The 401,430-nt window shown below is 72.0% G+C and carries 380 protein-coding genes, 6 tRNA genes and 1 riboswitch (1 of these 387 only partly in view); of the genes, 248 read left to right on the top strand and 138 right to left on the bottom strand.

The genetic code is table 11. The features are described 5' to 3' along the window. Nucleotides 1-140: 140 nt before the first annotated feature. Together LIV55_RS06080 and LIV55_RS06075 are read right to left on the bottom strand one after the other, a co-directional pair. Complete coding sequence (locus LIV55_RS06080; protein ID WP_229299532.1) at nt 141-1,292, bottom strand: 2-oxoacid:ferredoxin oxidoreductase subunit beta; 1,152 nt, start codon at nt 1,290-1,292, stop codon at nt 141-143. A gap of 2 nt (nt 1,293-1,294) precedes the next feature. Next, the gene (locus tag LIV55_RS06075; RefSeq protein WP_229299530.1) at nt 1,295-3,163 is read right to left on the bottom strand and encodes a 2-oxoacid:acceptor oxidoreductase subunit alpha; all 1,869 of its coding nucleotides are present in this window, start codon (nt 3,161-3,163) and stop codon (nt 1,295-1,297) included. 209 nt (nt 3,164-3,372) lie between these two features. Here LIV55_RS06075 and LIV55_RS06070 point away from each other — a divergent pair, with 209 nt between their 5' ends. Further along, nucleotides 3,373-4,191, top strand: a complete 819-nt coding sequence (locus LIV55_RS06070) for a crotonase/enoyl-CoA hydratase family protein (RefSeq protein ID WP_229299528.1) — start codon at nt 3,373-3,375, stop codon at nt 4,189-4,191. 65 nt (nt 4,192-4,256) lie between these two features. On the opposite strand, the gene LIV55_RS06065 is transcribed toward LIV55_RS06070, so the two are convergent. From LIV55_RS06065 to LIV55_RS06055, 3 genes are all read right to left on the bottom strand, one after another. Further along, nucleotides 4,257-5,984, bottom strand: a complete 1,728-nt coding sequence (locus LIV55_RS06065; protein ID WP_229299526.1) for an HNH endonuclease signature motif containing protein — start codon at nt 5,982-5,984, stop codon at nt 4,257-4,259. A 757-nt stretch (nt 5,985-6,741) separates the two neighbouring features. Further along, on the bottom strand, nt 6,742-7,215 hold the full coding sequence (locus tag LIV55_RS06060; RefSeq protein ID WP_123092287.1) for a hypothetical protein: 474 nt from the start codon (nt 7,213-7,215) through the stop codon (nt 6,742-6,744). A gap of 26 nt (nt 7,216-7,241) precedes the next feature. Continuing rightward, the gene (locus LIV55_RS06055) at nt 7,242-7,811 is read right to left on the bottom strand and encodes a DUF4870 domain-containing protein (protein ID WP_229299524.1); all 570 of its coding nucleotides are present in this window, start codon (nt 7,809-7,811) and stop codon (nt 7,242-7,244) included. Nucleotides 7,812-7,992: 181 nt separating this feature from the next. Here LIV55_RS06055 and LIV55_RS06050 point away from each other — a divergent pair, with 181 nt between their 5' ends. From LIV55_RS06050 to LIV55_RS06005, 10 genes are read left to right on the top strand one after another with little or no spacing between them, the layout of a single operon-like run. Further along, the gene (locus LIV55_RS06050) at nt 7,993-8,349 is read left to right on the top strand and encodes an NADH-quinone oxidoreductase subunit A (RefSeq protein ID WP_123092385.1); all 357 of its coding nucleotides are present in this window, start codon (nt 7,993-7,995) and stop codon (nt 8,347-8,349) included. Next, nucleotides 8,349-8,969 carry an NADH-quinone oxidoreductase subunit B gene (locus LIV55_RS06045; protein WP_123092286.1) on the top strand — a complete coding sequence of 207 codons (621 nt, stop codon included), beginning with the start codon at nt 8,349-8,351 and terminating at the stop codon, nt 8,967-8,969. The genes LIV55_RS06050 and LIV55_RS06045 overlap by 1 nt, the downstream gene beginning before the upstream one ends. Further along, nucleotides 8,962-9,492, top strand: coding sequence for an NADH-quinone oxidoreductase subunit C (locus LIV55_RS06040; RefSeq protein WP_229299523.1), 531 nt, complete (start codon nt 8,962-8,964; stop codon nt 9,490-9,492). Before LIV55_RS06045 ends, LIV55_RS06040 begins: the two co-directional genes overlap by 8 nt. Then, complete coding sequence (gene nuoH, locus LIV55_RS06035; RefSeq protein ID WP_123092284.1) at nt 9,485-10,450, top strand: NADH-quinone oxidoreductase subunit NuoH; 966 nt, start codon at nt 9,485-9,487, stop codon at nt 10,448-10,450. Before LIV55_RS06040 ends, nuoH begins: the two co-directional genes overlap by 8 nt. Continuing rightward, complete coding sequence (locus tag LIV55_RS06030) at nt 10,447-10,986, top strand: 4Fe-4S binding protein (protein WP_123092283.1); 540 nt, start codon at nt 10,447-10,449, stop codon at nt 10,984-10,986. The genes nuoH and LIV55_RS06030 overlap by 4 nt, the downstream gene beginning before the upstream one ends. Further along, the gene (locus LIV55_RS06025) at nt 10,979-11,494 is read left to right on the top strand and encodes an NADH-quinone oxidoreductase subunit J (protein ID WP_229299522.1); all 516 of its coding nucleotides are present in this window, start codon (nt 10,979-10,981) and stop codon (nt 11,492-11,494) included. Before LIV55_RS06030 ends, LIV55_RS06025 begins: the two co-directional genes overlap by 8 nt. Next, nucleotides 11,491-11,799 carry an NADH-quinone oxidoreductase subunit NuoK gene (gene nuoK / locus LIV55_RS06020; protein WP_201467658.1) on the top strand — a complete coding sequence of 103 codons (309 nt, stop codon included), beginning with the start codon at nt 11,491-11,493 and terminating at the stop codon, nt 11,797-11,799. Before LIV55_RS06025 ends, nuoK begins: the two co-directional genes overlap by 4 nt. Further along, a complete protein-coding gene (locus LIV55_RS06015) occupies nt 11,796-13,553 on the top strand; it encodes an NADH-quinone oxidoreductase subunit 5 family protein (protein ID WP_229299521.1) in 1,758 nt (585 codons plus the stop codon). Before nuoK ends, LIV55_RS06015 begins: the two co-directional genes overlap by 4 nt. After that, nucleotides 13,550-15,064 (top strand): complex I subunit 4 family protein, encoded by a 1,515-nt coding sequence (locus LIV55_RS06010; protein ID WP_229299519.1) that lies wholly within the window; start codon nt 13,550-13,552, stop codon nt 15,062-15,064. The genes LIV55_RS06015 and LIV55_RS06010 overlap by 4 nt, the downstream gene beginning before the upstream one ends. Continuing rightward, the gene (locus LIV55_RS06005; RefSeq protein WP_229299517.1) at nt 15,061-16,563 is read left to right on the top strand and encodes a proton-conducting transporter transmembrane domain-containing protein; all 1,503 of its coding nucleotides are present in this window, start codon (nt 15,061-15,063) and stop codon (nt 16,561-16,563) included. Before LIV55_RS06010 ends, LIV55_RS06005 begins: the two co-directional genes overlap by 4 nt. Nucleotides 16,564-16,631: 68 nt before the next feature. On the opposite strand, the gene LIV55_RS06000 is transcribed toward LIV55_RS06005, so the two are convergent. After that, nucleotides 16,632-18,155: a M28 family metallopeptidase gene (locus LIV55_RS06000; protein ID WP_229299516.1), complete on the bottom strand. Its 1,524-nt coding sequence runs from the start codon at nt 18,153-18,155 to the stop codon at nt 16,632-16,634. A 166-nt stretch (nt 18,156-18,321) separates the two neighbouring features. On the opposite strand from LIV55_RS06000, the gene htpX reads away from it, so the two are divergent. The 3 genes from htpX to pepN are packed head-to-tail and all read left to right on the top strand — an operon-like array spanning nt 18,322 to nt 22,310. Then, the gene (gene htpX, locus LIV55_RS05995) at nt 18,322-19,188 is read left to right on the top strand and encodes a zinc metalloprotease HtpX (RefSeq protein WP_068276942.1); all 867 of its coding nucleotides are present in this window, start codon (nt 18,322-18,324) and stop codon (nt 19,186-19,188) included. After that, a complete protein-coding gene (locus LIV55_RS05990; RefSeq protein ID WP_229299514.1) occupies nt 19,188-19,817 on the top strand; it encodes a class I SAM-dependent DNA methyltransferase in 630 nt (209 codons plus the stop codon). Before htpX ends, LIV55_RS05990 begins: the two co-directional genes overlap by 1 nt. A 27-nt stretch (nt 19,818-19,844) precedes the next feature. Continuing rightward, nucleotides 19,845-22,310: an aminopeptidase N gene (gene pepN / locus LIV55_RS05985; RefSeq protein WP_123092276.1), complete on the top strand. Its 2,466-nt coding sequence runs from the start codon at nt 19,845-19,847 to the stop codon at nt 22,308-22,310. A 6-nt stretch (nt 22,311-22,316) separates the two neighbouring features. Here the strand turns inward: pepN and LIV55_RS05980 are convergent, their stop codons facing one another. Beyond that, nucleotides 22,317-23,306, bottom strand: a complete 990-nt coding sequence (locus LIV55_RS05980) for an NADPH:quinone oxidoreductase family protein (protein WP_229299512.1) — start codon at nt 23,304-23,306, stop codon at nt 22,317-22,319. A 99-nt stretch (nt 23,307-23,405) separates the two neighbouring features. On the opposite strand from LIV55_RS05980, the gene LIV55_RS05975 reads away from it, so the two are divergent. Genes LIV55_RS05975 through LIV55_RS05965 form a run of 3 tightly spaced genes read left to right on the top strand, consistent with a single transcriptional unit; the run spans nt 23,406 to nt 24,990 of the window. Continuing rightward, a complete protein-coding gene (locus tag LIV55_RS05975) occupies nt 23,406-23,945 on the top strand; it encodes a methylated-DNA--[protein]-cysteine S-methyltransferase (protein ID WP_225985126.1) in 540 nt (179 codons plus the stop codon). Nucleotides 23,946-23,947: 2 nt separating this feature from the next. Continuing rightward, the gene (locus LIV55_RS05970; RefSeq protein ID WP_123092274.1) at nt 23,948-24,412 is read left to right on the top strand and encodes an RNA polymerase sigma factor; all 465 of its coding nucleotides are present in this window, start codon (nt 23,948-23,950) and stop codon (nt 24,410-24,412) included. After that, nucleotides 24,409-24,990 carry a methylated-DNA--[protein]-cysteine S-methyltransferase gene (locus LIV55_RS05965; protein ID WP_229299511.1) on the top strand — a complete coding sequence of 194 codons (582 nt, stop codon included), beginning with the start codon at nt 24,409-24,411 and terminating at the stop codon, nt 24,988-24,990. Before LIV55_RS05970 ends, LIV55_RS05965 begins: the two co-directional genes overlap by 4 nt. Before the next feature lie 3 nt (nt 24,991-24,993). Here LIV55_RS05965 and LIV55_RS05960 read toward each other — a convergent pair whose 3' ends face one another. After that, complete coding sequence (locus LIV55_RS05960) at nt 24,994-25,809, bottom strand: enoyl-CoA hydratase-related protein (protein WP_123092272.1); 816 nt, start codon at nt 25,807-25,809, stop codon at nt 24,994-24,996. Next, nucleotides 25,806-27,194: an MFS transporter gene (locus tag LIV55_RS05955; RefSeq protein ID WP_229299510.1), complete on the bottom strand. Its 1,389-nt coding sequence runs from the start codon at nt 27,192-27,194 to the stop codon at nt 25,806-25,808. Before LIV55_RS05955 ends, LIV55_RS05960 begins: the two co-directional genes overlap by 4 nt. A 72-nt stretch (nt 27,195-27,266) precedes the next feature. Here LIV55_RS05955 and LIV55_RS05950 point away from each other — a divergent pair, with 72 nt between their 5' ends. From LIV55_RS05950 to LIV55_RS05935, 4 genes are read left to right on the top strand one after another with little or no spacing between them, the layout of a single operon-like run. After that, complete coding sequence (locus LIV55_RS05950) at nt 27,267-27,941, top strand: HAD family hydrolase (protein ID WP_229299508.1); 675 nt, start codon at nt 27,267-27,269, stop codon at nt 27,939-27,941. Nucleotides 27,942-27,985: 44 nt separating this feature from the next. After that, nucleotides 27,986-29,209 carry an acyl-CoA dehydrogenase family protein gene (locus LIV55_RS05945; protein ID WP_068276973.1) on the top strand — a complete coding sequence of 408 codons (1,224 nt, stop codon included), beginning with the start codon at nt 27,986-27,988 and terminating at the stop codon, nt 29,207-29,209. 22 nt (nt 29,210-29,231) lie between these two features. Continuing rightward, nucleotides 29,232-30,263, top strand: coding sequence for a phosphotransferase family protein (locus LIV55_RS05940; protein WP_229299506.1), 1,032 nt, complete (start codon nt 29,232-29,234; stop codon nt 30,261-30,263). A gap of 10 nt (nt 30,264-30,273) precedes the next feature. Then, nucleotides 30,274-30,951 (top strand): TetR/AcrR family transcriptional regulator, encoded by a 678-nt coding sequence (locus LIV55_RS05935; RefSeq protein WP_068277624.1) that lies wholly within the window; start codon nt 30,274-30,276, stop codon nt 30,949-30,951. Between the two features lie 331 nt (nt 30,952-31,282). Here LIV55_RS05935 and LIV55_RS05930 read toward each other — a convergent pair whose 3' ends face one another. Further along, nucleotides 31,283-32,065 (bottom strand): SDR family oxidoreductase, encoded by a 783-nt coding sequence (locus LIV55_RS05930; protein WP_229299504.1) that lies wholly within the window; start codon nt 32,063-32,065, stop codon nt 31,283-31,285. A 161-nt stretch (nt 32,066-32,226) separates the two neighbouring features. On the opposite strand from LIV55_RS05930, the gene LIV55_RS05925 reads away from it, so the two are divergent. The 3 genes from LIV55_RS05925 to LIV55_RS05915 are packed head-to-tail and all read left to right on the top strand — an operon-like array spanning nt 32,227 to nt 34,715. Beyond that, on the top strand, nt 32,227-33,228 hold the full coding sequence (locus LIV55_RS05925; RefSeq protein WP_123092269.1) for an NADP-dependent oxidoreductase: 1,002 nt from the start codon (nt 32,227-32,229) through the stop codon (nt 33,226-33,228). A gap of 33 nt (nt 33,229-33,261) precedes the next feature. Next, the gene (locus LIV55_RS05920; protein WP_123092268.1) at nt 33,262-34,212 is read left to right on the top strand and encodes an NADPH:quinone oxidoreductase family protein; all 951 of its coding nucleotides are present in this window, start codon (nt 33,262-33,264) and stop codon (nt 34,210-34,212) included. After that, nucleotides 34,209-34,715 carry a thioesterase family protein gene (locus LIV55_RS05915; protein ID WP_123092267.1) on the top strand — a complete coding sequence of 169 codons (507 nt, stop codon included), beginning with the start codon at nt 34,209-34,211 and terminating at the stop codon, nt 34,713-34,715. Before LIV55_RS05920 ends, LIV55_RS05915 begins: the two co-directional genes overlap by 4 nt. Here the strand turns inward: LIV55_RS05915 and LIV55_RS05910 are convergent. Next, on the bottom strand, nt 34,705-35,175 hold the full coding sequence (locus tag LIV55_RS05910; RefSeq protein ID WP_068276990.1) for a MaoC family dehydratase: 471 nt from the start codon (nt 35,173-35,175) through the stop codon (nt 34,705-34,707). The two genes, LIV55_RS05915 and LIV55_RS05910, sit on opposite strands and share 11 nt — an antisense overlap. A 114-nt stretch (nt 35,176-35,289) precedes the next feature. On the opposite strand from LIV55_RS05910, the gene fabG reads away from it, so the two are divergent. From fabG to LIV55_RS05855, 11 genes are all read left to right on the top strand, one after another. Then, the gene (gene fabG / locus LIV55_RS05905) at nt 35,290-36,051 is read left to right on the top strand and encodes a 3-oxoacyl-ACP reductase FabG (RefSeq protein WP_123092266.1); all 762 of its coding nucleotides are present in this window, start codon (nt 35,290-35,292) and stop codon (nt 36,049-36,051) included. A gap of 14 nt (nt 36,052-36,065) precedes the next feature. Next, the gene (locus LIV55_RS05900; protein WP_123092265.1) at nt 36,066-36,884 is read left to right on the top strand and encodes an SDR family NAD(P)-dependent oxidoreductase; all 819 of its coding nucleotides are present in this window, start codon (nt 36,066-36,068) and stop codon (nt 36,882-36,884) included. Further along, nucleotides 36,881-38,413, top strand: coding sequence for a class I adenylate-forming enzyme family protein (locus LIV55_RS05895; protein WP_229299502.1), 1,533 nt, complete (start codon nt 36,881-36,883; stop codon nt 38,411-38,413). The genes LIV55_RS05900 and LIV55_RS05895 overlap by 4 nt, the downstream gene beginning before the upstream one ends. Before the next feature lie 19 nt (nt 38,414-38,432). Beyond that, entirely contained in the window at nt 38,433-39,650 is a 1,218-nt protein-coding gene (locus tag LIV55_RS05890; protein ID WP_123092263.1) for an acyl-CoA dehydrogenase family protein, read from the top strand. Further along, nucleotides 39,643-40,812, top strand: a complete 1,170-nt coding sequence (locus tag LIV55_RS05885; RefSeq protein ID WP_123092262.1) for an acyl-CoA dehydrogenase family protein — start codon at nt 39,643-39,645, stop codon at nt 40,810-40,812. The genes LIV55_RS05890 and LIV55_RS05885 overlap by 8 nt, the downstream gene beginning before the upstream one ends. After that, nucleotides 40,809-41,891: an acyl-CoA dehydrogenase family protein gene (locus LIV55_RS05880; protein ID WP_123092261.1), complete on the top strand. Its 1,083-nt coding sequence runs from the start codon at nt 40,809-40,811 to the stop codon at nt 41,889-41,891. The genes LIV55_RS05885 and LIV55_RS05880 overlap by 4 nt, the downstream gene beginning before the upstream one ends. A gap of 45 nt (nt 41,892-41,936) precedes the next feature. Continuing rightward, complete coding sequence (locus LIV55_RS05875; RefSeq protein ID WP_229299500.1) at nt 41,937-43,133, top strand: acetyl-CoA C-acyltransferase; 1,197 nt, start codon at nt 41,937-41,939, stop codon at nt 43,131-43,133. Nucleotides 43,134-43,162: 29 nt separating this feature from the next. Beyond that, nucleotides 43,163-46,354: a carboxyl transferase domain-containing protein gene (locus LIV55_RS05870; protein WP_123092259.1), complete on the top strand. Its 3,192-nt coding sequence runs from the start codon at nt 43,163-43,165 to the stop codon at nt 46,352-46,354. Between the two features lie 14 nt (nt 46,355-46,368). After that, on the top strand, nt 46,369-48,039 hold the full coding sequence (locus tag LIV55_RS05865; RefSeq protein WP_123092258.1) for an AMP-binding protein: 1,671 nt from the start codon (nt 46,369-46,371) through the stop codon (nt 48,037-48,039). Nucleotides 48,040-48,166: 127 nt separating this feature from the next. After that, complete coding sequence (locus LIV55_RS05860; RefSeq protein WP_229299498.1) at nt 48,167-49,513, top strand: MFS transporter; 1,347 nt, start codon at nt 48,167-48,169, stop codon at nt 49,511-49,513. Between the two features lie 118 nt (nt 49,514-49,631). Beyond that, a complete protein-coding gene (locus LIV55_RS05855) occupies nt 49,632-50,459 on the top strand; it encodes a hypothetical protein (RefSeq protein ID WP_229299496.1) in 828 nt (275 codons plus the stop codon). On the opposite strand, the gene LIV55_RS05850 is transcribed toward LIV55_RS05855, so the two are convergent. Next, nucleotides 50,456-51,127 carry a DUF1989 domain-containing protein gene (locus LIV55_RS05850; protein ID WP_123092255.1) on the bottom strand — a complete coding sequence of 224 codons (672 nt, stop codon included), beginning with the start codon at nt 51,125-51,127 and terminating at the stop codon, nt 50,456-50,458. The two genes, LIV55_RS05855 and LIV55_RS05850, sit on opposite strands and share 4 nt — an antisense overlap. After that, nucleotides 51,127-51,852, bottom strand: a complete 726-nt coding sequence (gntA, locus tag LIV55_RS05845; RefSeq protein WP_229299495.1) for a guanitoxin biosynthesis heme-dependent pre-guanitoxin N-hydroxylase GntA — start codon at nt 51,850-51,852, stop codon at nt 51,127-51,129. The genes LIV55_RS05850 and gntA overlap by 1 nt, the downstream gene beginning before the upstream one ends. A gap of 99 nt (nt 51,853-51,951) precedes the next feature. Between gntA and LIV55_RS05840 the strand changes: the two genes are divergently transcribed. Then, the gene (locus LIV55_RS05840) at nt 51,952-52,617 is read left to right on the top strand and encodes a hypothetical protein (protein WP_191562929.1); all 666 of its coding nucleotides are present in this window, start codon (nt 51,952-51,954) and stop codon (nt 52,615-52,617) included. Here LIV55_RS05840 and LIV55_RS05835 read toward each other — a convergent pair. After that, the gene (locus tag LIV55_RS05835) at nt 52,608-53,102 is read right to left on the bottom strand and encodes a YajQ family cyclic di-GMP-binding protein (protein WP_068277021.1); all 495 of its coding nucleotides are present in this window, start codon (nt 53,100-53,102) and stop codon (nt 52,608-52,610) included. The two genes, LIV55_RS05840 and LIV55_RS05835, sit on opposite strands and share 10 nt — an antisense overlap. An 89-nt stretch (nt 53,103-53,191) precedes the next feature. Here LIV55_RS05835 and LIV55_RS05830 point away from each other — a divergent pair. From LIV55_RS05830 to LIV55_RS05785, 10 genes are all read left to right on the top strand, one after another. Next, nucleotides 53,192-53,272 (top strand) — tRNA-Tyr (locus LIV55_RS05830). Nucleotides 53,273-53,353: 81 nt separating this feature from the next. Continuing rightward, nucleotides 53,354-53,785 (top strand): hypothetical protein, encoded by a 432-nt coding sequence (locus tag LIV55_RS05825; protein WP_229299493.1) that lies wholly within the window; start codon nt 53,354-53,356, stop codon nt 53,783-53,785. After that, entirely contained in the window at nt 53,782-54,390 is a 609-nt protein-coding gene (locus LIV55_RS05820; RefSeq protein WP_308012875.1) for a DNA-3-methyladenine glycosylase I, read from the top strand. Before LIV55_RS05825 ends, LIV55_RS05820 begins: the two co-directional genes overlap by 4 nt. Continuing rightward, entirely contained in the window at nt 54,383-54,799 is a 417-nt protein-coding gene (locus LIV55_RS05815; protein WP_229299492.1) for an acyl-CoA thioesterase, read from the top strand. Before LIV55_RS05820 ends, LIV55_RS05815 begins: the two co-directional genes overlap by 8 nt. A gap of 95 nt (nt 54,800-54,894) precedes the next feature. After that, nucleotides 54,895-54,967, top strand: a tRNA-Thr gene (locus LIV55_RS05810). Between the two features lie 43 nt (nt 54,968-55,010). Beyond that, nucleotides 55,011-55,084: transfer RNA gene (locus LIV55_RS05805), tRNA-Met, on the top strand. Nucleotides 55,085-55,227: 143 nt separating this feature from the next. Continuing rightward, on the top strand, nt 55,228-55,398 hold the full coding sequence (gene rpmG / locus LIV55_RS05800; RefSeq protein WP_068277029.1) for a 50S ribosomal protein L33: 171 nt from the start codon (nt 55,228-55,230) through the stop codon (nt 55,396-55,398). A gap of 88 nt (nt 55,399-55,486) precedes the next feature. Then, nucleotides 55,487-55,939, top strand: coding sequence for an FAS1-like dehydratase domain-containing protein (locus tag LIV55_RS05795; RefSeq protein ID WP_123092249.1), 453 nt, complete (start codon nt 55,487-55,489; stop codon nt 55,937-55,939). Beyond that, on the top strand, nt 55,936-56,361 hold the full coding sequence (locus LIV55_RS05790) for a MaoC family dehydratase (protein WP_068277035.1): 426 nt from the start codon (nt 55,936-55,938) through the stop codon (nt 56,359-56,361). Before LIV55_RS05795 ends, LIV55_RS05790 begins: the two co-directional genes overlap by 4 nt. Then, complete coding sequence (locus LIV55_RS05785; RefSeq protein WP_229299490.1) at nt 56,361-57,434, top strand: UDP-N-acetylmuramate dehydrogenase; 1,074 nt, start codon at nt 56,361-56,363, stop codon at nt 57,432-57,434. Before LIV55_RS05790 ends, LIV55_RS05785 begins: the two co-directional genes overlap by 1 nt. A 72-nt stretch (nt 57,435-57,506) precedes the next feature. Here LIV55_RS05785 and LIV55_RS05780 read toward each other — a convergent pair whose 3' ends face one another. The 5 genes from LIV55_RS05780 to LIV55_RS05760 form a co-directional block, all read right to left on the bottom strand. Next, nucleotides 57,507-59,006, bottom strand: coding sequence for a S8 family peptidase (locus LIV55_RS05780; RefSeq protein WP_229299489.1), 1,500 nt, complete (start codon nt 59,004-59,006; stop codon nt 57,507-57,509). 120 nt (nt 59,007-59,126) lie between these two features. Next, complete coding sequence (locus tag LIV55_RS05775) at nt 59,127-60,329, bottom strand: amino acid deaminase/aldolase (protein ID WP_229299487.1); 1,203 nt, start codon at nt 60,327-60,329, stop codon at nt 59,127-59,129. Further along, nucleotides 60,326-61,624: a D-arabinono-1,4-lactone oxidase gene (locus LIV55_RS05770; RefSeq protein WP_229299485.1), complete on the bottom strand. Its 1,299-nt coding sequence runs from the start codon at nt 61,622-61,624 to the stop codon at nt 60,326-60,328. Before LIV55_RS05770 ends, LIV55_RS05775 begins: the two co-directional genes overlap by 4 nt. Further along, complete coding sequence (locus LIV55_RS05765) at nt 61,621-62,682, bottom strand: adenosine deaminase (RefSeq protein WP_229299483.1); 1,062 nt, start codon at nt 62,680-62,682, stop codon at nt 61,621-61,623. The genes LIV55_RS05770 and LIV55_RS05765 overlap by 4 nt, the downstream gene beginning before the upstream one ends. A gap of 5 nt (nt 62,683-62,687) precedes the next feature. Then, nucleotides 62,688-64,028, bottom strand: coding sequence for an aspartate aminotransferase type Ic (locus tag LIV55_RS05760; protein WP_229299482.1), 1,341 nt, complete (start codon nt 64,026-64,028; stop codon nt 62,688-62,690). A 207-nt stretch (nt 64,029-64,235) separates the two neighbouring features. Between LIV55_RS05760 and LIV55_RS05755 the strand changes: the two genes are divergently transcribed. The 7 genes from LIV55_RS05755 to rplL all read left to right on the top strand — a co-directional run bounded on the left by LIV55_RS05755 (nt 64,236) and on the right by rplL (nt 68,506). Beyond that, nucleotides 64,236-64,308, top strand: a tRNA-Trp gene (locus LIV55_RS05755). Nucleotides 64,309-64,365: 57 nt separating this feature from the next. Beyond that, nucleotides 64,366-64,626 (top strand): preprotein translocase subunit SecE, encoded by a 261-nt coding sequence (gene secE, locus LIV55_RS05750; protein ID WP_068277056.1) that lies wholly within the window; start codon nt 64,366-64,368, stop codon nt 64,624-64,626. Between the two features lie 76 nt (nt 64,627-64,702). Next, nucleotides 64,703-65,605, top strand: coding sequence for a transcription termination/antitermination protein NusG (gene nusG, locus LIV55_RS05745; protein WP_229299480.1), 903 nt, complete (start codon nt 64,703-64,705; stop codon nt 65,603-65,605). Nucleotides 65,606-65,697: 92 nt separating this feature from the next. Continuing rightward, nucleotides 65,698-66,135, top strand: a complete 438-nt coding sequence (rplK, locus tag LIV55_RS05740) for a 50S ribosomal protein L11 (RefSeq protein WP_068277061.1) — start codon at nt 65,698-65,700, stop codon at nt 66,133-66,135. Between the two features lie 199 nt (nt 66,136-66,334). Continuing rightward, nucleotides 66,335-67,075, top strand: a complete 741-nt coding sequence (rplA, locus tag LIV55_RS05735) for a 50S ribosomal protein L1 (RefSeq protein WP_068277064.1) — start codon at nt 66,335-66,337, stop codon at nt 67,073-67,075. Between the two features lie 336 nt (nt 67,076-67,411). Further along, nucleotides 67,412-68,035 carry a 50S ribosomal protein L10 gene (gene rplJ, locus LIV55_RS05730; protein ID WP_068277066.1) on the top strand — a complete coding sequence of 208 codons (624 nt, stop codon included), beginning with the start codon at nt 67,412-67,414 and terminating at the stop codon, nt 68,033-68,035. Between the two features lie 84 nt (nt 68,036-68,119). Continuing rightward, on the top strand, nt 68,120-68,506 hold the full coding sequence (gene rplL, locus LIV55_RS05725; protein ID WP_068277068.1) for a 50S ribosomal protein L7/L12: 387 nt from the start codon (nt 68,120-68,122) through the stop codon (nt 68,504-68,506). Between the two features lie 125 nt (nt 68,507-68,631). Here rplL and LIV55_RS05720 read toward each other — a convergent pair whose 3' ends face one another. After that, on the bottom strand, nt 68,632-69,864 hold the full coding sequence (locus LIV55_RS05720; RefSeq protein ID WP_068277070.1) for a phospholipase D-like domain-containing protein: 1,233 nt from the start codon (nt 69,862-69,864) through the stop codon (nt 68,632-68,634). A gap of 329 nt (nt 69,865-70,193) precedes the next feature. Between LIV55_RS05720 and rpoB the strand changes: the two genes are divergently transcribed. The 34 genes from rpoB to map all read left to right on the top strand — a co-directional run bounded on the left by rpoB (nt 70,194) and on the right by map (nt 97,970). Then, nucleotides 70,194-73,676, top strand: coding sequence for a DNA-directed RNA polymerase subunit beta (gene rpoB / locus LIV55_RS05715; RefSeq protein ID WP_123092240.1), 3,483 nt, complete (start codon nt 70,194-70,196; stop codon nt 73,674-73,676). 127 nt (nt 73,677-73,803) lie between these two features. Beyond that, entirely contained in the window at nt 73,804-77,703 is a 3,900-nt protein-coding gene (locus LIV55_RS05710) for a DNA-directed RNA polymerase subunit beta' (RefSeq protein WP_123092239.1), read from the top strand. A gap of 197 nt (nt 77,704-77,900) precedes the next feature. Further along, complete coding sequence (locus LIV55_RS05705; protein WP_068277078.1) at nt 77,901-78,176, top strand: HU family DNA-binding protein; 276 nt, start codon at nt 77,901-77,903, stop codon at nt 78,174-78,176. Nucleotides 78,177-78,302: 126 nt separating this feature from the next. Beyond that, nucleotides 78,303-78,596 (top strand): hypothetical protein, encoded by a 294-nt coding sequence (locus tag LIV55_RS05700; protein ID WP_068277080.1) that lies wholly within the window; start codon nt 78,303-78,305, stop codon nt 78,594-78,596. Continuing rightward, entirely contained in the window at nt 78,593-79,141 is a 549-nt protein-coding gene (locus LIV55_RS05695; protein WP_229299478.1) for a GNAT family N-acetyltransferase, read from the top strand. The genes LIV55_RS05700 and LIV55_RS05695 overlap by 4 nt, the downstream gene beginning before the upstream one ends. 323 nt (nt 79,142-79,464) lie before the next feature. Continuing rightward, nucleotides 79,465-79,839 carry a 30S ribosomal protein S12 gene (gene rpsL, locus LIV55_RS05690; protein ID WP_068277083.1) on the top strand — a complete coding sequence of 125 codons (375 nt, stop codon included), beginning with the start codon at nt 79,465-79,467 and terminating at the stop codon, nt 79,837-79,839. After that, the gene (gene rpsG, locus LIV55_RS05685) at nt 79,839-80,309 is read left to right on the top strand and encodes a 30S ribosomal protein S7 (protein WP_123092238.1); all 471 of its coding nucleotides are present in this window, start codon (nt 79,839-79,841) and stop codon (nt 80,307-80,309) included. Before rpsL ends, rpsG begins: the two co-directional genes overlap by 1 nt. A gap of 101 nt (nt 80,310-80,410) precedes the next feature. Beyond that, complete coding sequence (gene fusA / locus LIV55_RS05680) at nt 80,411-82,525, top strand: elongation factor G (RefSeq protein ID WP_229299477.1); 2,115 nt, start codon at nt 80,411-80,413, stop codon at nt 82,523-82,525. Nucleotides 82,526-82,635: 110 nt separating this feature from the next. Then, entirely contained in the window at nt 82,636-83,829 is a 1,194-nt protein-coding gene (gene tuf / locus LIV55_RS05675) for an elongation factor Tu (protein WP_123092236.1), read from the top strand. A 128-nt stretch (nt 83,830-83,957) separates the two neighbouring features. Then, nucleotides 83,958-85,061: a YihY/virulence factor BrkB family protein gene (locus LIV55_RS05670; protein WP_229299475.1), complete on the top strand. Its 1,104-nt coding sequence runs from the start codon at nt 83,958-83,960 to the stop codon at nt 85,059-85,061. Between the two features lie 370 nt (nt 85,062-85,431). Then, nucleotides 85,432-85,740 carry a 30S ribosomal protein S10 gene (gene rpsJ, locus LIV55_RS05665; RefSeq protein ID WP_012867945.1) on the top strand — a complete coding sequence of 103 codons (309 nt, stop codon included), beginning with the start codon at nt 85,432-85,434 and terminating at the stop codon, nt 85,738-85,740. Between the two features lie 16 nt (nt 85,741-85,756). Further along, nucleotides 85,757-86,413, top strand: a complete 657-nt coding sequence (gene rplC / locus LIV55_RS05660) for a 50S ribosomal protein L3 (RefSeq protein WP_191562938.1) — start codon at nt 85,757-85,759, stop codon at nt 86,411-86,413. Nucleotide 86,414: 1 nt separating this feature from the next. Then, nucleotides 86,415-87,065 carry a 50S ribosomal protein L4, sunset domain variant gene (gene rplD, locus LIV55_RS05655; protein WP_068277100.1) on the top strand — a complete coding sequence of 217 codons (651 nt, stop codon included), beginning with the start codon at nt 86,415-86,417 and terminating at the stop codon, nt 87,063-87,065. Beyond that, nucleotides 87,062-87,361 carry a 50S ribosomal protein L23 gene (rplW, locus tag LIV55_RS05650; RefSeq protein WP_068277101.1) on the top strand — a complete coding sequence of 100 codons (300 nt, stop codon included), beginning with the start codon at nt 87,062-87,064 and terminating at the stop codon, nt 87,359-87,361. The genes rplD and rplW overlap by 4 nt, the downstream gene beginning before the upstream one ends. A gap of 18 nt (nt 87,362-87,379) precedes the next feature. After that, nucleotides 87,380-88,216: a 50S ribosomal protein L2 gene (gene rplB, locus LIV55_RS05645; protein ID WP_068277103.1), complete on the top strand. Its 837-nt coding sequence runs from the start codon at nt 87,380-87,382 to the stop codon at nt 88,214-88,216. A 15-nt stretch (nt 88,217-88,231) separates the two neighbouring features. Further along, nucleotides 88,232-88,513 (top strand): 30S ribosomal protein S19, encoded by a 282-nt coding sequence (gene rpsS / locus LIV55_RS05640; protein WP_068277107.1) that lies wholly within the window; start codon nt 88,232-88,234, stop codon nt 88,511-88,513. After that, entirely contained in the window at nt 88,513-88,920 is a 408-nt protein-coding gene (gene rplV, locus LIV55_RS05635) for a 50S ribosomal protein L22 (protein WP_123092234.1), read from the top strand. The genes rpsS and rplV overlap by 1 nt, the downstream gene beginning before the upstream one ends. Beyond that, a complete protein-coding gene (rpsC, locus tag LIV55_RS05630) occupies nt 88,920-89,738 on the top strand; it encodes a 30S ribosomal protein S3 (protein WP_068277115.1) in 819 nt (272 codons plus the stop codon). The genes rplV and rpsC overlap by 1 nt, the downstream gene beginning before the upstream one ends. Next, on the top strand, nt 89,738-90,157 hold the full coding sequence (rplP, locus tag LIV55_RS05625) for a 50S ribosomal protein L16 (RefSeq protein ID WP_068277117.1): 420 nt from the start codon (nt 89,738-89,740) through the stop codon (nt 90,155-90,157). The genes rpsC and rplP overlap by 1 nt, the downstream gene beginning before the upstream one ends. Beyond that, nucleotides 90,157-90,414 (top strand): 50S ribosomal protein L29, encoded by a 258-nt coding sequence (gene rpmC / locus LIV55_RS05620; protein WP_068277123.1) that lies wholly within the window; start codon nt 90,157-90,159, stop codon nt 90,412-90,414. Before rplP ends, rpmC begins: the two co-directional genes overlap by 1 nt. A gap of 23 nt (nt 90,415-90,437) precedes the next feature. After that, nucleotides 90,438-90,698 carry a 30S ribosomal protein S17 gene (rpsQ, locus tag LIV55_RS05615; protein WP_123092380.1) on the top strand — a complete coding sequence of 87 codons (261 nt, stop codon included), beginning with the start codon at nt 90,438-90,440 and terminating at the stop codon, nt 90,696-90,698. After that, entirely contained in the window at nt 90,695-91,063 is a 369-nt protein-coding gene (gene rplN, locus LIV55_RS05610) for a 50S ribosomal protein L14 (RefSeq protein WP_068277134.1), read from the top strand. The genes rpsQ and rplN overlap by 4 nt, the downstream gene beginning before the upstream one ends. Nucleotides 91,064-91,066: 3 nt before the next feature. Further along, entirely contained in the window at nt 91,067-91,405 is a 339-nt protein-coding gene (gene rplX / locus LIV55_RS05605; RefSeq protein ID WP_068277138.1) for a 50S ribosomal protein L24, read from the top strand. Nucleotide 91,406: 1 nt separating this feature from the next. Then, on the top strand, nt 91,407-91,985 hold the full coding sequence (rplE, locus tag LIV55_RS05600) for a 50S ribosomal protein L5 (RefSeq protein WP_123092233.1): 579 nt from the start codon (nt 91,407-91,409) through the stop codon (nt 91,983-91,985). A gap of 1 nt (nt 91,986) precedes the next feature. After that, entirely contained in the window at nt 91,987-92,172 is a 186-nt protein-coding gene (locus LIV55_RS05595) for a type Z 30S ribosomal protein S14 (protein ID WP_068277143.1), read from the top strand. Between the two features lie 145 nt (nt 92,173-92,317). After that, nucleotides 92,318-92,716, top strand: coding sequence for a 30S ribosomal protein S8 (gene rpsH, locus LIV55_RS05590; RefSeq protein ID WP_068277152.1), 399 nt, complete (start codon nt 92,318-92,320; stop codon nt 92,714-92,716). Between the two features lie 11 nt (nt 92,717-92,727). Next, nucleotides 92,728-93,264 (top strand): 50S ribosomal protein L6, encoded by a 537-nt coding sequence (gene rplF / locus LIV55_RS05585; protein ID WP_068277153.1) that lies wholly within the window; start codon nt 92,728-92,730, stop codon nt 93,262-93,264. A gap of 3 nt (nt 93,265-93,267) precedes the next feature. Next, nucleotides 93,268-93,642, top strand: a complete 375-nt coding sequence (rplR, locus tag LIV55_RS05580) for a 50S ribosomal protein L18 (protein ID WP_068277158.1) — start codon at nt 93,268-93,270, stop codon at nt 93,640-93,642. A gap of 37 nt (nt 93,643-93,679) precedes the next feature. Continuing rightward, nucleotides 93,680-94,345, top strand: coding sequence for a 30S ribosomal protein S5 (gene rpsE / locus LIV55_RS05575; protein WP_068277159.1), 666 nt, complete (start codon nt 93,680-93,682; stop codon nt 94,343-94,345). Then, nucleotides 94,345-94,527: a 50S ribosomal protein L30 gene (gene rpmD / locus LIV55_RS05570; protein ID WP_123092232.1), complete on the top strand. Its 183-nt coding sequence runs from the start codon at nt 94,345-94,347 to the stop codon at nt 94,525-94,527. The genes rpsE and rpmD overlap by 1 nt, the downstream gene beginning before the upstream one ends. Nucleotides 94,528-94,529: 2 nt before the next feature. Continuing rightward, nucleotides 94,530-95,012 (top strand): 50S ribosomal protein L15, encoded by a 483-nt coding sequence (gene rplO, locus LIV55_RS05565; RefSeq protein ID WP_229299473.1) that lies wholly within the window; start codon nt 94,530-94,532, stop codon nt 95,010-95,012. A gap of 204 nt (nt 95,013-95,216) precedes the next feature. Further along, nucleotides 95,217-96,542, top strand: a complete 1,326-nt coding sequence (gene secY, locus LIV55_RS05560) for a preprotein translocase subunit SecY (RefSeq protein ID WP_123092231.1) — start codon at nt 95,217-95,219, stop codon at nt 96,540-96,542. Between the two features lies 1 nt (nt 96,543). Further along, a complete protein-coding gene (locus tag LIV55_RS05555; protein ID WP_068277172.1) occupies nt 96,544-97,107 on the top strand; it encodes an adenylate kinase in 564 nt (187 codons plus the stop codon). A gap of 14 nt (nt 97,108-97,121) precedes the next feature. Continuing rightward, nucleotides 97,122-97,970, top strand: coding sequence for a type I methionyl aminopeptidase (gene map / locus LIV55_RS05550; RefSeq protein ID WP_229299471.1), 849 nt, complete (start codon nt 97,122-97,124; stop codon nt 97,968-97,970). Between the two features lie 3 nt (nt 97,971-97,973). Here map and LIV55_RS05545 read toward each other — a convergent pair whose 3' ends face one another. Genes LIV55_RS05545 through LIV55_RS05535 form a run of 3 tightly spaced genes read right to left on the bottom strand, consistent with a single transcriptional unit; the run spans nt 97,974 to nt 99,619 of the window. Next, the gene (locus tag LIV55_RS05545) at nt 97,974-98,402 is read right to left on the bottom strand and encodes a YybH family protein (RefSeq protein WP_229299469.1); all 429 of its coding nucleotides are present in this window, start codon (nt 98,400-98,402) and stop codon (nt 97,974-97,976) included. Beyond that, the gene (locus tag LIV55_RS05540; RefSeq protein ID WP_191564086.1) at nt 98,399-98,965 is read right to left on the bottom strand and encodes a dihydrofolate reductase family protein; all 567 of its coding nucleotides are present in this window, start codon (nt 98,963-98,965) and stop codon (nt 98,399-98,401) included. The genes LIV55_RS05545 and LIV55_RS05540 overlap by 4 nt, the downstream gene beginning before the upstream one ends. A 12-nt stretch (nt 98,966-98,977) precedes the next feature. Further along, nucleotides 98,978-99,619 (bottom strand): dihydrofolate reductase family protein, encoded by a 642-nt coding sequence (locus LIV55_RS05535; RefSeq protein ID WP_229299467.1) that lies wholly within the window; start codon nt 99,617-99,619, stop codon nt 98,978-98,980. A 107-nt stretch (nt 99,620-99,726) separates the two neighbouring features. Here LIV55_RS05535 and LIV55_RS05530 point away from each other — a divergent pair, with 107 nt between their 5' ends. The 4 genes from LIV55_RS05530 (at nt 99,727) to meaB (ending at nt 105,456) form a co-directional block, all read left to right on the top strand. Continuing rightward, the gene (locus LIV55_RS05530; RefSeq protein ID WP_229299466.1) at nt 99,727-100,233 is read left to right on the top strand and encodes a winged helix-turn-helix transcriptional regulator; all 507 of its coding nucleotides are present in this window, start codon (nt 99,727-99,729) and stop codon (nt 100,231-100,233) included. Between the two features lie 165 nt (nt 100,234-100,398). Next, a complete protein-coding gene (locus LIV55_RS05525) occupies nt 100,399-102,279 on the top strand; it encodes a methylmalonyl-CoA mutase subunit beta (protein WP_229299464.1) in 1,881 nt (626 codons plus the stop codon). Then, nucleotides 102,276-104,471: a methylmalonyl-CoA mutase gene (gene scpA, locus LIV55_RS05520; RefSeq protein WP_229299462.1), complete on the top strand. Its 2,196-nt coding sequence runs from the start codon at nt 102,276-102,278 to the stop codon at nt 104,469-104,471. Before LIV55_RS05525 ends, scpA begins: the two co-directional genes overlap by 4 nt. After that, complete coding sequence (gene meaB / locus LIV55_RS05515; RefSeq protein WP_229299461.1) at nt 104,464-105,456, top strand: methylmalonyl Co-A mutase-associated GTPase MeaB; 993 nt, start codon at nt 104,464-104,466, stop codon at nt 105,454-105,456. The genes scpA and meaB overlap by 8 nt, the downstream gene beginning before the upstream one ends. Here the strand turns inward: meaB and LIV55_RS05510 are convergent. Then, nucleotides 105,429-107,090, bottom strand: a complete 1,662-nt coding sequence (locus LIV55_RS05510) for a BCCT family transporter (protein ID WP_229299460.1) — start codon at nt 107,088-107,090, stop codon at nt 105,429-105,431. The genes meaB and LIV55_RS05510 overlap by 28 nt on opposite strands. 285 nt (nt 107,091-107,375) lie before the next feature. Here LIV55_RS05510 and infA point away from each other — a divergent pair, with 285 nt between their 5' ends. From infA to LIV55_RS05470, 8 genes are all read left to right on the top strand, one after another. Then, entirely contained in the window at nt 107,376-107,597 is a 222-nt protein-coding gene (infA, locus tag LIV55_RS05505) for a translation initiation factor IF-1 (protein ID WP_007928045.1), read from the top strand. An 82-nt stretch (nt 107,598-107,679) separates the two neighbouring features. Then, complete coding sequence (gene rpmJ / locus LIV55_RS05500; protein WP_006592630.1) at nt 107,680-107,793, top strand: 50S ribosomal protein L36; 114 nt, start codon at nt 107,680-107,682, stop codon at nt 107,791-107,793. Nucleotides 107,794-108,047: 254 nt separating this feature from the next. Then, complete coding sequence (gene rpsM, locus LIV55_RS05495) at nt 108,048-108,425, top strand: 30S ribosomal protein S13 (RefSeq protein ID WP_068277189.1); 378 nt, start codon at nt 108,048-108,050, stop codon at nt 108,423-108,425. Continuing rightward, nucleotides 108,425-108,823, top strand: coding sequence for a 30S ribosomal protein S11 (rpsK, locus tag LIV55_RS05490; protein WP_068277192.1), 399 nt, complete (start codon nt 108,425-108,427; stop codon nt 108,821-108,823). The genes rpsM and rpsK overlap by 1 nt, the downstream gene beginning before the upstream one ends. A gap of 26 nt (nt 108,824-108,849) precedes the next feature. Then, complete coding sequence (rpsD, locus tag LIV55_RS05485) at nt 108,850-109,458, top strand: 30S ribosomal protein S4 (protein ID WP_123092224.1); 609 nt, start codon at nt 108,850-108,852, stop codon at nt 109,456-109,458. A 168-nt stretch (nt 109,459-109,626) separates the two neighbouring features. Beyond that, on the top strand, nt 109,627-110,652 hold the full coding sequence (locus LIV55_RS05480) for a DNA-directed RNA polymerase subunit alpha (protein ID WP_123092223.1): 1,026 nt from the start codon (nt 109,627-109,629) through the stop codon (nt 110,650-110,652). Between the two features lie 54 nt (nt 110,653-110,706). Beyond that, entirely contained in the window at nt 110,707-111,258 is a 552-nt protein-coding gene (gene rplQ / locus LIV55_RS05475) for a 50S ribosomal protein L17 (protein WP_229299458.1), read from the top strand. A gap of 191 nt (nt 111,259-111,449) precedes the next feature. Then, on the top strand, nt 111,450-114,560 hold the full coding sequence (locus LIV55_RS05470; protein ID WP_229299456.1) for a pullulanase X25 domain-containing protein: 3,111 nt from the start codon (nt 111,450-111,452) through the stop codon (nt 114,558-114,560). A 73-nt stretch (nt 114,561-114,633) separates the two neighbouring features. Here the strand turns inward: LIV55_RS05470 and arr are convergent, their stop codons facing one another. Together arr and LIV55_RS05460 are read right to left on the bottom strand one after the other, a co-directional pair. After that, the gene (gene arr / locus LIV55_RS05465) at nt 114,634-115,053 is read right to left on the bottom strand and encodes an NAD(+)--rifampin ADP-ribosyltransferase (RefSeq protein ID WP_229299454.1); all 420 of its coding nucleotides are present in this window, start codon (nt 115,051-115,053) and stop codon (nt 114,634-114,636) included. Continuing rightward, nucleotides 115,050-115,622, bottom strand: a complete 573-nt coding sequence (locus tag LIV55_RS05460; RefSeq protein WP_229299452.1) for a winged helix-turn-helix domain-containing protein — start codon at nt 115,620-115,622, stop codon at nt 115,050-115,052. The genes arr and LIV55_RS05460 overlap by 4 nt, the downstream gene beginning before the upstream one ends. Before the next feature lie 176 nt (nt 115,623-115,798). On the opposite strand from LIV55_RS05460, the gene rplM reads away from it, so the two are divergent. Genes rplM through truA form a run of 3 tightly spaced genes read left to right on the top strand, consistent with a single transcriptional unit; the run spans nt 115,799 to nt 117,699 of the window. After that, complete coding sequence (gene rplM / locus LIV55_RS05455) at nt 115,799-116,242, top strand: 50S ribosomal protein L13 (RefSeq protein ID WP_068277211.1); 444 nt, start codon at nt 115,799-115,801, stop codon at nt 116,240-116,242. A 33-nt stretch (nt 116,243-116,275) separates the two neighbouring features. Beyond that, nucleotides 116,276-116,782, top strand: a complete 507-nt coding sequence (gene rpsI / locus LIV55_RS05450) for a 30S ribosomal protein S9 (RefSeq protein ID WP_068277213.1) — start codon at nt 116,276-116,278, stop codon at nt 116,780-116,782. Nucleotides 116,783-116,805: 23 nt separating this feature from the next. After that, a complete protein-coding gene (gene truA, locus LIV55_RS05445) occupies nt 116,806-117,699 on the top strand; it encodes a tRNA pseudouridine(38-40) synthase TruA (protein WP_267492354.1) in 894 nt (297 codons plus the stop codon). Between the two features lie 38 nt (nt 117,700-117,737). Here truA and LIV55_RS05440 read toward each other — a convergent pair whose 3' ends face one another. Next, nucleotides 117,738-118,889, bottom strand: a complete 1,152-nt coding sequence (locus LIV55_RS05440) for a glutamate--cysteine ligase (RefSeq protein WP_229299451.1) — start codon at nt 118,887-118,889, stop codon at nt 117,738-117,740. A gap of 150 nt (nt 118,890-119,039) precedes the next feature. Between LIV55_RS05440 and glmM the strand changes: the two genes are divergently transcribed. Then, the gene (gene glmM, locus LIV55_RS05435) at nt 119,040-120,389 is read left to right on the top strand and encodes a phosphoglucosamine mutase (protein ID WP_123092216.1); all 1,350 of its coding nucleotides are present in this window, start codon (nt 119,040-119,042) and stop codon (nt 120,387-120,389) included. A gap of 33 nt (nt 120,390-120,422) precedes the next feature. Here the strand turns inward: glmM and LIV55_RS05430 are convergent, their stop codons facing one another. After that, nucleotides 120,423-120,950, bottom strand: coding sequence for a beta-class carbonic anhydrase (locus LIV55_RS05430; protein ID WP_068277218.1), 528 nt, complete (start codon nt 120,948-120,950; stop codon nt 120,423-120,425). A gap of 46 nt (nt 120,951-120,996) precedes the next feature. Here LIV55_RS05430 and LIV55_RS05425 point away from each other — a divergent pair, with 46 nt between their 5' ends. From LIV55_RS05425 to LIV55_RS05410, 4 genes are all read left to right on the top strand, one after another. Further along, on the top strand, nt 120,997-122,445 hold the full coding sequence (locus tag LIV55_RS05425) for a GH1 family beta-glucosidase (protein ID WP_229299449.1): 1,449 nt from the start codon (nt 120,997-120,999) through the stop codon (nt 122,443-122,445). A gap of 253 nt (nt 122,446-122,698) precedes the next feature. Next, complete coding sequence (locus LIV55_RS05420; RefSeq protein ID WP_123092214.1) at nt 122,699-124,066, top strand: ABC transporter substrate-binding protein; 1,368 nt, start codon at nt 122,699-122,701, stop codon at nt 124,064-124,066. A gap of 83 nt (nt 124,067-124,149) precedes the next feature. Then, on the top strand, nt 124,150-125,190 hold the full coding sequence (locus LIV55_RS05415; RefSeq protein ID WP_308012874.1) for a carbohydrate ABC transporter permease: 1,041 nt from the start codon (nt 124,150-124,152) through the stop codon (nt 125,188-125,190). After that, nucleotides 125,190-126,167, top strand: a complete 978-nt coding sequence (locus tag LIV55_RS05410; protein WP_229299448.1) for a carbohydrate ABC transporter permease — start codon at nt 125,190-125,192, stop codon at nt 126,165-126,167. The genes LIV55_RS05415 and LIV55_RS05410 overlap by 1 nt, the downstream gene beginning before the upstream one ends. Nucleotides 126,168-126,369: 202 nt before the next feature. On the opposite strand, the gene LIV55_RS05405 is transcribed toward LIV55_RS05410, so the two are convergent. Both LIV55_RS05405 and glpX read right to left on the bottom strand, forming a co-directional pair. Continuing rightward, the gene (locus LIV55_RS05405) at nt 126,370-127,269 is read right to left on the bottom strand and encodes a carbohydrate kinase family protein (RefSeq protein WP_229299446.1); all 900 of its coding nucleotides are present in this window, start codon (nt 127,267-127,269) and stop codon (nt 126,370-126,372) included. Between the two features lie 5 nt (nt 127,270-127,274). Continuing rightward, entirely contained in the window at nt 127,275-128,276 is a 1,002-nt protein-coding gene (gene glpX, locus LIV55_RS05400) for a class II fructose-bisphosphatase (RefSeq protein WP_229299444.1), read from the bottom strand. 138 nt (nt 128,277-128,414) lie between these two features. On the opposite strand from glpX, the gene LIV55_RS05395 reads away from it, so the two are divergent. Further along, nucleotides 128,415-128,975, top strand: coding sequence for a DUF4245 family protein (locus tag LIV55_RS05395; RefSeq protein ID WP_068277231.1), 561 nt, complete (start codon nt 128,415-128,417; stop codon nt 128,973-128,975). A gap of 43 nt (nt 128,976-129,018) precedes the next feature. Here LIV55_RS05395 and LIV55_RS05390 read toward each other — a convergent pair whose 3' ends face one another. Both LIV55_RS05390 and xseA read right to left on the bottom strand, forming a co-directional pair. Next, on the bottom strand, nt 129,019-129,267 hold the full coding sequence (locus LIV55_RS05390) for an exodeoxyribonuclease VII small subunit (protein ID WP_229299441.1): 249 nt from the start codon (nt 129,265-129,267) through the stop codon (nt 129,019-129,021). Nucleotides 129,268-129,277: 10 nt separating this feature from the next. After that, nucleotides 129,278-130,513: an exodeoxyribonuclease VII large subunit gene (xseA, locus tag LIV55_RS05385; protein ID WP_191681724.1), complete on the bottom strand. Its 1,236-nt coding sequence runs from the start codon at nt 130,511-130,513 to the stop codon at nt 129,278-129,280. An 88-nt stretch (nt 130,514-130,601) separates the two neighbouring features. On the opposite strand from xseA, the gene LIV55_RS05380 reads away from it, so the two are divergent. The 4 genes from LIV55_RS05380 (at nt 130,602) to LIV55_RS05365 (ending at nt 134,399) form a co-directional block, all read left to right on the top strand. Beyond that, nucleotides 130,602-131,108 carry a GNAT family N-acetyltransferase gene (locus LIV55_RS05380; protein ID WP_229299439.1) on the top strand — a complete coding sequence of 169 codons (507 nt, stop codon included), beginning with the start codon at nt 130,602-130,604 and terminating at the stop codon, nt 131,106-131,108. Nucleotides 131,109-131,174: 66 nt separating this feature from the next. Further along, a complete protein-coding gene (locus LIV55_RS05375; RefSeq protein ID WP_229299438.1) occupies nt 131,175-132,188 on the top strand; it encodes a 4-hydroxy-3-methylbut-2-enyl diphosphate reductase in 1,014 nt (337 codons plus the stop codon). Nucleotides 132,189-132,345: 157 nt separating this feature from the next. Further along, a complete protein-coding gene (locus LIV55_RS05370) occupies nt 132,346-133,824 on the top strand; it encodes an MFS transporter (RefSeq protein ID WP_229299437.1) in 1,479 nt (492 codons plus the stop codon). A gap of 11 nt (nt 133,825-133,835) precedes the next feature. After that, the gene (locus tag LIV55_RS05365; RefSeq protein ID WP_229299435.1) at nt 133,836-134,399 is read left to right on the top strand and encodes a universal stress protein; all 564 of its coding nucleotides are present in this window, start codon (nt 133,836-133,838) and stop codon (nt 134,397-134,399) included. Nucleotides 134,400-134,425: 26 nt separating this feature from the next. Here the strand turns inward: LIV55_RS05365 and LIV55_RS05360 are convergent, their stop codons facing one another. Further along, a complete protein-coding gene (locus tag LIV55_RS05360) occupies nt 134,426-134,998 on the bottom strand; it encodes a hypothetical protein (RefSeq protein ID WP_229299433.1) in 573 nt (190 codons plus the stop codon). 120 nt (nt 134,999-135,118) lie between these two features. Next, nucleotides 135,119-135,874 carry an IclR family transcriptional regulator gene (locus tag LIV55_RS05355; protein ID WP_229299431.1) on the bottom strand — a complete coding sequence of 252 codons (756 nt, stop codon included), beginning with the start codon at nt 135,872-135,874 and terminating at the stop codon, nt 135,119-135,121. A gap of 90 nt (nt 135,875-135,964) precedes the next feature. Between LIV55_RS05355 and hutH the strand changes: the two genes are divergently transcribed. The 5 genes from hutH to dacB all read left to right on the top strand — a co-directional run bounded on the left by hutH (nt 135,965) and on the right by dacB (nt 142,958). Continuing rightward, nucleotides 135,965-137,554: a histidine ammonia-lyase gene (gene hutH / locus LIV55_RS05350; protein WP_229299430.1), complete on the top strand. Its 1,590-nt coding sequence runs from the start codon at nt 135,965-135,967 to the stop codon at nt 137,552-137,554. Nucleotides 137,555-137,633: 79 nt separating this feature from the next. Then, nucleotides 137,634-139,322: a urocanate hydratase gene (gene hutU / locus LIV55_RS05345; protein ID WP_229299428.1), complete on the top strand. Its 1,689-nt coding sequence runs from the start codon at nt 137,634-137,636 to the stop codon at nt 139,320-139,322. Further along, nucleotides 139,319-140,236, top strand: a complete 918-nt coding sequence (gene hutG / locus LIV55_RS05340) for a formimidoylglutamase (RefSeq protein WP_123092203.1) — start codon at nt 139,319-139,321, stop codon at nt 140,234-140,236. Before hutU ends, hutG begins: the two co-directional genes overlap by 4 nt. Further along, entirely contained in the window at nt 140,233-141,402 is a 1,170-nt protein-coding gene (gene hutI / locus LIV55_RS05335) for an imidazolonepropionase (RefSeq protein WP_229299426.1), read from the top strand. The genes hutG and hutI overlap by 4 nt, the downstream gene beginning before the upstream one ends. A 167-nt stretch (nt 141,403-141,569) precedes the next feature. Further along, entirely contained in the window at nt 141,570-142,958 is a 1,389-nt protein-coding gene (gene dacB, locus LIV55_RS05330; protein ID WP_229299423.1) for a D-alanyl-D-alanine carboxypeptidase/D-alanyl-D-alanine endopeptidase, read from the top strand. 88 nt (nt 142,959-143,046) lie between these two features. Here dacB and LIV55_RS05325 read toward each other — a convergent pair whose 3' ends face one another. Beyond that, a complete protein-coding gene (locus tag LIV55_RS05325; RefSeq protein WP_229299422.1) occupies nt 143,047-144,342 on the bottom strand; it encodes a DNA recombination protein RmuC in 1,296 nt (431 codons plus the stop codon). A 77-nt stretch (nt 144,343-144,419) separates the two neighbouring features. Between LIV55_RS05325 and LIV55_RS05320 the strand changes: the two genes are divergently transcribed. From LIV55_RS05320 to LIV55_RS05305, 4 genes are all read left to right on the top strand, one after another. After that, complete coding sequence (locus LIV55_RS05320; RefSeq protein WP_229299421.1) at nt 144,420-144,965, top strand: NUDIX domain-containing protein; 546 nt, start codon at nt 144,420-144,422, stop codon at nt 144,963-144,965. A 96-nt stretch (nt 144,966-145,061) separates the two neighbouring features. After that, a complete protein-coding gene (ychF, locus tag LIV55_RS05315; protein ID WP_229299419.1) occupies nt 145,062-146,147 on the top strand; it encodes a redox-regulated ATPase YchF in 1,086 nt (361 codons plus the stop codon). A gap of 315 nt (nt 146,148-146,462) precedes the next feature. Beyond that, nucleotides 146,463-148,529 carry an ATP-dependent nuclease gene (locus LIV55_RS05310; protein ID WP_229299418.1) on the top strand — a complete coding sequence of 689 codons (2,067 nt, stop codon included), beginning with the start codon at nt 146,463-146,465 and terminating at the stop codon, nt 148,527-148,529. After that, the gene (locus LIV55_RS05305) at nt 148,526-150,112 is read left to right on the top strand and encodes a UvrD-helicase domain-containing protein (protein WP_229299416.1); all 1,587 of its coding nucleotides are present in this window, start codon (nt 148,526-148,528) and stop codon (nt 150,110-150,112) included. Before LIV55_RS05310 ends, LIV55_RS05305 begins: the two co-directional genes overlap by 4 nt. Nucleotides 150,113-150,215: 103 nt before the next feature. On the opposite strand, the gene LIV55_RS05300 is transcribed toward LIV55_RS05305, so the two are convergent. The 12 genes from LIV55_RS05300 to LIV55_RS05245 form a co-directional block, all read right to left on the bottom strand. Then, nucleotides 150,216-151,022, bottom strand: coding sequence for a hypothetical protein (locus LIV55_RS05300; RefSeq protein WP_229299414.1), 807 nt, complete (start codon nt 151,020-151,022; stop codon nt 150,216-150,218). Next, nucleotides 151,019-152,200, bottom strand: coding sequence for a helix-turn-helix domain-containing protein (locus LIV55_RS05295; protein ID WP_267492353.1), 1,182 nt, complete (start codon nt 152,198-152,200; stop codon nt 151,019-151,021). Before LIV55_RS05295 ends, LIV55_RS05300 begins: the two co-directional genes overlap by 4 nt. Nucleotides 152,201-152,202: 2 nt before the next feature. Then, on the bottom strand, nt 152,203-152,889 hold the full coding sequence (locus tag LIV55_RS05290) for a hypothetical protein (RefSeq protein WP_229299411.1): 687 nt from the start codon (nt 152,887-152,889) through the stop codon (nt 152,203-152,205). Nucleotides 152,890-153,122: 233 nt separating this feature from the next. Beyond that, complete coding sequence (locus LIV55_RS05285) at nt 153,123-154,244, bottom strand: tyrosine-type recombinase/integrase (protein ID WP_229299409.1); 1,122 nt, start codon at nt 154,242-154,244, stop codon at nt 153,123-153,125. Between the two features lie 59 nt (nt 154,245-154,303). Further along, nucleotides 154,304-154,534 carry a helix-turn-helix domain-containing protein gene (locus LIV55_RS05280; protein ID WP_229299407.1) on the bottom strand — a complete coding sequence of 77 codons (231 nt, stop codon included), beginning with the start codon at nt 154,532-154,534 and terminating at the stop codon, nt 154,304-154,306. Between the two features lie 472 nt (nt 154,535-155,006). Continuing rightward, entirely contained in the window at nt 155,007-156,581 is a 1,575-nt protein-coding gene (locus LIV55_RS05275) for an ATP-dependent DNA helicase (protein WP_229299405.1), read from the bottom strand. Between the two features lie 90 nt (nt 156,582-156,671). Then, nucleotides 156,672-157,700, bottom strand: a complete 1,029-nt coding sequence (gene mobF / locus LIV55_RS05270) for a MobF family relaxase (RefSeq protein ID WP_229299404.1) — start codon at nt 157,698-157,700, stop codon at nt 156,672-156,674. Nucleotides 157,701-157,901: 201 nt separating this feature from the next. After that, entirely contained in the window at nt 157,902-159,383 is a 1,482-nt protein-coding gene (locus LIV55_RS05265) for a type I restriction-modification system subunit M (RefSeq protein ID WP_229299402.1), read from the bottom strand. Nucleotides 159,384-159,391: 8 nt separating this feature from the next. Beyond that, complete coding sequence (locus LIV55_RS05260; RefSeq protein ID WP_229299401.1) at nt 159,392-159,700, bottom strand: hypothetical protein; 309 nt, start codon at nt 159,698-159,700, stop codon at nt 159,392-159,394. Then, the gene (locus tag LIV55_RS05255; RefSeq protein ID WP_229299400.1) at nt 159,681-161,948 is read right to left on the bottom strand and encodes a GmrSD restriction endonuclease domain-containing protein; all 2,268 of its coding nucleotides are present in this window, start codon (nt 161,946-161,948) and stop codon (nt 159,681-159,683) included. The genes LIV55_RS05260 and LIV55_RS05255 overlap by 20 nt, the downstream gene beginning before the upstream one ends. Then, nucleotides 161,945-163,246 (bottom strand): restriction endonuclease subunit S, encoded by a 1,302-nt coding sequence (locus tag LIV55_RS05250; RefSeq protein ID WP_229299399.1) that lies wholly within the window; start codon nt 163,244-163,246, stop codon nt 161,945-161,947. The genes LIV55_RS05255 and LIV55_RS05250 overlap by 4 nt, the downstream gene beginning before the upstream one ends. Continuing rightward, complete coding sequence (locus tag LIV55_RS05245) at nt 163,243-165,999, bottom strand: type I restriction endonuclease subunit R (RefSeq protein WP_229299398.1); 2,757 nt, start codon at nt 165,997-165,999, stop codon at nt 163,243-163,245. Before LIV55_RS05245 ends, LIV55_RS05250 begins: the two co-directional genes overlap by 4 nt. Before the next feature lie 35 nt (nt 166,000-166,034). On the opposite strand from LIV55_RS05245, the gene LIV55_RS05240 reads away from it, so the two are divergent. From LIV55_RS05240 to LIV55_RS05225, 4 genes are all read left to right on the top strand, one after another. After that, nucleotides 166,035-166,367: a DUF3024 domain-containing protein gene (locus LIV55_RS05240; protein ID WP_229299397.1), complete on the top strand. Its 333-nt coding sequence runs from the start codon at nt 166,035-166,037 to the stop codon at nt 166,365-166,367. Between the two features lie 126 nt (nt 166,368-166,493). Further along, nucleotides 166,494-167,627, top strand: coding sequence for a helix-turn-helix domain-containing protein (locus LIV55_RS05235; RefSeq protein WP_229299396.1), 1,134 nt, complete (start codon nt 166,494-166,496; stop codon nt 167,625-167,627). Next, nucleotides 167,627-168,184, top strand: a complete 558-nt coding sequence (locus LIV55_RS05230) for a PIN domain-containing protein (RefSeq protein ID WP_229299395.1) — start codon at nt 167,627-167,629, stop codon at nt 168,182-168,184. Before LIV55_RS05235 ends, LIV55_RS05230 begins: the two co-directional genes overlap by 1 nt. A 355-nt stretch (nt 168,185-168,539) precedes the next feature. Beyond that, complete coding sequence (locus LIV55_RS05225) at nt 168,540-168,989, top strand: DUF6357 family protein (protein ID WP_229299394.1); 450 nt, start codon at nt 168,540-168,542, stop codon at nt 168,987-168,989. Between the two features lie 28 nt (nt 168,990-169,017). Here LIV55_RS05225 and LIV55_RS05220 read toward each other — a convergent pair whose 3' ends face one another. Next, entirely contained in the window at nt 169,018-170,658 is a 1,641-nt protein-coding gene (locus tag LIV55_RS05220; protein ID WP_229299393.1) for an HNH endonuclease signature motif containing protein, read from the bottom strand. Between the two features lie 132 nt (nt 170,659-170,790). Between LIV55_RS05220 and LIV55_RS05215 the strand changes: the two genes are divergently transcribed. The 4 genes from LIV55_RS05215 to LIV55_RS05200 all read left to right on the top strand — a co-directional run bounded on the left by LIV55_RS05215 (nt 170,791) and on the right by LIV55_RS05200 (nt 172,822). After that, nucleotides 170,791-171,312, top strand: coding sequence for a glycine cleavage system transcriptional repressor (locus tag LIV55_RS05215; RefSeq protein WP_229299392.1), 522 nt, complete (start codon nt 170,791-170,793; stop codon nt 171,310-171,312). 1 nt (nt 171,313) lies between these two features. Continuing rightward, nucleotides 171,314-171,895, top strand: a complete 582-nt coding sequence (locus tag LIV55_RS05210) for a GNAT family N-acetyltransferase (protein WP_229299391.1) — start codon at nt 171,314-171,316, stop codon at nt 171,893-171,895. Nucleotides 171,896-171,897: 2 nt separating this feature from the next. After that, nucleotides 171,898-171,962: riboswitch (guanidine-III (ykkC-III) riboswitch) on the top strand. A 14-nt stretch (nt 171,963-171,976) separates the two neighbouring features. Further along, complete coding sequence (locus tag LIV55_RS05205) at nt 171,977-172,303, top strand: DMT family transporter (RefSeq protein WP_123092194.1); 327 nt, start codon at nt 171,977-171,979, stop codon at nt 172,301-172,303. A gap of 54 nt (nt 172,304-172,357) precedes the next feature. Beyond that, a complete protein-coding gene (locus LIV55_RS05200) occupies nt 172,358-172,822 on the top strand; it encodes an SRPBCC family protein (protein WP_229299390.1) in 465 nt (154 codons plus the stop codon). On the opposite strand, the gene glsA is transcribed toward LIV55_RS05200, so the two are convergent. Beyond that, nucleotides 172,813-173,793, bottom strand: a complete 981-nt coding sequence (gene glsA / locus LIV55_RS05195; protein ID WP_191563365.1) for a glutaminase A — start codon at nt 173,791-173,793, stop codon at nt 172,813-172,815. The two genes, LIV55_RS05200 and glsA, sit on opposite strands and share 10 nt — an antisense overlap. A 57-nt stretch (nt 173,794-173,850) precedes the next feature. On the opposite strand from glsA, the gene LIV55_RS05190 reads away from it, so the two are divergent. From LIV55_RS05190 to LIV55_RS05155, 8 genes are all read left to right on the top strand, one after another. Continuing rightward, on the top strand, nt 173,851-174,297 hold the full coding sequence (locus LIV55_RS05190; RefSeq protein ID WP_123092373.1) for a deoxycytidylate deaminase: 447 nt from the start codon (nt 173,851-173,853) through the stop codon (nt 174,295-174,297). 26 nt (nt 174,298-174,323) lie between these two features. Further along, a complete protein-coding gene (locus LIV55_RS05185; protein ID WP_123092191.1) occupies nt 174,324-175,268 on the top strand; it encodes a universal stress protein in 945 nt (314 codons plus the stop codon). A 66-nt stretch (nt 175,269-175,334) separates the two neighbouring features. After that, complete coding sequence (malQ, locus tag LIV55_RS05180) at nt 175,335-177,455, top strand: 4-alpha-glucanotransferase (protein ID WP_123092372.1); 2,121 nt, start codon at nt 175,335-175,337, stop codon at nt 177,453-177,455. A gap of 200 nt (nt 177,456-177,655) precedes the next feature. Next, on the top strand, nt 177,656-179,329 hold the full coding sequence (locus LIV55_RS05175) for a peptide ABC transporter substrate-binding protein (RefSeq protein ID WP_224766799.1): 1,674 nt from the start codon (nt 177,656-177,658) through the stop codon (nt 179,327-179,329). A gap of 168 nt (nt 179,330-179,497) precedes the next feature. Next, nucleotides 179,498-180,349 carry an ABC transporter permease gene (locus LIV55_RS05170; RefSeq protein WP_308012873.1) on the top strand — a complete coding sequence of 284 codons (852 nt, stop codon included), beginning with the start codon at nt 179,498-179,500 and terminating at the stop codon, nt 180,347-180,349. Further along, nucleotides 180,342-181,274, top strand: coding sequence for an ABC transporter permease (locus tag LIV55_RS05165; protein WP_123092189.1), 933 nt, complete (start codon nt 180,342-180,344; stop codon nt 181,272-181,274). The genes LIV55_RS05170 and LIV55_RS05165 overlap by 8 nt, the downstream gene beginning before the upstream one ends. A gap of 2 nt (nt 181,275-181,276) precedes the next feature. Then, complete coding sequence (locus LIV55_RS05160; protein ID WP_229299389.1) at nt 181,277-182,308, top strand: ABC transporter ATP-binding protein; 1,032 nt, start codon at nt 181,277-181,279, stop codon at nt 182,306-182,308. After that, nucleotides 182,301-183,500 (top strand): ABC transporter ATP-binding protein, encoded by a 1,200-nt coding sequence (locus LIV55_RS05155; protein WP_123092187.1) that lies wholly within the window; start codon nt 182,301-182,303, stop codon nt 183,498-183,500. Before LIV55_RS05160 ends, LIV55_RS05155 begins: the two co-directional genes overlap by 8 nt. 83 nt (nt 183,501-183,583) lie before the next feature. Here the strand turns inward: LIV55_RS05155 and LIV55_RS05150 are convergent, their stop codons facing one another. The 5 genes from LIV55_RS05150 to LIV55_RS05130 all read right to left on the bottom strand — a co-directional run bounded on the left by LIV55_RS05150 (nt 183,584) and on the right by LIV55_RS05130 (nt 189,523). Continuing rightward, nucleotides 183,584-184,747 carry an ABC transporter ATP-binding protein gene (locus LIV55_RS05150; RefSeq protein ID WP_191563369.1) on the bottom strand — a complete coding sequence of 388 codons (1,164 nt, stop codon included), beginning with the start codon at nt 184,745-184,747 and terminating at the stop codon, nt 183,584-183,586. Beyond that, nucleotides 184,744-185,799, bottom strand: a complete 1,056-nt coding sequence (locus tag LIV55_RS05145; protein WP_123092185.1) for an ABC transporter ATP-binding protein — start codon at nt 185,797-185,799, stop codon at nt 184,744-184,746. The genes LIV55_RS05150 and LIV55_RS05145 overlap by 4 nt, the downstream gene beginning before the upstream one ends. Before the next feature lie 4 nt (nt 185,800-185,803). Continuing rightward, nucleotides 185,804-186,787, bottom strand: coding sequence for an ABC transporter permease (locus tag LIV55_RS05140; protein WP_224766801.1), 984 nt, complete (start codon nt 186,785-186,787; stop codon nt 185,804-185,806). After that, nucleotides 186,784-187,791 carry an ABC transporter permease gene (locus LIV55_RS05135; RefSeq protein WP_123092184.1) on the bottom strand — a complete coding sequence of 336 codons (1,008 nt, stop codon included), beginning with the start codon at nt 187,789-187,791 and terminating at the stop codon, nt 186,784-186,786. Before LIV55_RS05135 ends, LIV55_RS05140 begins: the two co-directional genes overlap by 4 nt. 109 nt (nt 187,792-187,900) lie before the next feature. Continuing rightward, entirely contained in the window at nt 187,901-189,523 is a 1,623-nt protein-coding gene (locus tag LIV55_RS05130) for an ABC transporter substrate-binding protein (RefSeq protein ID WP_372456495.1), read from the bottom strand. 335 nt (nt 189,524-189,858) lie between these two features. Between LIV55_RS05130 and typA the strand changes: the two genes are divergently transcribed. The 6 genes from typA to LIV55_RS05100 are packed head-to-tail and all read left to right on the top strand — an operon-like array spanning nt 189,859 to nt 197,252. Further along, nucleotides 189,859-191,754: a translational GTPase TypA gene (gene typA / locus LIV55_RS05125; RefSeq protein WP_123092182.1), complete on the top strand. Its 1,896-nt coding sequence runs from the start codon at nt 189,859-189,861 to the stop codon at nt 191,752-191,754. Nucleotides 191,755-191,785: 31 nt separating this feature from the next. Then, complete coding sequence (locus LIV55_RS05120; RefSeq protein ID WP_229299387.1) at nt 191,786-193,531, top strand: ABC transporter substrate-binding protein; 1,746 nt, start codon at nt 191,786-191,788, stop codon at nt 193,529-193,531. Continuing rightward, complete coding sequence (gene mshB, locus LIV55_RS05115; RefSeq protein ID WP_229299386.1) at nt 193,528-194,397, top strand: N-acetyl-1-D-myo-inositol-2-amino-2-deoxy-alpha-D-glucopyranoside deacetylase; 870 nt, start codon at nt 193,528-193,530, stop codon at nt 194,395-194,397. Before LIV55_RS05120 ends, mshB begins: the two co-directional genes overlap by 4 nt. Continuing rightward, the gene (locus tag LIV55_RS05110; protein ID WP_191563374.1) at nt 194,394-194,879 is read left to right on the top strand and encodes a flavin reductase family protein; all 486 of its coding nucleotides are present in this window, start codon (nt 194,394-194,396) and stop codon (nt 194,877-194,879) included. The genes mshB and LIV55_RS05110 overlap by 4 nt, the downstream gene beginning before the upstream one ends. Nucleotides 194,880-194,883: 4 nt before the next feature. Then, nucleotides 194,884-196,647, top strand: a complete 1,764-nt coding sequence (locus LIV55_RS05105) for a VanW family protein (RefSeq protein WP_229299385.1) — start codon at nt 194,884-194,886, stop codon at nt 196,645-196,647. Beyond that, the gene (locus LIV55_RS05100) at nt 196,644-197,252 is read left to right on the top strand and encodes a 4'-phosphopantetheinyl transferase family protein (protein WP_229299384.1); all 609 of its coding nucleotides are present in this window, start codon (nt 196,644-196,646) and stop codon (nt 197,250-197,252) included. The genes LIV55_RS05105 and LIV55_RS05100 overlap by 4 nt, the downstream gene beginning before the upstream one ends. Nucleotide 197,253: 1 nt before the next feature. Here LIV55_RS05100 and LIV55_RS05095 read toward each other — a convergent pair whose 3' ends face one another. After that, a complete protein-coding gene (locus LIV55_RS05095) occupies nt 197,254-198,267 on the bottom strand; it encodes a GNAT family N-acetyltransferase (protein ID WP_425551762.1) in 1,014 nt (337 codons plus the stop codon). A gap of 12 nt (nt 198,268-198,279) precedes the next feature. Here LIV55_RS05095 and fdxA point away from each other — a divergent pair, with 12 nt between their 5' ends. The 3 genes from fdxA to LIV55_RS05080 all read left to right on the top strand — a co-directional run bounded on the left by fdxA (nt 198,280) and on the right by LIV55_RS05080 (nt 201,202). Then, nucleotides 198,280-198,606 carry a ferredoxin gene (gene fdxA / locus LIV55_RS05090; RefSeq protein WP_068277350.1) on the top strand — a complete coding sequence of 109 codons (327 nt, stop codon included), beginning with the start codon at nt 198,280-198,282 and terminating at the stop codon, nt 198,604-198,606. Further along, nucleotides 198,603-199,775, top strand: a complete 1,173-nt coding sequence (gene dapC / locus LIV55_RS05085; protein ID WP_229299382.1) for a succinyldiaminopimelate transaminase — start codon at nt 198,603-198,605, stop codon at nt 199,773-199,775. Before fdxA ends, dapC begins: the two co-directional genes overlap by 4 nt. A gap of 143 nt (nt 199,776-199,918) precedes the next feature. After that, nucleotides 199,919-201,202 (top strand): citrate synthase, encoded by a 1,284-nt coding sequence (locus LIV55_RS05080; protein ID WP_123092174.1) that lies wholly within the window; start codon nt 199,919-199,921, stop codon nt 201,200-201,202. Between the two features lie 99 nt (nt 201,203-201,301). On the opposite strand, the gene LIV55_RS05075 is transcribed toward LIV55_RS05080, so the two are convergent. The 3 genes from LIV55_RS05075 to LIV55_RS05065 all read right to left on the bottom strand — a co-directional run bounded on the left by LIV55_RS05075 (nt 201,302) and on the right by LIV55_RS05065 (nt 204,252). Continuing rightward, the gene (locus LIV55_RS05075) at nt 201,302-202,195 is read right to left on the bottom strand and encodes a hypothetical protein (RefSeq protein ID WP_229299381.1); all 894 of its coding nucleotides are present in this window, start codon (nt 202,193-202,195) and stop codon (nt 201,302-201,304) included. Between the two features lie 2 nt (nt 202,196-202,197). Continuing rightward, the gene (dapD, locus tag LIV55_RS05070; RefSeq protein WP_229299380.1) at nt 202,198-203,124 is read right to left on the bottom strand and encodes a 2,3,4,5-tetrahydropyridine-2,6-dicarboxylate N-succinyltransferase; all 927 of its coding nucleotides are present in this window, start codon (nt 203,122-203,124) and stop codon (nt 202,198-202,200) included. A gap of 219 nt (nt 203,125-203,343) precedes the next feature. Continuing rightward, nucleotides 203,344-204,252: a DUF559 domain-containing protein gene (locus LIV55_RS05065; protein WP_229299379.1), complete on the bottom strand. Its 909-nt coding sequence runs from the start codon at nt 204,250-204,252 to the stop codon at nt 203,344-203,346. 182 nt (nt 204,253-204,434) lie between these two features. Here LIV55_RS05065 and dapE point away from each other — a divergent pair, with 182 nt between their 5' ends. From dapE to LIV55_RS05030, 7 genes are all read left to right on the top strand, one after another. After that, nucleotides 204,435-205,508: a succinyl-diaminopimelate desuccinylase gene (gene dapE / locus LIV55_RS05060; protein ID WP_229299378.1), complete on the top strand. Its 1,074-nt coding sequence runs from the start codon at nt 204,435-204,437 to the stop codon at nt 205,506-205,508. Between the two features lie 64 nt (nt 205,509-205,572). Further along, nucleotides 205,573-206,301, top strand: a complete 729-nt coding sequence (locus LIV55_RS05055; protein ID WP_123092369.1) for an LOG family protein — start codon at nt 205,573-205,575, stop codon at nt 206,299-206,301. Next, nucleotides 206,301-206,666, top strand: coding sequence for a DivIVA domain-containing protein (locus LIV55_RS05050; RefSeq protein WP_229299377.1), 366 nt, complete (start codon nt 206,301-206,303; stop codon nt 206,664-206,666). The genes LIV55_RS05055 and LIV55_RS05050 overlap by 1 nt, the downstream gene beginning before the upstream one ends. After that, nucleotides 206,663-207,142: an SRPBCC family protein gene (locus LIV55_RS05045; protein ID WP_229299376.1), complete on the top strand. Its 480-nt coding sequence runs from the start codon at nt 206,663-206,665 to the stop codon at nt 207,140-207,142. The genes LIV55_RS05050 and LIV55_RS05045 overlap by 4 nt, the downstream gene beginning before the upstream one ends. Further along, entirely contained in the window at nt 207,142-208,398 is a 1,257-nt protein-coding gene (locus LIV55_RS05040) for a putative hexosyltransferase (protein ID WP_229299375.1), read from the top strand. Before LIV55_RS05045 ends, LIV55_RS05040 begins: the two co-directional genes overlap by 1 nt. Before the next feature lie 144 nt (nt 208,399-208,542). Further along, complete coding sequence (locus LIV55_RS05035; protein ID WP_123092167.1) at nt 208,543-208,716, top strand: DUF3117 domain-containing protein; 174 nt, start codon at nt 208,543-208,545, stop codon at nt 208,714-208,716. A gap of 184 nt (nt 208,717-208,900) precedes the next feature. After that, nucleotides 208,901-209,257 (top strand): hypothetical protein, encoded by a 357-nt coding sequence (locus LIV55_RS05030; protein ID WP_123092166.1) that lies wholly within the window; start codon nt 208,901-208,903, stop codon nt 209,255-209,257. Nucleotides 209,258-209,261: 4 nt separating this feature from the next. Here the strand turns inward: LIV55_RS05030 and LIV55_RS05025 are convergent, their stop codons facing one another. Further along, nucleotides 209,262-209,894 carry an O-methyltransferase gene (locus tag LIV55_RS05025; RefSeq protein WP_229299374.1) on the bottom strand — a complete coding sequence of 211 codons (633 nt, stop codon included), beginning with the start codon at nt 209,892-209,894 and terminating at the stop codon, nt 209,262-209,264. Nucleotides 209,895-210,013: 119 nt separating this feature from the next. On the opposite strand from LIV55_RS05025, the gene sigE reads away from it, so the two are divergent. The 3 genes from sigE to LIV55_RS05010 are packed head-to-tail and all read left to right on the top strand — an operon-like array spanning nt 210,014 to nt 212,693. After that, nucleotides 210,014-210,685, top strand: coding sequence for an RNA polymerase sigma factor SigE (gene sigE, locus LIV55_RS05020; RefSeq protein ID WP_229299373.1), 672 nt, complete (start codon nt 210,014-210,016; stop codon nt 210,683-210,685). Between the two features lie 34 nt (nt 210,686-210,719). After that, the gene (locus tag LIV55_RS05015) at nt 210,720-212,279 is read left to right on the top strand and encodes a S1C family serine protease (RefSeq protein WP_229299372.1); all 1,560 of its coding nucleotides are present in this window, start codon (nt 210,720-210,722) and stop codon (nt 212,277-212,279) included. Between the two features lie 3 nt (nt 212,280-212,282). After that, nucleotides 212,283-212,693 (top strand): twin-arginine translocase TatA/TatE family subunit, encoded by a 411-nt coding sequence (locus LIV55_RS05010; RefSeq protein ID WP_123092163.1) that lies wholly within the window; start codon nt 212,283-212,285, stop codon nt 212,691-212,693. A 115-nt stretch (nt 212,694-212,808) separates the two neighbouring features. Here LIV55_RS05010 and LIV55_RS05005 read toward each other — a convergent pair whose 3' ends face one another. From LIV55_RS05005 to LIV55_RS04990, 4 genes are all read right to left on the bottom strand, one after another. Next, nucleotides 212,809-213,954 carry an Mrp/NBP35 family ATP-binding protein gene (locus LIV55_RS05005; RefSeq protein WP_229299371.1) on the bottom strand — a complete coding sequence of 382 codons (1,146 nt, stop codon included), beginning with the start codon at nt 213,952-213,954 and terminating at the stop codon, nt 212,809-212,811. 72 nt (nt 213,955-214,026) lie between these two features. Next, the gene (locus tag LIV55_RS05000; protein WP_123092161.1) at nt 214,027-214,602 is read right to left on the bottom strand and encodes a DUF1003 domain-containing protein; all 576 of its coding nucleotides are present in this window, start codon (nt 214,600-214,602) and stop codon (nt 214,027-214,029) included. Continuing rightward, nucleotides 214,595-215,863 carry a magnesium transporter MgtE N-terminal domain-containing protein gene (locus LIV55_RS04995; RefSeq protein ID WP_123092367.1) on the bottom strand — a complete coding sequence of 423 codons (1,269 nt, stop codon included), beginning with the start codon at nt 215,861-215,863 and terminating at the stop codon, nt 214,595-214,597. Before LIV55_RS04995 ends, LIV55_RS05000 begins: the two co-directional genes overlap by 8 nt. 51 nt (nt 215,864-215,914) lie before the next feature. Beyond that, complete coding sequence (locus LIV55_RS04990; RefSeq protein WP_123092160.1) at nt 215,915-216,427, bottom strand: hypothetical protein; 513 nt, start codon at nt 216,425-216,427, stop codon at nt 215,915-215,917. 115 nt (nt 216,428-216,542) lie between these two features. Here LIV55_RS04990 and LIV55_RS04985 point away from each other — a divergent pair, with 115 nt between their 5' ends. The 4 genes from LIV55_RS04985 to LIV55_RS04970 all read left to right on the top strand — a co-directional run bounded on the left by LIV55_RS04985 (nt 216,543) and on the right by LIV55_RS04970 (nt 220,564). Then, nucleotides 216,543-217,622: an HpcH/HpaI aldolase/citrate lyase family protein gene (locus tag LIV55_RS04985; RefSeq protein ID WP_123092159.1), complete on the top strand. Its 1,080-nt coding sequence runs from the start codon at nt 216,543-216,545 to the stop codon at nt 217,620-217,622. A gap of 3 nt (nt 217,623-217,625) precedes the next feature. Beyond that, entirely contained in the window at nt 217,626-218,495 is an 870-nt protein-coding gene (locus tag LIV55_RS04980; protein WP_229299370.1) for an HpcH/HpaI aldolase/citrate lyase family protein, read from the top strand. 173 nt (nt 218,496-218,668) lie between these two features. Next, nucleotides 218,669-219,466, top strand: coding sequence for a L,D-transpeptidase family protein (locus LIV55_RS04975; RefSeq protein WP_229299369.1), 798 nt, complete (start codon nt 218,669-218,671; stop codon nt 219,464-219,466). A gap of 198 nt (nt 219,467-219,664) precedes the next feature. Further along, on the top strand, nt 219,665-220,564 hold the full coding sequence (locus tag LIV55_RS04970) for a L,D-transpeptidase family protein (RefSeq protein ID WP_229299368.1): 900 nt from the start codon (nt 219,665-219,667) through the stop codon (nt 220,562-220,564). A 6-nt stretch (nt 220,565-220,570) separates the two neighbouring features. On the opposite strand, the gene LIV55_RS04965 is transcribed toward LIV55_RS04970, so the two are convergent. Next, on the bottom strand, nt 220,571-221,422 hold the full coding sequence (locus tag LIV55_RS04965; protein WP_229299367.1) for a serine protein kinase RIO: 852 nt from the start codon (nt 221,420-221,422) through the stop codon (nt 220,571-220,573). 180 nt (nt 221,423-221,602) lie between these two features. Here LIV55_RS04965 and LIV55_RS04960 point away from each other — a divergent pair, with 180 nt between their 5' ends. From LIV55_RS04960 to LIV55_RS04945, 4 genes are all read left to right on the top strand, one after another. Beyond that, nucleotides 221,603-222,805, top strand: a complete 1,203-nt coding sequence (locus LIV55_RS04960) for an acyl-CoA dehydrogenase family protein (protein ID WP_068277408.1) — start codon at nt 221,603-221,605, stop codon at nt 222,803-222,805. A gap of 59 nt (nt 222,806-222,864) precedes the next feature. Then, nucleotides 222,865-223,737 (top strand): trypsin-like serine protease, encoded by an 873-nt coding sequence (locus tag LIV55_RS04955; protein ID WP_229299366.1) that lies wholly within the window; start codon nt 222,865-222,867, stop codon nt 223,735-223,737. 85 nt (nt 223,738-223,822) lie between these two features. Then, nucleotides 223,823-224,410, top strand: a complete 588-nt coding sequence (locus LIV55_RS04950) for a general stress protein (protein WP_068277412.1) — start codon at nt 223,823-223,825, stop codon at nt 224,408-224,410. 69 nt (nt 224,411-224,479) lie between these two features. Further along, nucleotides 224,480-225,472 (top strand): hypothetical protein, encoded by a 993-nt coding sequence (locus LIV55_RS04945; RefSeq protein ID WP_229299365.1) that lies wholly within the window; start codon nt 224,480-224,482, stop codon nt 225,470-225,472. 109 nt (nt 225,473-225,581) lie between these two features. On the opposite strand, the gene pdxT is transcribed toward LIV55_RS04945, so the two are convergent. Both pdxT and pdxS read right to left on the bottom strand, forming a co-directional pair. Further along, nucleotides 225,582-226,208, bottom strand: a complete 627-nt coding sequence (gene pdxT / locus LIV55_RS04940) for a pyridoxal 5'-phosphate synthase glutaminase subunit PdxT (RefSeq protein WP_229299364.1) — start codon at nt 226,206-226,208, stop codon at nt 225,582-225,584. Beyond that, a complete protein-coding gene (gene pdxS, locus LIV55_RS04935) occupies nt 226,205-227,152 on the bottom strand; it encodes a pyridoxal 5'-phosphate synthase lyase subunit PdxS (RefSeq protein ID WP_267492350.1) in 948 nt (315 codons plus the stop codon). Before pdxS ends, pdxT begins: the two co-directional genes overlap by 4 nt. 86 nt (nt 227,153-227,238) lie before the next feature. On the opposite strand from pdxS, the gene pdxR reads away from it, so the two are divergent. Both pdxR and LIV55_RS04925 read left to right on the top strand, forming a co-directional pair. Further along, entirely contained in the window at nt 227,239-228,708 is a 1,470-nt protein-coding gene (gene pdxR, locus LIV55_RS04930; RefSeq protein ID WP_229299363.1) for a MocR-like pyridoxine biosynthesis transcription factor PdxR, read from the top strand. A gap of 37 nt (nt 228,709-228,745) precedes the next feature. Next, nucleotides 228,746-229,477, top strand: a complete 732-nt coding sequence (locus LIV55_RS04925; protein ID WP_229299362.1) for a PIG-L deacetylase family protein — start codon at nt 228,746-228,748, stop codon at nt 229,475-229,477. Here the strand turns inward: LIV55_RS04925 and LIV55_RS04920 are convergent. From LIV55_RS04920 to LIV55_RS04910, 3 genes are all read right to left on the bottom strand, one after another. Next, on the bottom strand, nt 229,474-230,115 hold the full coding sequence (locus LIV55_RS04920; RefSeq protein WP_229299361.1) for a cation diffusion facilitator family transporter: 642 nt from the start codon (nt 230,113-230,115) through the stop codon (nt 229,474-229,476). The two genes, LIV55_RS04925 and LIV55_RS04920, sit on opposite strands and share 4 nt — an antisense overlap. Then, nucleotides 230,088-231,578, bottom strand: coding sequence for an aminopeptidase P family protein (locus LIV55_RS04915; RefSeq protein WP_229299360.1), 1,491 nt, complete (start codon nt 231,576-231,578; stop codon nt 230,088-230,090). The genes LIV55_RS04920 and LIV55_RS04915 overlap by 28 nt, the downstream gene beginning before the upstream one ends. 91 nt (nt 231,579-231,669) lie before the next feature. Continuing rightward, nucleotides 231,670-232,755: a hypothetical protein gene (locus LIV55_RS04910; RefSeq protein WP_229299359.1), complete on the bottom strand. Its 1,086-nt coding sequence runs from the start codon at nt 232,753-232,755 to the stop codon at nt 231,670-231,672. Nucleotides 232,756-233,035: 280 nt separating this feature from the next. Here LIV55_RS04910 and LIV55_RS04905 point away from each other — a divergent pair, with 280 nt between their 5' ends. After that, nucleotides 233,036-233,953 (top strand): GxxExxY protein, encoded by a 918-nt coding sequence (locus tag LIV55_RS04905; protein ID WP_191563703.1) that lies wholly within the window; start codon nt 233,036-233,038, stop codon nt 233,951-233,953. Between the two features lie 158 nt (nt 233,954-234,111). Here LIV55_RS04905 and LIV55_RS04900 read toward each other — a convergent pair whose 3' ends face one another. Beyond that, a complete protein-coding gene (locus LIV55_RS04900) occupies nt 234,112-235,167 on the bottom strand; it encodes a MaoC family dehydratase (RefSeq protein WP_229299358.1) in 1,056 nt (351 codons plus the stop codon). A 147-nt stretch (nt 235,168-235,314) separates the two neighbouring features. Here LIV55_RS04900 and LIV55_RS04895 point away from each other — a divergent pair, with 147 nt between their 5' ends. Beyond that, nucleotides 235,315-236,106, top strand: coding sequence for an enoyl-CoA hydratase/isomerase family protein (locus LIV55_RS04895; RefSeq protein WP_229299357.1), 792 nt, complete (start codon nt 235,315-235,317; stop codon nt 236,104-236,106). Nucleotides 236,107-236,109: 3 nt separating this feature from the next. Here the strand turns inward: LIV55_RS04895 and LIV55_RS04890 are convergent, their stop codons facing one another. Both LIV55_RS04890 and LIV55_RS04885 read right to left on the bottom strand, forming a co-directional pair. Next, complete coding sequence (locus LIV55_RS04890; RefSeq protein WP_229299356.1) at nt 236,110-237,231, bottom strand: hypothetical protein; 1,122 nt, start codon at nt 237,229-237,231, stop codon at nt 236,110-236,112. Continuing rightward, nucleotides 237,221-237,730 (bottom strand): SigE family RNA polymerase sigma factor, encoded by a 510-nt coding sequence (locus tag LIV55_RS04885; RefSeq protein ID WP_123092146.1) that lies wholly within the window; start codon nt 237,728-237,730, stop codon nt 237,221-237,223. The genes LIV55_RS04890 and LIV55_RS04885 overlap by 11 nt, the downstream gene beginning before the upstream one ends. A gap of 140 nt (nt 237,731-237,870) precedes the next feature. Here LIV55_RS04885 and purU point away from each other — a divergent pair, with 140 nt between their 5' ends. The 3 genes from purU (at nt 237,871) to LIV55_RS04870 (ending at nt 240,479) form a co-directional block, all read left to right on the top strand. Further along, the gene (gene purU, locus LIV55_RS04880) at nt 237,871-238,752 is read left to right on the top strand and encodes a formyltetrahydrofolate deformylase (RefSeq protein WP_224766846.1); all 882 of its coding nucleotides are present in this window, start codon (nt 237,871-237,873) and stop codon (nt 238,750-238,752) included. Between the two features lie 34 nt (nt 238,753-238,786). Beyond that, the gene (locus LIV55_RS04875) at nt 238,787-239,635 is read left to right on the top strand and encodes a PHP domain-containing protein (protein WP_068277442.1); all 849 of its coding nucleotides are present in this window, start codon (nt 238,787-238,789) and stop codon (nt 239,633-239,635) included. A 70-nt stretch (nt 239,636-239,705) separates the two neighbouring features. Beyond that, nucleotides 239,706-240,479 (top strand): ParA family protein, encoded by a 774-nt coding sequence (locus tag LIV55_RS04870; RefSeq protein ID WP_068277444.1) that lies wholly within the window; start codon nt 239,706-239,708, stop codon nt 240,477-240,479. A gap of 15 nt (nt 240,480-240,494) precedes the next feature. On the opposite strand, the gene LIV55_RS04865 is transcribed toward LIV55_RS04870, so the two are convergent. After that, a complete protein-coding gene (locus LIV55_RS04865) occupies nt 240,495-241,886 on the bottom strand; it encodes a hypothetical protein (protein WP_229299355.1) in 1,392 nt (463 codons plus the stop codon). Nucleotides 241,887-241,970: 84 nt separating this feature from the next. On the opposite strand from LIV55_RS04865, the gene LIV55_RS04860 reads away from it, so the two are divergent. From LIV55_RS04860 to LIV55_RS04845, 4 genes are read left to right on the top strand one after another with little or no spacing between them, the layout of a single operon-like run. After that, complete coding sequence (locus tag LIV55_RS04860) at nt 241,971-243,071, top strand: NAD(P)-dependent alcohol dehydrogenase (RefSeq protein ID WP_372456494.1); 1,101 nt, start codon at nt 241,971-241,973, stop codon at nt 243,069-243,071. Between the two features lie 2 nt (nt 243,072-243,073). Next, the gene (locus LIV55_RS04855; protein ID WP_229299354.1) at nt 243,074-245,104 is read left to right on the top strand and encodes a glycosyltransferase family A protein; all 2,031 of its coding nucleotides are present in this window, start codon (nt 243,074-243,076) and stop codon (nt 245,102-245,104) included. A 58-nt stretch (nt 245,105-245,162) separates the two neighbouring features. Then, nucleotides 245,163-246,908: a glycosyltransferase family A protein gene (locus LIV55_RS04850; protein ID WP_229299353.1), complete on the top strand. Its 1,746-nt coding sequence runs from the start codon at nt 245,163-245,165 to the stop codon at nt 246,906-246,908. Nucleotides 246,909-246,964: 56 nt separating this feature from the next. Then, a complete protein-coding gene (locus LIV55_RS04845; RefSeq protein WP_229299352.1) occupies nt 246,965-247,564 on the top strand; it encodes a hypothetical protein in 600 nt (199 codons plus the stop codon). 117 nt (nt 247,565-247,681) lie between these two features. On the opposite strand, the gene LIV55_RS04840 is transcribed toward LIV55_RS04845, so the two are convergent. Together LIV55_RS04840 and LIV55_RS04835 are read right to left on the bottom strand one after the other, a co-directional pair. After that, a complete protein-coding gene (locus LIV55_RS04840; protein ID WP_229299351.1) occupies nt 247,682-249,364 on the bottom strand; it encodes a glycosyltransferase family 4 protein in 1,683 nt (560 codons plus the stop codon). Nucleotides 249,365-249,376: 12 nt separating this feature from the next. Then, complete coding sequence (locus tag LIV55_RS04835) at nt 249,377-251,005, bottom strand: DEAD/DEAH box helicase (protein WP_229299350.1); 1,629 nt, start codon at nt 251,003-251,005, stop codon at nt 249,377-249,379. A 207-nt stretch (nt 251,006-251,212) separates the two neighbouring features. On the opposite strand from LIV55_RS04835, the gene LIV55_RS04830 reads away from it, so the two are divergent. Continuing rightward, a complete protein-coding gene (locus LIV55_RS04830; protein ID WP_201467515.1) occupies nt 251,213-251,923 on the top strand; it encodes a ferritin-like fold-containing protein in 711 nt (236 codons plus the stop codon). A gap of 54 nt (nt 251,924-251,977) precedes the next feature. Here LIV55_RS04830 and LIV55_RS04825 read toward each other — a convergent pair whose 3' ends face one another. From LIV55_RS04825 to LIV55_RS04815, 3 genes are all read right to left on the bottom strand, one after another. Next, nucleotides 251,978-252,244, bottom strand: coding sequence for a GlsB/YeaQ/YmgE family stress response membrane protein (locus LIV55_RS04825; protein ID WP_123092137.1), 267 nt, complete (start codon nt 252,242-252,244; stop codon nt 251,978-251,980). Nucleotides 252,245-252,425: 181 nt separating this feature from the next. Continuing rightward, on the bottom strand, nt 252,426-252,647 hold the full coding sequence (locus LIV55_RS04820; protein ID WP_123092362.1) for a DUF3107 domain-containing protein: 222 nt from the start codon (nt 252,645-252,647) through the stop codon (nt 252,426-252,428). A gap of 43 nt (nt 252,648-252,690) precedes the next feature. Beyond that, complete coding sequence (locus tag LIV55_RS04815) at nt 252,691-253,371, bottom strand: TetR/AcrR family transcriptional regulator (protein ID WP_229299349.1); 681 nt, start codon at nt 253,369-253,371, stop codon at nt 252,691-252,693. Between the two features lie 99 nt (nt 253,372-253,470). Between LIV55_RS04815 and LIV55_RS04810 the strand changes: the two genes are divergently transcribed. Further along, entirely contained in the window at nt 253,471-256,707 is a 3,237-nt protein-coding gene (locus LIV55_RS04810; protein WP_229299348.1) for a UrvD/REP family ATP-dependent DNA helicase, read from the top strand. Further along, nucleotides 256,704-260,006, top strand: coding sequence for an ATP-dependent helicase (locus tag LIV55_RS04805; RefSeq protein WP_123092134.1), 3,303 nt, complete (start codon nt 256,704-256,706; stop codon nt 260,004-260,006). The genes LIV55_RS04810 and LIV55_RS04805 overlap by 4 nt, the downstream gene beginning before the upstream one ends. A 24-nt stretch (nt 260,007-260,030) precedes the next feature. On the opposite strand, the gene LIV55_RS04800 is transcribed toward LIV55_RS04805, so the two are convergent. Next, nucleotides 260,031-261,209, bottom strand: a complete 1,179-nt coding sequence (locus LIV55_RS04800) for a phosphotransferase (protein WP_229299347.1) — start codon at nt 261,207-261,209, stop codon at nt 260,031-260,033. Between the two features lie 67 nt (nt 261,210-261,276). Here LIV55_RS04800 and nudC point away from each other — a divergent pair, with 67 nt between their 5' ends. The 5 genes from nudC (at nt 261,277) to LIV55_RS16840 (ending at nt 265,155) form a co-directional block, all read left to right on the top strand. Next, nucleotides 261,277-262,185 carry an NAD(+) diphosphatase gene (nudC, locus tag LIV55_RS04795; RefSeq protein WP_229299346.1) on the top strand — a complete coding sequence of 303 codons (909 nt, stop codon included), beginning with the start codon at nt 261,277-261,279 and terminating at the stop codon, nt 262,183-262,185. Between the two features lie 12 nt (nt 262,186-262,197). Further along, on the top strand, nt 262,198-264,315 hold the full coding sequence (locus LIV55_RS04790; RefSeq protein ID WP_192826162.1) for an ATP-dependent DNA helicase UvrD2: 2,118 nt from the start codon (nt 262,198-262,200) through the stop codon (nt 264,313-264,315). A 119-nt stretch (nt 264,316-264,434) separates the two neighbouring features. Continuing rightward, the gene (locus LIV55_RS04785) at nt 264,435-264,605 is read left to right on the top strand and encodes a hypothetical protein (protein ID WP_191563719.1); all 171 of its coding nucleotides are present in this window, start codon (nt 264,435-264,437) and stop codon (nt 264,603-264,605) included. Between the two features lie 102 nt (nt 264,606-264,707). Beyond that, nucleotides 264,708-265,004 carry a WhiB family transcriptional regulator gene (locus LIV55_RS04780; protein ID WP_229299345.1) on the top strand — a complete coding sequence of 99 codons (297 nt, stop codon included), beginning with the start codon at nt 264,708-264,710 and terminating at the stop codon, nt 265,002-265,004. Nucleotides 265,005-265,029: 25 nt separating this feature from the next. Beyond that, nucleotides 265,030-265,155, top strand: a complete 126-nt coding sequence (locus tag LIV55_RS16840; protein WP_263596791.1) for a hypothetical protein — start codon at nt 265,030-265,032, stop codon at nt 265,153-265,155. 84 nt (nt 265,156-265,239) lie between these two features. Here the strand turns inward: LIV55_RS16840 and LIV55_RS04775 are convergent, their stop codons facing one another. Further along, on the bottom strand, nt 265,240-266,559 hold the full coding sequence (locus LIV55_RS04775) for an ABC1 kinase family protein (RefSeq protein WP_229299344.1): 1,320 nt from the start codon (nt 266,557-266,559) through the stop codon (nt 265,240-265,242). After that, the gene (locus LIV55_RS04770; RefSeq protein ID WP_229299343.1) at nt 266,559-267,425 is read right to left on the bottom strand and encodes a hypothetical protein; all 867 of its coding nucleotides are present in this window, start codon (nt 267,423-267,425) and stop codon (nt 266,559-266,561) included. The genes LIV55_RS04775 and LIV55_RS04770 overlap by 1 nt, the downstream gene beginning before the upstream one ends. 116 nt (nt 267,426-267,541) lie before the next feature. Here LIV55_RS04770 and LIV55_RS04765 point away from each other — a divergent pair, with 116 nt between their 5' ends. Beyond that, nucleotides 267,542-268,111, top strand: a complete 570-nt coding sequence (locus LIV55_RS04765) for a M48 metallopeptidase family protein (RefSeq protein WP_123092130.1) — start codon at nt 267,542-267,544, stop codon at nt 268,109-268,111. Here LIV55_RS04765 and LIV55_RS04760 read toward each other — a convergent pair. Next, on the bottom strand, nt 268,095-268,646 hold the full coding sequence (locus LIV55_RS04760; RefSeq protein WP_229299342.1) for an NUDIX hydrolase: 552 nt from the start codon (nt 268,644-268,646) through the stop codon (nt 268,095-268,097). The two genes, LIV55_RS04765 and LIV55_RS04760, sit on opposite strands and share 17 nt — an antisense overlap. Further along, nucleotides 268,639-270,090 (bottom strand): zinc-dependent metalloprotease, encoded by a 1,452-nt coding sequence (locus LIV55_RS04755; protein ID WP_229299341.1) that lies wholly within the window; start codon nt 270,088-270,090, stop codon nt 268,639-268,641. The genes LIV55_RS04760 and LIV55_RS04755 overlap by 8 nt, the downstream gene beginning before the upstream one ends. A gap of 87 nt (nt 270,091-270,177) precedes the next feature. On the opposite strand from LIV55_RS04755, the gene LIV55_RS04750 reads away from it, so the two are divergent. Further along, nucleotides 270,178-271,257, top strand: a complete 1,080-nt coding sequence (locus LIV55_RS04750) for a YlbL family protein (RefSeq protein ID WP_229299340.1) — start codon at nt 270,178-270,180, stop codon at nt 271,255-271,257. A gap of 58 nt (nt 271,258-271,315) precedes the next feature. On the opposite strand, the gene LIV55_RS04745 is transcribed toward LIV55_RS04750, so the two are convergent. Next, nucleotides 271,316-271,885 (bottom strand): PPA1309 family protein, encoded by a 570-nt coding sequence (locus LIV55_RS04745; protein ID WP_123092127.1) that lies wholly within the window; start codon nt 271,883-271,885, stop codon nt 271,316-271,318. 82 nt (nt 271,886-271,967) lie between these two features. Between LIV55_RS04745 and LIV55_RS04740 the strand changes: the two genes are divergently transcribed. Beyond that, complete coding sequence (locus LIV55_RS04740; RefSeq protein ID WP_229299339.1) at nt 271,968-274,943, top strand: UPF0182 family membrane protein; 2,976 nt, start codon at nt 271,968-271,970, stop codon at nt 274,941-274,943. Nucleotides 274,944-275,219: 276 nt separating this feature from the next. Further along, nucleotides 275,220-275,296, top strand: a tRNA-Met gene (locus LIV55_RS04735). A 69-nt stretch (nt 275,297-275,365) separates the two neighbouring features. Here the strand turns inward: LIV55_RS04735 and LIV55_RS04730 are convergent. The 3 genes from LIV55_RS04730 to LIV55_RS04720 all read right to left on the bottom strand — a co-directional run bounded on the left by LIV55_RS04730 (nt 275,366) and on the right by LIV55_RS04720 (nt 277,352). Next, nucleotides 275,366-276,532, bottom strand: coding sequence for an alpha/beta hydrolase (locus tag LIV55_RS04730; protein WP_229299338.1), 1,167 nt, complete (start codon nt 276,530-276,532; stop codon nt 275,366-275,368). Beyond that, nucleotides 276,529-277,038 (bottom strand): VOC family protein, encoded by a 510-nt coding sequence (locus LIV55_RS04725; RefSeq protein WP_191563836.1) that lies wholly within the window; start codon nt 277,036-277,038, stop codon nt 276,529-276,531. Before LIV55_RS04725 ends, LIV55_RS04730 begins: the two co-directional genes overlap by 4 nt. A 113-nt stretch (nt 277,039-277,151) precedes the next feature. Further along, complete coding sequence (locus LIV55_RS04720) at nt 277,152-277,352, bottom strand: hypothetical protein (RefSeq protein ID WP_229299337.1); 201 nt, start codon at nt 277,350-277,352, stop codon at nt 277,152-277,154. Between the two features lie 90 nt (nt 277,353-277,442). Here LIV55_RS04720 and ggt point away from each other — a divergent pair, with 90 nt between their 5' ends. From ggt to LIV55_RS04700, 4 genes are all read left to right on the top strand, one after another. Next, nucleotides 277,443-279,305: a gamma-glutamyltransferase gene (gene ggt, locus LIV55_RS04715; protein WP_191563838.1), complete on the top strand. Its 1,863-nt coding sequence runs from the start codon at nt 277,443-277,445 to the stop codon at nt 279,303-279,305. Nucleotides 279,306-279,371: 66 nt separating this feature from the next. Beyond that, on the top strand, nt 279,372-280,793 hold the full coding sequence (locus tag LIV55_RS04710) for an NAD(P)/FAD-dependent oxidoreductase (RefSeq protein WP_229299336.1): 1,422 nt from the start codon (nt 279,372-279,374) through the stop codon (nt 280,791-280,793). Between the two features lie 54 nt (nt 280,794-280,847). Next, nucleotides 280,848-282,146, top strand: coding sequence for a M16 family metallopeptidase (locus LIV55_RS04705; RefSeq protein WP_229299335.1), 1,299 nt, complete (start codon nt 280,848-280,850; stop codon nt 282,144-282,146). Further along, on the top strand, nt 282,143-283,540 hold the full coding sequence (locus LIV55_RS04700; protein ID WP_229299334.1) for a M16 family metallopeptidase: 1,398 nt from the start codon (nt 282,143-282,145) through the stop codon (nt 283,538-283,540). The genes LIV55_RS04705 and LIV55_RS04700 overlap by 4 nt, the downstream gene beginning before the upstream one ends. 70 nt (nt 283,541-283,610) lie before the next feature. Here the strand turns inward: LIV55_RS04700 and LIV55_RS04695 are convergent, their stop codons facing one another. From LIV55_RS04695 to LIV55_RS04680, 4 genes are read right to left on the bottom strand one after another with little or no spacing between them, the layout of a single operon-like run. Continuing rightward, nucleotides 283,611-284,408, bottom strand: a complete 798-nt coding sequence (locus LIV55_RS04695; RefSeq protein WP_229299333.1) for an inositol monophosphatase family protein — start codon at nt 284,406-284,408, stop codon at nt 283,611-283,613. A 43-nt stretch (nt 284,409-284,451) separates the two neighbouring features. Continuing rightward, on the bottom strand, nt 284,452-285,525 hold the full coding sequence (gene rsgA / locus LIV55_RS04690) for a ribosome small subunit-dependent GTPase A (protein ID WP_229299332.1): 1,074 nt from the start codon (nt 285,523-285,525) through the stop codon (nt 284,452-284,454). Continuing rightward, nucleotides 285,525-286,820, bottom strand: a complete 1,296-nt coding sequence (aroA, locus tag LIV55_RS04685) for a 3-phosphoshikimate 1-carboxyvinyltransferase (RefSeq protein ID WP_229299331.1) — start codon at nt 286,818-286,820, stop codon at nt 285,525-285,527. Before aroA ends, rsgA begins: the two co-directional genes overlap by 1 nt. 5 nt (nt 286,821-286,825) lie before the next feature. Next, nucleotides 286,826-287,329, bottom strand: coding sequence for a DoxX family membrane protein (locus LIV55_RS04680; RefSeq protein ID WP_068277524.1), 504 nt, complete (start codon nt 287,327-287,329; stop codon nt 286,826-286,828). 90 nt (nt 287,330-287,419) lie between these two features. Between LIV55_RS04680 and LIV55_RS04675 the strand changes: the two genes are divergently transcribed. Next, complete coding sequence (locus tag LIV55_RS04675; protein ID WP_229299330.1) at nt 287,420-288,262, top strand: SOS response-associated peptidase; 843 nt, start codon at nt 287,420-287,422, stop codon at nt 288,260-288,262. Beyond that, nucleotides 288,259-288,897, top strand: a complete 639-nt coding sequence (locus LIV55_RS04670; RefSeq protein WP_229299329.1) for an alpha/beta hydrolase family protein — start codon at nt 288,259-288,261, stop codon at nt 288,895-288,897. Before LIV55_RS04675 ends, LIV55_RS04670 begins: the two co-directional genes overlap by 4 nt. Here the strand turns inward: LIV55_RS04670 and LIV55_RS17115 are convergent. Beyond that, the gene (locus LIV55_RS17115) at nt 288,878-290,167 is read right to left on the bottom strand and encodes a PucR family transcriptional regulator (protein WP_229299328.1); all 1,290 of its coding nucleotides are present in this window, start codon (nt 290,165-290,167) and stop codon (nt 288,878-288,880) included. The genes LIV55_RS04670 and LIV55_RS17115 overlap by 20 nt on opposite strands. A 100-nt stretch (nt 290,168-290,267) precedes the next feature. Here LIV55_RS17115 and LIV55_RS04660 point away from each other — a divergent pair, with 100 nt between their 5' ends. Continuing rightward, complete coding sequence (locus tag LIV55_RS04660; protein ID WP_123092115.1) at nt 290,268-291,395, top strand: ferredoxin reductase; 1,128 nt, start codon at nt 290,268-290,270, stop codon at nt 291,393-291,395. Further along, nucleotides 291,392-292,633 carry a fatty acid desaturase family protein gene (locus LIV55_RS04655; protein WP_123092114.1) on the top strand — a complete coding sequence of 414 codons (1,242 nt, stop codon included), beginning with the start codon at nt 291,392-291,394 and terminating at the stop codon, nt 292,631-292,633. The genes LIV55_RS04660 and LIV55_RS04655 overlap by 4 nt, the downstream gene beginning before the upstream one ends. 216 nt (nt 292,634-292,849) lie before the next feature. On the opposite strand, the gene LIV55_RS04650 is transcribed toward LIV55_RS04655, so the two are convergent. Beyond that, nucleotides 292,850-293,719 (bottom strand): putative endonuclease domain-containing protein, encoded by an 870-nt coding sequence (locus LIV55_RS04650; RefSeq protein ID WP_229299327.1) that lies wholly within the window; start codon nt 293,717-293,719, stop codon nt 292,850-292,852. Between the two features lie 299 nt (nt 293,720-294,018). Here LIV55_RS04650 and LIV55_RS04645 point away from each other — a divergent pair, with 299 nt between their 5' ends. The 3 genes from LIV55_RS04645 to galE are packed head-to-tail and all read left to right on the top strand — an operon-like array spanning nt 294,019 to nt 296,016. Next, nucleotides 294,019-294,696 (top strand): sigma-70 family RNA polymerase sigma factor, encoded by a 678-nt coding sequence (locus LIV55_RS04645; protein ID WP_123092357.1) that lies wholly within the window; start codon nt 294,019-294,021, stop codon nt 294,694-294,696. Then, nucleotides 294,693-294,992 carry a mycothiol system anti-sigma-R factor gene (gene rsrA / locus LIV55_RS04640; protein ID WP_123092112.1) on the top strand — a complete coding sequence of 100 codons (300 nt, stop codon included), beginning with the start codon at nt 294,693-294,695 and terminating at the stop codon, nt 294,990-294,992. Before LIV55_RS04645 ends, rsrA begins: the two co-directional genes overlap by 4 nt. A gap of 4 nt (nt 294,993-294,996) precedes the next feature. Next, complete coding sequence (galE, locus tag LIV55_RS04635) at nt 294,997-296,016, top strand: UDP-glucose 4-epimerase GalE (protein WP_229299326.1); 1,020 nt, start codon at nt 294,997-294,999, stop codon at nt 296,014-296,016. A gap of 281 nt (nt 296,017-296,297) precedes the next feature. Here the strand turns inward: galE and LIV55_RS17310 are convergent, their stop codons facing one another. Next, nucleotides 296,298-296,372 carry a 50S ribosomal protein bL37 gene (locus LIV55_RS17310; RefSeq protein ID WP_370670760.1) on the bottom strand — a complete coding sequence of 25 codons (75 nt, stop codon included), beginning with the start codon at nt 296,370-296,372 and terminating at the stop codon, nt 296,298-296,300. A gap of 188 nt (nt 296,373-296,560) precedes the next feature. Between LIV55_RS17310 and LIV55_RS04630 the strand changes: the two genes are divergently transcribed. The 3 genes from LIV55_RS04630 to LIV55_RS04620 are packed head-to-tail and all read left to right on the top strand — an operon-like array spanning nt 296,561 to nt 299,431. Next, nucleotides 296,561-296,698: a hypothetical protein gene (locus LIV55_RS04630; protein ID WP_191565054.1), complete on the top strand. Its 138-nt coding sequence runs from the start codon at nt 296,561-296,563 to the stop codon at nt 296,696-296,698. Nucleotides 296,699-296,717: 19 nt separating this feature from the next. Continuing rightward, on the top strand, nt 296,718-298,103 hold the full coding sequence (locus tag LIV55_RS04625) for an HD-GYP domain-containing protein (protein ID WP_229299325.1): 1,386 nt from the start codon (nt 296,718-296,720) through the stop codon (nt 298,101-298,103). Next, entirely contained in the window at nt 298,100-299,431 is a 1,332-nt protein-coding gene (locus tag LIV55_RS04620; RefSeq protein WP_148041581.1) for an HD-GYP domain-containing protein, read from the top strand. The genes LIV55_RS04625 and LIV55_RS04620 overlap by 4 nt, the downstream gene beginning before the upstream one ends. A gap of 81 nt (nt 299,432-299,512) precedes the next feature. Here LIV55_RS04620 and sodN read toward each other — a convergent pair whose 3' ends face one another. From sodN to LIV55_RS04600, 4 genes are all read right to left on the bottom strand, one after another. Beyond that, a complete protein-coding gene (gene sodN, locus LIV55_RS04615; protein ID WP_068277561.1) occupies nt 299,513-299,914 on the bottom strand; it encodes a superoxide dismutase, Ni in 402 nt (133 codons plus the stop codon). Nucleotides 299,915-299,954: 40 nt separating this feature from the next. Continuing rightward, nucleotides 299,955-300,326, bottom strand: a complete 372-nt coding sequence (locus LIV55_RS04610; protein ID WP_229299324.1) for a S24/S26 family peptidase — start codon at nt 300,324-300,326, stop codon at nt 299,955-299,957. 2 nt (nt 300,327-300,328) lie between these two features. After that, the gene (locus LIV55_RS04605) at nt 300,329-302,374 is read right to left on the bottom strand and encodes a hypothetical protein (protein WP_229299323.1); all 2,046 of its coding nucleotides are present in this window, start codon (nt 302,372-302,374) and stop codon (nt 300,329-300,331) included. Nucleotides 302,375-302,513: 139 nt separating this feature from the next. Next, complete coding sequence (locus LIV55_RS04600; RefSeq protein ID WP_229299322.1) at nt 302,514-304,415, bottom strand: hypothetical protein; 1,902 nt, start codon at nt 304,413-304,415, stop codon at nt 302,514-302,516. 188 nt (nt 304,416-304,603) lie between these two features. Here LIV55_RS04600 and LIV55_RS04595 point away from each other — a divergent pair, with 188 nt between their 5' ends. After that, nucleotides 304,604-305,764, top strand: coding sequence for an NAD(P)-dependent malic enzyme (locus tag LIV55_RS04595; RefSeq protein WP_229299321.1), 1,161 nt, complete (start codon nt 304,604-304,606; stop codon nt 305,762-305,764). Nucleotides 305,765-305,939: 175 nt separating this feature from the next. Here LIV55_RS04595 and LIV55_RS04590 read toward each other — a convergent pair whose 3' ends face one another. From LIV55_RS04590 to LIV55_RS04550, 9 genes are all read right to left on the bottom strand, one after another. Beyond that, nucleotides 305,940-306,959 carry a glycosyltransferase family 4 protein gene (locus LIV55_RS04590; RefSeq protein WP_229299320.1) on the bottom strand — a complete coding sequence of 340 codons (1,020 nt, stop codon included), beginning with the start codon at nt 306,957-306,959 and terminating at the stop codon, nt 305,940-305,942. Then, complete coding sequence (locus LIV55_RS04585) at nt 306,959-307,729, bottom strand: polysaccharide deacetylase family protein (protein ID WP_229299319.1); 771 nt, start codon at nt 307,727-307,729, stop codon at nt 306,959-306,961. Before LIV55_RS04585 ends, LIV55_RS04590 begins: the two co-directional genes overlap by 1 nt. After that, entirely contained in the window at nt 307,726-309,690 is a 1,965-nt protein-coding gene (locus LIV55_RS04580; RefSeq protein ID WP_229299318.1) for an O-antigen ligase family protein, read from the bottom strand. The genes LIV55_RS04585 and LIV55_RS04580 overlap by 4 nt, the downstream gene beginning before the upstream one ends. Continuing rightward, entirely contained in the window at nt 309,687-311,099 is a 1,413-nt protein-coding gene (locus LIV55_RS04575) for an oligosaccharide flippase family protein (RefSeq protein ID WP_229299317.1), read from the bottom strand. The genes LIV55_RS04580 and LIV55_RS04575 overlap by 4 nt, the downstream gene beginning before the upstream one ends. A 23-nt stretch (nt 311,100-311,122) precedes the next feature. Further along, nucleotides 311,123-313,204 carry a glycosyltransferase gene (locus tag LIV55_RS04570; protein WP_229299316.1) on the bottom strand — a complete coding sequence of 694 codons (2,082 nt, stop codon included), beginning with the start codon at nt 313,202-313,204 and terminating at the stop codon, nt 311,123-311,125. 7 nt (nt 313,205-313,211) lie between these two features. Next, entirely contained in the window at nt 313,212-314,660 is a 1,449-nt protein-coding gene (locus LIV55_RS04565; protein WP_229299315.1) for a sugar transferase, read from the bottom strand. Continuing rightward, entirely contained in the window at nt 314,657-315,898 is a 1,242-nt protein-coding gene (locus LIV55_RS04560) for a GNAT family N-acetyltransferase (protein WP_229299314.1), read from the bottom strand. Before LIV55_RS04560 ends, LIV55_RS04565 begins: the two co-directional genes overlap by 4 nt. A 126-nt stretch (nt 315,899-316,024) precedes the next feature. Then, the gene (locus tag LIV55_RS04555; RefSeq protein ID WP_229299313.1) at nt 316,025-317,362 is read right to left on the bottom strand and encodes a glycoside hydrolase 5 family protein; all 1,338 of its coding nucleotides are present in this window, start codon (nt 317,360-317,362) and stop codon (nt 316,025-316,027) included. Between the two features lie 188 nt (nt 317,363-317,550). Next, nucleotides 317,551-318,990 carry an HNH endonuclease signature motif containing protein gene (locus tag LIV55_RS04550; protein WP_229299312.1) on the bottom strand — a complete coding sequence of 480 codons (1,440 nt, stop codon included), beginning with the start codon at nt 318,988-318,990 and terminating at the stop codon, nt 317,551-317,553. A gap of 371 nt (nt 318,991-319,361) precedes the next feature. Here LIV55_RS04550 and LIV55_RS04545 point away from each other — a divergent pair, with 371 nt between their 5' ends. Then, nucleotides 319,362-320,636: a choice-of-anchor P family protein gene (locus LIV55_RS04545; RefSeq protein WP_229299311.1), complete on the top strand. Its 1,275-nt coding sequence runs from the start codon at nt 319,362-319,364 to the stop codon at nt 320,634-320,636. Nucleotides 320,637-320,704: 68 nt separating this feature from the next. Here the strand turns inward: LIV55_RS04545 and LIV55_RS04540 are convergent, their stop codons facing one another. The 14 genes from LIV55_RS04540 to LIV55_RS04475 form a co-directional block, all read right to left on the bottom strand. Further along, nucleotides 320,705-322,108, bottom strand: coding sequence for a sulfate adenylyltransferase subunit 1 (locus LIV55_RS04540; protein WP_229299310.1), 1,404 nt, complete (start codon nt 322,106-322,108; stop codon nt 320,705-320,707). Beyond that, complete coding sequence (cysD, locus tag LIV55_RS04535; protein WP_229299309.1) at nt 322,108-323,022, bottom strand: sulfate adenylyltransferase subunit CysD; 915 nt, start codon at nt 323,020-323,022, stop codon at nt 322,108-322,110. The genes LIV55_RS04540 and cysD overlap by 1 nt, the downstream gene beginning before the upstream one ends. A 93-nt stretch (nt 323,023-323,115) precedes the next feature. After that, nucleotides 323,116-324,408 carry a hypothetical protein gene (locus tag LIV55_RS04530; protein WP_229299308.1) on the bottom strand — a complete coding sequence of 431 codons (1,293 nt, stop codon included), beginning with the start codon at nt 324,406-324,408 and terminating at the stop codon, nt 323,116-323,118. Then, nucleotides 324,405-325,862, bottom strand: a complete 1,458-nt coding sequence (locus tag LIV55_RS04525; RefSeq protein WP_229299307.1) for a hypothetical protein — start codon at nt 325,860-325,862, stop codon at nt 324,405-324,407. Before LIV55_RS04525 ends, LIV55_RS04530 begins: the two co-directional genes overlap by 4 nt. A 22-nt stretch (nt 325,863-325,884) precedes the next feature. Further along, complete coding sequence (locus LIV55_RS17110) at nt 325,885-326,424, bottom strand: acyltransferase (protein WP_308012871.1); 540 nt, start codon at nt 326,422-326,424, stop codon at nt 325,885-325,887. Then, nucleotides 326,424-327,557, bottom strand: coding sequence for a glycosyltransferase (locus tag LIV55_RS04515; protein WP_229299306.1), 1,134 nt, complete (start codon nt 327,555-327,557; stop codon nt 326,424-326,426). Before LIV55_RS04515 ends, LIV55_RS17110 begins: the two co-directional genes overlap by 1 nt. Next, nucleotides 327,554-328,795: a lipopolysaccharide biosynthesis protein gene (locus tag LIV55_RS04510; RefSeq protein ID WP_229299305.1), complete on the bottom strand. Its 1,242-nt coding sequence runs from the start codon at nt 328,793-328,795 to the stop codon at nt 327,554-327,556. Before LIV55_RS04510 ends, LIV55_RS04515 begins: the two co-directional genes overlap by 4 nt. After that, on the bottom strand, nt 328,759-330,849 hold the full coding sequence (locus LIV55_RS04505) for a bi-domain-containing oxidoreductase (RefSeq protein WP_229299304.1): 2,091 nt from the start codon (nt 330,847-330,849) through the stop codon (nt 328,759-328,761). Before LIV55_RS04505 ends, LIV55_RS04510 begins: the two co-directional genes overlap by 37 nt. Next, entirely contained in the window at nt 330,846-332,522 is a 1,677-nt protein-coding gene (locus LIV55_RS04500) for an alginate lyase family protein (RefSeq protein WP_229299303.1), read from the bottom strand. Before LIV55_RS04500 ends, LIV55_RS04505 begins: the two co-directional genes overlap by 4 nt. Further along, nucleotides 332,519-333,469 (bottom strand): NAD-dependent epimerase/dehydratase family protein, encoded by a 951-nt coding sequence (locus LIV55_RS04495; RefSeq protein ID WP_229299302.1) that lies wholly within the window; start codon nt 333,467-333,469, stop codon nt 332,519-332,521. Before LIV55_RS04495 ends, LIV55_RS04500 begins: the two co-directional genes overlap by 4 nt. Then, entirely contained in the window at nt 333,466-334,668 is a 1,203-nt protein-coding gene (locus tag LIV55_RS04490; protein WP_229299301.1) for a glycosyltransferase family 4 protein, read from the bottom strand. The genes LIV55_RS04495 and LIV55_RS04490 overlap by 4 nt, the downstream gene beginning before the upstream one ends. After that, the gene (locus tag LIV55_RS04485; protein WP_229299300.1) at nt 334,665-335,480 is read right to left on the bottom strand and encodes an MraY family glycosyltransferase; all 816 of its coding nucleotides are present in this window, start codon (nt 335,478-335,480) and stop codon (nt 334,665-334,667) included. The genes LIV55_RS04490 and LIV55_RS04485 overlap by 4 nt, the downstream gene beginning before the upstream one ends. Before the next feature lie 245 nt (nt 335,481-335,725). Beyond that, complete coding sequence (locus LIV55_RS04480) at nt 335,726-337,537, bottom strand: polysaccharide biosynthesis protein (RefSeq protein ID WP_229299299.1); 1,812 nt, start codon at nt 337,535-337,537, stop codon at nt 335,726-335,728. A gap of 8 nt (nt 337,538-337,545) precedes the next feature. Next, entirely contained in the window at nt 337,546-338,928 is a 1,383-nt protein-coding gene (locus tag LIV55_RS04475; RefSeq protein ID WP_229299298.1) for a tyrosine-protein kinase domain-containing protein, read from the bottom strand. A gap of 167 nt (nt 338,929-339,095) precedes the next feature. Between LIV55_RS04475 and LIV55_RS04470 the strand changes: the two genes are divergently transcribed. After that, nucleotides 339,096-339,683, top strand: a complete 588-nt coding sequence (locus LIV55_RS04470) for an arsenate reductase/protein-tyrosine-phosphatase family protein (RefSeq protein ID WP_191681382.1) — start codon at nt 339,096-339,098, stop codon at nt 339,681-339,683. 108 nt (nt 339,684-339,791) lie between these two features. Here the strand turns inward: LIV55_RS04470 and rfbA are convergent, their stop codons facing one another. The 3 genes from rfbA to LIV55_RS04455 form a co-directional block, all read right to left on the bottom strand. Continuing rightward, entirely contained in the window at nt 339,792-340,652 is an 861-nt protein-coding gene (gene rfbA, locus LIV55_RS04465) for a glucose-1-phosphate thymidylyltransferase RfbA (RefSeq protein ID WP_191681381.1), read from the bottom strand. A 65-nt stretch (nt 340,653-340,717) separates the two neighbouring features. Beyond that, nucleotides 340,718-341,179, bottom strand: a complete 462-nt coding sequence (locus LIV55_RS04460; RefSeq protein ID WP_229299297.1) for a PGPGW domain-containing protein — start codon at nt 341,177-341,179, stop codon at nt 340,718-340,720. 66 nt (nt 341,180-341,245) lie between these two features. After that, the gene (locus LIV55_RS04455; RefSeq protein WP_229299296.1) at nt 341,246-341,431 is read right to left on the bottom strand and encodes a helix-hairpin-helix domain-containing protein; all 186 of its coding nucleotides are present in this window, start codon (nt 341,429-341,431) and stop codon (nt 341,246-341,248) included. A gap of 88 nt (nt 341,432-341,519) precedes the next feature. On the opposite strand from LIV55_RS04455, the gene rfbB reads away from it, so the two are divergent. The 4 genes from rfbB (at nt 341,520) to LIV55_RS04435 (ending at nt 346,092) form a co-directional block, all read left to right on the top strand. After that, the gene (gene rfbB, locus LIV55_RS04450; RefSeq protein ID WP_229299295.1) at nt 341,520-342,518 is read left to right on the top strand and encodes a dTDP-glucose 4,6-dehydratase; all 999 of its coding nucleotides are present in this window, start codon (nt 341,520-341,522) and stop codon (nt 342,516-342,518) included. Nucleotides 342,519-342,520: 2 nt separating this feature from the next. Continuing rightward, nucleotides 342,521-343,906: a sugar nucleotide-binding protein gene (locus LIV55_RS04445; RefSeq protein ID WP_229299294.1), complete on the top strand. Its 1,386-nt coding sequence runs from the start codon at nt 342,521-342,523 to the stop codon at nt 343,904-343,906. A gap of 220 nt (nt 343,907-344,126) precedes the next feature. Then, nucleotides 344,127-344,963 (top strand): lysozyme, encoded by an 837-nt coding sequence (locus tag LIV55_RS04440; protein ID WP_229299293.1) that lies wholly within the window; start codon nt 344,127-344,129, stop codon nt 344,961-344,963. A gap of 235 nt (nt 344,964-345,198) precedes the next feature. Next, entirely contained in the window at nt 345,199-346,092 is an 894-nt protein-coding gene (locus LIV55_RS04435; protein ID WP_229299292.1) for a putative endonuclease domain-containing protein, read from the top strand. A 228-nt stretch (nt 346,093-346,320) separates the two neighbouring features. Here the strand turns inward: LIV55_RS04435 and LIV55_RS04430 are convergent, their stop codons facing one another. From LIV55_RS04430 to LIV55_RS04410, 5 genes are all read right to left on the bottom strand, one after another. Further along, on the bottom strand, nt 346,321-346,968 hold the full coding sequence (locus LIV55_RS04430; protein ID WP_229299291.1) for a GDSL-type esterase/lipase family protein: 648 nt from the start codon (nt 346,966-346,968) through the stop codon (nt 346,321-346,323). A 12-nt stretch (nt 346,969-346,980) separates the two neighbouring features. Further along, on the bottom strand, nt 346,981-347,166 hold the full coding sequence (locus tag LIV55_RS04425; RefSeq protein ID WP_068277920.1) for a DUF6104 family protein: 186 nt from the start codon (nt 347,164-347,166) through the stop codon (nt 346,981-346,983). Nucleotides 347,167-347,176: 10 nt separating this feature from the next. Then, nucleotides 347,177-351,025, bottom strand: coding sequence for a multifunctional oxoglutarate decarboxylase/oxoglutarate dehydrogenase thiamine pyrophosphate-binding subunit/dihydrolipoyllysine-residue succinyltransferase subunit (locus LIV55_RS04420; RefSeq protein ID WP_229299290.1), 3,849 nt, complete (start codon nt 351,023-351,025; stop codon nt 347,177-347,179). 122 nt (nt 351,026-351,147) lie between these two features. Continuing rightward, nucleotides 351,148-351,948, bottom strand: a complete 801-nt coding sequence (locus tag LIV55_RS04415) for an ABC transporter permease (protein WP_229299289.1) — start codon at nt 351,946-351,948, stop codon at nt 351,148-351,150. Further along, nucleotides 351,945-352,907, bottom strand: a complete 963-nt coding sequence (locus tag LIV55_RS04410) for an ABC transporter ATP-binding protein (RefSeq protein WP_229299288.1) — start codon at nt 352,905-352,907, stop codon at nt 351,945-351,947. The genes LIV55_RS04415 and LIV55_RS04410 overlap by 4 nt, the downstream gene beginning before the upstream one ends. 399 nt (nt 352,908-353,306) lie before the next feature. Here LIV55_RS04410 and LIV55_RS04405 point away from each other — a divergent pair, with 399 nt between their 5' ends. The 5 genes from LIV55_RS04405 (at nt 353,307) to LIV55_RS04385 (ending at nt 358,187) form a co-directional block, all read left to right on the top strand. Next, nucleotides 353,307-353,603 (top strand): GIY-YIG nuclease family protein, encoded by a 297-nt coding sequence (locus tag LIV55_RS04405; RefSeq protein ID WP_229299287.1) that lies wholly within the window; start codon nt 353,307-353,309, stop codon nt 353,601-353,603. 350 nt (nt 353,604-353,953) lie between these two features. Further along, nucleotides 353,954-355,288 carry a hemolysin family protein gene (locus LIV55_RS04400; RefSeq protein WP_123092065.1) on the top strand — a complete coding sequence of 445 codons (1,335 nt, stop codon included), beginning with the start codon at nt 353,954-353,956 and terminating at the stop codon, nt 355,286-355,288. Then, nucleotides 355,285-356,313 carry a hemolysin family protein gene (locus LIV55_RS04395; RefSeq protein ID WP_123092064.1) on the top strand — a complete coding sequence of 343 codons (1,029 nt, stop codon included), beginning with the start codon at nt 355,285-355,287 and terminating at the stop codon, nt 356,311-356,313. Before LIV55_RS04400 ends, LIV55_RS04395 begins: the two co-directional genes overlap by 4 nt. A gap of 126 nt (nt 356,314-356,439) precedes the next feature. After that, entirely contained in the window at nt 356,440-358,026 is a 1,587-nt protein-coding gene (locus LIV55_RS04390) for a sodium-dependent transporter (RefSeq protein WP_229299286.1), read from the top strand. After that, nucleotides 358,023-358,187 (top strand): methionine/alanine import family NSS transporter small subunit, encoded by a 165-nt coding sequence (locus tag LIV55_RS04385; RefSeq protein ID WP_123092062.1) that lies wholly within the window; start codon nt 358,023-358,025, stop codon nt 358,185-358,187. Before LIV55_RS04390 ends, LIV55_RS04385 begins: the two co-directional genes overlap by 4 nt. Before the next feature lie 426 nt (nt 358,188-358,613). On the opposite strand, the gene LIV55_RS04380 is transcribed toward LIV55_RS04385, so the two are convergent. Continuing rightward, nucleotides 358,614-358,686: transfer RNA gene (locus LIV55_RS04380), tRNA-Arg, on the bottom strand. 133 nt (nt 358,687-358,819) lie between these two features. Between LIV55_RS04380 and argS the strand changes: the two genes are divergently transcribed. From argS to LIV55_RS04330, 10 genes are all read left to right on the top strand, one after another. After that, nucleotides 358,820-360,463, top strand: a complete 1,644-nt coding sequence (gene argS / locus LIV55_RS04375) for an arginine--tRNA ligase (protein WP_229299285.1) — start codon at nt 358,820-358,822, stop codon at nt 360,461-360,463. A gap of 16 nt (nt 360,464-360,479) precedes the next feature. Further along, on the top strand, nt 360,480-361,931 hold the full coding sequence (gene lysA / locus LIV55_RS04370) for a diaminopimelate decarboxylase (protein ID WP_068278010.1): 1,452 nt from the start codon (nt 360,480-360,482) through the stop codon (nt 361,929-361,931). A gap of 20 nt (nt 361,932-361,951) precedes the next feature. Further along, on the top strand, nt 361,952-363,289 hold the full coding sequence (locus LIV55_RS04365) for a homoserine dehydrogenase (protein WP_229299284.1): 1,338 nt from the start codon (nt 361,952-361,954) through the stop codon (nt 363,287-363,289). A 4-nt stretch (nt 363,290-363,293) separates the two neighbouring features. Further along, nucleotides 363,294-364,394, top strand: coding sequence for a threonine synthase (gene thrC, locus LIV55_RS04360; RefSeq protein WP_229299283.1), 1,101 nt, complete (start codon nt 363,294-363,296; stop codon nt 364,392-364,394). A gap of 11 nt (nt 364,395-364,405) precedes the next feature. Beyond that, nucleotides 364,406-365,422 carry a homoserine kinase gene (thrB, locus tag LIV55_RS04355; protein WP_229299282.1) on the top strand — a complete coding sequence of 339 codons (1,017 nt, stop codon included), beginning with the start codon at nt 364,406-364,408 and terminating at the stop codon, nt 365,420-365,422. A 251-nt stretch (nt 365,423-365,673) separates the two neighbouring features. Then, on the top strand, nt 365,674-367,539 hold the full coding sequence (rho, locus tag LIV55_RS04350) for a transcription termination factor Rho (protein ID WP_229299585.1): 1,866 nt from the start codon (nt 365,674-365,676) through the stop codon (nt 367,537-367,539). Nucleotides 367,540-367,713: 174 nt separating this feature from the next. Then, the gene (locus LIV55_RS04345; RefSeq protein ID WP_123092057.1) at nt 367,714-368,088 is read left to right on the top strand and encodes a response regulator transcription factor; all 375 of its coding nucleotides are present in this window, start codon (nt 367,714-367,716) and stop codon (nt 368,086-368,088) included. A gap of 1 nt (nt 368,089) precedes the next feature. Next, the gene (locus LIV55_RS04340) at nt 368,090-369,205 is read left to right on the top strand and encodes a HEAT repeat domain-containing protein (protein WP_123092056.1); all 1,116 of its coding nucleotides are present in this window, start codon (nt 368,090-368,092) and stop codon (nt 369,203-369,205) included. Further along, nucleotides 369,205-370,656 carry a glycosyltransferase family 2 protein gene (locus LIV55_RS04335; RefSeq protein WP_123092055.1) on the top strand — a complete coding sequence of 484 codons (1,452 nt, stop codon included), beginning with the start codon at nt 369,205-369,207 and terminating at the stop codon, nt 370,654-370,656. The genes LIV55_RS04340 and LIV55_RS04335 overlap by 1 nt, the downstream gene beginning before the upstream one ends. Next, complete coding sequence (locus LIV55_RS04330; protein ID WP_229299281.1) at nt 370,656-372,683, top strand: sensor histidine kinase; 2,028 nt, start codon at nt 370,656-370,658, stop codon at nt 372,681-372,683. The genes LIV55_RS04335 and LIV55_RS04330 overlap by 1 nt, the downstream gene beginning before the upstream one ends. Here the strand turns inward: LIV55_RS04330 and LIV55_RS04325 are convergent. Further along, complete coding sequence (locus tag LIV55_RS04325) at nt 372,613-373,176, bottom strand: GNAT family N-acetyltransferase (protein ID WP_229299280.1); 564 nt, start codon at nt 373,174-373,176, stop codon at nt 372,613-372,615. The genes LIV55_RS04330 and LIV55_RS04325 overlap by 71 nt on opposite strands. 207 nt (nt 373,177-373,383) lie before the next feature. Between LIV55_RS04325 and rpmE the strand changes: the two genes are divergently transcribed. The 19 genes from rpmE to LIV55_RS04230 all read left to right on the top strand — a co-directional run bounded on the left by rpmE (nt 373,384) and on the right by LIV55_RS04230 (nt 389,148). Next, nucleotides 373,384-373,599, top strand: a complete 216-nt coding sequence (gene rpmE / locus LIV55_RS04320; RefSeq protein ID WP_068277874.1) for a 50S ribosomal protein L31 — start codon at nt 373,384-373,386, stop codon at nt 373,597-373,599. Between the two features lie 87 nt (nt 373,600-373,686). Further along, nucleotides 373,687-374,772: a peptide chain release factor 1 gene (gene prfA, locus LIV55_RS04315; RefSeq protein WP_229299279.1), complete on the top strand. Its 1,086-nt coding sequence runs from the start codon at nt 373,687-373,689 to the stop codon at nt 374,770-374,772. Beyond that, complete coding sequence (prmC, locus tag LIV55_RS04310; protein WP_229299278.1) at nt 374,769-375,665, top strand: peptide chain release factor N(5)-glutamine methyltransferase; 897 nt, start codon at nt 374,769-374,771, stop codon at nt 375,663-375,665. Before prfA ends, prmC begins: the two co-directional genes overlap by 4 nt. A gap of 271 nt (nt 375,666-375,936) precedes the next feature. After that, nucleotides 375,937-376,683: an L-threonylcarbamoyladenylate synthase gene (locus LIV55_RS04305; RefSeq protein ID WP_123092050.1), complete on the top strand. Its 747-nt coding sequence runs from the start codon at nt 375,937-375,939 to the stop codon at nt 376,681-376,683. Further along, nucleotides 376,680-377,957 (top strand): serine hydroxymethyltransferase, encoded by a 1,278-nt coding sequence (gene glyA, locus LIV55_RS04300; protein ID WP_068277860.1) that lies wholly within the window; start codon nt 376,680-376,682, stop codon nt 377,955-377,957. Before LIV55_RS04305 ends, glyA begins: the two co-directional genes overlap by 4 nt. Before the next feature lie 57 nt (nt 377,958-378,014). After that, complete coding sequence (locus LIV55_RS04295; protein ID WP_229299277.1) at nt 378,015-379,154, top strand: MraY family glycosyltransferase; 1,140 nt, start codon at nt 378,015-378,017, stop codon at nt 379,152-379,154. A gap of 456 nt (nt 379,155-379,610) precedes the next feature. Further along, a complete protein-coding gene (locus LIV55_RS04290; RefSeq protein ID WP_229299276.1) occupies nt 379,611-380,030 on the top strand; it encodes a hypothetical protein in 420 nt (139 codons plus the stop codon). Beyond that, a complete protein-coding gene (locus LIV55_RS04285; RefSeq protein ID WP_229299275.1) occupies nt 380,027-380,392 on the top strand; it encodes an AtpZ/AtpI family protein in 366 nt (121 codons plus the stop codon). The genes LIV55_RS04290 and LIV55_RS04285 overlap by 4 nt, the downstream gene beginning before the upstream one ends. Next, nucleotides 380,389-381,210 carry a F0F1 ATP synthase subunit A gene (gene atpB, locus LIV55_RS04280; protein ID WP_191681590.1) on the top strand — a complete coding sequence of 274 codons (822 nt, stop codon included), beginning with the start codon at nt 380,389-380,391 and terminating at the stop codon, nt 381,208-381,210. The genes LIV55_RS04285 and atpB overlap by 4 nt, the downstream gene beginning before the upstream one ends. Nucleotides 381,211-381,328: 118 nt before the next feature. After that, on the top strand, nt 381,329-381,541 hold the full coding sequence (locus tag LIV55_RS04275; RefSeq protein WP_191681595.1) for an ATP synthase F0 subunit C: 213 nt from the start codon (nt 381,329-381,331) through the stop codon (nt 381,539-381,541). Nucleotides 381,542-381,599: 58 nt separating this feature from the next. Then, nucleotides 381,600-382,232, top strand: a complete 633-nt coding sequence (locus LIV55_RS04270; RefSeq protein WP_372456492.1) for a F0F1 ATP synthase subunit B — start codon at nt 381,600-381,602, stop codon at nt 382,230-382,232. Continuing rightward, a complete protein-coding gene (locus LIV55_RS04265; protein WP_229299273.1) occupies nt 382,232-383,047 on the top strand; it encodes a F0F1 ATP synthase subunit delta in 816 nt (271 codons plus the stop codon). Before LIV55_RS04270 ends, LIV55_RS04265 begins: the two co-directional genes overlap by 1 nt. 93 nt (nt 383,048-383,140) lie before the next feature. Then, complete coding sequence (atpA, locus tag LIV55_RS04260) at nt 383,141-384,775, top strand: F0F1 ATP synthase subunit alpha (protein WP_123092043.1); 1,635 nt, start codon at nt 383,141-383,143, stop codon at nt 384,773-384,775. Nucleotides 384,776-384,883: 108 nt separating this feature from the next. Continuing rightward, complete coding sequence (locus LIV55_RS04255) at nt 384,884-385,786, top strand: F0F1 ATP synthase subunit gamma (protein WP_229299272.1); 903 nt, start codon at nt 384,884-384,886, stop codon at nt 385,784-385,786. A gap of 12 nt (nt 385,787-385,798) precedes the next feature. Further along, nucleotides 385,799-387,265: a F0F1 ATP synthase subunit beta gene (atpD, locus tag LIV55_RS04250; RefSeq protein ID WP_229299271.1), complete on the top strand. Its 1,467-nt coding sequence runs from the start codon at nt 385,799-385,801 to the stop codon at nt 387,263-387,265. An 87-nt stretch (nt 387,266-387,352) separates the two neighbouring features. Continuing rightward, nucleotides 387,353-387,856: an NINE protein gene (locus tag LIV55_RS04245; protein ID WP_229299270.1), complete on the top strand. Its 504-nt coding sequence runs from the start codon at nt 387,353-387,355 to the stop codon at nt 387,854-387,856. Further along, nucleotides 387,853-388,365 carry a DUF2752 domain-containing protein gene (locus LIV55_RS04240; protein WP_083969092.1) on the top strand — a complete coding sequence of 171 codons (513 nt, stop codon included), beginning with the start codon at nt 387,853-387,855 and terminating at the stop codon, nt 388,363-388,365. Before LIV55_RS04245 ends, LIV55_RS04240 begins: the two co-directional genes overlap by 4 nt. Nucleotides 388,366-388,440: 75 nt before the next feature. After that, complete coding sequence (locus LIV55_RS04235) at nt 388,441-388,704, top strand: F0F1 ATP synthase subunit epsilon (protein ID WP_068277824.1); 264 nt, start codon at nt 388,441-388,443, stop codon at nt 388,702-388,704. A 12-nt stretch (nt 388,705-388,716) separates the two neighbouring features. Further along, nucleotides 388,717-389,148: a DUF2550 family protein gene (locus LIV55_RS04230; RefSeq protein ID WP_068277819.1), complete on the top strand. Its 432-nt coding sequence runs from the start codon at nt 388,717-388,719 to the stop codon at nt 389,146-389,148. Here the strand turns inward: LIV55_RS04230 and LIV55_RS04225 are convergent. Continuing rightward, nucleotides 389,135-389,767: a cob(I)yrinic acid a,c-diamide adenosyltransferase gene (locus tag LIV55_RS04225; RefSeq protein WP_123092038.1), complete on the bottom strand. Its 633-nt coding sequence runs from the start codon at nt 389,765-389,767 to the stop codon at nt 389,135-389,137. The two genes, LIV55_RS04230 and LIV55_RS04225, sit on opposite strands and share 14 nt — an antisense overlap. 178 nt (nt 389,768-389,945) lie before the next feature. Between LIV55_RS04225 and LIV55_RS04220 the strand changes: the two genes are divergently transcribed. Together LIV55_RS04220 and LIV55_RS04215 are read left to right on the top strand one after the other, a co-directional pair. Beyond that, nucleotides 389,946-390,308: an STAS domain-containing protein gene (locus LIV55_RS04220; protein ID WP_191563856.1), complete on the top strand. Its 363-nt coding sequence runs from the start codon at nt 389,946-389,948 to the stop codon at nt 390,306-390,308. 86 nt (nt 390,309-390,394) lie between these two features. Then, a complete protein-coding gene (locus tag LIV55_RS04215; RefSeq protein ID WP_504878615.1) occupies nt 390,395-392,482 on the top strand; it encodes an ethylmalonyl-CoA mutase in 2,088 nt (695 codons plus the stop codon). Nucleotides 392,483-392,540: 58 nt separating this feature from the next. Here LIV55_RS04215 and LIV55_RS04210 read toward each other — a convergent pair whose 3' ends face one another. Both LIV55_RS04210 and LIV55_RS04205 read right to left on the bottom strand, forming a co-directional pair. Then, on the bottom strand, nt 392,541-393,560 hold the full coding sequence (locus LIV55_RS04210) for an aldo/keto reductase (RefSeq protein WP_229299269.1): 1,020 nt from the start codon (nt 393,558-393,560) through the stop codon (nt 392,541-392,543). 155 nt (nt 393,561-393,715) lie between these two features. Beyond that, nucleotides 393,716-394,249 (bottom strand): type 1 glutamine amidotransferase domain-containing protein, encoded by a 534-nt coding sequence (locus tag LIV55_RS04205; protein ID WP_191565162.1) that lies wholly within the window; start codon nt 394,247-394,249, stop codon nt 393,716-393,718. Between the two features lie 76 nt (nt 394,250-394,325). Here LIV55_RS04205 and LIV55_RS04200 point away from each other — a divergent pair, with 76 nt between their 5' ends. Continuing rightward, nucleotides 394,326-394,691, top strand: coding sequence for a hypothetical protein (locus tag LIV55_RS04200; protein WP_229299268.1), 366 nt, complete (start codon nt 394,326-394,328; stop codon nt 394,689-394,691). Between the two features lie 37 nt (nt 394,692-394,728). On the opposite strand, the gene nucS is transcribed toward LIV55_RS04200, so the two are convergent. Next, nucleotides 394,729-395,424 carry an endonuclease NucS gene (gene nucS, locus LIV55_RS04195; protein WP_068277795.1) on the bottom strand — a complete coding sequence of 232 codons (696 nt, stop codon included), beginning with the start codon at nt 395,422-395,424 and terminating at the stop codon, nt 394,729-394,731. A 98-nt stretch (nt 395,425-395,522) separates the two neighbouring features. On the opposite strand from nucS, the gene LIV55_RS04190 reads away from it, so the two are divergent. Both LIV55_RS04190 and LIV55_RS04185 read left to right on the top strand, forming a co-directional pair. Next, complete coding sequence (locus LIV55_RS04190; protein WP_229299267.1) at nt 395,523-396,758, top strand: 3-hydroxyacyl-CoA dehydrogenase family protein; 1,236 nt, start codon at nt 395,523-395,525, stop codon at nt 396,756-396,758. A gap of 209 nt (nt 396,759-396,967) precedes the next feature. Then, a complete protein-coding gene (locus LIV55_RS04185; protein WP_123092032.1) occupies nt 396,968-397,246 on the top strand; it encodes an Rv1322 family protein in 279 nt (92 codons plus the stop codon). A gap of 142 nt (nt 397,247-397,388) precedes the next feature. Here LIV55_RS04185 and LIV55_RS04180 read toward each other — a convergent pair whose 3' ends face one another. After that, nucleotides 397,389-398,363 carry an SDR family NAD(P)-dependent oxidoreductase gene (locus LIV55_RS04180; protein ID WP_229299266.1) on the bottom strand — a complete coding sequence of 325 codons (975 nt, stop codon included), beginning with the start codon at nt 398,361-398,363 and terminating at the stop codon, nt 397,389-397,391. A gap of 110 nt (nt 398,364-398,473) precedes the next feature. Continuing rightward, entirely contained in the window at nt 398,474-399,814 is a 1,341-nt protein-coding gene (gene ccrA / locus LIV55_RS04175; protein WP_083969113.1) for a crotonyl-CoA carboxylase/reductase, read from the bottom strand. A 233-nt stretch (nt 399,815-400,047) separates the two neighbouring features. Here ccrA and LIV55_RS04170 point away from each other — a divergent pair, with 233 nt between their 5' ends. Next, nucleotides 400,048-400,836 (top strand): SDR family NAD(P)-dependent oxidoreductase, encoded by a 789-nt coding sequence (locus LIV55_RS04170; RefSeq protein WP_229299265.1) that lies wholly within the window; start codon nt 400,048-400,050, stop codon nt 400,834-400,836. Nucleotides 400,837-400,991: 155 nt separating this feature from the next. Here LIV55_RS04170 and mce read toward each other — a convergent pair whose 3' ends face one another. Next, nucleotides 400,992-401,430, bottom strand: partial view of a methylmalonyl-CoA epimerase gene (gene mce, locus LIV55_RS04165; protein ID WP_229299264.1) — the 3' portion only. It continues 17 nt past the right edge of the window; only the last 439 of its 456 coding nucleotides appear in the window; its start codon lies off the right edge, out of view — the gene reads right to left on this strand; its stop codon occupies nt 400,992-400,994.

The following is a 401,430-nucleotide window of genomic DNA, read 5'->3' as shown; positions in this document are numbered from 1 at the left end:
GGGGTGCTCTCGCAACTTGGGGAGGGCGGGCGCACCGGGGGGGTGGGCGGGGTGCGCCGGCGGCAACGGGCGGGCGACCCCCGCCGGTCGGGCCGGCGGGGGTCGCCCTGGGGGTGTCGGGTGGTCCCGAAGGGGGAGCCTCAGCTCTCCTCCGGGTCACCGTCCTCGGCCTCGGTGACGGAGGGGTCGACGAGGACCGACCACGTGTCGTGGCCGTGGAGCAGCTCGGTGAGCGCGGCGTCGTCCGCCGGGCCGCCGGCGACCTCGACGGCCGAGGAGACCTGGGCACGGACCTGGTCGTCGTACGTCGGGCGCTCGACGTCGCGGAAGATGCCCATCGGCACGTGGGTCATCGCCGTCGAGTCGAGGCGGCTGATGGCGAAGGCCTGGCTCGGGTCCGGCGCGGCGGGGTCGTGGACGACGACGCGGTCGGCCCACCCCTTCGCGCTGATCTCGCCCTCCGGGACGAACTCGACGCCGCCGGACTCGCCGCGCACGAGGACCTGACGGGCCTCGGCGTCGCCGGCCGTCACGGGCTCGCCGTCGACGAGGTGGACCAGACGCGCCTGCTGCTGGTCGCGGTCCTTGATGAGCTCGAAGGCGCCGTCGTTGAAGATCGGGCAGTTCTGGTAGATCTCGACGAGCGAGGTGCCACGGTGCTGCGCGGCGGCCTTGAGCACCGAGGTGAGGTGCTTGCGGTCGCTGTCCATCGTGCGCGCGACGAAGGTCGCCTCGGCGCCGAGCGCGAGCGAGACGGGGTTGAAGGGCGCGTCGAGGCTGCCCATCGGGCTCGACTTCGTCACCGTGCCCGGGTCCGACGTAGGGGAGTACTGACCCTTGGTCAGCCCGTAGATCTTGTTGTTGAAGAGCAGGATCGTCATGTTGACGTTGCGGCGCAGCGCGTGGATGAGGTGGTTGCCGCCGATGGACAGCGCGTCGCCGTCACCGGTGACGACCCACACCGACAGGTCCTCGCGGCTCGTCGCCAGACCCGTCGCGATCGCCGGCGCGCGGCCGTGGATCGAGTGCATGCCGTACGTGTCGAGGTAGTACGGGAAGCGCGAGGAGCAGCCGATGCCCGAGACGAAGACGATGTTCTCGCGGCGCAGGCCGAGCTCGGGCAGGAAGCCCTGGACGGCCGCGAGGATCGCGTAGTCGCCGCAGCCGGGGCACCAGCGCACCTCCTGGTCGGAGGTGAAGTCGCGCTTGGTCTGGCGCGCGTCGTCCTCGCCGAGGGCGGGGACGCCGTCGGTGCCGCGGGCCGTCGTGGGGATGCCGAGATCGATCGACATGGTCAGACCTCCTTCGCCGCGGAGGTGATGACCTCTGCGAGCTCGGTCGTGGTGAAGGGCAGCCCGCGCACCGAGGTGTGGGAGCGGACGTCGACGAGGTACTCCGCGCGCAGCAGCATCGCGAGCTGGCCGAGGTTCATCTCCGGCACGACGACGCGGTCGTAGGCGCGCAGCACGTCCCCGGTGTTGGCGGGGAAGGGGTTGAGGTGACGCAGGTGGGCGTGCGCGACGGGGGTGCCCGCGTCACGGACCTGGCGCACCGCGGCCGCGCAGGGGCCGTAGGTCGAGCCCCAGCCGAGGACGAGGACCTTCGCCTCGCCGCTGGGGTCGTCGACCTCCAGCGCGGGGCTCGTCGCGGCGACGCCGGCGACCTTGGCCGCACGGGTGCGGACCATGAAGTCGTGGTTGTCCGGGTCGTAGCTGATGTTGCCCGTGCCGTCGGCCTTCTCGATGCCGCCGATGCGGTGCTCGAGACCGGGCGTGCCGGGCACGGCCCACGGGCGGGCGAGGGTCTCGGGGTCGCGCAGGTAGGGCAGGAAGACCTCCTCGCCCGACTCGTCGGTGGCGTTGGGGCCGGTCGCGAGCTCGACGGTGAGGTCGGGCAGGTCGGCGACGTCGGGGATCCGCCACGGCTCGGAGCCGTTGGCGAGGTAGCCGTCGGACAGGAGCATGACGGGCGTGCGGTAGGTCGTCGCGATGCGCACGGCCTCGACGGCGGCGTCGAAGCAGTCCGCCGGGGTCTGCGGGGCGATGACGGGCACGGGCGACTCGCCGTTGCGCCCGTAGAGCGCCTGGAGGAGGTCGGACTGCTCGGTCTTCGTCGGCAGGCCGGTGCTCGGGCCGCCGCGCTGGACGTCGATGACGACGAGCGGCAGCTCCAGGCTCACGGCCAGGCCGATGGTCTCGGCCTTGAGCGCGACGCCCGGGCCGGAGGTCGTCGTCACGCCGATCGCCCCGCCGAAGGAGGCGCCGAGCGCGATGCCGATTCCGGCGATCTCGTCCTCGGCCTGGATCGTCGTCACGCCGTGGCGCTTGTAGCCCGACAGCGCGTGGAGGATGTCGCTCGCCGGGGTGATCGGGTAGGACCCGAGGACGAGCGGGCGGCCGGCGCGGTGGGAGGCCGCGACGAGACCCAGCGCGAGCGCGGCGTTGCCGGTGATGTTGCGGTAGGTGCCGTGGGCGGCGGTCGCCGGGGCGACCTCGTAGGAGACGGCGAAGTCCTCGGTCGTCTCGCCGTAGTTCCAGCCTGCCTTCAGGGCGGCGAGGTTCGCCGCGAGGATGTCGGGCTTCGCGCCGAACTTGCGGGCGAGGAAGTCCTCGGTGCCCTTCGTGGGCCGCGAGTACATCCACGACAGCAGGCCGAGGGCGAACATATTCTTCGCCCGCTCCTTCTCCTTGCGGGTGAGGGAGTCGTGCTCGGCGAGGGCCTCGACGGTGATGCTCGTCAGCGGCACGGCGTGCACGTGCCAGGACTCGAGCGTGTCGTCCTCGAGCGGCGAGGTCTCGTAGCCGACCTTCTTGAGGTTGCGCTTGGAGAACTCGTCGGTGTCGACGATGATCGTCGCCCCGCGGGGCACGTCGCGCAGGTTGGCCTTGAGCGCCGCCGGGTTCATCGCGACGAGCACGTCGGGAGCGTCACCGGGGGTGAGCACCGCGTGGTCGGCGAAGTGGAGCTGGAAGGAGCTCACGCCGGGGAGCGTGCCCTGAGGCGCGCGGATCTCGGCGGGGAAGTTCGGCAGGGTCGAGAGGTCGTTGCCGAGCAGGGCGGTGTCCGCGGTGAAGCGGTCTCCCGTCAGCTGCATCCCGTCGCCGGAGTCGCCGGCGAAGCGGATGATGACCTGGCTCTTGGTCTCGACGGTCTTGGTGCTCATGGTTGGCGCTGCTGCCCCTGACGTGTCCGGGTCGAGCCCCCGACGGAGATGACCGAGAGCCATCTTCGATGGTAAGTCTGACCTCACCTCTGCACCGAATCGTCTGCCTTATGAGATGCATAACGCAGCGTTATGCATCCTTCGGGGTGGGAGAGGGCGAAGGGGGAGGTGCGGGCATCATGGGCGCACCCGAGTGAAGGAGCCCGACGATGAGCGAGACGACCGCCCCGCTGCGGGTCGAGGACGACGGCCACGTGCGGCTGTGGACCCTCGACCGGCCCGATCAGCGCAACCCCGTGACCGGCGCCGACATGATCGAGGCGATCGAGGCCGCGGTCGACGCGGCGAACGACGACGCCCAGGACGGCTCGCTGCGGGTCGTCGTCCTCACCGGCGCCGGCTCGGCCTTCAGCAGCGGTGGCGACGTCAAGGCGATGCGGCGCGGCGATCCCCCCTTCGGCGGCCCGGTGAGCGGGAGCCGCGAGGGCTACCGGCGCGGGGTGCAGCGCATCCCGACGGCGATGGCGCGGCTCGACGTGCCCGTGGTCGCGGCCGTCAACGGCCCGGCCGTCGGCGCCGGCTGCGACCTCGCGCTCATGTGCGACCTGCGGGTGGCCTCGACCTCGGCCTTCTTCGCCGAGTCCTTCGTCCAGCTCGGGATCGTCCCCGGCGACGGGGGTGCGTGGCTGCTCAGCCGTCTGCTCGGCCCGACGCGGGCGTCGGAGATGGTGCTCACCGGCGACCGGGTCGACGCGCAGCAGGCGCTCGACTGGGGGCTCGTCAACGCCGTCGCCGAGCCCGACGAGCTGCTCGACGTCGCCCGCGCGCTCGCCGGGCGGGTTGCGAAGAACCCTCCGTCCGCCGTGCGGATGGCGAAGTCCCTGCTGCGTGACGCGCCCGAGGTCTCGCTGCGTGCGTCGCTCGAGACGGCGGCGGCGATGCAGGCGGTCGCCCACACGACAGCTGACCACCGCGAGGCGGTCGACTCCCTGCTCGAGCGACGTCCTGGGACCTACACGGGCCGCTGACCGCGCGCGTCGGCGGCGTTGCACCACGCGTCGACCGCACCGCGTCACGGGTCGACGGCACCGCATCAGAAGGGTGGGGCGGTCGCGACGGCGCCGTGGTCGACGGTGTCTTGGCGGGTGCTACCCATGACGGCGGTGTCTGGGATGGCTGCGTCCTGGACGGCGGCGCCCTGGACAGCGGTGGCGTCGGGGGTCGGGGTCTGTGTCGGGACGCTGCCGGGCGATTGCGACGGTGTGGACGGATCGGGTGTCGACGGATGAGGTGCGCCCGTGGTCTCGTGAGAGGCGGTCTCGCAAGGGGCTGTCTCGCAAGGGGCTGTCTCCGTGGGTGCATGGGCGGTCGGCCAGGTGAGCCGCTGGGTACCACCGGGCGAGACCCACTCCGCGCTCCCGTCGGCGTGCAAGACGTAGCTCCACGCCGGTGCGTGCTTGACGCGGTGGTGGTGCCGGCACAGGGCCGACAGGTTGGCGCCGCAGGTCGGCCCGCCGGGCCAGGCCGTCGCGTGGTCGAGGTCGCACGCGACCGCCGGTCGGTCGCAGCCCCACATGCGGCACCGGGTGTCGCGCAGCTCGACGAGTCGCCTCACCGACGGCGGGGGCACATATCCCGTCGTCGAGGTCTCGAGCACGGTGCCGGTCTCCGGGTCGAGCAGGGCTCGGGTGACCCGGCTGTCGAGGCGCTCGACGACCTGCTGGACGACGGAGCCCGGCACCCAGCCGATGCGGGGGATCTCGACGCCACCGACCCAGGGCTTCCCGGTCGCGCCGACGTCGATCAGCCGGCCCTCCGCGGCGCTGACGGCCCGCGCGCCACTCGCGGTCCCGGTCTCGCCAGCAGTCCTGTCGTCACCCGCGGTCCTCGTCTCACCCGCGGTCCTCATCTCGCCAGCAGTCCTCGTCTCGCCCGCAGTCTTGACGTCGCCCGCGACCTCCGCCTCGCCCGGGTCGCTCGGCCCGCGCACGAGCGCCAGCCCGAGCGTGATGTGGGTGCTCACCTCGACCCCGCGCAGGGCGAGGTCGGCCAGGGCCAGCGCACGTGCGGGCCCCACGCGCAGGTCGGGGTCCTTGCGCTGACGCTCGCGAGCGATCTCGCAGACCCCGGCCATGAGGACGTGAGCGGTCTCGCTCGGGAGGCACGCGACGAGCTCGGTGGTGCCGAGCGGGCCGGGATAGGTGCGCACGTCGGTCCGCTCACGCCGGTTGACCTCGGCCCGGGACTCGCGCCAGCCGGGGTCGGTGCGGTCCAGCACGCGCCGGCAGGCCTGGGCGAGGTCGTGCCGGTCGAGGGCCTCGATCCGGGGCACGTCGGTGCCGCGCATCGGCGCGAGCACATGGGCCACGACGGCCGCCGCCGCGTCGCGGGAGGCGTCCTGCGTCTCGTCGGCGACGAGGCGCAGGGTGCGTTCGGTGACCGCACCGTCCATGAGCGGGCGGATGAGGGGGTCGAGGTCGTCGCCGAGGCGCACGGCCAGCCGGCTGCGCGTCCGGGCGTCGTGATCGCTGCAGCCGAGCGCGAGGGCGATCGTGTCGCACGCCAGCTCGGCCACCTCGCCCGCCGGGGCACGCGTCTCCAGCGTCGAGCCGTCCGGTCCGGTCTCGAACCCGCGCCGGGCGAGCTCGGCGAGGATCGCCAGCTGCGCGGCGTCGGCCGAGCGCCGGACGCGCTCGACCGCGACGGCAGCGGCGGTCAGCATGGCGACGTCCTGAGACGGCGCCAGGGTGGCGGCGGTCATCGTCGTCACCTGCATCCCGGCGACGACCTTGTCGCAGAGGCCCTCGATCTCGTCGAACATGTGTTCGATCATGGTCGAGGGGTCTGACAACGTCCTCCAGGACGACGAGGAGACAGAGACAGGAGCCAGGGAGAGGGGGGCGTGCAGAGAGGAGGCAGGGAGAGAGGGGGCAGAAGGGGGATGGGGAGGGGTGGGAGGTCTGGACCCAGGGGCGCACAGCAGGGTGCGGCCCCGCGGCCGGGGTGCTCGAGGAGGGCGGGTCGTCCGCCGGTTCTGCCCGTCGCGCTCCTGCCGGTGCTCGTGCCGCTCGTCGGGTAGGCGCCGGGGCGGTCCCCGTGGATGGGAACGAGTGCCGTCCGCCCGCTCGCCGCGCGGTCGCGGGGTGAGACCCGCCAGGGACCTGTCGTCCCCGGGCCGGGACGCGTCCGGACGGGGAGTCGTCCGAGGGTTCGACCGGCCGGACCGGCGGGGAGGCGCGTTCGTCCCCCCGGGCGGGGACGAGCAAGGGCGAGGGTGTGGCAAAGGGGTCCGATCGGCCGGACCGGCGGGGAGGCGCGTTCGTCCCCCTGGGCGGGGACGAGCAGGAGCGAGGGTGTGCCGAAGGGGTCCGATCGGCCAAGTCGGCGGGAAGGTGCGTCCGTCTCCCTGGGCAGGAGCGACCACTGACGGGGACTCGAGCGAGGGCCCGATCGGGCCGGGTCTGCGGGATGTGGGCTCGTTCTCCTCGGCGGGGGCGAGGCCGCTGGCCGTCGGCCGGGGCGGTCGGCGTCCGCCCGACCATCGGCGTCCGACCGACCCTCAGCGTCCGACCGACCGCCTACGCCGGCTGACCCTCGACCAGCTCGGCCTGGCCGCGAGCGGGCGCGAAGCCCAGCCTGTCGCCGTACCCGAGCCCGGGCAGCAGGGGCGCGAGCAGCTCGACGACGGTCGCGGGCTGGTGGTGCATCGGCTTGGTCTCGGGGTGCGGGTGGTAGACCAGCGCGGCGACCTCACGCCCCTCGTGGGTCACCGTGCACTCGACGAAGGAGAAGGTCTCGGCCCCGTGCACGTCGGTCCACTCGACCCCTTCGACGGTCCACCGCGGCGCGAGGAGGTGCAGCGCGAAGGGGGAGATGTCGAGGTTGATCGTCGCGGTGTGGAAGCCGGACAGGTCGACCCCGCGGGCTGCGAGATGGGGAGCCTGCAGCTCGATCGTCCCCGCGGCGAAGGGGGAGGCCGCCCCGGTCCCCGAGGCGACCCCGTGGCCGCGGACGACGACCCCTTCGACCCGCTCGACGCTGCTCGTGCTCATCGCCCCAGTGTGGAGGGAGCGGGCACTCAGCGCACGAAGGCGGGGGTGAGCGGCGGGCTCCACAGCTCGCCGTTGCGTGCCTTCGAGGCGCCGATGACGTGGATGACGACCGCGACGACGCAGATGAGCGGGTAGGTGATGAACCCGATGAGGATCACCATGAGCAGCGTCGAGAGGATGAGCCCGATCGCGGTGACGATCTGGACGTTGAGGCTGTTCACGGCGTGCGCCCGCACGAAGTCGCCGCGGTCCTTGTACATGAGGTAGACGACGAGGCTCGCGACGAAGCCGAGCGTGCCGGCCGACAGCGGGATCGCGATCGCCGGGGCGAGGTGGGCGAGCATCCCGTAGTTGCGCTGGTCCTGGGGAGAGAGCACCTGCTGCTGCTGCCACGGCTGGGGCACGCCCTGCTGGGGCACGCCCTGCTGCGGCACGCCCTGGTAGCCCTGGTGCGGAGCGCCCTGGTAGCCCTGCTGGCCGGTGCCCTGGTAGCCCTGCGGGTCACCGCCACCCGGGGGCGGGGGCGCCTGGCCGTGCGGGTCCCGGGGGTCCTGCGGCTGCGCGTCGTGCTGGTCGTGGTCGTGGGGCTGCGTCATCGTGAGCTCCTTCGTCGTGCCTGCGTCGAGGCTCCAACCTCCCATCCTCACCGCTCCTCGCACCATGGCGGGCCCACCCCGACGTGCGGTGGGGCTGTCCCCACCCCGTCGCCCTCCTGTCCCCGCCGCGCCCCCACGTGTCGGCCCAGGAGGCGGCGGACCGGTGACTAGGGTGTGGCAGGTGGAGGGCTATGTCGTCGTCGCCGGGACGCTGCTCGCGGGCATCGCGCTCGTGGTCGCGGCGTGGACAGCGCGCCGTCTCCTCGCCCCCTCGGCCCCCACGCCGGCGAAGACCACCACCTACGAGTCCGGCGTCGACCCCCTCGGCGACGGGTGGACCCAGGGGCAGGTGCGCTATCTCGCCTACGCCTACCTCTACGTGATCTTCGCCGTCGACGCCGTCTACCTCTTCCCGTGGGCGCTCGTCCTGCGCACCGACCTCGGGGTCGCGAGCCTGATCGAGGTCGCCATCTTCATCGGGGTCGTCCTCGTCGGCCTGCTCCACGCCGCCCGTCGCGGTCTGCTGAGGTGGGCGTGATGACGACCGACCTGCCCATGCCCCGCCCCCGCGAGCACGAGCCGCGCGTCGGTGTCGTCGGGGGCCACGCGCCCCGCCCGATGAAGGTCGTCCTCTCGTGGGGACGCCGGTACAGCCTGTGGGTCTTCAACTTCGGGCTCGCGTGCTGCGCGATCGAGTTCATCGCCGCGTCGATGTCCCGGCACGACTTCATGCGGCTCGGTGTCATCCCCTTCGCCCCCGGCCCCCGCCAGGCCGACCTCATGGTCGTCTCCGGCACGGTGACCGACAAGATGGCGCCGGCCGTGCGCCGGCTTTACGACCAGATGCCCGAGCCGAAGTACGTCATCTCCTTCGGCGCGTGCAGCAACTCCGGCGGGCCGTACTGGGACAGCTACTCGGTGACGAAGGGGGTCGACCAGATCGTGCCCGTCGACGTCTACGTGCCGGGCTGCCCGCCGCGCCCCGAGGCGCTGCTCCACGGCATCATGCGGCTCCAGGAGCGGATCGCCGCCGAGGAGCTGAGCACCCAGGGGCTGCGCCGCAAGTACGCCGGCCACCGTCTCGCCGACGCCGCCGAGGTGCAGCGCGGGCTCGTCTCGCCGCCAGCGGCCCGACCCGGCGGGGCGAGCGATGACTGAGGTGCGTCTCACCGCCGCCCTCGAGGAGTGGGTGCGCGCCGTCGGCGACGCCCGCGACCAGGGCTACGTCTTCTTCGACTGGTTGAGCGCCGTCGACCAGCACGACGACGCCGAGGAGCCCGGCCTCGACGTCCTGTGCCACCTGCTCGACCCGACACCGTCGCCCGAGCGTGACCAGCGCACCCTCCTGCTGCGCACCCGCGTCGCGGACGGCGCGGCGCTGCCGAGCATCACCGGCGTCTTCGCCGGCGCGGCCTGGCACGAGCGCGAGACCCACGAGATGTTCGGCGTCGAGGTCGAGGGCTTCGACGACGGGTCCGGGCTCGGGATGCGGCCGCTGCTCCTGCCCAGCGGCTTCGAGGGGCACCCCCTGCGCAAGTCCTTCGTCCTCGCCTCCCGCGCGACGAAGCCCTGGCCCGGCGGCAAGGAGCCCGGCGAGGGCCACTCGACGCGCTCGCCGTCGCGGCGCCGCGTCCAGGCGCCCGGGGTGCCCGGGCCCGAGTGGGGGAGCGAGGATGAGTGAGCTCGAGGTGCTCGCGCGCAGCCTCGGCGCGCTGCTGGCCGTCCTCGTCCTGCCGCTCGTCGTCGGCTACGGCGAGCACAAGGTCATGGCGCACATGCAGGGTCGGCTCGGCCCGATGTACGCCGGCGGCTTCCACGGCTGGGCCCAGCTCGTCGCCGACGGGGTGAAGTTCGTCCAGAAGGAGGACATCACCCCCGCCGCCGCCGACCGCCGCGTCTTCCGGCTCGCCCCCGCCGTCGCCCTCGTCCCCTACGTCCTCGCGATCGCCCTGCTCCCCATGCACCCCGCGGGCGCGCTCGCCGAGGTGCCCGGCTCGGTCCTCGCCGTCCTCGCCGTCACCGGTGTCGGCGCGCTCGGGACGCTCATGGCCGGCTGGGCCTCGGCGAACAAGTACGCCCTCATCGGCGCGATGCGCTCGGCCGCCCAGCTCATCTCCTACGAGCTGCCGATCGTCCTCGCCGTCGCCTCCGTCGCCATGGCGGCGGGCAGCCTCTCGCTGAGCGGGGTCGTCCTCGCGTGGCACCCGGCGTGGCTGCTGTGGCAGGTCGTCGGCGCGGTCGTCTTCCTCGTCGCCGCGGTCGCCGAGCTCCAGCGACCCCCCTTCGACGCCCCGATCGCCGACTCCGAGGTCGTCATGGGGCCGTGGACCGAGTACTCCGGGCTGCGCTTCGCCTTCTTCATGCTCGCCGAGTACGCCGGCATCGTCGTCATGTCCGTGCTCTTCGCCGTGCTCTACCTCGGCGGCTGGCGCGGCGTCGGCGTCGACGCGGTGCCCGCGCTCGGCGTCCTGTGGGTCCTCGCGAAGGCCGGCGTCGTCGCCTTCGTGCTCATCTGGGTCCGCGTCAGCTGGCCGCGCCTGCGCGAGGACCAGCTGCAGCACCTCGCCTGGGCGCGCCTCGTCCCGCTCGCCCTGCTCCAGCTCGCCGTGACGGCCGTCGGGGTGGTGGTCACCGCATGAGCCCGAAGGGAGACCGCAGCATCGTGCCCGGCCTCGTCACCGGCATGGTGACGACGGCCAAGCAGATGCTCGCGCCCGTGCGCACGGCCGAGTACCCCGACGTCGCGCCGGACCTGCCGGCCCGCTCGCGCGGGGTCATCGCGCTCGTCGAGCAGAACTGCACCTCGTGCATGCTCTGCGCCCGAGAGTGCCCCGACTGGTGCATCTACATCGACTCGCACAAGGAGACCGTCGAGGCCCCGGCCGGCGGCGGTCGCGCCCGTCAGCGCAACGTCCTCGACCGCTTCGCCATCGACTTCTCGCTGTGCATGTACTGCGGCATCTGCGTCGAGGTCTGCCCCTTCGACGCGCTGCTGTGGAGCCCGGCCTTCGAGTACGCCGAGGGCGACATCCGCGACCTGCTCCACGAGAAGGAGCGGCTCGGCCAGTGGGTCGAGACCGCCCCCGCGCCGCCGCCGCTCGACCCCGGCGCCGAGCCCGCGTCCGAGGTGAGCGCCGCGAGCAAGCCCGCGCGGGGAGGTCGCGCACGTGGCTGAGAGCGCCCTCGTCGTCCTCGGTCTTGTCACCGTGCTCGCCGCCGTCCGCGCCGTCACCTCGGCCCGGCTGCTGCGCGCCGTCCTCTGGCTCGTCGTCGCCCTCCTCGGCGGCGCGGGCATCTACCTCGCGCTCGGTGCCGAGCTCGTCGCGCTCGTGCAGGTCCTCGTCTACGTCGGGGCCGTCGTCGTCCTCTTCGTCCTCGCGCTCATGGTGACGCGCTCACCCCTTCGCCCCCTCGCCGAGCACAGCGGCCCGCCCGCGCGGCGCGTCGTCGCCGCCCTCGCCGGGCTCGGCACCACCGGTCTGCTCCTCCTCGTCCTCCTGCCGCTCGCCCGGTCGTGGGAGGAGGGCGAGCCGCGGGCCGCCTCGAGCGAAGGGATCGCCGCCCAGGTCTTCGGGACGTGGGTGTGGCCCTTCGAGCTGCTCTCGCTGCTGCTGCTCGTCGCCCTCGTCGCCGCGCTCGCGATCACCCGGGAGCGCGGCACCTCGACGCGTGGTCGGCGATGAGCGCTCAGGTCGCCGTCGTCGTCGCGTCCGTCCTCGCCGGGGTCGGGGTCTACGGGGTGCTCGCCCGGCGCAACGCGATGCTCGTCCTCGTCGCCCTCGAGCTCGTGCTCCTCGCCGCCGGGGTCCTCCTCGTCACCGCCGGCGCCCACGGGCCGGACACGACCGCGAGCGGAAACGTCCTCACCCTCTTCGTCATCACCATCGCGGCGGCCGAGGTCGTCCTCGCGCTCGCCGTCCTCGTCGCCGCCTACCGCGCCCGCGGCCACGTCGACCTCGACCGTCCCGCCGACGAGGACGCCCGGTGAGGGCCGCGCTCTCGGGACGCGAGATCCCCCTGCCCGGCGCCGAGATCGGCAGCGTCTCCTTCGACCCCGCGCTCTCGCTCACGGCGACGACGCTGACCATCGCGGCCGTCGTCCTGCTCGTCACGCTCTGCGTCCAGGTGTACTCGCTGTGGTACCTGCGCGACGACCCCCGACGCCGCTCCTTCCAGAGCACGGTCACGCTCTTCGGCGCGGCGATGCTCCTCCTCGTGCTCTCCGGGGACCTCGTCCTCAGCCTCGTCGGCTGGGAGGTCATGGGCTGGTGCTCGTACCTGCTCGTCGGGCACGACTCCGGGCGGGCCGCCGCCCGTCGGGCGGCGCACAAGGCCTACCTCGTCACCCGCGCCGCCGACATCGCCCTCGTCAGCGGTGTCGCCCTGCTCGTCGCGGGCGCCGGCACGACCTCGCTGGCGGGCATCACCGAGCACTGGCAGAGCACCGGTGCGCGTCTGCTCGGCGCCCCGCTCGTCACCTGGGCGCTGCTCATGGTCGTCGTCGGCGTGCTCGGCAAGGCCGCGCAGCTGCCCTTCTCGGACTGGCTGCCCGACGCGATGGAGGGCCCGACCCCGGCCTCGGCCCTCATCCACGCCGCGACGATGGTGGCCGCCGGCACCGTGCTCCTCGCCCAGCTCGCCCCGCTGCTCGCGTCGGCCACCGGCGCGCGGGTCCTGCTCGGCCTCAGCGTGTCGGCGACGATGGTCCTCGGCGCGCTCCTCGCGGCCCTGCAGGCCGACGTCAAGCGCCTCCTCGCGTGGTCGACGGTGAGCCAGGTCGCGATCATGCTCTCCCCCTTCGCCCTCGTCGGCGCCGGTCCGCAGGACCACGGCGCGGTCGGCGCGGGCCTGGCCCACATGTACGGCCACGCGCTCTTCAAGGCGCTGCTCTTCCTCACCCTCGGCTGGCTCGCGACGACGGCCGGCGGGACCGCGGCGACGCGTCTGACCGGGGCGGCGCGACGCCACCCCGTCGCGCTCATGTCGTGGGCCCTCGGGCTCGCCGCCCTCGCCGGGGTGCCCGTGCTCGTCGGCGGGGTGAGCAAGGAGCACGTGGTCGCCGTCGCCCTCGCCTCCACCCGTGACGCGGGACGGTCCGGCGAGCCCGCGTGGCTGCCGGTCCTCGTCCTCGGCGCGCTCCTGCTCACCGTCGTGCTCACCGCCGCCTACAGCGCGCGGGCGCTCGTCGTCCTCGCGGTCGGCCGGCGCGACGAGGTGGCGCGCACCCGGGCGGTCATGCCGCCGGCGATCGTCGTCGTCCTCGTCGTCCTCGCCGCCGGCACGACGCTGGGCGCGATCGCCATCTGGCTCGGCGCCTTCGACCCCGCGGGGCACGCGTCGCTGCTCCTGCTCCTCCTCGTCACCCTGCTCGTCCTGCTCGGCGGGGCCGCCGGCGCGTGGGCCTGCCTCGACCGTGACCCCGTCGGCGACGGCACGGGCCGCGCCTCCCGCCTCGCCGACGCCGGTCTGCACGCCGACCGGGTCTACGTCGCGGGGGTCGTCGTACCGGTGCTCGCGCTCGCCCGGCTCGTGCGCTTCGTCGACGACGCCGTCATCGGCACCTACGTGCGCGGCGCCGGGTGGCTCGTCGCCGGGCTCGGCGGGGCCGGAGAGGTCGCGCACCGGCGCAGCCGGCCCGGCAGCGCCACCCTGCTCGTCGCGCTGGCGCTCCTGCTCCTCCTCGGGGCCACCCTCGTGGTGCTCCTCACCGAGCCCGCCGCGTCGCCGGGGGTGCTCGGATGAGCCTCGTCCTCGCCCTGGCGCTCGCTCTGCCCGTCGTCGCCGCCGTCGCCCTCATCGGCGGCGCGGGCCGCGGCCGGTCTGCCCAGGTCGTCGTCGTCACCTCGCTCGTCTCGCTCGTGCTCCTCCTCGCGGCGTGGGCCGGCGGCGGTGCCGTCGACCTGCCGTGGCTGCCGGCCCTCGGGCTGCGCCTCGCGCTCGCGGTCGACGGGCTCTCCGGGCCGCTCATGGCGCTCACGCTGCTCGTCACGGCGCTCGCCGCGCTCGTGCACCGCTCGCGCCCGGCGGACGCGGGCGACGGCAGCGAGCGCGAGGAGGCGAGCGAGGGGACCTTCGCCGCCTGCCTGCTGCTCACCGCGGCCGCCGCGCTGCTCACCTTCGCCGCGCGCGACGCGATCCTCTTCGTGGTCGGGCTCGAGTGCGTGCTCGTGCCGATGTGGGTGCTCATCACCCGTTACGGCGACCCCCGCTCGCGCCGCGAGGCGGGCTGGCTCTTCGTGCTCGCCACCGGGCTCGGCTCGGTCGTGCTGCTGCTCGGGGTGCTCCTGCTCGTCCGGCTGTCCGGCACCTCCGACCTCGAGACGCTCGCGGCGACGGCCGGCAGCGGGCTGACGAGCGGCCAGCAGCTGCTCGTCGCCGGTCTGCTCACCGCGGGGCTGGCGATCAAGGTGCCCGTCTGGCCGCTGCACTCCTGGCTGCCCGTCGCCCACTCGAGCGCACCGACCGCCGGGTCGATGCTGCTCGCGGCGGTGCTGCTCAAGCTCGGCACCTACGGGCTCATCCGGCTGCCCCTGGCGAGCGTGCCCGACGGCTTCGCGCAGATCGCCCCGGTGCTTGGTGTCCTCGGCGTCGTCGGCATCCTCTGGGGCGGTCTCGTCTGCCTCATCGAGCTCGAGCTCAAGCGGCTCGTCGCCTGGTCCTCCGTCGCGCACATGGGCTTCGTCGTCCTCGCGCTGTCGACCGGCACCCGGACCGGCGTCGTCGCCGCGGTGCTCGGGAACCTCGCCCACGGCGTCGTGTCTGCGCTGCTCTTCGCCGTCGTGGGTGTGCTGCGCTCGGGGTGGGGGAGCGGCCTGCTGTGCGACCGGGCCGCCCTGCGCGACACCCACCCCCGGCTCGGGGTGCTCCTCCTCGTCGGGCTCGCCGCCGGTGCCGGCCTGCCGGGGCTCGCGCCCTTCTGGGGCGAGCTCGGGGCACTCGTCTCCGCGTGGCAGCCCGCGACCGACCGGCCCCAGGCCGCCTACGACGTGCTCGCCGTCCTCGCCGCTGCGGGGGCCGCCCTCGGCGGCGCCTACGCCGTGCGCGTCGTGCGCGCCGTGTGGCTCGGCGACGCGAGCCACGGCGCGAGCGCGACCGGGAGCGACCCGGAGGGCGCGCGCGTCGTCGTGCCGCGCGCCGACCTGCTCGTGCTCGTCGTCCTCGCCGCGCTCACCGTCGTGCTCGGCGTGGCGCCCGGCGTCGTCACCTCGCTCACCGCGCCCGTCCTCGACGCGCTGCCCGGGGTGGTCCGATGAGCGTCGAGATCTCCTGGCTGCCCCTCCTGCCGGTCCTCGGGCCGGCGCTGGCCGCCGTCCTCGTCCTCGTCGTCGACCTCGTCCTGCCCGGCCGTCGCGGCCCGCTCGGCGCGGTCGCTGGCCTCGGTCTGCTCGTCGGGGTCGCGGGCGCCGTCGTGGGCCGGCTCACCGACGACGCCCGCAGCCTCTGCCCGCCGCCGGGCGCGAGCGCTGCCGGCAGCACGTGCCTCGTCGACGTCAGCCCGACGGGGAGCACCCTCCAGGCGGTGACCCTGCTCGCCGCCGGAGCCGCGCTCGCGCTCCTGCTGGCAGCGCGGGGGGCGAGGGACAGCCTGAGCGACGACGCGAGCGACGACGTCGCGGTCGTCGCCGGGGTGCTCGCCGGCGCCGCCGGTGCGGCCGTCACCCTCGGGGCCCGCGACCTCGGCAGCTGGCTCGTCGGTCTCGAGCTCGCCACCCTCCCCTTCGTCGCCGTCCTCGCCCTGCGCTCCGTGCGAGCGCGCGGCTCGGCGGCGCTCGACCTGCTCGTCACCGCGGTCCTGTCCTTCGCCCTCGCGGCGCTGGGTGCCGGTCTGTGGGTCGTGAGCACCGGCACCCTGCTCCTCGACGGCACGACCACCGACGGGACGGCGCTCGGCGCTCTCGCCGAGCCCCAGCGCGCCGCGCTCACGGCGGCGAGCGTGCTGCTCGTCCTCGCCGCCGGCTTCAAGCTCGCGCTCGTGCCCGTGCACCTGTGGGCGCCGCTGTCCTACGAGCGTGGCGGACCCGCTGTCGCGACCGCGCTCGCCGGGGTCTCCGTGACCGGTGGTCTCGGCGCGATCCTCGTCGTCGTCGAGGCGGTCGGACGGGCGGACCTGCCCGGCCCGCGCCTGGCCCTCGGCGTGCTCGCCGCGGTGAGCCTCGTGCTCGGCGCCGTCATGGCCTGGCGCCAGGACGACCTCCTGCGCCTCGTCGCGTGGTCCGGCGTCACCCAGGGCGGGTGGGTCGCCGCCGCCGCGTCGGTCGGCGGGAGCGCCCCGGCGGCGGGGTACCTCGCCGTCTACGTCGTCGCGGTCGTCGCCGTCCTCGCCGCGGTCGCCGCCACGGGCACCCGTCTCGTCGACCACACGGGCCTGCTGCGCCGCGACCCCCTCGTCGGTCTCTCCCTCGCCGCCGGGCTGCTCGCCCTCGCCGGTCTGCCGCCCGCGCTCGTCGGCCTGCTCGCGAAGGTCGTCGTCCTCGACGCCGTCGTCACAGCCGGGTCCTGGTGGCTCGCGGGCGCGGCCGTCGTCGGTGCCGTGGTCGCCCTGGCCGTCTACCTGCGCTGGCTCGCGGTCGCCCTTCGTCCGGTGCCGACCGCTCTCGTGCGGTCCGACGGCGCAGGGAGCGACCTCGCCGACGACCTCGGTGACGACGCGGTCGAGGTCGTCACCGGCCGGCGCGGTGCCGCGCCGGTCGTCGCGCTCGTCGCGGCGGCGCTCGTCGTCGTCACCTCGCTCGCCCCCGCGCTGCTTCTCTAGCCACCCCACGCACGACGACGCCCCGGGCCACCTGGCCCGGGGCGTCGCGCGTGCTGGGTCGTGCGCGGTCAGGCCGCGGTGCGACCCTCCGGCAGGACGCTCGGCGCCGGCTTCGCGGGCTTGCCCGACTTGCCGTTGCTGCGCTTGCCGTTGATCTTCTCCGTCGACTGGGCGAGCGTGATCGCGGAGTGCGCGATCGCGTCGCTCATGATGTCGAGCGCGCGCCGGTTGACGTTGGTGATGTCGTCGGCGGGCGTGTGGTAGTTCGGGTCGTAGATGACGCCGGCCGTGCCGCCGAACTTCTCGACCTCGGCCGGGGTCTTCGTGCCGTCGGCACCGGTGAAGAGGCCCGAGGCGGGGATGCCCGCGTCGATGAAGGCCTTGTAGTCGCTGCGGCCCGAGAACTCGGTGTCCACCCACGGCTGCCTGACGCTGTCGAAGTAGTCGGTGAGGACGTCCTCGGTCTCGATCGAGCCCGGAGGCACGACGCCCGGCGCGGGGTAGGTCGACTGGTCCGCGTCGTACACGCCGATGATGTAGTTCGGCGAGCCGATCATGTCGAAGTTGAGGTACGTCGCGATGTTCTTCAGCTCCGCAGGGTCGTTCTCCTGCAGGTCGGCGACGTACTCCGTCGAGCCGAGCAGCCCGAGCTCCTCCGCGCCCCAGAAGGCGACGCGCACCTTGTTGTTGAGCTTGTTGACCTTGCCGAGCTGGATGGCGGTCTCGAGGACGCCGGCCGTGCCGGAGCCGTTGTCGTTGATGCCCGGGCCGTCCTCGACGCTGTCGAGGTGCGCGCCCATCATGACGACGTTGTCGTCGCGACCGGTCGGGGTCTCGGCGATGACGTTGAAGGTCTGACGCTCCTCGATCGTCTTGTCGAGGACGAAGCGCATGGTCACCGGACCGCGCGCCATCTTCGCCAGGATCGCCTGGCCCTCGGCCTGGGTGACACCGGTCGCCGGGGCCGTCGTCGGGTCGATCCCGCCGAGCGTGCCGTTGAGCGCGCCCGTCGTGTTGTTGTAGATGATGATCGCGCTCGCGTTGACGCTCTTGGCGACCTGCGCCTTCTGCGCGAAGGAGCACCCGGCGCCGCGGCTGACGACCGCGATCTTGCCCGTGAGGTCGGCCCCGGCGTAGTCGCCGACGACGCACCCGGTGGCCACCGAGGGAGCCGCGAGCTGACCGGTCACGCCGCCGACCGGGGTGGGCTGGCTGTACGACATCGGGATGTTCTCGACGGTGCGGGCGTCGGGCGAGAGCTCCGTCAGGCTAGTGCTGCGGGTCTGCTCGTAGACGAAGGGGAAGTACTGGCGCTCGGTGGTCCAGCCGGCCGCGCGGAGCTTCTGCTCCACGTAGCGCCCGCTCGCCTCGTAGCCCGACGTGCCGGCGCCGCGGTTGCCGCCGTTGGCGTCTGCGATGTCCTGGAAGGCCTGGAGATGACGCATCACGCCGTCGACGGTGACGGCCTGGCGCATCTTCGCGGAGTTGTTCGGGTTCGCCGCGCCCTGGGCCGGTGAGGCCGCGAAGCTCGAGACGGCGAGTGCTGCAGTCGCGGCGGCCGCGGTGACGGCTGCCTGTCGTGCTGATCTCACGATGATCTACCTCTCGGTGGGTCGACCGGGCCACGCTGACCGGTCGTGGCTCGGAAGGTAGTGGCGCACGAGGGGGGCCACCACACCGGTCGGCGATCGTGACCTCCTCGTGACCTGACGACGGGGACCGGGGAACTTTCCGCCGGTCGAGCGGCGTTGACCGGGTATGCACAAGCACTACAACGGGCTGAAGACCGCCGCCCTCTTCGGCGTGATCTGGGCGCTGCTGCTGCTCATGGGCGGGCTCGTCGGGGGCGGCCGCTTCATCTGGCTCTTCGCGATGGTCGGCGTCGTCATGACCTTCGTCGGGTACTGGAACTCCGACAAGATCGCCATCCGCTCGATGCGCGCCCGGCAGGTCTCGCCGCAGGAGGCCCCCGAGATGCACCGCATCGTCGCCGAGCTCTCGCAGCGCGCGAACCAGCCGATGCCGCGCCTGTACATCTCGCCGACGGCCGCGCCGAACGCCTTCGCCACCGGCCGCAACCCCAAGAACGCCGCCGTGTGCTGCACCGAGGGGATCCTGCACCTCCTCGACGAGCGCGAGCTGCGCGGTGTCCTCGGCCACGAGCTCATGCACGTGTACAACCGCGACATCCTCACCGGCTCGGTCGCCGCGGCGCTCGCCGGGGTCATCTCCTCGGTCGCGCAGTTCGCCCTCTTCTTCGGCGGGGGCGGCAGCGACGAGGACCGGCCCAACCCGATCGCGATGATCGCGATGGCGCTGCTCGCCCCCTTCGCCGCGATGCTCATCCAGATGGCGATCACCCGCACCCGCGAGTACGACGCCGACGAGGACGGGGCGCGCCTCACCGGCGACCCTCTCGCACTCGCCTCCGCGCTGCGGAAGCTCGAGTCCGGCGTCGCCCAGGCCCCGCTGCAGCCCACCCCGCAGCTGCAGAGCAGCTCGCACCTCATGATCGCCAACCCCTTCCGCGCCGGCGACGTCTCGCGCTTCTTCGCGACCCACCCCCCGATGAAGGACCGCATCGCGCGGCTCGAGGCCATGGCCTACGGGCACGACATCCGCTGATGGGCTACGACAGCGCGTACTTCGACGAGCAGGCCGCGCAGTGGGACCAGCCCGACAAGGTGGCCCGCGCGCAGCGGGTCGCCGAGGCCGTCGTCACGGCGGTGCCGCTGCGCGGGGACGAACGGCTGCTCGACTACGGCGCCGGCACCGGGCTGCTCGGCCGCGCCCTGGCCGACCGGGTCGCCTCGATCACCCTCGCCGACGCCTCCGAGGGCATGACGCGGCTCACCCAGGAGCGGGTCGCGACGGGCGAGATCACCGGTGACGTCCGCGCCGTGCGGCTCGACCTGCTCACCGACCCCATGCCGCACGAGCGCTACGACGTCGTCGTCAGCCTCCAGGCCCTGCACCACGTGAGCGACGTGCCGGCCGTGCTCCGCGCGCTGCGCGAGCTCACCGTGCCCGGCGGGTGGCTCGCCGTGTCCGACCTCGACCGCGAGGACGGCAGCTTCCACGGCGAGGGCTTCGCCGGTCACACCGGCTTCGAGCGCGCCGAGCTCGAGGCGACGGTCCGCGAGGCCGGCTTCGTCGAGGTCTCGACGAGCACCGCGACGACGATGACGAAGGGGGAGCCGGGCCACGAGCGCGAGTACCCGCTCTTCCTCCTCGTGGCGCGCGCGCCCGCCTGACCCGTGCCCGCCTGACACGATGGGCCCGTGCCCTCGCTGACCCTCGCCGAAGCCCGAGCCCGTGCCGACCTGCTGCAGGTCACCGACATGGAGGTCGACCTCGACCTCGACCAGGGGGCCGAGCACTTCGGGTCGGTCACCCGGCTGCACCTGCGGGCGAGCGGCGACGGGCAGACCTTCGTCGACGTCGACCCGGTGAGCCTGCACGCGATCCGGCTCGACGGCGTCGAGCTCGACGTCGCGCTCCAGGCCGAGCGCCGCTACCCGCTGACCCTCACCGCCGGCGACCACGTCGTCGAGGTCGAGGCGACGATGGCCTTCAGCCACGACGGCGAGGGCCTGCACCGCGCGACCGACCCGGCGGACGGGCAGGACTACGTCTACGGACACCTCTTCCTCGACGCGGCGCCGACGGTCTTCGCGTGCGTCGACCAGCCCGACCTCAAGGCTCCGTACACGATGACCGTGCGCGCCCCGCAGGGCTGGAGCGTCATCGGCAACGGCCGGGCGACGCTCGTCGAGGGGGTGTGGCACCTGCGTCGCACCCAGCCGCTCGCGACGTACTTCGTCTCCGTGTGCGCCGGGCCCTACGCCAGCGTCACGGCCGAGCACGACGGCATCCGGCTCGGCCTGCACGGCCGCGCCTCGCTGCGCGCCGAGCTCGAGCGGCACGCCCCGCAGATGCTCGAGGTGACCCGCGCGAGCTTCGACTACTTCCACTCGATCTTCGGCATCCGCTACCCCTTCGACGACTACGACCAGGTCTTCGCGCCCGAGTTCAACGCCGGGGCGATGGAGAACCCGGGGTGCGTCGTCTTCCGCGACTCCTACCTCTTCCGGGGCGCCGCGAGCCGCAGCGAGGTCCTCACCCGCTCGAACACCATCAGCCACGAGATGGCGCACATGTGGTTCGGCGACCTCGTGACGATGCGGTGGTGGGACGACCTGTGGCTCAACGAGTCCTTCGCCGAGTACATGGCGCACCGCTGCCTCGTCGCCGCGACCGACTTCGAGGACGCCTGGGTCGACTCGACCGCCACCCGCAAGGCGTGGGGCTACGCCGCCGAGCGCTCCCCGTCGACCCACCCGGTCGCCGGGTCGCCCGCCCCCGACGCCCGCTCCGCGCTCGCGAACTTCGACGGCATCTCCTACGCGAAGGGGGCCGCCGTCATCCGTCAGCTCATCGCCTACATCGGCGACGACGCCTTCCTCGCGGGGATCCGTGACTACCTCGGCGCCCACGCCTTCGGCAACGGCGAGCTCGCCGACTTCCTCGCCGCGATGGAGCGCGCGTCGGGCCGCTCGCTCGCCGACTGGGCGCAGGCCTGGCTGAGCACCGCCGGGGTCGACGCGCTCGCCGTCGACCGGGCCACCGCGCAGCTCGTGCGCACGCCGCCCGCCGAGCAGCCGGCGCAGCGCCCGCACGCCCTCGACGTCGCGACGTGGAGCGGCGGGTCGCTCACCTCGCGCGTCGAGCTCACGGCGACCGACGACGCCACCCCGCTGCCCGGTCTCGACACGACGGCGCCGCTCGTCGTGCCCAACGCCGCCGACCTCACCTGGGCGACCGGGCTGCTCGACGAGCGCAGCCTGGCGGCCCTGACGAGCGAGCTGCCGGCGGTCACCGACGCGCAGACCCGCGCGGTCGTCTGGGTCGGGCTGCGCGACCAGCTCGCCCTCGGCCTCGTCGACCCGCGCCTGCTCGTCGACCTCGCCGAGGTCGCGCTGCCGCACGAGAGCGACGACTCGGTCCTCGCCTCGGTGGGCATGCACCTCACCGGCACGGTCGTGCGCTCCTACCTGCCGCCGGCCGAGGAGGCCCCGGCCCGTGCCCGCATGGCCGCTCTCGGCGAGCGCATCCTCGCCGACGCCGAGCCGGGCAGCAGCCGCGCCCTGCACGCGGCCCGGCTCGTCGCCCGCACCACCGACGACGTCGAGGGCCGGCTGCGCCCGTGGGCCGACGGCGAGGGCCTGCCGCAGGGGCTCGAGGACGACGCCGACCTGCGCTGGGTGGTCCTCGGCCAGCTCGCCCGCCGCGGCCTGCTCGACGCCGACGGCGTCGCGGCGGCACAGGAGCAGGACCGCACGATGGCGGGCAACCTCGGTGCCCTCACGGCGCGTGCGGCGATCCCGACCCCGGAGGCGAAGGCGCAGGCCTGGGCGTCCCTGACGACCGACCGCTCGCTGAGCAACTACGAGCTCGTCGCGGTCGCGTCCGGCTTCTGGGGGCCGGCGGACCGCTCCCTCGTCGAGCCCTACGTCGCGCGGTACTTCGAGGACGTGCCGGCGATGGCCGGCCACCTCGGCGACAGCGCGCTCGCCCGGGTCGCCTCGATCGCCTACCCCTCGCGCTTCGGCACGCCCGAGACCCTCGCCCTCTCGCAGGCCTGCCTCGCGCGCGACGACCTCGACCCGACGGTGCGGCGTGCGGTCGTCGACCAGCAGTCGCAGCTCGAGGAGGTCGTGCGCTCCCGGGCGCGCTACGGCGCCTGACCCGGCTCAGGGCACGACGACGGGGCGTCCGCTCGTCGTGCCGCCGGCGATCGCGGCGAGCGCCTGCGGCACCTCGGCGAAGGGGTGAGCCGTCCCGACGAGCGGGTCGAGGTGGCCGGCGTCGGCGATCTCGACGAGCGCGGCGTGGCATGAGCGCACGACGTCGGGCAGCTCCTCGCGGTAGCGACCGACGTTCAGACCGAGGACCGAGTAGCCCTTGACGAGCGCGTGGTTCAGCCGCGCCTGCTGGCGCGTGCCGGAGGCGAAGCCGACGACGAGGATCCTGCCCTCGAGCGCCACGCAGTGCGTGCTCGCCTCGAAGGCCGGCCCGCCGACCGGGTCGTAGACGACGTCGGCGCCGTGCCCGCCGGTCGCCTCGAGCACGGCGGCCGCGACGTCCTCGCTGCGCCGGTCGACGACGACGTCGCACCCGACCCGCCGGGCGAGGTCGGCCTTCTGCGGCCCGCCGACGACCCCGATGACGTGCGCGCCGGCCGCCCGCCCGAGCTGGACCGCGGCTGACCCGACACCGCCGGTCGCGGCGTGCACGAGCAGGTGCTCGCCGGGTCGGATCGCCGCGCGCCGGTGCAGCGCGAGCCACCCGGTGTGATGGCTGATGACGAAGGCTGCCGCCTGGGCGTCGGTGAGCGAGGCCGGGGCCGGGTACGCGGTCGCCGCGTCCATGAGCGCCTCGTCGGCGAAGCCCCCGTGCGGCAGCGCGGTCATGCCGAGGACGCGGTCGCCGACGGCGGGGGTGCTCACCCCTTCGCCCACCGCCGTGACGACGCCGCACACCTCCAGGCCCGGCACGAAGGGCAGCTCGGGGCGCACCTGGTACTCGCCCGAGCACAGGAGGGTGTCGGCGAAGTTCACCGCCGCGGCACGCACCGCGACCCGCACCTGACCCGGCCCGGGGTCGGGCACGGCCACCTCGCCGAGGTGCAGCGCCTCCGCCGGGGTGCCGTGCCGGACGACCTGCCACGCGCGCATGCTCATGGGCCGCGACGCTAGCCGCGGCGACCCCGCCGACGCCCCCGGGCGCGGTCGATCTCACACATCCGGGCGGACGGACGTCCTGGGGGCATGATCACCACCATGACCACGACGGGGCAGGTGCGCCACGAGCTCGTCCGGACCGGTCTCGGCGAGCTGACCGTCGTCGTCGGCACGGTCGCCGACGGCGCCGCGGACGAGCACGACGTGCTGCTCGGCATCTACTTCCCGGGGCACTGGACCCTGCCCGACGTCGCGACCTTCGGGCCGCGCCGCACGGGCGAGCCGCTCGTCGCCGAGACGGCGCGCCAGCTGCAGGAGTACCTCGCCGGGGAGCGGCGCGACTTCGACCTGCCGGTCGAGCTGCGCGGCGGCGACTTCTACCGCAGGGTCTGGGCGGTGCTGCGCGAGATCGGCTACGGCGAGCGGACGACCTACGGGCAGATCGCCGCCCGGCTGGGCACCTCGGCGCAGCCCGTCGGCCGGGCCGTCGGGGCCAACCCGGTCTCCGTCGTCGTCCCGTGCCACCGCGTCGTCGGCAGCGACGGCAGCCTCACCGGGTACGCGGGCGGCATCGAGCGCAAGCGGGCGCTCCTCGAGCTCGAGGAGCCGGGCCCCGCCTCGCGTGGGGCACTCTTCTGACCATGGCGACCACCCCCTTCGAGGCCGTCGTGCGCGAGCACGGCCCCCACGTCCTGCACGTCTGCGCCGCGATCGTCGGCGGCAGCGAGGCCGAGGACGCGTGGAGCGAGACCTTCCTCGCGGCCCTGCGGGCCTGGCCCGACCTGCCCGACGACCTCGACCCCCGGGCCTGGCTCACCGTCGTCGCCCGCCGCAAGTGCCTCGACCAGCTGCGCGCCCGGGCCCGCCGGGCGGCGCCCTCCGAGCGGCTGCCCGAGATCGCGCTGCCGCCCGTGGAGCCGCGGGACGAAGGGGTGTGGCGTCACGTCGCGGAGCTGCCGACCAAGCAGCGCCAGGTCATCACCTACCGCTACCTCGGCGGTCTCGCCTTCGCGCAGATCGCCTCTCTCACCGGCGGCACCGAGGCCGCGGCCCGACGGGCCGCCTCCGACGGGCTGCGCTCGCTGCGAGCCAAGGAGATCCGATGAGCACCACCCCTCAGGTCGACGCCGAGACGATGGACCGTCTCCACTCGCGTCTGGTCACCCGCGCCGGTCGCACGGGCGACCTCGACGTCGCCTACCGCGTCGTCGACAGCCGGCTCGGCCCGCTCGTCCTCGCCGCCACCGCGCGCGGGCTCGTGCGGATCGGCTTCGGTGCGACCGAGGGCGAGGAGGCCGTGCTCGTCGACGTCGCGACACGGGTCAGTCCCCGGGTGCTGCGCAGCCCGGGCCGTCTCGACATCGCCGCCCAGCAGGTCGAGGAGTACCTCGACGGGCGGCGCGAGGTCTTCGAGCTCGCCCTCGACCTCTCGCTCGCGACCGGCTTCCGCGGCGAGGTCGTCTCGGCCCTGCCCCGGATCGGGTACGGCCGGACTGCGTCCTACGGCGAGGTCGCCGGCCTCGTCGGCCGGCCGCGGGCGGTGCGCGCCGTCGGCACGGCGTGCGCGACGAACCCGCTGCCGCTCGTCCTGCCCTGCCACCGGGTGGTGCGCTCCGACGGGGGCACCGGTCGCTACCGCGGCGGCGAGCAGGCCAAGCGCGACCTGCTCGCCCTCGAGGCCTGAGGCTCAGCGCCCGAAGACGGGGGGACGCTTCTCGACGAAGGCGCGGGCCGCCTCGACGTGGTCGGCGGTCAGCCCCGTCTCCTTGTGCCGGCGCACCTCGGTGCGCATGGCCTCGGTGAGGCTCTGGGTCGGCACCTCGCGCAGGTTGCTGCGGATGTGGGCGAGGGCGAGCGCCGGCCCGTCGGCGAGCCGCCGGGCGAGCTGCGCCGTCGCGGCCTCGAGCTCGTCCTCGGGCACGACCTGGGTGAGCAGCCCGAGGTCGGAGCAGGCCTGGGCGTCCAGGCGCGGGTTGAGCAGCATGAGCTCGCGGGCGTGCGCGGGGCCGACGAGCCGGTCGAGCAGCCACGCGACCCCGAAGTCGCCCGAGAGCGCGACGGTGGCGAAGGCGGTCGCGATGACGGTGCGCGGGGTGCCGATGCGCAGGTCGGCGGCCAGGGCGAGACCCAGTCCCGCGCCGGCGGCCGCGCCCGGCAGCGAGGCGATGACGGGCTTCGCGTAGGCGTGGATGCGCCCGACGGTGGCCTCCTGGTGGCGGATCTGCGCCGCGACGGCCTCCTCGTCGACCTCGCTCGCGCCGCCCCCTTCGCCCCCGTCCTCGTCGAACTGCTGGACGTCGCCGCCCGCGCAGAAGGCGCGCCCGGCGCCGGTGAGGACGACGACGCGGACCGCGGGGTCGGACTCGGCCTGCTCGAGCAGCTCGCCGAGGCGCTCGATCATCGCCGTCGACATCGCGTTGCGCCGGTCGGGCCGGTTGAGGGTGATCGTCGCGACCCCGTCGGCGAGGTCGAGCAGGACGTGGTCGGTGTCGGTCTGGGTCACGAGATCTCCTGGGTCGGGGAGGGGCCGGCGCGCGGCGGGTCCGCGGGCCGGTCGGGTCGGGTAGTGGGCAGGGTGGCGAAGGCGAGGGCGGCGCTCAGCGGCAGGACGGTGACGACGAGCAGGGCCCAGGTGAGCCCGATCGCGTCGCCGAGCCCGCCGACGGCGGCCGCGCCGAGGCTGCCGCCCATGAGGAAGACGAGGGTGAGCAGCCCGAGGGCGCCGCCGCGCGAGGCGAGCGGGACGGCGTCGGCGACGAGCGTCGTCATCGCGGGCTGGCCCAGGCCGAAGGAGACGATGAGCACGACGGTCGCGGCGACGAGCGGGGCGGGGGAGACGAGGCCGACGCCGAGCGTGGCGAGGAGCAGCGCGAGGGCGGTGCCGAGGGTCGCGACGAGCTGGCCCCGCGCCGGGCCGAGACGCACGAGCGCCGGCCCGGTGATCCGCGGGGCGACGAGGCCGGCCGCCGCGCACGGCACGAGGAGCAGTCCGACGGAGACGCCGGACCACCCCTCGCCGACGAGCGTCGTCGGGACCGCGACGAGCATCCCGAACCACGCCGACGACAGGCTGATCGCGGTGATGAGGCTGCGCCGGGACGCGGGGTCGGCGATCATCACGGCCGGGACGATGCCGTCCGGGCGCCGCCGCGAGCGCAGGACGACGACCGGCAGGGCGACGACGAGGCAGACCAGGCCGACGAGGGCGACGACGACGCCGAGCGTCGCGGCCTGGAGCGCGAGCACGGCCCCGACGGCGGCGACGGCGACGAGCGCGGCCCCCACGGCGTCGAGGGTGGCGCCGGGCTGGCGGCGGGTCGGCAGGTCGCGCCAGACGACGGGGAGCAGGAGGAGGGTGGCGACGGGGATCGCGACGACCGGCCGCCAGCCGAGCGGCTCGACGAGCATCGCGCCGACGACCGGTCCGAGCGCGTTGACCGTCGCACCGACCGCCGCGTAGGTCGCCATCGCCCGGGCCCGCGAGTCCCCCTCGAAGACTGCCTGGACCGCGGCGAGGGTCAGCGCCGGGACCGCGGCGGCGCCCAGGCCCTGCAGCGCCCGGGCCGCGACGAGGGCGGGCAGCGAGTCGGTGAGGGCCCCGGCGCACGCGGCGGTGACCATGATCGCGAGGCCGACGACGAGCGGCCCGCGGATGCCGAGGATGTCGCCGAGCCGGCCGTACACGGCGCTGCCGACGGCGAGGGCGAGGGAGTAGCAGCTGACGACGAGGGTCGCCCGGCCCGGGGTGAGGTCGAGGTCCGCGGCGAGGACCGGCAGGACGACGGCGACGGCCGCGCTGCCCAGACCGGTGACGCCGAAGAGCACGGCGAGGGCCGTCGCCAGGCCGTCACGGCGCGCCGGCACCGACGTCGAGGGCTCGACGCTCACCGCACCTCCCGCAGTTGAATCTGAATCAGAGTTCAAGTATACCTTGAGTCACCTCACCGCGAAGGAGACACGATGACGAGCGCCGCGACCACCCCAGGCGTCCTCGACGAGGGCGTGACCCGCACCGCCCTGCTCGTCGACTTCGGCGGCGTGCTCACCAGCCCCGTCCTCGACGCCTTCGCCGCGCTCAGCCAGGAGTGCGGGCTGGCGGAGGGGGAGGCCCTGCGCCTGCTCACGCAGGACGAGCAGGCGCGCAGCGCGCTCGTCGAGCACGAGGAGGGTCGGCTCGACGACGCCGGCTTCGAGGAGGCGCTCGGCGCTGCGGTCGTGCGCGCCGGCGGGCACCTGCCCGACCGCAGCCTGCTCGCCACCCTCGACGCCCACATGGAGCTCGACACCGCGATGATCGACCTCGTCCGCGAGGTCCGGGCCGCCGGCATCCCCGTCGCGCTCGTGTCGAACTCGCTGGGCAGCGGCTGCTACGACCGCGTCGACCTCGACGAGCTCTTCGACGTCGCCGTGATCTCCGGACGGGTCGGCGTGCGCAAGCCCTCGCGGCGGATCTACACCATCGCCTGCGAGCGGCTCGGCGTCGCACCCGAGGAGTGCGTGCTCGTCGACGACCTCGAGCACAACCTCGCCGGCGCGGCCCGCCTCGGAGTCCTCGGCGTCCACCACCGCGACGCCGCGCTCTCCGCCCCGCAGGTCCGGCGCAGCCTCGGGCTGCCCGTCCCGGCGACCCCCTGACCACGCGACACCCCTTCGACCCACCACACCCAAGGACGGTCACGATGTTCGAACTCAGCGAGCGCGGCCAGGAGTACCGCGACAAGCTGCTCGCCTTCATGGACGAGCACGTCTACCCGGCCGAGCCGGTCTACCGCGAGCAGATGGCCGCGTCCGGCGACGCCAACCACCACCCGCAGGTCCTCGAGGACCTCAAGGCCGAGGCGCGCAGCCGGGGACTGTGGAACCTCTTCCACCCCCACCCCGAGTGGGGCCCGGGCCTGACCAACCTCGAGTACGCCCACCTCGCCGAGATCACCGGCCGCAGCCTCGAGATCGCGCCCGAGGCGATCAACTGCAACGCGCCCGACACGGGCAACATGGAGGTGCTCACGCTCTTCGGCACCGACGAGCACAAGGAGCGCTGGCTGCGCCCGCTCCTCGACGGCAAGATCGCCTCCGCCTTCGCGATGACCGAGCCGGCCGTCGCGAGCTCGGACGCGACGAACATCGAGACCTCGATGGTCCGCGACGGCGACGAGTACGTCATCAACGGCCGCAAGTGGTGGACCTCGAACGCCCTGCACAAGAACTGCAAGGTGCTCATCGTCATGGGCAAGACCGACCCGGACGCCCCGACCCACCGCCAGCAGTCGATGATGGTCGTCCCGCTCGACACCCCGGGCGTGCGCGTCGTGCGCGGGCTGCCCGTCTTCGGCTACATGGACCGCGAGGGCCACGCCGAGGTCGTCTTCGAGGATGTCCGCGTGCCCCGCGAGGCGCTGCTCGCCGGCGAGGGCGACGGCTTCATGATCAGCCAGGCCCGCCTCGGCCCCGGCCGGATCCACCACTGCATGCGCGCCATCGGCGTCGCCGAGCGCGCGCTCGACATGATGATCGACCGGGCCCAGTCGCGGGTCACCTTCGGCCAGCCGGTCGCCGACCGCGGCAACGTCCAGGACTGGGTCGCCGAGTCGCGCATCGACATCGAGATGGTCCGTCTGCTGACGCTCAAGACGGCCTACCTCATGGACACCGTGGGCAACCAGCAGGCCCGCACCGAGATCGCCGCGATCAAGGTCGCCGCCCCCAACGTCGCCCTCAAGGTCCTCGACCGGGCGATCCAGGTGCACGGCGGCGGTGGCGTGAGCGACGACTTCCCGCTGGCCATGTGGTACGCCCACATGCGTACGCTGCGTCTGGCCGACGGGCCGGACGAGGTGCACAAGATGACCATCGCGCGGCGCGAGTACCGCCGGCGCAGCCCCGAGTGGGGTCGGAAGCGCTGAGGCGCAGGACGAGAGGGACGCGATGAGCGAGCACGCCGAGGTCGAGGGTCTCGACGCCGAGGCCGTCGGGCGGTGGCTGCAGGAGCGGGCGGGGGTGACCCCGCCGCTGGAGGTGGCGCGGGTCGGTCTCGGCCAGTCCAACCTCACCTTCCTCGTCACCGACGCGACGGGGGAGCGGGTCGTCCTGCGGCGCCCGCCCCTCGGCGAGCTGCTCGCGTCGGCGCACGACGTGGCCCGTGAGCACCGGATCCTCTCGGCGCTGCAGGGCACCGACGTGCCCGTGCCCGTCGTGCACGGGCTGTGCGAGGACCCCGCGGTCGCCGACGTGCCGGTGCTCGCCGTGTCCTTCGTCGACGGGGCGGTCCTCGACGACCGCTCCGACGCCGAGCTGCTCTCGCCGCAGGCGCGTCACCGGGTCGGTCTCAGCCTCGTCGAGACCCTCGTGAGCATCCACGAGGTCGACCTCGAGGCCGTCGGCCTGGCCGACCTGGCCAGCCACAAGCCGTACGGCGCGCGCCAGCTGCGCCGCTGGTCGCAGCAGTGGGAGCTCTCGCGCACCCGCGAGCTGCCCGAGCTCGAGTCGCTCACGCAGCGGCTGGTCGAGCGCGACCCCGGCCCGGGCGAGGTGGCGCTCGTCCACGGCGACAGCCACCTGCGCAACGTCATCATCGACCCGCGGGACGCCGCGGTCCGCGCGATCCTCGACTGGGAGCTGTGCACGCTCGGCGACCCGCTCGCCGACCTCGGCACCCTGCTCGCCTACTGGCCGATGCCCGGCGACCCGCCGACGATGCGCTTCGACGCCTCGACGGTGCCGGGCTTCGCCACCCGCGACGAGCTCGTCGAGCACTACGCGGCGCGCAGCGGGCGCGACGTGGGCGCGGTGACCTTCTGGCACGGGCTCGGGCTGTGGAAGCTCGCGATCATCCTCGAGGGGGTGCGCCGCCGTCAGCAGGACGACCCGCGCAACCTCACCGCGGCCGGGGCGATCCCCGCCCAGACGGTCGACGAGCTCGTGAGCTACGCCCACCTCGTGCTCGACGAGGAGCACTAGGGTGGTCGCCATGCCCGGCGACAGCGACACCGGCACCGAGGTGCCCGACCTCGTCGACCCGCAGCGCCTGGGCACCCAGCCGCAGACCGCGCGTGGGCAGCGCACCCGCGACAACCTCGTGCGGGCGGCGCGCACGGTCTTCGAGCGCGACGGCTACGTCGACTCGCGCCTCGTCGACATCGTCGCCGAGGCGAAGTGCTCGATCGGCAGCTTCTACACGTGGTTCGACAGCAAGGACGAGGTCTTCGCGGCGGTCCTGCACGAGGCGCAGAGCGACATGCTCCACCCGGGCACCGGACGGATCGAGACGAGCGACGACCCGGTCGCGATCATCGGGGCGAGCAACCGCGCCTACTTCGAGGCCTACCGCCGCAACGCCCGGCTCAACCAGCTGCTCCAGCAGGTCTCGGCCGTCGACCCCCGCTTCCGCGAGATGCGCCGGGCCCGGTCCGCGGCCTTCGTCACCCGCAACGCCCGCGCCATCTCCGACCTCCAGGCCCGCGGCCTCGCCGACCGCCAGGTCGACCCGGAGATGGCGGCCAAGGCCCTCTCGGGCATGATCGCCCGCCTCGCCTACGACGTCTTCGTCATCGACGACGAGGAGCGGGTCGACGACCTCGTCGAGACCGCCACCCGCCTGTGGACCAACGCCCTCGGCCTCACCTCCCCCGAGCTGCGCGCCGACTGAGACCTCACCTGTCCCGAGTTTCTCGGGTCACCCGATAAACCCCGGGTCTGCACGAGTAAGAAACTCGTGCGGAGCCGGGGTTTCTCTTGCTGAGCGGTCACGCAGACGCGCGAAGGGGGTCTGGGTGAGCCGGCGGCCCCCCCTTCGTCGTCGTCCGCAGACCTCGAGCCCCACTCAGACCTCACCTGCCCCATGTTTCTCGGGTCACCCGATAAACCCCGGGTCAGCATGAGAAAGAAACCCTTGCGGAGCCGGGGTTTGTCTTGCTGAGCGGACATCGGGACGCGCGAAGGGGGTCCACCGAGCCGGCGGACCCCCCTTCGTCTCGTCGTCAGCGGTTGATCGTCACGCCGCCGTCGACGGTGAGGGTCTCGCCGACGACGTAGTCGCCGGCGTCGGAGGCGAGGTAGACCGCGGCGGCGGCCATGTCCTCGGGGCGCCCGATGCGGCCCGAGGGGATCTGGCCGGCGACCTCGTCGCCGTGGTCGCGCGCCTCCTTGTTCATCGAGGACGCGAAGGCGCCGGGCGCGATGGCGCTGACGACGATGCCCTCGGGGGCCAGGCGCACGGCCATCCGGCGGGTGAGGTGGATCAGCCCCGCCTTGCTCGCGTGGTACGAGTACGTCTCGAGCGGGTTGAGCGACTGGCCGTCGATCGAGGCGATGTTGACGACCTTCGCGAGATGGCCGCGGGCGTGCCCGGCGAGGAGCAGGTCCTTGGCCGCCTGGGTGAGGAAGAAGGGCGTGCGGACGTTGAGGTCCATGACCTTGTCCCAGCCGCTCTCGGGGAACTCGTCGAAGGGCTCGGCCCAGGCCGCCCCGGCGTTGTTGACGAGGACGTCGAGGTGGTCCTCGTGCTCGCGCAGCTGCGCGAGCAGACCGGCGATGCCCTCCGTCGTCGAGACGTCGGCGGGCAGCGCGACGCACCGGCCGTCGCCGTGCTCGGCGCTCAGCTCCTGCGCGGCGGCCTGCGCCGCCTCGGCCTTGCGTGCGGTGATGTAGACGGTCGCACCCTGCGAGAGCAGGCCCTGGGTGATCATCAGGCCGATGCCGCGCGAGCCGCCGGTGACGAGGGCGACACGACCGTCGAGGGAAAAGAGCGAGGAGAGGTCCATGGGCGTCCTTGGGGCTGGGCAGGTGCGCGTGCGCGCCGGTCACGGGGACCGTAACTCAACCTGAATCGGGGTTCAAGGATCAGTTGAACTCGGGTTCAGATTCTGCGAGGGTGAGCGCGGGCCGCCGTCCGGCGCCCGTCCGACGCATCGCAGGAGCCGACATGACCTGGTCCTCGCAGGAGGTCCGCCTCGCCCAGCGCCCCGCCGGGCGGCCCGACGACAGCACGTGGGAGATCGCGACCACCGAGGTCCCCGACCCCGGCCCCGGCGAGCTCGTCGTGCGTCTCGAGCTCATCTCGCTCGACCCGGCGATGCGCGGCTGGCTCAACGACGTGCGCTCCTACATCCCGCCCGTCGGCATCGGCGAGGTCATGCGGGCCTTCGCCGGGGGCACGGTCGTCGCCAGCCAGCACGAGGACTTCGCCGTCGGCGACACGGTGACGGGCACCTTCGGCGTGCGCGAGCACGCGCTCTCCGACGGCCGCGGGGTGACGAAGGTCGACCTCGACGTCGCGCCGCTCGCCACCTGGCTCGGCGCGCTCGGCATGCCGGGCATGACTGCCTACTTCGGGCTCGAGGACGTCGGCCGGGCCCAGCCCGGCGAGACCGTCCTCGTCTCGGCCGCCGCGGGGGCGGTCGGCAGCGTCGTCGCCCAGCTCGCCCTGGCGAAGGGGTGCCGCGTCATCGGTGTCGCCGGCGGACCGGACAAGGTCGCCTGGCTGCGCGAGCTCGGCCTGCACGAGGTCATCGACCGTCGCGACGGCGACCTGCTGCGCCAGGTGCGCCGCGCCGCCCCGGACGGGGTCGACGTCTACTTCGACAACGTCGGCGGCGAGCTGCTCGACGCCGCCCTGGCCAACCTCGCCCGCGGCGCCCGGATCGCGATCTGCGGCGCGATCTCGACGTACAACGAGGAGCGCCTGCCCGAGGGCCCGCGGCGCTACATGTCGCTGCTCGTCTTCCGCGCGACGATGCAGGGCTTCCTCGTCATGGACTACCTCGAGCGCTACCCCGAGGGCGTCGCCGCGATCTCCGAGCTCATCCGCGAGGGTCGGCTCGTCGCGACGGAGACCACCCTCGACGGGGGAGTGGCCGGCTTCCCGCAGGCCCTCCTCGGCCTCTTCGACGGGGTCAACACCGGCAAGCTGCTGCTCGCCGTCTGACACCCGCCCGACCGACCGACGACAGGACACCCCATGCGCGCAATCCACATCTCCACCCTCGAGGGCCCCGACGCGATCGAGGTCGTCGAGCTGCCCGAGCCGCACGACGAGTCGATGGTGCGCATCCGCGTCCACGCGGCCGGCGTCGCCTTCCCCGAGCTGCTCCAGACCCGAGGTCTCTACCAGGTCAAGCCCGACCTCCCCTTCGTCCCCGGGGCAGAGGTCTCCGGCACGGTGATCTCCGCCCCCGAGGGCAGCGGGCTGCGCGAGGGCGACCGGGTCGCCGCGCTCACCCTGCTCGGTGGCTTCGCGCAGGAGGTGCTCGCCCGCCCCGACCTCACCTTCGTCCTGCCCGACGAGGTCGGGCTCGACGCCGGGGCGGCCTTCCTCTTCAACTACTGCACGGCCTACTTCGCGCTCGTCGAGCGCGGACGCCTGGCGAAGGGGGAGAGCGTGCTCGTCCACGGCGCCGCTGGAGGTATCGGCACCGCGGCGATCCAGGTCGCCAAGGCCTTCGGGGCCGGCCGCGTCGTCGCCGTCGTCTCCACCCCCGAGAAGGGCGAGGTCGCGACTCGCGCCGGCGCCGACGAGGTCGTCCTCGCCGACGGCTTCCGCGAGGCGGTCGGCCGCACCGTCGACGTCGTCGTCGACCCGGTGGGCGGCGACCGCTTCACCGACTCGCTGCGGGTGCTGCGCGAGCAGGGTCGGCTGCTCGTCATCGGCTTCACCGCCGGCGAGATCCCCACCGTCAAGGTCAACCGCCTGCTGCTCAACAACGTCGACACCGTCGGCGTCGGGTGGGGCGCCTACGCCCTGGCCCGTCCCGGCCACGTCGCGACGGAGTGGGAGGCGATGCTCCCGCACCTGCGCAGCGGCGCCCTCGCCCCCCTCGTCGGCTCGACCCACCCGCTCGACGACGCCTCCGCCGCGCTGCGCTCGCTCGAGACGCGCCAGGTCGTCGGCAAGGTCCTCCTGCGGCCATGAGCGTCGTCGCCCGCCCCGCCGTCGAGGACGTCCTCGCCCTGCCGGCCGCCCTCGTCGAGGTCGCGCCCCCGGAGTGGCAGGACGGCAACGGCCACGTCAACGTGCGCCGCTTCTACGACCTGCACATGCGCGGCGCCCACGCGGCGCTCACCGCCATCGGGCTCGACGACGACTACCGGACCTCCACGGGCCAGAGCGTCTTCAGCGTCGAGCAGCACATCCGCTACCTCGACGAGGTCCACGTCGGCGACGAGGTGAGCGTGCACCTGCGCTGGGTCGCCCGCGGCGACAAGGTGCTCCACGCGATGTCCTTCGTCGTCGACCGCACGACCGGACGGGTGGTCAACGTCCTCGAGATGCTCGAGGCCCACGTCGACCTGACGACCCGCCGGGCGTGCTCGTGGGCCCCCACCCTCGCCGCCAGGATCGACGACGCGGTGAGGGCCCACGAGGAGCTGCCCTGGCCGGCCCCGACGAGCGGGGCCGTCGGGGTCAGGCGCTGAAGCGACCGATCGACTCCGCGACGAGGATCGGCTTGTCGATGCCCTCGGCCTCGACGGTCAGCGTCGTCACGACGTTGACCTGACCGGGCTTGGTCTCCTCCACCTTCGTCAGCTCGGCGTGCAGCCGGATCCGCGAGCCGACGGGCAGCGGGTGGATGAAGCGCACCCGGTCGTAGCCGTAGTTGAGGCTGTGCGCGAAGCCGTCGAAGGCCATGAGCTCCTCGAGGAAGGCCGGGGTGCGCGACAGGCTGTAGAGCCCGTGCGCGATCGTCGAGCCGAAGGGGCTGTCGGCCGCGCGCTCGGGGTCCACGTGGATCCACTGGTGGTCGCCGGTGAGCTCGGCGAAGGCGTCGATCTTCGCCTGGTCGACCGTGTGCCACTGGGTCGGGCCGAGGGTGACGCCGAGGAGGTCCTTGAGGTCCTGCACGGACGTCGGGCGGCGCTGGGCGATGTCGGTCATGGGTGCTCCTTGAGGGGGTCGAGATGCCGATGGGTGATGACGCCAACGTAATTGAACATGAAGACGGGTTCAAGTATGGTGCGAGAGCAGCAGTCGTCGATCGAAGGAGCTCGTATGACCACCCCGCAGCAGCGCGTCGCCGTCGTCACCGGTGCGGCGCGAGGGATCGGCGCCGGCATCGCCCGCCGTCTGGCCTCCGACGGCCTGGCCGTCGCCGTCCTCGACCTCGACGAGTCCGCCTGCCAGGGCGTCGTCGAGCAGATCGAGGCCGACGGGGGACGGGCGCTGGCCGTCGGTGCCGACGTCAGCGACCCCGAGCAGGTCGAGGTCGCCGTGCGCCGCGTCGCCGAGGAGCTCGGCGCCCCGACGGTGCTCGTCAACAACGCGGGCATCATCCGCGACAACCTCATCTTCAAGATGGAGCTCTCCGACTGGGACTCCGTCATGGCGGTCCACCTGCGCGGCGCCTTCCTCATGACCAAGGCCTGCCAGGGCTACATGACCCAGGCGAAGTTCGGCCGCGTCGTCAACCTCTCCTCGACCTCCGCCCAGGGCAACCGCGGCCAGGTCAACTACTCCGCGGCGAAGGCGGGTCTGCAGGGCTTCACCAAGACCCTCGCCATCGAGCTCGGCAAGTTCGGCGTCACCGCCAACGCGATCGCCCCCGGCTTCATCGAGACCGAGATGACCGCCGAGACCGCGGCGCGCATCGGCATGGACTTCGAGGACCTCAAGAAGGCGGCGGCCTCGCAGGCCGCCGTGGCCCGCACCGGCCGTCCCGAGGACATCGCCCACGCCGCCTCCTTCTTCGTCAGCGAGGGCGCCGGCTTCACGACCGGTCAGGTGCTCTACGTCGCCGGCGGACCCTGCGACTGAGGGGAGAGGACGTCATGGACATCTCCGGCACGAGCGCCGTCGTCACCGGCGCCGCGGGCGGCATCGGTGCCGCCCTCGCGCAGCGCCTCCTCGAAGGGGGAGCCGCCGTCACCATCACCGACCTCGACGCGAGCCGTCTCGAGGCGAGCGCGCAGCGCCTGCGCGACCTCGGTCACGAGCAGGTGGTCGCCGTCGCCGGCGACGCCTCGTCCGAGGACGACATCGCGGCGAGCATCGCCGCCGCCGAGGAGGCCCACGGGCCCGTCGACATCTACGCGGCGAACGCCGGGGTCGGCGACGGCTCCGGCCTGTCGGCCACCGAGGCGCAGTGGGACCTCGCCCTCGACGTCAACGTCCGCGCCCACGTGCGCGCCGCCCGCCAGCTCATGCCCGGGTGGGTCGAGCGCGGGCAGGGCTGCTTCGTCAGCACCGCCTCGGCCGCGGGCCTGCTCACCCAGCTCGGGTCGGCGACCTACTCCGTGAGCAAGCACGGCGCCGTCGCCTTCGCCGAGTGGCTCGCCATCACGTACGGCGACCAGGGCGTGCACGTCAGCTGCCTGTGCCCGATGGGCGTCGACACCGAGATGCTGCGCACCGGCATGTCGCCCGACGCCGGTGACGGGGGAGCCCTCGCCGCCGCGGCCGTCACCGGCGCCGGCGACGTGCTCGACCCGCTCGTCGTCGCCGACGCCGTCGTCGCCGCGCTCGCGGACGAGACCTTCTTCGTCCTCCCGCACGCGGAGGTCGCCGAGTACCAGCGGCGCAAGGTCGACGACCACGACCGCTGGATCCGTGGCATGCAGCGCTACAACCGCACCCTGGAGGGCCGATGAGCACGCAGAACGCCGCCTCGCTCGTGTGGGCCGGGGCGCAGGAGCGCCCCGACGCCGTCGCGCTGCGCGAGGGCGATCGGTCGTGGACCTTCGCCCAGCTGCGCGAAGGGGTCCGCGGCGCGGCTGCCGAGCTCGCCCGTCGCGGGGTCCGCCCCGGTGACCGGGTGCTCGTCGTCGTGCCGACGAGCGCCGAGTTCGTCCTCACCTACCACGCGCTCCTCGCGCTCGGCGCGACCGCGGTGACGGTCAACCCGCTGTGCACGCCGCGCGAGCTCGAGCACTTCGTGCGCGACGCCGGGTGCACCTACGCCCTCGGCTGGCACGAGGGCGCCGAGGCCGTGACCCGCACCGCCGCCGACAACGACATCCCGCTGTGGGTCCTCGAGCCCGGTGCCGTCCCGGCCGAGGGTCCGGCGATCGACCCGGCCGCCGCCGGCGTCGACGACGCTGCGGTCCTGCTCTACACCTCGGGCACGACGGGCACGCCGAAGGGCGCGGTCCTCACCCACGGCAACCTCCTGTCGTGCGGCGCCGCCCTCGCGGAGGCGCTCGACCTCACGGCCGATGACCGGATGGGCACGGCGCTGCCGCTCTTCCACGTCTTCGGCCAGGCCGCGGTGATGTTCACGACGTGGACCGCCGGCGGCAGCCTGTCGCTGCTGCGCCCCTTCGAGCCGAGGGCCCTGCTGCGGATGGCCGCCGACCAGCGCCTCACCGGGGTGGCCGGGGTGCCGACGATGTGGAACGCGATGCTCCACGCCGACACCGACGTCACCGCGGACGACCTCGCCGACCTGCGCCTGGCCTGCTCCGGCGGCGCCGCCCTGCCGCTCGAGGTCGCCAAGGCCTTCCGCGACCGCTTCGGCGCGATGGTCCTCGACGGCTACGGGCTGAGCGAGACGACGGGCGCGGCCACCTTCAACCGGGCCGAGCACCCGCGCAAGGAGATGAGCGTCGGCCGGGCCCTGCCCGGGTGCGCGCTCGCGGTCCTCGACGACGACCGTCGCCCGCTGCCGCCCGGAGAGACCGGTGAGGTCGCCATCAGCGGCCCGGTCGTCATGCGCGAGTACTGGGGCCGGCCCGAGGCGACCGACGAGGTGCGCTCGGGCGAGTGGTTCCTCACCGGCGACATCGGCCGGATGGACGAGGACGGCGACCTGTGGATCGTCGACCGCAAGAAGGACCTCGTCATCCGCGGCGGCTACAACGTCTACCCCCGCGAGGTCGAGGAGGTCCTCTACGGCCACCCCGGCATCCGCGAGGCCACCGTCATCGGGGTGCCCGACGAGCGGCTCGGCGAGGAGCTCGCCGCCGTCATCTCCCCGCAGGACGGCACGACCCTCGACCCCGCCGAGCTGCGGGCCTGGCTCGAGGAGCGGCTCGCCGCCTACAAGGTGCCGCGCATCTACCAGCTCGTCGAGGAGCTCCCGAAGGGGGCCACCGGCAAGATCCTCAAGCGCGACATCGACCGGACCGACATCGCCCGGAGCGGCCAGCGCCCCTCCCGCGCGAGCACACCCACCGCCTGACCGACCGAAGGGAGCCGTCGTGGACTTCGCCCTCGACGAGACCACCACGAGCCTGCGCGAGCGGCTCGTCGACTTCATGGACGAGCACGTCTACCCGTCCGAGGCCACCTACCAGGAGCAGCTCGACGCGGCCCCGGACCGGTGGTCGCCCCCGCCGGTCGTCGACGGGCTCAAGGATGAGGCGCGCAGCCGGGGGCTGTGGAACCTCTTCCTGCCCGGGCAGGAAGGAGCGGGACTGACCAACCTCCAGTACGCCCCGCTGTGCGAGGTGCTCGGCCGCAGCCTGCACATCGCGCCGGTCGCGACGAACTGCGCCGCGCCCGACACGGGCAACATGGAGGTGCTGCACATGTTCGGCACCGACGAGCAGAAGGAGCAGTGGCTGCGCCCGCTGCTCGACGGGCAGATCCGCTCCGCCTTCGCGATGACCGAGCCGCGGGTCGCCAGCTCGGACGCGACGAACGTCGAGACCTCGATCGTGCGCGACGGCGACGAGTACGTCATCACCGGGCGCAAGTGGTACATCTCCGGCGCGATGAACCCCGACGCCAAGGTCTTCATCCTCATGGGCAAGACCGACCCGGATGCCGACCGGCACCGCCAGCAGTCGATGATCCTCGTCCCGCGCGACACCCCCGGGGTCGACGTCCGGCGTGGCATGAAGGTCTTCGGCTACGACGACCGCGACCACGGCGGCCACGCCGAGATCGACTTCGCCGAGGTGCGCGTGCCGGCGAGCAACCTCATCGGCGGCGAGGGCGAGGGCTTCGCCATCGCGCAGGCCCGCCTCGGCCCCGGCCGCATCCACCACTGCATGCGCCTCATCGGCATCGCCGAGCGCTCGCTGGAGCTGATGATCGACCGCGCCGCCGAGCGGGTCGCCTTCGGCAAGCCGCTCTCCGACCAGGGCGTCATCCGCGAGTGGATCGCCGAGTCCCGGGTGCGCATCGAGCAGCTGCGCCTGCTCACGCTCAAGGCCGCGTGGCTCATGGACACCGTGGGCAACAAGGGCGCGCACACCGAGATCCAGGCGATCAAGATCGCCGCGCCCAGCACCGTCGAGTGGATCGTCGACAAGGCGGTCCAGGTGCACGGCGCCGGCGGGCTGAGCCAGGACTTCCCCGTCGCCGAGTGGTTCGCCCAGGTGCGCACGCTGCGCTTCGCCGACGGGCCCGACGAGGTCCACAAGAACGCCCTGGCCCGTCACGAGATCCGTCGCAGGAGCGCCCGTGCCTGATCTGCAGCAGCGCGTCGAGGAGCTCCTCGCCGCGCACGACCCGGGCACGACCGACACCACGACCTTCCTCGGCGCGCGCTTCGACGCCGGGCTGGCGTGGGTGCACTTCCCCGAGGGGCTCGGCGGTCTCGGGCTCCCGCGCGGCCGGCAGGTCGAGGTCGACGCGATGCTCTCCGCCGCCGGCGCCCCCGAGCCCGACCTCGGCCGCAACAGCATCGGGCTGGGCATGGCCGCGCCGACGATCCTCGCCTTCGGCACGCAGGAGATGCAGCAGCGCTACCTGCGCCCGCTCTTCACCTGCGAGGAGATCTGGTGCCAGCTCTTCAGCGAGCCCGGCGCCGGCTCCGACCTCGCCGCGGTCGCCACCCGGGCGGTCCGTGACGGCGACAGCTGGGTCGTCGACGGGCAGAAGGTGTGGACGTCGGGCGCGCACAACGCCCAGCACGCCATCCTCCTCGCGCGCACCGACACCTCCGTGCCCAAGCACGCGGGCATGACGTACTTCGTGCTCGACATGAGCGACCCGGGCGTCGACGTGCGACCGCTGCGCCAGATCACCGGCGAGGCGGAGTTCAACGAGGTCTTCCTCACCGGGGTCCGGGTGCCCGACCACGACCGCGTCGGCGCGGTCGGCGAGGGCTGGCGGGTCGCGACGACGACGCTCAACAACGAGCGCGTCGCCATCGGCGCCGGCGCCGAGCGAGAGGCCGGGCAGATCGGCGTCGTCACCCGCCGCTGGCGCGATGACCCCGAGGTCCGCACGCCCGAGGCGCAGAGCGAGCTGCTGCACTGGTGGGTCGAGTGCGAGGTGACCCGCCTGGCCGGCGAGCGCCTGCGCCAGCAGCTCGAGGCCGGTCAGCCCGGCCCGGAGAGCTCGGCGATGAAGCTCGCCTTCGCCCAGCAGGCGCAGCAGGTGAGCGGGCTCGCCCTCGAGATCGCCCCGGAGGAGGGGCTGACCTACGACGACTGGACGATGCGCCGGTCCGGCTCGGCCTCCTTCCTCGGCCGCGGCCCGGGCTTCCGATACCTGCGTGCGAAGGGCAACTCCATCGAGGGCGGCACGAGCGAGGTCATGCGCAACGTCGTCGCCGAGCGCGTCCTCGGCCTGCCCCCGGACCACCGCCCCGACAAGGGCATCCCCTTCAAGGACGTGCCGCGATGACCGACCTGCTCTACACCGACGTCGAGGAGTCGCTGCGCGACAGCCTGCGCTCGACGCTGCGCCGGGCGCTGCCCGACGACCTGCCCGCCCGGGTCTACGACGAGCCCGGCACCGACGTGTCGGCGCTGTGGCGGGCCGTCGCCTCCGACCTCGGTCTCGCCGGCCTGCTCGTCCCCGAGGAACACGGCGGTCTCGGCGCCGGGCCCCGCGAGGTCGCCGTCGTGCTCGAGGAGCTCGGCCGCACCGTCGCCCCGCTGCCCTACCTCACGAGCGCCGTCGTCGCGACGACCGCGCTCGTGCGCGTCGGCGACACCGAGAGCCTGCCGGCCCTGGCCGACGGCGAGCAGGTGGCCGCCCTCGTCCTGCCGTGGACCGCCCGCCGCGGTGCGTGGCACGCGGTCGACCCGGGCACCCCCGTCGAGCCGGTCGCGGGCGCCCTCGTCGGCGGGCGGACGGCCGACCTCTTCGTCGCCCCCGTGCTGCGCGACGGGGCGACCTCCCTTCGCCTGCTCTCCCGCGACGACGTCGAGGTCGAGGCGATCACCTCGCTCGACATGACCCGTCCGCTCGCAAGCGTCCGTGCCACCGGCGAGGGCCGCGAGATCGCCCGCGGCGTCGAGGCGGACGCCGCCGTCGACGCCGCGCTCGGCGCCGGGCAGGCGCTGCTCGCCTCCGAGCAGCTCGGGCTGGCCCAGTGGTGCCTCGAGACGACCGTCGAGTACGCGAAGACCCGCGTGCAGTTCGCCCGTCCGATCGGCTCCTTCCAGGCGATCAAGCACCGCCTCGCCGACCTCTACCTCGTCGTCGTCGGCGCCCAGGCCGCGGCCCGCTACGCCGCCGCGACGCTCGCGCAGGACGACCCGGACGAGCACGTCGCCCAGGCCCTCGCCCAGGTGAGCTGCTCCGACGCCGCGGTCCGCGCGGCAGAGGAGGCGCTGCAGCTGCACGGCGGCATCGGCATGACGTGGGAGCACCCCGTGCACACCCGCCTCAAGCGGGCGAAGTCCGACCAGCTCGCCCTGGGCACCCCGCAGCGCCACCGCGCCGACCTCGCGGTGCTGCTCGACCTCACCCTCTGACGACCCGACCACCCCGACACCCCGCACAGACCAGGAGATCCACCCATGCGCGAAGCCGTCATCGTCTCCACCGCCCGCACGCCCATCGGGCGTGCGTACCGCGGAGCCTTCAACGACACCCAGCCCCAGGAGCTCGTCGGCCACGCCGTGCGCCACGCGGTCGAGCGGGCCGGTGTCGAGGGGGCCCAGATCGAGGACGTCGTCATCGGCGCCGCCCTCCAGCAGGGCGCGGGCTCGATGAACATCGGCCGCCAGGCAGCCCTGCGCGCCGGCCTGCCCGTGAGCGTCGCCGGCATGTCCGTCGACCGCCAGTGCGCGAGCGGGCTCATGGCCATCGCGACCGCCGCGCGCCAGGTCGTCCACGACGGCATGGACGTCGCCGTCGGCGGCGGCGTCGACTCGATCTCGCTCGTGCAGAACGAGCACATGAACACCTACCGGATGAAGGACCCGTGGCTCGCCGAGCACGTGCCGGCCACGTACATGTCGATGCTCGAGACCGCCGAGGTCGTCGCGAACCGCTACGGCGTCTCGCGCGAGGCGCAGGACGAGTACGCCCTGGAGTCGCAGCGCCGCACCGCGGCCGCGCAGGAGGCCGGCCGCCTCGACGAGGAGATCGTCGCGCTGCCCTCGGTGATGAAGGTCGCCGACAAGGCCACCGGTGAGGTGAGCTCGCGCGAGACGACCCTCACCCGCGACGAGGGCAACCGCCCCGGCACGGCCATCGAGGACCTCCAGCGGCTGCGCCCGGTGCTCGCCGGCGAGGCGACCGAGGGCTTCTCGATCACCGCGGGCAACGCCTCGCAGCTCTCCGACGGCGCCTCCGCGGTCGTCGTCATGGAGGCCGCCGAGGCCTCGCGCCGCGGGCTGACCCCGCTCGGCGCCTTCCGCGGCATGGCGGTCGCCGGCTGCGAGCCCGACGAGATGGGCATCGGCCCGGTCTTCGCGGTGCCGAAGCTGCTCGAGCAGCACGGGCTCACCGTCGACGACATCGACCTGTGGGAGCTCAACGAGGCCTTCGCCGTGCAGGCGCTGTACTGCCGTGACCGTCTCGGCATCGACCCCGAGCGCTACAACGTCGACGGCGGCGCGATCTCCATCGGCCACCCGTACGGCATGAGCGGGGCCCGGATGACCGGTCACGTCCTGCTCGAGGGTCGTCGTCGCGGCGCCCGCTACGGCGTCGTGACGATGTGCGTCGGCGGCGGCATGGGGGCGGCCGGCCTCTTCGAGATCTACTGACCCGTATCGACGAAGGGAGGGCGAGCCCGATGTCGGTCCTCGTCGCCAACCGTGGGGAGATCGCGGTCCGTGTCGTGCGGGCCGCCCAGGAGGCCGGCCTGGCCGCCGTCGTCGCGGTGACCCGCGACGAGACGGACTCGCTCGCCGCGCGTCTGGCCGGCACCGTGCACGTCCTGCCCGGAGCAGGTCCCGGGGCCTACCTCGACGCCGCCGCGCTCGTCGCGGCGGCGCGCGAGCACGGCTGCACGATGCTCCACCCGGGCTACGGCTTCCTCAGCGAGCACCCCGACCTCGCCCGCGCGTGCGAGGCGGCCGGGGTGACCTTCGTCGGCCCGGCGTCGCACCTGCTCGCCCTCTTCGGCGACAAGGGCGCCGCGCGCCGCGCGGCCCAGGAGGTCGGCGTGCCGGTCCTGCCCGCCACCGCGGTGGGGATCGGGCAGGACGAGGCCGTCGCCTTCGCCGCCGCGCAGCACCCCGCGGGCGTCATGATCAAGGCGGCCGCGGGCGGCGGCGGGCGCGGCATGCGCGCCGTGCCCGCGGGCGAGGACGTCGCCGAGGCCTGGCGGCGCGCCGGGTCCGAGGCCGAGCGCAGCTCGGGCTCCTCGGCCCTCTTCGCCGAGCTCTACCTCGAGCGGGCCCGGCACGTCGAGGTGCAGGTCGTCGGCGACGGCACCGGCGCCGTGACGACCCTCGGCGAGCGCGACTGCACCCTGCAGCGGCGCTTCCAGAAGGTGCTCGAGGTCGCCCCCGCCCCGGATCTGCCCGAGCAGGTGCGCACCCATCTCGCCGAGGCCTCCGCGGCGCTGCTGCGCGGCCGCGGCTACCGCGGGCTGGCCACCGTCGAGCTCCTCCTCGACGCCGACGACCCGACCCGCTGGTGGTTCATCGAGGTCAACCCCCGCCTCCAGGTCGAGCACCCCGTGACCGAGATGGTCACGGGGGTCGACCTCGTCCTCGCCCAGCTGCGCCTCGCGCAGGGCGCGAGCCTGGCCGAGATCGGTCTGGAGACCTCGCCGGCCGTGCGCGGCAGCGCCGTCGAGCTGCGCGTCGCGGCCGAGCGCGTCGGCGCCGGCGGCGAGTCCTTCGCCGCGCAGGGCGTCGTCGACGAGCTCGTCCTGCCCGCCGGGCCGGGCACGCGCGTCGACACCCACCTCGTGCCCGGGACCCGTCTCGAGGGCACCTTCGACTCCCTCGTCGCGAAGGTCGTCACCCACAGCCAGGTCGACCTCGCCGCCGCGCTGGGCAAGGCCCGGCAGGCCGCCGAGCAGATGGTCGTCGGCGGGGTCGAGACCAACCTGCCCGTCCTGCGGGCCGTGCTCGACCACGACGACCTCGCCGCGTGGCGGGTGACGACCCGCTGGATCGAGGGCAGCGGGGTCCTCGACGGCCTCGGCGGCACGCACGAGTCCGGGGACGGCCGGGTGCTCGCGGAGACGACCGGCACGGTCGTCGACCTCCTCGTCGCCCCCGGCGACCGCGTCGAGCCGGGAGCCCCCCTCCTCGTCCTCGAGGCGATGAAGATGGAGCACGTCGTCACCGCGCCCGCCGGGGGCGTCGTCACCACGGTGCGTCCCGACCGCGGGACGACGACCGCGGCCGGCGACCTGCTCGTCGAGATCGCCGTCGACGACCTCGGGGGTGGAGAGCGCGCCGAGCAGGAGGTGCTCGACCTCGACGTCGAGCGCGACGACCTGCGCCGGCTGCGCGAGCGCGCCGAGCGCCGTCTCGACGCGGCCCGGCCCGACGCCGTCGCCCGACGGCACGAGCGCGGTCAGCGCACCGCGCGCGAGAACGTCGCCGACCTGTGCGACGAGGACAGCTTCGTCGAGTACGGCGGGCTGGCCCGCGCCGCCCAGCGCGCGCGCCGCAGCGAGGAGGACCTCATCGCCTCGACGCCCGCCGACGGCATCGTCACCGGCATCGGCCGGGTGAGCGCGTCCTCCGGGGCGCAGGACACCCGCTGCGCCGTCCTGGCCTACGACTACACCGTGCTCGCCGGCACCCAGGGCTACCTCAACCACAAGAAGACCGACCGCGTCCTCGAGATCGCCCGGGCGCAGCGCCTGCCGGTCGTCCTCTTCGCCGAAGGGGGAGGCGGTCGCCCCGGCGACACCGACACGACCGTCGCGAGCGGTCTCGACGTCGGCACCTTCGCGACGATGGGCAGCCTCAGCGGGCTCGTCCCGACGGTCGGCATCGCCGCCGGACGCTGCTTCGCCGGCAACGCCGCGCTGCTCGGGTGCTGCGACGTCGTCATCGCCACCCGTGACTCGACGATCGGCATGGGCGGGCCGGCGATGATCGAGGGCGGCGGCCTCGGCGTGCACCGCCCCGAGGACGTCGGCCCGATCGAGGTGCAGGGCAGCAACGGCGTCGTCGACGTCGTCGTCGAGGACGAGGAGGAGGCCGTCGACGTCGCCCGGCGCTACCTCGGGTACTTCCAGGGCACCCACGACACGTGGTCCGCCCCCGACCAGCGCCTGCTGCGCCACGTCGTGCCCGAGAACCGCGTGCGCGTGTACGACGTGCGCCGGGCCGTCGAGGCGCTCGCCGACGAGGGCTCGGTGCTCGAGCTGCGAGCCGGCTTCGCGCCCGGGATGGTCACCGCGCTCGTGCGCGTCGAGGGCCGGCCGATGGGGCTCGTCGCCAACAACCCGGCGCACCTCGGCGGGGCGATCGACACCCCGGCGGCGGACAAGCTCGCGCGCTTCCTCCAGCTGTGCGACGCCCACGGCCTGCCGGTCGTCTCGTTGTGCGACACCCCGGGCTTCATGGTCGGGCCGGAGCACGAGCGCACGGCGGCGGTCCGGCACTTCGCGCGCCTCTTCGTCATCGGCGCCCACCTGCGGGTCCCGATGATCACCGTCGTCCTGCGCAAGGGCTACGGGCTCGGCGCCCAGGCGATGGCAGCCGGCGGCTTCCACCGCCCCGCGGCGACGATCGCCTGGCCGACCGGCGAGATCGGGGGCATGGGGCTCGAGGGAGCCGTGCGCCTGGGCTATCGGCGTGAGCTCGAGGCGATCGCTGACCCGGCCGAGCGGGCCGTCCGTGAGCAGGCCCTCCTCGACGACCTCTACGAGCGCGGGCGGGCCGTGGCCGCGGCGTCGGTCGTCGAGCTCGACGACGTCGTCGACCCCGCGGACACGAGGCGGTGGGTCCTCACCGCCCTCGCGTCCGCACCCGTCCCCGACGTGCCGGGCCGGTACGTCGACACCTGGTGAGCGAAGGAGCCGTCGTGGACTACGACGAGGCACTGGTCGAGATCCGTCGTCGGCAGGAGCGGGTGCGACCCCCGGGCGTGCCCCGTGACGTCGTGCACCCCCTCGGCGAGCTCACCGTCCCCGAGCACGTCGACGCCTGGGCGAGGACGAAGGGGGAGCAGCCCGCCGTCGTCCTCGACGAGCGCGTCCTCACCTACGCCGAGCTCGCCGACGAGCACGCGCGGTGGGCCGGCTGGCTGCGCTCGGCCGGGGTGGACCCCGGCGAGCGCGTGGCGGTGCACCTGGGCAACGTGCCGGACTTCGTCGTCGCGATGCTCGGCACGCTGCGCGCCGGGTGCGTGCACGTGCCGGTCAACCCGATGTTCCAGCACGCCGAGCTCGTCCACGAGCTCGGCGACTCCGGCGCGGCGGTCGTCGTGACGAGCGCCGACCTCGCGCAGCGGGCCGCGACGGCAGCGGCGGAGTCCGGCGTCGGCGCGCTCGTCGTCGTCGGCGACGGCCCGCTGCCGCAGGAGCCGGGCCTGAGGGTCCTGCGCTGGTCCGAGGCGGTGGCGGCGGACCCCCTTCGCGACCCGGCCCGTGATCTCGACGCGCTCGCCGCCCTCAACTACACCGGGGGCACGACCGGGGTGCCGAAGGGGTGCGAGCACACCCAGCGGCACATGGTCTACACGGCGGTGAGTGCGGCGGGGGCCAACGGCTTCCTCGGGACCCACGTCGTGTCGTTGTGCTTCATCCCGGTCTTCTGGATCGCGGGGGAGGACCTCGGCATCCTCATCCCGCTCGTCATGGGCGGGACGTCGGTGCTCCTGCAGCGGTGGGACGCCGCGCGCGTCGTCGACCTCGTCGAGCAGCACGGCGTGACGACGACGGCTGCCACGGTCGAGAGCTATCTGGAGATCCTCGAGGTGCCCGGGGTGGCCGAGCGCGACCTCAGCAGCCTCACCGCCCCGATGACGATGTCCTTCATCCGCAAGCTGACGCCCGAGGTGCGCCGGCGGTGGGCCGAGGTCGTCGGTGCCGGCTCGGTGCTGCGCGAGGGCTCCTACGGCATGACGGAGAGCCACACCGTCGACGTCGTGCCGTACGGCTTCCACGAGGGCGACCACGACCTGCTCGCCGAGCCGGTCTTCTGCGGGCTGCCCGTGCCCGGCACCGACGTCCTCGTCGTCGACCCCGTGAGCGCACGGCCTATCGACGTCGGCGAGCACGGCGAGATCCTCCTGCGCAGCCCCTCGATCATGACCGGCTACTGGCGCAACCCGCAGGCGAGCGCCGAGCAGCTGCGCGACGGCTGGCTGCACACGGGGGACACCGGCTACCTCGACGAGGACGGCTGCCTGCACTACCTCGCGCGCACGAAGGACATGATCAAGGTCAAGGGGATGAGCGTCTTCCCCGCCGAGGTCGAGATGCTCCTCGTGCGCCACCCCGACCTCGCCTCGGTAGCCGTCGTGCCCGCCGACGACCCGCGGACCGGCCAGCGTCCGGTCGCCTTCGTCACCGCGCGCGAGGGGTGCTCCGTCGACGCCGAGGACCTCCAGCGCTGGGCGGGGGAGCAGATGTCGTCCTACAAGGTCCCCGTGGTCCACGTGCTCGACACCTTCCCCCTCACCGACACCGGCAAGATCCGCAAGGGCGAGCTGCTGGGCCGCGCCCAGGACCTGCTCGACGCCCGGGGCTGACCCCCTTCGCCGGGGTCACCGCCCACAGGTCGGGCCGGCGACGTCCACGGCGGTGCCCGAGGTGTTGACAAGACCTGAACCTGGGTTCAACATGAACCCGAATGTTCATTCACCTAAGGAGCGGGCAATGACATCACCGACAGCGTCGTCGGACCTGATCCACGAGCGGGCCACGAGGAAGGCGCTCACGCGCCTCGTGCCGCTGCTCATGGCGGCGTACTTCATGGCCTTCGTCGACCGGACGAACGTCGGCCTGGCCAAGACCTCGCTCGAGGTGGACGCCGGCATCGACGCCGCCGCCTACGGGCTCGGCGCCGGGCTGTTCTTCATCACCTACGCCTTCCTCGAGGTGCCGAGCAACCTCATCCTCCACCGGGTCGGGGCGAAGGTCTGGATCAGCCGGATCGCGGTGACGTGGGGCCTGCTGACGATGTCGATGATGTTCATCTCCAACCCGACCGTCTTCTACGTCCTGCGCCTCCTCCTCGGCGCCGCCGAGGCCGGGCTCTACCCCGGGATCATGTACCTCATCACGATGTGGTTCGCGCAGAAGGACCGCGCGAAGGTCGTCGGTCTCATCCTCACCGCGTCCTCGGTCGCTTTCATCGTCGCCAACCCCATCGGCGGCGCGATCATGACGCTGGACGGCCTCGGCGGGCTGCACGGCTGGCAGTGGCTCTTCGTCCTCGAGGGCATCCCGACGGTTTTGCTCGGCTTCTACATCTTCTTCCGCCTGCCGAACTCGCCGCAGACGGCGACCTGGCTCGAGCCGGAGGAGGCCGCCGAGCTCACCCGGCGCGCCGTCGGCGACGAGGGCCACGTCGTGGAGACCCCCGGCGCGATCATCCGCAACGCGATGTCCAAGCCCTTCCTGCTCACCATCGCGGCGATCTACTTCATGAACCAGATCGCGACCTACGGCGTCGTCTTCTTCGTCCCCTCGATCGTCGAGTCGATGAACGTGTCCGACCCCTTCATGATCGGTCTCATCGCCGGCTCGGTCGGCATCGGCGCCGTCGTGGGCGTCATCGCGATCCCGCGGGTGCTCGCCCGCACCGGCAACGAGGTCGTGCTCATCGCGATCGCGACGGCCGCGGCGATCGTCATGGCGCTGGTCTTCGTCGCGGTCGACCAGCCCGTGGCCCGCATGGTCATCCTCAGCGCGACGATGCTCTTCATCGTCGGCGTGCAGCCGCTCTACTGGTCGGTCCTCATGGCCCGTCTCGGCGGCGTCGCCGCGGCGGCTGGTCTGGCCTTCGTCAACACCATCGGTCTCACCGGCGCCTTCGTCGGGCCGTACGCCTTCGGTCTCACCGAGAAGGCGACCGGCTCGCCGTCCTCGGGGCTGTGGGTCCTCATCGCCGCGACCTGCGTCGGCCTGCTGTGCGTGCCGCTGCTGCGCGTCCTGCTCACCCGCCACGACCGCACCCACGCGGTGCGCCCGGTCGAGGAGTCGGTCCCGAGCGCGATCTGACCACCCGCGCCGGACGCGACGGCCACGACCCCACCGGGTCGTGGCCGTCGTGCGTGCCGGGGTGCCGGGCCGGCCGTGACCTGCGATGCTGCTCGCTCAGCAGCAGGGGGAGCACGTCATGAGCATCGAGACCCGGGACCCGCACGTCCCGCAGCCCGCCGCACCCGAGGGCGACGGGGTGTCGCCGGACCGCGCACGTCGGTCGGCCCGAGTCGTCGGGCACGCGATCATCGGCATGTGGCTCGTCCTCGCTGCGCTCGCATGGGCCGGCGGGGCGAGAGTCGTCACCCTCGACCAGCTCGAGCGCGACGTCTCCCGCGACACGGTGTCCGCGCTCGGGGACGAGCGCTACGTGCCCGGCTCCGCCTGGTGGAGCTGGTTCCCGATCGCCACGAGTGGAGGGGGCGACGCGTCAGGGCTCAGCGGTCGGCCCGGCGCGGTCGTGTACCAGCGGGACGACAGCCTGGTGCGACGCACCTACGTCGTCCTGCCCGCGGCCCGCGGCGAGGGCGACCAGACCTGGGACGGGCTGTCGGTCGCGAGCGACGAGTGGCGAGGTGCCGAGCGCGAGCGGCTGGACGCCGTCCTGGTCCAGCTCGACGACCAGCGTCCCCAGGCGCGTGCGGGTGACCTGCCGTCGCGGTGGCTCACCGAGGGGGGCTTCGTCGCCGTCATGGTGGTCGGGTCGTTGGCCGTGCTCGCGGTCCTGCTGCGCCTGCGCCCGACGCACGGCAACCGGTGGTACTGGTTCTGGGTCCTCCTCGCCCTGCCCGGCGGTGTCGGCTGGCTGCTCTACGCCCGGCGCGAGCACCTCGACCCCAGCCCACGGGTGCGCCGGTACGGCGGGTGGTCAGGTGTTGCCTCGGGCATCGCCTACAGCTTCCTGCTCGCGGTCGGGATGCTCGTGCTCGTGAGCGCGACCGGCATGACCGTCATCCCGCGCTAGGCGTCGACGCGCAGGTCGATCGGGGTGCACCGCCCGTTGTTCGACTTCTCCGCGGAGCAGGCGGTGACGCCGACGAGCAGGTCCATCTCGGCGCGCACGACGAAGCGGTCGCCGGGCACCGTCGGCGGCGGGTCGATGTGCAGCTCGCCGTCGAGATCGGTCCACACGTCCATGAAGACGTTGAGCGTCGTCGAGATCCGGTCCGGCGAGATCCCGTGCGGCGCGAAGGCCCCGGCGAGGTTGGCGAAGCAGCTCGGGTGCTCGGCCCCGCCGAGGTCGGGGTAGAGGATGTCGAAGGTGTCCTGGCTGCACGGCGTGAGCGTGAGGTCGTGCACCCCGACGCTGTCCTCGACGACGGTCGCCATGACGCGCGAGCGGTTGCTGTAGAGGCTGCTGCCCGGCCCGACGTAGATCGTGTTCGCGTAGTCGGTCGTGCGCCCGCTGGAGAACCACTCGTCGTGGTCCTCGGCGGCGAAGAGGAAGAGGTCGCTCACCTGCTCCCCGCACGGGTCGACGACGGTGAGGGTCGCCCCCTTCGGCAGCCGCACGGCGGTGCCCGTCTGCGGCGCGAGACGGGTGAAGCCCTCGGCCGGTGCGTCCTCGCCGCCGGCGTAGGCGCGGCGGGCGTCGGGCGCGGGCGTGCGGGGGTGCTGCGAAGGGGGAGTCATCACGGCTCTCTCGGGGTGAAGGGGGCGTGCCAGTCCTCGTCGACCCTACGACCGGAGTACTGGCGTGCCTCCGAGGACGACCCGTGGTCGGCGACCATCGGGTTGGTCGTGCCCTGCACGGCGATGTCGCGGCGTCGGATCGTGTCGCGCATGCGCTCGTAGGAGCCCTGGCTGCGCAGGGTCTCGAACTGCTCGTGGAGGTTGAAGACGAGCATCGGCAGCGGCGCACGGCGGGCGACGCGCGAGGCCTGCGGGTGCAGCCCGACGATGAAGTACGCGACCCCCGCCTGGCTGAAGGCGAAGTGCGCCTGGTCGGGCTCCTGGTCCACGCCCGACGCCCACGGCACCTCGTCCTCGTCGTGCAGCGTCTGCAGCACCTGCCACAGCATCTGCTCGAAGTGACGCTCGTCGTCCACCTCCGGGCCGCGGAAGACGGCGACGAAGGAGACGAAGGGCCCCGCGGGGTCGGCGCTGCGGCCGTACTCCGCCAGCGCCCGGGCGAGCTCGTGGACGTCGTGCGGCGAGGACATGTCGTCGAGGACGACGACGGTCGCGTCGTCGCGGCGGAAGACCGAGCGCGCGCCGAGGCACGGGTACTCCGGGTGGGCGATCATCGCGCCGACCGCGGCGACGACGTCGTCCCTGCCCGCCTCGGCCAGACCGGCGTCGGCCTGCTCCTGGAGGTGGTGCTCGAGAGAGCGGGGAGCGGTCTCGGGCACAGTCATGGCCTCGACGCTAGGTCGGCGGGGAGGCCGACGATGCCTCCTTGCGGGTGTGAGCCCCATCTGCCCCACGAGCCCCGGCAGGCCCTAGGATCGCCCGCCGTGAGCGATCGATCCCAGACGCAGCCCGCCGTCACGGTCAACCCCGAGGCCGGGGAGCACCGCGTCGTCGCCGACCCCGAGCTGCTCGCCGCGTGCGAGCGCGCCATCGAGGTGACCTACGAGCGCCACCCGTACTACGCGGCGCGGTACTCCGAGCGGGGCCGACGCTTCTCCTCCAGCGACTCGGGCTGGCTCGCCCGGCTCGGCACGGCCGACCCCGACCACGCGTGGGGCCAGGTGTCGTGGCTGGCGCAGGTCCTCGCGGCGCGGGGGATGCCCACGGTCCTGCTCGAGGAGCACCTCGCGCTGCTCGCGGACCAGATCCGGACGGTCGAGGGAGAGCAGGTCCGCGCGGACGGGCTCGCCGGCCTCTCGCGGCGGCTGCGCCGGGCGCGGCTCGGTGCGCTCGACCACGACACCTTCGTCGAGCTCGAGCGCGACCTCGAGGTGCGGACGGCGGGGGAGAGCACCCAGCTGCCCCGGGCCGGTCTGCTCGTCGTGTCCGCCGTCGCGGACGAGCTGCGCGGGCTCGAAGGGGTGGAGTCCTCGCTCCTTAAGTGGCTGGCCGACCCCGAGGTCTTCTCACCCACGTGGGCCCGCGCGGTGCGGACCACCGCAGACCGGGCCCGCGCGGCGGCGAGCCCGGTCGGAGTCGGTCAGCGGTAGTTCGTGTACTGCAGCGCGACCTCGAGGTCCTTGCCCTTGAGCAGCTGCTGCACCGCCTGGAGGTCGTCGCGCGACTTGCCCGAGACGCGCAGCTCGTCACCCTGGATCTGGGCCTTGATCCCCTTCGGGCCCTCGTCGCGGATGATCTTGGAGATCTTCTTCGCGTTCTCCTGGTCGATGCCCTCCTTGAGCGGGCCGGCGAGGACGTGCTCCTTGCCCGAGGGCTTGGGCTCCTTGTCGCCGAAGTCGATGTTCTTCAGCGAGACGCCGCGCCGCACGAGCTTGGTCTCGAAGACGTCGAGCACCGCGAGGACGCGCTCGGCGGTGTTCGCCTTGATCGTCACCGACTCGCCGCTCCACTCGATGGAGGCGCCGACGCCCTTGAAGTCGTAGCGCTGGGCGACCTCCTTGGCGGCCTGGTTGAGGGCGTTGTCGACCTCCTGCTTGTCGACCTTGCTGACGATGTCGAAGCTGCTGTCGGCCATGCTTTGTGCTCCTGGGGTGCGGGTCGGGGACGGGGTGCACGCGCACGATTTAGCCTGCGTGCCGCGGCTTGCTATCCTTCCACGCGCACGGCGGGTTGCCCGAGCGGCCAATGGGAGCGGACTGTAAATCCGTCGCGAAAGCTTCGAAGGTTCGAATCCTTCACCCGCCACCCGTGCAGCGAAGGCCTCGGACCGACACCGGTCCGAGGCCTTCGTCGTCCGGCCGTGACCGCCTCCTGGAGGGACCGCTGATGACCGACCGACCGATGATCACCCGGGGCGGGGTCGCGCTCGCCGCCGCGTCCGGCCTGGCCACCGCCGCCCTGAGCGCGCAGGAGCACCCCCGTCTGCTGCGTGGGGTCACCCTCGTCGTCGCGGCCGGCGCCGGGGTCGCCGTCGCGACCGGCGCGGCGGCCGGGTGGCGCGAGGGCAGCCCCGAGCCCGCCGACGGGCCCCGGCAGCGCGTGCCCCTCCCCGTCTCGCTCGGCCTCGGGACCCTCGCCGCGGTGACCTTCGCCGCCGGCGGCGAGCTCGGGCTGCGCGGTCAGGCTGCCGTCGAGCGCTGGGCGCAGCGCACGACCCGGCACCCCCGGCTCGTCCTCGGCCTCGGCGGCGCCGCGATCTCGCTGCTCGCCACGGCGCTCGACCCCACCCCGCAGGACGAGGGCGAGGACCCCCGGTGAGCGACCTCGTCGTCGGCGAGGACGGGCTGGCCCGCCCGCCCTGGGCGAGCACCGACCCGCTGCTGCGTGCCTACTACGACACCGAGTGGGGCATGCCGGTGCGCGACGAGCGCGGCCTCTTCGAGCGGCTGAGCCTCGAGGCCTTCCAGTCCGGGCTGTCGTGGGCGACGATCCTGCGCAAGCGGCCCGCCTTCAGGGCCGCCTTCGACGACTTCGACCCCGAGCGTGTCGCCGGCTACGACGACGCCGACGTCGCCCGCCTCATGGCCGACGCCGGCATCGTGCGCAACGCGCGCAAGGTCGCCGCGACGATCACCAACGCCCGCGCCACCCTCGAGCTGCGCGCCGACGGCGGGCTCCCCGGGCTCGTGTGGTCGCACCAGCCGCAGACCACCTCCGTGCCGACCACCCAGGCCGAGGTGCCGACGACCTCGCCGCAGTCAGTCGCCCTCGCCCGAGAGCTCAAGGCGCGCGGCTTCGCCTTCGTCGGCCCGACGACGATGCACGCGCTCATGGAGGCGGTCGGCGTCGTCGACACCCACCTCGTCGGCAGCCACCGGCGCGGGACGTCCGGGCTGTGGCGAGAGGATGGCACCCGTGCCTGACCACCCCTTCGTCACCGAGGTCCCGACCCGCTGGCTCGACAACGACCAGTTCGGCCACGTCAACAACGCCGTGCACTACCAGGTGATGGACACGGTCATCAACGACTGGCTCCAGGCCCAGGGCTTCGACCCCGCCGGCGACGTCGTCGACCTCGTGCCCGAGAGCGGCTGCCGCTACCACGCGGAGATCTCCTACCCCGACCGCTTCGTCGTCGCGCTGTCCGTGGCCCGTCTCGGGCGCACCTCGGTGACGTGGTCGCTCGAGCTCTCCCGGGCCAGTGACGGCGCCGCCGTCGCGACCGGCCACGTCGTCCACGTCTTCGTCGACCGGGCGACCCGCACCCCCGTGCCGATCGAGGGCGCCCTGCGCGCCGCGATGACCTCGATCGCGCGGCCCGAGCAGGCCTAGGAGAGGGGCGAAGGGGGAACCCGCGGGCCCCGATTTCCGCCCCGACCGCCTCGCCGTGTAATCTCTGCGAGGCGCCGCGCACACGTGTGCGGCACGCCCCCTTAGCTCAGTCGGCAGAGCGTTTCCATGGTAAGGAAAAGGTCGTCGGTTCGATTCCGACAGGGGGCTCGGTATGGCATCGCCGGCTCGTCCGGTCGGTGCCGCACCGCACGGCGGGGTAGCTCAGCTGGTTAGAGCGCACGACTCATAATCGTGAGGTCGCGGGATCGAGTCCCGCTCCCGCTACGAGCACCGGTGCCGGTGGCATCCGCAGCGCGGATTTCGCCGTCCTCGGTGCGTGCCCTATCCTGGTATGTCGATGGCCGCCGCCCAGGGCGCGTGTGCCCGACCAGATCGTCTCCACCCCCGTTCCGAGAGCAGGTTGTCCCGTGGCTAGCAAGAGCGCCGACGTCCGTCCCAAGATCACGCTGGCGTGCACGGAGTGCAAGGAGCGCAACTACATCACCAAGAAGAACCGTCGCAACAACCCCGACCGCATGGAGCTGTCGAAGTACTGCCGTCGCGACGGGCGCCACACGCTGCACCGCGAGACCCGCTGAGCGTCCCGCACCGCGCACCTCGACGCCGCCCCGGCCACCGGCCTGGGGCGGCGTCGCGCTGTCCCGGCGCGGCACTAGGGTGAGGCCCATGGCTGTCAACGAGTCCTTCGTCGGGCGCACGTACCCCCCGACCGAGCCCTACCAGGTCGGCCGCGAGGCGATCCGCGACTTCGCCGACGCCGTCGGCGCGAGCTCGCCGCTGCACCGCGACCTCGAGGCCGCCCGGGCGGCCGGCTACCGCGACCTCGTCGCGCCGCCGACCTTCGCGGTCATCGCCGGTCAGCGCACCGACCGCCAGTTCGTCACCGACCCCGAGGCGGGGGTCGACTACTCCCGCGTCGTCCACGGCGAGCAGCGCTTCGTCCACCACCGCCCGATCGTCGCCGGCGACGAGCTGCGCGGGGTGCTGACGATCGACTCCGTGCGCGCCGCCGGCGGCCACACGATGGTCGTCATGCGCAGCGACCTGCTGGACCCCGAGGACCAGCCGGTCGCGACGTCGCTGTCCACGATCGTCATCCGCGGGGAGGAGTCGGCATGAGCGTGCGCACCCACGACCAGGTGAGCGTCGGCGAGGAGCTGCCGGGTCTGACCCTCCACGTCGACCGGGCCACCCTCGTCGGCTACGCGGGCGCCTCCGGCGACCGCAACGTCATCCACTGGGACGAGCGCTTCGCGCGCTCCGTCGGCCTGCCCGACGTCATCGCCCACGGCATGTGGACCATGGGCGCGGCCGTCGAGGTCGTCACCTCGTGGGTCGGCGACCCCGGCCGGGTCGTCGACTACGGCACCCGCTTCACCCGTCCGGTCGTCGTCCCCTACGAGGAGGGCGCCGACGTCGAGGTGAGCGCGAAGGTCACGAGCCTGGACGAGCAGACCCGCCGGGCCGTCGTCGACGTCACCGCGACGTGCGCCGGCGAGAAGGTGCTCGGCCGCTGCCGGGTCACCGTCCAGCTCGACTGATGCGCACCGACCACGACGCCCGGATCGCCCCGCTGACGACGATGCGGGTCGGCGGCCCCGCCGCCACCCTCGTCACCGTCGAGTCGGCCGACGAGGCCGTGGCCGTCGTGCGCGAGGTCGACGCCGCCGGGCGTGAGCTGCTCGTCGTCTCCGGGGGCTCCAACCTCGTCGTCGCCGACGAGGGCTTCGACGGCGTCGTCCTGCGCATGGCCAGCCGCGGCATCACCGTCGAGTCCCAGGACCTGTGCTCGGGGGCCTTCGTCACCGTCGCCGCCGGCGAGCCGTGGGACGACCTCGTCGCCCACGCGGTCGCCTCCGGCTGGTCGGGCATCGAGGCGCTCAGCGGGATCCCCGGGCTCACCGGTGCGACGCCGGTGCAGAACGTCGGCGCCTACGGCCAGGAGGTCGCCCAGACCATCGCCCGGGTCCGGGTGCTCGACCGCACGACCGGTCAGGTGCGCACGATGGCGGCGGCCGACTGCGGCTTCACCTACCGGCACTCGGTCTTCAAGGGCACCGACCGCTTCGTCGTCCTCGACGTGAGCTTCCAGCTCGCCCTCGCCGACCTCTCCGCACCGGTCGCCTACGCGGACCTCGCCCAGCAGCTCGGCGTCGAGCTGGGGGAGCGGGTCCCGCTCGCCGACGCCCGCGAGGCCGTCCTCGCCCAGCGCCGCCGTCGCGGCATGGTGCTCGACGAGGCCGACCACGACACGTGGAGCTGCGGGTCCTTCTTCACCAACCCCGTCCTGCCCGCCGCCGACCACGACGTCCTCGTCGCCCGGGCGGCGGAGCGGCTCGGGCCCGACGCACCGCCGCCGCCCCGCTTCGACGCCCCCGGCGGCCAGGCGAAGACGAGCGCTGCGTGGCTCATCGAGCGGGCCGGCTTCGGCAAGGGCTACGGCATGCCGGGCCCGGCCGCGCTGTCGACGAAGCACACGCTCGCGGTGACCAACCGCGGGTCCGCGAGCGCGGCCGACGTCGCCGCGCTGGCCCGCGAGGTGCGCGACGGCGTCCGCGAGGCCTTCGGCGTGACCCTCGTCAACGAGCCGGTCTTCGTCGGGCACGCGCTCTAGCCGCTCCCCCCGCACGCAGCAGGGCCCGGCACCCCTTCGGGTGCCGGGCCCTGCCGCTGCTGCTGCGGTGGGTCAGCGCACGGCCGCGGCCGCGTCGACCACACCCTGGCCGTAGTAGCTGTTCTCCGAGGCGTCACCGACGCACGGCGCACCGGCCGCGGTCGTCGAGCACGGGGTGTCGGTCGCCTGGGCGCGGATGCGCTCGACGACCTGCGAGGCGCTCAGCTCGGGGTGAGCGGAGCGCATGAGGGCCACGACACCGGCGACGTGCGGGGACGCCATCGAGGTGCCGCTCTTGTAGCCCCAGCCGTTATTCGACACGATCGTCGACAGGATCCGGCTGCCCGGCGCCGCGACGTCGATCGAGCCGAGGCCACGGTTGCTGAAGGACGACAGCTTGCCGGCCTGGTCGATCGAGGAGACGGTGAGCACGTCGTCGAGCTCGGTCGGGATGTCCTTGCACGAGGAGTTGATCGTGCGGTTGACCGCCGTGCCGTCGTTCGGGCTCGAGGCGTTCGTCGTCTTGTTCGACAGGTCGTAGGAGCTGTTGCCCGCCGCGGCGACGTGCACGGTGCCCTCGTCCTGCGACCACTTCACCGCGCGACGCACGGCCTCGAGGGCCGGGGCCTGCTCGGGCTGGTCACCGCACCAGAACTCGAAGGGGTCGACGTAGTAGCTGTTGTTCGTGACCTCCATGCCCTTCTCGCCGGCCCACATGAAGCCGCAGATCGCGTACTCGGGGTAGATGTACCCCTCGTCGCTGACGACCTTGACGGAGGCCATCTTCACGCCCGGGGCGACGCCGACGATGCCGACGCCGTTGCGGGCGGCACCGATGGTGCCGGCCACGTGGGTGCCGTGGTCGCTCGTCGTCGGGGCCCAGCCGGTGGCCGAGGTGTCGGGACGACCGCCGGCCGTGCAGTTGACGGACTGCGCGACGTCGATCTGGCTGGCGAGGTCCGGGTGGTCGGGGTCGATGCCGCTGTCGAGGACGCCGACGGTGACCTTCGAGGAGCCGGTCGTCGTCTTGTGGGCCTCGGGGACGCCGATGTTCTTCATGTCCCACTGGAGCGACTCGTACTGCTCCGGGACGCCGGTCGCCGGGGTGGTCGGGCCCTCGACGGGGTCCTCGGCGCGGGGGATCGCCTTGATCTGGCCCTTGCCCGGGCCCCAGGGGGCCTGGACGCCCTCGGGGGTGCCCTCGAGGACGGTGGCGGTGCGGGTCGGGCCGGCCGACGCGACGGCGCCCTTGGCCTTGGTGACGACCTCGGTGCGGAAGTCGCCGTTCTTCGAGTGGGCGACGACGACGCCGATCTGGGGCCAGGACTGCACGACGACGCCGCCGGCAGCCTCCACGGCCTTCTCGACCTTGCGGACCTGGCCGGGGTTGACGATCTTGGCGTTGACGACGTAGCTCGCGAGCTGACCGTCCGGCGTGCTCACGGGGACCGGGGTCGACGGCGGCTCGGCCGCGCTGCTCGAGCCGGCCGCGGACTGCGAGCCGACGAGGGTGAGACCGATCGCGGCGGTCGCCACGATCCAGGGGGTGGTGCGCTTCCTCGTTGAAGCCATGGGGGAGTTTCTCCTTCGGGCTGCCCCGCCGACAGGGTGCGCGGCGGGCTCCGGCGATCCTGGCAGGCGGGGCTCGCTCGCGCCAGACCCCTGCGGGTCACGCCTTCGTGACGGACCGCGTCACAAGAAGGCCCGGCCCTCCCCGCGGTAGGTCGGCACGCTCTGCACGACCTCGTCGCCGTCGACGAGGTGCAGGACGTCGACGTGCTCGCTCAGCTCGCCGGCCTTCGTGTGGCGGAACCACACGCGGTCGCCGATGCGCAGGTCGTCGACGCGAGGACCGGTGAGCGGCGTCTGCACCTCGCCCGCGCCCTCGGCCCCGAGCAGACGCAGGCCGGGCGGGTGCACCGGGAGCGGGAGGCGGTCGCGCCCGGCCGCGCCCGAGGCGACCCAGCCGCCGCCGAGCACCGTCGCGTGCCGGGGGGAGGGGCGCCGCACGACGGGCAGGACGAAGTGGGCGGCCGGGCGGGGCCGGAATCGGGTGTAGTGGTCGAAGAGGTGCGGGCCGAGCAGCCCGGACCCCGCCGCGACCTCGGTGACGGCGGCCTCGGCGGAGGTCGTCTCGAGGCTGCCGGTGCCGCCGCCGTTGACGAAGTCGAGCGGCGCCACCTCGCGCACCGCGGCGACGGCCTCGGCCCGACGCTGCGCGAGCTCGGCCACCGAGCGTCGCTGCACCGCGCGGACGGCGAGACGACGCAGCCCGGGCTGGTCGTCGCCGACACCGGCGACCTGACCCTCGTAGGCCATGAGCCCGACGAGGTGGAGCCGTGGGTGGTCGTGGACCGCCCGGGCCAGGGCGGCGACCTCCTGCGGGGTGTGCGCGGGCGAGCGGCGCGCCCCGAGGTGCACCCGGCCGCCGGCCAGCCGCAGCGACGCGTCGAGCTCGACGCACACCCGCACCGGTGGGCCGTCGGCCCCGACGTGGGCGGCGGTGAGGTCGAGGTGCTCCCGGCTGTCGACCATGAGGGTCACCCGGGCGGCCAGGCGCTCGTCGGCCCCGAGCCGGGCGAGCGCCGCGCGGTCGACGCTGGGATACCCGACGACGACGTCCTCGACCTCCTCGGCGAGCCACAGCGCCTCGGGCAGGGTGTAGGCGAGGACCCCGGCGTACCCGGGGGTCGCGAGGGTGCGCCGCACGATCTCGCGGCACCGCACCGACTTGCTCGCGACCCGGATCGGGGTGCCGCCGGCCCGCCGGACGAGGTCGGCGGTGTTCGCGCGCAGCGCGCCGAGGTCGACGACGGCGAAGGGGGGCTCGAGGTGCGCGGTCGCACGGGCGAGGGCGTCTTGGTCGACGGGTCGGGCGCGGGGGTCGTCGCTCATGGTCCGAGCACCCGCTCGAGGTAGGGGTTGGCGAAGACCCGTCCGGGGTCGATCTCGTCGCGCACCGCGAGGGCGTCGTCGAAGCGGGGGTAGAGCGGGCGCAGGGCGCTCGCGTCGAGCCGGTGCATCTTGCCCCAGTGCGGCCGCCCGCCGGCCGCGCCGAGCACGTCCTCGCACACCGAGAACCACCGCTCGTGCGGCATGCGGTGGTACTGGTGGAAGGCGACGACCGCGCTCTCGCGCTCGTACGCCGGCGAGAGCCAGATGTCGTCGCTGCGCACGAAGCGGATCTCGAAGGGGAAGGACACCGGCTCGTCGTGCTCCTCGACCCACCGCCACAGCTCGCGCAGGGCCGGCACGAGGGCATCGCGGGGCACGAAGTACTCGCCCTCGCGGAAGCGCACGTCCCGTCGGGACGCGAAGACCCGCGGCGCGAGGTCGGTGAAGTCGCGGGCCGAGATCGCCCGGGTGACGAGCGAGGTGATGCCCGGCACGAGGCGTGGCGCCCGGGTGCCGACCCGCAGCAGCGCCTCGAGCCCGACGTTCGTCGCGATCTCGTCGTCGAGCAGCCGGGCGAGGGTGCTCATCGGCCGCAGCGGGGCGTCCCCCGGCAGCCGCTCGAAGCGTCGGGTGAGCGCGGTCGAGGTGTGCGGGAACCAGAAGAGCTCGAAGTGGTCGTTCGTCGCGGCGAGCTCGTCGACCTCCTCGAGCAGCTGCTCCATCGGCATCTTCGCGTCGACGGCGTGCAGCGCGTAGAGCGGCACGCACTGGAGGGTCACGCTCGTCATGACGCCGAGGGCGCCGATGCCGACCCGGGCCGCCGCGAAGAGCTCGGGGCGCTGCGTCGGCGAGCAGGTGACGACGCTCCCGTCGCCGAGGACGAGCTCGAGCGCGCGCACCTGCGTCGAGATGCTCCCGAACCTCTCGCCGCTGCCGTGGGTGCCCGTGCTCACCGCACCGCCGACGGTCTGCCGGTCGATGTCACCGAGGATCTCCAGGGCCAGCCCGTGCTCGGCGAGCAGGGGGGTGAGCCGGTGCAACGGCATCCCCGCCCCGACACGCACCAGGCCCGAGGCGCGGTCGACCTCGTGCACCGCGTCCAGCCGGTCGGGCCGCAGCTGCACGCCGGGGGCGACGGCCGCGCCGGAGAAGGAGTGACCGGCGCCGATCGCCTTGACCCCGAGCCCGTCGCGCACGGCCGCACGGACGGCGTCGCAGACCTCCTGGGTCGACGACGGCGAGACGACCCGTGCCGGGTCGGCCCGCTCCGTGCCCGCCCAGTTCTGCCAGGTCACGATCCCGACCCGTCGCCGGGGTCCTGGGCGAGCCACGCGTCGACATCGGCCTCGGCCTGGCGGCGCACCTCCTGCGGCGCGCGGCTCATGGCGAAGGAGGCGCGGGCGAGGTCGGCCAGGGCGGCGTCGTCGAGCCCGAGGTCGCGGGCGGTCTCGTACTGGTCGACGAGCCGGGAGCCGAAGAGGAGGGGGTCGTCGGCGCCGAGGGCGACCTGGGCGCCGGCGTCGACGAGCCGGCGAAGGGGGACCGCCCCCGGCTCCGGGTAGACCCCGAGCGAGACGTTGCTCCCCGGGCAGACCTCGAGACCGATGCTGCGCTCGACGACGAGGTCGAGGACGCGGGGGTCCTCGACGGAGCGCACGCCGTGGCCGAGGCGCTGCGGGCCGATGGCCTCGACGGTCGTCTCGACGGCGGTCGGCCCGAGCAGCTCGCCCGCGTGCGGCGCGAGGAGCAGACCGGCCCGCTCGGCGATGCGGAAGGCGGGGGCGAAGTCGGCGGTGTCACCGCGCCGCTCGTCGTTGGACAGCCCGAAGCCGACGACCTCGCCGGGTCCGTCGCCGGCGTGGTGGGCGGCCAGACGGGCGAGCGTGCGGGCCTCGAGCGGGTGGCGCACCCGGCTCGCCGCGACGACGATCGCGACCTGGGCCGACCCGGTGCGCCGCGCGTCGCGCGAGACCGCCCGGGCCTCGTCGAGGACGATCTCGATGGCCGGGGTGATCCCGCCGACGAAGGGGGCGTACGACGTCGGGTCGACCTGCAGCTCGAGCCAGCGCGAGCCCTCCGCGCCGTCGTCGGCCGCGGCCTCGCGCACGATCCGCCGCATCTCGGCCTCGCCGCGCACGCAGTGCCGCGCCGCGTCGTAGAGCCGCTGGAAGCGGAACCACCCGCGCTCGTCGGCGGCCGAGAGCTCGGGCGGGTAGGAGCCCGGGTCGAGCGCGCTCGGCAGCCGCAGCCGGTGCTCGGCGGCCATCTCGCGCACGGTCTCGACCCGCATCGAGCCGGTGAAGTGCAGGTGGAGGTGCGCCTTGGGCAGGGCGGCGAGATCGCGCCGGGGCACCGCCCCTACCCCTGGTCGCCCTGGCCGGCGACGCCGCTGGGTCGGTGGCGACCGCTGCCGGCGGTCGCGTGCTCCACGGCGGCGAGCAGGACGCAGGTCGCGACGACCTCCATCGCCTCGCGCACCTCGTCCAGGGGCGGCATCGTCGGGGCGAGGCGGATGTTCTCGTCCTGCGGGTCCCGCCCGTAGGGGAAGGACGCCCCGGCCGGGGTGAGGGCGACGCCGACCCCCTTCGCCAGCTCGACGACCCGGCTCGCGGTGCCCGGCACGACGTCGAGGCTGACGAAGTAGCCGCCGGTGGGGGAGTTCCACCGGGCGATCCCGAGCCCCCCGAGGCGCTCGCCGAGGACCCGGTCGACCTCGGCGAACTTCGGGGCGATGATCGCGGCGTGCTCGCGCATGTGCGCCCGCACGCCCTCGGCGTCGCCGAAGAGCTCGGCGTGGCGCAGGTGGTTGACCTTGTCCGGGCCGATCGAGCCCTTGCCGAGGTGCTCGAGGTACCACGCCACCTGCTCGGTCGAGCTCGCGAGGAAGGCGACGCCGGCCCCGGCGTAGGTGATCTTGCTCGTCGACGCGAACATGATCGGCCGGTGGGGGTGGCCCGAGGCCGCCGCGAGGCCGAGGACGTCGGCACTCTTGGCCTCGTCCGGCCCGAGGTGGTGCACGGCGTAGGCGTTGTCCCAGAAGATCTTGAAGTCCGGCGCGGCCGTCGGCATCGCGGCGAGCTCGGCGGCCACCTCCTGGCTGCAGACCGCCCCGGTCGGGTTGGCGTACGTGGGCACGAGCCACATGCCCTTGACGCCCGGGTCGTCGGCGACGAGCGCGGCGACCGCGGCCGCGTCGGGCCCGTCCTCGCGCATCGGCACCGTGACCATCGAGATGCCGAGCTCCTCGAGGAGGGCGAAGTGGCGGTCGTAGCCCGGCACCGGGCACACGAAGGTGACGGACTCCTCGTCCTTCCACGGCCGGGGGGAGTCCACGCCGCCGAAGAGCAGGAGGTCGACGAGGCACTCGCGCATGAGGGTGAGCGACGAGCTGCCCCCGGCGACGAGCTGGGGGACGTCGACGCCGAGCAGGTCGGCGAAGATCTCGCGGATCTCGACGAGACCGGCCAGGCCGCCGTAGTTGCGCACGTCGGTGCCGGAGCGGTCGGTCGTCGTCGACGGCAGGCGGAGCAGGGCGTCGGAGAGGTCGAGCTGGGCAGCGCTGGGCTTGCCGCGGGTGACGTCGAGGGCCAGGCCCTTCGTGCGCAACGCCTCGTAGTCCTCGCGCGTGCTCGCCAGGAGCTCGTCGAGCTCGTCGGGGGCGAGGTCGGACAGGGGCCGAGGGCTGCGCTGGGCGGTCACGAGCGCCAGTCTGGCACCGCCGTGGTCGGCGCGGGCGGGGGCGTCCCGCCCGCTGCGGGCCGGGCGGCTCGGCGCCGGTTCGCGCCCGGGCCACCGGCTCACGTATGGTGGTCCCTTGGTTGACCTCGACCAGAGTCTCCGCCATGCCCCCGGGCAGGCCTGACGAAGGGGGTCGACCGCGGGACCCGGACCCAGCCCGGGGCCCGTAGGGCAGTGGCTCAATTGGTAGAGCACCGGTCTCCAAAACCGGCGGTTGGGGGTTCGAGTCCCTCCTGCCCTGCGTTACGCGGTACCCACCGCGCAGCATGGTGTCCCCGACGACGAGAGAAGTGACGACGTGACCGAGCTCGGTGCGCAGCCGTCGAAGGCTCGACGTCAGGAGCCCAAGGGCGGCAACCCCGTGTCCCGGTTCTTCGGGTCGATCGGGCTCTTCATCACCCAGGTGCTCGACGAGCTCCGCAAGGTCGTCCGCCCGACGCGCTCGGAGCTGGTCAACTACACGCTCGTCGTCATCGTCTTCGTCACGGTGATGATGCTCTTCGTGTCGCTGGTCGACTTCGGCTTCACCAGGCTCGTGATGTGGGTCTTCGGCGGCTGACCCCGCCCCCGCACGACCCGTACGTCCTGCGGCGCCCCGCGCCGCCCGTCCACAACACGTGAGGTAGCACCAGGCCATGTCCGACCAGCCGACCAGCCCCTTCGCCGGCTCCGACGACGAGCTGACGCCTGCCCAGGCCGAGGCCGCCGCCAGCGGCCTCGCCACGCCCGACCTGCCCAGCGCCGACGAGGTCGAGGCAGAGCGCGCGCTCGACGCCGACGCCGACCTCGCCCTCGACGCCTCCTCCGACGAGGACGACGCGAGCAAGGACGACGCCACCGAGGACGTCGACGTCGAGGTGAGCGACGAGAGCGCCCCCACGACCGACGAGGACGGCGACCTGCTCCCCGAGGACCAGGCCGACCCGGTCCAGGCCTTCAAGGACGACCTCGCGAGCAAGTTCGGCGACTGGTACGTCATCCACAGCTACGCGGGCTACGAGAACCGCGTCAAGCACAACCTCGAGACGCGCGTCGCGAACCTCAACATGGAGGACTACATCTTCGAGGTGGCCGTCACGATCGACGAGGTCACCGAGATCAAGTCCGGCCAGAAGAAGACGCGCAAGCAGCCGCGCATGCCCGGCTACGTCCTCGTGCGCATGGACCTCACCGACGAGTCGTGGGGCGCCGTGCGGCACACCCCGGGCGTCACCGGCTTCGTCGGCAACGCCCACGACCCGGTCCCGCTGAGCCTCGACGAGGTCTACACGATGCTCAAGCCCGCCGACCTGGAGAAGTCCGCCGCGGGCGCGACCTCCGGCGGGGGAGCGAGCAAGGGCGCCGACGGCTCCGGCCAGGGCACGACCCTCGACTTCGAGGTCGGCGAGTCGGTCACCGTCACCGACGGCCCCTTCGAGACCATGCCGGCGAGCATCGCCGAGGTCCACCCGGACACCCAGAAGCTCAAGGTGTTCGTCTCCATCTTCGGCCGGGAGACCCCGGTCGAGCTGTCCTACAGCCAGGTCGCCAAGATCTGAGCGCAGGACGGCGGCCGGTCTGACACCTCGGACCGGCATGCAACCGGGTCATCGCCCATGGCGTCGGCCCACGATCATGTGAGGAGCTTGGGATGCCTCCCAAGAGCAAGAAGGTCTCCGGCCTCATCAAGCTGCAGATCCAGGCCGGTCAGGCCACCCCCGCGCCCCCCGTCGGCCCCGCGCTGGGTCAGCACGGCGTCAACATCATGGAGTTCGTCAAGGCGTACAACGACGCCACGGCGGACAAGCGCGGCAACGTCATCCCCGTCGAGATCACGGTCTACGAGGACCGCTCGTTCACCTTCATCACCAAGACCCCGCCGGCCTCCGAGCTCATCAAGAAGGCCGCCGGCGTCCAGAAGGGCTCGGGCGAGCCGCACAAGACGAAGGTCGCCACGCTCAGCGTCGACCAGCTGCGCGAGATCGCCGAGACGAAGATGCCCGACCTCAACGCCAACGACGTCGAGGCCGCGATGAAGATCATCGCCGGTACCGCGCGTCAGATGGGCATCGAGACCGAGCAGGTCTGATGCAGACGAAGGCGAGGTCGGCGGTGAGGTACGAGCCGCCGGCCGAGCCGGAGTCGAATCAGATCCGCGGCAGGCAGACCGAGCAGGTCTGATCCCACCCGCGGGACCCGGGCCTGACGGCCCGGGTGCCGCACCCCCTCGTGGGAGGGCCGGCGCTGGCCCGCACCACACCTCCACCATCACCACCAAGGAGAGATCCATGAAGCGCAGCAAGAGCTACCGCGCAGCGGCCGAGGCCGTCGACCGCGACGCCATGTACGCCCCGCTCGAGGCCATCCGCCTCGCCAAGCAGGGCGCGAAGGGCACCTACGACGAGACTGTCGAGGTCGCGTTCCGCCTGGGCATCGACCCCCGCAAGGCCGACCAGATGGTCCGCGGCACGGTCAACCTGCCCCACGGCACCGGCAAGACCGCCCGTGTCCTCGTCATCGCCAACGGCGACAAGGCCGAGGCCGCCCGCGAGGCCGGCGCCGACCACGTCGGCTCCGACGACATGATCGAGAAGATCCAGGGCGGCTGGATGGACTTCGACGCCGTCGTCGCCACCCCGGACCTCATGGGCAAGGTCGGTCGTCTCGGCAAGGTGCTCGGCCCCCGCGGCCTCATGCCGAACCCGAAGACCGGCACCGTCACGATGGACACGGCCAAGGCCGTCACGGACATCAAGGGCGGCAAGATCGAGTTCCGCAACGACAAGCACGCGAACCTCCACTTCATCATCGGCAAGGTCTCCTTCGACGAGAAGAACCTCGTCGAGAACTACGCCGCCGCGCTCGAGGAGATCACCCGCCTCAAGCCGTCCGCGAGCAAGGGCCGCTACATCACCAAGGCCGTGCTCAGCACGACCATGGGCCCCGGCATCCCGCTCGACTTCACGCGCACGAAGGACCTCCTCGAGGAGTCCGCGCCGGCCAGCTCGGCCGACGTCGCCGCGCAGTGACCTCACGCGCCCGGTGATCCGAGGCGCACCGCACGACGGGGGACCGGGCCAGCCCGGTCCCCCTTCGTCGTCTTCCCGGGACGATTTGGTCGTGCGGGCGAGCGCCCGTACGCTGGTCCCGACCGATGACCGCCGGTTTGCCGGCCGACCCACCCGGGTCGACCAGCCGAAGGTCCTGCCACGAGCAGGGCGACCAGCGCAGGACGAACCGATCGACCACTCGCCTCAGGGCGATGCTGTGCGAGCCCCGGTGCGCCCTGCGCCGGGGCTCTTCTCGTGACCGGGGCCGGACGCCGGGGGTGATCGCCCCACAGAAATCACGAGAAGGAGGCCCGCATGGCGAACGCTGAGAAGACTGCCGCCATCGCCGAGCTGACGGACAAGTTCCGCAGCTCCAGCGCGGCTGTACTCACGGAGTACCGCGGTCTGACCGTGGCCCAGCTCGCCGAGCTGCGTACCAACCTCCGTGGCAACGCCACCTACTCCGTGGTGAAGAACACGCTGACCGAGCTCGCCGCGAAGGAGGCGGGCGTCGAGTCCGCCTTCGAGGGCCAGCTCGTCGGGCCGAACGCCATCGCCTTCGTCGAGGGCGACCCGGTCGAGGCCGCGAAGGCTCTGCGCAACTTCGCCAAGGACCACCCGCTCCTCGTCATCAAGGGTGGTGTGCTCGACGGCAACACCCTGAGCGCCGAGGACATCAACAAGCTCGCGCTGCTCGAGTCGCGCGAGGTGCTCCTGGCCAAGCTGGCTGGCGCCATGAAGGCCCAGCTGACCCAGGCCGCCTACCTCTTCAACGCGCCGCTGGCACAGACGGCTCGCGTCGTCGACGCCCTGCGCGCCAAGGTCGAGGAGCAGGGTCCGGCCGACACGGCCGCCCCCGCTGCCGAGGCCGAGGAGGCCCCGTCCGAGGCTGCTGCCGAGGACACCCAGACCGTCGCCGAGGGTGGCGACGAGAGCTGAGGCCCGCCCCCTCGGGGGAGAGCCCGGCTCGACTACACACACACGCCACTCACGGCTGAAACATCTGTAGAAAGGACGCCCATCATGGCGAAGCTCAGCACCGACGAGCTCCTTGAGGCCTTCAAGGAGATGACCCTCATCGAGCTCTCCGAGTTCGTGAAGCAGTTCGAGGAGACCTTCGAGGTCACCGCTGCGGCCCCCGTGGCCGTCGCGGGCGCCGCCCCGGCCGGTGGCGGCGACGCCCCCGCCGCGGAGGAGCAGGACGAGTTCGACGTCGTCCTCACCGCTGCTGGTGACAAGAAGATCCAGGTCATCAAGGAGGTCCGCGCGCTGACCTCCCTCGGCCTCAAGGAGGCCAAGGACCTCGTCGACGGCGCCCCCAAGCCCGTCCTCGAGAAGGTCGACAAGGCTGCCGCGGAGAAGGCCAAGGAGGCCCTCGAGGGCGCCGGCGCCACCGTCGAGCTCAAGTGATCTCGACCCCTTCGGGGGTCATCTGATCGACGCAAGGGCGGGTCGCACCTCACGGTGCGGCCCGCCCTTCGCGTGTCCGGAGGTGCGACGCAGGAGCCTCGGAGGGCGCTGCCCGGGCCTCAGAGCTACAGGAGGGGGCGGTAGGGGGAGAGGAGGCCCTCGGCGAGGCGGGAGACGAAGGGGCGCTCGACCCACTGCGCGAGCGTGATCTCCGTGCTGTTGAGGGCGTCGGCGGCGAAGACCTCCTCCATCTGCGCGGCGACGTCGGCGTCGAGGATCTCGAGGTTGATCTCGTAGTTGCCGGCCAGGCTCAGCCGGTCGATGTTCGCCGTGCCGAGCGTCGTCCAGCGCCCGTCGATCGTCGCGGTCTTCGCGTGGACCATGGCGTTCTCGTAGCGCAGGATCCGCACGCCACCGCTCAGCAGCTCGGTGTAGCTGCGCCGGCTCAGCCAGTCGGCGACGACGTGGTTGCTGAAGTGCGGCACGAGGATGCGCACGTCGACCCCGCGGCGCGCGGCCTCGACGAGGGCGCGGGTGAGCACGTCGTCGGGGATGAAGTACGCCGCGGTGAGCAGGATCCGCTCGTCGGCCCGGTCGATCGCCTCGAGGTACATGTTGCGGATCGGGTAGACCATGTCGGTCGGGATGTTGCGGTGCACGCGCATCGTGCTCGACCAGGTGCGCGAGTCCGGGTGCTCGAGGTGCGGCGAGCAGCGCCCGGGGGCGACGTTCCAGTAGTCGACGAAGGCGTTCGCCAGCTCGACGACCATCTCGCCGCTCACCCGCGCGTGCGTGTCCCGCCAGCGGTCGGCGTAGAGGCTGCCGACGTTGTAGCCGCCGAGGTAGGCCGCGCGGGAGTCGACGACGAGGAGCTTGCGGTGGTTGCGCCCGCTCTGGCGCGGGGTGACGAAGGGGAAGCGGCCGAGCAGGGGGTGACGCTTGACGTGGATGCCGTCCGGCAGGCCGGCGAAGAAGGACCGCGGCACGACGAGGTTGGCGAACTCGTCGAAGGCGACGAAGACCTCGACACCGCGCTCGTGGGCGCGCACGAGGGCGTCGCGGAAGGCGTGCCCGATCTCGTCGCCCTTCCAGATGTAGGACTCGAAGAAGACGCGGTGCGTCGCGGCGTCGATGTCGGCGAGCATGTCGTCGAAGAGGGACTCGCCGGAGGTGTAGATCCGCAGGTCGCCCCCGGGCACCGGCACGTCGTGCGGCTCGACGCGGGGCAGACGGCGCGAGGGGCGGTCGCGCTTGCGCCGCGAGTCGACGAAGAGCAGGGCCGCGACGGTGGTCGCCTGGGCCGCGAGCGTCGCGGCCAGACCCTGGCGGATCGTGCGACGCGGCGAGAAGCGGGACATGGCCGTCACCCTAGGGGAGCCGAACCCCGGACACGCGGGGCTGCTGCCTTGACGTCGCCGTGGGCGATGGCGCACCATCATGGCGTCGCTTCGCCACGGCCTGGCTCACGTCAGGAGAGCGCGAGACCACCGTCAGGTCCCTGCACTTGACCGGGCTGGACAGTCATGCCCTTTATCGACTAACGTAGCCGTTTGCGCTGCCCTTTCTCCTCCGTCCCCAGCTCGCACGTCCTTCGCTCCCACCGCTGTGGGTGACGACGACGAGCCGAAGGACGGGTCGACGGGGACCCGCGCCGCCCGACCAACACGGCCCGTGGAAGGACCCATCCTTGGCTGCCTCGCGCACCGCTTCCCCGATGTCCACCGCTCGGACGGCTTCTGGCCGTCTGTCCTTCGCGAAGATTCGCGAGCCCCTGGAGGTCCCCGACCTCCTCGCCCTGCAGACCGAGAGCTTCGACTGGCTGCTGGGCAACCAGCGCTGGCAGGAGCGGGTCGCCGCATCTGAGGCGTCCGGGCGCGGTGAGCTGTCACGCAAGTCCGGCCTCGACGAGATCTTCGAGGAGATCTCCCCGATCGAGGACTTCTCCGGCTCGATGTCCCTCTCCTTCTCGGAGGGTCGCTTCGAGGACCCCAAGTACTCCACGGACGACTGCAAGGAGCGCGACCAGACCTACTCGGCGCCGCTCTTCGTCACCGCGGAGTTCATGAACGCCGAGACCGGCGAGATCAAGAGCCAGACCGTCTTCATGGGCGACTTCCCGCTCATGACCGACCGCGGCACCTTCATCATCAACGGCACCGAGCGTGTCGTCGTCTCCCAGCTCGTGCGCAGCCCCGGCGTGTACTTCGAGCGCAGCGCCGACAAGACCTCCGACAAGGACATCTACTCGGCGAAGGTCATCCCCAGCCGCGGTGCGTGGCTCGAGTTCGAGATCGACAAGCGCGACATGGTCGGCGTGCGCGTCGACCGCAAGCGCAAGCAGCCGGTGACCACCCTGCTCAAGGCGCTCGGCATGAGCGAGGCCGAGATCCGCGAGGAGTTCGGCCAGTACGAGTCGATGAACCTCACCCTCGAGAAGGACCACCTCGAGAGCCAGGACCAGGCGCTGCTCGACCTCTACCGCAAGCTGCGCCCGGGCGAGCCGCCGACCCGTGAGGCCGCCCAGAACCTCCTGGACAACCTCTACTTCAACGGCAAGCGCTACGACCTGGCCAAGGTCGGTCGTTACAAGATGAACCGCAAGCTGGGTGTCGAGGTCGGTCTGGACGCCTCGGTCCTCACGCTCGACGACATCGTCGCGACGCTCAAGTACCTCGTCGCCCTCCACGCCGGCTCCGCGACCCTGCCCGGGACGCGCAACGGCGAGGCCGTCGAGGTCCCCGTCGAGACCGACGACATCGACCACTTCGGCAACCGTCGCGTCCGCAGCGTCGGCGAGCTCATCCAGAACCAGGTCCGCACCGGCCTGTCCCGGATGGAGCGCGTCGTGCGCGAGCGCATGACGACCCAGGACGTCGAGGCGATCACCCCGCAGACCCTGATCAACATCCGCCCCGTCGTGGCGTCGATCAAGGAGTTCTTCGGGACCAGCCAGCTCTCGCAGTTCATGGACCAGAACAACCCGCTGTCGGGCCTGACGCACAAGCGTCGCCTCTCGGCGCTGGGCCCCGGCGGCATCTCGCGTGACCGCGCCCAGATGGAGGTCCGTGACGTCCACCCGTCGCACTACGGCCGCATGTGCCCGATCGAGACCCCTGAGGGCCCGAACATCGGTCTCATCGGCTCGCTCGCCAGCTACGGGCGGATCAACTCCTTCGGCTTCATCGAGACGCCGTACCGCAAGGTCGAGGACGGGGTCGTCTCCGACGACGTCGTCTACATCTCCGCGGACGAGGAGGACAAGTTCGTCGTCGCCCAGGCCAACGCCGAGCTCGACGACAAGGGCCGCTTCGTCGGTGACCGCGTCCTCGCCCGGACCAAGGGCGGCGAGGTCGACCAGATCCCGGCCGAGGACGTCGACTACATGGACGTCTCGCCGCGCCAGATGGTCTCCGCGGCCACCGCGATGATCCCCTTCCTCGAGCACGACGACGCGAACCGTGCGCTCATGGGCGCCAACATGCAGCGTCAGGCCGTCCCGCTCGTGCGGGCCGAGGCCCCCTTCGTCGGCACCGGCATGGAGTACCGGGCGGCGCTCGACTCCGGTGACGTCGTGCGCTCCGAGAAGGCCGGTGTCGTCACCGAGGTCTCCGCCGACCTCGTGACGGTCACCCACGACGAGGGCGGCAGCCGCTCGTACAAGATCATGAAGTTCTCCCGCTCCAACCAGGGCAACAGCTACAACCAGCGCGTCATGGTCGCCGAGGGCGACCGCGTCGAGGCCGGCCAGCTCATCGCCGACGGTCCCGCGACCGACGGCGGCGAGATGGCGCTGGGCCGCAACCTGCTCGTGGCCTTCATGCCCTGGGAGGGCTACAACTACGAGGACGCGATCATCCTCAGCCAGCGTCTCGTGCAGGACGACGTCCTGTCCTCGATCCACATCGAGGAGCACGAGGTCGACGCGCGCGACACCAAGCTCGGCCCCGAGGAGATCACCCGGGACATCCCGAACGTCTCCGAGGAGGTCCTCGCCGACCTCGACGAGCGCGGCATCATCCGCATCGGCGCCGAGGTCCGCGACGGCGACCTGCTCGTCGGCAAGGTCACGCCGAAGGGCGAGACCGAGCTCACCCCGGAGGAGCGCCTGCTCCGCGCGATCTTCGGAGAGAAGGCGCGCGAGGTCCGCGACACCTCGATGAAGGTCCCCCACGGCGAGACCGGCACGGTCATCGGCGTCAAGGTCTTCGACAAGGACGAGGGCGACGAGCTCCCCCCGGGCGTCAACCAGCTCGTGCGGGTCTACGTGGCGAACAAGCGCAAGATCACCGACGGCGACAAGCTCGCCGGTCGCCACGGCAACAAGGGCGTCATCTCCAAGATCCTCCCGGTCGAGGACATGCCCTTCCTCGAGGACGGCACCCCCGTGGACGTCGTGCTCAACCCGCTCGGCGTGCCCGGTCGTATGAACATCGGCCAGATCCTCGAGCTGCACCTCGGCTGGGCGGCCAGCCGCGGCTGGGAGATCGAGGGCAACCCCGACTGGGCCCGGATGATCCCGCAGGACGCGCGTGCGGCCGAGCCGAACACCCGTGTCGCCAGCCCCGTCTTCGACGGTGCGGGCGAGGACGAGATCCGCGGTCTGCTCGACTCGACGCGGCCCACCCGTGACGGCGTGCGCCTCATCGACTCCAGCGGCAAGGCGAGCCTGTTCGACGGCCGCTCCGGCGAGCCGTACCCGGACCCGGTGTCCGTGGGCTACATGTACATCCTCAAGCTGCACCACCTCGTGGACGACAAGATCCACGCGCGCAGCACGGGTCCGTACTCGATGATCACCCAGCAGCCGCTCGGTGGTAAGGCCCAGTTCGGTGGCCAGCGCTTCGGCGAGATGGAGGTGTGGGCCCTCGAGGCCTACGGCGCCTCCTACGCGCTGCAGGAGCTGCTCACCATCAAGTCCGACGACGTCAACGGCCGCGTGAAGGTCTACGAGGCCATCGTCAAGGGGGACAACATCCCCGAGCCGGGCATCCCCGAGTCCTTCAAGGTGCTCATCAAGGAGATGCAGTCCCTCTGCCTCAACGTCGAGGTGCTCAACTCCGAGGGCGGCACCATCGAGATGCGCGACTCCGAGGACGACGTCTTCCGCGCTGCCGAGGAGCTCGGGATCGACCTGTCCCGCCGCGAGCCCGCCTCGGTCGAAGAGGTCTGAGCCGATCGGCCGAAGGGGTGAGATCTCACCCCTTCGGCCGGCCGGACGGCCCCACCACCCCCACAGACCTCTACGACCCACACGACTTCTCGACACCACCATCGAGAGAGACGAGAGAAGGACACACGTGCTCGACGTCAACTTCTTCGACGAGCTGCGCATCGGCCTCGCCAGCGCCAACGACATCCGTACCTGGAGCCACGGCGAGGTCAAGAAGCCGGAGACCATCAACTACCGCACCCTCAAGCCCGAGAAGGAGGGTCTGTTCTGCGAGCGCATCTTCGGACCCACCCGGGACTGGGAGTGCTCCTGCGGCAAGTACAAGCGCGTCCGCTTCAAGGGCATCATCTGCGAGCGCTGCGGCGTCGAGGTGACCCGCGCCGGTGTGCGCCGTGAGCGGATGGGCCACATCGAGCTCGCCGCCCCCGTCACCCACATCTGGTACTTCAAGGGCGTCCCGAGCCGTCTCGGGTACCTCCTCGACCTCGCCCCGAAGGACCTCGAGAAGGTCATCTACTTCGCGGCCTACATGATCACCAGCGTCGACGAGGACGCCCGCCACGAGCAGCTGCCCTCGCTCGAGGCCGGCATCGAGACCGAGCGCAAGGCGATGGAGAACCGTCGCGACGCCGACGTCGACGCCCGGGCCAAGAAGCTCGAGCAGGACATCGCGGCCCTCGAGGCCGAGGGTGCCAAGTCCGACGCGAAGCGCAAGGTCCGCGACTCGGCCGAGCGCGAGATGAACCAGATCCGCAAGCGCGCCGACCAGCAGATCGAGCGTCTCAACCAGGTCTGGGACCGCTTCAAGAACCTCAAGGTCCAGGACCTCGAGGGCGACGAGGTCCTCTACCGCGAGATGCGTGACCGCTTCGGCATGTTCTTCGAGGGCGGGATGGGCGCCGCGGCGATCCAGAAGCGTCTCGAGACCTTCGACCTGCAGGCCGAGCAGCTCGCGCTGCGCGAGATCATCGCGACCGGCAAGGGCCAGAAGAAGACCCGCGCCCTCAAGCGCCTCAAGGTCGTCACGGCCTTCCTCATCACCGACAACGAGCCGGCCGGCATGGTCCTCGACGTGGTCCCGGTCATCCCCCCGGACCTGCGCCCGATGGTCCAGCTCGACGGCGGTCGCTTCGCGACCTCGGACCTCAACGACCTGTACCGCCGGGTCATCAACCGCAACAACCGCCTCAAGCGACTGCTCGACCTCGGCGCGCCCGAGATCATCGTCAACAACGAGAAGCGGATGCTGCAGGAGGCCGTCGACAACCTCTTCGACAACGGCCGTCGCGGTCGCGCCGTCACCGGCCCGGGCAACCGGCCGCTGAAGTCGCTCTCCGACATGCTCAAGGGCAAGCAGGGGCGCTTCCGTCAGAACCTGCTCGGCAAGCGCGTCGACTACTCGGCCCGTTCGGTCATCGTCGTCGGCCCGCAGCTCAAGCTCCACCAGTGCGGTCTGCCGAAGGTCATGGCGCTCGAGCTCTTCAAGCCCTTCGTCATGAAGCGGCTCGTCGACCTCGACCACGCGCAGAACATCAAGTCCGCCAAGCGGATGGTCGAGCGTCAGCGCTCGGTCGTGTGGGACGTCCTCGAAGAGGTCATCACCGAGCACCCCGTGCTGCTCAACCGTGCGCCCACGCTGCACCGTCTGGGCATCCAGGCCTTCGAGCCGCAGCTCGTCGAGGGCAAGGCCATCCAGATCCACCCGCTCGTCTGCACCGCCTTCAACGCGGACTTCGACGGTGACCAGATGGCCGTGCACCTCCCGCTCTCCGCGGAGGCCCAGGCCGAGGCCCGCATCCTCATGCTGTCCTCGAACAACATCCTCAAGCCGGCGGACGGCCGTCCCGTGACCATGCCCACCCAGGACATGATCATCGGCCTCTTCCACCTCACCTCCGCCCTCGCGGTCGAGGACGAGGAGGCGCCGCTGCGCTCCTTCTCCACGGTCGCCGAGGCGCGGATGGCCTACGACGCCGGTCAGATCCAGGTCGGCACGCCGATCCGGGTCCGCCTCGGTGACGTCGTGCCGCCGCTGACCGCCGAGTTGCCCGAGGGCGTCGAGCGCGACGAGGACGGCGCGGTCGCCGTCTGGACCGCCCCGACCACCCTGGGTCGCGCCCTCTTCAACGAGGCGCTGCCGGTGCACTACCCCTTCGTCGACGAGCCGGTCGACAAGAAGCGCCTGTCGACGATCGTCAACGACCTCGCCGAGCGCTACTCCAAGGGTCAGGTCGCGGCGTCCCTCGACGCGCTCAAGGAGGCCGGCTACTACTGGGCCTCCCGCTCCGGCACGACGGTCGCGCTGAGCGACGTCGTCACCCCGTCGCGCAAGCCCGAGATCCTCGAGGGCTACGAGACGAAGGCGACGAAGGTCCAGACGCAGTACGAGCGCGGTCTCATCACCGACGACGAGCGCCGTCAGGAGCTCATCGAGATCTGGACGCAGGCGACCAACGAGGTCGCGGCGGAGATGCAGCAGAACTTCCCCAAGGACAACCCGATCTACCGCATGGTGAGCTCGGGTGCCCGTGGTAACTGGTTCCAGCTGCGCCAGATCGCCGGTATGCGTGGCCTCATGGCCAACCCGAAGGGCGAGATCATCCCCCGCCCGATCCGCACGAACTTCCGTGAGGGTCTGTCGGTCGTCGAGTTCTTCATCTCCACGCACGGCGCCCGCAAGGGTCTGGCCGACACCGCGCTGCGGACGGCCGACTCGGGCTACCTCACCCGTCGTCTCGTCGACGTCTCCCAGGACGTCATCGTCCGCGAGGACGACTGCGGCACCGAGCGCGGCCTGCCGATGCTCGTCGCCGCGTACGACGAGACCACCGGCACCCGCCGGCTGCACGACGACGTCGAGTTCACCGCGTACGCCCGCTGCCTGGCCAGCGAGGTCACCGGCGAGGACGGCTCCGTCCTGGCCGCCGCGGGCTCCGACCTCGGCGACGTCGTCATCGGCCAGCTCTACGAGGCCGGCGTCGACGAGGTGAAGGTCCGCTCGGTCCTCACCTGCGAGTCGAAGGTCGGCACGTGCGCGAAGTGCTACGGCCGCTCGCTGGCCACCGGTCAGCTCGTCGACATCGGCGAGGCCGTCGGCATCATCGCGGCGCAGTCGATCGGCGAGCCCGGCACCCAGCTGACGATGCGCACCTTCCACACCGGTGGTGTGGCCGGTGACGACATCACGCAGGGTCTGCCGCGCGTCGTCGAGCTCTTCGAGGCGCGCACGCCCAAGGGTGTCGCCCCGATCGCGGAGGCCAACGGCCGCATCACGATCGAGGACACCGACAAGGCGCGCCGTCTGCTGCTCACGACGGACGCCGACGGCGAGGAGCACGCCTACCCGGTGAGCAAGCGCGCGCGCCTGCTCGTCGAGGACGGCCAGCACGTCGAGGTGGGCACCCAGCTCGTCGTCGGTGCGATCGACCCGAAGCAGGTCCTGCGCATCCTCGGCCCGCGGGCGACGCAGAAGCACCTCGTCGACGAGGTGCAGCACGTCTACCGCCAGCAGGGCGTGTCGATCCACGACAAGCACATCGAGGTCATCGTGCGCCAGATGCTGCGTCGGATCACCGTCCTCGAGTCGGGCGAGACGGGTCTGCTCCCGGGCATGCTCGCCGAGCGCGCCCGCTTCGAGGAGGCCAACCGCCGCACCGTCGCCGAGGGCGGTCGTCCCGCCGCGGGTCGTCCCGAGCTCATGGGCATCACCAAGGCCTCGCTCGCGACCGACTCCTGGCTCTCCGCCGCCTCCTTCCAGGAGACGACCCGCGTCCTCACGGAGGCCGCGATGGAGGGCAAGAGCGACCCGCTGCTCGGCCTCAAGGAGAACGTCATCCTCGGCAAGCTCATCCCCGCCGGTACGGGCCTGGCCCGCTACAACAACACGACGGTGGAGCCGACCGAGGAGGCCCGCGCGGCGATGTACACGCTGCCGAGCTACGACGAGTACGCCTACCCGGTCTTCGGCCCGGGCAGCGGCGAGGCCGTCCGCCTCGACGACGCAGAGCTCGGTCTCGACCGCCTCTGAGCCACCGCGTCGCCCTCGAAGGGGGACCTCCCGCGCACGTCGCGGGGGGTCCCCCTTCGTCGTCCGCAGACCCTTCGGGGGAGCAGAAGCCCGAGAAATGGGGGGACACGCCCTGCGTGCTGGTTCGCCAAACCCGCACCGACGTGGTGGAGTAAGAGGGTTCGCGACGCACCACCGCACAGATTGGGAGATCCCACATGAACAAGTCCGAGCTCGCCAGCGCCGTCGCCGAGAAGGCCGGCGTCTCCGCCTCCTCGGCGGCCGAGGTCATCACCGCCCTGCAGGAGGTCCTCTCCACGCAGGTCGCCAAGGGCGAGAAGGTCACGGTCCCCGGCTTCTTCAGCCTCGAGCGCGTCGAGCGCGCCGAGCGCAAGGGCCGCAACCCGCAGACCGGCGCCGAGATGACCATCCCCGGTGGCTACGCCGCCAAGCTCTCGGCCGGCTCCGCCCTCAAGGCTGCCGCCAAGGGCTGATCGCCACCGCGACCGCGCAGGGCGCGTGCCCGGGCTCACCGCCCGGCACGCGCCCTGCGGCGTCCCCGGGTGGCACGCGGGCGAGCCGGGTGGCGCCGGGGGAGCACCGCGGGCGAGGATGAGGGCGTGGTCGACGAGCGCAGGCGCGAGGACGTGGCGATGAGCGTGCGCGCCAGCGCCGCCCGATGGGCCCTCGGTGCCGTCCTCGCGGTGGGGGCGCTCGTCCTGCTCCTCAAGCCCGGTGGTGTCTCCAAGCTGCTCGGGCTGGCCCTCGGCGTGGCGGCCGTGAGCGTGCTCGTGCGACGCGACCGCAGCAGCGCGACGATCCTCGCCGTCGCCCTCGGCCTCATCGCCGCCTTCTTCGTCCTCGCCTTCCTCACCGGCAACTCCGCATGGATCACAGACAGGTACACCCGATGACCCTCGACCAGCGCGCCCTGCGCGACCGGCTCGTGCTGCGCCAGGCGGCGCCCGGCGACGACGACGCGATCGCCGCGCTCACCGACGCCGCCTTCGTCGCGGTGGGGGAGGAGAGCGTCGAGCGCCGGCTGCTGCGCGAGCTCGCCGCCGACGGGGACCTCGTGCCCGAGCTGACCGTCGTCGCCGAGGTCGACGCCGAGCTCGTCGGGCACGTCGCCTGCTCGTGGGGCACGATCGGCGAGCAGCCCGCGATCGGTCTCGGACCGATCAGCGTGCGCCCCGACCTGCAGCGCCGCGGCATCGGCGGCACGCTCATGAGCGCGGTCGTCGCCACAGCCGACCAGCGCGGCGACGCCGTCGTCGTCCTGCTCGGCGACCCGGCCTACTACGGCTTCTTCGGCTTCGTGCCGGCGAGCACGCTGGGCATCAGCTCGCCCGGGCCCTGGCGCGACGCCTACTTCCAGGCCAAGCCGCTGCGCGCCTGGCGACCGGAGATGGCCGGCGCCTTCCGGTACGCCCCGGCCTTCGAGCGCATCGAGGGCTAGCACGAGCAGGCGCGTCCGCGGGGGACCTCGACGGGGCGATTTGTGACGGTGTGCACCCCGCCGGTATCGTGGGTCTTCGTGTGCATGCGCCGCCGTGAGGTGGCAGGTGCCACCGCCGGTGCGGCGAAGGTCCTCGGACCGGACCGCACCACCCCTCTCGCCGGGCGCCTCGCACGGCCTCCTGCTCGCAGGTGAGCCGCCGGGGAGTGCAGGGGAGAGCACCGCTCGACACTCCCGACCTCGGGGGCTGGGCGGTAGTCCAAGGAGCGTGACGTGGCCCCGGCCGCCTACGCAAGAACATCAACCCGTACGGAGACATCAGGTTGCCTACCATCAACCAGCTGGTGCGCAAGGGCCGGCAGGACAAGGTCACGAAGACGACCACGCCTGCCCTCAAGGGCTCGCCGCAGCGCCGTGGTGTGTGCACGCGCGTGTACACCACCACCCCCAAGAAGCCGAACTCCGCCCTTCGTAAGGTCGCCCGCGTGCGCCTCACGTCCGGCATCGAGGTCACCGCCTACATCCCGGGCGTCGGTCACAACCTCCAGGAGCACTCGATCGTGCTCGTGCGCGGCGGCCGTGTGAAGGACCTCCCCGGTGTCCGCTACAAGATCGTCCGCGGCTCCCTCGACACCCAGGGTGTCAAGGGTCGCCAGCAGGCTCGTAGCCGCTACGGCGCCAAGAAGGAGAAGAAGTAATGCCTCGCAAGGGTCCCGCCCCGAAGCGCCCCCTGGTCATCGACCCGGTCTACAGCAGCCCGCTCGTCACCCAGCTCGTCAACAAGATCCTCCTCGACGGCAAGAAGTCCATCGCCGAGTCGATCGTGTACGACGCGCTCGAGGGCGTGCGTGAGAAGACCGGCACCGACCCCGTCCAGACGCTCAAGCGCGCTCTCGACAACGTCAAGCCGAGCCTCGAGGTCAAGTCCCGCCGCGTCGGCGGTGCGACCTACCAGGTCCCGATCGAGGTCAAGCCGAACCGCGCGACGACCCTGTCGCTGCGCTGGCTCGTCGGCTACGCCCGTCAGCGTCGCGAGAAGACGATGACCGACCGCCTCATGAACGAGATCCTCGACGCGAGCAACGGTCTCGGCGCCGCGGTGAAGCGTCGCGAGGACACCCACAAGATGGCCGAGTCGAACAAGGCCTTCGCGCACTACCGCTGGTAATCAGCGCCACCGCGAAGGGGGACCGGACCGGTCCCCCTTCGCCTCCGGGCCGACCGGCCCACCCCAGAGCTTGACCACCCGCACGAGCGAGAGAGACATACGTGGCACAGGACGTCCTGACGGATCTCAACAAGGTCCGCAACATCGGCATCATGGCGCACATCGACGCCGGCAAGACGACGACGACTGAGCGCATCCTCTTCTACACCGGTGTCAACCACAAGATCGGTGAGACCCACGACGGTGCGAGCACCACCGACTGGATGGAGCAGGAGAAGGAGCGCGGCATCACGATCACGTCCGCCGCGGTCACCTCGTTCTGGGAGGGCACCCAGATCAACATCATCGACACCCCCGGGCACGTCGACTTCACCGTCGAGGTCGAGCGCTCCCTGCGCGTCCTCGACGGCGCCGTCGCCGTCTTCGACGGCAAGGAGGGTGTCGAGCCCCAGTCCGAGACGGTCTGGCGCCAGGCGGACAAGTACGACGTCCCCCGCATCGCCTTCGTCAACAAGATGGACAAGCTGGGCGCCGACTTCTACTTCACCGTCGACACCATCAAGGACCGCCTCGGCGCGGAGCCGCTCGTCATGCAGCTCCCCATCGGTGCCGAGAACGACTTCGTCGGTGTCGTCGACCTCATCTACATGCGCGCTCTCGTGTGGCCCGGCGACGCCAAGGGCGACGTGACCATGGGTGCGGCCTACGAGGTCCAGGAGATCCCCGCGGACCTGCTCGAGAAGGCCGAGGAGTACCGCAACCACCTCGTCGAGCGCGTCGCCGAGGCCGACGACGAGCTCATGGAGAAGTACCTCGGTGGCGAGGAGCTCACCGTCGACGAGCTCAAGGCCGGCATCCGCCAGCTGACGATCACCTCGCAGCTCTACCCGATCTTCTGCGGCTCCGCCTTCAAGAACCGCGGTGTGCAGCCGGTCCTCGACGCCGTCAAGGACTACCTCCCCAGCCCGCTGGACGTGCCCCCCATGCACGGTCACGCCATGGGCAAGGAGGACGTCGAGGTCGTGCGCAAGCCGAGCAAGGACGAGCCCTTCTCGGCGCTCGCCTTCAAGGTCGCGTCGCACCCCTTCTTCGGCACGCTCACCTTCATCCGGGTCTACTCCGGGCACATCTCCTCCGGCACCGGGGTCATCAACTCGACCAAGGGCAAGAAGGAGCGCATCGGCAAGCTCTTCCAGATGCACGCCAACAAGGAGAACCCGGTCGACGAGGCGATGGCGGGCCACATCTACGCCGCCATCGGTCTCAAGAGCACGACGACCGGTGACACCCTGAGCGACGTCGACAACCCCGTCGTCCTCGAGTCGATGACCTTCCCCGAGCCGGTCATCCAGGTCGCCATCGAGCCCAAGACGAAGAGCGACCAGGAGAAGCTGGGCACCGCGATCCAGAAGCTCGCCGAGGAGGACCCGACCTTCCAGGTCTCGCTCGACGAGGAGACCGGTCAGACGATCATCGCGGGCATGGGCGAGCTCCACCTCGACATCCTCGTCGACCGCATGAAGCGCGAGTTCAAGGTCGAGGCGAACGTCGGCAAGCCGCAGGTCGCCTACCGCGAGACCATCCGTCGCGCGGTCGAGAAGTACGACTACACGCACAAGAAGCAGACCGGTGGCTCGGGCCAGTTCGCGAAGGTCCAGGTGACCATCGAGCCGCTCGACACGACCGAGGGCGAGCTCTACGAGTTCAAGAACGCCGTCACCGGTGGTCGCGTGCCCAAGGAGTACATCCCCAGCGTCGACAACGGCATCCAGGACGCCATGCAGTACGGCGTGCTCGCGGGCTACCCGCTCGTCGGCATCAAGGCCACGCTGCTCGACGGCGCCTACCACGACGTCGACTCCTCGGAGATGGCGTTCAAGATCGCCGGCTCGATGGTCCTCAAGGAGGCCGTCCGCAAGGCCGACCCGGTCCTGCTCGAGCCGATGATGGCCGTCGAGGTGCGCACGCCCGAGGACTACATGGGCGACGTCATCGGCGACATCAACTCCCGCCGTGGCCAGATCCAGGGCATGGAGGACATCTCGGGCGCGAAGATCGTCCGCGGTCTCGTCCCGCTGTCGGAGATGTTCGGCTACGTCGGCGACCTGCGCTCCAAGACGCAGGGCCGGGCGAACTTCTCCATGGAGTTCGACTCCTACGCGGAGGTCCCCAAGGCCGTCGCCGAGGAGATCATCAAGAAGACCCGCGGCGAGTGACGGGTAGCATTACCCGAAACCCGGCGCTCACCAGCACCACCACGTACGACGCCATGTCCTGCCGGACCAAGGCGTAACCCGAAGAAGAAAGTCCTGAGGAGGACAAGCAAGTGGCGAAGGCAAAGTTCGAGCGGTCCAAGCCGCACGTCAACATCGGCACCATCGGTCACATCGACCACGGCAAGACGACGCTGACGGCCGCGATCTCCAAGGTCCTGCACGACAAGTACCCGGACCTGAACGAGGCGTCCCCGTTCGACTCGATCGACAAGGCGCCCGAGGAGAAGCAGCGCGGCATCACGATCTCCATCGCGCACATCGAGTACCAGACGGAGAAGCGTCACTACGCGCACGTCGACTGCCCCGGGCACGCCGACTACGTGAAGAACATGATCACCGGTGCCGCTCAGATGGACGGCGCGATCCTCGTGGTCGCCGCCACCGACGGCCCGATGCCGCAGACGAAGGAGCACGTCCTCCTGGCCCGCCAGGTCGGCGTCCCCTACATCGTCGTGGCCCTCAACAAGGCCGACATGGTCGACGACGAGGAGATCATGGAGCTCGTCGAGATGGAGGTCCGCGAGCTGCTGTCCTCCTACGAGTTCCCCGGCGACGACGTCCCGGTGGTCAAGGTCTCCGCTCTCAAGGCCCTCGAGGGTGACGAGAAGTGGGGCAACTCGGTCGCCGAGCTCATGGACGCGGTGGACGAGTACATCCCCGAGCCCGAGCGCGACATCGACAAGCCGTTCCTCATGCCCGTCGAGGACGTCTTCACGATCACCGGTCGTGGCACCGTCGTCACCGGTCGTATCGAGCGCGGCATCCTCAACGTCAACGAGGAGATCGAGATCGTCGGCATCAAGGACGAGAAGACCACCACCACGGTCACCGGCATCGAGATGTTCCGCAAGCTCCTCGACGAGGGTCGTGCGGGCGAGAACGTCGGCCTCCTGCTGCGCGGTACCAAGCGCGAGGACGTCGAGCGCGGCCAGGTCATCTGCAAGCCGGGCTCGATCACCCCGCACACGCAGTTCGAGGGCCAGGTCTACATCCTCGGCAAGGAGGAGGGCGGCCGTCACACGCCGTTCTACGACAACTACCGTCCGCAGTTCTACTTCCGCACCACGGACGTCACCGGTGTCGTGGACCTGCCCGAGGGCACCGAGATGGTCATGCCCGGCGACAACACCGACATGAAGGTCGAGCTCATCCAGCCGATCGCCATGGAGGAGGGCCTGAAGTTCGCCATCCGCGAGGGTGGTCGTACGGTCGGCGCCGGTCGCGTCACCAAGATCATCAAGTGATCTCCCGCTGACCTCGGTCAGCACACCGAAGGGGCCCTGCCGCACGGCAGGGCCCCTTCGTCGTCCCCGCAGGTGGGGGGCTCGCGCCTAGGCTGACGGGCAGCCCATCTCAACCTAGGAGCACCCTCATGGCCACCGCAGGCGAAGCCGCCGCCAAGGAGTCGACCGCACCCGAGCCGGACGCCCCGAGCAAGCCGTCCTCGCCGGCCAGGCTGACGAAGCAGACCTGGCGCTACTCGCTGAAGAACGCCCTCGCGGAGTTCCAGCGCGACAAGTGCACCGACCTCGCCGCGGCGCTCACCTACTACGCCGTCCTCTCGCTCTTCCCCGGGCTGCTCGCGCTCATCTCGCTGCTCGGCGTCGTCGGGCAGGGGGAGTCGACGGTGCAGACCCTGCTCGACCTCCTGCGCGACATGGGGCAGGCGGATGCCGCGAAGCAGCTCGAGCCGGTCATCACGAGCATGGTCACCGCCTCCGGGGCCGGCGTGGGTCTCGTCGTCGGCATCGCCGGCGCGCTGTGGTCGGCCTCGGGCTACGTCGGCGCCTTCGGGCGGGCGATGAACACCGTCTACGACGTCGACGAGGGCCGTCCGGTGTGGAAGCTGCGCCCGCAGATGCTCCTGCTCACCGCGGGCCTGGTCGTCCTCGCCGCGATCGTGCTGCTCGGCCTCGTCGTCTCCGGTGGAGTCGCCGAGGCGATCGGCTCGGCCATCGGGCTCGGCGACACCGCCGTCCTCGTGTGGGGCGTGCTCAAGTGGCCCGTCATCCTCGCCATCGTCGTCGTCATGGTGAGCTTGCTGTACTACTTCACCCCGAACGTGCGCCAGCCGAGCTACAAGTGGATGAGCCTCGGGGCGGCGATCGCCATCGGCGTCGCGGTGCTCGCCTCCGTCGGCTTCGGCTTCTACGTCGCGAACTTCGGCTCGTACAACAAGACCTACGGCTCGCTCGCCGGCGTCATCGTCTTCCTCCTGTGGCTGTGGATCATCAACAACGTCCTGCTGCTCGGTGCGCAGGTCGACGCCGAGGTCGAGCGCGGCCGCCAGCTGCAGGCCGGGATCGAGGCCGAGGAGACCCTCCAGCTGCCGCCGCGCGACAGCTCGGGATCGCAGAAGGCCGCCGAGAAGCTCGAGGAGCAGGTCGAGGAGGGACGGGCGCTGCGCTACGAGGGCGTGCGCACCCGGGGCGGCTCGCTCGCCGACGAGGCCCCGCAGTCCGACGACCGCGGCTGAGCGGTCCCCCTTCGCCCCCGGCGCGACGCGCCACGCACGACGTGGTGCGGGCGCCGGCGAAGGGGGAGTGCTAGGTCGATTTGGCCGCCTCGCCCCGCCTCTGGCACACTGGGTGGGTTGCTTGATGCACGCCGGGTACTCACGTGCCCGTCGTGGACCCTGGTGAAACGCATCGAACCGCTGCACGACGGCGGGGCGACACACCGGATGGATCAAGTTCCGGCTCGACCGGACTGCCGACTCGGACGTCATACCTATGGGATGACGTGCGCCGCGGAACGGGTGCGACACACCCGACCGCGTGGGTCGGACGCCCGGGCGAGACGAACCACAGACCACTGCACGACGGCGAGAAAGAGACAAGGCTCAGATGGCCGGACAGAAGATCCGCATCCGACTGAAGTCGTATGACCACGAGGTCATCGACAGCTCGGCGCGCAAGATCGTCGACACGGTGACCCGTGCCGGCGCCACCGTTGTTGGCCCTGTGCCGCTGCCCACGGAGAAGAACGTCTTCTGCGTGATCCGGTCGCCGCACAAGTACAAGGACAGCCGCGAGCACTTCGAGATGCGTACCCACAAGCGCCTCATCGACATCATCGACCCGACGCCGAAGGCCGTCGACTCGCTCATGCGACTCGACCTGCCGGCGGACGTCAACATCGAGATCAAGCTCTGATCGCAGGGACGACGTTATGACTACTGTTATCGACAAGACCGTCAAGGGTGTCCTCGGCGAGAAGCTCGGTATGACCCAGGTCTGGGACGACGAGAACCGCCTCGTCCCGGTGACCGTCATCCAGGCTGGCCCGTGTGTCGTCACCCAGGTCCGCACCACCGGCACCGACGGCTACGACGCCGTCCAGATCGCCTACGGGTCCATCGACCCGCGCAAGGTGAACAAGCCGGAGGCCGGGCACTTCGCCAAGGCCGGGGTCACCCCGCGCCGCTACAGCATCGAGATGCGCACGGCTGACGCCTCGCAGTACTCGCTCGGCCAGGAGCTGACCGCCGAGACCTTCGCCGGTGGCGAGAAGATCGACGTCACCGCGACGACCAAGGGCAAGGGCTTCGCCGGCGTCATGAAGCGTCACGGCTTCCACGGCGTGAGCTCCTCGCACGGTGCGCACAAGAACCACCGCAAGCCGGGCTCCATCGGTGGCTGCGCCACCCCGGGCCGTGTCTTCAAGGGCATGCGCATGGCCGGCCGCATGGGTGGCGTGCGCCAGACCACCCAGAACCTGACGATCCACGCCGTCGACGCCGAGAAGGGTCTGCTGCTCGTCAAGGGCGCCGTCCCCGGCCCCCGCGGCAGCGTCGTCCTCGTCCGCAACGCGGTGAAGGGAGCCTGACGTGCCGACCATCGACATCCTCAGCCCGGCCGGCCAGAAGTCCGGCACGGTGGACCTGCCCGCCGAGATCTTCGACGTGCAGACCAACGTCCCCCTGATCCACCAGGTGGTCGTCGCCCAGCTCGCCGCGGCGCGCCAGGGCACGCACTCGACGAAGACCCGCGGCGAGGTCCGCGGCGGTGGGCGCAAGCCGTACCGCCAGAAGGGCACCGGCCGCGCCCGTCAGGGCTCGACCCGCGCGCCGCAGTTCGCCGGCGGTGGCGTCGTCCACGGCCCGCAGCCGCGCGACTACAGCCAGCGCACGCCCAAGAAGATGAAGGCCGCCGCCCTGCGCGGGGCCCTCTCGGACCGGGCTCGCCACGGCCGCATCCACGTGATGTCCGCCCTCGTCGAGGGCGACGCCCCGTCGACGAAGTCGGTCGCCGGCGTCCTCGGCTCGCTCTCGGAGCGCAAGAACCTCCTCGTGGTCCTCGACCGCTCGGACGTCCTGTCGACCAAGAGCGTGCGCAACCTCGCCGACGTCCACGTCCTGTGGGCCGACCAGCTCAACACCTACGACGTGCTCTGCGCGGACGACGTGGTCTTCACGCAGGCCGCGCTCGACGCCTTCGTCGCTGGTCCCGCCACGAAGACCGAGGAGGTCGCCAAGTGAGCACCACCGTCAAGGACCCCCGCGACATCCTCATCCGTCCGGTCGTCTCGGAGAAGTCGTACGCGCTGCTCGACGAGGGCAAGTACACCTTCCTCGTCGACCCGCGGGCCAACAAGACCGAGATCAAGATCGCCGTCGAGCAGATCTTCGAGGTCAAGGTCGACTCGGTCCACACCATGAACCGCCCGGGCAAGACGCGCCGTACCCGCTTCGGGATCGGCAAGCGCAAGGACACCAAGCGTGCGATCGTCACCCTCCGCGAGGGCTCGATCGACATCTTCGGTGGCCAGGGCTGAAGGTAGAGGAACGTAACCATGGGTATCCGTAAGTACAAGCCGACCACGCCCGGTCGCCGCGGCAGCTCCGTCGCCGACTTCGTCGAGGTGACCCGGTCCACGCCGGAGAAGTCCCTCGTCCGTCCGCTGAGCAAGTCCGGTGGCCGCAACGCCAGCGGTCGTATCACGACCCGTCACATCGGTGGTGGCCACAAGCGCGCCTACCGTGTCATCGACTTCCGTCGTCACGACAAGGACGGGGTGCCGGCCAAGGTCGCGCACATCGAGTACGACCCCAACCGCACCGCGCGCATCGCGCTGCTGCACTACGCCGACGGCGAGAAGCGCTACATCCTCGCGCCGAACAAGCTCAAGCAGCACGACCCGATCGAGGCCGGCCCTGGTGCCGACATCAAGCCGGGCAACAACCTGCCGCTGCGCAACATCCCGACCGGTACGACGATCCACGCGGTCGAGCTGCGTCCGGGCGGCGGCGCCAAGCTGGCCCGCTCGGCCGGCACGAGCATCCAGCTCCTCGGCAAGGAGGGCCCCTACGCCACGCTGCGCATGCCCTCCGGTGAGATCCGTCGCGTCGACGTGCGCTGCCGCGCCACCGTCGGCGAGGTCGGCAACGCCGAGCAGAGCAACATCAACTGGGGCAAGGCAGGCCGCATGCGCTGGAAGGGCAAGCGCCCGACCGTCCGTGGTGTCGTCATGAACCCCGTGGACCACCCGCACGGCGGTGGCGAGGGACGCACCTCTGGTGGCCGTCACCCCGTCTCCCCGTGGGGCCAGCCGGAGGGCCGGACCCGACGTCCGGGCAAGGCGAGCGACAAGCTCATCGTCCGCCGCCGTCGTACTGGCAAGAAGCGCTGAGTAGGAGCCTGAGACATGCCTCGTAGTTTGAAGAAGGGCCCCTTCATCGACGACCACCTTCAGAAGAAGGTGGACGCTCAGAACGAAGCGGGCAGCAAGAACGTCATCAAGACCTGGTCTCGCCGATCGGTCATCAGCCCCGACATGCTCGGGCACACCTTCGCCGTGCACGACGGCCGCAAGCACGTCCCGGTGTTCGTCACCGAGGCGATGGTCGGTCACAAGCTCGGCGAGTTCGCACCGACCCGCACCTTCCGCGGTCACGTGAAGGACGACAAGAAGGGACGGCGTCGCTGATGGCTACCGACACCACCCAGACCCCCGCCCTCGAGGCCCGGGCTGTCGCGCGTCACACGCGCATCACCCCGATGAAGGCCCGACGGGTCGTCGACCTCATCCGTGGCAAGGACACCCAGACCGCCATCGCGACGCTCATGTACGCGCCGCAGGCTGCCTCGGAGCAGACCCTCAAGGTCCTGCAGTCCGCCATCGCGAACCTGCGCGTCCGCTCGGACGAGCTCGGTGAGCCCTTCGACGAGCGCAACCTCGTCGTCTCGGCCGCCTTCGTGGACGAGGGCCCGACGATGAAGCGGTTCCGTCCGCGTGCGCAGGGTCGCGCCGGCCGGATCAACAAGCGCACGAGCCACATCACCGTGGTCGTCACCGCGAAGCCTGAGAAGGCCGCGAAGGGAGGGACCCGCTGATGGGTCAGAAGATCAACCCGCACGGCTTCCGCCTGGGTATCACCACCGACCACAAGAGCCGCTGGTTCGCCGACTCCAACAAGGAGGGGCAGCGCTACCGCGACTACGTCAAGGAAGACGTCGCGATCCGCAAGCTGCTCTCGACGGGCATGGAGCGCGCCGGCATCGCCCGCGTGGAGATCGAGCGCACGCGTGACCGCGTCCGCGTCGACATCCACACCGCGCGTCCGGGCATCGTCATCGGTCGCCGCGGCGCCGAGGCCGACCGCATCCGCGGCGAGCTCGAGAAGCTCACCGGCAAGCAGGTCCAGCTGAACATCCTCGAGGTCAAGAACCCCGAGATCGAGGCTCAGCTCGTCGCCCAGGGCATCGCCGAGCAGCTCGCTGCTCGCGTGACCTTCCGTCGCGCCATGCGCAAGGGCATCCAGTCCTCGCAGCGCGCCGGTGCCAAGGGCATCCGGATCCAGTGCTCCGGTCGTCTCGGCGGCGCCGAGATGTCCCGCAGCGAGTTCTACCGCGAGGGTCGCGTGCCGCTGCACACCCTCCGCGCGAACATCGACTACGGCTTCTACGAGGCCCGCACGACCTTCGGCCGCATCGGCGTCAAGGTCTGGATCTACAAGGGCGACATGACGGAGAAGGAGTTCGCCGCGCAGCAGGCGTCCGCCGCCCCGCGTGGCCGCGGCCCCCGCCGCGACCGCGACGACCGTCCCGCCCGTGCCCGTCGCAACGACCAGGGCTCCGCCCCGCAGGCCACCGAGGCTCCCGCCGAGGCCCCGGCCGCGTCCGCCCCGAGCACCGAGGGAGAGAACCGCTGATGCTCATTCCTCGTCGAGTGAAGCACCGCAAGCAGCACCACCCGAAGCGTTCGGGGATGGCCAAGGGCGGCACGACGATCGCCTTCGGTGACTACGGCCTCCAGGCTCTCGAGCCGGCCTACGTCACCAACCGCCAGATCGAGTCTGCTCGTATCGCCATGACCCGCTACATGAAGCGTGGCGGCAAGGTGTGGATCAACATCTACCCCGACCGTCCGCTCACGAAGAAGCCTGCTGAGACCCGCATGGGTTCCGGCAAGGGTTCGCCCGAGTGGTGGGTCGCCAACGTCAAGCCCGGCCGCGTCATGTTCGAGCTCTCCGGCGTCTCGGAAGAGGTCGCCCGCGAGGCCATGCGTCTGGCCATGCACAAGCTGCCGATGAAGTGCCGCTTCATCGCGCGTGAAGGTGGTGACATCTGATGGCAGTCGGATCCAAGGACCTGACTCCCTCGGACCTGCGTGAGCTGGCCGACGACCGTCTGGTCGACGAGCTGCGCAAGGCCAAGGAGGAGCTCTTCAACCTCCGTTTCCAGTCGGCCACCGGCCAGCTGGAGTCCCACGGCCGGCTGCGCGCCGTCCGCAAGGACATCGCCCGGATCTACACCGAGATGCGTGAGCGCGAGCTGCGCATCGGTCAGGGCCCCAGCACGACGGACGGGACCGGTGAGAGCAAGTGAGCGAGAACGTGAAGGATGAGACCGTGACCGAGGCGCGCAACTACCGCAAGGCCCGCCGTGGCTACGTCGTCAGCGACAAGATGGACAAGACCGTCGTCGTCGAGGTCGAGGACCGCGTCAAGCACGCGCTCTACGGCAAGGTCATGCGCAAGAGCCACAAGGTGAAGGCGCACGACGAGGCGAACGCCGCCGGTATCGGCGACCACGTCCTCATCATGGAGACCCGCCCGCTGTCGGCGACGAAGCGCTGGCGCCTCGTCGAGATTCTGGAGAAGGCCAAGTGATCCAGCAAGAGTCCCGTCTCCGGGTGGCCGACAACACCGGCGCCAAGGAGATCCTGTGCATCCGCGTGCTCGGCGGCTCCGGCCGTCGCTACGCCGGCATCGGCGACACCATCGTGGCGACCGTCAAGGACGCGATCCCTGGCGGCAACGTCAAGAAGGGTGACGTCGTCAAGGCCGTCATCGTGCGCACGACCAAGGAGCGTCGCCGCGTCGACGGCTCCTACATCAAGTTCGACGAGAACGCCGCCGTGATCCTCAAGAACGACGGTGACCCCCGTGGCACCCGCATCTTCGGCCCTGTCGGCCGCGAGCTGCGCGACAAGAAGTTCATGAAGATCGTGTCGCTGGCGCCGGAGGTGCTCTGAGCCATGGCGAAGATGAAGATCAAGAAGGGTGACCTCGTGCAGGTCCTGTCCGGCAAGGACAAGACCAAGCAGGGCAAGGTCATCGCCGTCCACACCGAGACGCAGCGCGTCGTCGTCGAGGGCGTCAACCGCGTCACCCGCCACACCAAGGCGGGCGTGGGTGGCCAGGCCGGCGGCCTCGTCGTCCAGGAGGCGCCGATCCACGTGAGCAACGTGGCGGTCGTCGACCCGGAGGACAACAAGCCGACCCGGATCAAGACCCGCGTCGAGAGCGTCGAGCGTGACGGCAAGACGAAGACGAGCCGGACCCGCGTCGCGGGCCGCTCGGGCAAGGACCTCTGAGATGACTGAGACCATCGAGACCCCCGCGACCTCGGTCGCCCCGCGCCTCAAGACGCGCTACCAGGACGAGATCAAGGGCGCCCTGCAGGAGCAGTTCGGCTACTCGAACGTCATGCAGATCCCCGGTCTGGTCAAGGTCGTCGTCAACATGGGTGTCGGCGACGCGGCCAAGGACAGCAAGCTCATCGAGGGCGCGATCCGCGACCTCACCGCCATCACCGGCCAGAAGCCGCAGGTGACCAAGGCCCGCAAGTCCATCGCGCAGTTCAAGCTGCGCGAGGGCATGCCGATCGGTGCGCACACCACGCTGCGGGGCGACCGCATGTGGGAGTTCCTGGACCGCCTCGTCTCCGTCGCCCTGCCGCGCATCCGCGACTTCCGCGGTCTGTCGCCCAAGCAGTTCGACGGTCGTGGCAACTACACCTTCGGCCTCACCGAGCAGTCGATGTTCCACGAGATCGACCAGGACAAGATCGACCGGGTCCGCGGCATGGACATCACCGTGGTCACCACGGCGACCAACGATGACGAGGGCCGCGCCCTGCTCAAGCAGCTCGGCTTCCCCTTCAAGGAGAACTGACATGGCGAAGACTGCCCTGGTCAACCAGGCCAACAAGAAGCCGAAGTTCAAGGTGCGGGGCTACACCCGCTGCCAGCGCTGCGGCCGTCCCCACTCGGTCTACCGCAAGTTCGGCCTGTGCCGGATCTGCCTGCGCGAGATGGCGCACCGCGGCGAGCTGCCCGGTGTCACCAAGTCGAGCTGGTGACCACCCCGGCCGGAGGGCCGAGGTGAGACACCTCGGCCCGCCGGCCACCGCGGCACCCGCCGCAACCCCCGACGTTCTACATCGCAGGTCGCCCGGAGATCCCCTCCGACCGTGAAACCGCGATGAGGAAGGGCAAGAGAAGCCCATGACCATGACCGACCCGATTGCGGACATGCTGACCCGCGTGCGGAACGCCAACTCGGCGCACCACGACGACGTCTCCATGCCGTACTCCAAGCTCAAGTCGCACATCGCGGAGATCCTCCAGGCCGAGGGCTACATCGCGGGCTGGACCGTCGCCGACGCGACCGTCGGCAAGACGCTGACGATCAACCTCAAGTACGGCCCGAACCGCGAGCGCTCCATCGCCGGGGTGCGCCGGGTGTCCAAGCCCGGTCTGCGCGTGTACGCCAAGTCGACCAACCTGCCGAAGGTCCTCGGTGGCCTGGGCGTCGCGATCATCTCGACGTCCTCCGGTCTCCTCACGGACAAGCAGGCCGCTAGCAAGGGTGTGGGTGGGGAAGTCCTCGCCTACGTCTGGTAAGGGAGAGCAACATGTCGCGTATCGGACGACTCCCGGTCGCCATCCCCAGCGGTGTCGACGTGACCATCGACGGCCCGACGGTGACCGTCAAGGGTCCCAAGGGCGAGCTGAGCCACGTCGTGGCCCAGCCCATCTCCGTCGAGAAGGGTGAGGACGGCGTCGCCGTCACCCGCCCCGACGACGCTCGCGAGTCCCGCAGCCTGCACGGGCTGACCCGCTCGCTCATCAACAACATGGTGGTCGGCGTGACCGAGGGCTACACGAAGAAGCTCGAGATCCACGGCACCGGTTACCGCGTGCAGAACAAGGGCGGTTCGCTCGAGTTCGCGCTCGGCTACAGCCACTCGATCACGGTCGACGCGCCGGAGGGCATCACCTTCGCCGTCGAGAACCCCACCCGCTTCTCGGTGCAGGGCATCGACAAGCAGCTCGTCGGTGAGGTCGCCGCCAACATCCGCAAGCTCCGCAAGCCCGACCCGTACAAGGGCAAGGGTGTCCGCTACGAGGGCGAGCACATCCGCCGCAAGGTCGGAAAGGCTGGTAAGTAAGCCATGGCTATGACTGTCAAGCGCGCCAAGGGCAAGGTTGCCGCGCGAGGCCGCCGCCACCTGCGCGTGCGCAAGAAGATCACCGGTACCGCGGTCCGTCCGCGCCTGGTCGTCAGCCGCTCGAGCCGGCACGTCTTCGTCCAGGTCGTCGACGACACCGTGGGCAAGACCGTCGCCTCCGCGTCGACGATGGAGGCCGATGTCCGCACCGTCACCGGTGGCAAGACCGAGCAGGCCAAGAAGGTCGGTGAGCTCGTCGCCGAGCGCGCCAAGGCTGCCGGTGTCGAGGCCGTCGTCTTCGACCGTGGTGGCAACAAGTACCACGGCCGCGTCGCCGCGATCGCCGACGGTGCCCGCGAAGGTGGGCTGGCCCTGTGATGTCGCAGAAGCAGACTGTCGAGAAGAGGAACATCTGATGCCCGGACCCCAGCGTCGAGGCGCCGGTGCCGCAGGCACCAACGAGCGCTCCAACAGCCGCGGTGACAACCGCGGGGGCCGCCGCGACGGCGGCCGCGACAACCGCGCCGCCGAGAGCCAGTACCTCGAGCGCGTCGTGACCATCAACCGCGTCTCCAAGGTCGTCAAGGGTGGTCGTCGCTTCAGCTTCACCGCTCTCGTCATCGTCGGTGACGGCGACGGCACGGTGGGCGTGGGCTACGGCAAGGCCAAGGAGGTGCCCGCGGCGATCGCCAAGGGTGTCGAGGAGGCCAAGAAGTCGTTCTTCAAGGTGCCCCGCATCCAGGGCACCATCCCTCACCCCATCCAGGGTGAGGCCGCCGCGGGTGTCGTCCTGCTCCGTCCCGCCTCGCCCGGTACCGGTGTCATCGCCGGTGGTCCGGTGCGTGCGGTGCTCGAGTGCGCCGGCATCCACGACGTCCTGAGCAAGTCGCTCGGGTCGGACAACGCGATCAACATCGTCCACGCGACGGTCGCGGCCCTCAAGGGTCTCGAGCGTCCGGAGGCCGTGGCCGCCCGCCGCGGTCTGCCGCTGGACGAGGTCGCCCCGGCCGCGATGCTGCGCGCCCAGGCCGCCGGTCGCCAGGAGGCCCGTGAGGCCGCCGACGCGAAGGCAGGTGCCTGATGCCGCGGCTGAAGGTCACCCAGACCCGTTCCGAGATCGGTGGCAAGAGCAACCAGCGTGACACGCTGCGCAGCCTCGGTCTGAAGCGCATCGGCGACGTCGTCGTCAAGGAGGACCGCCCGGAGATCCGTGGCATGGTCCGTACGGTCGCGCACCTCGTGGCCGTCGAGGAGGTTGACTGATCATGGCTGACGCCAAGAAGACCAGCGAGAACGAGGCCTCGAGCCACGCTCTCAAGGTCCACCACCTGCGTCCCGCCCCGGGCGCCAAGACCGCGAAGACCCGTGTCGGTCGCGGTGAGGGCTCCAAGGGCAAGACGGCCGGTCGCGGTACGAAGGGCACGAAGGCCCGCTACCAGGTCCCGGCCGGCTTCGAGGGCGGGCAGACGCCGCTGCACATGCGTCTGCCGAAGCTCCGCGGCTTCAAGAACCCCTTCAAGACGGAGTACCAGGTCGTCAACCTCGACCGCGTCTCCGCTCTCTTCCCCGAGGGTGGTTCCGTGACGGTCGACGACCTCGTCGCCAAGGGCGCGGTCCGCAAGGGCCAGCTCGTCAAGGTCCTCGGCTCCGGCGAGATCACCGTCGCGGTCGACATGACCGTGGACGCGTTCTCCACGAGCGCCAAGGAGAAGATCGAGGCCGCCGGCGGTTCCATCACCGGCGCCTGATCCACCACGGCCACTGACGAAGGGGTCCGACGGGCACAGCCTGGCGGACCCCTTCGCCGTCGGTCACGACGTGTGACGCGTCACCCCTCACGCCCACCCCGTTCGCCCGCCCCGGGTGCGCCGGGTATCGTGCTTCAGTCTTCGCCCCCCGCCACCGGAGCACCCGTCGATCACGGGTGGACCCGGTGAAACCTGGAGGATCAGGTGCTCTCCGCCTTCACCCGTGCGTTCCGTACGCCGGACCTGCGTCGCAAGCTGCTCTTCACGCTGGGCATCGTCGTGCTCTTCCGCCTCGGGTCGCACGTGCCGACCCCGAACGTCGACGCGGCCGCCGTGCGCGCCTGCGTCGCGGGTGCCCGTGACGACGCGAGCTCGACCTTCCTCGGGATGGCCAACCTCTTCAGCGGGGGAGCGCTGCTCCAGCTGTCGATCTTCGCGCTCGGGATCATGCCGTACATCACGGCGAGCATCATCGTGCAGCTGCTGACGGTCGTCATCCCGCGCTTCGAGGCGCTGAAGAAGGAGGGCCAGCAGGGTCAGGCGAAGATGACCCAGTACACGCGCTACCTGACGATCGCGCTGGCGGTGCTGCAGTCGGCGACCTTCATCACCTTCGCCCGCAACCCCAGCCAGCTCTTCGGCAACGCGAACTGCACGAACATCCTCTACCGCGAGTCGATGCCGAGCATCCTCATCATGGTGCTGACGATGACCGCCGGCACGGGCCTGATCATGTGGCTCGGCGAGCTCATCACGGACAAGGGCGTCGGCAACGGCATGTCATTGCTGATCTTCACCTCGATCACCGCGACCTTCCCCGGCTCGCTGTGGGCGATCCAGCAGCGCGAGGGCCGCTGGGACATCTTCTTCCTCGTCATCGGCATCGGGCTGCTCATCATCGCGGCCGTCGTCTTCGTCGAGCAGAGCCAGCGCCGCATCCCCGTGCAGTACGCGAAGCGGATGGTTGGGCGCCAGATGTACGGCGGGACCTCGACGTACATCCCCATCAAGGTCAACATGGCCAACGTCATCCCGGTGATCTTCGCCAGCTCGATGCTCTCGCTGCCGCTGATGATCTCGCAGTTCCGTCAGGACCCCGGCGGCAACACCGCCGGCTGGGTGACCTGGCTGCAGACGCACTTCAACCCCTCGCAGCCGACGTGGGTCTACATCGCCGTCTTCACCGGGCTGATCTTCTTCTTCACCTTCTTCTACGTCTCGATCACGTTCAACCCCACCGAGGTCGCGGACAACATGAAGAAGTACGGTGGCTTCATCCCAGGGATCCGGGCCGGGCGACCCACGGCCGAGTACCTGAGCTACGTGCTGACCCGGATCACCGTCCCGGGCGCCATCTACCTGTCGTTGGTCTCGCTCATCCCGCTCATCGCCCTCGTCCTCGTCGGCGCCAACCAGAACTTCCCCTTCGGCGGCACCTCGATCCTCATCATGGTCGGTGTCGGTCTGGAGACGGTGAAGCAGATCGAGTCCCAGCTCCAGCAACGTGAATACGAAGGGTTCCTCCGCTGACATGCGACTGATCATCTTCGGCCCGCCCGGGGCCGGCAAGGGCACGCAGGCGACCCGGATCGCCGAGCGCTACGGCATCCCCGCCATCTCCACCGGTGACATCTTCCGCGCCAACATCAAGGCCGAGACCCCTCTCGGCCTACAGGTCAAGGAGATCACCGCGGCGGGCGGCTACGTGCCCGACGACGTGACGAACGCGATCGTCGAGTCCCGTCTCGACGAGGCCGACTGCGAGCCGGGCTTCCTGCTCGACGGGTACCCCCGCACGACCGGTCAGGTGAGTGCGCTCGACACGATGCTCGCCAAGCACGACCGGGCTGTCGACAAGGTGCTCATGCTCACCGTCGAGACCGACGAGGTCGTCGCGCGGCTGCTCAAGCGCGCGCAGACCGAGGGTCGCGCGGATGACACCGAGGAGGTCATCCGCGAGCGTCAGGCGATCTACACCCGCGAGACCGAGCCCCTCGCCGCGGTCTTCCGCGAGCGCGGCCTGCTCGTCGAGGTCGACGGCATGGGCGAGGTCGACGAGGTCAGCGAGCGCATCGCCGCTGCCCTGCAGGCCTGAGCGCAGGTCGTCACATGGGCTGGATGGGGCGCGAGCGCGTCGTCGCGAAGACGCCGGAGCAGATCGCGCTCATGCGCGTCGCCGGGCTCCTCGTCGGCCGCACCCTGGAGATGCTGCGCGGCGAAGTGCGTGAGGGCGTGACGACCGCCCAGCTCGACGCCCTCGCCGAGCAGCACATCCGCGACCACGGCGGCATCCCGAACTTCCAGCTCGTGCCGGGCTACTCGCACACGCTGTGCACCTCGGTCAACGAGGAGGTCGTCCACGGCATCCCCGGCGAGCGGGTCCTGGTCGCCGGAGACCTGCTGAGCATCGACTGCGGTGCCCAGGTGCAGGGGTGGAACGGCGACGCGGCGATGACCGTCGTCGTCGGCGGCGAGGAGGCGGCGCGACCCCGCGACCTGCGCCTGTCCGAGGCCACCCGCGCCTCGATGTGGGCGGGCATCGCCGCGCTGCGTGCCGGGGGACGGATCAGCGACGTCGGCGCCGCCGTCGAGGACTCGATCATCGCCTCCGGCCAGGAGCACGACCACGAGTACGGCATCGTCCTCGACTACGTCGGCCACGGCATCGGCGAGGACATGCACATGCCGCCGCAGGTGCCGAACTACCGGCACACCGGGCGGAGCCCGGCAACCCCGGTCGGCACGACGATCTGCGTCGAGCCGATGGTGACCCTCGGCTCGCAGGACAACCACGTGCTGCCCGACGACTGGACGATCGTCACCGACGACGGCTCGCGGGCCGCGCACTGGGAGCACTCGGTCGCGATCACCGAGCGCGGCCTGTGGGTGCTCACCGCGATCGACGGCGGCGAGGCCGAGCTCACGGCGGCGGGCGCCCCCTTCGGCCCGCTCGACTGACCGCTACGCCGACCCGGGCCGCATGACACCCTGGCCGGTCGTCGGGTCCCACGGGACCGACTCGTGCTGGTGCACGACCAGCCAGCGCCCGGCACGCCGCTGCAGGACCGCCGTCGCCCGCACCCACATGTCGACCTCGTCGCCCGAGCGCAGCGTGCCGCTCACGGCGTAGACGAAGGTCGCGACCGCGAGGTCGCCGTCCGCGCGCACCTCGAGCTCGTGCACCCCGTACCCGATGTCGGAGGCGTATCCCGCGAACCACGCCTCCAGGCCGGCCGCCATGGCCTCGCGACCCCGGACCCGGTGCGGCGGGGTGACGCCGAAGCTGTCGAGCTCGTCGGCCATGCGGGCGAGCAGGGGAGCGGGGTCCTTCGCGGCGACCGCGGCGACCCGCTCGTCGAGCAGCGCCCGCACCTCCTGCTCGGCGCTCATCGCGCGCCCCCGCCGACGACGTCGTACACGAGGGCGACGACGCCGCTCGCGAAGCGCTCGGTCTCGCGCAGACGCAGCTCGAGGGGCAGGCCCTCGGGCACGAAGCGGCGCGAGCCGGCGCCGGCCACGCGGGGCCCGACGTACGCGCTCACCTCGTCGACGAGGCCGGCGCGCAGGGCGGCGCCCGCGAGGGTCGGCCCGCCGACGGAGACGTCGCCGTCGGCCTCGGCGACGAGGGCCCGCAGGCGGTCGACGTCGAGCTCGGGCCACAGGGTGGTCCGCGGCGCGTCGAGCGCGGTGAGGGTGCGCGAGACGACGACCCGGTCGGTGTCCTGCCAGGCCTGCGTGTACTCGCGCACGTAGGGGACCTCGAGGTCCTCGGCGGGCGGGTCCTGCCAGTAGCGCATCGTCTCCCACATCCGACGCCCGTAGACGTCGAGGACGAGCCGCTCCTGCATCCGGTTGAAGTGCTCGTGCAGCTCGCGGTCGGGCTCGGTGGCCTCGCCCGCGTCGTCGACGAACCCGTCGAGGGTGGTGGTCATCGCGTAGATCAGCCGTCCCATGGCGCTCTCCTGTCAGTCCTTGGTCACGAAGGTCAGATGGCTCACGCCAGAGGCGGGCGAGACCACGGTCTCGACGTCGTAGCGCTCCTCGAGACCCTCGAGCCCCTCCCAGAGGCAGACCCCGCGGCCGAGGAGGACGGGCACGACGACGACGTGCATCCGGTCGACGAGGCCGGCGGCGACGAAGTCGCGCACCGTGCTCGGGCCGCCGCCGACGCGCACGTCACGCCCGTCGGCGAGCCCGCGGGCGACCTCGAGCGCCTCGACGGGGGAGGCGTCGACGAAGTGGAAGCTCGTGCCCCCCTCGAGGTTCAGGGTCGGCCTCGGGTGGTGGGTGAGGACGACGACGGGGGTCTCGAAGGGAGGGCGCGGCCCCCACCACCCCTGCCACTCCTCGTCGGTCCACGGCCCGGTCTGCGGCCCGAACTTGCGCCGCCCCATGATCTCGACACCGACCGAGCCGTCCCACCCGAGCGCGGCGAAGGCCCCGTCGACGCCGTCGCGGGCCCTCCCGCCCCCGGGCTGGTCGGGAGGCATCATCCACTGGTGGAGACGACCGGTGGCATGGCCCATGGGCTGCTCGAGGGTCTGCGGCTCGCCCGTGGCGTAGCCGTCGAGCGAGACGCTCAGCTGGGTGACGACGACCTCGGACATGGCGCTCCTGCCGGTCAGGTGGTTGCGCTGCGCAACCGCTCCTCACCGTAGAGTAGGGTGATTGCGCAGCGCAACCACTTGCCGGACGAGCGGGACGAAGGGGGACGATGCGCACCGAGCCGAGATCGGGCTGCCCGATCAACCGGGGGGTCGAGGTGCTCGGCGACCCGTGGAGCGCCGTCGTCCTGCGCGACATGATCTTCGGCGACCGTCGGTACTTCCGCGAGCTGCTCTCCGGGTCGCTCGAGGGCATCGCAAGCAACGTCCTCGCCGCCCGGCTGCGCGACCTCGTCGCCGCGGGCCTCCTCGTGCGCGAGGACGCCGGGCGCGGTCACCGCGCCAGGTACTCCCTCACCGAGGCCGGCATCCAGACCCTGCCCGTGCTCGTCGCGCTCGGCACGTGGGGGCGGGCGCACCGCGAGACGTCGCCAGAGCTCACCGTGCGCCAGCGGCTGCTCGAGGAGGGCGGGCCCGCTCTCGTCGCCGAGCTCATGGACGAGCTGCGCGCCGCCCACCTCGGTGCCCCGCTGCCGCCCGCGACCGGGCCGCGAGCGAGCGAGCGGCTGCGCGCCGCCTACGAGGCCGAGGTCGCCCACGGGTCGGCCGACGGGTGACGTGATCGGGTGCCGTGGGCGGGCGGCTCGCCGGCCCGGGGCCGTGCCGCTGTGCGGGATCTCTCAGTCTGGGCCCGCCCGCCCGCCGGTAGCCTGACGACGTCCCGCCGCTGCCCGGCATGCGCGCAGGAGCCGTCCGAGCCGCCCCCGAGGAGCGATGCGCACATGATGTCTGCCCGGCCGACCGAGGTCATGCCGCTGGCCGAGGGCTTCGCGCCCACCGACGAGGCTCGTTGGCGCGAGCTGGCCGCCCAGGTCGTCGGCAAGAGCCGCGCTGAGGACGACGTCCTCAGCCCCGACGAGGCGGTCGAGGCGCTGTCGACGACCCTTCCGGACGGTGTCGTCGTCCGCCCGCTCTACACCCGGCCCGCCCAGGAGCGACCGCTCGGGGTGCCCGGGGCCATGCCCTTCACCCGCGGCACCGGCCCGCGCCGGCCCGACCAGCCGTGGGACGTGCGCGCCCTGCACGAAGGGGCAGACGCGGCCGCGACGAGCCGCGCGGCCCTCGTCGACCTCGAGCGGGGCGTCACCTCGCTGTGGCTCGCGGTCGGGGACGGCCACCTCGAGCCCGCTGACCTTGCGAGGGCGCTCGACGGCGTCCACCTCGGCATGGCCCCGGTCGTCGTCTCCTCGACGACCGTCCAGCGGCCCGCGGCCGAGGCGCTCCTCGACCTCCTCGAGGCCGCGCCCGAGCTCGCCCCCGGCTCCGGTCTCGGGCTTGACCCGCTGGGCGCCGCCGCCGCGACCGGCGCCGCCGCCGACCTCACCGGGCTCGCGCCCTTCGTCACCCGCGCGGCAGCGCTGACCGACGTGCGCGCCCTCACCGTCGACACCCGCGTCTACCACGACGCCGGGGCCCACGACGTCGAGGAGATCGCGCTCGCCGTGGCCACCGCGGTCGCCTACGTCCGCGCGCTCGAGGAGCAGGGGGTCGGCGCCGCCGAGGCCTTCGCGAGCATCGACGTGCGCGTCGCCGTGACCGCCGACCAGTTCACGACGATCGCCAAGCTGCGCGCCCTGCGTCGGGTGTGGGCCCGCGTCGGAGAGCTCGCGGACGTGCCGGAGCGGGCCCGGGCGGCGCGCGTCCACGCCGTGACCTCCGGGCGGATGCTCACCGCGACCGACCCCTGGGTCAACGTCCTGCGCGGCACGATCGCCTGCCTCGGCGCGAGCGTCGGCGGCGCCGACGCCATCACCGTGCTGCCCTACGACACCCCGCTCGGGCTGCCGGAGGCCTTCTCCCGGCGTCTGGCCCGCAACACCCAGAGCCTGCTCGCGCTCGAGAGCCACGTCGCGGCCGTCGCCGACCCCGCCGGTGGCTCCTGGTACGTCGAGGCCCTCACCGACGAGATGGCCGAGCGCGCCTGGGCGCGGCTCGGCGAGCTCGACGCGTCCGGGGGAGTGGCGGCAGCGCTCGCCGACGGCTCGCTCGCCCGCGGGCTCGAGGCGACGTGGCAGGAGCGCCTGCGCGGCCTGTCGACCCGGCAGGTCCCGCTCACCGGCACCTCGACCTTCCCGCTCGCCGGCGAGACGCCGCTGCAGCGCGCACCCCGCCCCCAGCCCCCGTCGGGGGGTCTGCCCCACCACCGCGACGGCGAGGTCTTCGAGCGTCTGCGCGCCCGGGCCGCCCGGCTCGACGACCCGACGGTGCTCGTCGTCAGCCCCGGCAGCCGCCGGGACTTCGGGGCCCGTCAGACCTTCGCGACGAACCTGCTCGCCGTCGCCGGCATCGGCGCCCGTCTCGTCGACGGCGCCGACGCCGACACGGCCGCTGCGGAGGCCCGCGACAGCGCCCTGCCGGTCGCCGTCCTCGCGACCTCGCCCCGGGTCAACGCCGAGCACGGGCTCGAGGTCCTCGCCGCGCTGCGCGGGGCCGGCGTCGAGCACGTCGTGCTCGCCGGACGGGCGGGCGAGCTCGGCGAGGGCGACCACGGCGTCGTCGAGGCCCGTGAGGGCGTCGACGTCGTCGCCCTCCTCTCCGACCTGCTGACCCGGCTCGGGGCCGGGGACGACGTGACCACGACGACGGATGGAGACGCCCGATGAGCGCGATCCCCGACCTGTCCACCGCCTCGCTCAGCGAGGGCCTGCCCGGCGAGGACGCCGCCGCCCGCTGGGCCGAGCTGCTCGAGCAGGTGCCCGGCGCGGCCGACGGGTGGCAGACCCCCGAGCACATCACCGTCGCGCCCGTCTACACCGAGGCCGACACCGCGGGCCTGGACTTCCTCGGCACCGTGCCCGGCGCCGCGCCCTACCTGCGCGGCCCCTACCCGACGATGTACGTCAACCAGCCGTGGACGATCCGGCAGTACGCGGGCTTCTCGACGGCCGAGCAGTCCAACGCCTTCTACCGGCGCAACCTCGCCGCCGGGCAGAAGGGGCTCTCGGTCGCCTTCGACCTCGCGACCCACCGTGGCTACGACTCCGACCACCCCCGGGTCGAGGGAGACGTCGGGATGGCCGGCGTGGCGATCGACTCCATCTACGACATGCGCACCCTCTTCGACGGGATCCCGCTGGACCAGATGTCGGTGTCGATGACGATGAACGGCGCTGTCCTGCCGGTCCTCGCGCTCTACGTCGTCGCGGCCGAGGAGCAGGGGGTGAGCCCGGAGCAGCTGAGCGGCACCATCCAGAACGACATCCTCAAGGAGTTCATGGTCCGCAACACCTACATCTACCCGCCCGAGCCGTCGATGCGGATCATCTCCGACATCTTCGCCTTCACCAGCCGGCGGATGCCGCGCTTCAACTCGATCTCGATCTCCGGCTACCACATGCAGGAGGCCGGGGCGACGCAGGACCTCGAGCTCGCGTACACGCTCGCCGACGGCGTCGAGTACATCCGCGCCGGGCGCGACGCGGGGCTCGACGTCGACCGCTTCGCCCCGCGGCTGTCCTTCTTCTGGGCCATCGGGATGAACTTCTTCATGGAGGTCGCCAAGCTGCGGGCCGCCCGGCTGCTGTGGGCCCGGCTCGTGCAGGAGGGCTTCGAGCCGAGCAACCCCAAGTCGCTCTCGCTGCGCACCCACAGCCAGACCTCCGGCTGGAGCCTCACCGCGCAGGACGTCTTCAACAACGTCGTGCGCACCGGGGTCGAGGCGATGGCGAGCACCCAGGGCCACACGCAGAGCCTGCACACGAACGCGCTCGACGAGGCGATCGCGCTGCCGACCGACTTCTCCGCGCGGATCGCCCGCAACACCCAGATCGTCCTGCAGCAGGAGTCGGGCACCTGCCGCGTCATCGACCCCTGGGGCGGCAGCGCCTACGTCGAGCGGCTCACCCACGACCTCGCGCAGCGGGCGTGGGCGCACATCGAGGAGGTCGAGGCGGCCGGCGGCATGGCGAAGGCGATCGAGGCCGGGATCCCGAAGATGCGCATCGAGGAGGCGGCCGCCCGCACCCAGGCGCGCATCGACTCCGGGGCCCAGCCGGTCATCGGCGTCAACACCTACCCCGTCGACGAGGACGAGCCGATCGAGGTGCTCAAGGTCGACAACGCCGCGGTGCGCGCGAGCCAGGTCGCGAGCCTGGAGCGCCTGCGCGCCGAGCGCGACGAGGAGGAGACGCAGGCCGCGCTCGCGGCGCTCACGCAGGCCGCCCGGGCCGACGGCGGCGACATGGAGACCAACCTCCTCGCGCTCGCCATCGACGCGGCGCGCGCCAAGGCGACGGTCGGAGAGATGTCGGCCGCGCTCGAGGAGGTCTACGGCCGCTACACCGCCCAGATCCGTACGATCTCGGGTGTGTACCGCGACGAGGCGAAGGGGAGCGGCTCGGTGCGAGAGGCCCAGGCCGCCGTCGAGGACTTCGAGCAGCAGGAGGGGCGTCGCCCGCGCATCCTCGTCGCGAAGATGGGCCAGGACGGGCACGACCGCGGGCAGAAGGTCATCGCGACCGCCTTCGCCGATCTCGGCTTCGACGTCGACGTGGGCCCGCTCTTCCAGACCCCGGCCGAGGTCGCCCGTCAGGCGGTCGAGGCGGACGTGCACGTCGTCGGGGTGAGCTCGCTGGCCGCGGGGCACCTGACCCTCGTGCCGGCGCTGCGCCGCGAGCTCGACGCCCTGGGGCGCCAGGACCTCATGATCGTCGTCGGCGGGGTCATCCCCGACCAGGACTTCGAGGAGCTGCGCGCCGCGGGGGCCGACGACATCTACCCGCCCGGGACCGTCATCGCCGACGCGGCAGTGCGTCTCGTCGCCCGGCTGCAGGAGCGTGCGTCGGGCGATGCCTGACCCGGTCGCCGATCTCGTCGCCGGGGTGCGGGCACGCTCGCGCGCGCACGTCGCCCGGGCGATCACGCTCGTCGAGTCCTCGCGCCCCGACCACCGCGACCAGGCGCGAGCCCTGCTCGAGCAGATCGCGCCCGAGACCGGCGGGGGAGTGCGCGTCGGCATCTCCGGCATCCCGGGGGCCGGCAAGTCGACCTTCATCGACGCCCTGGGCACCCGGCTCGTCGAGCAGGGCCACCGGGTCGCGGTCGTCGCCGTCGACCCCTCGTCCTCGCGCACCGGCGGCTCGGTCCTCGGCGACCGCACCCGGATGGCGCGACTGACGAGCACCGAGGACGCCTTCGTGCGGCCCTCGCCCTCGGGCCGCCACCTCGGCGGGGTCGCCCGGGCCACGCGGGAGTCGATGCTCGTGCTCGAGGCCGCGGGCTTCGACGTCGTGCTCGTCGAGACCGTCGGCGTCGGCCAGTCCGAGGTGGCCGTCGCCGAGATGGTCGACACCTTCCTCCTGCTCGCCCTCGCCCGGGGCGGTGACCAGCTCCAGGGCATCAAGCGCGGCATCCTCGAGATGGCCGACGTCATCGCCGTCAACAAGGCCGACGGGCCGCACGAGGGCGACGCCCGCGTCGCCGCCCGCGAGCTGAGCGGCGCGATGCGCCTCATGAACCCCGACCCCTCTGCCCGCCGGCCCCCGGTCCTCACGTGCAGCGCCCAGACCGGCGCCGGTCTCGACGAGGTGTGGCAGGCGGTCCTCGACCACCGCGCCCACCTCACCGAGCACGGCTCGCTCGAGGCCCGGCGCCGCGAGCAGCAGACGAGCTGGATGTGGGCGATGGTCGACGCCGAGCTGCGCGACGGGGTCCGGCGCAGCCCCGCCGTCCGAGAGGTCGTCGCCGAGGTCGGCGAGGACGTCGCCTCGGGTCGCGTGAGCGCCGTCGACGCCGCTCGCCGGGTGCTCGACGCCTACGCCCGCGACCTCGGCTCGGCCTGAGCCTGCGAGCCCTCGGTGAGGATCTCGCCGCGGTCGAGGGCTTCCTGGCCGGCCTCTGCCGCCTCGGGGGGCAGCCCGACGACCTGGGTGACGTAGCGCAGGCGCTCCTTACGCAGGGCCACGACGAGGCCGATGCCGGCGAGGAACATCAACGTGAACATCGGCAGCCCGACGACGGTGATGACCTCCTGCAGCGCGGTGAGCCCTGCGTCGCCCGCCAGGACGAGCAGGAGCGCGGCGAGCGCGCCCTGGGACAGGCCCCAGAAGAGGCGTTGGCGGACCGGTCCGGCCTCCCCGTCTCCGGTGCAGAGCATGTCGACGACGAGGGAGGACGAGTCGGCGCTCGTGGCGAAGAAGAGAGCGACGATGACCACGCCGAGTCCCTGGAGCACGGTCGTCAGCGGGTAGGACTCGAAGAGCTCGAACATCGCCAGCGGCACGCTGTCGGCCACGGCCGCCGAGATGGGTCCCTGCGTGCCGTCCATGCCGTCGAGGGACATGGCCGACCAGCCGAAGGTCACGAACCACACGAGGGTGAAGGCGGAGGGCGCGAGCAGGACCCCGAGCACGAACTCCCGGATGGTGCGCCCCTTCGAGATGCGAGCGAGGAAGATCCCCATGAAGGGTGCCCAGCTGACGGTCCACGCCCAGTAGAAGACGGTCCAGCCCGCCTGCCAGCCCCATCCGTCGCCGGTCTCGTCGGCCAGGGCGTCCTGCCAGAGCGCGAGGCGCGGCAGGGAGGTGAGATAGCTCCCGAGCGTCTCGAAGAGCTCACGCGTGAGGAAGAGCGTCATGCCCCCCGCGAGGAAGACGAAGAGCATGAGCCCGACCGCCATGGCGATGTTGAGGTTCGAGAGCAGCTTGATGCCCCGGTCGAGCCCCGCGACGATCGAGCCGGTCGCCACGGTGGTGAGCACGGCGATGACGACGACCTGAAGGGTCGTGGAGTTCTCCCAGCCGAAGAGCGCGCCGAGGCCGGCCCCGATCTGCTGGGTGCCGAGGCCGATCGAGACCGCGACGCCGAAGAGCGTGCCGAGGATCGCGAGGACGTCGATCCCCCGGCCCAGCGGTCCGTAGATGCGCTCACCGATGAGCGGGTAGAAGACCGAGCTGACCCGGACCGGCAGGTGGTAACGGTGGATGAAGTACGCGAAGGCCAGGCCGGGCAGGGCGAAGATCGCCCACGTGTGCAGGCTCAGGTGGTAGAGCGCGACGTCCATCGCGTCCTGCGCGGCAGCCGGCGTGTACGGGTCGGCCCCGAGCGGGGGGTCGGAGAGGTGAGAGATCGGCTCGGCGACCCCCCAGAACATCAGCACCGTGCCGATGCCCCCGGCGAAGAGCATCGCGAACCACGAGAGGAAGGAGTAGTCAGGGCGGTCGTCGGGGTCGCCGAGGGTGATCTGGCCGTACGGGCCGAAGGCCACGACGAGGAGGGTGACCAGCCAGGCCGTCACGCCGAAGATGAAGTACCAGCCGAGGTTCGTCACCACCCACTCGCGACCGGCGCCGAAGGCGGACCCGAGCTGGTCGGGGAAGATCAGGAGGGCCGCGAGCAGCAGGACCATGAGTCCTGCCGAGGTGAAGAAGATCGTCGGCTGGGTGCGCAGTCCGAGCCTGCGGGCAAGAGCGTCCACGGGTACCTTCCGGGTCGTCGACGGCCACGTGCGGGCAAGGGGTGCGTCGCGGCCGACCTCCACGTGTGTCATCGACGCCCCCGGCGGGGCAAGCCGAGCCCCGGGGGCTCGAGAGGATCGTCACCATCTCGTGAGGTGGGCGCCCCGCCGCTGACGCTCACCCGATTTCGTGGGTCCTCACCCGGTCCCGTAGGATGGGGCGTCGCTCTCGTGTGCGTGCTGCGCGCGCGGGGCGTCCCCGGGCGTCCTCATCCAGAGGGCCCCAATCACACGGATTGAGAGGATATGGCCAAGAAGGACGGTGTCATCGAGGTCGAGGGCACGATCGTCGAAGCACTCCCGAACGCGATGTTCCGGGTCGAGCTGACGAACGGTCACAAGGTTCTCGCCCACATCTCGGGCAAGATGCGTCAGCACTACATCCGGATCCTCCCCGAGGACAAGGTTGTCGTCGAGCTCAGCCCGTACGACCTGACCCGCGGCCGCATCGTCTTCCGCTACCGCTGACGGTCGGGCCACCCGACACGACGCATGTACGACCCGGCTCCCATCTGGGGCTCGGGACAGATCGACCAAGGACGAGTTGGCAGTGAAGGTTCAGCCGAGCGTCAAGAAGATCTGTGACAAGTGCAAGGTGATCCGCCGCAACGGTCGGGTCATGGTGATCTGCGAGAACCTGCGCCACAAGCAGCGCCAGGGCTGATCGCGACCCACCCGGGCCCGCACGGGCCCAGCACCACGTCATAGAGCTTCACGACACGTACACACCGCACGCAGCACCCGACCCCTGAAGAAGGCCGCCCCGCGGCCGGATCTGGCGGCGCAGTCGCGCCGCGCAGGACGTCACCCTCGGCCCGGAGGCCGAGGACCGCAGGACCCCGCCCAGGTGCGGGGAGATCTCCTCGGACCGGTGCTGCACCACGACCTCCGGATGCACAGACAAGGAAACACCACAAGATGGCACGTCTTGTTGGAGTGGACCTCCCGCGCGAGAAGCGCGCCGAGGTCGCACTGACCTACATCTTCGGCGTCGGTCGCACGACCTCGCAGAAGGCCCTCGCCGCCACCGGCGTCGACCCGAGCACCCGCGTCAAGGACCTCGACGACACCCAGCTCGTCGCCCTGCGCGACTGGCTCGAGGCCAACTGCCAGCTCGAGGGTGACCTCCGCCGCGAGGTCGCCGCCGACATCCGCCGCAAGGTCGAGATCGGCACCTACGAGGGTCTGCGTCACCGTCGCGGTCTGCCCGTGCGCGGTCAGCGCACCAAGACCAACGCGCGCACCCGCAAGGGCCCGAAGCGCACCGTCGCCGGCAAGAAGAAGGTTGGTAAGTAATGCCCCCCAAGACCCGTTCCGGCGCCAAGGTGCGTCGCAAGGTCAAGAAGAACGTCGCCGTGGGCCAGGCCCACATCAAGAGCACGTTCAACAACACGATCATCTCCATCACCGACCCGACCGGTGCGGTGATCTCCTGGGCCTCCGCCGGCCAGGTGGGCTTCAAGGGCTCGCGCAAGTCGACCCCCTACGCCGCGCAGATGGCCGCCGAGGCCGCCGCGCGTCGCGCCATGGAGCACGGCATGCGCAAGGTCGACGTCTTCGTCAAGGGCCCGGGCTCCGGTCGTGAAACCGCGATCCGCTCCCTGACCGCTGCCGGCCTCGAGGTCGGCGCGATCAGCGACGTCACGCCCAGCCCGCACAACGGGGTCCGTCCGCCCAAGCGCCGTCGCGTCTGAGCACGGGAACCTAGGAGATATAGACCATGGCTCGTTACACCGGCCCCATCACCAAGAAGTCCCGTCGCCTCAAGCTCGACCTCGTCGGCGGCGACAAGAACTTCGAGCTCCGTCCCTTCCCGCCCGGCCAGCACGGCCGTCGCCGGATCCAGGAGAAGGAGTACCTCACCCAGCTCCAGGAGAAGCAGCGCGCCCGCTTCACCTACGGCGTCATGGAGAAGCAGTTCGTCCGGTACTACAAGGAGGCGGCCAACCGCCCCGGCAAGACCGGCTCGAACCTGCTCATCATCCTCGAGTCGCGTCTCGACAACGTCATCTACCGCGCCGGTCTCGCCCGGACCCGTCGTCACGCGCGTCAGCTCGTGACCCACGGTCACTTCGAGATCAACGGCGTGCGGACCGACGTCCCCAGCCACCGCGTCGAGCAGTACGACATCGTCACGGTGCGCAAGCAGTCCGTCGAGACCTTCCCCTTCCAGCTCGCGCGTGAGACCTTCGGCGAGCGTCCCGTCCCGGCGTGGCTCCACGTCGTCCCGGGCAGCCTGAAGATCCTCGTGCACCAGCTGCCGACCCGTGAGCAGATCGACACCCCGCTCACCGAGCAGCTGATCGTCGAGCTCTACTCGAAGAACTGATCCTCGGATCTGCCGGGTGGCTCCCCCTTCGTCCCTGAGGCGAAGGGGGAGCCCCCGGTCCGAGGACCACCAGGGTCGTCGTCGCGGACCGATGCGCGACGACCAGCCGGGTCGCACCGGCAGCATCACGAGGCGTCATATAGCGGTCGCCCGTGGGAAGGAACAACCGTGCTCATCGCACAGCGCCCCACCCTCAGCGAGGACGTCGTCGCCGACAACCGCTCGCGGTTCGTCATCGAGCCCCTCGAGCCGGGCTTCGGCTACACGCTGGGCAACTCCCTGCGTCGCACCCTGCTGAGCAGCATCCCGGGTGCCTCCCTCACCTCCATCCGGATCGACGGCGTGCTCCACGAGTTCTCCACGATCCCGGGGGTCAAGGAGGACGTCACCGAGATCATCCTCAACCTCAAGAGCCTCGTCGTCTCCTCGGAGAACGACGAGCCGGTCGTCATGTACCTGCGCAAGACCGGCTCCGGCCCCGTCACCGCCGCGGACATCAACCCGCCGGCCGGCGTCGAGGTCCACAACCCGGACCTGCACATCGCGACGCTCAACGACAAGGGCTCCGTCGAGATGGAGCTCACCGTCGAGCGCGGCCGCGGCTACGTCTCGGCCCAGCAGAACAAGTCCGGCGAGCAGGAGATCGGCCGCATCCCGGTCGACTCCATCTACAGCCCGGTCCTCGCCGTGACCTACAAGGTCGAGGCGACCCGTGTCGAGCAGCGCACCGACTTCGACCGTCTCGTCGTCGACGTCGAGACGAAGAGCTCGATGACCCCGGCCGACGCCATGGCCTCCGCCGGCAAGACGCTCGTCGAGCTCTTCGGCCTGGCCCGTGAGCTCAACGTCGAGGCCGAGGGCATCGACATGGGCCCGTCGCCGACCGACGCCGCGCTCGCCGCGGACATGGCGCTGCCGATCGAGGACCTCGACCTCACCGTCCGGTCCTACAACTGCCTCAAGCGCGAGGGCATCCACACCGTCGGCGAGCTCGTCGGTCGCAGCGAGGCCGACCTGCTCGACATCCGCAACTTCGGCGCGAAGTCGATCGACGAGGTCAAGGCCAAGCTGCACGGCATGGGCATGGCCCTCAAGGACAGCCCTCCCGGCTTCGACCCGAGCCAGATCGTCGACAGCTACGGCGACGAGGACTACGAGGACGACCAGTCCTTCGTCGAGGACGAGCAGCTCTGACCCACCCGACGGCCTGACCCGTCCGGGTCGGCTTGCAACTCAAGGAGAATCACCATGCCCACCCCCACCAAGGGACGTCGTCTGGGTGGCGGCCCGGCGCACGAGCGCCTCATGCTCGGCAACCTGGCCCAGTCGCTCTTCGAGCACGACCAGATCACGACGACGCAGGCCAAGGCCAAGCGTCTGCGCCCGCTCGCCGAGCGTCTCGTCACCTTCGCCAAGCGCGGTGACCTGCACGCCCGTCGCAAGGTCATGACGGTCGTCAAGGACAAGGGTGTCGTGCACCGTCTCTTCACCGAGATCGCGCCCGACATGACCGACCGCGAGGGCGGCTACACCCGCATCACGAAGATCGCGCCGCGCAAGGGCGACAACGCCCCCATGTGCGTCATCGAGCTCGTGCGCGAGCCCGTCTCCGCCAAGCCCAAGCGCGCCGTCGTCGCCGAGGCCGAGGCCGCCACCGCGCGCTCGGCCAAGGACGAGGAGGCGCAGGACGCGCCGGAGACCACGGACGAGACGACCGAGACCGAGGCCCCCGCGGCCGAGGCCACGGACTCGACCGAGGCCACCGAGTCGACGGACTCGACCGAGGGCGCGAAGGCCTGACCCAGGCCCTCACCTGACGAAGGGGTGAGCCTCCCGCAGCAGCGGGGGCTCACCCCTTCGTCGTGCCCGGGAGGGCTGCTCGGTAAAGGGTTGTCCAAGAAGTCCGCGATCACCTGTCGCCGCAGGTCACGGCGGGCCTACGCTCCGCCCGACTGCCCTCGACGGCGAGGGCGACCCGCAAGGAGCACCCCATGGTCCGACGCCCCCACGCCGCAGCCCTCGCGATCGCCCTCGCGGCCGCCCCCTTCGCCCTGTCCGCACCCGCCAGCGCCGCCGAGCCGAGCAGCGTCACCCTCGTCGGCTCGTTGCAGGACGAGCTCGGCTGCGCCGCCGACTGGGACCCCGCGTGCGCGAAGGCCCACCTCGTCCAGGACGCCTCCGGGAAGTCGTGGTCGGCGACGATCTCGCTGCCCGCCGGCAGCTACGAGTACAAGGTCGCCATCGACGACGGGTGGACCGAGAACTACGGCGCCGGGGGCGTCAAGGACGGCTCGAACGTGCCGCTCGTGCTCGAGGGGCCGGCCCGGCTGCGCGTGAGCTACGACGAGACGAGCCACGTCACGACGATGACGCCGCTCGGTCTCGCCGGGGCGACGAGCAGCGCGGACAAGAAGGCCGCCGCCGACTCGCTGCGCGGGCCGCTCGGGCGCGAGCGCTTCTACTTCGTCATGGCCGACCGCTTCGCCAACGGCAGCACCGCCAACGACCGCGGGGGGCTCACCGGCGGGCGCCTGAGCACCGGGTACGACCCCAGCGACAAGGCCTTCTACCACGGGGGCGACCTCAAGGGCCTCACCGGCAAGCTCGACTACATCAAGGGCATGGGCACGACGGCGATCTGGCTCACCCCGAGCTTCAAGAACAAGCCGGTGCAGGGCAAGGCCGGTGAGGAGAGCGCGGGCTACCACGGGTACTGGATCACCGACTTCACCCAGATCGACCCGCACCTGGGCACGAACGCCGAGATGAAGACCCTCATCGACGCCGCGCACAAGAAGGGGATGAAGGTGTTCTTCGACATCATCACCAACCACACCGCGGACGTCATCGACTACGAGGAGGGCGCGTACACGTACAAGAGCAAGAAGTCCTCGCCGTACACCGACACGAGCGGCACGGCCTTCGACGACCGCGACTTCGTCGGCAAGCCCGCCTCGCAGTGGCCGGCGATGGACCGCACGTCCTTCCCGTACACCCCCTTCGTGCGTCCCGCGGAGAAGGACGTCAAGGTCCCGGCGTGGCTCAACGACCCGCTGATGTACCACAACCGCGGTGACTCGACCTTCGCCGGCGAGAGCTCGACGTACGGCGACTTCATCGGTCTCGACGACCTCTTCACCGAGCGCCCCGAGGTCGTCGAGGGCATGGGCGAGATCTACAAGCAGTGGGCCGACTTCGGCATCGACGGCTTCCGGATCGACACCGTCAAGCACGTCAACCTCGAGTTCTGGCAGCAGTTCATGCCCGACCTGCTCACCCACGCGCAGAAGAAGAACGACGACTTCTTCGCCTTCGGCGAGGTCTACGACGGCAACCCCGCGGTGATGTCGGAGTACACGACCCGCGGCAAGCTCCAGGCCACCCTCGACTTCGGCTTCCAGCAGCAGGGCGTCGACTTCGCGAAGGGGAAGTCGGCCGCGACGCTCGCCGACTTCTTCGCCAAGGACGACTGGTACACCGACGCGGACAGCAACGCCTACCAGCTGCCGACCTTCCTCGGGAACCACGACATGGGCCGCGCCTCGATGTTCTTGAAGGACTCGAGCACTGACGAGAAGCAGCACCTCGCCCGCGTGCGCCTCGCGCAGAGCCTGATGTTCACCACCCGCGGCAACCCGGTGACGTACTACGGCGACGAGCAGGGCTTCATCGGCACCGGCGGCGACCAGCTCGCGCGCCAGGACATGTTCGCCAGCAAGACCTCGATCTACAACGCCGAGGACGTCCTCGCCGGGCCGGAGGGATCGCGCGACCGCTACTCGCGCACCCACCCGCTCTACCGCCACGTCGCCGAGCTCTCCCGGATGCGCGCGAAGCACCTCGCGCTCGCCGACGGGGCGCAGGTCGCGCGGTACGCCTCCGACGACGCCGGCATCTTCGCCGTGTCCCGTCTCGACGCGTCGAAGAAGGTCGAGTACGTCGTCGCGGCGAACAACTCGACGACGACGCAGACCGCGAGCTTCGCGACGTGGACGAAGGGGTCGGCCCGCGCCGGCAAGGGTCGCTACGACGGCGCGCTCTTCACCCCGGTGACGCCGGGCGCCCCGTCGGTGCGCCCCGGCGCCGACGGCCGTGTGAGCGTCACCGTGCCGCCGCTGTCGGTGCGCGTGTGGAAGGCCAACCGGACGATCTCGACCGGCACCGCGGCGCCGACGGTCGAGCTGAGCGCCGGCACCGACCACGCCGTCGGCGGGCGCGCGGAGATCTCCGCCGACGTCACCTCGGGGACCTTCGCCCAGGCCACCGTCCTCTACCGCCCGGTCGGCACGAAGACCTGGCGCACCGTCGGTACCGACGACAACGCGCCCTACCGCGTCTTCCACGACGTCGAGGGCATGGCGCTCGGGACGATGCTCGAGTACCGCGTCGTCGTCGAGGACGCCGCCGGCCGGGTCTCCGCCGACAGCGACTGGGCCAGCGTCGTCTCCGCCACCGGACCGGCGCCCGAGGCCGAGATCGGCGACCCGCCGGCCACCCAGCCCGGTGCTGTCGCCGTCGCGGGCACCCACAACTCGGAGATGGGCTGCGCCGCCGACTGGGAGCCGTGGTGCGACCAGGCGCAGCTGACGCTGGACCCGCAGGACTCGATCTGGAAGGGCAGCTACACCCTCCCCGCCGGGCCCTACGCCTTCAAGGCCGCGCTCGACCGGACGTGGACCGAGAACTACGGCGAGAAGGGGGAGCGCGACGGCGCGAACATCTCCTACGAGACCGACGGCCCCGTGAGCTTCTACTACGACCCGACGACGCACTGGGCGACGACGTCCGAGGACGGTCCGGTCGTCACGGCGCCCGGTGACTACCAGTCCGAGCTCGGCTGCGCGGCCGACTGGTCGCCGGCGTGCATGCGCCCGTGGCTGCAGGACAAGGACGGCGACGGCACGTACACGTGGGCGACGACGAAGATCCCCGCGGGTACGTGGAGCTTCAAGATTGCCCACGACCTGTCGTGGACGACGAGCTACGGGGCCGGCGGGTCGCCGACGGGCGGCAACATCACCGTCACCGTGCCGGCCGACGGCGCGAAGACCGTCTTCTCCTACGACTCGGCCACGCACGTCGGCCAGGCGACGAGCAGCTAGGGGGCGCCCCCTTCGCATGGTTCGACGAAGGACCGTCACCTCGAGGTGACGGTCCTTCGTCGACCCGGCCGGATCAGTTGATGATCTCGGCCTGGCTCAGCGCCGCCAGACGCTCGCGCCAGAGGTCGAGGGCCTCCGGCGTGAGCCGGGCCCACCCCGTGACCTCCTCGACGACGAGGACCGGGGCGCTCGTGCGGTAGGAGCGCGTGGGGTTGCCGGGGAACTTCTTGTCGGTGACGTTCGGGTCGTCGACGTAGGGACCGGTGGGCTCGACGCGGTAGACGTGCGGCTCGCTGCCCTCCGGCCCGAGCAGCACGGCGAGCTCGGCGGCCAGAGCGGCCCCGTCGACGAGCGAGGTGATGTATACGTGGCGCATCGTCAGGCCGGCCCGGTAGTTCGAGGGGCGTCCGGCGACGAGGTGGTCACCGGGGCGAAGGGGGGCCCGCGTGCCGTGGAAGAAGGGTCCCTCGTCGAGGAGCGGCTCGCCGGTCATGACCGCGGGGTCCGGTCGACGGGGTGCACCGCGAGGGTGACGGCGACGCGCTTCGCGCCCGGGGTGCCCGCGCCGATCCGCCGGTAGCGCTCGAGGGTGCGCATGATCTCGGTGCGCAGCGCGACGAGCTGCTCCTCGTCGACGAGCACGGCCTGGTCGTGCAGGCCGGCCTCCTCCTGCCACACGAGGGGCCACGTCGGCGCGGCGTCGACCCAGGCGTGGGCGCGTGCGGCGAGGTGCTCGACGTGGTCGTGCGCCAGCCAGGCCTCGTCCTGCGCGCTCAGCGGGTCGTCGTCGTCCGTGCCGACACGGGTGACGACGACGTCGTCGTCGTCCTCGTCGGGCAGGGCCCAGACCCGGGTCTTGGCGTTGCCCAGACCGGTGTCCTCCACGAGCCCGCCCTCGGCGAGGGTGCGCAGGTGGTAGCTCGTCGCACCCGAGTTCGTGCCGAGGGCGCGGGCCAGCTCCGCCGAGGTCGAGCCGCCGTGCAGCCGCAGGTGCGCGAGGATGCGGGTGCGCAGCGGGTGGGCCAGCAGGCGCCAGCCGTCGGGGGTGCCCGGGGTGCTCATGGATCGCACAATAAGTGTGCGATCCGCGGCGGGGCAAGCGCGTCGCGCCGGGCGGAGTCCGCCGGATCCCGCTCGCCCGTAGGGCTCCAGGGGGTGCGCCCGCGATTTCGGGCGGTGTGCGGCCCGCCCGTAGAATTGTCGGGTACCCCGAACGACACGACACAAAGGCTGCACCTGTGCGTACCTACACCCCCAAGGCGGGCGACATCACCCGTCAGTGGCACGTCATCGACGCCACTGACGTCGTCCTCGGCCGTCTCGCGAGCCAGACCGCGATCCTCCTGCGCGGCAAGCACAAGACGACCTTCGCCCCGCACGTCGACACCGGCGACTTCGTCATCATCATCAACGCCGACAAGGTCGCGCTCACCGGCTCCAAGGCCGAGCAGAAGCGCGCCTACCGCCACTCGGGCTACCCGGGTGGTCTGAGCTCGACCTCCTACACCGAGCTGCTCGAGAAGAACCCGGAGCGCGCCGTCGAGAAGGCGATCCGCGGCATGCTGCCCCGCAACTCCCTCGGCCGCCAGCAGCTGAGCAAGCTCAAGGTCTACGCCGGTGCGGAGCACCCCCACGGCGCCCAGCAGCCGACCCCCTACACGATCTCCCAGGTCGCGCAGTAAGCCGCGCGCAGAATCACGACGAAGGACTGACACGTGGCTGACACCACCGACACCACCGAGCAGCTCGGCGACGACGTCGAGCTCACCTCCTACACCTCCGAGTCCGACGGCCCCGTCGGCGACGCCGAGCCGGCTCGTCGTCCCTCGGCCTCGGCCCCCGGCGCCGGCACCGGCCGCCGCAAGCAGGCCATCGCCCGCGTGCGGATCGTCCCCGGCACCGGCGAGTGGAAGATCAACGGGCGCACGCTCGAGGAGTACTTCCCGAACAAGGTCCACCAGCAGATCGTCGCCGAGCCCTTCACGGTGCTCGAGCTCGACGGCGCCTACGACGTGCTCGTCCGCGTGCACGGCGGTGGCCCCTCCGGCCAGGCCGGCGCGGTCCGCCTCGGCGTCGCCCGCAGCCTCAACGGCGTGGACCCCGAGCTCAACCGCGACACCCTGAAGAAGGCCGGCTTCCTCACCCGTGACGCCCGCGTCCCGGAGCGCAAGAAGGCTGGTCTGAAGAAGGCGCGCAAGGCGCCGCAGTACTCGAAGCGCTGATCGCGCTGGCGCGGTCTCGTCAGATGGCTCTGCCCTCCTCGACCCGACCCGCCGACGGCGAAGGGCCCCACCACGCGGTGGGGCCCTTCGTCGTGCGCCTGCGCCTCGACCTCGCCTACGACGGCGGGGGATTCGCGGGGTGGGCTGCTCAGCCGGGCCTGCGCACCGTCGAGGGCGAGCTGACGAGCGCGCTCGAGACGATCTGCCGCACCTCGGGGGTCCGCGTCGTCGTCGCGGGGCGCACCGACGCCGGGGTGCACGCCGCGGGGCAGGTCTGCCACGTCGACCTGCCGCAGGAGGCGCTCGAGGCCGCACGCGGCCGTCGCGAGCGCAGCCCGCAGGAGGCCCTGCTCGCCCGGCTGCGCGGGGTGCTGCCCCCGGACGTCGCGCTGCACGCCGTGACCCGGGCCCCCGAGGGCTTCGACGCGCGCTTCTCCGCCCTGCAGCGGCGCTACCGCTACCTCATCGGCGACGACCCGGGCCGGCGCGACCCGCTGCGGCGTCACGACGTCGTCGCCCTGCGCGAGCCGCTCGACGTCGCGGCGATGGACGAGGCGGCCACGGCGATGCTCGGGCTGCGCGACTTCGCCGCCTTCTGCAAGCGGCGCGAGGGCGCGACGACGACCCGCACGCTCCTCGAGCACTCGTGGCGCCGCACCGAGGACGGGCTCGTCGAGGGCCGCGTCGTCGCCGACGCCTTCTGCCACTCGATGGTCCGTGCGCTCGTCGGCGCGGTCGTGCCCGTCGGTCAGGGCCGGCAGGGGACCGGGTGGCCCCTCGAGGTGCTCACCGCCGGGGTGCGGGACCCCCGTGTCAAGGTCATGCCCGCGCACGGGCTCAGCCTGGTCGAGGTCAGCTATCCCGACGACGACCGGCTGGCCGCGCGCGCCCGTGAGGCCCGCGCCCGCCGGGACTGACGGGTCTCCCGTCGGCCCGCGTCCCCCTTCGCCCTCGGTCAGGCGAGGCCGGGTCGATCCGGCTGCCCGGTGCGCAGCTCGTCGACGAGGGAGCGGGCGACCCCGACGAGGGTGCCCTCCTCCTGCGCGACGCGCAGCTGGCGCTGGTAGCTCGCGCCGGTGCGGGTGATCTGCTCGACGTCGGCGAGCTCGGTCTCGCAGCCGAGGCGGCGGGCGACCGGGGCGAGGCGCTCGAGCAGGTCGGCGAGGTCCTCGGTGACGAGCCGCTCGCGGTTGCGGTCGTCGCAGATGATGATCGAGTCCATGCCGTAGCGCGCGGTGCGCCACTTGTTCTCCTGGACGTGCCACGGCGGCAGCGTGCGCAGGGTGCCACCGTCGGTGAGCCGGTCGTCGAGCCACACGACGAGGCACTGGACGAGCGCGGTGATCGCGGCGAGCTCGCGCAGCGTCGGGATGCCGTCGCAGACGCGGATCTCGAGCGTGCCGAGGTGGGGCGCCGGGCGGATGTCCCAGCGGATCTCCTTGAGCTCGTCGATGACCCCGGTGACCATGAGGTCGTCGACGTAGCGCTCGTACTCCGGCCACGTGTCGAACTGGAAGGGCAGCCCGGCGGTCGGCAGCTGCTGGAACATCTGGGCGCGGTTGCTCGCGTACCCGGTCTCCTCGCCGGCCCAGAAGGGCGAGGACGCCGAGAGCGCCTGGAGGTGCGGGGCGTAGGTGAGCATGCCGTTGAGGATGGGCAGCACCTTCGCGGCGTCGGTGATGCCGACGTGGACGTGGACGCCGTAGATGACCATCTGGCGGCCCCACCACCGCGTGCGGTCGATGAGGGTGGCGTAGCGCTCGCCCTCGCTCACCTGCTGGCTCTGCCACTGGGCGAAGGGGTGGGTGCCGGCGCACATGAGCTCGAGACCGAGCGGGTCGGTGACCTGGCGCAGCGCGCGCAGCGAGGAGTCGAGGTCGGCGCTCACCTGCGGCACGTCGTCGCAGATGCCGGTGACGATCTCGACGGTGTTGCTCAGCAGCTCGCGGTGGACGCGGGCGGAGACGTGCTCGTCGTCGAGGGCCTCGGCCACGCCGGCGACGACGTCGTCGGCGCGCGGCACGAGGTCGAGGGTGTCGCCGTCGACGAGGGCCAGCTCCCACTCGACGCCGAGCGTCGGGCCCGCGGAGGGGCGGAAGTCGATCACGGGCGGAGCCCTTCCTGCTCGTCGGCCCACCTGCCGTGGGTCGCGGAGGACTCCAGCCTAGGTCGCGGGTATCGTGCTGCGAGCCGCAAGGTCCTCACGCCGGCTGCCTGCCGGGGGGCCGATCCCCAACTGGAAGGCACCGAGAGCGACATGGCACGAATCTTCGGCACTGACGGCGTGCGCGGGCTCGCCAACGGCGACGTCATCACCGCGGACTTCGCCCTCTCCCTCGCACAGGCCGCGGCCGTCGTCCTGCGACGGCGCGACCACGAGCACGGGCACCGCCCCCGCGCCGTCGTCGGCCGCGACCCGCGGGCCTCCGGTGAGTTCCTCTCCGCCGCCGTCGTCGCCGGGCTCGCCTCGGCCGGCGTTGACGTCTACGACGCGGGCGTCCTGCCGACCCCGGCGATCGCCTACCTCACCGCCGACACCGACGCCGACTTCGGGGTCATGCTCTCGGCGTCGCACAACGCGATGCCCGACAACGGCATCAAGTTCTTCGCCCGGGGCGGGCACAAGCTGCCCGACGCCGTCGAGGACGAGATCGAGGCCCGCATGGGCCAGGAGCCGCTGCGCCCGACCGGCGCCGAGGTCGGCCGCGTCCAGGTCATGGCCGACGGCGGGGCGCGCTACATCCGCCACCTCCTCCTCGCGGTCCCCGGCTCGCTCGAGGGCCTCACGGTCGTCCTCGACGCGGCGCACGGGGCGGCGAGCGAGGTCTCGCCCGAGGTCTTCCGCCTCGCCGGCGCGACGGTGCACGTCATCGGCGCCAGCCCGGACGGGCTCAACATCAACGACGGCTACGGCTCGACCCACCTCGAGCAGCTGCAGGAGGCCGTCGTCACCCACGGCGCCGATCTCGGCATCGCCCACGACGGCGACGCCGACCGCTGCCTCGCGGTCGACGCGACGGGTCAGGTCGTCGACGGCGACCAGATCATGGCGGTGCTCGCGATCGCGCTCAAGGAGCGCGGCCGGCTCGCCGACGACACGCTCGTCGCGACCGTCATGAGCAACCTCGGTCTGCTCAACGCCATGCGCGAGGCCGGCATCGCCGTGAAGCAGACCGGCGTCGGCGACCGCTACGTCCTCGAGGAGATGCGCCGCGGCAGCTACTCGCTCGGCGGCGAGCAGTCCGGGCACGTCATCATGCTCGACCACGGCACGACCGGCGACGGCGTGCTCACCGGTCTGATGATCGCCGCGCAGGTGGCCGCGACCGGGCGCCCGCTCGCCGAGCTGGCCTCCGTCATGACCCGGCTGCCCCAGGTGCTCATCAACGTCGGGGGCGTCGACAAGTCCCGCGTCGACACCGACGAGGGCGTGCGCAGCGCGGTGCAGGAGCACGAGGCGGGCCTCGCCGGCTCGGGTCGTGTCCTCATGCGCAAGTCCGGCACCGAGCCGCTCGTGCGCGTCATGGTCGAGGCCCCGACGCAGGAGCACGCGCAGCAGGTCGGCGAGGCGCTCGCCGGGGTCGTGCGGGAGCGCCTCGCGCTCTGACCCTGGGGGTCGGGGCGGCTGCCCCGGGCCCGGTCAGACGTGCTGCTGCAGCAGCCCGCTGTCGACGTCGTAGATGAAGCCGCCGACGCGCACGCGCCCGGCGACGAGGGGGTGCGCGCGCACCGCGGCGACGTCCTGGCGCAGCGTCTGCACCTGGTCGGTGACGACGTTGAAGGCCTGCCACGACGCGTCCATGCCGGCCGAGGCGGCGACGGCCTCGCGCAGCTGCTCCTCCGTCGAGGAGGCGACCGCGCACCGCGTGTGCGGCACGACGAGGACGCGCTCGACCCCGAGCAGGTGCACGGCGAGGACGATCGCCTCGAGCGCGGCGGCGGTGACCCGCCCGCCGGGGTTGCGGAAGATCTTCGCGTCGCCGGGGGACAGGCCGAGCATCCCCAGGGGGTCGATGCGGCTGTCCATGCACGTGACCACGGCGACGCCGGCCCGGGCCACGCCGTCGAAGCCGGCGAGGGCGAAGTCCTCGGCGAAGTCGCGGTTGGCCTGGAGGAGGTCGTCGAAGGCGTGGTCGGTCGCGCCGAGGTCGACAGGGCTGGTGCTCATGCTCTCTTGCGTCACGGCACCAGCCTACGACCGGCAGGATGGCCCCATGGAGCGATACCCCGTCATCCCGCCCGCCGATCTCGCCGCCCGGCTGCCCGCCGGCTTCCGACTGGGAGCCGCGACCGCGTCGTACCAGATCGAGGGGGCGGTGGACGAAGGGGGACGTGGCCCCTCCATCTGGGACACCTTCAGCCACACCCCGGGCATGATCATGGGCGGCGACACCGGCGACGTCGCGTGCGACCACTACCACCGGTGGGAGAGCGACGTCGAGCTCGTCGCCGACCTCGGTCTCGACGCCTACCGCCTCTCCGTCGCCTGGCCGAGGGTCGTGCCGACCGGCTCGGGAGCGGTCAGCCAGGAGGGGCTCGACTTCTACAAGCGGGTGCTCACCGGTCTGCGCGAGCGCGACGTCGACACCGTCGTCACGCTCTACCACTGGGACCTGCCGCAGCCGCTCGAGGACGCGGGCGGCTGGCCGGTGCGCGAGACCGCCGAGCGCTTCGCCGAGTACGCCGGGGTGCTGGCCCGCGAGCTCGGCGACCTCGTCGGCACGTGGACGACCCTCAACGAGCCGTGGGTGTCGGCCTTCCTCGGCTACGCCTCCGGCGTGCACGCGCCGGGTCGCACGGAGCCGGCCGCCGCGCTCGCCGCCGCCCACCACCTCAACCTCGGCCACGGCCTCGCCGCCCGGGCGATCCGCGCCGAGCTCGGCGACGACGCGTCGGTCATGGTCACCCTCAACCACCACGCGATCCGCCCGGCCGACCCGAGCAGCGCGGCCGACGTCGACGCCGCCCGCCGGCTCGACGCCGTCGGCAACCGGATCTTCACCGGGCCGATGCTGCGCGGCGCCTACCCGCAGGACCTCTTCGAGGACACCGCCCACGTCACCGACTGGTCCTTCGTGCGCGACGGAGACGAGGCGCTCGCGCACGTGCCGGTGAGCGCGCTCGGCATCAACTACTACACGCCGACGATCGTGCGCGGTCTCGCCGAGGGCGAGGAGCCGAGCAGCAGCGGCGGCCACGGCGAGGGCTCCGCGACCCCGTGGGTCGGGGCGACCGGCGTCGACTTCGTCGAGCCCGAGGGGGAGCGCACCCGGATGGGGTGGCTCGTCGAGCCGTCGGCGCTGTCGGGCATGCTGCGCCGCCTGCGCGACGACTTCCCCGGTCTGCCGCTGATCATCACGGAGAACGGCGCCGCCTACGAGGACGAGGTGAGCACCGACGAGGACGGCGGCCGTGCCGTCCACGACCTCGACCGCACGAGCTACTACTCGGGGCACGTCAGCGCCGTCGCGGACGCGATCGACGACGGGGTCGACGTGCGGGCCTACTTCGCCTGGTCGCTGCTCGACAACTTCGAGTGGGCCTTCGGCTACGACCGCCGCTTCGGGGTCGTCCACGTCGACTTCGAGACCCAGGAGCGCACGCCGAAGGACTCGGCGCTGTGGCTGCGGGACCTCGCGAGGTCGCACCGCGACCGGCGCTGAGGAGGTGAGGAGGGCCCGGCGGCCACGGCCGCCGGGCCCTCTCGCGTGGGCTCGTCCCCCCTTCGTGCGTCGACCGGGTTACCGGATCGTTACGGCTGAGTTGGGGCGATTCCGTGGCGCACCTCCTGCGGTGAGCGGTTCACTGTCACCGCAGGTCTGCGGGGGAGTCGGCTCGCCGCGTGGACCGCTCGACCACCTGTGGTCGGTGGCGCCGTCGAGGTCCGTCGGTGCGACGAAGAGCAAAGGGATCCACATGTCCTTCAACACCTCGCGCCGGGCGCGCGCCTCGGTCGGCATCGCCGCGCTCGCGGTCGTCGGCCTCGCAGCCTGCGGCGGGTCGTCCTCCACGGAGGAGAGCGGCGCCGCCATGGACACCACGGACTACTCCAAGTGGTGCGACATGAAGTCCGAGCTCCAGGGCAAGACCGTCTCCATCTACACCTCGATCGTCACCCCCGAGGACGCCCCGCACAAGGAGTCCTACAAGGAGTTCGAGGAGTGCACCGGCATCACCATCAAGTACGAGGGTGACAAGGACTTCGAGAAGAACCTCCCGCAGCGCGCCCAGAGCGGCAACCTGCCTGACATCGCCTTCATCCCGCAGCCGGGCCTGCTCGCGACGATGGCCGACACCGGCAAGATGGTCCCCGCCCCCGAGTCGACCGCGAAGATGGTCGACGAGCACTTCGGCGAGGACTGGAAGAAGTACGGCACGGTCGGCGACACCTTCTTCGCCGCCCCGCTCGGAGCCAACGTCAAGAGCTACGTCTGGTACTCCCCGAAGACCTTCACCGACAAGGGCTACGAGGTCCCCGAGACCTGGGACGACCTCATGACCCTCACCGAGAAGATCGCGGCCGACGACTCCAGCGCCAAGCCCTGGTGCGCCGGCTTCGGCTCGGGCACCGCCACTGGCTGGCCGGGCACGGACTGGCTCGAGGACACCCTCCTGCGCACGGCGGACTCCGAGACCTACGACAAGTGGGTCGCGCACGAGATCCCCTTCAACGACCCGAAGGTCGCCGAGGCCCTCGCCGCGGACGCGAAGATCCTCAAGGAGAGCAAGTACGTCAACGGCGGCTTCGGCGACGTGAAGTCGATCGCCACGACGACCTTCCAGGACGGCGGCCAGCCGATCCTGAAGAACAAGTGCTACATGCACCGTCAGGCGTCCTTCTACGCCGCCAACTGGCCCAAGGGCACGAAGGTGGCCGAGGACGGCGACGTGTGGGCCTTCTACCTGCCGAGCAACGGCGAGGAGAAGCCGGTCCTCGGTGGTGGCGAGTTCGTCGCCGCCTTCCGTGACGCCCCCGAGGTCAAGGCCTTCCAGACCTTCCTCGCCTCGCCCGACTGGGCCAACGCCAAGGCCAAGGCCACGACGAGCGGCGGCTGGGTCAGCGCCAACAAGGGTCTCGACCCGAAGAACCTCGTCAGCCCCCTCGACCAGCAGTCCGCGGAGATCCTCCAGGACCCGAAGGCTGTCTTCCGCTTCGACGGCTCGGACATGATGCCCAGCGCCGTCGGTGCCGGCACCTTCTGGTCGGAGATGACCAACTGGATCAACGGTCAGGACGACAAGACCACCCTCGACAACATCGAGAAGTCCTGGCCCTCCAGCTGATCTGACGTCGCCCTGATGCCTCGGCGGGCGGGTGCCCACCCGCCCGCCGAGGCATCGTCATCCCCGCACCAAAGGAGGTGCCCGTGCTCCACGCCCTGATCCTGCCCGCGGCCACGGCCGGAGAGACGTCCGGCAAGTTCGTCACCATGCTCGTCGGCCTGGCGGTCTTCGGTGCCGTCTTCCTCGGCATCCTGCTGCTCGCATCGGTCTTCAAGGGGCGGGTGGGCGAGCGCGTCCAGGCCGCCGCCTTCGTCGGGCCGACGCTTCTCTTCATCGCGATCGGCCTGATCTACCCGGCGATCCTCACGATCCGCCGGTCCTTCTACAACGGCAAGTTCTTCGACATCAACTTCGGCGGGTACACCTCGAGCAAGCCCGAGTTCGTCGGCTTCGAGAACTTCGCCAAGCTGTGGACGACGCCCGGTCTGCCCGAGGTCATCCGCAACACCTTCCTCTGGGTCATCCTCGTGCCGCTCGTCGCGACCGCCTTCGGCCTGCTCTACGCGGTGCTCGTCGACCGGGCGAGGGGCGAGGCCGTCGCCAAGGCGCTCATCTTCATGCCGATGGCGATCTCCATGGTCGGCGCGACCCTCATCTGGAAGTTCGTCTACAGCTACAACGGCGGCGGCGACACCCAGATCGGTCTCATCAACGCGATCCTCAACGCCGTCGGGCTGCCGATGGTCGACTTCCTGCGGGCTCCCGACGGGGCGATCCCGACGAACACCCTGGCCCTCATCGTCATCATGATCTGGATCCAGGCCGGCTTCGCGATGACGATCCTCTCGGCGGCCATCAAGGGCATCCCCGACGACATCATCGAGGCCGCGAAGATGGACGGCGTCTCGGGCATGAAGCTCTTCCGCTTCATCACCCTGCCGAGCATCCGCCCCTCGATCGTCGTCGTGCTCACGACGATCTCGATCGCGACGCTCAAGGCCTTCGACATCGTCCAGGCCACCGACGGCGGCACGCAGGGCAACTCGGTGCTCGCCAACGAGTTCTACCGGCGCTCCTTCGTCACCCAGGAGCCCGGTCTCGGCGCGGCCATCGCGCTCGTCATCTTCCTGCTCGTCATGCCGATCATCATCTTCAACGTCATCCAGATGAGGAAGGACGCCTGATGAGCACCCTCACCCCCGCCATCGACCCGGCGGACACCCCGGACCCGAAGCACGCTTCTTCCGAGGCGGCCGGCCCGCGTCGGCGCAAGCGTGGCGGCGCCGCGGGCAACGCCGCCCGTGCGGTCACCTCGCCGTGGGGCTCCTTCTTCGCCGTCGTCCTCGCCATCGCGTGGACGACCCCGACGGTGGGCCTGCTCGTCACCTCCTTCCGCAACCAGGAGGACATCCAGAGCACCGGCTGGTGGTCGGCCCTGTGGAACGGCGGCTTCACGCTGCAGAACTACAAGGACGTCCTCGGCGGCGGCGCGGAGATGCCGGTGTCGATGACGGACTTCGTCATCAACTCCATCGTCATCGCGATCCCGTCGGTCATGCTGCCGCTGCTCCTCGCCTCGCTCGCGGCGTACGCCTTCGCGTGGATGGACTTCCCCTTCAAGAACGCGCTCTTCGTCGCGGTCTTCGCGCTGCAGATCGTGCCGCTGCAGATCGCCCTGCTGCCGCTGGTGCAGATGTACCAGCAGATCAAGATCGGCAGCTGGACGATGGGCGGGTCCTTCTGGGCGCTGTGGATCTCGCACGCGATCTTCGCGCTGCCGCTGGCGGTCTACCTGCTGCACAACTTCATGAAGGACATCCCGGCCTCGCTCATCGAGGCGGCCCGCGTCGACGGCGCCGGGCACGTGCGGATCTTCTTCAAGATCATGCTGCCGCTCATGGCCCCGGCGCTCGCGTCCTTCGGCATCTTCCAGTTCCTGTGGGTCTGGAACGACCTGCTCGTCGCGATCACGATGCTCGGCGGCTCGCCGGACCGGGCGCCGCTGACGATGGAGCTCAACCAGATCTCGGGCACCCTCGGTGGCCGCTGGTACCTCCTGTCGGCCGCGGCGTTCATCTCGATGGCGCTGCCGGTGATCGTCTTCCTCGCCCTCCAGCGCTACTTCGTCCGCGGCCTGCTGGCCGGTGGCACGAAGGGCTGACCCGGGCTCGACCGAAGACGGCCGGTACCCCCTTCGGGTGCCGGCCGTCTCGCGTGCGGTGGGCGCCCGTGACCCGCTCAGCATGACTAACCCCGGCTCGGCACGAGTTTCTTACTCATGCGAAGCCGGGGTTTATCGGGTCACCCGAGAAACGTGTGACGCGTGAGGTCGTGGGCGAAGGGGGGGAGGGGGGCGAAGGGGGTCAGAGCTCGGAGCGGTCGGGGGCGTAGGCGCCGGGGCGGCCGACGGTGATCGCGCTCGTCGTCAGCGCCCGGTCCAGGGCCGGGGCGAGGGCGGCCTCGTCCGCGGCGTGCAGGGCCTCGCGGGTGGCGGGACCGAGCAGACCCGCGTCGAGCAGGCCCGAGAGCAGCCCGGCCATGAAGGAGTCGCCCGCGCCGACGGTGTCGGCCACCTCGGGCGCTCGGGTGGGGGCCGAGCCGGACGCCCCGGACGCCGCCCGCCAGACCACGCCGTCTGCCCCGCGGGTGATGACGACGAGACCGGCGCCGAGTCCGAGCCAGCGGGTCATGACGTCGTCGAGGTCGACGTCGCCGTAGAGCTCGCGGACGTCCTCGTCGCTGCCCTTGACGACGTCGGAGAGGGCGATGACCTCCTCGACGCCGATGCGGTGGTCGCCCTCGCCGACGACGGCGGGGCGGATGTTCGGGTCGTAGGAGATGCTCGCGGCCTCGCGCCGCTCCCGCACGAGCGCGACGACGTCGACCGCACCGGGCTCCAGGACGGTCGCCAGCGACCCCGTGTGCACGTGCCCGGCCTCGCCGAGGCCGTCGAGCGTCGGGTCCCACTCGATCTCGAAGGTGTACGTCGCCGAGCCGTCGGGCGCGAGCAGCGCCTGAGCGGTCGAGGTGCGCCCGGGCCGCACGGTGCCGTGGCTGAGCTCGACGCCGTGCCCGGTGACGTGCTCGACGACGACGTCGCCGCGCTCGTCGTCACCGACGCACGCGGCGAGGACCGTCGGGTGGCCCAGCCGGGCCAGGCCCATCGCGACGTTGGCCGGGCTGCCGCCGACGTGCTCGGAGCGAGCCCCGTCGCGGTCGACGACGTCGACGAGCGCCTCGCCGACCACGAGCACCCGGTGCACGGCGCTCAGCCCTGCGAGGACGGGCCGAGAGCGGAGTACTGCTCGACCTTCGTCAGGCGGTGGTGGCCCTCGATGGTGCGGATCGTGCCCGAGCGGCTGCGCATGACGAGCGAGTGCGTCACCGCGCCACCGCCGCGGTAGCGCACCCCGCGCAGCAGCGAGCCGTCGGTGATGCCGGTAGCGACGAAGAAGCAGTTGTCGGTGCGCACGAGGTCATCGGTCGTGAGGACCGCGTCGAGGTCGTGCCCGGCGTCGATCGCGCGCTGGCGCTCCTCGTCGTCGACCGGCGCGAGACGGCCCTGGATGATGCCGCCGAGGCACTTGATGGCGCAGGCCGTGATGATGCCCTCGGGGGTGCCGCCGATGCCGAGGAGCAGGTCGACGCCGCTGTCGGAGCGGGCGGCGGTGATCGCCCCCGCGACGTCGCCGTCCGAGATGAACTGGATGCGGGCGCCGGCGTCGCGCACCTCGCGGGCGAGCGCCTCGTGGCGGGGGCGGTCGAGCATGACGACCGTGACGTCCTCGACGTCGGACCCCTTCGCCTTGGCCACGCGGCGCACGTTCTCCGCGACGGGCAGGCGGATGTCGACGACGTCGGCGGCCTCGGGGCCGGTGACGAGCTTGTCCATGTAGAAGACGGCGCTCGGGTCGTACATGCTGCCGCGGTCGGCGACGGCGAGCACGGAGACCGCGTTGGGCATCCCCTTCGCCGTGAGGGTCGTGCCGTCGATCGGGTCGACCGCGACGTCGCACTCGGGGCCGGTGCCGTCGCCGACCTCCTCGCCGTTGTAGAGCATCGGGGCGTCGTCCTTCTCGCCCTCGCCGATGACGACGGTGCCGCGCATCTGCACGGTCGAGATCATCGCGCGCATCGCCTCGACGGCGGCGCCGTCGGCGAGGTTCTTCTCGCCGAAGCCGACCCAGCGGCCTCCGGCCATCGCGGCGGCCTCGGTCACCCGGACGAGCTCGAGGGCCAGGTTGCGGTCGGGGGTCGTCGTCGGGCTCATCGGCCGGTCCTCACTGTCGTGGCGCGTCGTCGTGCGGGCGCGGGGCGCCTGCGCCGAGCCTATCGAGGGCGCGGGGGTGGGGGTGCACCCGACCACGGGTGGTCGGCGCGGTCAGGTCGGGATGCGACAATCTCGAGCATGAGTCAGAGCTCGGTCAGCCACTACGCGAAGGGGTCGGTGGCCAACGTCATCCGCTCCCTGCTCGTCGTCGGCGGGCTCACCGCGGTGATCTTCTTCGCCGTCGCCCGCACGAGCTCGGTGACCGCCGAGCAAGTCGACGTCGTCGCCGCCGCCGAGCAGCGCGCCCAGCAGTCGGGGGTCCCGTACGAGTACGCGGAGGACCTGCCGGAGGGGTGGACGCCGGTCTCGCAGCGCTTCGTGCGCAGCAAGGACGACGTGCAGATGTGGAGCGCGACGTGGACGACGCCGGACGGCGCGTACGTCGCCGTTCAGCAGGCCGTCGACGCGACCGACTCATGGGTCGACACCCAGACCAACAACGGCGCCCGGGTCGGCACGGTGACCACGGACGACGGCACCACCTGGGTCAAGCGCGACCGCGAGGGCAAGGTTCAGCGCAGCCTCGTCGACCGCCAGGAGGGCACGGGCGAGCTGACGACGCTCGTCACCGGCACGGGGACCTTCGAGCAGCTCGAGACCTTCGCCGACCACCTCGTCGCGGCCCCCGTCAACCGCTGACCCACCCGCGGGGCGCGAGCGCCCCGACGGCCGAGCGACCCGCTCAGTCCTGCTCGGCGTCCTGCGCCGACCCGGCATCGTCCGACCCGTCCTCGCCGAGGCTGCGCTCGGCGCGGTCGAGCCACGTCGTGCAATGCGCGGCGAGCTCCTCGCCGCGCTGCCACAGCCGCATCGACTCCTCGAGCCCGCTGCGCCCGGACTCGAGCGTCGCGACGAGGGCGACGAGCTCGTCGCGGGCCTCCTCGTAGCTCAGCTCGGCCACCGGGCGGGGCTCGGTCTGCTCCTGGCTCATGGCGGCCACCCTACGACCCGCCACCGACGGCCTCGACGGCGAAGTCGCCGTCGCCGACGGTGACCCGCAGCAGCTCGCCGGCCTCGACGTCTCCGCGCGACTGGACGACCGCGCCGCCGCGGTGCTGGACGATCGCGTACCCCCGGTCGAGCGTCGACTGCGGGGACAGCACCCGGGCCTGGGCCCGCAGGTGGGCCACGCGGTCGCGCTCGCGGTGCAGCATCGACTCCGTCCGCGAGCGGGCGCGGTGCTGCAGCGTCGCGACGACCTCGCGCTGGGCCCGCACGAGCGCGGTCCGGTCGGCGAGCACCGGCCGCGACGTCAGCTGCACGAGCGCACGGCGCTCGCGGTCGAGGCTGCTGCGTGCCTGCCCGCGCATCCGGCTCAGGGCGGTCGCGACCGTGCGCAGCTCGGCGTCGTGGTCGGGGCAGACGAGCGAAGCGGCGTCGGTCGGGGTCGAGGCGCGCACGTCGGCGACGAGGTCGAGCAGGGGACGGTCGACGTCATGGCCGATCGCGCTCACCACGGGGGTGCGGGCCGCGCTCACCGCGCGCAGCATCGACTCGTTGCTGAAGGGCAGGAGGTCCTCGACCGCCCCGCCGCCCCGAGCGATGACGACGACGTCGACCTCGGGCATCGCGTCGAGCGCCCGGAGCGCCTCGACGACGTCGGTCACGGCCTGCGCGCCCTGCACCGCCACCTGCCGGATCTCGAAGTCGAGCCCCGGCCACCGGCGGTGGGCGTTCTCGACGACGTCGCGCTCGGCCGCGCTGGCCCGCCCGCAGACGAGCCCCACGCGGCGGGGCAGGAAGGGCAACGGCTGCTTGCGGTCGGCGTCGAAGAGCCCCTCGGCGGCGAGGTGCTGACGCAGGTACTCGACGCGGGCGAGCAGCTCGCCGATGCCGACGGGACGGATCTGGCGCACGTCCATCGACAGCGACCCGCGCTGGCTCCAGTAGCTCGGCTTGGCCTGGACGACGACGCGGGCGCCCTGGCTCAGCGGGGTCGCCATCGCGTCCAGCGCGGTGACGCGCACGGAGCACGACAACGACATGTCGACGTCCGGGTCGCGCAGGGTGAGGTAGGCGGTCCGGGCGCCGGGCCGCCGGGTCAGCTGGACGACCTGGCCCTCGACCCAGGTGACCGACATCCGCTCGACGTAGTCCTGGATCTTCATCGACAGCACGCGCACCGGCCACGGCTGCTCGGCCGTCGTGTCGGCAGCCTTCTCCGGCAGGGCGCTCATGGGGGTCACTGTAGGTCGCACCGGTGACGACGCCCGGGCGGGCGGACGACTGGGCCGGGCGAAGGGGGGCGTGGCAGGGTGGCCGCTCATGACCCCTTCGCCCGAGCAGCCCGAGCAGACCGAGCAGCCCCGCGACCCCGCCGGCGGGGTCGTCGTCCGCGAGGCCGCCCTCGAGGACGTGCCGACGATCGTCGCGATGCTCGTCGACGACCCGCTGGGGCAGTCCCGTGAGGACCCCGCAGACCTCGCGCCGTACGACGCCGCCTTCGTGCGGATCGCCGGCGACCCCGGCGAGGTGCTCGTCGTCGCCGAGCTCGACGGGCAGGTCGTCGGCACCCTCCAGCTCTCCGTCCTGCCGTCGCTGTCGCGGCGGGGTGCGCTGCGCGGCCAGCTCGAAGGGGTCCGCGTCGCCGCCGACATGCGCGGCGCCGGGGTGGGGGAGCAGCTCGTGCGGTGGGCCCTGGAGCGGGCCCGCGCCGAGGGGTGCGAGCTCGTCCAGCTCACCTCCGACAGCAGCCGGACGGGTGCGCGCCGCTTCTACGAGCGCCTCGGCTTCACCGCGAGCCACGTGGGGATGAAGCTCGCGCTGCGGTAGGGCGCCCTTGCCGTCTCGGCCACCGCCGCACAGAGTCCGCCCAGGGCGCTCGCCTACGATGAGCACATGTCTGACAGCCCGCGCGTCCTGCTCGCCGCCCCCCGTGGCTACTGCGCCGGCGTCGACCGCGCCGTCGTCGCGGTGGAGAAGGCCCTCGAGCTCTACGGCCCGCCCGTGTACGTCCGCAAGGAGATCGTGCACAACAAGCACGTCGTGACGACGCTGGAGAAGCGCGGCGCGATCTTCGTCGACGAGACCGGCGAGGTGCCCGAGGGTGCGACCGTCGTCTTCTCGGCACACGGCGTCGCCCCGGTCGTCCACGAGGAGGCCAAGGCCCTGTCGCTGAAGACGATCGACGCGACCTGCCCGCTCGTGACGAAGGTCCACCGCGAGGCCGTCCGCTTCGCCGCCGACGACTTCGACATCCTCCTCATCGGCCACGAGGGCCACGAGGAGGTCATCGGCACCTCGGGCGAGGCGCCCGAGCACATCACCCTCGTCGACGGGCCCGATCACGTCGCCGAGATCGAGGTCCGCGACCCGGAGAAGGTCGTCTGGCTCTCGCAGACCACCCTCTCGGTCGACGAGACGATGGAGACGGTGCGCCGCCTGCGCGAGAAGTTCCCCGCGCTGCAGGACCCGCCGAGCGACGACATCTGCTACGCCACCCAGAACCGCCAGCTCGCCGTGAAGCAGATGGCCGCGCAGTGCGACCTCATGATCGTCGTCGGCTCGCGCAACTCGAGCAACTCCGTGCGTCTCGTCGAGGTGGCCCTCGAGCACGGCACCCGTGACGGGCACCTCGTCGACTACGCCGAAGAGATCGACCCGGTGTGGTTCGAGGGCGTGCGCACCGTCGGCGTCACCTCCGGCGCCTCCGTGCCCGAGATCCTCGTGCGCGACGTCCTCGCACTGCTCGCCGAGCACGGCTACGCCGACGTCGAGCCGGTCGTCGCCGCGGAGGAGAGCCTGCTCTTCGCCCTGCCGATGGAGCTGCGCCGTGACCTCAAGGCGGCCGGCATGGACGACAAGATGCGCCATGACGCCGGCTCCCTCGAGGACGCCGGTCAGCTGCGCTGACCTGCTCAGGCAGTGGCCTGACCTGCGCAGACACCCGGGCGAAGGGGGCGGATTCTGACCCCCCGTCGTCGACCCCTCTCAGCCGACTCCCAGGCGTAACGTCCCCCTCGGTGCTCGACGCGACGGCGCGACGAGCCGGTGGCCCTGGGAGGTATGGATGTCCACAGCTGAGGCGACGGAGCAGGACAAGCCGGTCCGCAGCCTGATCCCCGCGCGCATGCACGACATGCCGTGGTCGAAGTTCCACTGGATGGTGATCTTCGGTCTCGGCACGGCGTGGATCCTCGACGGGCTCGAGGTCCAGATCGTCGCCTCCGGAGGCTTCGAGAAGACCCTCGGGATGGACGCGACCGACGTCGGGCTCGCCGGCACGGTCTACCTCATCGGTCAGGTGACCGGTGCGCTGCTCTTCGGCCGGCTCACCGACACCCTGGGCCGCAAGAAGCTCTTCGTCATGACGCTGGCGCTCTACCTGGTCGCGTCCGGCCTCGCGGCCTTCTCGCCGAACATGTGGGTCTTCTTCGCGCTGCGCTTCGTCGCCGGCATGGGCATCGGCGGCGAGTACTCCGCCGTGAACTCCGCGGTCGACGAGCTCATCCCGGGGCGCTTCCGCGGCCGGGTCGACCTCGCGATCAACGGCACGTACTGGTTCGGCGCCGGCATGGGCGCCTTCGCCTCGTACTGGCTGCTCAACCCCGACATCGTCGGCGAGAACATCGGCTGGCGGATCGCCTTCCTCATCGGCCCGGTCCTCGGTCTCGGCATCATCTACCTGCGGCGGCACATCCCCGAGAGCCCTCGCTGGATGGTCACCCATGGGCGCGGCGAGGAGGCCGAGCGGGTCGTCTCCGCGATCGAGGAGAAGGTCCGGTCGGAGGGCAAGACCCTGCCCGACCACGACGAGGAGAAGGACGGCATGTGGATCAAGGCCCGCGAGGGCCTGACCCCCAAGCAGCTGTCCTACGTCTTCTTCCAGATGTACCCGACGCGCACGGTGCTCGGCGCGACGTTGATGATCACGCAGAGCTTCCTCTACAACGCGATCTTCTTCACGTACTCGCTCGTGCTGCAGAACTTCTACGACCAGACGCCGTCGAGCGCGGCCCTGTACTTCTTCCCCTTCGCGCTGGGCAACCTGCTCGGCCCGCTGCTCCTCGGCCCCTTCTTCGACACCGTCGGCCGACGCAAGATGATCGGCGGCTGCTACGCCTTCGCGGCGATCGTGCTGTCGATCTCGGCCTTCCTCTTCAACGCCGACGCGCTGAGCCCGGTGACCCACACGATCTTCTGGTGCGTGGCGTTCTTCTTCGCCTCCGCCGGGGCGTCGGCCGGGTACCTCACGGTCTCGGAGATCTTCCCGCTCGAGGTGCGCGGCCAGGCGATCTCGTACTTCTTCGCCATCGCGCAGGTCTTCGGCGCCATCGGTCCGGTCTTCTACGGCTGGCTCATCGGGGACGGGGGCGACCGCGGGCCGATGTTCGTCGGGTACCTCATCGCCTCCGGGATCATGCTCGTCGGCGCGCTCGTCGCGGCGGTCTGGGGCGTCGACGCCGAGGGCAAGTCCCTCGAGGAGATCGCCCCGCCGCTCACGAGCTACGACGAGCACGGCAACGAGACCGTCAACCTGCCGGTCTGAGGGAGGACGACATGAGCGAGATGCGTCCGGACGCGGGAGAGCGTCCGTACACCGTCGTCGTCGGCGTGAGCGCGACCTCGAAGTCGCCGACCGCCCTGCGGTGGGCCGCCGGCCAGGTGGCCGCGAACGACGGACACCTCGTCGCCGTGCGCGCCTGGCGGGTGGGCGCCCCCCAGGCGAGCACCGCGGGGGTCATGGCTGCGGCCGGGCCGACCGAGGGCGAGCTGGAGGGTGCCGAGCGCACCGCCCTCGAGTGCGACGTCGAGGAGGTCCTCGGGCCCGACCACCACGCCGAGGTCCGGCTCGTCCGCGGCAGCGACCGCCAGGTCCTGCTCGACGCCGCCGTCGGCGCCGACCTCCTCGTCATCGACGCGCCACGGGCGCTGACGGGGGCACCGCTCTTCGCGCAGCGGCTCATCTACGACGCGAGCTGCCCGGTGGTCGTCATGCCGCCGCACATCTCGGGCCAGGAGCCGGGGCTCGTCGAGCGCGCCGGCCGTGCCGTCGGGCGGGCCGCGGTCCGCTCCGCCGGCACGGCCGGGCGGCCGGGCTACCGTCCGCCCGCCCGGCGGTAGGGGTCAGGGGTGACCAGGGCCGCCGGTCAGAGCCGGCGGCACTGGTCCTCCTTGTTGCCGCGCACGGAGTTGTTCCACCCCTTCGGCGCCGGGGTGTTGCTCTTGCACTGGAGGTTGCCGTCGACGGAGTTGTCGTAGACGTGCTTCGTGCCGGAGCGGTTCGAGAAGAGCTGGATGTCGCCCTTGACCCGGTTGCGGATGACGTTCTGCGTCGAGCGGTTGCCCTCGAGCTGGATGTTGCCGTCGACCGTGAGGCCGCGCAGGTGGTGCATGCTGCCGCCCTCGAGCTGGACGTCGCCGTCGACGCGGCCCCACGTGTTGCGCACGTAGCGATGGCCCTCGGACTGGATGTTGCCGTCGATGCTGTTCTGCCAGCCCTGGAGGGTCGCGCCGCGGCGCACGACGACGTTGCCCTTGACGACCGACTTCGTGAGCTTGCACGTCGCGCCGGCCGGCACGACCACGTCGTCGTCGATGGTGCGGCCGGTGATGGTGCCGGAGCACGTCCGGTCGGCCTGGGCGGGCGCCGCGACGGCGACGAGGCCGGTCGTGGCGAGGGCGGCGGTGGCGAGGGTGCTGATGATCCGGGTGGTCGACATGCTGGTCTCCTCGGTGAGTGGCAGCGGCGCCGGTGCGCCGCGTGAGCAACGCTGCCGGGTCCGCGTGAGGCCACGGTGAGCCGTCGATGAGAGGGGGCTCATCAGCCGGCCACCTCCTCGTCAGGTGGCAGGGGACCCGAGCCGGCGGTGGATCGTCGTGACCGAGCGGCGAAGGGGGGCGAGCAGCTCCTCGAGCCCCGTCACCGAGCCCTCGGGGTAGGTGAGGGCGACGGCCGCGAGCGGCTGACCCGTGCGGTCGAGGACGGCGAGAGCCACGGAGGCCAGGCCCTGCGTCACCGACCCGCTCTCGAGGGCGTGACCGCGGCGGCGCACGGCGACGAGCTCACGGCGCAGGGCGGACGGGGTGGCCGGTGACCCGGCGCTCGCGACGACCGAGGCGGCGTCGGGGTAGAGGGCCGTGACCTGGCGGGCGGGCAGGGCCGCGAGCATCGCCAGCCCGCTCGCGGTCGTCGTCGCCGGCAGCCGGACGCCGACGTCGGAGACGAGGAGGGGGCGCCCGGGCGCGCGCTCCTCGACGACGTAGAGGACGTCGCGGCCGTGCAGGACGGCGAGATGACCGTTGTGCGTCGTCTCGTCGACGAGGCGCTGGAGGACCGGGCGGGCCAGACGCTGCAGCGGGCTCTGCCGCTGGTAGCCGCTCGCGAGCTCGAAGGCGGCCACGCCCAGGCCCCACCGGCGCTCGTCCGGGTAGTGGGTGACGTACGAGTGCTCGGCCAGCTCGGCGAGCAGGTGGTAGGTCGTGCTGCGGGGCAGCTCGAGGTCACGCGCGAGCTGCGCGGCGGGCACCGGCTCGACGCGGCCGGCGAGGTAGGACAGCAGGCGCAGGGCGTGGCCGGCGGCGGGGACCTGGGGCACCGCCCGAGCCTACGTCCATGTCTCGGATCCGAGACGGTAGTGGTGCGTCAGCGGTGGCAGCGGGGGTGACCGGCGCGCTTCCATGGATGCATGCCGCACATCGTCGACGTCGAGACCCCCGAGACCACCATCCGCATCGGCGACCGCCCGCTGACCGTCGAGGAGGTCGTCGCCGTCGCCCGCTTCGAGGCGCAGGTCGAGATCTCCGACGCCGCGTGGGAGCGCGTGCGCGCCTCGCGCACCGTCGTCGAGGACCTCGCCGAGGACACGGTCGCTCACTACGGGGTGTCGACCGGCTTCGGCGCGCTCGCGACGACCCACATCCCGCACGAGAAGCGCACCCAGCTGCAGCGCTCGCTCGTGCGCAGCCATGCCGCGGGCATGGGCGACCCCGTCGAGGAGGAGGTCGTGCGGGCCCTCATGCTGCTGCGCGTCCAGACCCTCGCGACCGGTCGTACCGGTATCCGTGAGGAGACGCTGCGGCTCTACGTCGCGCTCCTCAACCAGCGGATCACCCCGGTCGTGCGCGAGTACGGCTCCCTCGGCTGCTCCGGCGACCTCGCCCCGCTCGCGCACTGCGCGATGGTCCTCATCGGCGAGGGGGAGGTCATGGCTGCCCACGACGTGTCGGTGCCGGGCGACACGATGCCCGCGTCCGAGGCGCTGGCCCAGGCCGGCCTGACTCCCGTCGTCCTGCACGAGAAGGAGGGCCTGGCCCTCATCAACGGCACCGACGGCATGCTCGGCATGCTGTGCCTGGCGATCCACGACCTGCACGTGCAGCTGACGACCGCCGACATCGCGTGCGCGATGAGCGTCGAGGGGCTGCTCGGCACCGACGACGTCTTCGCCGCAGACCTGCAGGCGCTGCGCCCGCACCCTGGGCAGGCGCAGTCGGCGGCCAACCTGCGGGCCGTGCTCGCCGGCAGCCCGATCCGCGAGAGCCACCGCGACCCCCACGCCTGCACCCGCGTCCAGGACGCGTACTCGCTGCGCTGCGCCCCCTCGGTGCACGGGGCGGCGCGCGACACCCTCGCCCACGCCCGCCGGGTCGCCGACGCCGAGCTCGCCTCGGCGGTCGACAACCCCGTCATCACCTTCGACGGCCGGGTGGAGTCGAACGGCAACTTCCACGGCGCACCCGTCGCCTACGTCCTGGACTTCCTGGCGATCGTCGCCGCCGACGTCGCGAGCATGAGCGAGCGCCGGACGGACCGCTTCCTCGACGTCTCCCGCTCGCACGGGCTGCCGCCCTTCCTCGCCGACGACCCGGGCACCGACTCGGGCCTGATGATCGCGCAGTACACAGCCGCCGGGATGGTCTCGGAGATGAAGCGTCTCGCCGCGCCCGCGAGCGTCGACTCCATCCCGAGCAGCGCGATGCAGGAGGACCACGTGTCGATGGGCTGGGCCGGCGCGCGCAAGCTGCGCCGCTCGGTCGACGCCCTGACCCGTGTCCTCACCGTCGAGCTCGTCACCGCTGCCCGGGGCATCGCGCTCCGCGCGCCCCTGCAGCCCGCCGCCGCCACCGCGGCCGTCATCGCCGATCTCGACGCGCTCGCCTCGACCGCCCCCGGTCCGGACCGCGACCTCGGCCGCGACCTCATGGCCTGCGCCACGACCGTCCGCGACGGCGGCCCGGTCCTCGCGGCCGAGTCGGTCACCGGCCCCCTGCACTGATCTTCGAACTGCGCTGATCACTCGCACTGACCCCCCTTCGCCCGACGACCACCGACCCGACCCACCCGAGGAGCACCCCATGGACGGCGCCCGTCCCGTCCGCGCACCGCGCGGCACCGAGATCACCGCCCGCAGCTGGCAGACCGAGGCCCCGCTGCGGATGCTCATGAACAACCTCGACCCCGAGGTGGCCGAGCGCCCCGACGACCTCGTCGTCTACGGCGGCACCGGTCGGGCGGCGCGCAGCTGGGAGGCCTTCGACGCGATCGTCGAGACGCTGCGCGACCTGCAGCCCGACGAGACCCTCCTCGTGCAGTCCGGCAAGCCGGTCGGCGTGCTGCGGACCAACGAGTGGGCGCCCCGCGTACTCATCGCCAACTCCAACCTCGTCGGCGACTGGGCGACGTGGCCGGAGTTCCGCAAGCTCGAGGCCGAGGGCCTGATGATGTACGGCCAGATGACCGCCGGGTCGTGGATCTACATCGCGACGCAGGGGATCCTCCAGGGCACCTTCGAGACCTTCGCCGCGGTGGCCCGTGGCCGGTTCGACGGGACGCTCGCCGGGACGATCACCCTCACCGGCGGGTGCGGCGGCATGGGCGGCGCGCAGCCGCTCGCGGTCACCCTCAACGGGGGCGTCTGCCTCGTCGTCGACGTCGACCGCTCGCGTCTGGAGCGGCGCGTCGCCAAGCGCTACCTCGACGAGATCGCCGACGACCTCGACGACGCGGTCGCCCGTGCCGAGCGGGCGAAGGGGGAGCGCCGCGCGCTGTCGATCGGCGTCGTCGGCAACGCGGCGGAGGTCTTCCCGGAGATGCTGCGTCGGCACCGGGCCGGCGAGATCCGCGTCGACGTCGTCACCGACCAGACGAGCGCGCACGACCCGCTGAGCTACCTGCCCGCCGAGATCGCCGTCGACGAGTGGCAGCGCGAGGCCGAGGCCGACCCCGAGGGCTTCACGAAGAAGGCGCGCGAGTCGATGACCGCCCAGGTGCAGGCGATGGTCGAGCTGCAGGACGAGGGCGCCGAGGTCTTCGACTACGGCAACAGCATCCGCGACGAGGCGCGCCAGGCGGGGTACGCCCGGGCCTTCGAGTTCCCCGGCTTCGTCCCGGCCTACGTGCGCCCGCTCTTCTGCGAGGGGCTCGGCCCCTTCCGCTGGGTCGCGCTCTCGGGCGACCCCGAGGACATCGCCGTCACCGACGCCGCGCTCAAGGAGCTCTTCCCCGACGACGAGCACCTGCACCGCTGGCTCGACGCGGCCGCCGAGCACGTCGAGTTCGAGGGGCTGCCGGCGCGGATCTGCTGGCTGGGCTACGGGCAGCGTCACCGGGCCGGGCTGCTCTTCAACGAGCTCGTGCGCGACGGCAAGGTCAAGGCGCCGATCGTCATCGGGCGCGACCACCTCGACTCCGGCTCGGTCGCCTCGCCGTATCGCGAGACCGAGTCGATGCTCGACGGCTCCGACGCGATCGCCGACTGGCCGCTGCTCAACGCGCTCACCGCGGCGAGCTCGGGCGCCACGTGGGTGTCGATCCACCACGGCGGGGGCGTCGGCATCGGCCGCTCCATCCACGCCGGTCAGGTGGGCGTCGCCGACGGCACCGACCTCGCCGCCGCGAAGCTCGAGCGCCTGCTCACCAACGACCCCGGCATGGGCGTCCTGCGCCACGCCGACGCCGGCTACTCGCGCGCCGTCAAGGTCGCGGAGGAGCGCGGCGTGCGGGTCCCGATGACCCCGGTGGTCCGCGACGGGGAGGGGGCGTGACCCCCTTCGTCTGGAAGGGTCGCCACGACGGGCCCGGTCCCGCGCACCGTCGGCTCTGGCACACGGTGAGCGAGCCCGGCGGGCCCGCGGACGCCGCGATCGTCGGCTTCGAGAGCGACGAAGGGGTGCGGCGCAACCGTGGTCGGGTCGGTGCGGTGGAGGGCCCGGCGGCGCTGCGCACGGCGCTGGCCTCGCTCGCCGTCCACGACGACCTCACCCTCGTCGACCACGGCGACGTCACGGTCGAGGACGACGACCTCGAGGACGCCCAGCGCCGGCTCGGTGAGGCGGTGGCCCGCGCGCGTCGTGACGCCCCGCTCACCGTCGTGCTCGGCGGCGGGCACGAGAGCGCGTACGGGAGCTATCTCGGGCTCGGCCACCCGCCGCGGCTCGGGGTGATCAACCTCGACGCCCACCTCGACCTGCGCGAGGCGGACCGGCCGACGTCGGGCACGCCCTTCCTCCAGATCGCGCGCGACCGACGCGAGCGCGGGCTCGACGTGCGCTACGCGGCGATCGGGGTGAGCACCGCGAGCAACACGACGGCCCTCTTCGACACCGCGCGCGAGATCGGCGCCCAGTGGGTGCTCGACGACGACTGCCAGGACGCGGAGGCGCCGCTCGAGCTCGTCTCCCGCTTCGTCGCCGACGTCGACGAGGTCTACCTCTCCATCGACCTCGACGTGCTGCCGGGGTCCGCGGCCCCCGGGGTGAGCGCTCCGGCCGCCCTCGGGGTGCCCCCCGTCGTCATCCAGGCGATCTGCGACGCGGTCGTCGACAGCGGCCGCCTCGTCCACCTCGACGTCACCGAGCTGTGCCCGAGGCTCGACGCCGACGCCCGGACCGCCCGGGTCGCAGCCCGGCTGATCCACCGCGTCATCACCCGCGAGACCGCCCGGCGGCGGGGCGCATGAGCGCCGGCTCGACCCTCGTCACGGGCATCGGCGAGCTCGTCACGTGCGACGGCACGGGCGACGGGGGAGCCGGCGTGCGGCGCGACCATGCGCTCGTCGTCGAGGACGGACGGGTCGCGTGGGTCGGTCCGGCTGCGTCGGCGCCCTCCGCGGACGCGGTGGTGGACGTCGAGGGCCGGTGCGTGCTGCCCGGCTTCGTCGACAGCCACGCACACCTCATCTTCGCGGGGGACCGCTCGGCGGAGTTCGCCGCCCGGATGGCCGGCGAGCGCTACGACGGGGGCGGCATCGGGGTCTCGGTCGGGGCGACCCGGGCAGCCGGCGACGACGAGCTGAGGGCGCTCCTCGCGGGCAGGGTCGCCGAGATGCGGGCCCAGGGCACGACGACCGTCGAGGTGAAGTCCGGCTACGGGCTCACCGTCGTCGACGAGGTCCGGGCGCTGCGGCTGGCGGGGGAGGTCACGCCGGAGACGACCTATCTCGGGGCGCACGTCGTGCCCGAGGAGATGCGGGCCGACCGGTCGGCCTACGTCGACCTCGTGACGGGCGAGATGCTCGCAGCCTGCGCGCCGTACGCCCGGTGGGTCGACGTCTTCTGCGAGCCCGCGTCGCCGCACGCCTTCACGGGGGAGGAGTCGCGCGCCGTGCTCGTCGCCGGTCGGGACGCCGGTCTCGGGCTGCGGGTGCACGGCAACCAGCTGGGCCACGGCCCCGGCGTGCAGCTGGCCTGCGAGCTCGGCGCGGCGAGCGTCGACCACTGCACCTACCTGTCGACCGCCGACGTCGACGCGCTCGTCGACAGCGCGGGGACCACCACCGCGACGCTGCTCCCGGGCGTGGAGTTCTCCACCCGCTCGCCGTACCCGGACGCCCGGGCGCTCCTCGACGCCGGGGTGTCGGTCGCGCTCGCGAGCGACTGCAACCCGGGGACGTGCTTCTCGAGCTCGATGCCCTTCGTCGTCGCCCTCGCGGTGCGTGAGATGGGGATGACGCCGAGCGAGGCCGTCGTCGCGGCCACCCGGGGCGGGGCTCGCGCCCTGCGGCGTGACGACATCGGCCGGGTCGAGGTCGGGGCGCGGGCCGATCTCGCGGTCCTCGACGCGCCGAACCACCTGCACCTCAGCTATCGCGCGGGCGTGCCGCTCGCGCGGGTGCTCGAGGTCTGAGGGCGGTCGCGCCCCGGTCCTGCTCCGGGCGTGACGGGTGCCGTCGTCCTCCGCGCCGGCGGGCGGGGTCTGGCCCGCCTAGCTATGCTCGTCGCGCGCACCAGCCAGGGGGTGCCGCGCATCCGCAGGACCCCGACCCTGGCCCCGCACCAGGACCGAGGGACCCCATGCGCCACCCCCGCCGTACCGCCACCACGACCACCCTCCTCACGGCGGCGGGTCTCGTCGCCGCGCTGGGGCTGGCCGCTCCCGCGACCGCCGACCCCGCGCCGGCCCGCGTGCCGGCGCAGGCCACGACGCCGCCGGACCCCGGCGGCAGCGGCGAGCACAGCGAGACGACGACGGGAGTGGTCCCTCCCTTCGTCGCCCCGTCGCACACGGGCCCGGCCCGCAGCGTCGACGGCACGGCGCGCTCCACCGCGGGCCTGCCGGCGAGCGGCCTGCCGACACGGCTCAGCTCCCGCAGCACGAGCTTCGGGTCGAGCTTCAGCGGGTCGGTCTTCGACACGAGCAGCGGGTCGCGCATCTGGAGCAAGCAGGCGACGAAGGCGCTGCGTCCCGGCTCGACGATGAAGCTGCTCACCGCGACGACCGCGCTGCGCACCTTCGGCACCCGGCACCGCTTCGTCACCCCGGTGCTGCGGGCCGGCAGCCGCGGGGACTACGTCTACCTCAAGGGCGTCGGCGACCCGACGGTGAGCAGCTACCGCCTCGACCAGATGGCGGCGTCGACCGCCTACCAGCTGAAGAAGCGGGGGATCCGCTCGATCTCGCTGCGGGTCGACGACACGCTCTTCCCCGCACCGCGCAACGCGACCGGGTGGGAGGCCTCGGACGTCGGGCAGTGGGTGACGCCCGTGCGCGCGCTCGTCTACGACGGCCGGATGGTCTCCGACACCTCGATGGACGCGGGCGACCGCTTCCGCTCCGAGCTGCGCTCGCGGGGGATCAGCGTGCGCGACCTGCGCCGCGGCGCGACCGCGTCGGGTGCTCAGCAGATCGCGTCCGGCCGCTCGCCCGAGCTGCGCACGATCGTCGGCGACATGCTGCGCGTCAGTCACAACGACTACGCCGAGAAGCTGCTCTGGGCCTCCGGCATGAAGGCCGGCACCTCGCGCACCTGGGCCGGTGTCACGTCCTACTCTCGCTCGCAGGTGGCCGGGTACGGCGTGTCGACCTACGGCTCCGTCATCGCCGACGGCTCCGGGCTGTCGCGTTCGGACCGGCTGACGAGCCACACGCTCGCCCAGCTCGTCCTCGCGCTGCGCAAGCACCCCTCGCTCGGACCGGTGATCTTCGCCGACGCCTCCCTGCCGATCGCGGGCCGGACCGGCACGCTGCAGAACCGCTTCGAGACCGCGCCGGCGTCGTGCGCCGTCGGTCGGGTGCGGGCGAAGACCGGGTCGTTGCGCGACGCGGGCGCCATGGCCGGCATCGCGAAGGGCACCGACGGCAAGGAGCGCGTCTTCGCGGTCGTGAGCAACGGCCAGCCCTACGACGCCGACCTGCGCGGGCGCATCGACGCGCTCGTCGCGACGACGACCCTGTGCATGTGACCACCGTGCGCATGTGACGACCGCGCGCGTGTGACGACCGCGCTGAGACCGGCGTGCGGGCGGGCCGGGGACGGCCTGCGGCGTCGGGTCAGCCGGCGTCGGCCACGTCCGGACGGCTGTCCCGTCGGGTCCGTGGGGCGAGGTCGAGGTCCAGCTCGGCGCGGTCGAGATCGCCGGCGGCGGAGTCGAGCTCCTCTCCCAGCGAGCGCGGTCGGGAGTCATCGGTGCCCACGAGCTCGGGCGCGCTCAGCGGGCGGGGGGCCGCCGTCGAGGGCTCGAGCTCGTCGATCGCCTGGGTCGACAGGCCCAGCTCGGCGATCCGCCGGGCGGAGACGAAGACCCTCGTCTCGAGGGTGCCCACCATCGCGTTGTAGCTCTCCACGCTCTTCGTCAGCTGGCGGCCGAGCGCGCTCGTGCGCTCGCCGAGGGTCGACAGGCGCTGGTAGAGCTCGCGACCGAGGGCGAGCAGGTCCTGCGCGCTGCGCGTCAGCGCGTCCTGCTGCCACCCGTAGGCCACGGTGCGCAGCAGGGCGAGGAGCGTGCCGGGGGAGGCGAGCACGACGTGCGCCCGCATCGCCTCCTCGTGCAGACCCGGGTCGCGGGCCAGGGCCGCCGACAAGGTCGCCTCCGACGGGACGAAGCACACGACCATCTCGGGCGAGGGCTCGAAGGCCGACCAGTACTGCTTGCCGGACAGGACGCGCACGTGTCCTCGCAGGGCGGCGACGTGCCGACGGAGGAGCCGCTCGTGCTCGGCCGGGTCGACACCCTCGCCCTGGGCCGCGAGCCAGTCGCTCATCGGGGCTTTCGCGTCGACGACGAGGTGCTTGCCCCCGGGCAGGCGCACGACGACGTCGGGGCGCACCGCGCTGCCGTCGGGGGTCGTGCCCCGGGCCTGCTCGTCGAAGTCGCAGCGAGCGAGCATGCCGGAGACCTCGAGGACCCGGCGCAGCTGGGTCTCGCCCCACGCGCCGCGCACCGACGAGACGCGCAGCGACGACGCGAGCGAGCTCGCCTCGTCGGAGACGCGCCGGGTGCTCGTCTCGACCCGGCCGAGGACCTCGCGCACCGTGGCGAACTGGTCGACCCGGTCGCGCTCGAGGGTCTCGACCTGGGTCGCCACGCGGCGCAGCGCGTCCTGCATCGGGCGCAGGGTCGCGGCGGTCTGGGCGTCCTCGGACAGGCTCGCCTCGAGGTCGACGACGCGTGCTCGCAGCACGTCGCGCTCCGCGCTCGCGGCGGCCAGGCCCTCGCGGGTCGCCGACCCGTCCTCGGCCGCGCGGGCGCGCACGCCGGCCACCTCGGAGCGGGTCAGGCCCCAGAGGGTCGCCGCACCGAGGAGCACGCCGAGCACGGTGCCGAGGAGCAGGGCGGTGATGTCCATGGCGTCACCCAACCACCGCCCTCCGACAGCCGGGGTCCGCCCGGGGCGCGACGCGCCGGCGCGGGTAGCCTCGCAGCATGACTCGTGACGAGCCCCGCGAGGAGGAGGTGAAGGCCTCCGCCCCGCGCCCCGACCTCAGCACGGAGTCCGGTCAGCTCGCCTTCATCCAGGTCCTCAACGACCGGCTGCCGACGAAGCGGCTCATCGCCCAGGGCCTGCTGCGCAACGAGCGCGGCGAGGTGCTCCTGTGCGAGCTCGTCTACAAGAGCGCGTGGGACCTGCCCGGCGGGGTCGTCGACCCGGGGGAGTCCCCGGCCACCTGCGTCCATCGCGAGGTCACCGAGGAGCTCGGTCTCGACCTGCCCGTCGGGTCCCTCGCCGCGGTCAACTGGCTGCCGCCCTACCGCGGGTGGGACGACGCCCTGCTCCTCCTCTTCGACCTCGGCACCGTCGACTCCGCGCTCATGGAGCGTGCGGTGCTCCAGCCCCGCGAGATCCGGGCGGTCCACTGGGTCGCACCGGACGACCTCGCGGACCACGTCGCGCCGTACACGGTCGAGATGATCCAGCAGGTCGCGACGCCCGGCCCGACCCGCTACCTGGAGAACTCGCAGGACCGCTGAGGACGCCCTCGGCCGACGCCGCCCGAGGGCCGCACCGGCCCCGGCGCGAAGGGGTGAGCAGGACCTCCCTTCGCCCGCCGGTAGACTCCTGTCCCCGTGGCACTCACCATCGGAATCGTCGGTCTCCCCAACGTCGGCAAGTCGACGATGTTCAACGCTCTGACGAAGAACAACGTCCTCGCCGCGAACTACCCCTTCGCGACCATCGAGCCGAACGTCGGCGTCGTCCCTCTGCCGGACCCCCGGCTCGAGCGGCTCGCCGAGATCCACGGCTCCGAGAAGATCCTCCCCGCGACGGTCTCCTTCGTCGACATCGCCGGCATCGTGCGCGGCGCGTCCGAGGGCGAGGGGCTGGGCAACAAGTTCCTCGCGAACATCCGTGAGGCCGACGCGATCTGCCAGGTGGTGCGCGCCTTCGAGGACGGCGACGTCGTCCACGTCGACGGCAAGGTCTCGCCCGAGTCCGACATCGAGACGATCCACACCGAGCTCATCCTCGCCGACCTCCAGACCCTCGAGAAGGCCGTCGTGCGCCTCGAGAAGGAGGCCCGCATCAAGAAGGAGTCCAAGCCGCTCCACGAGAACGCGCTCGTCGCGCAGAAGGTCCTCGAGGAGGGCAAGACCCTCTACGCCGCGGGCGAGGCCGCCGGCGTCGACCTCGACGAGGCGCGCTCGCTCGGGCTGCTGACGACCAAGCCCTTCATCTACGTCTTCAACCTCGACGAGGACCAGCTGACCGACGACGCGCTGAAGACCTCGCTCGCCGAGCTCGTCGCGCCGGCGGACGCCGTCTTCCTCAACGCCAAGCTCGAGATGGACCTCATGGAGATGTCCCCCGAGGACGCCCAGGAGATGCTCGAGGGCTTCGGCGCGACCGAGTCGGGTCTGGACCAGCTCGCGCGCACCGGCTTCCACACGCTGGGGCTGCAGACCTACCTCACGGCCGGCCCGAAGGAGTCACGCGCCTGGACGATCGGTCAGGGCTGGACCGCGCCGCAGGCGGCTGGGGTCATCCACACCGACTTCCAGCGCGGGTTCATCAAGGCCGAGATCGTCTCCTTCGAGGACCTCGACACCCTCGGCACGATGCAGAAGGCCAAGGAGGCCGGCAAGGTGCGCATGGAGGGCAAGGACTACGTCATGCAGGACGGCGACGTCGTGGAGTTCCGCTTCAACGTCTGACTCGACGCGTTTGCGCAGGGCAGAGGGGGTGTAGCCCCTCTGCGTCCGCACAGAGTCCGCAAGAAATTTAGCGTGAGGGGCTCGATCTGGCCGTTCGGAGGGCCTATCTCCGGACCCCGGTGCTGCCAGTTGACCCGCGCGTGCGGTGACCTTTTGGCGGAATGATGCGCTCTTGCCGCCGTACCAAACCGTTGTGACCACGCACGTCTGGGACGTTGCATGGCAGCGCTGGACTGCACATGTCGGTGGGCCCGTCGGTAGGGTTCGGTAGATGTCGTGCGGCCCCCGTTGCCGCGTGCGAGGAAGGACGACGCTGTGTACTTAAGCCGTGTTCGGGTGCGGGGCCTGCGGGGCTCGGTCGACTACCCGTTGGAGGTCTCCCTCCCCGGTCGGTTCACGGTCATCGCGGGCGCGAACGGTGGCGGCAAGACCACGTTCGGCGACGCCGTGTATCTGGCGCACACTGAACGGTTCCCGTACTTGCCGCGGCACTCCGCTGCGGCGCTCGGGACAGGCGACCGCGACATCGAGCTTGAATACAAGTTCGAGGGGCACGCGGTGGACGAAGGACCGCTCGGCAAACAGCTGCAGGACCAGAGCGGGCGGTCGGTCCCGGGAACGGTCGCGGCGGAGTGGGCGCGGACCATGCATCGCAGCATGGGCGCCATCAACACGAAGGTTCTGACGGCATCCACCAGCGGTGTTGAGGACAAGATTCTGCTGATCCATCTGCCGGCGTGGCGGAACCCGCTCGATGAGCTGTCGCGTCGCGAGGCCCGTGTCCTGGTCGAGCTTCTGCGTGCCCAGCAGCAGAACCGGGGGCACGGCCGTGACCTGACCGACCTGCGCGCACACGCGTCCCGGCTGCTCGAGCAACTCGCTACTCACGACGTACTCGAGGCTCTGGAGGGCCGGGTGGGGGAGCAGTTGCGAGCGATCTCGGCCGGCGTGTCCCGCAAGTGGCCCTACATCCGCGGACAGGTCGTCGATGACCGCTACCTCGCCCGGGTGCTGGAGCTGATGCTCGCCAACTTCGAGGGCCGTTCGGACGCTTTGCCGCTGGAGGTCGTCGCGCTCGGGTACGTGAACCTGCTCCACATCGCTGTCACCCTGGCCGCCATCCCTGACGCCACCCAGATCGCCGCCGCGGCGGCAGCAGCTCAAGCTGCCCAGGCAGCTGCTGCGCAAGCCGCCCAGGCCGCCGCTCAGGCTGCCGCCCCACCCCCGCAGCAGCAGGCTGCGCAGCCGACCGAGGAAGAGCTCGCCGACGCCGACCGCGTTCTCGCACAGGCCCGGGCCGAGAGCGAGAGTGTCGAGGACTCGTTCTTCCCCGACAGCCCGTTCCACGTGACCCTCCTCATCGAAGAACCCGAGGCGCACCTGCACCCGCAGCTGCAGCACTCCCTTGTGCGGTACCTACGACGGCAGGTGCAGTTGCGTCCCGAGCTGCAGGTGATCCTGTCGAGCCACGCGACCGACATCATCACCTCCTGCGATCCGACCGAGCTGGTCATCATCCGCCGCGACAACCAGGGCCGCCCGGTGTCGCGCGCCATAGCGGACATCCCCCTCACCAAGCCGGACGAGGTACTGCGCAAGGCCCGCCTACACCTGGACGCCAGTCGGTCCGCGTCGTTGTTCGCCGACCGGGTCCTGCTCGTCGAGGGCGTCACTGAAGCGGCCGTCCTACGCGAGCTCGGGTGGGCATGGGCGGGCGACGACGAGGACAAGCAGGCGTTCATCGACGCGCTCAGCATCGTCCCGATGGGCACGAAGGTCGGTCCGTGGTCAGTACGGCTCCTCGCCACCCGCGACCACGAGCTGGTCGGCCGCGTCGCCGTCCTCCGTGACAGCGATAAGGACTTCACCGAGGCACCCGACCAGCCGTCGTGGGCACCTGACCATGACCCAGGCGTCCTGCTCGTCGAGCACAGCCACCCGACCCTGGAGCCTCAGCTCACGGAACACAACGAAGCGCACATCGCAGGCGCGCTCACCGACCTCGCCCTCGAGGTGCCGGCCGACGTCACCCCCGAGGCCGTCCGAGACATCTTCCGGGGTCAGCACAAGCAGGGCGGCGCGACCGTCAAAGCCGGCCCCGGCGCGTCGAAGAAGGGCGAGTTCGCCGAAGCCCTCGCCGGACGCCTCCGCGACGCCCGGTACACCGGCAATATCGACGTGCACGTGCCCCAACCGTACGTGACCGTCTTCGATTTCCTTTATGCCGACCCGACGCCGCCCGCGCCCCCTCCGGCGCCTCCAGCTGCGCCCGGCGGTTCGGCAGGATCGACACCAGCCGACGACCCCGGGGGCGACACGGCCCAGGCGCAGGCCCAGGAGGCGGCTACGACTCAGATGCTGAAGGACCTCGACCTGCTGTGACAGGTGCTCTCGCTCACGCCGGCGCGATCGACACACTGACCGCGCAGCAGCGGCACGCCGCCGCCACCAGCGTGAAGAACATCTTCATCGAAGCAGGCCCCGGCACGGGGAAGACTACCGTGTCCGCACAACGGTTCGGCGTTCACCGCTTCGCCGCCGAACACCGCCACGACCCCCGCGCCGTCGTCGCCGTCAGCTTCACACGCGCCGCGACCTACAACCTGCGCCGCCGCGTCCAACGACTCTGGGGCACCGAAGCGCTCGCCTGGCCCCACCGCATCGTCACCCTCGACACCATCATGTCCGATCTCCTCCACGACCTCCTCCGGGAAGGACTCGTCGAGTGGCCCGACGCGAAGACGCTGTGGCCCGACGGGAACGTCACCCTCGACATTCGCGACAGCTGGGCCTCCTGCGGCGGCACTGTCTCCACCCGCTCCATCTACGAGCTCAGCCTCCGCGGTCGTGCGCTCCACATGACGGGCTTGTTCGCGGAGAAGCACGCCTACCGCGTCCCAGCGGTCAACATCGTCCCTTTGATGAAGCAGGGCATCTGCACGCACGACGACGTCCGCTCCATCCTCGAGCACGCCCTCGCCCTGCCCGACTGCGCCGCCCGCATCCAGATGCGCCTTGGTCAACAACTCCGGGCCTTGGTCGTCGACGAGGTCTTCGACGCCAACGAACTCGACATCGCGATCATCGAAGCGGCCATCGCAGCGGGCGTCACCGTCACCCTGGTCGGAGACCCCTGGCAGGCGCTCTACCTATTCCGCGGCGCCAAGCCCGACGTTGTGCCTGAACTCCTCGCCCGCAACAGCGTCCCGACGCTCCCGCTCACCCAGTCGTTCCGGTGGCAGACCGAGGAGCAGGCCGAGCTTGCCAACGACCTCCGCAGCGGCACCGGCGTCATCCTCCCCACGGACCCCGCCGACCTCGACGTCGCCATCGCACTGTGGTGGAAGGACCTCTGGGCGATCGGCGGAGGCGTTCTCCCGCTCGCGTACCACTCGTTCAAGGGCGGCTACGAGGAGGCCGCTGCCACCATCCTGCTCAACCACGTCACCCGGAACGTCCTCGACCTCAACGCGACCTACCTCGGCGACGCCCTCACCGCCTTGAACATCCAGGACACCGACGTCCCGCGGCAGCTCGAACCCGACCTCCAGGGTGTCATCGAGACCCTCAAGCCCGGTACTGCGGCCGCGGTGAAGTCCGCCTACCTCGAGCTCGTCGCGGTCATCGGCACGGTGTCCGCCCGGACTCTGCGCCGGCCCCACGCGGCACACACAGGCCGGCTCGCCGCGCTCCAGTCACGTATGACCCACCCCGGACGCCCTGTCCCGGGCCTGACCACCCACCAGGCCAAGGGTGGGGAGTGGGACATCGTCGGCGTCTCGCTTCGCGACAACGAACGGAAGGCGCTCGGCGCCGGACTCACCGTCACTGAGGACCTGCACCGCAAGATCTACGTCGCGACGACCAGGGCTCGCTACCGCACGATCGAGGTCTTCCCGGCGACACCACCACCGAAGAAGCGAGGCGCACGCAAGACCACCAACCCCAAGTCGGCGACTCCCTGACCAGAATCAGCCAACAAAGCGGAGAACTGAACCGGGGAGACGGCGGCATGCCTGCCTGCCTGCCGAGCGCAGTTCACGTGAGGCCTACATTTCGGAGCGGTCCTCAGTCCTGAACTTCGTCCAAGGGCACTCGTGGATTTCGACTTGCAATCGTGAGGGTTCCGGTTTGAAACGCCATGCCTCCTCGGTCCGGATGAGGCAACCGTCGTTCGAGCATTAGTACGACTGCGTTGACGCGCCTCGAGTTGAACAAGAACTTATCGCAGGCCTCTGCAACTGAGTTCAGTGTGGCCTCGTCCTCAGACCAGGGCGGAGATAGTCGAAGGTAAATCAGCGAGGGGCCGGAGGAGGGCAGCTGCTTTCGCGCGGCACCGAGAGTGCTGGCAATCTTGCGCTCGGCGTAGTCGGTCAAGGGCAACTCGGCGCGTGCTTTGACCTCCACCGACACACGGCGACCGCCGAGGACGACAACCGCGTCAGGTGAGCGGCTGGCCGAAGATTGCGGCTCAACAAACTCGACACCCTCGCCGGCGCGGGCGCAATGCCGGACAGCGCACATCTCGGCAGCTGCGTCTGTCAGCGACCGCGAGCGTAGTCCGCGGACGAAGGCTTCAAGTCCCGGAACGGTGCGGGCTTCGTGCAACTCGTAGGCCAGATTGAATATCCGGTACAGCGTTATCGCTCCCGCGGGCTCATCCGCCGCGTCCAACCCCAGGACTCCTCCGAGGTGACTCGCGCGAGGGTGCAGCTCGCGCTTCAGCCACCACCTACCAAGAGTGCCTTTGATGACTCGCAGCGATTCCTCGAAGGCCTGATACGCCGCGTCCTGGGTGGTGAAGTCCACCCTTGAGGGATCGTTGGGGTCGTAGATCTCGGACGCCCAAGCGTGAATTTCTGCCTGACGGGTCATGACTGTCTGGGGAAGTGGATGATCTGCGCATTTTCGGCATGATCCTCTCGGAGCCCAACCGGCGCGTGGGCGATGCCGGAGAGGTGGCCCTCCGGGAGGGAGCAAAGCGCCTCAATGTCGCGATCCGAAAGGCGAACGCCGGCGCGGAGATCGTCGGCATTGTGTACGCCGTCTCCAAGGAAGAGGTCAACCGCCTTGTAGAGCAGCCTTGGGATCTCGGGAGGCATGACGTCATCAAGAGGCTCCGACCTTCGCCATCCGCGCCGAGAGTAGTTGATCCACATACGGCGAGAGGTCTGCTCGGGCATCAGGTCGAGTTGCTTCGCGCGCATCATCATGGCGCCAATCGAGACCTTCCACCGAGGCTTCATCTCTTGGAGGGTGTCGAGCGACGCGGCGAAGAAGTCGTCGGCGAACGGGGCTGCCGGGAGAAGGAACGCTCCGGCGAACCTGTGGGCCTGCTCTTCGATCCGCTTGAAGTCGGCCGTCTTAGTCAAACGGCGACGGTCGAGATTCGCGTGCAACAGGACGTGCCCTAACTCGTGGGCTGCGTCAAAGCGCCACCGCACCGAGGTGCCCTTGTCAGTGCCAATCATCACAAAGGGCCGCGACGATGGCGAGACAACCGTCAGGCTGTCAAGCGTGGCCGCCCCGAAGGAGTCGCGAGCCACGATCGCTCCTTGGTTCTCTAGCAGATAGACCATGTTGTTGATCGGTCCCTCGCTCATGCCCCAGTGCTTCCGGGCGTCCTCCGCGAAGTGTTCGATTTCGTCGTCCGTGAGCATGAGCGGATCAGCCGGAGGTGAGAGGTCGGGAAAGTTCACGTCAGGAAAACTGACGATGCCGCCTAGGTAGTCGGTGATCTGCTCCAACCACCGCTCCCGACGGGCTGCCCGGGTTCGCGCCTGCTTGGTCGCCGCGCTCATCGAACGAAAGAACGGAAGCCCCTCTAGTTCGCCGCGTTCGTCCGGCGTCGTGAAGAACTCGGGCGGAAGGTTGAGGATCCGAACGATGGATTCGGCAACCGCGGGGCTAGGTGTCTTCTTGTCGGTCTCGTATGCGGACACCGCCTGCGGCGATACGCCCAACATCTCCGACAGCTCGACTGCCCGCAGGTTGCGAACCTCTCGTGCCTCCCGAAGTCGCGCTCCGACGAAACCCGGAGTCTTTGAAGGCATCTTCAGGCGCTCGCCCGCTGGGTCGCGGCCCACTTGTAGTGGACCCGCGCCGACTCGTCCCACTGGTTCGGCATCAACCGTTCGATCACGTCGGGGAACCGCGTGAACAGATTGATGTGGTGCACGTAGTACTTGATACCGGGTGCCGGGAAGGCGACGTACACCGACCCGGGCAGGTAGGCGAACTCCCTCTGCTCGGCATCGTGGCGACCACGGAATGGGCTATGAAGGAGGAGGGCATACAGGCGCGCGTTCTCGGACGGCTCGTCATCCCCGAAGAGCGCGTCCTGATCGCTGGCGAGAGAGAGCTGGTAGTCCGTCCCCTCGACCAGACCGCACGGCGTCTGGACCGAGTGGGCGGTCATGATTACCGGACCGCTCACAATCTCGGTGTGGTTCCAGAAGGAACCGTCCGACTTCACCGTCTGTGCCTCTACGCCAGGGACCGGCGTTACGATCTCCCGCATGAGTTCCTGGATCTTGCCGCGGGCGTAGAACGGGCGCACGTTCTCGGCGTCGGAGGGCGACAGGAACTCTGCGGCACAGTGGTCGTAGGCGACCTTCTTGGCTTGGAACACCGCCCGGAGTGCACGCTTGAGCAGGTCGTCGGAGAGGTGGGTGCCGATCAGGGCGGAGAGGTCTGCATGAGCCACGGCGATTCCTGTGGTGTAGGGGACGATCTGCTTCACCTAGTATGGTCGAAATGCGCGAAAAAATCAACCAAGATGGCACCATGTTCCTGGAACGGTCATCGCTTCCGGCCGCTTGGTCGCCAACCTGACGGCCGGTGCGCCGTGCCGCGACCGCTCCTTCATCCGAGCAGATCTCCGACCTCACAAGTCCGGAGCCGCGCCATTCTGGGCCTTGTCACGCGTTACCGGCTGACGCGTCGGGAGGTGCCTCTGCGGTCCGTGGCCAGGCCTCACTCAGTCGGACTCGTTCCCAACCTCACCAGGGCCCGGGTTGGCTCGCCGAGCGATGCGGCCATGATCGACTCCGCTGCCTTCCTCGTGCGGTCCTCGGCGGTCGGCCAGAGGTGGGCGTAGGTATTGAGCGTCGTGGTCGCCTTCGCATGGCCCAGCGAGCGTTGAACCGTCACGACGTCGCATCCGGCGGCGATGAGCCCGGAGGCGTAGAAGTGGCGAAGGTCGTGGAGCTTGATGCCGGTCAGGTCGGCTTCGCGCAGCGTCTTGCGCCACCAGTAGCCGACGGTGTTCTGGTGGGGCGGGTCGTCGCCCTCGCCGGCGAAGAGCCACCGCTCCTTGCCGATGGTGCCGTGAGCGGCGACGTGCTCGGCGAGCACGTTGACCAGACTGTCCGCGAGGTAGACGACCCCCTCTGATCCGTACTTCGGTGGCCGCATATCGATCGCCCCGCCGTTGACGCGTTGCACCTGGCGGGAGACCTTCAGCGACTTGCGGAGGAAGTCGACGTCGCCGAGCTGGACCCCGGCGGCCTCGCCGAGCCGCAAGCCGGCGAACGCGCAGAGGGCGATGAACGGCTGGAACCGTTCGTCGGCCACGGCCATGAGCTGCCCGACCTGCTCGGGCGTGGGGATCGACATGGCCACTTCCGCGCGTCTGCCGCGGGGGAGGCGTACTCCGTCGGTCGGGTCGGAGCCGATCACCCTGTCCTTCACGGCGGCGCGGAACACCGACCTGACGTTGACGTAACGCGTCTTGATGGTGCCGGGGGCAAGCCCGGCGGCGTTCATCTGCTTGATCCAAGTCTCGACGTCCGAGCGCCGGACCTGCTTCATGGGCTTCCCCGCAAACGGCACGGATCTGGCCGCCAGTGACATTGCGAGGACGGTGCCGGGTGCCCAGACCTGGCGGGCCGACCACTCCCCGAAGAACGCTGCGAACGTGATCCGGCCGGCCTTGGGATCGGCGTACGTGCCGGTGACCACCGCGGAGGTGACCTGGTCCAGCCACTGCTGGGCGTCGATCTTGCGGTCGAAGTGCCGCGAGTGCTCCTTGCCGGCCTCGTCGCGGTACCGCGCCCGCCACCGGCCGTTGGCTCGCTTGGCGATGTTTCCCGCCATGGTGATGCTCCTTCCAGGATCGCTCCATCGTCTCTCTGAGATCCGACGGTGGGGCAGGGTCAGCTGCGGTTATGGGGACGGTTGGTCTGCTCGGTGAGCCAGAGGATGAGGTCGTCTCGCCAGTAGCGGACGTGGCGGCCGACCTTGAAGCTGCGGGGTCCGGCGCCGAGGTGGCGCCAGTAGCGCAGCGTCCCCTCGGGCACGCGGAGGTAGCGGCACGCTTCCTGGAGGGTGAGCATGTCGTCGCCGGGGTTCTGGCGGGGTCGTGGGGCGTTGGGTTGTGCGGTCATGGCGGCCTCCTTGTGGCTGGGTTCCCGGCGTCGTTCGTCGCCGGTCGTGATGGGTGGGTGTCTGTCGTCGAGAGGTACGCGTCCTACGGTGCGCGCTGGGGGGCACCAATTCGCGCCCGTCCTGGCCCCGCCCGTCCTCCGGACGGGCGCCCCCGTGAGGTGGCGTCTTCGCAGGTCAGGCGGCGCCCGTCCGAAAGTTCGAGAACTCATCGGGTGCTCCTCGCTGGTTGTTATCGCGAACGATCTGTACGTGTTGATCAGCATGGGGCGGCAGGTTCCCCGGAATCGGGGGAACCTGAGGGGGATACCTGCCAGGTGACCTGTGTTTCCGCAGGTCAACAGGTATCCCTAAGTCGTTTTCCCGCGGACTTGTGAAGGTGTTGATTCACGCCGATCAGCGTGGGCGAGGGGCGTTACCGGAATGCGGTAACAACGGAGGGGAACGCGAGGGGGAACGCTGCGTTCGTGCAGGTCAACGGCGTTCCCTAGGTCGTTGGCTGCACCCGCCTCTCAGAGGCCGATTCCGGAGGGCCGGGAAATGGGCGGCCGGTACTCCGGGACCGGGAGCCGTGGCGTTGGAGGCGCTACGGCGGCCGCGCCGTACCGGTCGATCGCGTCGACGGCGAGCCGTCGGGCGTGAGCGGGGCCCAGGTCCGCGCGGTCGCGGCTGAAGACATCGACCCACTGCTTCCGTGCGTCCTCGACGCGTCTCGGCGACAAGGTGGGCAGTGTTGGATGCGCGGCCGCGCGTCATCGCGACGTACGCCGCGGCGGCACCGGTGGTCTCGCCGAGGGCGGCCTCGACGGCCTCGCCCTGGGCTCCGTGGACTGTGGTGGCGTAGGCGAGCTCGACGAACCGGGTCGCGTACTCCGCCGGGATCTCGCGATCGCGCCCGCGGCCGTGAAGGATCAGGTGGCCGTCCTCGCCGATTCCGGCGACCGTCCAGGTCTGGCGGTTCGCGACCCCGAGATCAGGGTCGTTGCGGCGGGTAGCGACGCGGTCCCCGAGCCCGACCCGTTCGCCGCGAGCGGTCACCAGGGACGGGTCTGCGTCGGCCGAGTTGCCCGTGGCGGGATCGGCGCGACGCTGGTCGCGGACCGCGGCATTGAGGCGGGCCACTTGCTCGCGGGTGTCGGCGACGACGAGGCCGCCGGCCGCCCCCGCCTCGGCGAGGGCGGCGGTGCGTTCACTGTCGCTGGTGTGGACGACGATCGATCCTCGGCGGTGCAACGCATCGAAGATCGAGGCGGGGTCGTCGCCGGTGCGCATGCGCAGGGAGAGTGCGGCGTAGTCGGGGTCGGTGAATCGGTGCACCTTCTCCAACGACACGACCGCGGTCGGGTGGGCCCACGCGAGGGCGTGGTCCAGGACGCCGCCGCGTCCCACCGCCGGGAGCTGGTGTCGGTCGCCGACCAGCGCTACCCGCGCCCCGGCCTCGTCGGCGACCGTCAGCAGCGCGCGGGCGGTGTCCTGGTCCAGCATGCCCGCCTCGTCGACCAGCAGCAGATCCCCTGGTCGCAGTCGGGCGGACGGGTCGGGTGCGGCGTCGGGGCGCCGTGCCCAGTGCCCGTCGTCGTCCCAGCGCCAGCCGTGCTGGTGGATCAGCCAAGCGGCCGAGTGCCCGTCGGCGCCGGTCTCCGCGGCGGCGACCTCGGCCGCCTTCAACGTCGGCGTCACCACCAGTAGCCGATGCCCCTGCCGCGACAGCACGGTCCGCGCCGACCTCAGCGCGGTGGTCTTGCCGGCTCCGGCCGCGCCCTCCACGACCACCAGCTGGCCGTCACCGGCCAGGGTGCCGACGACGGCGGCCTGAGTGGGGTCGACCCGAGTCAGCCCTCGCCCGTGCAGCCGGACCCGTCTGGCTTGCTGCTCCGCACGGCGGGCGAGACGACCGATGAGGTCCGCCTCGACCTCCATCACCTGCTGGGAGGTCAGTGAGCGGACGTGTTCGGGCACGTCGGGTGAGGCGAGCAGCCGGACACTGCGTGCGGCGGCGCGGGCCGTCACGTCCTCGGCGAGCTCGATGCGCGCCGCGGGCTCCGCCACCAGCTTGGCCTGCGCCAGCAGAACCTCGACCTTCCCGCGGATGTCGGCGGCGTTCCACGCCGACCGCTTCGCCCCGAGCTGGGAGATGATTTAGTCCGTCGCCCCGTCCCGGTCGATCCAGCCGACCTGTGTTGCCTCCAGCACGGCTGGAGCGGCTGGGTCGTGGTAACCCAGGGCACGCAGCTCGGCGTTCCATCTCGCGACCAGGTCAGCGCCGTCGGTGGGGACGACCTTGTCCGGCCGCGCATCGGCCCACGCCCGCCGATCCCACGCCTCGCGCAGCCGCGGCCCCGGCTCCTCGCCGGGATGCTCGCGCCGCCACTGGGCTTCGTACCGGTCGATGTTGCGGTGGATCTGACTGGTCCGAGCGCTGAACGCCCCGACGTACGGCGCGAGCTGCTCGATCTCCCCGGTCTCGGCGTCCAGGGTGAAGCCCCGCACTGCGAGGACCGCCCGGAACTCCGGGTCGGTGGCGACCGCGGCGTGCCCGATCCCGTTGATCGCCTCGATCATGTCCCGCACACCCACCGAGTGCAGGCCCCGCCAGGCGCCGGCCGCCCACACGCGGGCGTTGATCTGAAGGTGCAGGTGCCGGTGCGGATCACCGGCACGCGACGTGTAGTGCCGGATCACTGCAGCCTCGATCTTCTCGACCGGCACCTGCACCTGGCGACCGCGCGGTCCCACCCGGGTGGTCGCGTGCTGGGCGGCCCAGCCGACGATCTCGGCGGCGGCCTTGTCCTGGGCTTCGTCCAGCGCAGCCGAGATGTCTGGATGAAGCGCGGCGGCCAGTGACCAGGTCTTCGGGCCGTTGACGGTGACCTCGACGAACCGCAGCGCGTTCGCGTCTTCGCGAACCCGACCCTTCTTGCGACCGCTGTCGACGTCGACTCCCGCGACCCATTTCTCGTAGGCGTCGCCGTCCATCGAGCCGGCATGCTCGACACCGCCCGGGGTCGCTGTGAGCCGGGCAGCCACTCCGCAGCCCTCGCCGAGGTAGTAGTCGTCCGCCCGGGAGCGATCCCCCTCGACGTAGGCGCGCGCGGCCTTCGCCGCGCCGCGGTAGAACTTCACCCCGCCACGCACCCGGACCACCGCCTCCACGACGTCCGTCGACAACCAACGGACCCCTAGAAATGCCGCGTGGGCCGCCCGATCACGGGCGACCCATCTACGAACCTTCGTAGCATGCGTGCCGCTGAGAAAGAAGGTGGTGGGGCAGGCGGATGAGGGGTGACGGGGAGAGGATTTTGGGGACCGTGAGGAGTCAACGGTTGTAGATGAAGGGGAAGCTGTGAGGGGTCGGGAAGAGGGAGAAGATCAGGAGTCGGAGGAAGAGGCTTCAAGTGCGGCGGTAACGGCCTCGAACTCGACGAGCGCGGCCGTCAGGTCCTCCACGATCTCGCGGGCGATGACTTCCGGCGCCGGCAGGTTGTCGGCGTCCTCGAGCGACTCGTCGCGCAGCCAGGTGATGTCGAGGTTGGCCTTGTCGCGGCCCACGAGCTCGTCGTACGCGAAGGCCTTCCAACGCTCGGACTCCACCCGCTCCGCGCGGTCCTTGCCGGACAGGAACGACGTCACGAAGTCATCGAGGTCTGCCCGGCGCAGCGGGTTCTGCTTGAGCGTGAAGTGCATGTTCGTGCGGAAGTCGTAGACCCACAGCTTCTGGGTCCAAGGCTGCTCGGCCGCCGGCTTCTTGTCGAAGAAGAGCACGTTCGCCTTCACCCCGGGCGCGTACCAGATGCCGGTGGGGAGCCGGATCATCGTGTGCAGATCGAAATCCGCGAGCAGCTTGCGGCGTAGCGTCTCGCCGGCACCACCCTCGAACAGCACGTTGTCGGGCAGGACGACCGCGGCGCGACCGTTGATGTCCAGGACCGTCATGATGTGCTGCAGGAAGTTGAGCTGCTTGTTGGACGTCGTCACGACGAAGTCTTGGCGCTCGATGTCGCGGTCTTCGCGCACGGCCCGTCCGTCCGCGCCGACCATGGTGAGCGACGACTTGCGGCCGAAGGGCGGGTTCGTGAGCACCACGGACCAGCGCTGGCCGGGGTCGGCGATCAAGGAGTCGCGTACGTCGATGAGGGAGTCGCCGTTCGGTGTTCCGATGCCGTGCAGCAACAAGTTCATCGCGGCCAGCCGTGCGGTGCCGTCGACCAGCTCGTAGCCGGAGACGAACTCGTCACGGAGGTGATCGCGCTCGGTCGGCGTGAGGCTGGCGGCATCGCGGGAGGCGTGCTCGTGGGCGACGAGGAGAAAGCCGCCGGTGCCGCAGGCGGGGTCGACGACCGTGTCGGTGGGCCTGGGGTCGATCACGTCGACGATCGCCCGGATCAGCTCGCGGGGCGTGAAGTACTGGCCGGCGCCGGAGCCCTTGTCGGAAGCCCCCTTCGACAGCAGCTCCTCATAGGCGTCTCCCTTAAGGTCGGTGCCGGAAGCTGACCAGTTCTCCCGGTCAATGAGGTCGACGATGAGCCGCTTGAGCTTGGCGGGGTCCTGAATCCGGTTCTGGGCCTTCCGGAAGATCGTGCCAAGCGTGCCCGGCTGCTGGGCAAGACCGACCAGGATCTGGGTGTAGGTGACCTCCAGCTCGGTGCCCTCGGCGTCGAGGAGCTTCTGCCACGAGTACTCGGGCGGCACGATCTGCTGCGGGTTGAGACGCCGGTTAGCCCGCTCGTGCGCCATCTTGAGGAACAGCAGGTACGTCAGCTGCTCGGTGTACTCGATGACGCCCACGCCGTCGTCACGCAGGACGTTGCAGTAGGACCAGAGCTTGTCTACGAGGCGGCGGGAGTCAGACATAGTCGCGGTCACAGTCTTCGGTAGAGCTCGTAGCGGGCAGATCGGCCGGGGTCCTTTGTCGCCCAGCCCAAAGCTGCCATCCGGATCTCAGCCTCCTTGCGGATGCGGTTGTTCATGGGATGCACCCTGTCGCGGACCGGAACATCGAAGAGGTCGTGGAGAAGCCGCTTCACTGCGCGCACATCGTTGCTGTTGCCGTGGAAGACACGGATGCCACCCTCCAGTACAGATTGCGAATGCATCGCTCGATAGAGCTGATCCAGGTCGATCGTGTATCCGTCCATGACGAACGTCGTGTCATCCATCATCTTCTCCATCGTTCTGTGCTCCGTCCCTCAGAGAGTCGCGGAGCATCTCTCGAAGCTCGGCGAGCGTCTTCCCCGTCGGGACATGCGTCCAGTCAGTCCAGCCATTGCGCGAGCTGCCGACGAGTTTCGACAAGGCAGGTGACGGGGCACGGAAGTGGCCCGCCGACGTATCCAGGCCGCCTGAGCCCGTCACGGTGGCATGGAACTCGGTGCCGGATCGCACCTTCTGATGCCGCAGCCGGTCCCCGGGTATCACCAGCCCGCGCACGATGAGCGGCAGTAGATCGCCGTGCACAGGGTTGTCCGTTCGTGTACGTGTCCCCGCGACCCGGGTGGCTTCCGCAACCCGACTGGCTTCCGCGACCTTGCTGGCTTCTTCGACCTGGAAGGCTCTCAGGTCGATCATGTCGGCGTCTTGGTCAGCCGGCCGAGGCCAAGCCATGAGTGCGTATCTGATCAGTGCCAGCTCCCGGAGACCGATCCGGTCCTCGTCCCAGGCTGAGACCCATTCGTCCTGGGTGAAGTTGTCGACACCGTCGGGGAAGGTCAGGATCGACCCGGTCGTCAACCGGGCGAGGCTATGGGTCTGGAGTGTGTGCCGCTTCTTGCTCCAGGCCTGGTTGCTCAGAGTCGAGTTGAGGCTCTGCGTGGCCAGGGTCAGGTTGCCGAGACGGTGGATCGAGTTGTTGCGCCGCTCGATCGCCGCCCCTGGCACGCCGTCCGGCAGCGACCAGTTCTCCTCCCACTTCACCGGCATGACGTGCTCGATCGTCAGGGCCTTGCTGGCTGCTCGGTGAGGCAAAGTGGGCTCGGCTCGGCTCGTGAGCAGGTGGTTCTCCAGCCCTACCAGCAGGGTGCGGAGGCGGGCTCGCACGAGGTCGTTGTAGAGGTTGCTGTTCATCAGCGCGCTGATGAACGCTGAGTCGTCCGGCCAGATCCGGCTATCGGCTGTCTGGCTTGCCAGACCCGTGACGAGCAGGTCGCCAGCCCGGGTGACATCGCCGACCCTGATCGCGCCCAGGAGGGTGCCGAACAACCGGTTGTAGTCCTTGGTGGTCATGCGACAGATCGCCCGGCGCATGAGGAAGGAGTCGATCGCGAGCGTGCCGATGACGGCCTGATCCTCGGGGATCTCGGAGGAGGCGTGAAGGAACAGCATGAGCGGCCACGGCGTGGTGGTCTTCGTGGCGTCCAATCGGTCGAGAGCCTGTGCGACTGGGGAACTCATCGGAAGCCGCTGCAACCGGTCCATCGTGTCGGCGTAGACGCGGATATCCCGGATCACGTCGGCGGCTCTCGCGTGTGATGCACGCATCCAGCGCTTGAAGTCCTCGAAGAGGTGCTCGGCCGAGGATTCTTCGCCGCGCTGCGCGCTGAGCCAATAGGCCAGGAGGATGTCGACCCGCACTCGCTTTATGCGGCCCGTGGTGACCTCCTCACGCCAATGTCCGCTATCGAGCACGGACCAGTGGTCGTTGAGCAGTTCATGCTCAAGGTGGTGGTCACCTTGGCGTTCGAGCATCTGGAAGAGCAGGTTCTTGACGAGGTCGGCGGCGTCCAGTCGTACGCCACGGTGGTTGAGGGCTTCGAAGATGATCTGCGGGTCGTCTCGCGCGTCGAGGAAGATGCTGACCACCTTGATGCGGTTCTCGACGGCGAAGTGGAGGAAGTCGAGCCGGTCGCTCGCCGAGGAAGATTCCTTGACCCAGTCGCGGACGGCGTCTTCGAACCAGAGAGAGGCCCGAACGAGCTTGTGGCCAACGTTCGGTGGCGAAGACACGTCGACGGGCTCGCGTACGGCCCACTCGAAGCCGCGCAAGTCATGCGCGAGGGGTGCGACCTTGAGCCGGTCCTCTGGATGGTCGCTGTCGACGCTCACCCGGTTACGCACCAAGGCCGCGAAGCTGTCCGCCGCATGCAGTGCTCCGAACTCCAAAGCCACACGCCGAGCGGCGGCCAGGAACACCTGAAAGGTCGTCATCCGCTGCTGTCCGTCGATCACCATGGAGGTGGGCGTACGCCGCGGGATCGGGCTGCGGTGCTGGGTCACGAGGGCGCCGAGGAAGTACTCCTGAGCGTCCTCGTCGTCTCCCCCCTCCGACTGTGTCTCCGCGGACTCGGCGGCCTTGCGGATGTCGTCCCACAGGGGGATCCAGTTCTCCTCCTCGTCCCACACGTACGGGCGCTGGAAGATCGGGATCACATAGCGGTGGTCCTTGTTAAAGACCGCTCCAAGCAGCTCGTCTCCGGCTCTCATGCGGTGATCATCTCCTCGGCCTCCGACGGCTCCGACGCAGCGCCAGTAAGGCGGCCCGAGAAGGCTGCTTGAAGTAGCGCGCGACGCAGGGTCGAGTGTCGCAAGGTCGCAGCGAGTATGCCGTGCTCGAGACGCCCTGCCGCATCCCGGACTTCCGTCCAGGCTTCCACGAGCCGCCTCTGTGTCCCAAGCGGAGCGATCGGGACCGGGAATCGTTGGATCGCCGCCTTGTTCAATGCTGGCTGCTGCCCCCCGGATCCACCCCGGCGGGTTTCGAGGTAGCGCTCCTCCAGATAGCCGTAGATGTACTCGGGCAGAACCTTCGTAGCGGAGACTCGGATCGATGCGCAGTTCTGGTTGTGCGCGGCCTCGATGTCGAGGATTGCAGCCTGCCCGCGCGTCTTGCCCTCCCCGATCATCGCGAGCATGACGGTCCCAGGCGGTTGGATGCGCCTGGCGGGGTTGCCTGCCGCTTCGCGTGTGATGTGCTCGCGGGTCGATGAGATCCGTCCGAATGCAACCTCACCGCTGGAGACCCATGGCAGATCACCAGACCAGTGCGCGGCAACCGCTCGCGACGGCGTGGCACCTACGTTGACATCGAACAGATCACCGATGCGCGCCCATGCCCATGTTTCGGGCACGGGCCACACTCGTTCGTCCTCCTGTGGAGTGAACGCGGGCGCTTCGCCCAAGAGCTCCACGGCCGAACCCTCGGAAAGATCGTCGGTGACAAGCGTTCCCCGCAATCCAGAGGAGAGGGCGGCGCGCACCAGCGCCTTGGCTGAGCTGTGAGCGCGCTCCATGGAACGTTCGGCAGCGTCAAGACGGGAGAGGTGGTCTTCGAGGAGGGCGACAATGCGGCGCTGCGCATCGAGGGGTGGGATATCGACGGGCACCGCGTCGAAGCGTCCACGGGTGATATGGACCATCCCAGATCCGTGCGTGTGCCGCATCAGCTCGTCGAGCTTGTGGTCGAGCAAGTACTTGTGGAACTTCAGGTCGATGTTCGACTGGACCTTGAAGATGTGCTGGTTCAGTACACCCTCGGGACCGGTCCAGATGTACGAGCCCAACGTCGCGGCCCACGACACCAGCAGGTCGCCAGGCCGCACTACGTAACGATCCTCGACCTCGCCTTCGAAGTAGTTGAACACATCGCTTGAACCAGTGAGGTTCTGGATGCGGATGATCGGTCGCCCGTGCGATCGCCACTCCTGCTTCTTAAATGCGCGGCCGTTCAGATACCGACCGAGTTCGCCGAGCGTCTTGCGCTCCCAGCCTGCGGGAGTCGTCATGCGGTGAGCTCGGAGTTCAGTTCGTCGACGAGGTCGGCGGCGCGGTCGCCGAGGTCGCGCAGGGCGCCGTCGGTGCCTCCGCGCTCGATGAAGGGGGCGTCATCGAGATCTTCAGTGCGGATGCCGGCGGAGTTGGCGATCACCTTGACCATGTTGTCGAGCCACCAGCGCTCGGCGCCGGTGAACGTGACGCCGGCGTGCTCCTGCTGGGCGAGCCAGGCGGCGTACCGCTCGTTGACGCGCTCGGCGTACGGGACGAGCTCGTTGTCGACACCGACGGTGAACCGGACGAGCGAGACGAGGTCGGTCAACGTGTGGTGGTCGGACTTGGTGGCGAACTGTGGGTCCAGGGCGACGTACGCGTTCCAGATGATGTCGGGCGTCCAGTTGTAGGGCGGTCGGGCGATGCGGTCCGCGAGCTCCTTGATGTCGCTGAAGGAGATCCGCCGCTCCTTGGCTTCGGTGAGGAGCTGGGTGGCGGTGATCTCGGCGCGGTGCTCGTCGAGGTAGGCGCGCCAGGACTCGACGACGGAGGTTGCCTTGTCGGTGTCGACCACGCCGTACGCGTCGAGCAGGACGTCGGCGGAGACCTCGTCGACCACCCGGTCGTGGGTGCGGCGGAGCTCGAGAATGCGGGCGCGCAGGTCGGGATTGGATGCGAGTGGCTTCACGGCGTCGATGATCAGCTGCTGACGGACTGCGTCCGGGTCCTCGGCACCCTCGATGGCTTCGGCTTGCCGGTCGGGGTCGACGGCATCGACGAGGTGGCGGACCACCTTCCGCACAGACCCGCCGGCGACCGAGTCGAGCTCGGTGCGCTCATCAGGAGTCAGCTGGTGTTCGAGGGCGGCGAGCCGGGATGCGAGGGTTGCCGTCTCGTCCTCGGTGATGGTCAGGTTTGCGGCCTTCTCCAGCAGCTTCTGGAGGCTGACCGACTTCTCGCGGTTGAGCGGCGGCTCGACGAAGTCGTGCTCGGTGACCCCGATGGCGTCGATGAGCACGAAGCAGGTCTTCTGCTTGGCGTCGGGGGTCACTGCCTGGAAGTCGGCTGAGGGGATGGTGCGGGCGCCACGGCCCTTCATCTGCTCGAAGTACTGCGGCGAGCGCACGTCGCGCATGAAGAACACGCACTCCAGCGGCTTCACGTCGGTCCCGGTGGCGATCATGTCGACGGTGACCGCGATCCGAAGAGCCGGGCTGGTGCGGAAGGCGGCGAGCTGCTGGTCTGCGTTGCGGGCGGTGTAGGTGATCTTGGCGGCGAAGTCGTTGCCCTTGCCGAACACTTCGCGTACCTGGGTGACGATCTCCTCGGCGTGGGCGTCATCCTTGGCGAAGATGAGGGTCTTCGGCACGGTCGATCGACCCGGGAAGATCTCGGTGAAGAGCTTGTCCCGGAAGGTCTCCAGCACGGTGCGGATCTGGTCGGTCGCGGTCACCGCGCGGTCGAGCTGGCCGCTGGTGTACTCGAGGTCCTCGTCCAGCGCCTCGTAGCGCTGGGCGCGGGTGCGCCGGTCGACCTTGGGAACGACCGTCCCGGCCTTGATCGTCGAGCCCCGGTCGCTGATCTGGGTCTTGATCCGGTAGATGTCGAAGTCGACGTTGACGTTGTCGGCCACCGACTGCGGGTAGGTGTACTCCGAGACGAGGTTCTGCTTGAAGAACCCGAAGGTCTGCTTGCCGGGGGTCGCGGTAAGACCCACGACGTGGGCATCGAAGTACTCCAGGACGCCGCGCCACTGGCCGTAGATCGAACGATGGGCCTCGTCGACAACGATCAGGTCGAACGTCTCCGGTGGGATGTCGGCGTTGTAGGCGACCGTGACCGGAGTGTCGGGCACCCAGCCATCCAGCTCGGGGTCGTCGCTCTCGCCAACCTCCTCGTTGCGCAGCGCCTTGAAGACGCGCTGGATGGTCGAGATCGCCAGGGCCGTCGACTCCGGCATCGGGCCGCGGTTGAGCCGGTTCACGTTGTAGAGCTCGGTGAAGCGGCGGCCGTCGTCGGGGGTGCGGTAGTTCTCGAACTCGGCCATCGTCTGCTTGGCCAGGTTGTTGCGGTCGACGAGGAACAGGATGCGGTCGAACCCGCCGAACTTCAGCAGCCGGTAGGATAGCGTCACGGCCGCGTAGGTCTTGCCGGCGCCGGTGGCCATCTGCACCAGGCTCCGGTCGTAGCGCTGCTCGCGCAGGCTCTGCTCGACGCCGTTGATCGCCTCGATCTGCGCTGGCCGAAGGGGAGCGGTGTCCAGCGGTGGCATGGCGGTGACCTTGCCTCGCCAGGTGGGGTGTTCCTCGTCCTGCCCTCGCAGGGTCTTGGCGAGGGTGGCCGCCTTGGGGAAGTTGAAGATCCGGCGAGCCCGCGGCTCGGGGTCGAAGCCGTTGGTGAAGTGGGTCTCGGTGCCACTGGCCTCGAAGACGAACGGGAGCCGGCCGTCCTTGGTCTGGGCCGCCAACCTGACATCGGCCGGCAGACCTTCGGCGTACATCGCGGACTGCCACTCGACACCCGACAGGGGAGTGCCTTCGGGCTTGGCCTCGATCACCCCAACGACCCTCTGGTCGACGTAGAGCAGGTAGTCGGCTCGACCGTGCCCGGTCGCCATGGTCGCCTCGCGACGCGCGACGCCCTGCGCCGCGAACAGGTTGAGCGACCTGCTGTCCTGCACCGACCAGCCCGCGTCGGTGAGCTGTCGGTCGATGAGCACGCGGGCACGCGCCTCCGCGGCAAGGCGGTTGGCGTCGTCCCCGAGGTTCATGATGCCTCGTAGGTTATGCGCTATGGACTGGTGTCATGGCACTTCCAGAGACTGACCTGCACCGCATCCGGCTGTGGGCGCGGGAGCGGGTGCCCGAGCACCTGTGGGACGAGCTGAAGGTCGAGGCCGACGTCTCCGACCGACACGTCGACATCGTCGAGGTGCGGCGACCGTGGGACGGCGTCGGCGAGCACACCCGGTTCCCGATCGCGCGCCTGCGCTACACGAAGTCGACCGGCCAATGGGCGATCTACTGGCGCGACCGTAACCTCAAGTTCCACGAGTACAAGCGCAAGCGCCCGACCAAGAACGTCCAGGCGCTCCTGGACCACATCGGAACCAGCGGTGACCCGATCTTCTGGGGCTGAGGAGGCGGGAAGGTCAGATGTCGGCTTCCGGTAGAGGTCGTTCTCACACTGCCCGGCGCGGCTGTGCGCTGCACAGACAAGACGTAGCCGCTGACGGGCGAGGGTTCATGTGCCAGAATCGCACACATGAGTGACCTTGACGCCCACACGCTTGGCGCCCGCGTTCGCGAAGCTCGAATGCGCGCCGGTCTTCGTCAGGATGAGCTCGCCTCGCGGGTGGGCTTCTCGGGACACTCCGTAATCGCGAAGATTGAGACAGGCGCACGGAAGGTCAGCGCCCTCGAGCTCTCCGACATTGCGGCTGCTATTGGCGTGCAGATGATCGATTTCTTCGAGGAACCGACCCCCGCGATTGTTTCTCACCGCACGAGCCGGACTCCGGACGCTACCGACTCAACGATTGATGCACGGCTTGCGCTCCTTGCTCAGGACGTCGAGTTCGTCGACTCTCTCGCCGATGGCGCTTTGGGATTCGACCGAGCGCCCGAAGAGCAGACTCCCCCTACTACGGTTAAGGAAGCCGAAGACCTTGCGGCTCACGCGCGAGAACTGCTTGGCCTCACGCCGAACGATCCGATCCCGCACCTAGTCAAGACCGTCGGACTGGTCGGCCTCCTCGCGTTCTCCGCGGACGTCGGTAAGGATCTTGCGGACGCAGGAACGGTGTTGCTGCGACGTGGGGGAGTTGCCTTTGTCAATAGCCATGCGGACGTCGGCCGCAGACGCCTAGCCCTCGCGCACGAGTTCGGGCACTACCTCTGCGCCGATGATTACACCGTCGACTGGCGAGTCGACGCATATGAGCCCAAGACCGCGCCTGTAGAGGCGCTGCTCGACCGGTTCGCCCGCACCTTGCTGCTACCCGCAGAGGCACTGACGAATGCATGGGCCCAGCGCTTCGAAGAACACGGACCGCGGAGGGCAGCCGCCTGGTTTGCACATCACTACCGCATCGACATGGCCACCCTCGCTCGGCGGCTCCGAGAACTCGGCCTCGCCGATCACGAGACAGCTGGGATCGTGCGCTCGCATCGCACCACTAGAGCCGACATTCTCGAACTCGACCTGTACGTCCCGGCCGAAGAGATGGCTGGGACGACCGTGCCCCGTACCTACGAGAAAGCGGTCCTGCGCCTAGTTGGCAACGAGCTCATCAGCCGAGAACGGGCCCTAGATCTATTGCTAGGCACGCTGAACGACGATGATCTACCTGTTCCCAGAACTCGCCGCGAGGACGAGATCTGGAAGTTCGTCTCTTGATGACCCCAGGCGCCGACGCCTGGGTTTTCGACACCGGTCCGCTCAAGCACTTCGCGCTCAGCGGTTGGCTGGGCGTCTTGAAGTTTCTCGCCGGAGGCCGCCCAGTCCTCATGCCAGACGTTGTTGAGCGAGAACTGCGGCGACAGACGGAGGAGGTCCGGGCGGTCGGTCAGGTCCTCGACGCCGACTGGATTCATGTGTTTTCTTCATCCGACCCCTCCTACATGGCGAAGTTCGCTGGATACGCGCGCCGCCTCGTCGCCGACGGCAAGAACGAAGGCGAGTGCGGTGTTCTTGCGATGGGCGCCACCTTCGGGAGCGAGATGGTGATTGACGACAGCACCCCTAGGGAAATCGCGGAGACGGAGGGCTTGCGGGTCACGGCGACCGTTCCGATCCTGTGTGATGCGATTCGCGCCAAACAGCTGACACTTTCGATGGTGGAACACGTGGCGGACGAACTCCTTGCGAACGAGTACTACCTGCCGTTCGGTCCAGGAGGGTTTCGTCGGCACGTGCTCGAACACGGGCTGCTGGACTACGACGAGACGACCTGACTGAGTTCACAGGGAGCAGTCGTTGAGTCGTGCCCGGGTGCGGCCGGGGGTCGGATCAGCGCGCAACGCGTGAGCCGTAGTTGTCTCCAACGGGAAGCCCGGGCCGTGTTCGCGTTCCACGTCGACAGTGACACGGCATCTGTGCGTCGCCAGCGGTCCGCAAAGAGTCCGCAAGAAGTCCGACCGAGACCGATTCTGGCCGACGACGTCCAACGGTCCGGCGAGCGCGTTTCCGCAGGTCAGACCGTGTTCTCCGGCATCAACCGACGGTGACCATCAACAGCCAAAACCCCGCCTGATCGTTCCGCTTCAACGTCTGATCCCGTCGATCGGGCGAAGGGGGGAGGATCGGCGCATGCCTGAGGTTCTCTTCTCCCGTGGGACCTGGATGCCGGCCGTCGTCGACGACGACGGCCGCCTGCTCCTCGACGTCGTCGGCGGGGCCGACGCGCTGCACGGCCCGCGGACCTTCACCGTCCCGGTGACGCACGGCCACGCCGAGGTCGTGCGCACGAGCGTGCGCCGTCACCTGCTGCTCTACGCCGCCCTGCTGCCGCTGTGCTACGACGCCGGTGTCGCCGGGCCGTGGGACGAGGAGGCGGCGGCAGCGCTGCTGGACCCCGTGCTGCTCGGCACCCCGCAGGAGGTCGACAAGACGCTGCGCCGGGCCCGGGTCGACCGGCGCGTCCTCGTCGCCCATCACGTGAGCCTGCGGCTGCTCAAGTCCCGTCGCTACTACGAGGCGGCGCAGTCGGCGACGGCGGAGTCGGACTGGGCCAGGGTTCGCAAGCATCTCGGGGTCTGAGCCCAGCGGCGCTCGCGGACCAGCCGCCTCAGAAGGGTGGGTCCGCCCCCGGGACGGGGGGCGAGGCCACGGCGAGCTCGGCCTCATCCCGACCACCCGCAGGTGCACCGGGCGCTGAGGTCTGTGGTGCTGCGGTCGCGGGTGCTGCGGTCACTGACACCAATGCCGTTGGCGCCGAGGCCTGCGACTCCGAGGCGAGCGGCGCCGGTCTCGCAGGCGCCGGTCTCTCGACCGCCCAGGTCCGGGGCCACGTCACGCGGCTCGTCCCACCCGGCGCCGTCCAGGTCGCTCGGCCCTCGGCATCGAGCTCGTAACCCCACCGCGGGTGCTGCTTGAGCCGGTGGTGGCGCCGGCACAGGGAGCCGAGGTTGCGCGACGACGTCGGGCCGAGGGGCCAGGCCTGCGCATGGTCGAGGTCGCACTGCACCGCGGGGCGGGTGCACCCCCACATCCGGCAGGTCCCGTCGCGGGTCTGCACGAGCCGGCGCAGCCCCGGACGTGGGACGTACCCGGGCTGGGGCTGCCCGGAGGCGACGACATGACCCTCGTCCGCGTCGAGGAGCACCCGCCCCAGCTCGTGGTCCTCGCTCCGACGGATCCTGTCGACGACGTCGGCCGGGATCCAGCCCGCACCTGGCACCTCGACGCCGCCCAGTCGAAGGCCGCGGGCGCCCTCGCCGTCGAACCGCTGGCCGTCGAGCCGCCCGCCGCCGACCTCCGGATGGCCGGGCCGTCCGCCGGAGGTGGACCCTAGAGCGGACCCGGCGGGCATGCCCCCTCCGGCTTCCTCGCCCCCGCTGGCGGGGGCCGACGCCGTGAGGTCCGCCGCACCCCACCGGTCCGTGATCACCGGCACGGTGAGGTCCAGCCGCGTACGCACCTCGACCCCTCGAAGTGCGAGGTCGACGAAGGCCTGAGCCCGCGCTGCGCCGAGGCGCAGTCCCGGCTCGTCGCGCACCGCCCGGGCGGCGAGGTCCTCGACCGCTGCGTAGACGACGACGGCGAGCTCCGTCGGCAGGACCGCCGAGATGACGCTCGTCCCGAGCGGTCCGGGGTCGAGGTGCACGTCGGTGCGGTCGCGACAGTTCTGCGCCGCGCGCCGCTCGAGGATGCCCTCGTCGACGTTCGTCAGCACCCGGCGACAGGCCCGCGCGAGCTCGCGGTGCTCGAGCGCGACGAGCCGCGAGTGCGCGCTGCCGCGCTTCTGGGCGAGGACGTGCGCGACGACGGCCGCGACGGCCTCGGGTGACGCGTCGCGCGTCTCCGTGGCGACGAGCTGCACCGTCCGCTCGGGCACCTCGCCCGCCACGGGAGGCGCGACGAGAGCAGCGAGGTCGCTCGACAGGCGCGCGGCCAGGCGGCACCTGCGGTCGGCGACGGCGATCGAGCAGTCGAGCGTCATCGCGGCCTCGTCGCCGCAGAAGTCGCCGGTCGCCCCGTCGGGCAGCCGGATCTCGCCCGCACCCGACGGGTCCCGCTCGCGCCGGGACAGCTCGGCGAGCAGCGCGAGCTCAGCCGCGTCGGCGGCCCGCCGGGCGCGCTCGACAGCGACGAGCATCTCGGCGAGATCGGGGGTCGCGATCGACCCGCCGACGACCTCCGCCGTGGCCGCGCACGCCCCGAACCCCAACCGGGCCTGCTCCGCGAATCTCATGGCGTCCTCGAACATGTGTACGAATCTACGAGCCCCCACCGACAGCCCACGGCAGCCCAGGGCAGCCCACCGACAGCCCACGACGCCGCCCCACGCCGACCGTGGTCAGCCCTACCCCCTGTCCCCACCCGCCCCTACGCTGAGCCCATGACCGACCTCGTGCTCACCGTCACCGCCGACGACCGCGCCGGCCTGGTCTCGCGCCTCGCCCAGGTCGTCGCCGACCGCGGCGGCGGCTGGACGACGAGCTCGATGGCCCATCTGGCCGGCACCTTCGCCGGGGTCGTCCTCGTCTCCGTGCCCGCTGAGGGGGTGGCCCCCCTTCGCTCCGCCCTCGAGGGCCTGGCCGTCGACGGCATCACGGTCGTCGTCCGTGAGACCCGGCCCCAGCCGGTCACGGCGGGGGAGCCGACCCTGCTCCACCTCGTCGGGCAGGACCGCCCGGGCATCGTCGCCCAGGTCTCCGCCGCGATCGCGTCCGCCGGCGTCGGCATCGAGGAGATGCAGACGGCGACGAGCGACGCGCCGATGGCGGGCGGTCTGCTCTTCGAGGTCCGGGCGCGGCTCGTCGTGCCCGAGGGGGCCGGCGCCCCGCTGCGCGAGCGCCTCGAGGCCATCGCCGACGAGCTCATGGTCGACCTCGACCTCGCCGACCCCGTCACCACCTGAGGTGGCCGCGCGCACGACCCGGCTCGACCTCGCCCGCCCCACCCTCGACGACGTCGACGCCCTCCACGCGATCTACGCCGACCCCCGGGTCTGGACGCACTTCCCGAGCCTGCGCTTCACGCAGCGCGAGCAGACCGAGCGGATGGTCGCCCGCTGGGTCGCGGCCTGGCGTGCGCACGGTCTCGGTCAACGCCTCCTGCGTGCACCGGGGGAGAGCGAGCTCCTCGGCCACGCCGGGTGCGAGGTGCGCGACGACACCTTCGTCAACCTCGGCTACCGCCTCGCCCCCCTCGCCCACGGCCGGGGTCTGGCCACCGAGGCCGCCCTCGCGGCCGTCGCCGAGGCCCACGAGCGCCGATCCGACCTGCCGGTGGTCGCCTACCTCGTCGCGCACAACCACGCGTCCGCCCGCGTCACGACGAAGGTCGGCCTCACGCTGCGGCACGCCGCACCCGACTTCGGCAACCCCGACCCCGGTGTCATGCGTCACGTCTACGCCGACCGCGAGCTCACCGACGCCGAGCTCGCCGCGACCCTCCGCCGAGCCCCGACTGGTCTTCTGCGCCCCGGCCCGGCACCGTAGGAGGCGAGCCGCGCACCGCGGCGACCGGACGAGGTCACGTACCCGGATCGCGACAAGACGTGTCGTCGAAGGAGTCGTGCCATGCCCTGGGTCGTCCTCATCATCTCCGGTGTCCTCGAAGCCGTCTGGGCCACCGCCCTCGGCCGCTCGGAGGGCCTGAGCAAGCCCGTCCCGACGACGGTCTTCGCCGTCGCGCTCCTCGCGAGCATGGGCGGTCTCGCCTACGCCATGCGTGACCTGCCGACGGGCACCGCCTACGCGGTGTGGGTGGGCGTCGGCGCCTCCCTCACGGTGATCTACGGCATGGCGACCGGCGCGGAGACCGCCTCGGTCGCCAAGATGCTGCTCATCGCCGGCCTCGTCGGCTGCATCATCGGCCTCAAGCTCGTGAGCGACGGCGGCCACTGACCCGACCGGGGCGAAGGGGTGGCCCCCAGCTCTGCGGACGGGTTGACTGAGCCCATGAGCCAGCCCCAGGTGATCACCGCCAGCCGCGAGATCGACGCCCCCGCCGCCACCGTCTTCGAGCTCGTCGCCGACCCCGCCCAGCACGCGAGCTGGGACGGCAACGACAACGTCGTCGAGCTCGTGCGCGGCGGCCGGGTCCGGGCGACCGGCGAGGTCTTCGCGATGCGCACGACGAAGGGCAACGTCCGGGACAACCGCGTCGTCGCCTTCGAGGAGGCTCGGCTCATCGCGTGGCGACCGGGTGACGACGGCGGTGAGCCCGCCGGTCACGAGTGGCGCTGGGAGGTCGAGCCGCTCGGCGAGGACCGCTGCCGCGCGACGCACACCTACGACTGGCGCGAGCTGACCGACGAGCGCCGCCGCGCGCGGGCGGAGTCCACGACCGAGCGCAACCTCAGCGCCTCGCTCGACAAGCTCGCGCAGCGTGCCGAGGCCGCCAGAGGCACGCCTCAGGCCTGACCGGACTCCACGAGCTCGGTCCACAGGTCCTGCCGGGCGGCAGGGTCGGTGAGCAGGTGCAGGTCGAGCTCGCGGCTCATCCGCTCGAAGACCGCGCGCCCGCGCGTGCTCGTGCCGTGCCGGTCCAGGCGCGGCGAGTACGTCGCGAGCCCGAAGCGGCCGGGGATCGCGCCGACGAGGACCCCGGAGACCCCGCTCTTGGCGGGGATGCCGATCTCCGACATCCAGTCGCCTGCGGAGTCGTACATGCCGCACGTCGTCATGACGCTCAGCGCCTGGCGGCTCGAGGCGACCGAGAGCACGCGCTCGCCGGTGATCGGCTGGCGCCCGCCGGTGGCCAGCGTCGCCGCCATGACGGCGAGGTCGCGCGTGGTGACGAGCACCGAGCACTGCCGGATGTAGCCCTGGACGACGTCGCGCGGGTCGTCCTCCATCACCCCTTCGCCGCGGAGCATGTGCGCGATGGCGAGGTTGCGGTGGGCAGCGGCGAGCTCCTCCTCCGCAGCCTGCTCGTCGAGCGAGAGCTCGCGCCCGGCGAGCCGGGACAGGCCCTCGAGGACGAGCCGGTCGCGGTCCTCCCAGCTCGAGCTCGGGCCGCCGACCATGCCGTGCACGACGAGGGCGCCGGCGTTGATCATCGGGTTGCGCGGGCGTTTCGTCTCGGGCTCGACGGAGAGCACGTCGAAGGCCTCTCCGGAGGGCTCGACGTCGACCCGCTCCATGACCTCCTCGACGCCGTACTCGTCGAGGACGAGCGCGTAGACGAAGGCCTTGGCGACGGACTGGATGGTCATCTCGTGCTCGGAGTCGCCGGAGTCGAAGATCTCGCCCTCGGTCGTGCACAGGGCGACGCCGAGACGGTCGGGGTCGGCCTCGGCGAGCGCCGACGGGACCCCGTGCACCTCGCCGCCTGAGTCCTCCCGCACCGCGTCGAGGGTGGAGGAGAGGTATTCGGCGAAGGAGCGGGTCACCGGCCCCACACTATGCGCGGGCCTGCCGGGTCCCCCCACCGCACTAGCCTGCCCGCCATGAGCGTGCAGCCAGCCACCGTCCCCGGGTGGGACGAGTACTTCCTCGGCATCGCGACGGCTGTCGCCGCCCGGGCGAAGTGCACCCGGCGCCGGGTGGGCGCCGTCCTCACCATCGAGCACCGGATCATCGCGACCGGCTACAACGGCGCCGCGCCGGGGGAGCCGGACTGCCTCCAGGGGGCCTGCCCTCGGGGCGCGCTCGACTACGAGACCGTGCCGGGCCTGGGCGACTACGACCGCCCCGGCACCCCCGGCTTCTGCATCGCGATCCACGCGGAGGTCAACGCGCTGCTCTTCGCCACCCGTGACACGAAGGGGGCGACGGCCTACATCACCGACCCGCCGTGCCCGGGCTGCCGCAAGGCGCTCGCCGCGGCCGGGATCGTGCGCGCCGTCTGGCCCGGGGGAGAGCACGACAGAAACTCGCTGACAACCTGGGCGTGAGCCGCCCACCGGTGCCACCATGAGGCATGAGCACCGCAGCAGAGCACCAGAGCACTCCAGCAGGCGCCGTCGTCGTCGCGGTCGACGGCACGAGCAAGGACGAGGCGGTGCTCGCCTGGGCGGCCCGCTCCGCCCAGCGACGAGGCACGTCGTTGCACGTCGTGAGCGTCGCGGACATCGGGGTGTCCGCCTTCGGGGGACCTGAGTCAGCGGGGGCGGGGGCGGTCGTCGACCAGCTCCTCGCGGGTGCCGACGCGACCGTCACCGACGCCCTCGAGCGCATCGCCCAGATCGCCCCGGACGTGCCCGTCACCTCGCAGTCGCTCACCGGGAGCCCCTCGCGCGTCCTCGTCGACGCCGCCGAGCAGGCCGCCATCGTCGTCGTCGGGTCGAGCCGGGCGAGCCGCCTCGAGCGGGTCGTCCTCGGCAGCGTCTCGGCCGCCGTCATCCAGCACGCGAGCGCTCCCGTCGTCCTCGTCCCCGAGGGCTCGGGCGCGGGCCCGGCCCGCGTCGTCGTCGGCGTCGACGGCAGCTCGCACTCCCGGGCCGCGGCCCGCTCCGCGCTCGACGTCGCCCGGCACGCCGGCGCCCCGGTCCTCGTCCTCACCGCCTGGCGGGTCGAGGTCGTCGACGGAGTCGTCGTCACCGAGCCCGGCACGCCCGCGTGGGAGCAGGTGGAGACCCGGTACCGCAAGGTCGCCGAGGGCGTCCTCGCCGAGGCCCGCGCCGACGTCGAGCACGGCATGACGACGGCGCCGGGCATCGAGGCCAAGGCCCAGGGGATGCCCGAGGTGAGCGTCGAGGTGCGCCGCGGGCGCGCCGCCGACGTCCTGCTCGACGAGGTGTGCGACGAGGACCTCATCGTCGTCGGCACTCGCGGGCGCGGCGGCTTCCGGGGTCTGCTCCTCGGCTCGGTGAGCCAGCGGGTGCTCGAGGCCGCGCCCTGCCCGGTCCTCGTCACCCGCGGCTGAGCCGACGGCGAAGATCGTCGGTGTGTTTCGTCCTCGCGCGGCGTCCCATCGGACATCGTGGGCGTCGTGAGTGACACCCTGCCCTCGGACCTCGTCGACCTGGCCCACGCGAAGGGGGTCTCGACCGAGTACTGGGACTGGAAGGGCGTGCACACCCACATCCCGCAGGACGCCCTGCGCCAGGTGCTCACGGCGCTCGGCGAGGACGTCTCCGACGACGACGCGGTGCGCGGCTCCCTTCGCCGGACCCGGCAGGCGCCCTGGCGGCGCACGCTGCCCGCGACGGTCGTCGCCCGTACGTCGCACCCCTACCGACTGGCGGTCCACGTGCAGCACGGCCGCGCGGTGCGGGTGCACGTCGAGCTCGAAGGGGGAGGCCGTCTCGACCTCGACCAGGTGCCCCACGACGTGGCGCCGGTCGAGGTCGACGGGGTGCTCGTCGGCGAGGCCGCCTTCGAGATCCCCGCGGGCCTGCCCCTGGGCTACCACGAGCTCGTGGCCGAGGTGGAGGGCGAGGACGCCCTGCCGGACCCGACGACCCGACGGGCGACCTTCGTCGCCGTCCCCGACGCCCTCGAGCTGCCGGCCGGTCTCGACGAGCGGGCCGCGACCGGTCTGACCACCCAGCTCTACCAGGTGCGCTCCGAGACCTCCTGGGGCCTGGGCGACCTCGGGGTGCTGCGCGAGCTGTCGCGGTGGGCCGCCCGGGAGCACGGTCACGACTTCGTCCTCGTCAACCCGCTGCACGCGGCCGAGCCGGTCGCGCCGGTCGAGCCCTCGCCGTACCTGCCGACCTCGCGCCGTTTCGTCAGCCCCCTCTACGTCGACATCGCGACCCTGCCCGACCTCGACCGGCTCGAGCCCGGGACGCGGGCCAGGATCGACGACCTCGCCGCCGAGGCGGCGCCGCTCAACCGCACCGACGTCCTCGACCGCGACGCGAGCTGGGCGCTGCGCCACCAGGCGCTGCGCATCGCCTACGCCGAGCTCGGCCCGCTGCACGCGCAGCGGATGCAGCCCTGGTACGAGGCCGAGGGCGAGGGGCTGCTCCTCTTCGCGACGTGGTGGGTCGTCGCCCAGGTGCACGGGCCCCACTTCGCCACCGACTGGCCGGCCGAGCTGCGCGACCCGGCCTCGCCCGCGGTCGCGGACTTCCAGCGTGCGCACACGGGCGAGATCAGCTTCGCCTGCTGGGTCCAGTGGGTGCTCCAGGAGCAGCTCGCGGCGGCCCAGGAGGCCGCCGTGGACGCGGGCATGCGGCTCGGGGTCGTCCACGACCTCGCCGTCGGCATCCACCCGAAGGGGGCCGACGCGTGGGCCCTCGGCGACGCGCTCGCCCGCGGGGTGACCGTCGGGGCGCCGCCGGACCAGTTCAACCAGCGTGGCCAGGACTGGTCGCAGCCGCCGTGGCGCCCCGACCGTCTCGCCGAGCTCGGGTACGCGCCCTACCGCGACATGATCCGCGCCGTGCTGCGCGACGCCGGGGGAGTGCGGGTCGACCACGTCATCGGGCTCTTCCGTCTGTGGTGGATCCCCGTGGGCCACGCGCCGACCGACGGGGCCTACGTGCGCTACGACCACGAGGCGATGATCGGCATCCTCGCGCTCGAGGCGCACCGGGCCGGCGCCGTCGTCGTCGGCGAGGACCTCGGGGTCGTCGAGCCCTGGGTGCGCGAGTACCTGCTCCAGCGCGGGGTGCTCGGCACGAGCATCGTGTGGTTCGAGCAGGGCGAGGACGGACGTCCGCTCCCGCCGCAGGACTACCGCCGCCTGTGCCTGGCCTCGGTGACGACGCACGACCTGCCGCCCACGGCGGGCTACCTCGAGCTGCGGCACGTCGAGCTGCGCGACGGGCTCGGGCTGCTCACCCGGTCGATGGAGGAGGAGCTCGCCGCCGAGCGCGACACGGTCGCGACGATGGAGGAGGCGCTCGTCGAGGCAGGGCATCTCGCCCCCGAGCGCCGGGGCGACGTGCCCGAGGTCGTCGCCGCGCTCCACCGCTGGCTGGCCGCCACCCCGTCGGTCCTGCGCGGCGTCGCCCTCACCGATCTCGTCGGCGACACGCGGACGATCAACCAGCCCGGCACCGACGAGGAGTACCCGAACTGGCGGCTCCCGCTCGCCGACGCGCAGGGCCGCCCGCTGACCCTCGAGGACGTCGTCGCCGGGGCCGGCGATCCTGTCTGACGAGTCACCCCTGAGGGTGACGGACGGGTCACAGTTGGGTCTCGACACCTCCACGACCGTGGCGCAACCGACTTCTCATCAGTTGAGATTGCCCCTGCAGCGACGACCGTGCTGCGACCAAGACCGGACTCGGTCCGGGGAGTCCGCCAACGTGGCGGCTTATTCGTAGGAGGACATCTATGCGAGTCAACTCTCGCGCGATGGCCATTGCCGGAATCTCCGCAGCCGCGCTCGTCGCGACTGCGTGCGGCGGTGGCGACAGCAGCTCGGACAGCGGCAGTGGCGGGGGCGAGGGCCAGGCTGGCGGTTCCTTCTCGATCCACGGCTGCACCCCGCAGAACCCGCTCGTGCCGGGTAACACCAACGAGACCTGCGGTGGCAACATCCTCGACGCCGTCACGGCGAAGCTGGTCCACTACAACCCCGAGACCGCCGAGCCCGAGAACGACCTCGCCGAGTCCATCGAGACCGAGGACAACCAGACCTTCACCGTCAAGCTCAAGGAGGGCCGCAAGTTCTCCGACGGGACCGACGTCACCGCCAAGAGCTTCGTCGACGCGTGGAACTGGAACCGCGCCGGCAAGAACGCCACCCTCTCCTCCTACTTCTTCGACGTCATCGACGGCGCGGCCGACATGGACTGCGGCACGAAGAAGGAGAAGGACAAGGAGTCCGGCGAGATGGTCGACGTCCCGGACTGCGAGGGCAGCCCGGCCAAGGCCGACGAGATGTCGGGCCTGAAGGTCGTCGACGACACCACCTTCACCATCAAGACCACCGAGAAGGTCTCGAACCTCCCGGTCCGCCTGGGTTACACCGCCTTCGCGCCGCTCCCCGAGTCCTTCTTCGAGGACGACGGCAAGGCCTTCGGCGACAAGCCGGTCGGCGCCGGCCCGTACATGGTCAAGACCTACGACAAGGGCCAGCAGGTCGTGCTCGAGAAGAACCCGGAGTACACGGGCGACTTCGCGGGCAACGCCGACGAGGTGACCTTCAAGTTCTACCAGGACACCGACGCCGCCTATAAGGACGTGCAGGCGGGCACGCTGGACATCCTCGACCAGCTCCCCACCTCGGCTCTCGCGGGCAAGAAGTACGAGGGCGACCTGCCCGACCGCACCGAGCAGAAGGCGACCGGCGTCTTCCAGTCGATCAGCTTCCCCTCGCCGAAGGCCGACAAGACCTTCGAGGACAACCTCGAGCTGCGCAAGGCCATCTCCATGGCCATCGACCGCGACACGATCATCGACAAGATCTTCGCGGGCACCCGTCAGCCGGCCACCGGCTGGGTCTCCCCGGCCGTCGACGGCTACAAGGAGGGTGCGTGCGGCGACGCGTGCACCTACGACAAGGCCAAGGCCAAGGAGATGTTCGACCAGGCCGGCGGCTACGACGGCACGATCACCATCTCCTACAACGCCGACGGTGACCACAAGGCGTGGGTCGACGCGACCTGCTCCTCGATCACCGACGCCCTCGGCGTGAAGTGCGTCGGCAAGTCCTACCCGGACTTCGCCACGATGCGCGCGCTCGTCACCGACAAGAAGATGAAGGGCCTCTTCCGCACCGGCTGGCAGATGGACTACCCGTCCATCGAGAACTTCCTCGCCCCGCTGTACGGCACGGGCGCCGGTTCCAACGACGGTGACTACTCCTCGGAGAAGTTCGACACCCTCCTCAAGGAGGCCGCTGCCGGCGAGGACGCCGAGGCCGCGAACACCAAGTACCAGGAGGCGGAGGCCGAGCTGGCCAACGGCTTCCCGGTCATCCCGCTCTGGTACGGCCAGGCCATCGCCGGCTGGAGCGACAAGGTGGACAACGTCAAGCTGACCCCCTTCGGCACCATCGACGTGGCGACTGTCACGGTCAAGTGACGTAACCTGCGGCGGCGTCCCCCACACCCGGGGGGCGCCGCCGCAGGCGCGCCCTCGCTGACGCGGGCGCGCCGAGCACAGGAAGAAGAGACGATGACGAAGTTCGTCCTGAGGCGACTGCTGCAGATGCTGCCGGTCGCGCTCATCGCGATGTTCTTGATCTAGTGGATGGTCTTCGCCCTACCGGGTGATCCCACGGCCAACAAGTGCGGAGACAAGCCGTGCTCGCCAGAGTTCATCGCGCAGTTCCGCAAGGAGAACAACCTCGACGACCCGTTGCTGCTGCAGTACGTCAAGTACCTCGGCAACGTCGTCCGCGGTGATCTCGGCACCACCTACCAGGACCTCGACGTGGCCTCCGAGCTCGCGAGCCGCTTCAAGGTGACCGCCAAGCTGGCCCTCATCGCGCTCGGCTTCGAGTTCGTCGTCGGTGTCCTCGCCGGCGTCCTCGCCGGCATCCGCAAGGGCGGCTTCGTCGACAGCCTCGTGCTCGTCTCGACGCTCTTCGTCATCGCGATCCCGAGCTTCGTGCTCGGCTCGGTCGCCCAGACGGCCTTCGGCGTGAAGCTGCAGATCTTCCCGGTGACCGTGAGCTCGCAGGCGACCTTCTACGAGCTCCTCCTGCCCGGCCTCGTCCTCGGGTCCCTCTCGCTGGCCTACGTCGCGCGACTCACCCGCACGAGCCTCGTCGAGAACCTGCGCGCCGACTACGTGCGCACCGCGACCGCGAAGGGCCTGACCCGGAACCGCGTCATCGGCGTCCACACCCTGCGCAACTCGCTCATCCCGGTCGTCACCTTCGCCGGCGCCGACTTCGGCGCCCTGCTCGGCGGCGCGATCGTCACGGAGGCGATCTTCAACATCCCCGGTGTCGGCGGCTTCATCGCGAACGCGGTCCGCGTCCGTGACGGCGTCTCCGTCGTCGGGTCGGTGACCGCGCTCGTGCTCGTCTACCTGCTCATGAACCTGCTCGTCGACCTTCTCTACGGCGTGCTCGACCCGAGGATCAGCAATGACTGAGGCCACTCACGAGATGCTCGTGCGCCAGGACACCCCCGAGGGGGGCGACGTCGACGAGTCCCGCTCGCTGCTGTCCGACGGCTGGCGTCAGCTGCGCCGCAACTGGATCTTCTGGGCCTCGCTGGTCCTCATCACGGCCTTCATCCTCATGGCCGTCTTCCCCTCGCTGCTGACCAGCCAGGATCCGGGCGCCTCCGGCGCGCTCAAGGACAGCCACCTGCCCCCGAGCAGCGAGCACCTCTTCGGCACGAACCTTCAGGGCCGTGACGTCCTCGCCCGGTGCATCTACGGCGCCCGCGCCTCGATCCTCGTCGGCGTGCTCACGACGCTCGCGACCCTGACCGTCGGCTCGGTCATCGGGATCCTCGCCGGCTACTTCGGCGGGATCTTCGACACGATCTTCATGCGGGTGACGGACATCTTCTTCGCCATCCCGCTGCTGCTCGGCGGCATCCTCTTCATGTCGACCTTCCCCAACGAGGTCGACAGCGGCTACTTCGCCGTCGTCCTCAAGGTCGTCATCGCCCTTTCGATCCTCGGCTGGCCGAGCGTCGCCCGCCTCATGCGCGGCTCCGCGCTGCAGGTCAAGCCCAACGACTACGTCCAGGCCGCCCGCGCCCTGGGCGCCAGCCCCTGGCGGATCATCCGCTCGCACGTCCTGCCAAACGCGATGGCCCCGGTCATCGTCGTGTCGATGATCAACCTCGGTGCGTACATCGCCGCCGAGGCGACCCTGTCCTTCCTCGGCATCGGCCTGGCCGAGCCCGCGGTCTCCTGGGGCATCGACATCTCCGGCTCGCTGGACTACATCCGCGTCGCGTGGTGGCCGCTCGTCTTCCCCAGCCTCTTCCTGAGCCTGGCCGTGCTGGCCTTCATCATGCTCGGCGACGCCGTGCGCGACGCCTTCGACCCGAGGAGCCGATGACCATGGCACGTACCCGTACCGCCCCCACCACGGGGAACGACTTCACCCCTGTCGACGGCAAGCTCCTCGAGGTCGACGACCTCCACGTCGAGTTCGTCACCGACGACGGCGTCGCCAAGGCGATCAACGGCGTGAACTTCAGCCTCGAGGCCGGCAAGACCCTCGCCATCCTCGGCGAGTCCGGCTCGGGCAAGTCCGTGACCGCCCAGGCGATCATGGGCATCCTCCCGATGCCCCCGGGCCGCATCGCCGGTGGCGCCATCCGCTACTGCGGCGAGGACCTGCTGACCATGCCGGAGGACCGTCGCCGCAGCACCCGCGGCCCGGAGATCTCGATGGTCTTCCAGGACGCGCTGAGCGCGCTCAACCCGGTCTTCCCGGTGGGCTGGCAGATCGGCGAGATGTTCCGCAAGCACCGCGGGATGAACAAGTCCGACGCCTACGACGAGGCCGTGCGCCTCATGGAGCGGGTCAACATCCCCGCGGCCCGCGAGCGCGTCAAGGCCTACCCGCACCAGTTCAGCGGCGGCATGCGTCAGCGCATCATGATCGCCATGGCGATCGCCCTGGACCCCAAGGTGCTCATCGCCGACGAGCCGACCACCGCCCTCGACGTCACCGTCCAGGCGCAGATCATGGAGCTGCTCGAGGAGCTGCAGGCCGAGTACAACATGGGCCTGATCCTCATCACCCACGACCTCGGCGTCGTCGCCGACGTCGCGGACCGCATCGCCGTGATGTACGCCGGGCGCATCGTCGAAGAGGCGGACGTCCACGACATCTACGCCAACCCGGCGCACCCGTACACCAAGGGCCTGCTGGAGTCGATCCCGCGCCTGGACCAGAAGGGCCAGGAGCTCGCGGCGATCGGTGGCCTGCCGCCGAACCTCATGCGGATCCCGAGCGGCTGCGCCTTCCACCCGCGCTGCGTGCTCGCCCGGGAGACGTGCGTCCAGGAGCGCCCGCCGCTGGAGCCGGTCGGCCTCAACCGGGCTGCGGCCTGCCACTACTCGCAGGAGGTCCTCAATGCCTGACGACAGCGACATCATCCTCAAGGCCCGAGGCCTGAAGAAGCACTACCCGATCAAGGGCGGCGTCCTGCAGCGCACCGTCGGCGCCGTCAAGGCCGTCGACGGGGTCGACTTCGACCTGCGTCGCGGCGAGACGCTCGGCATCGTCGGCGAGTCCGGCTGCGGCAAGTCCACGCTCGGCCGGCTGCTCATGCGTCTCGAGGAGCCCACCGAGGGCACCGTCGAGTTCGAGGGCGTCGAGATGCACTCGCTCAAGGGCGCCGCGATGCGCAAGATGCGTCGCGACATCCAGATCGTCTTCCAGGACCCGTACACCTCGCTCAACCCGCGGCGCACGGTCGGCGACATCATCGGCGAGACCTTCGACATCCACCCGGACGTCGTGCCGAAGAAGGGGCGCCGGGCGCGGGTGCAGGAGCTGCTCGACCTCGTCGGGCTCAACCCCGAGCACATCAACCGCTACCCGCACCAGTTCTCGGGCGGTCAGCGTCAGCGCATCGGCATCGCCCGGGGCATCGCGCTCAACCCGAAGGTGCTCATCTGCGACGAGCCGGTCTCCGCGCTCGACGTGTCGGTGCAGGCGCAGGTCATCAACCTCATGGAGAAGCTGCAGCGCGAGCTCAACCTCTCCTACGTCTTCATCGCCCACGACCTCTCGGTCGTGCGCCACATCTCTGACCGGGTCGGGGTCATGTACCTCGGCCGCATGGTCGAGATCGGCGACGAGGACGAGGTCTACAGCCGGCCGACGCACCCGTACACGCAGGCGCTGCTCTCCGCGGTGCCGGTGCCGGACCCGACGCTGCGCGGCAAGCGTGACCAGATCACGCTCACCGGTGACGTGCCCTCGCCGGCGAACCCGCCGAAGGGCTGCCACTTCCACACGCGGTGCTGGCGAGCCCAGGACCTGTGCCGTGAGGAGACCCCGCTGCTCGAGATCCGACCCGACGGCGAGGGCGGCCACCTCTCGCGCTGCCACTTCGCCGAGGTGCGCGAGGTCATCGCCACCGAGGACGTCCGTGCGAGCGAGCACTCGACGCTCTTCGGCACCGGCATCGTCGACGTCGACCCGGACGACCAGGCGGGCATCGCGCCCGACCGCGACGAGCCCGACACCCCGGCTGACGACGTCGACCGTGACCCGGCGCGGGTCGACGAGCGACCTGGCTCCGACTCTCGAGAGCTCGGCGCCTGAGCGTCGACGTCGCCCCGCACGAACGAAGGGGGCCGGTCACCGTGAGGTGACCGGCCCCCTTCGTCGTGCTCGGGGGAGACGTCCTACGAGAAGGGGATCTCGTCGGTGATCGCGGCCGCCTCGGCGTCGCGGAGGGCCTGGGGCTTGTCCTCGACGACGGTCTCGACGGCGTGGCGCTGGATCTCGCCGCGCTCGATCTCCTCGGCGAAGTGGCAGGCGACCTTGTGCCCCGCGGGGACGCCGTCGACCTCGACGACCCGCAGCTGAGGCCGCTCGTCGTCGCAGCGGGTCTCCTGACGCCACGGGCAGCGCGTGTGGAAGCGGCAGCCGCTCGGCGGGGCAGCGGGGGAGGGGAGGTCGCCGCTGAGCAGGATCTGCTCGCGGGAGTCCTCGACGACCGGGTCCGGGACGGGCACCGCCGACAGCAGCGCCCGCGTGTACGGGTGCAGCGGCTGGGCGTAGAGGTCGTCGGCGTCGGCCTCCTCGACGAGACCGCCGAGGTACATCACCCCGACGCGGTCGGAGATGTGCCGCACGACCGCGAGGTCGTGGGCGATGACGAGGTAGGTCAGGCCGTACTCCTCCTGGAGGTCGGACAGGAGGTTGATGACCTGCGCCTGCACCGAGACGTCGAGCGCCGAGACCGGCTCGTCGGCGACGACGAGCTCGGGGTTGACCGACAGCGCCCGGGCGATGCCGATGCGCTGGCGCTGGCCCCCGGAGAACTCGTGCGGGTACTTCTTCAGCGCGGCGGCGGGCAGGCCGACGTCGGAGAGCAGCTGCTTCAGGCGCGGAGCCGCCTCCTTCGCGTCCTTGACGATCCCGTGCGCCTGCATGCCCTCGACGAGGAGCGACTCGACGCTCTGCCGCGGGTCCAGGCTGCCCATGGGGTCCTGGAAGACCATCTGCAGGTCCTGGCGGCGCCGGCGCAGCGCGTCGCCGCGCAGGTCGGTGAGCGCCTCGCCGTCGAAGGTGACGGTGCCCTCGGTGATCTCCTCGAGCGCGAGGATCGCGCGCCCCATCGTCGACTTGCCGCAGCCGGACTCGCCGACGAGCCCGTAGGTCTCGCCGCGCCGGATCTGCAGGTCGACACCGTCGACGGCGTAGACGTGCCCGACGGTCTTGTCGAAGATCACGCCCCGCTTGATGGGGAAGTGGACCTTCAGGCCCTGGACGTCGACGAGGACGTCGCCGTCCTCCCCCTTCGTCCGGGTGCCGTCCGTGCTCGTCGTGGACCGCGCGCTCATCGGGTCACCTCCGTCGTCTGCTCCGCCGGCGAGGGCTCGCCGTGGAGGGGGTTGAAGCAGCGCACGACGCGGGCGTCGCGCTCGGCGAGACCGGGGGTCTCCTCGCGGCACCGGTCGACTGCGTTGGAGCAGCGCGGTGCGAAGGCGCACGCGCTCGTCCACGGCAGGTTGTCGGCGACCGATCCGGGCACCGGGTTGAGCCGCTCGCCGCGGGCGCTCTCGAGGCCGGGCACGGAGGCGAGGAGGCCACCGGTGTAGGGGTGGCGCGGCTCGGCGAAGAGCGGGTGCCTGTCGCCGCGCTCGACGAGCCGGCCGCCGTAGAGGACGTTGACCTCGTCGCACAGGCCGGCGACGACGCCGAGGTCGTGGGTGATCATGATGAGCGCGGTGCCCATCTCCTGCACGAGGTCGCGCAGCAGGGTGAGGATCTGGGCCTGGATCGTCACGTCGAGGGCCGTCGTCGGCTCGTCGGCGATGAGCAGGCGCGGCTCGCAGGCCAGCGCCATCGCGATGAGCGCGCGCTGGCGCATACCGCCCGAGAGCTGGTGCGGGTACTCGGAGAGACGACGCTCGGGGTCGGGGATGCCGACCTTGGCGAGCATGTCGCGGGCGAGCGGGCGGGCGGCCTTCTTCGACAGGCCCTTGTGCCGCTCGAGGACCTCGGTGACCTGGCGCCCGATCGGCACGACGGGGTTGAGCGAGGACAGCGGGTCCTGGAAGATCATGCCGATCTCCTGGCCGCGCCGGTCGCGCATCGCCTTGTCCGAGAGCGTCAGCAGGTCGGTGCCCTCGAAGTCGACCGTGCCCGTCACGGTGTTGCCGCGAGCGGGCAGCAGGCCCATGATCGCCAGCGAGGTCACGGACTTGCCGCAGCCGGACTCGCCGACGAGGCCGACGGTCTGACCGGGGGAGACGTCGAAGCTCAGCCCGTCGACCGCGGTGAAGGGCTGCTCGCCGGAGCGGGTGAAGGTCACGGTGAGGTCCCGCACGGACAGCAGCGGGGTCGCGCCGCCACCGGTGGGGCGGGGGTGCTGGGTGCTCGTCGCCGTCATGGCGTCACCTCCGGGTCTTGGGGTCGAGGGCCTCGCGCAGCGACTCGCCCATGAGGGTGAAGCCGAGCGCGACGACGATGATGCAGATCGCCGGGTAGAAGGCGAGGTGCGGGTAGTCGTAGAAGTACTTCTGCGACGCACCGAGCATCTGGCCCCATTCCGGGGTCCGGTCGTCGGGGTTGCCGAGGCCGAGGAAGGACAGCGCGGCCGCGTCGATGATCGCCGTCGCGAGGACGAGCGTCGCCTGGACGATGACCGGGCCGAGCGAGTTCGGCAGCATGTGGCGCAGGACGATCGCCGAGCGCTTGACGCCGAGGGCCCGGGCCGCGAGGACGTGGTCCTTGCTGCGCTGGGCGAGCATCGCGCCCCGCAGGAGCCGGGCGAAGATCGGGATCTGCACGATGGCGATCGCGATGATGAGCGTCCACTGGCTGGGCCGGGCGGCGAGCGCCGAGATCGAGAAGGCGAGGAGCAGGCTGGGGATGGAGAGCATGACGTCGACCGCGCGCATGATGACGCTGTCGACCCAGCCGCTGAAGGCTCCCGCGAGGGTGCCCAGGACGACGCCGCCGGCGAGCCCGATGAGGGTGGCCATGACACCGACGACGAGGGTCTGCCGGCTGCCGACGATGAGGCGGGAGAGCAGGTCTCTGCCCTTGTCGTCACCGCCGAGGGGGAAGCCGTCCCGGGGAGCGGGGACCGGGTCCTTCTGGGCGCTCACCTTGAGCAGCCACTCGGTGGGGTCGTTCGGCGCCAGCAGCGGCGCGAGCAGCGCGATGAGGACGAAGACCGTCGTGATCGCCAGCCCGACGAGGAAGACGGGGTTGCGGCGCAGCCGCTTCCACGCCGAGGCGATGAGGCTCGTCCCGGGGGAGTCGGAGACCGCGCCGGCCTCGGCGAGGGCGTCGATGCGGGCCCGCTTGCGGTCGCCGGGACGCGGCATGGGACGCGGCGTGCCGGGCTCGGGGGTGCTGGGAGTCGTGCTCATCGGGTCCTCACTCGGGGGTCGATGACGGCGTAGAGGACGTCGACGACGAGGTTGACGAGGACGTAGACGATGGCCGCCGCGAGGATGATCACCTGCAGGACGGCGAAGTCGCGGCTGCTGAAGGACTGCGAGAGCGCCTGGCCGATGCCGGGGAAGTTGAAGACGGTCTCGGTGAGCACCGCACCGCCGAGCAGCGCGCCGGTCTGCAGGCCGACGGCGGTGACGATCGGCAGGAGCGCGTTGCGCATGACGTGCCGCCCGCGGATGACCCGCGAGCCCAGGCCCTTGGACTGGGCGGTGCGCACGTAGTCCTCGTCGAGGACGTCGAGGACGCTCGCCCGGGTGATCCGGAAGATCATCGCGAAGGGGATCGAGGCCAGGGCGATGCTCGGCAGGACGAGGTGCTTGAGGGCGTCGAGAGAGGCGTCCCACTCGCGGGTGAGGATGCCGTCGAGGACGAAGAAGCCGGTGACCCGGGTCGCGTCGCCGACGTCCTGACGACCGGAGACCGGCAGCCAGCCGAGCTTGATCGAGAAGTAGTACTTCAGCAGGAAGGCGAGGAAGAAGACGGGGACGGCCACGCCGACGAGCGAGCCGACGACCGAGAGGTTGTCCAGCGCGCTGCCGCGCCGCCGGGCGGCGACGTAGCCGAGCGGGATCGCGAGGAGGAGCGCGATGAGCATCGCGCCCAGGGCGAGCTCGATCGTCGCGGGGAAGCGCTCGAGGAAGACCTCCATCGCGGGCCGGCCGACCTGCACGGAGGTCGAGGCGCCGAAGTCGCCCTGGAGGGCGCGCTGGAGGAAGCGCCAGTACTGCACGGGGAGGGGGTCGTTGAGCCCCAGCTCGGCGGTGAGAGCGGCGCGGCTCTCGGGGGTCGCGCGCTCGCCGAGCATCGCGGAGACGACGCCGCCGGGCAGCGCGCGCAGCCAGGCGAAGAGCAGGATCGACAGGACGAAGACGACGAGGACCAGCTGGAGCAGCCGGCGGACGATGAATCTCAGCACGGGTAGGTGCCTCCTAGCGCTCGACAGGCGGTGGGGCCGCCTGGTCCGGGGGTGACCCGGAGCAGACGGCCCCAGCCTGGGTGTCGGGACAGATCGGCCGACGTAGGGCTTACTTGCCGCCCTCGACGGTGACCGTGTCGAACTGCTCGGCCGTCAGCGGGCTCGCGGTGAGACCCTCGACGCCCTCGCCGACGACGAGCGCGGGCGGGCTGTGCGAGATCGGCAGCCCGGGGATGTACTCCTCGGCGATCTTCTTGTTCAGCTCCTCGTACATCGTCGTGCGCTCGGCCTCGTCGACCGTCTGGTCGGCCTCCTTGAGCTCCTTGCTCAGGTCGGAGCCGAAGTCGGTCGCCGAGGTGTGGAAGTCGTTGCTCTTGAGGTTGCCGAAGAAGGTGCCGATGAAGTTGTCGGCCGAGTCGTAGTCACCGGTCCAGCCGAGCAGCCACGCGTCGAACTGGCCGTTGTCGACGCCGTCGAGGTACCCGCCGTTCCACGGCTTGGTGACGACCTTGACCTTGATGCCGACCGCCTCGAAGTCGCGGCGGATGGCCTCGTGGATCTTCTGCGGGTTCGGCATGTACGGCCGGGTGACCTCGCTCGGGTAGGCGAAGGTCAGCTCCATGCCCTCGGCGCCTGCCTCCTTGAGCAGCTTCTTGGCGCCCTCGACGTCCTTCTTCATGGGCTGCAGCTCGGAGTTGTAGCCCTTGACGGTGTCGGGCATGAACTGCGACGCGGCGACAGCGCCCTCGGGCAGCTGGGAGGTCACGAGGTTCTCGCGGTCGACGGCCATGGACAGCGCCTGGCGGACCTTGAGGTCCTTGAGCTTGGTGTTCTTATCGGGGTTGAGGCCGACGTAGAGGATGTTGAAGGCGGGGCGGACCTCGACGGTGTTGCCGGAGTCCTCCAGGCCCTTCCAGTCCACGGGGTTCGGCAGGTCGTAGCCGTTGATCGAGCCGGCCTCGAGCTCCTGACGACGGGTCGACTCGTCGGGGATGATCTTGAAGACGATCTCGGCGTTCTTGGCCTTCTCGCCCCAGTACTCGTCGTTGCGCTTGAGCGTCACCGTGCTGTTCGCGGTGTCGTACTTCTCCAGCGTGTACGGGCCGGTGCCGACGGGCTCCTGCGCGTTCTTCGGGTAGGCGAAGCCCTCGCCCTGCTTCTTGACGTTGTTCGCGTCGCCGGACTCGAGCGCCTTGGGCGACTGCATCGCGAAGGCCGACAGCGAGAGCATCGCCGGGAACTTCGAGGTGGCGCGAGAGATCTTCAGCTCGACGGTCTTGGCGTCGGTGGCCTTGCAGGAGCGGTAGAGCGAGTCGTCGCCGAAGCCCTCCATGGAGTAGGCCCAGTACTCGGCCGGGCCGGCCTGCGCGGTCTCGTTCTGGTCGGCCATGCGCTCGAAGTTCGCGCAGACGGCCTCGGCGTTGAACTCCTCGCCGTCGGTGAACTTCACGCCCTCGCGCAGGGTGAAGGTCCAGGTCTTGCCGTCCTCGCTGGGCTCCCACTTCTCCGCCAGGCCCGGGCCGATCTCGGCGCTGCCGGGCTTGACCTCGACGAGGCCCTCGAACATCTGGCGGGTGACGCGGAAGGTCTCGCCGTCGCTGGCGTAGAAGGGGTCGAAGACCTCCGGCGCGCCCGCGGCGCCGAAGGTGAAGGTGGCGTCGGTGGCGGCGGAGTCGCCGCCGCTGTCACCGCTGCCGCTGTCTTCGCGGTCGCTCTGGGCACAGGCGCTCATGGTCAGAGCGGCCGTGGCCAGGAGGACCACGGGAGTGGACTTCCGCATGGACATCGTCTACCTCGCTGGTGTGGCGTTCGGTCGACCGAGGAGTCGGTGACCCTCGGCAGCCACCCTGTGACGCGGTCACCCGGAGGGGGCCGAGGCGCCATGGACGCGGCTGGTTGGTGAACCTAATCGAGTGAGCACCCGCTGGGTAGGCCGTCGGCGACGCCTTTACCGGTCTGAGACCGAGCGGGCGAAGGGGGTCCCCCTTCGCCCGGAGGGTCGGGAGCGGGCCGCGGGCGCGACCGCGGATTTCCGGCATCGGCGCTCCTGCTGAGACAATCGCGCTCATGCCCATGAAGACCCGCTCAGACGTGCGCAACGTCGCCATCGTCGCCCACGTCGATCACGGCAAGACCACCCTCGTGGACAAGATGCTGTGGCAGGGCGGCACCTTCGGCGAGCACGACAAGAGCGGCTCCGTCGACCGCGTCATGGACTCCGGTGACCTCGAGCGCGAGAAGGGGATCACGATCCTCGCGAAGAACACCGCGATCCGCTACACCGGTCCGTCCGCCTCTGACTTCGACGCCCCCGAGGGCGTCACCATCAACATCATCGACACCCCCGGCCACGCCGACTTCGGCGGCGAGGTCGAGCGCGGCCTGTCGATGGTCGACGGCGTCGTCCTGCTCGTCGACGCGTCCGAGGGCCCGCTGCCCCAGACCCGCTTCGTCCTGCGCAAGGCGCTCGCCGCGAAGATGCCGGTCATCTTGTGCATCAACAAGGTCGACCGTCCCGACAGCCGCATCGCCGAGGTCGTCGACGAGGCCTACGAGCTCTTCATGGACCTCGACGCCGACGCGGACCAGATCGAGTTCCCCATCGTCTACGCCTCGGCGAAGGCGGGAGCGGCCAGCCTCAACCGTCCCGAGGACGGCGGGCTGCCCGACAACGGCGACCTCGAGCCGCTCTTCCGCACGATCATGGAGACCATTCCGGCGCCGGCCTACGACGACGAGACCCCGCTCCAGGCGCACGTCACCAACCTCGACTCGAGCAACTTCCTCGGTCGCCTGGCCCTGCTGCGCGTCTTCAACGGCGAGATCCGCAAGGGCCAGCAGGTCACGTGGTGCCGTCACGACGGCTCGCAGGAGCGCGTGAAGATCACCGAGCTGCTCATGACCGAGGGCCTGGAGCGCAAGCCGCTCGAGGACAAGCCCGCGCGTCCGGGCGACATCATCGCCATCGCCGGCATCCCCGAGATCATGATCGGCGACACCATCGCCGACGCCGAGAACCCCGTCGCGCTGCCCGTCATCACCGTCGACGAGCCGGCCATCTCGATGACCATCGGCACGAACACCTCGCCGCTCGTCGGCCGTGGCGCCACCCGCGGCACGAAGGTCACCGCCCGCCTCGTCAAGGACCGGCTCGACCGCGAGCTCGTCGGCAACGTCTCGCTGCGCATCCTGCCGACCGAGCGTCCCGACGCCTGGGAGGTCCAGGGCCGAGGTGAGCTCGCGCTCGCCATCCTCGTCGAGCAGATGCGCCGTGAGGGCTTCGAGCTCACCGTCGGCAAGCCGCAGGTCGTCACCCGCGAGGTCGACGGCAAGACCCACGAGCCGGTCGAGCGCCTGACGATCGACACCCCCGAGGAGCACCTCGGCGCGATCACCCAGATTCTCGCCTCCCGCAAGGGGCGCATGGAGCAGATGACCAACCACGGCACCGGCTGGATCCGCATGGAGTTCCTCGTGCCCAGCCGCGGGCTCATCGGCTTCCGCACGGAGTTCCTCACCGAGACGCGCGGCACCGGCATCGCCCACCACGTCTTCGAGGGCTACGAGCCGTGGTTCGGCACGATCACCACGCGCATCTCCGGCTCCCTCGTCGCCGACCGCAGCGGTCCCGTCACCGCCTACGCGATGGTCAACCTCCAGGAGCGCGGCACGCTCTTCGTCGAGCCGACGACCGAGGTCTACGAGGGCATGATCGTCGGCGAGAACTCCCGCGCCGACGACATGGACGTCAACATCACCAAGGAGAAGAAGCTCACCAACGTGCGCGCCAGCTCCGCGGACAACTTCGAGAAGGTCGTGCCCCCGCGCAAGCTCTCGCTCGAGCAGTCGCTGGAGTTCTGCCGCGAGGACGAGTGCGTCGAGGTCACCCCCGACGCCGTGCGGATCCGCAAGGTCGAGCTCGACCAGGTGCTGCGCAACCGGCTGGCCCGCTCGCGCAGCTGAGCCCCAGGACGTCCCCAGGAGGACCTCACCGATGACCCCCACCCCCCGCCGCGCCGCGGCGCTCGTCACGACGAGCGGCCTGCTGCTCGTCTCCGCGTGCACCTCGGCAGACGGCGGCGGGGGAGGGGGCGCGTCGGGCGCGAGCACGACACCCCTCGCGGGCCCGGAGCAGCAGCTCACGGTGCTCTCCCAGGGCCCGGTCCTCTCCTGGGACCCCCAGCGGATCACCTCGCGCCAGCAGTCGGCCTTCGCCGGCCGCACCTACCTGCGCACGCTGACGACCTACGCGCCCGCGACCGACCTCGCCGGGCAGAAGGAGCTCGTCGGCGACCTCGCGACGAGCACCGGCCGGGCGAGCAAGGACCAGACGCGGTGGTCCTTCACCCTGCGCAAGGGCGTCAGCTGGCAGGACGGCTCGCGGATCACCTGCGGCGACCTCCGCTACGGGGTCTCCCGCTCCTTCAGCAAGGACACCGCCTCCGCCGGGTACGCGCTGACCTACCTCGACATCCCGAAGAAGCCGGACGGCAGCTCGCGCTACCCCGGCCCCTTCGGCAGCGCGGGTCGCAGCGCCGGGGCGACGAACCTCATCCAGGCCGCCGTCACGTGCTCCGGCGACACGATCACCTACCGGCTCAGCGAGCCCGTCGCCGACTTCGGCGAGGTCGTCTCCACCCCCGAGTTCGCACCCGTCAAGCGCAGCACCGACAAGGGCGACGACTCCGCCTACCTCGCCTACTCCAACGGCCCGTACAAGCTCGAGGACGCGTGGCAGCCCGGTGAGGGCGGCACGTGGGTGCGCAACGAGGAGTGGGACGAGCAGAGCGACCCGGTGCGCGAGCCCACCCTCGAGCGCATCGTCCACCGCGAGGGAGTCGAGCCGGTCGAGGCGGTCGAGACGATCACCGACGGCGACGACGGCTCGCGCTCGGTGCTCCTCGACCCGCTGCCCGACGGGCTGCAGCAGCCCGTGGCCGACGCCGCCGACCAGGTGCAGAGCGTCACCGGCGACGGCCAGATCGTCGACTACCTCGCGCCGAACCACACGAGCGAGGTCATGCGCAGCGCCCGGGTGCGCACCGCCCTCGCTCTCGCGACCGACCGCGAGGGCTACGCACGGGCCCTCGGCGGCCAGGCGGTCGCCACCCCCGTGTGGTCGCTGCTCAGCACCGCCCTGCCCTCCGCCCACGAGCCGGTCCTCGACCGCGGCCCCACTGGCGACCCCGAGGCCGCCCGCGCCCTGCTCACCCGGGCGAAGCAGGAGAGCCCGCGCATCCGGGTCGCCTACCGCTCGGGCGAGCAGAGCGACGCGGCGATGGCCGCGCTGAAGTCCGGCTGGGAGAAGGCGGGCTTCGTCGTCGAGCTCGAGGGCCTCGGCGAGGACTACTACACGACGATCGCGCAGCCGGCCTCGGCGAAGAAGTACGACGTCTTCTGGTCGAGCTGGGGCGCGGACTACCCCTCGGCGGCGACGGTGCTCCCGCCGCTCTTCGACGACCGGATCAACATCACGAGCGCCTCCTCCGGACGCGACTACGGCTACGTGCGCGACGACGCGGTCAACGCGGCGATGGACAAGGCGATGGCCGTCGCCGACGCCGACCGGCGAGCCGCGGCGTGGACGAAGGTCGACACCACCCTGCTCGAGCAGGGCAGCTACGTCCCGCTCGTGCAGCACCGGTCGACCTTCGTCGCCGGCCAGGAGGTCACCGGGCTGAGCAGCAACGCCGTCTTCGGGGGCACCCCGGAGATGGGCACGATCGGCGTGGCTCGGTGAGCCTGCGCCTGCTCCTCGTCCACGCCCACCCCGACGACGAGAGCATCGCCACGGGGGTCTGCCTCGCCCACCACGTCGCCGCCGGTGACGAGGTGCACGTGCTCACGTGCACCCTCGGCGAGCAGGGCGAGGTCATCCCGCCCGAGCTCGCCCACCTCGACGCCGACCACGACGACACCCTCGGGCCCTACCGCCGTGAGGAGCTGCGCCGCGCGATGAGCGCGATCGGCGCGCAGCACCGCGTCCTCGGCGAGGGAGCGGGCACGCTCTCGCGCTACCGGGACTCGGGCATGGTCGGCACCCCCTCGCAGGACGACCCCCGCGCATTCGCCCGGGCCGACGTCGCCGAGGCGGCGGCCCTCGTGCGCGCCGTCATCGAGGAGGTCGACCCCGACCTCGTCATCACCTACGACCCGCAGGGCGGCTACCGCCACCCCGACCACGTCCAGACGCACCGCGTCGTCTGCGCCGCGGTCGCCGCCCTGCCCACGGCCGCCCGCCCGGTCGTCCTCGCCGTGCTCACCCCGCGCTCCTGGGCCGACGAGGACCGGGCCCACCTCGCGCAGCACGGCCCGGCGCGCGCCTCGTGGACCCTGCCGACGGGCGAGCACCCGCCCCAGGTCGTGCCCGACGAGCTCGTCGCCTTCGAGGTCGTCGACCCGCAGGCCGTCGCCGGCCAGGTCGCCGCGCTGCGCGAGCACCGCACCCAGGTGAGCGTCGAAGGCGATCAGTACGCGCTGTCCAACGACATCGCGGCCCGGCTCTCCGGACGCGAGGGCTACGCCGAGCTCGACGTCGAGACCGGGGCGCTCGTCCCCCCTTCGTCCCCCGCTCGCCGACCCCTCGCCGAGGCGGTGCGCCGATGAGCCTCGAGCCCAGCGCCGCCCTGCGCCAGGCGATGAGCCGGCTCGCGACGGGTGTGTGCGTCGTGACGACGACCGTCGACGGCCACGACCACGCGATGACCGCCAACGCCTTCACGTCCGTCTCCCTCGAGCCGCCGCTCGTCCTGCTCTGCGTGCGTCTCGACAGCGGGTTTCAGGACGCCGTGAGCACGGCGCGCCGGTGGGGCGTGAGCGTCCTCGCCGAGGAGCACCGTCGCATCGCGAGCTGGCTGAGCACCCCGGGGCGCCCCCTGCAGGGCCAGCTCACCCGGGTCCCGCACCACCGCGGCGAGTCCGGGGTCGTCCTGCTCGACGGAGCCCTGGCCACCATGGAGTGCGAGACTGTCGAGGAGCACGTGGCGGGCGACCACGTCATCGTCGTCGCCGAGGTCATCAGGGCCGACCACGCCGACAGCGGCAGCCCGCTGGTCTACTACCGCAGCACGTACACGAGCACGAGGTGAACGCATGAGTGACCGCCGCGACGACGGCCGCCTGACGGACGAGGAGCTGGACGGCCAGGGGCCGCGCCGCCGCGGCCGTGGGGTCCTCGCCGGGCTCTTCGTGCTCCTCGTCCTCGGGGCGCTCTACGTCGGCACCGCGGTGTACTTCGGCGACCGGGTGCCCGCGAGCACGACCGTCGGCGGCGTGAGCATCGGCGGCATGGACGAGTCGGAGGCGCGTGCCGCCCTCGAGCGGGGCACGAAGGACGCCGTGACCCAGCCCCTGCAGGTCGAGGGCGCCGGCACGAAGACCCGCATCGACCCCGCGAAGGCCGGCCTGACCGTCGACTACGACGCGTCGCTGGCCGGGCTCACCGGCTTCAGCCTCAACCCCGCCGACGTCGTCGCCCACGTGCGCGGGGGCACCTCGCGCGACCTCGAGGCCGAGGTCGACGACGACGCGCTGACCAGGGCTGTCGGCACGGCCGCGAAGACCTTCGAGAAGAAGCCCGTCGAGGGGTCGGTCGCGGTGACCGACGGCGAGGTCGTGACGAAGAAGTCCGCCACCGGGCGCGCGGTCGACCGCGACGCGCTCGTCGAGCAGATCTCCTCCGGCTGGCCGCAGACCCGGACGTACTCCGCGAAGACCTCGACCCTCGAGCCGACGCTGGCCCAGGACGAGATCGAGCGCTTCACCACCGAGGAGCTCGACCCCCTCGCCGACGGCCCGGTGAAGATCACGACGACCGACCCGGCGGCGAAGGGGGCGGCGCGGAGCGTGAGCTTCAGCGTCCCCGCGAAGGAGCTCATGAAGGCGGTCACGGTGTCGGCCGACAAGGGCGAGCTGTCCTACGACGTCGACGAGGCCAAGGTCTCCGCGGCGGTCGTCGCTGCGGGCACGAGCTCGGGCACCCTTCGCCCGGCCAAGGACGCCGAGGTCGTCCTCAGCGGCTCCCAGGACTTCTCGGTCACGCCGAGCCAGTCCGGCCTGAGCCTGAAGAAGGACGGGGTAGCCGCGCCCGTCGTCGCCGCGATGGCGAAGTCGGGCGACCAGCGCACCGCCGCCGTGCCCTCCGAGGCGACGAAGCCCGAGGTGACGACCGCGATCGCGCGCAAGACCATCCCGAAGGAGGAGATCTCCACCTTCACGACGTACATGTCGACCTACGGGCCCCGCGTCGAGAACATCAAGCTCGCCGCGAGCCGGCTCAACGGCGCCTACGTCGGCCCGGGGCAGACCTTCAGCCTCAACGACCACCTCGGGCCGCGCACCGCGGCGAAGGGGTACAAGTCGGCGGGCGTCATCATGAACGGCCGCCTCGCCGAGGACTACGGCGGCGGCATCAGCCAGCTGTCGACGACGCTCTTCAACGCCGTCTTCTTCTCCGGGGCGCGGATCGAGGAGTTCCACCCCCACTCCTTCTACATCTCGCGCTACCCCGAGGGCCGCGAGGCGACGATCAGCTACCCGGACGTCGACAACCGCTTCACGAACAACACCAAGGGCGGCATCCTCATCCGCGCGAACGCCACGAACTCGCAGGTGACGGTGAGCTTCTACGGCGTCAAGACGTGGGACGTCGAGGCGAAGAAGGGCCCGCGGCGCAACGTCGTGCAGCCCAAGACGATCACCGACGACTCGAAGGGGTGCGTGCCCCAGGCGCCGACCCCGGGCTTCGACGTCACGGTGACGCGCGTGCTCAAGCCCGTCGCCGGCGGTGCCGCGACGACGAGCACCTTCGACACGCACTACATCCCTGAGGACGACGTCACCTGCACCAACCCGTGACCTCCCTCGTGCGGTGGCTCGCGGTCGCCGACGTCGACCCGGGCTGGCGCTCGGTGCTCGACGACGGGGAGCGCGAGCGGCTCGCGGCGAAGTCCGGGCCCGAGGAGCAGGCGCGCTTCGTCGGGGCCGCCGCGCTCATGCGGCGGGTGGTCGGCGAGCTCGCGGGCTGCGACCCGGCCGACGTCGGCCTGCGGCGTGACTGCCCCGACTGCGACCTGCCGCACGGCCGGCCCGTGCCCACGGGAGCCGCGCAGGGGTGGCACGTCAGCGCGTCGCACTCGGGCCCGCACGTCCTCGTCGCCGCGTCCGCGCGGTCGGTCGGCGTCGACGTCGAGCTCGTCCGGTCGCGCCCGCCGTCGGCGGCGCTCGTCGCCCGGGTGGTCTCGCCCGGCGAGGCCGAGCCTGCCGACGCCGAGGGCTTCGCCCGGCTGTGGGCGGCCAAGGAGGCCTACCTCAAGGCCCTCGGGACCGGTCTGGCCCTGCCGATGTCGTCGGTGCGGGTGGCCGAGGACCGGGCCGTCCTGCTCGACGGGAGCGCGCCGGAAGGCCGCCTCGAGCGGCTCGACGCCCCTGCGGGCGCCGTCGCGTGGGTGTGCCTGACCTGAGCTAGAGCAGGCGCAGGTACGCGTAGTGGTGGTGCCGGCGCAGCCCGAGGTCCTCGTAGAGACGGACCGCGGGCAGGTTGTCGGTCTCGACCTGGAGGTAGACCAGACCGGCGCCGCGCTGCGCCCCGGCGGCGGTCGCCGCCGTCGTCAGCCATCGCCCGACGCCCAGACGTCGGGCCCGCTCGGCGACGTGCACCGAGTACACGCCGGTCCACCCGTCGTCGATGCTCGCCCGCCCGACCCCCAGCAGCTCGCCGTCGGCGTCGCGGGCGTGGAGGAAGACCTGCTCCCGGGGCGCGCCGAGCACGGCTCGTGCGGCCTCGCGGTGGTCGGTGATGCCCGCCCCGCTCGCCGAGAGCCACGCGTCGTCGATGCTGTCGCGCTGCTCGAGCCGCCACCCCGGCGGCGCCGGGCTGGCCGGGACGGCCCGCCCGGTGAGCACGAGGGCGGGGGTGATCGGGGTCCACCCCTGGGCGAGGAGCCGCGCGGCGAAGGGGTCGTCCGCCAGCTCGACGTGGAGCGGCAGCGGCACCTGCAGGCGCGGCACGAGGTCGCGCTCGCGGTACCAGGCGACGACGTGCTCGACGGCCTCCTCATCGGTTGTGCCCGGGTCGCCGAGGGGGAGCGCGGAGTTGGCGCGACCGGTAAAGCCGAGCCCGGCGCGCAGCATCCAGCCCCGCCCGGGGGTGCCGAGCCACGCGACCTCGAGGCCGGGGTTCCCCTTCGTCATGACGCGGTGGAGGTCCTCGATGCCGATCGCCCGCTCCGGGGCGCCCCGACGGGTCGGTCGCGGCGGGATGACGCGGGCGGCGACGACGGACCCGAGGGGCAGCGCCACCTCGCCGCGGCGGGTGGCCAGGACGACGCTCTCGTCGTCGACGGCGAGCACCTCGCCGACCGTGTCGGTGAGGGTGGGGGAGCCCGGCAGGTCGGGCGCGCCCGCCGGGATCCGGGTCCGGATCGCCATCCGCGAACCTAAGGGGTACCTCACCGCCGACGCCGTCACGAGCGGCATAGTATTGCCGCCATGACGTACGTGATCGCCCAGCCCTGTGTGGACCTCAAGGACAAGGCCTGCATCGAGGAGTGCCCGGTCGACTGCATCTACGAGGGTGAGCGCAGTCTCTACATCCACCCCGACGAGTGCGTCGACTGCGGTGCGTGCGAGCCGGTGTGCCCGGTCGAGGCGATCTACTACGAGGACGACACCCCCGAGGAGTGGGCCGACTACTACAAGGCCAACGTCGAGTTCTTCGACGACCTCGGCAGCCCCGGCGGCGCCGCCAAGATGGGCATGATCAAGAAGGACCACCCCCTCATCGCCGCGCTGCCCCCGCAGGAGCACGACGAGTGACGACGGCGTCCGGGCTCTCCGGCCTGCCGGACTTCCCCTGGGACTCGCTCGCTCCGCTCAAGGAGCGGGCGAGAGCCTTTTCCGGCGCGGACCAGGCGCAGGGCGACGGGCTCGTCGACCTCTCCGTCGGCACCCCCGTCGACAGCACCCCGGCCGTCGTCCAGGACGCGCTGCGCGCGGCCGCCGACGCCCCGGGCTACCCCCAGACGTACGGCACCCCGCCGCTGCGCGAGGCCGTCGCCGCGTGGTTCGCCCGGCGTCGCGGTGCGCCCGACGTCGACCCCGACGGGGTCCTGCCGACGATCGGCAGCAAGGAGCTCGTCGCCTGGCTGCCGACGCTGCTCGGCATCGGTGCCGGTGAGTCCGTCGTCTTCCCGACCGTCGCGTACCCGACGTACGACGTCGGCGCCCGGATCGCCGGGGCGACCCCGGTGCCGGCCGACGCGACGACCGCGCTGGGGCCGGTGAGCGGCGCCTCCGCCCCGCGCCTCATGTGGCTCAACTCCCCGAGCAACCCGACCGGGCGCGTCCTCGGGGTCGAGCACCTGCGCAAGGTCGTGCGCTGGGCGCGCGAGCGCGGTGTCGTCGTCGCCTCCGACGAGTGCTACGCCGAGCTGGACTGGCGCTCCGAGGAGGAGCGCGGCCAGTCCTACGACGAGCTGCCCACCACGCCGAGCATCCTCGACCCGCGCGTGTGCGAGGGCTCCCACGAGGGCCTGCTCGCCGTGTACTCGACGAGCAAGCAGTCCAACCTCGCCGGGTACCGCGCCGCCTTCGTCGCCGGAGACCCGATCCTCGTGCGCCGCGTCCTCGAGGTCCGCAAGCACGCCGGCATGATCGTGCCCGCCCCCGTCCAGTCCGCCCTCGCCACGGCGGTGTCCGACGACGCCCACGTCGCCGAGCAGCGGGCCCGCTACGCCGCCCGCCGCGACGTGCTCCTGCCAGCCGTGCAGGCCTTCGGCCTGCGCGTCGAGGACTCCGCGGCCGGGCTGTACCTGTGGGCGACGGCCGACGAGCCGGCCGCGACCACCCTTCGCCGTCTGTCCGACCGGGGCGTGCTCGTGGCGCCGGGCACCTTCTACGGGGCGGCCGGCGCGCACCACGTGCGCATCGCCCTCACGGCCACCGACGCCCAGATCGCCGCTGCCGCAGCCCGGCTCACGGCCTGAGCGCCAGCGTTCCCCAGGGTGGGCCCGTGTGGATCGGGCCGCGACGGCTGGGGTAGTTTCGGACGAGACCACGCGGTGCGTCTGCCCTCACCCGGGCGTGACGGGCCAGGCGTCACGACTGCGAAAGGGCAGGAGTTCTTCTTATGACTGACAGCGCCACCTTCTCCGCCGGGGGCAAGGACCTGAGCTTCCCGCTGATCCCCGCCGCCGAGGGCAACAGCGGCTACGACATCTCGAGCCTGATGAAGGAGACCGGCAACACCACGCTCGACGTCGGCTTCGTCAACACCGCCTCGGCCGAGTCGAAGATCACCTACATCGACGGCGACCAGGGCATCCTGCGCTATCGCGGCTACCCGATCGACCAGCTGGCCTCGAAGTCCACCTTCACCGAGGTCGCCTACCTGCTCATCTACGGCGAGCTGCCGACGACCTCCGAGCTCGAGGACTTCGAGGAGCGGATCAGCCGCCACACGATGCTCCACGAGGACCTCAAGGCCTTCTTCAACGGCTTCCCGCGGGACGCGCACCCGATGCCGGTGCTCTCCTCGGCCGTCTCGGCGCTGGGCACCTTCTACCAGGACAGCCTCGACCCCTTCGACCACGAGCAGGTCGAGATCTCGACGATCCGCCTCCTCGCGAAGCTGCCGACCATCGCCGCGTACGCGCACAAGAAGAGCGTCGGCCAGCCCTTCCTGTACCCGGACAACTCGCTCTCGCTCACCGAGAACTTCCTGCGGATGACCTTCGGCTTCCCGGCCGAGCCCTACGACCTCGACCCCGAGATCGTCAAGGCGCTCGACCAGCTCTTCATCCTCCACGCCGACCACGAGCAGAACTGCTCGACGTCGACCGTCCGCCTCGTCGGCTCGGCCCACGCGAACCTCTTCAACTCGGTCTCCGCCGGCATCCACGCCCTGTCCGGCCCGCTCCACGGCGGCGCCAACCAGGCCGTGCTCGAGATGCTCGAGCAGATCCAGAAGTCCGACGACGGCGCCGAGACCTTCATGAAGAAGGTCAAGAACAAGGAGGACGGCGTCCGTCTCATGGGCTTCGGCCACCGCGTCTACAAGAGCTACGACCCGCGCGCGGCCATCGTCAAGGACGCGGCGCACACCGTGCTCGAGAAGATGGGCGGCGACGAGCAGCTCGAGATCGCGATGAAGCTCGAGGAGATCGCCCTCAAGGACGACTACTTCGTCGAGCGCAAGCTCTACCCGAACGTCGACTTCTACACCGGCCTCATCTACACGGCGATGGGCTTCCAGCCCAAGATGTTCACCGTGCTCTTCGCCATCGGCCGCCTGCCGGGCTGGATCGCCCAGTGGCGCGAGATGATCGAGGACCCGAAGACCAAGATCGGCCGTCCGCGCCAGATCTACATCGGCGAGACCGAGCGCGACTACGTCGGCATCGACGAGCGCTGACTCATCGATAGGCGCTGACCTCGAGGTCGAGCGAAGGGGGACCACCCGGCCGGGTGGTCCCCCTTCGTCGTGCTCGGAGCGGGTTCGGCGTGGGGCGGGTCAGCCGTCGGCGAGGGTGATCCGGACGGTCGAGGCGTCGACCGGGTCCGGTGCGGCCGACCAGCTGGACCCGTCCTCGCGGGTCCACACGCGGTCGCCGACCTGCACGGAGGTGACGCCGTGCCCCTTCGCCGTCGCGACCGCCCACGCCCCGACACCCCACGCGCGACGCTCCTGCGAGGCCCGGACGACCACGACGCCGTCCCCGGTGTCGGCGCGGTACCCGGTCTCGGTCCGCAGGCTCTCGACGAGACGCTCGCGGTCGCCCGCGCCCGTCGGCGGGTCGAGGCGGCAGACCAGGCCTTCGGGGGAGTGGCCGGAGATCGCCGAGGCGATGGTGCGGCCCTCGTGCTCGTGGTCGGCGTAGGCCTCGGGGTAGGCGCTGCGCTGGACCTCCTGGGCGATCTCGGTGATCCGCATGTCCTGCCAGCCGTCGACCTTGACGAGCGCGTCGTAGAAGGCGTTCGTCGAGTAGCGGGGGTCGAGGATCTGCTCGACGGTGCCCCAGCCCTGGCTCGGGCGCTGCTGGAAGAGGCCGACGCTGTCGCGGTCGCCGTAGGTGATGTTGCGCAGCTTGCTCTCCTGGATCGCCGTGGCGACCCCGATCGAGCCGGCGCGGGCGGGCAGGCCGCGGCGCTCGGCGACCTGGACGATCGTCGCGGCGTTGTGCATCTGCTCAGGGGTGAAGCTCACGTCCTGCTCGAGCGCGGTCGCATCGCACGACTCGCTCCACGGGGTGATGACCTTGTCGCGCACCCACCACGCGGCTCCGCCGAGGAGCCCGAGCACGGCCACGCTCGCGACGAGCGCGCGGTTGCGGCGCACCCGGGCGCGCGAGACCGCCCGCTCCTCGGCGAGGGGCGGGCGGTCGGCGGCGGGACGGCGGGGCGGCATGGCTAGTTCGTGTGGAGGGCCTCGTTGAGGGCGACGCCGTCACCCGTGCGGTCCTTGGCCTCGACGGCGCCGGTGACCGAGTTGCGCAGGTAGAGCAGGCCGCTGCGGCCGGAGAGGTCGCGCGCCTTGACGACGGTGCCGTCGGGGAGGGTGACCTTCGTGCCGGCGGTGAGGTAGAGCCCGGCCTCGACGACGCAGTCGTCGCCGAGGGCGATGCCGACGCCGGCCTCGGCGCCGACGAGGCAGCGCCGGCCGATGGCGACGCGCTGGGTGCCGCCGCCGGAGAGGGTGCCCATCGTCGAGGCGCCGCCGCCGATGTCGGAGCCGTCGCCGACGACGACACCCTGGCTGATCCGGCCCTCGACCATCGAGGTGCCGAGGGTGCCGGCGTTGAAGTTGACGAAGCCCTCGTGCATGACGGTCGTGCCGCTGGCGAGGTGGGCGCCGAGACGCACGCGGTCGGCGTCGCCGATGCGCACGCCGGCCGGGATGACGTAGTCGACGAGACGCGGGAACTTGTCGACGGAGTAGACGGTGACCTGGCCGCGGGTGCGCAGCCGGGCGCGGGTGGTCTCGAAGCCCTCGACCGCGCACGGGCCGTGGTTGGTCCACACGACGTTGGTGAGCACCCCGAAGAGCCCGTCGAGGTTGATCGAGTTGGGCTCGACGAGGCAGTGCGAGAGCAGGTGCAGGCGCAGGTAGGCGTCGCTCGCGTCCTGCGGGGCCGCGTCGAGGTCGATCGCGACGGTGACGACCTCGGTGCGCACGCCCCGGGCCTCGTCCTGCCCGGCGAGGGCGGTGAGCTCGGTGGGCACCTGGTCGGCCTCGGGGGCCTCCCCGAGCCGCGGCTGCGGGTACCACGTGTCGAGCACCGCGCCGTCCGTCGTCGTCGTGGCGATCCCATGGCCCCAGGCTGCGCGCGTCGTCATGCCCCGGAGTCTACGAACTGCTGCCCGTTGCCCCGAACTCGCTTGCCGTCTCTCCGTGGTCGCCTGGCCCGGGAGCTACAAAACCCTGCTGGCTGGGTCTTGATGGGCCAGCCGGGTCTCGACAGGGTCCTGGCACGTCAAGAGGCTGCTGGCAGGGTCTTGTAGGCCGGTGGGGTGTGTCCGAAGGAGCTGATCAGAGGGGTCGGTGGCGAAGGGAGGTCAGGCGGCCAGGGCGAGGGCACGACTGATCTTGGCCCGTGCGATCGTCGGCTGCCTCAGGTCTCGCCACATGAGCCGCACCACGACGTATCCCCGGGCACGAAGGTCGTCCTCGCGGGTCTTCTCGTCGACGAGGACCTGGCGGTCCGTGTACTTCAGCGCGCCGTCGAACTCGAGGATCACCCGGGTGCCCGCGATGAGGAAGTCCACGCGCCACGGGCCGATGTCGACCTGGGGGATGAGCGGCACGTCGAGCAGGTCGCACACCAGCGCGGTGAAGCTCTCGCCCGGTGACTCGCGCCGGCGATCAGCGAGCCGAAGGGCATTCCTCACGGCCCCGATGCCGCGCGTCCCCCGTGGGACGCGGGCCACTGCCGCCTCGAGGTCGGCAGGCTCGACGAGCCCCGCGTGCAGGGCCGCATCGGCGGCGGCGAGCGCGGTGACGGGGTGCCCGGTCAGACCTGCGGCGACCGTGGCGTCCGCCGGCCTCACGGTGGGGACCGGGGTCGTGACCAGCGGGTGGCGGTCCGAGGTGATGACGTCCCGCCGATATGTCCGCAACGTGTAGCCCTTCTCGAGCCGGGTCGACGCCGCCTCGGCCCTCACGAGGTGGACCAGCCCGAGGTCGGCCTCGACGACCGGCAGGTCGTGCAGCAAGAGGGCCGATACCGAGTCGGCGGCTGTGCGGCGGGTCAGACGCGACAGGTACGCCACGGTGCGCAAGACATGCATGTCGGCGGGATCCGCGGGAGGCGAGATGCTCCAGACGCCCCGGACCACCTGGGTGATGAGACCGGCCCGACGCATCTGCTGCAGGACGAGGCGATGCACGCCGGCCCTGCCGGCGGCCCCGGTGGTGAAGACGCCGTTGACCTCGATCGCGGCGAGCAGCGGCAGGGTGTCCTCCATCGCCGAAGTCTGGCGCGGATCCCCCTTCGCGCCGATCGTCTCTCCACAGCCCCTGCTCCTACGAAACCCTGCCAGCAGCCCTTTGATGTGGCAGGACCCTCTCGAAACCCTGCTGGCTCACCAAAGGGCAGCCAGCAGGGTTTTGTCACGGGTCGGAGGGGGGGGTTTGTAGGGTGCGGGGCATGGGCCTGGACCTCAGCACGGACATCGTCACCCTCACGGCAGCTCTCTGCGACGTCGAGTCGGTGAGCCTGGGGGAGGAGGCGATCGCCGACGCGATCGAGGAGGCGCTGCGCGCGCTGCCACACCTCACGACGATCCGGCACGGGCACACGGTCGTCGCGCGCACCGACCTCGGGCGGGCGGAGCGGGTCGTGCTCGCCGGGCACATCGACACGGTGCCGCTCACCGACCCGCCGAACCTGCCCGTGCGCCGCGAGGTCGTCGACGGCGAGGAGGTCCTCTACGGCCGCGGGACCGTCGACATGAAGGGCGGGGTCGCGGTGCAGCTGCGCCTGGCCCACGAGGTGCGCGAGCCCTCCCGCGACATCACCTTCATCTTCTACGAGGCCGAGGAGATCGAGGAGAGCCACAACGGGCTCAAGGCCCTCGGCGACACCCGGCCCGACCTGCTCGCCGCCGACCTCGCCGTGCTCCTCGAGCCCACCGCCGCGGCCGTCGAGGGCGGGTGCAAGGGCACGATGCGCGTCGAGATCCGCACGAAGGGGATCGCCGCCCACTCCGCCCGACCGTGGAAGGGGCACAACGCGATCCACGACGCCGCCGACGTGCTGCGCCGCCTCGGCGAGCACGAGGAGCGCTCCGTCGAGGTCGACGGGCTGACCTACCACGAGGCCCTCCAGGCGGTCGCCATCACCGGCGGCATCGCCGGCAACGTCATCCCCGACGCGTGCACGATCACGGTCAACTACCGCTTCGCGCCGGACAAGAGCGCCGACGACGCGCTCGCCTACGTGCAGACCGTCCTGCCCGGCTACGAGCTGACGGTCACCGACCTCGCCGAAGGGGCCCGCCCGGGTCTGGACCGGCCCGCCGCCCAGTCCTTCGTCGCCGCGCTCGACGTGCCCGTCGGCCCGAAGGAGGGGTGGACCGACGTCGCCCGCTTCTCCGCGCTCGGGGTGCCGGCGGTGAACTTCGGCCCGGGCGACCCCAACCTCGCCCACCACGACGAGGAGCGCTGCCCGACCGCGCAGCTGCGCGAGGCGGAGGCCGCCATGATGCGCTGGCTCGCGTAGGGTCGGCGGCGTGAGCCAGCGGCACGAGGACAGCGAGCGGGCGTACCACAAGGGGCCGGTCGTCATGCGCGGCGCCCAGGTGCCCAGCTCGACCACCGACCAGCGTCTCCTCGACACCCGGGGCACCGCCGACTGGGTCCACACGGACCCGTGGCGCGTCCTGCGCATCCAGGCCGAGTTCGTCGAGGGCTTCGGCGCGCTCGCCGAGCTCGGGCCGGCGATCAGCGTCTTCGGCAGCGCCCGCACCAAGCCCGGCACCCGCGAGTACGCGATGGGCGTCGAGGTCGGTCGCCGGCTCGCGCTCGCCGGCTACGGCGTCATCACCGGCGGCGGGCCGGGCGCGATGGAGGCGGCCAACCAGGGGGCGCGCGAAGGGGGAGGCGTCTCCGTCGGTCTGGGGATCGAGCTCCCCTTCGAGGCCGGGCTCAACCCCTACGTCGACCTCGGCGTGAACTTCCGTTACTTCTTCGCCCGCAAGACGATGTTCATCAAGTACGCGGAGGGCTTCATCGTCCTACCCGGCGGCTTCGGCACGCTCGACGAGCTCTTCGAGGCCGTCACCCTCGTGCAGACGCAGAAGAAGACCTCCTTCCCCATCGTCCTGCTCGGCACCGACTACTGGGGCGGGCTGCTCGACTGGCTGCGCGGCACCGCGGTGCCCGCCGGCACGATCAGCGAGGTCGACGTCGACCTGCTCCACCTCACCGACGACCCGGCGCACGCCGTGCGCATCGTCAGCGAGTACGAGGACGAGCGCCCGCACCCGCACTTCACGCAGCAAGGACCCGAGTGATGGTCTGGGTCTTCCTCATCGGTGTCGCGGTCCTGCTCGTCGTGGGCCTCGGGTCGCTCGTCGTCGGCCGCGCGAGCGTCGACCCCGTACCGCCCCCGGTCTCGACGACCCCGTCGACCGGCCTGGGCGCCGACGTCCACGCCGCGGACATCCACGACATCCGCTTCGACACCGCGCTGCGCGGCTACCGGATGGACCAGGTCGACGACGTCCTCGACACGCTCCACGCCCGCATCGCCGAGCTCGAGGCGCAGCAGCCCGTGACGCCCGCGGGGGAGGCGGCTCCCCCTTCGCCCCCGACCACCACTCGCCCGACCACCACGCCGTCGACGACCGAGCCCTCCACCACCCAGGAGCGGGCATGAGCGCCGTCACCGAGCGTCGCCGCGTCGCGGCCGACGTCCAGGAGGTGTGGGACCGCGTCACCGACATGGCGGCCCACGGCCGGCACGTCCCGCTCACCCGGATCACGCGGCAGGAGGAGCTCGCCCTCGGCGGCACCTTCGTCATGCGCACCTCGCTCGGGCCGCTCGGCTTCGACGACCCGATGACGGTCACCGGCTTCGACCCGCCGCCGGCGCAGCCCGCGCGGCTGCGGCTGGTCAAGTCCGGGCGGTTGCTCTCCGGCTGGGCCGAGATCGTCGTGCGCCCCGTCGACGGGGGGGCCGAGGTCTCCTGGACCGAGGAGGCGGTGCCGACCTCGGCGCTCCTGCGCGCCCTCAGCCGACCGGCCGACCGCCTGTCGCGTCGCGCCACCTCCGAGCTGCTCACCCGCATCCTCGACGGGACCCTCGCGGGCCTCCCGGCGCTGCCGCCGGTCCCGCCCCACGGCAGGGGCTGATGAGCGGGCTGTCCTTCGCCGCCCGTGAGCGGTGGAGCACCACCGCGCTGCGCCACCCCGTGCGGACGCTGCTCGCCGTCTACGTCGTCTCGCGGCTCGTCGCCTTCGCCGCCATCTGGGTCGCCGCCCGGTACTACCAGGCGCCCGCCGGCGTCGGTCATCTCGACCCGACGCTCACCGACATGCTCCAGCTGTGGGACGCCGAGTGGTACGAGCGGATCGTGCGCGAGGGCTACCCGGTGCCGCTGCCGGCGGACCCGACGACGGGCCAGATCACCTACAGCCAGTGGGCCTTCTTCCCGGTCTTCCCCCTCCTCGTGCGGTTGCTCATGACGACCGGGCTGGGCTTCACGACCGCCGCCGTCCTGCTCAACCTCGTCCTCGGGGCGCTCGCGGTCGTCCTCGTGTGGAAGGTCCTGTCCTTCCCCGTCCACGCCGGCTCGCAGCCCGCCCGCGAGCGGCTCGCCCTCGTCGCCGCCGCGCTGTGGTGCCTCTACCCGGCGACCGGCGTCATGGTGCTGCCGTACACCGAGGCGCTCGCCGCGTGCCTCATCGCCGGGGCGCTGCTGCTCCTCATGCGCCGGCAGTACCTCGCCTTCGCGGTCGTCGCCCTCGTCCTGGGCTACACCCGCGCCGTCGCCCCGGCGCTCGGTCTCGCCGTGCTCGTCCACCTGTGGCTGCGGTGGCGCGAGGACCGCGCGGCCGGCACGGCCCCCCTTCGCCACGACCGCCCGCAGGTCGTCGTCATGCTCCTGGCCACCGCCCTCTCGGCGGTCGCCTGGCCGCTCACGGTCGGCTACGTGTCCGGCCTGCCGGGCGCCTTCTTCGACGTCCAGGCGGCGTGGGGGCAGCGCCCCGACCAGGGCCCCTTCGTCCTGTGGTTCAGCTGGGCGTGGGGCGAGCACGGCCTCATCTCGGTCCTCGTCATGGTCGCGCTCGTCGCGACCTACGTCGCCCTCGTCATCGGGCGGCACGGCGCGTGGATGCCCTTGGAGGTGCGCATGTGGGCGATGGCCTACCCGCTCTACCTCTTCGCCGTGGTCCGCCCGATCACGAGCATGTGGCGCTTCCTGCTCCTCGACTTCCCGCTGGCGGCGCTCGTCGCGTCGGTGGCGATGCGCACCTCGACCGGCCGCGAGGTCGTGCGGCACTGGCGGCTGCGGGTCGCGGTGGTCGCCGTCAGCCTCGTCGGCGGCATCCTCGCGTGGTCGTGCGGCCTGCTGCCGTACGTCCCGTGGCACGTCACCCCCCCGTGAGCACGGGCGACGGGGGAGCGACGCGCCCACGTCGGATTAGGAGTGATCCGGATCGCCTGGGATAATGGCGGGTAACGTACGGCGGCGCGACCGGCGCCGTTGCCACCACCCGGTGGTCGGGCGGTGACGAGAAGGGATTGCATCATGGCGGCAATGAAGCCTCGGACCGGCGACGGACCCCTTGAGGTCGTGAAGGAAGGACGGGGGATCGTCCTGCGCATGCCCCTCGAAGGTGGCGGCCGTCTCGTCGTCGAGATGACCCCCGACGAGGTCAAGGCCCTGGGCCAGGCCATCGACAGCTGCGAGGGCCTGAAGTAGGACCCGCCGAACGGCCCCCGACGCACCCGCGTCGGGGGCCGTCGTCGTCCCCCTGGGGCGCAGGCGAAGGGGTGGCCCCTCACCGCCGCGGGGCGCCCGGATGATGACATCCGGCTGACGGTCCGGCAGGCCGCGGGCTACGGTGCACGCTCCTGACAACCCCGACGGCTGGGAGGCCTCATCCATGAACGCTGGCTACGGGCTCGCCGTGCGCTGGTCCCTCACCGAGACCTCGCCGGAGGTCGCCCAGGAGCTGCGGGAGTACGTCGTCGGCACGTCGATGGCGAGCTTCATGTTCCTCGACGGGCTCGCCTTCAAGACGTGGCGGATGCGCGAGGGCGAGTGGTTCGAGGGGACCTACGTCTTCGGCGAGGAGAAGGCCCGCGACGACTTCCAGGCCGACTTCGCCGGCCGGGCGGCGCAGTCGCCGGGCAGCGAGATCATCGGGTCCGCGCCGCTGAGCATCGAGGCCTTCGAGGTCGTCGCCGTGGCCGAGGGCCCGGCGCAGTTCCGCCGCGGCGCCGGCCCCGGCACCCTCTGACCCGCTAGCGCTTGACGGCCGCGAGCAGGCCGTCGCCGACCGGCAGCAGCGCCGGCAGGAGGCGGTCGTCGTCGCGCAGCGACTTGCCGAGATCGCGCAGCACGCGCGTCGTCTCGTCGCGCTGGGCCGGGTCGGCGACGCGGTCGTGCCACAGCATGTTGTCGAGCGCCAGCACGCCGCCCGGGCGCAGCAGCCGGATCGCGTGCTCGACGTAGGCGGGGTAGGCGCCCGTGTCGGCGTCGACGTGGACCATGTCGTACGCGCCGTCCGTCATCCGGGGCAGCACCTCGTCGGCGCGGCCGACGATGACGCGGGTGCGCTGCGAGGGGATGCCCGCGTCGGCGAAGGCCCGTCGGGCCGCCCGGGCGTGCTCGGGCTCGAGCTCGATGCTCGTGAGGACGCCGTCCTCGGGCATGCCGGCGAGCAGCCACAGGCCCGAGGTGCCCGCGCCCGTGCCGATCTCGACGACGTGCTGGGCCCGGCTCGCGGCGGCGAGCAGGCGCAGCGCGGCACCTGCCCCCGTGCCGACCGGGGTCGCGCCGAGCTCTTCGCCCGAGCGGCGGGCGGTCTCGGCGATCTCGGGCTCGGAGACGAAGTCCTCGGCGTAGACATAGCTGTTCAGGCGCGATCCGCTCATGGCGGGCCAGCCTAGTCGCAGCCACGGGGCGGTCCGGGGCCGCCGTCCATGCACGCCGCAGGCCTGGACAGCGCTCAGGCTTTCCCCAGGTGAGTGGCCCAAGATCGTCGTGTCGGCAGATGCGACGTCGGCGGGACCCGCCGCCGCGCGCAGCACGCACAGGAGGCGACGTGAGCACCCAGGAGTCGCTCGACTGGACCCCGCCCACGTGGCACGAGGTCGTCGAGCAGCACGGCCCGCAGGTCTACCGGCTGGCCTACCGCCTCACCGGCGACCACCACGACGCCGAGGACCTCACCCACGACGTCTTCGTGCGCGTCTTCCGCTCGCTGGACTCCTACAGCCCCGGCACCTTCGAGGGCTGGCTGCACCGCATCACGACCAACCTCTTCCTCGACCGCGCGCGCCGCTCGCAGCGGCTGCGCTTCGACGCGATCGGCGAGGGCCTCGCGGCCCGGCTGCGCACGACGAGCCCCGACCCCTACGAGGTCTACGAGCGCACCCACCTCGACGCCGACATCCAGGCCGCTCTCGACGCGCTGCCCCCGCAGTTCCGCGCCGCCGTCGTGCTGTGCGACCTCGAGGGGCTGACCTACGAGGAGGTCGCGGACGTCCTCGGGGTCAAGCTCGGCACGGTGCGCTCGCGGATCCACCGCGGCCGGGCCCGCCTGCGCGAGTCGCTCGCCCACCGCCAGCCCGCCGAGCGCCCGAGCGCCCCGCGCCGCACCGGTGGCGGACGCCGCGGTCGGCCCACGGTGTCCGGCTTCCCGGTCGCCGCCCCCGTGCAGTGACGGCTGCCCGTCCCGGCAAGGCAGAATCGACGACATGACGCAGAGCAGCGACCACCCGGAGACCCCTGAGCGGGCCGACGGCACCCAGCCGCTGCCCGCGGCGGAGGATACCCAGGCGTTGCCGCCCCAGCAGCCGACGTCGCCGCAGCAGGACGCGCTGCCCCCCGAGCAGCACGACCTGCGCTCCGAGCAGCACGAGAGCGCGCCGCAGACCGCGCAGGCCGCTCCCGCGACGGACAACCCCTTCGCCCCCGGGTGGTCCGGGGCGCAGCCGGGCGACCAGCCCGCGCATGACCCCTACGCCTCACAGCACGACCCCCAGGGCGACCCGTACGCCGCGCCGCAGGCGCCGCACGACCCCTCCGCGGGTCAGCCCCAGCACGACCCCTACGCCGCAACCGCGGGCCACGGCTACGGGCAGCCCCAGCAGCAGGGCTACCCGACGTGGACCGCAGGCGCCCCGCAGCCCGGCCCGGCCCCGGTGGCCGCGGCGCCGCGGCGCGAACGGCGCAAGGTCTCCTTCCTCGGTGCCGCGACCGCGGTCGCCGCGACCGCGCTGCTCGCCGGCACGGCCGGTGGCGCCATCGGCGGCCTCGCGGCCGACCAGCAGGCAGGGACGGGCGTCGTCACCCTCGACGGCCCGCCCGTCGAGCGCCCGGAGGGCTCGGTCGCGGCCATCGCGGGTCGCGCGGTGCCGAGCGTGCTGACGATCCGCGTCGGCAGCTCCGGCCGCGGGGGCACGGGCTCGGGCTGGGTCTACGACGGCAAGGGCCACGTCGTGACGAACAACCACGTCGTCTCGGCCGCCGGTGACGACGGCACCATCGTCGTCGAGCTCGCCGACGGCACCCGGCGCGACGCCGAGCTCGTCGGCCGGGACGTCAGCTACGACCTCGCCGTCCTCGAGGTCGATCCCAAGGGCCTGAAGCCGCTGCCCGTCGGCAACTCCGACGACGTCGTCGTCGGCGACCAGGTCGTCGCCGTCGGCTCGCCGCTCGGCCTCGACAGCACGGTCACCGCGGGCATCGTCAGCGCGCTCGAGCGACCCGTCGCCGCGGGCGAGCAGGGCGACCAGTCCTACATCAGCGCGATCCAGACCGACGCCGCGATCAACCCCGGCAACTCCGGCGGGCCGCTGCTCAACGCCCGTGGCGAGGTCGTCGGCGTCAACTCGGCCATCGCGCAGATCCCCGGGGGTGCCCGCGACTCGGCGTCGGGCTCGATCGGCGTCGGCTTCTCGATCCCGAGCACCCAGGTGCGTCGCACCGTCGACCAGCTCATCAGCACCGGTGAGGCCGTGCACCCCGTCATCGGGGTGCACCTCGACACGCAGTACTCCGGCGAGGGCGCCCGCGTGCTGCCCGACGCCGTCCAGGGCACCGAGCCGGTCGTGCCCGACGGGCCGGCCGACAAGGCCGGTGTCGAGGCGGGCGACGTCATCACGAAGATCGACGGCCGACGGGTCAGCGACAACGACCAGCTGGTGGTGCGCATCCGGGCCAAGGCCGTGGGCGATACGGTGCAGCTGACGGTCCAGCGCGACGGCAGGGAGCGTCAGCTGACCATGACGCTCGAGGCCGCGGAGGAGGACTGAGCCATGCCGATGAACGGCTGGGAGTTCATCATCCTCATCGTGCTCGCGGTGGTGATCCTCGGACCCGACCGCCTGCCCGAGTACGCGCAAAAGCTGGCACGCTTCGTCGTCGGCGCCCGCCGGATGGCCAACGACGCGCGGGGCCAGCTCCAGGACCAGCTCGGCCCGGAGTACGAGGACATCGACTGGCGTCAGTACGACCCGCGCCAGTACGACCCGCGGCGGATCGTGCGCGAGGCGCTCCTCGAGCCGATCGAGGACTCGGTGCGCGACGTGCGCGAGATCGGCACCTCCACCCGCGCGGACATCGACGGGCTGTCCCGTCGGCGTCGTGACCGCGACGAGGACGTGCGCCACGACGACGCCGCGCCGGAGCCCCTCGAGGGCACGCCCTACGACCTCGAGGCGACCTGACGCAGCTCGCCTGCCACCCTGGGTCCGACCCGCCCGGTCATGACGAAGGGCCCCCGACCGCATGCGCGGCGGGGGCCCTCGTCGTGGGTGACCTCGGTGGGTGACCCTGCGCGGGTCAGCGCCCGGTGGGGCTCAGCCCGAGCGAGCGGCCGGCGAGGCCGCGGGAGCGGGAGGCCAGCCCCTTCGCCACGCCACGGATCGCGACCGCGGCCGCGCTCTCCGGGTGGCCGAGGACGACGGGGGTTCCGCCGTCGGAGCCCTCGCGCAGGGTGACGTCGAGGGGGATCTGCCCGAGCAGCGGCACGGGGGCGCCGACGGTGCGGGTGAGGCTGTCGGCGACGGACTGGCCGCCACCGGAGCCGAAGATCTCCTGGCGGGAGCCGTCGGGCAGCTCGAGCCACGACATGTTCTCGACGACGCCGACGATGCGCTGGTGGGTCTGCATCGCGATCGAGCCGGCCCGCTCGGCGACCTCGGCGGCCGCCTGCTGCGGGGTGGTGACGACGAGGATCTCGCTGCTCGGGATGAGCTGGGCGATGGAGATCGCGATGTCGCCGGTGCCGGGCGGCAGGTCGAGGAGCAGGACGTCGAGGTCGCCCCAGAAGACGTCGGCGAGGAACTGCTGCAGCGCGCGGTGGAGCATCGGGCCGCGCCACACGACGGGCTGGTTGCCGGGGACGAACATCCCGATCGAGATGACCTTCACGTCGTGCGCGACGGGCGGCAGGATCATGTCGTCGACCTGCGTCGGCTGGTGGGTCACGCCGAGCATGCGCGGGATCGAGAAGCCGTAGATGTCGGCGTCGACGACCCCGACCTTGAGGCCCTGCTGCGCGAGCGAGGCCGCGAGGTTGGCGGTGATCGAGGACTTGCCGACGCCGCCCTTGCCCGAGGCGATGGCGTACACGCGGGTGAGCGAGCCGGCCTTGGCGAAGGGGATCTCGCGCTCGGCCGTGCCGCCGCGCAGCATCTGGCGCAGCTCGGCGCGCTGCTCGTCGGACATGACGCCGAGCGTGACGGTGACGTCGGTGACGCCCTCGACACCGCGCAGGGCGCGCTCGGTGTCGGTCGTCAGGGTGTCCTTCATCGGGCACCCGGAGACGGTGAGCAGGATCGTCACGGCGACGTGCCCGGAGGCGTCGACCTCGGCGGACTCGACCATGCCGAGCTCGGTGACCGGCTTGCGGATCTCGGGGTCGATGACGGTGCTCAACGCCTCGCGGAGCATCTCGTCGGTGATCGTGGGGTGGGTCGAGGGCATTGCTCCATGCTAGGCGCCGTCGGCGACACCGCTGTCATCGCCTCCGGCGTCCGGGGCGAAGGGGGAGCGAGCTCACCCCTTCGGGGCGGGGCCCTCCGCCTGCTCGCGCAGACGCACCTCGAGACCCTTCTCCTCCATCTCCTCGAGCAGCGAGCGCAGCTCGCTGCGCACGAAGTCTCGCGTCGCGGCGTCGCGCAGCGCGATCCGCAGGGCCGCGACCTCGCGGGTGAGGTACTCGGTGTCGGCGAGCGCCCGCTCGGCCTGCACGCGGTCCTGCTCGAGCGCGACGCGGTCGCGGTCGTCCTGCCTGTTCTGCGCGAGGAGGATGAGCGGCGCGGCATAGCTGGCCTGCAGCGAGAGGATGAGCGTGAGCAGCGTGTAGTTGAGCGAGCGCGGGTCGAACTGCGCCGCCTCGGGCACGAAGGTGTTCCACGCGAGCCAGGCGACGACGAAGACCGACATCCACAGCAGGAAGGTCGGGGTGCCCATGAAGCGGGCGAACTTCTCCGAGAGCACGCCGAAGGACTCGGTGCTGAGGTTCGAGGGGCGCCGCAGGGTGCGCCGGCTCAGCTCGCGCGGCTGGTCGACGCGCACGTCGGAGCGGGCGTCGGGACGCCGCTGACGGGGCTTGCCGTCGCGCTCAGCCATCGGTCACCTCGTGCCGCTCGTCGCGCCAGTCCTCGGGGAGGATGTGGTCGAGCACGTCGTCGACGGTGATGACGCCGATGAGACGCTGCTGGTCGTCGACGACGGGCACCGAGATGAGGTTGTACGTCGCGAGGGTGCGCGTCACCTGGCCGAGCGGCGCGTCGGCGCGCAGCGGGTCGACTCCGGTGTCGAGGAAGGACCCGACCGAGGCGTGCGGGGGCTCGCGCAGCAGGCGCTGGATGTGGAGCATGCCGAGGTACTTGCCGGTCGGCGTCTCGTGCGGCGGGCGGCAGACGTAGGCGGTCGCGGCCAGGCCGGCGGCGATCTCCTCGCGGCGCACGACGGCCAGCGCCTCGGCGACGGAGTCGTCGGGGCCGAGGACGACCGGCTCGGTCGTCATGAGACCGCCCGCGGTGTTCTCCTCGTAGGTGAGCAGCCGGCGCAGGGGGGCGGCGTCGTCGGGCCGCATGAGCTGCAGCAGCCCCTCGGCGCGCTCGGGCGCGAGGGCGGAGAGCAGGTCGGCGGCGTCGTCGGGGTCCATCGCCTCGAGGACGTCGGCGGCACGCGACTGCTTGAGGGTGCCGATGATCTCGGACTGCTCCTCCTCGTCGAGCTCCTGGAGCACGTCGGCGAGGCGCTCGTCGTCGAGGGCGGCGACGACCTCGGCGCGCCGCTTCGGGGTGAGGTCGGTGACGACCTCGGCGAGGTCGGCGGGCTTGGAGTCCTCGAACTGCTCGAGGAACTTCGCGGCCGACTGGTCGGCGTCGCTCGTGTGCAGCCCGGTGACGTCCTCGAAGGGGACGGTGAAGGTCTCGCCGCGGCGTCGGGTGAGCAGCCCCCGCGTGCTGCGTCGGCCGGCGCGCACGAAGACGCGGGTGACCATCCAGTCGCGGTTGCTCGCCTGCTCGACGCCGATGTCCTCGACCGTCGCCTCGACCGGGCCGTCGTCGGTGCGCACGCTCACGGTGCGCTCGAGGAGCTCGGCGAGCACGAGGGTCTCGTTGGCGCGCTGCTCGAAGCGGCGCATGTTGACCAGCCCGGTCGTGATGACCTGCCCGCCCTCGACGGAGGTGACCCGGGTCATCGGGACGAAGACGCGGCGGGCACCGGGGACCTCGACGACGAGGCCGATGACGCGCGGGCGGCGACCGGAGCTGAAGGTGACGACGACGTCGCGCACCCGGCCCACCTGGTCGCCGAGCGGGTCGAAGACGTTGAGGCTCGCCAGCCGGGCGACGAAGAAGCGGGACGAGGCACTCACGCCGACCACAGTAGTGGCCGACCCGTCGTGCGGCCGAGCCGCCGTCGAGCCTCAGCGACGACGGGTGCGCCGACCCCCGAGGTGCCAGGGTCGACGGACCTGAGGGGCGGCGGCGCTCGGACGCACGGGGGCCGCGACGAGCTCGGTCGAGGGCGCGGCCGCCGGGGAGTCGAGGGGCTGGCCGAAGGGGGAGAGCAGCCACAGCGTCGCGCCCTCGCGCCAGCGCTCGAGGGTGCCGTCGGAGGCGTTGAGCCGGGCGGCCAGGGCGGTCTCGGCGGCGGGCTGCCAGCGCTCGTCGGCCGGGTCGAGGGCGAGCGCCCGGGCCTGCAGGACGAGCAGGCGGCGGCCGTCCCCCTTCGAGCGCAGGACGAGCTCGACCGGGTCGGGGAGCGCCCCGAGGTCGGGCTCGCCCCCGCCGCTCACGAGCAGGACTGAGCCCTCGGGCAGGTCGGTGCCCGCGCCGACGACGGCGAACCACGTCGCGCGCTCGCGCTCGGGGGTGCGCAGCCACAGCAGGTCCGACTTCGAGAGCGCCTCGCTCGTCACCGCGCTGAGGTTGACCATGGGCCCGATCCTCGCAGGAGGGCGGGTGTCGTGCGTCATAACCGGGCCGGGGCGCACGCTGGTACGTTCGCGACCGACTCGCCCTGCCCCCTTCGGAAAGGACCTGCACCCCGTCATGCGCAGCGCCAAGGACTTCTTCGCCCCGCTCGCCGTCGGGGCGCCCGCCCCGGTCCGCGAGGTCCCCGCCCGACCCAGCCGGATGATCCACTTCTTCGACCCGAGCAACCCGAAGATGGCGGCGAAGGTCCCCGGCATGGTCGGCACCGTCGACGTCCTGCTCGGCAACCTCGAGGACGCGGTCAAGGCGGAGTCGAAAGAGGCCGCCCGCCAGGGCCTGGTCGACATCGCCCGCGCGACCGACCTGGGCGAGCACACCCAGCTGTGGACGCGGATCAACAGCCTCGACAGCCCGTGGGCCCTCGACGACCTCACGACCCTCGTGACGCAGATCGGCGACAAGCTCGACGTCGTCATGGTCCCGAAGGTCCAGGGCGCCGAGGACATCCACTACGTCGACCGCCTGCTCGCCCAGCTCGAGGCCAAGGCCGGTCTGACCCGCCCGATCCTCGTCCACGCGATCCTCGAGACCGCGCGCGGCATGGCCAACGTCGAGGAGATCTGCGGGGCGAGCCCGCGCATGCAGGGCATCAGCCTCGGCCCGGCCGACCTCGCCGCGGACCGGCGGATGAAGACGACGCGCGTCGGCGGCGGCCACCCCGGCTACCTCGTGCGCGAGGACCCCTCTCGCGACCTCGGTGAGGGGGTCGACCCCGTGACCGCGCCGCGCTCGGTCCACCAGCAGGACCTGTGGCACTACACGATCGCGCGGATGGTCGACGCCTGCGCGATGCACGGGATCTTCCCGTACTACGGCCCCTTCGGCGACATCAAGGACGTCGTCGCGTGCGAGGACCAGTTCCGCAACGCCTTCCTCCTCGGCTGCGTCGGCGCGTGGTCGCTGCACCCGGTCCAGGTCGACATCGCCAAGCGCGTCTTCAGCCCCTCCGCCGAGGACGTCGCGCACGCGCGCCGCGTCAAGGAGGCGATGGGCGACGGCACGGGCGCGGTGATGCTCGACGGCAAGATGGAGGACGACGCGAGCCTCAAGCAGTGCCTCGTCATCCTCGAGCTCGCCGACCGCCTCTCCGCCGGCGACCCCGAGCTCGCCGAGCTCTACGCGACGCAGGAGGCCTGAGCGATGAGCGAGCTCGCCTACACCCCCCGCCGCTCGGTGCTCTACATGCCGAGCAGCAACGCCCGGGCCCTCGAGAAGGCCAAGACCCTGCCCGTCGACGCCCTCATCCTCGACCTCGAGGACGCCGTCGCACCGGCCGACAAGCCCGCCGCCCGCGACGCGGCGTGCGCCGCCGTCGCCTCGGGCGAGTACGGCGAGCGCGAGCTGACGATCCGCGTCAACGCGATCGGGACTCAGTGGCACGACGACGACATGGACGCGGTCGCCCAGGCAGGTCCGGCCGGTGTCGTCGTGCCGAAGGTGAGCAGCGCCGACGAGGTCCGCCGGCTCGTCGTCGCCCTCGAGGCCGCCGGGGCGCCGGAGAGCACGCGGCTGTGGGCGATGGTCGAGACGCCGACCGCGGTGCTCGACGTGCGCGAGATCGCCCGTGCCTCGGACCGCCTCGCCGCCCTCGTCATCGGCAGCAACGACCTCGTCAAGGAGCTGCAGGCCGACCACGTGCCGGGCCGTGCCCCGCTGCTCACCGCTCTGTCGTGGTCGCTCCTCGCGGCCCGCGAGGCGGGCGTCGCGATCCTCGACGGCGTGTACAACGACGTGCGCGACGTCGAGGGCTTCCGCGCGGAGTGCGAGCAGGGCCGCGACCTCGGCTTCGACGGCAAGACCCTCATCCACCCCGGCCAGGTCGAGGTGTGCAACGAGGTCTTCGCCCCGTCGGCCGAGGCCGTCGAGGACGCGAAGGGGGTCCTCGCGGCCTGGGAGGAGGGCGCCGGCAGCGGCGTCGTCACCTACGGCGGCAAGATGGTCGAGCAGCTGCACGTCGACGTCGCGCAGCGGGTGCTCGCGACCCACGAGGTGATCTCCGCCCGCGGCTGAGGTCACGGACGCCGCGTCCGTCCCGGCGCGCCTGGGGACGAGTGCTCGCGGGTGTTGACAGGTCGCAGTAGATTGTCAGCGGCTCGAGACAACCGGACGGGCCGGTGCGTCGTCGAAGCAGGGGGGCACCACATCGGGTGCCGGCACCGATCAGTCCAGGGGAGCACGTACACATGTCTCGTTATCAGCCTCGTCACGCCGTCGGCACCACCCGCGTCGACATCGCACCGCTCGAGATCGCACCGCTCGAGGTCGCGCCGGTCGAGACCGCCCGGTCCGACCGCCGCACCGTCCTGCGTCTCGGGGCGGCCACCGTCGCCGTCGGCGCGACCGCGCTCGCCGCGCCCTCGGTGGCCGGTGCCGCCTCGCGCCCGACCCTCAAGCTCGGCTCGCGCGGCTGGCAGGTGAAGTCGCTGCAGACCAAGCTGCGGGCCAACGGCTACTGGTGCAAGGGCGCCAACGGCGTCTACGACAGCAGCACCCAGCAGGCCGTCATGGCGCTGCAGAAGATGCGTGGGCTCTCCCGCGACGGGGTCTGCGGCCCGAACACGTGGAAGGCCGTCGACACGATCTACCGCCCCGTCTCGCGGACGAGGAGCGGCAACATCATGGAGATCAACAAGGGCCGCCAGGTCATCCTCTTCGTGCGCGCCGGCAAGGTGAAGTGGGTCTTCAACACCTCGACCGGCAACGGCGAGCGCTACTGGTCCTCGGCCTCGGGGCGCTACCTCTACGCGACGACCCCGAGCGGGCGCTTCGCCTTCCAGCGGGCCATCGACGGCATGCGTCGTGCGCCCCTGGGCAACCTGTGGCGCCCGCGGTACTTCAACGGCGGCATCGCGATCCACGGCTCGCCCTCGATCCCCGGCTACCCGGCCAGCCACGGCTGCGCCCGCCTGGACAACAAGGCGATCGACTACATCTGGTCGGCGAACCTCGCCCCGATCGGCAGCCGCGTCTGGGTCTACTGACCCCTCTCGTCCGCCACCACGGGCCGCGCACCTCACCGGGTGCGCGGCCCGTGGTCTGCCCGCAGGTCACGAGCAGGTCACGAAGGGCGCTCGAGGGCAACCGTCGTCGGGGTCGCCGCGTCCTAGGGGTGTGGCGGCGCGCAGGGGGCGCCGCCACACCAGCTTCTCGCCCTCGGGCGGTCAGGACAGGTGATGGTGATGGTCGGCAGGGCGAAGGGGGAGCGCCGTCGCGCGACCGGGTCGGCAGCGCTCGTCGCCGGTCTCGTGCTCGGGCTGGGGGCCTGCGCCGGGGGCGGCACGAGCGACGCGGGCGGGCCCGCGAGCCAGACCTCCACCGGCCGGTCGACGACCGCGCCGAGCGCGTCGTCCACCAGCACGTCGACGAGCGACACCTCGTCAAGCAGCACCTCGTCCAGCAGCACGGGCTCCTCGAGCAGCACGCCGTCCAGCAGCCCGTCGTCGAGCACCTCGGCGCCCTCGCCGTCGGCGACGCCGCGGGACACCTCCCTTCGCCCGGGTGACTCCGGACCACGGGTCCGCTCGCTGCAGCGCTCGCTCACACGGCTCGGCTACTGGGGCGGCACGGCCGACGGCACGTACGGCGGTCTCACCGAGCAGGCGGTCCTCGCGCTGCAGAAGCAGGCGGGCCTGGACCGCGACGGCGTCGCCGGGCCGCGCACGCTGCGCGCCGTGGCCGACGGGACCCGGCCGACGGTCGGGGCGGGCGCGCCGGACCGCGTCGAGATCGACCTCGAGCGCCAGCTGCTCTACGTCGTGCGCGACGGCAGCGCGCGCTGGGCGATCAGCACGAGCACCGGCTCGGGCGAGACCTACGAGAGCTCCTACGACGGTCTCGCCGTGGCGGTGACGCCGCCGGGGACCTTCGCGGTCGGGCGGGTCTACGACGGGTCGGAGGTCGCGAAGCTCGGCACGCTCTACCGCCCGCGGTACTTCAACGGCGGCATCGCCGTCCACGGCGCCGCCTCCGTGCCCGGCTGGCCCGCGTCGCACGGGTGCGCGCGGGTGAGCGACCCGGCGATGGACCTCATCTGGTCGCAGGACCTCATGCCCGTGGGCAGCACCGTCGTCGTGCGCTGACGGATCTCACCCGAAGGCTGCCGCGCACACCTCGCCGACGAGCTCCTCGACGTCGACCTCGAGACCGCGGCGCACGAACCACGTGCACATCGTGCGCAGGTCCCGGTCGAGGAAGTCCATGCCGCGCGGGTTGCCGACGACGTCGACGACCTGAGGCCAGTCGATGATGACGAGGTCGCCGTCGCGGACGAGGACGTTGTACGGCGAGAGGTCCCCGTGGGTCCAGCCGAGCTCGACGAGGTCGAGCATGAAGCCCCGCAGCTGCTCGAAGAGGTCGGCGAGCTCGTCGGGGCCGGGGCGCAGCTGGACGAGGCGGGGTGCCACGGCGCCGTCGCTGCCGACGAGCTCCATGAGCATCTCGGTCTCGTCGAGCTGGACGGGGTAGGGGACCGGCAGGCCCTCGGCCCACAGCCGAGAGAGCGTGGCGAACTCCGCCATCGCCCACTGGCCGGCGATCATCTCCTTGCCGAAGGCGGTGCGGCGGGCCATCGCCCGCATCTCGCGGCTCTTGCGCACCCGGCGACCCTCGAGGTAGCCGGAGTCACGGTGGAAGAGGCGGTGGTCGGCGCTGCGGTAGCGCTTGGCCGCCATGAGGCACGCGCGACCGGTGCCGGGCACCCAGCGCCGCACGAGGTGGACGTCGGCCTCCTTGCCGGTCTTGAGCACGCCGAGATCGGCGTCGACGGCGCCGAGGTCGGTGACGACCCACTCGGGCAGCGGACCGGGGCCGTGGCTCGCACGGTCCCACGAGGTCCAGCGCTCGCCCTCGGGCGGGGCGTCGGGCGCCGAGTCGACGGCGAAGGCGCCCGCCGGGGCGAGTCCCTCCCGCGCGGGGAGGTGGAAGGGTTGGTGAGCCATGCCGTCCAGGGAAGCGCTGCACCCCTTCGCCCGGCAACCGAATTACCGGCTGCGGGCGGCCCGCAGCGTGTCCCATCCCACGCCCGGCGGGCCTGTCCCCGCGACGGTGGGCTGAGGCAGGATCGAGGAGTTCTCGCGCGCCCCGGCGCGCCCCCCAGACGCGAAGGCGGCTCATCGATCATGTCCCGACTGCAGACGACCGACGGCCTGAGCGAGGAGCAGCACGACCTGCTGGGTCTGGTGCGTGAGTTCGTCGACGAGCAGATCATCCCGGTGGCCCAGCAGCTGGAGCACGCGGACGAGTACCCGCAGGGGATCGTGGACCAGATGAAGGAGATGGGGATCTTCGGTCTGATGATCCCCGAGGAGTACGGCGGGCTGGGTGAGTCGCTGCTGACGTACGCGCTGTGCGTGGAGGAGATCTCGCGGGGCTGGATGCCGGTGTCGGGGATCATCAACACCCACTTCATCGTGGCGTACATGATCCTCAAGCACGGCACGACCGAGCAGAAGGAGCACTACCTGCCGAAGATGGCCACCGGGGAGATCCGGGGGGCCTTCTCGATGAGCGAGCCGGGGCTGGGCTCGGACGTGGCGGGGATCAAGACCAAGGCCGTGCGGGACGGAGAGTCCGACGACTGGACGATCACGGGTCAGAAGATGTGGCTGACCAACGGCGGCAGCGCCAACCTCGTCGCGGTGCTCGTCAAGACCGACCTGGGCGCGGACAGCGCGCACAAGAACATGACGACCTTCCTCGTCGACAAGACCGAGGGCTTCGGCGAGACGGCTCAGGGCGTGACGGTGCCGGGCAAGATCGAGAAGATGGGCTACAAGGGCGTCGACACCACCGAGCTCGTCCTCGACGGCCACCGCACGAGCACCGCGCAGATCCTCGGCGGGGAGCCCGGTCGGGGCTTCTACCAGATGATGGACGGGGTCGAGGTGGGCCGGGTCAACGTCGCGGCCCGGGCGTGCGGGCTGGCGATGCGGGCCTTCGAGCTGGGGGTGGCGTACGCGCAGCAGCGCGAGACCTTCGGCAAGAAGATCGTCGACCATCAGGCGATCCTCTTCCGCATCGCCGACATGGCCGCCAAGGTCGAGGCCGCCCACCAGCTCATGGTCAAGGCGGCGCGGCTGAAGGACAAGGGCGAGCGCAACGACCTCGAGGCGGGGATCGCAAAGTACATGGCCGCGGAGTACTGCGCCGACGTCGTGGGCCAGTCCTTCCGCATCCACGGCGGGTACGGCTACTCCAAGGAGTACGAGATCGAGCGCCTGTACCGCGAGGCCCCGATGCTCCTCATCGGCGAGGGCACCGCCGAGATCCAGAAGATGATCATCGGCCGCTCGATCCTCAAGGACTACCCCGCGAAGGGGTGAGCGGGGGGTCTACCCTCCTGCCAGCCGGGTCGCTCGGCCCGCCCCTCGAGAGGACACCCATGAAGCGCTCCACCTTCGTCGCCGCCGCCGGTGCGGTGACCCTGCTCGCCGCCTCGCCGGCCGCCGCGATCAACACCTACAACGCCCAGCCCGCGCCGGAGCGCACCGAGGTCGGCGCCTACCTCGCGCTGTGGGACACGACCGGTGACGGCGTGCCCGACCGCTTCGACTGGCGGTGCAGCGGGACGATGGTCGACGACGACACCTTCCTCACGGCGGCGCACTGCACCGACGGCTCCCCGGCGGGCACCCGGACCTTCGTCTCGCTCGAGGAGGACGTGCAGAGCCTGCTCGACGAGCACGCCGACCTCTCGCCGAGCGCGCAGGCCGATCTCTTCCTCGCCAACGGCTGGGTCGTCGAGGGCGACCCGCACCAGGACGCGCGCTACCCCGGCCCGGCGAGCGACACCGCCGACATCGCCGTCGTCGACTTCGCCGGGCGCGACGTCACCCCGGCGGACGTCTGGGACTTCACCCCGGCGACGCTCCCGACCGCGGGTCAGCTCGACCGGGTCGGCGGGACGACGCTGGCGCGCGCGCCGTGGACGGTCGTCGGCTACGGCACCGCCGAGGCGCAGAACGGCCCCGGCGGTCACACGCACCCCGGTGGCGGCGTGCGGCTCAAGGCGAGCGAGGGCTTCAACGCCCTGACGAAGAGCTGGGTGCGCCTGTCGATCAACGAGTCGAAGGGGTACGGCGGTGCCTGCTACGGCGACAGCGGCGGCCCGAACTTCGTCACCGTCGACGGGCGGCAGGTCCTCGCCGGGACGACGATCACCGGTGACGTGCCGTGCAAGGCGACGAACGTCGTCTACCGCCTCGACACCGCGCCCGCCCGGGTCTTCCTCGCCCCCTTCGTCACCCTGCGCTGACCCCGGCGACGGGCCGTGCCCCGGTCGGGTGACCGGGGCGCGGCCCTCACAGCCCTCGTCCAGCGGACGGTGAGACAATCGCGCCATGAGCCAGACCCCGCTGACCGCGGCCCGTCAGCAGATCCTGCACCTGGAGTTCCCCCAGTCGCTCGGCACGTACGACGCGTACCCCGAGGCGCAGCAGGCGGTCGACTTCCTCGCCGACCGTGAGTTCCCCGTGCAGGACGTCATGATCGTCGGGACCGACCTCAAGCAGATCGAGCGCGTCACCGGACGCCTCACGACCGGGCGCGTGCTGCTCGGCGGGGCGCTCTCGGGCGTGTGGATCGGTGTCTTCGTCGGCCTCGTCTTCGCGGTCTTCGAGGGCGGCGAGCAGTTCCTCGTGCGGATGCTCTCGACGATGATCATCGGTGCCTTCTTCGGGCTCGTGTGGGGCTGGCTGGGCTACAAGGCGACCGGCGGGCAGCGCGACTTCACCTCGGTGAGCCAGGTCGTCGCGACCCGGTACGAGGTCCTCGTCGAGCACCGGCACGTGCAGCAGGCGCGCGAGCTGCTCGCCGAGCACGACCCGATGCGGGCCGCCGTCGAGAAGGCCCGCATCATGCGCGAGGAGGCCGACCGCGCCGCGGCGGCCCGCGCGGCGCGCGAGACGCGCGACCACCCGCGCGCCTGACGCACCCGGGGGAACCAGACGCGCGCCGACGGCGTCGAAGGGGGACCACCCCCGCCGTCAGGAGCCGTCATGGCATCTCCTCGTCCGACCATCGCCCTCGTCGTGGGCGGCCTGCTCGCCGCCGGTCTCGCCGGGACGACCGCCGCGGCGGCCCGCGCCGGTGACGGCGCGCCCGTGGCGACACCCCCGCCGCCCGCTCTGCTGAGCTGCCCCGCCCGTTACGACGGGACCGAGGACCGCCCTGTCGTCCCGACGTACGACGCGCCGGACGGCTTCGACCCGGGTGATGCCCTCGCACCGGCGCAGACCCCGACCCGGGCCCTGGTGTGCCGCTACGACGCCGGGCACAGCTCTGCCCCAGCGGCACCACCGCGACCGCTCACGGAGCAGGTCGTGCTCACCGAGGGCCTGGAGCAGATGGCCGCAGATCTGACCGGTGCGCCACGGGCCCAGCAGATCGACGCGTGCACCTTGATGGACGGCCCCAACACCCGCCAGCTCCTGGGGCTCGGGTACCCGACCGGCACGGTGTGGGTGTCGGCGACCGACGAGGTCAACGCGTGCGTCCTCAGCTCGAACGGCGACTTCAGCGCCGGTGGCGGCGTCGGCCAGCAGGTCGCCAAGGCCGTCGCCGACGGCGGCTGGGTCGTGCCGACGCAGGGCGAGCGGCCGGTGTGCGGTGGGTCGCAACCGGTCGGGCGGGCCGGGGTGGAGCGAGAGCTCGTGCCGGGGGAGCCGGAGGTGATGTGGGTCTGCCGGGTCGACTCCGACGTACCGGGCCCGAGCAGCGGGACCTTCGCGGTCCTGCGGGCCGACCGCCCACGCCTGCTCGCGGCGCTCAGGGCGCTGCACACCCGTGCGGCGTCGGGCGACCTGCTGTGCGTCGACGACACCGCCGACCGCTGGCAGGTCGAGGCGCGCTACGAGCGGGGAGCCCCGGTCGTCCTCGACGTCACGACCGGCGCGTGCGGCCCCGGCGGGGTCGTGAGCAACGGCGCGCTCGAGGCCGACGTCTCGGACGAGGTCGTCGCCCTGCTGCGCCGGACGACCACCCAGCCCTGACCCCCCTTCGCCCAGCCCTGACCCCCCTTCGCTGAGGTATGGCAATCCGTCGTCAGAGCGAGCCTCCGGCGACCGATCTCCATACCTCGGCGAAGGGGGAGGGGGCGGGTCAGCGGGTGAGGGCGGGGGCTGGGGCGTCCGAGCGGATCTGCGCGAGGAGGGTCTCGTGGGCGGTGGTGTCGCCGGTGAGCTCGGGGTGCAGCGAGATCGCGAGCACCGCGCCGCAGCGCACGCCGACGACGCGGTCGACGCCGTCGACAGCCATCGTCGAGACGACCTCGACACCCGGACCGACGTCGAGCACCTCGGGGGCGCGGATCGCGGCGGCCCGGATGCGGTCGGGGCCGCCCGGCACCCGCCAGCTCGCCCACGTCTCGACGGAGTCGACCTGGCGCCCGAAGGCGTTGCGGCGCACGGTGACGTCGAGGACGCCGAGGCTGCGCTGGCCGGGGGCGGGGTTCTCGACCCTCGCGGCGAGCAGGACGAGCCCGGCGCACGTGCCGAGGGTGGGCAGCCCGTGGCCGACCGCCTCGACCAGCGGCTCGCGCAGGCCCGCGACGTCGACGAGACGGTCGAGCACCGAGGACTCTCCGCCGGGGATCACGAGGGCGTCGAGCCCGACGACGTGCGCGGGGGAGCGGACCGGGACCGGCGTCGCGCCGAGACCGGCCAGCATCCGCTCGTGCTCGGCGACCCCGCCCTGCAGGGCGAGGACGCCGACCCGGGCCGCGCTCACCAGCCGCGGTCGGCGAGGCGGTGCGGCGCCGGGATGTCGGCGACGCTGATGCCGACCATCGCCTCGCCGAGCCCGCGCGACGCGGCCGTGATCGCCTCGACGTCGTCGTAGAAGGTCGTCGCGCGCACGATCGCCTCGGCGCGGGCGGCCGGGTTGCCCGAGAGGAAGATCCCGCTGCCGACGAAGACGCCCTCGGCGCCCATCTGGCGCAGCATCGCCGCGTCGGCCGGCGTCGCGACGCCGCCGGCGGTGAACATCACGACGGGCAGCCGGCCGGTGCGGGCCACCTCGGTGACGAGCTGGATCGGCGCGGCGAGCTCCTTGGCCCGGGTGTAGAGCTCCTCGGGGGCGCTCGCATGGAGCGCCTGCAGCTGGGCGATCTCGGAGCGGATCGTGCGGATGTGCCGCACGGCCTCGGAGACGTCGCCGGTGCCGGCCTCCCCCTTCGAGCGGATCATCGCGGCGCCCTCGGCGATGCGACGCAGCGCCTCGCCGAGATTCGTCGCGCCGCAGACGAAGGGGACCTCGAAGGCGTGCTTGTCGATGTGGTGCGTGTAGTCGGCCGGGGAGAGGACCTCGGACTCGTCGACGTAGTCGACCCCGAGGTGCTGCAGGACCTGCGCCTCGACGCTGTGACCGATCCGGGCCTTGGCCATGACGGGGATCGAGACCGAGTCGACGATCTCGGAGATGAGGTCGGGGTCGGACATGCGCGCGACGCCGCCCTGCGCGCGGATGTCGGCGGGGACGCGCTCGAGGGCCATGACGGCCACGGCACCGGCGTCCTCGGCGATACGGGCCTGCTCGGCGGTGACGACGTCCATGATGACGCCGCCCTTGAGCATCTCGGCCAGACCGCGCTTGACGAGGTCGGTGCCGGCGCGGGGCCCGTCGGCGCTCGGGGTGGTCGGGTCGGTCGGACGAAGGGGGGTCTGCGTGCTCATGCCGACAGCGTGCGTCGCGAAGTGGTCCAGCGAGAAGATCCAGAACGACGGATCTGAGATAGACCACTTCGAGTAGCGTGGGCGGGGTGAGGCATCCCCACGACGTCGACCTGCCGCTCGTCGTCGACCGCGGTGCCGGCACCTCGCTCGTCGTCCAGATCGCCGACGGGGTCCGACGCGCCATCGAGTCGGGTGCGCTGCGCGGCGGGGACGTGCTGCCCTCGACCCGCACGCTCGCCGAGCGGGTCGGGGTCTCGCGGGGCACGGTCGTCGCCGCCTTCGACCAGCTGCACGGCGAGGGCTGGCTCGTCGCGGACCAGGGAGCGACCCGGGTCGACCCCGGGCTCGCCGACCACCCGGTGCCCGGTCGGGCGACCCGGCCGACCCCGACCACCTCGCCCGGGTCGGGGCATCGGGCGGCCGCACCCGTCGCGGACCTGCGGCCGGGGCAGCCGGACGTCAGCGGCATCGTCGACCCGACGTGGCGGGCGGCCTGGCGCGAGGCCGCCGCCGGGGCGGGCGCCCAGCACCCGCCGCAGGGCTCGCCCGCGCTGCGCGCCGCGCTCGCGGAGCACGTCCGAGTCGCCCGGGGGACGGCAGTCGACCCCGATGCGGTCGTCGTCACCGCCGGGGTCCGGGAGGGCCTGCAGCTCGTCCTCACGACCCTCTCCCGGCGGGCGGGACGCCCCCTTCGCGTCGTCGTCGAGGACCCCGGGTACCCGGCGCTGCGTCGGGTCGTCGCCGCCCTCGGGCACGAGGTCCGACCGGTGCCCGTCGACGGCGACGGGCTGTCCGTCGAGCTGCTCGACCACGAGCCGGCGGCCGACGTCGTCCTCGTGACACCCGGCCACCAGTACCCCCTCGGCGGCGCGATGCCCGTCGCCCGCCGGCTCGCGCTCGTGGGCTGGGCGCGGGCGCACGGGGCCGTCGTCGTCGAGGACGACTACGACGGCGAGCTGCGCTTCACGGGCGAACCCGTGCCGGCGCTGGCCGCTCTCGACCGGCGAGGGGGCGAGGACGACGGCGTGGTCGTCACCCTCGGGTCGTTCGCGAAGGTCCTCGCCCCCGGCATCGGGATCGGTCACGCCCTCGTGCCCGACGGGCTGCGCCCGGACGTCCTCGCGCTGCGCGGCGACCTCGGCTCGCCGGTGCCCGCCACGGTCCAGGACGCGCTCGCTCAGTACCTCGACGCCGGGGCCCTGCGGCGGCGCACCGGGAGGATGCGGCGCCGCTACCGGGCGCGACGCGATCTCGCCGTCGCTGCCCTGTCGGACCTGCCCGAGGCGCGGCTGCGTCCTATGGACGGCGGTCTGCACGGGGTCGTCGAGCTGCTCGGCGCCGACGCCGAGCGCGAGCACGCCGTCGTCGACGCCGCGGCCCGGGCCGGGGTGCTCGTCGCCGGCATGGGTGACTACTGGGCGGACCCGGGAGGTCTTGTCGTCAGCGCCGACCTGCCCCGGCACGGGCTCGTCATCGGGCTCGGCTCCCCCCATCTGGAGCGCGGGCTGCGCCGGCTGCGCCCGCTGCTCGCCGGTGCCGGGTCATCCGCCCGATAGCGGCTCGCTGGACGAGCGGGATCCCTACGCTGGCGGCATGAGCGAGCTGCAGCCCCTGGACGAGGACGGGATCGAGACGGTCCTGTGCGTCGTCGCCCACCCCGACGACATCGAGTACGGCACGAGCGCCGCGGTCGCCCGCTGGACCGACGACGGCAAGGACGTCTCGTACTACCTGCTCACCCGCGGCGAGGCGGGGATCGAGGGCATGGACCCGGTCGACGCGGCTCCGGCGCGCGCCGACGAGGAGCGTGCGAGCGCCGCGGTCGTCGGCGTCGACCGGGTCGAGTTCGCCGATCTCGCCGACGGCACGATCGAGTACGGGATCCCCCTTCGCCGGCTCGTCGCCGAGCAGATCCGTCGGACCCGGCCCGATCTCGTCGTCAGCCTCAACCGGTACGAGGTCTTCGGCCCCGGTCAGCTCAACCAGGCCGACCACCGCGCCGTGGGCCAGGCCGTCATCGACGCCTGCGCCGACGCGGGCAACAGGTGGATCCACCCCGAGCTGGCCGCCGACGGTCTCGAGCCCTGGCACGTGCGGATGATCGCCTTCGCCGCCTCGCCCGAGGCGACGCACTACGTCGACGTCACCGGGTACGCGGAGCGGGCCGTCGAGTCGCTCGAGGAGCACCGGCTCTACAACGCGGCGCTGCCGGAGAGCTTCCCCAGCCCGCGCGAGATCGTCGAGGGCTCGCTCGGCGGGGGAGCGGAGCGTCTCGGCGACCCGGTCATCACGCACGCGCTGCTGCTCGAGGTCTTCACCCGCTAGCCGATCGGCTCGCCGGCCAGCGCCCGCGCGTCGAGACGCTCGACCTCGCTGGCCTCCCACACCTCGTGGGCGGCGTGCAGGGCCAGCGCGATGATCGCGCAGCCGAGGACGAGGTCCGGCACGCCGGAGCCCGTCGCGACGGTGAGCGCTGCCATCGCGATGATCGCGAGGTTGACGAGGACGTCGTTGCGCGCGGACAGGAAAGCCGCCCGGCTCAGCGAGCCCCCGTGGCTGCGCCACGAGAGCAGGAGCCACGCGGACACCCCGTTGACGACCACGGCGCCGAGCGAGGCGAGGACGACCGGGCCCGCGTCCGGCGCGACGGGGTCGCCGACGCGCTGCACGGCCTGCCACCCCGCGACCAGCGCGGGGACGAGGATGACCGCCGCCATCGCCTTGCCCGCTGCCGCTCGGCGGGCCAGCGGCCAGCCCAGCGCCAGCGCGACGAGCAGGTTGATCGACGCGTCCTCGAGGAAGTCGACGCTGTCGGCGAGCAGCGCCACCGACCCCGCCGCAAGGGCGACCGCGGCCTCGACGACGAAGTACGCGAGGTTGAGCCCGGCGACGACGAGGACGACCCGGCGCAGCCGGGCCCTGTCGGCCGTGCCGGTCAGCGCCCCTGCACCTCGGCGATCCACGCCTCGACCTCCGCGGAGGTGTGCGGCCACTCGCCGGTGAGGTTGCGCGAGCCGTCCTGGGTGACGACGACGTCGTCCTCGATGCGCACCCCGATGCCGCGGAAGCGCTCCGGGACGAGGAGGTCGTCGGCCTTGAAGTACAGGCCGGGCTCGACGGTGAGGACCATGCCGGGAGCGAGCTCGGCGTCCATGTACTCGGCGCGGGTGGCGAGCGCGCAGTCGTGGACGTCGAGACCGAGGTGGTGGCTCGTGCCGTGCACCATCCAGCGGCGGTGGTACTGGCCGTGCTCGGTGTCGAGGGTGTCCTCGACGGAGACGCCCTCGGGGAGCAGGCCCCAGCCGTGGAGGCGCTCGGCGATGACCCGGATGGCGGCGGCGTGGACGTCGGAGAACTTCGCGCCCGGGCGGATCGCGTCGATGCCGGCCTGCTGCGCGTCGCACACGGCGTCGTAGACCTCGCGCTGCGCGTCGGTGAAGGTGCCGTTGATCGGCAGGGTGCGGGTGACGTCGGCGGTGAAGAGGCTGTCGACCTCGACCCCGGCGTCGAGCAGGAGCAGCTCGTCGGGGGCGATGTCGCCGGTGTTCTTGATCCAGTGCAGGGTGTTGGCGTGGTCGCCGGCGGCGCAGATCGAGTCGTAGCCGACGCCGTTGCCCTGGTGGCGGGCGTGGAGGCCGAAGACGCCCTCGACCCAGCGCTCGCCGCGGCCGCGCTCGGCGACGGTCGGCAGCTCGGCGATGACGGCGTCGAAGCCGACGCGGGTCGCGTCGACGGCGTCCTGCATCTGGCCGAGCTCCCAGTCGTCCTTGACCATGCGCATCGTCGAGACGCGGTGGGCGAGCTCGTCGTCGGCGGCGGTGAGGGCCTCGGGCTGCGCGCCGTTCTGGGTGCGCAGCTCGTCGACGCGCGCGGTGAGGCTGGCCTCGGCGTCGCGCACGACACGCACGGTGACGGCGCCCGCGTCCTTGCCGACCGCGTCGGCGAAGCCGTCGACGTGCGCACCGGTGAGGCCCAGCTCGGCCTCGACGTCCTCGATGCTCGGCCGGGCACCGACCCAGAACTCGCCGTAGCGCGAGTCGCCGAAGAACTCCTCGGTGTCGCGGCCGGCCAGCGGACGGAAGTACAGGACGGCCTCGTGCCCGCCCTGCTCCGTCGGCTCCATGACGAGCACCGCGTCGGGCTCGCGGTCCGCACCGAGACCGGTGAGGTAGGCGAAGGCGGTGTGCGGGCGGAAGACGTAGTCGCTGTCGTTGGAGCGGACCTTCAGACCACCGGCGGGGATGACGAGGCGGTCGCCGGGGAAGGCGGCCGACAGCTCGTCGCGGCGCACGGCGGCGCGGCGGGCCGCCTCGGTCAGCTCTGGCAGCTGCGTCGAGCGCGGGGCCCAGCCCTGCGCGACGAAGGTGCGGAACTCATCGGTGGTCGGGCGGGCGCGGTTCTCGGGCTTGGTCTGCTCTTCGCTCACCGGCCCATCGTGGCACGACCCGCCGTCAGGGCACCCGGCGACGGCGAAGGGGGACCCGACTGCATGCGGCCGGGTCCCCCTTCGCCTCGTGTCACTGGTACATGTCGACGACGGCGACGCTGCTCACGGTGCCGCCACCGAGGACCGTCGTGTTGCGGCCGGTCGACAGGTCGTGGCGGGCGAGGCGGACGGTGCCGGGGCCGCCACAGCTGGCCCCGCTGGCGAGGTGGTACAGGCCGTCGCCGACGACCGTCTGGACCTCGGTGTGGTCGCTCGGGACGCCGAGCGCGATCTCCGGCTCGCCCGCGGTGAGGCGGTGGGCGGTGGCGGGGCCGCAGCCGTTGATGCTCAGCGCGACCGTCCCCTTCGGGTGGGCCCAGGCGTCCATCCATCCGATGCCCATGCCGCCCGCCGTCGTCGTGACCCGCGAGGAGGTGCCGACGAAGGGGACGCGCAGCACCTGCTCGGTGCCCCGGAGCGACCCGCTCGTCACCGAGCACGTCGCGACGAGCCCGCTCGTGCCCCACCAGCGGGTCGGGGCGCACGCCGAGTAGCCCGTGCGGCCGGAGAGCGTGCTGATGGTGGCGCCGGTCCTCGCGTCGACGCTGCGCTGACGGCCGGAGCGGTTGAGCACGACCTTCGAGCCGTCGGGGGTGCTGATGATGCTCGGCGCGTCCAGGGTGCCGCGGCGGGGGGTGTGCAGCGTGCGCACGAGGGTGCCCCCGGGGCTGCGGACCTCGACGACGCGGTCGGTCTCCTCCCAGCCGCGGACGACGACGACCTTCGACCCGGCGGCGTCGAGGTACCGGACCTGCTCCAGCTTCGAGACGGCGAAGGTGGAGCGCGTCCCCGCCGCCGTGTCGTGGGCGACGACCCGGGGGTCGCCGCCGCGACGGTCCACGGTGAGCACGCGGCGCCCGTCGGCGGAGACGTCGACGACGCGCTCGCCCCGACCGACCCGGCCGAGGACGGTCTTCGAGGTGCCGCCCGGGCTCGACAGGACGAGGTCCTGGCCGCGCCACGACGGTGACCCGGTCGGCAGGTGGGCGCTGACGCTCCAGCCGGGCGAGGCGGTGGGCGCCGCGCCGACGGCGGCCTGGGCCGAGGTGGCGACGGGTGCGACGAGGGCGGCGGTGGCGACGACGAGCGCGGCGCGGCGGGCGGTGGTGCGGGTCATGGTGAGTCCTCCCCTGAGGTGAGCCAGCCCCTGCGGTGGCTCTGCCTCTCTGACTCCGGTGACGACGAGTCGGTTGTCGGGCGTGATGTCACGTCAAGGTCTCGTGTCGCAGACCGGGTCACCCGTCGCAGACCGGGTCACCCGTCGCGGACCGGGATGCCCGCCCCGGACCGGGACATGTCCCGGGGCGTGCCCGACGTCCCGGTCCGCGCAGGGTTGCCCGGCGCGGGCCTGTGGATGACGCCGCGGTCGTCGTCGCGTCCCTCGCCACGACGGCGGGATGAACACACGGCTCCAGGCGCTGATGATCGGGCAGGCGGGGGTGTGCACCTCCGGGCAGGCGCGCCGGTGCGAGACGAGCGAGGCCGATCTCGCCGGGCTGGTGCGACGGGGGGAGCTGGTCCGCGTGCGGCGCGACGCCTACGTCGCCGGCGAGATCTGGTCGGCAGCGACCCCCGAGGTGCGTCTGGCGCTGCGGGCTCGAGCCGTGATGCTCGGTCGACCGAGGTCGAGCGCCTCGCACCAGGCCGCCCTGGCGCTGCACGGTCTGCCCCTCTGGGGGGTCGACCTGAGCAGGGTCGACCTCGTCGTGGAGGTCGACCGCCTCCGTCACCGCGACGGGGTGCGGCTCCACCCGTCGCGGACCGGTGAGAACCCGGTCCGGGCTGGCGGCGTGCGGTGCGTGCCGGTCGCCGTAGCGGTCGCGCAGGTAGGCCTCGAGGCCGGGCTGGCCGCGGCGCTCGTGCCGCTGGACCACGCCCTGCGCACGTCCGTGTGCGCGAGGGAAGAGGTCGCCGAGGCGTTCGACCGGCGGGCCTCGGGCCCCCTTCGCCGTGAGAGGGCGAGCTCGGTGCTGGCCCTGGCCGACCCCGCCAGCGAGTCACCCGGCGAGACGCGGACCCGTCTCCTGCTCACCGACATGGGGGTGCCCTTCGAGAGCCAGGTCGACGTGCGCGGTCCCGACGGCCGGCTCGTGGGTCGGGTCGACTTCCTCGTGTCGGGCAAGGTCGTCGTCGAGTTCGACGGCCTGGTGAAGTACGAGGGCGCCCAGGGGCGAGAGGCCCTCGTCCTTGAGAAGCGGCGCGAGGACTCCCTTCGCTCGCTCGGTCTCGAGGTCGTCCGCCTCGTCTGGTCGGACCTGGACCACCCGTTGCGGGTCGCCCAGCTCATCTCCGCCGCGCTCGTCCGCTCCGACTGACCGGGCACACCGCCCCGGACCGGGGAACCCGGAGCCGACCGAGACGCGTCCCGGCCCGTCGCAGGTCTCCCGGTGCGCGGCGGCCGAGCCGGTCTCGTGGGCTCTGGGTGGTCTCGAGGCTCGCTGGCGCTCGCACCTCGACCAGCGAGGCGGTCCGGTCAGCGGCGGGGGACGAGGACGGTGTAGTCGAGGTCGAGGACGACCTGAGGGAGGTAGCGGCCGTCCTCGCCGCGGTAGGGGAAGTCGGCGCACGGGAGGTCCTTCGTCGCGACCGTGCGCAGCCGCAGGGCGCCGACGTCGGTGCGCCCGGGTAGCTCGAGGACGTCGAGCACCTCCGACCAGGCGTAGATCGTGTCTCCCGCGAAGGTCGGGTTCGCGTGCGTCCCCGCGTTGATCGCCGCGACCATCTGCGCGTTGGCGAGCCCGTTGAAGCTCAGCGCCCGCGCGTGGCTGATGACGTGCCCGCCGTAGACGAGCCGGCGCCCGATCGTCGTCGCCGCCTGCGCGTGCTGGTTGAAGTGGACCTTCGCGGTGTTCTGGTAGAGCCGGGTGGCGAGCATGTGCTCGCTCTCCTCGACGGTCATCGCGTCGACGTGGTCGATGCGCTCGCCGACCTCGTAGTCGTCCCACAGGTGGGGCGACCCGGCGAGGACGGTGTCGTAGGCCCCCGTCGCGATCTCGAAGGGGACGTGCAGGTCCTCCGGTCCGACCGCACCCGGCAGCTCCGGCACGACCGTCTCCGGCGCCGGGGCGTCGACGTCGCGCTTGTGCACCATCACCCAGCGCACGTAGTCGAGGACGGTCTCGCCGTGCTGGTTCGTGCCCACCGAGCGCACGTGGACGACACCGGTGCGGCCGTTGCTGTTCTGCTTGAGGCCGATGACCGTGCTGAGGGTGCTCACCGTGTCACCCGGGTAGAGCGGCACCCCGAAGCGCCCCCCGGCGTAGCCGAGGTTGGCGACGGCGTTGAGCGAGATGTCGGGCACGGTCTTGCCGAAGACGAGGTGGAAGGCGAGCAGGCTGTCGACCGGCATCCGCTCCAGACCCATCGAGGCGGCGACGGTCGACGCGCACGTCGCGGCGAAGCGCGACCCGTACAGCGCCGTGTACATCGCGATGTCGCCCTCGGTCACCGTGCGCGGCGTCGCGTGGACGATCTCCTGCCCGACCGCGAAGTCCTCGAAGTAGTTGCCGGCGACCGTCTTGGTGGACATGCATGACCTCTCGGGCGGGGGTGGGTGCGGCGGTCATCCTCGCACCGGGTCGGTGGGCGGCTGACCCCTTCGTGAGCCGTCTTACAGCGCGAAGGGGGACCCGCCCGCCCCGCCGGGCGGTCGGCCCGGACCTGCTAGAAGTGCCCTATGACGAGTGCGACGACGCCCCTCATCCGACTCGAGCGCCACGCCGACGGCGTGGTCGAGGTGGTCCTGGACCGGCCGGAGGCGATGAACGCCGTCTCGACGGCGATGGCCACCGCGCTGCGCGGGGCCGGGGAGGAGCTGCGCGACGACACCTCGGTGCGCGCGGTGGTCCTGTCCTCGAGCCACCCGAAGGCCTTCTGCGTCGGTGCGGACCTCAAGGAGCGCAACAGCCTGAGCGACGACGAGCTGCGGGCCCAGCGGCCCGGCAACCGGGTGGCCTACCGGGCACTGCTCGACCTGCCCGTGCCCACGGTCGCGGCCGTCGGCGGCTTCGCGATGGGCGGGGGCTGCGAGCTGGCGCTCACCTGCGACCTCATCGTCGCGGGGGAGGGGGCGGTCTTCGCGCTGCCGGAGGTCTCCGTGGGGGTCATCCCCGGTGCCGGGGGCACCCAGCTGCTCGCCCGCCGGGTGGGCCGGTCGCGGGCCGCCGACGCCGTCTTCACCGCCCGCCGGCTCGACGCCCAGGAGGCCTACCGGATCGGTCTCGCCGACCGGGTCGTGCAGGACGCGCGCGACGGGGCCCTCGAGCTCGCCGCGGGCATCGCCCGGCACTCGCCGATCGGGGTCCGCAACGCCAAGGCCGCGATGCGCGTCGGGCTCGACCTGCCTCTCGACGAGGGCCTCGACGTCGAGGACGCGCGCTGGCACGACACCGCCTTCAGCGCCGACCGGGCCGAAGGGGTGCGCGCCTTCGCCGAGAAGCGCGCGCCCCGGTGGCCCGGCCTGGGGTGAGGGTCAGCGACGCTGGTCACCGCCGCCTCCGTGGATGACGCCGTCGGCGTCGGTCCACCTGAGGGAGGCGGTGGCGCGTCGGTCGAGGTCGGGCGACGGGAGCTCGGCGAACCATGCCCGGCGGCCGCCCGACAGGGTGACGATGACGGCGTCCGCCTCGCCGCCCGACCCGCCGGGCGCGCTCCACCGTGCCGTCGCCGACACCGCGTCGGCGCCCTCGGGGAAGACGCCGGCGGCGCGCATCGCCGTGCCGTCGCCCCAGGACAGCGCGACGAGGTCGTCGGTCCCTGTCAGAGGCGCGCTGACGCCCCCGACGCCTCCCTCGGCCCCGATCACCCCAAGGGCCTCGTCGACGTAGAGCACGGCGTCGTGACCGGGCACCGGTGCCGACTGCGCCGGACCGGGCCGACCGTCGGGGAGTGCCGAGAGCACCCGGTGGGCCGACCCGTCATAGGTCAGGGTGCCGACGACGTCGGCGGCCCGGACCGTGCGGTCGAAGCGGACGGCGAAGACGCGCAGGCCGCTGTGGCCCAGCTCGGCCCAGCCGGTCGTCGAGCCGCCCTCGAGGTCGTCGTCGGCTCGTCGCTGGATGGTCACGCCGTCCACCGAGGTGCTTGCGACGACGACGTAGTCCCGTGGGCCCAGGCGCCGCGTCACACCGGCGGTGCCGACGACCTCGTCGGCCCGCAGGTCGACCTGCGTGCGGTGGCCTCCGCCGGCCACCGACACCCGGTCCGAGCCGTCGGCTCCCGCACCGGGGTCGAGCCGGAGGTCGTAGGTGACGCCGGGGACCCGGGACCCCTCGAGATACATGTCTGCCCCCTCCAGCGTCGTGCGGACGGGTGCCGTCGACGCGCTCGTCGACGTCGGGGCGGCGGGGTCGGTGCTCGCGCGGTCGCGACTCCCGGGCAGCCCGAGCCAGGCCCCGCCCACGACGAGCGCGAGGGCGGTGACGCCGGAGACGGCGGCCACGCGGCGCCGGGTGCGGGTGCGACGGGCGCCGCCGATGACGGCCGCGGTGTCGATCCTCATGTCGGGCACGGGTGCCGCGTGGAAGAGCGCCTCGAGGTCGCCCTCCCCGAAGTCGCCCCCACCGGGTCCTCGGGTGTGGGTGTCACTGCGCACGGCTGGTCCCCTCCTCCTGCGTCATCTGCTCGCGCAACCGGGCCAGGCCTCGCGAGCAGCTGCTCTTCACGGTGCCCACCGAGCAGCCGAGCGTCTGCGCCGTCTCGGCCTCGCTGAGACCGACGTAGTGACGTAGGACGACCGCCTGGCGCTCGCGCGGTGCAAGCGTCGCGAGCATGCGGTGCAGGGCCCGGGTGTCCTCGGGCTCCGCGTCGGTGACCGGCTGCTCCGCCGGCACCTCGGTGAGCGACTCGCGGCGGCGGCGCCGCCACGTGTCGGTGTGCTCGTTGACCAGGCAGCGCCGGGCGTAGGCGACGGGGTCGCCGCCCCGCAGCCGCGACCAGCGCAGGTAGACCTTCTCCAGCGCCGACTGCACGAGGTCCTGCGCCTGGTGGGCGTCGCCGCACACCCAGTACGCGGTGCGCAGCAACCGGGGCGACGCCTCGCGGACGAAGTCCGCGAACTCCGCCTCCACGGCGCCTGCGGCTCGGATGCCCATGCGCTCACCCCTTCGTCCTCGGCCCGGTCGGGCCTGCTCACCTCTACGACGTGGCGACCGGCCAGAAGGTTGAGATGCCGTGGCATCCTGCCGTGTCGGCCCGCAGAATGGCCCGACCACCCGCCCGAGGAGACCCATCCGTGACCGCACCGGCCACCCCTTCGCCCGCCCCGACGACCGATGTCGTCCTCGCCCTGGCCTGCGCCGACCGGCCCGGTCTCGTCGCCGCCGTCTCCGGGTTCGTCTTCGAGCGTGGTGGCAACATCACCGAGAGCCAGCAGTACGGCGACACCCTCACCGGTGACTTCTTCATGCGCGTCGACTTCGCGGACGAAGGGGGAGTGGGCCTGGAGCAGCTGCGCGAGGACTTCGCGCAGGTCGCCGAGCGCCACGCGATGACGTGGCAGATGCACGACGCCCGTCGGCCGCTGCGCACCCTCGTCATGGTGAGCCGCTTCGGCCACTGCCTCAACGACCTGCTCTTCCGCCAGAGCACCGGGTCGCTGCAGGTCGAGATCCCCGCCATCGTCTCCAACCACCGCGACCTCGAGGGGCTGGCCGCGAGCTACGGCATCCCCTTCCACCACGTGCCGGTGACCGCGCAGACCAAGCCCGAGGCCGAGGCGCGGCTGCTCGAGATCGTCGACGAGCACGACGTCGAGCTCGTCGTCCTCGCCCGCTACATGCAGGTGCTCTCGGACGGGCTGGCGCGGCGGATGGCCGGACAGGTCATCAACATCCACCACTCCTTCCTGCCGTCCTTCAAGGGCGCCAAGCCCTACCACCAGGCGCACCGGCGCGGGGTCAAGCTCATCGGCGCGACGGCGCACTACGTCACCCCCGAGCTCGACGAGGGGCCGATCATCGAGCAGGACGTCGCACGGGTCGACCACCGCCTCGCGCCGGACGCGCTCGTCACCGCCGGGCGCGACGTCGAGGCGCGGGTCCTCGCCCGTGCCGTCGGCTGGCACGCCGAGTCGCGGGTCCTGCTCCACGGCGAGCGGACGGTCGTCTTCAGCTGACCGCGCTGTCGGGGCCAGCCCGTAGGCTGGCGCCGTGATCGACCTGCACACCCACAGCCTGGTCAGCGACGGCACGGACTCCCCGACGTCGCTCGTCGCCCAGGCCGCCGAGGGCGGGCTCGACGTCATCGCCCTCACCGACCACGACACGACGGCCGGGTGGGACGAGGCGGCCGACGCGGCCGCGCAGCACGGCGTGGGACTCGTCCGCGGCGCCGAGCTGTCGACGAAGCACGGCGGTCGCAGCGTGCACCTGCTCGCCTACCTCTTCGACCGCGACCACCCCGAGCTGCGGGCCGCGATGGAGCGGGTCGTGGACGACCGGCTGCCACGGCTGCGCGAGATGGTCGAGCTCATGGCCGCCGACGGCATCGACATCAGCTGGCCCGAGGTCGACGCCCTCCTCGTGCCGGGCACGACGCCCGGCCGCCCGCACATCGCCGACGTCCTCGTGGCGAAGGGGGTCGTGCCCGACCGCAGCGCGGCCTTCGGGCGCTGGCTCTACAACGGCAGCCCGTACTACGTGCGCCACTTCTCCCTCGAGACCGCCGACGCGGTGCGGCTCGTGCGCGAGGCGGGCGGGGTGCCGGTGCTCGCCCACCCCTTCTCGATCACCCGGGGCAGCGTCATCGGGGCCGACGACGTCCGCGAGCTCGCCGCCGGCGGGCTGAGCGGCATCGAGGTCATGCACCGCGACCACGACGACGCCGGGCGGGCCCTGGCCGCCGACCTCGCCGCCGAGCTCGACCTCGTCCCGACGGGCAGCAGCGACTTCCACGGCGACGGCAAGCCCAACCGGCTCGCCGAGCACACGACCTCCGCCGAGTCGCTCGCACGTGTCGAGGCTCTCGCCAGCAGCCCCGTCGCGGTCCTGCGGGCCTGACCCCGATCGGCACCCCGGCCTGAGACGATGGCCGCGGTCCCCCGACCGAGCCCGCACCCGGAGGAAGCCCGTGCCACGCAAGAAGAAGGCCGCGATCATCGCTGTCGCCAACCAGAAGGGCGGCGTCGCGAAGACCACCACCGTCGCCTCCCTCGCCGCAGCCTTCGCCGAGCACGGCAAGCGGGTGCTGCTGATCGACCTCGACCCCCAGGCGAGCCTGACCTTCAGCCTCGGCATCGACCCCGACGTCGTCGAGCTCTCGACCCACGAGGTCGTCCTCGGCCAGGCCGAGATCGGTGACGCGCTCGTCGAGGCCGGCGAGGGCATCGACCTGCTGCCCGCCTCGATCGACCTCGCCGGGGCCGAGGCGCAGCTGCTCACCAAGCCCGGCCGTGAGTTCGTCCTCTCCTCCGTCATCGACGAGGTGCGCGCCGACTACGACGTCGTCCTGCTCGACTGCAGCCCGAGCCTGGGCGTGCTCACTCTCGCCGCGCTCACCGCGAGCACCGGGCTCATCATCCCGATGCAGGCCGAGATGCTCAGCCACCGCGGGGTGGGCCAGCTGCTCGACACCGTGCGCGACGTGCGCCGCCTGCTCAACAAGAAGCTCGAGGTCATCGGCATCCTGCCGACGATGTACGACGGCCGGTCCAACCACGCCCGCGAGGTGCTCGCCGACCTCGGGGAGCGCTACGGCCTGCCCGTGCTCAGCCCGCCGATCCCGCGCACCGTGCGCTTCGCCGAGGCCCCCGCGATCGGTCGCTCGGTCCTCGACACGGCCCGCACGAGCAAGGGCGCCCAGGCCTACCGCGACGTCGCCGCGTCGCTCCTGCCCCGCCTCTAGGGCCCGGCGGCGGGATCAGCTCGCGCTGGCGTCCCAGGCGTCGATGATGCGTTGGGACTGGTCGGAGATCCGCTTGCCGTCGGCGTCCCCGTCGAGCGGGCCGACGTCGACGGCCGGGCCGGTCGCGCTGCTGCGCCAGCGCAGCTCGGAGCGGTCGCGGCCGAAGGACCGGTAGCCCAGGACGACGTCGCCCTCCCACCCGGCGTCGCGCATCGCGCGGAAGGTGGTGTGCGGGTTGCCCAGGCGCCCGCGGATCGCGAGGTCGACGCCGTCGTGCTCCGACGCGCTGCCGGCCGTGACGTGCAGGCCGGGGGCGTGCGCGGCGAGGGCGAGCGGCGCGAGCCTGGAGCGCTGCGACGCCGTGCCCCCGACGCTCACGGTGCCGTTGGTGCCGGTGCCCGAGGACAGCACGACGTCGCCGTCACCGAGGTCGGCGGTGGCCGCGCTCGCGAGGTCGCCCGGCGAGCCCAGCGCGATGGTGAGCCGGTCGCGGTCGCGGTCCCGGTTGCGCAGGCTCGTCGGCTCGACGTCGCCGAGACCGTCGAGCGCGGTGTGCATGGGCTGGGTGTCCACGCAGCCGAAGATCCGGGAGGCGCCGCTCGTGGTCGTCAGCGTGACGTCGGGGCAGACCGCCCGCGCGACGTCGTCATGCGTGTCGAGCACCCGCTGCGGCGTGACGCCGCCGGAGGTGCCGCCCCCACCGATCTCGACGGTCAGCGCGTCGTCGCGCAGCCGGAGCACGGGGCTGAGGTCGCTGCTCTCCAGGGCGCCCCGAGCCTGCTCGACCTCGTCGAGCAGGCCGCCGATGCGCGGGGTGCCGAGCTCGACCTCGAGATCGAGGTCGCCGTCGGTGCCGCTGGTCGTCGTCGTGAGGCGCACCGGGTGGTCGCCGCCGCCCTGCAGCGCCCGGTCGCCGGTGGCCAACGAGCGCATCGTCGCCATCGGGTCGTCGGTCATGACGCTCATCCGGGGCCGCGTCGACCACAGCAGCTCGAAGCCGGTGACCGGGTCCCCTTCGCCCGACAGCCGCTCGACGTAGCCGGCGGCGCGGGGCAGGTCGTCCGCCTCGCGGGGCACCTGGGCGCTGTCCTCGCCGCTGATGACGCTCACCTGGGCCTCGCTGCCGAAGATCCCCTTGCTGTCGTCGTCGCGGAAGTCCTGGTAGGCCTGCGCGACCCGCTCGTAGGCGGCGCGGTCGAGATCGCCCGACAGGGTCACCTCCGCCTCGACGGCGCGGCTGAGGCCCGTGCTCGGTGTCGACGTCTCCACCGAGGCGACCCCCTGGACCCCCTGGAGGTCGCTCTTGAGCTGGGCCGCCCGCTCGGGCGCGCTGTCGCCGCACCCCGAGAGCCCGAGCGCCCCCGTCGAGAGCGCCACGACCGCTGCTGCCCGTCCCCACCTGCTCACCCCGCACACCCTGGCACAGCCCGCGCCGTGTCACGATGACGTGATGCGGGGAGCCCTCCCCGCGAGCGAGACCAGGAGGCACATGTGAGCAGCTCGGCCACCACCGACCAGCGCGACGGCAGCACCCCCTTCGAGACGGCGGCGCTGTCCACCCCGTCCGCCGGGGCCCCCTTCGAGGCGGTGCGTCTGCAGCGTCGCGCGCTGCGTGACGACGACGTCCTCATCGACATCGCGTGGGCCGGCATCTGCCACTCGGACATCCACACCGTGCGTGACGAGTGGGGTCCCGCGCACTACCCGATGACCCCCGGCCACGAGATCGCCGGCACCGTCGCGGCCGTCGGTGCCGCCGTCACCCGGTACACGGTCGGCGACCGCGTGGGTGTCGGGTGCCTCGTCGACGCCTGCCACGAGTGCGAGCAGTGCAAGAACGGCGACGAGCAGTTCTGCGAGCGCGGGTCCGTCGGCACGTACAACGCGAAGGACTACCACGGCGAGATCACGCAGGGCGGCTACGCCCAGCAGGTCGTCGTCAGCGAGAGCATGGTCGTGCGGGTCCCCGACGCGATCGAGCTCGACGTCGCCGCCCCGCTGCTGTGCGCCGGGATCACCACCTACGTCCCGCTGAAGCGCTGGGGGGCCGGGCCGGGTCGTCGCGTCGCCGTCGTCGGCGTCGGCGGCCTGGGGCACATGGCGGTGAAGATCGCCGCGGCGATGGGTGCCGAGGTGACGACGATCAGCCGCTCGGACGCCAAGGCGCAGGACGCGAAGGACCTCGGGGCGAGCACCCACATCGCGACGAAGGACGAGGGCGCGCTCCGCGCGGCCAAGGGCTCCTTCGACCTCATCATCAACACCGTCAGCGCCGATCTCGACATGAAGGACTACGTGCGGCTGCTGCGCCCCCAGGGCGCGCTCGTCAACGTCGGGCTGCCCCCGGGCGACCTCGTCGTCGCGCCCGGCTCGCTCATCGTCGGCAACAAGGCCATCGCCGGGTCGAACATCGGCGGGATCCCCGACACCCAGGAGATGCTCGACTTCTGCGCCGAGCACGGCATCGCCGCCACGGTCGAGCACGTCGACGCCACGGACACGACCGCGGTCGACGCCGCCTACGAGCGTGTCGTCGCCGGCGACGTGCGCTACCGCGCGGTCATCGACACCTCCACCATCAACCCCGCCTGAGCGTGGCCAGCCTGCAGCGCGCCCGCACCCTCGCCGCGGGAGGGGTCCGAGCCGTCGTCAGCGGCGACCCCGCCGCGCGACGACGGGTGCTCCAGCCGCTGCGGGCACGGCTGCGCCCGACGCGCCTCGGCGACGTCGACCCGCTGCTCGCCGCGTACGCCCGGGCGGGTGAGCAGATCGGTGTCGACGACGTCGTCGCGACGGGTCTGCGGACGAAGGGGGCGCTGCTGCGCGACGTCGCCGGTCTCCTCGCCGAGCGCACCGGGTCGCCGAGCTGGCGCGCCGGGCACGCCGAGCTGCTCCTCGTCGGCGACGACGGGCAGGACGTCCGGGCAGGCGTCGACGTCGTCTCGCGGCTCGTCGCCGACGGCGCGGCCGACCAGCTCACCGGGCGCCAGGCGCTGCTCTACGCCCACGCGCTCCTGCGCGGGATGCGCGGCGCGGCCGAGCCGGGGCCGCTCGTCGTCGCCGGGCCGGGCGAGCAGCGGCTGCGCCGCGAGCTCGCCCTGCTCACGACCCTCTCCGACGACGAGCGGGCCGACCTCGAGACCGATCTCGCGCACCCCGACCTGGGGGGCGACGAGGCGACCTGGTGGTCCGGCGTCACCCGCCGGTGGCGCGAGGCGGGGATGCTCGTGCCGCGGCTGCTCGACGACGACGAGCTCGCCGACGTCGTCGGCGCAGGGGCGGTCGCGGCCTTCGAGGAGCTGCCGGTGCTGGACCGGGTCGGTCCCGACCCGGCCGAGCTCGCCGTGCTGCGCGAGGGTCTGCCCGCGCGGGTCCGCGAGGCCGGTGGCGACCCCGCCGTGCTGCCGCTCGTCAGCGTCGTCGTCACCGCCTACCGCCCCGGTCCGTGGCTGACGACGGCGATGCGCGCCCTGCTCGACCAGACCTGGCCGCAGGTCGAGGTCGTCGTCGTCGACGACGCCTCGGGCCCCGAGCACGCGGAGACGATCGCGCGGGCGGCGGCGCTGCACCCGCGGGCCCGGGTCGTCACGCGGGAGAGCAACGGCGGCGCCTACCGCGCACGCAACGAGGGCGTCGCGGCGTCGACGGGGGAGTACGTCGCCTTCCTCGACGCCGACGACTGGATCCACCCCGAGCGGGTCGAGCGCGCGCTGCTGCCGCTCCTCGCCGACCCCGACCTGCCGATGACCCGCTCGCTCGCCCTGCGCGGCGACGACCGGCTCCACCTCGCCTGGCCCGGCTACCCCGCCGTGCGGCACAACGCCGCCGGCCCGATGCTGCGCCGCTCGACCCTGACCCTCGTCGGCCCCTTCGACGAGGTCCGCAAGAGCGCGGACAGCGAGTACGACGCGCGGGTCGTCGCGGTCACCGGGGTCGAGCCCCCGACGATCGAGCCGGCGCTGCAGCTCACGCGGCTGCGGCCAGGGTCGCTGTCGCGCTCCGACTTCGGCGTCGGGTGGGGCGTCGGCGGCCGTCTGGCCTACCGCTCCGCGTACAAGGCGTGGCACCGCACCCTGCCGAAGGGGGAGCCCGTCACCCTGGGCGAGCGGGCCCCCTTCGCCGCCCCGCGCGCGTGGACGAGCGACGCGCCGCACCCTCGCGTCGACGTCCTCGTCGTCGACGACGCGGCCGACACGATGGTCGACCCGGCATCGCTCGCCGCGGACCTCGAGGCGCTCGCCGCCAGCGGTCTGCGCGTCGCGCTCCTGCACCGGGAGAACCCCGCGCGGATGCGCCTGTACCGCAAGGGCCTGCAGGCCGCGGTGCGGCGTCTCGTCGACGCCGGGACGGTCACCCAGGTGCACCCCGAGGAGGCCGTCGAGGCCGTCGTCGTGTGGGTGCGCACGCCCGAGGTCGCCGTCGCGGGACGCCCGGCACCGCTCGTCAGCGCCGGGGCGGTGCTCGTCGGCGAGCCCGACGGCGCGCACACGCACCGGGTGACCCTGGCGTGGACCCGGGCCGCCGTCGAGGACGAGCTCGCGACGTGGGGGGTGCCCGCCCCGCGGTGGGTGCCGGCCGCCGCCGCCCGCGACGAGGTCGCGGTCCAGGTGCGCCCGCGCACCTGACATCCTGTGACCACCGCCTGCCCGGGACCGGGCGGCACTCACGCGTGCGAGGAGCATGATGGCCAAGGACCTGTCGACGAGCCTGCGCCGACCCGTGCAGCGGGCACGACGCCTCGTCGGTGACGCGACGGCCGACCAGCGCGCGGCCCGCGCGGCCCGCGCCCGTCACGCGCTCGTCGCGGCACCCCTCGACGAGGAGGTGCCGGCACCGCGCGCCAGCGCACCGCGGGCCGTCGTCCACGCCGGGGAGCGGGTCCGTCGCGGGCTCGCGCCCCTGCTGCGGCTGCAGGACGAGGTCGTCGGGGCTGACGTCGTGCTCCTCGAGGTCGACGCGAGCAGCGAGGTCGCGGCGCAGGCGCCGCTCGAGGACCAGGTCCGGCTCGCCGCCGCCGCGCACGGCTGCGGGATCCCCGTCGTGGCGTGGGTGACGGGCAGCCAGGTCGAGATCGCGGGCTCCCGTGCGCTGCAGCGACTTCGAGAGGCGGACCCGCGGCTGCGCGTGGCCGTCGACGACGCCGAGGCCGTCGCCGCCTACGCCGCCGAGCTCGGCGGCGAGGTCACCCATCTCGGGCCGGCTGCCGACCCCTTCGTCCACTCGCCCGCCCGCACCGGGCCCGCCCGCCGGCGCGAGCAGGCCGTCGCGATCACCGGGGACCCCGGCTACGACGTGACGCGGCTCGCGCCGGCGCAGCCCACCCGTCTCGACGTCCTCGGCGCCCAGGGCTCGGCCTCCGCACCCGACGGCGACCGGCCGATGCTCGCCCACTACCGATCGCTCGCCGTCGTCGCCGACCGGCCGAAGGTGGGGTGGCAGGTCGTCGAGGCCGCAGCCTCCGGCACGCCCGTCCTCGCCACCCCCGAGGCCGCCGACCGGCTGCCCGCCGACATCGCCGAAGGGGTCGCGGTCGCCGAGGGCGACGACGCGATGCGTCAGCAGGTCGTCGCCGCGCTGTGGCAGGACGAGCTCGTCGACCGGGCCGGTCTCGTCGCCGGTCGCGCAGCCCGCGCCGGGCACACCTTCGCCGACCGGGTGAGCTCGATCTCCCGGCTCGCCGGTCTCGTCGACCCGCCCCGGCGCACCCCGCTCGGCGTGTGCGGCGACCGCGGGGTGAGCGCCGTCGTGTCGACGAACAGGTCGCACGAGCTGACGACCGTCGCCGACAACATCGCCCGGCAGGTCGAGACGCAGCATGGCAACGTCCAGCTCGTCCTCGTGCTGCACGGTCTCGACGACCGCCCCGCCGAGGTCGAGGCGATGATGCGCGACCGCGGGATCGAGGACGTCGTCGTGCGCCAGGCCCGCCCCGACCTCACGCTCGGGGCCTGCCTCAACCTCGGCGTCGACGCCGCGGACGGTCGCTACGTCGCGAAGGTCGACGACGACAACTTCTACGGGCGGCACTACCTCACCGACCTCGTCGACGCCTTCGCCGTCTCCGGCGCGCAGGTGGTCGGCAAGTGGTGCCACTACACGTGGCTGCGCAGCACCGGCGCGGTCGTCCTGCGCTTCCCCAAGGACGAGCACCGGTACACACGGCTCGTCCAGGGCGGCTCGATCCTCGTCGAGGGCGAGGTCATGCGGCGGCTGCGCTTCTCCGACTTGCCGCGGGCCGTCGACACCGACCTGCTCGACCGGGTGCAGGCGGCGGGGATGCGCACGTACTCCTCGGACCGCTTCGGCTACGTGTCGATCCGGGGGACCGATCGCCACGCGCACACGTGGACGATCGAGGACGCGCGCTTCATGAACGCCTCGGGCCGGGTCGCCTTCTACGGCGACCCGCGCGAGCACGTCGACGTCTGACGGCGCGTCTGCGCCGACCGGCTGCGGCGGGTCTCTCGCACCGCTAGCGTCCGGGCATGAAGCGTCCCGTCGTCGCGGCCCTGGCCATCGTCGCCCTCGTGCTCGTCGCCGGTCTGGGCTGGTGGTCGACCGCGCGGTGGCGTGAGGAGCCCGCCGACGCCCTGACGATCCAAGAGCTGACCGACGCAGCTATCTCGACGTCGGCAGACGTGGACGTGCCGATGTCGTGGTCGCTCGGACCGGTCCACTCCGACCCCGCCCAGGGGCCGGTCACCGTCACCGACGTGGCGATCGACGCAGGCGACGGCGTCACGCTGGCCGGCGTGGGCTGGATGGACTCCAGCGGGTCGAAGATGGCCTTCGCGGAGTCGAGGTTCCCGCCGCGCTCGATCTTCGCGAGGTACCCGGGAGCGGCGGACCACTTCCGCACCGGCCTCCCGGCGGGGCCGCTGCCCCGAGGCTCGCAGACGTGGTCCCTCGTCCTCGGCCTGACGGTCGACCGCGTCCAGGACGTGCCCATCCGCGGCGTGCGGGTCACCTACGAGGTCGACGGCCGCGAGCAGGAGCAGACCTTCACGCTGCAGCACACGCTGTGCGGGCGCACGCCGGCCACGAAGGACCGCGAGTGCTCGCCGATCCTCGACGAGACCCCCTGACCTACGAAACCCTGCCGGCTGCCTCTTGATCAGTCAGGACCCTTTCGAAAGGGTCCTCGCTCGTCGAAGGGCAGCCAGCAGGGTTTCGTAGCCCGGGGCGAAGGGGGAGCGGCGGGGTCAGCGGTCGCGCAGGACGGCGTCGTAGACGGCCTGGTAGCGGGGGCCGTTGGCGCTCCACGAGCGCTGCGTGCTCACCCACTCGCGACCGGCCGCGGCGAGCTCGGCCCGCCGCGCCGGATCGGCGTGCAGGCGGGCGAGGACGTCGGCGAGCGCGGTGCCGTCGCCGGCGGGGAAGGACTCGCCGCGCGCACCCGCCCCGGTGATCTCCGTGAGCGCGGGCAGGTCGGAGACGACGACGGGCAGGCCCGCCGCCATCGCCTCGAAGGGCTTGAGCGGGGTGACGAGCCGGGCGGCCTGCTCGTCGACGCGCGGGACGACGAAGACGTCCATGAGCGCGTAGTGGTCGAGGACCTCGTCGTGCGGGACCCGCCCGGTGAAGACGACGGCGTCGCCCGCGCCGACGGCCGCGGCGTGCGCCTCGACCTCGGCCCGTCGTTGCCCGTCGCCGACGACGAGGGCGGTGGCGTCGACCCCCTTCGCCCGCAGCGCCATCGCGGCGTCGACGAGCAGCTCCTGCGCCTCGCGGTAGTGGTCGAGGTTGGAGACGTAGCCGAAGACGAAGCGGCCCTCGAGCCCGTAGCGCTGCACGAGCTCGGGGCTCCGCTCGCGCGGCGAGAAGGCCTGCGCGTCGACGCCGTTGGGCACGACGTGCACCCGCTCGGCGGGCACACCACGACCGACGATGTCGCCGCGCATCGACTCCGAGAGGGTGACGACGGCATCGGCGGCGAGCATCGCGCGGGTGTCGGCCGCGCGCCGGCGCCGGTAGGTCTCGGCCCCCTCGGCGTGCTCGGGGTCCGGGCTCCACGTCGCCTCGAAGAAGCCGCGCACCTCGTAGACCCACGGCAGCCCGAGGGCCTGGGCGACGGCGCCGCCGACGAGCGCGGCCTCGTACCCGCGGCCGCCGGAGTGCACGTGGAGCAGGTCGGGGGCGAGACCGGCGAGCACCGGCGCGAGCGCGCGGGCGTACGCGTCGAGGTGCTCGTCGTGGGTCTCGTGCGCCGGCACCTGGGCGCGCCGGAGGTGGTGGTGCGGCACGCCGTGGACGTCCTGCGGCGAGTCGTCGTCGGCGGCGAAGTCGAGCGCGGTGACCGCCACCGGGTCAAGCCCGGCCTCGACCTGGGCCGCGAGGTTGTACCGGGTGCGCACGGAGTAGCCGGACTGGCGCTGGGGGAGCGCGATCTTCAGCAGGTGAGCCGGGCGAAGGGGGAGACCCCCGCCCCGCTCGGCGCGGGTCTGGTCGAGCAGCTCGACGGCGCTCGCGACGACCTCGGCGGGCACGCCCGGCGCCCACGACGGGTCGGTCTCGCGCAGCCGGCCCTCGACCTGCCGGCGGGCGCGCTCGAGGCGCGCGCGGACCGGTGCCTCGAGCCGCGAGGTCGCGGCGAGCTGCGCGCGGACGACCTCGAGCTGGAGCGTCGGCTCGCCGGCACGCGACGCGGCGCGGCGGGCGAGGTCGAGGAAGACGACGTCGCGGCCCAGCGCGACGAGCTCTCGGCGCACGAGGGCGACCGCGGCGTCACCCCGACCGTCCTGCGTCAGCGCCTCGAGCTCCGCGCACACCGCCGCGGCGGGGCGGCCGTCGGACGCGCTCGCCCGCGGACGCAGGCGCTGCGCGACGCGGTACCCGCGTCGCGCAGCACTGGTGAGCGCCCGTCGGGCGCGAGGGCCCGAGGGCACCGGCGGCAGTCCTCAGCCCTGGGCCGGGGCCGAGCCCGTGCTCGTCTGGCCGTCCTGACCGCCGCGGGTGCGGCGACGGTTCCGGTTGCGGCGCGGGGCGCCCTCGCCGGACGCCGAGGCGCCCTCGCGGCGCTCCCCGCCCTCGCGGGAGCCACGGCCACGACCGCCGTCGCCACGACCACCGTCGCCACGACCCCCTTCGCCGCGACCCCCTTCGCCACGGCCGCGCCCGCCGTCGCGACCGCGACCGCCGTCACGACCGCCCTGGGGGCGACGACCGCCGGACTTGCCGGTCTCGCCGAGGTCCTCGAGGACCTCGGCCGACAGGCCCTCGCGGGTGCGCTGGGCCCGGGGCAGACGCCCCTTCGCGCCCTGCGGGATGTCGAGGTCCTCGTAGAGGTTGGGCGAGGAGGAGTAGGTCTCGACGGGCTCGGGGATGCCGAGGTCGAGCTGACGGTTGATGACCGACCACTTCGTCATGTCGTCCCAGTCGACGAGCGTCACCGCGACGCCGGTGTTGCCGGCGCGACCGGTGCGACCGATGCGGTGGACGTAGGTCTTCTCGTCGTCGGGGCACTGGTAGTTGACGACGTGGGTGACGTTGCTGACGTCGATGCCGCGGGCGGCGACGTCGGTCGCGACGAGGACGTCGACCTTGCCGTTGCGGAAGGCGCGCAGCGCCTGCTCGCGTGCGCCCTGGCCGAGGTCGCCGTGGATCGAGGCCGCGGCGAAGCCACGGTCGGTCAGCTCGTCGGCGACCTTCGCGGCGGTGCGCTTGGTGCGGCTGAAGATGATCGTCAGACCGCGGTCCTTGGCCTGCAGGACGCGGGCGAGCATCTCGACCTTGTCCATCGCGTGGGCGCGGTAGACGAACTGCTCGATTGCCTTGACGGTCTGGCGGTCCTCGCCGTCCTCCGTCATCGCGCGGATGTGGGTCGGCTGGTTCATGTAGCGACGCGCGAGGGCGACGATGGCGCCCGGCATCGTCGCGGAGAAGAGCATCGTGTGGCGGCCCGCGGGGGTCATCGCCATGATCTTCTCGACGTCGGGCAGGAAGCCGAGGTCGAGCATCTCGTCGGCCTCGTCGAGCACGACGGTGCGCGCGGCGGAGAGGTCGAGGTGCTTCTGCTGGGCGAGGTCGATGAGCCGGCCCGGGGTGCCGACGACGACGTGCACGCCCTCGCGCAGCGCCTCGATCTGCGGCTCGTAGGCCCGGCCGCCGTAGACGGTGAGGACCTTGATGCCGCGGCGCTTGCCGGCCTTCTCGAGGTCGCTGGCGACCTGGACGGCGAGCTCACGGGTGGGGGCGACGGCAAGGGCCTGGGGGCGGGTGTCGTCGGTCTCGGTGTCGATGCCGTCGAGGATCGGGACGCCGAAGCCGAGGGTCTTGCCGGTGCCCGTCTTGGCCTGGCCGATGATGTCGTGGCCGCCGAGGGCGACGGGCAAGGTCATCGCCTGGATGGGGAAGGGGTGGATGATCCCGCTGTCGGCGAGGCTCGCGACGATGTCGGGGTGGACGCCGAAGTCGGCGAAGGTGGGCTGCGGGGCGTCCTGCGCCACGGGCTCGACCGTCTCCTCCACGGTGGGGAGGTCGGTCGCGGGCTCGGTCGCGGCAGGGGTCTGCTCGGTGATGTCGCTCATGTGGTGTGCAGAGGTCTCTCGATCAGCGGCGGGCACGTGGGGTCACGCCGTCGTGGCGGGCCGATCGGAGGTCTGCGGGCGGGGCGTCGTGCTGGGCGCCGCCTGCCGGTCCGTCGCGGACCGGCGAGAAGATGCGTGCCGACCGGGCACCGTGGTCCCTCCCATGGTAGCCGCCTGCCCCCGAGACGACGACTACGCTGAAGTCTCATGAGCGACAGCCCCTCGACGAGCGCCGCGAGCGCCGGAGCGCACCTCGGCGAGCGAGAGCGCGAAGGGGTGGTCGACCTCCTCGGCGCGATCGCCTACGGCACGATGTCGGGCTTCACCCGGATGGCCGCCGACAGCGAGCTCACCGACGACCTGCGCCTCAAGACCGCGGTCGCCGGGATGGCGGTCGGCGAGTTCCACAGCCACGAGCTGCTCGTCGGGCACATCCGCGCCCTCGGCGCCGACCCCGTCGCCGCGATGTCCCCCTTCGTCGAGGCCTTCGACTCCTTCCACGCGCGCACCGCGCCGCGCAACCTCGCCGAGGCGCTCGTCAAGGCCTACATCGGCGACGGGATCGCCGACGACTTCTTCCGCGAGATCTCCGTCTTCGTCGACGACGAGTCGCGGGCGATCATCGCCGCGGCCTCGGCCGACGACGGGCGCACCGACGTCATCGTCGAGGAGGTGCGGGCCCAGATCCGGGCCGACCGCCACCTCGCCGGGCCGCTCGCGCTGTGGGGGCGCCGGCTCATGGGTGAGGCGCTCTCGCAGGGCCAGCTCGTCGCGGCGCACCGCGAGGCGCTCGTCGAGCTCATCCTCGGCCAGAGCCACTCGCGGCCCGGTGCCGACCTCGGCGAGATGGGCGCGATCATGCAGCGGCTCACCGACGCCCACCAGCAGCGCATGGCGCGACTCGGCCTGTCGGCCTAGGCATGACGAAGGCCCCCGGCAGGAGCCGGGGGCCGTCGCGAAGGTTCGTGACGCTCAGACCTGCTTGCGTCCGGTGACCATGCCGTAGATGACGATGAGAGCCGCGGCGCAGACGACGCCGATGGCGTTGGCGATCCAGTCGATGCCATTGGTCTCGCCGCCACCGAGGGAGGCGTAGATCCAGGAGCCGATGAGCGACCCGAGGATGCCGAGGATGATCGTGACGACCATCGAGATCGACTGACGGCCCGGCAGCACGAGACGTGCGAGGGCACCGATGATGGCGCCGACGATGATGGCCACGATGATGGTCCAGAGCATGGGAGCCTTCCTTTCAAGATCCCGGCAGGGTGCGCCGGGGGGTGACTGGCCGGAGACCCGGCCATGCGCTCGATGCTAGGACACCTGAGGCACGAAATCGGGGACGGCGTCCAGGGATCCTGAGAGACCGCTGGACGCCGCCCCGTGACGTCCGCCAGGCTGCTGACCTGGGCGGACGACGTCAGGAGGCGCCGAAGCCCACTCGGCCGCGCGAGGGCTCGCCGAGGTCGACGTAGCCGAGGGCGCCGGCGGGCACGACGACGCGGCGACCGCGCTCGTCACGCAGGTCGAGGGCCTGCCCGCCCAGCGCCGCTTCGACGGCGGCGACGATCTGGTCCTCGCTGCCCGTGGCGTCGATGACGATCTCGCGGGCGACGTTCTGAATGCCGATCTTGACCTCCACGGAGGGTCCCTTCTTCGCAGGTGCGGTGTACGAGCCGATCTTGTCAGGCGCCGCCGTCACCGCCGCCCGCGGCTCCCCCTCCGCCCGCCTCGGCGCCCGCGCCGCCGCGCAGCGTCGCCTCGCTGGGGTAGGAGCTGAGGCCGCGCCACGCGAGGTGGCCGGCGGCCAGGGCCGCGTCGGCCTGCGGGATCGTCGCGCTGTGCGCGAGCCACGCCCGGGCGGAGACCTGCGACATGCCCGCCAGGGTCACGCCCAGCAGGTCGGAGAAGCTCTTGGGCAGACCCGTGTCCTGCGCGATGCGGTGGCTGATCGCGTCGCCGAGCTGGGCCTCGAGCGCGTCGATGCGGTGACGCACCCGCGAGTCGCCGGTGAGATCGGACTCGAAGACGAGGCGGAAGGCCTCGCCCTCGTCGCCGACGAACTCGAAGAAGGCCGCGATCGTCGCGTAGACCCGCTCCTTGTGGTCGTCGGTGCTGTCGAGGGCCTCGAGGACGAGGCTCTCGAGGCGGTCGCACTCGCTCTCCAGGAGCGCGAGGTAGAGCTCGAGCTTGCCGGGGAAGTGCTGGTAGAGGACGGGTTTGGAGACCCCCGCCTCGTCGGCGATGTCCTCCATCGCGGCGGCGTGGTAGCCCTTGCGCACGAAGACGGTCTGGGCGGCCTGCAGGAGCTGGGCTCGGCGCTGCGCGCGCGGCAGCCGCTGCACCCGGTGGGGCGTGCTGGTCATGGGTCCTCCCGCGTCTGAGCCGTACCCCTCATCGTACCCACGGGTAGCCCCCGCGGCGGGCGTCGGCGGGCTGTCGGGCACGGGTGATGGGATGGGTGCATGACGACGACGCAGACGAGCGGACCGGGGGCGAAGGGGGCGACCCCCGTCGCCCTCGCGCGTCGCCTCCGCCCGGGGGCCGGCGGGGTCCGCCGGCTCGGCCGGGAGCGTCTCGACGACGACCAGGCCGCCGCGGTCGACGCGCGGGCCGAGGTGCTCGTCGTGCTCGGCGGGCCGGGCACCGGTCGCACGGCCGTCGCGGTCGAGTGCGCGCTGGACCGCGTGCGCACGGGCGAGTGCCGGCCCGACGAGGTCGTCCTCGTCGGGGCCACCCGCCGCTCGGCGGCCGACCTGCGCGACGCGGTGACCTCGGGGCTCACCGGGGCCGCCGCGGTCCCCCTCGCCCGCACGGTGCAGAGCCTGGGCTTCGCCGTGCTCCGCGCGCAGGCCGCGGTCGACGGGCTGCCGCCGCCACGCCTGGTCTCCGGCGCCCAGCAGGACCTCGTGCTCTCGGACCTGCTCGCCGGCCACGCGGAGACCGGTACCGGTCCGCGCTGGCCGCAGCGCCTCCACGAGGCCCTGCCCACCCGGGCGATGCGCGACGAGCTGCGCGACCTGCTCATGCGGGCGGTCGAGCACGGGCTGACCGCCGACGACCTGCGCGACCTCGGGGCGCGTCACGGGCGCCCGGAGTGGGTCGCGGCGGCCGAGGTCTTCGAGGAGTACGAGCAGGTCGGTGCGCTCGCGACACCCGGCGCCTACGACCCCGCGTGGGTGCTCACCGCCGCGGCCGAGCTGCTCGAGGGCGACGCCGAGGCCCGGGTGCGCGCGCTGCGCTCCGTCGGCTGCGTCGTCGTCGACGACGCGCACGAGCTCACCGCCCCGGCAGCCCGGCTGCTGCGAGTCTTCGCCGCCTCGGGAGTGCCCCTCGTGCTCCTCGGAGACCCCGACTCGAGCGTCCAGGGCTTCCGTGGGGCCGACCCCGCGCTCTTCCTCGGCGACTGGGCCGGTCGCCGCGTCGAGCGGGTGGTCCTGCGCACGGGCTACCGGGTGGCCGCCGCGGTGGCCGAGGCGGACGCACGCGTCGTCGCCCGCATCGGGGCGCTCGGCGGCGGGGTGCACCGCGGCGCGAGCGCGGCGCACGACGACGGCACGTGCACCGTGCGGGTGCTGCGCTCCCAGGCCCAGGAGGCCGGCTACGTGGCGCACGCCCTGCGCCGGGCCCACCTCGTCGACGGCGTCCCGTGGGACGAGCTCGCCGTCGTCGTCCGCGGGGCGGGGCGGCAGTCGACGCTGCGCCGGGTGCTCGCCGCCCGGGGCGTGCCCGTCACCTCGGCCTCGGCCGACGTCCCCCTTCGAGACCAGCCGAGCGTCGCCCCGCTGCTGCTCCTCCTGCGTCTCGTCGTCGACCTCCAGCGCGGGCACCGCGAGCTGCCCGACGTCGAGGAGGTCCTGGCCCTGCTCACCTCGCCGCTGCTCGGGGCCGACACCGTCGCCGTGCGCCGGCTGCGTCGCGCGCTGCGTGCGGCCGAGCTCGCCGACGAGGGCGGGCGCTCCAGCGACGAGCTGCTCCAGCAGGGCACCGTCGACCCGGCCTGGGTCGACCACCTCCTCCTCGAGCGCCCCGACGTCGCGCCGCTGGCGCGGCTCGCCCGGGTCGTCGCCTCTGCGCGCGCCGCGGCCGTCGTCGAGGACGGACGGTGGGCGCAGGGCGTGAGCGGCGAAGGGGTGCTCTGGGCGGCGTGGGAGGCCGTGGAGGTCGCCGACCTCTGGCGCGAGCGAGCGCTCGCCGGCGGCGCCGGGGGAGCCCGGGCCGACGAGGCCCTCGACGCCGTCGTCGCGCTCTTCTCGGCTGCGGCGGCCCACGAGGACGCCCGGCCCGGCAGCGGACCCGAGTCCTTCCTGCTCTCCGTCGCCCAGGAGGAGGTCGCCGCGGACTCCCTGGCCGACCGCAGCCCCGACACCGGGGCCGTCGCCATCGTCACGCCGGCCGCCGCCGCGGGCCGGCAGTGGCGACGGGTCGTCGTCGCCGGGGTGCAGGAGGGCGTGTGGCCCGACCTGCGCCTGCGCGGGTCGCTGCTGGGCTCGACCGAGCTCGTCGACGTCGTCACCGGTCGTGCCGCGGTCGGCTCGGGACCGGGCGACCCGGGCGCCGACGACCGTGCCGAGGCGGCTCGCGCGCAGGTCCGCTACGACGAGACGCGGATGCTCCACGTCGCGATCACCCGGGCGAGCGAGCACGTGCTGCTCACCGCCGTGTCCTCCGAGGACGAGCAGCCCTCGCCCTTCCTCTCCGTCGTCGACCCGCTGCCGGCGGGGGTCGGTCGGCGCGAGACGCACGAGGCGCCGATGCCGCTCGACCTCGTCGGTGTCGTCGCCCGGCTGCGCCAGGAGCTCGCCGAGCCCGAGCGGGCGCACCTCGCGGCGACCCGGCTGGCGCACCTGCGCGAGGTCGGCGTGCGCGGCGCCGACCCCGACCAGTGGTGGGCGCTGCGCGACCGCAGCGACGAGCGCCCGCTGCGCGGTCTCGACGAGCTCGTCCGGGTCTCGCCCTCGCAGGTCGAGGCCTTCGACACGTGCGGTCTGCGCTGGTTGCTCACGAGCTCGGGCGGCGGGGGAGCCAGTCACGTCTCCGCCGACATCGGCACCCTCGTCCACGCCGTCGCCGAGGACCTGCCCGACGCCGACCACGCGAGCATCGCCGCCGAGATCGAGCGGCGCTGGCCCCAGCTCGGGCAGCCCCCGGGCTGGGTCGGCGAGCAGCACCTGCGCCGTGCCCAGGTCATGGGCCGGTGGCTCGCGGACTACTACGTGCGCGCCCGCACCGAGGGGTGGTCGCTCGCGGGGGTCGAGATCCCCTTCGCCGCTACCGTCGGCCGGGCCCGCATCGGCGGCAGGGTCGACCGGCTCGAGCGTCGTGACGCCGACGGGGCGCTGCGGGTCGTCGACCTCAAAACCGGCTCGACCAAGCCCACGGGCGACGAGCTCGCCGAGCACCGCCAGCTCGGCGCGTACCAGGTCGCCGTCGAGGAGGGCGGCTTCGGCGAGCACGGCTCGAGCAGCGCCGGCGCGGTGCTCGTGCAGCTCGGGCGGGCGGCGACGTCGCGCACCTTCGTCCAGGCGCAGGTGCCCCTGCGCGACGCCGACGACCCGCGGTGGGCGCACGACGCGGTCGCGGCGGCCGCCGACGGCATGTCCGCGGCGCACATGGTCGCCCGCCCCGAGGAGGCGATGTGCTCGCGGTGCCCCGTGCGCACCTCCTGCCCGACCCATCACGAAGGGGGGACCCTGCGATGAGCGACCAGCCGAGCCTCTTCGACGACCTCGCCGACCTGCTCCCGGCCGGTCGGGCGAGCACGACCGCGGTCGCCGACGGACCGCGCTACTCGGCGCTCGACGTCAGCCGTGCCCTGGGGCAGGAGCATGCCCCGACGCCGGAGCAGGCCGCGATCGTCGAGGCCCCGCTGCAGCCCCAGCTCGTCGTCGCCGGGGCCGGGTCGGGCAAGACCGAGACGATGACCGCGCGCGTCGTCTGGCTCGTCGCCAACGACCTCGTGCGCCCCGAGGAGGTCCTCGGGCTCACCTTCACCCGCAAGGCCGCGGGCGAGCTCGCCGACCGGGTGGGTGCCCGGCTCGCGGCGCTCGCCGACTCGGGGCTGTGGTCGCCGCCCGAGCGCGACGACGCCGGCGCGCTCGTGCTGCCCGGGGCGCCCACCGTGACGACCTACCACTCGTACGCGGGCGCGCTCGTGCGCGAGCACGGGCCGCTGCTGGGACGCGAGCGCGACGCGCGGCTGCTCACCGAGGCGGCGTCGTGGCAGCTCGCGCACGAGGCCGTCCTGTCCTACGACGGCCCGATGGAGGAGCTCGACTGGGTCGAGTCGACGGTCACCTCGATGGTGCTCGCGCTGTCCGGCGAGCTCGCCGAGCACCTGAGGGCGCCCGAGGAGGCGCAGGCCTACCTCGAGACGGTCGCCGGCCGGTGGCTCGCCGCCGACGCCGCCGCGCCGAAGGGGCTCAAGGCCGTCCGGGACCAGGCGACCGCCCTGCGCCGACGGGCGCTCGTGCTCCCCGTCGTGCGCCGCTACCTCGACCTCAAGCACGAGCGTGGGGTGCTCGACTTCAGCGACCAGATGGCGCTCGCTGCCCGGCTGGCGCAGGAGGTGCCGGTCGTCGGTGCTGGGGAGCGGGGCCGCTACCGCGTCGTGCTGCTCGACGAGTTCCAGGACACCTCCGAGGCGCAGCTCGTGCTCATGACGAGCCTCTTCGCCCCGCAGGGGCGCCCGCCGAGCCCGGTGACGGCGGTCGGCGACCCGCACCAGTCGATCTACGCCTGGCGAGGGGCGAGCGCGACGACGCTCGCGACCTTCCCCGAGCGCTTCGGCGGCGCGCCGGTGCTCCACCTGTCGCGCAGCTGGCGCAACGACGACGCGGTGCTCGAGGCGGCCAACGCCGTGGCAGAGCCGCTGCGGGCGGGCAGCGCCGTGCCGGTGCTGCCCCTAGACGCCCGGCCCGGGGCGGGCCGCGGCCAGGTGTGGGCGGCGCGCGTGAGCGACGCCGCCGCCGAGGCCGACCTCGTGGCACGGTGGGTGCAGGAGCGACGCGGCGACGGACGACGCTCGGCCGCGGTGCTGTGCCGCAAGCGCTCGCAGTTCACCGCGATCACGGCTGCCCTGGCGGCCCGTGACATCCCGCACGAGGTCGTCGGCCTCGGCGGTCTGCTGCTCACCCCCGAGGTCGCCGACGTCGTCGCCCTCCTCACCGTCGTGCAGGACCCTGCCCGCGGCGACCGGCTCATGCGGCTGCTCACCGGGCCCGTCTGCCGGCTCGGCGCAGCGGACATCGCCGCCCTCGCCGCGTACGCGCGGGCGAGCGGGCGTCCGCCCCAGCGCGGGGTCGGCCAGGACCTCGCCCCGGACTCTCGCGACGAGCTGACGATCGTCGACGCGCTCGACGACCTGCCCGACGAGCAGTGGCGGGGACCGGGGGGCGAGCACATCAGCGCCCGCGGCCTGTCGCGGCTGCGGGCCCTCGCCGCCGGGGTCGGCCGGCTGCGCCTCGCCGCTGGACAGCCCCTGCCCGATCTCGTCGTCGAGGCCGAGCGGGTCCTCGGCGTCGACGTCGAGGTCCTCGCCCGCCCCGGCTGGAGCGCCGGCGCGGCGCGGGCTCACCTCGACGCCTTCGCCGACGTCGCCGCGCAGTTCGCCGCCGGTGCCGACCGGGCGACGCTCGGCGGCTTCGTCGACTGGGTCGAGGCGGCCATCGCCGAGGAGCGCGGCCTCGACCGGCCCGTCGTCGAGCCGACTCCCGACGCCGTGCAGGTGCTCACCTGCCACGCGGCGAAGGGGCTCGAGTGGGACGTCGTCGCCGTGCCCGGTCTCGTCGAGGGCACCTTCCCCTCGCACGCGGCCCGGGCGCGCGCCGTCGACGGCGGCTGGGAGCTCGGACGGGTCACCGACCCGGGCTGGCTCGCCGCGACCGAGGGAGGGCTCCCGTACCCGTTGCGCGGCGACCGCGGGGGGCTGCCCGAGCTCGCCGAGCACGGTGCCACCCCGCACGAGATCCGCGACGACGTCGACGCCTTCAAGAGCGCGGGCGGTGAGCAGGTCATCACCGAGGAGCGCCGCCTCGCCTACGTCGCGCTCACCCGGGCCCGGCAGCACCTGCTGCTCACCTCGGCGGTATGGGCGAGCACCGGTCGCACCCCGCGCCTGCCCTCGCGCTTCTTCGACGAGGTCGTCGCCCTGCCCGGCGTGCACCAGATCGCCCAGGCCCCGATGCCCGAGCCCGGCGAGCCCAACCCCCTCCTCGAGCTCGAACGTGCTGTCGTGTGGCCGGCCCCCGTGACCTCGGAAGACCGGCCCGCGATGGAGCAGGCGGTGCCCGTCGTCCTCGGCGGGGCACCCGCGCTCGACGGCGCGACCGACCGGCACCCGCTCGACGACGAGATCACCCTGCTGCTGCGCGAGCGTGACGCGGCGCGGGCCCGCCGTTCGCCCCAGGTGGCCCTGCCCGAGCACCTGTCGACCTCGGCCCTGGTCTCCCTGGCCCGCGACGAGGCCGACTTCGCCTCCCGGCTGCGTCGGCCCATGCCCCAGGCCCCCTCCCCGCACACCCGGCGCGGCACCGCCTTCCACGCGTGGGTCGAGCAGCACTACGGCGCCGCGGCGATGGTCGACGTGCACGACCTGCCGGGTCGGGCCGACGCCGCGGTCGACGACCCGGGTCTGCCCGCGCTGCGCGAGCGCTTCCTCGCCAGCCCGTGGGCCGAGCGCACCCCCGTCGAGGTCGAGCTCAGCCTCGAGGTCGTGATCTCCGGGCGCGCCGTGCGCGGGCGGGTCGACGCGGTCTTCGCCGACCCCGACGGCGGGGTGACCATCGTGGACTGGAAGACCGGGCGCCCGCCGACCGGCGAGAGCGCGGCAGCAGCCGCGTTGCAGCTGAGCGTCTACCGCGTGGCGTACGCGCGCTGGACGGGTCTGCCCGCGGAGCAGGTGCGTGCAGCCTTCTACTACGGCGCGACCGGCGAGACCGTCAAGCCCCCGCTCGCCGACGAGGCCGAGATCGCCGCCCTGCTGGGGCCTGACGAGGCCTGAGCCTGAGGCCTGGGCGGCTCGAGGTCAGCCGCGGACGGGCCCGCTGCCGGGCTCGGCGGACCCGTCGGGCTCCTCGCCCGTGGGCCTGGCCTCCATCGGCTGGGTCTGCCCGACCACGTCGACGTCGGTGACGTCGACGTGGACGGGCCCGTCGACGAGGTCGTCGAGCTGCTGGTCGTCGTCGAGGTCCGCGAGCCCGGCGGCAGGGCTCGCACCGGCCGGGGCCGCCCCGGAGGTCGCGGGTGCACCCGCGGATGTGTCGTCGGCCTGGTCCGGGCTGCCCGTCTGCTGCTCCAGGCGACGCATCGCGGCGGCGTGCTCCTCGGCCCGGTCGAGGTCTCCGGCCGCGACCGCCGCCATCATCTGGCGCACGAGCGTCATCTCGTACGACAGCCGGGCGCGCTCGAGCAGGTGCCGGTCGGGCCGGTCGACCCGCGTGTGCGCGTAGGCCTCCATGAAGGTGTCGAGGGCGTCCGGTTCGAGCCGGCCGACGACCTCGGCGAGGTCGTCGGCGGGGTCGGCGACCCGTGCGTCCTCCCAGCCGAGCAGCCCGCGCACGACGAGCTCGCCCTGCTCGTCCTCGCCGACGAGGACCTGCTCGCCGGTGAGCCGCCCGACCGTCGCGGTCGGCTTGTAGCGCCATCGGCCGACGTCCTCGAGCTGGGACTCCCACCGCGCGAGCAGACCGGTCGGCACCCGGCCGGTCGCGGCGGCGCGGTCGAGGTCGGCCAGCCGGCGGCTGCGGTAGGCCTCGGCGTCGTAGGTCGCGGCGCCGGCCTCGTCGTAGATCGCGACGTCGAGGTTGTGCACCGAGGCCACGGCGCGTCCGAGGCTGGCGGTCAGACCCGGGCCCGGCCCGAGGAGCTCGAGCTCGACGGGGCGACCGGCGAGGTAGTGGTGCACCGCGGCGCGTCCCCCTTCGGGCAGCGCCACCCATCCCTTGACGACGGGGACGGACAGGAGCAGGCGGCGCGCGAGGAGCGCGGTGAGGGCCGAGGACTGCTCGAGCTGGGCGGAGGCGGCCGCGGAGCGCGGGCAGCGGATGACCCACCGGCGGTGCTCGGCGTCCTGCACGAGGGCGACGTCGTAGCGCGCCCCCGTCGCACCAGCGACGGGCTCGACGCTCACCGGGTCCAGACCGGGGACGGCAGCGCTGGCCAGCGCGGCGAGGGCGAGAGGTCCACGACCGGCAGGAGAAGTCACGGCCCCCACGGTACGGCGCGGCGCTCCGGGCGCGGGGGAGCGCCACGACGGATCTACAGTGGCGGGCATGGTGCACCCCTTCGACGAGCTCGTCTTCTCCGGAGCCGTGCTCGACCGTCAGGCGCACCTGCGCGCCGATCCCGACGCCCTCGAGACGCTGCGACGCGACCCCGCGGCCCGTGTGCTCGAGGCCGGCGGCATGGCCGTGGCGGTCGAGCGCTCGGGCGACGGAGCGCGGCTGGCCACGCGCCCGGTCGAGCCCGGCGACGCCGGGCGCGACCTCGCCCTCCTCGGCCGCCTCGGTCCCCACCTCCTCCTCGCCGCGCTCGGCGGGGACGGGGGGACCCCCCTTCGCCAGGTCGCCGACCTGCTCACCCCGCAGGAGGCCGGGCACGCCGCGACGGCCGTCGCGCTCGACAACTGGCACCGCACCCACCCGCGCTGCCCGCGCTGCGGCGCCCAGACCGAGCTCGCGCAGGCGGGCTGGGTACGGCACTGCCTGCAGGACGGCAGCGACCACCACCCCCGCACCGACCCCGCCGTGATCATGGCCGTCGTCGACGCCGAGGACCGCCTCCTGCTCGCCCAGGGCGCGGGCTGGCCGCAGGGGCGGATGTCGGTGCTCGCCGGCTTCGTCGAGCCCGGCGAGACCCTCGCCGGCGCCGTCGCGCGCGAGGTGCGCGAGGAGGTCGGCCTCGAGGTCGTCGACGTCACCTACCAGGCCGACCAGCCCTGGCCCTTCCCCGGCTCGCTCATGGTCGGCTTCACCGCGCGCGCCACCTCCGCAGAGCTCACCCCCGACGGCACCGAGATCGCCGACGCCCGGTGGTTCACCCGGGCCGAGCTCGCCGAGGCCTTCGAGCACGGCGAGCTGCGCCGCCCCGCCCCCGTGTCGATCTCGGCGCGGCTCATCGAGCAGTGGTTCGGCGGCCCGCTGACCCGCCCCTCCGACATCGGGGCTGTCCGCGCGCTCTGAGACCATGCGGTCGTGACCCCCTCCGCAGACGACGTCCTCGACGCCCTCGACCCCGAGCAGCGCGAGGTCGCCGCGCACCCGACGGGTCCGATGTGCGTGCTCGCCGGCGCGGGCACGGGCAAGACCCGGGCGATCACCCACCGCATCGCCTACGGCGTGCACAGCGGCGTCTACCAGCCCCAGCGCGTGCTCGCCGTGACCTTCACCGCCCGGGCCGCGGGCGAGATGCGGGTCCGGCTGCGCGACCTCGGTGTCGGCGGGGTCCAGGCCCGCACCTTCCACGCGGCGGCCCTTCGCCAGCTGCACTACTTCTGGCCCCAGGCCATCGGCGGAGCGGCGCCGGAGATCCTGCCGCACAAGGCGTCGGTCGTCGCCGAGGCCGCCTCGCGCCTGCAGCTGCGCCTCGACCGCACCGAGCTGCGCGACATCGCCTCCGAGGTCGAGTGGGCGAAGGTCAGCCTGCTCACCCCCGAGACCTACGCCGCGGCGGCCCGGCGAGCGCGACGTGAGCCGCCGGGCATGGACGAGAGCGGCATGGCGCGGCTGCTCGGGGTCTACGAGGAGGTCAAGGGCGAGCGCGGGGTCATCGACTTCGAGGACGTCCTGCTGCTCACCGTCGGCATCCTCCAGGATCGCGAGGACATCGCCGCGACCGTGCGCCAGCAGTACCGCCACTTCGTCGTCGACGAGTACCAGGACGTCAACGCGCTGCAGCAGCGCCTCCTCGAGCTGTGGCTCGGCGGACGTCACGAGGTGTGCGTCGTCGGCGACCCGATGCAGACGATCTACTCCTTCACCGGCGCCAGCCCGCGCCACCTGCTCGACTTCGGGCGCACCCACGCGGGGGCGCAGACCGTGCGGCTCGTGCGCAACTACCGCTCGACCCCTCAGGTCGTCGACCTCGCCAACCGCATGCTCTCGACCGCCCCGGTGAGCCGGCGCAGCGCCGGGGTCGAGCTCGCCGCGCAGCGTTCGGGCGGGTCCGCGCCCACGCTCACGGCGCTCGACGACGACCCGGCGGAGGCCGCCTGGGTCGCCGGCGAGATCCGTCGCCGGGTCGAGGCCGGCACCCCCGCGAGCGACATCGCGGTGCTCTTCCGCACCAACGGCCAGTCGGAGGCGCTCGAGTCGGCCCTGTCCGAGGTCGGCGTGCCCTACCTCGTGCGCGGCGGCGAGCGCTTCTTCTCCCGCCGCGAGGTCCGTGACGCCATCGTCCTGCTGCGCGGCGCCGCGCGCACCGACGACGGCGAGGCGGCCCTGGGCCATCTCGTCGCCGACGTGCTCACCGGTGTCGGCTGGCAGCCGGAGCCGCCGGCGAGCTCGGGTGCCGTGCGGGCCCGGTGGGAGTCGCTCAAGGCTCTCGTCGACCTCGCCGAGTCGCTCGCCGCGACGACCCCGACGACCCGGGTCGCCGATCTCGTGCGCGAGCTCGACGAGCGGGCCGCCGCGCAGCACGCGCCCGCCGTCGACGGCGTGACCCTCGCCTCCCTGCACGCGGCGAAGGGGCTCGAGTGGCCCGTCGTCCACCTCGTCGGCTGCTCCGACGGGCTCATGCCCATCGTCATGGCCGAGGGCCTCGACGAGATCGAGGAGGAGCGCCGGCTGCTCTACGTCGGGCTCACCCGTGCCCGTGACGAGCTGCACCTGTCGTGGGCCCGGGCGCGCACCCCCGGGGCGCGCCCTAGCCGGCGCGTCAGCCGCTTCCTCGCCCCGCTGTCGGAGGTCCTCGGCGAGGGCGCCATCTCCGAGCCCAAGCGCAGCGGCGGGGGCCGTGGCTCGGGCGGCGGTCGCACGGCCCGCACCGCCCGGGTGCGGCACTGCAAGGGGTGCGGCGCCGAGCTCGTCACCGCGACCCAGCGCGCCTCCGGGCGCTGCCCCGCCTGCCCGCCCACCTACGACGAGGCCCTCTACGAGCGGCTCGTCGCATGGCGCCGCGAGCTGTCGAAGACCCAGGCCGTGCCCGCCTTCGTCGTCTTCACCGACGCGACCCTCGAGGCGATCGCCGAGGCCGAGCCGAAGGACACCCGAGGGCTGCTCGCCATCAGCGGGGTCGGGGCGCGCAAGCTCGACCAGTACGGCGAGGACGTGCTCGCGATCGTCGCCGGCCGAGAGCCCTCGCAGACCCCCTGACGAAGCCGCTCGTTAAATAGGTTGTGGCCCCGATCGCAGGTGCCCTAACCTTCGGAAGGTCAGTCGGTCGCGCCTGGGCGTGATCGAGTCGCAGATCCCACGAGAGGAGGGCAGTGCACATGGAGAAGCAGATCGTCATCACCGTCGAGCTGGCGTCCCGCGCTGCCCACCTGGGTCTCGTGCCGTCCCTCGCCGGACGTACCCGTGCCCCCTTCGGCATCGTCGATCTCTTCGGCGCCGCCCCTCTCGATGACCCGCGACCTCCAGGACCGGGATCCCCCCTTCGCTAGACGAAGGGAGGACCTCTCGTCCTCGCCACACAGGCCGCGGCATCCATCGGATACCGCGGCCTTTTCTTGTCCCCCCGCAGATCACCCCCCAGGAGCACCCTCATGTCTGCCGTACCGACCACCCACCCACCGCATCAGCAGGTGCGTCTGCCGTCCTTGACGGGCAGCGCACCGTGCCTGACCGAGGAGCCGGAGATCTGGTTCGCCGACACCCCCGACGGTGTCGAGTTCGCCAAGGCTCTGTGCGCCACCTGCCCCGTGCGTCAGCGGTGCCTCGAGGGCGCCCTCAAGCGCCGCGAGCCCTGGGGCGTGTGGGGCGGCGAGCTCTTCGACGCCGGTCGGGTCATCCCCCGCAAGCGGCCGCGAGGCCGTCCCCGCAAGCATCCGCTGCCCGTCTGAGCCCCCCGAGAGGAGGTGCCCGCCGATGACCCCCGTCCAGCGCATCCTGCAGTCGCGCCGCCGCCACGTGCCGCAGCCGCAGCACGTGCTCTCCCGCCGTGAGCGGGCCGAGCTGCGTCAGCCCGTGCCGATGCACATCCGGATCCGATGACGGGCAGCTGCCCGTCGGACCGCGTGCCGGCCGCCCTCGTCGACCCCGTACCGACCCCGGTGCGGGGTCGACCTGTACCCGGGCCTACGCGGGGTCGGCGAAGCCGGGCAGGTAGCGCTCCATGATGGAGCGCGCCGAGACGCGGGCGCCGAGCTGGCAGAGCACGGCGGTGCTGCCGAGGAAGACGCGGTGGACGAGCACGTACTCCGGGGGCAGGTTGAGACGTGCGCCGGTGACGAACTCCCGGCTGCGCATGTCCATCGCCCCGGCGGAGACCTGCTGCAACCACTCGCGGCTGAAGTGGTGGGTCTCGTGGCTCAGCGGCTCGATGAAGGGGCGCAGGTAGCTCAGCAGGTCCTCGGCGTCGATGCGCACCCCCGGCCGCACGAAGCCCTCCTCGCGCAGCCCCTCGACGAGGGCCGCGGCGTCGCCCTCGAGGGCGCGGCGGGCCAGCCGGCCGACCGCCGGCGGCAGCCCGTCGGGCAGATGGGCGACCGCCCCGAAGTCGACGACACCGAGGCGGCCGTCGGGGGTGAGGCGGAAGTTGCCGGGGTGGGGGTCGGCGTGGAGCAGGCCCGCGCGGGTGGGGGAGCGCACCGCGAGCTCGAGGTAGAGCGTGCCGAGGGTGTCGCGCACCTCCTGGTCCGCCTCGCGGATGATCTGGCTGAGGGGCACGCCGTCGAGCCACTCGGTGACGAGGACGTGCTCGGTGTGCATGACGACGGCCGGGACGGCGACCTCGTCGTCGCCGGCGTACGCGTCGGCGAAGGTCTGCTGGTTGCGGGCCTCGAGGGGGTAGTCGAGCTCCTCGTCGGCGCGCTCGAGCAGCTCGGTCGTCGCCGCCTTGACGTCCATGCCGGGGGCGAGGGTGCCCATGACGCGCGCGAGGCGGGCCAGCTGCTGCAGGTCGCTGCGCAGGGCGTAGTCGGCGCCGGGGTACTGGATCTTCACGGCCACGGTGCGCCCGTCGTGCCAGGTGCCGCGGTGGACCTGCCCGATCGAGGCCGCGGCCACCGGCTCGGGCGTGAGGTCGCGGATCTGCGTCGTGCGCCAGTCGCGGCCGAGCTCGAGGTCGAGGATGCGGCGCACCTCGGCCTGGTCCATCGGGGGAGCGGCGTCCTGGAGGCGCACGAGCATCTCGCGGTAGGGCTCGACGAGGTCCTCGGGCATCGCGGCCTCGAGGACGCTCAGGGTCTGGCCGACCTTCATCGCGCCGCCCTTGAGCGAGCCCAGCACCGCGAAGAGCTGCTCGGCGGTGCGCCGGCGCATCTCCTCGTTGACGACCTCGGCCGACTCGCCGCGGGCACGTCGGCCCAGGCCGACGGCGCTGCGCCCTGCTGCGCCGAGGGGGATGGAGGCGAGGCGGGCGGTCCGTCGGGCAGCGTTGCGCGGGATCTGAGACATCACGCCCATTGTGACTGCTGGACCTGAGATCCGACCGCAGACGAGGTGACCGATGCGCAGCGGGGGCACCCGGGGTGACGCTCCCAGTGCCGCCGCTCGAAGCTGGGGCCCGGCGCGCACGCGTCGAGCGACCAGCCCGAGGCGCTCGGGCCGTGGGCGAGGACGTCGAGGGCCACCGACGCCGCGATGCCGACGACGAGGCTGCGCACGCACGCGTGCGTCTCGACGGGCACGACCGGCCCGACCCGCGGGCGGCTGATCTGCGCACGGATCCACGGCCAGGCGGGGTCGAGGTGCACGCGGGTCAGCTCGAGGCACTGCAGGCACGGCCCCTCGCCGGGGACGACGAGCGGCCCGACGCTCGCGTGGTCGGGCCCGCACCACACGGGCAGGTGGGGCACTCGAGCGCGGCGCCAGGGCTCGCCGGCGCCGGCCGGCACGGGGACCGTGCTCGTGATGATGGCGAGGTCGGTGCTCGTCGGGTCGGCGTCCTCGACGCACCGCACGACCTCGCCGATGCCCGCCTCGCGCAGGACGTCGACGAGATGGCCGGGCACGCTCCCGGCGCCGACGACGACGACGCGGCGCTCGAGCGGCTCGAGGACGCCCTCGGTGTCGAGCACGCCCTGCGCGGCGAAGGCGCGGACGAGCTCGCCCGCGCGCTCGGGGGTCAGCCCGTGCTGCACCGCGTCGGCGAAGACCTGCTCCTCGCTGCGCGACCCGTCGAGGGTGGTGACCCAGCGGCACTCCGCCGCGCTCACGCCGGTCGCGACGAGCGCGCTGCCGGGGTCGAGACCGAGCTGGATGGACCCGTCGGGGCGCAGCAGGGGGTGGATCGGCCGGGTCAACCGGGGGTGGCGCTCCATGGGTCCTCGTCTCGCCGGGGTGGTCGTCGCAGACTGCCACCGGCCCCGCGCTCGAGGTCCGGGGTTGTCCACACCCCTCACCCGCGCTGTCGCCGCCGGGCCCTAGGGTCGAGCCCATGGAAGGCTTCGCCGACGTCGAGATCCGCCGCAGCGCGCGCCGGCGCAAGACGGTGTCGGCCCACCGCGACGGCGAGCGCCTCGTCGTCCTCCTCCCGGCCGGCCTCGCCGACCGGGTCGAGCAGCGCTACGTGCGCGAGATGGGCGAGAAGGTCCTGGCCCGCGAGGCCCGACGCCGCCCGAGCGACGTCGACCTCGTCGAGCGGGCGCGTGACCTCTCCCGGCGCCACCTCGAGGGCCGAGCCGTGCCGACGAGCGTGCGCTGGGTGACCAACCAGGGCACCCGGTGGGGGTCGTGCACCCCGAGCCAGGGCACGATCCGGCTCAGCCACCGGCTGCAGGGGATGCCGGGCTACGTGCAGGACTACGTCCTCACCCACGAGCTCGTGCACCTGCTGGTGCCCGGGCACGGGCGCGACTTCTACGCGCTGCTCGACCGGTACCCGTCGTGCGAGCGCGCCCGGGGCTACCTCGAGGGGTGGTCCGGTCGCGACGAGACGGCGTGGGACGACGGGCCCGAGCCGGCGCCCGAGACCGCCGAGGGCGACGGGGTCAGCCCACCCGCCTGAGCGCGGCGGCGACCAGGGGGTCGAGCTCGTCGGCCGAGTCGGCCGGCATCGCCCCCACCGGCCACCACGCGAGGTCGAGCGACTCCTCGCTGCGGATCTCGCGCGCGTCCTGCGCGGCGACGGCGACGTAGCGCACGTCGAGGTGCTCGCGGCACCGCCCGAAGGACCCGACGAGCTCGTGCCGGTCGAGATGGACCGGCTCGGGGTGCAGGGTCAGCTGGTCGGCGGGCAGCCCGGACTCCTCGACCGCCTCGCGGAGCGCGCCGGCGAGCACGTCGGCGTCACCCGGCTCGAGGTGGCCGCCGAGCTGGAACCACCGGTGCGCCTTGCCGTGGAGCGTGAGCAGCGCCGAGGTGAGCGTCGCGTCGAGGACGAGCACGCCGACGGTGAAGTGCTCCGGCGGCCCGTCGCGCAGCACGGCGCCCGGGTGGGCGGCGAGGTGCTCGAGGTAGTCGCGGCGCAGCTGCTCCTGCTCCTCGTCGGGCGCCTGCCAGGTGCGCAGGACCCGCTCGAGGTCGGTCGCGAGGTCAGCCACCGGTGCGGCCGTCGCCCTCGCCGTCGCCCTCCCCGCGGGTCTCGGCGTCGAGCAGGGCGGCGAGCTCGGCGTCCATGTCGATGCCACCGGTGACGTCCTGCGCCCCGGAGGTCGAGCCGGTGCTGCGCTCGACGTAGCCGAGGACGTCGTCGAGGTCGGCGCCCGTCGGGGCGACGTCCGGGTGGGCCCACGCCGCGTCACGGGCCGAGGCGCCGCCGGCGTCCTCGAGGGCGGCGAAGAGGTTCGCCGCGTCGCGCAGCCGGCGCGGACGCAGCTCGAGCCCGACGAGGGTGGCGAAGGTCCGCTCCGCCGGACCGCCGGTCGCGCGCCGCCGGCGCACGGTCTCGGCGAGCGCGTCGGTGCTCGGCAGGTGGGCGCCGCCGGCCTGGGCGGTGACGACGTCGACCCACCCCTCGATGAGGGCGAGCCAGGTCTCGAGGCGGGTGAGCGCGGCCTTCTGGGCGGGCGAGGGCGCCGGACGGAAGAGGTCGCTGCCGAGCGCCTGCTGCATCCCGCCGACGTCCTGCGGGTCGAGCTCGGCGACCGCGCGGTCGATCGCGCTCGTGTCGATGGCGATGCCCCGGGCGTACTCCTCGACCGCGGTGAGGATCTGCGGGCCGAGCCACGGCACGTCGGTGAAGAGGCGCATGCGGGCGGTCTCGCGCAGCGCGAGGTGCAGCCACACCTCGTCGACCGGCACGTCGAGACCGTCGGCGACCTGGGCGATGTTCGCCGGCAGGAGCGCGACGCGGTCGGCGAGCAGGGGGATGCCCACCTCCGTCCCGCTCACGGTGCTCGTCGCGAGCGCGCCGACGGCCTGCCCGACCTGGGCCGTGACGAGCGCGCTGCCCATCCGGTTGATCATCGGGGTGAGCTGCCCGGCGAGCGCGAGCGGGTTGGTGCCCGGGGGCACGCCGAGCGCGCTGAGGTCGGGGGCGTCGGGACCGGTCAGCTGGGCGGTCATCGAGTCGCGGATCGCGCCGGAGACGCCGTCGGCGACGGGCTCGACGACGCGGGCCCACGTGCCGATCGTCTCCTCGACCCACGTCGAGCGCGACATCGCGGTGCCGGTGAGGGCGGGCGCCTCGAGGTCGGTCACCTCGTCGAGCCACAGCTGGGCGACGCGGACGGCCTGCTCGGCGAGCGCGACCTCGCGCTCGCCGACGCTGACGTCGCCCTCGGCCCGGGCGGCCTCGCAGGCCGCCGCCGTCGCGGCGGCGAGGTCGACCCCCTTCGCCGTGGCGGTGGGGCTGAACATCGCGCGCATCTGGTCGGCCATCGCGCGCACGGCCGACGGGTCGGCGTCGGCGATGCCCATGGCGCCCAGCTGACGGGCCACCTCGGGGGGCAGCGGGGCGCCCCCGGTGAGCTCGCGGAAGATCGCGGCGATCTCCTCGGGCAGCTCGTCGTCGGGTCCGGTACCGGGGTCTACGGGGTCTGTCACGGTGCCTCCTTAGGATGGCGTCGACGTAGAACCCAACCACGGGCGCCGACCAAAGGTTCCCGCACCCCCTGAGGATCCGGAGCCAGCATGGTCGACACCCGACGCGTGGACGATCTCGCGTGGCGGGTGATGCGGTGGTCGATGGTGCTCCTCTGCGTCTCCCTCGTCCTCGCGACCATCCGCGTCCCGTACGCGATCGAGGCCCCCGGCCCGGTGAGCGACACCCTCGCCTCGCGCGGCGAGGGCAGCGCGGCCCAGCGCGTCGTCGACGTCGAGGGCCACCGGACCTACCCGACCTCGGGGCACCTCTACTTCACGACGGTCACCGTCCAGGGCGGGCCGGAGGAGCACATCACCCTGTGGGAGTGGGTGCTCGGCAAGGTCGACCGCGACGCGAAGGTCGTGCCCGAGCAGACCGTCTTCGGCACAGGGCGCTCCGAGGAGGAGATCCAGCAGCTCAACGCCGCCGAGATGCAGGGCTCGCAGAAGAGCGCGATCGCGGTGGCGCTGCGCAGCACCGGCGAGGACGTGCCCCAGGACAACGTCGTCGCATCGATTGCGGGCGACCTGCCCGCCGACGGTCGGCTCGAGCTCAAGGACGAGGTGACCGCCGTCGACGGCGTCGCCACGGAGCACGTGAGCGACGTCGTCGCGGCGATCTCGGACCGCGAGCCCGGCGAGGACGTGCGCCTCACCGTGCGCCGCAAGGGCGCCGAGCGCGAGATCACCCTGCGCACGGCCGACCTCGGAGGCGGGCGGGCCGGGATCGGGGTCGGTCTCGAGCCGCTCTTCGACTACCCCTACGAGGTGCGCATCGATGCCGGCGAGGTCGGCGGCCCGAGCGCGGGCGCGATGTTCGCGCTCGCCGTGCGCGACCTCGTCACCCCGGGGGAGATGACCGGTGGGCGCTCGGTCGCCGGCACCGGCACGATCGACGACTCCGGCCAGGTGGGCCCCATCGGCGGCATCCGGCAGAAGATGATCGGCGCCCGGGACGCGGGAGCCGAGTACTTCCTCGCCCCGACGGACAACTGCGACGAGGTCGCCGGGCACGTGCCCGACGGGCTCACCGTCCTCGAGGTCGACGACTTCGACGCGGCGGTCGACGCCGTCGAGGGAGCGGCGAAGGGGGAGGTCGGCGACCTCCCGTCCTGCGGCACCCGCTGAGGGTCGCTCCCGACGCGTCTGCCCTCGGGGGTCAGCCCTGCGGGCCAGCCCCGCGGACTCAGTCCTCGAGCGTCGCGCGCAGCGCGTGGACGAGCCCGGGGGCGATGTCCTCGCCGGTGGCGACGCGGTCGTCGCTGTCGTTCGAGCGCTGGCGCAGCAGGCAGATGGCGCGTCCGTCGCGGTGCACCGCGACGAGCAGACGGATGTCCTCGCGCTCGGGGTGCTGGGCCAGCTGCTCGGTCGCGGCGACGGGGTCCGAGGGCAGGTCGCGCTCGGCGCCCGCCGGCACGACGACGCGCTCGAGGGCGATGGCCGCCCCGTGCACGGTCTCGGGCCAGGCGAGGCGGCCGAGGAGCGACTCGACGTCGCTCGTGCGGGCCACGCCCTCCTGCTCGATGGCGGTGAGCGAGCCGGGCAGCACGTCGGTGACGTCCATGGAGTCCCGCAGGCTCGGCTCGGCGGCGACGAGCTCGGCCGTCTCGACGAGCGCGAAGAGCCTGGGCGGCTGGTCCCAGCCGCCCTCGGCCACGTGGCGCTCGGTCTCGAGGGCGCACCGGGCGAGGGGCTCGGTCGTCGGCTCGGAGGGCTTGTCAGCGGTCGGCGAAGGGGTGTCAGGCACGGATGACATGCTGCCGCACGGGCGCCCAGGTCCGGTAGGTAGGTTGGGCCCCGCCACGACCGATGGGGTCGCGACGATCACGAGGTGACCGATGAGCACGCAGCAGCCACCCGAGGACGGGGACGCCCAGACCGGTCGTGAGGGCGGGGCCGCCGCGGCGCCCTCGTCGATGCGCACACGGGGCCTGAGGGTCCTCGCAGTCGTCGCGGCGCTCGTCGTGGCCGTGCTCGTCATCACCTCGATCTGGACCGAGGCCCTGTGGTTCGACGCCCTGGGCTACAGCGGCGAGTGGTGGAGCCGCATCCGCACGCAGACCCTGCTCTTCGTGCTCGGCGGGCTGCTCATCGCGCTCCCGCTGGCCGCGAGCCTCGTCATCCCCTTCCGCTCCCGGCCGATGAGCTGGCCGACGTCGCCGGGGGAGCAGGCGCTGTCGCAGTACCGCCAGGTCATCGCCCCCCTGCGCCGGCACATCGCCATCGGCGTGCCGCTGCTCTTCGGCCTCATGGGCGGCCTCACCGCCGCCGGGCAGTGGCAGCAGTGGCTGCTGTGGCGCAACGGCGCGGCGACCGGCGTCACCGACCCGCAGTTCGGCCGCGACCTCGCCTACTACCTCTTCGGCCTGCCCTTCTACTCCTTCGTCGTCGGCTACCTCACCGTCGTCGCGATCTGCTGCCTCGTGGCGGCAGCCTTCGCGCACTACATCTACGGGGGCCTGCAGCCGCCGGGCCGCGGGCGCTCGACGCGGGCCGCCTTCCTCCACCTCGCCGTCGTCGGCGCCGTCCTCGCGCTGCTGCGCGGCGTCTCCTACGTCCTCGACGCGCACTCCCTGACGACGCACGAGACCTCCGTGCTCACCGGTGTCGGCTACACCGACGCCAACGCCGTGATCCCCGCGAAGTACATCCTCGCCGTCGCGGCGGTCATCTGCGCCGGTCTCTTCTTCGCCGCGGTGCGCAGCCGCAGCTGGCGCCTGCCGGTCATCGGCGTCGCGACGCTCGTCGGCCTGTCGATCATCGTCGGCAACATCTACCCGGCGCTCGTCGAGACCTACCGCGTCACCCCGTCGCGCTCCTCGCTCGAGCAGCCCTACCTGCAGCACAACATCGACGCGACGCGCGCCGCGTACGACGTCGCCGGTGTCGAGACCGAGGAGTACGACGCCGTCTCCGAGATCTCCGCCGGTCAGCTGCGCCAGGACGCGGCGACGATCCCCGGCATCCGTCTGCTCGACCCGAACGTCGCCGCCCCGACCTTCCAGCAGCTGCAGGCCCAGCAGCCGTACTACTCCTTCCCCGAGGACCTCGACGTCGACCGCTACGACATCGACGGTGAGTCCACGGACACCGTCGTCGGGGCCCGCGAGCTCGACCTGTCGAAGCTCCCGGCGGACCGGCGGGACTGGGTCAACGACCACACCGTCTACACCCACGGCTACGGCCTCGTCGCGGCGAAGGGGTCCGAGGTCTCGGGCAGCGGGACCCCGGCGTGGTTCGACCTCTCGGAGGTCGAGGAGTACGAGCCGCGGATCTACTTCGGCGAGCGGATGACGCAGTTCTCCATCGTCGGCGGCGACGAGGGCGCACCCGCCCGCGAGGTCGACCGCCCGTCGGGCGGTGAGGAGGGGCGCTACACCTACACCGGTGACGGCGGCGTGTCCATCGGGTCCCCCCTTCGCCAGGCCGCCTTCGCGATCACCCATCGCGACCTCAAGTTCGTCCTGTCCGACGCCGTCGGCAGCCAGTCGCGCCTGCTCGAGCACCGCACGCCCAAGGAGCGCGTCGCCCGCGTCGCGCCATGGCTCACGCTCGACAACGACCCCTACCCGACCGTCGTCGACGGCCGGATCCAGTGGGTCGTCGACGGCTACACGACGTCGCGCACCTACCCCTACGCGAGCCGCTTCAGCGTCTCGGGTGTGCAGGAGGGCACGGTCTCGTCCGTGGAGACCCAGCGGGCGGCGGCGATCAACGCCGACCGGATCAACTACATGCGCAACTCGGTCAAGGCCACGGTCGACGCCTACGACGGCACCGTGACCCTCTACCGCTGGGACGAGCAGGACCCGGTGGCCTCCGCCTGGGACAAGGCCTTCCCAGGGCTGATGAAGCCCCGCTCGGAGATCAGCGGCGACCTCATGTCGCACCTGCGCTACCCGGAGGACCTCTTCCGGATGCAGCGCGCGGTGCTCGCGGAGTACCACGTGACCTCGGCCGGCGACTTCCGCGCCGGTCAGGACCGCTGGCGCGTGCCGAGCGACCCGACGGTCCTCGCCGAGAAGAAGGTGGCCCAGCCGCCGTACTTCCTCACGATGGCGATGCCGAGCCAGCAGGAGGCGTCGTGGTCCCTCACCTCGACGTACATCCCCAACGGCGACCGCGACGTCATGGCGGGCTACCTCGCCGTCGACTCCGACGCCGGTGACATCGCGGGCAAGCCGGCCTCCGGGTACGGCCAGCTGCGGATGCTCGCGGTGCCGCGCTCGACGACGGTGCCCGGACCGGGGCAGGTGCAGAACGACATCGCGAGCAGCTCGGTCAAGGGCGCCGACACCGACCAGACGCTCACCGACTACCTCAACAACAACAACCGCGGGTCGAGCAAGGTGCTCCTGGGCAACCAGATGACCCTGCCCGTCGGCGAGGGCTTCCTCCACGTCGAGCCGGTTTACCTCTCCGGCACGAACGAGAACTCCTACCCCTCGATGCGCGTCGTCATCGTCTCCTTCGGCGGACGGATCGCCTGGGCGCGCACGCTCGAGGGTGCGCTCGACCAGCTCTTCGAGGGCGACTCCGGCGCCGACGCCCCGAGCGGCGGCGACGACGGGGGCACGCAGCCGCCGAAGGGGGAGCAGGAGCCGACGGGTCCGCTCACCTCCAAGGAGCGGGCGCTGCGCGCGGCGATCGAGGACATGCAGGGCGCCTACCAGCGCGGTCAGGAGGCGCTGAAGAAGGGCGACCTCGAGGCCTACGGCAAGGCCCAGGCAGATCTGCGCAAGGCGCTCACCGAGGCCGCCCGCAACCAGCCCGGTGGCGGCTCCGCGACCCTCGACGAGTCCGCCGCCAGCTGACCGCTCGCCGGTCGAGGTGCGAGCGCCGGCGAGCCGGTCTTCGCTGGTCGAGGTGCGAGCGCCGGCGAGCCGGTCTTCGCTGGTCGAGGTGCGAGCGTCAGCGAGCCTCGAGACCACGAAGCCGTGGTCTCGAGGCTCAGGCCGCAGGCGGCCTTCGCACCTCGACCACCAAGGGTTTGCGGGTCGAGGTGCGAGCGTCAGCGAGCCTCGAGACCACCGCCTCGGACCTCGATTTGGCCCAGCGGACGCAGACGCGTAACCTTGGCAGAGCAACGACGCGGGGTGGAGCAGTTCGGTAGCTCGCCGGGCTCATAACCCGGAGGTCGCAGGTTCAAATCCTGCCCCCGCTACCACCCGCGAAGGGCCCGGACCATCTGGTCCGGGCCCTTCGTCGTGCTCCCGCGCCTCGCGGCACCGGGCGGTCAGACGGCGAGAGCCGTGGCGCCCGAGGCGTACGCGTGGCTGGCCTCGACGATCCCTCGCACCACGGCGAGCTCGGCCTCGTCACGCGGCCCGAAGACCATCATGAAGCCTGGCGAGAGCCGGGTGCCGGCCCACATGTGCGGGCGACCCCACCCCTTCGCCGAGACGTCCGCGGCGAGATCGGCCGGGAGCACGAGGTGCATCGACCCGTCGTGCGCCGGGTGCAGGTGGGCGAACTCGCCGACCTCCGCCACGAGGTAGGCCTGCGGGTCCTCCGAGCCCTCGTGCAGCACGAGACCGCGGGCGCCGGGGACCGAGATCCGGGACGGGCCGGTCTCGACGCCGCGGAGCGAGCGCAGGTGCTCGTAGAGCCGCTCCTGCAGCTCGACGGGAGCCGTCTGAGAGTCCTGCTGCTGCGGGATGGTCCAGCTCACCGCGGGGCGCGGGCCCCTGCGGTGGGGCAGCTCGCCGCCCAGGGTCGGCCAGGTCGGAGCCGGACGGGCGCCGGCCTCGACCGCTCCCTGGTGGATGACGTGTCCGAGCCGGTGGGCGACCCACTCGGCGAGCCGGTGCACGACCTCGGCGGTCAGCTGATGCCCGCCGGGCTGGCGCAGCGCCACGATCGGGGCGCCGGACTCGGACAGGAGGTACTGCCAGGTCCGGTCGAGCAGCTCGCGGGGGATGACGTGGTCCGCGTCCCCCTGCGCGACGAAGACCGGCAGGTGGGCGAGCTGGCCGGGGTCGGTGCTCAGGCCGGCGTCGAAGGGCAGGGTGCCGTAGAGGACCGCCGCGCCGGCGTACCGCGCGGGGTCGGCGAGCACGAGCGCGCCCGCGAAGGCCGCGCCCCCGCTGAAGCCCACGAGGACGACGGGGCGCCCGGCGGGGGCGACCTCGTCCAGCCATTGGCCGAACCACGCGGTTGTCTCGCGCAGCGAGTCGGCCTGGGGCCGCCCGATGCCGTGGTTGGCGAACCACGCGTAGCCGCCGCCCTCGGCGATGGGGGCGCGGACGGCCGCGTAGGCCACCCCGGTCGGCAGGTGCGGCGCCAGCGTGAGGATCTGCTGCTCGTCGGAGCCGCGGCCGTGCAGCAGCACGACGAGCGGGGCGGCCGGGTCGGTGGACCCGTGGGTCGCGACGACGGGAGGGGCGAAGGGGGTGGCGCTCACGCCACGTCCACCGGGACGAGCTCGGCGGCGGTCCGTACGCCCGCCCAGCGGGCGATGTCGGCGTCGAGGTCGAGGCGCTCGACCGGGGCGCTGTCCTCGAAGTCGCCCCAGCTCGCGCGGGGGAGCATCCACATGATCTCGAACTCGTTGCCGTCGGGGTCGGCGCCGTAGACGCTCTTCGTCGCGCCGTGGCTCGACTCTCCGGTGTACGCGCCGAGCTCGAGGAGCGTCGTGCGGGCCTGCGCCAGCTCGTCGATCGTGTCGAGCTGCCAGGCGAGGTGGTACAGACCGATCGACCCGCGGGGGCGGGGCGGCTGCTGGCCCACCCCGAAGAGGCCGAGGTCGTGGTGGTTGCCCGAGCGGGGCAGGCGCAGGAAGGCCGCCTCGGCGCGGGGCTCGCGGGCCATGACGACCATGCCGAAGGCACGGGAGTAGAAGTCGACGCTGCGCTCGAGGTCGGCGACGAAGAGCACGGCGTGGTTGAGGCGGACGGGGCTGACGGTCATGATGCGGTCCTTCGGGTCGCTGACGGTTGTTGCTCTAACCAACAGCGTACCGAAGAAGTTGTTCCTTCAACAATCCCGACCGGACCGGACCGGACCGGACCGGCCCGGACCGCTCAGTCGATGTCGAAGATCGAGCGGTGGTTGTAGAAGTGCAGGATGTGAGCGCAGCGGGTGCAGATCATCATCGTCACCTTGTGCGTCGTGAAGCCCCAGCGGGAGTCGCTCTTGGCGATCTCCTTCGTGAAGTTCGTGCCGCTGCACAGCGGGCAGACCAGCTGAGGTGGGTTCGTCGGGTGCTCGTGACCGATCGTCATCCCCGCATCCTGCACCGCTCGTCGGCCCCCGGAGGCGAGATCGGGTGACCTGGGCCACGATGGAGACCCCGCGTCCTCACAGGAGCTGACATGGCCGAGATCTCCCGTCGTACCGTCCTCACCGCGACCGGGGCGGGCGCCGTCGGCGCGCTCGCCGCCCCCGCCGCGGGAGCCGCGCCGGCACCCCCTTCGTCCCGCCGTCACCGACCCCACCACCCGCGGCCGGTCCCCGAGCCGCTCAAGGTGCCCGAGGCGATCGGCTCCGGGGGAGCGGTGTCGAGCGTCGACCCCTATGCGAGCGAGGTGGGCATCCAGGTCCTGCGCTCGGGCGGCAACGCCGTCGACGCCGCGATCGCGATGGCGGCGACCCTCGGCGTCACCGAGCCGTACTCGTGCGGGCTGGGTGGGGGCGGCTTCCTCGTCTACCACCAGACCCGCACCGGTCGGACGTGGACGATCAACGGGCGCGAGACCGCCCCGGCGAGCTTCACGCCGACCTCGCTCACCGACGGGGCCGGCACCGCCCTCCCCTTCGACGCGACCGTGAGCTCCGGGCTGTCCGTCGGCGTCCCCGGTACGCCGCTGACCTGGGAGGTCGCGGCCCGGCAGTTCGGCCGCCGCAGCCTGCGCCAGCTGCTGCGCCCCGCCGAGGAGCTCGCCCGCCGCGGCTTCGTCGTCGACGCGTACTACCGCAGCCACACCGAGTCCAACGAGGAGCGCTTCCGCCGCTTCCCCGAGACCGCACGGGTCTACCTGCCGGGCGGGCGGGTCCCCGACGTCGGCGACACGATGCGCAACCCCGACCTCGCCGACACCTACGCCCTCATCCGGCGCCACGGCGTCGGTGAGCTCTACCGCGGGCGGGTCGCCCGGGCGATCGTCGACGAGGTGCGCAACCCCACGACCGCGCCCGGCGTCGAGGTCTACCGCGGGCAGCTGACGATGCGCGACCTCGAGCGCTACCGGGCGCCGGTGCAGGCCCCGACCCGGGTGCGCTACCGCGACCGCGACGTGCGCGGCATGGACGTGCCGAGCTCCGGCGGCATCGCCGTCGGCCAGATCCTGCTGCTCATGCGCGCCTACGAGGAGCGCACCGGGCGGCGGGTGCGCGACCTGCCCGAGGCCGACTACTACCACTGGTTCTCCGAGGCGAGCGCCACCGCCTTCGCCGACCGCAACCGCTACGTCGGTGACGTGCCCGGCGTCCCGGTCGACGAGCTGCTCTCGGCCGGCTACGCCCGCGAGCGCGCGCTGCTCTTCGACCCGCAGCGGGCGATGGCCCGACCCGTCCCCTTCGGCTCGCCGGACGGCGACTACGAGGACGCCCCGGGCGGGGGCGGCCGGCAGGGGCAGCCCACCCAGGGCCAGTCGACGACCCACCTCAACGTCGTCGACCGGTGGGGCGACGTCGTCTCGTACACGCTGACGATCGAGCAGACCGGCGGCTCGGGCATCACCGTGCCCGGCTACGGGTACCTGCTCAACAACGAGCTCACCGACTTCGACTTCGTGCCGCTCACCCCGGGCGTGCCCGACCCCAACCTGCCCGGTCCCGGCAAGCGGCCGCGCTCGTCGATGAGCCCGACGGTCGTCCTGCGCGACGGGCGCCCGGAGGTCACCGCGGGCACCCCCGGTGGCGCGACGATCATCACGAGCGTCGCCCAGATCCTCCTGGGCTACCTCGACCGCGACCTCGACCTCGTCGACGCCATCGCGGCACCCCGGCTCAGCTCGCGCAACGCCGCCGAAGGGGCGGACCTGGGTCTGGCGACGAGCCCCGTCGGGGTGGAGCTCACCGCCCGCGGTCACCGGCTCTCGCCGCAGCGCTGGATCGGCAACGCCTCGGGGGTGGCGGTCGAGGGACGCTCCCTCGTCGCGGCCGCCGAGACCGTGCGCGGGGACGGCGGGGCGGCCCGGGTCGTGCGCGGTCGCCGTGGCCACGGACGGCAGTAGCCGCCCGACCGAAGGGTGGACAGCGAGGAGCCGTCGTTTCGTCGCCAGGAGAGGGAGGCGGGCACAATGGATGGGGTGAACGCACGTACTGGCCGGCACCGTGTCGTCATCATCGGATCGGGCTTCGGCGGTCTCTTCACCGCCAAGGCGCTAGCCCGCGCCGATGTCGACGTCACCCTCGTCTCGCGCACCTCCCACCACCTCTTCCAGCCGCTGCTCTACCAGGTGGCGACGGGCATCCTCTCCGAGGGCGACATCGCCCCGACGACGCGTGACGTGCTCGCCCACCAGGCCAACGTCGAGGTGCTGCTCGGCGACGTGCACGCGATCGACGTCGAGGCCCGCACGGTGACCCACCGCGCGGTCGGTCGCGACACGACGACGCCCTACGACAGCCTCGTCATCGCCGCCGGCGCCGGTCAGTCCTACTTCGGCAACGACCACTACGCTCGGCACGCGCCGGGCATGAAGGACATCGACAACGCGCTCGAGCTGCGCGGTCGGATCTTCGGGGCCTTCGAGCTCGCCGAGCTCGCGGACGACCCCGCCGAGCGCGAGCGGCTGCTCACCTTCGTCGTCGTCGGCGCGGGCCCGACGGGTGTCGAGATGGCCGGTCAGATCGCCGAGGTCTCGCAGCGCACGCTCAAGCGCGAGTTCCGCCGGATCGACCCGCACGACGCCCGCGTCGTGCTCCTCGACGCGGCGCCGAAGGTGCTGCCGACCTTCGGGGACCGCCTCTCGGAGAAGGCGCGCACCAGCCTCATCAAGCGCGGCATCGACGTCCAGCTCGGCGCGAAGGTCGTCGACGTCGACGAGACCGGCATCGAGGTCGAGGACGAGGGCGGCGAGCGTCGACGCATCGACGCGATGACGAAGGTGTGGGCCGCCGGCGTCGCCGGGTCGCCCCTCGGCCGGATGGTCGCCGAGCAGACCGGTGCCGAGGTCGACCGCGCGGGCCGCGTGCACGTCGAGGACGACCTCACCGTGCCCGGCCACCCCGAGATCTTCGTCATCGGCGACATGGTCAACCTCAAGGGCTACCCGGGCGTCGCCCAGCTCGCGATCCAGGGCGGGCGCTACGCGGCCGACCAGATCGTGCGGCGTCTCGAGGGCAAGGCGCCGGCCGACCCCTTCGTCTACCGCGACAAGGGCTCGATGGCGACGATCTCGAAGTTCTCCGCCGTCGCCTCCGTCGGCAAGATCAACTTCAGCGGCTTCATCGCGTGGATGGCGTGGCTCGCCGTGCACCTCATGGCGATGGTCGGCTTCAAGACGCGCGTGTCGACCCTGCTCAACTGGTTCATCACCTTCTTCGGCGACAGCCGCGGCGAGCGCGTCATGACGATGCAGCAGGTCTTCGCGCGCAACGCGATGGACGACCTCGGGCACGAGGCGGCCTACCCGCGCATGCCGCGCGTCGGCGAGGAACGGGACGACCGCGACGAGGGCGACGGCCGCGCCGAGGGCGGGGCCGGCTCCGCCGCCTGAGCCCGGCCCGTCCTGGCGGTCGGGTGGCCCAGGGGTGGCGTCTAGGGTGACGCCATGTCCCTGGACTACCCGATCGAGACGAGGACGCTCGGCAACGGGCTGCGCGTCGTCGTCCAGCCCGACCACGCGAGCCCGACCGTCACCGTCAACCTCTGGGTGGGGGTCGGCAGCCGTCACGAGGCGCCCGGCCGCACCGGCTTCGCGCACCTCTTCGAGCACCTGATGTTCCAGGGCAGCGCGCACGTCGCCGAGGGCGAGCACTTCCAGGCGCTCATGGGCGTCGGCGGACGGCTCAACGCGACGACGTGGTTCGACCGCACGAACTACTTCGAGACGGTGCCGACGGGGGCGCTCGAGCTCGCGCTGTGGCTCGAGGGCGACCGGCACGCCGCGCTCCTGGCCGCCGTGACGCAGGAGGCGCTGGACAACCAGCGCGACGTCGTCAAGGAGGAGAAGCGCCAGCGCTACGACAACCAGCCCTACGGGCAGGCGATGACGACGGTGTACGAGACGGTCTTCCCGCAGGGTCACCCGTACCACCACCCGACGATCGGGTCGATGGAGGACCTCGACGCCGCCTCGCTCGAGGACGTCCACGCGTTCTTCCGAGCGCACTACGCGCCGGACAACACCGTGCTCACGCTGTGCGGCGACGTCACGCCCGAGCGCGGCTTCGAGCTCGCGCAGCGCTACCTCGGGTGGGTCGAGCACCGTGCCGAGCCGCGAAGGGAGCCCCTCGCCCAGCTCGAGCCGCTCACCTCTCCCGTGCGCCACGAGATCACCGAGGCGGAGGTGCCCAACGACCGGCTGCACCTCGCCTTCCGGCTCCCGGCCGAGTCGGGGGAGTCGCGGCGCGAATTCCTCGCGTGCTCCGTCGCGCTCGACTGCCTCGCGGGGCTGAGCTTCTCGCCGCTGGAGCAGCAGCTCGTGCGCGAGCAGGGCAGCGCCAACCACGTGCAGTCGACGGCGATGGGCTTCGTCGACGGGGTGAGCCTCGGGCTCGTCGTCGCCGACATCGCCGACGGCGCCTCGCTCGACGAGGTCGAGGCGAGCATCTGCGAGGAGCTCGAGCGCTTCGCGCAGGAGGGTCCGACCTCCGCGCAGATGGACGCCGTGCTGGCCCAGACGGAGCGGGCGTGGCTCTCCGCGCTCGCCGCGAAGGACGAGCGGGCCGACATCATCTGCCACTACACCTCGCTGCACGACGACCCCGAGCACATCAACACCTTCCTCGACGAGGCAGCGGCGATCACCGCCGAGGAGGTGCGCGCGGCGGCGGCGCGGTGGTTGCGACCGCAGGCGCGCGCCGTCGTCGCCTACCGCACGAGCGCCGGCACGGAGGTGGCCGCATGAGCATGGACCAGACGAGCACCGAGCAGACGAGCACCGACCAGCCGAGCGGCCAGCCGGGGCGGCCAGAGGTCGCGGCCGCGGGGGAGTGGACCTTCCCCGAGCCGCGTGTGCGCGAGCTGCCCAACGGCCTCACCGCGCTCGTCCTCGACGTGCCCGGTCAGTACGTGACATCCGTGCGCCTCACCCTGCCGCTCCCCCTTCGCGCCGAGCCGCGTGAGCTCGAAGGCGTCGCGTGGGTCATGGCCGGGCTGCTCGACGAGGGCACCCAGCAGCACGACCAGCGCGAGCTCTCCGAGATCCTCGAGCGGCTCGGCGTCGGGATCGGCGCGGGCATGAGCGAGGGCTCGCTCGGGGTCGACCTCGACGTGCCGCAGCGGCACCTCGGCGAGGCGCTCACCCTCATGACCGAGATCGTGCGCGAGCCGGCCTTCGCGCCGGGCGAGGTCACCCGGGCGGTGCGCACCCGGCTGCAGGACATCGAGCAGGAGCGCGCGTCGGCGCCGCACCGTGCGATGCGCCAGCTGGCCGCGACGTACTACGACCCGCAGACCCGGGCCAGCCGCCCCGGCGCGGGGTCGGCGCAGAGCGTCGCCGCGATCACCCGTGACGACGTCGTCGCGTTCCACCGCGAGCACGTCCACCCCCACGGCGGCACCGTCGTCGTCGCCGGGGACCTCACCGACGTCGACGTCGACGGCCTGCTCGAGGCCAGCCTCGGCTCGTGGACGACGCCGGGCCCGGTGCAGGAGTGGGAGCGCGTGCCCGCCCCGCGGGCGCAGGACGCCGCCCGGGTCGTGCTCGTCGACCGCCCCGGATCGGTGCAGTCCGAGCTCATCCTCGCGACGTCCGGCCCGGACCGCCGGGCGCCGCGGTGGCCGGCCTTCCCGGTGCTCGGCTACGTCATCGGCGGTGCCCCCAACGCCCGGATCGACGCGGTCCTGCGCGAGGAGAAGGGCTACACCTATGGCATCCGCAGCGGCTTCCGCCCGCGCCAGGTCGGCGGCACCTTCGTCGTCTCCGGGTCGGTGCGCGCGGACGCGACGGTCGACTCCCTTCGCCTCCTCGACGAGATCCTGCGCGGCGTCGCCGACGGGGTGACCCCGGTCGAGGCGACGTCGGGCGTGGACTTCATGACGCTTACCGCGCCGGGCCGGTACGCGACCGCCGACGCACTCGCCGACGAGCTGGCCCACCTCGCGGCCGACGGGCTCCCGCTCACCTTCACCTCCGACACGGTCGCCGCGATGCGCCGGCTCACCCCGGAGGACCTCGACGCCGCGTGGCGCGAGGACGTGGGCACCGACTGGACCGTCGTCGTCGTCGGTGACGCCTCCGCGTACCGCGACGAGGTCGAGGCGCTCGGCATCGGTCCCGTGAGCGTCGTCCCCGCCTGACGCCCCCTACCCCTCCGGCTACCACGCAGTACTGGTCGTGATCACCACCAGTACTGCGTGGTAGCTCGCGTCAGGACTCGTCGGGGGCGAGACGATCGAGGTAGGCGTCGTGGAGCAGGCCGTTCGTCGCCAGGGCGTTGCCACCCCACGGGCCGTCCTCGCCCTCGAGCGAGGTGAAGCGCCCACCGGCCTCGGTGACGATCGCGACGAGCGCCCCCATGTCGTAGAGCTCGAGCTCGGGCTCCGCGGCGGCGTCGACCGCGCCCTCGGCGAGGAGCATGTAGGACCAGAAGTCCCCGTACGCCCGCGTGCGCCACACCTCGGAGGTCAGCCGCAGGAAGGACATGCCGCGTCCGGCCTCGCGCCACCCGTCGATCGAGGAGTACGAGAAGGAGCTGTCGGAGACCTCGCCGACCTTCGAGACGTGGATCTGCTCGGCCTTGGCGATCGAGCGGCCGGACCACGCGCCGGCACCCTTCGCCGCCCACCAGCGTCGGCCGAGCGCCGGGGCCGAGACCAGGCCCATGACGCACTCGCCGTCCTCGACGAGCCCGATGAGCGTGGCCCACACGGGCACGCCCCGCACGTAGTTCTTCGTGCCGTCGATGGGGTCGATGACCCACTGCCGCTTGCTGTGCCCCGTCGGCTCGAACTCCTCGCCGATGACGGCGTCGCGGTTGCGGTAGCGCGAGAGCTGGGAGCGGATCGTCGCCTCGCAGTCGCGGTCGGCCTGGGTCACCGGGGTGAGGTCGGGCTTGGACTCGACGACGAGGTCGCTGGCGCGGAAGCGCCCCATGGTGATCGGCTCGACCTGGTCGGCGAGCACGTGCGCCAGGCGCAGGTCGTCTCCGTAGGGGCTGGGATCCATGCCGGTCAACGTAGCCGACGGGCGGCCCCGTCCCCGGGACCCCTCAGTCCCCGGTCTGCGGCGTGCGGGCGCGCAGCAGTCGGCGGAAGGAGTCCAGCCGCTGCTCGCCGTTGGGCCCGGCGTGCCCCTGCTCCACCCACTCGTCGAGCCCGCAGTCCGGCTCGTCGTGCGTGCACCCGCGCGGGCATCCCTCCTCGGCGCCCTGCGACAGCTCGGGGAAGTGCCCGATGATCCGGTCGGGCTCGACGTGCGCGAGACCGAAGGAGCGGATGCCCGGGGTGTCGATGATCCACCCGGACGACGGGGTGTCCTCGCCCTGGGCGTCGTCCGACCCGTCGAGGGGCGGCAGGCGCAGGCCGACGGCGGAGGTCGAGGTGTGGCGGCCGCGCCCGGTGACGTCGTTGACGTGACCGATGGCTCGCCCTGCGTCGGGTACGAGCGCGTTGACGAGCGTGGACTTGCCGACGCCGGAGTGACCGACGAGCACGCTCATCCGGCCGGCGAGCCGATGCTGCAGGTCGGCGAGGCCCTCGCTGCCCGGCTCGAGCACGGCGGTCGTCACGTGCGGCACGTCGAGCGGGGCGTACTGGGCGAGGAAGTCCTCGCCGCTCGCGAGATCGGACTTCGTGAGGACGAGCAGCGGGTCCAGACCTGCGTCGTACGCCGCGACGAGGCAGCGGTCGATGAGGCGGGGACGCGGCTCGGGGTTGGCCAGGGCCGAGACGACGACGAGCTGGTCGGCGTTGGCGACGATCGCCCGCTCGAAGGGGTCGGTGTCGTCGGCGGTGCGGCGCAGCAGCGTGCGGCGCTCCTGGATGCGCACGATCCGGGCCAGCGACCCCTCGACGCCGGAGGTGTCGCCGACCATGCCCACCTCGTCGCCGACGACGACGGGGCTGCGCCCGAACTCGCGCGCCCGCATGGCGATGACGACACGCTCCGGCCCGGCCGCGTCGGCAGGCACGAGGGTCGTCCACCGGCCGCGGTCGACGGCCGTGACCATGCCGACGACGGCGTCGTCGTGGGCGGGACGCTCCTTCGTGCGCGGGCGGGTGCCGCGGCGGCTGGGCCGGACGCGGACGTCGCGCTCGTCGTAGACGCGTCCCCGGCCCGGCATCAGCGCTGCCCGAGCATGTCCGACCACAGGCCGGTGAAGCTCGGCAGGGTCTTGGCCACGGTGCCGGGGTCGAGCACGACCGTGCCGGGCGCGCGCAGCGCGAGGACCGCACCGGCCATGACCATGCGGTGGTCGGCGTAGGTGCGCATCGAGTGCGCCCGCAACGGCGCCGGTCGGATGACGAGCCCGTCCTCGAGCTCCTCCACCCCGACCCCGAAGCCCTCGAGCTCGGTGCGCAGGGCGGCGAGCCGGTCGGTCTCGTGGCCGCGGATGTGGGCGACCCCGCGGATGCGGCACGGGCCGTCGGCGAGCGCCCCGAGCGCGGCGACGACGGGGGTGAGCTCGGCGGTGTCGTGCAGGTCGACGTCGAAGGCTCCGACCTGGCCGTGACCGGTGACCCGCAGGTCCTGGCCCTCGCGCACGACCTCGGCGCCCATGCCCGCGAGCAGCTCGCGGATCCGGTCGCCGGCCTGCGTCGTGTGCTGAGGCCAGTGCGGCACCCGCACCGTGCCGCCGCAGACGAGGGCCGCGGCGACGAAGGGGGCGGCGTTGGACAGGTCGGGCTCGACCGTGACGTCGAGCGGCAGCAGCTCGCCGGGCTCGACGTGCCACGTGCTCGGCTCGGAGTCGTCGACGACCGCGCCGGCGTCGCGCAGCGCCTCGACGGTCATCTCGACGTGGGGGAGGGAGGGCAGCGGGCCGCCCTCGTGCACGACGGTGATCCCCTCCTCGAAGCGGGACCCCGCGAGGAGCAGCGCCGAGACGTACTGCGAGGAGGCCGAGGCGTCCATGACGACCCGGCCGCCGCGCACCGACCCGGTGCCGTGGACGACGAAGGGCAGCGCGCCCCGGCCGTCGTCCTCGACGCGCACGCCGAGGTCGCGCAGCGCGTCGAGCACGGCCGCCATCGGGCGCACCCGCGCGTGCTCGTCGCCGTCGAAGGCCACGGGCCCGTCGCACAGCGCCGCGACCGGCGGGACGAAGCGCATGACGGTGCCGGCGAGGCCGCAGTCGACCTCACCGCCGCCGCGCAGCGCCGACGGGGTGATGATCCAGTCCGGGGCGAGGGCGCCGCGGGCGGCCGTCGCGTCCTCGACCCCGGTCCCGAGCGATCGCAGCGCCTGCGCCATGAGCTCGGTGTCGCGCGAGCGCAGCGGCGCGCGCAGCCGGGAGGTGCCGCTGGCCAGCGCGGCGAGGACGAGGTACCTGTTCGTCAGGGACTTGCTGCCGGGCAGGGCGACCCTGGCGTCGAGGGGACCGGGGCTCGCCGGCGCCGACCAGTCGGGATGATCCATGCGGGTCAGCTCAGGGCGCTCTTGGCGTTCGCGGCGGCGAGCCGGGCCTCGAGCTTGGCGGTGTGGGCGGAGCGGCCGAGGCTGTCGCCGGCCATCTTCGCGCGGTAGCCGAGACCGGGCTTGCCCTCGGTGTCGACCGCGGCGAGGAGCAGGCCGCCGGCCAGACCGAGGTTCTTGAAGAACTGGATCTGCTGCATCTGCTTGGCCTGCGGGTCGCTCTGCGCCCAGAAGTCGTGGGTGGCCGTGGTCGGGACGAGCGAGACGAGCAGGGCCAGGCTGGACAGGCGGGGGAGGCGGCCGATCGCGAGGAGGGCACCGGCACCGACCATCACGGCGCCGTTGGCGCGGATGAGGGTCTCCATGTCGTCGGTCGGCACGCCGATCTTCTTCAGGAAGGGCTTGACGTTCTCGGTCATGGGCTCGTGGCCCTGCGCGTGGCGGAGGGCGCCGATGCCGCCGGAGATGAAGATGGCACTGAGCATCGGACGGGCGAGTCGTCGGACGAGCATGGTCACTCCTGGGTCGCTGGACAGGTACGCGCCTACCGTATGACGTCTTGCGGGACCGGTGATCCTCGCGGGGTGCCTAGGCTGACCCGCATGTGCGGGCGTTATGCGGCATCGGCCGAGATGGAGGAGATCGTCGCTGCGCTGCAGGTCGAGCTCGACCGCACCGCGGAGCCGAGCCGCTCCGTGCTGAAGAACCCGCAGCAGCCGCCACCGGGCACCCCGGACTGGAACGTCGCGCCGACGAAGCAGGCCCGTGTCGTGCTCACCCGGGCGGTACGCGAGGAGGACGGCACGAAGGGGGAGCCCGCCCGCCAGCTGCGCCTCATGACGTGGGGTCTCGTGCCGAGCTGGTCGAAGGACCCCTCGGTCGGCATCCGGATGATCAACGCCCGCGCCGAGACCGCGCTGGAGAAGTCGTCCTACGCGAAGGCGGCGACGAGCCGGCGCTGTCTCGTGCCCGCCGACGGCTGGTACGAGTGGCAGCGCTCGCCGGTCGCCCTCGACGCGAAGGGCAAGCCGCGCAAGCAGCCCTTCTACATCCACCGCGGCGACGACGCCCCGCTCGCGCTCGCCGGGCTCTACGAGTTCTGGCGCGACCCGGGCGTCGCCGACCCCGACGACCCGGCCGCCTGGCTGACCACCTTCGCCGTCGTGACGACCGCGGCCGACCCCGGGATGGACCGCATCCACGACCGCCAGCCGCTCGTCCTCGACCCGGACGTCTGGGACGACTGGCTCGACCCGCACCTCACCGATCCTGGTCACGTCCAGGAGATGCTCGACATCAGCCTGCCCGGGCGCCTCGCGGCGCACCCCGTCTCGACCGCGGTCAACGGCAGCGCGGGCAACGGCCCCGGCCTCGTCGAGCCGATCCCGACCGCGCAGCTCGTCGGTGTCGTCGACCCGGAGACCGGCGAGGTGATCGGCGGATGAGGCAGCGCGCCGTCGAGACGCCGGAGGGTCCGGCGCGGGTGCACCTGGGCCCGCGCGGCGACGCCGGGTCGGTCGTGCTCACCCACGGGGCAGGCGGGGGGATCGACGCCCCGGACCTCCAGGCGATCGCGCAGGCCCTGCCCTCCCTCGGGTGGACCGTCGCCCTCGTCGAGATGCCCTGGCGTGTCGCCGGCCGACGGGTCGCCTCGCCGCCGTCCCGGCTCGACGCGGCCTGGGTCCCGCTGCTCGGCTCGCTCACCCGTGGCCGTTGGGCGCTGCCCCGCCCGCTCGTCGTGGGCGGCCGCAGCGCGGGCGCCCGGGTCGCGTGCCGCACGTGCGTCGCGGTCGACGCCGACGCCGTCCTCGCGCTGTCCTTCCCTCTCGTGCCGCCCGGCAAGGACCTCGGTCACAGCCGCGTCGGCGAGCTCCTCGCCCCGGTCGAGTCCGGTGTGCCGCTCGCCGTCGTGCAAGGGCGCGCCGACCCCTTCGGCGGGCCGCAGGACGTCTGCGAGGCGCTCGGCGAGCGCGTGCGCTCCGTCGTCGTCAGCGAGGTGGCGGGCACCCACAGCCTCACCGCCCCGCAGCGCGACGTCGTGCCGGCGGTGACCGCCTTCGTCAGCTCGGTCGCGCGCTGAGGGCGAGCACGAGCTCGAGCACGGCGTCGGGGTCCTGCAGCCGGTCGCCGAGCAGCTCGCGCACCTGCCCCATGCGGTAGCGCACCGTCTGCGGGTGCACATGAAGCGCCTCGGCGACGAGCTCGCGCCGCCCCTGGAGCAGCAGCCAGGCCCGCAGGGTCTCGGCGAGCCGCTCGGCGCTGCCCTCGGTGAGATCGGCGAAGGGGGCGAGCGCCGACTCGCGCAGGTCGGCGAGGGTCTCGGGGTCGGCGGCGAGGACGATCCGGGCGAGATGCGCGTCGGTGTCGAGGACGGTGCCGTCCTCGCGGGGGAGCATCGCGGCCCGCACCGCCCGGGCGTAGGAGCGGTCGGCCTCGGTCCACGGCACGGCGGGGCCGACGACGGCGTCGCGCCCGGAGAGCACGTCGAGCAGGGCGCCGCGGGCCCGGCCGCCGGCGTCGGGCACGAGGAGGGCGGCGACGCGGTCCGGGGCGGGGAGCCCCCGCACCGGCGGCAGGTCCTCGCCGAGCGAGAGCGTGCGCGGGTCGAGCATCGCCGCGGTGTTGAGCGCGCGCTCGCCGGCGACGAGGACCACGGTCAAGGTGCGCGCCGGGGTCCATCGCGCGAGCTGCGCGGCCTCGACGAGCCGGGTCTCCGGGGCGCCGACGAGCAGGCTGCGCACGAGCCGGTCGAGGTTGACGATGCGCGCGCGCTCGGCGGTGTGCGTCTCGGCGTTGTGCCCGGCGACGCTCGCCGCCGACAGCTCGTCGATGTAGGTGAAGACGACCTCGGCGAAGCGCCCGAGCGTCGCCGCCTCGGCGCCCTGGGCGACGGCCATGCGCGAGACCTCGCGCCATGAGACCCGGGCGCCGACGCGGTAGGCCGACAGCAGGGCGTCGACCGGTCGGCCGGCGCGGGCCTCGGCACGGCCGAGCTGCTCGGCGGCCTGTACCCCGACCCCGATCGAGGTCTGCTCGCCCGCGCGCGCGCCCGACGCCGCCGACGCCGCGTCGAGGAAGGAGTCGAGCGAGGTGCGCACCGCCTGCTCGATGACCCGGCCCATCCGGCCCTGGAAGGGCGCGCTGTAGGACGGGACCTCCTCGATGATCGCGGCGATGACCGACTCGGCGACCTCCGGCAGGTGGGAGCGAAGGGAGCGCGCGGTCTGCTCGTCGAGGGCGAGCTCGGCCGCCTGGGCAGCGGTCCGGGTGGCCGCGGGGGGCGGGGAGGAGGGCGTCGCGCGGGGTCGCTCGCCACTGCCCTGAGAGCGGGTCTTGGGGGTGTCCGGCACCACATCCACCTCGATCTTGTTCGCTGCGCACAACTTCTGCAGGTGAAGACTACGCCGGGTGGACAGTCCCGCAGGGGGTTCGGACCGACATCATGGATATATGACCACTGATGCCCGACCCGACCGCGTGGCCGGCTCCCCCTTCGCCCGGTTGCGCACCTCCGCGACCCGCGTCGCCGAGGTCCTCGCCGCCCCGCTGCTGCCGACGGACTACCTCGACATGGTCGCGCCGCTGCGCGCCGGCGCCGAGCTGCGCGCCCGCGTCGTCGCCATCACCCCCGAGACCGCGGACGCCGCGACGATCACCCTGCGCCCCGGTCGCGACTGGGCCGGCCACCGCGCCGGTCAGTACATCCGCCTCGGCATCGACATCGACGGGGTGCGTCGCTGGCGCGCCTACTCGATCACCTCGCCGGCCGACCGCACCGACGGGCTCATCACCATCACCGTCAAGGCGATGGCCGACGGTCTCGTCAGCCGTCACCTCGTGCACGACGCCCGCCCCGGCACCCTCGTCATGCTCGACCAGGCCAGCGGCGACTTCGTCCTGCCCGAGGTGCTCCCGGAGCGCCTCCTCTTCGTCACCGGCGGCTCCGGCATCACCCCCGTCATGGGCATGCTGCGCAGCCACGACCTGTCGGGCACCGACGTCGTGCTGCTGCACAGCGCGCCGACGCCGGCCGACGTCATCTTCGCCGCCGAGCTGGCCGCCGAGCGCCCCGGCGTGCGGGTCGTCGTCCGGCACACCGACGACGAGGGCATGCTCTCGCCGCAGATGCTCGACGACGTCGTGCCCGACTGGCGCGAGCGGCAGGCCTGGGCCTGCGGCCCGACGCCGATGCTCGACGCCTTCGAGGAGCACTTCGCCGGCCACGGCCTCACCGAGGCCATGCACGTCGAGCGATTCCGCCCCGTCCTCGCCGTGACCGGCGACGGCGGCTCGGTGACGATGCTCGACACCGCCCGGCCCACGGCCAGCCCGACCTTCGAGGTCGACGGCGCCACGACCATCCTCGACGCCGCCGAGGACGCCGGCGTCCTCATGCCCAGCGGGTGCCGGATGGGCATCTGCATGGGCTGCGTCCTGCCCCTGACAGACGGCGCGGTGCGCGACCTGCGCACCGGCATCGTCACCGAGACCACGACCGACGACCCGCCCGTGAAGGTGCAGACCTGCATCTCGGCCGCCGCGGGCGCCTGCACGATCCAGCAGAAGGAGCGAGCATGACTGCCACCCTGGAGCGCACCCCCACCCGCACCGACGCCCGTATCACCGGCGGCCGGTCGGAGGAGATCCACACCGTCGTCAACGCGACGCCGAGCCCCATCTCGCACCTGAGCCCCGAGCAGATCGAGGAGCTCGGCCGCGAGCTCGACGAGATCCGCCGCGAGGCGATGGACTCGCTCGGCGAGCGCGAGGCCGCCTACATCCGCAAGATCATCGCGACCCAGCGCTACCTCGAGATCGGCAGCCGGGGCGTCCTGCTCTTCTCCGGCAACCCGATCGCCTGGGTGGTCGGCACCGCCGGCCTGTCCGTCGCCAAGATCCTCGACAACATGGAGATCGGGCACAACATCATGCACGGCCAGTGGGACTGGATGCGTGACCCGAAGATCCACTCGAGCGTGTGGGAGTGGGACAACGTCTCGCCCTCGGAGCACTGGAAGCACAGCCACAACGAGGTCCACCACACGTACACGAACGTCGTGGGCAAGGACAACGACCTCGGCTACGGGATCATGCGCGTCGACGACGCCCAGAAGTGGTACCCGATCTACCTCGCGCAGCCGCTGCTCAACGCCGTCAACGCGACCTTCTTCGAGTACGGCATCGCCGCCTACGACCTCGAGCTCGGCAAGAACTGGAAGGGCCGCAAGTCCAACCCGGAGTTCCAGCGGGACGCGAAGGTCGTCGTCAACAAGATCAAGAAGCTCGCCGCGCGTGACTACGTGCTGTGGCCGCTGCTGTCCGGCCCGAACTTCCTGCCGACCCTCGCCGCCAACGTCGTCTCCAACGTCGTGCGCAACTACTGGACGCACAGCGTCATCATGTGCGGCCACTTCCCGTCCGGCGTCGAGACCTTCACGAAGACCTCGATCGACGGCGAGACCCGCGGCGAGTGGTACCTGCGTCAGATGCTCGGCTCGGCCAACATCAGCGGCGGCCGCGCGATGCACGTCATGACCGGCTACCTCAGCCACCAGGTCGAGCACCACCTCTTCCCGGACATGCCGAGCATCAAGCTCGCCGAGGTCCAGCCGAAGGTGCGCGCCCTCTTCGAGAAGTACGACCTCACCTACGTCGAGGGCAGCCTGCCCCGCCAGGTCGCCTCCGCGTGGTCGGAGATCTTCCGCCTCTCGCGCCCGAACGCGACGAGCTCGGCGCAGACCCTGAAGATCCTCGCCACCCAGGGGATGAAGGGCCTGAAGAAGCGCGCCCGCGCCACCCGGCACATCTACGCCTGACCCGACCCGCCCCCTTCGGGCTCGGTCGTCCCAGCCCCGCCACCTCTGGGCCCGGGTCCCCCCAGCCCCGCCGAGGTATGGCAATCGGCCCTGATCCAGCGTGGATCAGGGCCGATTGCCATACCTCGGCGAGGGGCGAAGGGGGAGAGCGAGGGGCGAAGGGGGGACGGGCGAAGGGGGAGCGCGGTCGGCCGTGGGGCAGCGGCGCGACCGGCCTCAGAGCAGGTGCGCCGCGAGACGACGGACGAGCTGCTCTCGCCGCGCCGGGTCGACGAGGTGGATGTAGGTCATCTCGACATAGGTCCACCCGTGGTCCTCGAGGCGCGCACGGCGGTCTCGCTCGTACTGCCACGCGGTGCGATCCGTGCGGTGCTGGTCGCCGTCGTACTCCCCGACGACCTTCTGGGCGCGCCATGTGAAGTCGGGGGTGGCGAGCCAGCCGCCGACGTCGTCGACGATCTCGACGTTGAGCTCCGGCTCCGGCAGCCCCGCGTCGTGGAAGACCAGACGGGCCCGTGACTCGGTGGGTGACGCGGACCTCGCGCGGAGCAGGGGCAGCAGCTCGCGCATGGTCCGCACGCCGCGGCAGCCACGAAGGTCGGCGACGAGCTCGCGCAGGTGCTCGTCACCGTGCTCGCGCACCAGGACGTCGCCGGCGGCGACGAGGGCTGCCCGGGACCAGCTGGCGGCGAGGTCGCACCACGTGTCGACGACCGTCGTCACCGGCAGGCCCTCGACCTCGGCGATGTCACGAGTGCCGATGCCCTTGTGCGAGACGACTCCTCGCCGCACGACGGGGGGTCGGTGGATCGGTCGGATGACGTGCACCGGGAGGTCGGGAGCTGCGCCCCGAGCGGGGAGGGGCAGGCCCCAGAGCTCGGCCGCGGTGTCGTGGGAGAAGGCGATGTCAGGTGGCAGCACCGCGCGCAGGAGCCCCAGCCGCTCGGGCAGCGTGAGCTCGACCCCGCGCCGCACCCGGATGCCGGAGGACGGGATGTCGAAGCCGGAGCGGAAGGTGCCCGTGCGCTCCTGCGCCCGCGCGTGCTCGAGGGTGAAGGCGTCGCCGAGGGCGACCGGGAGGTCCATGGCTCGGTTCTCCCCCTTCGCCCGCCCCCGCGCGAGGCGGGTCCGCCCGCCTGTGGACCGAGGACCCGGGCGCACCGCCCCTGTGGATCGCCGAGGTATGGAGATCTGTCGGGATCCGCAGGTGTCAGCGGACCGATTGCCATACCTCGGCGAAGGGGGAGCGGGGTGCGCGCGGGCGGGGGAATGCCGGGTGGGGGAGGGATGTTGAGATGAGCGACCCTGTCCCGACTGCGAGAGGCCACCACGTGCTCGTGCTGCCCGCCGTCGACCGCACCAGCGCCCCGCTAGGCTGGAGCGCGATGACCAAGCCGATCACCCCACCGCTCAGCGACGAGGAGCAGGCTGCCGCCGATGCCGGCGTCGACGTCTCGTCCGAGTCGCCCGAGGAGCGTCGAGCCCGCTTCGAGCGCGAGGCCATGCCCCTGCTCGACCAGCTCTACTCCGCGGCCATGCGCACGACGCGCAACCCGACCGACGCCGAGGACCTCGTCCAGGAGACGTACGCGAAGGCCTACGCGGCCTTCCACCAGTACCGCCCGGGCACCAACCTCAAGGCGTGGATGTACCGCATCCTCACCAACACCTACATCAACACGTACCGCAAGAAGCAGCGCGAGCCCAAGCAGTCGAGCAGCCCCGAGGTCGAGGACTACCAGCTGCACCAGGCCGAGTCGCACACGAGCCGCGGGCTGCGCAGCGCGGAGGTCGAGGCGCTCGACCACATGCCCGACACCGAGGTGACGCGGGCGCTGCAGGACCTGCCGGACGACTTCCGCATGGCGGTCTACCTCGCCGACGTCGAGGGCTTCGCCTACAAGGAGATCGCCGAGATCATGGGCACGCCCATCGGCACCGTGATGTCGCGCCTGCACCGCGGGCGCCGGCTGCTGCGCGAGAAGCTCGCCGACTACGCGCGCGACCGAGGGATCGGTGGCGCGGCCCAGGAGACCACCGGACGCGAAGGGGGGACGTCATGAGCGAGCACGCCGAGGACCATGTCGACTGCTCCGAGACGATGTACCGGATCATGGAGTACCTCGACGGCGAGATGACCGAGGCCGACCACGAGCGGATCGCCGAGCACCTGCGCGGGTGCCAGCCCTGCCTCGACGAGCACGACCTCGAGCGCATGGTCAAGGCGCTCGTCAAGCGCTCGTGCGGTCGCGAGCAGGCGCCGGCCGCGCTGCGGACGACGATCATGCAGTCCTTCAGCACCTACTCCGTCGACGGCGGGGTCGTGCAGGAGTACACCGAGATCCGCTACGACGGCTGATCGGATGCGCGTCCTCGTCACCGGCGGCGCCGGCTACATCGGCTCGCACACCGTCCTCTCGCTCCTCGCGGCCGGGCACCAGCCCGTCGTCGTCGACAGCTTCGTCAACTCCAAGCCCACGGTCGTCGCCCGGCTCGAGGAGCTCTCGGGCGCGGCGATCACCGTGCACGGCTTCGACCTGCGCGACGAGGACAAGACCGCCCAGCTCTTCGCCGACGAGCACTTCGACGCGGTGATCCACTTCGCCGGGCTCAAGGCCGTGGGGGAGTCCACCGAGCAGCCGCTCGAGTACTACGGCAACAACATCGGCTCGACCTTCTCGCTCGTGCGGGCGATGGAGCGGCACGACGTGCGCCGCCTCGTCTTCTCGTCATCGGCGACGGTGTACGGCGAGGGCGCTCCCGTGCCGATGACGGAGGAGCTGCCGACCTCGGCGACCAACCCGTACGGGTGGACGAAGGTCATGCAGGAGCAGATCCTCACCGACGTCGCCGCCGCCTCCCCGGGCTTCCAGGTCGCGCTGCTGCGCTACTTCAACCCCGTCGGCGCGCACGCGTCGGGCCGGATCGGCGAGGACCCGCAGGGCATCCCGAACAACCTCATGCCCTTCATCTCCCAGGTCGCCGTCGGCCGCCGCGAGCGGCTCGCCGTCTTCGGCGACGACTACCCGACGGCCGACGGCACCGCCGAGCGCGACTACATCCACGTCGTCGACCTCGCCGAGGGCCACGTCGCGGCGCTCGACCACCTCGCCGAGCACCCCGAGATCGGGGCGCGCGCCTGGAACCTCGGCACGGGGCAGGGGACCTCGGTGCTGCAGATGGTCGACGCCTTCGAGCGGGCGAGCGGTGCGCAGGTGCCCTACGACATCGCGCCCCGGCGCGCGGGCGACCTCGCCGTCGTCTACGCCGGCACCGAGCGCGCCGAGCGCGAGCTCGGCTGGCGGGCCACCCGCACCATCGAGGACATGTGCGCCGACACGTGGCGCTGGCAGTCGGCCAACCCCGAGGGCTTCCCCGGCTGAGCCGGCTCGAGCAGGGCCCGGGCATGACGAAGGGGGCGCCCCCCCCCGGGGGGGGGCGCCCCCCCCGTCGGGCCCCCGGGGGGGGGGGCCGGGGGGCGGTGGGGGTGGGACCGGGGGGGGCGGGCGTGGGCCGTGGGGGCCCCCCCCGGCGCGGGGCCGGGCGCCCACCCCGCGGGGCGCCCCGGGCTGCGCCGCCCCCCCCGGGGCCGCCCCCGCCCCCGGGGGGCCCCCCCCCGGGGGGGGGGCCCCCCCCTTCGTCGTCCCCTGCGGGGACGGGCCGGTCAGGCGTTGGGCTTGCGACCGTGGTTCGCGGCCTTGCCCTTGCGGGACCGACGCTTGCGCGCGCGCTTGCTCATGGGGGACCTCCTCCGTCGTGCCGGACGGGACGCATCCGGTTTGGTGATTTCTTCAACTATCCCATACGGATTCATGACCCGCTGTGGCAAGATTACCGTGCGGACACGAGACCAGCGCACGCCACAGTTGCGCGGCTACGGCCCGCCCCCGGTCCCCTCCCGGGTTATCTCGAAAGTGTGGTGTGATCATGAAGCGCACTGTTGTCGCCTTCGCGCTGGCTGTCGCGGCGCTCATCGGTGGCGTCGCCGCCGCCTCGGCTGCCTCGGCCGACGGCTCGACCTCTGCCGGCCCGAAGATCGTCCGCGGGTTCGACTGGGGCGGCTGACAAGTAGACCCGCGAACACATGACGACGTCAGGTGCGCGCGGGACCACGACATACCTCGCGCTGCTGGCTGCTGCCAGCAGCGCGAGCGTCGTCCTGGCGGCGTTGATCTGGGGGTTGCCGGAGCGGCTGGGTGCCGTGGTGCCGCTCCTCATCATCTCCTTCGCCGCTCGGGCCACCCCGACGCTGCCGGTCCGGCACGTGTCGATCCAGCTGCACTCCGTGGTGCTGCTCGCCTCGGTGCAGCTCGTCGGACCGGTCGGCGCCGTGCTCGTCCATGCCGCGTCCTCCGCCTGGATGTACCGGCGCAACCTCAACCTCCTGCTCTTCAACGTCTCCTGGCCGGTCCTCGGCGTCTTCGTCGGGTCCGGGCTCGCCACGACGGTGCTGCCCGAGACGCTGTCCTCGGGGTCGTCACCGGGTGAGATCGCCCTCGGCGCGGCCCTGCTCGCGCTCGGCGTCGGGCTGACCAACCTGCTGAGCCTGGCGGGCATCCTGCGGATCACCGAGGGCACCCCGGTGAGCACGATCATCTCGGGGCTCTCGCCCCAGATCGCCCCGGCCTACCTCGGCTACGGCGTCACCGCCTACCTCCTCGTCCTGCTGTGGGACCCCGTCGGTCTGGGCTGGTTCGCGGTCGTCCTGCTCCTGCCGACCTTCCTGCTCGCCCAGTGGGGCCTGCTGCAGTACACGCGTGAGCACCAGCTCTACGAGACGATGCTCCAGGGCCTCGTCGAGGCCCTCGACATCCGTGCCCCGGGTGCGCGCGCCGACGCCGAGCTGTGCGCGCGCGTCGCGACGGCCGTCGCCGAGGAGCTCTCGCTCTCGTACTCCGAGGTCGAGGCGGTGCGCTCCTCGGGTGCCCTGCACGACATCGGTCTGCTCTCGCTCGACCGCGCACGCCTGCTCGAGGAGCAGGTCGCGGCGCGCGACCTCGACACCCTCGTGCGTCACCCCGACGTCGCCGCCGAGATGCTCCACGGCGTGCGCCCGCTGCGCTCGGCCGTTCCTGCCGTCCTCGCCCACCACGAGCTGTGGGACGGCGGCGGCTACCCCTACGGCAGGTCCGGCGGCGACATCCCCCTCGAGGCGCGCATCGTCACCGTCGCCGACACCTGGGTCAGCCTCGTCCAGCCGCACGTCGGCGACGCGCTGAGCACGGCAGAAGCGCTGCGCCGGTGCGCCGAGAAGTCGGGCCGCAGCCTCGACCCCTACTGCGTCGAGGCCCTGACCACGATCGCCGAGCGCCACCCCTCCGTCCTCCAGCCGACGCGCGAGGGCGGGTCCCGCCCGGCTCCCGTCGACGACGACGAGCTGCACCTCATCACCCGGTCGTGGTCCGTCGTCGAGCAGGCCGATCCCGAGATGACCCGGTGGGTCGCCGCGAGCGCGAGGAAGCGCCGATGAGCGCGCCGAGCACCCACCCGTCGATCGGCCCGAGCCGACCCGGCGGTCGCGAGCGACGGCTGCGCCCGCCCCGCGCCCTCATGGTCGTCGGCCCCCGCATCGTCCTGGCCACCGCCGCCCTCGTCCTCGGCGTCGCCCTGCTCCTCGACCCGCCCGGGCTGTCCTTCCCCACGTGGTTCGTCCTCATCACCGGGACGAGCATCGTCCTCGGCGAGGTCATGCCGAGCCTCGCGGTCTCGCGGCACGCCGCCCCGATCTCGACCGCCGCGGCGGTCGCCCTGGCCATGACCCCGGCGGTGACGCCCGGCGGCTTCGCCTCCGCCGCACGGGTCATCGCGATCCTCGGGGTCTTCTTCCTCGCCAGCCAGCTCATCGCGTGGCTCCTCGGCCGCCCGGTGCAGCTCGGCCCGGCGGCCGCACGCTTCCTCGGCGCGGCGGCCACGACGGTCGCCTGCCGGGGGATCTCCACGCAGGACCGCGGCACCCTGCTCCAGTGGGCCTGGGGCGGTGACCTGTCGAGCCCGGCCACGGCGACCCTGCTGCTGCTGTGCGCGCTCCTCGGCTGGCTCGTCGAGCGCACCGCCCAGGTGCTCGTCCAGGTGGGCTCGCGCGAGGTCGGCGCCCCTGGCGCCCAGCGCGCGCTCCTCCTCGACTCGGTGACCTCGGGCGCGGTGGCCGCCTCGGGGCCGCTCATCGCCGTGAGCTACCCGGTGCTCGGGCTGGTCGCCCTGCCGCTCTACGTCCTGCCGGTCACGCTCGTGCTGCTCTCGCAGCGGCGCTACCTCGCGGTGCAGCGCGCCCAGGGCGAGGCGCTCGTCGTGCTCTCGCGCATCCCGGCGATCGCCGCGGGCGGCCGCCCCGGGCACCCGCAGCGGGTCGCCGACCTCTCCGTCGAGGTCGGCCGCCGCCTCGGCCTCACCGAGCGCAGCCTGCACTCGGTCGAGCGCGCGGCGCTGCTCCACGACATCGGCCAGGTGGGTCTGGAGGTGCCGCTCGAGCACGGCATGACGATCGACGCGTCGCCGCAGTCGCTCGAGACCGTCATCGAGTCCTCGCGCCGGATCGCCCGGACCGCGCTCGACACCCCCGGTCTCGAGGAGGTCCTCGCCGCCGTCCACGAGCCCTACCGCCAGCAGCTCGAGATCGGCCGCGAGCTGCCGGTCGAGGCCCGCATCATCAAGGTCGTCAACGCCTACGACGACCTCACCGAGGGTGCCCACGGGCAGCGCGTCGTCCACCTCGCTCTGGAGCGGCTCCACCTCGGGCTGGGCTACGAGTACGACCCGGAGGTCGTCGAGGCGCTCGACGAGGTCGTCTCGCAGGGCTGAGCGCGCGCTGGACGACCCCGAGCACGACGAAGGGGGACCCGCGCGAGATCGCGTGGGTCCCCCTTCGTCAGCGGGCCGAGATCAGGCCTGCTTGGTCTCCTTGAAGATCTTGTCGATCTCGTCGATCTTCGCGAGGAGCTCGTCGGCCTTGGCCTCGTCGAACTCGCCCTTGGTGCCCGAGGCGCCGGCGAGCTTCGTGGCCTCGTTGACGAGGGTGTGCAGCTGCGGGTACTTCTCGAAGTGCGGCGGCTTGAAGTAGTCGGTCCAGAGCACCCACAGGTGCTCCTTGACGAGCTGCGAGCGCTGCTCCTTGATGACGACCGCACGGGTGCGGAAGTCGGGGTCGTCGCTGTCGGCGACCTTCTTGATGATGGCCTTGACCGACTCGGCCTCGATGCGGGCCTGGGCGGGGTCGTAGACACCGCAGGGCAGGTCGCAGTGGGCGCTTACGGTGGGGATGTGCAGGAGGTCACGCAGACGCATGTCTGTCCTCTCGTCATGGTGGGCAGGTCCACGTCCAAACCTAGTCGCGCGCGGGCGCCGGACCTACTCGGCGGACCCGCAGATCCCACCTCCTGCAACGGACTTGCAGGATCACTCGTGCGTGGACGGCCTCCGGCGGCAGCGACCCGACGCTCGGGTCGAAGGAGCTGACCCCGGCGCGCGGGTCGTCGCTCTCGACCCACCACCGGTCGGGGTCGTCGGGGTCGGTGCCGGTGACGCGCTTGACGGCGGTCGGGCGCGGCCGGCCCCACGGGTCGGGCGGCAGGTCGCACAGCACGACGTCGCCGGGTCGCACGCTCGCCCCGCGCCGCGCGAGCAGGAGGTCGCCGGCGCGCAGCGTCGGCTCCATCGAGGCGCCGGTGACGCGGACGAGCGCGAAGGGGAGAGCCACGGTCAGCGGGTCACGGCGGCCGTGGAGGAGGTCGAGGTCGAGCCGGTGCTGTACCCCGAGCGGCGGGCGGTGACGACGACCCGGAGCCGGTGCCCGGCGTCGGCGGACGTGACCCGGTAGGTCTTGCCCGTCGCGCCCGAGATCGCCCGGCCGCCGCGGTACCAGCGGTAGGCGTAGCTCGTCGGTGACGGGGTCCACCGCCCGACCCGGGCCTCGAGGGTGCGCCCGACGCGGGGGTTGCCCGCGACGCTCGGCCGGGTCGTCGCGTAGATCGGGATGCCCACCGCGGCCGAGGTGCGGCTCGTCGCGAGCAGGCCCGGCCCGGAGGCGACGACCCGCACCGAGAGGTAGCGGCCCGCGTCGGCGGTCGTCGGGCGGTAGGTGCGCCCGGTCGCGCCGCTGATCGGGGAGCCGCCGCGGTACCAGCGGTAGGTGTACGACGCGGGGACGGGCAGCCAGCCCCCTTCGCGAGCGGTGAGCGTCCGGCCGACGCCCCGGGTGCCGGCGACCCACGGGGCCGAGACGCGGGAGAAGGACGTCGCGCTCGAGGACGCCGTGATGTCGACGACCGCGGCGGTGCTCGAGGTCGAGACCGTCGTCACCCGGATGCGCCCGTCGTAGCTGCGCAGCGTGCGGCCGGCGGTGAGACGCAGCTCGTCGTCCATGTCGCCCGTGGGCGTCGGGTCGAGCAGGACCGTCGTGCCGCTCGGGCCCATGCGCAGCACGCGGACGCCGGTGCGCTGCCCGAGGGCGTTGTAGCGGTCGCGGCCGGCGGGCGTGCGGTACTCGACCCAGTAGCGAGCCCCTGAGTAGGAGCTGACGACGGTGGCACCGCGGACCCCGGTGCGCCCGGCCAGCGGGCGCAGCGTGACCCGCGTGGTGCGACCGCTCGGCACCGAGGTGACGGCGGAGCGCTCGAGCAGCCCCAGCTGCCACGCGCGGGGGGTGGAGAGCATGCCCGACGGACCTTCGCCGTCGAGGCTCATGATGTCCTGGCCGTCGGCGTACTCCCACTCGCTGCACCGGCTCGGCCACCGCCCACGGCTGACGGCCGCGTCCTGCGCCCTCGTCTCGCAGGTGAGCACGTCGGCGTGGTCGAGCGACATGTTGTGCCCGATCTCGTGGGCGAGGAGGTCGACGGCCGTACCCATGCCGTAGACGTAGCCCGAGCTGTTCGGGGACTCGCCGAGCGATCCCAGCCCGTAGCCGCAGCCCAGCGACTCGGGGAGGCGCTCCGGCAGCACGAGCATGAGTGTGCTGTCCGGGCTGCCGGGCCATCCGAGCCGGGCGGCGGCGTCCTGCCACATCTTCCACGGCTCGTCGCACCCGTAGGAGGAGCGGAAGGACGGGGCGACCCGCGCCAGCGAGACCTTGAGCGTGCTGCGCGAGTTGGCCCGCCAGAAGGCGTCGGTGCCGCTCACCATGCTGCTGATCTCGGCGCTCGTCGCGGGGTCGGCGGTGCCACCGCGCGGGACCACGTTGACGACCGTGACCTCACGGGTCGCCGGGGTGTACGCCGCGGCCGCGGCGGCCCGGGTCGAGACGACCTCCTCGACGGCGAGCGGCTCGCTGCCCGGGGCGATCGCCTGGTCGGTCGTCGCCCGGCCGATGTCGGAGCCCGCGGTCGCGGGGGAGTCGTCGCTCGCGGCGTCGACGTCGGCGCTGCCGAGGTCATGGGTAGCGGTCCGGCCGGCGAGCGTCGGCACCCGCAGCCGGTCGCCCTGCTCGGCGGCCTCGACGACGGGGTCGGGCACGCGCACGTCGAGGGTGACCCGGCTGCCGGAGGGCACGTCGGCGACGGCCCCGGCGTCGACCGGCACGAGCCGGCCGGAGACCCGCACTGCGGCGTGAGCGGCGCCGGGGGCGACGGTGGACCCGTGGGCCGGCTCCACGGCGGTGGTCAGGAGCGTGCCGGTGAGCCGGACGAGCGGCGTGGGGCCGCTCGAGGACGACACCGCGGTCGACGGGCTCTGGGTGGCGGCGGCCGGGGCGGCCACGGCGAGGGCCGCGCACGCGGCCAGCGCGCCGACGACAGGTCGGTGGGTCATGGGGTCCTCAGCTGTGCGGTGCGTGACGTCGGGCCGCCGCCCTGAGGCCCGGGTCCGGCCCCGGGTGCAGCGTAGTGGCGGCCGGTGTCAGCCCCTCACGACGAGGAGGCGACGCCCCCTTCGCCCCCGCCCGACCCCCTCAGCGCGTCACCGCCGCGGTGTACGCCGTGTACGCCGACCCGCTGCTGTACCCGGTGCGTCGCGCGGTGACCCGCGCCCGGATCTTCGCCCCGGCGTCGGAAGAGCGCACGACGTAGGTCTTCGCCGTGGCCCCGGAGATCGCCGTGCTGCCGCGGTACCACTGGTATCCGTAGGTCGACGGCGTCGGCGTCCACGACCCGACGTACGCGGTGAGCGTGCGACCCACCCGAGCGGTGCCCCCGATGCGCGGCGCGGTCGTCGCGTAGATCGGGATGCCGACCCGCGAGCTCGTCGCCGTCGCGTCGCGGTACCCGAGGCGCCGCACGGTGACCCGCACGCTGAGGTACCGACCCGCGTCGGCCGTGCGCGGGGTGTACGTGCTGTAGTAGGCCCCCGAGATCGCGACGCCGTCGCGCAGCCACCGGTAGCTCGTGCTGCTCGGCGTCGGGCTCCACGTGCCGCGGTTCGCGGTGAGCGTGCGCCCGACCCCCCGGGTGCCGCTGATCGACGGACCGGCGCTCATCGTGAAGTCGCGCAGCGTCACCGAGCTGGTCACCTCGACGGTCGCCGAGGTCGTGCCCGCCGAGACCGTGCGGAAGCGCAGACCCCCGTCATAGGTCGTCAGCGTCTCGCCGACGTCGAGCACCGGGTCGGCGTCGTCCCACGTGCCCGTCGGAGAGGGGTCGAGCAGGACGGTCTGGTTGGTGCTGTCGTAGTTCCACCGCAGCACCCGCACGCCCGTGCGGTGGCCCCAGGCGTTCTCGGCGTCGAGCCCGCTCGCGCGCCGGTACTCGACGTAGTACGTCACCCCGGTCGCCGGGTTGGTCACCCGCGCGGAGCGCAGCCCGGTTCGCCCGGCGACCGGCAGCAGGGTGACGCTCGACGTACCGGTGCCGGGCAGCACGGTCGCCGCGCTCGCCTCGAGCATCCCCGTGCGCAGGGCCTGGGGCGTCGAGAGCATCGGCGAGGGCGAGCCGATGAGGTCGACGCTCATGATGTCCTGCCCGTCGCCGTACGGGGCGAGATCGCACGACGTGCCGAAGTCGTCCCACCCGAGCTGACGGGCGTCGGGCGTCGGGCAGGCCAGCCGGTCGGCGTGCATGAGCGACATGTTGTGGCCGGCCTCGTGGCTGAGCACGTCGGGGCTGTCGCCCGTGTAGTAGATGTAGCCGCCGCTGTTCGGCGAGCCGCCGATCGTGCCGAGCCCGTAGGAGCACGCGGCGTTGCCGGGCAGCACGAGGACGAGCGAGGAGTTGTCGGCGTCGACGTACCCGGTGCGGCGGGCCGCCTCGTCCCACAGGGCGAAGGGGTCGGAGCAGTCGACCGACGCGGTGTACGACGGGCGCAGCGCGCCCGACATCGCCAGGCGCAGCTCGCCGCGGGACTGCTGCTGCCAGAAGGTGCTCGACGCGCTCACCTGGGTGGTGAGGGCGGGGGTGCCGATCGGGTCCGGGGTGGCTCCCCGCGGGGTGACGTTGACCATCGTCAGCGCCCGGGTCGCGGGCGTGTACGCCTGCGCGACCGGGGGAGTCGAGCTGACGACCCGCTGCACGGCGAGCGCGGGCGCGCCCTGCCGCGACGCGGCATCGATGCTCGCCGCCACCCGGTCGCCCGACGGGCCCGCCGCCGGCGGGACACCGACGTCGACGGTGACCCGCGAGCCGGCGGGGGTGCGCTCGATGCCGGCGCCGCTCGTCGCGACGAGCCGGCTGCCCACGCGCAGCCCGGTGCGGGCGGGCTGGCCCGGCTCGGCGGGGGTGCGCAGCACGACGCCGGTCATCCGCACGGTGCCCGCCGCGGCGGAGGCGCCCGGCGGCGAGCCGCTGGCAGGAGCGGCGGCGCCGGCGGCCAGGACGACGGCGGAGAGGAGCGGGACGAGGATGCGGAGCGGAGCAGCCATGTCGACCTCGGGTGGCGCGAAGGGTGAGCCGGTGGCGCGGCTCAGGGGAGCAGGGTAGGCCCGCCGGAGGCTCCCCGGCATGACCCGGACGGACGGTTCGCGGCGCATGGTCCAGGGCGGCAGATGAGGCCGACACCACGCCTGGACGGCCTGCCCACCCCTTCGCCCCCTGTGCGAGGATCGCTCGCGTGAGCCAGCCCGAGCAGACCACCTCCTACGACCTCACGGCGCCCGCCTTCGCCGCGCACGAGGGCGGCAAGGTCGAGGTACGGGCGACGAAGCCGCTGCGCGGCTTCGAAGACCTGTCGCTGCTGTACACCCCCGGTGTCGCCGACGTGTGCCTCGCCATCGCGCAGGACCCCTCGCTCTCGCGCCGCTTCACCGCTCGTAACAACACCGTCGCCGTCATCTCCGACGGCACCGCCGTGCTCGGCCTGGGCGACATCGGCCCCCTCGGCGCGATGCCCGTCATGGAGGGCAAGGCGGTGCTCTTCAAGCACTTCGCCGGGGTCGACGCCGTGCCGATCACCATCGAGTCGGGCTCGGTCGACGAGCTCGTCGACGCCATCGCCCGGATGGCTCCGTCCTTCGGCGGGATCAACCTCGAGGACATCTCGGCGCCGCGCTGCTTCGACATCGAGCGCCGGCTGCGCGAGCGCCTCGACATCCCCGTCTTCCACGACGACCAGCACGGCACGGCGATCGTCGCGCTCGCCGGTCTCATCAACGCCTGCCGCGTCGTCGGCCGTGAGCTGTCCTCGCTGCGCGTCGTCATCGGCGGCGCGGGGGCGGCGGGGGTCGCCGTGAGCGACCTCTTCCAGCTCGCCGGTGTCGAGGACGTGATCGTCGCCGACTCGCGCGGCATCATCGAGCCCGGTCGCACAGACCTCGTCGCGCACAAGCAGCGCCTCGCGGAGCAGACCAACCCGCGCGGCCTCACCGGCTCGCTCGGCGACGCGCTCGTCGGCGCCGACGTCTACGTCGGGGTCTCCGGCGGCACGGTGCCCGAGGAGCAGGTGGCCTCGATGGCGGAGGGCCCGATCATCTTCGCGCTGGCCAACCCCACGCCCGAGGTGCACCCCGACGTCGCCCACCGCTACGCGTCGGTCGTCGCCACCGGTCGCAGCGACTACCCGAACCAGATCAACAACGTCCTCGCCTTCCCCGGCATCTTCCGCGGGGCGCTCGACGCGGGCGGCGTGCAGATCACCGAGGAGATGAAGCTCGCGGCGGCCCAGGCCATCGCCGACCTCGTCCCCGAGCCGCGCGCCGACCTCATCATCCCCCCGGTCTTCCAGGACGGCGTCGCCGAGGCGGTCGCCGCCGCCGTCGCCGCCCACGCGGGCTGACAGCCACGAGACGTCGAAGGGGGGGGGGGCGGGGGCCCCCCCCCCCCCCCCCACGGGGGGGGGGGGGGGCGCCCCCCCGCCCCCCCCCCCTTCGCTCCCTGAGGTGCGAGCGCCAGCGAGCCGACCCCTTTGCTCCCTGAGGTGCGAGCGCCAGCGAGCCTCGAAGGGCGCCCCCTCAGCCGTAGAGATCGGTGAGACGCGCCCGCTGCACGGCGGGGTCCATCGACGCGAGGAGGTCGCGGCCACCGGCCGTCGCGGCCTGCCACGCCTCGCCGCCGCGCAGCACCTCGAGCACCCGCGTCGTCGCGTCCTCGGGCCCGGCGACCCGCACGAGCGGCGTCCCGGCGAAGGCCGAGATGTCGCGCACGAGCACCGGCAGGCCGCACGCGGCGGCGTCGAGCACGCTGAGCGGGAAGCCCTCGTACGCGGCGCTGTGCAGGTACACCCCGGCGGCGCGCAGCGCGGCGGTCAGCTCGTCGGCCGTGAGCCACCCGGTGACCTCGACCCCGGCTGCCCGCAGCCGGGCGGCCAGCCGCGCGTCGTCGGGGCTCCCGAGCCAGCGCACCGACACCCCGGGGTCGAGCTCGCGCAGCCGGGTGGCGACGGCGACGAGGTACTCGGGGTCCTTCTGCGCGCTGACCCGCCCGGACATGACGACCGTGCGCGGCGGAGGTCCGGCGCGCTCGGGATCGGTGACGACCGGGGCCGGCCGGGCGATGCTCGGCACGTTGGGCACGAGCACGTGCGCGGCCGACGGGGTGAGCCGCGCGGCGAGGGCCCGCTCCTCCTCGGAGAGCACGACGACCGTGTCGGTACGGGGGCCCAGCGCGCGCTCGACGAGCGAGACGGCGGCCCGGGCGGGGGCGGGCAACGCAGGGTCGAGCAGCTTGTAGGCGTGCGGCTGGTAGAGCACGCGGGCGTCGAGACCGGTGAGGCGGGCGTAGACCCCGGCCCGGCTCGAGTGCGCGTGGACGATGTCGCTGCCGGTCCGCGCGACGCTCTCGCGCACCGCCCGCACCCGCTGGGGCAGCCCGCGGGGGAGTGGGCGCGTGCTCGCGAAGCCGACCCCGCTCGGGTCGTCCTCGCCGGCCCACAGCAGGTGGTGCTCGTGCTCGGGCGTCAGCGACACGACGGTGTCGATGGCCCGCCCGACGCCGGTGCTGTAGCAGTCGGTGACGTGGAGGATCCGGCGCATCACGACCTCGCCGCGTGGCCGAGGACGCGGTGCGCGGCGCGGCGCACCGCGGGTGCGGAGCCGAGCGCCCGCCGGGCGAGCGGGTAGACCCGGCTCAGCTTGAGCTCGAAGGTCCGCGCGGTGTCCGTGGCGTTGATGTCGACGCGGGGGATCGCGAGGCGCCCCGCGCCGTCGTACGTCGCCAGCGCGCACGCGAAGCCCGCGGCGGCGACGGCCTCGCGGGCCGCCTGGTCGTGGTGGCCGTAGGGGTAGGCGAAGGTCGCGACACGCTCGCCGACGAGCGAGTGCAGCTCGTCGCGAGCACGGACCGTGCACTGCTCGAGCTGCTCGGTGCTCATGCCCGGCATCGACTCGTGCGCCCAGCCGTGGCACCCGAGCGCGACACCGGCCGCGGACAGCTCGCGCATCTGGGCGGCCGTCATGAGGCGTGACTCCGGCGGCATCCCGGGCAGCGGCGCCTGCCCGTCGAGCCCCGGCGAGACGTAGCAGATCGCGCTCATGCCGCGTCGTGCGAGCTGTGGCGCGGCCCGCTCGAGCACGGAGACGTAGCCGTCGTCGAAGGTGATGAGCACCGAGCGCCGCGGGGTCGGCGCGCCGTCGAGCGCCGAGAGGTAGCCGGCCTCGTCGAGCACCGTCCACCCGCGCGCGGCGAGGTGGTCGAGCTGGGCGGCGAAGGCCGCCTCGGGCACGTAGAGGTTGTCCGGGTCCGACGCCGCAGGGACCTCGCCGATGCCGTGGTACATGAGCACCAGCGGCGTGCGCCCGCTCATCGCTGCCGCCGCAGCAGCCACAGCCCGACGGCGAGCACGAGGATCGCCGACAGCCCGCACGCGAGGAGCAGCGGCTTCGGCGGGGTCACCCGGGTGTGGTCGGGGCTGGCCGTCGACAGCGTCGTCGCGACGACCTGCGGGTCCTCGTCGGCCCGGGCCTCTGCGCTGCGCGCGATCCGGTCGGCGAGGTCGCTCGCCTCCTGCGGGTCGTCCGAGCGGGCGGCGATGCGCACGGTCGTCGTCTCCGGGTCGACCGTCGCCTCGGCGGTGCTCGTCGCGGGGATGCCGAGCTCGTCGACGAGCTCGTCGACCGCGGCCTCGTCGGACAGGGCGACCGAGTACTGCTGGGCGATGAGCTTGAGCTCGTCGGGCCCGGTCGTCGCCTGGCCCTCGCTCGCCGCCTCGCTGCGCAGCCCGACGACGGCGGTCGCCTCGTGCTGGGTCGGCAGGTAGTACAGACCGGCGACCAGCGCGGCGGAGGCGAGGACCGCGAGCACGGTCGGCAGCGGCCAGGCCCGGCGCCGCCGGACCGGGGTGGGGTCGACGACCTGCTCGGGGGTGCGGTCGACGGCCCGCTCGGGGGCACGGTCGGTGGTCGCGGCCTGGTCGTGGGCGCGCGTGGTCCTGGGGGTCACGGTGGGCCTCTCAGCTCGAGGTCGAAGGGGTCGGTGGATGTGGGCCGCGGCGCCGGCGAGGAGCCAGGCGGTCGCGGTGAGGCCGGGGTTGCGCCACGGCATGTCGATGAGGCCGTGGACGGCGGCGCCGGCGAGACCGGCGAGCGGTGCGGCCACGAGCCACGAGGTGGTGCTCGTGGCGGCGCGCCAGAGCCCGTGCAGGAGCACGAGGGCGAGGGCGACGAGGACGAGGGCGCCGACGGCGCCGGTCTCGCTGAGCACGGTGAGCACGAGGTTGTGCGCGTGCAGCGGGGTCTCGAGGGTGAGGGCGGAGTCGGTGCGCGTCGCCCAGGTCTCGAGCCCGCCGGCCCCGACCCCGGTCACGGGTCGGTGCGCCGCGGCGTCGAGGGCCAGCTCCCAGATCTGCGGGCGGTGGTCGTCGGGGGAGCGCGACGGGTCGCCGAGCGAGCCGATGCGCGACAGGACGACCGCCGCTGGTCCGGTCGTGCCGAGCAGCGCGAGACCGAGCACGACCGTGCTCACCCCGCCGAGGGCGATGGCGACGGCGGGCACGAGCCGGGGGAGCACGAGGACGAGCACGGCGGTCGCGGCCGCAGCGCCCATCCACGCCCCGCGCGACAGGCTGAGCGCGAGCGCGGCGAGCACCGGCACGACGGCCAGGCCGAGGAGCGCGCGGGCGGCCCGGCTGCGCGGGCGCGCGGCGAGGGCGACGCACACGGGCAGCAGCAGCACGACGTAGGCACCGAGCTCGTTGGGCTGGGCGAAGGGGCCCTGCGCCCGGCCGTCGACGACGGACCCGCCGGCCCGGCTGGTCAGCCCGCCGAGGTCCGTGGTCGCCTGGGCGCTTACGACGAGGAGCGAGACGACGAGTGAGCCGAGCACCGCCGCGCGCCGGCGCGGGGTCAGGGTCGCCAGGGCCGCGGCGCACGCCCACCCGAGGGCGCTCGCCACCGTGAGCACGGCCGAGCGCACCGGGTCGACGGCGGTGGGCAGGGCGGCGGCCTGGGCGAGGGGGATGCCCGCGGCGACGACGACGAGAGGCGGCAGGGCGAGCCGCCGTGTGTCGACGACGCGCAGCCCCCAGAGGACCGCGACGAGCAGGCTGACCGGCAGGACGAGGCCCGGCGCCCATGGGGCGCCGAGAGCGAGGACGACGAGCGAGGCGGTGATGGCGTCGGGCAGGGCGTACGGCGCCGCCGGGCCGACGGCACCGGGTGCACCGGTGGCCCGGTCGGTCGGCACCTCGCGACCACCCCCGGCCACCGAGCCCTGCGACGTCGCGCCGGCCCCGGCCACCTCTGCCGGACGCGTCGCCACGGTGCTCATGACGCCCCCGACGTGAGCACGGAGCGCACGAGGTCGTGGGTCGGCCGGTCCCAGCGCCGGCTCGCCAGCCACCACAGCCCGACGTAGACGACCCCGCCGACGAGCGCGGCGAGCACGACGTGCACCGGGAGCAGCATCGTCGCGCCGGCGACGACGGCCGCCCCGGTGCACACGACGAGCGCCCGCCGCACGTGCACCGGCGCCACCCGTCGGCGCAGTGCGATGACGACGACGACCGCCTGCACGGCGTACGCCGCGGTCGTCGCCGCCGCGGCCGCCGCCGGTCCGTAGAGGGGGATGAGCGCGACGTCGAGCGCGACGTTCGTCGCGAGGGCGAGTGTGCTCGCGAGCAGCACGGCCGGGTCCGGGCGCAGCGCGAGGAGCGCGATGAGCGCCACCTGCGCGACCCCGAAGAAGAGCGGTGCCGGGGCGAGCCACAGGATGATCGCCCGCGACCCGAAGTCTTCGCCGAAGAGCAGCGCGACGAGCTCCTCGCCCCGGGTGAGCAGCAGCGCGGTGTACGGCAGGTACACCGCGGTGACGACGACGAGCGCCGTCGCGACCGTCCGCGAGCGCTCGACCGCCCGCAGCGAGGTGTCGGCCAGGGCCGGCAGGATGACCCGCGCGACCGACCAGCTGATGAAGAGCACGGTCTCGAGCAGGCGGTAGGCCGCCGTGTAGTAGCCGACGGCGACTGTGCCCGCGAGCCACGCGATGATGACGACGTCGATGCGGAAGAGCGCCATCGAGACGAGGTCGTTGAGCCCGGTCACCCGCACCGCGACGACGTAGTCGCGCACGTGCCCCCGCGTTACGGCCGCGGGCGACGGCCGCACGTCGGCCCGCACCCGCGCGACGAGCGCCATGAGCACCATGCCGACGACCGACGCCGCGAGGTAGCCCAGCGCCGCCCCGGTGATGCCCCCGCCGAGCTCGACCGCGGCGACGACGAGCCCGAGCGCGAGGAAGCGCTGGACGACGAGGACCACCGCCGGACCGCCCTGCACGTGCCGAGCGCTGGCCGCCGAGCGGAAGGCCTCGGTCACGCCGTCGCAGCACGCCGCCGCGACGAGGGCGAGGGTGACGTGCCAGCGCACGTCGTCGGCGACGGCGAGCGGCAGCACGGCCGCGCTCAGCACGACGACCGCCGCCGCGAGCGAGAGCCGCACGGCGAGCAGCGAGGACAGCCGCGCCGACAGGCTCTGCGGGTCGCCGCCCGTCAGCTGGACGAGACGCTGGTCGAGCCCGAGCGTCGTCGCCGACGCGAGGAGCAGCCCGAGACCTAGCCCGAAGGAGAAGGCACCGAAGTCGGCCACCCCGAGCGCCCGGGCGAGCAGCCCGAGCATGAGCAGGGTCGCCAGCTTGCCGAGCACCTCGCCGACGCTGAGCGTCACGGCGGCCCGGGTCATCCGACGTGCCTCTGCCTGTCGGGTCACGTGTCCCCGTCCGGGGGGTGGCGCAGGCCGTCGACCGCGCCGAGGACCTTCGCCCCGTCGCGCAGCGCGCTCACCGGCGCGACGAGCAGGGTGGTGCGCACCGGCTGCGGCCCGCGGGCCGCGCGCAGGGCGGGGACGCTGAGGTAGAGCGCGCCGGCGGCCAGCGCGAGCCCCCGCGCGGCACCACCGCGCGCGACGAGCGCGACCCCGACCGGGTAGGCGAGGGCGCGGACCGCGTCGCGGGCGAGGAGCAGCGCGTCGCGCGAGTGCCCCGACCCCTGCCCGTAGCGGTAGTACATCCGCAGCGTGCTGCGCAGGGTCGGGCGCTGCTCCCACGTGACGAGCGCGTCGGTGACGAGCACCGCCGGCCGGCGCTGCGCGACCGCGCGACCGAAGGTCACGTCCTCACCGGTCGCGAGGTGCTCGGGGAAGCCGCCGACCTCGCGCCACGCGTCCCGGTGCAGCGCCATCGAGCGCCCGGTCGGCATCGTCGGGTCGAAGGCGCGCCCGAAGAGCCGCCCGTGCAGCCGCGTGAGCGGCGTCGGGTGCGTCGACTCCTCGACGACGGGGTACCCGGTGACGGCGAGCGCACGCTGCAGCGGCGTCGTCGCGGTGACGTCGTAGACCCCGGTGAGCAGCGCACCCGGGTGGTCCGCGGCCGCTCGGCGAAGGGAGCTCAGCCACCCCGTCGCCGGCTCGCATCCGACGTCGGTGCACGCGACGAGGTCGTGCCGGGCACGCCCGATGCCGATGTTGCGCCCGGCCGAGATGCCCGCGCCCGGCGCGACGACGACGGTGACCCGCGGGTCCTCCTGCGCGTGCGTCCGGGCGACGTCGACGGTCGTGTCGCGCGACCCGCCGTCGACGACGACGACCTCGTCGTCGGGGCCGAGCTGGGGGCGCAGCTGGCGCAGGAGGGTGCCCAGCCCCTCGGCCTCGCCAAGGACGGTGGTGATGACGGAGACCGGGGGACCGTCGGTGCGACCCGCGCCGGGGCGAAGGGCGACCTCCGCCAGGTGGCGCTCGAGAGCCGCGGCAGCGGCGTGCGGGTCCTCGCCCGCGACGACCTCCCGACCGGCGGCGGCGACCCGAGCGCGGACGGCGGCGTCGGTGAGCCCGACGAGCGCGGCGGCCACGGCCGCCGGGTCGCCGGCGGGCACGGCGAGGCAGCCCTCGCCGAGCGTCTGCTCCAGCGGCGGGGTCGCGACGACCGGCACCCCGCACGCGAGCGCTTCGTGCGCCGCCATGCTGTGCGACTCGCCCGTCACCCGGGCGTCGCGGTCGGCGCGGGTGAGCACCGCCAGCGCGTCGTGCGCGGCGAGCAGCGAGCCGACGCCGTCGACCGGGTCGTGCAGGTGCACCCGCCCGGCGACCCCGAGGCGCTCCGCGAGAGCGACGAGTCGCCCGCGCTCGCCCGGGTAGGCCGCGTCGGCCACCCCGTAGACGTGCAGCGCCCACCCGTCGACCTGCGCGAGCGCCCGGATCGCGTCGTCGACCCCCTTGTACGGCGCGAGCCGGGTCGCCATCGCGACCCGGAGCAGCCCGTCGTCGGAGAGCCCGAGCCGCGCCGTCGCCTCGGCGCGACCCACCGTGCCGGTGGGCAGCGGCGGCGGCACGACGAGACCTGCAGGCCGACCGGTCGTCAGCCGCTGCGCCGAGCTCACCCGGCCGTCGACGAGCGTGTCGAGCAGCCGCACGAGCCCGCCCTCGAAGGAGTCGTCGTGGCGCACCCAGGCCGAGCGCGTCCCCGACATCGCCCCGGCGGCTGCGGCGACGAGCCCGGCCTTGACCCCGTGCCCGAGCACGAGGTCCGGACGGCTGCGACGGAGCACGGCGGCCACCCGCGCGACGGTGCGTGCCGCCCCCTTCGCCCGGGTGCCGGTGGGCACGACGGTGACGGGCACCCCGAGGCGGCGCCACTGCGCGGCCGCGTCGCCCTCGGCGAGCGCGACGACCTCGAGGTCGACGCGCGAGCCGGCGGCGGCGAGCCGCTCCTGCCAGATCTCGGCGCCCCCACGGGTGGCCGAGGGGAGCACGACGCACACCCGCAGGCGGGTGCCCTGGGTCTGCGGGGTCACGGCGGCCTCAGCGACCATGACGACCGATGACGCTGCGGACGGTCCTGACGATGATCTTCACGTCCTCCCACATCGACCAGTTGTCGATGTAGCTGTTGTCGAAGTCGGCGCGGTCGGAGATCGAGGTGTCGCCGCGCAGCCCGTTGACCGCCGCGTACCCGGTGAGCCCGACCGGCACCCGGTGGCGGTCCTCGTACCCGGGGTAGAGGTCGGCGTACTGCTCGACGAAGTGCGGCCGCTCGGGTCGCGGCCCGACGATGCTCATGTCGCCGCGCAGCACGTTGACCAGCTGCGGCAGCTCGTCGATCGAGCTCGCCCGGATGAAGCGCCCGACCGGGCCGACCCGGTCGTCGTGCGCGATGCTCCACGTCGTCTCCGCCTCGCGGCTGGCCGTGGGCTTGAGCGAGGTGAACTTGTAGAGCACGAAGGGGTGACCGTCGCGCCCGATGCGCTCCTGGCGGAAGATCACGCCCCGCCCGATCTCGAGGCGCACCGCGAGGGCGACGACAAGCAGGAGCGGCGAGAGCACGAGCAGGGCGGTGCCGGCGACGACGACGTCGAAGGCGCGCTTGGCCCACCACCCGGGCCCGCTCAGCGGACCGGGCGTCACCGGCAGCACCGGGATGTCCCACAGCTGGTCGCTCACCCGCCCGCCGCGCAGCCGCAGGCTGTACCCGGCCGGCACGGTGAGCACCTTGAGCCGGCGTGGCAGCCGCCGCAGCGAGTGCGCGAGCCGCCACTCCGGCGCGCTCGCGTCGGTGAGGATCACCGCGTCGATCCGGCGCCGCTGCACGACGTCGGTGAGGTCGGAGACCCCGCCGAGCACCTCGACCTCCGGGGTCGCCGGCTCGCCGTCCGCCACCGCCCCCGCGATGACGACGCCCTCACCGGGGTGGGACTCGATGCGCTCGATGAGCTGCGTCGCCCTGTCGTCCTCGCCGACGACGAGCACCCGGGTCTGGCGCGCCGGGTGCCCCCCGACCCACCAGCGCAGACCGGCGTAGACGAGCCCGCGCCCCAGCGGCAGTGCGATCGCCAGCTCGAGCAGCACGGCCCGCAGCCGGTCCGGGGTGGGCTCGCCGACGAGCAGCGGCAGCACCGCCGCGGCCCCGACGCCGACCGCACCGGCCACGAGGATCCACGGCAGCTCGTCGAGCACGCTGTTGTGGAAGCGCCTGCGGTACAGGCCCGCCCAGCTGCCGATCGCGAGGATGCCCAGCGCCAGGCCGAGCGCCGAGAGCCACTGGTCGGGGTGCGCCACCAGTGCGAACGCGGGCACCGCGAGGTCGGCTGCGACGAGCAGCGCGAGCACGGTGACGTCGACCGCGCGCATCCACCCGCGGCGTCGCCGTGAGCGGATCCGCTCGGCCGCGACCCGGGCGGCGGGCACCGGTGCCGTCACCGCCGCGGCGCCGCCACCCCCGCCGACGAGCTCTCGCTCGCCGCTGCGCTTCACGACGCGTCCTGGTGCGCTGCGCTCCCACCCGTGACGGCGGGACGGTGGGCGCGGGCCCAGGTCTGGGCGCGGCGCCCGGCGTGCACGGCCCGCGCGACAGTGGGGGAGCGGTCGCGGGCGTCACGCAGCGCAGACCGGGCACCCTCGACCGCCGCGGCACGCTGCTGCTCCAGCCGCGCGAGCGCCGGGTGCGACCACAGCACGGTGGCCTCGGAGTCGATGTCCTGCGTGCGCAGCGAGCGCTTGAAGTTCGTCAGCCCCCGACCGAGGTCGACCCCGGTGATGCTGGGGTCGGCGTGCCAGGCCTGCAGCGCGTGCCCGTGCAGGATGACGCCCGGCGAGAGGTCCTCGGCGTCGGGGTGGATCCGCCCGTCGACGAGCCGGATGATGTCGCCGTCGCGCGCCGCGAGCAGGTAGGCCCCGAGCGCACCGTCGACGTGGAGCTGCCACAGCTCGAGCGCCCCGCGCGCGGCGAGGCTCTCGCAGAGCTCGACGTGCGCGGCCCGCTGGCGGCTGTCGGCGAGCGAGTCGCTGCGCCCCAGCTCCAGCTCGCGCTCGAGACGCAGGTCGAGGGTCGCCGGCAGCGCGGCGAGCACCTCGCTCGCCTCGGTCGCACGGGTCACCGACCAGTCGCGCCCGCTCTCGTCGGCCCGTCGCTGCGCGGTGCGGGTGCGCTGCCGCGTCTTCTTGGCCGCCCAGGTGCGCTCGGTGCGCTCGGTCGGCCAGATCACCTGCGGGGTCGGGTCGTCCGCCGTGGTCTGGGCGAAGGGGGAGAGCCGCCTCAGCTCGGCGACCACCGGGTCGCCGACGGGCAGCAGCTCGAGCTCGCACCGCCACGCGATGTGCTCGGCAAGTAGGTCGTGGATGCCCCCGGCGAGCGCGCGGGCGGCCTCGTCGTCGAGGGCCACGAGGCGCTGGTGGTCGAGGGTGGCATGCCCGGCAAGCCGGGCAGAGACGAGGGAGCCGACCGGGGTCCGGCGCACGCGCACCTCGAGCAGCGCGGCCGCGACGGGCGCGCCCGTCTCGTCCTCGACGAGCACGACGGTGACGTCCTGCCCGACGGTCCGGGCCCACGCGAGCAGGTCGCGCGCGTGGGTGCGCAGGGGGACCCCGGCGAGGTCGTGGAGCCGGGCGACCGGCTCACCGAGCTCGGCGAGATCACCCGTGCGCACCGTCGGCGGTGTCGGCGCGTGAGCCGTCGCGCGCGCGACCTCCGTCGTGCCTAGACCTGTCCCCATGACCCAGCCCCCTACGGCTCGTTACCCCCGAGTAATCCAAGGTGCATCGTGCCATGAGGGTGATCCTTCAATCACCGTTTGTCCAGGGTTGGTCAGGAAATCGTCAAGAGATGGTCAAGAAGCACGTCAGGAGGAGGCAACCGCCTTGAGCCGGGCGAGGGCCGGCTTCGGGGTGAGATCGGCCCGCATGAGGCCGTACCCGTCCTCGTAGGGGTTGCCGCCGGTCCGGTCCCGCTCGCGGAACCAGATGATCCCCTTGACGTAGGGATAGCTGCTGCGGGTCAGCGCCACCGTCTCCTCGAGGAAGTCGGCCTGAGTCTGCTCGCTCACCGCCCGCTGCCAGGGCTGCGGGTTGGGGATCTGACCGGTTGACCAGCCGAGCTCGGTGAACCAGATCGGCTTGGCCGCGTCGCCCTGGGCGACCATGACGGCGCGCACGTCGCGCACCCGGGTCACCCCCCAGGGCGCCCCGCCGTCGCGCGAGGGCGAGAAGTCCGAGGGTGCCGAGTACGGGTGGGTCGCGAGGATGTCGAAGCACCCCTTCGCCCCGGCCGTGTACGTCTTCTTCACGAAAGCCGCGTCGTTGTACTGCAGCCCGCCGTAGACGACGGGGCTCGTGTCGGCCTTCTTGACCTCGGTGTAGGCCGAGCAGAGCATCTTCGTGTACGCGACCGGGTCGGCCGTGGTGAAAAAGTCGGGGTGGTTCTGCTCGTTCCACATCTCCCACGCGTCGACCGTGTGGCCCCACCGCTTGGCGGCCCAGCCGGCCGCGCGGCCGTAGGCGGTCGGGTAGCGCGGTGCGTAGCGCTCGCCCTTGCCGTAGCTGGCCCAGTCGGGCGTGAGCCAGAAGGTCACCATGGCCTTGAGGCCCCGGTCCTCGACCTCCTTGAGCACGGTGTCGACGAAGGGGACGCCCCACTGCATGTCGTACTGCTGGTGCTTGGGCTCGATCATCGCCCAGGAGACGTCGATGCGGACCCACTCGGAGCCGTTGGCGACGAGCTGGTCGAGGACCTTCGCGCGCACCGCGGGCGTCTGGTCCGACCACATGCCGTGGTACTGCACGCCGAGGGCGGGTCGGGGGTTCGTCGTACCGGCCGCGGGGGCTGAGATGACGGCGGGCGAAGGGGTGGCCGTCGGCTTCGGGATGCTCGTGGGCTTGGGCTTGGCGGTCGGCTTCGGCGTGCTCGTGGTCTTGGGCTTCGCCGTGGTCTTGGGCTTTGCGGTGGTCTTGGGCTTTGCGGTGGTCTTGGGCTTTGCGGTGGTCTTCGGCTTCGCCGTGGTCTTCGGCTTGCTGGTGCTCGTCGGTGCGGGGGTGGGCTTCGACCCGGCAGCTGACGAGGACGAGGCCTCGGCGGGTGGCGCTGCGGCGGTGGCCGTGACGACGAGTCCGGCGGCAGCGACGGCGGCGACGAGACCGGCCGTTCGACGCAGCAGATGGGCGGGGGCAGGGGGTTGCGTCATTCGCACAGCACGCTCCTCAGCGCGAGGCGGGCGGGGGGCAGACCACGCCGAGGGGGCGACGAGGCCTGTGCGAGAAAGGTATTGGCGCATCTGTGACCCACGGCACCGTCTGTCGAGACTCAGTTCAGTCGCGTTTCGGCGTCGAAACGGTCACGTGCCCTGACCTGACCCGCATACTGCCCGCCCGCTTACGTGCGTCGGTGGAAGTGGATCGTCACGGTGTCGTCGGGTGCGCGGTGGGTGGTGTGCTGCCAGTCGGGTCCGTCGATCATGCGGTGGTGGTAGCCGCACAGGGGGACCGCGTTGAGCAGGTCGGTGAGTCCGCCGTCTCGCCAGGCGTGGAGGTGATGGATCTCGGTCCACGCGAAGGGGCGTTCGCACCCGTGGGCGGCGCAGGTGTCGTAGCTCAGGGACAGGGCGAGGGCTTGGGCTTCGGTGAAGAGGCGCTTCTGTCGGGCGAGGTCGAGGGGCTGTGAGGGTCCGCCGAGGACGACGGGGATGATCCCGGCGGCGCAGGCCATGCGGCGGATGGTGCCGGTGTCGAGGTGGTCGCCGGCGTCGGTGCTTCCGGCTCGGCGCAGGTCTCCGGTGAGGTCGTCGAGTCGGGTGGTGACCAGGAGGGTGGCGGCGACCTTGCGGGAGAGGTGGTCGGTGGGGATGCGGGTGAGGAGGTCGGCGAAGGCCAGGCCGCGGCGGTGCTGCCAGTCGAGCTCGTCGACGCGGGTGTCGCCGGTGAGGCGGGCGAGGTCGCTGGGTTCGGTGATCACGGTGTCCGAGCCGGGCTGGGTGCGGCGTCGGGGTGCGGTCATGGCGTCGATGACCTTGCCGAGGATCGCGCCGGCGGCCCAGGGGACGGTGAAGTGCCCGGTCATGGTGCCGTCGTGGTTGTCGCGGATCCAGAAGGCCGACTCGTCGCGGGCGTGCGCCTCTTGCGCGGCAAGGATTTTGTCCTCGTGGGCGTCGACGACGTCTTCGTCGGGTTCGACGGCTTCGAGGACGCGCCTGGCGGCGATCCGTAGCTTGGCCGGTGCCCGGTTGACCGCGAGGAGCAGGAGCTCGGCCTCGCAGGCGCGGCGCTGCTCGAGGGTGAGCCCGTCGGGGAGGTCGTCCATCGCCTGGGTGATGACGCGGGCGTGGTCGGCGCTGATCCGCCCGTCGTCGAGGGCTGCGGCGGTGCGGGCGAGCTCGGGCTGCGGCGGTTCGGGCGGGGTGTTAGGGGATTCAGAGCCGACGAGGGTCAGACCGACAGGGGTCTGATCAGGGGAGTCACCCGGGGGTGGCGTGCTGGGCGCGGTCAGGGCGGTGGCGAGGCGTACGTCGCGTGAGGCGGGTCGTCGGTCGCCGTTGGTGGACTGTGCGACCCAGGCCCCGGTGTCGGTGTGCCCGGTGCGCTCCGCCACGCGCACGGAGTCCGCCCGGGCGACCAGGCGCAGCCGCGCGGCCTCGACACGTCGGGCGAGGCGTTCGACCTCGACGAGATCGGCGCGCAGAGCCCGCCCGGCGGTCCGCTGGTCGGCGGCGATCGCGTCCTGGAGGCTGTCGATGACGGCGTGGGCCTGGTCGAGGAGGGCTGGCACGTGGCTCTGGCCCGGGGTGCCCGGGTTGAGGAGCTGCGGCATCGTCGCCATGACCCCACACTATCGAACAGGTGTTCGAAATGGCCAGGCCATGTCGGCGAACGGTCAGCAAGGGTTTCGAGGCTCGGGCCTTGGCGGCCCTCGCACCTCAACCATCAACGGCCCCTCGCTGTTGAAGGTACGACCAGCTCTGCGACGAGCCTCGAAACCAAGTCGGCCTTCGCTGGTTGAGGCGCGAAGAGCCCCTAGGGCTCGAGCCTCGAAACCCCTCGCGAGACGAGCCGACTACACGTCTTGACCATCTCCTGACGACCTTCAGACGGGATCCTGAAGTTTGCACCGTGCGGACCGTATGACGAGCGTCACTAGCCTCCTGCGTGTCAGCCCTGCTGACGTGGCAGGGACTCAGGGAAGGGGCTCTCATGAGGATTGCAGGGGTATTCATCACCATCGGCGCGACAGTTGTGCTTGCAGCGCCACCGGCTACGGCGGCGCCAGCGAGCACTGCGCGTGAGGTGGCCGCGAGCGCGACGAAACCGGGCGTGGCCTACTCGGGCGTGGCTTATGGCTCTCAGGTGAATTTGCTCAACGGGACGGTGACCTCCGGCGCAACGGCGAAGTCGTGGGTTGGCTGCACACGGGAGGGAGGCTTGCAGGACGAGCAGTCCGTTGCCGGCATCTCGATTCCCGTCGTCGGCAAGACCGGGGCCGTCACGACGCTGGCGAGGACGACCGCGACCAGCACCTACAAGCGCACCAACACCCAGTCGCAGGTGGGCAAGGTCAACCTGCTCGGCGGCCGGATCACCGCCGACGCGATCAAGACCAACTCCTCGGCTTACGCCAAGTCCGGCGGCACGCGCAGCGGGGTCAACACGATGACCTTCACCAACCTCAAGATCGGCGGCAGGAGCATCTCGGCGAACGTCGCCAAGAACTCCAAGATCACGATCGCCGGAATCGCCGACGTCACGGTCAACCAGCAGTCGCGCTCCACGAGCTCGACCGGTGCGTACACCGCAAGGACGACCGGGCTCGTCATCCGGGTCCTGCCCGGCAACACCCTGGGCCTGGCCGCAGGGTCGACCATCCAGATCGCGTCGACAACGGCGACCGTCCAGGACCTGCCTGAGAACCAGATTTACACAGGAACTGGGTTCAGCACCCGTGTACGAGCCCTGAGCGGCGCGGTGACCTCGAGCCCCACCGCATATATCGGCGTTCCCTGCGCCGGAGGAGTCGCGAAGAACGACGTCGCGGGGGTGAATGTCCCGCTCCTCATCAGCTCGGGCACGACGACGACGACAGCGCGCGGCGTGAGCGAGAGCGCCCGCATCTACTCCAAGGTGACGAACACGACCGCGTCTCCGCGCATCCTCGGGGGCCTCATCACCGCAGACGCGATCAAAGCAGAGACAACCACCTCGCGCTCGAAGGCGACGGGCAAGTACTACCGGTCGAACACCTCGACCTTCGCCGGCCTGAAGATCGCGGGCAAGTCGGTGGCGAGCGCCGATCTCGAGGCGAACTCGGTCGTTGAGATTCCCGGTGTTGCGACAGTGACGGTCAACAGGCAGGTCATAGGCGCTCAGACCATCAACGTCACCATGCTGCGAGTTGAGCTGCTCAAGGGCGTCGCTGGACTGCCGACGGGCTCGGTGATCGAGGTCGGGTACAGCGGAACCGGCCTCAAGTAGTAGTAGCGATCAATACATGCGGAAGGCCCCGGTGAGAGCCGGGGCCTTCTGCATGTATCGCACGATCGTCAGATTGCGTAGTCCTCGCCGTGCGTACCCGAGATCATCCCGGCGCCGACCGTCGCACCGGTGGCGGGGTCGATGAGGATGAAGGACCCGGTCGACCGGATATCGGCGTACGGGTCGACGACGAGCGGCTGAGCGAGCCGCAGCGTGACTGAGCCGATCTCGTTGAGCTCGAGCGTGCTCGCGTCACGGTCGCGCTCGAGCGAGTTGATGTCGAGCCGAGAGCTCACACCCTGCACGACGGCGCGCACGGTGCGGGTGGTGTGCTTGAGCAGCAGCTTCTGACGCTCGTGCAGCTCGCCGGTCGCCATCCACGAAACGGTTGCCGTCAGCTCTCGCGTCACCTCGGGCTCATGCTCCCCAGCCCCAGCGACGAGGTCGCCACGGGAGACGTCGACGTCATCCGCGAGCCGGAGCACGACGGACTGCGAGGTCACGGCCTGCTCGAGCTCCTCGCCGAGGACGTCGATGCCGGCGATCGTCGTCCGCATGCCGCTCGGCAGCACGACGACCTGCTGCCCGACCTCGAAGGTCCCCGCCTCGACGCGCCCGGCGTAGCCGCGGTAGTCCCGGTACTCACCCTGCTGCGGCCGGATGACGTACTGCACCGGGAAGCGGGAGGGGACGCCCCCTTCGCTGCCGAGGTCCGAGGCCGTCTCGACGGTCTCGAGGTGGTCGAGCAGACTGCCACCGCTGTGCCACGGCATCGCGTCGCTGGGGGTGACGACGTTGTCGCCGGCGAGCGCGCTGATGGGGAAGGCGCTCGTCGTCGGCACGTCGAGCCGGCCGGCGAAGTCCTCGAACTCGTCGCGGATGTGCGTGAAGACCGCCTCGTCGTACCCGACGAGATCCATCTTGTTGACGACGAGGGTGATGTGCGGGACCTGGAGCAGCGACAGGAGCACGGTGTGCCGGCGCGACTGCTCGGTGATGCCGTGACGGGCGTCGACGAGGACGAGCCCGAGGTCAGCCGTCGAGGCACCGGTCACCATGTTGCGCGTGTACTGCGCGTGCCCGGGGGTGTCGGCGAGGATGAACTTGCGCCGCGGCGTCGAGAAGTACCGGTACGCGACGTCGATGGTGATGCCCTGCTCGCGCTCGCTGCGCAGGCCGTCGGTCAGCAGCGCGAGGTCGGTGTGGTCGTGGCCCTTCGCGCGGCTCGTCGCCTCGACGGCCTCGAGCTGGTCCTCGAAGATCGCCTTGCTGTCGAGCAGCAGCCGCCCGATGAGCGTGGACTTGCCGTCGTCGACGGACCCTGCCGTCGCGACCCGCAGGATCCCGAGGTCCAGATCCGTCTGGGTGGACTGAGCGCTCACCGCTGCCTCCTCGGCACCTTGGTCGTCGAGGTGCGACGAGGTCTGCGAGGAGCCTCGAGACGACGTGTCCGTCTGCAGGTCGATACCCATCAGAAGTAGCCCTCCTTCTTGCGGTCCTCCATGGCGGCCTCGCTGAAGCGGTCGTCGCCACGGGTGGCGCCTCGCTCGGTGAGCCGGGCGATGGAGATCTCGTCGATGATCTGCTCGACGCTGGAGGCGTCGGACTCGACGCACCCGGTGAGCGTGAGGTCGCCGACGGTGCGGAAGCGCACCTGGCGCTCCTGTGCCTCCTCACCGGGGCGGAGGGGGTTGTGCTCGCTCTCCGTGAGCAGCATCCCGTCGCGCGCGAAGACCCGGCGACGATGCGAGTAGTAGATCTCGGGGATGTCGAGGTCTTCGCGGGCGATGTACTGCCAGATGTCGAGCTCGGTCCAGTTCGACAGGGGGAAGACGCGCATGTGCTCGCCCTCGTGGATCCGGCCGTTGTAGAGCGACCACAGCTCGGGGCGCTGGTTCTTCGGGTCCCACTGGCCGAAGTCGTCGCGGTGGCTGTAGATCCGCTCCTTGGCGCGGGCCTTCTCCTCGTCGCGACGGCCACCGCCGAAGGCCGCGGTGTACCCGCGCTCCTCGATGGCGTTGAGCAGCGTGCCGATCTGCAGGCGGTTGCGCGAGGTCTTGCCGTCGTCGACGACCGTGCCGTCGGCGATGGCCTCCTCGACGGAGGCGACGTGCAGCTCGACGCCGAGGCGCTCGACCCAGCGATCGCGGGTGGCGAGGACCTCGGGGAAGTCGTAGCCGGTGTCGACCTGCAGCAGGCCGAAGGGGATCCGGGCGGGTGCGAAGGCGCGCTCGGCCAGCCGGAGCATGACGATCGAGTCCTTGCCGCCGGAGAACATCAGGACGGGACGCTCGAACTCCGCGGCGACCTCACGGATGATGTGGATCGACTCGGACTCGAGCACGTCGAGGTGCGTCAGCGCACGCGGGGGAGCGGTGGGTGGCACGAAGGGAGACCTCTCTGGGGACGACCTTCGAAGCATAACTACGCGTTATGCCAGCCCAAACTCGTGCTCAGGTGTTGGATGGGGGCTGCTGCCCTACTGCGCCAGCTCGGTCAAGACGACGTTGGCGACCCACCGAATGGAGTGCCCAGGTGCCCCGACAGCGTTGACGTTGACGGTCGAGTTGCCCGCTGTCAGCGTCACTGACCAGGCTGACGCCGAACCTTCGACGGCTAGCGGGACGACAGTTGCGCCGACCACCCTCGCGCCACCACCGTCACGGGCGTAGAGAGCAGACACACGCCATGCTGCGTTGGCTCCGGGCTGGTCGGTACGTCGAGCCAGGACGGTGCCCTCGAGCAGGTAGGTCGTGCCGGTGAGGATCATGGGCGGTGCAGCATTCCCGTTCCAGCCGAGCACAGTAGCGACGCCGTCGGTCGTGGCCCTGCGTAAAGTCAGCCGACTGATCTGGGCGTCGCCAGCTCTGACGAACGAACCACTGGCGCGGACCTCCGCACCCGGTAACCGCGTTACCGCGTGATATCCGGAGGCGGTGGCGTACTCGTGCTGCACGGAGCACTCACGTCCGCCAGGTATCGAGGCGAATCGCGCGTTCGAGGTGGTGCCGAGCGAGTTCTGGAAACCGCCTCCGATGAAGCTGTAGTCCCCATGACTGGTCCCCTCGGCTCCCAGGGTGTTACCGCCGCCAGCGCCGACGAAGCCGTTGCGTCCAAGGACGCGATTGCCATTCCCGCCCCCGACCGTGCTGGCAATGCCGCCCGCGACGTTGTTGATCCCGCCTGAGATGCTGTCATTGGCATTCAGGGCAGAGTTCCCCACCCCGCCAGCGACAGTAGAACTTTGGCCAGCAGCAACATTCGTACGGCCACCGGCGATCGTTGCTCCCGATGCCGACACGGCGTTGTTCGTGCCACCTCCGATGCTTCCGTAGTCCCCGGCGGAGATGACGCAGTAGGAGCCGCCGGAGATGGTGCCGTGAGTGGAGGTGCCTGTGATGCGGTGGTGTGCACCACCACCGACGACGTCAGCGCCGACACCGGTCGAGTTGATGAGATGGTCGTAGCCACCGACGATGACTCGGTACGAGCCGCTGGTGCCGGCGTCGTTGCCGCCCGTGATCGTGAGGGGATTGGTGACTGTGCCACCCCCCAGGATGGTGTTCGCGGTGCCCCCCGAGACCGAGTTGACCACTGATCCCGAGGTGATGTTGACACCCTGTCCGGCTGTCGGCACCACCGTCCTGTCGCTGGAATCAGAAGGACTGTTCGACTGCGCCGGCGTCTGATTCCGACGAGCCCAAGAAGTTGGTACGAGCCCATACAGGAACGAAGCGGCCGCATGTCCGATCAGCTGCTTTCGGGTGATCACGCGACGGTCCTGGAGCTCTCGCGCGCAGCCTGTGCGGGGATCTCAGATGATGCTGAGCCTGTGGTGTCGACTGGCTGCATCGTCCACCGTGCCAGGAGCAGCGCAACCAAGCTCGCAAGAATGGTCGACAGTGCAAGTGTGACGAGAAGGCGACTGAAGATCTGGTAGATCACCAGTGTCCACAGGGGCGCGAAGAGGCACAGGGAAGCGGCGCGACGGGACGTCGCGACCATCCTCAGCATCAACCAGTAGCCAACGACAAATGCAAAGCCCCAGACCAGCGGCCCGAGAGGTCCGAAGTTCAACCATGGCTCGAACCACGCCGGAGCACTGAAACCAGCACGGTCGTCGAGGTAGAACCCAAGTTCGCGCTGTGCCACTGGTGCCATCTTGTCAGCTCCAGTGAGAGCTCGGGGAAGCGCCTGGATCGGGATCTCCCAGTAGGACTCGCCGCCAAGACTGCCGGCCTCCATGCCCCGGCGCACAGCGAGCTCCTGCATGCCGAGGACGTCGACGCCTCGTGCAAACCGGTCGATGATGTCGTCCGGACCGCTGCTGTTGACACCAGACCGGAAGAAGCTGAGGAACCCGCTGACCGCGACGAATCCCACCGCGCTGCCTGCAGCGATGATCATGAGGCGCAGCCTGCGCCCAAGAGTTCGGATGCCGGCGTTGCCCCACAGGATGGCGATGAGACCGAAGAGGAGAAGGCCCAGGCGAAAGCGAGAGCCAAGCCCGAACGAGATGACGATGGTGATTGCCATCAAGGTGCCCGTGGTCAGCGAGATCTTGTTTCCGCTGCGCTTCTCGAGGAAAGCCAGGCAGAGAACGAGAACAACCATGGCAGTGGGGATCAGGTCGAAGTACCCCACAGCTCCACGGGCAGACGTGGTCTGCAAGTAGCCGCTGTCCGATCCGAGTCGCCAGAACGCGGTGATCGAGTTCGAGGTCGCGACAAGGCTGCCGAAATACATGACGACGAAGGCGGATCCCACCACTGCGACCCGCCACTGTCGGGGTCTTTCCCCGAGCTGCTCTGGGGCTGCGAGAGGTGCGCTCATGCACAGGAGTCCCAGGGTCAGTCCGGCCAGCGCGGTGAGGTTCAGGACGAATGTGGCTGGAAGGCTGTCCTCGACGATGCCCTCGAAGCCGACCGGCCAGGGTCGGTCCAGGTACAGGTTGATCGACCAGGGCACGAGGACGAGCAGGCCCCAGGCGATCAGAGGAGAGAGCCATACTGCTGTCGCGTTGCGCTTGCCAGGTGCGGGTTTGGACCGGAGGCGAAGAGACACCGCGGTGATCGAGGCGATCCACGCGACGATGCTGATGAGATAGCTCGAGACGCCTACTCCAAGGAAAATCAGCAGCGTGCACAGCACCGCTACCAACCAGCTGAGCACCAGCCACGGAGCGATGTGGCGCTGATGAGCCCCCGTGGTGGTTCGTCTCGACATTCGAGCTGCCTGGGAGCTCACATCATCCCCCGCCGGGGGCGATGGTCTGATGACGGATCAGTCGGGCAGGTACGCCACCTACTACCTCGCCCTCCCGCACGTCCTTCGTGACGACAGCGCCAGCAGCGATGACGGCCCGGTCGCCGATCGACACACCCGGAAGAATCGTGCATCCGGCTCCGATCCACACGTCCGCACCAATTGTCACCGGTGCATGCTCATGCCCCGACCCGAATACGGTCCCGGCGCCGGAGACCTTGTGATTAGAAGAGATGATGCGAGTGCCGTAACCGACCAGAGTCCTGCTCCCGACGCTGACGCCCCCCCTGCCGGTGATGAGGACACCTTTGGCCAGATCGACGTCGTCACCCAGGCGGAGTCCTCGCACCGGCATGATCCATAGATCTGGGTAGAGCACGACCCGATTGCCCACCTCGGCGCCCAGCAGTCGCAGGTACGTGGACTTCAGTCGGTTGCAGGTCCGGTAGCGCGGCAACTTCAAGACCATCGCCGTCGCCGTCTCGTACGTCACCACCAAGAAGTAGTGGATGCCGGTCTTCATCAGCGATTCCTCAACGTTTCCAGAAAACGTACGACGTGTCGAAGCCTGCCGACGTGGGTGCCATGGTGCTCAGCGAGAATAGTCGATCCGACGTCCAGCCGACGATCCAGGTCGACGGGATCGAGGGCGGCCCGAAGGCCCGCAGCGATCTTGCTCGGCTCCCTCGGCGGGACGTAGACCGCAGCCTCGCCAGCTGCAGATCGGGCCCAGTCCCGATCGGACAGCACCAACGGGGTCCGGGTGGCAATCGCCTCGCTCACGTTGTTGCTGAAACTCTCCAGCTCGCTCATGAGCAGCAGTACATCGGCATGCTGGTACAGCATGCCGATGCTGACCTGAGGGACGTTCCCGATGAGGTGCACTCGATCCGAGACGCCCAGCCTGTGCGAGACCTCTCGGAGCTCCCGCCCACCGGGGGACCCGGGCTCCACGGTGAGCACGAAGTGGAGTTCTGGAGCCTCGAGCGCGATCGCGGGGATCTGGTCGACGTTCTTGTTCGGGTGGTACCCGGATGCCAGGAGGACGAAAGTTGCGCTGGCGGGAAGGAGGTCCAGCTGGTCACGTACTCGAACGTCTTCCTCAGGGTCGAGAAGATTCGGCCCGACCGCCGGACGTATGACGGTCGTCGCCTCCTCCTCGTATCCCCACCTCTCCATCGCGCGTCGTCGCAGAGCCTCGGTCTCGAGGATGAGCCCCGAGGCCTGTCGCACTGCGTGCTGGCGAAAGTGGTCGCGCACCTCGTGCTTCCAGCGGGTACGGCGAGGCAGATGGGCCCAGAAATCGACCTCGGGGTAGAGAAGGTTGGAGTACGCCATCCCGGCTGCTGTAGTCACGCCGGCCCGAACAGGGACCGGGGGGCCGAACACCGTGTACGCCACGTCCGGATCAAAGGTGTCGACCACGTCTCGGACGACTGACCTGCCCCGCGCTTGCCGGCCGACCGTCGACGTCGGGTATGCGTCAGACGGGATCGCGATCTGGGCGGCGGCGGCATGGAGGGTAGACCCCTCCGGCGCAAGAACGTGCCAGTCGTGCTCTGCGAAGGCATCGTCCGCCAGGGCGGAGAGGATGCCATGGCTGACCTGAAGGCCGCCACCCGCCCGCTGATGGGAGGCGTCGAGGAGGATCTTCATCGTGGGACCGCCGTTTCGGCTGGGGTCGGTGCGCTGGTCGACGGGGAGCGGTATCGCAGCGACTGGGTCAGGACTGCGCTCAGGACGTAGCCCGCAGCCACGCTCGAAGCCACGCCCGTGATCCCGTAGATCGGGTAGAGAAGCGCGATGAGGACGAGGGTGACGACCAGTGAGGCGACCTCGATGATCGCTGCCACATGCGCACGTCCGTCTGCGCGGTAGTCAGCCTGCACGACGCTGCTGTGCAGCCACGGCGCCTGGGCAAAGGTGAGGATGATGAATCCTGTGACTGCAGGTACGAACGCGCTTCCATAGACCAGTGCCAGCACTTCTTCTCCGAGCAAGAGCGCCGCGGTGCCCCCGATCGCTCCGGACAGCCAGCTCAGAGTGACGAGCTGGCGAGAGACTCGGCTAGCCGCGTTGTCCTTCGCGCTCCGCATCGCGAGCAGGTTCTGCGGGATGGACCAGGTCAAGATGGGAATCAGTGAGGCAACCGAACCGGCGACTGCGTACAGCCCCAGATCCTCGCTGGTCGCCAGGAATCCGAGCATGATGAGTGGGCCCCTGTAGTTCAAGCTGCGAGGCACGTTCAGCAGGTGCTGGTGCAGACCCGACCGTAGGAGCGTCCCTTCGTGACCGTCCAGCTCTGGTGCCCGATCGTGGGCCGGCTGACGCCGTTCCACAATCACGTCGACGACGACTGCCACGGCGAAGCCGACGAGGAGTGCGGCTATCGCCGAGGCGACGGTGAGGTGCCCTGCGACGACCAGGACCAGAGTCGTCAGGAGCTGCAGGGCGGGGGCGATCACCCGCAACCAGAACCACGCAGCCCGTCCGGTGATGCGCGCGTGGGCCAATCTGACCTGAAGCAAACCCCAGATGATCGGCAGAGGAGAGTACAGCTGCAGCATCGGTTCGGAACGAACCGCACCGACGACGAACATCACGACTGAACCGACGACGCCCAGACCAGCGGCGAGCCACAACACACCGTTGGAAGGTCGACGCCCCTTGGCCAGCAGAGCCTCGAAAAGACCCATCCCTGCCAGATAGGCCACGACAGCACCCGTGGCTGTCACGAAGCTGTAAACGCCTCTGTCTTCTGGCCCCAGGATCCTGGCTACCAGGACACCCGTTCCGAACGATGCCGCTGTCGTCAGCAGGTCGGCTGCTGACGACAGCGCAAAGTTGCGTTTGTTGCTCATCTGGTGCCGAGAGCCGCCGCTGCCGAGAGACACGCACGTGCAGTATCGATGACCCACGAGGTGTCGACAGGCGAGCCACCGATCAGGTCTCGGAACGCCGACACAGCCTGGAGGTGACCCTTCCCGGCCTCCACGTCCTTGACCTTCTTGCCATCGATGGTCAGCGTCTTGAAGTCGTCCAGCACCGCGTAACGGCCCTGGCCGATCACCTCGACGTACTCCTTGCCGAGGGTTCCGGGTCCTCCGGCCAGGTAGGAGATCGTCGCCACGGATCCGTTCGCGTGCCGCAGGCACAGGACGAAGCTCGGGGCGAGCGCAGACTCGCCATCACCACCCGGCAGGGCCGCGATCTCGGTGACTGGCGAGGCGGCGATGGCCGTGCAGGTGTCGATGAAGTGACAGACCTCGCCGAGCAGACGACCACCTTCTCGACGGTCGGAGTACCAGTGCTTCGGGTCGATGGAGCCGGCGTTCACCCGGTAGGTGATGCCGACAGGCCCGGACTCAACCGGGAAGGTGCTCGCCAGGGTCTGAACCATGGGAGCGAATCGTCGGTTATGGCCGACGAAGAGCACACCGTTCGAGGTCGCCTCTGCCTCGACAACTGCCTCGAGCTCCTCGAACGACAGGGCGAGCGGCTTCTCGACCCAGACGTGCTTGCCGGCGCGGAGCGCCTGTGCGGCCAGCTCTGCATGTGATGAGTGAGGGGTCGAGACGACAACCGTCGACACGCGCGGGTCGTTGATGACCTCGGAAGCATCATCGGAGGTGCCCTTGAAGCCGTGCCGGTCGGCAAACCGCTTCGCGGACAGGCCGCGCGCCGACGCCACGGTCACAAAATCGGAGATGCCTGCGTCGCGGAATGCGGGCAGCAACGTCCCGCCGCTGAAGTTCCCGGCACCGATCCATCCGATGCCCGACCCGCTCTGCTGCGACGTCTTCTCCACGGAGGGACGCTCTGGCTCGCTGTCCGGGTAGGTGAGAACGATGCCCAGGTACGGCTCGCTGCCACTCGACATCAGCTCGTAGGCGCGGTCGGCCTCCGCGATGCCGAAGTGATGCGTGACGAGATCCTTGACGACAAGACGGCCGCTCGCGATGAGATCCAGGATCGACTCGAAGTTGCGGTTCTCCGTCCAGCGGACGTACCCAGCGGGGTAGTCCACCCCCCACTCCTCGTAGGATCGTTCGTAACGCCCCGGGCCGTAGGAGCGTGCGAACCGGATGCTGAGCTCTCGTTCGTAGAACGGCGCCCGTTCGAGGTCAAGGCCGACGTCGCCCACGACGACGACGACAGCCCGGTCGCGACAGAGCTCCGCCGCCCGCAGGGCGATCGCGGAAGACTTGCTCGAGGCGCAGATGATGACGGCATCCGCTCCTCGGCCGCGCGACCACTGAAGGACCGCGTCGGTGGTGCTCTGCCCGTTGTCCACCTGCGCGGTGATGCCAGCGTCACGAGCACGCTTGACGGCCGTCTCGCCGACGTCGATGCCGAACACGTCGAGCCCGGACGCTTCAGCGAGTCGCGCTGTGAGCTGCCCGAGGAGTCCAAGACCGATGACGGCGACCTTCGACCCGGGGCCGAGGTCTGCCTGCCGCAATCCGTGCAGAGCGATAGAGCCCACGGTGCTGAACGCCGCCTCCTCGGCACTCACACCGTCGGGCACCGGCGAGCACAGGAGAGACGGAACCGACTGGAGCTCGGCGTGGTTCGCCACACCGGCGCCCCCGGTCGCAACACGCTGGCCGGGTCGGATGCCCGACACCGCCTCACCGACCGCGATCACCGTCCCGCAGGCGGAGTAGCCGAGCGGGGTGTCGCCGGCCAGCCTGTTCCGAACCGTCTTGACGGTCTGGCCGACACCGTCGGACTTCGCCTTCTGGACGACCTGCCTCACCAGATCGGGCCGCGCTCGTGCCTTCTGGACCAGGCTGGACTGAGCCAGCTTGGTCATCGCGAGCTCGGTTCCCGCCGAGATCAGGGATGCCTCCGTACGCACGAGCACCTCGGTGGCACCGATGCTCGGCCGAGGGACGTCGAGGACTCGGATGGCGCCGCCACCAGTCGGTTGTACGACCTGCTTCATGGCTTGTCTTCCTTCTTCTTGATAGGCGTGCAGTGGTCGATCGTGACGGAGATGCTTCGTGACCCGGCCGGCCACCGGAACGTGAGGTGAACCGCTTCCTGGACCCTGTTGAGCCCCGTCGCCACCGGGCTCATGCGGACCTCGGCGGACAAGGGTTCCCCTGCTTCGTCTTGGCATGTGACGGTGAATGCGTCCGCCGAGTTCGAGGCGCGCGATCCGTCCCAGACGAGATCGGGGTGAAGGTGGAGGTGTGTCAGCACGGTCGTCCTGTCGTCCACGTCGCGGCCCTGCAGCCGGTCGGTGATCTGAAGCCCCTCTGGACCCAGGTCCCACGTGCGACAGACAGACACCTGGTGCGAGACCTGATAACCGTCATGGCTGGCGCTGACGGTCACGCGATCACCCATCACATCCAGAGAGTCCAGAGATGCCGTGGCGCGGCGGCCCACCCGGAACGACTTCCAGACCTCAGAGCTGTCACGCGACCCAACCTCGACCGTGTTGTGAGCGCGGGTCGATCGCTCGTACGCGCGCTGGGTTCCTGCGTCATAGGTCGACGTGCCTGTGTCGACCAGCACCGGCATGCCCGAGTACCAGCTCAAGAAGCTCAGACTGTCCGCGTGCCCGTGGCCGGGATTGTGGGGCGGCCCGATCGGGCCGACATCGAGCAGATGCTCCCATTCTCCGGTCTTGACGCGTGCGTACCCCGAGTGGCCCAGCACCGTGACCGTCGGCGCGGGGGGCCGATCACCTGGCAGGAGGAGGTCCAGGACCTCGGGTGAGGGGGGGAACCCGTCGTTCACGGCGGGTAGAACGTCGCCAGGGGACATCGAGCACAACCACTGCGTCATTGCCGCTGCCAGCTCCGAGAACGAGTCCGCCGCAGCTGTCTCACCCATGGCTCGAGCCAGATCCCGCAGGTCGATGACGTCTAGCAAGACTTGAGCGTGATATGACGGCGACCGTTCCTCGTGGCCGCCGTCGCGGAGCACCTGACGTGAGACCTCGTTGTACGCGCGGCCGATCTCGTCGCTGAACCGATCGCGCTCTCCCAGGAAGGCGGCCGCTCCGCACAGCGCCTTGAGATTCTTGATGAGGTGATTTCCGCGGACGTCCCATTCAAGTCGCCGGGACAGGTAGTGCTGCTGGGTCGAGACCGCCGAGATGATCGTGGCATGTCCCGCAGGTGAGAAGTCGCGATTCCACAAGCCGCACAGGCTCCACAGCCGGAGACTGACGACGTAGGGCTCCCACTCGTCGCCTTGGCCGTATCGTGTCCGTCCCCACCATCCGGTGACGAGTTCCTCGAGCAGACCCGCGCCCCCGACGTGCGTGAGGGTTTCGTGCGCCCAATCCCAGTAGTTGAGGTGGAAACGCCACAGCCGCGAGGCGCCAGGGGCAGTCCAGTCCCACTCAGCAGGAGGCCCCATCGTCCGGCTCTCGCCCAGGAGCGTGATGTCTTCGCCCCCGGCTCCTAGTCCACCGGCCCGTAGGAACGAGTCGGTGGAGCTGAAGGTCGACGGCCACCCCGGCACTGTGACTGGCGCGCCGCTACGAGGACCGGAAGCGTCTACGAGGTCGACAAGAGGTTCGCGGGCACGGCTCAGGACCTGCTGGGGCTCGAGGTAGCGGAACGTCCTGATGAGGCGGCCTACCTGCGCACGCCGGCTCACAGCTGATCACCTTCAAGAACTCGCCGGCCCGTCTGACGCCAGGCGTCGCGGTCGAGCGGCTCGGCGAGGCCGCGTCGGGTCAGCCAACCGTCCTCATGAGCCTGTCCGAACCAGAGCATCTCGACGCGGCGTGTCTGTCCTTTGACCCAGGCGTGCGGGACTCTGCTCCCCAACATCACCAAGGATCGTGCCACGGGCATCGGGAGTGATCGGGGTCGGGACCCGTCACCGAGGTCTTCGAGGATGCTCCGCACCGTGACTCCGTCCCACGGTTGTACGAGCGGATGCCGCGGTACGTCCTGCATCACGACAAGGGCGTGAAGCATGTCCGCCACTCGCTCGACCAGCACTTGTGGGCTGGGAGCGCTGCCGTCTCCAGCCACTGTTGCGCCGGGCGAGCGTGCGAGCCGTACCAATGTCCTCGTCACGTCTCGGCCAGGACCGTGCACTGAGGTGGGTCGCAGTATGCGAAGGCCGCACTGCTCCTCCTGGCGCGAGACCATCTCCAGCCCCTGCTCGCCGAGCGCCTTGCTGAGGCCGTAAGGGGTGTGGGGAGAACTGTCCCAGCCGTCGCGTAGGGTGCCCGACCCGAGGACGGCGGCGCTGCTGACATGGACGAACTGCGAGACACCCGCCGCGGCTGACGCTCGGTACAGGACGACCGGCAGCAGTGCGTTCGCGCCGTACAGCGCGTCGTCGGCGGAAGCGGTGGGGCGGGCAAGGCCGGCGCAGTTGACCACTGCGTCCACCCCGGCCAGGCCTCGACTCAGGTCCTCCATCAGTGACGGATCGACGGCGAGGGCAGCCTTCTCGAGGTCCGAGACCCCCCGGGCTGCTGTAGACAACCGCGGGGACGTGACGCTGAGCACGTGTCCAGCGACATCATGCAAGCGCCGCGTAGCCGCCCGCCCGACGAACCCGGTGCTGCCGAAAACCGCGATCCTCATCGAGTCTTCCCCCTGTCGACGGTCTCTCGCAGGATCGAGGCGTACCTGTCCGCAAGCACTTCGTAGTCCGCGTGTCGGCGCACCCAATCTCTGCTTGCTCCCGGCACCTGCCCGAGCAATGTGCGGGTGTCGTGCATCTGGGTCCACTTCGCAGCGAGGGCGGCTGGCTGCTCCGGTGGGACGCAGAAGCCGGACTGAGAGTTGTGAACCAGCTCTCGCGCCTCGCCGGACAGCATGGCGCTCACATGAACGCCAGCAGCGAAGATCTCGTACAGCTTCGAGGGCACTGTGTAGTCGAAGGCGGGCCATGCGCGAAGAGGCACTGCCACGGTGTCGGTACTCGCATAGGCCGCCCAGAGCTCGTCACCACTCACCTGCGGCCTGAAGGTCACTGGCACGCCAAGCTCAGCTGCATGTCGGCGAAGAGGCTCGGTCTGGTTCCCGCCGCCGATCATCGTCAAGTTCACGACATCGCTGCCGGCGATGGACGCAGCGTCGATCACATGGTGAAGGCCCTGGCTGACGCCCATCGTCCCGAGGTACAGCGCATTGATCGGCCCCTCGCCGAGCGGGGAGCCGTCGATCGCGGGCACGCTGTCCACCGTGATGCCGTTGCTCACGTGGTCTACGGGGACTGCGGGATGGCGATGACGAAGAACGTCTGCAAAGGCTGCCGAGACTGTCACGATGCGATCCGCGCGGCTCTGGGCTCGTGTGACAACACGCGCCATGCCGCGCGCCGCGCGCCCACCGGGCAGCTCGGCCTGGTCGAGCAGATCCGGCCATGCATCCCGCATCTCGACGACGTGAGGCACGTTCCGGACCTTGGCGAGCATCTCGCCCGCCACGAGGCTCGGTAGCCCAGGTGCCGAGGTGAGGACGACGTCGAACGTTCGCAGCGCTGAAGCGGGGACTGACGCCAGTGCCGCGAGGGTGTGATCAGCGAGCTTTGCGGCGGCGGACTTGGCGTTGGGGACGAACGGCACGCGGACTATGCGCTCCCCGTACTGACCCGTCTGCGTGCGAAGGTGCGCCTTCACGGAACCAGGACGACCCTTGCCGTCGGGGTAGTGGGGGAGAGGGCAGACAACCGTCACGTCGATCCCGGACCTTGTCCAGTGGCCGACGAACCCCTCCCATCGTCGCTGCGGGGCACCGATCTCAGGAGGGTAGAAGTGAGTGACCAGCAGCAGCTTCACGACCGGCCACCTTCCTGAGCAGGTGTGCGTTCACCGATCTCGACGCGACCAGAGTCGTCGGGTTGGACGGGCGTCATAGTCCCCTCCCGAGAGGTGTGGGGGGCATCGAGCGCTCCTGATCTGCGGGATTGCATGAGGGGGAGGGTCAAGTAACCGACAGCGATGGCGAGTTCGGTGACGCGCGCTGCGACGCCGACTCGGCGAGCGGACGCGACAATCATGCCGGCCAGCGCGCCGTGAAGCGCCGCGACCTCGATGTGTGACCGGCCCCCGTCCACCAGTCGTTGGTAGACGTGGTCTCTATGGGCGTCGGTCAGCGACTTCCCTGCTCTTGCCCGAAGCAGCAGGGCTTGCGCAGCATCAAGTCCGTAAAGAATGAGGGGTGCCGCTGCCCGGTACCGCCCGGCCAGGCTTCGCTGGCTGAGGACACCGGCCGCCATCGCAGCGCCGAAGGCATAACTGCCGACGTCGCCGAGGAACATGCGGGCCGTTGGCGCGTTGTGGGGTAGGAAACCGAGGCCGGCTCCAGCCGTGAGCGCACCTAGGGTCGCGAGGTCCCCATCACTCTCGTCTTCCACCAGCATGGCGTTCACCCCCCACACCACCGCGGTCATCCCCGTGATGCCGTTGATCCCATCCATGAAGTTCACGACGTTGACGACACCAGCCGTCGCGACCGCAGCCAAGGGGCGATCCCAACCGCCGTGGGCGGACGGGGCGGCGCCGAGAGCAAGTTGTGCAGCGAGCCGGAGCCGCGCGGGCACATCACCGCTGATGTCGTCGGCCAGACCTAGTCCCGCGAGTGCGAGCACGGTGACTCCCCGCGCAGCGCTCGGTCTGCGCCCTGTGATGAGGGACGCGACACCGGCACCGAGAATCGGCGCAACCCCGCCGCTGCGGACGACGGGGGCCGCGTGCGACGAGCGGTGGTTCGGTACGTCCATCGTGCCCCAGCGGTGCAACGCCGTGCGGACCGGGCCGCCGAGCCCGGCCGTCGCGACTGCAGCAGCAGCGGCTGCGCTCCAAGCGGACGATGTGGGTCGGAAGAAGTCGCGTTTCACAGAGCCCTCGGCGGCACCGTCGACAGGTGCTCGCGTGACGCGGACTCCATCCACTCCGCGGACTCTCTTGGCGAGCCATGCAGGAGCTCGCCCACCAGGTCGCCTCCGATGGGAGGAACTCCCACGCTGCTCACCAGGGGGTGCTCGGTGGTGCGGATGTCCTCACCCGGGGTGAACAGGTCCTCGGACATCTTCTCGCCCGGACGCAGACCCGTGAAGACGACGTCGACATCGCGCCGGCCAGACATCTCGATGAGCGTCTCGGCGACGTCGAGGATCTTGGCCGGCTGGCCCATGTCGAGGACCATGACCTCGCCGTCGCGTCCGATCGCTGCTGCCTGAAGGACGAGCTGACAAGCTTCGGGGATGAGCATGAAGTACCGCTCGACGTCGGGGTGGGTCACGGTAACCGGTCCGCCTTGCTCGATCTGCGCGGTGAAGGCGGTGATGACCGATCCGCGAGATCCGAGGACGTTGCCGAATCGAACCGACACGTAGGTGTGCTCGTCGCGCGCCGCGTAGTCGGCGGTCAGACGCTCCGTGATGCGCTTGCTGTACCCCAGGACGCAGCTCGGGTCGGCTGCCTTGTCCGTCGAGATGTTGACGAAGGTTCGCACCCCGACCGCATGGGCAGCGCGCAGGACGTTGAGGGTTCCTAGGACGTTGGTCTTCCACGCCTCCATCGGGTACTGCTCGAGGAGGGGCAGGTGCTTGAGCGCGGCTGCATGGAAGACGACGCCCGGCCGGTGCTGGGTGAAGACCTCCAGCATCCTCTCCTCGTCGCGGATGTCGGCCAGGACGACGCTGTCGTCATCGAGCAGCCCCTTGCCCGTCACGGAGATCTGGGTGGCGTGCAGCGCGGATTCGTCACGGTCGAGCATCAGCAGCTTGCTCGGGCCGAAGCGCGCGATCTGCCGGCAGAGCTCGGAGCCGATGGACCCGCCGGCTCCCGTGACGAGCACGGTCTGGCCCTGGATGTGCTCGGCGATGGCGGTGCGGTCCAGCTCGATGGGGCGTCGACCTAGCAGATCAGCCAGGTTCAGCGAGCGGAGACGGTTCGCGTCTGCCTTCCCAAACAGCTCCAACGTGCGCGGGAGGATCTTGATGTCGAGGCCGAGGTTCGATGCGGTGTCGTGCACGTCCTTGACCATCTCGGCATCAGCACTCGGGATGGCGATGGCTACCGTCGTCGCCTCTGTCCGGGTTGCGACCTCCGCCAGATCCGCGCGGGTACCGAGGACGCGGACGCCCTCGATCCGAAGGCGCCGCTTGCGCGGGTCGTCGTCGAGGATGCCCACCGGGTGCATCCGCGCGCCGCGGTCGCGAACCAGTGAACGCACGACCTGGCGCCCGCCGTCACCTGCCCCGATGACGAGGACGCGCTTGTGGTCATCCGCCAGCTGATCCGGCCTGGTGCGTGCCGTACGAAGCACGAAGCGCGCGCCGAACATGCCGAGCATCGCCAGGGCACCACTGGTGAAGGCCAGGCTGCGGGGTCCGAACTGGGACTGGACGAACAGGCCGACCAGGCCCAGGGGGATGGTCCATGCGATGACGGTCTTGCCGACGTCGACGATCTCCTCGTACGAACCACGCTCGTGACCGACCGCGTAGGGACCGATGACCGATCCGAGGACGAGCTGAGCGAGCACTGCTACACCGACGAGGGTGAGGACGGGTCCGGCTAGCGCGAGATCAGCATCGAAGTCGTACCGCATGAAGGCGGCGACCAGCACGGACGCGGCGACGATGAGCAGGTCGACAGCTGCCCACAGCCATCGGACCGACCTTCTGGGGGAGGTTGGCATGGCAGAACTCAGCGACCGCTACGAACGCGAGCTCGCCGCTTGTCAGCGCGCGACGCATCGGCCTTCTTGCTCGGGTCCGACTGGTAGTCGTAGTAGCCGTAGTAGCCGCCCCCGTCGCCGGAGTTCGTGCCGACGCGGTTCAGCACCAGGCCGAGGAGGTTGTTGTCGACCGCCTTGATCGCGTCCAGGGTCGCCTCGAGCTGCTCCTTGCGCACGATCGTCGTCCCCACGAGCACGATGACGCCGTCGACCTTCGTCGACAGGACGACCGCATCGGTGACCGGCAGCACCGGCGGGGTGTCGATGAGGACGTAGTCGTAGCGCGCCGAGAGCTGGGCAAGCGCCATGGACATCGCGTCCGACGCCAAGAGCTCGCTGGGGTTGGGCGGGATGGGGCCGGCTCCGATGATGTCGAGGCCGTGGTCGCCGTAGGGCTGGATGACGTCGTCGAGGGTGGCGCGGTCGATGAGCACGTCGGTGATGCCGGCGGCGCCCTCGAGCCCGAGGTAGTCGAGCAGACGCGGACGGCGGAGGTCGCCCTCGATGAGGCAGACGCGGGAGCCGGACTGAGCCAGGGTCAGCGCGAGGTTGGCGATCGTCGTGCTCTTGCCCTCGCCGGGGATCGACGAGGTGAGCGCGATGGTACGCGGATGGGTGGTGGCGTTGACGAACATGAGGTTGGTCCGCAGCGAGCGGAAGGCCTCGGACCGCGGTGACGTCGGGTCCGTCTCGACGATGAGGGGCTCCTTGCCCGCACGGGGGTCGAAGTGCACCGCGCCGATGATCGGGTCCTCGGTGATCTCCTCGACGTCGTCGGTGGAGCGCACCGTCGTGTCCATGAGATGACGGATGAGGGCCAGTCCAAGGCCGAAGAGCACACCGAGGACCAGGCCAAGGGCAAGGTTGCGCACCGGGTTCGGGGAGACCGGGGCGGTCGACGTCTCGGCAGGGGCTACGAGGCTGACCTTGACCGGGCTGCGGCGGCTGCTGTCGGAGGGGCGCTCGAGCTCGTCGACGACGGCCGGGAAGGTCTCGCCGATCGCCGCGGCGATCTCCTGGGCGCGTCCCGGATCGGCGTCGGTCACCGACGCCTCGAGGATCACCGTGTCCGGCGGTGTGGCGACGGTGATCTTGCCTTCGAGGTCGCCAGCAGTCGTGCCCTGTCCCAGCTCCTCGGCGACGGGGGCCAGGACCTTAGGCGTGTTGAAGAGCTCTGCGTACGACTTCACGCGTTGCTGGACGAAGGTGCCGCCCTGCTGGAGAGCTGTGCTGTCATCGGCACCCGAGACCGAGACGAAGAACTGAGTCTTCGCGGCGTACTGCTTGGTGGCCGTCGCGGTGTAGAGGGCAGCGAGCCCGACGACGATGAGCGTCGTCAGCAGGATCGTCATCCATCGCTTCCGGACGATCCTGATGTAGTCCTGCAGCTCCACTGGACAATCCCCTGAGTTGGTGTGCAAACGAACAGATTGTTGCACAGGCACCATGTGACCCAGACCATCGTCCGCGGCAGGTGGGCGTGTCGAGGCGAGTGGCCCGACCAGGCAGGATGTCCGTCATGACCGTGCGGATCATGACCGTCTGCACCGGCAACATCTGCCGGTCGCCCTACGCCCACCTGCTGCTCGCCCAGGGGCTGGAGTCAGTCCGACCTGGTGCTTTCGAGGTGAGCAGCGCCGGCGTCGGCGCGCTCGTGGACCACGCCGTCGAGCCGGGGAGCGCCCGTCACCTCGACGCGAAGGGCATCGCTCACACCGACTTCCGCGCCCGGCAGATCAGCGAGCGCGACCTCGACGGGATCGACCTCGTGCTGCCGATGGCGGTCGAGCACCGCAAGGCCGTGCTGTCGTACGCGCCGCGGCTGCTCAAGCGGGCATACACGATCAAGGAGATCGCCCGGCTCATCGACTCTGCCGAGCAGTCGCAGCCGTGGACCGAGCGTCTGGATGGGCTCGGGACTCCGGAGGAGCGGTGGGCGGCGATCCCGACGCATCTCGCGCGGGAGCGCGGTCGTGCGCGTGTGGGGGAGGGTGTCGACGACGTCGCCGACCCGTACCGCCGCGATGACAACGCGTTCGACGTCATGGCTCGTGAGATCGACGCCGCGGTCGAGCGGGTCGTGTGGCTGGAGCGCGTCACGGGCTGAGGCCGGTGGTCTCGAGGCTCGCTTCGCTCGCACCTCGACCAGCGAGTGGCCGAGTGGTCTCGAGGCTCGCTTCGCTCGCACCTCGACCAGCAACCCAGCGAAGAGCCCTCAGGCGAGCAGGCTCAGGAGGTACTGGCCGTAGCCGCTCTTGACGAGCGGCTCGGCGCGCTCGCGGAGGCCGTCGTCGTCGATGTAGCCCATGCGCCAGGCGACCTCCTCGGGGCAGCCGACCTTGAGTCCCTGCCGGCCCTCGAGCGTGCGGACGTAGTTGCTCGCGTCGTTGAGCGAGTCGAAGCTGCCGGTGTCGAGCCACGCCGTGCCGCGGGGGAGGACCTCGACCTGCAGGCGCCCCTCCTCCATGTACCCGCGGTTGAGGTCGGTGATCTCGAGCTCGCCCCGTGCGCTCGGACGCAGGGCGGCGGCACGGTCGACCACCCCTTCGTCGTAGAAGTACAGACCCGGCACCGCGAGGTCGCTGCGCGGGCGGGCGGGCTTCTCCTCGAGGCTGATCGCCCTCCCTTCGCCGTCGACCTCGACGACGCCGTAGGCGGTCGGGTCGGCGACCCGGTAGCCGAAGATCGCGGCGCCGTCGATCTCGTGGTGCCGCCTCAGCTGGGTGCCCAGACCCGGCCCGTAGAAGATGTTGTCGCCGAGGACGAGGCCCGCCTTGCCGCCGGCGAGGTGGTCGCGGCCGATGACGAAGGCCTGCGCGAGACCGTCGGGCGAGGGCTGCTCCGCGTAGGTGAGGTTGATGCCCATCTGCGAGCCGTCGCCGAGCAACCGGTGGAAGCCGTCGGCCTCGTGCGGGGTCGTGATGAGCAGGACGTCCTGGATCCCCGCGAGCATGAGCGTCGACAACGGGTAGTAGACCATCGGCTTGTCGTAGACCGGCACGAGCTGCTTGCTTGTCCCGAGGGTGATCGGGTGCAGTCGCGAGCCGGTCCCTCCGGCGAGGATGATGCCGCGCATGCGACGACCGTAGGGCGGCGCACCCCTTCGCGTCCGGCGTTCGGCGGATCAGGCGAAGGGGGAGGTCAGACCCGCTGGTCCTCGCGGGCCTCGTCGTCGCGGATGTCGCGGAAGTTGAGGTAGCTGTAGATGAGCATCGCCGCGGCGATGACGCCGGAGGCGATGAGGGAGCCGCCGGTGCCCCAGCCGCCGGGGAGCCACCACTTCTCGTCGAGGGGCCACCACGACGGGGCCGGGGGCTGCAGTCCCCACACGATGCCGGCGCCGACGAGGAAGACGATGAGCAGGCCCGACAGGGCGATGCGGCCCCAGCTCGAGACGCTGTCGGCCGCGGTCCGCAGGGCCGCCTGCTTCACCGGCTCGAGCCGGCGCTCCGCCCACTCGTACTGCGTCGCGAGCAGCGCCATGCCGGCGAAGAGGGCGAGCAGCCCCGGGCCGGGCAGGAAGAGCGCGGCGATGCCGACGAGCACGAGCAGCCATCCGGCGATCTGGATGGCGACCTTCTTGATCACGGCCGGACCGGCCATCGTGAGCTCCTCGGGTGGGTGACGGGCTGCGGGGATCGTATGCGCGTCGGCCGGGAGATCAGGCCCTCACGTGGCCCTACGTGCCTCGTCGAGCAGCCGGACGGCCCTCGGGCCGACCCCGTGCAGCGCGAGCAGCTCCTCGAGGTCCTCCGGGAGGTCGGCCTGCGAGCGGTAGCCCGCGTCGACGAGCGCCCCGGACGCTGGCCGCCCGATGCGCACCCCGTCGAAGGTCGGTCCGCGGTCCTCGGTCATGCGCCCACGGTAGGACGGGCAGCCCTGCACCGCACGGGATCTGCCGAAGCCCGGTGGGCGCACCTCGGGCACCCATACCCTGCAAGGCATGCACCGATTGCTCGTCACCGGGGGAGCCGGCTTCATCGGCAGCAACTTCGTCCATCACGTCGTCGCGACGACCGACGCCCACGTCACCGTCCTCGACAAGCTGACGTACGCCTCGAGCAGGGCCTCGCTCGCCGACCTGCCCGCCGACCGGGTGCGGCTCGTCATCGGTGACATCGCCGAGGCCGAGACCGTCGACCCGCTCGTGGAGCAGGCCGACGCGGTCGTGCACTACGCCGCCGAGTCGCACAACGACAACTCGCTGGCCGACCCGTCCCCCTTCGTGCGGACCAACATCGTCGGCACGTACACGATCCTCGAGGCGGTGCGCCGCCACGGCACCCGGCTGCACCATGTCTCGACCGACGAGGTCTACGGCGACCTCGAGCTCGACGACCCGTCCCGCTTCACCGAGGCCACGCCCTACCAGCCGTCGAGCCCGTACTCCGCGACGAAGGCCGGCAGCGACCACCTCGTGCGCGCGTGGGTGCGCTCCTTCGGCATCCCCGCGACGATCTCGAACTGCTCGAACAACTACGGGCCGTGGCAGCACGTCGAGAAGTTCATCCCGCGCCAGATCACCAACCTGATCGACGGGGTCCGCCCGCGCCTCTACGGCGCCGGGGCGAACGTGCGCGACTGGATCCACGCCGACGACCACTCCAGCGCCGTGTGGACGATCCTCACGAAGGGGGAGAGCGGCCGCACCTATCTCGTCGGCGCCGACGGGGAGCAGGACAACCTCACCGTCGTGCGCACGATCCTCGAGATCATGGGGCGCGACCCCGACGACTTCGAGCACGTGACGGACCGGGCCGGCCACGACATGCGCTACGCCATCGACTCGACGCGGCTGCGCACCGAGCTCGGCTGGGAGCCGCGGTACGGCGACTTCCGCGAGGGGCTCGAGCGCACGGTGCAGTGGTACCGCGAGCACGAGGACTGGTGGCGCCCGCAGAAGGCGGCCACCGAGGCCACGTACGCGGCGAAGGGGCACTGACCGTGGCCGATCTGAGCGTCGAGACCACCGCGATCCCGGGGCTGCTCGTCCTGCGACTACCCGTGCACGGGGACGCCCGCGGGTGGTTCAAGGAGTCGTGGCAGCGGGCGAAGATGACCGCGCTCGGGCTGCCGGACTTCGGGCCGGTGCAGCACAACGTCTCGTACAACGACAGCGCGGGCGCCACGCGTGGCATCCACGCCGAGCCGTGGGACAAGCTCGTCTCCGTCGTCACCGGGCGCGTCTTCGGCGCATGGGTCGACCTGCGTGAAGGTGAGGGCTTCGGCACGACGGTGACCGTCGAGGTCGACCCGGCGGTCGCGGTCTTCGTGCCGCGGGGGGTCGGCAACTCCTACCAGGCGCTCGAGGACGGCACGGCGTACAGCTATCTCGTCAACGCGCACTGGCAGCCCGGGCTCACCTACCCCGCGCTCGCGCTCGACGACCCCGATGCCGCGATCGCGTGGCCGATCCCGCTCGAGCGCGCGGAGATCAGCGACAAGGACCGGGGCAACCCGACCCTGGCGGGGGTCACCCCCTTCGCCCGGACCGCGCAGCGGGTGCTCGTCCTCGGCGCCCACGGCCAGGTGGGCCGCGCGCTCATGCGGGCCCTGCCAGACGCGCGCGGGCTCACCCGCGCCGAGCTCGACATCTCCGACCCGGCGGCGCTCGAGGCCTTCGACTGGTCGGGGGTCGACGTCGTCGTCAACGCCGCGGCGATGACCGCCGTCGACCACGCCGAGAGCGAGCCCGGCCGGCGCGAGGCGTGGGCCGCCAACGCGACCGCCGTCGCCCGGCTCGCCGCGCTCGCCGTGCGCCACGACCTCACCCTCGTGCACGTCTCGAGCGACTACGTCTTCGACGGCACCGCCGAGGTGCACGACGAGGAGGAGGGTCTCGCGCCGCTCGGGGTCTACGGGCAGAGCAAGGCCGCCGGCGACCTCGCCGTCTCCGTCGTCCCGCGCCACTACGTGCTGCGCACGTCGTGGGTCATCGGTGACGGGGCGAACTTCGTCGACACGATGGCCCGCCTGGCCGACGAAGGGGTGTCACCCCGCGTCGTCGACGACCAGCACGGGCGCCTCACCTTCGCCGACGACCTCGCGGGGGCGGTCGCGCACCTGCTCGAGGTCGGGGCCCCTGCGGGGACGTACGACGTGACGAGCGGGGGAGCGAGCCGGTCGTGGGCCGACGTCGCGAAGGCGGTCTTCGAGCTGCGGGGGAGGTCCGGGTCCGACGTCACCGGTGTGAGCACGGCCGAGTACGCCGACGGCCGCCCCATGGCCCCCCGCCCCCGCCACAGCACCCTCTCGCTCGACAAGATCGCCGCCACCGGCTGGGAGCCGGTGGACCAGGACGAAAGGCTTCGAGAGCACCTCGCGCGGTAGGGCTTCGGTGGTCTCGAGGCTCCTCGCTGCGCTCGTCGCACCTCGACCATCGAAGGGCTTTGGTGGTTGAGGTGCGAAGGCCGCCAGGCCTGAGCCTCGAAACCACACGACGCCCCGCTGACTCATCTGACCTCGCACTGACCTGGGCTGACGCACTCCTGACCAGACGCTGGATCCCCATGGGGTGCAGGGGGATTGGGCTCGCTTCTAGCCTTCGAGCATGCGCCGAGCCCTCATCGCCACCGCCGCCGTCGCCGCGCTCACCGCGGTGGCCCCCACCGCCACGGCCGGGAACGCCCCGGCCCCCGAGCCCACCTCCGGCGCCCGCTCTGCGGGCATCACCGAGCCCGGTCAGGCCTACATGGGCTGGCGCGAGCGAGGCACCCCGCTCAAGGCCAGTCAGCTCGACACGAGCGCCGCGCGCGAGTCCGGGGTCACCGCGACCGTCAACGGCATCGACGTCTCGAACTGGCAGGGCCAGGTCGACTGGGCGGGGCAGTGGGCGGCGGGCAAGCGCTTCGCGTACGTCAAGGCCACGGAGGGCACGAGCTACAAGAGCCCGTCCTTCAACCACCAGTACACCGGCTCCTACACCCAGGGCTTCATCCGCGGCTCGTACCACTTCGCGCTGCCGGACCGCTCGAGCGGCACCGCCCAGGCGGACTGGTTCGTCAACAACGGCGGCGGCTGGTCGGCGGACGGCAAGACCCTCCCGGGCGCGCTCGACATGGAGTGGAACCCCTACGGCGCCACCTGCTTCGGCAAGACGCAGGCCGGCATGGTGACGTGGATCCAGGACTTCGTGAAGCGGTACAAGGCCCGCACCGGTCGCGCGCCGGTCATCTACACGAACACGAACTGGTGGAACCAGTGCGTCGGCCACGACACCCGCTTCGCCGCCGAGGTGCCGCTGTGGATCGCCCGGTACAGCACCGCCGCCGGCACCCTGCCGACCGGGTGGAGCTACTACACCTTCTGGCAGTACTCCGACACCCCCATCGACCAGAACGTCTTCAACGGCAGCCTCGACCGCCTCCGCGCGCTCGCGACCGGCTGACCCCTCCGTCCCCCTTCGCCTCCCCCTGACCGGGTCGAGGTGCCCGCGTGAGTCAGGGCTCGCTCGGGTACCTCGACCCGGCATCCACAGGCGAAGGGGGTACGCCCACGGCGTCCACAGCGTCCCGTCGACCACCCCACCGGGGCCTGGCCGGCGGGACGCTTCGGTCATGCTGGAGACACCGCTGGAGCGACATCGACGGGTGCGGGCCGCGTCGGTGGAGACCGGTCACGTGATGAGCCGCCGTCGGCTCGCCGGTCTCGGCGTGAGCGCAGCCCAGGTGAGGGCGCAGGTGCAGGCCGGGCGCTGGGCGGTCGCCGGCACCCAGACGATCAGCACGCGCGACGCGCCGCTCGACGACGTCGCCCAGCGGTGGCGGGCGGTGTGGGAGGTGGGCGAGCGGATCGCGCTCGTCGACGGTGCGTCCGCCCTCATCGCCGCCGGGCTCACGGGATGGAGCGAGGACGTCGTGCACGTGTCGGTGCTGCACCGCCACGACATCCGGCTGGTCAGCGGGGTGAAGGTGCACAAGGTGATCCGGCGCGTCGACGGCGAGGCCGCCGGCGCCGGGGTGCCCCGCACGACCCCGGCGGTGGCGGCGGTCCGCGCGGCCCACTGGGCGGCGAGCGACCGGGCGGCGGCGACGATCATGGCCATGGCGGTGCAGCAGCGGCTGACGACGGGGGCACATCTCGTCGCCGCGACGCAGCAGGTGCCCGGTCGCAACCGGCGGGCCCTCGTCCGCCGTCTCGCCCTCGACATCGCGGACGGGGCGCAGTCGCTCGGCGAGCTCGACTTCGCGGCAGCCTGCCGGCGCCGGGGTCTGCCCGAGCCCACGCGACAGGTCGTGCGTCGGCTGTCGAGCGGACGGGTCTACCTCGACGTGTGCTTCGAGGAGCACGGCCTCGTCGTCGAGATCGACGGGGCTGGTCACGGGTGGGGGCTGGCGAAGGTCGTCGACGCCCTGCGCGACAACGACCTCGTCGTCCGCGGCGAGCGCGTGCTGCGGGTGCACGTCCTCGGTCTGCGGGTCGCCGAGGACGCCTTCATGGACCAGGTGACCGCTGCCCTGCGCTCGCCCTGGGCCCAGGCGAACCTCGCCGCCCGCCGGAGCGGCTCGGCCGGCTGAGCCGGGCCGCCTCTCACCCCTTCGCCTCTCACCCCCTTCGCCCCCGACCCCTTCGCCGGTCGAGGTGTCCCGGTGAGCCCACGCGCACCCGGATACCTCGACCCGGGGAGACGACGAACCCCCTCCGTCGGGGTCGAGGTGATCCGGCGTGCTGGAGCACGCTCAGATACCTCGACCCGGCGAAGGGGGGTGGTCGACCGCGTCGGGGGAGACCCGGCACAGAGGGGGTCAGGCGATCCAGTCGCTCCAGCCGTGGTGCAGGACGAGCCAGGCGATGAGTCCGTAGCCGGCCTGGCCGGGGTGGACGCCGTCGAGGCTGCTCGCCATGTCGGAGTCCCACTGCTCGTGGCCGGCGAGCGGCGCGAAGACGTCGACGAAGGGGACGCCGCGGCGCTCGCACACGTCGCGCTGCGCCTCGGTGATCTGCGTCAGGTGGGCGTCGACCTCCGCGTCGGCGGCGGGTGCCGGACCGACGACGAAGGGGGCGACCCCCCGGCTCGCGCACTCGTCGAGGATGTTCGCGAGGTTGAGCCGGTGACGCGCGAGCGAGACCCCGGTCTCGGCGTCCGCGCGACCGAAGGACACGACGAGCCGACGGTCGCTCGCGCCCTCCCACCGCAGCGGTGCCTCGGTGAGCCAGCGCTGCGAGACGTCGCCCGAGGTCTGCCCGCCGACCCCGAGGTTGTAGTGGGCGAGGTGGGCCCCGTCGAGGACCGTGCGGCCCATGACGCGACCCACCCAGCCCTGGGCCTTCGGGTCACCGACGCCGGCGACGAAGGAGTCGCCGATGAAGACGACGCTCACGCGCCGCTCTCCGTCGTCTCCGGGCGCGCTCGCGACGGCGGCGCTGGGGGTGAACTGCGGGTCGGTGCTCATGATGTCGCCAACCTACTCGTCGTCCAGCTCGTCGTCGTCGAGCCGCGCCAGCCACGAGGCCAGCCGCTCCACCGGCGTCTCGAACTCCGGGTGGAGGTCGACGAAGGTGCGCAGCTGGTCGCTGACCCACTCCAGGGTGACGGACTCGTCACCCCGGCGTGCGGTCAGCTCCTCGATCCCGCGGTCGGTGAAGTACACGCGGCCCCGATCAGCGGTCGAAGGCGGCCTGCATGAGCGCCGCCTGCTCCGCCGCGTGCTTCTTGGCCGTGCCGGCCGCGGGCGAGGCGCTCGCGGGACGGGCGACGACGCGCAGCGGGCGCTGCTCGCCGTGCTCGGCCAGGGCCTGCGGCAGGTTGAGCGCGAGGAAGGGCCAGCCGCCCATGTTCTGCGGCTCCTCCTGCACGATGACGACCTCGGCGTTCGGGTACTGCGCGAGCGCCTCGGCGAGCTCGGCGCCGGCGAGCGGGTAGAAGCGCTCGAGACGCAGGATCGCCGTCGCGTCGTCGCCGCGCTTCTTGCGCTCGGCCTCGAGGTCGTAGATGACCTTGCCGCTGGCGATGATGACGCGGTCGACCTTCTCGCCCGTGGGGCCGTCACGGTCGGGGAGCACCGGCTGGTAGCTGCCCTGCGTGAAGTCCTCCGGCACGCTGGCCGCGGCCTTGAGGCGCAGCATCGACTTCGGGGTGAAGACGATGAGCGGACGACGCGGCCGGCTGTACGCCTGACGACGCAGCAGGTGGAAGTAGCTCGCCGGCGTCGAGGGGTAGGCGACCGTCATGTTGTTCTGCGCGCACAGCGTGAGGAAGCGCTCGATGCGGGCGGACGAGTGGTCCGGCCCCTGGCCCTCGTAGCCGTGGGGGAGCAGCAGGACGACGGAGGAGTTCTGGCCCCACTTCTGCTCCGAGGAGGAGATGAACTCGTCGACGATCGTCGCCGCGCCGTTCCAGAAGTCGCCGAACTGCGCCTCCCAGAGGACGAGGGCGTCGGGCCGCTCGACGGAGTAGCCGTACTCGAAGCCCATCGCCGCGAACTCGGAGAGCAGCGAGTCATAGACCCAGAAGCGGGCCTGACCGGCGCCGAGGTAGTTCAGCGGCGTCCACTCCTCCGCGGTCGCCTTGTCGATGAGGACCGCGTGCCGCTGCACGAAGGTGCCGCGGCGGCTGTCCTGACCTGTGAGGCGCACGGGGGTGCCGTCGAGGAGCAGCGAGCCGAAGGCGAGGAGCTCGCCGGTGGCCCAGTCGATGCCGCCCTTGTGCACGCTCTCGGCACGCTTGGCCATGGCCTGCGCGAGCTTCGGGTGCACGGTGAAGTCGCTCGGCGGGTTGGCGAAGATGTCTCCGATCGCGTGCAGGTCGGTCTCGGAGATCGCCGTCTCCGCAGCGCCGCGGCGCGGGGCGTCGCTCGACTGCGAGGTCGGGCGCTCGAGACCGGCGTTGTCGTCGACCTCGGAGGAGGAGTCCTCGTCGCGCTCCTGGGCCGCGGGGGTGCCGGCCTTGAGGGCCTCCTTCGTCTCGACGAAGACGCGCTCGAGCTGGGCCTGGTAGTCCTTGAGCGCCGCGGCGGCCTCGTCGGAGGTGATGTCACCGCGACCGATGAGGGACTCCGTGTACAGCTTGCGCACCGAGCGCTTGGACTCGATGAGGTTGTACATGAGCGGCTGCGTCATCGAGGGGTCGTCGCCCTCGTTGTGACCGCGGCGGCGGTAGCAGACCATGTCGATGACGACGTCCTTGTGGAACGCCTGGCGGAAGGCGAAGGCGAGCTCGGCGACGCGCACGCACGCCTCCGGGTCGTCACCGTTGACGTGGAAGATCGGCGCCTGGATCATCCGGGCCACGTCGGTGGAGTACACCGAGGAGCGGCTCGAGGACGGCGCGGTGGTGAAGCCGACCTGGTTGTTGATGACGACGTGGATCGTGCCGCCCGTGCGGTAGCCGCGCAGCTGCGACTGCTGCAGGGTCTCGGCCACGACGCCCTGGCCGGCGAAGGCCGCGTCGCCGTGGATGAGGATCGGCAGGACGGGGAAGTCCTCGCCGCCGCGGTTGAGCCGGTCCTGCTTGGCGCGCACGATGCCCTCGAGCACCGGGTTGACCGCCTCGAGGTGGCTGGGGTTCGCGGCGAGGTAGACCTTGGTCTTCGAGCCGTCGTCGCCGGTGAACTCGCCCTCGGTGCCGAGGTGGTACTTGACGTCGCCGGAGCCCTGGACCGAGCGGGGGTCGAGCTGACCCTCGAACTCGCGGAAGATCTGGCCGTAGCTCTTGCCGGCGATGTTCGCCAGGACGTTGAGGCGCCCGCGGTGCGGCATGCCGATGCCGACCTCGTCGATGCCCTCGGTCGCGGCGTTGGACAGGATGCGGTCGAGCATCGCGATGACGGACTCGCCGCCCTCGAGCGAGAAGCGCTTCTGGCCGACGAACTTCGTCTGCAGGAAGGTCTCGAAGGCCTCGGCGGCGTTGAGCCGGCGCAGGATGCGCAGCTGCTCGTCGCTCGTGGCCCGCTTGTAGCCGACCTCGACGCGGTCCTGGATCCACTTGCGCTGCTCGGGGTCCTGGATGTGCATGTACTCGATGCCGGTGCTGCGGCAGTAGCTGTCGCGCAGGATCCCGAGGATCTTGCGCAGCTTGAGGAAGGACTCGCCGCCGAAGCCGCCGGTGGCGAAGTTGCGCTCGAGGTCCCACAGGGTCAGGCCGTGGCTCGTGATGTCGAGGTCGGCGTGGCGACGCTGCTTGTACTCGAGCGGGTCGATGTCGGCCATGAGGTGGCCGCGCACCCGGTAGGCGTGGATGAGCTCCTGGACGCGGGCGACCTTGTTGATGTCGTCGTCGTGCGTGGCGGAGATGTCCTGGACCCAGCGCACCGGCTCGTAGGGGATGCGCAGGCTCTCGAAGATCTCGTCGTAGAAGCCGTGCTGCCCGAGGAGCAGCTGGTGGATGATCGCGAGGAACTCGCCGGAGCCGGCGCCCTGGATGATCCGGTGGTCGTACGTCGAGGTGAGGGTGAGCAGCTTGCTCACGGCGTTGCGCGCGATCGTCTCGGCGCTCGCGCCCTGCCACTCGGCGGGGTAGTCCAGCGCGCCGACGCCGATGATGGCGCCCTGGCCCTTCATGAGCCGCGGGATGGAGTGGACCGTGCCGATGCCGCCGGGGTTGGTCAGCGAGATCGTCGTGCCCTGGAAGTCCTCGACGGTGAGCTTGTTGTCGCGGGCCTTCTTCACGACGACCTCGTAGGCCGCCCAGAACTGGCTGAAGGTCATCGTCTCGGCGCCCTTGACGGAGGGCACGACGAGCGAGCGCGAGCCGTCCGGCTTGGGCAGGTCGATGGCGATGCCGAGGTTGACGTGCGCCGGGTTGACGAGGACCGGCTTGCCCTTCTCGTCGGTCGTGTAGCCGACGTTCATCGACGGCATCTTCGTCAGCGCCTTGACCATCGCGTACCCGATGAGGTGCGTGAAGGACACCTTGCCGCCGCGGGCGCGGCCGAGGTGGTTGTTGATGACGACGCGGTTGTCGATGAGCAGCTTCGCGGGGACCGCGCGGACCGAGGTCGCGACGGGCACCTCCAGCGAGGCCTCCATGTTGGACACGACGCGGGCAGCGGCGCCGCGAAGGGGGACCGTCTCGTCCTCGCGCTGCGAGGGCGCCTCGACCTTCGGCTTGTCGGGGTCGCGCGGCGTGGGCGCCGCCGTTTCCTTGACGTCGGCGTTCTTCGCGCTCGTCGTCGAGCTCTTCGCGGCAGGGGAGGCCTTGGGCTCGGATGTGGCCGGCTCGGCCTTCTTCTCCGGGGCCTTGGCGGGTGCCTTGGCCGGAGCCTTCGCGGGTGCCTTGGCCTCCTGGGTCACCGGCGCCTTCGCGGGAGCCTTCGCCTGCTGCGCCGGGGCGGCGGGGGACTGGCCGTTGCCCCCCTTCGCCTCACCCGGTCGGTAGCTCTCGAAGTAGGACCACCACGCCTTGTCGACGAGGTTCTTGTCCTGCTTGTACTGCTCGAAGAGCTCGTCGACGAGCCATTCGTTCGGACCGAAGTCGCTGAGGTTGGTGGGGCCATCAGGCTGGTCGGGCACGGCGGGTACGCCTCTTTCCACAGGTCGCGTCAGGTCAGCCCGCAGCCACGGGCCGCACCCGGCAAGCCTAACGCGAACGCCCCTCCAGGTCGGAGGGGCGTTCGCGCTTCGAGCAGGCTCGATCAGGTGACGTCCTGGCGCGACGCGCGGAGCACGCCGAGACCGGCGAGGACGACCGCGTACGCGGTGAGCGTCAGGGCCCCGGCCCACCACGAGAGCGGCTCGGCCATGCCCGGTCCGGACATCGTCACCGGGTCGATCATCGCGTTCGTCGCCTGGCTCGGGAAGAACTTCACGACGTGCTCGTTGGCGAAGTCGTTGAAGGACAGCCCGAAGCCGACGAGGGGCTCGACGATCCACGCGGTGCCGATGCCGACGAGCAGCGCGGCGACCATGTTGGGGATGAGGATGCCGACGCCGAGCCCGATGAGCGCCCACAGGGCGAGGGCGAGCAGGCTGAGCGCGAGCGAGCGCAGGATCTCGACGTCGGGGAAGGGCTCGATGCCGCGCATGCTGAGGACGACGGCGCCGACGCTCACCGAGCCGAGGAGGCTGACGAGGCCGTAGCCGATGCCGATGACGACGAGGGCGAGGACCTTGCCGAGCAGGGCCTTCATCCGGCGCGGGGTGGCCAGGAAGGTGCCGGTGATCGTCTTGTGCCGGTACTCCGAGCCGATCTGCATGACGCCGATGGTCAGCAGGAGCAGGTAGCCCACGCCGAGACCCGCGGTGTAGACGGTGTTGGCGACCTGGGCGTCGGTGCCCGACATCACTGGCGCACCGGTGCCCGGGTCGTCGATCGTGTAGACGACGGCGAAGAAGCCGGCGAAGACGGCGCCCGCGAGGAAGATGCCGAGGGCCATCGCCCACCACATCCGCGTCGTGCGCAGCTTGAGGATCTCCGAGCGGATGACGCTGATCATTCGTTCGCCCCTTCCTGACCGATGAGAGCGTCCTGCTCCACCGGGGCGTCCTGAGTCGAGTAGTTGCGGCTCGTGCCGTCGGTGAGCGCGAAGAAGAGCGACTCGAGGTCGCCGCTGCGGCTCGTCAGCTCCCACACCGGCAGGCCGGCGCGCAGGGCGACGTCGCCGATGAGGCGCAGGTCGTCGGTCTCGACGACGAGACCGCCGTCGGCGGGCTGGGCGGTGACGTCGGCGATGCGCAGCGCGCCGGCGAGCGCGTCGGCGTCGGAGGTGCGCACGAAGCACTTCGCCCCGCCCTGCACCTCTTCGAGCGTGCCGGAGCGCACGAGGCGGCCGTTGGCGATGATGACGACGTCGTCGGCCGTCTGCTGGACCTCGCCGAGCATGTGGCTGCTCACGAGGACGGTGCGGCCCTCGCTGGCGAGGTGGCGCAGGAAGCCGCGCATCCAGCGGATGCCCTCGGGGTCGAGACCGTTGTTGGGCTCGTCGAGGAGGAGCACCTCGGGGTCGCCGATGAGGGCGCCGGCGAGACCGAGGCGCTGGCGCATGCCCATCGAGTAGCCGCCGGCCCGCTTGCGGGCGGCGGCGGGGATGCCGACGAGCTCGAGCAGCTCGTCGACCCGGGAGTCGGGGATGCCGGCCGTCGAGGCCATGACCCGCAGGTGGTCGCGGCCGCTGCGCCCCGGGTGGAAGGAGGTCGCCTCGAGCGCCGCGCCGACCGTCGTCAGCGGGCTCGGCAGGTCGCGGTAGCGCGTGCCGCCGATCGTCGCCTGCCCGGCCGAGGGCTCGACGAGACCGAGCAGCATCCGCAGGGTCGTCGTCTTGCCCGCGCCGTTCGGCCCGAGGAAGCCCGTCACCCTCCCTGGTCTGACGTCGAAGCTCACGTCGTCGACGGCGGTGAAGCCCCCGAAACGCTTGGACAGGTTGCGCACCTCGATCGCGGTGCCGCGGTCGGCCATCCTGCTCTCCCTCTGGCGCACACGCGCCGGGTCGTCACTACGGTCTCTCGGTCGAGACCCATCGAACCAGGGCCACCTCACCCCGCACATCCACCCCAGGTCTGAGCCCCCCTCCCCCCGAGGGATGAGCCGTCTCTGGTCGAGGTGCGAGGAGTCTTTGCCGGTCGAGGTGCGACGAAGAAGTTCTTGGTGGTTGAGGTGCGACGAAGGAGCCTCGAAACCACACAGCCGGGTTTCGAGGCTCAGGCCTGGCGGCCTTCGCACCTCAACCACCGAACGTCCCGCTGGTCGAGGTGCGGGGAAGACCGTTGGTGGTCGAGGTGCGACGGAGGAGCCTCGAGACCACGGACCCTGTGGATGACTCACCGGCCGCGAGCGGGGCCTCTGCTGAGATCAGCCATGCCCCACGTCTACATGCTCCGCTGCGCCGACGGCAGCTACTACGTCGGCAGCACCCGCGACCTGCAGAAGCGTCTGCAGCAGCACGCGACCGGTCTGGGCAGCCGCTACACGAGCTCCCGCATGCCCGTCGAGCTCGTGTGGTCGCAGGAGACCGAGACGATCCCGCAGGCCTACGCCCTCGAGAAGCAGGTCCAGGGCTGGTCGCGAGCCAAGCGCGAGGCGCTGATCGCCGACCAGTGGGACGTCATCGTCGAGAGATCACGGCGAAGGGGTGGCCGTCCCCCCGGTGGTTGAGGTGCGAAACCACGCGGGGTTGGTCTCGAGGCTCGTCGCTGCGCTCCTCGCACCTCGACCAGCAAAGGGGCCTTTGGTGGTTGAGGTGCGAGGGCCGCTAGGCCTGAGCCTCGAAACCGTGCGGGGGTGGTCTCGAGGCTCCTTCGTCGCACCTCGACCAGCAAAGGATCCTGCACCTCGAAACCGCGCGTGGTCTCGAGGCTCCTTCGTCGCACCTCGACCAGCGAAGGCTCCTGCACCTCGACCAGCAACACCGCTCCTCGCACCTCGGCCAGCGAAGGCTCTCGCACCTCGGCCGGCGAAGGCTTCCGCACCTCGACCGGCGGTGCGGACCGTAGGATCGCGACATCATGACGCCCTGGTTACTCCTGCTCCTCGGTGTGCTCCTCACGCTCGGCACGGCCCTCTTCGTCGCCGCAGAGTTCTCGCTCGTCGCCCTCGACCGCCCGACGGTCCAGCGGGCCGTCGACGCCGGTGACTCCCGGGCGCAGCCGGTGCTCATCTCCCTTCGCCGCCTCTCCACGCTCCTCGGTGCGTGCCAGGTCGGCATCACGATCACGACCCTCGTCCTCGGCTTCGTCGCCAACCCCGCGATCGGCGCGCTCATCACCCCGCTGCTCGAGGCCGCCGGGCTCGGCCCGCGCGGGGCGGCCAACACCGCGAGCGTCATCGCGCTGCTCCTCGCGACGGGCTTCTCGATGATCGTCGGCGAGATGGTGCCGAAGACCCTCGCGGTCTCCGCCCCGCTCGGCACGGCGAAGGTCGTCGCCACCCCGATGCGCGTCATCGCCACGCTCCTGCGACCGATGCTCTTCGTGCTCAACGGCTCCGCGAACTGGGTGCTCCACCGCCTGGGCATCGAGCCGCAGGAGGAGCTCTCCGCGGCCCGCAGCCCCGCCGAGCTCGCCTCGCTCGTGCGCACCTCCGTCGAGGCCGGCACGCTCGACTCCGGCACCGCCCGTCTCGTCACGCGCTCGCTCGGCTTCGGCGAGCAGACCGCCGCGGACGTCATGACCCCGCGCAACCGCGCGACCTCCATCGACCGCACCGCGAGCGCCGAGGAGCTCGTCGCGCTCGCCCGCGCGACCGGGCACTCCCGCTTCCCCGTCACCGGCGAGGACTGGGACGACGTCGACGGCGTCGTGCACGTGAAGAAGGCCATCGCCGTGCCCCACGAGAAGCGCGCGGCCGTGCCGATCTCCGCCCTCATGGTCGCGCCGGTCATGGTCCCCGAGACCCTGCGCCTCGACCCGCTGCTCCTCCAGCTGCGCGACGCGGGCCTGCAGTTCGGCGTCGTCGTCGACGAGTACGGCGGCACCGCCGGTGTCGTCACCCTCGAGGACCTCGTCGAGGAGATCGTCGGCGAGGTGAGCGACGAGCACGACCGCAGCCAGACCACCGGCCGTCAGCTGCCCGACGGGTCGTGGACCGTGCCGGGCCTGTGGCGCCCCGACGAGGTGCGCGAGCGCTTCGGCGCCGAGGTGCCCGAGGGGTCCGCCTACGAGACCGTCGGCGGCTGGGTCATGCACGAGCTCGGCCGTGTGCCCTCGGTCGGTGACGTCGCCACCCTCGACGGGTGGCAGGTCACCGTCGTCGACATGGAGGCGCGCCGGGTCGACCGGCTGCGCTTCACCCCGACCTCGACCGACGACCAGGCCACGACCGAAGGGGGTGAGCGCGCGTGATCACCGTGATCATCACCGTCGTCCTGCTGCTGCTCAACGCCTTCTTCGTCGGCGCCGAGTTCGCCGCGATGTCCGCCCGGCGCAGCCAGCTCGAGCCGCTCGCCGACGCGGGGGACAAGCGGGCCGCGCTCGCCGTCGAGGCGCTCCAGCACACGGGCGTCATCCTCGCGACCTGCCAGCTCGGCATCACCGTGTGCTCGGTCCTCCTCGGTGCGATCTCCGAGGCGGCGCTGCACCACGCCCTCGAGCCCGTGATGATCCGCCTCGGTGTGCCCGAGGGGCTCACCGACGCGACCTCGCTCGTCCTGGCGATCCTCGTCGTCGTCTACCTCCACGTCGTCGTCGGCGAGATGGTGCCGAAGAACATCTCGATCTCCGGCCCCGAGCGCGCGGCCCGCTGGCTCGTGCCCCCGCTCGTCGTCGTCATGCGCCTCACGCGCCCGATCATCGCCGGCATGGACTGGCTCTCGAAGGCCCTCGTGCGGGCGATGGGCATCGAGCCCAAGGACGAGCTCGCCACCGCCTTCACCGTCGAGGAGGTGCAGACGATCGTCGAGGAGTCGCACCGCGAGGGCCTCGTCGAGACCGACAAGTACGGCCTCGTCGGCGCCGCGCTCGAGTTCTCCGACAAGGACGCCGCCGACGTCGGCATCCCCGTCGCCGACCTCGTCACCGTCCCCGTCGACGCGACGCCCGACGACATCGAGCGGCTCGTCGCCCGGCACGGCTTCTCGCGCTACCCGACGGTCGACGGCTCCGGCGAGCTGAGCGGCTACCTCCACCTCAAGGACGTCCTCTACGCCGACGACGTGCAGCGCTCGCAGCCCGTGCCCGTCAAGCGGGTCCGGCGCCTGGCGACCGTGCAGCGCGCCGACGAGGTCGAGGACGTGCTGCGCACGATGCAGCAGACCGGTGCCCACGTCGCCCGGGTCATCGGCGACGAGGGGGCCACCCTCGGCGTCGTCTTCCTCGAGGACGTCATCGAGGAGCTCGTCGGCGAGGTCACCGACTCCACCCAGCGCTGACCCCCCTTCGCCCGGCGCCCCGGTCTCAGCCCGCGACGCCCGCTGCGGGTGCCCCGACGTCCGTGGCACCGTGCTCGGTGCCGCGAGCCAGGTCGTCTGCTCGCGGTGCACCGACGAGGGAGTGACGTGAGCACCACGAGCAGCACCACCTCCGGCGAGCTCGCCGGGGCGTCCGAGAAGAGCGGCTTCGGCACCCGCAAGGCCTTCATCTTCGCCGCCATCGGGTCGGCGGTCGGCCTGGGCAACATCTGGCGCTTCCCGTACGTGGCCTACGAAGGGGGCGGCGGCGCCTTCCTCGTGCCGTACCTCGTCGCGCTGCTGCTCGCCGGCATCCCGATGCTCTTCCTCGACTACGCGATGGGGCACCGCTACCGCGGGTCCGCGCCGCTGGCCTTCCGACGGATCTCGAAGCGGGGCGAGTGGTTCGGCTGGTGGCAGGTGCTCATCACCGTCGTCATCGGCATCTACTACCCCGCGATCATCGCCTGGGCGATCCGCTACACCGGCTTCTCGGTCGACAAGGCGTGGGGGAGCGACCCCGAGGCCTTCCTCTTCGGCGACTTCCTCCGGGCCGCGGAGACCCCCGGGCCGACGCTCGACGTCGTGCCGGGGGTGCTGATCCCGATGGTCGTCGTGTGGGTCGTGACGCTCGGCGTGCTCGCCCTCGGCGTGCAGGCCGGCATCGGCCGGACCGCGATCATCTTCATCCCCGCGCTCGTCATCGCCTTCGCGATCCTCGTCGTCGTCGCGCTGACGCTGCCGGGCGCGAGCGTGGGGCTCAACGCCCTCTTCAGCCCCGACTGGTCGGCGCTCGCCGAGCCCGGGGTGTGGGTGAGCGCCTTCGGGCAGATCTTCTTCAGCCTGTCGGTGGGCTTCGGCATCATGATCACGTACGCGAGCTATGTCGGTCGCAAGACCGATCTCACCGGGTCGGGGGCGGTCGTCGCCTTCTCGAACTCGAGCTTCGAGCTGCTCGCCGGTGTCGGCGTCTTTGCCGTCCTCGGCTTCCTCGCGAGCAGCTCGGGCCAGCCGGTCGACGAGGTCGTCGCGCAGGGCATCGGGCTGGCCTTCGTCGCCTTCCCCGCGATCCTCAACGAGGCACCCGCGGGCGTGCTCCTCGGCGTGCTCTTCTTCGGCTCGCTCGTCGTCGCCGGGCTCACCTCGCTCATCTCGATCGTCGAGGTCGGCATCAGCGCGATCCGTGACAAGACCGGCGCCGGCCGCGTCGCCGCGACGATGATCATCGGGCTGCCGATGGCCGTCATCTCCTGCGTGCTGCTCGGCACGACCGGCGGGCTGTACGTGCTCGACACGGTCGACAACTTCATCAACAGCTTCGGCATCCTGCTCGTCGCCGCGCTGTCGATGCTCGCCATCGGGTGGGTGTGGCGCCGGCTGCGCCCGCTCGCCGACCACATGAACGTCCACAGCTCGATCCGGCTCGGCGCCTGGTGGCGGGTGCTCGTCGCCGTCCTCGTGCCCCTCGTCCTCGTCGTCATGCTCGTCCTCGAGCTCGTCGACAACGTCGAGACGCCGTACGAGGGCTACCCGAGCTCGCTGCTGTGGACCTTCGGGTGGGGGCTCGTCATCGCGCTGCCCGTCATCGCGCTGCTGCTCGCGCGGCTGCCGTGGCAGCGGGGGATCGAGCTCGACGACCCGGGCAGCGACCAGCTCGCCGACGACCACGCCGACACGACCGGGGGTGCCCGATGACGACGACCGCGATCCTCATGATGCTGCTGGCCATGGGTACTATCTGGGGCGGCCTGGTCGTCTCGGTGATCTGGCTCGTGCGAAGCGACCGCCGGGTCGCCGCCCGCGAGGCGGCGCGCGCCGGTGGGACCGGGGCGGGGACCACGCGCGGGGAGGGCTGACCCCCTTCGCTGCCACCCAACCCCGCTAGACCCCCGGCTACCACGCCGTACTGGTCGTGATCACGACCACTACGGCGTGGTGGCCCGCGTCGTCGGTGGGTGGGTCGGACCGCCGCGAAGGGGGACGACCTGCTGCGGGTCGGACGTGCTGGCGGGGTCCGTGCCGGGTGACTCCGCCCTTGCCCCGTACGTACGGGGCAGGGCTCTAGTCACGCGAAGAGGGGGAGAAGTCTCGCTCTGGGCCTGGCGATCTCGTCGCGGCCGGTGCTCGGTGCTCCCGTCGGCGCTCTCGCTGCATTCGAGGCGTCTGCTGCTTCTGCCATGGGCTGTGTGGGGTGCCCCCGTCGGTGCTCTCACTGCGTTCGAGGCGCCTGTTGCTTCTGCCATGGGCTCCGCTCGGCGCCCGCGGAGCGGGCTGCCGATCGGTGCCCCCGGCAGGATTCGAACCTGCGGCCCCTGGTACCGGAAACCAGTGCTCTATCCCCTGAGCTACGGAGGCGTGCGCCCGACGGTGCGGGCGCCGGTGCAGGTTAGCACCGCGCGGGCCGGGGCCTCGCATCCGCACCATCGCGGCACCCGGCCGTGCTGGACACCCGCCCGGGCCCCGCGCCACGGCTCCTAGACTCCTGCGGGTGACCCCCGAAGAGCTCGCCACCGCGATCCGTCATGCCCTGACCGCTGCCGTCGACGCCGGTGACCTCGCCGTCGACGTCCCCGACGTCGTGCGCGTCGAGCGACCCAAGGCCAAGGGCCACGGCGACTGGAGCACCAACGTCGCGATGCAGCTGGCGAAGGGGGCCGGTCGGCCCCCGCGCGACGTCGCGACCGTCATCGCCGACCACCTCGGCCGCGCGGACGGCGTCGCCGAGGTCGAGGTCGCCGGTCCCGGCTTCCTCAACATCACCCTCGACGCCGCGAGCGCCGGCGAGCTGGCCCGCACCGTCGTCGAGGCCGGTGACACCTTCGGCCACGGCACGAGCGAGTCCGGGCGCACGATCAACCTCGAGTTCATCTCGGCCAACCCGACCGGCCCGCTGCACATCGGCCACACCCGCTGGGCCGCGCTCGGCGACGCGATGCGCCGGCTGCTCCAGGCCACCGGCGCCGACGTCACGGCTGAGTACTACATCAACGACGCGGGCGCCCAGATGGACAAGTTCGGCGCCTCCGTCCTCGCGAGCATGCGCGGCGAGCCCACCCCGGAGGGCGGCTACCCCGGCGCCTACGTCGACGACCTCGCCGCGACCGTGCGCGAGCAGCGCCCCGACGCCGCCGACCTGCCCGACGACGAGGCCCTGCCGCTCGTGCGCTCGCTGGCCTACCAGGCCCAGCTGCGCGACATCCAGCAGACCCTCGCCGACTTCGGCGTGCACTTCGACGTGTGGTTCTCCGAGGTCGAGCTGCACGACGGCGGCGCCGTCGACGGCGCGGTCGCCCGGCTGCGCGAGCAGGGCCACGTCTACGACGAGGGCGGCGCCGTCTGGCTGCGCACCACCGACTTCGGCGACGACAAGGACCGCGTCCTCATCCGCGCCGACGGCATCCCGACGTACTTCGCCGCCGACGCCGCGTACTACCTGAGCAAGAAGGACCGCGGCTACGACGAGAAGATCTACCTCCTCGGCGCGGACCACCACGGCTACATCGGCCGGCTCAAGGCCATCGCGGCGTGCGCGGGCGACGACCCGCAGCACAACATCGAGGTCAAGATCGGCCAGCTCGTCAACCTCGGCGGCGCGAAGCTGTCCAAGCGCGCCGGCAACATCATCGAGCTGCGCGACCTCGTGTCGTGGATCGGCGCCGACGCCGTGCGCTACAACCTCGAGCGCTACCCGGCCGACAGCCCCCTCTCGCTCGACGGCGAGGAGCTGCGCAAGCAGACCAACGACAACCCGGTCTTCTACGTGCAGTACGCCCACGCCCGCACGGCCAACGTCACGCGCCTGGCGATCGAGGACGGCGTGCTGCGCGAGGAGGGCTTCGCCCCCGAGCTGCTCGTCGACCCGACCGAGGCCGCGCTCCTGGCGATCATCGGCGACTTCCCCCGCGTCGTCGCCCAGGCGGCCGAGCTGCTCGAGCCGCACCGCGTCTCGCGCTACCTCGAGGACCTCGCCACCCGCTACCACAAGTGGTACGACACCTGCCGCGTGCGCCCCCTTCGCGACGAGGAGGTCACCGACACCCACCGCACCCGGCTGTGGCTCAACGACGCCACCCGCCAGGTGCTCGCCAACGGCCTGACCCTGCTCGGGGTCTCCGCACCGGACCGGATGTGACCTCATGGCTCTGAACATGCGCGCCCACGAGGCCGGCGCCCTCCACGCCGAGGGCTACGGCGCCGCCCCGCACTGGCTGCCCTACCCCAACGACGTCATGGAGCTGCTCCCGCAGCTGTGGTCGAAGGGGGTCACCCGTGGTGACGACGGCGTCCTCGCCGTCGCGGGGGTGCCCGTCACGCAGATCGCCCGCGACTTCGGCACGGCGGCCTACGTCGTCGACGAGGACGACTTCCGCGCCCGGGCCCGCGCCTTCGCCGACGACTTCACCCGCCCCTTCGTCGCCGTCTGCGGCGGGGCCGACGTCTACTACGCGGGCAAGGCCTTCTTGTGCTCCGCCGTCGCGCGGTGGGTCATGGAGGAGGGGCTGAGCCTCGACGTGTGCAGCGGCGGCGAGCTCGCCGTCGCCCAGCGCGTCGGCTTCCCGCCCGAGCGGCTCGCGCTGCACGGCAACAACAAGAGCCTCGCCGAGATCCGCCAGGCCCTGTCCTACGGCGTCGGGCGCATCGTCCTGGACTCCCTCGAGGAGGTCGAGCGGGTCGCGCAGGTCGCCACCGAGCTCGGCGTCGTCGCCCCCGTCATGGTGCGCGTCACCGTCGGCGTCGAGGCGCACACCCACGAGTTCATCGCCACGGCCCACGAGGACCAGAAGTTCGGCTTCTCCCTCGCCTCCGGCTCCGCCGCCGAGGCGATCGAGGCCGTCCTCGCGCACGACGGCGTGCTCGACCTGCGCGGCGTGCACAGTCACATCGGCAGCCAGATCTTCGACGTCTCCGGCTTCGAGATCGCCGCCCGTCGCCTCGTCGGGCTGCACGTCGCCGTCCTGCAGGAGCACGGGCTGCACATGCCCGAGATGGACCTCGGCGGCGGCTACGGCATCGCCTACACCTCCGAGCACGACCCGATGACCCCGGCGCACCTCGGCGCCGACATGGCGGCCGTCTGCGACCGCGAGATGCGCGTGCTCGACGAGCTCGTCGAGGGCGACGCCCCCGCACCGCGCCCGCGCATCTCCATCGAGCCCGGCCGCGCCATCGCCGGCCCGAGCACCCTGTCGCTGTACGAGGTCGGCACCGTCAAGCAGGTGCAGGTCACCGGCGACGCCGTGCGCACCTACGTCAGCGTCGACGGCGGCATGAGCGACAACGTGCGCACCGCCCTCTACGGCGCCGACTACTCGTGCACGCTCGCCGGCCGCAGCTCCGAGGCCGCGCCCGCCGTGACCCGTGTCGTCGGCCGCCACTGCGAGAGCGGGGACATCGTCGTCATGGACGAGTACCTGCCGGCCGACGTCGGCCCCGGCGACCTGCTCGCGGTGCCCGGCACCGGTGCGTACTGCCGCAGCCTGTCGAGCCAGTACAACCACACCCCTCGTCCGCCGGTGATCGCGGTGCGGGACGGCCGGGCACGGGTGATCGTGCGTCGCGAGACTGTCGAGGACATCCTCGCGCTGGACGTCGACGAGTGATGGACCAAGGAGGAGCTGGCATGGACAGCGACAAGACCCCGATCCGGGTCGCCCTGCTCGGGTGCGGCACCGTGGGCGGCGCCGTGGCCCAGAAGCTCACCGGCAACGCCGCCGAGCTGGCGGCCCGCGTCGGGCGCCCGATCGAGCTCGTCGGCATCGCCGTGCGGCGCGCCGGGCGCGACCGCAGCGAGCTCGGGCTCGACCCCGCGCTCTTCACCACCGACGCCGAGGGACTGGTGACCCGCGCAGACATCGTCGTCGAGGTCATCGGCGGCATCGACCCCGCCCGTGGGCTCATCCTGCGCGCGATGGAGCACGGGGCGAGCGTCGTCACCGCCAACAAGGCGCTCCTCGCCGAGGACGGCCCCACCCTCTACGCCGCCGCCGACGCGGCCGGCGTCGACCTCTACTACGAGGCCGCCGTCGCCGGCGCGATCCCGATCCTGCGGCCGATCCACGAGTCGCTCGCCGGCGACGACGTGCGCCGCGTCATCGGCATCGTCAACGGCACGACGAACTTCGTCCTCGACGCGATGGACACGACCGGCGCGGGCTTCGGCGAGACCGTCGAGCGCGCCCAGGCCCTCGGCTACGCCGAGGCCGACCCGACCGCCGACGTCGAGGGCTTCGACGCCGCGGCGAAGGCCGCGATCCTCGCCTCCCTCGCCTTCCACACCCGCGTCTCGAGCGCCGACGTCTACCGCGAGGGCATCACCGAGGTCACCGCGAGCGACATCCGCGCCGCCCGCGAGATGGGCTGCGTCGTCAAGCTCCTCGCCATCTGCGAGCGCACGAGCGACGACGGCGGCACCGAGGGCATCTCGGTGCGCGTGCACCCGGCGATGATCCCGCGCACGCACCCGCTCGCCGCCGTCCGAGAGGCGTACAACGCCGTCTTCGTCGGCGCCGACGCCGCGGGCGAGCTGATGTTCTACGGCCAGGGCGCCGGTGGCGACCCGACGGCCAGCGCGGTCCTCGGCGACGTCGTCGCCGTCGCCCGCCACCACGTCTCCGGCGGCCGCGGCCCGGGCGAGATCGCCTACGCCGACCTGCCGGTCCTGCCCATGGGCAGCGCCCTCACGCGCTACCACATCAGCCTCGACGTGGCCGACCGCCCGGGCGTGCTCGCCGTGGTCGCCCAGGCCTTCGCCGAGCACGACGTCTCCATCGAGACCGTGCGCCAGCAGGTCGTCGTCGACGAGGACGGCGAGCCCGGGGGAGAGCCCACCTCTCACGCCCAGCTCATCGTCGTCACCCACATGGCGCCCGACGCCGCGCTCGCCGCGACCGTCGACGCCCTCGCCGCCCTCCCCGCTGTCGGCGATGTCACCTCGGTCATGCGGGTCGAAGGGAGCTAGCGCCGTGGCGCACCAGTGGCGCGGGGTCATCCGCGAGTACGCCGACCGTCTGCCGATGCTCACGGGGGCGCCGGTCGTCACCCTGCACGAGGGCGGCACCCCGCTCATCGAGGCCGAGCAGCTCTCCGAGCGCGTCGGCGCCCGCGTGCTCGTCAAGTACGAGGGGCTCAACCCCACCGGCTCCTTCAAGGACCGCGGCATGACGACCGCGATGTCGATGGCGGCGAAGTCCGGGGCGAAGGCCGTCATCTGCGCCTCGACCGGCAACACGAGCGCCTCCGCGGCCGCGTACGCGACGAAGGCCGGCATGACGTGCGCCGTCCTCGTGCCCGAGGGCAAGATCGCCATGGGCAAGCTGAGCCAGGCCATCGCGCACGGCGCGACCCTGCTCCAGGTCGACGGCAACTTCGACGGCTGCCTCGACGTCGCGCGCAAGCTCGCCGAGACCTATCCCGTCGAGCTCGTCAACTCCGTCAACCCGGCGCGCATCGAGGGCCAGAAGACCGCGTCCTTCGAGATCGTCGACGCGCTCGGCGACGCCCCGGACATCCACGTCCTGCCCGTCGGCAACGCCGGCAACATCACCGCGTACTGGCGCGGCTACCGCGAGTACGCCGAGCCCACCGAGGGCGTCTCCGGCGAGCTCGCCCCCGTCGCGACGCGCACCCCGGCCATGTGGGGCTTCCAGGCCGCCGGCGCGGCCCCGCTCGTCCACGGCCACCCCGTCGACGACCCGGAGACCATCGCGACGGCGATCCGCATCGGCAACCCCGCGTCGTGGCACCAGGCCGTGCAGGCCCGCGACGACAGCGGCGGTCTCATCGACTCCGTCACCGACGCCGAGATCCTCCAGGCGCACCGGCTGCTGTCCTCGACCGAGGGCATCTTCGTCGAGCCCGCGAGCGCGGCGAGCGTCGCCGGCCTGCTCAAGCAGCACGCCGCCGGCGCCGTCCCCGCGGGCGCGACGATCGTGTGCACCGTCACCGGCCACGGCCTCAAGGACCCGCAGTGGGCCCTGCGTACCGCCGACGGCGACGAGGTCGAGCCGGTCCGGGTGACCGCGGAGGCCTTCGAGGTCGCGCGCGCCCTCGGTCTCGACGGGTGAGCACCCCCGCGATGAGCACCGTGGGGACGAGCGCCGCCGACGTCGCCGCCGGCGCGTGGCGCGAGCCGCGGGTGGGCGCGAGCGTCACCGTCCGCGTGCCCGCCTCGAGCGCCAACCTCGGCCCGGGCTTCGACAGCGTCGGCATCGCGCTCGGCGTCTGGGACGAGTGCACGGTCACCGTCACCGAGCAGCCCGGCGTCGTCGTCGAGGTGAGCGGCGAAGGGGAGGGGGCCGTCCCCCTCGACGCGTCGCACCTCGTCGTGCGCAGCCTCGCCACGACGACCGCTCACATCGGTCTGCCGACCCCGGCCGGCCTGCACCTGCGCTGCACCAACGCCGTGCCGCACAGCCGCGGGCTGGGCTCCTCCGCCACGGCCATCGTCACCGGCGCCCTCGCGGCCGCCGCCCTGTGCTGCCCGCAGGCCACCCCCTTCGACGACGCGACGGACCCCGACGTCCGCGCGCGGCTGCTCGACGTCGTCAACCAGGTCGCGAGCGCCCTCGAGGGCCACCCCGACAACGCCTCCGCAAGCGTCTACGGGGGAGCGACGGTGTCGGTGATGACGCCCGGTGACGCCGGGCCGATCACCGGGACGACGCGGCTGCCCCTGCACGCCGACGTCGCCGTCCTCGTGTGCGTGCCGAGCACCCGGCTGAGCACGGCGCTCGCGCGCAGCGTGCTGCCCGAGTCGGTCTCGCTGTCGACCGCCGCGCAGAGCACCGCCCGCGGCGCCCTGCTCGTCCACGCGCTGACCAACGACCCGTCCGCGCTCATGGCGGGCACGGTCGACGTGCTCCACCAGGAGCACCGCCGCGCGAGCTATCCCGCGGCCATGTCGCTCGTCGACGAGCTGCGCGCGCACGGCCACGCCGGCGTCATCTCCGGGGCCGGCCCGTCGGTCCTCGTGCTCACGACGAGCACCCGGGTCGAGCAGGCCCGCGTCGTCGCGCAGAGCACGCCCGGCTGGCGCGTGCTGTCCCCAGATGTGCCGGATGACGGGTGCGCCGTCGTCACGGTGATACATTGAAGCCAGTTCCACGAGCCCCGGCGCCTCCCGTGCGCTGAGCTGGGCGGAGCTTCTCACCACCAGCAGGTTCGCCCGGTCCTCGGGCGCGCAGCGGTGGCACTCCTTGAGACCCCGCACTTGACGGGGCGCACCTGGCCTGCCCCTGAGCAGGCACGAGCGAGGGGAAAGGATCCTTCGTGACCGACACCATCACCGGCGAGCCCGGCGCCACCGCCGAGCAGCCCCCGCGCCGATCCGGCGCCCTGAGCGCGATGCGCCTGGCCCAGCTCCAGCAGCTCGCGAGCAGCATGGGCATCACCGGCACCGCCAAGATGCGCAAGAGCGACCTCGTCGCGGCCATCAAGACCAAGCAGTCCGGCTCCGGCTCGGCCCCCCAGGCCCCCGCGGCCGAGCAGGGCGAGACCACCGCCGAGGCGAAGGGGGAGCGCGCCGAGCCGCGTCGCCGCCGCGCCGAGCGTCCCGAGGGCTCCGGCCAGGGCGTCGACAGCGCCCCCCAGACCCGCGACGAGCAGCCGGCCCGCGAGGAGCAGACCCGCGAGCGTGCGCAGGGCGAGGACTCCCGTGGCGGCCGCGAGCAACGCGAGAGCCGTCGCGACGACAGCCAGCAGGGCGAGCAGCGCGAGCACCGCCGTGACCGCCAGCAGGGCGACCGTCAGCAGGGCGACCGCCAGGGCAACGACTCCCGGGGCGAGCGTCAGCAGGGCGGCAACGACTCCCGCGGCGAGCGTCGTGACGAGCGTCGTGACGACCGCCAGGGCAGCCGCGACCAGGGCGGCGCGCAGGGCAACCGCGACCGTCAGCAGGGCAACAACGGCCCCCGTGACGACGACGACGAGGGCGGCCGCCGCCGTCGCAACCGCGGTCGCAACCGCGGTCGTGACAAGCGCCGCGGCGGTGCCGGTGGCGGTCAGGACCAGGAGGAGGTGCAGGTCCACGACGACGACGTGCTCGTCCCGGCGGCCGGCATCCTCGACGTCCTCGACAACTACGCCTTCGTGCGCACGAGCGGCTACCTGCCCGGCAGCAACGACGTCTACGTCCCGCTCGGCATGGTCAAGCGCCACGGCCTGCGCAAGGGCGACGCCGTGACCGGCAAGGTCCGCACGAGCACCGACGGCGAGGGCATGCACACGGTCGGCGGCAAGAACAACCGCCAGAAGTACAACCCGCTCGTCAGCCTCGACACCGTCAACGGCATGACGCCCGACGACGCCCGCCGTCGTCCGGAGTTCGGCAAGCTCACCCCGCTCTACCCGCAGGAGCGCCTGCGCCTCGAGACCGAGCACAACGTCCTCACGACGCGGATGATCGACCTCGTCGCCCCGATCGGCAAGGGCCAGCGCGGGCTCATCGTCGCCCCGGCGAAGGCCGGCAAGACGATGGTCATGCAGTCCATCGCCAACGCGATCACGACGAACAACCCCGAGTGCCACCTCATGGTCGTCCTCGTCGACGAGCGTCCCGAGGAGGTCACCGACATGCAGCGGGCCGTCAAGGGCGAGGTCATCTCCTCGACCTTCGACCGCCCGGCCGACGACCACACGACGGTCGCCGAGCTGGCCATCGAGCGGGCCAAGCGCCTCGTCGAGATGGGCCACGACGTCGTCGTGCTGCTCGACTCGATCACCAAGCTCGGTCGCGCCTACAACCTCGCGGCCCCCGCGAGCGGGCGCATCCTCTCCGGTGGTGTCGACTCGGCCGCGCTCTACCCGCCGAAGAAGTTCTTCGGCGCCGCGCGCAACATCGAGGACGGCGGCTCGCTGACCATCCTCGCGACGGCGCTCGTCGAGACCGGCTCGCGCATGGACGAGGTGATCTTCGAGGAGTTCAAGGGCACCGGCAACATGGAGCTCAAGCTCGACCGTGGGCTTGCCAACCGCCGCATCTTCCCCGCCGTCGACATCAACGCCTCGGGCACGCGGCGCGAGGAGATCCTCCTCGCCCCCGAGGAGCTGAAGATCATGTGGAAGCTGCGTCGCGTCCTCGCGGCCCTCGACCAGCAGCAGGGTGTCGAGCTCCTCATCGACCGGCTGAAGAAGACCAAGACGAACTACGAGTTCCTCGTCCAGGTCTCGCAGAACAGCTCGATCAAGATGGACGACGACGAGATGGCCTGACCGGGCCGACCCGATCCGGGTCTCGCCGGACGAAGGGGGGACCGTCACCACGAGGTGGCGGTCCCCCCTTCGCGTCCCGACGCGCCACGGGCGTCCGGTCGAGGGCGCACGGTTCGGCAGGTACGATCGCCGCATCCACAGCCCACGCCACACCAGATCTGGGGAGCTCAGCGCATGGCGGAGCAGACGGTCGTCGTCGCCGACGACGACGACGACATCCGAGACCTCGTCGCCTTCAAGCTCGAGAACGCCGGCTACGAGGTGATCTCCGTGGCTGACGGCGACTCCGCCTGGGACCGCGTGCGCGAGGTGCGCCCGACCCTGGCCGTCCTCGACGTCATGATGCCGGGCATGTCGGGTCTGGACGTGCTGCGCGAGATCCGCGCCGATGACAGCCTGGCCGAGACGAAGGTCATCCTCCTCACCGCCCGGTCGCGCGACGTCGACGTCGACGCGGGCTTCAGCTCAGGGGCGGACGACTACCTCACGAAGCCGTTCAGCCCTCGCGAGCTCGTCCACCGGGTGAGCTCGCTGCTCGCCCGCGGCTGACATGCCCGACTTCGTCGTCAGCGCCTGGGTGCTGCGGCTGTCGCTCTGGATCATGGCCGTCACGGCCGTGCTGCTCGCCGCGACGATCGTCCTCGCCCGGATCCAGCGCCGCCGCAAGGCGGCGCGCGACCGCCGCCAGATCGACCCCATCCGTCGCGACGTGCTCACCATCGCCTCCGGCGACGACGAGGACGGCAGCTCCGTGCAGCGCCTGCTGTCCGTGCCGCTCAGCGGTCTCGAGGCGGTCGACGGGTATCTCGTCTCCCTCCTGTCGAAGGTCCGGGGTGCACCGGCCCAGCAGCTCGTCGGCCTGCTCCAGCGCCACGGCGTCGTGCGCCGGGCGCGCGACGGTCTCGCCTCGTCCTCCGGCACACGCCGTGCCCGCTCCGCGTGGGCGATCGGGCTCATGCGCGTCGAGGGGGAGGCCCGCTCCGTCGCGCCCCTGCTCCAGGACAGCGACCGCGGCGCGGCCGTGACCGCCGCCCGCGCGCTCGGCATGCTGCGCGAGGACGTCGCCGCCGGCCCGCTGCTGCGCTCGGTCAAGCCCGCCCGCCGCGGCCGCGGCGCGCTGCCCGCCTGGGTCGTCACCGAGGCCCTCGCCCAGCTCGGCCCGGGCACCGCCGACACCGTCGGCGCCGCGCTGCTCAGCGACGACCCGACGACCCGCGCCGTCGCCGCGCGCGCGATCGGCGTCGCCCAGCACGTCTCGCAGCGCGAGTCCCTCCGCTCGCTGCTCGCCATCGAGGAGGACCAGACCGTGCTCGCCGCCGTCGCCGAGGCCCTGGGCCGCGTGGGCCGACCCGACGACATCCCGTCGCTCGTCGACCTCGCCGCCCCCGGCCACCACCAGACGGTGCGGCTCTCCGCCGTCCGCGCCCTCTCCGAGCTCGGCGGGCGCGCCTCCGTGGCCGCGCTCGCGGACCTGCTCTCCGACGAGGACGCCCGTGTCGGCGAGCTCGCCGCGCAGTCCCTCGTCGACCTCGACAGCCCCGGGATCGCCGCCCTCCACGAGGTCGCCGAGCGCACCTCGCCCGAGGACGACGTCACCCGCGCCGCGACGAGCTACGGCAGGGCCCTGCTCGAGCTGCGCGCCGGCTCCGGGGCCGGTGGTCGCTGATGGACTGGCTCGAACCCCTTCGCCCGGTCGTCGAGACGATCTTCTCCGTCATCGCGCTGCCGGTCCTCGTCTACTTCCTCGTCATCAACACGAGCTATCTCGTGCTCGTCGTCATGTCGAGCCTGGAGTTCCGTCGCTCGATGCGCCAGCTGCCGTACGCGGGCCGCGAGGAGCTCGTCGGCTCCGGCCTCGTGCCCGGTGTCTCCGTCGTCGCCGCGATGCACAACGAGGAGGTGGGCATCCGGCTCGCGGTGCAGTCGATGCTCGCGCTGCACTACCCGCGCCACGAGGTCATCGTCGTCGACGACGGCAGCACCGACGGCGGCTTCGAGGTGCTGCGCGAGACGTTCGATCTCGTCGAGATCCCGCGGCGCATGCCCGGCGACATCACCGTGCGCGAGCAGCCGACCTCGGTGCACGTGCCGCGCAACGGCCGGACCCGCCTGACCGTCGTCCGCAAGGCCAACTCCGGTCGCTCAGACTCGATGAACGTCGGCATCAACTACGCCTCGCAAGACCTCGTCGTCTTCGTCGACTCGGACTCGATCCTCGACCCCGACGCGCTGCTGTCGGTCGTCAAGCCCTTCGCCGACGACCCGGTGCGCATGGTCGCCGCGGGCGGCGTCATCCGCGCGGTCAACGGCTGCCTCGTGCGAGGAGGTCGTGTCACCGAGGTGCGGATGCCGAAGAACTGGTTGGCCCGGATCCAGGTCGTCGAGTACCTGCGCGCCTTCCACCTCGGCCGCTCCGGCTGGTCCCGCCTGAAGTCGCTCATCCTCATCAGCGGGGCCTTCGGCATCTTCCGCCGCGACGTGCTCGTCGAGGTCGGCGGGCTCGACCCGAGCAGCATCGGCGAGGACTTCGAGCTCGTGCTGCGCGTGCACAAGCACCTGCGCCGGCAGAAGCGCGACTACCGCGTGCAGTTCATCAACGAGCCGATCTGCTGGACCGAGGTCCCCGAGTCGGCCAAGGTCCTGCGCAAGCAGCGCGCCCGCTGGCACCGTGGGCTGTGGGAGACGCTGTGGGCCTACCGCGGCATGCTCTTCAACCCGCGCTACGGCCGGGTCGGCATGATCGCCCTGCCGTACTACTGGCTCTTCGAGCTCATCGCCCCCGCGCTCGAGCTCTTCGGGCTCGTCCTCGTCGTCCTCGGCACGCTGCTCGGGGTCATCGACGTCTCGTACTTCCTGCTCTTCATGGCCGTCGCGTACGTCTACGCCGCGCTCGTCACACTCGCCGCGATGACCGTCGAGGAGCTGAGCTTCCACAAGTACCCGCGCTGGCGCGACCTCGCGAGCACGCTCGCGGCCGCGGTCGTCGAGAACGTCGGGTACCGGCAGGCCACGGCCGTGTGGCGCATCGAGGGCTGGGTGCAGAGCCTCACCGGTCGCAAGCAGGTGTGGGGCACGATGACCCGCACCGGCTTCGACACCGGTGAGGGCAAGGGCTGATGAGCCCCCAGCACACCGTCGCGCGGGTCCTCGAGCGCCTCGTGCTGCTCCTGTCGTGCGTCATCCTCGCGATCTCGGCGCTGTCGGCCGGTGCGGTCGTCTACATCCGGCACGAGGTGACGACGACGGCCACCCGCTTCACCCCGCTCATCGACGGCTCGAGCCGGATGCGCGTCGCGATCACCGACGCCCAGTCGGAGTACCGCGGCTACCTGCTGACGAAGGACCGGATGTATCTCGAGCGCTACCGCGCCGACCGCGAGGAGTTCCGCCGGGAGACCGCGGAGTTCCGCGAGCTCGCCGGTGGCCAGGTCGGGGCCGAGGCGATGGACGAGCTCGTCGACGCGGGGGACCGGTGGTTCGCCGCTGTCGACGTGCAGGTGACGCGTGTCGCCGACGGCCGCGAGGGCGACATCTCGAGCACGGCGGCCACCTTCGACCGCGTCGAGGTCGCCCACGACGACCTCGTCGAGGAGGTGAGCGCGGCCCGCGAGGGGCGTCGCGACCGCTACCGCGCGGCCATGAGCATCTCGCTCGTCGCGATCATCCTCGCCAGCCTCGTCGCGCTCAGCGCGACCCTGCGCCAGAGCTGGAAGGTGCGGCGCTACCTCATCTCCCCCCTTCGCTCCCTGTACAGCACCGTCGTCAACCACGAGGCCGGCGCCGTCGCCGCCCGCGCCGACACGACCCGCGGCGCCCAGGAGGTCCGGGCCGTCGCGACCGCCTTCAACTCCCTCGCCGAGGTCAACGACTCGATGCGCCGCGAGCGCGAGCGACAGCTCGACCTCTACCGGCTCACCAGCCGGGTCGTCGGGCAGCTCTCCCGGCGCGACGACGAGGCCGACGGCACGTGGGACGACGCCTGCCGCGAGCTCTCGGCGCGGCTCGGCGTCGACGCGACGACGATCTACGAGATCGAGGGCGACGAGATCGTCACCGCCGGCAGCTACCGCTCGCCGTCGGCCGACTTCACCCCGCTGCTCGTCGACATCTCCGTGCCGTCGCTGCGCGAGATGCTCGCGGACGTCCCCGCCCTCTTCGGCCACACGCCGGACGAGATCTTCGCCCTCTTCCCCGACCGGCTCGCCGGCACCGCCGACCTCCACGGGGTGCGGGCCTGGGCGCTGCACCCGCTCGTCGTCTCCGGCGAGGTCGTCGGCATCCTGTCGATCGCCGCGATGCGCGAGCACCACTGGGAGGCCGCGGAGGAGCAGGCCATCCGACGCGTCGCCGAGTACGCCGGGCATGCGCTCGCCGAGCGACGCGTCGTCGCCGAGCTCTCCGCGCTCGACGCGCAGAAGTCCGACTTCGTCGCGACGACGAGCCACGAGCTGCGCACACCGCTCACCTCGATCGCCGGCTACCTCGAGCTCATCGAGGACGGCGACTTCGGGCCGCTGCAGCCCCGTCAGGCCCACGCGCTCGAGGTCATCTCGCGCAACGTCTCGCGGCTGCGCCTGCTCATCGACGAGCTGCTCCTGCTCAACCGTCTCGACAGCGGCGCCGCCGGTGCCGAGCGCCGGGTCCTCGACATGCGTCTGCTCGTCACCTCCGTCGGCGAGTCGATGAAGCCCGTCGCCGACGCGGCGGGCGTCGAGCTCGTCGTGAGCACCGGCACCCACTCGCAGCCGGTCGAGGTCGAGCGCGACCAGGTGGAGCGGGCCATCGGCAACCTCACGAGCAACGGCGTGAAGTTCACCCCGCGCGGCGGCCGGGTCGAGCTGCGCATCGAGGCCGACGACGCGTGGGTGCGCGTCATCTGCCGCGACACCGGCATGGGCATCCCCGACGAGGACCAGGCCCACCTCTTCCAGCGCTTCTACCGGGCGAGCAACGCCCGCGAGCAGCAGGTGCAGGGCACCGGGCTGGGTCTCGTCATCGTCGAGACCATCGCCCGCATGCACGGCGGCGGTGTCGAGCTCGCGTCGAGCGTCGGCGTCGGCACGACGGTGACGGTCACCCTGCCTCGGGCGGGGTCGGCTCACGCGTCAGCCGAGCCCGCATCTCCGGGAACTGCGACGGCGTGAAGCCCAGGGCCTCGTACATCGGGGCGCCCTCGGCCGTCGCGTTGAGCGTGACGACGTCGACCCGGGTGGACTGCGTGAACCAGTCGAGGACCCCTTCGACGCAGGCCTGCGAGAGCCCGCGGCGACGGTGGCTCGGGAAGGTCGCGACGTTCGTCAGCAGCCCGCCGACGTCACCGGGGCGCGTGGGGGAGGGCATGAGGTCGACGACCTGGCCCATGGCGCACGAGACGACGGCGCCCCCGACGTCGGCGACGACGACGGCGAGCCCGGCGTCGTCGAGGTGCAGCTGGAGCCACCGGGCGGCGTCGGCGCGCCACCGGGGGTCGTAGAGGTCCTCGTCCGGGGTGCCCATGGCCTCGAACATGAGGATGCGCAGCTCGATGACCGAGCCGATGTCGGCGGCGGTCGCGGCCCGCACGACCGAGCCCTCCACCGGCCCGGGGCGCTCCTCGAGGGCGGGTCGGCGGTCACGGCGCAGCGGTCGTCGAGCCATGCCCGCATGATGCCGCACCCGTCCGAGCGGCCGTCGGGGCGGTCGGGGAATGCCGCGCGGGCGGGCGCGGTTATGGACCACGTCAGATCCTCTGGCAGAATCACCCGTTGGACCGGTTCACGGCTGGCGCCTCGAGCGCAGGACCTGCACCGCACGCATCCCAGATGCGGTGGGCCCGCCGACCCGGATGAGATCCAAGGAGATCACGTGAAGAAGGACATCCACCCCAGCTACGCGGAGACCACGGTCTCCTGCACCTGCGGCAACGAGTTCACGACGCGCAGCACCGCCGACGGCGGCCGCATCCGCGTCGAGGTCTGCAGCGCCTGCCACCCGTTCTACACGGGCAAGCAGAAGCTCATGGACTCCGGCGGCCGCGTCGCCCGCTTCCAGAAGCGTTACGGCCAGACCGCCGCGAAGTAACGCCTCCGACGCGCCGGTCAGCGATCACGCTGGCCGGCGCGTCGTCGTCTCCGCACCCCTGTCGTCCACCTCCCGGAGGTCCCTGCCGTGCTCGACCCGTCGTCCTCTGGGCAGAGCCTCGTCGACGAGCACGCGGCCCTCGAGGCCCAGCTCGGCGACCCGGAGGTCGTCGGCGACCCCGAGCGGCTGCGCGAGGTCAACTCGCGCTACGCCCGGCTCGGCCCGGTCGTCGCCGCGCACGCCGAGTGGGTCGGCGCGGGCGAGGACCTCGAGGCCGCCCGTGAGCTCGCGCAGGAGGAGCCCTCCTTCGCCGAGGAGCTCCCCGCGCTCGCCGAGCGGCTCGAGCAGGCCGAGGACCGGCTGCGCCGGCTGCTCATCCCGCGCGACCCCGACGACGACCGCGATGTCATCCTCGAGGTCAAGGCGGGCGAAGGCGGAGCCGAGTCGGCCCTCTTCGCCGGTGACCTCCTGCGGATGTACCTCCGCCACGCGGAGAAGCACGGCTGGCGCACCGAGATCCTCGACTCCACCGAGTCCGACCTCGGCGGCTACAAGGACGTGCAGGTCGCGATCAGCTCGCGCGGCACCCCGGCGCCGGGGGAGGCCCCGTGGGCCCGCCTCAAGTACGAAGGGGGAGTCCACCGCGTCCAGCGCGTCCCCGTCACCGAGAGCCAGGGGCGTATCCACACCTCCGCCGCCGGTGTGTGGGTCATGCCCGACGTCGGCGACGTCGTGACGGTCGACATCGCGGCGAACGACCTCAAGATCGACGTGTACCGCTCGAGCGGCCCCGGTGGCCAGAGCGTCAACACGACCGACTCCGCCGTGCGGATCACCCACCTGCCCACCGGCCTGGTCGTCTCGTGCCAGAACGAGAAGTCGCAGCTGCAGAACAAGGAGTCGGCGATGCGCGTGCTGCGCGCCCGCCTGCACCAGCTGGCGGTCGACGAGGCCGCGGCCGAGGCGGCCGACGCCCGGCGCAGCCAGGTGCGCACCGTGGACCGCTCCGAGCGGATCCGCACCTACAACTTCCCGGAGAACCGGATCTCCGACCACCGCACCGGCTTCAAGGCGCACAACCTCGACAGCGTCCTCGACGGCGACCTCGACGCCGTCGTCGACTCCGCGGTCGCGGCCGACGAGGCCGCCCAGCTCGCCGCCCTCGACGGATGAGCCGTCCGCTGCGCGACGTCGTGCGCGCGGCCGAGGCCGAGCTCGCCGCGGCGGGCATCTCCTCCGCCCGCACCGACGCGGTCCTGCTCCTCGCCCACGTCCTCGACGTGGGGCGCGGCGAGGTCGAGCGCCGGCTGTTCCTGGGCTCCGACCTCGACGCCTCCGCGGGCGAGCGTCTCGCGGGGCTCGTCGCCGAGCGCGCCCGCCGGGTGCCGCTGCAGCACCTCACGGGGGTCGCGCCCTTCCGTCACCTCGAGCTCGCGGTCGGCCCCGGGGTCTTCGTGCCCCGGCCCGAGACCGAGCTCGCCGTCGACCTCGTCCTCGCCGAGCTCTCCCGCCGGGAGGGCGAAGGGGGAGCCGCCCCCGTCGTCGTCGACCTGTGCACCGGGTCGGGGGCGCTCGCGCTCGCCGTGGCCGACGAGGCCCCGGGGGCGGAGGTCGTCGCGGTGGAGCTGAGCCCCGAGGCCGTCGCGTGGGCGCGGCACAACGTCGAGCGCACCGGGCTCCCGGTGCGCGTCGTCGAGGGCGACGCGTCCGCCGACCCGCGGTCGATCGACGAGGTCGCCGACCTCGTGGGCGCTGTCGACGTCGTCGTGAGCAACCCGCCGTACATCCCCGACGGTGCAGTGCCGGTCGACCCGGAGGTCGCCGAGCACGACCCGGGCATCGCGCTCTACGGGCGCAGCGCCGACGGGCTCGCCGTGCCGGTCGCCGTTGCCGCGAGCGCGGCCGTGCTGCTGCGACCCGGCGGGCTGCTCGTCATGGAGCACGCCGACACCCAGGGCGAGAGCCTGCCGCGCGCGATCGCGGCGACCGGGCTGTGGTCAGCGGTCGACGACGTCGAGGACCTCACCGGTCGGCCCCGGATGACGCGGGCCCGCCGCCTGCCCTGACCTGCCCGCAGACGCAACGAGGCCCCGCCGGCAGGGAGTTCGGCGGGGCCTCGTGCGTCGCCGTCGCGTCAGACGCGAGCGAGGATCCAGATGAGCAGCGCGATGATCGCGAGCACGCCGACGATGGTCCAGATGGTCCCGGAACCACGCATGAAGATCTCCTCTCGATGGGTGACGGGGGCGTCACGTGGCCCGAACCTAGAGGGTCAGCCGCGTCCGTGGGGCGAAGGGGGGAGGGGGCATCTGAGCCACGCCCCATAGGGTGTGCCCCATGAGCCCCGTCGTCGACGCCACCTCGCCGGACAGCCGCGAGGACGCCATCACGACGACCGCTGACGCGGTGCGCGCCGGAGAGGTCGTCGTCATCCCCACCGACACCGTCTACGGCATCGGCTGCGACGCCTTCTCGGCGGAGGCGGTCCAGGCCGTCCTCGACGCCAAGGGTCGCGGTCGTGACATGCCGCCCCCGGTCCTCGTGCCCGACCAGCGCACCCTCGACGGCCTGGCCCGCGACGTGCCGGCCTGGGTGCGCGACCTCGTCGAGGCCGAGTGGCCCGGGCCGCTCACCGTCGTCGTGCACGCCCAGCCCTCCCTGCACTGGGACCTCGGAGAGACCCGCGGCACCGTGGCCCTGCGCATGCCCGACGACGAGCTGGCGCTCGCCGTCCTCGCCGAGGTCGGACCGATGGCCGTGACGAGCGCGAACCGCACCGGCGAGCCGCCGGCCCGCACCGCGGTCGAGGCCGCCTCGCAGCTCGGTGCGTCGGTCGCCGTCTACCTCGACGGCGGGCCCCGTCCCAGCGGCGAGCCGTCGACCATCGTCGACTGCACCGGCGACGAGCCGGTCATCCTGCGCAGCGGGGCCCTGCCGGCCTCGCGGGTGCGCCAGGTCTTCGCCGACGCCCAGCCGGCCGAGCCGCCCCCGCCGTCCGCCTCCGTGGACGACACCTCCACGACCCATCTCGACACCAGCGACATCGACAGCGACACCGCAGAGAGCGAAGGACCCACGCGATGACCGACGACACCTTCTACGGCTCCGACTTCGGGGGCCTGCGCGCCTTCGACCCCGAGATCGCCGACGTGCTCCTCTCCGAGCTCGGCCGGATCCGCTCGGGCCTGCAGCTCATCGCCAGCGAGAACCTCTCGAGCCCCGAGGTGCTCACCGCGCTCGGCTCGACGCTGTCGAACAAGTACGCCGAGGGCTACCCCGGCCGGCGCTACTACGGCGGCTGCAGCGAGGTCGACAAGGCCGAGCAGCTCGCCATCGACCGGTGCAAGGCGCTCTTCGACGCCGACCATGCCAACGTCCAGGCGCACTCCGGCGCCAGCGCGAACCAGGCCGTCTACGGCGCCTTCCTCAAGCCGGGCGAGAAGATCCTCGCGATGTCGCTGCCCCACGGCGGCCACCTCACCCACGGCACGAAGGTCTCCTTCTCCGGCAAGTGGTTCGACGCCGTCCACTACGGCGTGCACCCCGAGACCGAGGACGTCGACTACGACGAGATGGAGCGCCTGGCCAAGGAGCACCGCCCCAAGGTCATCTGCGCCGGCGGCTCGGCGATCCCGCGTCTCATCGACTTCGAGCGGATCCGCGCCATCGCCGACGAGGTCGGCGCGATCTTCTGGGTCGACGCGGCCCACTTCATCGGTCTCGTGGCCGGCAAGGCGATCCCCAGCCCCGTCCCCTTCGCCGACGTCGTGACCTTCACGACCCACAAGGTCCTGCGCGGCCCCCGCTCCGGTGCCCTCGTCTGCAAGGCCGAGCACGCGGCCGCGCTCGACAAGGCGATCTTCCCGATGATGCAGGGCGGGCCGCAGATGCACACGATCGCGGCCAAGGCCGTGAACTTCAAGGAGTGCGCGAGCCCGGAGTACGCCGACTACACCCGGCGCGTCATCACCAACTCCCAGGCGCTCGCGGCCGGTCTGGCCGAGCGCGGCATCCGGCCGACGACCGGTGGCACGGACACGCACCTCGCGCTGCTCGACCTCCAGGGCGTCGGCGTCACGGGCAAGGACGCCGAGGCGCGCGCCGACGCGGCCGGGATCGTGCTCAACAAGAACGCGATCCCCAACGACCCGCAGAAGCCGGGCATCGCCTCGGGCGTGCGCGTCGGCACCCCGTGCGTCACGACGCAGGGCATGGGCGAGGCCGAGATGGCGACCATCGCCGAGCTCATCCACGTCGCCGTCACCCAGGGCGACGCCGACCCGGAGCACGCCGTGAGCCAGCAGGTGCGCGCGGGCGTCGACGAGCTCGTCACCGCCTTCCCCGCCTACCCTCGCTGAGCCGGGCCCGACCGGGCCCGCGGCTGACCACATCACCAGTGACGACGGAGGCGGCGCGTGCGTGAGTACCTGCTCGTCGTCCTCGTGGCGCTGGCGACGACCTACCTGTGCGTGCCCGCCATGCGGGCGATCGCGGTGCGGACCGGGGCGTACACCCCGGTCCGCAGCCGCGACGTGCACACCGTGCCGATCCCTCGGCTCGGGGGAGTGGCGATCCTCATGGGGTACGCCGCCGCGACGCTGCTCGCATGGCGTCTGCCCTTCCTCTCGCAGGTCTTCGAGACGCGCGAGCTCGTCGGGGTGCTGGGGGCGGGCGCGGTCGTCTGCCTCGTCGGGGCGATCGACGACGTCCGCGACCTCGACCCGGCGACGAAGATGGGTGGGCAGCTGGTCGCCGCCGGGATCATGGCCTTCTCCGGCGTGCAGTTCTTCTCGTTGCCGCTCGGGGTCGTCACGGTCCTGCCGGCGCCGATCCTCGTCATCCTGACGATCTTCGTCGTCGTCCTCGCGACGAACGCGGTGAACTTCATCGACGGGCTCGACGGGCTCGCCGCGGGGACGGTCGCGATCGCCGCGGGGTCGTTCTTCGTGTACAGCTATCTCATCTCGGCCTCGTACAACCCGCCGAACGTCTTCAGCTCGGCGACCTTCATCTCCGCCGCGATGCTCGGGTGCTGCCTGGGCTTCCTGCCGCACAACTTCTTCCCCGCCCGGCTCTTCATGGGCGACAGCGGGGCGCTCCTGCTCGGGCTGCTCCTCGCCGCCGCGACGATCAGCACGACCGGTGCGGTCAACCCGAGCCAGGTGAGCGACAACCCGGTCGCGGCGACTATCCTGCCGCTGCTCGTGCCGATCGCGATCATGCTGCTGCCGCTGCTCGACGTCCTCTTCGCCGTCGTGCGCCGCACCGCACGAGGGCAGAGCCCCTTCCACCCCGACGCCCAGCACCTGCACCACCGCATGCTGCGGATCGGCCACGGCCACCGCCGCGCGGTGCTCCTGCTGTGGTGGTGGGCCTTCGTCGTCGCCGCCGGCTCGGTGAGCTTCGTCGTCGTCCAGCCCGCTGAGCTCGCGGCGGCCGGGGTCCTCGCCCTGCTCGCCGTCGCCGTCGTCCTCACCGTGTGGCTCCCGCGCTTCTCCCGCCCCGGCCACCGCCCCAAGACCTTCGACCGCCAGGGCCGCCGCCTCGACGCCTAACCGTTCTTGGTTGGTCGAGGTGCGAGCGTCAGCGAGCCCCGAGACGACCCGTGTGCTCGGGAAGTTGGCAGATGCTCGTGCTGCAACCGGTGCTGGTGCCAATTTCTCGGGGCGGGTGGTCTCGAGGCTCAGGCCTGGCGGCCTTCGCACCTCGACCAGCGAGAGGGCGTTGGCGGTCGAGGTGCGACGAAGGAGCCTCGAGACCATCCCGCTGCTCGAGATGTTGGCGGGTGCTCGTGCTGCAACCGGTGCTGGTGCCAACTTCTCGGGGGAGGCGTGGTGTCGAGGCTTGGGGGTGGGGGCTTCGTGCCTCGACCGCCCGAAGGGGTGGGACGGCGGCCGCTCGTCGCGCTCGAGTCGCGGGGTCGGAGGCGCTTGTGATAACTTTCACAAGCGCCGACGACGGGCCGTGAGGGCCCGCTCGAGCCTCGACCAGATCCCGTGCCGAAGGACGCCATGACCGCCACGCGCACCACCCGCGAGCCCATCACGGGCATGCTTCGCGGCGTCGTGCTCGCAGGCGTCGCCGGGTGCGTCGCCGCGCCGGTCATCGGGTGGCTCGCCGCGGGGGAGAGGGCCGGCTGGTCCGCCCTCGCCGGAGCCGCGACCGCAGCGGCGATCATGCTCGTCGGCCTCGTCGCGATGCGAGTCATCGTCGAAGGGGACGCACGCCTCAGTCTCCCGGGCGCGCTCGTCGTCTACGTCGGTCAGCTGATGCTGCTCGTCGTGGTGCTCGTCGCCCTGAGAGGGCAGCCCTGGCTCGTCGGAGAAGCCTTCACCGCCGCCGCGATCCTGCAGACGGTCGTGCTCCAGGCGGGCCAGATCACCGGGTACGCCCGTGCGCGGCACGAGATCTACCCGGGAGGGGCGCGATGAGCCCCCGCCGCCGCAAGACCGACACCCCGCAGCCGCGCCTCGTCACCCGGCGCGAAGGGGTGGCGCCCGACGCGCACCGCTGGTCCACCGAGACCGAGGGCCCGAGCCCCACCGCCCAGGCGGACGCGCTCGGCGCGACCGTCCTCGCCTACCTCATCACCGGACCCCTGCTCTTCGGGGGGATCGGATGGCTGCTCGACCGCTGGCTGGGGACGACGTTGATCGTCGCCGCCGGTGCCGTGGTCGGGATGGGGCTGTCGCTCTACGTCATCTGGCTCCGGTACGGTACGTCTCAGGCACCCACGAGCGGCGGCGATACCGCGCTGCCCGGAGCCAAGCCACACAACGAGGAGAACCCGTGATCCTGACTGCGCCCGCGCACATCGCCGCGCTCGCGCCCATGGCCTCCGGCGAGGGCGAGGGCTACGCGCCCCCCACGCCGGAGATCTTCTGGCAGCCCCTCTTCGAGGTCGGCGGTCTCACCGTCACCAACCAGATGGCTTGGGCCGCGATCGTCACCGCTGTGCTCTCCTTCGGGATGATCGCGCTGAGCCGCAAGGCCGCGGTCGTCCCCAGCAAGGGCCAGTGGCTCTTCGAGGGCTTCTACAACTTCCCCCGCAACTCGGTGGCCCGCGACATGATCGGCACCAAGGAGTTCCGCCGCTTCGTGCCGCTCCTCGTGACCCTCTTCGCGATGATCCTCTTCTACAACCTCATGGGGATCTTCCCGCTCGCGATGAATCCGGTGAACGGCAAGATCGGCTTCCCGATCGCGCTGACGCTCGTCGTCTACGTGGTCTACCACTGGATCGGCTTCCAGCGGATGGGCTTCGTCGGCTACTTCAAGCACATGGTCCCCCCGGGCCTTCCGGGCTGGATCGCCCCGGTGATCTTCCTGCTCGAGCTCGTCACCTACTTCATCACCCGGCCGCTGACGCTCGCGCTGCGACTCTTCGGCAACATGTTCGCCGGGCACATGGTCATCTACCTCTTCGTCACCGCGGGTGCGTACTTCCTGCTCGAGGCCGACGGTGCGCTCCTCAAGGTGATGTCGGTGCCGACCTTCCTCATGGCCGGCGTGATGATCCTCTTCGAGGCCCTGGTGCAGTTCCTCCAGGCGTTCGTCTTCGTCCTGCTCGCGGCGAGCTACATCGCCGGCGCTCTCGCCGACGACCACTGAGTCGCGGCTCGTCGACCGCAGTACCCATAACCAAATAGCCACCACCCCCAAGAACTTCCCCGCGGCAGGCGCCGCGGCGGATCGGTAAATACACGGAAGAGGAATTCACGTGCAGATCATGGAAATCACCGGCTCGCTCTCCCTCGTCGGCTACGGCCTGGCCGCCATCGGCCCGGCGATCGCGGTCGGTCTGATCTTCGCCGCTTACATCAACGGTGTCGCTCGTCAGCCGGAGGCCCGCAACCTCCTGCAGCCGATCGCCATCCTCGGCTTCGCGCTCGCTGAGGCCCTCGCGATCTTCGGTCTGGTCCTCTTCTTCATCAACAACTGAGCCCACGGGCCTCGTGCCCGTGCTCACCCGAACCGAGACCAGCACCTAGGAGTACCCCGTGCACATCACGGCAACCGCAACGTCGGTCGTGAGCCTCGCGACGGCGGGTGGAGAAGGCGAGACCATGCCTCTCATCCCGCACCTCGAGGAGCTCGTCTTCGGGCTGATCATGTTCGCGATCCTCTACTGGGTCGTCGCGAAGAAGGTCGCCCCGAACATCGAGAAGGCCTACCAGGAGCGCCACGCTGCTATCGAGGGTGGCATCGCCCAGGCCGAGAACGCCCAGGCCGAGGCCGAGGCCGCCAAGGCCCAGTACGAGGCCCAGCTCGCCGACGCCCGTGCCGAGGCCGCGAAGATCCGCGAGGACGCGCGCGCCGAGGGTGCGAGCATCGTCGCGGAGATGCGTCAGCAGGCTCAGGACGAGGCTGCTCGCATCACCGAGTCCGCTCACAAGCAGATCGACGCGGAGCGCCAGCAGGCGTCGGTGTCGCTGCGTGGTGAGGTCGGCCGGATGTCCACCGACCTCGCGGGTCGCATCGTCGGTCACGAGCTGAGCGACTCCGCGTCGCGCCAGTCGATCATCGACCGCTTCCTCGCCGAGCTCGAGTCGGGTCAGGTCCAGCCGGAGAAGGTCGGCGCCTCCTCGACGCCGACGCAGGGCACGCTCGACGTCGACGGTCAGGGTTCCTGATGCGCGGCAGCTCGCGCGGAGCCGTCCGGCAGGGACGGGCGGCCTTCGACGCCGCCCTGCCCACGGTGGCCGACAAGGCCGTCCTCGCCGACGAGCTCTTCGCGGTCACCGCCCTGCTCGACGACAACGCGACGCTGCGCCGTGCCCTGGCCGACCCCTCTCGCGAGGGCTCGGACAAGGCCGCGCTGGCGCAGCGTCTGCTCGCGGGCAAGGTGTCCGAGGCCGCGTCGAGCATCGTCTCGGCGCTCGTCGCCGGTCGCTGGTCGCAGGAGCGCGACCTGTCCGACACCACCGAGCGCCTGGCCGTCGAGGCCTCGCTCGTCGGCGCCGAGCAGGACGGTCGGATCGACACGGTGGAGGACGAGCTCTTCCGCTTCGAGCGGGTCGTCGCCGCCAGCCCCGAGCTGCGCGACACCCTGACCAACCGGCAGGGCGACCCCGCAGGCAAGGCCGAGGTCGTCTCGACCCTGCTGCGCGACAAGGCCGCGCCGGAGAGCGTCCGGCTGGCGCGTCAGGCGGTGCTCGCCCCGCGCGGGCGTCGCTTCGACACCGTGCTCGACACCTACCTGCGGTACGCGGCGGCCCGTCGCGAGCAGCTCACCGCGGTCGTCACGACCGCGGCGCCGCTCACGACGGAGCAGACCGGTCGCCTCGCGTCCGCGCTGCAGCGCATCTACAGCAAGCCGATCCTCGTCCAGCAGCTCATCGAGCCGGACGTCATCGGCGGCATCCGGGTCCAGGTCGGCGACGAGGTCGTCGACGGGACCGTCCTGCGGCGTCTCGACGAGGCCCGCCGCCACCTGGCCGGCGGCTGAGCCCCCTTCGGGCTCGACCGACGCACCCACCACCCCACGCACCACACACCGACCGCCGGCCCACCACAGCCGGCACCCGAGGAGAAGAGACAGATGACGGAGCTCTCGATCCGTCCGGAGGAGATCCGGGACGCCCTGGACGGCTACGTCCAGTCCTACAACCCGGGCGCGGCCTCCCGTGAAGAGGTCGGCCGCGTCACCGACGCCGGTGACGGCATCGCCCACGTCGAGGGCCTGCCCTCGGCGATGACCAACGAGCTGCTCGAGTTCGAGGACGGCACCCTCGGCATCGCGCTCAACCTCGACGTCCACGAGATCGGTGTCGTCGTCCTCGGCGACTTCGCCAAGATCGAGGAGGGCCAGGAGGTCAAGCGGACCGGAGAGGTCCTCTCGGTCCCCGTCGGCGACTCCTTCCTCGGCCGCGTCGTCAACCCCCTCGGTCAGCCCATCGACGGTCTCGGCGAGATCACCAGCGAGGAGCGCCGCGCGCTCGAGCTGCAGGCGCCGACCGTCGTCCAGCGCAAGTCGGTGCACCAGCCGCTGCAGACCGGTCTGAAGTCGGTCGACGCGATGACCCCGATCGGCCGTGGCCAGCGTCAGCTGATCATCGGTGACCGCCAGACCGGCAAGACCACGGTCGCGGTCGACACGATCATCAACCAGAAGCAGTTCTGGGAGACCGGCGACCCGGAGAAGCAGGTCCGCTGCATCTACGTCGCCATCGGCCAGAAGGGCTCGACGATCGCCGCGGTCAAGGGCACCCTCGAGGAGGCCGGCGCGATGGAGTACACGACCATCGTCGCGGCCCCCGCGTCCGACGCCGCCGGCTTCAAGTACCTCGCCCCCTTCACCGGCTCGGCCATCGGCCAGCACTGGATGTACCAGGGCAAGCACGTCCTCATCGTCTTCGACGACCTGTCCAAGCAGGCCGAGGCGTACCGCTCCATGTCGCTGCTGCTGCGCCGCCCGCCGGGCCGCGAGGCCTACCCGGGTGACGTCTTCTACCTGCACTCGCGTCTGCTCGAGCGGTGCGCGAAGCTCTCCGACGAGCTCGGTGCGGGCTCGATGACCGGTCTGCCGATCATCGAGACGAAGGCGGGCGACGTCTCGGCGTACATCCCGACCAACGTCATCTCGATCACCGACGGCCAGATCTACCTCCAGGCCGACCTCTTCAACTCCAACGTCCGCCCGGCCATCGACGTGGGTGTCTCCGTCTCCCGCGTCGGCGGTGCCGCGCAGATCAAGGCGATGAAGTCGGTCTCGGGTCGTCTCAAGCTCGACCTCGCCCAGTACCGCGCGCTCGAGGCCTTCGCGATGTTCGCCTCCGACCTCGACCCCGCGAGCAAGCAGCAGCTCGCCCGCGGCGCGCGCCTCGTCGAGCTGCTCAAGCAGAAGCAGGCCGACCCGCTGCCCGTCGAGGAGCAGGTCGTCTCGATCTGGGCCGGCACCACCGGTCAGCTCGACAGCATCCCCGTCGAGGACGTCCAGCGCTTCGAGGCCGACTTCCTCGACCACCTGCGCCGCACGAAGCAGGAGCTGCTCGACGCGATCCGCGAGACCGGCAAGTTCGAGGACTCGACCGAGTCCGCGCTCCAGTCCGAGATCGACTCCTTCAAGGCTGGCTTCCAGCCCCGGGGCGACGCGGGCACCACGGTCGAGAGCTCCGAGGACGGCGACGACGCCCTCGACTCCGACCAGGAGCAGATCGTCCGCCAGAAGCGCTGACCACGAGGTCCGGGCGGGCACCGCCCCCCCGGACCGGTCAGCCGGCCGCACCCGCGGCCACCCCCACAGACATCCCCTTCGCGACAAGACCCAGAGAGGCGGCAACGTATGGGAGCGCAGATCCGGGAGTACCGGCAGCGCATCCGGTCCGTCAGCGCGACCAAGAAGATCACGCGGGCCATGGAGCTCATGGCGGCCTCCCGCGTCGTCAAGGCGCAGCAGGCCGTGCGTGCATCCACGCCGTACGCCCGCGCGCTGACCCGCGCGGCCTCGGCCGTGGCGACCTTCTCCGACGAGGAGCACGCGCTCACCAGCGAGGCCGAGCAGGTCCGTCGGGCCGCGGTGCTCATCATCTCCGCGGACCGTGGCCTCGCCGGTGGCTACAACGCCAACGTGCTCAAGGAGAGCGAGCGCCTCGTCGCTCGCCTCCAGGACGAGGGCAAGGAGGTCGTCCCCTACCTCGTGGGCCGTCGCTCGGTGAACTTCTACAGCTTCCGCAAGCGCGAGTTCGCGGCGCAGTGGACCGGCTTCTCCGAGAAGCCGACCTTCGAGGACGCCCGCGAGATCGGCAACCGCCTCGTCGAGGACTTCGTCAAGGACACCGAGGGCGAAGGGGGAGTGGACGAGGTCCACGTCGTCTTCACCCGCTTCGTCTCGATGGTCGCGCAGGAGCCCGAGGTCATCCGCCTGCTGCCCCTCGAGGTCGTCGACGGCGTCGAGGAGCCCGAGGAGTCGGAGATCTTCCCGCTCTACGAGTTCGAGCCCAGCGTGGACGAGCTCCTCGACGCGCTGCTGCCGAAGTACGTCAACGCGCGGATCTTCAACTGCCTCCTCCAGGCGGCCGCCTCCGAGCTCGCGGCGCGTCAGCGCGCGATGAAGTCGGCGACCGACAACGCCGAGGAGCTCATCAAGATGTACACCCGTCTGGCGAACCAGGCCCGCCAGGCTGAGATCACGCAAGAGATTTCCGAGATCGTCGGCGGCGCGAGCGCCCTCGCCGAGTCCAAGTAAGAAGGACAGGTAATGACTGCCACCATCGAGTCCACCCAGGACACCCCCCAGGCCGGCGGCGTCGGCCGGATCTCCCGCATCATCGGCCCCGTCGTCGACGTCGAGTTCCCGGCCGACGCGATGCCCGAGCAGTACAACCTGCTCACCAGCGAGATCGCGAGCACCGGTCAGGGCAGCGAGAGCCGCACGATCAACCTCGAGGTCGCCCAGCACATCGGCGACAACATGGTCCGCGCGATCTCCCTGCAGCCCACCGACGGCCTCGTCCGCGGCACCCAGGTGAAGGACACCGGCGGCCCCATCACGGTGCCCGTCGGCGACGTCACGCTCGGCAAGGTCTTCAACACCACCGGCGCGGTGATGAACCTCGCCGAGGGCGAGACCCTCGACGTGCAGGAGCGCTGGGGCATCCACCGCAACGCGCCCTCCTTCGACCAGCTCGAGAGCAAGACCACGATGTTCGAGACGGGCATCAAGGTCATCGACCTGCTCACCCCGTACGTCCAGGGTGGCAAGATCGGCCTCTTCGGCGGTGCGGGCGTCGGCAAGACCGTCCTCATCCAGGAGATGATCGCCCGTGTCGCCCGCGACCACGGTGGTGTCTCCGTCTTCGCCGGTGTCGGCGAGCGCACCCGTGAGGGCAACGACCTCATGGTCGAGATGGAGGAGGCCGGCGTCCTCGGCCAGACCGCGCTGGTCTTCGGCCAGATGGACGAGCCGCCGGGCACGCGTCTGCGCGTCGCCCTGTCGGCGCTGACGATGGCGGAGTACTTCCGCGACGTCCAGAAGCAGGACGTGCTCCTCTTCATCGACAACATCTTCCGCTTCACGCAGGCCGGCTCCGAGGTCTCGACCCTCCTGGGTCGCATGCCCTCGGCCGTGGGCTACCAGCCCACCCTCGCCGACGAGATGGGTGTGCTCCAGGAGCGGATCACCTCGACGCGTGGTCACTCGATCACCTCGATGCAGGCGATCTACGTGCCCGCGGACGACTACACCGACCCGGCCCCGGCGACGACCTTCGCGCACCTCGACGCGACGACCGAGCTCTCCCGTGAGATCGCCTCGCTCGGCATCTACCCGGCCGTGGACCCGCTCACCTCGACGAGCCGGATCCTCGACCGCCGCTACATCACCGCCGAGCACTACGACACCGCGGTGCGCGTGAAGTCGATCCTCCAGCGCAACAAGGAGCTGCAGGACATCATCGCGATCCTCGGCATCGACGAGCTCTCCGAGGAGGACAAGATCCTCGTCAACCGGGCTCGCCGGATCCAGCGCTTCCTGTCGCAGAACACCTACGTCGCGAAGCAGTTCACCGGCATCGAGGGCTCGACGGTCTCCCTGGCGGACACCATCGAGGCCTTCACGAAGATCTGCGACGGCGAGTACGACCACGTCGGCGAGCAGGCCTTCTTCATGTGCGGTGGCCTCGACGACGTCGAGCGCCAGTGGGCGGAGATCCAGAAGAACCTCTGACCTCGCAGCACCGGTCAGCCAGAGCCCGTCCCCGACGTCGTCGGGGGCGGGCTCTCGCAGTGCCCGGCGCCAGATAGGATCACGCGCATGAGCATGCCTCCGCCGCCTTCCGGTCAGCCGCACGGATACCCGCAGGGACAGGGGCCCGGCCAGGGCCAGGCGCCCGGCCAGGGCTACGGCTCCGCGCCGTCCTACCAGGCTCCCGGCGGTCCCGGCGGCGACGCCTCGCGCAGCCAGTACTACGTCTCGGCCATGGGCCAGGAGTACGGCCCGATGAGCTACCAGGACCTCGCCGGCATGGCGATGTCGGGCCAGCTCAAGGGCGACGCCCCGGTGCGCACCTCGCCGCAGGGCCAGTGGTTCCAGGCCAAGCAGGTGCCCGGGCTCTTCAGCAGCCGCGAGTGGATGACCACGCTGCTCCTGTCGATCTTCGTCGGCGGCTTCGGGGTCGACCGCTTCTACCTCGGGCAGACCGGTCTCGGCGTCCTCAAGCTCCTCACGTGCGGCGGGCTGGGCATCTGGTCCCTCGTCGACGTCATCCTCGTCGCCACCCGCAAGATGGTCGACGCCGACGGACGCCCGCTGCCGTGACCCACGCACCCGTGGGCGGACCGCCCCCCAACCCCCCGGGGCCTCCGGCCCCGCAGGGGCGTCCGGTCCACCTCGCCCGCGGGTACAGCCTGAGCGCGCGGGCGACCGCGATCGCGCTCGGCGCCGTCGGCGCGGTCGGCATCGGCATCGCCGCCCTGTGGCCGGTCGGCGACGTCGACTCCGGCCGGCCCTCGTGCGTCTTCCGCCTCCTCTTCGGCATGCCGTGCCCCGGGTGCGGCATGACGCGTGCATGGGTCCATGTCGCCCACGGCGACGTGGCGGGGGCCTTCTGGTACAACCCCTTCGGCCTGCTGCTCATGGCGATGGCCGCCTTCGCCGCGCTCTACGTCGCGTACGCGCTCGTGCGTCGCCGACCGCCCGAGCGGATGCTCGGCTGGATCTCGGCCAAGCCCGCGGTCGTGCTCTTCGGGCTGTGGATCGGCTGGTCGGTCTTCCGCGTGTGGAGCATCTCGCAGGGCCAGGACACCTGGTCCGTCGTCGTCGCCTGAGACCGGTCGGGCGCACCCCCGGGGCGCCGGTACCATGGACCCTGGACAACCCTCCCGACCCCGAAGGACTCCCACGTGAGCGCCCTGAACGTTGAGCTCGTCGCCGCCGACCGCAAGGTCTGGTCCGGCGAGGCCCGCATGGTCCGAGCCCGCAGCATCGACGGCGAGATCGGCATCATGCCGGGTCACACGCCCCTCCTCGGCGTCCTCGTCGAGGGTGACGTCGTCATCACGACCGAGGGCGGTGAGCGCACCGCGAGCGTCGACGGCGGCTTCCTCTCGGTCGACCACGACACGGTGACGATCGTCGCCGAGACCGTCTCCACGACGACTCGTTGATCTGACGACGTCGTGAGCGCGCTCCAGGTCGCCGAGCTGGTCCTGGGTCTCGCGCTGCTCCTCGTCGTCCTCCTCTTCGCAGGACTCGTCCTGCGCCGCCGGGCCATCTCCGGCGGCTACCCCCTGGCGCTCGCCGCGGTCAGCCGCGACGGGCGCCGGTGGCGTCTGGGCCTGCTGCGTCTGGGGCCCCAGACCCTCTCGTGGTACCCCGTCGTCTCGACCCGGCGCCGGCCCGGGCTCGAGTGGGACCGCGCCCACCTCGAGCTGTCGACCCCCGCCGAGGAGCGCATCACCATCCCGGGTCTCGTCGGCGCGCTGCGTGTCGACGTCGGCGACCACACGACGAGCGAGCCCACGCCCCTCGCCGTCGAGCGCGGCATCTACATGGCCATGCGCTCGTGGCTGGAGTCCTCGCCCCCCGGGCGCGACGTCAACGTCGCCTGACCCGCTCGGGCTCCTGCGACCGGCCGCCGCCGGGCTGCCACAGCACGTCACCGCCGGCCTCGAGGTTGGCCACCCGGGCGAGCACGAAGAGCAGGTCCGACAGGCGGTTGAGGTAGGTCACCGCGACGAGGTTGATCCCGCCGCTGCCCCGACCCTCGCCCGGCTCGGTGCCGTGCTCCTCGACCGCGGCCCAGGCCGAGCGCTCGGCGCGCCGCACGACCGTCGTCGCGACGTGGAGGTGAGCCGAGGCGACGCTGCCGCCGGGCAGGATGAAGGAGCGCAGCGGCTCGAGCCGCTCGAGGTAGGTGTCGCAGTCGGCCTCGAGCTCGTCGACCCACTGCTGCAGGACCCGCAGCGGTGGGTGCTCCGGGTCGGTGGCGAGCGGGGTCGAGAGGTCGGCGCCGCAGTCGAAGAGGTCGTTCTGCACGCGCAGGAGCGTCGCGCGCACGTCCTGCGGCAGCTCGCCGGACGCCAGCGCCACGCCGATCGCGGCGTTCGCCTCGTTGGTGTCGGCGTAGGCGGCCAGGCGCGGGTCGGTCTTGCGCGTGCGACCGAAGTCGCCGAGCGCCGTCGTGCCGTCGTCGCCGGTGCGCGTGTAGATCTTCGTCAGGTGGACCATGTCGCCATCGTCGCAGAGCGCGGGCCGGTCGACGTCGACGCAGGTGAGCCGGTCGACCTCGACTCATGTGACCCATGGGTCGTGACCCGATCGTGACGGCGAGGTGCCAACCGATCGGGCTGCTCACGCGTCATAGTTCGTGACAGGCGCCGCGGGGGCGGCGCCGGCAGGGAGCATGATGAGCAGCATCGCCAGCCTCGTCCCGGTCGGGGGCGGCAGCAGCCGTGTCCGGGTGCAGGTCCCGCTCTCGCGCGCGACGGCACCCGACGTGCGCGACGAGCTCGCCAGCCTCATCCGCAGCGGCGAGGGCCCGATCCTGCTCGACATGAGCGCCTCCGGGGTCCTCGACCCCGCCGGGATGGCCACCCTCGTCGCCGCCCACGTCCGCGCGGCCGAGCACGGTCGCCGGCTGCGCGTCGTCGGCGTCGACGAGCGCACCCGCCGCCTCCTCCTGCGAGCCGGCCGACGCCGGATCATCCTCGAGCAGACCGCCGCCGAGCGGCCTGTCGTGCCGGCCCGACGTCGGGCCGCCGCGGTCTGACGGGGCCGGGCTCGCCCCCTTCGGTGTGGTGCCTTTCACCGTCGGGAGGTCTGCCCACGCGCGAGCCGCGCCGGTAGTTTCGCGACATGCCTGACGCCACCGACGTGCCCACCCCCGCGGCCGCCCCCGCGCGACCCGAGCGGGACCGGCCGTGGGTGATGCGCACCTACGCCGGTCACTCCTCGGCCGCCGCCTCCAACGCCCTGTACCGGCGCAACCTCGCGAAGGGGCAGACCGGGCTCTCCGTCGCCTTCGACCTCCCGACGCAGACCGGCTACGACCCCGACCACGTCCTCGCCCGCGGCGAGGTGGGCAAGGTCGGGGTGCCGATCTCGCACATCGGCGACATGCGTCAGCTCTTCGAGGAGATCCCCCTGGGGGAGATGAACACCTCGATGACGATCAACGCCGTCGCGATGTACCTCCTCGCGATGTACCAGGTCGCCGCCGAGGAGCAGGCCGAGGCGAGCGGCGAGGAGCCGGCCGACGTCGTCGCCCGGCTCGCCGGCACGACGCAGAACGACATCATCAAGGAGTACCTGAGCCGGGGGACCTACGTCTTCCCGCCCGGGCCCTCGATGCGGCTCATCACCGACATGGTCAACTACACGGTCACGACGATCCCGAAGTGGAACCCGATCAACATCTGCAGCTACCACCTGCAGGAGGCCGGGGCCACCCCGGTGCAGGAGATCGCCTACGCGATGAGCACGGCGATCGCCGTGCTCGACGCCGTGCGCGACTCCGGCGTCGTCGCCCCCGAGGACTTCGGCACGGTCGTCGCCCGGATCTCCTTCTTCGTCAACGCCGGGGTGCGCTTCGTCGAGGAGATGTGCAAGATGCGCGCCTTCGTCCAGCTGTGGGACGAGCTGACGCGCGAGCGCTACGGCGTCGAGGACGCCCGGCAGCGCCGCTTCCGCTACGGCGTGCAGGTCAACAGCCTGGGCCTGACCGAGGCCCAGCCCGAGAACAACGTCCAGCGCATCCTGCTCGAGATGCTCGCCGTCACCCTCAGCAAGGACGCCCGCGCCCGGGCGGTGCAGCTGCCCGCGTGGAACGAGGCGCTCGGCCTGCCGCGCCCGTGGGACCAGCAGTGGTCGCTGCGCATGCAGCAGGTGCTCGCCTACGAGACCGACCTGCTCGAGCACGAGGACCTCTTCGCCGGCTCGCGCGTCGTCGAGGGCAAGGTCGCCGAGCTCGTCGAGGGGGCGCGCGCCGAGATGGCCCGGGTCGCCGAGCTGGGCGGGGCCGTCGCGGCCGTCGAGTCGGGCTACATGAAGTCGGCCCTCGTCGCCAGCCACGCGCTGCGTCGTCAGCGCATCGAGGACGGGCAGGAGGTCGTCGTCGGGGTCAACCGCTTCGAGAGCACCGAGCCGAACCCCCTGACCGCCGACCTCGACAGCGCGATCCAGACCGTCGACGCCGGGGTCGAGGCCGCGGCCGCGCAGGCCGTGCGCAGCTGGCGCGAGGAGCGTGATGCCGACGCCGAGCGCGGCCCGCGTGCCGCGGCCGCCCTGGAGCGCCTGCGGGCGGCGGCGGGCACGGACGAGAACCTCATGGAGGCCTCGCTCGAGTGCGCCCGCGCCGGCATCACCGTCGGCGAGTGGGCCCAGGCCCTGCGCGACGTCTTCGGCGAGTTCCGCGCGCCGACCGGTGTCTCTGGGTCCGTCGGCGCGGCCGACGGCGGCAGCGCCGAGCTCGTCGCGGTGCGCGAGGCGGTGCGGGGCACCGAGGCCGAGCTCGGCGAGCGGCTGCGCATCCTCGTCGGCAAGCCCGGTCTCGACGGCCACTCCAACGGCGCCGAGCAGATCGCGGTGCGCGCCCGCGACGCCGGCTTCGAGGTCATCTACCAGGGCATCCGGCTCACGCCCGAGCAGATCGTCTCGGCGGCGGTCGCCGAGGACGTCCACCTCGTCGGCATCTCGATCCTCTCGGGCTCGCACATGGAGCTCGTCCCCGACGTCCTCGACGGCCTGCGGGACGCCGGCGCGGGCGACATCCCCGTCATCGTCGGCGGCATCATCCCCGAGTCCGACGCGGCCGCGCTCAAGGCCCTCGGCGTCGCCGAGGTCTTCACCCCCAAGGACTTCGGGCTCAACGAGATCATGGCCCGCTTCGTCGAGGTGATCCGTGCCTCGCGGGAGCTGCCGGCGGGGCAGGCCCAGCCGGTCTGAGGTCGGACGGGCGAAGGGGGAGGCGAGCGCCTCCCCCTTCGTGCGTCTGCGGACCGGCTCAGCCGTCGATCGTCGACATGTCGCCGTAGCGGTCGCCGGCGACGGCGTCGCGCGGCACGGCGCGCTCGAGCGCCTGCAGGTCGTCGTCGGTGAGCTCGACGGCGGTGGCCGCGAGGTTCTCCTCGAGGTAGCGCACCCGCTTCGTGCCGGGGATGGGGGCGACGTCGTCGCCCTGCGCGAGGACCCAGGCGAGGGCGAGCTGGCCGGGGGTGCACCCCTTCGTCTGCGCGATCTCGCGGACCCGCTCGACGAGGGCGAGGTTGGTCTCGCGCGCCTCGCCCTGGAAGCGCGGGAAGTACGCGCTCGTGCGGCTGTCGCCCTGGCCGGGCTCGGGCAGGGCGCCGGTGAGCATCCCGCGGCCGAGCGGCGAGTACGGCACGAGACCGATGCCGAGCTCGCGCAGGGTCGGCAGGATCTCGTCCTCGAGGTCGCGGGTGAAGAGCGAGTACTCGGTCTGCAGGGCGGTCACGGGGTGGGTCGCGTGCGCCCGGCGGATGGTCTCGGGCGAGGCCTCGGACAGGCCGATACGACGCACCTTGCCGGCCGCGACGAGCTCGGCCATCGCGCCGACGGTCTCCTCGATCGGCACGGTGGGGTCGACCCGGTGCTGGTAGTAGAGGTCGATGTGGTCGACACCGAGCCGCTCGAGGCTGGCGTCGCACGCCTGGCGCACGTAGTCGGGGGAGCCGTCGATGCCCAGGCGCGCGCCGTCCTCGCCGCGCTTGTTGCCGAACTTCGTCGCGAGGACGACCTCGTCGCGGCGCCCGGCGAGGGCGCGCCCGACGAGACGCTCGTTGGTGAAGGGCCCGTACATGTCGGCGGTGTCGAAGAAGGTGACGCCGAGGTCGAGCGCGCGGTGGATCGTCTCGATGCCGCCCTGCTCGTCGGGGGTGCCGTAGAACTCGCTCATGCCCATGCACCCGAGGCCGAGGGCGGAGACCTCGAGGTCGGTGCCGTGGGCGGCCGAGCCGAGGGTGCGGCGGGCCAGGGGAGCGGTGGGGGTGTGCTCTGTGGTCATCCCCTACGGTGCTCCCGTCGACCCGGTCGACGTCAAGGGTGCGTCGAGGGTGTGCCGGGGTGGGCTGGGCGGGTGCGCGGTCTCGACGCGGCGGCCCCCGGGCAGCGCCGCGCCCCGCCGTCCCGGGCGGGGACGACGGGGCGCGGCGGACGGGCTCAGGCGCCGAGGGCCTTGGTGATCTCCCGGTTGAAGGCCGGCAGGTCGTCGGGGTTGCGGCTGGAGATGAGGTTGCCGTCGACGACGACCTCCTCGTCGACCCACTGGCCACCGGCGTTGGTGATGTCGGTGCGCAGGCTCGGCCACGACGTGATGCGGCGGCCCTCGAGCACACCGGCCTCGACGAGGGTCCACGGGCCGTGGCAGATGACGGCGACGGGCTTGCCCGAGGTGACGAAGTCGCGGATGAAGCCCACGGCCGCCTCCTCGGTGCGCAGCGCGTCGGGGTTGGCGACGCCGCCGGGCAGGACGAGCGCGTCGAAGTCGTCGACCGAGACCGCGTCGAAGGTCTGGTCGACGGGGAAGGTGTCGGCCGCCGTGAGGTGGTTGAAGCCCTGGACCTCACCGGACTCGACGGAGACGAGCACCGGCTGCGCGCCGGCGTCCTTGACGGCCTGCCACGGCTCGGTGAGCTCGACCTGCTCGATGCCCTCGGCGGCGACCGCGAAGGCCACCTTCTTCTGGTCAGCCATGTCGGCTCCTTCTTCACTGGACGATCAGGGGGTCTTGTCACTGTAGGCAGACGAAGGGGGCTCGTAGGGTGCGGAGATGGCGCTCTTCTGCCCGGCGACGGTGCTCCTTGCGACGTGGGCCGCCGGCGACGTCGCGACGGTGTCCGCCCAGGTCAGCGGCGAGCGCGTCGCGGTGGTGCTCCACGGCCCTGCGGTCGACGGCGCGGCGGCGGCCCGGCTCGCCGAGGCCCTCGGCGTGGGGGTCGAGCACATCCCCGCGCTCGACCCGGGAGCCCTCGTCGAGGTCGCCGACCGCTACCGCGGCGAGTGCGTCCTCGCGCTCGCCGGACCGGGCGAGATCGCCCCGGTGGTCGGCGAGGAGCCGGCGGGCGAAGGGGTGCTCGCCCGCCTCGAGGTCGACGAGGACGGGATCACCCGGCTGCCGTGGCCGCGCCAGTCGTGACGGTCGGTGCGAGCGTGCCGGTGGGCGTGGACGGCCGTCAGAAGAGGCGGTGCTCGCTGGAGTCGATGCCGCGCAGCGCGTCGTAGTCGAGGACGACGCAGCGGATCCCGCGGTCCTCGGCGAGGGTGCGCGCCTGGGGCTTGATCGACTGGGCCGCGAAGATGCCGGTGACGGGGCGCAGGGCCGGGTCGCGGTTCATCAGCTCGAGGTAGCGGGTGAGCTGCTCGACGCCGTCGATCTCGCCGCGCCGCTTGATCTCCACGGCCACGTGGCCGCCGGCGGCGTCGCGGCACAGGATGTCGACGGGTCCGATGGCGGTCATGTGCTCGCGCCGGGTGAGCGTCCAGCCCTCGCCGAGAGTGGTGATGTGCTCGGCGAGCAGCTTCTGCAGGTGGGCCTCGACGCCGTCCTTGACGAGCCCGGGGTCGACGCCGAGGGCGTGGGAGCTGTCGTGGTGGACCTCGTGGATCTTCACCCGCAGCCGGTCCTCAGACTTCGCGTGCTGGACCACCCAGACCAGGCGCACCCCTTCGGCCGCCTCGGTCTCGTCCGGCTCGACCTCGGCCATCGCGCACGGCGGCGACATCCAGTTGAGCGGCTTGTAGGAGCCGCCGTCGCTGTGCACGAGGACGGATCCGTCGGCCTTGACGAGGAGCAGCCGGTCGGCCAGGGGCAGGTGCGCCGACAGGCGCCCGTCGTAGTCGACGCTGCAGGTCGCGATCACGAGTCTCACGGCCGACCACCCTACGTGCCGTGACGAAGGCCTCAGGTGGGGACCGTCACGCTGCGAAGGGCTGTCGGCAGGAGCGCCGGGTCCACAACACTTCCGTCATGTCAGCAACTGCCAGCCGCACGATCGCGGACACCCTCGTCTACCCCTACCTCAACCACGCCGTGGCGATGTACGAGGAGGGCTACGCCTCCCGCGAGGACATCGACGCCGGCATGCGCTTCGGCTGCGGTCTGCCGCGCGGCCCGCTCGCCGTCGTCGACGAGCTCGGGCTGGACCGGGTGCGCGACGCGCTCGCCGAGCTCTACGCGCAGACCGGCGACGTGCGTCACCAGCCCCGCCCCGTCCTCGACGCGCTCGTCGCGCAGGGCCGCACCGGTCGCGCGGCCGGCGCGGGCTTCTACACGTACGCAGCCCCCGGCTCCGACGAGGTCGTGACCGACGAGAGCACCCCCGCGCCCGCCGGGTCCGACGAGCACGTGCGCACCGTCGAGACGGTCGGCGTCGTCGGCTCCGGCACGATGGCGACCGGCATCGTCCAGGTCTTCGCCCAGGCCGGGTACCCGGTGACCTACGTCGCCCGGACGCAGGACAAGGTCGACGCGGTGCGCTCCGCGATCTCGCGGGGGCTGGACCGGGCGGTCGAGAAGGGGCGCACGACGCGCGAGGAGGCCGACGCGGTGCTCGGACGCCTCACGGGGGCGACGAGCCGCGACGCGCTCGCCGACGCCGACCTCGTCGTCGAGGCGATCGCCGAGGACATCGACGTCAAGACCGAGCTCTTCACCGATCTCGACCGGGTCTGCCGGGACGGGGCCATCCTCGCGACGACGACGTCATCGTTGCCGGTGGCCGACCTCGCCGCGGTGACGAGCCGCCCGCAGGACGTCGTCGGGATGCACTTCTTCAACCCGGCCCCGGTCATGCGACTCGTCGAGGTCGTGCGCACCGACCAGACCGCGCAGGACGTCCTCGACACCGTGCGCACGCTCTGCGCCCGCACGCGCAAGGTGCCGGTCTCGTGCGCCGACCGCTCGGGCTTCATCGTCAACGCGCTGCTCTTCCCCTACCTCAACGACGCGGTGCGGGCGCTCGAGGAGGGGCACGGCAGCGCCGAGGACATCGACGCTGCCGTCGTGGCCGAGCACGAGTACCCCATGGGCCCCTTCGCGCTGCTCGACGTCGTGGGTCTCGACGTCTCGTTGGCGATCCAGCGCGAGCTGCACGCGGAGTTCGGCCACCCGGGTCTCGTGCCTGCTCAACGCCTCGTCGAGCACGTCGAGGCGGGCCGGCTGGGCCGCAAGACGGGCTCGGGATTCCTCACCTACACGAAGTAGCTCGAATCTCTGCGGTCACCCGACACGATGTGCCAATGTGTCAGGTGTCAGGTCGGGAGCGAGCCTCCCGGCCGCGGTGAGACCCACCTCTGACCCCCGAGGTCAGCGTCTGGAGCAGCCGCCGACGCGGACCTCCGGGGGGAGGACACGAGGCCCGCACCTGCGACGCAGGTGCGGGCCTCATCCGCGTCCTGACGCATGATGGTCGCGTGCCCAGAGCCAACCGTCGCCGCCGTGAGGAGCCCTTTCCCCTGCCCGGCGCCGTGCACCGCGGCGGGCCGCAGCGGGTCACCTGGCTCGGGCGGGCGTGGCTCGTGCGGCCGCTGTCGGGCCACAGCTCGACCCGCGCCTACCGCTGCCCGGAGTGCCACCACGAGATCGCCCCGGGCACCCCGCACGTCGTCGTCTGGCCCGACGACGCCCTCGGGTCGGTCGACGACCGCCGCCACTGGCACACCGTGTGCTGGCGCGCCCGCCGCGGCGGCTGACCACCCCTTCGGCCCCCGGGTCTACGAAACCCTGCTGGCTGCCTCTTGACGTGCCAGCAGGGTGTCGAGACCCTGCCGGCACGTCGAAAGGCTGCTGGCAGGGTTTTGTAGCCCCCCGTGGCGAAGGGGGGAGGAGGGGGCCTCAGGCGGCGCGGGCGGAGCGCAGGAGCTCTTCGCTGACCTCCCACAGCCGGGCGGCGACCTCGGGGTCGAGGGCGTGGGGGAGCACCCCGCTCAGCCCCAGGAGCTCCTCGACGACCTCGGCCTCCTGGCAGTCCTCGAAGTAGCGCCCCCCGACGCCGTCGAGCAGCGGGGAGGTCGCGACGAAGACCGAGGTGGCCGCGCCCTGCTCGGTGGTCTTCGTCTTAAAGGCCCCGGCCGCCTCGGCCTGCGCCGCCTGCTCCTGCGCCGCGGCCAGCCGCTCGGGCGACCAGTAGCGCTGCAGCGGGGTCCAGATGCCGCCGGGCATGAGCGCGTTGGCGGTGATGCCCTCGTGCGCCCACCGGCGCGTGGCCTCGACGGCGAAGAGGACGTTCGCGGTCTTGGACTGCCCGTAGGCCAGCCCCGGGTCGTACGGCCGCCGCTCGAAGAAGAGGTCGTCGAGGACGACGGGCGAGGCGGCGTGGCCGCTGGAGGAGACGACGACGACCCGGGCCTGGCCGACCTCGGCGGCCCCGGCCGCCAGCGCGTCGTGCAGACCGGTCGCGAGGGCGAGGTGGCCGAGGTGGTTCGTGCCCAGCTGGAGCTCGAAGCCCTGCGCCGTCGTGCCCTGCGGGGTGTCCATGACCCCGGCGTTGGCGACGAGCAGGTGCAGCGGCCCGGACCACGCCGCGACGAGCGCGTCGACGCTCGCCAGGTCGGCGAGGTCGAGCGGCACGACCGACGGGGCGGGGCCACCGCTGCTCTCGGCGATGTCTTCGGCGACCCGCTGACCGGCCGCCACGTCGCGCACGGCGAGCGTCACCTGCGCCCCGGCGTGGGCGAGAGCACGTGCGGTCTCGACCCCGATGCCGGATGCCCCACCGGTGACGACCGCCCGCCGCCCGGTGAGGTCGACGTCGGCGACCACCTCGAGCGCGGTGGAGCGGTCGTCGAAGGGGCTGCGGATGCGCGTCATGGCGCCACGCTAGCCGCGCCGGTCGTGCCGGGATGCCGACGCGAAGGGGGGCGCACCCGCCCGGGTGCGCCCCCCTTCGCCCTCGGTCCGGTCAGAGCCGGCCGCCTCGCTCAGACGTCCCGGAAGGCGTTGATCTGGCTCTCGAAGCGAGCCCGCTTCTCCGGGTTGCTCACGCCGAGACCGGCCTCCGGGGCGAGCGTGAGGACGCCGACCTTGCCCTGGTGGAGGTTGTGGTGCACGTCGAGGGCGGCCTGGCCGACCTGCTCGAGCGGGTAGGTCTTCGACAGCGTCGGGTGGATGAGACCGCGGTTGATGAGCTCGTTGGCCTCCCACGACTCGCGGTAGTTCGCGAAGTGGCTGGAGATGATGCTCTTGAGGTTCATCCACAGGTAGCGGTTGTCGTACTCGTGCATGTAGCCCGACGTCGACGCGCAGGTGACGATCTTGCCGCCCTTGCGCGCGACGTAGACGCTCGCGCCGAAGGTCTCGCGGCCCGGGTGCTCGAAGACGACGTCGACGTCGTGCCCGCCGGTGAGCTCGCGGATCTTCTTGCCCAGGCGCTGCCACTCCTTCGGGTCCTGCGTCGTGCCGGCCTCGTCCCAGAAGCGGTAGCCCTCGGCCCGCCGGTCGATGATGAGCTCGGCACCCATCCGGCGGCAGATCTCCGCCTTGTCGGGCGAGGAGACGACGCAGATCGGCTCGGCGCCGGCGGCCAGCGCCATCTGGGTGGCGTAGGAGCCCAGACCGCCCGAGGCGCCCCAGATGAGCACGCGGTCGCCGAGCTTGAGGGCGGCGCCGTTCTTGGAGATGAGCTGGCGGTAGGCGGTGGAGTTCACCAGGCCGGGGGCCGCCGCCTCCTCCCACGTGAGGTGGTCCGGCTTGGGCATGAGCTGGTTGGCCTTGACGATCGCCAGCTCGGCGAGCCCGCCGAAGTTGGTCTCGAAGCCCCAGATCCGCTGCTGCGGGTCCATCATCGTGTCGTCGTGGCCCTCGGGGTCCTCGAGCTCGACGGACAGGCAGTGCGCGACGACCTCCTGACCCGTGCGCCAGCGGCTCACGTGGCTCCCGGTGCGCAGGACGACGCCGGCGAGGTCGGAGCCGACGACGTGGTGGTCGCGGTCGTGCCGCTTCGACCACTCGTTCAGCCGGCCGTAGCGCTCGAGGAAGCCGAAGGTCGACACCGGCTCGAAGATCGAGGTCCACACGGTGTTGTAGTTGATCGCGCTCGCCATGACGGCGACGAGCGCCTCGTCCGGGGCGAGCTCGGGGATCTCGACCTCGTCGATGTGCAGCGACTTGCGGGGGTCCTTGTCGCGGCTGTCGAGCCCGGCGAACATCTCGACCTCGGACTTGCGCACGGTCGCGCCCCGGTAGGTCGTCGGTACCGCGAGACCCGCGTAGGTCTCCTCGCTGCGGTCGCCGGTCAGGATCGCGTCGCGGATCGCGTCGATCGACATGTGTGCTCCTCGGCCTCTCGGTCGGTCGGGGTGGACGGCGCCCGGCGGGCGCCTGGTGGTCAAGGTAGCCAGCGAAGGGGGAGCCACGGCGGCGGTGAGAGACCGGTCACGCGGTGACCTGGCTCTCACCGTCGTGCCGTGAGGGGCAGTGCCGTCGGCGCTGCCCGGCGGTGCTGCCCCGGGGGCGTCTACGGTGCTGGGACCGCCACCCCCTTCGAGGAGCCGACATGCCCGACACCCCCGACCCGACCCCGCGCCGCACCGCCCTGGTGACCGGCGCCTCGCGCGGCATCGGGCGCGCCGTCGCCGTCGCGCTGGCCGGTCGCGGCGACCGGGTCGCCGTGCACTTCGGCTCCGACCGGTCTGCCGGGCAGGAGACGATCGAGACGCTCGCGGGGGAGGGGCACGTCCTCGTCGGGGGCGACCTCACCGACGACGCCGTCGCCCAGCGGGTCGTGGGCGAGGCGGTCGACGCGCTCGGGCACCTCGACGTGCTCGTCAATAACGCCGCGGTCGCCCCGAGCGCCGCGAGCCACCACCGGGTCGACGACGTCGACTTCGAGACGTGGCAGCGCGCGTGGCGCTCGATGGTCGACGTCGACCTCCTCGCACCGGCGGCGGTCACCTACCTCGTCGCCCGCTCGATGATCGCGACCGGGACCGCGGGGGCGGTCGTCACCATCGGGTCGCGCGGGGCCTACCGCGGCGAGCCCGACCACCCGGCGTACGGGGCGGCGAAGGCGGGTCTGCACGCCATGGGGCAGTCGCTCGCCCTCGCGCTCGCCCCCCACGGCATCAGCGTGGCGACGGTGGCCCCGGGCTTCGTCGCCACGCAGCGCCAGGACGAGACGCTCGCCGGACCGCGGGGCGACGCGGTCCGTGCCCAGAGCCCCTTCGGCCGGGTGGCGACCCCGCAGGAGGTCGCCGAGGCGGTCCTCTACCTCACCTCGCCCCAGGCGCAGTGGGCCTCGGGCGCGGTGCTCGACCTCAACGGGGCGTCTTACCTGCGCCCCTGAGGCCCGGCCGCCGACGACGTGCTGGTGACGGCGCTCCCTTCGCACCACGCCCGTGACACCGTGCCGCGACCGGGAAACCCCCGCGCCCCCGGGTCATTGCCCGGGTGCGCGAGGGTTTCCCGGGGCCGGGCCGACAAGCCGGCGCCGGTGTCTCGTCAGTGAGCCGCGGCGGCGGGCTCGACGAGCTCGACGAGGATGCCGCGGGCGTCCTTGGGGTGGATGAAGTTGACCCGGCTGTCGCTCGTGCCCCGCTTCGGGGTGTCGTAGAGCAGGCGCAGGCCGCGCTCGCGCAGGGTCGCGCACACGGCGTCGATGTCTTCGACCCGGTAGGCGAGCTGCTGGATCCCCTGGCCGTTGCGGTCGAGGAACTTCGCGATCGTCGAGGTCTCGTCGAGCGGCGCGAGGAGCTGGATGCACGAGCCGGAGGCGCCGACGCGCATCATCGCCTCGCGCACGCCCTGCTCCTCGTTGACCTCCTCGTGGGCCAGCTCCATGCCGTAGGTGTCCCGGTAGAAGGCGATGGCGTCGTCGAGGTCGGGCACCGCGACACCGACGTGGTCGATGTGGGTGAAGAGGTCGCCGTGCGGCTGGGGG

This window comes from Janibacter melonis (assembly GCF_020567375.1).
Classification (GTDB): Bacteria; Actinomycetota; Actinomycetes; order Actinomycetales; family Dermatophilaceae; genus Marihabitans; species Marihabitans melonis.
The sequence above is the reverse complement of the archived record's forward strand: the minus strand, read 5'-3'. Positions and strand labels throughout refer to the sequence as shown.

What these genes read in the sequence shown, in the direction of transcription:
- LIV55_RS06080 (WP_229299532.1), bottom strand. Translation starts at nt 1,292, where the DNA reads ATGTCGATCGATCTCGGCATCCCCACGACGGCCCGCGGCACCGACGGC.
- LIV55_RS06075 (WP_229299530.1), bottom strand. Translation starts at nt 3,163, where the DNA reads ATGAGCACCAAGACCGTCGAGACCAAGAGCCAGGTCATCATCCGCTTC.
- LIV55_RS06070 (WP_229299528.1), top strand. Translation starts at nt 3,373, where the DNA reads ATGAGCGAGACGACCGCCCCGCTGCGGGTCGAGGACGACGGCCACGTG.
- LIV55_RS06065 (WP_229299526.1), bottom strand. Translation starts at nt 5,984, where the DNA reads ATGTTCGACGAGATCGAGGGCCTCTGCGACAAGGTCGTCGCCGGGATG.
- LIV55_RS06060 (WP_123092287.1), bottom strand. Translation starts at nt 7,215, where the DNA reads ATGAGCACGAGCAGCGTCGAGCGGGTCGAAGGGGTCGTCGTCCGCGGC.
- LIV55_RS06055 (WP_229299524.1), bottom strand. Translation starts at nt 7,811, where the DNA reads ATGACGCAGCCCCACGACCACGACCAGCACGACGCGCAGCCGCAGGAC.
- LIV55_RS06045 (WP_123092286.1), top strand. Translation starts at nt 8,349, where the DNA reads ATGACGACCGACCTGCCCATGCCCCGCCCCCGCGAGCACGAGCCGCGC.
- LIV55_RS06040 (WP_229299523.1), top strand. Translation starts at nt 8,962, where the DNA reads ATGACTGAGGTGCGTCTCACCGCCGCCCTCGAGGAGTGGGTGCGCGCC.
- nuoH (WP_123092284.1), top strand. Translation starts at nt 9,485, where the DNA reads ATGAGTGAGCTCGAGGTGCTCGCGCGCAGCCTCGGCGCGCTGCTGGCC.
- LIV55_RS06030 (WP_123092283.1), top strand. Translation starts at nt 10,447, where the DNA reads ATGAGCCCGAAGGGAGACCGCAGCATCGTGCCCGGCCTCGTCACCGGC.
- nuoK (WP_201467658.1), top strand. Translation starts at nt 11,491, where the DNA reads ATGAGCGCTCAGGTCGCCGTCGTCGTCGCGTCCGTCCTCGCCGGGGTC.
- LIV55_RS06010 (WP_229299519.1), top strand. Translation starts at nt 13,550, where the DNA reads ATGAGCCTCGTCCTCGCCCTGGCGCTCGCTCTGCCCGTCGTCGCCGCC.
- LIV55_RS06005 (WP_229299517.1), top strand. Translation starts at nt 15,061, where the DNA reads ATGAGCGTCGAGATCTCCTGGCTGCCCCTCCTGCCGGTCCTCGGGCCG.
- htpX (WP_068276942.1), top strand. Translation starts at nt 18,322, where the DNA reads ATGCACAAGCACTACAACGGGCTGAAGACCGCCGCCCTCTTCGGCGTG.
- LIV55_RS05990 (WP_229299514.1), top strand. Translation starts at nt 19,188, where the DNA reads ATGGGCTACGACAGCGCGTACTTCGACGAGCAGGCCGCGCAGTGGGAC.
- LIV55_RS05980 (WP_229299512.1), bottom strand. Translation starts at nt 23,306, where the DNA reads ATGAGCATGCGCGCGTGGCAGGTCGTCCGGCACGGCACCCCGGCGGAG.
- LIV55_RS05975 (WP_225985126.1), top strand. Translation starts at nt 23,406, where the DNA reads ATGACCACGACGGGGCAGGTGCGCCACGAGCTCGTCCGGACCGGTCTC.
- LIV55_RS05970 (WP_123092274.1), top strand. Translation starts at nt 23,948, where the DNA reads ATGGCGACCACCCCCTTCGAGGCCGTCGTGCGCGAGCACGGCCCCCAC.
- LIV55_RS05965 (WP_229299511.1), top strand. Translation starts at nt 24,409, where the DNA reads ATGAGCACCACCCCTCAGGTCGACGCCGAGACGATGGACCGTCTCCAC.
- LIV55_RS05950 (WP_229299508.1), top strand. Translation starts at nt 27,267, where the DNA reads ATGACGAGCGCCGCGACCACCCCAGGCGTCCTCGACGAGGGCGTGACC.
- LIV55_RS05945 (WP_068276973.1), top strand. Translation starts at nt 27,986, where the DNA reads ATGTTCGAACTCAGCGAGCGCGGCCAGGAGTACCGCGACAAGCTGCTC.
- LIV55_RS05940 (WP_229299506.1), top strand. Translation starts at nt 29,232, where the DNA reads ATGAGCGAGCACGCCGAGGTCGAGGGTCTCGACGCCGAGGCCGTCGGG.
- LIV55_RS05935 (WP_068277624.1), top strand. Translation starts at nt 30,274, where the DNA reads ATGCCCGGCGACAGCGACACCGGCACCGAGGTGCCCGACCTCGTCGAC.
- LIV55_RS05930 (WP_229299504.1), bottom strand. Translation starts at nt 32,065, where the DNA reads ATGGACCTCTCCTCGCTCTTTTCCCTCGACGGTCGTGTCGCCCTCGTC.
- LIV55_RS05925 (WP_123092269.1), top strand. Translation starts at nt 32,227, where the DNA reads ATGACCTGGTCCTCGCAGGAGGTCCGCCTCGCCCAGCGCCCCGCCGGG.
- LIV55_RS05920 (WP_123092268.1), top strand. Translation starts at nt 33,262, where the DNA reads ATGCGCGCAATCCACATCTCCACCCTCGAGGGCCCCGACGCGATCGAG.
- LIV55_RS05915 (WP_123092267.1), top strand. Translation starts at nt 34,209, where the DNA reads ATGAGCGTCGTCGCCCGCCCCGCCGTCGAGGACGTCCTCGCCCTGCCG.
- LIV55_RS05910 (WP_068276990.1), bottom strand. Translation starts at nt 35,175, where the DNA reads ATGACCGACATCGCCCAGCGCCGCCCGACGTCCGTGCAGGACCTCAAG.
- fabG (WP_123092266.1), top strand. Translation starts at nt 35,290, where the DNA reads ATGACCACCCCGCAGCAGCGCGTCGCCGTCGTCACCGGTGCGGCGCGA.
- LIV55_RS05900 (WP_123092265.1), top strand. Translation starts at nt 36,066, where the DNA reads ATGGACATCTCCGGCACGAGCGCCGTCGTCACCGGCGCCGCGGGCGGC.
- LIV55_RS05895 (WP_229299502.1), top strand. Translation starts at nt 36,881, where the DNA reads ATGAGCACGCAGAACGCCGCCTCGCTCGTGTGGGCCGGGGCGCAGGAG.
- LIV55_RS05880 (WP_123092261.1), top strand. Translation starts at nt 40,809, where the DNA reads ATGACCGACCTGCTCTACACCGACGTCGAGGAGTCGCTGCGCGACAGC.
- LIV55_RS05875 (WP_229299500.1), top strand. Translation starts at nt 41,937, where the DNA reads ATGCGCGAAGCCGTCATCGTCTCCACCGCCCGCACGCCCATCGGGCGT.
- LIV55_RS05870 (WP_123092259.1), top strand. Translation starts at nt 43,163, where the DNA reads ATGTCGGTCCTCGTCGCCAACCGTGGGGAGATCGCGGTCCGTGTCGTG.
- LIV55_RS05860 (WP_229299498.1), top strand. Translation starts at nt 48,167, where the DNA reads ATGACATCACCGACAGCGTCGTCGGACCTGATCCACGAGCGGGCCACG.
- LIV55_RS05855 (WP_229299496.1), top strand. Translation starts at nt 49,632, where the DNA reads ATGAGCATCGAGACCCGGGACCCGCACGTCCCGCAGCCCGCCGCACCC.
- LIV55_RS05850 (WP_123092255.1), bottom strand. Translation starts at nt 51,127, where the DNA reads ATGACTCCCCCTTCGCAGCACCCCCGCACGCCCGCGCCCGACGCCCGC.
- gntA (WP_229299495.1), bottom strand. Translation starts at nt 51,852, where the DNA reads ATGACTGTGCCCGAGACCGCTCCCCGCTCTCTCGAGCACCACCTCCAG.
- LIV55_RS05835 (WP_068277021.1), bottom strand. Translation starts at nt 53,102, where the DNA reads ATGGCCGACAGCAGCTTCGACATCGTCAGCAAGGTCGACAAGCAGGAG.
- LIV55_RS05825 (WP_229299493.1), top strand. Translation starts at nt 53,354, where the DNA reads ATGACCGACCGACCGATGATCACCCGGGGCGGGGTCGCGCTCGCCGCC.
- LIV55_RS05795 (WP_123092249.1), top strand. Translation starts at nt 55,487, where the DNA reads ATGGCTGTCAACGAGTCCTTCGTCGGGCGCACGTACCCCCCGACCGAG.
- LIV55_RS05790 (WP_068277035.1), top strand. Translation starts at nt 55,936, where the DNA reads ATGAGCGTGCGCACCCACGACCAGGTGAGCGTCGGCGAGGAGCTGCCG.
- LIV55_RS05785 (WP_229299490.1), top strand. Translation starts at nt 56,361, where the DNA reads ATGCGCACCGACCACGACGCCCGGATCGCCCCGCTGACGACGATGCGG.
- LIV55_RS05780 (WP_229299489.1), bottom strand. Translation starts at nt 59,006, where the DNA reads ATGGCTTCAACGAGGAAGCGCACCACCCCCTGGATCGTGGCGACCGCC.
- LIV55_RS05775 (WP_229299487.1), bottom strand. Translation starts at nt 60,329, where the DNA reads ATGAGCGACGACCCCCGCGCCCGACCCGTCGACCAAGACGCCCTCGCC.
- nusG (WP_229299480.1), top strand. Translation starts at nt 64,703, where the DNA reads ATGTCCGACCAGCCGACCAGCCCCTTCGCCGGCTCCGACGACGAGCTG.
- rplK (WP_068277061.1), top strand. Translation starts at nt 65,698, where the DNA reads ATGCCTCCCAAGAGCAAGAAGGTCTCCGGCCTCATCAAGCTGCAGATC.
- rplA (WP_068277064.1), top strand. Translation starts at nt 66,335, where the DNA reads ATGAAGCGCAGCAAGAGCTACCGCGCAGCGGCCGAGGCCGTCGACCGC.
- rplJ (WP_068277066.1), top strand. Translation starts at nt 67,412, where the DNA reads ATGGCGAACGCTGAGAAGACTGCCGCCATCGCCGAGCTGACGGACAAG.
- rplL (WP_068277068.1), top strand. Translation starts at nt 68,120, where the DNA reads ATGGCGAAGCTCAGCACCGACGAGCTCCTTGAGGCCTTCAAGGAGATG.
- LIV55_RS05720 (WP_068277070.1), bottom strand. Translation starts at nt 69,864, where the DNA reads ATGTCCCGCTTCTCGCCGCGTCGCACGATCCGCCAGGGTCTGGCCGCG.
- LIV55_RS05705 (WP_068277078.1), top strand. Translation starts at nt 77,901, where the DNA reads ATGAACAAGTCCGAGCTCGCCAGCGCCGTCGCCGAGAAGGCCGGCGTC.
- LIV55_RS05695 (WP_229299478.1), top strand. Translation starts at nt 78,593, where the DNA reads ATGACCCTCGACCAGCGCGCCCTGCGCGACCGGCTCGTGCTGCGCCAG.
- rpsG (WP_123092238.1), top strand. Translation starts at nt 79,839, where the DNA reads ATGCCTCGCAAGGGTCCCGCCCCGAAGCGCCCCCTGGTCATCGACCCG.
- LIV55_RS05670 (WP_229299475.1), top strand. Translation starts at nt 83,958, where the DNA reads ATGGCCACCGCAGGCGAAGCCGCCGCCAAGGAGTCGACCGCACCCGAG.
- rpsJ (WP_012867945.1), top strand. Translation starts at nt 85,432, where the DNA reads ATGGCCGGACAGAAGATCCGCATCCGACTGAAGTCGTATGACCACGAG.
- rplC (WP_191562938.1), top strand. Translation starts at nt 85,757, where the DNA reads ATGACTACTGTTATCGACAAGACCGTCAAGGGTGTCCTCGGCGAGAAG.
- rplB (WP_068277103.1), top strand. Translation starts at nt 87,380, where the DNA reads ATGGGTATCCGTAAGTACAAGCCGACCACGCCCGGTCGCCGCGGCAGC.
- rpsS (WP_068277107.1), top strand. Translation starts at nt 88,232, where the DNA reads ATGCCTCGTAGTTTGAAGAAGGGCCCCTTCATCGACGACCACCTTCAG.
- rplV (WP_123092234.1), top strand. Translation starts at nt 88,513, where the DNA reads ATGGCTACCGACACCACCCAGACCCCCGCCCTCGAGGCCCGGGCTGTC.
- rpsC (WP_068277115.1), top strand. Translation starts at nt 88,920, where the DNA reads ATGGGTCAGAAGATCAACCCGCACGGCTTCCGCCTGGGTATCACCACC.
- rplP (WP_068277117.1), top strand. Translation starts at nt 89,738, where the DNA reads ATGCTCATTCCTCGTCGAGTGAAGCACCGCAAGCAGCACCACCCGAAG.
- rpmC (WP_068277123.1), top strand. Translation starts at nt 90,157, where the DNA reads ATGGCAGTCGGATCCAAGGACCTGACTCCCTCGGACCTGCGTGAGCTG.
- rplX (WP_068277138.1), top strand. Translation starts at nt 91,067, where the DNA reads ATGGCGAAGATGAAGATCAAGAAGGGTGACCTCGTGCAGGTCCTGTCC.
- rplE (WP_123092233.1), top strand. Translation starts at nt 91,407, where the DNA reads ATGACTGAGACCATCGAGACCCCCGCGACCTCGGTCGCCCCGCGCCTC.
- LIV55_RS05595 (WP_068277143.1), top strand. Translation starts at nt 91,987, where the DNA reads ATGGCGAAGACTGCCCTGGTCAACCAGGCCAACAAGAAGCCGAAGTTC.
- rpsH (WP_068277152.1), top strand. Translation starts at nt 92,318, where the DNA reads ATGACCATGACCGACCCGATTGCGGACATGCTGACCCGCGTGCGGAAC.
- rplF (WP_068277153.1), top strand. Translation starts at nt 92,728, where the DNA reads ATGTCGCGTATCGGACGACTCCCGGTCGCCATCCCCAGCGGTGTCGAC.
- rplR (WP_068277158.1), top strand. Translation starts at nt 93,268, where the DNA reads ATGGCTATGACTGTCAAGCGCGCCAAGGGCAAGGTTGCCGCGCGAGGC.
- rpsE (WP_068277159.1), top strand. Translation starts at nt 93,680, where the DNA reads ATGCCCGGACCCCAGCGTCGAGGCGCCGGTGCCGCAGGCACCAACGAG.
- rpmD (WP_123092232.1), top strand. Translation starts at nt 94,345, where the DNA reads ATGCCGCGGCTGAAGGTCACCCAGACCCGTTCCGAGATCGGTGGCAAG.
- rplO (WP_229299473.1), top strand. Translation starts at nt 94,530, where the DNA reads ATGGCTGACGCCAAGAAGACCAGCGAGAACGAGGCCTCGAGCCACGCT.
- LIV55_RS05555 (WP_068277172.1), top strand. Translation starts at nt 96,544, where the DNA reads ATGCGACTGATCATCTTCGGCCCGCCCGGGGCCGGCAAGGGCACGCAG.
- map (WP_229299471.1), top strand. Translation starts at nt 97,122, where the DNA reads ATGGGCTGGATGGGGCGCGAGCGCGTCGTCGCGAAGACGCCGGAGCAG.
- LIV55_RS05545 (WP_229299469.1), bottom strand. Translation starts at nt 98,402, where the DNA reads ATGAGCGCCGAGCAGGAGGTGCGGGCGCTGCTCGACGAGCGGGTCGCC.
- LIV55_RS05540 (WP_191564086.1), bottom strand. Translation starts at nt 98,965, where the DNA reads ATGGGACGGCTGATCTACGCGATGACCACCACCCTCGACGGGTTCGTC.
- LIV55_RS05535 (WP_229299467.1), bottom strand. Translation starts at nt 99,619, where the DNA reads ATGTCCGAGGTCGTCGTCACCCAGCTGAGCGTCTCGCTCGACGGCTAC.
- LIV55_RS05530 (WP_229299466.1), top strand. Translation starts at nt 99,727, where the DNA reads ATGCGCACCGAGCCGAGATCGGGCTGCCCGATCAACCGGGGGGTCGAG.
- LIV55_RS05525 (WP_229299464.1), top strand. Translation starts at nt 100,399, where the DNA reads ATGATGTCTGCCCGGCCGACCGAGGTCATGCCGCTGGCCGAGGGCTTC.
- scpA (WP_229299462.1), top strand. Translation starts at nt 102,276, where the DNA reads ATGAGCGCGATCCCCGACCTGTCCACCGCCTCGCTCAGCGAGGGCCTG.
- meaB (WP_229299461.1), top strand. Translation starts at nt 104,464, where the DNA reads ATGCCTGACCCGGTCGCCGATCTCGTCGCCGGGGTGCGGGCACGCTCG.
- infA (WP_007928045.1), top strand. Translation starts at nt 107,376, where the DNA reads ATGGCCAAGAAGGACGGTGTCATCGAGGTCGAGGGCACGATCGTCGAA.
- rpsM (WP_068277189.1), top strand. Translation starts at nt 108,048, where the DNA reads ATGGCACGTCTTGTTGGAGTGGACCTCCCGCGCGAGAAGCGCGCCGAG.
- rpsK (WP_068277192.1), top strand. Translation starts at nt 108,425, where the DNA reads ATGCCCCCCAAGACCCGTTCCGGCGCCAAGGTGCGTCGCAAGGTCAAG.
- rpsD (WP_123092224.1), top strand. Translation starts at nt 108,850, where the DNA reads ATGGCTCGTTACACCGGCCCCATCACCAAGAAGTCCCGTCGCCTCAAG.
- rplQ (WP_229299458.1), top strand. Translation starts at nt 110,707, where the DNA reads ATGCCCACCCCCACCAAGGGACGTCGTCTGGGTGGCGGCCCGGCGCAC.
- LIV55_RS05470 (WP_229299456.1), top strand. Translation starts at nt 111,450, where the DNA reads ATGGTCCGACGCCCCCACGCCGCAGCCCTCGCGATCGCCCTCGCGGCC.
- arr (WP_229299454.1), bottom strand. Translation starts at nt 115,053, where the DNA reads ATGACCGGCGAGCCGCTCCTCGACGAGGGACCCTTCTTCCACGGCACG.
- LIV55_RS05460 (WP_229299452.1), bottom strand. Translation starts at nt 115,622, where the DNA reads ATGAGCACCCCGGGCACCCCCGACGGCTGGCGCCTGCTGGCCCACCCG.
- truA (WP_267492354.1), top strand. Translation starts at nt 116,806, where the DNA reads ATGGCTCTGCCCTCCTCGACCCGACCCGCCGACGGCGAAGGGCCCCAC.
- glmM (WP_123092216.1), top strand. Translation starts at nt 119,040, where the DNA reads ATGGCACGAATCTTCGGCACTGACGGCGTGCGCGGGCTCGCCAACGGC.
- LIV55_RS05430 (WP_068277218.1), bottom strand. Translation starts at nt 120,950, where the DNA reads ATGAGCACCAGCCCTGTCGACCTCGGCGCGACCGACCACGCCTTCGAC.
- LIV55_RS05425 (WP_229299449.1), top strand. Translation starts at nt 120,997, where the DNA reads ATGGAGCGATACCCCGTCATCCCGCCCGCCGATCTCGCCGCCCGGCTG.
- LIV55_RS05420 (WP_123092214.1), top strand. Translation starts at nt 122,699, where the DNA reads ATGTCCTTCAACACCTCGCGCCGGGCGCGCGCCTCGGTCGGCATCGCC.
- LIV55_RS05410 (WP_229299448.1), top strand. Translation starts at nt 125,190, where the DNA reads ATGAGCACCCTCACCCCCGCCATCGACCCGGCGGACACCCCGGACCCG.
- glpX (WP_229299444.1), bottom strand. Translation starts at nt 128,276, where the DNA reads ATGAGCCCGACGACGACCCCCGACCGCAACCTGGCCCTCGAGCTCGTC.
- LIV55_RS05395 (WP_068277231.1), top strand. Translation starts at nt 128,415, where the DNA reads ATGAGTCAGAGCTCGGTCAGCCACTACGCGAAGGGGTCGGTGGCCAAC.
- LIV55_RS05390 (WP_229299441.1), bottom strand. Translation starts at nt 129,267, where the DNA reads ATGAGCCAGGAGCAGACCGAGCCCCGCCCGGTGGCCGAGCTGAGCTAC.
- xseA (WP_191681724.1), bottom strand. Translation starts at nt 130,513, where the DNA reads ATGAGCGCCCTGCCGGAGAAGGCTGCCGACACGACGGCCGAGCAGCCG.
- LIV55_RS05380 (WP_229299439.1), top strand. Translation starts at nt 130,602, where the DNA reads ATGACCCCTTCGCCCGAGCAGCCCGAGCAGACCGAGCAGCCCCGCGAC.
- LIV55_RS05375 (WP_229299438.1), top strand. Translation starts at nt 131,175, where the DNA reads ATGTCTGACAGCCCGCGCGTCCTGCTCGCCGCCCCCCGTGGCTACTGC.
- LIV55_RS05370 (WP_229299437.1), top strand. Translation starts at nt 132,346, where the DNA reads ATGTCCACAGCTGAGGCGACGGAGCAGGACAAGCCGGTCCGCAGCCTG.
- LIV55_RS05365 (WP_229299435.1), top strand. Translation starts at nt 133,836, where the DNA reads ATGAGCGAGATGCGTCCGGACGCGGGAGAGCGTCCGTACACCGTCGTC.
- LIV55_RS05360 (WP_229299433.1), bottom strand. Translation starts at nt 134,998, where the DNA reads ATGTCGACCACCCGGATCATCAGCACCCTCGCCACCGCCGCCCTCGCC.
- hutH (WP_229299430.1), top strand. Translation starts at nt 135,965, where the DNA reads ATGCCGCACATCGTCGACGTCGAGACCCCCGAGACCACCATCCGCATC.
- hutU (WP_229299428.1), top strand. Translation starts at nt 137,634, where the DNA reads ATGGACGGCGCCCGTCCCGTCCGCGCACCGCGCGGCACCGAGATCACC.
- hutI (WP_229299426.1), top strand. Translation starts at nt 140,233, where the DNA reads ATGAGCGCCGGCTCGACCCTCGTCACGGGCATCGGCGAGCTCGTCACG.
- dacB (WP_229299423.1), top strand. Translation starts at nt 141,570, where the DNA reads ATGCGCCACCCCCGCCGTACCGCCACCACGACCACCCTCCTCACGGCG.
- LIV55_RS05325 (WP_229299422.1), bottom strand. Translation starts at nt 144,342, where the DNA reads ATGGACATCACCGCCCTGCTCCTCGGCACCGTGCTCGGCGTGCTCCTC.
- LIV55_RS05320 (WP_229299421.1), top strand. Translation starts at nt 144,420, where the DNA reads ATGACTCGTGACGAGCCCCGCGAGGAGGAGGTGAAGGCCTCCGCCCCG.
- LIV55_RS05300 (WP_229299414.1), bottom strand. Translation starts at nt 151,022, where the DNA reads ATGACCCGTCAGGCAGAAATTCACGCTTGGGCGTCCGAGATCTACGAC.
- LIV55_RS05295 (WP_267492353.1), bottom strand. Translation starts at nt 152,200, where the DNA reads ATGCCTTCAAAGACTCCGGGTTTCGTCGGAGCGCGACTTCGGGAGGCA.
- LIV55_RS05285 (WP_229299409.1), bottom strand. Translation starts at nt 154,244, where the DNA reads ATGGCGGGAAACATCGCCAAGCGAGCCAACGGCCGGTGGCGGGCGCGG.
- LIV55_RS05280 (WP_229299407.1), bottom strand. Translation starts at nt 154,534, where the DNA reads ATGACCGCACAACCCAACGCCCCACGACCCCGCCAGAACCCCGGCGAC.
- LIV55_RS05265 (WP_229299402.1), bottom strand. Translation starts at nt 159,383, where the DNA reads ATGTCTGACTCCCGCCGCCTCGTAGACAAGCTCTGGTCCTACTGCAAC.
- LIV55_RS05260 (WP_229299401.1), bottom strand. Translation starts at nt 159,700, where the DNA reads ATGGAGAAGATGATGGATGACACGACGTTCGTCATGGACGGATACACG.
- LIV55_RS05255 (WP_229299400.1), bottom strand. Translation starts at nt 161,948, where the DNA reads ATGAGAGCCGGAGACGAGCTGCTTGGAGCGGTCTTTAACAAGGACCAC.
- LIV55_RS05250 (WP_229299399.1), bottom strand. Translation starts at nt 163,246, where the DNA reads ATGACGACTCCCGCAGGCTGGGAGCGCAAGACGCTCGGCGAACTCGGT.
- LIV55_RS05245 (WP_229299398.1), bottom strand. Translation starts at nt 165,999, where the DNA reads ATGAACCTCGGGGACGACGCCAACCGCCTTGCCGCGGAGGCGCGTGCC.
- LIV55_RS05240 (WP_229299397.1), top strand. Translation starts at nt 166,035, where the DNA reads ATGGCACTTCCAGAGACTGACCTGCACCGCATCCGGCTGTGGGCGCGG.
- LIV55_RS05235 (WP_229299396.1), top strand. Translation starts at nt 166,494, where the DNA reads ATGAGTGACCTTGACGCCCACACGCTTGGCGCCCGCGTTCGCGAAGCT.
- LIV55_RS05230 (WP_229299395.1), top strand. Translation starts at nt 167,627, where the DNA reads ATGACCCCAGGCGCCGACGCCTGGGTTTTCGACACCGGTCCGCTCAAG.
- LIV55_RS05225 (WP_229299394.1), top strand. Translation starts at nt 168,540, where the DNA reads ATGCCTGAGGTTCTCTTCTCCCGTGGGACCTGGATGCCGGCCGTCGTC.
- LIV55_RS05220 (WP_229299393.1), bottom strand. Translation starts at nt 170,658, where the DNA reads ATGTTCGAGGACGCCATGAGATTCGCGGAGCAGGCCCGGTTGGGGTTC.
- LIV55_RS05215 (WP_229299392.1), top strand. Translation starts at nt 170,791, where the DNA reads ATGACCGACCTCGTGCTCACCGTCACCGCCGACGACCGCGCCGGCCTG.
- LIV55_RS05205 (WP_123092194.1), top strand. Translation starts at nt 171,977, where the DNA reads ATGCCCTGGGTCGTCCTCATCATCTCCGGTGTCCTCGAAGCCGTCTGG.
- LIV55_RS05200 (WP_229299390.1), top strand. Translation starts at nt 172,358, where the DNA reads ATGAGCCAGCCCCAGGTGATCACCGCCAGCCGCGAGATCGACGCCCCC.
- LIV55_RS05190 (WP_123092373.1), top strand. Translation starts at nt 173,851, where the DNA reads ATGAGCGTGCAGCCAGCCACCGTCCCCGGGTGGGACGAGTACTTCCTC.
- LIV55_RS05185 (WP_123092191.1), top strand. Translation starts at nt 174,324, where the DNA reads ATGAGCACCGCAGCAGAGCACCAGAGCACTCCAGCAGGCGCCGTCGTC.
- LIV55_RS05175 (WP_224766799.1), top strand. Translation starts at nt 177,656, where the DNA reads ATGGCCATTGCCGGAATCTCCGCAGCCGCGCTCGTCGCGACTGCGTGC.
- LIV55_RS05170 (WP_308012873.1), top strand. Translation starts at nt 179,498, where the DNA reads ATGGTCTTCGCCCTACCGGGTGATCCCACGGCCAACAAGTGCGGAGAC.
- LIV55_RS05165 (WP_123092189.1), top strand. Translation starts at nt 180,342, where the DNA reads ATGACTGAGGCCACTCACGAGATGCTCGTGCGCCAGGACACCCCCGAG.
- LIV55_RS05160 (WP_229299389.1), top strand. Translation starts at nt 181,277, where the DNA reads ATGGCACGTACCCGTACCGCCCCCACCACGGGGAACGACTTCACCCCT.
- LIV55_RS05155 (WP_123092187.1), top strand. Translation starts at nt 182,301, where the DNA reads ATGCCTGACGACAGCGACATCATCCTCAAGGCCCGAGGCCTGAAGAAG.
- LIV55_RS05150 (WP_191563369.1), bottom strand. Translation starts at nt 184,747, where the DNA reads ATGAGCGCGCGGTCCACGACGAGCACGGACGGCACCCGGACGAAGGGG.
- LIV55_RS05145 (WP_123092185.1), bottom strand. Translation starts at nt 185,799, where the DNA reads ATGACGGCGACGAGCACCCAGCACCCCCGCCCCACCGGTGGCGGCGCG.
- LIV55_RS05140 (WP_224766801.1), bottom strand. Translation starts at nt 186,787, where the DNA reads ATGAGCACGACTCCCAGCACCCCCGAGCCCGGCACGCCGCGTCCCATG.
- LIV55_RS05130 (WP_372456495.1), bottom strand. Translation starts at nt 189,523, where the DNA reads ATGAGCGCCTGTGCCCAGAGCGACCGCGAAGACAGCGGCAGCGGTGAC.
- typA (WP_123092182.1), top strand. Translation starts at nt 189,859, where the DNA reads ATGCCCATGAAGACCCGCTCAGACGTGCGCAACGTCGCCATCGTCGCC.
- LIV55_RS05120 (WP_229299387.1), top strand. Translation starts at nt 191,786, where the DNA reads ATGACCCCCACCCCCCGCCGCGCCGCGGCGCTCGTCACGACGAGCGGC.
- LIV55_RS05110 (WP_191563374.1), top strand. Translation starts at nt 194,394, where the DNA reads ATGAGCCTCGAGCCCAGCGCCGCCCTGCGCCAGGCGATGAGCCGGCTC.
- LIV55_RS05105 (WP_229299385.1), top strand. Translation starts at nt 194,884, where the DNA reads ATGAGTGACCGCCGCGACGACGGCCGCCTGACGGACGAGGAGCTGGAC.
- LIV55_RS05095 (WP_425551762.1), bottom strand. Translation starts at nt 198,267, where the DNA reads ATGCCGCTCGTGACGGCGTCGGCGGTGAGGTACCCCTTAGGTTCGCGG.
- fdxA (WP_068277350.1), top strand. Translation starts at nt 198,280, where the DNA reads ATGACGTACGTGATCGCCCAGCCCTGTGTGGACCTCAAGGACAAGGCC.
- LIV55_RS05080 (WP_123092174.1), top strand. Translation starts at nt 199,919, where the DNA reads ATGACTGACAGCGCCACCTTCTCCGCCGGGGGCAAGGACCTGAGCTTC.
- LIV55_RS05075 (WP_229299381.1), bottom strand. Translation starts at nt 202,195, where the DNA reads ATGCCGCCCCGCCGTCCCGCCGCCGACCGCCCGCCCCTCGCCGAGGAG.
- dapD (WP_229299380.1), bottom strand. Translation starts at nt 203,124, where the DNA reads ATGACGACGCGCGCAGCCTGGGGCCATGGGATCGCCACGACGACGACG.
- LIV55_RS05065 (WP_229299379.1), bottom strand. Translation starts at nt 204,252, where the DNA reads ATGGAGGACACCCTGCCGCTGCTCGCCGCGATCGAGGTCAACGGCGTC.
- dapE (WP_229299378.1), top strand. Translation starts at nt 204,435, where the DNA reads ATGGGCCTGGACCTCAGCACGGACATCGTCACCCTCACGGCAGCTCTC.
- LIV55_RS05055 (WP_123092369.1), top strand. Translation starts at nt 205,573, where the DNA reads ATGCGCGGCGCCCAGGTGCCCAGCTCGACCACCGACCAGCGTCTCCTC.
- LIV55_RS05050 (WP_229299377.1), top strand. Translation starts at nt 206,301, where the DNA reads ATGGTCTGGGTCTTCCTCATCGGTGTCGCGGTCCTGCTCGTCGTGGGC.
- LIV55_RS05045 (WP_229299376.1), top strand. Translation starts at nt 206,663, where the DNA reads ATGAGCGCCGTCACCGAGCGTCGCCGCGTCGCGGCCGACGTCCAGGAG.
- LIV55_RS05040 (WP_229299375.1), top strand. Translation starts at nt 207,142, where the DNA reads ATGAGCGGGCTGTCCTTCGCCGCCCGTGAGCGGTGGAGCACCACCGCG.
- LIV55_RS05035 (WP_123092167.1), top strand. Translation starts at nt 208,543, where the DNA reads ATGGCGGCAATGAAGCCTCGGACCGGCGACGGACCCCTTGAGGTCGTG.
- LIV55_RS05030 (WP_123092166.1), top strand. Translation starts at nt 208,901, where the DNA reads ATGAACGCTGGCTACGGGCTCGCCGTGCGCTGGTCCCTCACCGAGACC.
- LIV55_RS05025 (WP_229299374.1), bottom strand. Translation starts at nt 209,894, where the DNA reads ATGAGCGGATCGCGCCTGAACAGCTATGTCTACGCCGAGGACTTCGTC.
- sigE (WP_229299373.1), top strand. Translation starts at nt 210,014, where the DNA reads ATGCGACGTCGGCGGGACCCGCCGCCGCGCGCAGCACGCACAGGAGGC.
- LIV55_RS05015 (WP_229299372.1), top strand. Translation starts at nt 210,720, where the DNA reads ATGACGCAGAGCAGCGACCACCCGGAGACCCCTGAGCGGGCCGACGGC.
- LIV55_RS05010 (WP_123092163.1), top strand. Translation starts at nt 212,283, where the DNA reads ATGCCGATGAACGGCTGGGAGTTCATCATCCTCATCGTGCTCGCGGTG.
- LIV55_RS05005 (WP_229299371.1), bottom strand. Translation starts at nt 213,954, where the DNA reads ATGCCCTCGACCCACCCCACGATCACCGACGAGATGCTCCGCGAGGCG.
- LIV55_RS05000 (WP_123092161.1), bottom strand. Translation starts at nt 214,602, where the DNA reads ATGGCTGAGCGCGACGGCAAGCCCCGTCAGCGGCGTCCCGACGCCCGC.
- LIV55_RS04990 (WP_123092160.1), bottom strand. Translation starts at nt 216,427, where the DNA reads ATGGTCAACCTCAGCGCGGTGACGAGCGAGGCGCTCTCGAAGTCGGAC.
- LIV55_RS04985 (WP_123092159.1), top strand. Translation starts at nt 216,543, where the DNA reads ATGCGCAGCGCCAAGGACTTCTTCGCCCCGCTCGCCGTCGGGGCGCCC.
- LIV55_RS04980 (WP_229299370.1), top strand. Translation starts at nt 217,626, where the DNA reads ATGAGCGAGCTCGCCTACACCCCCCGCCGCTCGGTGCTCTACATGCCG.
- LIV55_RS04975 (WP_229299369.1), top strand. Translation starts at nt 218,669, where the DNA reads ATGTCTCGTTATCAGCCTCGTCACGCCGTCGGCACCACCCGCGTCGAC.
- LIV55_RS04970 (WP_229299368.1), top strand. Translation starts at nt 219,665, where the DNA reads ATGGTCGGCAGGGCGAAGGGGGAGCGCCGTCGCGCGACCGGGTCGGCA.
- LIV55_RS04965 (WP_229299367.1), bottom strand. Translation starts at nt 221,422, where the DNA reads ATGGCTCACCAACCCTTCCACCTCCCCGCGCGGGAGGGACTCGCCCCG.
- LIV55_RS04960 (WP_068277408.1), top strand. Translation starts at nt 221,603, where the DNA reads ATGTCCCGACTGCAGACGACCGACGGCCTGAGCGAGGAGCAGCACGAC.
- LIV55_RS04955 (WP_229299366.1), top strand. Translation starts at nt 222,865, where the DNA reads ATGAAGCGCTCCACCTTCGTCGCCGCCGCCGGTGCGGTGACCCTGCTC.
- LIV55_RS04950 (WP_068277412.1), top strand. Translation starts at nt 223,823, where the DNA reads ATGAGCCAGACCCCGCTGACCGCGGCCCGTCAGCAGATCCTGCACCTG.
- LIV55_RS04945 (WP_229299365.1), top strand. Translation starts at nt 224,480, where the DNA reads ATGGCATCTCCTCGTCCGACCATCGCCCTCGTCGTGGGCGGCCTGCTC.
- pdxS (WP_267492350.1), bottom strand. Translation starts at nt 227,152, where the DNA reads ATGAGCACGCAGACCCCCCTTCGTCCGACCGACCCGACCACCCCGAGC.
- LIV55_RS04925 (WP_229299362.1), top strand. Translation starts at nt 228,746, where the DNA reads ATGAGCGAGCTGCAGCCCCTGGACGAGGACGGGATCGAGACGGTCCTG.
- LIV55_RS04910 (WP_229299359.1), bottom strand. Translation starts at nt 232,755, where the DNA reads ATGACCCGCACCACCGCCCGCCGCGCCGCGCTCGTCGTCGCCACCGCC.
- LIV55_RS04905 (WP_191563703.1), top strand. Translation starts at nt 233,036, where the DNA reads ATGAACACACGGCTCCAGGCGCTGATGATCGGGCAGGCGGGGGTGTGC.
- LIV55_RS04900 (WP_229299358.1), bottom strand. Translation starts at nt 235,167, where the DNA reads ATGTCCACCAAGACGGTCGCCGGCAACTACTTCGAGGACTTCGCGGTC.
- LIV55_RS04895 (WP_229299357.1), top strand. Translation starts at nt 235,315, where the DNA reads ATGACGAGTGCGACGACGCCCCTCATCCGACTCGAGCGCCACGCCGAC.
- LIV55_RS04885 (WP_123092146.1), bottom strand. Translation starts at nt 237,730, where the DNA reads ATGGGCATCCGAGCCGCAGGCGCCGTGGAGGCGGAGTTCGCGGACTTC.
- LIV55_RS04850 (WP_229299353.1), top strand. Translation starts at nt 245,163, where the DNA reads ATGGCCAAGGACCTGTCGACGAGCCTGCGCCGACCCGTGCAGCGGGCA.
- LIV55_RS04845 (WP_229299352.1), top strand. Translation starts at nt 246,965, where the DNA reads ATGAAGCGTCCCGTCGTCGCGGCCCTGGCCATCGTCGCCCTCGTGCTC.
- LIV55_RS04835 (WP_229299350.1), bottom strand. Translation starts at nt 251,005, where the DNA reads ATGAGCGACATCACCGAGCAGACCCCTGCCGCGACCGAGCCCGCGACC.
- LIV55_RS04830 (WP_201467515.1), top strand. Translation starts at nt 251,213, where the DNA reads ATGAGCGACAGCCCCTCGACGAGCGCCGCGAGCGCCGGAGCGCACCTC.
- LIV55_RS04825 (WP_123092137.1), bottom strand. Translation starts at nt 252,244, where the DNA reads ATGCTCTGGACCATCATCGTGGCCATCATCGTCGGCGCCATCATCGGT.
- LIV55_RS04815 (WP_229299349.1), bottom strand. Translation starts at nt 253,371, where the DNA reads ATGACCAGCACGCCCCACCGGGTGCAGCGGCTGCCGCGCGCGCAGCGC.
- LIV55_RS04810 (WP_229299348.1), top strand. Translation starts at nt 253,471, where the DNA reads ATGACGACGACGCAGACGAGCGGACCGGGGGCGAAGGGGGCGACCCCC.
- LIV55_RS04805 (WP_123092134.1), top strand. Translation starts at nt 256,704, where the DNA reads ATGAGCGACCAGCCGAGCCTCTTCGACGACCTCGCCGACCTGCTCCCG.
- nudC (WP_229299346.1), top strand. Translation starts at nt 261,277, where the DNA reads ATGGTGCACCCCTTCGACGAGCTCGTCTTCTCCGGAGCCGTGCTCGAC.
- LIV55_RS04785 (WP_191563719.1), top strand. Translation starts at nt 264,435, where the DNA reads ATGGAGAAGCAGATCGTCATCACCGTCGAGCTGGCGTCCCGCGCTGCC.
- LIV55_RS04780 (WP_229299345.1), top strand. Translation starts at nt 264,708, where the DNA reads ATGTCTGCCGTACCGACCACCCACCCACCGCATCAGCAGGTGCGTCTG.
- LIV55_RS16840 (WP_263596791.1), top strand. Translation starts at nt 265,030, where the DNA reads ATGACCCCCGTCCAGCGCATCCTGCAGTCGCGCCGCCGCCACGTGCCG.
- LIV55_RS04775 (WP_229299344.1), bottom strand. Translation starts at nt 266,559, where the DNA reads ATGTCTCAGATCCCGCGCAACGCTGCCCGACGGACCGCCCGCCTCGCC.
- LIV55_RS04770 (WP_229299343.1), bottom strand. Translation starts at nt 267,425, where the DNA reads ATGGAGCGCCACCCCCGGTTGACCCGGCCGATCCACCCCCTGCTGCGC.
- LIV55_RS04765 (WP_123092130.1), top strand. Translation starts at nt 267,542, where the DNA reads ATGGAAGGCTTCGCCGACGTCGAGATCCGCCGCAGCGCGCGCCGGCGC.
- LIV55_RS04750 (WP_229299340.1), top strand. Translation starts at nt 270,178, where the DNA reads ATGGTCGACACCCGACGCGTGGACGATCTCGCGTGGCGGGTGATGCGG.
- LIV55_RS04745 (WP_123092127.1), bottom strand. Translation starts at nt 271,885, where the DNA reads ATGTCATCCGTGCCTGACACCCCTTCGCCGACCGCTGACAAGCCCTCC.
- LIV55_RS04740 (WP_229299339.1), top strand. Translation starts at nt 271,968, where the DNA reads ATGAGCACGCAGCAGCCACCCGAGGACGGGGACGCCCAGACCGGTCGT.
- LIV55_RS04725 (WP_191563836.1), bottom strand. Translation starts at nt 277,038, where the DNA reads ATGACCGTCAGCCCCGTCCGCCTCAACCACGCCGTGCTCTTCGTCGCC.
- LIV55_RS04720 (WP_229299337.1), bottom strand. Translation starts at nt 277,352, where the DNA reads ATGACGATCGGTCACGAGCACCCGACGAACCCACCTCAGCTGGTCTGC.
- ggt (WP_191563838.1), top strand. Translation starts at nt 277,443, where the DNA reads ATGGCCGAGATCTCCCGTCGTACCGTCCTCACCGCGACCGGGGCGGGC.
- LIV55_RS04710 (WP_229299336.1), top strand. Translation starts at nt 279,372, where the DNA reads ATGGATGGGGTGAACGCACGTACTGGCCGGCACCGTGTCGTCATCATC.
- LIV55_RS04705 (WP_229299335.1), top strand. Translation starts at nt 280,848, where the DNA reads ATGTCCCTGGACTACCCGATCGAGACGAGGACGCTCGGCAACGGGCTG.
- LIV55_RS04700 (WP_229299334.1), top strand. Translation starts at nt 282,143, where the DNA reads ATGAGCATGGACCAGACGAGCACCGAGCAGACGAGCACCGACCAGCCG.
- LIV55_RS04695 (WP_229299333.1), bottom strand. Translation starts at nt 284,408, where the DNA reads ATGGATCCCAGCCCCTACGGAGACGACCTGCGCCTGGCGCACGTGCTC.
- rsgA (WP_229299332.1), bottom strand. Translation starts at nt 285,525, where the DNA reads ATGCCGGGCCGGGGACGCGTCTACGACGAGCGCGACGTCCGCGTCCGG.
- aroA (WP_229299331.1), bottom strand. Translation starts at nt 286,820, where the DNA reads ATGGATCATCCCGACTGGTCGGCGCCGGCGAGCCCCGGTCCCCTCGAC.
- LIV55_RS04680 (WP_068277524.1), bottom strand. Translation starts at nt 287,329, where the DNA reads ATGCTCGTCCGACGACTCGCCCGTCCGATGCTCAGTGCCATCTTCATC.
- LIV55_RS04675 (WP_229299330.1), top strand. Translation starts at nt 287,420, where the DNA reads ATGTGCGGGCGTTATGCGGCATCGGCCGAGATGGAGGAGATCGTCGCT.
- LIV55_RS04670 (WP_229299329.1), top strand. Translation starts at nt 288,259, where the DNA reads ATGAGGCAGCGCGCCGTCGAGACGCCGGAGGGTCCGGCGCGGGTGCAC.
- LIV55_RS04660 (WP_123092115.1), top strand. Translation starts at nt 290,268, where the DNA reads ATGACCACTGATGCCCGACCCGACCGCGTGGCCGGCTCCCCCTTCGCC.
- LIV55_RS04655 (WP_123092114.1), top strand. Translation starts at nt 291,392, where the DNA reads ATGACTGCCACCCTGGAGCGCACCCCCACCCGCACCGACGCCCGTATC.
- LIV55_RS04650 (WP_229299327.1), bottom strand. Translation starts at nt 293,719, where the DNA reads ATGGACCTCCCGGTCGCCCTCGGCGACGCCTTCACCCTCGAGCACGCG.
- LIV55_RS04645 (WP_123092357.1), top strand. Translation starts at nt 294,019, where the DNA reads ATGACCAAGCCGATCACCCCACCGCTCAGCGACGAGGAGCAGGCTGCC.
- rsrA (WP_123092112.1), top strand. Translation starts at nt 294,693, where the DNA reads ATGAGCGAGCACGCCGAGGACCATGTCGACTGCTCCGAGACGATGTAC.
- galE (WP_229299326.1), top strand. Translation starts at nt 294,997, where the DNA reads ATGCGCGTCCTCGTCACCGGCGGCGCCGGCTACATCGGCTCGCACACC.
- LIV55_RS04630 (WP_191565054.1), top strand. Translation starts at nt 296,561, where the DNA reads ATGAAGCGCACTGTTGTCGCCTTCGCGCTGGCTGTCGCGGCGCTCATC.
- LIV55_RS04625 (WP_229299325.1), top strand. Translation starts at nt 296,718, where the DNA reads ATGACGACGTCAGGTGCGCGCGGGACCACGACATACCTCGCGCTGCTG.
- LIV55_RS04620 (WP_148041581.1), top strand. Translation starts at nt 298,100, where the DNA reads ATGAGCGCGCCGAGCACCCACCCGTCGATCGGCCCGAGCCGACCCGGC.
- sodN (WP_068277561.1), bottom strand. Translation starts at nt 299,914, where the DNA reads ATGCGTCTGCGTGACCTCCTGCACATCCCCACCGTAAGCGCCCACTGC.
- LIV55_RS04605 (WP_229299323.1), bottom strand. Translation starts at nt 302,374, where the DNA reads ATGACCCACCGACCTGTCGTCGGCGCGCTGGCCGCGTGCGCGGCCCTC.
- LIV55_RS04600 (WP_229299322.1), bottom strand. Translation starts at nt 304,415, where the DNA reads ATGGCTGCTCCGCTCCGCATCCTCGTCCCGCTCCTCTCCGCCGTCGTC.
- LIV55_RS04590 (WP_229299320.1), bottom strand. Translation starts at nt 306,959, where the DNA reads ATGCGCCGGATCCTCCACGTCACCGACTGCTACAGCACCGGCGTCGGG.
- LIV55_RS04585 (WP_229299319.1), bottom strand. Translation starts at nt 307,729, where the DNA reads ATGAGCGGGCGCACGCCGCTGGTGCTCATGTACCACGGCATCGGCGAG.
- LIV55_RS04580 (WP_229299318.1), bottom strand. Translation starts at nt 309,690, where the DNA reads ATGAGCACCGTGGCGACGCGTCCGGCAGAGGTGGCCGGGGCCGGCGCG.
- LIV55_RS04575 (WP_229299317.1), bottom strand. Translation starts at nt 311,099, where the DNA reads ATGACCCGGGCCGCCGTGACGCTCAGCGTCGGCGAGGTGCTCGGCAAG.
- LIV55_RS04560 (WP_229299314.1), bottom strand. Translation starts at nt 315,898, where the DNA reads ATGGGGACAGGTCTAGGCACGACGGAGGTCGCGCGCGCGACGGCTCAC.
- LIV55_RS04555 (WP_229299313.1), bottom strand. Translation starts at nt 317,362, where the DNA reads ATGACGCAACCCCCTGCCCCCGCCCATCTGCTGCGTCGAACGGCCGGT.
- LIV55_RS04550 (WP_229299312.1), bottom strand. Translation starts at nt 318,990, where the DNA reads ATGGCGACGATGCCGCAGCTCCTCAACCCGGGCACCCCGGGCCAGAGC.
- LIV55_RS04545 (WP_229299311.1), top strand. Translation starts at nt 319,362, where the DNA reads ATGAGGATTGCAGGGGTATTCATCACCATCGGCGCGACAGTTGTGCTT.
- LIV55_RS04540 (WP_229299310.1), bottom strand. Translation starts at nt 322,108, where the DNA reads ATGGGTATCGACCTGCAGACGGACACGTCGTCTCGAGGCTCCTCGCAG.
- LIV55_RS04525 (WP_229299307.1), bottom strand. Translation starts at nt 325,862, where the DNA reads ATGTCGAGACGAACCACCACGGGGGCTCATCAGCGCCACATCGCTCCG.
- LIV55_RS17110 (WP_308012871.1), bottom strand. Translation starts at nt 326,424, where the DNA reads ATGAAGACCGGCATCCACTACTTCTTGGTGGTGACGTACGAGACGGCG.
- LIV55_RS04515 (WP_229299306.1), bottom strand. Translation starts at nt 327,557, where the DNA reads ATGAAGATCCTCCTCGACGCCTCCCATCAGCGGGCGGGTGGCGGCCTT.
- LIV55_RS04505 (WP_229299304.1), bottom strand. Translation starts at nt 330,849, where the DNA reads ATGAAGCAGGTCGTACAACCGACTGGTGGCGGCGCCATCCGAGTCCTC.
- LIV55_RS04495 (WP_229299302.1), bottom strand. Translation starts at nt 333,469, where the DNA reads ATGAGGATCGCGGTTTTCGGCAGCACCGGGTTCGTCGGGCGGGCGGCT.
- LIV55_RS04480 (WP_229299299.1), bottom strand. Translation starts at nt 337,537, where the DNA reads ATGCCAACCTCCCCCAGAAGGTCGGTCCGATGGCTGTGGGCAGCTGTC.
- LIV55_RS04475 (WP_229299298.1), bottom strand. Translation starts at nt 338,928, where the DNA reads ATGACGATCCTGCTGACGACGCTCATCGTCGTCGGGCTCGCTGCCCTC.
- LIV55_RS04470 (WP_191681382.1), top strand. Translation starts at nt 339,096, where the DNA reads ATGACCGTGCGGATCATGACCGTCTGCACCGGCAACATCTGCCGGTCG.
- rfbA (WP_191681381.1), bottom strand. Translation starts at nt 340,652, where the DNA reads ATGCGCGGCATCATCCTCGCCGGAGGGACCGGCTCGCGACTGCACCCG.
- LIV55_RS04460 (WP_229299297.1), bottom strand. Translation starts at nt 341,179, where the DNA reads ATGGCCGGTCCGGCCGTGATCAAGAAGGTCGCCATCCAGATCGCCGGA.
- LIV55_RS04455 (WP_229299296.1), bottom strand. Translation starts at nt 341,431, where the DNA reads ATGACCGAGGACCGCGGACCGACCTTCGACGGGGTGCGCATCGGGCGG.
- rfbB (WP_229299295.1), top strand. Translation starts at nt 341,520, where the DNA reads ATGCACCGATTGCTCGTCACCGGGGGAGCCGGCTTCATCGGCAGCAAC.
- LIV55_RS04440 (WP_229299293.1), top strand. Translation starts at nt 344,127, where the DNA reads ATGCGCCGAGCCCTCATCGCCACCGCCGCCGTCGCCGCGCTCACCGCG.
- LIV55_RS04435 (WP_229299292.1), top strand. Translation starts at nt 345,199, where the DNA reads ATGAGCCGCCGTCGGCTCGCCGGTCTCGGCGTGAGCGCAGCCCAGGTG.
- LIV55_RS04430 (WP_229299291.1), bottom strand. Translation starts at nt 346,968, where the DNA reads ATGAGCACCGACCCGCAGTTCACCCCCAGCGCCGCCGTCGCGAGCGCG.
- LIV55_RS04415 (WP_229299289.1), bottom strand. Translation starts at nt 351,948, where the DNA reads ATGATCAGCGTCATCCGCTCGGAGATCCTCAAGCTGCGCACGACGCGG.
- LIV55_RS04410 (WP_229299288.1), bottom strand. Translation starts at nt 352,907, where the DNA reads ATGGCCGACCGCGGCACCGCGATCGAGGTGCGCAACCTGTCCAAGCGT.
- LIV55_RS04405 (WP_229299287.1), top strand. Translation starts at nt 353,307, where the DNA reads ATGCCCCACGTCTACATGCTCCGCTGCGCCGACGGCAGCTACTACGTC.
- LIV55_RS04400 (WP_123092065.1), top strand. Translation starts at nt 353,954, where the DNA reads ATGACGCCCTGGTTACTCCTGCTCCTCGGTGTGCTCCTCACGCTCGGC.
- LIV55_RS04385 (WP_123092062.1), top strand. Translation starts at nt 358,023, where the DNA reads ATGACGACGACCGCGATCCTCATGATGCTGCTGGCCATGGGTACTATC.
- lysA (WP_068278010.1), top strand. Translation starts at nt 360,480, where the DNA reads ATGCGCGCCCACGAGGCCGGCGCCCTCCACGCCGAGGGCTACGGCGCC.
- LIV55_RS04365 (WP_229299284.1), top strand. Translation starts at nt 361,952, where the DNA reads ATGGACAGCGACAAGACCCCGATCCGGGTCGCCCTGCTCGGGTGCGGC.
- thrB (WP_229299282.1), top strand. Translation starts at nt 364,406, where the DNA reads ATGAGCACCGTGGGGACGAGCGCCGCCGACGTCGCCGCCGGCGCGTGG.
- rho (WP_229299585.1), top strand. Translation starts at nt 365,674, where the DNA reads ATGCGCCTGGCCCAGCTCCAGCAGCTCGCGAGCAGCATGGGCATCACC.
- LIV55_RS04345 (WP_123092057.1), top strand. Translation starts at nt 367,714, where the DNA reads ATGGCGGAGCAGACGGTCGTCGTCGCCGACGACGACGACGACATCCGA.
- LIV55_RS04340 (WP_123092056.1), top strand. Translation starts at nt 368,090, where the DNA reads ATGCCCGACTTCGTCGTCAGCGCCTGGGTGCTGCGGCTGTCGCTCTGG.
- LIV55_RS04335 (WP_123092055.1), top strand. Translation starts at nt 369,205, where the DNA reads ATGGACTGGCTCGAACCCCTTCGCCCGGTCGTCGAGACGATCTTCTCC.
- LIV55_RS04330 (WP_229299281.1), top strand. Translation starts at nt 370,656, where the DNA reads ATGAGCCCCCAGCACACCGTCGCGCGGGTCCTCGAGCGCCTCGTGCTG.
- LIV55_RS04325 (WP_229299280.1), bottom strand. Translation starts at nt 373,176, where the DNA reads ATGGCTCGACGACCGCTGCGCCGTGACCGCCGACCCGCCCTCGAGGAG.
- prmC (WP_229299278.1), top strand. Translation starts at nt 374,769, where the DNA reads ATGAGCCGTCCGCTGCGCGACGTCGTGCGCGCGGCCGAGGCCGAGCTC.
- LIV55_RS04305 (WP_123092050.1), top strand. Translation starts at nt 375,937, where the DNA reads ATGAGCCCCGTCGTCGACGCCACCTCGCCGGACAGCCGCGAGGACGCC.
- glyA (WP_068277860.1), top strand. Translation starts at nt 376,680, where the DNA reads ATGACCGACGACACCTTCTACGGCTCCGACTTCGGGGGCCTGCGCGCC.
- LIV55_RS04290 (WP_229299276.1), top strand. Translation starts at nt 379,611, where the DNA reads ATGACCGCCACGCGCACCACCCGCGAGCCCATCACGGGCATGCTTCGC.
- LIV55_RS04285 (WP_229299275.1), top strand. Translation starts at nt 380,027, where the DNA reads ATGAGCCCCCGCCGCCGCAAGACCGACACCCCGCAGCCGCGCCTCGTC.
- LIV55_RS04275 (WP_191681595.1), top strand. Translation starts at nt 381,329, where the DNA reads ATGGAAATCACCGGCTCGCTCTCCCTCGTCGGCTACGGCCTGGCCGCC.
- LIV55_RS04265 (WP_229299273.1), top strand. Translation starts at nt 382,232, where the DNA reads ATGCGCGGCAGCTCGCGCGGAGCCGTCCGGCAGGGACGGGCGGCCTTC.
- atpA (WP_123092043.1), top strand. Translation starts at nt 383,141, where the DNA reads ATGACGGAGCTCTCGATCCGTCCGGAGGAGATCCGGGACGCCCTGGAC.
- LIV55_RS04255 (WP_229299272.1), top strand. Translation starts at nt 384,884, where the DNA reads ATGGGAGCGCAGATCCGGGAGTACCGGCAGCGCATCCGGTCCGTCAGC.
- atpD (WP_229299271.1), top strand. Translation starts at nt 385,799, where the DNA reads ATGACTGCCACCATCGAGTCCACCCAGGACACCCCCCAGGCCGGCGGC.
- LIV55_RS04245 (WP_229299270.1), top strand. Translation starts at nt 387,353, where the DNA reads ATGAGCATGCCTCCGCCGCCTTCCGGTCAGCCGCACGGATACCCGCAG.
- LIV55_RS04225 (WP_123092038.1), bottom strand. Translation starts at nt 389,767, where the DNA reads ATGGTCCACCTGACGAAGATCTACACGCGCACCGGCGACGACGGCACG.
- LIV55_RS04220 (WP_191563856.1), top strand. Translation starts at nt 389,946, where the DNA reads ATGAGCAGCATCGCCAGCCTCGTCCCGGTCGGGGGCGGCAGCAGCCGT.
- LIV55_RS04215 (WP_504878615.1), top strand. Translation starts at nt 390,395, where the DNA reads ATGCCTGACGCCACCGACGTGCCCACCCCCGCGGCCGCCCCCGCGCGA.
- LIV55_RS04210 (WP_229299269.1), bottom strand. Translation starts at nt 393,560, where the DNA reads ATGACCACAGAGCACACCCCCACCGCTCCCCTGGCCCGCCGCACCCTC.
- LIV55_RS04205 (WP_191565162.1), bottom strand. Translation starts at nt 394,249, where the DNA reads ATGGCTGACCAGAAGAAGGTGGCCTTCGCGGTCGCCGCCGAGGGCATC.
- LIV55_RS04200 (WP_229299268.1), top strand. Translation starts at nt 394,326, where the DNA reads ATGGCGCTCTTCTGCCCGGCGACGGTGCTCCTTGCGACGTGGGCCGCC.
- LIV55_RS04190 (WP_229299267.1), top strand. Translation starts at nt 395,523, where the DNA reads ATGTCAGCAACTGCCAGCCGCACGATCGCGGACACCCTCGTCTACCCC.
- LIV55_RS04180 (WP_229299266.1), bottom strand. Translation starts at nt 398,363, where the DNA reads ATGACGCGCATCCGCAGCCCCTTCGACGACCGCTCCACCGCGCTCGAG.
- LIV55_RS04170 (WP_229299265.1), top strand. Translation starts at nt 400,048, where the DNA reads ATGCCCGACACCCCCGACCCGACCCCGCGCCGCACCGCCCTGGTGACC.